353 protein-coding genes, 1 other RNA gene, 4 pseudogenes and 1 riboswitch (1 of these 359 only partly in view) are annotated in these 366,919 nt (G+C 60.5%); of the genes and pseudogenes, 167 read left to right on the plus strand and 191 right to left on the minus strand.

The genetic code is table 11. The annotated features are described in order from the left end of the window. The 8 genes from AACY36_RS02875 to AACY36_RS02910 all read left to right on the plus strand — a co-directional run. Positions 1-633 carry the 3' portion of a putative nucleotidyltransferase substrate binding domain-containing protein gene (locus AACY36_RS02875; protein WP_339415368.1) on the plus strand. It extends 1,290 nt beyond the left edge of the window, so the window shows 633 of its 1,923 coding nt (coding positions 1,291-1,923); its start codon lies off the left edge, out of view; the stop codon is at positions 631-633. Beyond that, a complete protein-coding gene (locus AACY36_RS02880; RefSeq protein ID WP_339455941.1) occupies positions 630-1,337 on the plus strand; it encodes a 3'-5' exonuclease in 708 nt (235 codons plus the stop codon). The genes AACY36_RS02875 and AACY36_RS02880 overlap by 4 nt, the downstream gene beginning before the upstream one ends. A gap of 100 nt (positions 1,338-1,437) precedes the next feature. Beyond that, on the plus strand, positions 1,438-1,956 hold the full coding sequence (locus AACY36_RS02885) for an RNA polymerase sigma factor (protein ID WP_065871830.1): 519 nt from the start codon (positions 1,438-1,440) through the stop codon (positions 1,954-1,956). Next, a complete protein-coding gene (locus tag AACY36_RS02890) occupies positions 1,953-2,915 on the plus strand; it encodes a FecR family protein (RefSeq protein WP_339415366.1) in 963 nt (320 codons plus the stop codon). Before AACY36_RS02885 ends, AACY36_RS02890 begins: the two co-directional genes overlap by 4 nt. Before the next feature lie 197 nt (positions 2,916-3,112). Then, positions 3,113-5,545, plus strand: coding sequence for a TonB-dependent siderophore receptor (locus AACY36_RS02895; protein ID WP_339415365.1), 2,433 nt, complete (start codon positions 3,113-3,115; stop codon positions 5,543-5,545). A gap of 62 nt (positions 5,546-5,607) precedes the next feature. Continuing rightward, positions 5,608-6,711, plus strand: a complete 1,104-nt coding sequence (locus AACY36_RS02900; RefSeq protein ID WP_339415364.1) for a PepSY-associated TM helix domain-containing protein — start codon at positions 5,608-5,610, stop codon at positions 6,709-6,711. Next, the gene (locus AACY36_RS02905) at positions 6,708-6,890 is read left to right on the plus strand and encodes a hypothetical protein (RefSeq protein ID WP_339415363.1); all 183 of its coding nucleotides are present in this window, start codon (positions 6,708-6,710) and stop codon (positions 6,888-6,890) included. Before AACY36_RS02900 ends, AACY36_RS02905 begins: the two co-directional genes overlap by 4 nt. Before the next feature lie 61 nt (positions 6,891-6,951). Continuing rightward, positions 6,952-7,581, plus strand: coding sequence for a glutathione S-transferase (locus AACY36_RS02910; protein WP_339415362.1), 630 nt, complete (start codon positions 6,952-6,954; stop codon positions 7,579-7,581). A gap of 240 nt (positions 7,582-7,821) precedes the next feature. Here the strand turns inward: AACY36_RS02910 and creD are convergent, their stop codons facing one another. Genes creD through rloA2 form a run of 4 tightly spaced genes read right to left on the minus strand, consistent with a single transcriptional unit; the run spans position 7,822 to position 11,864 of the window. Continuing rightward, on the minus strand, positions 7,822-9,195 hold the full coding sequence (gene creD, locus AACY36_RS02915) for a cell envelope integrity protein CreD (protein WP_339436929.1): 1,374 nt from the start codon (positions 9,193-9,195) through the stop codon (positions 7,822-7,824). A gap of 51 nt (positions 9,196-9,246) precedes the next feature. Further along, the gene (creC, locus tag AACY36_RS02920) at positions 9,247-10,686 is read right to left on the minus strand and encodes a two-component system sensor histidine kinase CreC (protein ID WP_339415360.1); all 1,440 of its coding nucleotides are present in this window, start codon (positions 10,684-10,686) and stop codon (positions 9,247-9,249) included. Further along, complete coding sequence (creB, locus tag AACY36_RS02925; RefSeq protein WP_339415359.1) at positions 10,686-11,354, minus strand: two-component system response regulator CreB; 669 nt, start codon at positions 11,352-11,354, stop codon at positions 10,686-10,688. Before creB ends, creC begins: the two co-directional genes overlap by 1 nt. A gap of 9 nt (positions 11,355-11,363) precedes the next feature. Continuing rightward, positions 11,364-11,864: a retropepsin-like aspartic peptidase RloA2 gene (rloA2, locus tag AACY36_RS02930; protein WP_339415358.1), complete on the minus strand. Its 501-nt coding sequence runs from the start codon at positions 11,862-11,864 to the stop codon at positions 11,364-11,366. Between the two features lie 173 nt (positions 11,865-12,037). Here rloA2 and AACY36_RS02935 point away from each other — a divergent pair, with 173 nt between their 5' ends. Then, positions 12,038-12,925 (plus strand): acyltransferase, encoded by an 888-nt coding sequence (locus AACY36_RS02935; protein ID WP_339415357.1) that lies wholly within the window; start codon positions 12,038-12,040, stop codon positions 12,923-12,925. Here AACY36_RS02935 and AACY36_RS02940 read toward each other — a convergent pair. Further along, on the minus strand, positions 12,922-13,494 hold the full coding sequence (locus AACY36_RS02940) for a DUF2780 domain-containing protein (protein WP_339415356.1): 573 nt from the start codon (positions 13,492-13,494) through the stop codon (positions 12,922-12,924). The two genes, AACY36_RS02935 and AACY36_RS02940, sit on opposite strands and share 4 nt — an antisense overlap. A 137-nt stretch (positions 13,495-13,631) precedes the next feature. On the opposite strand from AACY36_RS02940, the gene AACY36_RS02945 reads away from it, so the two are divergent. Continuing rightward, entirely contained in the window at positions 13,632-14,090 is a 459-nt protein-coding gene (locus AACY36_RS02945; protein ID WP_339415355.1) for an anti-sigma factor domain-containing protein, read from the plus strand. Positions 14,091-14,216: 126 nt separating this feature from the next. On the opposite strand, the gene fdhA is transcribed toward AACY36_RS02945, so the two are convergent. From fdhA to AACY36_RS02985, 8 genes are all read right to left on the minus strand, one after another. After that, the gene (gene fdhA / locus AACY36_RS02950; protein WP_339415354.1) at positions 14,217-15,416 is read right to left on the minus strand and encodes a formaldehyde dehydrogenase, glutathione-independent; all 1,200 of its coding nucleotides are present in this window, start codon (positions 15,414-15,416) and stop codon (positions 14,217-14,219) included. A gap of 134 nt (positions 15,417-15,550) precedes the next feature. After that, the gene (gene purU / locus AACY36_RS02955; protein ID WP_339415353.1) at positions 15,551-16,408 is read right to left on the minus strand and encodes a formyltetrahydrofolate deformylase; all 858 of its coding nucleotides are present in this window, start codon (positions 16,406-16,408) and stop codon (positions 15,551-15,553) included. 10 nt (positions 16,409-16,418) lie between these two features. Further along, the gene (locus AACY36_RS02960) at positions 16,419-17,051 is read right to left on the minus strand and encodes a sarcosine oxidase subunit gamma (RefSeq protein ID WP_339438181.1); all 633 of its coding nucleotides are present in this window, start codon (positions 17,049-17,051) and stop codon (positions 16,419-16,421) included. 102 nt (positions 17,052-17,153) lie between these two features. After that, positions 17,154-20,171, minus strand: a complete 3,018-nt coding sequence (locus tag AACY36_RS02965) for a sarcosine oxidase subunit alpha (RefSeq protein WP_339436930.1) — start codon at positions 20,169-20,171, stop codon at positions 17,154-17,156. Then, positions 20,168-20,470 carry a sarcosine oxidase subunit delta gene (locus AACY36_RS02970; RefSeq protein WP_065880153.1) on the minus strand — a complete coding sequence of 101 codons (303 nt, stop codon included), beginning with the start codon at positions 20,468-20,470 and terminating at the stop codon, positions 20,168-20,170. Before AACY36_RS02970 ends, AACY36_RS02965 begins: the two co-directional genes overlap by 4 nt. Positions 20,471-20,485: 15 nt before the next feature. Continuing rightward, positions 20,486-21,736, minus strand: a complete 1,251-nt coding sequence (locus tag AACY36_RS02975) for a sarcosine oxidase subunit beta (protein WP_339415350.1) — start codon at positions 21,734-21,736, stop codon at positions 20,486-20,488. 22 nt (positions 21,737-21,758) lie between these two features. Then, complete coding sequence (gene glyA / locus AACY36_RS02980; protein ID WP_339415349.1) at positions 21,759-23,012, minus strand: serine hydroxymethyltransferase; 1,254 nt, start codon at positions 23,010-23,012, stop codon at positions 21,759-21,761. Positions 23,013-23,277: 265 nt separating this feature from the next. Next, positions 23,278-24,006, minus strand: a complete 729-nt coding sequence (locus tag AACY36_RS02985) for a TraX family protein (RefSeq protein ID WP_339496741.1) — start codon at positions 24,004-24,006, stop codon at positions 23,278-23,280. Positions 24,007-24,096: 90 nt separating this feature from the next. Between AACY36_RS02985 and AACY36_RS02990 the strand changes: the two genes are divergently transcribed. After that, the gene (locus AACY36_RS02990; RefSeq protein ID WP_339427672.1) at positions 24,097-25,137 is read left to right on the plus strand and encodes a threonine aldolase family protein; all 1,041 of its coding nucleotides are present in this window, start codon (positions 24,097-24,099) and stop codon (positions 25,135-25,137) included. Positions 25,138-25,313: 176 nt separating this feature from the next. After that, positions 25,314-25,511 carry a hypothetical protein gene (locus tag AACY36_RS02995; protein ID WP_339415346.1) on the plus strand — a complete coding sequence of 66 codons (198 nt, stop codon included), beginning with the start codon at positions 25,314-25,316 and terminating at the stop codon, positions 25,509-25,511. Between the two features lie 58 nt (positions 25,512-25,569). Here AACY36_RS02995 and AACY36_RS03000 read toward each other — a convergent pair whose 3' ends face one another. Next, the gene (locus tag AACY36_RS03000) at positions 25,570-27,387 is read right to left on the minus strand and encodes a flavin monoamine oxidase family protein (RefSeq protein ID WP_339415345.1); all 1,818 of its coding nucleotides are present in this window, start codon (positions 27,385-27,387) and stop codon (positions 25,570-25,572) included. A 283-nt stretch (positions 27,388-27,670) separates the two neighbouring features. On the opposite strand from AACY36_RS03000, the gene AACY36_RS03005 reads away from it, so the two are divergent. Together AACY36_RS03005 and AACY36_RS03010 are read left to right on the plus strand one after the other, a co-directional pair. After that, positions 27,671-29,110 (plus strand): purine-cytosine permease family protein, encoded by a 1,440-nt coding sequence (locus tag AACY36_RS03005; RefSeq protein WP_339415460.1) that lies wholly within the window; start codon positions 27,671-27,673, stop codon positions 29,108-29,110. Then, positions 29,107-29,922 carry a nitrilase-related carbon-nitrogen hydrolase gene (locus AACY36_RS03010; protein WP_339415344.1) on the plus strand — a complete coding sequence of 272 codons (816 nt, stop codon included), beginning with the start codon at positions 29,107-29,109 and terminating at the stop codon, positions 29,920-29,922. The genes AACY36_RS03005 and AACY36_RS03010 overlap by 4 nt, the downstream gene beginning before the upstream one ends. Before the next feature lie 3 nt (positions 29,923-29,925). Here AACY36_RS03010 and gbcB read toward each other — a convergent pair whose 3' ends face one another. Next, positions 29,926-31,026 (minus strand): glycine-betaine demethylase subunit GbcB, encoded by a 1,101-nt coding sequence (gbcB, locus tag AACY36_RS03015; RefSeq protein ID WP_339415343.1) that lies wholly within the window; start codon positions 31,024-31,026, stop codon positions 29,926-29,928. Positions 31,027-31,308: 282 nt separating this feature from the next. On the opposite strand from gbcB, the gene gbcA reads away from it, so the two are divergent. Then, positions 31,309-32,604: a glycine-betaine demethylase subunit GbcA gene (gbcA, locus tag AACY36_RS03020; RefSeq protein WP_339415342.1), complete on the plus strand. Its 1,296-nt coding sequence runs from the start codon at positions 31,309-31,311 to the stop codon at positions 32,602-32,604. A gap of 909 nt (positions 32,605-33,513) precedes the next feature. Here gbcA and etfB read toward each other — a convergent pair. The 6 genes from etfB to AACY36_RS03050 form a co-directional block, all read right to left on the minus strand. Continuing rightward, positions 33,514-34,284, minus strand: coding sequence for an electron transfer flavoprotein subunit beta (etfB, locus tag AACY36_RS03025; protein WP_339415341.1), 771 nt, complete (start codon positions 34,282-34,284; stop codon positions 33,514-33,516). Between the two features lie 10 nt (positions 34,285-34,294). Beyond that, entirely contained in the window at positions 34,295-35,515 is a 1,221-nt protein-coding gene (gene etfA / locus AACY36_RS03030; RefSeq protein WP_339415340.1) for an electron transfer flavoprotein subunit alpha, read from the minus strand. Further along, a complete protein-coding gene (gene dgcB, locus AACY36_RS03035; protein WP_339415339.1) occupies positions 35,515-37,470 on the minus strand; it encodes a dimethylglycine demethylation protein DgcB in 1,956 nt (651 codons plus the stop codon). The genes etfA and dgcB overlap by 1 nt, the downstream gene beginning before the upstream one ends. 103 nt (positions 37,471-37,573) lie before the next feature. Next, positions 37,574-39,634 (minus strand): dimethylglycine demethylation protein DgcA, encoded by a 2,061-nt coding sequence (gene dgcA / locus AACY36_RS03040; RefSeq protein ID WP_339415338.1) that lies wholly within the window; start codon positions 39,632-39,634, stop codon positions 37,574-37,576. 15 nt (positions 39,635-39,649) lie between these two features. After that, complete coding sequence (locus AACY36_RS03045; RefSeq protein WP_128874052.1) at positions 39,650-40,180, minus strand: DUF5943 domain-containing protein; 531 nt, start codon at positions 40,178-40,180, stop codon at positions 39,650-39,652. 55 nt (positions 40,181-40,235) lie between these two features. Next, the gene (locus AACY36_RS03050; protein ID WP_015886257.1) at positions 40,236-41,213 is read right to left on the minus strand and encodes a dipeptidase; all 978 of its coding nucleotides are present in this window, start codon (positions 41,211-41,213) and stop codon (positions 40,236-40,238) included. Positions 41,214-41,432: 219 nt separating this feature from the next. On the opposite strand from AACY36_RS03050, the gene AACY36_RS03055 reads away from it, so the two are divergent. Together AACY36_RS03055 and AACY36_RS03060 are read left to right on the plus strand one after the other, a co-directional pair. Then, positions 41,433-41,834 (plus strand): lysozyme inhibitor LprI family protein, encoded by a 402-nt coding sequence (locus AACY36_RS03055; protein ID WP_339415337.1) that lies wholly within the window; start codon positions 41,433-41,435, stop codon positions 41,832-41,834. 41 nt (positions 41,835-41,875) lie between these two features. Continuing rightward, the gene (locus tag AACY36_RS03060) at positions 41,876-42,292 is read left to right on the plus strand and encodes a DUF3010 family protein (RefSeq protein ID WP_339415336.1); all 417 of its coding nucleotides are present in this window, start codon (positions 41,876-41,878) and stop codon (positions 42,290-42,292) included. Between the two features lie 62 nt (positions 42,293-42,354). On the opposite strand, the gene AACY36_RS03065 is transcribed toward AACY36_RS03060, so the two are convergent. Further along, positions 42,355-43,533 carry a hypothetical protein gene (locus AACY36_RS03065; protein WP_339415335.1) on the minus strand — a complete coding sequence of 393 codons (1,179 nt, stop codon included), beginning with the start codon at positions 43,531-43,533 and terminating at the stop codon, positions 42,355-42,357. A gap of 68 nt (positions 43,534-43,601) precedes the next feature. Continuing rightward, the gene (locus AACY36_RS03070) at positions 43,602-44,546 is read right to left on the minus strand and encodes a GlxA family transcriptional regulator (RefSeq protein ID WP_339415334.1); all 945 of its coding nucleotides are present in this window, start codon (positions 44,544-44,546) and stop codon (positions 43,602-43,604) included. 208 nt (positions 44,547-44,754) lie between these two features. On the opposite strand from AACY36_RS03070, the gene AACY36_RS03075 reads away from it, so the two are divergent. The 5 genes from AACY36_RS03075 (at position 44,755) to AACY36_RS03095 (ending at position 48,807) form a co-directional block, all read left to right on the plus strand. After that, positions 44,755-45,699 carry a choline ABC transporter substrate-binding protein gene (locus AACY36_RS03075; RefSeq protein WP_339415333.1) on the plus strand — a complete coding sequence of 315 codons (945 nt, stop codon included), beginning with the start codon at positions 44,755-44,757 and terminating at the stop codon, positions 45,697-45,699. A gap of 73 nt (positions 45,700-45,772) precedes the next feature. Then, positions 45,773-46,660: a 3-keto-5-aminohexanoate cleavage protein gene (locus AACY36_RS03080; RefSeq protein ID WP_339415332.1), complete on the plus strand. Its 888-nt coding sequence runs from the start codon at positions 45,773-45,775 to the stop codon at positions 46,658-46,660. Between the two features lie 145 nt (positions 46,661-46,805). After that, positions 46,806-47,771 (plus strand): L-carnitine dehydrogenase, encoded by a 966-nt coding sequence (locus tag AACY36_RS03085; RefSeq protein WP_339415331.1) that lies wholly within the window; start codon positions 46,806-46,808, stop codon positions 47,769-47,771. A gap of 39 nt (positions 47,772-47,810) precedes the next feature. Then, a complete protein-coding gene (locus AACY36_RS03090) occupies positions 47,811-48,287 on the plus strand; it encodes a thioesterase family protein (RefSeq protein ID WP_339415330.1) in 477 nt (158 codons plus the stop codon). Positions 48,288-48,543: 256 nt separating this feature from the next. Further along, complete coding sequence (locus AACY36_RS03095) at positions 48,544-48,807, plus strand: hypothetical protein (protein ID WP_065871872.1); 264 nt, start codon at positions 48,544-48,546, stop codon at positions 48,805-48,807. A 95-nt stretch (positions 48,808-48,902) separates the two neighbouring features. Here the strand turns inward: AACY36_RS03095 and AACY36_RS03100 are convergent, their stop codons facing one another. Both AACY36_RS03100 and AACY36_RS03105 read right to left on the minus strand, forming a co-directional pair. Further along, entirely contained in the window at positions 48,903-50,006 is a 1,104-nt protein-coding gene (locus AACY36_RS03100; protein WP_339415329.1) for a GlxA family transcriptional regulator, read from the minus strand. Positions 50,007-50,520: 514 nt separating this feature from the next. Beyond that, positions 50,521-51,897, minus strand: coding sequence for an L-serine ammonia-lyase (locus AACY36_RS03105; RefSeq protein WP_339415328.1), 1,377 nt, complete (start codon positions 51,895-51,897; stop codon positions 50,521-50,523). Between the two features lie 415 nt (positions 51,898-52,312). Here AACY36_RS03105 and AACY36_RS03110 point away from each other — a divergent pair, with 415 nt between their 5' ends. From AACY36_RS03110 to choV, 3 genes are all read left to right on the plus strand, one after another. Then, positions 52,313-53,260 (plus strand): choline ABC transporter substrate-binding protein, encoded by a 948-nt coding sequence (locus AACY36_RS03110; RefSeq protein WP_339415327.1) that lies wholly within the window; start codon positions 52,313-52,315, stop codon positions 53,258-53,260. Positions 53,261-53,330: 70 nt separating this feature from the next. Then, positions 53,331-54,176 carry a choline ABC transporter permease subunit gene (gene choW / locus AACY36_RS03115; protein ID WP_339415326.1) on the plus strand — a complete coding sequence of 282 codons (846 nt, stop codon included), beginning with the start codon at positions 53,331-53,333 and terminating at the stop codon, positions 54,174-54,176. After that, positions 54,173-55,351 (plus strand): choline ABC transporter ATP-binding protein, encoded by a 1,179-nt coding sequence (choV, locus tag AACY36_RS03120; RefSeq protein WP_339415325.1) that lies wholly within the window; start codon positions 54,173-54,175, stop codon positions 55,349-55,351. The genes choW and choV overlap by 4 nt, the downstream gene beginning before the upstream one ends. 73 nt (positions 55,352-55,424) lie before the next feature. On the opposite strand, the gene AACY36_RS03125 is transcribed toward choV, so the two are convergent. Next, the gene (locus tag AACY36_RS03125) at positions 55,425-57,359 is read right to left on the minus strand and encodes a BCCT family transporter (protein ID WP_339415459.1); all 1,935 of its coding nucleotides are present in this window, start codon (positions 57,357-57,359) and stop codon (positions 55,425-55,427) included. A gap of 389 nt (positions 57,360-57,748) precedes the next feature. Between AACY36_RS03125 and betI the strand changes: the two genes are divergently transcribed. The 10 genes from betI (at position 57,749) to yccS (ending at position 72,480) form a co-directional block, all read left to right on the plus strand. Then, positions 57,749-58,342, plus strand: a complete 594-nt coding sequence (gene betI / locus AACY36_RS03130) for a transcriptional regulator BetI (protein ID WP_339415324.1) — start codon at positions 57,749-57,751, stop codon at positions 58,340-58,342. A 110-nt stretch (positions 58,343-58,452) separates the two neighbouring features. Further along, a complete protein-coding gene (gene betB / locus AACY36_RS03135; RefSeq protein WP_339415323.1) occupies positions 58,453-59,925 on the plus strand; it encodes a betaine-aldehyde dehydrogenase in 1,473 nt (490 codons plus the stop codon). 128 nt (positions 59,926-60,053) lie between these two features. Further along, positions 60,054-61,757 (plus strand): choline dehydrogenase, encoded by a 1,704-nt coding sequence (gene betA, locus AACY36_RS03140; RefSeq protein WP_339427662.1) that lies wholly within the window; start codon positions 60,054-60,056, stop codon positions 61,755-61,757. Between the two features lie 180 nt (positions 61,758-61,937). Further along, positions 61,938-63,380 (plus strand): TldD/PmbA family protein, encoded by a 1,443-nt coding sequence (locus AACY36_RS03145; protein ID WP_339415321.1) that lies wholly within the window; start codon positions 61,938-61,940, stop codon positions 63,378-63,380. Then, positions 63,380-64,696, plus strand: coding sequence for a TldD/PmbA family protein (locus AACY36_RS03150; RefSeq protein ID WP_339415320.1), 1,317 nt, complete (start codon positions 63,380-63,382; stop codon positions 64,694-64,696). The genes AACY36_RS03145 and AACY36_RS03150 overlap by 1 nt, the downstream gene beginning before the upstream one ends. Positions 64,697-64,984: 288 nt before the next feature. Then, the gene (locus AACY36_RS03155) at positions 64,985-65,833 is read left to right on the plus strand and encodes an alpha/beta fold hydrolase (protein ID WP_339415319.1); all 849 of its coding nucleotides are present in this window, start codon (positions 64,985-64,987) and stop codon (positions 65,831-65,833) included. Between the two features lie 35 nt (positions 65,834-65,868). Continuing rightward, positions 65,869-67,296, plus strand: coding sequence for a multidrug transporter subunit MdtD (mdtD, locus tag AACY36_RS03160; protein WP_339415318.1), 1,428 nt, complete (start codon positions 65,869-65,871; stop codon positions 67,294-67,296). Between the two features lie 205 nt (positions 67,297-67,501). Continuing rightward, positions 67,502-68,839, plus strand: a complete 1,338-nt coding sequence (gene dbpA / locus AACY36_RS03165; RefSeq protein WP_231982804.1) for an ATP-dependent RNA helicase DbpA — start codon at positions 67,502-67,504, stop codon at positions 68,837-68,839. Between the two features lie 155 nt (positions 68,840-68,994). Next, positions 68,995-70,173, plus strand: coding sequence for an NAD(P)/FAD-dependent oxidoreductase (locus AACY36_RS03170; RefSeq protein WP_339415317.1), 1,179 nt, complete (start codon positions 68,995-68,997; stop codon positions 70,171-70,173). 123 nt (positions 70,174-70,296) lie between these two features. Further along, positions 70,297-72,480, plus strand: coding sequence for a YccS family putative transporter (gene yccS / locus AACY36_RS03175; RefSeq protein ID WP_339415316.1), 2,184 nt, complete (start codon positions 70,297-70,299; stop codon positions 72,478-72,480). Positions 72,481-72,502: 22 nt separating this feature from the next. On the opposite strand, the gene AACY36_RS03180 is transcribed toward yccS, so the two are convergent. Further along, positions 72,503-73,240 (minus strand): substrate-binding periplasmic protein, encoded by a 738-nt coding sequence (locus AACY36_RS03180; RefSeq protein ID WP_339415315.1) that lies wholly within the window; start codon positions 73,238-73,240, stop codon positions 72,503-72,505. 200 nt (positions 73,241-73,440) lie between these two features. Between AACY36_RS03180 and AACY36_RS03185 the strand changes: the two genes are divergently transcribed. Next, positions 73,441-73,893, plus strand: a complete 453-nt coding sequence (locus AACY36_RS03185; protein ID WP_339415314.1) for a GNAT family N-acetyltransferase — start codon at positions 73,441-73,443, stop codon at positions 73,891-73,893. Between the two features lie 113 nt (positions 73,894-74,006). Here AACY36_RS03185 and AACY36_RS03190 read toward each other — a convergent pair whose 3' ends face one another. Genes AACY36_RS03190 through AACY36_RS03200 form a run of 3 tightly spaced genes read right to left on the minus strand, consistent with a single transcriptional unit; the run spans position 74,007 to position 76,971 of the window. Beyond that, complete coding sequence (locus AACY36_RS03190; protein WP_339415313.1) at positions 74,007-74,303, minus strand: winged helix-turn-helix domain-containing protein; 297 nt, start codon at positions 74,301-74,303, stop codon at positions 74,007-74,009. A 19-nt stretch (positions 74,304-74,322) separates the two neighbouring features. Further along, complete coding sequence (locus AACY36_RS03195; protein WP_065871892.1) at positions 74,323-74,823, minus strand: M48 metallopeptidase family protein; 501 nt, start codon at positions 74,821-74,823, stop codon at positions 74,323-74,325. 42 nt (positions 74,824-74,865) lie between these two features. After that, the gene (locus AACY36_RS03200) at positions 74,866-76,971 is read right to left on the minus strand and encodes a putative bifunctional diguanylate cyclase/phosphodiesterase (protein ID WP_339415312.1); all 2,106 of its coding nucleotides are present in this window, start codon (positions 76,969-76,971) and stop codon (positions 74,866-74,868) included. A gap of 310 nt (positions 76,972-77,281) precedes the next feature. On the opposite strand from AACY36_RS03200, the gene AACY36_RS03205 reads away from it, so the two are divergent. Together AACY36_RS03205 and AACY36_RS03210 are read left to right on the plus strand one after the other, a co-directional pair. Beyond that, positions 77,282-77,947 (plus strand): polysaccharide lyase family 7 protein, encoded by a 666-nt coding sequence (locus AACY36_RS03205; RefSeq protein WP_339415311.1) that lies wholly within the window; start codon positions 77,282-77,284, stop codon positions 77,945-77,947. A 100-nt stretch (positions 77,948-78,047) separates the two neighbouring features. Beyond that, the gene (locus AACY36_RS03210) at positions 78,048-78,338 is read left to right on the plus strand and encodes a fructose-bisphosphate aldolase (protein ID WP_339415458.1); all 291 of its coding nucleotides are present in this window, start codon (positions 78,048-78,050) and stop codon (positions 78,336-78,338) included. Between the two features lie 56 nt (positions 78,339-78,394). Here the strand turns inward: AACY36_RS03210 and fba are convergent, their stop codons facing one another. The 6 genes from fba to tkt form a co-directional block, all read right to left on the minus strand. Beyond that, positions 78,395-79,459: a class II fructose-bisphosphate aldolase gene (fba, locus tag AACY36_RS03215; RefSeq protein ID WP_076953202.1), complete on the minus strand. Its 1,065-nt coding sequence runs from the start codon at positions 79,457-79,459 to the stop codon at positions 78,395-78,397. A 251-nt stretch (positions 79,460-79,710) separates the two neighbouring features. Then, complete coding sequence (locus AACY36_RS03220) at positions 79,711-80,043, minus strand: MliC family protein (RefSeq protein ID WP_339415310.1); 333 nt, start codon at positions 80,041-80,043, stop codon at positions 79,711-79,713. Between the two features lie 27 nt (positions 80,044-80,070). Beyond that, positions 80,071-80,298 carry a hypothetical protein gene (locus AACY36_RS03225; RefSeq protein ID WP_339415309.1) on the minus strand — a complete coding sequence of 76 codons (228 nt, stop codon included), beginning with the start codon at positions 80,296-80,298 and terminating at the stop codon, positions 80,071-80,073. A 29-nt stretch (positions 80,299-80,327) separates the two neighbouring features. Further along, a complete protein-coding gene (locus tag AACY36_RS03230; RefSeq protein WP_339496743.1) occupies positions 80,328-81,491 on the minus strand; it encodes a phosphoglycerate kinase in 1,164 nt (387 codons plus the stop codon). 17 nt (positions 81,492-81,508) lie between these two features. Then, on the minus strand, positions 81,509-82,564 hold the full coding sequence (gene epd, locus AACY36_RS03235; protein WP_339415307.1) for an erythrose-4-phosphate dehydrogenase: 1,056 nt from the start codon (positions 82,562-82,564) through the stop codon (positions 81,509-81,511). Between the two features lie 140 nt (positions 82,565-82,704). Further along, positions 82,705-84,702 carry a transketolase gene (tkt, locus tag AACY36_RS03240; protein WP_339415306.1) on the minus strand — a complete coding sequence of 666 codons (1,998 nt, stop codon included), beginning with the start codon at positions 84,700-84,702 and terminating at the stop codon, positions 82,705-82,707. 259 nt (positions 84,703-84,961) lie between these two features. On the opposite strand from tkt, the gene AACY36_RS03245 reads away from it, so the two are divergent. The 5 genes from AACY36_RS03245 to AACY36_RS03265 all read left to right on the plus strand — a co-directional run bounded on the left by AACY36_RS03245 (position 84,962) and on the right by AACY36_RS03265 (position 89,934). After that, positions 84,962-85,957, plus strand: coding sequence for an ArsR/SmtB family transcription factor (locus AACY36_RS03245; protein ID WP_339415305.1), 996 nt, complete (start codon positions 84,962-84,964; stop codon positions 85,955-85,957). Between the two features lie 18 nt (positions 85,958-85,975). Continuing rightward, positions 85,976-87,166, plus strand: a complete 1,191-nt coding sequence (metK, locus tag AACY36_RS03250) for a methionine adenosyltransferase (RefSeq protein WP_049711157.1) — start codon at positions 85,976-85,978, stop codon at positions 87,164-87,166. A 222-nt stretch (positions 87,167-87,388) separates the two neighbouring features. Beyond that, positions 87,389-87,739 carry a DUF1090 family protein gene (locus AACY36_RS03255; protein ID WP_049711156.1) on the plus strand — a complete coding sequence of 117 codons (351 nt, stop codon included), beginning with the start codon at positions 87,389-87,391 and terminating at the stop codon, positions 87,737-87,739. Between the two features lie 95 nt (positions 87,740-87,834). Continuing rightward, positions 87,835-89,499, plus strand: a complete 1,665-nt coding sequence (gene ligB, locus AACY36_RS03260; protein ID WP_339415304.1) for an NAD-dependent DNA ligase LigB — start codon at positions 87,835-87,837, stop codon at positions 89,497-89,499. A gap of 39 nt (positions 89,500-89,538) precedes the next feature. Then, entirely contained in the window at positions 89,539-89,934 is a 396-nt protein-coding gene (locus AACY36_RS03265) for a DUF1090 domain-containing protein (RefSeq protein ID WP_339415303.1), read from the plus strand. Positions 89,935-89,940: 6 nt separating this feature from the next. On the opposite strand, the gene AACY36_RS03270 is transcribed toward AACY36_RS03265, so the two are convergent. After that, positions 89,941-90,390: a c-type cytochrome gene (locus AACY36_RS03270; RefSeq protein ID WP_339436137.1), complete on the minus strand. Its 450-nt coding sequence runs from the start codon at positions 90,388-90,390 to the stop codon at positions 89,941-89,943. Positions 90,391-90,519: 129 nt separating this feature from the next. On the opposite strand from AACY36_RS03270, the gene mltA reads away from it, so the two are divergent. Next, the gene (mltA, locus tag AACY36_RS03275; RefSeq protein ID WP_339415301.1) at positions 90,520-91,704 is read left to right on the plus strand and encodes a murein transglycosylase A; all 1,185 of its coding nucleotides are present in this window, start codon (positions 90,520-90,522) and stop codon (positions 91,702-91,704) included. A gap of 60 nt (positions 91,705-91,764) precedes the next feature. On the opposite strand, the gene AACY36_RS03280 is transcribed toward mltA, so the two are convergent. The 4 genes from AACY36_RS03280 to AACY36_RS03295 form a co-directional block, all read right to left on the minus strand. After that, positions 91,765-92,151: an MAPEG family protein gene (locus AACY36_RS03280; RefSeq protein ID WP_339415300.1), complete on the minus strand. Its 387-nt coding sequence runs from the start codon at positions 92,149-92,151 to the stop codon at positions 91,765-91,767. A gap of 131 nt (positions 92,152-92,282) precedes the next feature. Further along, a complete protein-coding gene (locus AACY36_RS03285; protein ID WP_339415299.1) occupies positions 92,283-93,170 on the minus strand; it encodes a formate/nitrite transporter family protein in 888 nt (295 codons plus the stop codon). A gap of 71 nt (positions 93,171-93,241) precedes the next feature. Next, the gene (locus AACY36_RS03290) at positions 93,242-95,173 is read right to left on the minus strand and encodes a patatin-like phospholipase family protein (protein ID WP_339415298.1); all 1,932 of its coding nucleotides are present in this window, start codon (positions 95,171-95,173) and stop codon (positions 93,242-93,244) included. Between the two features lie 99 nt (positions 95,174-95,272). Next, entirely contained in the window at positions 95,273-95,677 is a 405-nt protein-coding gene (locus tag AACY36_RS03295) for an acyl-CoA thioesterase (protein ID WP_339415297.1), read from the minus strand. Positions 95,678-95,882: 205 nt separating this feature from the next. After that, positions 95,883-95,989: riboswitch (S-adenosyl-L-homocysteine riboswitch) on the plus strand. Between the two features lie 21 nt (positions 95,990-96,010). Between AACY36_RS03295 and ahcY the strand changes: the two genes are divergently transcribed. The 5 genes from ahcY to AACY36_RS03320 all read left to right on the plus strand — a co-directional run bounded on the left by ahcY (position 96,011) and on the right by AACY36_RS03320 (position 102,575). Next, positions 96,011-97,420: an adenosylhomocysteinase gene (ahcY, locus tag AACY36_RS03300; RefSeq protein WP_339415296.1), complete on the plus strand. Its 1,410-nt coding sequence runs from the start codon at positions 96,011-96,013 to the stop codon at positions 97,418-97,420. Positions 97,421-97,589: 169 nt separating this feature from the next. After that, positions 97,590-98,435, plus strand: coding sequence for a methylenetetrahydrofolate reductase [NAD(P)H] (gene metF, locus AACY36_RS03305; protein ID WP_339415295.1), 846 nt, complete (start codon positions 97,590-97,592; stop codon positions 98,433-98,435). Between the two features lie 82 nt (positions 98,436-98,517). After that, the gene (locus tag AACY36_RS03310) at positions 98,518-99,600 is read left to right on the plus strand and encodes a hypothetical protein (RefSeq protein WP_339415294.1); all 1,083 of its coding nucleotides are present in this window, start codon (positions 98,518-98,520) and stop codon (positions 99,598-99,600) included. Positions 99,601-99,663: 63 nt separating this feature from the next. Continuing rightward, positions 99,664-100,455, plus strand: coding sequence for a substrate-binding periplasmic protein (locus AACY36_RS03315; protein ID WP_339427659.1), 792 nt, complete (start codon positions 99,664-99,666; stop codon positions 100,453-100,455). A gap of 221 nt (positions 100,456-100,676) precedes the next feature. After that, entirely contained in the window at positions 100,677-102,575 is a 1,899-nt protein-coding gene (locus AACY36_RS03320; RefSeq protein ID WP_339493216.1) for a DEAD/DEAH box helicase, read from the plus strand. Between the two features lie 213 nt (positions 102,576-102,788). Here the strand turns inward: AACY36_RS03320 and AACY36_RS03325 are convergent, their stop codons facing one another. Continuing rightward, entirely contained in the window at positions 102,789-103,367 is a 579-nt protein-coding gene (locus AACY36_RS03325; protein WP_049711142.1) for a YceI family protein, read from the minus strand. Positions 103,368-103,399: 32 nt separating this feature from the next. Continuing rightward, complete coding sequence (locus AACY36_RS03330; RefSeq protein WP_339415291.1) at positions 103,400-103,951, minus strand: cytochrome b; 552 nt, start codon at positions 103,949-103,951, stop codon at positions 103,400-103,402. A gap of 272 nt (positions 103,952-104,223) precedes the next feature. Between AACY36_RS03330 and AACY36_RS03335 the strand changes: the two genes are divergently transcribed. Then, positions 104,224-105,630: an adenosylmethionine--8-amino-7-oxononanoate transaminase gene (locus AACY36_RS03335; RefSeq protein ID WP_339427658.1), complete on the plus strand. Its 1,407-nt coding sequence runs from the start codon at positions 104,224-104,226 to the stop codon at positions 105,628-105,630. A gap of 30 nt (positions 105,631-105,660) precedes the next feature. Then, positions 105,661-106,380, plus strand: coding sequence for a 16S rRNA (uracil(1498)-N(3))-methyltransferase (locus AACY36_RS03340; RefSeq protein WP_339415289.1), 720 nt, complete (start codon positions 105,661-105,663; stop codon positions 106,378-106,380). A 76-nt stretch (positions 106,381-106,456) separates the two neighbouring features. On the opposite strand, the gene AACY36_RS03345 is transcribed toward AACY36_RS03340, so the two are convergent. Next, positions 106,457-107,359, minus strand: coding sequence for a transporter substrate-binding domain-containing protein (locus AACY36_RS03345; protein ID WP_339415288.1), 903 nt, complete (start codon positions 107,357-107,359; stop codon positions 106,457-106,459). A 34-nt stretch (positions 107,360-107,393) separates the two neighbouring features. After that, positions 107,394-108,617, minus strand: coding sequence for a D-amino acid dehydrogenase (locus AACY36_RS03350; protein ID WP_339496744.1), 1,224 nt, complete (start codon positions 108,615-108,617; stop codon positions 107,394-107,396). A gap of 108 nt (positions 108,618-108,725) precedes the next feature. On the opposite strand from AACY36_RS03350, the gene AACY36_RS03355 reads away from it, so the two are divergent. Then, positions 108,726-109,628, plus strand: a complete 903-nt coding sequence (locus AACY36_RS03355; protein WP_339496745.1) for a LysR family transcriptional regulator — start codon at positions 108,726-108,728, stop codon at positions 109,626-109,628. 42 nt (positions 109,629-109,670) lie between these two features. On the opposite strand, the gene trhA is transcribed toward AACY36_RS03355, so the two are convergent. Then, a complete protein-coding gene (gene trhA, locus AACY36_RS03360) occupies positions 109,671-110,288 on the minus strand; it encodes a PAQR family membrane homeostasis protein TrhA (protein ID WP_339496746.1) in 618 nt (205 codons plus the stop codon). 145 nt (positions 110,289-110,433) lie between these two features. Between trhA and AACY36_RS03365 the strand changes: the two genes are divergently transcribed. Further along, entirely contained in the window at positions 110,434-111,366 is a 933-nt protein-coding gene (locus AACY36_RS03365) for a LysR family transcriptional regulator (RefSeq protein ID WP_339415284.1), read from the plus strand. Here AACY36_RS03365 and madM read toward each other — a convergent pair. The 21 genes and pseudogenes from madM to pilG form a co-directional block, all read right to left on the minus strand. Beyond that, positions 111,344-112,108 (minus strand): malonate transporter subunit MadM, encoded by a 765-nt coding sequence (madM, locus tag AACY36_RS03370; protein ID WP_339415283.1) that lies wholly within the window; start codon positions 112,106-112,108, stop codon positions 111,344-111,346. The two genes, AACY36_RS03365 and madM, sit on opposite strands and share 23 nt — an antisense overlap. 5 nt (positions 112,109-112,113) lie before the next feature. Further along, a complete protein-coding gene (madL, locus tag AACY36_RS03375; protein WP_339415282.1) occupies positions 112,114-112,506 on the minus strand; it encodes a malonate transporter subunit MadL in 393 nt (130 codons plus the stop codon). A gap of 67 nt (positions 112,507-112,573) precedes the next feature. Then, on the minus strand, positions 112,574-113,473 hold the full coding sequence (gene mdcH / locus AACY36_RS03380; RefSeq protein ID WP_339415281.1) for a malonate decarboxylase subunit epsilon: 900 nt from the start codon (positions 113,471-113,473) through the stop codon (positions 112,574-112,576). Continuing rightward, positions 113,470-114,066 carry a malonate decarboxylase holo-ACP synthase gene (locus tag AACY36_RS03385; RefSeq protein WP_339496747.1) on the minus strand — a complete coding sequence of 199 codons (597 nt, stop codon included), beginning with the start codon at positions 114,064-114,066 and terminating at the stop codon, positions 113,470-113,472. The genes mdcH and AACY36_RS03385 overlap by 4 nt, the downstream gene beginning before the upstream one ends. Further along, positions 114,060-114,830: a biotin-independent malonate decarboxylase subunit gamma gene (gene mdcE, locus AACY36_RS03390; protein WP_339415279.1), complete on the minus strand. Its 771-nt coding sequence runs from the start codon at positions 114,828-114,830 to the stop codon at positions 114,060-114,062. Before mdcE ends, AACY36_RS03385 begins: the two co-directional genes overlap by 7 nt. After that, the gene (locus AACY36_RS03395; protein WP_339415278.1) at positions 114,827-115,669 is read right to left on the minus strand and encodes a biotin-independent malonate decarboxylase subunit beta; all 843 of its coding nucleotides are present in this window, start codon (positions 115,667-115,669) and stop codon (positions 114,827-114,829) included. The genes mdcE and AACY36_RS03395 overlap by 4 nt, the downstream gene beginning before the upstream one ends. Beyond that, on the minus strand, positions 115,662-115,961 hold the full coding sequence (locus AACY36_RS03400) for a malonate decarboxylase subunit delta (protein WP_339415277.1): 300 nt from the start codon (positions 115,959-115,961) through the stop codon (positions 115,662-115,664). Before AACY36_RS03400 ends, AACY36_RS03395 begins: the two co-directional genes overlap by 8 nt. Further along, positions 115,961-116,794: a triphosphoribosyl-dephospho-CoA synthase gene (locus tag AACY36_RS03405; protein WP_339496748.1), complete on the minus strand. Its 834-nt coding sequence runs from the start codon at positions 116,792-116,794 to the stop codon at positions 115,961-115,963. The genes AACY36_RS03400 and AACY36_RS03405 overlap by 1 nt, the downstream gene beginning before the upstream one ends. After that, entirely contained in the window at positions 116,795-118,465 is a 1,671-nt protein-coding gene (gene mdcA, locus AACY36_RS03410; protein WP_339415275.1) for a malonate decarboxylase subunit alpha, read from the minus strand. Positions 118,466-118,584: 119 nt separating this feature from the next. After that, positions 118,585-119,307 (minus strand): hypothetical protein, encoded by a 723-nt coding sequence (locus AACY36_RS03415; RefSeq protein ID WP_339427655.1) that lies wholly within the window; start codon positions 119,305-119,307, stop codon positions 118,585-118,587. A gap of 203 nt (positions 119,308-119,510) precedes the next feature. After that, a pseudogene (locus AACY36_RS03420) lies at positions 119,511-119,741 on the minus strand (hypothetical protein); the annotation flags it as partial. Continuing rightward, positions 119,704-119,829 (minus strand): annotated as a pseudogene (locus AACY36_RS03425) (transcriptional regulator); the annotation flags it as partial. The pseudogenes AACY36_RS03420 and AACY36_RS03425, both read right to left, overlap by 38 nt. Before the next feature lie 44 nt (positions 119,830-119,873). After that, positions 119,874-120,113: a DUF6124 family protein gene (locus AACY36_RS03430; RefSeq protein WP_339415273.1), complete on the minus strand. Its 240-nt coding sequence runs from the start codon at positions 120,111-120,113 to the stop codon at positions 119,874-119,876. A gap of 461 nt (positions 120,114-120,574) precedes the next feature. Then, complete coding sequence (locus tag AACY36_RS03435; protein ID WP_339496749.1) at positions 120,575-120,862, minus strand: hypothetical protein; 288 nt, start codon at positions 120,860-120,862, stop codon at positions 120,575-120,577. Then, positions 120,840-121,166: a polymorphic toxin type 44 domain-containing protein gene (locus AACY36_RS03440; protein ID WP_339496751.1), complete on the minus strand. Its 327-nt coding sequence runs from the start codon at positions 121,164-121,166 to the stop codon at positions 120,840-120,842. Before AACY36_RS03440 ends, AACY36_RS03435 begins: the two co-directional genes overlap by 23 nt. Positions 121,167-121,455: 289 nt before the next feature. Continuing rightward, complete coding sequence (locus AACY36_RS03445) at positions 121,456-121,911, minus strand: chemotaxis protein CheW (protein WP_339496752.1); 456 nt, start codon at positions 121,909-121,911, stop codon at positions 121,456-121,458. Next, positions 121,904-127,723, minus strand: a complete 5,820-nt coding sequence (locus AACY36_RS03450; protein ID WP_339415269.1) for an Hpt domain-containing protein — start codon at positions 127,721-127,723, stop codon at positions 121,904-121,906. Before AACY36_RS03450 ends, AACY36_RS03445 begins: the two co-directional genes overlap by 8 nt. A 107-nt stretch (positions 127,724-127,830) precedes the next feature. Continuing rightward, positions 127,831-129,882, minus strand: coding sequence for a methyl-accepting chemotaxis protein (locus AACY36_RS03455; RefSeq protein ID WP_339415268.1), 2,052 nt, complete (start codon positions 129,880-129,882; stop codon positions 127,831-127,833). Next, positions 129,879-130,403: a chemotaxis protein CheW gene (locus AACY36_RS03460; RefSeq protein ID WP_339415267.1), complete on the minus strand. Its 525-nt coding sequence runs from the start codon at positions 130,401-130,403 to the stop codon at positions 129,879-129,881. Before AACY36_RS03460 ends, AACY36_RS03455 begins: the two co-directional genes overlap by 4 nt. A gap of 12 nt (positions 130,404-130,415) precedes the next feature. After that, positions 130,416-130,781, minus strand: coding sequence for a twitching motility response regulator PilH (gene pilH, locus AACY36_RS03465; RefSeq protein ID WP_014720320.1), 366 nt, complete (start codon positions 130,779-130,781; stop codon positions 130,416-130,418). Positions 130,782-130,827: 46 nt separating this feature from the next. Continuing rightward, a complete protein-coding gene (gene pilG / locus AACY36_RS03470) occupies positions 130,828-131,235 on the minus strand; it encodes a twitching motility response regulator PilG (protein WP_339415266.1) in 408 nt (135 codons plus the stop codon). A 239-nt stretch (positions 131,236-131,474) separates the two neighbouring features. Between pilG and gshB the strand changes: the two genes are divergently transcribed. The 7 genes from gshB (at position 131,475) to AACY36_RS03505 (ending at position 137,360) form a co-directional block, all read left to right on the plus strand. After that, a complete protein-coding gene (gene gshB / locus AACY36_RS03475) occupies positions 131,475-132,428 on the plus strand; it encodes a glutathione synthase (protein ID WP_049711118.1) in 954 nt (317 codons plus the stop codon). A 76-nt stretch (positions 132,429-132,504) separates the two neighbouring features. Beyond that, positions 132,505-133,410, plus strand: a complete 906-nt coding sequence (locus AACY36_RS03480; RefSeq protein WP_339415265.1) for an energy transducer TonB — start codon at positions 132,505-132,507, stop codon at positions 133,408-133,410. Between the two features lie 67 nt (positions 133,411-133,477). Further along, the gene (locus tag AACY36_RS03485) at positions 133,478-134,047 is read left to right on the plus strand and encodes a YqgE/AlgH family protein (RefSeq protein ID WP_339415264.1); all 570 of its coding nucleotides are present in this window, start codon (positions 133,478-133,480) and stop codon (positions 134,045-134,047) included. After that, complete coding sequence (gene ruvX / locus AACY36_RS03490; protein ID WP_003176676.1) at positions 134,047-134,484, plus strand: Holliday junction resolvase RuvX; 438 nt, start codon at positions 134,047-134,049, stop codon at positions 134,482-134,484. Before AACY36_RS03485 ends, ruvX begins: the two co-directional genes overlap by 1 nt. A gap of 72 nt (positions 134,485-134,556) precedes the next feature. Further along, positions 134,557-135,063, plus strand: a complete 507-nt coding sequence (gene pyrR / locus AACY36_RS03495; RefSeq protein WP_339415263.1) for a bifunctional pyr operon transcriptional regulator/uracil phosphoribosyltransferase PyrR — start codon at positions 134,557-134,559, stop codon at positions 135,061-135,063. 24 nt (positions 135,064-135,087) lie between these two features. Then, positions 135,088-136,092, plus strand: coding sequence for an aspartate carbamoyltransferase catalytic subunit (locus tag AACY36_RS03500; protein WP_049711114.1), 1,005 nt, complete (start codon positions 135,088-135,090; stop codon positions 136,090-136,092). Then, positions 136,089-137,360 (plus strand): dihydroorotase, encoded by a 1,272-nt coding sequence (locus tag AACY36_RS03505; RefSeq protein ID WP_339415262.1) that lies wholly within the window; start codon positions 136,089-136,091, stop codon positions 137,358-137,360. Before AACY36_RS03500 ends, AACY36_RS03505 begins: the two co-directional genes overlap by 4 nt. Positions 137,361-137,436: 76 nt before the next feature. On the opposite strand, the gene AACY36_RS03510 is transcribed toward AACY36_RS03505, so the two are convergent. Then, the gene (locus AACY36_RS03510) at positions 137,437-137,865 is read right to left on the minus strand and encodes an NINE protein (protein WP_370467849.1); all 429 of its coding nucleotides are present in this window, start codon (positions 137,863-137,865) and stop codon (positions 137,437-137,439) included. A gap of 250 nt (positions 137,866-138,115) precedes the next feature. On the opposite strand from AACY36_RS03510, the gene AACY36_RS03515 reads away from it, so the two are divergent. After that, positions 138,116-138,754, plus strand: a complete 639-nt coding sequence (locus tag AACY36_RS03515; protein ID WP_339415261.1) for a C40 family peptidase — start codon at positions 138,116-138,118, stop codon at positions 138,752-138,754. A 77-nt stretch (positions 138,755-138,831) separates the two neighbouring features. Here AACY36_RS03515 and AACY36_RS03520 read toward each other — a convergent pair whose 3' ends face one another. After that, positions 138,832-139,866, minus strand: a complete 1,035-nt coding sequence (locus AACY36_RS03520; RefSeq protein ID WP_339496753.1) for a type IV pilus twitching motility protein PilT — start codon at positions 139,864-139,866, stop codon at positions 138,832-138,834. 57 nt (positions 139,867-139,923) lie between these two features. Here AACY36_RS03520 and AACY36_RS03525 point away from each other — a divergent pair, with 57 nt between their 5' ends. The 9 genes from AACY36_RS03525 (at position 139,924) to AACY36_RS03565 (ending at position 146,628) form a co-directional block, all read left to right on the plus strand. Beyond that, on the plus strand, positions 139,924-140,610 hold the full coding sequence (locus tag AACY36_RS03525; protein WP_339496755.1) for a YggS family pyridoxal phosphate-dependent enzyme: 687 nt from the start codon (positions 139,924-139,926) through the stop codon (positions 140,608-140,610). Between the two features lie 34 nt (positions 140,611-140,644). Next, on the plus strand, positions 140,645-141,463 hold the full coding sequence (gene proC, locus AACY36_RS03530; protein WP_339415258.1) for a pyrroline-5-carboxylate reductase: 819 nt from the start codon (positions 140,645-140,647) through the stop codon (positions 141,461-141,463). Between the two features lie 9 nt (positions 141,464-141,472). Beyond that, complete coding sequence (locus AACY36_RS03535) at positions 141,473-142,063, plus strand: YggT family protein (RefSeq protein ID WP_339415257.1); 591 nt, start codon at positions 141,473-141,475, stop codon at positions 142,061-142,063. A gap of 207 nt (positions 142,064-142,270) precedes the next feature. Beyond that, positions 142,271-143,410, plus strand: a complete 1,140-nt coding sequence (gene metX / locus AACY36_RS03540) for a homoserine O-succinyltransferase MetX (protein ID WP_339496757.1) — start codon at positions 142,271-142,273, stop codon at positions 143,408-143,410. Between the two features lie 7 nt (positions 143,411-143,417). Further along, a complete protein-coding gene (gene metW, locus AACY36_RS03545) occupies positions 143,418-144,038 on the plus strand; it encodes a methionine biosynthesis protein MetW (RefSeq protein WP_339415255.1) in 621 nt (206 codons plus the stop codon). Between the two features lie 22 nt (positions 144,039-144,060). Beyond that, positions 144,061-144,495: a DUF4426 domain-containing protein gene (locus tag AACY36_RS03550; protein ID WP_339415254.1), complete on the plus strand. Its 435-nt coding sequence runs from the start codon at positions 144,061-144,063 to the stop codon at positions 144,493-144,495. After that, complete coding sequence (gene rdgB, locus AACY36_RS03555) at positions 144,492-145,088, plus strand: RdgB/HAM1 family non-canonical purine NTP pyrophosphatase (RefSeq protein ID WP_339496758.1); 597 nt, start codon at positions 144,492-144,494, stop codon at positions 145,086-145,088. Before AACY36_RS03550 ends, rdgB begins: the two co-directional genes overlap by 4 nt. Further along, complete coding sequence (gene hemW, locus AACY36_RS03560) at positions 145,085-146,287, plus strand: radical SAM family heme chaperone HemW (RefSeq protein WP_339415252.1); 1,203 nt, start codon at positions 145,085-145,087, stop codon at positions 146,285-146,287. Before rdgB ends, hemW begins: the two co-directional genes overlap by 4 nt. A gap of 17 nt (positions 146,288-146,304) precedes the next feature. Next, entirely contained in the window at positions 146,305-146,628 is a 324-nt protein-coding gene (locus tag AACY36_RS03565) for a DUF3392 domain-containing protein (RefSeq protein WP_010207241.1), read from the plus strand. A gap of 158 nt (positions 146,629-146,786) precedes the next feature. On the opposite strand, the gene trmB is transcribed toward AACY36_RS03565, so the two are convergent. The 4 genes from trmB to AACY36_RS03585 form a co-directional block, all read right to left on the minus strand. Next, the gene (trmB, locus tag AACY36_RS03570) at positions 146,787-147,512 is read right to left on the minus strand and encodes a tRNA (guanosine(46)-N7)-methyltransferase TrmB (RefSeq protein ID WP_339415251.1); all 726 of its coding nucleotides are present in this window, start codon (positions 147,510-147,512) and stop codon (positions 146,787-146,789) included. A 9-nt stretch (positions 147,513-147,521) separates the two neighbouring features. Further along, positions 147,522-148,316: a thiazole synthase gene (locus AACY36_RS03575; RefSeq protein ID WP_032884143.1), complete on the minus strand. Its 795-nt coding sequence runs from the start codon at positions 148,314-148,316 to the stop codon at positions 147,522-147,524. Positions 148,317-148,368: 52 nt separating this feature from the next. Next, positions 148,369-148,569, minus strand: a complete 201-nt coding sequence (gene thiS, locus AACY36_RS03580) for a sulfur carrier protein ThiS (protein WP_163003275.1) — start codon at positions 148,567-148,569, stop codon at positions 148,369-148,371. A gap of 80 nt (positions 148,570-148,649) precedes the next feature. Beyond that, positions 148,650-149,024 (minus strand): DUF423 domain-containing protein, encoded by a 375-nt coding sequence (locus AACY36_RS03585; protein WP_339415250.1) that lies wholly within the window; start codon positions 149,022-149,024, stop codon positions 148,650-148,652. 74 nt (positions 149,025-149,098) lie between these two features. Here AACY36_RS03585 and mtgA point away from each other — a divergent pair, with 74 nt between their 5' ends. Then, positions 149,099-149,821 carry a monofunctional biosynthetic peptidoglycan transglycosylase gene (mtgA, locus tag AACY36_RS03590; protein WP_339415249.1) on the plus strand — a complete coding sequence of 241 codons (723 nt, stop codon included), beginning with the start codon at positions 149,099-149,101 and terminating at the stop codon, positions 149,819-149,821. A gap of 98 nt (positions 149,822-149,919) precedes the next feature. Here mtgA and rpoH read toward each other — a convergent pair whose 3' ends face one another. The 4 genes from rpoH to ftsY form a co-directional block, all read right to left on the minus strand. Further along, a complete protein-coding gene (gene rpoH / locus AACY36_RS03595) occupies positions 149,920-150,774 on the minus strand; it encodes an RNA polymerase sigma factor RpoH (RefSeq protein ID WP_003176698.1) in 855 nt (284 codons plus the stop codon). 128 nt (positions 150,775-150,902) lie between these two features. Then, complete coding sequence (gene ftsX, locus AACY36_RS03600; RefSeq protein ID WP_339415248.1) at positions 150,903-151,928, minus strand: permease-like cell division protein FtsX; 1,026 nt, start codon at positions 151,926-151,928, stop codon at positions 150,903-150,905. Continuing rightward, complete coding sequence (gene ftsE, locus AACY36_RS03605; RefSeq protein ID WP_003213784.1) at positions 151,925-152,596, minus strand: cell division ATP-binding protein FtsE; 672 nt, start codon at positions 152,594-152,596, stop codon at positions 151,925-151,927. The genes ftsX and ftsE overlap by 4 nt, the downstream gene beginning before the upstream one ends. Then, positions 152,593-153,981, minus strand: a complete 1,389-nt coding sequence (gene ftsY, locus AACY36_RS03610) for a signal recognition particle-docking protein FtsY (protein ID WP_339415456.1) — start codon at positions 153,979-153,981, stop codon at positions 152,593-152,595. The genes ftsE and ftsY overlap by 4 nt, the downstream gene beginning before the upstream one ends. 285 nt (positions 153,982-154,266) lie before the next feature. On the opposite strand from ftsY, the gene AACY36_RS03615 reads away from it, so the two are divergent. From AACY36_RS03615 to AACY36_RS03630, 4 genes are read left to right on the plus strand one after another with little or no spacing between them, the layout of a single operon-like run. Further along, complete coding sequence (locus tag AACY36_RS03615; RefSeq protein WP_339415247.1) at positions 154,267-155,622, plus strand: M16 family metallopeptidase; 1,356 nt, start codon at positions 154,267-154,269, stop codon at positions 155,620-155,622. Beyond that, the gene (locus tag AACY36_RS03620; protein WP_339415246.1) at positions 155,615-157,105 is read left to right on the plus strand and encodes a M16 family metallopeptidase; all 1,491 of its coding nucleotides are present in this window, start codon (positions 155,615-155,617) and stop codon (positions 157,103-157,105) included. Before AACY36_RS03615 ends, AACY36_RS03620 begins: the two co-directional genes overlap by 8 nt. After that, positions 157,105-157,722 (plus strand): 16S rRNA (guanine(966)-N(2))-methyltransferase RsmD, encoded by a 618-nt coding sequence (gene rsmD / locus AACY36_RS03625; protein ID WP_339415245.1) that lies wholly within the window; start codon positions 157,105-157,107, stop codon positions 157,720-157,722. Before AACY36_RS03620 ends, rsmD begins: the two co-directional genes overlap by 1 nt. 22 nt (positions 157,723-157,744) lie before the next feature. After that, positions 157,745-158,740 (plus strand): hydrolase, encoded by a 996-nt coding sequence (locus AACY36_RS03630; protein ID WP_339415244.1) that lies wholly within the window; start codon positions 157,745-157,747, stop codon positions 158,738-158,740. A gap of 28 nt (positions 158,741-158,768) precedes the next feature. Here AACY36_RS03630 and AACY36_RS03635 read toward each other — a convergent pair whose 3' ends face one another. Continuing rightward, positions 158,769-159,623, minus strand: a complete 855-nt coding sequence (locus AACY36_RS03635; RefSeq protein WP_339415243.1) for a sulfurtransferase — start codon at positions 159,621-159,623, stop codon at positions 158,769-158,771. 33 nt (positions 159,624-159,656) lie between these two features. Next, the gene (locus AACY36_RS03640; protein ID WP_339436152.1) at positions 159,657-160,328 is read right to left on the minus strand and encodes a TetR/AcrR family transcriptional regulator; all 672 of its coding nucleotides are present in this window, start codon (positions 160,326-160,328) and stop codon (positions 159,657-159,659) included. Between the two features lie 146 nt (positions 160,329-160,474). On the opposite strand from AACY36_RS03640, the gene AACY36_RS03645 reads away from it, so the two are divergent. From AACY36_RS03645 to AACY36_RS03665, 5 genes are all read left to right on the plus strand, one after another. Beyond that, entirely contained in the window at positions 160,475-161,902 is a 1,428-nt protein-coding gene (locus AACY36_RS03645; RefSeq protein WP_339415242.1) for a coniferyl aldehyde dehydrogenase, read from the plus strand. Positions 161,903-161,930: 28 nt separating this feature from the next. Continuing rightward, entirely contained in the window at positions 161,931-162,476 is a 546-nt protein-coding gene (locus tag AACY36_RS03650; RefSeq protein WP_339415241.1) for a twin-arginine translocation pathway signal protein, read from the plus strand. 76 nt (positions 162,477-162,552) lie between these two features. Then, positions 162,553-164,148: a GMC family oxidoreductase gene (locus AACY36_RS03655; protein WP_339415240.1), complete on the plus strand. Its 1,596-nt coding sequence runs from the start codon at positions 162,553-162,555 to the stop codon at positions 164,146-164,148. A gap of 103 nt (positions 164,149-164,251) precedes the next feature. Then, positions 164,252-164,731, plus strand: a complete 480-nt coding sequence (gene coaD / locus AACY36_RS03660) for a pantetheine-phosphate adenylyltransferase (protein ID WP_049711086.1) — start codon at positions 164,252-164,254, stop codon at positions 164,729-164,731. A gap of 102 nt (positions 164,732-164,833) precedes the next feature. Further along, positions 164,834-165,085 carry a YfhL family 4Fe-4S dicluster ferredoxin gene (locus AACY36_RS03665; protein WP_339496759.1) on the plus strand — a complete coding sequence of 84 codons (252 nt, stop codon included), beginning with the start codon at positions 164,834-164,836 and terminating at the stop codon, positions 165,083-165,085. A gap of 71 nt (positions 165,086-165,156) precedes the next feature. Here the strand turns inward: AACY36_RS03665 and mutM are convergent, their stop codons facing one another. Next, the gene (gene mutM, locus AACY36_RS03670; RefSeq protein WP_339415239.1) at positions 165,157-165,969 is read right to left on the minus strand and encodes a bifunctional DNA-formamidopyrimidine glycosylase/DNA-(apurinic or apyrimidinic site) lyase; all 813 of its coding nucleotides are present in this window, start codon (positions 165,967-165,969) and stop codon (positions 165,157-165,159) included. Positions 165,970-165,990: 21 nt separating this feature from the next. Continuing rightward, positions 165,991-166,803, minus strand: coding sequence for an HDOD domain-containing protein (locus AACY36_RS03675; RefSeq protein ID WP_339415455.1), 813 nt, complete (start codon positions 166,801-166,803; stop codon positions 165,991-165,993). 267 nt (positions 166,804-167,070) lie between these two features. Here AACY36_RS03675 and AACY36_RS03680 point away from each other — a divergent pair, with 267 nt between their 5' ends. From AACY36_RS03680 to ilvD, 3 genes are all read left to right on the plus strand, one after another. Next, positions 167,071-168,267 (plus strand): class I SAM-dependent rRNA methyltransferase, encoded by a 1,197-nt coding sequence (locus tag AACY36_RS03680; protein ID WP_049711083.1) that lies wholly within the window; start codon positions 167,071-167,073, stop codon positions 168,265-168,267. A gap of 125 nt (positions 168,268-168,392) precedes the next feature. Beyond that, positions 168,393-169,583 (plus strand): MFS transporter, encoded by a 1,191-nt coding sequence (locus AACY36_RS03685; RefSeq protein ID WP_339496760.1) that lies wholly within the window; start codon positions 168,393-168,395, stop codon positions 169,581-169,583. 225 nt (positions 169,584-169,808) lie between these two features. Next, entirely contained in the window at positions 169,809-171,650 is a 1,842-nt protein-coding gene (gene ilvD, locus AACY36_RS03690) for a dihydroxy-acid dehydratase (RefSeq protein ID WP_339496761.1), read from the plus strand. 121 nt (positions 171,651-171,771) lie between these two features. On the opposite strand, the gene AACY36_RS03695 is transcribed toward ilvD, so the two are convergent. Next, positions 171,772-172,830, minus strand: a complete 1,059-nt coding sequence (locus AACY36_RS03695; protein ID WP_339415236.1) for a haloacid dehalogenase-like hydrolase — start codon at positions 172,828-172,830, stop codon at positions 171,772-171,774. 242 nt (positions 172,831-173,072) lie between these two features. On the opposite strand from AACY36_RS03695, the gene AACY36_RS03700 reads away from it, so the two are divergent. Next, positions 173,073-174,461 (plus strand): L-cystine transporter, encoded by a 1,389-nt coding sequence (locus AACY36_RS03700; RefSeq protein WP_339427643.1) that lies wholly within the window; start codon positions 173,073-173,075, stop codon positions 174,459-174,461. Between the two features lie 82 nt (positions 174,462-174,543). Here AACY36_RS03700 and AACY36_RS03705 read toward each other — a convergent pair whose 3' ends face one another. Next, complete coding sequence (locus tag AACY36_RS03705) at positions 174,544-174,825, minus strand: DUF6124 family protein (RefSeq protein ID WP_339427642.1); 282 nt, start codon at positions 174,823-174,825, stop codon at positions 174,544-174,546. A 442-nt stretch (positions 174,826-175,267) separates the two neighbouring features. Between AACY36_RS03705 and AACY36_RS03710 the strand changes: the two genes are divergently transcribed. The 3 genes from AACY36_RS03710 to AACY36_RS03720 are packed head-to-tail and all read left to right on the plus strand — an operon-like array spanning position 175,268 to position 177,592. Further along, on the plus strand, positions 175,268-175,648 hold the full coding sequence (locus AACY36_RS03710; RefSeq protein WP_339427641.1) for a PAAR domain-containing protein: 381 nt from the start codon (positions 175,268-175,270) through the stop codon (positions 175,646-175,648). Further along, entirely contained in the window at positions 175,645-177,108 is a 1,464-nt protein-coding gene (locus tag AACY36_RS03715; protein ID WP_339427640.1) for an S-type pyocin domain-containing protein, read from the plus strand. The genes AACY36_RS03710 and AACY36_RS03715 overlap by 4 nt, the downstream gene beginning before the upstream one ends. A 1-nt stretch (position 177,109) precedes the next feature. Continuing rightward, the gene (locus tag AACY36_RS03720; RefSeq protein ID WP_339427639.1) at positions 177,110-177,592 is read left to right on the plus strand and encodes a DUF6392 family protein; all 483 of its coding nucleotides are present in this window, start codon (positions 177,110-177,112) and stop codon (positions 177,590-177,592) included. A 316-nt stretch (positions 177,593-177,908) separates the two neighbouring features. Here the strand turns inward: AACY36_RS03720 and AACY36_RS03725 are convergent, their stop codons facing one another. Further along, positions 177,909-178,451, minus strand: coding sequence for a dihydrofolate reductase (locus AACY36_RS03725; protein ID WP_339427638.1), 543 nt, complete (start codon positions 178,449-178,451; stop codon positions 177,909-177,911). Between the two features lie 69 nt (positions 178,452-178,520). Here AACY36_RS03725 and AACY36_RS03730 point away from each other — a divergent pair, with 69 nt between their 5' ends. After that, entirely contained in the window at positions 178,521-179,900 is a 1,380-nt protein-coding gene (locus AACY36_RS03730; RefSeq protein WP_339415233.1) for a DUF2868 domain-containing protein, read from the plus strand. Then, positions 179,893-181,260, plus strand: coding sequence for a DUF3482 domain-containing protein (locus AACY36_RS03735; protein ID WP_339415232.1), 1,368 nt, complete (start codon positions 179,893-179,895; stop codon positions 181,258-181,260). Before AACY36_RS03730 ends, AACY36_RS03735 begins: the two co-directional genes overlap by 8 nt. Here AACY36_RS03735 and AACY36_RS03740 read toward each other — a convergent pair. The 7 genes from AACY36_RS03740 to AACY36_RS03770 form a co-directional block, all read right to left on the minus strand. Beyond that, a complete protein-coding gene (locus AACY36_RS03740) occupies positions 181,257-181,811 on the minus strand; it encodes a phosphohydrolase (RefSeq protein ID WP_339496763.1) in 555 nt (184 codons plus the stop codon). The genes AACY36_RS03735 and AACY36_RS03740 overlap by 4 nt on opposite strands. Further along, on the minus strand, positions 181,811-182,944 hold the full coding sequence (locus AACY36_RS03745) for a TIGR03364 family FAD-dependent oxidoreductase (protein ID WP_339427636.1): 1,134 nt from the start codon (positions 182,942-182,944) through the stop codon (positions 181,811-181,813). Before AACY36_RS03745 ends, AACY36_RS03740 begins: the two co-directional genes overlap by 1 nt. Before the next feature lie 73 nt (positions 182,945-183,017). Continuing rightward, entirely contained in the window at positions 183,018-184,040 is a 1,023-nt protein-coding gene (locus AACY36_RS03750) for a putative 2-aminoethylphosphonate ABC transporter substrate-binding protein (RefSeq protein ID WP_339496764.1), read from the minus strand. A gap of 22 nt (positions 184,041-184,062) precedes the next feature. Then, a complete protein-coding gene (locus AACY36_RS03755; RefSeq protein ID WP_339415228.1) occupies positions 184,063-185,775 on the minus strand; it encodes a putative 2-aminoethylphosphonate ABC transporter permease subunit in 1,713 nt (570 codons plus the stop codon). A gap of 1 nt (position 185,776) precedes the next feature. Next, positions 185,777-186,841 carry a putative 2-aminoethylphosphonate ABC transporter ATP-binding protein gene (locus AACY36_RS03760; RefSeq protein WP_339415227.1) on the minus strand — a complete coding sequence of 355 codons (1,065 nt, stop codon included), beginning with the start codon at positions 186,839-186,841 and terminating at the stop codon, positions 185,777-185,779. Between the two features lie 239 nt (positions 186,842-187,080). Continuing rightward, positions 187,081-187,944, minus strand: coding sequence for a LysR family transcriptional regulator (locus AACY36_RS03765; protein ID WP_339496765.1), 864 nt, complete (start codon positions 187,942-187,944; stop codon positions 187,081-187,083). Between the two features lie 16 nt (positions 187,945-187,960). Beyond that, positions 187,961-190,213 carry a heavy metal translocating P-type ATPase gene (locus AACY36_RS03770; protein WP_339496767.1) on the minus strand — a complete coding sequence of 751 codons (2,253 nt, stop codon included), beginning with the start codon at positions 190,211-190,213 and terminating at the stop codon, positions 187,961-187,963. Between the two features lie 85 nt (positions 190,214-190,298). Between AACY36_RS03770 and cadR the strand changes: the two genes are divergently transcribed. Continuing rightward, entirely contained in the window at positions 190,299-190,739 is a 441-nt protein-coding gene (gene cadR, locus AACY36_RS03775; protein ID WP_339427634.1) for a Cd(II)/Pb(II)-responsive transcriptional regulator, read from the plus strand. A 67-nt stretch (positions 190,740-190,806) separates the two neighbouring features. Here cadR and AACY36_RS03780 read toward each other — a convergent pair whose 3' ends face one another. The 3 genes from AACY36_RS03780 to AACY36_RS03790 all read right to left on the minus strand — a co-directional run bounded on the left by AACY36_RS03780 (position 190,807) and on the right by AACY36_RS03790 (position 193,352). Next, positions 190,807-191,640: a thymidylate synthase gene (locus AACY36_RS03780; protein ID WP_339427633.1), complete on the minus strand. Its 834-nt coding sequence runs from the start codon at positions 191,638-191,640 to the stop codon at positions 190,807-190,809. 51 nt (positions 191,641-191,691) lie between these two features. Beyond that, complete coding sequence (gene lgt / locus AACY36_RS03785; protein WP_339415222.1) at positions 191,692-192,504, minus strand: prolipoprotein diacylglyceryl transferase; 813 nt, start codon at positions 192,502-192,504, stop codon at positions 191,692-191,694. A gap of 65 nt (positions 192,505-192,569) precedes the next feature. Then, positions 192,570-193,352, minus strand: a complete 783-nt coding sequence (locus AACY36_RS03790; RefSeq protein ID WP_339469621.1) for a sulfite exporter TauE/SafE family protein — start codon at positions 193,350-193,352, stop codon at positions 192,570-192,572. 121 nt (positions 193,353-193,473) lie between these two features. Between AACY36_RS03790 and AACY36_RS03795 the strand changes: the two genes are divergently transcribed. Continuing rightward, positions 193,474-194,220 carry an NRDE family protein gene (locus AACY36_RS03795; RefSeq protein WP_339415220.1) on the plus strand — a complete coding sequence of 249 codons (747 nt, stop codon included), beginning with the start codon at positions 193,474-193,476 and terminating at the stop codon, positions 194,218-194,220. Between the two features lie 117 nt (positions 194,221-194,337). Here AACY36_RS03795 and ptsP read toward each other — a convergent pair whose 3' ends face one another. Both ptsP and AACY36_RS03805 read right to left on the minus strand, forming a co-directional pair. Next, positions 194,338-196,617, minus strand: a complete 2,280-nt coding sequence (ptsP, locus tag AACY36_RS03800; protein WP_339415219.1) for a phosphoenolpyruvate--protein phosphotransferase — start codon at positions 196,615-196,617, stop codon at positions 194,338-194,340. Positions 196,618-196,639: 22 nt separating this feature from the next. Next, positions 196,640-197,119: an RNA pyrophosphohydrolase gene (locus tag AACY36_RS03805; protein ID WP_049713461.1), complete on the minus strand. Its 480-nt coding sequence runs from the start codon at positions 197,117-197,119 to the stop codon at positions 196,640-196,642. A gap of 143 nt (positions 197,120-197,262) precedes the next feature. Between AACY36_RS03805 and AACY36_RS03810 the strand changes: the two genes are divergently transcribed. Continuing rightward, complete coding sequence (locus tag AACY36_RS03810; RefSeq protein ID WP_339415218.1) at positions 197,263-197,919, plus strand: HAD family hydrolase; 657 nt, start codon at positions 197,263-197,265, stop codon at positions 197,917-197,919. Between the two features lie 26 nt (positions 197,920-197,945). Here AACY36_RS03810 and AACY36_RS03815 read toward each other — a convergent pair whose 3' ends face one another. Genes AACY36_RS03815 through ilvA form a run of 3 tightly spaced genes read right to left on the minus strand, consistent with a single transcriptional unit; the run spans position 197,946 to position 200,382 of the window. Continuing rightward, positions 197,946-198,413 (minus strand): DUF2269 family protein, encoded by a 468-nt coding sequence (locus tag AACY36_RS03815; protein WP_339438207.1) that lies wholly within the window; start codon positions 198,411-198,413, stop codon positions 197,946-197,948. Continuing rightward, positions 198,414-198,827, minus strand: coding sequence for a DUF2269 family protein (locus AACY36_RS03820; RefSeq protein WP_339415216.1), 414 nt, complete (start codon positions 198,825-198,827; stop codon positions 198,414-198,416). It lies immediately after the preceding gene. A 40-nt stretch (positions 198,828-198,867) separates the two neighbouring features. Continuing rightward, entirely contained in the window at positions 198,868-200,382 is a 1,515-nt protein-coding gene (ilvA, locus tag AACY36_RS03825) for a threonine ammonia-lyase, biosynthetic (RefSeq protein ID WP_339415215.1), read from the minus strand. A gap of 136 nt (positions 200,383-200,518) precedes the next feature. On the opposite strand from ilvA, the gene rpiA reads away from it, so the two are divergent. Continuing rightward, on the plus strand, positions 200,519-201,190 hold the full coding sequence (gene rpiA / locus AACY36_RS03830; RefSeq protein WP_339415214.1) for a ribose-5-phosphate isomerase RpiA: 672 nt from the start codon (positions 200,519-200,521) through the stop codon (positions 201,188-201,190). Positions 201,191-201,215: 25 nt separating this feature from the next. On the opposite strand, the gene AACY36_RS03835 is transcribed toward rpiA, so the two are convergent. From AACY36_RS03835 to AACY36_RS03850, 4 genes are all read right to left on the minus strand, one after another. Then, a complete protein-coding gene (locus AACY36_RS03835) occupies positions 201,216-202,130 on the minus strand; it encodes an SdiA-regulated domain-containing protein (RefSeq protein WP_339415213.1) in 915 nt (304 codons plus the stop codon). A gap of 120 nt (positions 202,131-202,250) precedes the next feature. Beyond that, positions 202,251-203,177 (minus strand): SdiA-regulated domain-containing protein, encoded by a 927-nt coding sequence (locus AACY36_RS03840; protein WP_339415212.1) that lies wholly within the window; start codon positions 203,175-203,177, stop codon positions 202,251-202,253. 185 nt (positions 203,178-203,362) lie between these two features. Next, positions 203,363-204,028 (minus strand): fumarylacetoacetate hydrolase family protein, encoded by a 666-nt coding sequence (locus AACY36_RS03845; RefSeq protein ID WP_049711056.1) that lies wholly within the window; start codon positions 204,026-204,028, stop codon positions 203,363-203,365. 22 nt (positions 204,029-204,050) lie between these two features. After that, complete coding sequence (locus AACY36_RS03850) at positions 204,051-205,445, minus strand: FAD-binding oxidoreductase (RefSeq protein WP_339415211.1); 1,395 nt, start codon at positions 205,443-205,445, stop codon at positions 204,051-204,053. Between the two features lie 205 nt (positions 205,446-205,650). Here AACY36_RS03850 and serA point away from each other — a divergent pair, with 205 nt between their 5' ends. Further along, positions 205,651-206,880, plus strand: coding sequence for a phosphoglycerate dehydrogenase (serA, locus tag AACY36_RS03855; protein ID WP_339415210.1), 1,230 nt, complete (start codon positions 205,651-205,653; stop codon positions 206,878-206,880). A gap of 126 nt (positions 206,881-207,006) precedes the next feature. Here serA and AACY36_RS03860 read toward each other — a convergent pair whose 3' ends face one another. Beyond that, entirely contained in the window at positions 207,007-207,447 is a 441-nt protein-coding gene (locus AACY36_RS03860; protein ID WP_339415209.1) for a DUF4399 domain-containing protein, read from the minus strand. A 134-nt stretch (positions 207,448-207,581) separates the two neighbouring features. Between AACY36_RS03860 and AACY36_RS03865 the strand changes: the two genes are divergently transcribed. Beyond that, a complete protein-coding gene (locus AACY36_RS03865) occupies positions 207,582-208,076 on the plus strand; it encodes a transporter substrate-binding domain-containing protein (RefSeq protein WP_339415208.1) in 495 nt (164 codons plus the stop codon). Positions 208,077-208,106: 30 nt separating this feature from the next. On the opposite strand, the gene AACY36_RS03870 is transcribed toward AACY36_RS03865, so the two are convergent. Both AACY36_RS03870 and AACY36_RS03875 read right to left on the minus strand, forming a co-directional pair. Further along, positions 208,107-208,601 carry a DUF523 domain-containing protein gene (locus AACY36_RS03870; RefSeq protein ID WP_339415207.1) on the minus strand — a complete coding sequence of 165 codons (495 nt, stop codon included), beginning with the start codon at positions 208,599-208,601 and terminating at the stop codon, positions 208,107-208,109. A 2-nt stretch (positions 208,602-208,603) separates the two neighbouring features. Further along, positions 208,604-209,236, minus strand: coding sequence for a 2OG-Fe(II) oxygenase (locus AACY36_RS03875; RefSeq protein WP_339415454.1), 633 nt, complete (start codon positions 209,234-209,236; stop codon positions 208,604-208,606). Positions 209,237-209,367: 131 nt separating this feature from the next. On the opposite strand from AACY36_RS03875, the gene AACY36_RS03880 reads away from it, so the two are divergent. Continuing rightward, complete coding sequence (locus AACY36_RS03880; protein WP_339415206.1) at positions 209,368-210,120, plus strand: hypothetical protein; 753 nt, start codon at positions 209,368-209,370, stop codon at positions 210,118-210,120. A gap of 39 nt (positions 210,121-210,159) precedes the next feature. Here the strand turns inward: AACY36_RS03880 and AACY36_RS03885 are convergent, their stop codons facing one another. Beyond that, positions 210,160-211,101 carry an alpha/beta hydrolase gene (locus tag AACY36_RS03885; protein ID WP_339415205.1) on the minus strand — a complete coding sequence of 314 codons (942 nt, stop codon included), beginning with the start codon at positions 211,099-211,101 and terminating at the stop codon, positions 210,160-210,162. Between the two features lie 99 nt (positions 211,102-211,200). Here AACY36_RS03885 and AACY36_RS03890 point away from each other — a divergent pair, with 99 nt between their 5' ends. Beyond that, the gene (locus tag AACY36_RS03890) at positions 211,201-211,776 is read left to right on the plus strand and encodes a DUF6436 domain-containing protein (protein ID WP_339427629.1); all 576 of its coding nucleotides are present in this window, start codon (positions 211,201-211,203) and stop codon (positions 211,774-211,776) included. A gap of 31 nt (positions 211,777-211,807) precedes the next feature. Then, positions 211,808-214,162 carry a penicillin acylase family protein gene (locus AACY36_RS03895; protein ID WP_339415203.1) on the plus strand — a complete coding sequence of 785 codons (2,355 nt, stop codon included), beginning with the start codon at positions 211,808-211,810 and terminating at the stop codon, positions 214,160-214,162. 71 nt (positions 214,163-214,233) lie between these two features. Here AACY36_RS03895 and AACY36_RS03900 read toward each other — a convergent pair whose 3' ends face one another. The 7 genes from AACY36_RS03900 to AACY36_RS03930 form a co-directional block, all read right to left on the minus strand. Next, entirely contained in the window at positions 214,234-215,118 is an 885-nt protein-coding gene (locus AACY36_RS03900) for an ABC transporter permease subunit (RefSeq protein WP_339415202.1), read from the minus strand. Further along, positions 215,115-216,035 (minus strand): ABC transporter permease subunit, encoded by a 921-nt coding sequence (locus AACY36_RS03905; RefSeq protein WP_370467850.1) that lies wholly within the window; start codon positions 216,033-216,035, stop codon positions 215,115-215,117. The genes AACY36_RS03900 and AACY36_RS03905 overlap by 4 nt, the downstream gene beginning before the upstream one ends. After that, positions 216,032-217,174 carry an ABC transporter ATP-binding protein gene (locus AACY36_RS03910; RefSeq protein WP_339415201.1) on the minus strand — a complete coding sequence of 381 codons (1,143 nt, stop codon included), beginning with the start codon at positions 217,172-217,174 and terminating at the stop codon, positions 216,032-216,034. Before AACY36_RS03910 ends, AACY36_RS03905 begins: the two co-directional genes overlap by 4 nt. Before the next feature lie 64 nt (positions 217,175-217,238). Continuing rightward, positions 217,239-218,333 carry a polyamine ABC transporter substrate-binding protein gene (locus tag AACY36_RS03915; protein WP_339415200.1) on the minus strand — a complete coding sequence of 365 codons (1,095 nt, stop codon included), beginning with the start codon at positions 218,331-218,333 and terminating at the stop codon, positions 217,239-217,241. Between the two features lie 180 nt (positions 218,334-218,513). After that, complete coding sequence (locus tag AACY36_RS03920; protein WP_339415452.1) at positions 218,514-219,608, minus strand: polyamine ABC transporter substrate-binding protein; 1,095 nt, start codon at positions 219,606-219,608, stop codon at positions 218,514-218,516. 196 nt (positions 219,609-219,804) lie between these two features. After that, the gene (locus AACY36_RS03925) at positions 219,805-221,169 is read right to left on the minus strand and encodes an aspartate aminotransferase family protein (protein WP_339415199.1); all 1,365 of its coding nucleotides are present in this window, start codon (positions 221,167-221,169) and stop codon (positions 219,805-219,807) included. A 58-nt stretch (positions 221,170-221,227) separates the two neighbouring features. Further along, positions 221,228-222,586, minus strand: coding sequence for a glutamine synthetase family protein (locus AACY36_RS03930; protein WP_339415198.1), 1,359 nt, complete (start codon positions 222,584-222,586; stop codon positions 221,228-221,230). A gap of 608 nt (positions 222,587-223,194) precedes the next feature. Between AACY36_RS03930 and AACY36_RS03935 the strand changes: the two genes are divergently transcribed. Beyond that, entirely contained in the window at positions 223,195-224,571 is a 1,377-nt protein-coding gene (locus AACY36_RS03935; protein ID WP_065874419.1) for a glutamine synthetase family protein, read from the plus strand. Between the two features lie 247 nt (positions 224,572-224,818). Continuing rightward, positions 224,819-225,460 (plus strand): TetR/AcrR family transcriptional regulator, encoded by a 642-nt coding sequence (locus AACY36_RS03940; RefSeq protein WP_339415197.1) that lies wholly within the window; start codon positions 224,819-224,821, stop codon positions 225,458-225,460. Between the two features lie 75 nt (positions 225,461-225,535). Here AACY36_RS03940 and AACY36_RS03945 read toward each other — a convergent pair whose 3' ends face one another. The 10 genes and pseudogenes from AACY36_RS03945 to argE all read right to left on the minus strand — a co-directional run bounded on the left by AACY36_RS03945 (position 225,536) and on the right by argE (position 235,739). Further along, positions 225,536-225,751 carry a TOBE domain-containing protein gene (locus tag AACY36_RS03945; RefSeq protein WP_003213899.1) on the minus strand — a complete coding sequence of 72 codons (216 nt, stop codon included), beginning with the start codon at positions 225,749-225,751 and terminating at the stop codon, positions 225,536-225,538. Between the two features lie 111 nt (positions 225,752-225,862). Then, the gene (gene ssuB, locus AACY36_RS03950; protein ID WP_339427628.1) at positions 225,863-226,669 is read right to left on the minus strand and encodes an aliphatic sulfonates ABC transporter ATP-binding protein; all 807 of its coding nucleotides are present in this window, start codon (positions 226,667-226,669) and stop codon (positions 225,863-225,865) included. Beyond that, complete coding sequence (ssuC, locus tag AACY36_RS03955; protein WP_339415195.1) at positions 226,666-227,454, minus strand: aliphatic sulfonate ABC transporter permease SsuC; 789 nt, start codon at positions 227,452-227,454, stop codon at positions 226,666-226,668. The genes ssuB and ssuC overlap by 4 nt, the downstream gene beginning before the upstream one ends. 9 nt (positions 227,455-227,463) lie before the next feature. Continuing rightward, the gene (ssuD, locus tag AACY36_RS03960; RefSeq protein ID WP_339415194.1) at positions 227,464-228,612 is read right to left on the minus strand and encodes an FMNH2-dependent alkanesulfonate monooxygenase; all 1,149 of its coding nucleotides are present in this window, start codon (positions 228,610-228,612) and stop codon (positions 227,464-227,466) included. A gap of 24 nt (positions 228,613-228,636) precedes the next feature. Continuing rightward, positions 228,637-229,605: a sulfonate ABC transporter substrate-binding protein gene (locus tag AACY36_RS03965; protein WP_339427626.1), complete on the minus strand. Its 969-nt coding sequence runs from the start codon at positions 229,603-229,605 to the stop codon at positions 228,637-228,639. Between the two features lie 95 nt (positions 229,606-229,700). After that, positions 229,701-230,294, minus strand: coding sequence for an NADPH-dependent FMN reductase (ssuE, locus tag AACY36_RS03970; protein ID WP_339415192.1), 594 nt, complete (start codon positions 230,292-230,294; stop codon positions 229,701-229,703). A gap of 232 nt (positions 230,295-230,526) precedes the next feature. Beyond that, positions 230,527-230,923 (minus strand): annotated as a pseudogene (locus AACY36_RS03975) (redoxin domain-containing protein). Between the two features lie 284 nt (positions 230,924-231,207). After that, positions 231,208-232,533: an OprD family outer membrane porin gene (locus AACY36_RS03980; protein WP_339456532.1), complete on the minus strand. Its 1,326-nt coding sequence runs from the start codon at positions 232,531-232,533 to the stop codon at positions 231,208-231,210. A gap of 625 nt (positions 232,534-233,158) precedes the next feature. Next, positions 233,159-234,457: an amino-acid N-acetyltransferase gene (argA, locus tag AACY36_RS03985; RefSeq protein WP_065891333.1), complete on the minus strand. Its 1,299-nt coding sequence runs from the start codon at positions 234,455-234,457 to the stop codon at positions 233,159-233,161. Positions 234,458-234,590: 133 nt separating this feature from the next. Beyond that, a complete protein-coding gene (gene argE / locus AACY36_RS03990) occupies positions 234,591-235,739 on the minus strand; it encodes an acetylornithine deacetylase (protein ID WP_339415190.1) in 1,149 nt (382 codons plus the stop codon). A 158-nt stretch (positions 235,740-235,897) separates the two neighbouring features. Here argE and AACY36_RS03995 point away from each other — a divergent pair, with 158 nt between their 5' ends. Further along, positions 235,898-237,265, plus strand: coding sequence for a CYTH domain-containing protein (locus tag AACY36_RS03995; protein WP_339415189.1), 1,368 nt, complete (start codon positions 235,898-235,900; stop codon positions 237,263-237,265). Positions 237,266-237,380: 115 nt separating this feature from the next. Here AACY36_RS03995 and AACY36_RS04000 read toward each other — a convergent pair whose 3' ends face one another. After that, positions 237,381-237,851, minus strand: coding sequence for an Lrp/AsnC family transcriptional regulator (locus AACY36_RS04000; protein WP_339415188.1), 471 nt, complete (start codon positions 237,849-237,851; stop codon positions 237,381-237,383). Positions 237,852-237,978: 127 nt separating this feature from the next. Here AACY36_RS04000 and AACY36_RS04005 point away from each other — a divergent pair, with 127 nt between their 5' ends. The 6 genes from AACY36_RS04005 (at position 237,979) to AACY36_RS04030 (ending at position 243,235) form a co-directional block, all read left to right on the plus strand. Then, positions 237,979-238,317, plus strand: coding sequence for a hypothetical protein (locus tag AACY36_RS04005; RefSeq protein ID WP_339415187.1), 339 nt, complete (start codon positions 237,979-237,981; stop codon positions 238,315-238,317). 83 nt (positions 238,318-238,400) lie between these two features. Then, a complete protein-coding gene (locus AACY36_RS04010; RefSeq protein ID WP_339415186.1) occupies positions 238,401-240,080 on the plus strand; it encodes a GspE/PulE family protein in 1,680 nt (559 codons plus the stop codon). A gap of 77 nt (positions 240,081-240,157) precedes the next feature. Further along, the gene (locus tag AACY36_RS04015) at positions 240,158-241,078 is read left to right on the plus strand and encodes an SPFH domain-containing protein (RefSeq protein WP_339415185.1); all 921 of its coding nucleotides are present in this window, start codon (positions 240,158-240,160) and stop codon (positions 241,076-241,078) included. A gap of 10 nt (positions 241,079-241,088) precedes the next feature. Further along, entirely contained in the window at positions 241,089-241,535 is a 447-nt protein-coding gene (locus AACY36_RS04020; RefSeq protein WP_339415184.1) for an NfeD family protein, read from the plus strand. A gap of 67 nt (positions 241,536-241,602) precedes the next feature. Beyond that, positions 241,603-241,917 carry a DUF2388 domain-containing protein gene (locus tag AACY36_RS04025; protein WP_339415183.1) on the plus strand — a complete coding sequence of 105 codons (315 nt, stop codon included), beginning with the start codon at positions 241,603-241,605 and terminating at the stop codon, positions 241,915-241,917. Between the two features lie 175 nt (positions 241,918-242,092). After that, entirely contained in the window at positions 242,093-243,235 is a 1,143-nt protein-coding gene (locus AACY36_RS04030) for a DegT/DnrJ/EryC1/StrS family aminotransferase (protein WP_339415182.1), read from the plus strand. A gap of 82 nt (positions 243,236-243,317) precedes the next feature. Here the strand turns inward: AACY36_RS04030 and gcvH are convergent, their stop codons facing one another. The 9 genes from gcvH to AACY36_RS04075 all read right to left on the minus strand — a co-directional run bounded on the left by gcvH (position 243,318) and on the right by AACY36_RS04075 (position 252,728). Continuing rightward, positions 243,318-243,701 carry a glycine cleavage system protein GcvH gene (gene gcvH / locus AACY36_RS04035; RefSeq protein WP_339415181.1) on the minus strand — a complete coding sequence of 128 codons (384 nt, stop codon included), beginning with the start codon at positions 243,699-243,701 and terminating at the stop codon, positions 243,318-243,320. A gap of 53 nt (positions 243,702-243,754) precedes the next feature. Then, the gene (gene gcvT, locus AACY36_RS04040) at positions 243,755-244,837 is read right to left on the minus strand and encodes a glycine cleavage system aminomethyltransferase GcvT (protein WP_339415180.1); all 1,083 of its coding nucleotides are present in this window, start codon (positions 244,835-244,837) and stop codon (positions 243,755-243,757) included. 156 nt (positions 244,838-244,993) lie between these two features. After that, a complete protein-coding gene (locus tag AACY36_RS04045) occupies positions 244,994-246,610 on the minus strand; it encodes an ABC transporter permease (protein ID WP_339415179.1) in 1,617 nt (538 codons plus the stop codon). Positions 246,611-246,771: 161 nt separating this feature from the next. After that, complete coding sequence (locus AACY36_RS04050) at positions 246,772-247,776, minus strand: extracellular solute-binding protein (protein ID WP_339496769.1); 1,005 nt, start codon at positions 247,774-247,776, stop codon at positions 246,772-246,774. Between the two features lie 162 nt (positions 247,777-247,938). Then, complete coding sequence (locus tag AACY36_RS04055; RefSeq protein WP_339415451.1) at positions 247,939-249,156, minus strand: 2-octaprenyl-3-methyl-6-methoxy-1,4-benzoquinol hydroxylase; 1,218 nt, start codon at positions 249,154-249,156, stop codon at positions 247,939-247,941. A 9-nt stretch (positions 249,157-249,165) separates the two neighbouring features. Next, positions 249,166-249,651 (minus strand): DUF4442 domain-containing protein, encoded by a 486-nt coding sequence (locus AACY36_RS04060; RefSeq protein WP_339415177.1) that lies wholly within the window; start codon positions 249,649-249,651, stop codon positions 249,166-249,168. After that, positions 249,644-250,831 carry a 2-octaprenyl-6-methoxyphenyl hydroxylase gene (gene ubiH / locus AACY36_RS04065; RefSeq protein WP_339415176.1) on the minus strand — a complete coding sequence of 396 codons (1,188 nt, stop codon included), beginning with the start codon at positions 250,829-250,831 and terminating at the stop codon, positions 249,644-249,646. The genes AACY36_RS04060 and ubiH overlap by 8 nt, the downstream gene beginning before the upstream one ends. After that, positions 250,828-252,150 (minus strand): Xaa-Pro aminopeptidase, encoded by a 1,323-nt coding sequence (gene pepP / locus AACY36_RS04070; protein WP_339427624.1) that lies wholly within the window; start codon positions 252,148-252,150, stop codon positions 250,828-250,830. The genes ubiH and pepP overlap by 4 nt, the downstream gene beginning before the upstream one ends. 20 nt (positions 252,151-252,170) lie before the next feature. Then, the gene (locus AACY36_RS04075) at positions 252,171-252,728 is read right to left on the minus strand and encodes a YecA/YgfB family protein (protein ID WP_339427623.1); all 558 of its coding nucleotides are present in this window, start codon (positions 252,726-252,728) and stop codon (positions 252,171-252,173) included. Positions 252,729-252,866: 138 nt separating this feature from the next. Between AACY36_RS04075 and AACY36_RS04080 the strand changes: the two genes are divergently transcribed. The 4 genes from AACY36_RS04080 to AACY36_RS04095 all read left to right on the plus strand — a co-directional run bounded on the left by AACY36_RS04080 (position 252,867) and on the right by AACY36_RS04095 (position 254,285). Then, the gene (locus AACY36_RS04080; protein ID WP_339415172.1) at positions 252,867-253,076 is read left to right on the plus strand and encodes a TIGR02449 family protein; all 210 of its coding nucleotides are present in this window, start codon (positions 252,867-252,869) and stop codon (positions 253,074-253,076) included. After that, entirely contained in the window at positions 253,073-253,390 is a 318-nt protein-coding gene (locus AACY36_RS04085; protein ID WP_339415171.1) for a cell division protein ZapA, read from the plus strand. Before AACY36_RS04080 ends, AACY36_RS04085 begins: the two co-directional genes overlap by 4 nt. Before the next feature lie 30 nt (positions 253,391-253,420). After that, a non-coding RNA gene (ssrS, locus tag AACY36_RS04090) (6S RNA) lies at positions 253,421-253,599 on the plus strand. A gap of 56 nt (positions 253,600-253,655) precedes the next feature. Further along, the gene (locus AACY36_RS04095) at positions 253,656-254,285 is read left to right on the plus strand and encodes a 5-formyltetrahydrofolate cyclo-ligase (protein ID WP_339415170.1); all 630 of its coding nucleotides are present in this window, start codon (positions 253,656-253,658) and stop codon (positions 254,283-254,285) included. Between the two features lie 7 nt (positions 254,286-254,292). Here AACY36_RS04095 and AACY36_RS04100 read toward each other — a convergent pair whose 3' ends face one another. Continuing rightward, positions 254,293-254,442 (minus strand): hypothetical protein, encoded by a 150-nt coding sequence (locus AACY36_RS04100; protein WP_339415169.1) that lies wholly within the window; start codon positions 254,440-254,442, stop codon positions 254,293-254,295. 195 nt (positions 254,443-254,637) lie between these two features. Between AACY36_RS04100 and AACY36_RS04105 the strand changes: the two genes are divergently transcribed. The 4 genes from AACY36_RS04105 (at position 254,638) to AACY36_RS04120 (ending at position 259,954) form a co-directional block, all read left to right on the plus strand. Further along, positions 254,638-255,087 (plus strand): EVE domain-containing protein, encoded by a 450-nt coding sequence (locus AACY36_RS04105; RefSeq protein WP_339415168.1) that lies wholly within the window; start codon positions 254,638-254,640, stop codon positions 255,085-255,087. Between the two features lie 69 nt (positions 255,088-255,156). After that, positions 255,157-256,122 (plus strand): HlyD family secretion protein, encoded by a 966-nt coding sequence (locus AACY36_RS04110; protein ID WP_339415167.1) that lies wholly within the window; start codon positions 255,157-255,159, stop codon positions 256,120-256,122. After that, positions 256,119-258,836, plus strand: a complete 2,718-nt coding sequence (gene rbbA, locus AACY36_RS04115; RefSeq protein ID WP_339438909.1) for a ribosome-associated ATPase/putative transporter RbbA — start codon at positions 256,119-256,121, stop codon at positions 258,834-258,836. Before AACY36_RS04110 ends, rbbA begins: the two co-directional genes overlap by 4 nt. Next, complete coding sequence (locus AACY36_RS04120; protein WP_339415165.1) at positions 258,836-259,954, plus strand: ABC transporter permease; 1,119 nt, start codon at positions 258,836-258,838, stop codon at positions 259,952-259,954. Before rbbA ends, AACY36_RS04120 begins: the two co-directional genes overlap by 1 nt. A gap of 57 nt (positions 259,955-260,011) precedes the next feature. On the opposite strand, the gene AACY36_RS04125 is transcribed toward AACY36_RS04120, so the two are convergent. Next, positions 260,012-260,419, minus strand: coding sequence for a flagellar basal body-associated protein FliL (locus tag AACY36_RS04125; RefSeq protein WP_049711009.1), 408 nt, complete (start codon positions 260,417-260,419; stop codon positions 260,012-260,014). Between the two features lie 150 nt (positions 260,420-260,569). On the opposite strand from AACY36_RS04125, the gene AACY36_RS04130 reads away from it, so the two are divergent. Beyond that, complete coding sequence (locus tag AACY36_RS04130) at positions 260,570-261,547, plus strand: NADPH:quinone oxidoreductase family protein (protein ID WP_339415164.1); 978 nt, start codon at positions 260,570-260,572, stop codon at positions 261,545-261,547. A 227-nt stretch (positions 261,548-261,774) separates the two neighbouring features. Next, positions 261,775-263,112: a glycerol-3-phosphate transporter gene (gene glpT, locus AACY36_RS04135; protein ID WP_339415163.1), complete on the plus strand. Its 1,338-nt coding sequence runs from the start codon at positions 261,775-261,777 to the stop codon at positions 263,110-263,112. Here the strand turns inward: glpT and AACY36_RS04140 are convergent. Then, a complete protein-coding gene (locus AACY36_RS04140) occupies positions 263,109-263,762 on the minus strand; it encodes a gamma-glutamylcyclotransferase (protein ID WP_049711006.1) in 654 nt (217 codons plus the stop codon). The two genes, glpT and AACY36_RS04140, sit on opposite strands and share 4 nt — an antisense overlap. 295 nt (positions 263,763-264,057) lie before the next feature. Here AACY36_RS04140 and AACY36_RS04145 point away from each other — a divergent pair, with 295 nt between their 5' ends. Then, positions 264,058-264,540, plus strand: a complete 483-nt coding sequence (locus AACY36_RS04145; protein WP_339415162.1) for a sn-glycerol-3-phosphate transporter — start codon at positions 264,058-264,060, stop codon at positions 264,538-264,540. A gap of 65 nt (positions 264,541-264,605) precedes the next feature. On the opposite strand, the gene AACY36_RS04150 is transcribed toward AACY36_RS04145, so the two are convergent. The 5 genes from AACY36_RS04150 to AACY36_RS04170 all read right to left on the minus strand — a co-directional run bounded on the left by AACY36_RS04150 (position 264,606) and on the right by AACY36_RS04170 (position 269,837). Further along, positions 264,606-265,574 carry a CDP-6-deoxy-delta-3,4-glucoseen reductase gene (locus AACY36_RS04150; protein WP_339415161.1) on the minus strand — a complete coding sequence of 323 codons (969 nt, stop codon included), beginning with the start codon at positions 265,572-265,574 and terminating at the stop codon, positions 264,606-264,608. Continuing rightward, on the minus strand, positions 265,574-267,040 hold the full coding sequence (ubiD, locus tag AACY36_RS04155; protein ID WP_049711003.1) for a 4-hydroxy-3-polyprenylbenzoate decarboxylase: 1,467 nt from the start codon (positions 267,038-267,040) through the stop codon (positions 265,574-265,576). Before ubiD ends, AACY36_RS04150 begins: the two co-directional genes overlap by 1 nt. Before the next feature lie 156 nt (positions 267,041-267,196). Further along, entirely contained in the window at positions 267,197-268,456 is a 1,260-nt protein-coding gene (gene rho, locus AACY36_RS04160) for a transcription termination factor Rho (protein WP_048729328.1), read from the minus strand. Between the two features lie 234 nt (positions 268,457-268,690). Continuing rightward, positions 268,691-269,020 (minus strand): thioredoxin TrxA, encoded by a 330-nt coding sequence (gene trxA, locus AACY36_RS04165; protein WP_003213989.1) that lies wholly within the window; start codon positions 269,018-269,020, stop codon positions 268,691-268,693. Between the two features lie 121 nt (positions 269,021-269,141). After that, on the minus strand, positions 269,142-269,837 hold the full coding sequence (locus AACY36_RS04170) for a FadR/GntR family transcriptional regulator (RefSeq protein ID WP_339427620.1): 696 nt from the start codon (positions 269,835-269,837) through the stop codon (positions 269,142-269,144). Between the two features lie 255 nt (positions 269,838-270,092). On the opposite strand from AACY36_RS04170, the gene AACY36_RS04175 reads away from it, so the two are divergent. The 4 genes from AACY36_RS04175 to AACY36_RS04190 are packed head-to-tail and all read left to right on the plus strand — an operon-like array spanning position 270,093 to position 272,933. Next, entirely contained in the window at positions 270,093-270,878 is a 786-nt protein-coding gene (locus AACY36_RS04175) for a transporter substrate-binding domain-containing protein (protein WP_339415159.1), read from the plus strand. Positions 270,879-270,893: 15 nt separating this feature from the next. Next, on the plus strand, positions 270,894-271,562 hold the full coding sequence (locus AACY36_RS04180) for an amino acid ABC transporter permease (RefSeq protein WP_339415158.1): 669 nt from the start codon (positions 270,894-270,896) through the stop codon (positions 271,560-271,562). Beyond that, entirely contained in the window at positions 271,559-272,209 is a 651-nt protein-coding gene (locus tag AACY36_RS04185; RefSeq protein WP_339415157.1) for an amino acid ABC transporter permease, read from the plus strand. The genes AACY36_RS04180 and AACY36_RS04185 overlap by 4 nt, the downstream gene beginning before the upstream one ends. Continuing rightward, positions 272,196-272,933, plus strand: a complete 738-nt coding sequence (locus AACY36_RS04190) for an amino acid ABC transporter ATP-binding protein (protein ID WP_339415156.1) — start codon at positions 272,196-272,198, stop codon at positions 272,931-272,933. Before AACY36_RS04185 ends, AACY36_RS04190 begins: the two co-directional genes overlap by 14 nt. Here AACY36_RS04190 and AACY36_RS04195 read toward each other — a convergent pair. The 4 genes from AACY36_RS04195 to AACY36_RS04210 all read right to left on the minus strand — a co-directional run bounded on the left by AACY36_RS04195 (position 272,914) and on the right by AACY36_RS04210 (position 277,458). Continuing rightward, positions 272,914-273,462, minus strand: a complete 549-nt coding sequence (locus AACY36_RS04195) for a hypothetical protein (RefSeq protein WP_339415155.1) — start codon at positions 273,460-273,462, stop codon at positions 272,914-272,916. The two genes, AACY36_RS04190 and AACY36_RS04195, sit on opposite strands and share 20 nt — an antisense overlap. Then, positions 273,452-275,968 (minus strand): fimbria/pilus outer membrane usher protein, encoded by a 2,517-nt coding sequence (locus AACY36_RS04200; RefSeq protein ID WP_339415154.1) that lies wholly within the window; start codon positions 275,966-275,968, stop codon positions 273,452-273,454. Before AACY36_RS04200 ends, AACY36_RS04195 begins: the two co-directional genes overlap by 11 nt. 7 nt (positions 275,969-275,975) lie before the next feature. After that, positions 275,976-276,668: a fimbria/pilus chaperone family protein gene (locus tag AACY36_RS04205; protein WP_339415450.1), complete on the minus strand. Its 693-nt coding sequence runs from the start codon at positions 276,666-276,668 to the stop codon at positions 275,976-275,978. A gap of 139 nt (positions 276,669-276,807) precedes the next feature. Continuing rightward, complete coding sequence (locus tag AACY36_RS04210; protein WP_339415153.1) at positions 276,808-277,458, minus strand: DUF1120 domain-containing protein; 651 nt, start codon at positions 277,456-277,458, stop codon at positions 276,808-276,810. A 474-nt stretch (positions 277,459-277,932) separates the two neighbouring features. Here AACY36_RS04210 and ppx point away from each other — a divergent pair, with 474 nt between their 5' ends. Continuing rightward, positions 277,933-279,435: an exopolyphosphatase gene (gene ppx, locus AACY36_RS04215; protein ID WP_339415152.1), complete on the plus strand. Its 1,503-nt coding sequence runs from the start codon at positions 277,933-277,935 to the stop codon at positions 279,433-279,435. 137 nt (positions 279,436-279,572) lie between these two features. Here the strand turns inward: ppx and ppk1 are convergent, their stop codons facing one another. Both ppk1 and hemB read right to left on the minus strand, forming a co-directional pair. After that, entirely contained in the window at positions 279,573-281,795 is a 2,223-nt protein-coding gene (ppk1, locus tag AACY36_RS04220) for a polyphosphate kinase 1 (RefSeq protein ID WP_339427619.1), read from the minus strand. An 18-nt stretch (positions 281,796-281,813) separates the two neighbouring features. Further along, a complete protein-coding gene (hemB, locus tag AACY36_RS04225; protein ID WP_339427618.1) occupies positions 281,814-282,827 on the minus strand; it encodes a porphobilinogen synthase in 1,014 nt (337 codons plus the stop codon). Positions 282,828-283,034: 207 nt separating this feature from the next. On the opposite strand from hemB, the gene AACY36_RS04230 reads away from it, so the two are divergent. Beyond that, positions 283,035-283,670: a DedA family protein gene (locus tag AACY36_RS04230; RefSeq protein ID WP_339415149.1), complete on the plus strand. Its 636-nt coding sequence runs from the start codon at positions 283,035-283,037 to the stop codon at positions 283,668-283,670. On the opposite strand, the gene AACY36_RS04235 is transcribed toward AACY36_RS04230, so the two are convergent. After that, a complete protein-coding gene (locus AACY36_RS04235) occupies positions 283,651-284,886 on the minus strand; it encodes a sterol desaturase family protein (protein WP_339496770.1) in 1,236 nt (411 codons plus the stop codon). The two genes, AACY36_RS04230 and AACY36_RS04235, sit on opposite strands and share 20 nt — an antisense overlap. A gap of 115 nt (positions 284,887-285,001) precedes the next feature. On the opposite strand from AACY36_RS04235, the gene elbB reads away from it, so the two are divergent. Further along, positions 285,002-285,667 carry an isoprenoid biosynthesis glyoxalase ElbB gene (gene elbB, locus AACY36_RS04240; protein WP_339415147.1) on the plus strand — a complete coding sequence of 222 codons (666 nt, stop codon included), beginning with the start codon at positions 285,002-285,004 and terminating at the stop codon, positions 285,665-285,667. A 54-nt stretch (positions 285,668-285,721) separates the two neighbouring features. Here the strand turns inward: elbB and AACY36_RS04245 are convergent, their stop codons facing one another. Next, positions 285,722-286,177 carry a YaiI/YqxD family protein gene (locus AACY36_RS04245; protein ID WP_339415146.1) on the minus strand — a complete coding sequence of 152 codons (456 nt, stop codon included), beginning with the start codon at positions 286,175-286,177 and terminating at the stop codon, positions 285,722-285,724. Between the two features lies 1 nt (position 286,178). After that, positions 286,179-288,074 carry an FTR1 family protein gene (locus AACY36_RS04250; protein WP_339496771.1) on the minus strand — a complete coding sequence of 632 codons (1,896 nt, stop codon included), beginning with the start codon at positions 288,072-288,074 and terminating at the stop codon, positions 286,179-286,181. Positions 288,075-288,343: 269 nt separating this feature from the next. Between AACY36_RS04250 and AACY36_RS04255 the strand changes: the two genes are divergently transcribed. The 4 genes from AACY36_RS04255 to AACY36_RS04270 are packed head-to-tail and all read left to right on the plus strand — an operon-like array spanning position 288,344 to position 291,487. Further along, a complete protein-coding gene (locus tag AACY36_RS04255) occupies positions 288,344-289,738 on the plus strand; it encodes a COG3014 family protein (protein ID WP_339415144.1) in 1,395 nt (464 codons plus the stop codon). Between the two features lie 10 nt (positions 289,739-289,748). Then, a complete protein-coding gene (locus AACY36_RS04260) occupies positions 289,749-290,120 on the plus strand; it encodes a YcfL family protein (RefSeq protein ID WP_339415143.1) in 372 nt (123 codons plus the stop codon). 35 nt (positions 290,121-290,155) lie between these two features. After that, entirely contained in the window at positions 290,156-290,743 is a 588-nt protein-coding gene (lpoB, locus tag AACY36_RS04265; protein ID WP_339415142.1) for a penicillin-binding protein activator LpoB, read from the plus strand. 3 nt (positions 290,744-290,746) lie between these two features. Continuing rightward, positions 290,747-291,487 carry a penicillin-binding protein activator LpoB gene (locus AACY36_RS04270; RefSeq protein ID WP_339415141.1) on the plus strand — a complete coding sequence of 247 codons (741 nt, stop codon included), beginning with the start codon at positions 290,747-290,749 and terminating at the stop codon, positions 291,485-291,487. Between the two features lie 88 nt (positions 291,488-291,575). Here AACY36_RS04270 and AACY36_RS04275 read toward each other — a convergent pair whose 3' ends face one another. From AACY36_RS04275 to AACY36_RS04285, 3 genes are all read right to left on the minus strand, one after another. Beyond that, positions 291,576-292,208 (minus strand): LysE family transporter, encoded by a 633-nt coding sequence (locus tag AACY36_RS04275; RefSeq protein WP_339415140.1) that lies wholly within the window; start codon positions 292,206-292,208, stop codon positions 291,576-291,578. Between the two features lie 88 nt (positions 292,209-292,296). After that, a complete protein-coding gene (locus AACY36_RS04280) occupies positions 292,297-292,869 on the minus strand; it encodes a mechanosensitive ion channel family protein (RefSeq protein WP_339415139.1) in 573 nt (190 codons plus the stop codon). Further along, entirely contained in the window at positions 292,869-294,779 is a 1,911-nt protein-coding gene (locus AACY36_RS04285) for an ATP-binding cassette domain-containing protein (protein ID WP_339496772.1), read from the minus strand. Before AACY36_RS04285 ends, AACY36_RS04280 begins: the two co-directional genes overlap by 1 nt. Positions 294,780-294,829: 50 nt before the next feature. Between AACY36_RS04285 and AACY36_RS04290 the strand changes: the two genes are divergently transcribed. Next, on the plus strand, positions 294,830-295,297 hold the full coding sequence (locus AACY36_RS04290; protein ID WP_339415137.1) for a TIGR02444 family protein: 468 nt from the start codon (positions 294,830-294,832) through the stop codon (positions 295,295-295,297). On the opposite strand, the gene AACY36_RS04295 is transcribed toward AACY36_RS04290, so the two are convergent. After that, positions 295,294-296,388 (minus strand): AlgP family protein, encoded by a 1,095-nt coding sequence (locus tag AACY36_RS04295; protein WP_339496774.1) that lies wholly within the window; start codon positions 296,386-296,388, stop codon positions 295,294-295,296. The genes AACY36_RS04290 and AACY36_RS04295 overlap by 4 nt on opposite strands. 192 nt (positions 296,389-296,580) lie before the next feature. On the opposite strand from AACY36_RS04295, the gene AACY36_RS04300 reads away from it, so the two are divergent. Further along, the gene (locus tag AACY36_RS04300; protein ID WP_339415135.1) at positions 296,581-297,258 is read left to right on the plus strand and encodes an FKBP-type peptidyl-prolyl cis-trans isomerase; all 678 of its coding nucleotides are present in this window, start codon (positions 296,581-296,583) and stop codon (positions 297,256-297,258) included. 53 nt (positions 297,259-297,311) lie between these two features. Here the strand turns inward: AACY36_RS04300 and rsd are convergent, their stop codons facing one another. The 7 genes from rsd to AACY36_RS04335 form a co-directional block, all read right to left on the minus strand. Continuing rightward, positions 297,312-297,770 carry a sigma D regulator gene (gene rsd / locus AACY36_RS04305; protein ID WP_339415134.1) on the minus strand — a complete coding sequence of 153 codons (459 nt, stop codon included), beginning with the start codon at positions 297,768-297,770 and terminating at the stop codon, positions 297,312-297,314. Between the two features lie 208 nt (positions 297,771-297,978). Then, entirely contained in the window at positions 297,979-298,500 is a 522-nt protein-coding gene (locus tag AACY36_RS04310) for a disulfide bond formation protein B (protein ID WP_339415133.1), read from the minus strand. A gap of 236 nt (positions 298,501-298,736) precedes the next feature. Further along, positions 298,737-299,978, minus strand: a complete 1,242-nt coding sequence (locus AACY36_RS04315; RefSeq protein ID WP_339415132.1) for a heme biosynthesis protein HemY — start codon at positions 299,976-299,978, stop codon at positions 298,737-298,739. 5 nt (positions 299,979-299,983) lie between these two features. Next, positions 299,984-301,108 carry a uroporphyrinogen-III C-methyltransferase gene (locus tag AACY36_RS04320; protein WP_339415131.1) on the minus strand — a complete coding sequence of 375 codons (1,125 nt, stop codon included), beginning with the start codon at positions 301,106-301,108 and terminating at the stop codon, positions 299,984-299,986. A gap of 41 nt (positions 301,109-301,149) precedes the next feature. Next, entirely contained in the window at positions 301,150-301,899 is a 750-nt protein-coding gene (locus AACY36_RS04325) for a uroporphyrinogen-III synthase (RefSeq protein ID WP_339471025.1), read from the minus strand. After that, entirely contained in the window at positions 301,896-302,837 is a 942-nt protein-coding gene (gene hemC, locus AACY36_RS04330; protein ID WP_339496776.1) for a hydroxymethylbilane synthase, read from the minus strand. The genes AACY36_RS04325 and hemC overlap by 4 nt, the downstream gene beginning before the upstream one ends. Positions 302,838-302,975: 138 nt before the next feature. After that, positions 302,976-303,722 (minus strand): LytR/AlgR family response regulator transcription factor, encoded by a 747-nt coding sequence (locus tag AACY36_RS04335; protein WP_339415128.1) that lies wholly within the window; start codon positions 303,720-303,722, stop codon positions 302,976-302,978. Between the two features lie 505 nt (positions 303,723-304,227). Between AACY36_RS04335 and argH the strand changes: the two genes are divergently transcribed. Next, complete coding sequence (argH, locus tag AACY36_RS04340) at positions 304,228-305,622, plus strand: argininosuccinate lyase (RefSeq protein ID WP_339415127.1); 1,395 nt, start codon at positions 304,228-304,230, stop codon at positions 305,620-305,622. A gap of 110 nt (positions 305,623-305,732) precedes the next feature. Here argH and AACY36_RS04345 read toward each other — a convergent pair whose 3' ends face one another. After that, complete coding sequence (locus AACY36_RS04345) at positions 305,733-306,392, minus strand: glutathione S-transferase family protein (RefSeq protein WP_339415126.1); 660 nt, start codon at positions 306,390-306,392, stop codon at positions 305,733-305,735. 126 nt (positions 306,393-306,518) lie between these two features. Here AACY36_RS04345 and AACY36_RS04350 point away from each other — a divergent pair, with 126 nt between their 5' ends. The 3 genes from AACY36_RS04350 to AACY36_RS04360 all read left to right on the plus strand — a co-directional run bounded on the left by AACY36_RS04350 (position 306,519) and on the right by AACY36_RS04360 (position 310,162). Then, positions 306,519-306,803, plus strand: a complete 285-nt coding sequence (locus AACY36_RS04350; protein ID WP_065875446.1) for a hypothetical protein — start codon at positions 306,519-306,521, stop codon at positions 306,801-306,803. Between the two features lie 96 nt (positions 306,804-306,899). Next, positions 306,900-307,154 carry a TIGR02647 family protein gene (locus AACY36_RS04355; RefSeq protein WP_339415125.1) on the plus strand — a complete coding sequence of 85 codons (255 nt, stop codon included), beginning with the start codon at positions 306,900-306,902 and terminating at the stop codon, positions 307,152-307,154. 167 nt (positions 307,155-307,321) lie between these two features. Then, positions 307,322-310,162, plus strand: coding sequence for a class I adenylate cyclase (locus tag AACY36_RS04360; protein ID WP_339428307.1), 2,841 nt, complete (start codon positions 307,322-307,324; stop codon positions 310,160-310,162). 12 nt (positions 310,163-310,174) lie between these two features. On the opposite strand, the gene rnk is transcribed toward AACY36_RS04360, so the two are convergent. The 3 genes from rnk to cyaY all read right to left on the minus strand — a co-directional run bounded on the left by rnk (position 310,175) and on the right by cyaY (position 311,273). Beyond that, entirely contained in the window at positions 310,175-310,588 is a 414-nt protein-coding gene (rnk, locus tag AACY36_RS04365; protein ID WP_314564452.1) for a nucleoside diphosphate kinase regulator, read from the minus strand. Between the two features lie 131 nt (positions 310,589-310,719). Next, positions 310,720-310,938 carry a DUF1289 domain-containing protein gene (locus tag AACY36_RS04370; RefSeq protein WP_082224400.1) on the minus strand — a complete coding sequence of 73 codons (219 nt, stop codon included), beginning with the start codon at positions 310,936-310,938 and terminating at the stop codon, positions 310,720-310,722. Between the two features lie 2 nt (positions 310,939-310,940). Then, positions 310,941-311,273, minus strand: a complete 333-nt coding sequence (cyaY, locus tag AACY36_RS04375) for an iron donor protein CyaY (protein WP_339415123.1) — start codon at positions 311,271-311,273, stop codon at positions 310,941-310,943. A 238-nt stretch (positions 311,274-311,511) separates the two neighbouring features. Here cyaY and lptM point away from each other — a divergent pair, with 238 nt between their 5' ends. Genes lptM through AACY36_RS04405 form a run of 6 tightly spaced genes read left to right on the plus strand, consistent with a single transcriptional unit; the run spans position 311,512 to position 316,094 of the window. After that, complete coding sequence (lptM, locus tag AACY36_RS04380) at positions 311,512-311,679, plus strand: LPS translocon maturation chaperone LptM (RefSeq protein WP_017845169.1); 168 nt, start codon at positions 311,512-311,514, stop codon at positions 311,677-311,679. Between the two features lie 9 nt (positions 311,680-311,688). Continuing rightward, on the plus strand, positions 311,689-312,936 hold the full coding sequence (gene lysA / locus AACY36_RS04385; protein ID WP_339415122.1) for a diaminopimelate decarboxylase: 1,248 nt from the start codon (positions 311,689-311,691) through the stop codon (positions 312,934-312,936). 3 nt (positions 312,937-312,939) lie between these two features. After that, positions 312,940-313,770, plus strand: coding sequence for a diaminopimelate epimerase (gene dapF / locus AACY36_RS04390; RefSeq protein WP_339415121.1), 831 nt, complete (start codon positions 312,940-312,942; stop codon positions 313,768-313,770). Positions 313,771-313,783: 13 nt separating this feature from the next. After that, complete coding sequence (locus tag AACY36_RS04395; RefSeq protein WP_049710960.1) at positions 313,784-314,500, plus strand: DUF484 family protein; 717 nt, start codon at positions 313,784-313,786, stop codon at positions 314,498-314,500. A 2-nt stretch (positions 314,501-314,502) separates the two neighbouring features. After that, complete coding sequence (gene xerC, locus AACY36_RS04400; protein ID WP_339496777.1) at positions 314,503-315,402, plus strand: tyrosine recombinase XerC; 900 nt, start codon at positions 314,503-314,505, stop codon at positions 315,400-315,402. Next, on the plus strand, positions 315,399-316,094 hold the full coding sequence (locus AACY36_RS04405) for an HAD family hydrolase (protein ID WP_339428306.1): 696 nt from the start codon (positions 315,399-315,401) through the stop codon (positions 316,092-316,094). Before xerC ends, AACY36_RS04405 begins: the two co-directional genes overlap by 4 nt. A 126-nt stretch (positions 316,095-316,220) precedes the next feature. On the opposite strand, the gene sutA is transcribed toward AACY36_RS04405, so the two are convergent. From sutA to glnK, 4 genes are all read right to left on the minus strand, one after another. Then, complete coding sequence (gene sutA / locus AACY36_RS04410) at positions 316,221-316,550, minus strand: transcriptional regulator SutA (RefSeq protein ID WP_339415119.1); 330 nt, start codon at positions 316,548-316,550, stop codon at positions 316,221-316,223. Between the two features lie 104 nt (positions 316,551-316,654). After that, entirely contained in the window at positions 316,655-317,080 is a 426-nt protein-coding gene (locus tag AACY36_RS04415; RefSeq protein WP_339415118.1) for a secondary thiamine-phosphate synthase enzyme YjbQ, read from the minus strand. A gap of 210 nt (positions 317,081-317,290) precedes the next feature. After that, the gene (locus tag AACY36_RS04420) at positions 317,291-318,628 is read right to left on the minus strand and encodes an ammonium transporter (protein WP_049710955.1); all 1,338 of its coding nucleotides are present in this window, start codon (positions 318,626-318,628) and stop codon (positions 317,291-317,293) included. A 34-nt stretch (positions 318,629-318,662) separates the two neighbouring features. Next, complete coding sequence (gene glnK, locus AACY36_RS04425) at positions 318,663-319,001, minus strand: P-II family nitrogen regulator (protein ID WP_002555808.1); 339 nt, start codon at positions 318,999-319,001, stop codon at positions 318,663-318,665. Positions 319,002-319,423: 422 nt separating this feature from the next. Here glnK and AACY36_RS04430 point away from each other — a divergent pair, with 422 nt between their 5' ends. From AACY36_RS04430 to AACY36_RS04440, 3 genes are all read left to right on the plus strand, one after another. Next, the gene (locus tag AACY36_RS04430; protein WP_339415117.1) at positions 319,424-319,684 is read left to right on the plus strand and encodes an accessory factor UbiK family protein; all 261 of its coding nucleotides are present in this window, start codon (positions 319,424-319,426) and stop codon (positions 319,682-319,684) included. A 17-nt stretch (positions 319,685-319,701) separates the two neighbouring features. Further along, positions 319,702-320,982 carry an MFS transporter gene (locus AACY36_RS04435; RefSeq protein ID WP_339428304.1) on the plus strand — a complete coding sequence of 427 codons (1,281 nt, stop codon included), beginning with the start codon at positions 319,702-319,704 and terminating at the stop codon, positions 320,980-320,982. A 93-nt stretch (positions 320,983-321,075) separates the two neighbouring features. After that, entirely contained in the window at positions 321,076-322,572 is a 1,497-nt protein-coding gene (locus AACY36_RS04440) for a YifB family Mg chelatase-like AAA ATPase (RefSeq protein WP_339428303.1), read from the plus strand. A 110-nt stretch (positions 322,573-322,682) separates the two neighbouring features. Here AACY36_RS04440 and AACY36_RS04445 read toward each other — a convergent pair whose 3' ends face one another. Further along, on the minus strand, positions 322,683-324,659 hold the full coding sequence (locus tag AACY36_RS04445) for a methyl-accepting chemotaxis protein (protein WP_339415107.1): 1,977 nt from the start codon (positions 324,657-324,659) through the stop codon (positions 322,683-322,685). A gap of 177 nt (positions 324,660-324,836) precedes the next feature. Further along, positions 324,837-325,757 (minus strand): LysR substrate-binding domain-containing protein, encoded by a 921-nt coding sequence (locus tag AACY36_RS04450; RefSeq protein ID WP_339415106.1) that lies wholly within the window; start codon positions 325,755-325,757, stop codon positions 324,837-324,839. Positions 325,758-325,893: 136 nt separating this feature from the next. Between AACY36_RS04450 and AACY36_RS04455 the strand changes: the two genes are divergently transcribed. Further along, positions 325,894-327,297: a NorM family multidrug efflux MATE transporter gene (locus AACY36_RS04455; RefSeq protein WP_339415105.1), complete on the plus strand. Its 1,404-nt coding sequence runs from the start codon at positions 325,894-325,896 to the stop codon at positions 327,295-327,297. A 29-nt stretch (positions 327,298-327,326) separates the two neighbouring features. Here the strand turns inward: AACY36_RS04455 and AACY36_RS04460 are convergent, their stop codons facing one another. Then, a complete protein-coding gene (locus tag AACY36_RS04460; RefSeq protein ID WP_065875462.1) occupies positions 327,327-328,991 on the minus strand; it encodes a putative bifunctional diguanylate cyclase/phosphodiesterase in 1,665 nt (554 codons plus the stop codon). A 256-nt stretch (positions 328,992-329,247) separates the two neighbouring features. On the opposite strand from AACY36_RS04460, the gene rep reads away from it, so the two are divergent. Both rep and AACY36_RS04470 read left to right on the plus strand, forming a co-directional pair. After that, on the plus strand, positions 329,248-331,257 hold the full coding sequence (gene rep, locus AACY36_RS04465; RefSeq protein WP_339428300.1) for a DNA helicase Rep: 2,010 nt from the start codon (positions 329,248-329,250) through the stop codon (positions 331,255-331,257). Positions 331,258-331,315: 58 nt separating this feature from the next. Further along, entirely contained in the window at positions 331,316-331,888 is a 573-nt protein-coding gene (locus AACY36_RS04470) for a xanthine phosphoribosyltransferase (RefSeq protein WP_003195447.1), read from the plus strand. 82 nt (positions 331,889-331,970) lie between these two features. On the opposite strand, the gene AACY36_RS04475 is transcribed toward AACY36_RS04470, so the two are convergent. From AACY36_RS04475 to dadA, 6 genes are all read right to left on the minus strand, one after another. Next, the gene (locus AACY36_RS04475) at positions 331,971-333,893 is read right to left on the minus strand and encodes an acetyl-CoA hydrolase/transferase C-terminal domain-containing protein (RefSeq protein WP_339496779.1); all 1,923 of its coding nucleotides are present in this window, start codon (positions 333,891-333,893) and stop codon (positions 331,971-331,973) included. Between the two features lie 137 nt (positions 333,894-334,030). Then, entirely contained in the window at positions 334,031-334,441 is a 411-nt protein-coding gene (locus AACY36_RS04480) for a c-type cytochrome (protein WP_339415449.1), read from the minus strand. A 182-nt stretch (positions 334,442-334,623) separates the two neighbouring features. Then, complete coding sequence (locus tag AACY36_RS04485; protein WP_339415102.1) at positions 334,624-335,172, minus strand: cupin domain-containing protein; 549 nt, start codon at positions 335,170-335,172, stop codon at positions 334,624-334,626. Positions 335,173-335,288: 116 nt separating this feature from the next. Continuing rightward, on the minus strand, positions 335,289-336,362 hold the full coding sequence (gene alr / locus AACY36_RS04490; protein WP_339456507.1) for an alanine racemase: 1,074 nt from the start codon (positions 336,360-336,362) through the stop codon (positions 335,289-335,291). Positions 336,363-336,440: 78 nt separating this feature from the next. Then, positions 336,441-336,794 carry a RidA family protein gene (locus tag AACY36_RS04495; protein WP_339471050.1) on the minus strand — a complete coding sequence of 118 codons (354 nt, stop codon included), beginning with the start codon at positions 336,792-336,794 and terminating at the stop codon, positions 336,441-336,443. After that, positions 336,766-338,067: a D-amino acid dehydrogenase gene (gene dadA, locus AACY36_RS04500; RefSeq protein ID WP_339496781.1), complete on the minus strand. Its 1,302-nt coding sequence runs from the start codon at positions 338,065-338,067 to the stop codon at positions 336,766-336,768. Before dadA ends, AACY36_RS04495 begins: the two co-directional genes overlap by 29 nt. A gap of 156 nt (positions 338,068-338,223) precedes the next feature. On the opposite strand from dadA, the gene AACY36_RS04505 reads away from it, so the two are divergent. Further along, complete coding sequence (locus AACY36_RS04505; RefSeq protein ID WP_003176896.1) at positions 338,224-338,712, plus strand: Lrp/AsnC ligand binding domain-containing protein; 489 nt, start codon at positions 338,224-338,226, stop codon at positions 338,710-338,712. A gap of 43 nt (positions 338,713-338,755) precedes the next feature. Here the strand turns inward: AACY36_RS04505 and AACY36_RS04510 are convergent, their stop codons facing one another. After that, positions 338,756-339,109, minus strand: a complete 354-nt coding sequence (locus AACY36_RS04510) for a YkgJ family cysteine cluster protein (protein WP_314564404.1) — start codon at positions 339,107-339,109, stop codon at positions 338,756-338,758. Positions 339,110-339,223: 114 nt separating this feature from the next. Between AACY36_RS04510 and AACY36_RS04515 the strand changes: the two genes are divergently transcribed. Next, the gene (locus tag AACY36_RS04515) at positions 339,224-340,516 is read left to right on the plus strand and encodes an NAD(P)/FAD-dependent oxidoreductase (RefSeq protein ID WP_339438898.1); all 1,293 of its coding nucleotides are present in this window, start codon (positions 339,224-339,226) and stop codon (positions 340,514-340,516) included. A gap of 1 nt (position 340,517) precedes the next feature. On the opposite strand, the gene AACY36_RS04520 is transcribed toward AACY36_RS04515, so the two are convergent. Next, positions 340,518-340,742 carry a DUF1127 domain-containing protein gene (locus tag AACY36_RS04520; RefSeq protein ID WP_339415097.1) on the minus strand — a complete coding sequence of 75 codons (225 nt, stop codon included), beginning with the start codon at positions 340,740-340,742 and terminating at the stop codon, positions 340,518-340,520. Positions 340,743-340,909: 167 nt separating this feature from the next. Between AACY36_RS04520 and AACY36_RS04525 the strand changes: the two genes are divergently transcribed. Further along, complete coding sequence (locus AACY36_RS04525) at positions 340,910-342,334, plus strand: aminotransferase-like domain-containing protein (protein WP_339415096.1); 1,425 nt, start codon at positions 340,910-340,912, stop codon at positions 342,332-342,334. 62 nt (positions 342,335-342,396) lie between these two features. Then, a complete protein-coding gene (locus AACY36_RS04530; protein ID WP_339436654.1) occupies positions 342,397-343,965 on the plus strand; it encodes a phospholipase D family protein in 1,569 nt (522 codons plus the stop codon). A 64-nt stretch (positions 343,966-344,029) separates the two neighbouring features. On the opposite strand, the gene AACY36_RS04535 is transcribed toward AACY36_RS04530, so the two are convergent. Continuing rightward, positions 344,030-345,172: an MFS transporter gene (locus AACY36_RS04535; protein WP_339436653.1), complete on the minus strand. Its 1,143-nt coding sequence runs from the start codon at positions 345,170-345,172 to the stop codon at positions 344,030-344,032. Between the two features lie 182 nt (positions 345,173-345,354). Next, complete coding sequence (locus AACY36_RS04540; RefSeq protein WP_339415093.1) at positions 345,355-346,848, minus strand: aldehyde dehydrogenase; 1,494 nt, start codon at positions 346,846-346,848, stop codon at positions 345,355-345,357. A 230-nt stretch (positions 346,849-347,078) separates the two neighbouring features. On the opposite strand from AACY36_RS04540, the gene AACY36_RS04545 reads away from it, so the two are divergent. Continuing rightward, positions 347,079-347,441 (plus strand): cupin domain-containing protein, encoded by a 363-nt coding sequence (locus tag AACY36_RS04545; RefSeq protein ID WP_339415092.1) that lies wholly within the window; start codon positions 347,079-347,081, stop codon positions 347,439-347,441. Positions 347,442-347,512: 71 nt separating this feature from the next. On the opposite strand, the gene rpmG is transcribed toward AACY36_RS04545, so the two are convergent. Further along, positions 347,513-347,668: a 50S ribosomal protein L33 gene (gene rpmG / locus AACY36_RS04550; protein WP_003176906.1), complete on the minus strand. Its 156-nt coding sequence runs from the start codon at positions 347,666-347,668 to the stop codon at positions 347,513-347,515. Positions 347,669-347,679: 11 nt separating this feature from the next. After that, on the minus strand, positions 347,680-347,913 hold the full coding sequence (gene rpmB, locus AACY36_RS04555) for a 50S ribosomal protein L28 (protein WP_003176907.1): 234 nt from the start codon (positions 347,911-347,913) through the stop codon (positions 347,680-347,682). 458 nt (positions 347,914-348,371) lie between these two features. On the opposite strand from rpmB, the gene AACY36_RS04560 reads away from it, so the two are divergent. Next, complete coding sequence (locus AACY36_RS04560) at positions 348,372-349,964, plus strand: ABC transporter substrate-binding protein (protein ID WP_339436652.1); 1,593 nt, start codon at positions 348,372-348,374, stop codon at positions 349,962-349,964. A gap of 27 nt (positions 349,965-349,991) precedes the next feature. On the opposite strand, the gene radC is transcribed toward AACY36_RS04560, so the two are convergent. After that, positions 349,992-350,666 (minus strand): RadC family protein, encoded by a 675-nt coding sequence (radC, locus tag AACY36_RS04565; RefSeq protein ID WP_339436651.1) that lies wholly within the window; start codon positions 350,664-350,666, stop codon positions 349,992-349,994. Positions 350,667-350,826: 160 nt separating this feature from the next. On the opposite strand from radC, the gene coaBC reads away from it, so the two are divergent. After that, positions 350,827-352,035, plus strand: coding sequence for a bifunctional phosphopantothenoylcysteine decarboxylase/phosphopantothenate--cysteine ligase CoaBC (gene coaBC, locus AACY36_RS04570; protein WP_043048060.1), 1,209 nt, complete (start codon positions 350,827-350,829; stop codon positions 352,033-352,035). Between the two features lie 5 nt (positions 352,036-352,040). Next, entirely contained in the window at positions 352,041-352,496 is a 456-nt protein-coding gene (dut, locus tag AACY36_RS04575) for a dUTP diphosphatase (RefSeq protein WP_003213270.1), read from the plus strand. A gap of 80 nt (positions 352,497-352,576) precedes the next feature. Here the strand turns inward: dut and AACY36_RS04580 are convergent, their stop codons facing one another. Then, positions 352,577-352,717: a hypothetical protein gene (locus AACY36_RS04580; protein ID WP_339436650.1), complete on the minus strand. Its 141-nt coding sequence runs from the start codon at positions 352,715-352,717 to the stop codon at positions 352,577-352,579. Between the two features lie 32 nt (positions 352,718-352,749). Between AACY36_RS04580 and AACY36_RS04585 the strand changes: the two are divergent. Continuing rightward, a pseudogene (locus AACY36_RS04585) lies at positions 352,750-354,156 on the plus strand (phosphomannomutase/phosphoglucomutase); the annotation flags it as partial. 19 nt (positions 354,157-354,175) lie between these two features. After that, positions 354,176-355,081: an acetylglutamate kinase gene (argB, locus tag AACY36_RS04590; RefSeq protein WP_017735763.1), complete on the plus strand. Its 906-nt coding sequence runs from the start codon at positions 354,176-354,178 to the stop codon at positions 355,079-355,081. 179 nt (positions 355,082-355,260) lie between these two features. Here argB and pyrE read toward each other — a convergent pair whose 3' ends face one another. Then, a complete protein-coding gene (pyrE, locus tag AACY36_RS04595; RefSeq protein WP_021492595.1) occupies positions 355,261-355,905 on the minus strand; it encodes an orotate phosphoribosyltransferase in 645 nt (214 codons plus the stop codon). 82 nt (positions 355,906-355,987) lie between these two features. Here pyrE and AACY36_RS04600 point away from each other — a divergent pair, with 82 nt between their 5' ends. Further along, complete coding sequence (locus AACY36_RS04600) at positions 355,988-356,767, plus strand: exodeoxyribonuclease III (RefSeq protein ID WP_003195493.1); 780 nt, start codon at positions 355,988-355,990, stop codon at positions 356,765-356,767. A 58-nt stretch (positions 356,768-356,825) separates the two neighbouring features. Here AACY36_RS04600 and AACY36_RS04605 read toward each other — a convergent pair whose 3' ends face one another. Both AACY36_RS04605 and rph read right to left on the minus strand, forming a co-directional pair. After that, positions 356,826-357,194, minus strand: a complete 369-nt coding sequence (locus AACY36_RS04605; RefSeq protein WP_065875476.1) for a DUF4870 domain-containing protein — start codon at positions 357,192-357,194, stop codon at positions 356,826-356,828. A gap of 22 nt (positions 357,195-357,216) precedes the next feature. Next, a complete protein-coding gene (gene rph, locus AACY36_RS04610; RefSeq protein WP_003213280.1) occupies positions 357,217-357,939 on the minus strand; it encodes a ribonuclease PH in 723 nt (240 codons plus the stop codon). A 187-nt stretch (positions 357,940-358,126) separates the two neighbouring features. Here rph and AACY36_RS04615 point away from each other — a divergent pair, with 187 nt between their 5' ends. The 6 genes from AACY36_RS04615 to AACY36_RS04640 all read left to right on the plus strand — a co-directional run bounded on the left by AACY36_RS04615 (position 358,127) and on the right by AACY36_RS04640 (position 363,437). Further along, positions 358,127-358,990, plus strand: coding sequence for a YicC/YloC family endoribonuclease (locus AACY36_RS04615; protein ID WP_339415087.1), 864 nt, complete (start codon positions 358,127-358,129; stop codon positions 358,988-358,990). Between the two features lie 10 nt (positions 358,991-359,000). Continuing rightward, positions 359,001-359,621: a guanylate kinase gene (gene gmk, locus AACY36_RS04620; protein WP_065875477.1), complete on the plus strand. Its 621-nt coding sequence runs from the start codon at positions 359,001-359,003 to the stop codon at positions 359,619-359,621. A 167-nt stretch (positions 359,622-359,788) separates the two neighbouring features. Beyond that, positions 359,789-360,052: a DNA-directed RNA polymerase subunit omega gene (rpoZ, locus tag AACY36_RS04625; RefSeq protein WP_003176920.1), complete on the plus strand. Its 264-nt coding sequence runs from the start codon at positions 359,789-359,791 to the stop codon at positions 360,050-360,052. Positions 360,053-360,112: 60 nt separating this feature from the next. Beyond that, entirely contained in the window at positions 360,113-362,218 is a 2,106-nt protein-coding gene (gene spoT / locus AACY36_RS04630; RefSeq protein ID WP_339415086.1) for a bifunctional GTP diphosphokinase/guanosine-3',5'-bis pyrophosphate 3'-pyrophosphohydrolase, read from the plus strand. A gap of 39 nt (positions 362,219-362,257) precedes the next feature. Continuing rightward, positions 362,258-362,638: a RidA family protein gene (locus tag AACY36_RS04635; RefSeq protein WP_003176922.1), complete on the plus strand. Its 381-nt coding sequence runs from the start codon at positions 362,258-362,260 to the stop codon at positions 362,636-362,638. Between the two features lie 58 nt (positions 362,639-362,696). Next, positions 362,697-363,437 (plus strand): hypothetical protein, encoded by a 741-nt coding sequence (locus AACY36_RS04640; protein ID WP_339415085.1) that lies wholly within the window; start codon positions 362,697-362,699, stop codon positions 363,435-363,437. A 69-nt stretch (positions 363,438-363,506) separates the two neighbouring features. On the opposite strand, the gene AACY36_RS04645 is transcribed toward AACY36_RS04640, so the two are convergent. After that, complete coding sequence (locus AACY36_RS04645) at positions 363,507-364,358, minus strand: SDR family oxidoreductase (RefSeq protein WP_339496783.1); 852 nt, start codon at positions 364,356-364,358, stop codon at positions 363,507-363,509. A 188-nt stretch (positions 364,359-364,546) separates the two neighbouring features. Here AACY36_RS04645 and exbB point away from each other — a divergent pair, with 188 nt between their 5' ends. From exbB to AACY36_RS04660, 3 genes are read left to right on the plus strand one after another with little or no spacing between them, the layout of a single operon-like run. After that, complete coding sequence (gene exbB / locus AACY36_RS04650; protein ID WP_339415083.1) at positions 364,547-365,515, plus strand: tonB-system energizer ExbB; 969 nt, start codon at positions 364,547-364,549, stop codon at positions 365,513-365,515. 6 nt (positions 365,516-365,521) lie between these two features. Beyond that, entirely contained in the window at positions 365,522-365,947 is a 426-nt protein-coding gene (gene exbD / locus AACY36_RS04655) for a TonB system transport protein ExbD (RefSeq protein WP_339415082.1), read from the plus strand. Continuing rightward, positions 365,944-366,693 carry an energy transducer TonB gene (locus AACY36_RS04660; protein WP_339415081.1) on the plus strand — a complete coding sequence of 250 codons (750 nt, stop codon included), beginning with the start codon at positions 365,944-365,946 and terminating at the stop codon, positions 366,691-366,693. The genes exbD and AACY36_RS04660 overlap by 4 nt, the downstream gene beginning before the upstream one ends. Positions 366,694-366,919 lie beyond the last annotated feature (226 nt).

Consider the following 366,919-nt stretch of genomic DNA (forward strand, 5'->3'; position numbering starts at 1 on the left):
ATGGCCGGCAACCCAGAGCTTTGCCTGTCCCGAGCGGAATGGGCGCGGCGTTTTGCGGCGTTTATCCGCGAGGCGACGCCGGAGAATCTGCTGGGTTCCAGCATTTATTTCGACCTGCGCGTGGTGTGGGGCGATGAGCGCGGTTGCGAGCAATTGCGCCGGGGCATTCTTGACCAGGTCGCGGATAACCGCTTGTTCCAACGCATGCTGGCTGAAAACGCGTTGCGCCAACGGCCGCCTGTGGGACGTTTCCGCGAGTTTGTGCTAACGCGTAAAGGCGGCGAAAAAGCCACCCTCGACCTCAAGGTGCAAGGACTGACGCCATTTGTCGACGGCGCGCGCCTGCTGGCCCTGGCCAACGGCATCCACGCCAATAACACCCTGGAGCGCCTGCGCCAACTGGTGGTCAAGGAAGTGATCGAGCCTCTGGACGGCGCCGCCTATGAAGAGGCCTACCACTTCATCCAGCAAACCCGCATGCAGCAGCACCAGCTGCAAACCCGCGAGAATCAGCCGTATTCCAACCGCGTCGACCCGGACAGCCTCAACCACCTGGACCGGCGCATCCTGCGAGAGTCCCTGCGCCAGGCTCAACGCCTGCAAAGCAGCCTGACGTTGCGGTATCAGTTGTGAGCCTGTTCAGTTGGCTGCGTACGAAAAAGCCTGGGCTGGATACCGCGCAGCAACAACGCCTGGAGCAACTGCGCAAGCCCACCGCGCTGGGCGACGGTTCCTTGCGCAGTCAGCGCTGGGTGGTGGTGGACCTGGAAACCAGCGGCCTGAACCTCAACCGTGATCAGGTGCTGTCCATCGGTGCGGTGGTGATCGAAGACGGCGCGGTGGACTTTTCTCAATTGTTCGAGCGCACGCTGCAACGCGCCGACACCAAACTCAGCCCCAGCGTATTGATCCACGGCCTCGGCCCCAGTGCCATTGCTGCCGGCAGCGACCCGGTCGAGGCGTTGCTGGACTTTATGGCGTTTGTCGGCGACAGCCCATTGCTGGCCTTCCACGCACCGTTCGATCAGCACATGCTGTGCCGGGCGCTCAAGGACAGCCTGGGTTACCGCCTGACGCATCCGTTTCTTGATGTTGCCGACATCGCCCCGCTGCTGTGCCCCGAGGCGCATATACGCGAAGCCGGGCTGGACGATTGGATCAACCACTTCAACCTGCACGTGGGCGAGCGCCATCATGCCAGCGCCGATGCGCTGGCCACGGCGGAGCTGATGCTCATCCTGCTCAGCCGCGCACGCCAGCAACAGATCGACACCCCCCACACGCTGCAAGAGCGCTTGAGCCAGTGGAAGCGGCGTAAACACGCGCCATCGTTTTAATACCCTCTCCCGACAGACGCCAATTGCACCCACCCCACGGCTCTGACACAATCGCGAATAATTCTCGTTAGTTTAAACCTCTTGTTTATTCGGTGATGCCTTGTCGTCGGTCCAGAACCCACACAGTGAGCTTGTTGGCGCGTTGTATCGCGACCATCGTGGCTGGCTGCTGGCCTGGCTTCGACGCAATGTGGCCTGCCCAAGCCGCGCCGAAGACCTGAGCCAGGACACTTTCATGCGCCTGCTGGGCCGTGATGAGCTGCGCGAACCCCGCGAACCTCGGGCGTTCCTGGTCGCCATCGCCAAGGGCTTGCTGTTCGACTACTTCCGCCGCGCCGCACTGGAACAGGCCTACCTCACCGAACTGATGCTGATCCCGGAAAGCGAACACCCTTCGCCGGAAGAACAGCAACTGATCCTCGAAGACCTCAAGGCCATCGACCGCCTGCTCGGCAAATTGTCGAGCAAGGCGCGCGCGGCCTTCCTCTACAACCGCCTCGACGGCATGGGCCATGCGGAAATCGCCCAGCGCCTCGGCGTGTCCGTGCCGCGCGTGCGCCAGTACCTGGCCCAGGGCATTCGCCAGTGCTACATCGCCCTGTATGGCGAGCCGCTGTGAACGGTTCCAGACCGGTCTCGGCCCATGTGCTGGATGCAGCCATTGCCTGGCAACTGTCTCTTGATTCAGGAGACGGCAGCGCTATTGAGCGCGAAGAGTTCGGCAAATGGCTGGCCAGCAATGACGAACACGCCCGCGCGTGGCGCCAACTGGGCATGCTCGACCAGCGTTTCAGCGCCGCTTCGGGCCCGGCGCGGGTGGCGTTGTTGCAATCGCGGGAAGGCATTCGCCAGCGCGTGCGCAAGCTGGGCAGTGGTCTGGCGAGCATTGCACTGGTCATTGGCGTGGCATTGTTTGCCGGTGAGCGCTATGTGCCGTTCCATTACTGGCTGGCCGACCAACGCACCGCTACCGGCGAGCAGCGCACGCTGAAGCTGGCGGACGGTACGCTGATCAACCTCAATACCCACAGTGCTATCGATGTGCGTTTTGATGAGAAACGCCGGCTGATCGTGTTGCAGGAAGGCGAGATCCTCGTCGAGACCGGCCACAACGATGCGCGCCCGTTCTATGTACAAACCCGCGACGGCAGCCTGCGGGCGCTGGGCACGCGGTTTATCGTCAAGCGCGAAGACGACGCCACGCGCTTGAGCGTGTTGCAGTCCGCCGTGGCCGCACAGCCTGAGGCGCTGCACCAGGAACAGGTCTTCAAGGAAGGCCAGCAAGTGCTGATGCGCAGCGACGGCCTCGGCCCGATGCTGACTGTCACCCCCGCCACCGACGCCTGGACGCGCGGCATGCTGGTGGTCGACAACGCCCGCCTGGGGGATGTGGTCGAGGAACTCGGCCGCTACCGCACCGGTTACCTGGGTGTGGATAAAGATGTGGCCGACTTGCGTATCACCGGCAGTTTCCCGTTGCACGACACCACGCTGGCGCTGAATGCGCTGCTGCCGACGTTGCCGGTGCAGATTGAGCAGCGTGCACCGTGGTGGGTGACGGTGAAGGGCAAGCCTTAGGTTCGCGATGCCCATGCTATCGCTATCGCAGGCACGCCAGCTCCACCGTTGAAATGCATTCCAACGTGGGAGCTGGCTTGCCTGCGATGAGGCCCTCAAGAACACCCTGGGAAAATATTTTCACCCCGCCCTATCACTTTTCAATTCTCGTTCGGCACCTAGGCAACTGAGAAATATTTCCATTCAGGAGCCGCCGTATGTCCCGCACCCTAGACACCTTGTTGCGCCCCAGCCTGTTAGCCGTGGCCATCGCCCTCAGCGCCCCGCTGACCAGCCCTGTGCTGATCGCCGCCGAGCAGGCGTCCAGCGTGCGTGCGTACAACCTGCCGGCGGCGCCACTGGCCAGCACCCTGAACCAGATCGCCAGCCAGGGCGGCTTGGCGCTGACCCTCAGCCCGGCGCTCGCCGCCGGAAAGACCTCGGCACCGGTCCAGGGCCAGTTCGATGCGCCGGGTGCGCTGCGTGAAGCGTTGCGTGGGACGGGGTTGCAACTGGAGCAGAGCAGCGCGGGGACTTACACCTTGGTGGCGCTTCAAGAGGGCGTAATGGCGCTGCCGGTCACCAACATCACTGGCCAAGACAGCGGCCAGGAAAGTGCCTGGGGCCCGGTGCAAGGCTACCTGGCCACGCGCACTGCCGCCGGCACCAAAACCGACACTGCGCTGGTTGAAGCGCCGCGGTCGATCTCTGTCGCCACCCGCGAGCAGATGCAGGACCGCAACGTGCAGAACCTGGACGACGCCGTCAAATACATGCCCGGCATCGTGTCCGCCAGCTACGGCAGCGACACCCGCTACGACTGGATGCGCGTGCGCGGCTTCGAACCGACCCAGTTCCTCGACGGCCTGCCGCTACCACGCGGGGTGTACGCCAACCCGAAAGCCGAAACCTGGAACCTCGACCGCCTTGCCCTGCTGCGCGGTCCGGCCTCATCGGTGTACGGCCAGACGCCACCGGGCGGCCTGCTGGACATGGTCAGCCGGCGTCCCAGCGAAGAGTCCAGTCATGCCATCCAAGTGCAATATGGCAGTGACAACTACCGCCAGATCAACTTCGCCAGCACCGGCAAGATCGATGATGAAGGCCAGTTTCTATATGGCGTCAGCGGTGTGGTACGCGATGCGGGTACCCAAGTCGACCACATCGACAACAAGCGCTACAACATTGCGCCGAGCCTGACCTGGAACATCGACACCGACACCAAGCTGACGCTGCTGTCGCAGTTCACGCGTGACGATACGGGTACCACCAGTCAGTTCCTGCCGATCGTGGGCACCAAGATCAAATCGCCATCGGGCGACGTATCACATTACAAGAATCTGGGCGATCCAGATTACGAGTTCTACGACCGCACTTACTACGCGCTGGGCTATGCCTTCGAGCATCGCTTCAACGATACCTGGCAGTTCAAGCAGAACCTGCGATACACCAAGTCGGAGTTGTCGTTCCAGCAACTGACCGTGGGTTCCTATGCCTTCGCTCCAGTGGATGCAGCGGGCAACATGGATCGCCTCTCGACCAACGTCGATGAGAACATCGGACAGTTCGCAGTGGATAACAACTTCCAGGCCGACTTCGCCACCGGTGATGTCACCCACACCCTGTTGCTGGGTCTGGACCACCAGCGGACCGACACCTCGTACCTGTCGATCTTCGGGGGTGCCGGACGTGTCAATATCTTCAACCCGGTCAATACCACGCCGGTAGTGCGCCCGGCGCGCTCCGATGCGTTCTACGACTACAACCAGAAAACCGTGCAGACCGGCCTCTACGTGCAAGACCAGATGGCCCTCAACAACTGGCGCCTGACCCTCGGTGGTCGTGAAGATTGGGTGCACCAAGGCACCACGTACTTCAACAAACAAGACGCGACCAACACCGACCGCAACAAAAACTTCAGCGGCAACGCGGCAGTCAGCTATGTGTTCGATTCGGGCTTCGTGCCATACCTGTCCTACGCCGAATCCTTCCAGCCAGCAAGCAACGCCAGCGCCGACCCGGTCAAGTCGTATAAGCCCACCGAAGGTAAGCAATGGGAACTGGGAATCAAGTATCAGCCACCTGGCTCCAATACCTTGCTGAGTGCGGCGGTCTATAACCTCACGCAGAAAAACGTACTGGTCACCAGCACCGGAACGAGCGGTACCCCGATCACCGACCAGACCGGCGAAGTGAAAGTCAAAGGCCTGGAACTGGAAGCCGTTTCTGACGTGACCGAGAACCTCAAGGTGATCGCGGCGTACACCCTGGCCAAATCCGAAGTGCAAAAAGGCGACTTCAAGGGCAACCGCCTGCAACTGATGCCCAACCAGCAAGCTTCGCTGTGGACCGACTACACCTGGCACACCGGCGTACTCGACGGCTTCGGTATCGGCTTCGGCGCCCGCTACACCGGCAACACCTATGGCGACCAGGGCAATACCTGGCTGGGTAAGGCCAACGCCTACACCGTGTTCGACGGTGCGGTGCATTACGACTTGGGCCGCCTCGACAACAGCCTCAAAGGTGCATCGGTCAAACTCAACGCCACCAACCTATTCAACAAGGACTACATCTCCACCTGTGACGGTTCCTACTGCTACTTCGGCGACCAACGCAGCGTAGTCGCCAGCGCCACCTATCAGTGGTAATCGGCTGAGCCAACAACCAGGCCGCTCCCTTGAGCGGCTTGCGTGTGTCTGAAGGTTAGAAAATGAAAAGCAAAACCATCCGCCGCTGGTCCTTCATCCACACCTGGACCAGCCTGATCTGCACGGTATTCCTGTTACTGCTCGCCCTGACTGGCCTGCCGCTGGTGTTTCACCACGAGATTGATCACCTGCTGGGCAATGAGCCTGAACTGGCGCAGATGCCCGCCGATACGCCGCGGCTCAACCTCGAGCAGCTTGTGGCTAAAGCTCAGGCTCATCGCCCCGGCGAAGCCATGCAGTACTTGGCCTGGGACGAAGACGACCAGAACGGCGTGATCGCAATCATGGCCGCCACCGCCGGCACCGAACCCAACGCGTCGCACACTTTCATGCTGGATGCACGCACCGGTGAAGCGCTGGAAACCCCGGCGGCCAACGGTGGGTTCACCCTGTTCCTGCTGCGGTTGCACGTGGATATGTTCGCCGGTCTGCCAGGCAAGTTGTTGCTGGCGTTCATGGGCATTCTGTTTGTACTGGCGATTATCTCCGGCACGCTGCTGTACCTGCCGTTCATGCGCCGCCTGACATTCGCCACCGTGCGTCAGGACAAATCCACCCGCCTGCGTTGGCTCGACCTGCATAACCTGATCGGTGTGGTCACGTTGACCTGGGCGCTGGTGGTGGGCGTGACCGGTGTAATCAGCGCCTGCGCCGACCTGATCATCGCCGCCTGGCGCCAGGACAGCCTCAGCGCGATGATCGAGCCCTATAAAAGCACGCCCCCCCTGACCCAACGCGCCCCGGCCACCGAGTTGCTGACCATCGCCGCCAAAGCCGCGCCGGGCATGCAGCCGGACTTCATCGCCTTCCCCGGCACGCGCTTTTCCAGTGAGCACCACTACGCGGTGTTCATGAAGGGCAGCACCCACCTGACGTCGCACTTGCTCACGCCGGTGTTGATCGACGCCAGTACCCTGGCCGTCACCGCCATCGCCGAACGGCCGTGGTACATGGACGCCATGGGCATGTCCCAACCGCTGCACTTTGGCGACTACGGCGGCATGCCGATGAAAATCCTCTGGGCCGCCTTGGATGTGCTGACCATCATCGTGCTGGTGAGCGGGATTTACTTGTGGATCGTGCGGCGCAAGGCGGGCAAGGCATGAAGCCGCGCCGGTCGAATTTCTGGAAGGTGTTTGCCATTCCCCTGGGGATTGGCCTGCTCAGCGCCGCCGGGTTGTTTGCGGCGTTGCTCGGGGATGGGCTGTGGGATTCGCTCAGTTGGGTGGGTTTAGGGCTGCCAGCAGTTATAGGCGTGTACGCATTGTTCAAACGGCGCGGCTAAGGGCCTCGCCAGCCGTCATGCAACCCTCTAGGCTAGCCACTGCCTATCTTGAGGAATGCCCATGTCCGCTCCCAGCATGACCCTGTTCCACAACCCCGCTTCACCCTTCGTGCGCAAGGTCCGTGTGCTGCTGGCCGAAACCGGCCAGCAAGATCGCGTGGCCCTGCACGGGTGCATGCCGACCCCGGTCAACCCGGACGCCCAACTGGTGCAAGGCAACCCGGTGGGCAAGATCCCGGCCCTGCGCCTGGCGGACGGCACGGTGCTGCACGACAGCCGGGTGATCCTTGATTACTTCGACCACCAGCACGTCGGCAACCCGCTGATCCCTCGCGACGGCTCGGCGCGCTGGCGCCGCCTGACCCTGGCCTCGATGGCCGACGGCATCATGGATGCCGCCGTGCTGGTGCGTTACGAGACCGCCCTGCGACCGGCGGAAAAACACTGGGACCCATGGCTCGACGAGCAGCGCAACAAGATCCGTCGCAGCCTCGCTGAGTTAGAAGCGGATGCAATCGCCGAACTGACCAGCCACTTCGACATCGCCGCCATCAGCGTGGCCTGCGCCTTGGGTTACCTGGATTTCCGTCATCCGGATATGCAATGGCGCTCGGATAACCCGCAGCTTGCCGCATGGTATGCCGAGGTCAGCCAGCGGCCTTCGATGCTGGACACGCAACCGCCCGCGTGACCTCAAGACTCCCCCCACGCCGGGCCGACAGCCTTTCTGTAGTGAGCGGGCTTGCCCCGCGTGGGGCTATCAAGCAACCAAGGGTGTATCAGGCACTCCTCAGCGGCTGGTTTTGGGGCTGCTGCGCAGCCCAGCGCGGGGCAAGCCCGCTCACTACACTGGGGCCGCGTAGATCAGGAAATAGCGTATTTATCCTGGCCACCAACTGCGCCTTCATCTGCTGATCCTCGCGCAACCCGATCATTGCACCGCCTCCAAATCAAACTGCAGTGGCTCGGCCGCTTTGCGCTTGCCCACGCCATACCAGTCCAGTTTGCGCGTCAACACCATCACCGTGCCCAACAAGCCGAACAGCAGCAACGACCCCATCAGCAACGCATAATCCTCGGCACTCAACAGCCCGTACAACAAGCCATACAACGCCGCCAACCCCGCCGAGAAGCCCAACCCATGGGCCACGCTGCGCAGCACATGGCACACGTAGAAACCAATCAACAACACGCAGGCACTGGCGGAGATAAGGTAGGCCATGGCGAAGCCTATATGCTCGGACAACGACAACAGCAGCAGGTAGAAAAACGCCAGCGCCACGCCCACCAAGGCGTACTGGATCGGGTGCACCGCCAGGCTCTTGAGCACTTCGAACAGGAAGAAACCGGCAAAGGTCAGGGCGATAAACAGCAACGCGTATTTGATCGCCCGGTCGCTCTTGAGGTATTGGTCCACCGGGTCGATGAAGTTGACGCCGAAGCTGCGGTTGTTGAAGTCGTCACAGCCTTGCCCGTCCAGGCAGGTCTGCAGGGCTTGCTCAAGGTTGGTGGAGAAGAATGAAGTCTGCCAGTTGGCGCTAAAGCCTTTGTCGGTGATCTCGCGTTGCGCCGGCAGGAAGTTGCCGATAAAGCTTGGGTGCGGCCAGTTGGACGCGAGTGACACTTGGCTGGTCTTGCCCACCGGCACCACTTGCAGTTGCTCGGTGCCTTGCAGGCGTAGGTCAAAGGCGAAATCCACCACGTAGGGCTTTTTAGTGTCCTGCTCCGGCAGCGCCACGTGCACGCCCTCACCGAGCCAGTCGACCTGGGAGCCCGGTTCGAACGCCAGCGGCTGGCTGCCCAGCTCAAGCTTCAATGCGTTTTCAATGCCGCGAATATCGCTGATACCCACCGCCAGAAATGCCCGCTCAAAACGGTAATCGGCAAAATTCTCGGTGATGCCCAACTGCGCAGGCAGCTCGAAACGCCCGCTGATGCGGTTATCGGCATGGAACAGCCGCGCCTGGTAGATGCCCCGCGCACGCAGTTCGGTCTGCACTTTGCCGTCGAGCTCAAAACGATCCGGCAGGAAATACAGACGGCCACGCTCTTCGCGGGTGACTTCGTAGCGTTTGTTGAGCTTTTCATTGAGCTTCCACTCGCGCACGGTCTTGCGATACGGCACCACCATCACCGGGCCGGTGAGACGCTGGGCATAGCTGGAGCTGCGGGCGATGTCCATCAGTACGCCATCGCGCAGTTGCTGGCGGTCACTGATGATGCCGTTGATCATCAGCAACGGAATCAGCAACAGCAGGATCAGCAGCGCAATCGCGCCAAGTTTGAAAAGCAGGCTGCGGTTCATGGGTCTCTCCCTGTTTTGATGGGGAGAGTCTGAGCAGACTGTGTGGGGGATTTATGTGGGCAATGTGGAGACTGTGTGGAGATGCAGTACCACTTGCACGCCGCCTTGCACGTTACCGATCTGCAACGCACCGCCGTGCAGCTTCATCACTTCCTCAACAAAGTTGAGGCCCAGCCCGGTGCTTTTGCGCCCGCTGGCCGGGCGTGGCAATGAATAGAAACGCTCGCTCAGGCGTGGCAGAGCGTAGTCGGGAATCGGCGCGGCCTGGTTGAACAGGCTCACCTGCACCTCGTTGTAACGCGCCTGCGCGCTGAATTTCAACTGGCCACCGGGCGGTGTGAAATCCAGGGCGTTGTCCAGCAGATTGCCCAGCGCCTGACGCAGCAGGAAGGGCTCGCCATACACCTGCACATCCGCCGCAATCGTCTGTTCAACGCACAATCCGGCGCCTTCAATGCGCGCGCACTGGGCCTTGATGACCTCATCGACCATCGCGGCCAACGGGATACTCGCCTGCTCTTCCAGGCCTTGGCGTTGCTCGACCTGCGCCAGGTTCAGCAAGCGCTCGATCAACTGCTGCAGGCGCGCACTTTCGCTGTCGATGTTGCCGACAAAACGCTGCTGTTGTTCGCGGGTCATATCGCCCTGCAACAACTCCGCCGCGCCGCGTATCGCCGCCAACGGGCTTTTCAATTCGTGGGTCAGGGTATGCACGTAATGTTCGACATAGGCCTTGCCTTCCAACTGCGTACGCATGTGTTCCACGGCGGTGGATAACTGCTTGAGTTCGCCGCCCCTATAATGCGGCAACTCGGCACGCCGGCCTTCGCTGACCGCTTCGGCATAAGCCGTCAACCGGCGCAGCGCGGCGCTCAGCCACCACGACAGCAGTGCGCCCAGCAGCAGACCCAGAATCACCAGGCCCGCGCCGTACCACAGCAGGCGCCGCTCGGTGCGGTCGACATAGGGCTGCAATGAGCTGTTCGGTTTGGCCACGGTGACCACCCCGATGATCTGGCCATTGTCACGGATCGGCGCGCCCACGTGCATCACCGACGAGGTGGCGTCATCCGCTGCGCTGCGAGTGGACCGGGCGCCGTATTCACCGCGCAGGGTCAGGTACACGTCGTTCCACTTGGAATAGTCCTGGCCCACCGCTTCGCCCGTGGAGTCGAGCAACACGGTGCCCTTGGCGTCGGTCACATAAATGCGATGGTTGACCTGGTTTTTCGGCAGGCCCCAGATGGTCGCGCCCGGCTGGCGATTGCCGTAGGCCTTGAGCAATGCCGGCCAGTGGCTTTGGCCGAGGGTGCCGTTCTTGACGTCATCGCGCAGGATCTCGGCCAGCAGATTGGCGGTGTCCACCAGGGTTTCTTCGGTGGACTGGCGCACACCGGGGCGGATTTCCTTCATGACAGTGCTGAGCACGAAGTAGCCGGTGAGGCCGATAAACAGCGCATACACCAGGAAAATCCGCAGCCCCAGGCGCATCAGCTATTGCTCGGGCTGTAGCTGTAGCCGAGGCCGCGATGGGTCTGGATCGGCTCGGCATCGGCAGCCACGCTGCGTAATTTGCTACGCAGGCTTTTGATATGGCTGTCGATATTGCGCTCGTAGCCGGCATCTGCCGCCACGCCGACAGCGTCCAATAATTGCTCACGGCTGAAGACACGCTCGGGTTGTTCCAGCAGGCTTTGCAGCAGGCGAAATTCATGGCGCGTCAGGCTCAAGGGCTGGCCGCGATAAGCGATCTGCATACGTTCCAGATCAACCTGGAACACTGTGGGCGCAGCCCCTGGGCCGATTCGCTTGAGGATCGCCCTGACTCGTGCGGTCACCTCCCGCGGGCTGAAGGGCTTGACCACATAATCGTCGGCACCGATCTCCAACCCCACCACACGGTCGATCTCGCCATCCCGCGCGCTGAGGAACATCACCGGTACTTCACTGAAGCGGCGCAGTTGCTTGCAGGTTTCAAACCCCGTGATGTCGGGCAGGCCGATGTCGAGGATGATCAGGTCAGCCGGCGTCTGGCGCTGGTGGGCCAGCGCCTCCTGGCCAAGGCTCAGCCAGGTGGTGGTAAACCCCTCGCCTTGCAGGGCGAATATCAGCGTGTCGGCTATCGCCGCTTCGTCTTCGACAATCAGGATATGCGCCATGGTGTTCCGTCAGCAGTCCGGTTTGTCAGCAGTGTAACGACGGGCCGGGTTTACCGCAGCGCCGAATTCACGCAGGGCCTTGGCACCGATCAGCAACGGGTAGTTGAAGCTGCTGCGGTCGGTGAGGTTAACCTCGACGGTGCGCTTGACGTTGCCCAGGCACATTTCCAGATCGATTACCGGGCGCTTGGCCACTGTCGCTTCGTCTTTGTCATCGTCTTCGTCGGCGCGGCTCTTGATCTTGCTGATGCGCGAGACTTTGTGTTCGTAGACTTTGTTGGAGGCATCCTTGCCGCCGAGGCGGAAGCGCACCCAGTCGTCGCCATCACGGGTGAAGGTTTGGATATCACGCGCCGACAGCGAGGCGGTCAACGCGCCGGTGTCCATCTTGGCCTTGAAGGTTTCGCCGATCTCCGGCAATTGGATGTATTCGTAGCGACCGTAAAGGGTCGGTTCGCCAGCCATGACAGGCAGGGCAACCAGGGCGAGCGAGGCAAGGAGCAGTTTCACGAAGTGATTTCCTCGGAAAGAAGTAGGCGGATTCTAGACCGCAAAGGCAGCACTTAGTTAGCTCGCCCCAGCATACCCGGCACATTGTGAAACATTCGTCCGGTAATTTGCGATTTGGCCTCTAGACTCAAGCTGCTTATCATGACCCGCCCACAGGATTGCAAGAGTTGCTTATGTGCCGCCTGCTCACCGGCTGTTTTGTCTCACTGTTGTTATTGCTCAACACCCTGGTCCTGATCGGCCCGCTGATGGTGTTTGCCCTGCTCAAGGTGGCGGCCCCCGGTCGCGCTCGTGACGCCATGTCGTGGGCGGTGATGTGGATCGCCGAGACCTGGGCCGAGATCGACAAGCTGATCTTCGCGCTGTGCATCCCGACCCAATGGGACATTCGCGGTGGCGCAGACCTACGCGGTGATACCTCCTACCTAGTCATCAGCAACCACCAATCCTGGGTGGATATTCCAGCGCTGATCCAGGCCCTCAACCGTCGCACGCCGTTCTTCAAATTCTTCCTGAAGAAAGAGCTGATCTGGGTTCCTTTCCTCGGCCTGGCCTGGTGGGCGCTGGATTATCCGTTCATGAAGCGCTACACCAAGGCATTCCTCGCCAAGCACCCGGAACTGGCCGGGCAGGATTTAAAGATCACCAAAGAGGCCTGCGAGCTGTTCAAGCGCCAGCCGGTGACGGTGGTCAATTATCTGGAAGGCACGCGGTTCACCGAAGCCAAGCGCAGGCAACAGGATTCGCCGTTTACCCGGCTACTCAAACCCAAGGCGGGTGGCGTGGCGTTTGTGCTGGCGGCGCTGGGAGAACAGCTGGATGCGGTACTCGACGTGACGGTTGTCTATCCGCAGCAAAAGAGTCCGGGGTTCTGGGATTTGATCAGTGGCGCAGTGCCAAAGGTGATCATCGATATCCGTACCCGTGAGCTGGATCCGGCATTGTGGCAGGGGAATTACGAGAACGATCCGGCCTTTCGCCAGACCGTCCAGAACTGGGTGAACCAGCTCTGGAAGGAGAAGGATGCGCGCATCGAGCAACTGCGCGCGCAAAGTCGTTAGCGGCCAGTGCCCCAGGCCTGGGCCAACTTGCCCAGCAAGGCGCTGTTGGCACCCTGGCCGCCCAAATATTGCAGGATCACCGGCGCAAACTGGCTAACCATTCCACTGTCCATGCCCAGTGCGCTGAACGCGGTGTTCAGGTCATTGGTGTTCTTCACGTTGCCCAGCAGGCCGTCGAGGCCACTGGTCTTGCTGCCACCGGCCTGGCCGAGCATCCCGCTCAAGGCCCCGAGGCTGCCCAATGCGTTGTTGCCCGACAACTGGTCGAGGCCCGGCACGCTGTTGCCCAATTGCGAGTACTCGTTCCCGCTCAGCTTGTTCTTGGCCAGGCCCAGCATGGCGCCAGTGCCGCCGACCGCTTGTTCGGGGGTGATGTTGAGTTCAGAGGTCAGTGCGCTCAGCAAACCGGCCGTCTCGGAAGACGGTGCGGCAGCGGCAGCCTTGTTGTTGCCACCCTGCATACCGGAAATGGCATTGGCCGCGTCGCCAAGGCTGAAGCCTGCGGCAAACACCGGGCCGGCTGCCAGGGTCATCAGGCAGGAAAGGGCGAAACCGCGTGAAATCTTCATCGAAACAACCTCTGGGTGTAGGGGTGAAAGCAGGCGTTTGACTGGGCATCCGGCCCATTGTTCCGGGCAGTCCAAGGAACCCAATCGCAGGGTGGCAGTCCATGGAATGAATTCAAAAAAATGCCAGGAACAGCCGTATGAGCGCGACCCGCCCCCAAGTGATCGAGCAAAAACCCCCGTTCTGGAGCCGTCCTCGCGTGTTTATCGGCGTGTGCGTGGCCATCGTCGCCGGTCTCGGCGGCGCGCTCTACACTCAGGACACCGTCAAATCCGCCGCTACGCTGGTGACCACCACCCAACAGCCGGCAGCGCAGGTCATGGCGCACAAGGATTACCTCGAAGTTGAACCGATCGCCACGGCGGCACCTGAGCCCGACCGCAGCCTGGAGCTGTGGGCCATGCCCGAGGGTGGCAAACCTGTTTCGTTGGGGCTGTTGCCGGAAGATGGCAAGGGCATCATTGGATTGAACCCACGCCAGCAGGCCAGCATTCGCAAGCCAGTGGAGTTGCTGGTGAGCTCGGAGACCAAGGGGGGGTCGTTGAGCAAGCAGCCAACCGGCCCGACGGTGTATCAGGGCGCACTGGCCTACCGCTGATACGCCAAAACCCTGTGGGAGTGGGCTTGCTCGCGAAGGCATTGGGTCAGTCAAAGAGGCTCTGACTTAACCACCGCCTTCGCGCGCACGCCCGCTCCCACATTTGGATCGCTGTGTGTCTGGGATTTACGCCGCGCTGAACATCTTATGCGGGTCAATCACAAACTTCTTCGGCACACCCGCATCGAACTCGCCGTACCCACGTGGCGCGTCGTCCAGGCTGATCACCTGCACACCCACGATGTCAGCAATGTTGATGCGGTCCCACATGATCGCCTGCATCAGTTGGCGGTTGTACTTCATCACCGGGGTCTGCCCGGTGTGGAAGCTGTGGGATTTGGCCCAGCCCAGACCAAAGCGGATGCTCAGGCTGCCCATTTTCGCGGCGGCATCCACGGCGCCCGGGTCTTCAGTCACGTAGAGGCCTGGGATACCGATCTTGCCCGCCACGCGCACCACGCCCATCAGCGAGTTGAGTACGGTGGCCGGGGCTTCCGCCTTGACGCCTTCATGGCCGTGGCCGCGCGCTTCGAAGCCTACGGCGTCGACGGCGCAATCCACTTCCGGCTCACCCAGCAGCGCGGCGATTTGTTCGTGCAGCGGGGTGTCCGTGGACAGGTCGGCAATCTCGAACCCTTGCGCCTTGGCGTGGGCCAGGCGGATGGGGTTGACGTCGCCGATGATCACCACCGCAGCGCCCAACAGGCGCGCAGAAGCGGCAGCGGCCAGGCCGACCGGGCCAGCGCCGGCGATGTAGACGGTGCTACCAGGGCCAACACCGGCAGTGACGGCGCCGTGGTAGCCCGTCGGCAGGATGTCGGAGAGGCACGTCAGGTCGCGGATTTTCTCCATGGCCTTGTCGCGGTCCGGCAGTTTCAGCAGGTTGAAGTCGGCGTATGGCACCAGTACGTATTCGGCCTGGCCGCCGGTCCAGTCGCCCATGTCGACGTAGCCGTAAGCACCGCCCGGGCGCGCCGGGTTGACGCTCAGGCACACGCCGGTGTGTTGTTCTTTGCAGGAGCGGCAGAGGCCGCAGGCGACGTTGAACGGCACCGAGACCAGGTCGCCGATTTTCAGGTTTTCGACGCCGGTGCCCATTTCGATCACTTCACCGGTAATTTCATGACCCAGCACCAGGCCGGTCTGGGCAGTGGTACGGCCGCGCACCATGTGTTGGTCGGAGCCGCAGATATTGGTGGAGACCACGCGCAGAATGACGCCGTGCTCAATCTTCCTGCCACGGGGGTCCTGCATTTTGGGATAGTCGATTTTCTGTACTTCGACCTTGCCGTTGCCGAGATACACGACACCACGATTACCAGACATGCTTTCACCTCGCTGTTGTTTTTATGGAACCGCGTTGCCCGTTGGGTGGGCAGCGCGTTAAGTGCTCGGGTACAGATGCTGTTTTTGCGTTGTTAGTTGGGGCCTCTTCGCAGGCTTGCTCGCGAAGGCGTCAGTCAGAGCACCACAGTTCTATTGGCGTTGAGAAACACCCGCCGCTCAATGTGATACCCCACCGCCCGGGCCAGTGTCAGCCCTTCAATATCGCGCCCCTTGGCAATCAAGTCCTCGGGGTAGTGGCTGTGGTCCACCACCTCCACGCCCTGGGCGATGATCGGGCCTTCATCCAGGTCGTTGTTGATGTAATGCGCCGTGGCGCCAACCAATTTCACGCCCTTGTTGTACGCCTGGTGATACGGCTTGGCGCCCTTGAACCCCGGCAACAACGAGTGATGGATATTGATGGCCTTGCCATCCAGCTTGCGGCACAGCTCCGGCGACAGCACTTGCATGTAGCGCGCAAGAATCACCAATTCGGCGCCGGTGTCTTCCACCACCTGCCACACCTGGCGCTCCTGGGACGGTTTGTCGTTGGGGTCGAGGGGGAAATGGTAGTAGGGAATCTGGTGCCAGTCGGACAAAGGTTTGAGATCAGGGTGGTTGGACACCACCGCAACCACGTCCATCGACAGTTGGCCGATGCGCTGGCGGTACAGCAGATCGTTCAGGCAGTGATCGGCCTTTGAGACCATGATCACCACTTTTGGCCGGTAGTTCGGCGCTGTCAGCTCGAAGATCATGCCAAAGGCTTCACCGCGAGAGGCCAGGCCATCGCGGAAACCTTGCTCGTCGAAACCGTCGGGCTGGCGAAATTCGACGCGAATAAAAAATCGCCCGGAAAGCCGATCATCGAACGAGTGGTGCTCGGTAACGTAGCAGCCCTGCTCGAACAGGTAGCGGGTGACCGCATCCACCGTGCCGAGCACGCTGGGGCAGTCGGCGGTCAAAATCCATGTATCAGGTGCGCGGCTCATGGGTCACTCCTCAGGCTTGGACGCTCAAACCGAACTCAGCCGAGGCATCCTGCAACCACAACCACCAGTAATCCGAGAAGCTGCGACGAATCAGCAGCTCCCAGGTGTCTTCAGCGGTGTGACGGATCACCAGCTGCGACTTGGCGAACACCGTGCCCACCGCCTTGCCCACCGGGAAGTTGTTGGGGTGCACGTCATAGCTGGTGGACTTCATCAGCACGTCACGCACATTCGGGCCGCTGAGTTCGAGGATCTGTTGGCCGCCGCTGACGTTGACGATCTGAATATGCAGGTCGCCTAGGGCGGCACGCAGGTTTTGCTCGGCGGCGAATTCTTCACCGCTTGGCACGATCAAAAGCCACTCATCCGGACCGAGCCATTGCAGGCTGGTTTCGCCTTTGATGATCACCGTCAAAGCAGCTGGCAGCTCAATACCAAGGGCCTTGTGCACGCCGGCGGCAAAGGCAGGGTCATGGCCGTCGCCGCGCAGAGTCAGGTGGCCCAGGAGTTTCTTCTCACGCACGGTCACACCGGCGTTCTTGCGCCCCTTGCCGACCAGGCTGGCGAGGTCGGCATGGTGCAGCGACGACTCGGCCTTGGCCCCGGTGGTTGGGCGTTGTTGGTACACATTGGCTGCTGTCATAAAGCACCTTTCCTGAATTCTGTTGTGCGGCTACTGGCGTCTTCGCGAGCAAGCCCGCTCCCGTGGGAGCGGGCTTGCTCGCGAAGGCCGCGACTCGGTCTATCAGATGTTCTGGCGTTCGCCTTTCGGGTCAAAGAACACCGAAGACACAATCTCTGCCTCGATCACACTGCCATCCGCCTGCGGTGAGAACACCCGTTCGCCGATGCGCTTCAAGCCGCCCTTCACCACGCCCATGGCAAACGAATAACCCAGGGAGTTGTGCGCATAACTTGATGTGACGTGACCCACCATCTTCATCGGAATCGACTGCTTCGGATCGAACACCAGCTGCGCGCCTTCCGGCAGCCACACGGTTGGATCGATCGGTTTGAGCCCAACCAGCTGCTTACGCTCTTCACGCACGCAGTCTTCACGGTTCATGCCGCGCCAGCCGATCCACGAGAACGGTTTGGTACGACCTACGCACCAGCCCATGTTCAGGTCGTCCGGGGTCATCGAGCCGTCGGTGTCTTGCCCGACGATGATGAAGCCCTTCTCCGCCCGCAGTACGTGCATGGTTTCGGTGCCATACGGGGTCAGGTTGTACTGCTTGCCGGCCTCGACGATTTTTTCCAGCACGCCCATGGCGTAGTCGGCCTGCACGTTGACTTCGTACGACAGCTCACCGGTAAACGAAATCCGGAACACGCGAGCCGGTACGCCACCGACCAGGCCTTCCTTCCAGGTCATGAACGGGAAGCCGTCCTTGTCCAGGTCGATGTCGGTCACTTCGGCCAGCAGCTTGCGGCTGTTGGGCCCGGACAGGGTCATGGTCGCCCAGTGGTCGGTGACCGAAGTGAAGTACACCTTGAGGTCTGGCCACTCGGTCTGTTGGTAGATTTCCAGCCACTGCAGCACACGGGCGGCGCCGCCAGTGGTGGTGGTCATCAGGAAGTGGTTGTCGGCGAGGCAAGCAGTGACGCCGTCGTCGAAGACCATGCCGTCTTCCTTGCACATCAGGCCATAGCGCGCCTTGCCCACATCGAGCTTGGTCCAGGCGTTGGAGTAGATGCGGTTGAGGAACTCTCGGGCATCCGGGCCCTGGATATCGATCTTGCCGAGGGTCGACGCATCGAGCAGACCAACGCTGTCGCGCACGGCCAGGCATTCACGTTTTACCGCGGCGTGCAGGTCTTCACCATTGCGCGGGAAATACCAGGGGCGTTTCCACTGGCCGACGTCTTCGAACTCGGCGCCGTTTTTCACGTGCCAGGCTTGCAGCGCGGTGTAGCGCACCGGCTCGAAGATGTGCCCACAGTGACGGCCCGCCACCGCGCCGAACGTCACCGGCGTGTAGTTCGGACGGAACATGGTGGTGCCCATCTGCGGGATGGTCACGTTCAGCGAACGCGCGGCAATCGCCAGGCCGTTGACGTTACCCAGCTTGCCCTGGTCGGTGCCGAAGCCCAGGGCTGTGTAGCGTTTGACGTGCTCAACCGACTCGAAACCTTCACGGGTCGCCAGTTCGATGGCGGCGGCAGTCACGTCGTTTTGCAGGTCGACAAATTGCTTTGGCGCCCGTGCGGTGGGTTTGTCGTGCGGCACTTGGTAAACAGCTAGCGTCGGTTCTTCCAGGCGGTTCAGCGCTTTTGGCAGTGCGCCTTCCACCGGCGCAAAACCGGCTTCGCTGGCCGCGCGCACGCCGCCTTCAAAACCATCCGCCAGGGAATCGCCAAGGCCGTAGACGCCGTTGATACCACCGACGCACACGCGTTTCTGCGGTGCTTCGCCCGGTACAAAACCGAGGATATCTTCACGCCAGGTCGGCTTGCCGCCCAGGTGCGAGGCCAGGTGGACCACCGGGCTGTAACCGCCGGAGCTGGCCACCAAGTCGCAGTCAAGCCATTCGCCTGGGCTGGTGACTTTGTGTGCTTTCAGATCAATCGCCGCCACGCGGGCAGCGGTCACATGCTTGCTGCCACGGGCTTCGATCACGGCGCTGCCGGTGAGGATGCGAATGCCTTTGGCACGGGCTTCTTCAACCAGCGCGCCGCGTGGGTTGTGGCGCACATCGGCCACGGCCACCACTTGCAGGCCGGCGTCGAGCCAGTCCAGCGCAACGCGATAGGCGTGGTCGTTGTTGGTCGACAGCACCAGTTTCTTGCCCGGCGCCACGCCGTAGCGGCGCACGTAGGTGGAAACTGCGCCGGCCAGCATGTTGCCCGGCACGTCGTTGTTGCCGTACACCAATGGACGCTCGCACGCACCGGTCGCGAGGACGACACGCTTGGCACGCACACGGTGAATACGCTGACGCACCACGCCGATCGGCGCACGGTCACCGAGGTGGTCGGTGAGACGTTCGTGGATGGTCAGGAAGTTATGGTCGTGATAACCGTTGACGGTAGCGCGGGGCAGCAGCACCACGTCCGGCAGGGCTTTGAGTTCAGCGATCACGCTGGCAACCCAATCAGTAGCGGGTTTGCCATCGAGGCTTTCGCGCGAGTCGAGCAGCGAACCACCGAACTCTTCCTGCTCATCGGCGATGATCACACGTGCACCGCTGCGCGCAGCAGCCAGTGCAGCGGCCAAACCCGCAGGGCCTGCGCCGACCACCAGCACGTCGCAGTGACGGTTGAAGTTGTCGTAGGTGTCCGGGTCGTTCTCGGTCGGCGAGCGGCCAAGGCCAGCCGCCTTACGGATGTACTTCTCGTACGTCATCCAGAACGATTGCGGGTACATGAAGGTTTTGTAGTAGAAACCCGGTGGCATCAGCTTGCCGCCGACCTTGCCGAGAATGCCCATCACGTCGGTGTTCACGTTTGGCCAGCCGTTGGTGCTGGTGGCGACCAAACCTTGGTACAGCGCTTGTTGCGTGGCGCGCACGTTGGGAATCTGGGTGGCTTCGGTGGCGCCGATCTGCAGCACCGCGTTCGGCTCTTCGGCGCCCGCAGCAAAGATGCCGCGTGGGCGCGAATACTTGAAGCTGCGGCCGATGATGTCGACGCCGTTGGCGAGCAAGGCGGCGGCCAGTGTGTCGCCTTCAAAGCCTTTGTAGCTCTGGCCGTTGAAGGTAAACGTGAGGACTTTATTACGGTCGATCCGGCCACCGTTGGACAGGCGATTGGTCTGGCTCATACCTTCTCTCCAGCAGCCTTGGCGGTGAATTGCGGCTTGGTGCCGATCTTGTAGGTTTCAAGAATTTCGTAGGTCACGGTGTCGCGCGTGGCGTTGAAATACTGGCGGCAACCGGCGGCGTGAATCCACAGTTCGTGGTGCAGGCCACGCGGGTTGTCACGAAAGAACATGTAGTCGCCCCACTCTTCATCGGTGCAGGCGTTCGGGTCCAGCGGGCGCGGGATATGCGCTTGGCCGGACGCATGGAATTCCTCTTCGGAGCGCAGTTCGCCACAGTGAGGACAGAAGATATGCAACATAGGGAATTTCTCCTGTTAGTGGGCGACGGCCGCAGCGCCATGCTCATCGATCAACGCACCGTTGTGGAAACGGTCGATGGAAAAAGGGGCAGCCAACGGGTGCATTTCACCCTTGGCGAGGCTGGCGGCAAACACGTTGCCTGAGCCCGGAGTCGCTTTAAAACCACCGGTGCCCCAACCGCAGTTGAAGAACATGTTCGGAACCGGCGTCTTGGAGATGATCGGGCACGCATCCGGCGTGGTGTCGACGATGCCGCCCCACTGGCGGTTCATGCGCACCCGCGACAGCACCGGGAACATCTCGACGATGGCCTGGACGGTGTGCTCGATCACCGGGTACGAACCGCGCTGGCCGTAGCCGTTGTAGCCGTCGATACCGGCGCCGATCACCAGATCGCCCTTGTCGGACTGGCTGATATAACCGTGCACGGCGTTGGACATGATCACGCTGTCGATAATCGGCTTGATCGGCTCCGACACCAACGCTTGCAGCGGGTGGGATTCGATCGGCAGGCGGAAACCGGCCAGCGAGGCCATGTGCCCGGAGTTACCGGCCGTGACCACACCGACGCGCTTGGCGCCGATGAAGCCCTTGTTGGTTTCCACGCCGATGCACACGCCGTTTTCCTTGCGGAAGCCGATCACTTCGGTCTGCTGGATCAAGTCCACACCGAGTGCGTCAGCCGCGCGAGCGAAGCCCCAGGCCACGGCATCATGGCGGGCCACGCCGCCGCGACGTTGCACGGTGGCGCCGAGAACCGGGTAGCGGGTGTTTTTCGAGCAGTCGAGGTACGGGATCTCGTCCGCTACCTGTTTGGCGTTGAGCAGTTCGCCGTCCACGCCGTTGAGGCGGTTGGCGCTGACGCGGCGCTCGGAATCACGAATGTCTTGCAGGGTGTGGCACAGGTTATACACGCCGCGCTGCGAGAACATCACGTTGTAGTTCAGGTCCTGGGACAGGCCTTCCCACAGCTTCATCGCGTGTTCATACAAATGCGCCGACTCGTCCCACAGATAGTTGGAACGCACGATGGTGGTGTTGCGTGCGGTGTTACCGCCGCCCAGCCAGCCTTTCTCGACCACGGCCACGTTGGTGATGCCGTGCTCCTTGGCCAGGTAGTAAGCGGTCGCCAGACCATGCCCGCCGCCGCCGACGATGACCACGTCGTAGACCTTTTTAGGGGTCGGCGTGCGCCACATCTTCTGCCAGTTTTCGTGGTGGCTGAGTGAGTGCTTGAAGAGGCCGAAGCCTGAGTAGCGTTGCATAGTCATTACTCCAAAACCGCGCTCAGCGATAAACCGGGAAATCAGCGCACAGGGCAGACACGTGCTTGGCCACGTTGGCCTCGACATCGGCGTCGCCGAGGTTGTCGAGGATGTCGCAGATCCAGCCGGCCAGTTCGATGCACTGCGGCACTTTGAAACCACGCGTGGTCACCGCCGGGGTGCCGATGCGCAGGCCCGAGGTCACGAACGGCGACTGCGGGTCATTCGGCACGGCGTTCTTGTTGACGGTGATGTGGGCGCGACCGAGGGCGGCGTCCGCGTCTTTGCCGGTGAGGCCCTGACGGATCAGGCTGACCAGGAACAGGTGGTTATCGGTGCCGCCGGACACTACGTCGTAGCCGCGTTTGATGAACACCTGCGCCATGGCCTGGGCGTTATCGATCACTTGTTGCTGATAGACCTTGAAGCCAGGCTCCTGGGCTTCCTTGAAGCACACGGCCTTGCCAGCGATGACGTGCATCAGCGGGCCGCCCTGGGCACCGGGGAATACAGCGGCGTTGAGCTTCTTTTCAATGGCTTCGTTGGCCTTGGCCAGGATCAGGCCGCCACGCGGACCACGCAGGGTCTTGTGGGTGGTGGTGGTGACCACATCGGCGTACGGCAGCGGGTTAGGGTACAGGCCTGCGGCAACCAGGCCTGCGACGTGGGCCATGTCGACGAACAGCAGCGCGCCGACCTTGTCGGCAATCGCGCGAAAGCGTGGGAAATCCAAGGTCTTGGAGTAGGCGGAGAAACCGGCCACCACCATTTTCGGCTGGTGTTCCACGGCCAGACGCTCGACTTCGTCGTAGTCGATCAAACCGGTGTCGGTGTTGATGCCGTATTGCACCGCGTTGTACAGCTTGCCCGAGGACGACACTTTGGCGCCGTGGGTCAGGTGGCCGCCGTGGGCCAGGCTCATGCCGAGGATGGTGTCGCCGGCGTTCAGCAGGGCCAGGTACACCGCGCTGTTGGCGGAGGAACCGGAGTGCGGCTGCACGTTGGCGTAATCGGCACCGAACAGCTGCTTGGCGCGCTCGATGGCCAGGGTTTCGACTTTATCCACATGCTCGCAACCGCCGTAATAGCGCTTGCCCGGGTAACCTTCGGCGTATTTGTTGGTGAGGCCGCTGCCCTGGGCTTCCATGACGCGTTTGCTGGTGTAGTTCTCCGACGCGATCAGCTCGATATGATCTTCCTGACGCTGCTCCTCGGCATTCATCGCCGCCAGCAGTGCGTCGTCATATCCCTGGATCTGGTCTTGTTTGCTGAACATCGCGTCTCTCCCAGCCTTTCGTATTGTTGAGGCCCGTGCAGAGCCCTTTGATGCGATGGTAGGGCTGACGCCTCTGGATCAAATGCCTACGGACGCCACGCAAAGGTGCGTTTACGACATGGCGTGAACAACACCGAAACAAATGTGGGAATGGGCTTGTGTGGGAGCTGGCTTGCCTGCGATGCAGACACCTCGGTCTCTAAGCAGAACCGAGGTGATGCCATCGCAGCGGTTCGACGATTCGACAAGCCAGCTCCCACAAGGGTTACGCGATGATCTTGCGAACGAGCAGCAGCAGAAGGAAATGCAGGGGGTAGAGGGCGTAAGCCCAACGGCGCATGGCCGGGGGCGCGACATCTTTGGCATGTCGCAACAGGACTAATCCCGCCAATGGCGCGATCAAGCAGGCGGCCAACCCCATCAACGCGACAGGCGTGCCGCTATTAAGCAGAATCTGCCATTGATTGGCGGCCACACACACCAACCCCGGCAACACGCTGAAATACCATGCCCGACGGAACACCAGCAGCATCGCCAGTGGCAGTAATACACCGAAAAAACCGAACATCAGGTGCGTGGCAAACACGGCGGCAATCGTGACGGCAATCAACGCCAATCCTCGATCAAAAAGCGCTTTTTGCTGCCATCCTCGGGCAATCAGCAACCCCAGCGCCAACGTCGGCAACACATTCAACGTATCGGCATCGTCGATGAACATCCGATACGGCACCTCACTGATCACACTGAACAGCAACAACCATCCCAAATACCGCCACTGGCTTATGACCGGTGCGTTTCTCGCCCGATGCAGGTTCGCCGCAATCGCCAGGCAAAACCACGGGAATGCCAGGCGTCCCGGCACATACAGGCCATCCAGGCTCAAACCGACATAACGCAGGTGGTCCAGCACCATGCTCAACAGCGCCAGCCACTTGAGCAAATCCAAAGCGCCATCACGGACGCGTCCGACAGGAATCGTTTCAGTACCGTGCATAATTCCCCAGTGACTTTGCATTTACAGTACGTGCGCACCCGCGACAATCTTGGTTACAGTGCGCCCCAACATCGACCACAGGAATGGGCCATGACCGACAAGAGCCAACAATTCGCCAGTGACAACTATTCCGGCATCTGCCCGGAAGCCTGGGCCGCCATGGAACAAGCCAACCAAGGCCATCAGCGCGCCTACGGCGATGATGAATGGACCCATCGCGCCGCCGACGGTTTCCGCAACTTATTCGAAACCGACTGCGAAGTGTTCTTCGCCTTCAACGGCACAGCGGCCAACTCCCTGGCGCTGTCCTCGCTGTGCCAGAGCTACCATAGCGTGATTTGCTCGGAAACGGCCCACGTCGAGACCGACGAATGCGGCGCGCCGGAGTTTTTCTCCAACGGCTCCAAGCTGCTCACCGCACGCACCGAAAACGGCAAGCTGACCCCGGAGTCGATCCGCGAGATCGCCCTCAAGCGCCAGGACATCCACTACCCCAAGCCGCGCGTGGTCACCCTTACCCAGGCCACTGAAGTCGGCAGCGTGTACACCCCGGAAGAAATTCGCGCTATCAGTGTGACCTGCAAGGAACTGGGGCTGAACCTGCACATGGACGGCGCGCGCTTCTCCAACGCCTGCGCCTTCCTCGGCTGCTCGCCAGCGGACCTGACCTGGAAGGCTGGCGTGGATGTGCTGTGCTTTGGCGGTACCAAAAACGGCATGGCGGTAGGCGAAGCGATCCTGTTCTTCAACCACAAACTCGCGGAAGACTTCGACTATCGCTGCAAACAAGCGGGCCAGTTGGCCTCGAAAATGCGCTTCCTCTCCGCCCCTTGGGTAGGCCTGCTGGAAAACGACGCCTGGCTCAAACACGCCCGTCACGCCAACCACTGCGCACAACTGCTGAGCCGCCTGGTGGCGGATATTCCTGGCGTTGAGCTGATGTTCCCGGTGCAGGCCAATGGTGTGTTCCTGCAACTCTCGGAACCGGCGATTGCCGCATTGACCGCAAAGGGCTGGCGCTTCTACACCTTTATCGGCAAAGGCGGTGCACGCTTCATGTGTGCGTGGGATACCGAGGAAGAACGTGTAAGAGAATTGGCGGCGGATATTCGGAAAGTGATGGAGGCCTGAAACCACGGGGCTTTGAGCAGCGTTTCAGAGACTGTTTGTACGTATTTCTGACAGTATCTATCTACCCCCTGCCTTGAGTAGGATCTTGTCACCCCGAACAGACGGACGCGTTTTTCCGGGGCTGACTGCCTGCCGAACACTCGGCTGGAAATGGAAATCCTATAGAGGGCAACATCATGGAAATTCAATGCTACACCACTGACTCTCAGCTGCGCGCCGACGTCGACGCCACACTCGTCAGCCTGGACGACCTCAGGAAGCTGGCCAACGTCGGCGACACCATCATCGAGCCGTCCAAAACCTTTACCGTGACTGGAAAAGAGTTCGAAATGACAGCATCCGGCGGATACCTCATCAACCTTTTCGTCCGCTAACCACTAAGGCCCGCGCCGCAGACTCATGACCTGCGACGCGGGACTGATGTGATTTCGCTCACAAGGCCTTCGGTTGAAGCGCTTGCCAATCATCAATAGGGCCGCGGTTTGTGAGAAAGGTCCCACCGTTGAATTTCAACGCCAGCTTATTCACGGCATTCAAGGCCGTCGTCACCGCTCCTTCTGCCCAGCCTCCCGTGAACGAAACGTCGTCACCCGCCAGAATGAATCCATCGGGTTTCGGCCCCTGCACACCGTTCATGAACTGAGAAAACAGCAAGCGCTGGTACTCGTACTGGCCCGGCAGATTCATTTTGAACGCGCACAGGAAAAACGGCTGCTCCTCCCAGTTGATTTCGACAAAGGGGTTGGTCATGCCGAACTCAGCCGCCAGGTTCAACTGATGAGGGGCGTACACGCTGTCCAGCAAGCTTGTGCACACCTGCACGTGGGACGGCTGCGGCGCACTGCGATCCCCCAGGAATTTGAGGCTGTCGTCATTCCAGGTATAAGACAAAAACATACCGCTCCCCCTGTAAGATCCGAGGCCTTGACTGTAGTCCAGCAGGTAGGTGCCACGGGTGATGCGATCCGACAGGGTCACGCTCATCTTGTGTTGAAAATCTGCTTCCACATCGGTCCAGAAAGGCCGCTGGGTTTGCGCGAAGATTTTGGCGGATTGCATGTAGTGTGTGTACATCACCGCTTCCCATTCCTTTGGGGATAACAGGTCATTCATTTGGTTGAAGCGGGCGGCACCATCCATGTAGCGGAATTTGTCGAGGATCCGCTTGTGAGGGGTGTAGACCACGGCAGGAAAAGTGTATTGACGGTCGTTTCCCAGATTATGGTCATACACCCATACGTCGAACTCGCCATCCGGGCGACGCATGATCTGCCGCACTTCCTGCTTTAAAGGCTGATCAATGACTTGGGTCGTCAGGCCTTGGACAGTGGTGCCCACAGACCAATGCGCCATGGCGTCGCCAAAGGTCTCCGGGGCGCGGCTCCATAACCGCGTTGGCAGCTCGCTGGAACCGTCGAACATCAACTTATGGTTGGTATCCAGCCCGGTATACAGCACCCGCAGCACCTCTAGGAAACAATTGGGATAGTCGGTGTTCCAACCGCCGGTGCCGAAGCCGATCTGGCCGAACAGATCAATGTCTTCGCGACTCCACCCCGCCTGCTCGACCATCGCGGCAAAAAAACTGAGGTTGTCCCAACCCGCATCCAGGATTGCGTTCCACAAGGTCTTTATCTTGGCCTGATCAATGCTGTCCTCGGACATTGCCGCTTCCATTTCGGTGAACTTGATCGGGTCCTGCTCAAGGAACACCTCGAACAACAACCGCTCAATTTCGGCGTATTCCGGCGGCAGGTTATTGCCTTCGTAATAGGTCTGTTTTTGCTGGTAGTCAACTACCGTACTGGAGGTTGCCGCCGAACCAGGGTTGGGAAAGTCCGCCGAGTTGGCCGTCATGCCGACCTTCTCGAAATAGTGCATCAACGCCTTGCCTGAAACAGGAAAACGCATCGCCCCCATTTCACAGATCACACTGTTAGCGGGATCTTGCGGATCACCCGCCACGTAGGAATACAGCCGGCCACCGATACGATCACTGGCCTCTACCACCACAGGGTGTAAACCCATGCGCATGGCTTCATAGGCCGTCACCATTCCCGCAACGCCTGCGCCGACGATCAACACTTTGCTGCCATACGCTAGGCTGGAAACCTGCGCCAACGGAGTGCCGTTAATGACGGCGGTATCAAGGAACCGGCGGTAATGAAAAGGAAAGTCAGGAATCAGTGCAGTGACATCGTTGGCAAGCAAGCGCGCAGCGCCTTTACTTCGGGAGGGAATAGCAGACATGGCAATTATCCTTGGCGTGCAAACAGGACGTCCACCTACTGCTTCACTGCGAAGGGCGACTACGACGAGTGTGATCTTCAGCGTAGTGATTCGTAGGAAATGTCTCTATATCCGTTGGAAATAAAAAGTGGATCAGTAATGCAAACCTTATTCCAGAGGGTTTTGCGCACTCAGTTCAGACATTCATAAAGTGATTATTTGAAAATGCCGATTCAATTGTTTTTTTGCTTACAAGACGCTGCGCAACTCACTCAATAAAAAACAGACCGTGATACCTATGAACATGCCCTCCGACCGATCGGCCGCTCCCCCCTCCAGCACGCTGAAAATCGAAACCCGCTCCATCGACTACGTGCCGCGCAATGAACGCCACGGCAAGGTGTGGCATCAGGCGCCGTTCTGGTTCACCGGCAACTTCGTGCTGACCACCATGGTCACCGGGTTTACCGGGGCGGCCTTGGGACTGAGCCTGGTGTACGCGATCCTGGCGATCGTGATCGGCGTGTGCCTGGGCACGTTCGCCATGGCGTTCCACGCCAACCAGGGACCGCGCATGGGTTTGCCGCAGATGATCCAGTCGCGCGCCCAATTCGGCCTGCGTGGCGCCATCGTGCCGTTTATCGCGGTGGTCTTCGTGTACATCGGCTTTAACGTGTTCAATGTGATTCTGGCGACCGATGCCATCAATACCGTGCTGCCCGGCCACCGCGCGCCCTGGTATGCCTTGATGATCATCCTCGCGGTGGTGATCGCCGTCATCGGTCACGACCTCCTGCACACCGTGCAACGCTGGCTGACCTACGTGATGATCAGTGTCTTCGCGGTCCTGACCGTCGCAGCCTTGCTGCACCTGCAGGCCGATTCAGCCGTGGCCGACGCACATTTTTCCTGGTCGGCCTTCCTGATCCAATTGTCAGCCGCTGCGGGCTATCAGATCAGCTACGCCGTGTATGTCTCGGATTACTCGCGCTACCTGCCCCACAACACGCCGTCGCGCAGTGTCATCCTCTGGACCTACCTGGGGGCTGCCGGCTCGGCGCTGTGGTTGATGTCGTTGGGGGCATTCCTGGCCTCGGCGCTGCCCTCACCCGACGCCATTGGCAGTGTGCAGGCCGTGGGCAACCAACTGCTGCCTGGGTTTGGCACCTTTACCGTGCTGATTGCCGTACCGGCGCTGGTCGGCATCATGGCCGTCAACTGTTATGGCGCGATGCTCACCGGGATCAGCGCCATTGACGGTTTTGTCCCGATCAAACCCAGGATCAAGAGCCGCATCGTCGGGATCAGCCTGGTGGCCGCAATCATTTTCGTGATTGCCTTGAGCATCCCTGAGAGCTACCTGAGCAGCTTCAATACCTTCGTGCTCTTGATGCTGTATTTCCTGGTGCCCTGGACGGCCGTCAACCTCGCAGACTTCTATGTCGTACGAAAAGGGCGCTACGCCATCCGCGATATTTTCAATCCCGCTGGCATCTATGGTCGCTGGTCGAGGGCCGGGTTGGTCGCGTATTTCCTCGGCCTGGCGGCTATGATTCCGTTCATGTCGCTGGGTTTTTATCAAGGCCCGATCAGCCTGATGCTGGACGGTGCCGATATTGCGTTCGTCATCGGCCTGGCGGTCTCGGCAGTGGTTTACTGCGTGATGAGCCGCCAACTCGACCACGCCGCCGAATCGCGCGCTATGCACGCCAGCGAGCGCGCATTGGAAGGAGACTTGACGTGAAACCGCTACGCGTCGTTTGCCATCAACTGGCGCCGCATATCGGCGATGCCGACTACAACCGAGCACTGACCGAGAGCGCGATTCGCAGTGCAGCCAGCCTCGACGCCCAGGTGGTCGTTCTGCCGGAGCTGATCCAGAGCGGCTACGCGTTCTTCGACCAAGACGAAGCCTACCGTGTCTCGGAGACGCTCGACGGCCCGACCTTGAGACTGTGGAAAAACCTGGCGCACGAGCTGGGAATCGTCATCGTAGCGGGGTTCTGCGAGCGCCTGAACGCGCCACACGTCGCCAACAGTGCAGCGCTGGTCGAACCCACCGGGCGCCTGACGGTGTATCGCAAGGCACACCTGTGGGACCGCGAGAAACTGATCTTTACCCCCGGTGATGCACCACCTCCGGTGGTCGACACCGCCGTCGGGCGGATCGCCGTAATGATCTGCTACGACCTGGAGTTGCCCGAGTGGGTGCGCCTGCCTGCGCTGGCGCAAGCCGACTTGCTCTGCGTCCCGGTGAACTGGCCTGACGGCCCACGCCCCGCCGGTGAAAGGCCGGCAGAGATCGTGCGGGTCCAGGCCAATGCGGCAGTCAACCGCATGTTCATCGCCGCGTGCGACCGCTATGGCGAGGAGCGTGGGGTAAACTGGGTGGGCGGTTCGGTGATCGTCGACGCTGACGGCTACCCACTGGCCGGCGCAGCCTCCCGCCCGGAGGAACAACAGTTGGTCGCTGACCTGCCCCTGGCGCAGGCCCGGGACAAATCAATCAGCGGTCACAATCACGTTCATCAGGACCGTCGGCCAAGGCTGTATTGAGCATCAGAACTCGATGCGCACATCCCCCTTCGGCACACTGCAGCACGACAGGATGTAGCCTTCGGCTTCGTCTTCTTCGGTGATCCCGCCGTTGTGGTCCATCTCGACCTCGCCACCCAGCTTCATCACCTTGCACGTTCCGCAGATGCCCATGCCGCAGGCTTTCGGGATCAATAGCCCAAGCTTGGCCGCAGCCGCGTGCACGGTTTCGCCCGGTGCCACGCGAATGCTCTTGCCCGACGCGATGAACTCCACTTGGTGCAGATCCGCCAGATCGACTTCCGGTGCGTCGGCGGCTTGTTCGGCTTGTTCCACCGCGTCCGCACGGGCTTCCGGTGGCGTGGCACCGAAGGATTCCTCGTGGTAACGCGTCATGTCAAAACCGGCGACCTCCAGCAGACGCTTAACCGCGTTCATGTACGGCGTGGGGCCGCAGCAGAACACTTCACGCTCGAGGAAGTCCGGCACCATTAGTTCGAGCATCTTGTGGTTCAGGTAACCGCGATAACCCGCCCAAGGCTCGCCCAATCCGTGTTTCTCGCAGATCAGGTGCAGGCTGAAGTTGTCGATCCGCGATGCCATGTGTTCCAGCTCGCGGTGATAAATGATGTCTTTGGGCGAGCGGGCGCTGTGGATAAACGTCATGTCGACATTGGCGTTGGTATCGTAATACCAACGCGCCATGGACATGACCGGCGTGATGCCGACACCGCCACTGAGGTAAAGCACTTTGGTATTGCTGAAGTCGATCGCATTAAACAGCCCCACCGGCCCGTGCACGGCCAACTCCTGCCCTTCATGCAGCGTGTCGTGCAGCCAGTTGGAGACCTTGCCGCCCGGCACACGCTTGATCGTCACCGAAAAGCTGTAGGGCACCGACGGTGAGCTGGAAATGGTGTAGGAGCGCATGATCGGCTGGCCGTCGATTTCCAGCTCCAGGGTGACGAATTGCCCTGGCTTGAAAAAGAACAGGATCGGCTGGTCGGCCATGAAGCAGAAGGTGCGCACGTCCCAGGTTTCCTGGATGACTTTGACGCAACGGACGATGTGCCGACCATTGGCCCAGGTCTGGGTGGTTACCGGATTCAGGAAATTACTGGACATGTTGTTCTCCACCGCCGACGTCGGCCTTATGGTGGCGATTCTGCGTAACGCGAGAACCACCCATTTACCTATCTGCGACATTCACATACTTATCGCGACCAGCCCCCATACCATGGGTGTTGCGCGTCGGGATCAGAGTGGGCCATGTCGTTAATGGACAAGGTTCTGGCCTTTGCCGGGCCCACACTCGCTTCCAACAAAGACGCTTTCTTTAGGCCTTGCAAAGTACCAACCGTAGCCACTATTCGCCGGCCACACAGAATGGCCCTGAGGACACACACGATGGACGTCACCGCAACTTTAAGCTTGGGCGATCCGCTGGAACCCGCACGCAAGGCCACCGCGCAGATGCTGCAAGAGCGCGAGCGCACCTTTTCGCTGCCACAGCCGTTCTACTCTGATGAACGGCTGTTTGATATCGACATGCAGGAGATCTTCCAGAAAGAGTGGTTGATTGCCGGCATGACCTGCGAGATCCCCACCAAGGGCAACTACCTGACCCTGCAAGTGGGCAAGAACCCGATCATCGTGATCCGTGGCGCCAACGGCGTGGTGCATGCGTTCCACAACGTGTGTCGCCACCGTGGCTCACGCTTGTGCACCAGCGACAAGGGCAAGGTTGCCAAACTCGTCTGTCATTACCACCAGTGGACCTACGAACTGGACGGCCGCCTGCTGTTCGCCGGCACCGAGATGGGCGCCGACTTCGACATGAAGCAATACGGCCTCAAGCCGGTGAACGTAAAGACCGCCGGCGGCTACATCTTCATCAGCCTGGCCGAGAACCCGCCGGCCATCGATGACTTCCTGTCGACGCTGAGCCATTACATGGAACCCTACGACATGGAAAACACCAAGGTGGCCATTCAGACCACCTTGTTCGAAAAAGCCAACTGGAAACTGGTGCTGGAAAACAACCGCGAGTGCTACCACTGCAACGCGTCGCACCCGGAACTGCTGAAAACCCTGCTGGAATGGGACGACGTCACCGACCCGCGCGCCGACCAGACCTTCAAGGACCACGTGGCCGCCTCCGCTGCCGCCTGGGATGCCGAGAAAATCCCTTACGCCCACGCCAGCTTTGGCCTGCGCAACCGCATCGTGCGCATGCCGCTGCTCAAGGGCACCGTATCGATGACCCTGGATGGCAAACAGGGCTGCGCGAAACTCATGGGCCGCATCAAGAACCCGGACCTGGGCTCGATGCGCATCCTGCACCTGCCGCATTCGTGGAACCACTGCATGGGCGACCACATCATCGTGTTCACCGTGTGGCCGATCAGCGCCCAGGAAACCATGGTCACCACCAAGTGGATCGTGCACAAGGACGCCGTGGAAGGTGTGGACTACGACGTGGACCGCATGCGCCAGGTGTGGGACGCCACCAACGACCAGGACCGTCGCCTGGCCGAAGAGAACCAGCGCGGGATCAACTCCACCGCCTACCAGCCCGGCCCGTACTCCAAAACCTACGAGTTCGGTGTGGTGAACTTCGTTGACTGGTACAGCGAGCGCATGTTGAGCAACCTGGGCGCGGCGCCGGCGCCTTACCTCAAAGGCGTCGCCGTCCACGAGTAAGTGACACCCACAGATCAAACTGTGGGAGCGGCGGTGAGACGCTCCCACAGGTTGAACTCCTTAACTGTTCAAAATTTGAGCAAGCCTCTCTAACGCCTCTAGATACCAGCCCTCCAGCCTTTACCCAACAACTTATCCACAGAGCCACCCACAGCAAATGTGGGCAAGTACGCCTCCCTCCTAAAATTAAATGAAGAAAATCCGTGACTTATTCAAGCCAGCGGTTTTCACCCGCATCTGATCACTTATTGATCAACTCACTGAAAGCCACGAACCACGTGCCCTGTAGCGGTACGCGAACACCTTATCCACAGAAGCACCAACAGACTTTGGGGGCAACTTTGGCAGCGCTGTGGAAAACCGTCTCAAACCTTCATAAATCGCGGTTTTCAGGGATTTTAATCAAGTAAAAGCTCAAATCGATCAGATTTTGATCAATCACATAAAAGCCTTTAACCATAAGGGCTGTGGCCGAGAGCGAACACCTTATCCACAGAAGCGCCAACAGAGTATGGGGGCAAGTCTGATTTGTTAAATGGCTGAGTGCAGGGAAAAAACCAAGGAAAAACCGCCAGTTAGCTTGGTTGTTTTTCGTACAGAGGGCTGCAGGACTTGATTCACAGGGGCTGTGGACAACCGCGAACAGGTTATCCACAGACGGATCAACAGGGATTGTGGGTAAGCCCAAGGGACGTTAATACGTGGGCGCTGGCTTCCTGCTATAGCCCTTGGAATCTACACATCCTTGTAGTGAGCGGGCTTGCCCCGCGCTGGGTGGCGAAGCCGCCCCAAACCAAACGACTTGGTTTTATCTGAAACTCAGCGGCGTATTTATTGGGGCGGCTTCGCCACCCAGCGCGGGACAAGCCCGCTCACTACAGGTACAGATACGCCAGCGCCCACAGGGAATCAGCGTACGACGCCCTCCTCAACCAACAGCTTAAGAATAGCCTCGGCACCCGCTTCCGGGCTGAGGCCCTTGAGCACTTGCCCACCGCCGCCGCTGGCCTTGGCCGTGGCGGCTTTCATACGATCGGCGCCGCTCTTGGCCTTGATCACCTTGAGCCGCTTGGGTCGAGGCTTGGCCGGTTGCAGCACGGCCCCTGTGTATAACTCGTCCTGCTCGACTTCAACGTCGTGAGCCGCCAGTTCACCGCGCTGCGCCGGGCCGTAGGCGCTTTGCCGAGGCTTGGGCGCGGCGTTATCCACGGTCGCCAGAAACGGCAAACGCACCTTCAACCGGCGCCGCTGGCCGCGTGGCAAGGCTTGCAGCACATGGGCCACGCCCGCCTCGATCGATTCAACCTGCGCCAGCCCGACAATCAGCGGCCAGCCCAATTGCTCGGCGAGCAAGAACGGCAACATGCCCGAGCCTTCACCGGTTTCGGCCTGGCTGCCGGTGAGCACCACCTGGGCACCGGCATCGCGCAAGTACTCACTGAGTACCGGCAACGCATCGCTGCCAGCCGGTTGCTCCAGTACATGTAACGCTGGCAAGCCCATGCCCAGGTAACTGCGCAGGGTCGGTTCGGCGATGTTGCCGGCATGCAGCACCTGCAACTTATCCCCAGCCATCTGCAACCCCAGTTCGACAGCGCGGGCGTCCTGCTCCGCACGGCGCGGGCGCCCGGAGGTAGGGTGGGCGCCGATGGAAACCAAACTGATTACATTCGTGGTCATGGCCATATCCTTAAGCCGCATCGCGCTTGGCGCCGCTGCGGTAGGCCTCGACCGCATCGATCAAGGCTTGCAGTATCGCGTTACTTTCGCCGATGACCGAGAGGTCGGCACGCTTGATCATGTCGCAGCCAGGGTCAAGGTTGATCGCCACCACCTTGTCGCAGGCACCGATGCCCTGCAGGTGCTGGATGGCACCGGAAATACCCACGGCCACATACACCCGCGCCGTGACCCAGGTGCCGCTGGCGCCGACCTGGCGATCACGCGCCATAAAGCCGTCGTCCACGGCCACCCGCGAGGCGCCCTCGGTGGCACCCAGTGCGGCGGCGGTCTGGTGGAAGAGCGTCCAGTCCTTCACGCCATTGCCGCCGGAGAAAATGAATTCCGCCTCGGCCATGGGAATTGCCGCCGGGTCGACGGCCACCGCGCCAAGATCTTCAATGCGCGGCAAGCTGCGCGCCAGGGCTGTGGATAACTCCACGGGCAACACTTCATGCCGGGTTTCGCTGACCGGCTCAGCGCACTCCACGGCCGCCAGGATCAGGCGCGCCAAAGGCCGGGCCAAGTCTTCCTGGCCAGCCCCGGCGCGGCCGATGCACTCGTCGCCCTTGATCTGCCAGACCCGCGTGGCCGGGCGTTCCTTGAGGCTGGCGGCAAAGCGTCGGCCCAGCTCGCCGCCACCGCTGCGGCTGTCCGGCAGCAACCAGTGGCGCGGGTTGAACTGGTTATCCACAGCGCGCAAACCTTGCACCCGTTGCTCCGGTGAATAACCGTCGAATGCGTGGCCTTCCAGCACCAGCAGACGGTCGACGCCCGCCGTGGCAAACGCATGCTCCTTGTGCTCGCCAAACACCACCGCCAACACCGCGCCATCGCTGCCAGCGAGTTGCCGCGCCAGGCCCAGCAGGTCGCGGTCGTGGCTGCTCAGGCGACCGCCGACCATGTCCGGCACCACGTTGATGTAAAACGCCGGGGCCGGCACCTGGTGCAGTGGCAACTGCACTTCCACCGCTGCCGAACGCTTGGCCGCCCCCCCCTGCTGGGCGCCGCTGCGGTCGATACGCTTGACGCCGTTAGGGCCAATAAAACCAACACCATGCACGTTTTTGCGGATCACGCCGTTAGGCCCCATCCAGCTGTGTTGCACCGGCTGCATCGCCGCATGCAGCGGGTGCAGACGGTTGCGGGCGATCCATTCGGCTCGTGGGTCGCGGCGGATAATGTCGCTCATCAATGCACCTCCGCAGGCTTTTGTTGGACAGGGCGTTTGGTCGGCGAACTGGCGGGCGCGGCGTCTTCCAATAAAGCGTCGGCCACCAGTTCGGCGATGTCCTTGATCAATGGGCGCGGCTCGACCACACCTTCGAGCATTGCCGTGCACTGCGGGCAGCCCACAGCTACCAGCTCGGCGCCGGTTTCGCGGATGTCTTCCATGCGCATGTCCGGAATCCGTTGCTTGCCGGGTATGTCGGTGATCGGCGCACCACCGCCGCCGCCGCAGCAGCGTGAACGGAAGCCCGAACGTTGCATCTCTTTGACCTCGATGCCCAACGCCCGCAGCACTTGGCGCGGCGCCTCATACTCGCCGTTGTAGCGGCCCAGGTAGCATGGGTCGTGGTAGGTCACGCTGTTGCCTTTGTGTTGGCCCAGGTTCAACGCGCCCTCGCCGATCAACTCGGCCATGAAGGTACTGTGGTGTTGCACGAGGTAGTTGCCGTTAAAGGCGCCGTACTCGTTTTTCAGCACATGGAAACTGTGCGGGTCGCAGGTAACGATGCGCTTGAAGCTGTACTTGGCCAGGGTCTGGATATTGCGCGTGGCCAGCAGTTGGAAGGTCGCTTCATCACCCAGGCGCCGCGCCACGTCGCCGCTGTCGCGTTCTTCCAGGCCAAGCACGGCAAAGTCGACGTTGGCCGCTTTGAGTACTTTGACGAACGCTCGCAGGGTGCGCTGGTTGCGCATGTCGAAGGCGCCGTCGCCAACCCAGAACAGTACGTCGGCGCTGCTTTTTTCGCTGAGCAGCGGCAGGTTCAGATCCGCCGCCCAGTTCAGTCGACCGCCCGGTGCAAAGCCGCCCGGGTTGTCGGTGGCGATCAGGTTCTCGAGGACTTCGGCGCCCTTGTTCGGGGTCGCGCCTTTTTCCAGGGTGAGGTAGCGGCGCATGTCGACGATGGCATCCACGTGCTCGATCATCATCGGGCACTCTTCCACGCAGGCGCGGCAGGTGGTGCAGGACCACAGGGTTTCGGCGTCCACCAGGCCGTTGACGATTGGCTGGTGCGGGTTGCCGCTGTGCTCGCCTACCGGTTTGCCTGGATAGGGGCTGCCGGCGAACTTGGCATCAGTGCCGCCAGCCAGGCCGACCACCATGTCCTGGATCAGCTTTTTCGGGTTCAGCGGCTGGCCGGCGGCGAAGGCCGGGCACGCGGCTTCGCACTTGCCGCACTGCACGCAGGCGTCAAACCCGAGCAGTTGGTTCCAGGTGAAATCCTTGGGTTTTTCCACGCCCAGAGGCGCGGTTTTATCGCCGAGGTCCAGCGGCTTCAACCCGGTGGAACGGCCACCGCCAAAGCGCTCGGCGCGGCGGTGCCAGGCCAGGTGCAGGGCACCGGCGAAGGCGTGCTTCATCGGGCCGCCCCAAGTCATGCCGAAAAACATTTCCGACACGCCCCACAGCACGCCCACGCTGAGCAGCGCAGCCAACAGCCAGCCGCCGAAGTCGGCCGGCAGGATCCCGGCCACCGGCAGCGTCACCAGGAAAAAGCTCACCGAAAACGCCATCAGGCTTTTCGGCAGGCGCATCCACGGGCCTTTCGACAGGCGTGATGGCGGGTTACGGCGGCGCAGATAGACAAACGTGGCGCCGACAAACATCAGCACCGAGGCCAACAGCAGGGCATAGCCGAGGATGCGGTTATGCAGGCCGAAACCGTGCACCAGAATCGCCAACAGCGCTGACAGCACAAAGCCCAACGCCGTGGCGACGTGGGTGTTGGCGATGTATTTGTCGCGGGCAACCACGTGGTGCAGGTCGACCATGTAGCGCTTGGGCATGGCCAGCAGGCCACCGAGCAGGTCGACTTTGGAGGCGCGGCCACGGCGCCACATGTTCACCCGGCGCAGGGCGCCGAGGACGGCAAGGCCCAGGGCGGCAAACAAGAGAATAGGAAGCAAGGTGTTCAACATTGAGGTGACCTCAAGCGGCAAGTTTCAAGCTACAAGCGGCAAGTCAAAGCCGGTCAACCACTGCTCTTTCTTGCTGCTTGAAGCTTATGGCTTGCGACTGTTCTTAAAAATCCTTGCACAGGCGCAGGGCGTCGTAGATCGCAGCGTGAGTATTTCGCTGCGCCACACAATCACCAATGCGGAACAGCAAGTAGCCCTCGCCCGCCTCGCTCAGACACGGCTGCGGCTGGATCGCGAACAAGGCTTCAACATCGATCTGGCCTTTGTTACGCGATCCTTCCTTGAGCCCGTAGTAAAGGGCTTCATCCGGACGCACGCCGTTTTCCACCACCACCTGGTCCACCACCCGTTCCTCTTTGGCGCCGGTGTACTCGTTCTCTAGCACCGCTACCAGCTTGTCGCCTTCGCGGTAGACCTTTTCCAGCATCATGTCGCCGGTCATGATCACTTCCTTGGGGTACATGCTGCGGTAGTAGGTCGGGAATGACGTACCGCCGATGGCCACGCCGGGCTTGATGTCGTCAGTGACGATCTCGACCTGGCAGCCTTTGTCCGCCAGGAAATCGGCCACCGACATGCCGGTGAATTCGCAGATGGTGTCGTACACCAGCACGTTCTTGCCCGGTGCCACCTTGCCGTCGAGCACGTCCCAGCTGCTCACTACCAGGCCTTCGGCCGCGCCCCAGTGTTCGTTCTGTTCGATAAACGGATGCCCGCCCACCGCCAGCACCACCACGTCCGGACGCAGGTCGAGGATGGTCTCGGCATCAGCGGCCACGCCCAGGCGCAAATCGACTTTCAAACGTGCCAATTCCAGCTGGAACCAGCGGGTGATGCCAGCGATCTGGTCACGTTGCGGCGCTTTCGAGGCGGTGGTGATCTGCCCGCCGATAAATTCTTTCTTTTCCAACAGGGTCACGTCGTGGCCACGTTCAGCGGCAACGCGCGCGGCTTCCATCCCCGCCGGGCCGGCACCCACGACCACGACTTTGCGCTTGGGCCCGATGGACTTCTCGATGATGTGCGGCACGCCCATGTATTCACGGGAGGTCGCGGCGTTCTGGATGCACAGTACATCCAGGCCCTGGTACTGGCGGTCGATGCAGTAGTTGGCGCCGACGCACTGCTTGATCTGGTCGATCTGGCCCATCTTGATCTTGGCGATCAGGTGCGGGTCGGCGATGTGCGCACGGGTCATGCCGACCATGTCCACATAACCGCCTTCGAGGATGCGCGTGGCCTGGTTCGGGTCCTTGATGTTCTGCGCGTGCAGCACCGGGACCTTGACCACTTCCTTGATCCCGGCGGCCAAGTGCAGGAACGGCTCCGGCGGATAACTCATGTTGGGGATAACGTTGGCCAGGGTGTTGTGGGTGTCGCACCCCGACCCCACCACGCCGATGAAATCGAGCATGCCGGTGTCGTCGTAATACTTGGCGATCTGCTTCATGTCCTCATGGGACAAGCCGTCCGGGTGGAATTCGTCACCGCACAGGCGCATGCCCACGCAGAAGTCGTCACCGACCTCGGCACGCACGGCTTTCAGGACTTCCAGGCCGAACTTCATGCGGCCTTCAAAGGTGCCACCCCATTCGTCGGTACGTTTGTTGACCCGTGGGCTCCAGAACTGGTCGATCATGTGCTGGTGCACGGCGGACAGTTCCACGCCGTCTAGGCCACCGGCCTTGGCACGACGCGCGGCCTGGGCGTAGTTGCCGATCACGCGCCAGATTTCTTCCGGTTCGATGGTCTTGCAGGTAGCGCGGTGCACCGGCTCCCGCACGCCGGACGGCGACATCAGGGTCGGCCAGTTGAAGCCGTCCCAACGCGAGCGACGGCCCATGTGGGTAATCTGGATCATGATCTTGGCGCCATGCTTGTGCATGGCATCAGCCAGGTTCTGGAAGTGCGGGATGATGCGGTCGGTGGACAGGTTTACCGAGCTCCACCACTCCTGCGGGCTGTCGATGGCCACCACTGAGGAGCCGCCGCAGATCGCCAGGCCGATGCCGCCCTTGGCTTTCTCTTCGTAATACTTCACATAGCGGTCAGTCGTCATCCCGCCGTCGGTGGCATACACCTCGGCGTGGGCGGTACTGAGCACGCGGTTGCGGATGGTCAGTTTGCCGATCTGGATCGGCGCAAACATTGCTTCGAAAGCCATGGCACGGTCCTCGGTTTACAACGGCTTGACGGTGAACAGGCCGTCATCGTGGCCCTCTTCGGAGCCTCCGTAGACTTGTTCGGCGACGGTGCGGATTTGGCTGCCACGCGCCTGCAGAATCTGGTCCATGGCACCGGCAAACCAGCCGGTGAACATGTAGTCGACCTTGCGTCCGACCTTGCCGTACACGTAGACAAACGCCGAGTGCTCAAGCTTGACGCTGGCTGTGCCTTTGTCGAGGTCGATGTCCTGGATCTTGAACAGGCCCCAGCCGCGCTGCGACAGGCGCTTCATGTAGTGTTCGAACACTGCGACGCCTTCCAGGCCGTGGCATTCGGCTTCTTTTTCACACCAGTGCCAGGCGGACTTGTAGCCGGCTTTGTAAAGGATGTCGGCGTAGGCGTCAGCGCCGAGGACTTCTTCGATACCCATGTGGTTGTTGACGAAGAAATGGCGCGGCACGTACAGCATCGGCAGGGCGTCGGAGGTCCAGACACCGGTTTCGCTGTCGACTTCGATAGGCAATTGCGGGGCGATCTTGGCCATGGAAACTTAACTCCAGAAAATTCGTTGTGTTGATGTTCCGCGACAGTGCGGTGGCTTATTCGCCCCAGACGTCCTTGAGGACGTTGACCCAGTTCTCACCCATGATCTTGCGCACCACACGCTCAGGGTGACCGCGCTTGAGCAGGGTTTCGGTGAGGTTGGGGAACTCGCCCACGGTGCGGATGCCCAGCGGGTTGATGATCTTGCCGAAGCTGGTCAGGCGGCGGGCGTAGCCCTTGTCATGGGTCAGCATTTCGAAGAAATCCTGGCCATGGCCCTGGGTGAAGTCGGTGCCGATGCCGATAGCGTCTTCGCCGACGATGTTCATGGTGTATTCGATGGCTTCGGCGTAGTCGTCGATGGTCGAATCGATGCCCTTGGCCAGGAACGGCGCGAACATGGTCACGCCGACAAAACCGCCGTGGTCGGCGATGAACTTGAGCTCTTCATCGGACTTGTTGCGCGGGTGCTCTTTAAGGCCGGACGGCAGGCAGTGGGAGTAGCACACCGGCTTTTTCGATTCGAGGATAACTTCTTCGGAGGTTTTGGAGCCCACGTGGGACAGGTCGCACATGATGCCGACGCGGTTCATCTCACCGACGACCTCACGACCAAAGCCCGACAGGCCGCCATCACGCTCGTAGCAGCCGGTGCCGACGAGGTTCTGGGTGTTGTAGCACATCTGCACCACCCCAACGCCGAGCTGCTTGAAGATCTCGACGTAGCCAAGCTGGTCTTCGAAGGCATGGGCGTTCTGGAAGCCGAAAATGATGCCGGTCTTGCCCTGCTCCTTGGCTTTGCGGATATCGGCGGTGGTTTTCACCGGGATCACCAGGTCGCTGTTCTCACGGATCAGGGTCTGGCTGGCCACGATGTTGTTAATGGTGGCCTGGAAGCCTTCCCACACCGACACCGTGCAGTTGGCAGCGGTGAGGCCACCTTTGCGCATGTCCTCGAACAGGTCGCGGTTCCACTTGGCAATAATAAGCCCGTCGATAACGATGCTGTCGGCGTGCAATTCGGCTGGGCTCATCAGGCGTCCCCTTATTTGGCGATTCATGCGCCGAATCGTCTGCCGGCGCTTTGGGCCAGCATATGCCCAGGGGCCGACAGAGCTGGGTGCAAAAACGACAGGGGAATTGCCGAAAGCGTCAATCCGCGACAAAGGCTGTTAAGAGAGGTCTGACTGGCGGCTGTTATTTGTCTCACGCTTGAGCCAGAATTCCCGCATCACCTGATATGAGACGGCGCAATGAAATCGATTTTCCTGGCTTTGGCACTCATCGCAACCGGCGTCCACGCGGCCGAAGACACCGACAGCACGCCGTGCGACGGCATCGAAAACGACACGCAAACCCTGGAATGCGCCACGTACAATAAAACCACCGCCGTTCAGTTGCTCAAGGATAACTATCAGAGCCTGTTGGAACGCATGGCTTCGACCTACGGCAGCGACAAAACCACGCTGGCGGACATTACCGCTCGTCTGAAGGATGCCCAGCAGAAGTGGGAAAAGTTACGCGACGCCGATTGCGCCGTGGACACCTTCCCGGCGGTGAACGGTACGAAGGCGTACGCGATTGCACAGAATGACTGCCTGGCGCGGATGAGTGATGAGCGGTCGGAGTTTCTGGAGTCGATCGGGCAGGAATAAGCAACAATCCCCGTCACTTTCCTTCTGAAACAAGGCTATTCATGAAGACTTGCGGCATCGAAATCAAAGGCAGCGAAGCCATCATCGCCGTCGCCTCCCTGGACAACCAAGCGCTGACTCACGTCGCCCTGGCCACGAAAAAAATCGCCCTGGAAGACGACGATGAAGCGGCCAACGTCAAAGCCTTCGCCGCTCAGGTGAAGGCGTTTGTGCAGGCAAACGCTATCGAACGTATCGCGATCAAGAAGCGCAGCAAGAAAGGCGAATTCGCCGGTGGCCCGACCACGTTCAAGATTGAAGGGGTGCTTCAGTTGCTGGAGGGTGTTGAGGTGACGCTGTTGTCGCCGCAGACCCTCAATGCGCAGAACAAGAAGCACACCTTTGATCTGCCGGCGACACTGAACAAGTATCAGCATGAGGCGTACAAGGCGGCGTGCTCGGCACTGGTCAAGAAATAAGCCACACCCTATATCAATGTGGGAGCTGGCTTGCCTGCTCCCACATGTGATCAGCGTTTGATTCAGTTAAGAGCTCGGCGCCGGTGCTGCAGCCAATCCCCGAAGGATTTGTCTTCCAGCGCATAACCGCCCCGGCTCGACTTCCATACCAGCTCTTTATCGCGCAAGGCATCGATACAGGCCTGAATGGTCTGGGTGCCCGGCACTACGTCGCTGCCCATGCCTTCCAACGCCTTGCTGACGGCCGTGAGGGTGCTGTCGGTAAACGGCGCGAACGGTTCGTTGTTCTGTGAGCGCTCCACCATCACGTCCAGCACCGCACGCTGGGGAATGGTGAGGGCGTTCCAGGCACTTTCGAATTCGGTCCAAACGCCGGCGCGCAGCAGTTCGGCGCGACTGTGCAGCAGTTGGCCGAGATTGCTCGCCTCCCCCAGTTCCAATGCCACTTCACCAATGATGGTGCGCAACATTTCCGGGCGACGGCCCACTAGCTCAAACGCTTCATCGATGTCGGCAGCATTGAACTGGTTGGTCTTGGCCAGAAGGCCGTTGAGGTACACGGTGTAGGCCTGTGTGAATGCTTTGCCCAGCAGTGGAAATGGGGTGATGCTGGACCCGAAAAACGGCTGGCTTTTACCTAATACCAGATGGGCAAGCTTGTCGCGATTGGACCCCGTGAACACCAGGCGCAACCCGCTGCCCTCGCCTTCACGACCTTGGTTGAGCTGGTCCCGGGCGGCCTTGAGGGCAAACATCGCGTTAACACCGGCTTCGGTGGTGAGCGCGTGCTGGGCTTCGTCGATCACCAGCACGACGGTTTTCTCGGCAGCGCTGTGAAGCAACTCCAGCGCTTGCGTCAGTGTCGCGCCTGCAGGCAATTGCGGCTTGGTGAAATCCCAGGACAAGGTGCGCAGGAAGCTGAGCTTTTCGATGCCGATATTTTTGGCCAGTTTGCGGATGCCCTTTTCAAAGGGCACCAGGGCACCGGCGATGGCACTGGAGATCAGGTCGGCGGGGTCTTTTTCCTTGTCGGCCCACAGGTCGACATACACCGCCAGCCAACCACGCGCCTGGCATTCAGGAACAAGGTCCTCACGTAAAAAAGTGCTTTTGCCCGTGCGACGCGGCGCCGCGAGAAACAGGCCGGAGGTGAAATCCTGAATACCGGCCCCCACAAGGCCATCGGCAATGCTGCTTGCCAGGTCGGGGCGGCGGAACACAAAGCCGCTGTTCTTGGACATGCTTTTATACTCAATTATGGAAAGGACTATAAATTATAGTCACGAGTATAATTGACTATAATCAGCCGTCAAACCACCTCCCGTCGCCGGTCCTCCCTTGGGCATTTCGCAAACCGTGCCCGATAACTCCGCGTGAAATACGACGGTGATTCAAACCCGCAGGCGATGCTCACTTCCAGCACACTCAGATCGCTCTGGCGCAGTAATTGCCGGGCTTTTTCCAAGCGCAGGCCGAGGTAGAAGTTGCTCGGGGTGTCGTTCAAATGCAGGCGAAACAGGCGCTCCAGCTGACGCCGCGTTACGTTGATCGCGTCGGCCAGCGCCAATGTGCTCAGCGGCGGCTCGGTGTGTTGCTCCATCTCGCCGATCACTTGCACCAGTTTTTTGTTGTTGATGCCGTAGCGCGTGGCGATCTGCATGCGCTGGTGGTCTTTGCGTGGGCGGATACGGCCGAGCACGAATTGTTCGGAAACCTGGATCGCCAGCTCCGAGCCATGAGCCTGGGCGATCAGGTCGAGCATCAGGTCGATGGAAGCGGTGCCGCCCGCGCAGGTGATGCGACGGCGGTCGATTTCGAAGAGTTCCTGGGTCACTGTGAGCTGCGGGTAGGATTCCTTGAAAGCGTCGATGGCTTCCCAGTGCAGGGTCAGCCGGTGGCCATCGAGCAGGCCTGCTTCAGCCAGCACGCAGGCGCCGGTGTCGATGGCGCCGAGGGTCACGCCGTCATGGTCGAGGCGGCGCAGCCAGTGTTCCAGCGCGGGAGTGGCGAACTGCAAGGGTTCAAAGCCCGCCACCACCAACAATGTCGCGCCTTTTTTCAGCGGTTCCAACGCGGCGTCGGCGTTGACCGACATGCCATTGCTCGCCAGCACCGCGCCGCCATCGGCACTCAACACGTGCCAGCGGTACAGCTCGCCACGAAAGCGGTTGGCCACCCGCAGCGGCTCCAGCGCGGAGATAAAGCCAATGGCCGAAAAGCCCGGCATCAGCAGAAAGTAGAAATCCTGGGACATGGTGGCGCTCTCGTCGGACGGGCAGCGTGGCACTGTGATACTCCCGTTCACGGGCGGATTCAAGGTGGCAGGTCGCTGCAGTGCAAGAGCGGGTCGCCGCCGTGCGTTTTGTCGCCCCCAAAGCGACGTAACGTAAAACCCGCACCATCAGCCTCACGGCGCACAAAGACGCCGGCCCCCACAATAACGACCTGCCGAGGGATCCACCATGAACCGACTGATCAGCCGCTGCGTGCTCGCACTCAGCGCCAGCGCCATCTTGAGCACCCACGTAATGGCCGCCGATGCGGCGTCCTGCCAGAACGTGCGCATGGGTGTGGTGAACTGGACCGATGTAATCGCCACCAGCGCCATGACCCAAGTGTTGCTCGACGGCCTCGGCTACAAGACCAAACAGACCAGTGCATCGCAGCAAATCATCTTCGCCGGCATCCGCGACCAACGCCTGGATATGTTCCTGGGCTACTGGAACCCACTGATGACCCAGACCATCACCCCATTCATCGACGCCAAGCAAGTCAAGGTCCTCGACAAACCAAGCCTGGAAGACGCGCGCGCCACCCTCGCCGTGCCGACCTACCTGGCGGACAAGGGCCTGAAAACCTTCGCCGACATCGCCACATTCGAAAAAGAACTGGGCGGCAAGATCTACGGCATCGAGCCCGGCTCGGGCGCCAACACGCAGATCAAGGCGATGATCGCCAAGAACCAGTTCGGCCTGGGCAAGTTCCAACTGGTGGAATCGAGTGAAGCCGGCATGCTCGCCGCCGTGGACCGGGCGGTTCGCCGCAAGGAGGCGGTGGTGTTCTTTGGCTGGGCGCCGCACCCGATGAACGTCAACGTCGCCATGACTTACCTCACCGGCAGCGACGACGCCCTGGGCCCGAACGAAGGCATGGCGACCGTGTGGACCGTGACCGCGCCAACCTACGCCGAGCAGTGCCCCAATGTGCACAAACTGCTGACCAACCTGACCTTCACCGCCGCCGACGAGAGCCGGATGATGCAGCCGTTGCTGGATCACAAGGACGCCCTCGAGTCCGCCAAACAGTGGCTCAAGGATCACCCGCAAGACCAGGCTCGTTGGCTGGAAGGTGTGACCACCTTCGATGGCAAACCGGCTGCGGCCAACCTGCAATTGACCAGCAAGTAACCCCTTTTCAATCACCGTTTCGCAGCCACAAGCGGCTGCGAACGGCATCACTACGCCTGTAAGGAACCGCCCCATGAACCACGACGTCATCATCACCTGCGCACTCACCGGTGCTGGCGACACGACCAGCAGAAGCCCGCACGTGCCGGTCACCCCCAAGCAAATCGCCGCCGCAGCGGTGGAAGCCGCCAAGGCCGGCGCCACCGTGGTGCACTGCCACGTGCGCGACCCCGAGACCGGCAAATTCAGCCGTGACGTGGCCCTGTACCGCGAAGTGATGGAACGCATCCGTGAGGCCGACATCGACATCATCGTCAACCTCACCGCCGGCATGGGCGGCGACTTGGAGATCGGTGGCGGCGAGCACCCGATGGCGTTCGGCCCTAACACCGACCTGGTCGGCCCGCTGACCCGCCTGGCCCATGTGGAAGAGCTGCTGCCGGAAATCTGCACCCTGGACTGCGGCACCCTGAACTTCGGCGATGGCGACACCATTTACGTGTCCACCCCGGCGCAACTAAGGGCTGGTGCCAAGCGCATCCAAGCGCTGGGCGTTAAGCCCGAACTGGAAATTTTCGACACCGGTCACCTGTGGTTTGCCAAGCAGATGATCAAGGAAGGCCTGCTCGATAATCCGCTGTTCCAACTGTGCCTGGGCATTCCCTGGGGCGCGCCGGCCGACACCACCACCATGAAAGCCATGGTCGACAACCTGCCCGCCGACGCGGTATGGGCCGGTTTCGGCATCGGTCGCATGCAAATGCCAATGGCCGCGCAAGCGGTGCTGCTGGGCGGCAACGTGAGGGTAGGCCTGGAGGACAACCTGTGGCTGGACAAAGGCGTGCTCGCCACCAACGGGCAACTGGTGGAGCGCGCGAGTGAAATTCTCAGCCGGTTGGGTGCTCGGGTCATGACCCCGGCGGAAGGCCGAATCAAGATGGGCCTGACCAAACGCGGCTGACTCCCTGCCGAAACCGGATCAAAAATGTGGGAGCGGGCTTGCTCGCGAAAGCGGTGGGTCAGTACCCAATGCATCAACGGACACACCGCCTTCGCGAGCAAGCCCGCTCCCACAGGGGATCATCGAATTTTTCAGGAATTTGCCAATGCGCTTTATCACCGAAATCAAAACCTTCGCCGCCCTCGGCAGCGGTGTTATCGGCAGCGGCTGGGTGTCCCGCGCCCTGGCCCACGGCCTGGATGTAATCGCCTGGGACCCGGCGCCCGGTGCCGAAGCCGCCCTGCGCAAGCGCGTCGCCAACGCCTGGGACGCCCTTGAGAAACAAGGCCTGGCATCGGGCGCGTCCCAGGACCGCCTGCGCTTTGTCGACACTATCGAAGCGTGCGTGAAAGACGCCGACTTCATCCAGGAAAGCGCCCCGGAACGCCTGGCGCTGAAGCTGGAGTTACACAGCAAGATCAGCGCGGCAGCCAAGCCAAATGCGCTGATTGGCTCAAGCACCTCCGGCCTGTTGCCAAGCGAGTTCTACGAGCGCTCGACTCACCCTGAGCGTTGCGTGGTCGGCCACCCGTTCAACCCGGTTTACCTGTTGCCGCTGGTGGAAGTCGTCGGCGGCAAGAACACTGCGCCAGAGGCCATTCAGGCGGCAATCAAGGTGTATGAATCCCTCGGCATGCGGCCCTTGCATGTGCGCAAGGAAGTGCCTGGGTTTATCGCTGACCGTCTGCTGGAAGCGCTGTGGCGTGAGGCGCTGCACCTGGTCAATGACGGCGTGGCCACCACGGGCGAAATCGATGACGCCATCCGCTTTGGCGCGGGGCTACGATGGTCGTTCATGGGTACCTTCCTGACCTACACCCTGGCGGGTGGCGATGCCGGCATGCGGCACTTCATGGCGCAGTTCGGCCCGGCGTTGCAACTGCCGTGGACTTACCTGCCGGCGCCGGAACTGACCGACAAGCTGATTGACGATGTGGTGGACGGCACCAGCGATCAGCTGGGAAAACACAGCATATCTGCGCTGGAGCGCTATCGTGATGATTGCCTGCTGGCGGTGCTGGAAGCCGTGAAAACCACCAAGGCCAAGCACGGTATGAGCTTCACTGAATAAACCACAATTTTGACCGCGTACAAATTCGGAATTTATGTGATGCCTGCCCTGACCACCTACACCACAAACATCCTCCCCGACTGGGTGGATTACAACGGCCACCTGCGCGACGCGTTCTACCTGCTGATCTTCAGCTACGCCACCGACGCGCTGATGGACACACTGGGCCTTACCCGTGAAAGCCGCGAAGCCAGCGGTCACTCACTGTTCACCCTGGAGTTGCACCTGAACTACCTGCACGAGGTGAAACTGGGGGCCGAGGTCGAGGTGCATACCCAACTGATCGCCCATGACGCCAAGCGCCTGCATCTTTATCACAGCCTGCACTTGGTGGGTGATGCGAAGGAACTGGCGGGCAACGAGCAAATGCTGCTGCACGTGGACCTCGCCGGCCCGCATTCGGCGCCATTCACCGAGGCCACGCGGGGGAAACTTGCGGCCATCCACGCCGAGCAGACCGACCTGGCCCGCCCCGCCCTCCTCGGCCGCCTCATAGGGTTACCCACGCCAAAATGAACAGCCAAAAAAAGCCCCGATCAAGCCGTGACAAGATCGGGGCAGAGTGCTTTGTGTGGGCCTTACATCCCGAGGGTGACCAAACCTTCAAGTCGCTTGCCTGGCAGTCAATGTACCCATTACTGCTGTCGGTAAACGGCTCGAAAACGACCTGTTCATAGCCATCTGAGGCATTCGTTGATTCTGCCCTTGCCGACCGGCTGATGGCCTACCAGAATCCACGTCAGATCCCGCTCCCTACACCAGGATAAACGTCATGATGCACGCGGACTTGATTGACCAGGATGACCTGCTGGGCCAACTGCGCTCATTGGGCTTTGAAGTGTCCAGCGGTGCCACCGCCGAGCAGGCCTGCGAGTGCGCGGTGCGTGGCTTGAGCCCGGCGCGGGCCAAGGCACTCAAGGGCATGGTTGAGCAGATGTACACCGGTAGCGCGACGATCTTGCCGGCGGTGAGGCAGGCGATCGACAAGCAGTTGTTGCCGGCTTTGGTTCAGTTCAAGCAGAACTCGGGCACCTGATAGCCCGCATTTGCGAGCAAGCCCGCTCCCACATTTGACCTTGTTCACAGATCAAAATGTTGGAGCGGGCTTGCCTGCGATAGAGGCAACGCGTTCTAGAGCGTTACGCTGGCGAAAGTCGACTCGTTACGCGCCTGGCTCAACGCCGACATCGTCCCCGACAACGGTGACAGCACCAGCGCCGGCGGAATCGGCATCATCGCCACCTGCTGGGTGGTGTTGGAACCAACGCGCTCATCCCGTGGCGGAATGCCGAAGTATTCGCGATAGCACTTGGAAAAGTGCGGCGTCGACACAAACCCGCACACCGACGCCACTTCGATGATCGACATCGGCGTTTGCTTGAGCAACTGCCGTGCGCGGATCAGGCGCAGCTTGAGGTAGTAGCGCGACGGTGAGCAGTGCAGGTACTTCTGGAACAACCGCTCCAGCTGGCGACGGGACACGGCGACGTATACCGCCAGCTCATCCAGGTCGATCGGCTCTTCCAGGTTGGCTTCCATCAGCGCGACAATTTCCTGCAGCTTCGGCTGGTTGGTGCCGAGCATGTGCTTGAGTGGCACACGCTGGTGATCCTGTTCATTGCGGATGCGTTCGTACACAAACATCTCAGAGATCGCGGCCGACAGTTCACGACCGTGATCGCGGCTGATCAGGTGCAGCATCATGTCCAGCGGGGCGGTGCCGCCGGAGCTGGTGAAACGGTTGCGGTCGAGGGTGAACAGGCGTGTGCTCATGGTCACGCGTGGGAAGGCTTCCTGCATCGAGGCCAGGCATTCCCAGTGCACGCTGCAATCAAAGCCGTCGAGCAAACCGGCGCAGGCCAGGGCCCAACTGCCAGTGCACACCGCGCCCAGGCGACGGGACTGGCGCGCCTGGCTTTGCAGCCACGACACATGTTCACGGGTAACGGTGCGCTGGATACCCACGCCGCCGCACACGATCACCGTGTCCAGGGCCGGGGCTTTATGCATGGAGGCGTCGGGCGTGATTTGCAGACCGTCGCTGGCCCACACCTGGTTTCCGTCGACGCTCAGGGTCGTCCAGCGATACAGCTCGCGGCCGGAGAGCTGGTTGGCCATGCGCAGGGGTTCGACTGCGGACGCCAGGGAAATCAGCGTGAAATTGTCCAGCAGCAAAAAGCCGATGGATTGAGGCGCACGGTTCTGGGGTTGGGCCCCTGAGTTGAACGACGTCATCGCGGTATCTCCTCACACAAAGCGGGTGATGGCCTCAGGCGAGGCTCTTGTTATTGCGCTCTTCATCCCTGCCTGTAAAAAATGGAGCGAGAGGCTTTGAATAGATAGAGCAAATGCCATGCCTAAAATTGAATGGCCGTCCAATAACTCCTAAAAACGACCTCATGATGTGTCTAAATAAGCCCGCGCAGCACGTACGGATATAGTCGGAATTAGTCGTAGGAGCTAGCCTGCTCAAGGGCTGTGAGCAGTTCGGTAGCACTTGTGGGAAGGCGCTTTGCGGGTGTGGGAAAAGTCTGTCACCACAAGCACGGGTGACGGGTGGTCAGCGCGGAATCGTTTGGCGGCCACTTATCTGTTTGCGACGCGCTAAAAGGTGGCGCTTTTGGTTCGGGGTGTTCACTTTATGCGCAGTGTTGCTTGAACTACCGCTATCGCGGGCAAGCCCGGCTCCCACAGGGGAACGCATTCCAAAGGTGGGAGCTGGCTTGCCTGCGATAGCAGTGTCACTGACTCAACATTCCACAGCACTCACCGCCAACCCACCCCGCGACGTCTCTTTGTACTTGTCATGCATATCCGCCCCGGTATCGCGCATGGTGCGAATCACCCGGTCCAGCGAGATAAAGTGCTGCCCATCACCGCGCAAAGCCATCTGCGCGGCGTTGATCGCCTTCACCGCGGCAATCGCATTGCGCTCGATGCACGGCACTTGTACCAGCCCGCCCACCGGGTCGCAGGTGAGGCCAAGGTTATGTTCCAGGCCGATTTCGGCCGCGTTGCACAGTTGCTCCGGCGTGGCGCCGAGGATCTCGGCCAACCCAGCGGCGGCCATCGCGCAGGCCGAGCCTACTTCGCCCTGGCAGCCCACTTCGGCACCGGAAATCGAGGCGTTCTTCTTGCACAGGATCCCCACCGCCGCTGCGCCGAGCAGGTAGTCGACCACGTTGGCCTCGGTGACTGCCTCGCTGAACTTCATAAAGTAGTGCAGCACCGCCGGGATGATCCCCGCCGCGCCGTTGGTGGGTGCGGTGACCATGCGCCCACCAGCGGCGTTCTCCTCGTTCACCGCCAGGGCGAACAGGTTCACCCACTCCATGGCGCTCAAGGTCGAGCCGATCACGTTCGGCTTACCCAACTCTTGCAGGCTGCGATGCAACTTGGCGGCACGTCGGCGCACGTTCAGGCCGCCAGGCAGGATGCCTTCGTGCTTGAGGCCCTGCTCCACACAATCCTGCATGGCGCGCCAGAGTTTCATCAGGCCGTTGCGGATTTCTTCTTCAGAGCGCCAGACTTTTTCGTTAGCCAGCATCAACTCGGCGACGCGCAGATTGTGGGTCTTGCACAACTGCAGCAGCTCCACCGCGCTGGAAAAGTCGTAAGGCAACTCGGTACGATCCATATCGGCCACGCCGCTTTGCGCCTGGGCTTCATCCACGACAAAACCGCCACCTACTGAATAGTAGGTATCACGGTGCAGTTCGCCGTTATCGCCGTGCACCACCAGGGTCATGGCGTTGGGATGGAACGGCAGGTTTTCGTCGAGCAGGCGCATGTCCCGCGCCCACACAAACGGCACCGGCAAACGCCCGTCCAGCAACAGAGTGTCGGTCTCGCGCAGGGTGTGAATACGGCTGCCGATTTGCGACGGGTCAATTGCGTCCGGCCACTCGCCCATCAGGCCCATGATGGTCGCGGTATCGCTGCCGTGGCCGATGCCGGTGGCGGACAATGAGCCATACAACTGAACTTCGACGCGCCTGACTTGTTCCAACAGTTCACGTTCACGCAATGCTTGGACGAACAACGCCGCGGCGCGCATGGGGCCGACGGTGTGAGAACTCGAAGGCCCGATGCCGATCTTGAACAGGTCGAAAACGCTGATAGCCATTGCCGTGAAACTCCTCGGTGAGCAGGCTAGGCATGAACAAGCTGCTACGCTCAGATCGCCCAGATGGCGGCATCATCAAGCTTTTATCCGCCCTCACGGCGTCTCACACCGACGTAACCATGCTCACCAACGCCGCCCTCGTGCGATCAGGCGTTTTGGCCGTTTTTAGCGGTGCAGATCGGTAAAAACTGCGGTTTTGCCACTGGAAAAATCTGTAAGCGACGTTACCGACACTGGATGCGACCATCCCTGTACTGGATACGACGCCCCCTGTAGGCGTCAGATTTTCACTGGTACATGATCAGTCCCGACTCGTTTGCAAGGCACCGTGCCTGCGCTTCATCGCACGCCCCAACCGCAACACTTATAAAGCGCGGCGAATGCCGCCAGAAAAAAGACACAGGAGTCTACCCCGATGAAAGGTTCACCCTCGTTGTTGTTGGCCGCCATGCTGAGTCTGCCAGTCTTGGCGAACGCTGCAGAACCGGAACAGTGCCATACCGTTAACTTCTCCGATGTCGGCTGGACCGACATTACCGTCACTACCGCGACCACCAGCGAAATCCTCAAGGGCCTGGGCTACACGACGCGCACCACGATGATTTCGGTACCGGTGACTTACAAGTCGCTGGCCGACGGCAAGAACATGGACATCTTCCTCGGCAACTGGATGCCGACCATGGAAAACGACATCAAGCAGTACCGTGATGCCGGCACCGTGGAAACCGTGCGCGCCAACCTGGAGAACGCCAAATACACCCTCGCGGTCCCGGAAGCGCTGTACAACAAGGGCCTTAAAGACTTCGCCGACATCGTCAAATTCAAGGATGAACTGGGCGGCAAGATCTACGGTATCGAGCCGGGCAACGACGGTAACCGCACCATCAAGACGCTGATCGACAAAGACGCCTTCGGCCTGAAAACCGCCGGTTTCAAAGTGGTTGAATCCAGTGAAGCCGGGATGCTCTCGCAAGTGGAACGCGCCACCAGGCGGAACCAGGCCATCGTGTTCCTTGGCTGGGAACCGCACCCGATGAACACCCGCTTCAAGATGAAGTACCTGACTGGCGGTGACGATTCGTTCGGCCCCAACTATGGCCAGGCCACCATCTACACCAACGTGCGCAAGGGTTACACGCAGGAATGCAGCAACGTTGGCCAGTTGCTGAAAAACCTGTCGTTCACCCTGAACATGGAAAGCACCCTGATGGGTAATGTCCTGGACGACAAGATGAAACCCGACGCCGCCGCGAAAGCCTGGCTGAAGAAAAACCCTCAAGTACTCGACACCTGGCTCGCCGGTGTCACCACCGTTGATGGCAAACCTGGGCTCGACGCCGTGAAAGCCTACCTCGCCAAATAGCAACCGCTGACCCCGGGGCGGCGCGCTGCCCCGGGATGTTTTCCCTCTTCGCATGTGGACATTCACTACCATGCTGACTGAACATAAAATCCCACTAGGCCAGTACATCGCTGCCTTCGTCGATTGGTTGACCCAACACGGTGCCAACTACTTCGACGCAATCGCATCGACCCTGGAAACGATGATCCAAGGCGTGACGTTTGCGCTGACCTGGTTCAATCCGCTGGCATTGATCGGTCTGGTTGCGCTACTCGCTCACTTTATTCAACGCAAATGGGGCCTGACGGTATTTGTCATTGCCTCCTTCCTGCTGATCCTGAACCTCGGGTACTGGCAGGAAACCATGGAGACCCTGGCGCAAGTGCTGTTCGCCACCCTGGTCTGCGTGGTCATCGGTGTGCCGCTGGGCATTGTTGCCGCGCACAAACCGCTGTTCTACACCCTGATGCGGCCGGTGCTCGATCTGATGCAGACCGTACCGACCTTCGTCTACCTCATCCCTACCCTGACCCTCTTCGGGCTGGGTGTGGTGCCTGGGCTTATTTCCACGGTGGTGTTCGCGATTGCCGCGCCGATCCGCCTGACCTACCTGGGTATCCGAGACGTACCGCAAGAGTTGATGGACGCCGGCAAGGCCTTTGGCTGCTCGCGCCGTCAGTTGCTCTCGCGCATTGAACTGCCCCATGCCATGCCGAGCATTGCCGCCGGCATTACCCAATGCATCATGCTGTCGTTGTCGATGGTGGTGATCGCGGCCCTGGTGGGCGCCGACGGCCTCGGCAAACCGGTGGTCAACGCACTCAACACCGCGGACATTGCCCTGGGCTTTGAAGCCGGCCTGGCAATCGTATTGCTGGCGATCATGCTCGACCGTATCTGCAAACAACCCGACGCTAAAGTAGGGGGTGATGCATGAGCATTATCCGATTCGACAATGTCGACGTGATTTTCTCCAAAGACCCACGCGAAGCGCTCAAGCTGCTGGACCAGGGCATGAGCCGTAACGAGATCCTGAAAAAGACCGGGCAAATTGTTGGCGTCGAGAACGCCAGCCTGGATGTAGAGAAAGGCGAAATCTGCGTGCTGATGGGCCTGTCAGGCTCCGGCAAGTCGAGCTTGCTGCGTTGCATCAACGGCCTCAATACCGTGAGCCGTGGCCAGTTGTTCGTGGAGCATGAGGGTCACCAGATCGACATCGCATCCTGCACACCCGCCGAACTGAAGATGATGCGCACCAAACGCATCGCCATGGTGTTCCAGAAGTTTGCCCTGATGCCCTGGCTGACCGTGCGCGAGAACATCAGCTTTGGCCTTGAAATGCAGGGCCGCCCGGAAAAAGACCGGCGCAAGCTGGTGGATGAAAAACTGGAGCTGGTGGGCCTGAGCCAATGGCGCAACAAGAAGCCCGACGAGCTGTCCGGCGGCATGCAGCAGCGCGTCGGCCTGGCCCGCGCGCTGGCGATGGACGCCGACATTTTGTTGATGGACGAACCCTTCTCCGCCCTCGACCCGCTGATCCGTCAAGGCCTGCAAGATGAATTGCTGGAGCTGCAACGCAAACTGAACAAGACCATTGTGTTCGTGAGCCACGACCTCGATGAGGCGCTCAAACTGGGCAGCCGGATCGCGATCATGAAAGACGGCAAGATCGTCCAGTACAGCGTGCCGGAAGAGATCGTGCTGAACCCGGCCGATGACTACGTGCGCACCTTCGTCGCGCATACCAACCCGCTCAACGTGCTGTGCGGCCGCAGCCTGATGCGCACCCTGGACAACTGCACGCGCGTGAACGGATCGGTGTGTCTCGACCCAGGCGACGACTCGTGGCTGGACCTGGCCGAAGGTAACACCATCAAGGGCGCGCGCCAGAATGGCGTGGGGATGAACCTGCAGAACTGGGCACCTGGGCAGACATTGGAAGGTCTGGGCCGGCTGCCGACACTGGTGGACTCCAATATCGGCATGCGCGATGCGTTGCACATTCGGTATCACACCGGCAATAAATTGGTGCTGCATGACAACAACCAAGTGGTGGGAATACTCGGAGACACCGAGCTTTACCATGCCTTGCTAGGCAAGAACCTGGGCTAACCACGGCGTAACCAAATGGAGGTATTTAGGCATTAACCAAGCGGCGCCATCGAGGGCGCCGCCTGCTCAATCATCAGCTATAGACCCGGCCAAGGAGCTGCCGATGGCTTTTAAACTGATCGAGCACGTCCCGGGTAATCTGTTCTGGGGCGAAGCCCATCAGGTCGTATTCCTGAGGCCCGTTGTACAGGTAAACCTCGGCGCGGTAGTAACGGGTACGCTCTTCCTCGGGCAGGTCATTGGGTGCCGACGAGTAAGCATCCAGGCTCACCTCATAGACAAACGGGTTGTCTTCTTCCATCTCTACACGCACACCAATGCAGCGTTTGGACTTGCCAAGCAAGGTCTGCACTTGCAGCCCTTGGTTACGCAACGTAAGCGCCGCTTCTTCCAGCGCAGGCGTGACGCGCTTGTCCATAAAACGTTGCACGGTGCCCTGGCTCGGTTGCAGGTCCAGCGCGGTCAAACGCGCGCTGAAACCATGGCGGCCACGCTCGGCCAATTGCGCCTGCTCCTGTTCCATCGCCACGTCCTGGCGCATGGCTTTGTGCAGACCGAACATAAACAGGATCAGCACCACCGAGAACGGCAGCCCCGCCAGCACCACCATGGTCTGCATGGCTTCAAAGTTGCCGGCAAACAGCAGGCCGATGGTCACCAGGGTGATCACCGCCGACCAGAAGACCCGCAACCAGTGCGGCGCGTCTTCGTCCACATTGCCGCCTTTGCAGGAAAGGTTGGCCATCATCACCGCGCCAGAATCCGCCGGGGTCAGGAACAGCACAAAGCCCACAAAGATCGACACTCCGATGACGATTTTCGACGCAGGGTAATGCTCAAGCAGTTGGTAGATAGCCATCGACGGCTGTTCCAGCGCCGTCTTGCCCAGTTCTACCGCACCGTGGTTCAGCACCAGGTCCAGCGCCGAGTTGCCGAAGATCGACAGCCACGCCAGGGTGAAGCCCAGCGGGATCAGCAACACGCCGGCGACCAGTTCACGTACCGTGCGACCACGGGAAATACGCGCGATGAACATGCCCACGAATGGCGCCCAGGAAATCCACCAGGCCCAGTAGAACAGGGTCCACAGGCCCATCCAGCGCTCGGTCTTGTCGGCGTCGCCTTGGTACACGTAGAGGTCGAAGGTTTTCAGGATGATGCCGTTGAGATAATCACCGGTGTTCTGCACCAGGCCGTTGAGCAAATGCAGGGTCGGACCGAACAGCAGCACGAAGATCAGCAACCCGCTGAACAGCACGATGTTGAGGTTGGACAGGCGGCGAATGCCGTTCTCCACACCCGACACAGCAGCAATGGTTGCCACGGTGCTCATCACGACGATCACGATCAGCAAGTTGGTGTTGCTGTGCTGCATGCCGAACAGGTTTTCCAACCCGGACGACACCTGCATCGCGCCGATCCCCAGGTTGGTCACCAGGCCGAGCAGGGTCACGAACATACCGAAACCGTCCACCGCGTGGCCGGCCGCGCCTTTCACCCAACGCTCGCCCACCAGCGGGTACAGCGCCGAGCGCAAGGCCAGCGGCTGGTTGTGACGGTAGGCAAAGTACGCCACGGCCAGGCCGACCAGGGCATAGATTGCCCAGCCATGCAGGCCCCAATGCAAGAAGGTCAATTGCAACGCCTGGCGAGCGGCGCCATTGCTCGCTGCTGCGCCTTCAGGCGGGTTGAAGTAGTGGTCGAGCGGCTCCGAAGCGCCGAAATACAGCAGCGAGATGCCGATACCCGACGAGAACAACATGCCGGCCCAGGCGCCGTAGCTGAAGTCCGGAGTGTCGTCCTTGCTGCCCAGTTTCAACTTGCCAAAGGACGAAAACGCCAGGCCGACCACAAACACCAGGTAGGCGGCGATGACCACCATGTAATACCAGCCGAAGCTTTTCGACAGCCAGGCTTGGGCGATGCCAAGCATGCGCCCGGCCTCTTGCGGGGCGATGATCAGGATGGCAGTCAACAACAGAATCAGCGCGGTGGAGGTGTAGAACACCCAACCGTTGACCCTGACCTTTTCCGGCGGGGTCTTTATAAGAGAGGCAGAACTCATGGCGCAGATGCTCCGGGCAGTGCGAGAGAGAAACACAAGGCAACGGTTATCCCGGAACATCGATTTTTCGGCAGTCGACGGACGGGTGTTATAAAGACACCCCGAAAATCCTTGTGCCCCGCCGAGGCGGTGCCAGGCCCCTATATGGCCCGTTTCAGGGGTTTTCGCAGGTGTCAGATGTCGCCGCCCATTTGTAGGGAATGCCTATAGGCAGCGACCATTTGTCGCAGAGCTTATTCTTTGTTGATTGAACGTTCAATCAAAACAAAATAGACTGGCCACCAAGTCGACGAACGTTCATCGCCCGTCGCAGGCCTAAGGAGAGGTTCTACATGCCCAAGGTCGGTATGCAACCCATACGCCGCCAGCAGTTGATCGAAGCCACGCTGGCGGCGATCGATCAGGTCGGAATGGGAGATGCCAGCATTGCGCTGATCGCCCGTTTGGCCGGCGTCTCGAACGGCATCATCAGTCACTACTTCAAGGACAAGAACGGCCTTATTGCAGCGACGATGCGCTATTTGATGAACGCGCTGATCGAGAACGTCCACGAACGCAGGCTTGCGCTGAAGGACGACAGTCCACGGGCGCACCTTCGGGTGATTATCGAGGGCAACTTCGACGCCAGCCAGGTCAACGGACCGGCAATGAAAACCTGGCTGGCCTTCTGGGCCACCAGCATGCATCACCCGTCATTGCACAGGTTGCAGCGGATCAACGATCAACGTCTGTATTCCAACCTGTGCTGCCAGTTCCGCCGAGTGCTGCCGCTGCCGCACGCACGCAAAGCAGCCAGAGGCCTGGCAGCCCTGATCGACGGTTTGTGGTTGCGCGGCGCCCTGTCGGGAGACGCTTTCGACACGGAGCAGGCGCAACGGATCGCTTACGAATACATGGATTTCCAATTGGCCAAGCAGGTGAGTTAGAGCATACGTAACCGCTCAACCCCTGAACTGTTGCCGCTCAGTGTTGCCACACCCTTATGGCTCACTTTTCGGCGGTTAACGCCAACCACTTATGCACTTGCGAGGACTTTATGGCCCGTTTCGAACTGCAAAAACTCTACATTGACGGCGGCTACAGCGACGCTGGCAGCGATGCCACTTTCGAAGCCATCAACCCGGCTAACGGTGAAGTTCTCGCCCAAGTGCAACGCGCAACGAAAGAAGACGTTGAGCGTGCCGTGGTCAGCGCCGAGAAAGGCCAGAAAATCTGGGCGGCGATGACCGCCATGGAGCGTTCGCGCATCCTGCGCCGTGCCGTCGACATCCTGCGCGAGCGCAACGATGAACTGGCCGCCCTGGAAACCCTGGACACCGGCAAATCCTTCTCCGAAACCAAGTACGTCGACATCGTCACCGGCGCTGATGTACTGGAGTACTACGCAGGCCTGGTGCCGGCCATCGAAGGCGAGCAGATCCCACTGCGCGACACGTCGTTCGTCTACACCCGCCGCGAGCCGTTGGGCGTGGTCGCGGGTATCGGTGCATGGAACTACCCGATCCAGATCGCCCTGTGGAAATCCGCACCGGCCCTGGCCGCCGGTAACGCGATGATCTTCAAGCCAAGCGAAGTCACCTCGTTGACCACCCTGAAACTGGCCGAGATCTACACCGAAGCTGGCGTTCCGGCTGGCGTGTTCAACGTACTGACCGGCAGCGGCCGTGAAGTCGGCACCTGGCTGACCGAGCACCCGCGCATCGAGAAAGTCTCGTTCACCGGCGGCACCGACACCGGCAAGAAAGTCATGGCCAGCGCTTCGAGCTCGTCGCTCAAAGAAGTGACCATGGAACTGGGCGGCAAGTCGCCATTGATCGTGTTCGAAGACGCCGACCTGGATCGTGCAGCCGACATCGCGATGATGGCCAACTTCTACAGCTCCGGTCAGGTCTGCACCAACGGCACTCGCGTGTTTGTGCCCAAACACCTGCAAGCGGCGTTCGAAGCCAAGATCGTTGAACGTGTTGCGCGCATCCGCGTTGGCAACCCGGAAGACGACAACACCAACTTCGGCCCGCTGGTCAGCTTTGCCCACATGGAAAGCGTGCTGGGCTACATCGCCAAGGGTAAAGAGCAAGGCGCCCGCCTGCTGTGCGGCGGCGACCGCCTGACCGACGGCGACTTCGCCAAAGGCGCCTTCGTGGCCCCGACCGTGTTCACCGACTGCACCGACGACATGGTCATCGTGCGTGAAGAAATCTTCGGCCCGGTGATGAGCATCCTCACCTTTGATACCGAAGAAGAAGTGATCCGCCGCGCCAACGATACCGACTTCGGCTTAGCTGCCGGCCTGGTGACCAAGGACCTGAACCGCGCCCACCGCGTGATTCATCAACTGGAAGCGGGTATCTGCTGGATCAACGCCTGGGGCGAGTCCGACGCCAAGATGCCAGTGGGTGGCTACAAGCAATCCGGTGTGGGCCGTGAGAACGGGATCAGCTCGCTGAACAACTTCACCCGCATCAAATCAGTACAGGTTGAGCTGGGCGATTACGCATCAGTGTTCTGATGAGCCTCGAGCGGCAAGCTTCAAGCTGCAAGTAAAAGCAGTTTGGTTTGCCGCATCTCCCACATGCATCGCTCGCTGCTCTTTCTTGCAGCTTGAAGCTAGGAGCTTGCAGCTCCCCCGGAGTACAAATGACTCAAGAATACGACTACATCATTGTTGGCGCAGGTTCTGCGGGCAACACCTTAGCGACCCGTCTGACCGAAGACGAAGGCGTCACCGTTTTGCTGCTGGAAGCCGGCGGCCCCGACTACCGTCTTGACTTCCGTACCCAGATGCCAGCAGCCCTGGCCTTCCCGCTGCAAGGCCGCCGCTACAACTGGGCCTACGAGACCGAACCAGAGCCACACATGGACGGCCGTCGCATGGAATGTGGTCGCGGCAAGGGCCTGGGTGGTTCTTCGCTGATCAACGGCATGTGCTACATCCGTGGTAACGCCATGGACTACGACAACTGGTCGAAGCTGCCCGGTCTGGAAGACTGGACGTACCTGGACTGCCTGCCGTACTTCCGCAAAGCCGAAACCCGTGACATCGGCCCGAACGACTGGCACGGCGGCGATGGCCCGGTCAGCGTGACCACGCCTAAAGCCGGCAACAACCCGCTGTTCCACGCGATGATTGAGGCTGGCGTACAAGCCGGTTACCCGCGTACCGAAGACTTGAACGGCTACCAGCAAGAAGGCTTTGGCCCGATGGACCGAACTGTCACGCCTAACGGCCGTCGCGCCAGCACCGCGCGCGGTTACCTGGACACGGCTAAAAAGCGTTCGACCCTGACCATCGTCACCCACGCCCTCACCGACAAAGTATTGTTTGAAGGCAAGCGTGCGGTTGGCGTGCGTTACCTGATCGGCGCAGCCGAAGAGCGCGTTGAAGCCCGCGCTCGCAAGGAAGTGCTGGTGTGCAGCGGCGCAATCGCTTCGCCGCAATTGCTGCAACGCTCCGGCGTTGGCCCGGCCAAACTGCTGGAAAGCCTCGACATCCCGGTGGTCCACGACCTACCGGGCGTCGGCGAAAACCTGCAGGACCACCTTGAGCTGTACCTGCAATACGCGTGCACCCAACCGGTGTCGCTGTACCCGTCGCTGCTCTGGTACAACCAGCCGGCCATCGGTGCCGAATGGCTGTTCAACGGCACCGGTATCGGCGCCAGCAACCAGTTCGAAGCAGGCGGGTTCATCCGTTCACGCCCGGAATTCGAATGGCCGAACATCCAGTACCACTTCCTGCCGGTCGCGATTAACTACAACGGCAGCAATGGCGTAAAAGAACACGGTTTCCAGGCGCACATGGGTTCCATGCGTTCGCCAAGCCGTGGCCGCATCCAGTTGAAGTCGAAGAACCCACGGGACTACCCGAGCATCCTCTTCAACTACATGGCTACCGAGCAGGACTGGCAGGAATTCCGCGACGGCATCCGCCTGACGCGTGAAATCATGCAACAGCCGGCACTGGACCCGTTCCGTGGCCGCGAAATCAGCCCAGGTATTGAAGTGCAAACCGATGAGCAGCTGGACAAGTTCATCCGCGAGCACGCCGAAACCGCGTACCACCCGTCCTGCTCGTGCAAGATGGGCACCGACGAGATGGCTGTAGTGGATGGCGAAGGCCGCGTGCATGGCATGCAGGGTCTGCGTGTGGTCGATGCGTCGATCATGCCGATCATCGCCACCGGCAACCTGAACGCGCCGACGATCATGATCGCCGAGAAAATCGCCGACAAGATCCGTGGTCGCCAGCCGCTGCCGCGCAGCACCGCCGACTACTACGTGGCAGGCGATGCGCCGGTGCGTGGCAAGCCGATGCGTGAAGTGGGCCCGACTGCACAGTAACTGATACACCGCGGTGCTCCCTTCGCGAGCAAGCCCGCTCCCACAGTTGATCGGGTTCACACGGTCAAAATGTGGGAGCGGGCTTGCTCGCGAAGGGGCCCGACCATTCACTGCAAAACCTCTCCTTGATCAGCTACTCTGTTTGCCTGCGCGCGACGAGCCGCCCACAAGGAAGGTCCCATGTTCGACCACCACTCCACACTCAAACAGCATTTCAGTGCCCTGCGCACCTCCGCCGAATTCTTCTCCCTGCGTTACGTGCGCGAGTCCGGCCAATACCTGGCCGTGCGCAAGAACGTCGCCGAACCACCCCACATGAACCACGACGAAGGCGCCATGCTCACCGTGCGTCTCAATGGCGTGGAAGCCTACGCCGCGACGCACGACATTTCCCTGCATGGCCTGCAAGCCGCCCTTGCGCGCGCCGAACAGCAAGCCCGGTTGATCAAGCCCCACGCGCTGCTCGACCTGCGCGACCAGCACGTCTCCAGCGATGTGGCGGACTACCTGTCCCCCGACCTTAACCAACCCTTCCCGTCCTTGAGCGACTGCTACCAACTGCTGGGTGACGAATCCGCCGCCGTGCCCAAGGACGAGCGCCTGGTGAACTGGGAAGTCAGCCTCGGCCTGACCCACGTCGAGCAGATCTACCTCAACAACGCGGGCGCCGAACTGCGTCAGGCCCAGCGCTTCGTGTTCCCCGGCGTCAACGTCACGGCCTATGACGGCAACGACAGCCAGAGCCGCACCCTGGGCGGCAGCAACTTCGGCCAGCAAGGCGGCGTTGAGGTGATCAGCCGCTTCGGCCTGATCGGTGCCGCGCCACGCATCGCCGACGAAGCCCTGCAACTGCTGCTCGCACCGAACACCCCCAACGGCCCGCGCGACCTGCTGCTGATGCCCGATCAGATGATCCTGCAGATCCACGAATCCATCGGCCACCCGCTGGAGCTGGACCGCATTCTGGGGGACGAGCGCAATTACGCCGGCACCAGCTTTGTGAAGGCCGGCGACTTCGGCCATCTGCAATATGGCTCCAAGTTGCTCAACGTAACGTTCGACCCGGACATCCCCGAGCAACTCGCCAGCTACCGCCATGACGACGACGGCACCCGCGCCAGCAAGCAGTTCCTGATCCGCGAAGGGCGGTTGCTCAAACCGCTGGGCGGGGCGCTGTCGCAATACCGCTCCGGCATGCCAGGCGTGGCCAACAGCCGGGCCAGCAGTTGGAACCGTGCGCCCATCGACCGCATGGCCAACCTCAACATCGAAGCTGGCGACAAGCGCCTTGCACAACTGATCGGCGGCATAGAAAACGGCATCCTGATGTCGACCAACCGTTCATGGTCCATCGACGATGCGCGCAATAAATTCCAGTTCGGCTGTGAATGGGGCCAATTGATCGAAAACGGTGAGCTGAAAGGTGTGGTGAAGAACCCCAACTACCGGGCTATTTCCGCAAACTTCTGGCGCAATCTCAGTGCGGTTGGCGATGCCAGCACCTTCAAGGTCCTGGGCACGCCGAACTGCGGCAAAGGCGAACCCAACCAGGTGATCCGCGTCGGCCATGCGTCGCCCGCCTGCGTATTCAGTGATGTCGACGTATTTGGGGGAGACGCCTGATGAACAACTTCAAGGCATTGGTGGAGTGGCTCAAGCACGCCATCACCGACCGCGAACAATTCCACCTGGGCTATGCGGATGAAGCGTCCGAGTTCGTGCGTTTCAACCACGCCAAGGTGCGCCAGGCCGGCCAGGTGCAACAGGCCAGCCTCAACCTGAAACTGATCAACGACGGCCGCCACGCCGACCTGGGCATCACCCTGGCAGGCGAGCCGGAGTTGGACCGCCAACGCTTGGCCGATGGCCTGAAACAGCTGCGTGAAACCCTGCCGTTGCTGCCCCAGGATCCGTACCTGTTGCTGAACCACAACGCCTGGCAAAGCAACAACGCACACACCCGACCGCTGCCGGCACTGGCTCAGGTACTGGAAGAGATCAGCCGGGCCGCGCAAGGCGTCGACCTGGTCGGTTTCTATGCGTCGGGCCCCATCAGCCGAGGCTTCGCCAGTTCGTCGGGCGCCTTCGGCTGGCACCAGGCCAATAGTTTCAACTTCGATTTCAGCCTGTTCCACGCCAATGGCGAAGCGGTGAAAGCCAGCTACGCCGGACACACCTGGGACAGCGCCGAGTTTGCCGCGCGCCTCCAGCAGGCCCGCGAACAGCTTGAGTTCCTCGGCCGCCCACTGCACACGCTGGCACCTGGACAATACCGCGCTTACCTCGCCCCGGCGGCGATTGAAGAAATCATCAGCATCATCACCTGGGGTGGGTTTTCCGCCCAGGCCATCGCCAGCAAGGGCAGCTCGCTGCAAAAGCTGTATGCCGGCGAACAGTCCCTGAGCCCGCTGGTGACGGTGGCTGAACAGATCAGCGGTTCCCTGAGCCAGGCGTTTTCCACCGAAGGTTACCCACGCGGCGATGTCACGCTGATCAATGCGGGGAAAGCCGATGGCCAACTGATCAACTCACGCAGCGCTGCCGAATACGGCTTGAGTACCAATGGCGCGAGCAGTGATGAATCGCCCAGCGCCTTGCAGATGGCTGCCGGTAGCCTGGCCCAGGCCGATATTCTCAAGCAGTTGGGCACCGGGCTGTACATCAGCAACCTGTGGTACCTGAACTACTCGGACCTGCCGGCGGCACGCCTGACCGGCATGACGCGCTTCGCCACCTTCTGGGTGGAAGACGGCGAGATCAAGGCGCCGGTGAGTACCATGCGGTTTGATGACAGCATCTATAGCCTGCTTGGTTCGCAGTTGGAAGCGCTGACCGTTGACAGGGAATTGCTGCTGTCGGCGAGTACGTATAGCCAGCGCAACACCGCCTCCAACTTATTGCCAGGCGCCTTGGTAAAACGCCTGACGTTGACCCTGTAAACACAATCCCCTTGTGGGAGCGGGCTTGCCCGCGATGGCGACGTGTCAGTCAACACAACTGGTGACTGACCCACCGCCTTCGCGAGCAAGCCCACTCCCACATTGGGTTGTGTTGATTTCAGACACGTCTGGTCTGCCCCTTCCTACCGTCAAATCCCATCCCGCACGTGTTCCCGCATGCTCTGTTGTCGCCCGCAGAAAACCTCGCTATAACGGTTAGCGGCACACCGCTACCCCACAGGAAGTACTGCATGCACTTGCCCGGTATGGGCAAGCCGGAGCATTGACATGGACCATGGAAGTTTCGTCATACAAAAGCTGTTCAAGCACTACAACGTTCACGTCGAGCTGCTAGGTAACAATCCGCAGAAAAAAACCGTGCTGATGGTCAATGGCGCGCTGTCCACCACGCGCTCATTTGCGCGCACCAGCAAATGTCTGGCGGAACACTTCAATGTGTTGCTGTTCGACTTGCCATTCTCCGGCTATTCCCGCGAGCACAACACTGACCTCGACTTGGTGACCAAGGACGACGAGGTGCACATGCTGCGCGCATTGGTCGAACGCTTTCACGTCAACCACCTGGTGTCAGCCTCCTGGGGCGGTATCTCCACGCTGCTGACCCTGGCGCACAACCCACCGTCCATTGAAAGCTCGGTGGTGATGGCCCTGGCGCCCAACCTCAACCAAGCCATGCTCGACTATGTGGAGCGTGTGCGCGTACTGATCGAGGCGGATGACAAGTCTGCCGTCGGCCACTTGCTCAATGAAACCGTGGGCAAATACCTGTCACCTCGGCTCAAGCGCAACAACCATCGGCACCTGTCGAGCATGGCGACCACCGAATACCGCCAGGCGCGTTTTCATATCCACCAAGTGCTGGCTCTGGGCGATGGCAACTACTTGCCGGCACTCCGGCAGATTGAAACGCCGGTGCACTTTCTCAATGGCGCGCTGGACGAATACACCCCCGCCGCCGAGGCGCAGCTATTCAAGCACTACGTGGGGCGCAGCAGCTTTGCTGTGGCCGAACATACTGGGCATTTGCTCGACCTCGAATCCAGCGAAGCCGCCGTGGCGGTGCACCGCGAACTGCTGGATTTCCTGGTGGGAAAAGGCGCGACGGATGGCGCATAATCGCCAACACATAGCCTGCTAACAAAAGGTTTTCCATGCCGAACCGCGTCCCGCTTGATGCCAAGACCGCCCGCTGGCTGCCCTGGGTGGTAGCGATTGCCTTCTTCATGCAGTCGCTGGACGGGACGATCCTGAACACCGCACTGCCGGCCATGGCACGGGACCTCGCGGAAAACCCGCTGCGCATGCAAGGGGTGGTGATCGCCTACATGCTCACCGTCGCCTTGCTGATCCCGGCCTCGGGCTGGATCGCCGACCGCTTCGGCACCAAGAAAATCTTCTTCTGCGCAATCATGCTGTTCAGCATGGGCTCGCTGCTGTGCGCCTTGTCCAACAGCTTGAGCATGCTGGTGGGTGCGCGGGTGATCCAGGGGTTGGGCGGTGCGCTGATGCTGCCGGTTGGACGGTTGGTGGTGTTACGCGCGTACCCCCGCTCCGAACTGGTACGCATCATGGGCTTCATTACCATCCCCGGGCTGCTCGGCCCATTGCTTGGGCCGACCATGGGCGGCTGGATGGTGCAATACCTGACCTGGCACTGGATCTTCTTGATCAACTTGCCGGTGGGCATGATCGGCTGCTACGCCGTGTGGAAATTTATCCCCGACCTGCGCGGCAGTGAGCGCACGCGATTCGATGGGATCGGCTTCCTGTTGTTTGGCGCCGCGATGGTGCTGATCACCATCGCCATGGAAGGCCTGGGCGAATTGCACCTGCCGCACCTGCGCGTGATGTTGCTGCTGTTTGGCGGGCTTGCCTGCCTCGCGGCCTATTGGCTGCGCGCCGGGCATATCGATAACCCGTTGTTTTCGCCAGTGCTGTTCAAGACCCGTACCTTTGCCGTGGGCATTCTCGGTAACCTGTTTGCGCGCCTGGGCAGCGGCGCCCTGCCGTTCCTGGTGCCGCTGCTGTTGCAGGTGGCGCTGGGTTATTCGCCGTCGGAAGCCGGGATGAGCATGTTGCCTCTGGCGGCGGCGGCGATGTTTGCCAAGTCCGTTGCGCGGCCGCTGATCGAACGCCTGGGCTACCGCATCGTGCTGACCGGCAACACCCTGGCGCTGGGCATCATGCTGGCGAGCATGGGGCTGGTCACTGAAAACACGCCGTACCCGCTGCTGCTGGGGATGCTGGCGGTGCTGGGGGCGATCAACTCCCTGCAATTCACCGCAATGAACACCGTTACGTTGATCGACCTTGATGACGCACAGGCCAGCAGCGGCAACAGTTTACTGTCGGTGGTGGCGCAACTGTCGCTGAGCCTCGGGGTGGCCTGCGCCGGTGCATTGCTGGGTGGATTTACGGCCGAAACCGGCAACGATGGTGTGGAAAGCGTACTCGGCGCCTTCCAGCTGACCTTCCTTACGGTGGGCATCATGGCGATGCTGGCGGCGGCGATCTTCCTGCAATTGTCGCCAAAAGACGGCAAACGTGTGGCCAGCCCGGAGCAGCATATTGAGCATTGAAGCAGCTGCAAGCTTCAAGCTTCAAGCTGTAAGCCTCAAGCTTGCCGCTTGCAGCTCGTAACTTGCCGCTGGCCCCCTGCTCCTCGTCGAGAACATATAAAGAAACTCAAAGGGGCCTGCTACACTGCGCGACATTTTGTTTTGCAGAGCCAGTCCCGTGACTACCATCGCCACCGCTTTTAATACTTTGCCCCTGTCCGCCGCCATGCTGGCTAACCTCGACTCGCTGGGTTATGTCGAGATGACGCAGATCCAGGCGCAAAGCTTGCCGGTGATCCTCAAAGGGCTGGACCTGATTGCCCAGGCCAAGACCGGCAGCGGCAAGACCGCTGCGTTCGGCATCGGCCTGTTGAACCCGATCAACCCGCGCTACTTCGGCTGCCAGGCCCTGGTGATGTGCCCGACCCGTGAGCTGGCCGACCAGGTCGCCAAGGAAATCCGTCGCCTGGCCCGTGCCGAAGACAACATCAAGGTGCTGACCCTGTGCGGCGGCGTGTCCCTCGGCCCACAGATCGCGTCCCTGGAACACGGCGCCCACGTCATCGTCGGCACCCCAGGCCGCATCCAGCAGCACCTGCGCAAGGGTTCGCTGGTACTCGACGGCCTGAACACGCTGATTCTCGACGAAGCCGACCGCATGCTCGATATGGGCTTCTACGACGCCATCGAAGACATCATCAGCAAGACCCCGCCGCGCCGCCAGACCCTACTGTTCTCGGCCACCTACCCGGTGAGCATCAAGCAGTTGGCCTCGAAATTCATGCGGGCGCCGCAACAAGTGAAGGCCGAAGCCTTCCACTCCGACGACCAGATCGAGCAGCGTTTCTACGAGATCTCGCCGGAAGAGCGCATGGACGCCGTGACCAAGGTACTGGCGCACTTCCGCCCGGCATCGTGCGTGGCGTTCTGCTTTACCAAGCAGCAAGTGCAGGAAACCGTGGATCACCTGACGTCCAAGGGCATCAGCGCCGTTGGCCTGCATGGCGATCTGGAACAGCGTGACCGTGACCAAGTGTTGGCGATGTTCGCCAACCGCAGTACCTCGGTGCTGGTAGCGACCGACGTGGCCGCCCGTGGCCTGGACATTGACTCGCTGGACATGGTGATCAACGTCGAACTGGCCCGCGACTCGGAAATCCACATCCACCGCGTCGGCCGTACCGGTCGTGCCGGTGAGACCGGCATCGCGATCAGCCTGGTTGCACCGTCAGAAGCGCACCGCGCCCAGGCGATCGAGCAGTTGCAGAAGTCGCCGTTGAACTGGGACCAACTGGACAACCTCAAGCCACAAAGCGGTGGTCCGTTGCTGCCGGTGATGAGCACCCTGTGCATTGCTGCCGGGCGCAAAGACAAGGTTCGCCCAGGCGACATCCTCGGCGCGCTGACCGGTGATGCGGGCATTCCGGGGGCCCAGGTTGGCAAGATCGCGATCTTTGATTTCCAGGCGTTCGTGGCCGTGGAGCGCGGGATCGCCAAGCAGGCATTGCAGCGCTTGAATGATGGCAAGATCAAAGGCCGTTCGTTGCGCGTGCGGATCCTGTAAAGCTTTCCCGTCCAATGGAGATCCGATGTGTGCGGGCTTGCTCGCGAAGGCGGTATATCAGTCAAAAATATAATGACTGACACACCGCCTTCGCGAGCAAGCCCGCTCCCACATTTGACTGTATTCCAAATCAGAAAATGTACGAGGACACCGTTTTGCGCTCGACCGAAGTTGTGATCATTGGCGCCGGCGCCGCAGGCTTGATGTGCGCACTGACCGCCGCCGGGCGTGGGCGCAAGGTGATGCTGATCGACCATGCGAACAAGGCCGGCAAGAAGATCCTGATGTCCGGCGGTGGCCGCTGCAATTTCACCAATATGTACACCGAGCCGGCCAATTTTCTTTCGCACAACGCGCACTTCTGCAAGTCCGCCCTGGCGCGCTACACCCAGTGGGATTTTATCGGTCTGGTGGCCAAGCACGGCGTGCCGTACCACGAGAAAAAGCTCGGCCAGCTGTTCTGCGATAACAAGTCCAGCGACATTCTCGGGATGCTGCTGGACGAGTGCATCCAGACCGGTGTGAGCATGCACCTGGACACGTCGATCCAGGAGATTGCCAAAGTCGACAATGGTTACCAGTTGCAGACCACGCTGGGTGAGCTGCGCTGCGAGTCTTTGGTGATTGCCACGGGCGGCTTGTCGATTCCAACCCTCGGCGCGACCGGTTTCGGCTATCAAGTCGCCAAGCAATTCGGTCATGAGTTGCTACCGACCCGCGCCGGGCTTGTGCCGTTCACCATCACCGACCAGCTCAAGGACTTGTGCGCAGAGCTGTCCGGCACCTCGGTGGATTGCCTGGTCAGCTGCAACGACCAGAGCTTTCGCGAGAACATCCTGTTTACCCACCGCGGCCTGAGCGGGCCGGCGATTCTGCAGATTTCCTCTTACTGGGAGTCCGGCGACACGGTGGAGATCAACCTGCTGCCTGACCACGACGCCCACAGTTGGCTGCAACAGCAACAGACCGAGCGCCCTAACAGCGAGCTGAAAACCCTGCTGGGCGAGATCTTCACCAAGAAGATGGCCAACCTGCTGGCAGAGACCTGGTTTGTGTCCAAGCCGATGAAGCAGTACACCCACGCCGAGATTGCCGATATCGCGCAAAAGCTCGGCAGTTGGCAACTGGTGCCGGCGGGCACCGAGGGCTATCGCACGGCCGAAGTGACGTTGGGTGGGGTGGACACGCGGGAAGTGTCTTCCAAGACCATGGAGTCGCTGAAAAGCCCCGGTTTGTACTTTATTGGTGAAGTGTTGGATGTGACCGGTCACCTGGGTGGCTTTAACTTCCAGTGGGCGTGGGCCTCAGGTTACGCGGCCGCACAATATGCCTGACACAATGCGGTAAAACATGTGGTGTGCCAGTGAATAATTTGCTGTCAGATGTGATCACCACCCTTGCCGTGGCGTCATTACTGGCTCAATTTAACGGCATCGTCCCGGAAGACTCCAGCCTTCATGTCATCGACCTCGTTCAAGCAGTCCATGCGGCGCCTGTGGGCGCTGGATAAATTCAGCTACAGCATACGGGTGTTCATCGCCCTCACCGGCAGCATGGCGTTGTGCTGGTATCAGGATGAAATGACGCTGCTGATCCCGCTGTTCCTGGGGATTATCGCCAGCGCCCTGGCCGAGACCGACGACAGTTGGCAGGGCCGCCTCAACGCCCTGGCAGTGACGCTGGTGTGTTTCAGCATTGCCGCGCTGTCGGTGGAACTGCTGTTCCCTTATCCCTGGATTTTCGCGATCTCCCTGGCCCTGGCCACCTTCTGCCTGACCATGCTCGGCGCCTTGGGCGAACGTTATGGCGCGATTGCCTCGGCGACATTGATTTTGTCGGTGTACACCATGATCGGTGTGGACCAACGCGGTGGCGCCGTCTCCGATTTCTGGCACGAGCCGCTGCTGCTGGTGGCCGGCGCCGCCTGGTACGGCGTGCTGTCAGTCCTGTGGCAGGCGCTGTTTTCCAACCAGCCGGTGCAGCAGAGCCTGGCACGGCTGTTTCGCGAACTGGGGCGTTACCTCAAGCTCAAGTCGTCACTGTTTGAACCGATTCGCCAGCTGGATGTAGAGGCGCGACGCCTGGAACTGGCCCAGCAAAACGGCCGGGTGGTGGCGGCGCTCAATGCGGCGAAGGAAATCATCCTGCACCGCGTGGGCAATGGCCGCCCAGGCTCGAAAGTCAGCCGTTACCTGAAGCTGTACTTCCTCGCCCAGGACATCCACGAACGCGCCAGCTCATCCCACTACCCTTACAACGCGCTGGCCGAAGCCTTCTTCCACAGTGATGTGCTGTTCCGTTGCCAGCGCCTGCTGCGCCAACAGGGCAAGGCCTGTCAGGCCCTCGCCGAGTCGATCCAACTGCGCCAACCGTTCATCTATGACGACAGCTTCGCCGAAGCGCTGGGCGACTTGAATGCGTCGCTGGAACACCTGCGCATCCAGAGCAACCCGGCCTGGCGCGGCCTGCTGCGGTCGTTGCGCGCCCTCGCGGCCAACCTGTCCACACTCGACCGCCTGCTGGGCGACGCCAGTAACCCCGACAGGCTGGCTGATGCCACCGACAGCAACCTGCTGGACCGTGCTCCGCGCAACCTCAAGGAAATGTGGACGCGGTTGCGCACCCAACTCACGCCGACATCACTGCTGTTCCGCCATGCCTTGCGCCTGTCCCTGGCGTTGACCATTGGCTACGGCACCCTGCATGCCATCCACGCCTCCCAAGGCTACTGGATCATCCTCACCACGCTGTTCGTGTGCCAGCCCAACTACGGCGCGACACGGCGCAAGCTCGGCCAACGGATCATCGGCACCGCCATCGGCCTCACTGTGGCCTGGGCACTGTTCGACCTGTTCCCGAGCCCCCTGGTGCAGTCGATGTTCGCCATCGCCGCCGGCCTGGTGTTCTTTATCAACCGTACTACCCGCTACACGCTGGCCACGGCCGCCATCACCCTGATGGTGCTGTTCTGCTTCAACCAGGTGGGTGATGGTTACGGGCTATTCCTGCCACGCCTGTTCGATACCTTGCTCGGCAGCTTGATTGCGGGCCTGGCGGTATTCCTGTTCCTGCCGGACTGGCAGGGCCGACGCCTGAACAAGGTGCTGGCCAACACACTGACCTGCAACAGCATCTACCTGCGCCAGATCATGCAGCAATACGCCGCCGGCAAGCGCGACGACCTGGCCTACCGCCTGGCCCGTCGCAATGCGCACAACGCCGATGCGGCGCTGTCCACCACCTTGGCGAACATGCTGATGGAGCCGGGGCACTTCCGGAAGGAGGCGGACGTGGGTTTCCGCTTCCTGGTGCTCTCGCACACCTTGCTCAGTTACTTGTCAGGGCTGGGCGCGCATCGCGAAACACAGTTGCCGGCCGAGGTGCGCGAACACCTGATCGACGGCGCCGGTAATACCTTGGCGGCGAGCATCGATGAAGTCGCTACAGCGCTGGCGAACAAACAACCGATTGCGATTCAAAGCGATGCCGAGGAAGCGTTGGCGGCCGATCTGGAGCAGATGCAGGATGAGATTGATGAAGGGCAGCGGTTGGTGCAGACGCAGTTGGCGTTGATTTGTCGGCAGTTGGGGCCGCTGCGCACGTTGGCGGCGCATCTGATCAAAGACACCAGCGCGGCCTAGACCGCTTTCGCTAGCAAGAGCCCTACATCCCATGCTGCTTCATCAATCGCGCATAACTCCCATCCGCCTTCATCCTGGCAATTTCCCGATCAAAGCTGGCGACAATCTGCGCATGCTCAGGGTTTTTCAGGCTGACCAGAATATGCAGGCTGTTTTGACTCAGCGGCTTGGGTAAAAACTCCACCGCATCGCGCACCCGTGCCGACTCCCGGGAAAGGTAAAAACGCGCCACATATTCATCCTCCACGGTCATCCGAACCCGCTGCGCCGCGAGCATGCGCACGGCCATGGCGAAGTTATGCACAGGGACTTTCTGCAACTGCGCATCCCCATCGAACGCCGCCGAATAGGCATACCCGCGCACCACAGCGATGGGGTAGTCGTGCAGTTGCTCAAGGTTCTGGAAATCGATGGGGTCGTCGCGGCGCTTGATGAAACGCACGCGGTTGAGCAGGTACTCGCCGGAGAAATGCCCCAGTTGAGTGCGGGCATCGTCATACCAGGCGTTGACCAGCACGTCGTAGCGCCCATCGCCCACGCCCATCAACGCACGGGCCCAGGGCACCTGTTCAAAATCACTGGCATACCCCGCACGGGCCAACGCGGTGCTGACGATATCGGTGGCAAGCCCGCCGTTGATCAACGTGGCGTCAGTAAAAGGTGGCCACGCATCCGCTACCAGGCGCAAACGCTGTGCAAAGGCCGGCTGGGCCAGCAACAACAGTCCAATCAAAGCAACGGCACGAGAGAATCGCGGCATGCTCAAGTCCTAGGCAGGCAGGCGGTGGCCTTAGCTCAGGCAGCGCCTGAGGTTCTAACAGTAGCTCAGATTACACAAAGAAACCGGTGCCGAGCGCACTCAATGATGGCAATTTGATTTCACTCACAAAAATAACGAATTTAGACACACGCGGCGGTCGCGCTTACTATCCGGAACAGACATTTATAAGAGAACACGTCATGACAGTTGAATGGGTCTGCAAACATCACGACGACTTGGGCAAGGAGCAGCTTTACGCCATCTTGCGCTTGCGCAACGAGGTCTTTGTCGTGGAGCAAAAATGCCTTTACCAGGATCTCGACGGGCAGGACTTGTCGGGCGACACCCACCACCTGATGGCCTGGCAGGATGATCAACTCGTGGCGTACCTGCGCCTGCTGGACCCGGAGTCCCAGGGCGGCGATGTGGTGATCGGCCGAGTGATTGTGGCGCCCGTGGCGCGCGGCACCGGACTGGGGCATCGGATGATGGAAGAGACGCTAGAGCGGATTGCCGATATATGGCCGCAGACGCCGATGTTTCTGTCAGCCCAGGCGCATTTGCAGGGGTACTACGAGCGGTATGGGTTCGTGGTGGCGGGTGAGGAGTATTTGGAAGATGACATTCCACATATTGGAATGCGGCGCGCTTGAGGGCCTCTTCGCGAGCAAGCCCGCTCCCACATTTGACCGGTTACTACCTTTGGAATGCGGTCGAATGTGTGCGGGCTTGCTCGCGAAGGCGTCAGCCCAGACAGCGCCGACCTTCAGGGATACCCCAACACCTGCTTGATCACCGCCAGATTCTCCTCGATCCAAACCCGATCAATCGCCCCCCAGCTGCGAATCCGATAGTGCCCCGCATGATTGCGCGCACCGTCCTCCTGCTCGAACTCACACACGATATCCAGGTCGGCCAACGCCGCAATCGTATCCTGCGCCGTGCGCCGGGGCATGCCGGTGGTGTCGGTCAGCGCCGGGACGTTGCTCGCCTGCCCACTGTCGATCAGGTAGGCCACATACAGGCGGCGGTAAAAGCTGCTCTTGGTCTTGCTCACATCCATCGTCGGTCGCCTTGTGCGGTCAGGGTTTGCCCTGCAGGTCGCGGTACGTGAGGTAGACCCGCAGGTCGAATTCCACCTGGTGGTAGCCCGGCATCATGTACTCACAGAGTTTGTAGAACGCCTTGTTGTGGTCCGATTCCTTGAAGTGGGCCAGTTCGTGTACCACGATCATGCGCAGGAACTCTGGCGCGGCCTCCTTGAACAGCGCAGCAATGCGGATCTCTTTCTTGGATTTCAAATTGCCGCCCTGCACCCGCGAGATCGTGGTGTGCAGGCCGAGAGCGCGATGAGTCAGGTCCAGGCGGTTATCGAACAACACTTTGTCGATGGCCGGCGCATTACGCAGGTGTTCCTGCTTCAAGGCCAACGCGTAGGCGTACAGGGCCTTGTCGCTCTGCACGGCGTGGCGTTCAGGGTAACGTTGCTCCAAGTAAGCACCCAGCTGGTCCTTGGCGATCAGCTGGCGCACTTGCTCTTGGAGAGCGGTGGGATAAGCCTGGAGGTACTTCAGCGCGGTCATGGGGTCTGCAACAGGGTTCGGATGGGCGCCAGTGTAGCGAATTCAGCGCACGCGGGCGCGCGACCAGTTGGCGACTTCCTCGGCCATCAATGGCTGCGCCGCCAATGGGCCCTGGATAAACGCGCACCCATTGGCCCTGAGCCATTGAGCCTGTTCTTGGGTTTCTACGCCTTCGGCGATCACCAGCACATCGAAATGCCCGCATAGCTCGATAATGCTACGGGCCATCACCGCATCCCGTGCGGAGCCCGGCAAGCGAGCGACCAATTGCGGGTCGAGCTTGAGGGTGTCGAACGCTAAATCGCGAAGATGCGCCAGGGAACAGTTGCCTAAACCAAAATCGTCCAGCGCAGTGCGCACACCGAGCTGGCGCAGCAACTTCAGTTGCTTGGTCGACTCTTCCAGGTTACTCATCAGGCTTTCTTCGCTGATTTCCACCTCCAGCTGGCGCCCCTGCAACCCATGTCGATCGAGTACCTGCTGCAGTTGGGTCGCCAGGTTGGGCATATTGAACTGGTTACTGCTCAGGCTCACGCTCAGCACCAGCTCATCATCAAAGCTGGCTTGCCATGCCTGACGCTGGGCGGCGACCTGCTGGTAAATCCAGGCGCTCAGTTGGCTGATCAACCGCGCTTCTTCCAGCAACGGCAAGAACAACCCAGGCGGCACATCGCCAACACTCGGATGCTGCCAGCGCAACAGTGCTTCGACACCGCGCAAACGCCCGTCATCCAGGGACACCTGAGGCTGATACACCAAGATGAAATCCTTGTTGTGTATCGCCGTGCGCACGCTGTCTTCCAGCATCAGGCGCGAACGGGCGCGGCCGTTCATTTCCTGGTCGTAATAGCGATACTGCTGACGGCCCGCCCGCTTGGCCTCGTACATGGCGATGTCGGCGGCGCGCATCAGGCCATTCAAGTCCGAGCCGCAATCCGGAAAAGTAGCGATACCAATACTGACGCCGAGCATCACGTCCAGGCCGTCCACCTGATGGCAGATCGACACACGCTCGATCAGTTTTTCCGCAATCTTCGCCGCCTGTTCTGGGAATTCCAACTCCAGCAGCGCGGTGAATTCATCGCCGCCCATGCGCCCGAGAATGTCGTAGGAGCGCAGGCAACGCTGCAATTGCTCCGACACCCAACGCAGTACCCGGTCGCCTGCGTCATGCCCCAGGGAGTCGTTGACCCGTTTGAAGCCATCCAGGTCCAGGTACAGCAACACCAGGGCCTGGTCAGTTCGCTCGCTGCGCAGCAGGGTGTTCTCCACTGCCTGGTGGAAACCGCGCCGGTTCAGCAGCCCGGTCAACGGATCCGTAACGGCCTGGAACTCCAGTTGCTGATGCAGGTGGCGAACCTCGGACATGTCCAGCACCGTCACTACCATCGCCTTCTGCTCGGCGGGCAACGGCGCGCAAGACAACGCAACCGGCACCTGCTGGCCACGATTGGTACGCAGGAGCGCATCGTGCAGGCGCCAGGTGTCACTCTGGCGGTAAGCGGCATACATCAGCGAGTCCGGCCAGGTCGGCACATGAGGTTTTTGCAGGAACCCCAGGAACTCCTGGCCCTGCAGTTCGTCCATCGTGGCATTGAGCAAGCGTGATATCGCCGGGTTGGCGTACTCGATCACGCCCTCCTCACTCACCACAAGGATGCCTTCGGCGGCGTTATCCAACACCGAGGCATTAAAGGCGCGAGCGGACTCCAAATCATGACTCAGGCGCTGCAAGGCCCGGCGATTGCGCTGATGCTCCAGCAACGCCTGGACCTTGGGCTTGAGCATATGCGGGTCGAAGGGTTTGAACAGGTAATCGATGGCGCCACTGGCGTAGCCCTCCAGCACTGCGGCGGGAGATTGGGCGTTGGCACTGAGGAAGATGATCGGCGTCATCTGCGTACGCTGGCTGCCGCGCATCAGGCGGGCCACTTCAAAGCCATCCATGCCGGGCATCATCACATCCAGCAACACCAGGTCGACTTCGTGCGCCAGCAACAACTCCAAGGCCTCTAAGCCGGAGCTCGCAGTGACGACCTTCCAATCGTCACGCTGTAAAAGTGCACGCATGCTTATCAGGTTTTCCGGATAGTCATCGACCACCAAGAGAACTGAATTGCCATCGCCGTGGTGTGGAGCGCATTCCATGCTACGAATCTTCCTTAGGAGCTGCTCCGGTCACTTCTGGGAAAAAACCCGGACAAACAATGAGGCCTCACTCTATCCTCGGTTCCGAAAAATCAGAAGTAACAGCAGTGCCATCATTGCGCCAATTTTCAGGAAGCCGACTAACGGTCAGTGTCTGGAGCCCGCGGGTCATGGGAGACATGGCTTTTTGACGCTTGGTTGACGCCAATAAATCGCCAAAAATATTTAACAAGACGGTTAACACCACCTATAAAGAACTTGTCTGGCCCAAGGGCCATAGCCTACACCTCTCTGTAAAAAGGCCTACGCCATGATTGACCTTTCCACCTGGAACCTCAGCATTCCTGTCGGCTCCCCGCCTGCCACCATCGAAACCTCCAAACTGATGAGCGGATTCAAGGACCAATATTTCCAGGCCGAAGGCAGCAGCGTGCAATTCTGGACACCCGTGACCGGTACCCGCACCGAAAACGCCGTTTACCCGCGCAGCGAATTGCGCGAAACCTACGCCGACGGGCGCCTGCGCAACTGGACCTATCCGGATGCGGACAACTTTCTGCGCGCCACCCTGGCCGTCAATCAGGTACCGTCCACCGGCAAGATAGTGATCGGGCAGATCCATGCCTATGACAGCCAGAAACCGCTGATCAAGCTGGAGTACCAATTCAAGGAAAAAACCCAGACCGGCAACATCGTCGCCAAGGTGCGCATGCGCCCGGATGACGGTGAAAGTCGGGTGATTACCGTCGCGTCGAATGTGCCGCTGGAGAAGAGCTTTACCTATGTGATCAACCTCAACAAAGCCGGGCTGCTAAGTGTGTATGCGGCGGATGGAGAGTGGAATGAACGCATTGGTGCGGCGTGGGGGTCAAAGCCGTTGTACTTCAAGGCTGGGGCGTACGTGCAGGACAACAGTGGGAATACCAAGGAAGGCGCGCGGGTGACGTTTGCTAAATTGGATATTGATCACGAGTAAGCATCGACTCCTGTCTTGTAGGCCTAGTCCTAACGAGCCCACAGATCATTCGCACTCTTGAATACGCCAACGATTCGTGTGGGAGCCGGGCTTGCCCGCGATGACGGTGTATCAGCCGGCATCCTCAGAGACTGACACGCCGCCATCGCGGGCAGCCTTGCTCTTAATCGACAGCGACGCCCCGTTGCGGGACCGCCATTCCTGCTTGCGAGAATGTCTCAACGCCGTCCTCGAACACCTCAACCTGATGGCCTGCTCCAGCCTGCAGGACGTTGGCAAACGCGACCTGAACAACGTAGCCAATACGGCGCGCATTCTGGTGCAGGACGTGAGTGATGTATTCCGGGTGATCGAGCACCGAAGCTTCGATACAGCTGACGCCGCTTTATAAAGTCCATCCGAAAAAAAGCCCGCATCGCTGCGGGCTTCTTTTTAAATGCCTAAGGCTTAATTCACCTTAGCGTTCAACTCACCTTTCAAATACCGCTGATACATCGCCTCCAACGAAACCGGCTTGATCTTCGAAGCATTACCCGCCGTACCAAACGCTTCATAACGCGCGATACACACATCACGCATGGCGGTCACGGTGGCGCCGAAGAATTTACGTGGGTCGAACTCGCTCGGGTTGGTCGCCATCAAACGACGCATTGCGCCGGTGGAGGCCAGGCGCAGGTCGGTGTCGATGTTGACCTTGCGCACGCCGTACTTGATGCCTTCGACGATCTCTTCAACCGGCACGCCGTAGGTTTCTTTAATGTCGCCGCCGTACTGGTTGATGATCGCCAGCCACTCTTGCGGGACCGAGGACGAACCGTGCATCACCAGGTGGGTGTTGGGGATGCGTTTGTGGATTTCTTTGATGCGGTCGATGGCCAGTACGTCGCCGGTCGGTGGCTTGGTGAACTTGTAGGCGCCGTGGCTGGTGCCGATGGCGATGGCCAGGGCGTCAACTTGGGTCTTCTTCACGAAGTCGGCGGCTTCTTCAGGGTCGGTCAGCATTTGGCTATGATCCAGCACGCCTTCAGCGCCGATGCCGTCTTCTTCGCCGGCCATGCCGGTTTCCAGGGAACCCAGGCAACCCAGTTCGCCTTCAACCGACACGCCGCAGGCGTGGGCCATGGCCACGGTTTGTTGGGTCACGCGTACGTTGTAGTCGTAGTCGGTTGGGGTCTTGCCGTCTTCGCCGAGGGAGCCGTCCATCATCACCGAGCTGAAGCCCAGTTGGATCGAGCGCTGGCACACGTCAGGGCTGGTGCCGTGGTCCTGGTGCATGCACACCGGGATGTGCGGGAATTCTTCGATCGCGGCGAGGATCAGGTGACGCAGGAACGGTGCACCGGCGTATTTGCGCGCACCGGCGGAAGCCTGGACGATAACGGGGGAGTCGGTCTTGTCAGCGGCTTCCATGATGGCGCGCATCTGCTCAAGGTTGTTGACGTTAAAGGCTGGGACGCCGTAGCCGAACTCGGCTGCGTGGTCCAGCATTTGACGCATGCTGATAAGTGCCATTGTGTTGTCTCTCCCGGTCGAGGGTCGTTAATCGTGCAAGCCTGCCGTAGCGGCGGCTGCTATTCAAGTTATTGCCGGTCAGGTTTTGTAGGCCTGGCCTGCTGAATCGTTATTGCAGTGTCAGGTTCGCAACTTATGTCACTTTGGAACCGGATTTACTGTGGGAGCGGGCTTGCTCGCGAAAGCGGTGTGTCAGCTAACACATGCATTACAGACCCACCGGCTCCCACATTTGATTTTCATTGATCTCACTATTGGGCCTTGCAGCCGCGCCCAATCAAATCATCCGTGGCGACCCAGTAAACCAGGCCTTCCTCACCTTTTGTGTGAAACGCCAATTGGTCGTTGGCATACAGCACGCCCGAGGCGGCCACGTCCTGTTTGAGGCGGTAGATCTGGGCGGAACCGCCAAGGCGAACATCCACCTCGGATTTAGCCGGGTTGGCAAAGCGCCAGTTGACCTCGGCCTTGCTGTCGCAGGTCCAGGTGGTCCACTTATCGGCAGTTTCTGCCTTGTTAAACATGTCCATGCTACTGCAGCCGGCCAACAAGGCCAGGGCTGCCAGGGCGAAAGCGCTTTTCATTGCCAATCCTCAAGTTGATCAGACCCGTCAAGGGCAACCCTGTTCCTGACCGTTGGGCGCGGAGTCGTATTGCTCCAGCCGCTCGTTGCCAATTCGCTTGTTAATCACCGGCATGGTCTCGGCTTGCCAGTCAGCCTGGTAGCAGCTTTTTTTCGGCTGCGCTCCAGGCTTTCCAGGCTCAGGCGCCGTGCTTGGCGTGCTACCGCAGCCGACCAGCAGGCCCGCTGCGATCACCAACGCCAATGACTTGATCATGGGAATACTCCTTTTCCGGATCACGCGCCTTAACCTTTGGCTCGGGTTTCCAACACTTCAACGGCAGGCAGCACTTTGCCTTCGACGAATTCAAGGAATGCGCCGCCACCGGTAGAAATGTAGGAGATCTGATCAGCAACGCCATATTTATCGATGGCGGCCAGGGTGTCGCCGCCGCCAGCGATGGAAAATGCCGAGCTTTCGGCGATGGCCTTGGCCAGCACTTGGGTGCCGTTGCCGAACTGGTCGAATTCGAACACGCCAACCGGACCGTTCCACAGGATGGTCTGCGAAGCCTTCAGCAACTCAGCGAAATTGGCTGCAGTTTGCGGGCCGATGTCCAGGATCATATCGTCGTCGGCTACATCGGCGATGAGCTTGACGGTGGCTTCGGCGCTTTCAGCAAACTCCTTGGCAACCACCACGTCGACCGGCAATGGCACGCTGACTTTGGCGGCAATGGCGCGGGCGGTGTCGAGCAGGTCCGGCTCGTACAGGGACTTGCCCACCGGGTGACCGGCAGCGGCCAGGAAGGTGTTGGCAATACCGCCGCCGACGATCAACTGGTTGCAGATGGCGCTGAGGCTGTTGAGCACGCCCAGTTTGGTGGACACCTTGGAGCCCGCCACGATGGCGGCCATCGGTTGCGCCGGAGCCCCCAGCGCCTTGCCCAGTGCATCCAGTTCGGCAGCCAGCAACGGGCCAGCAGCGGCGACCTTGGCGAACTTGGCCACGCCGTGGGTCGAGCCTTCAGCGCGGTGGGCAGTGCCGAACGCGTCCATCACGAACACGTCGCACAGCGCAGCGTATTGCTGGGCCAGTTCGTCGCTGTTCTTTTTCTCGCCTTTGTTGAAGCGCACGTTTTCGAACAGTACGATGTCGCCGGCTTTAACGTCGATGCCACCCAGGTAGTCAGCCACCAGCGGTACGTCGCGGCCCAGGGCCTTGCTCAGGTAATCGGCGACAGGCTTGAGGCTGTTTTCGGCGGAGAACTCACCTTCGGTCGGGCGACCCAGGTGGGAGCAGACCATCACGGCCGCGCCTTTTTCCAGGGCCAGCTTGATGGTCGGCAGCGAGGCCAGGATTCGCGCATCGCTGGTGACAACACCGTCCTTGACTGGGACGTTGAGGTCTTCGCGAATCAGTACGCGCTTACCTTGCAGATCGAGGTCGGTCATCTTCAACACGGTCATGGGTCGCAGTTCCTGAATTACTGTTGAGGTTGTTTGGAAGCTATTTGCAGATAGTGCTCTGCAACGTCGAGCATTCGGTTGGCAAAACCCCATTCGTTGTCGAACCAGGCCAGGATGTTTACCAGCCTGGGGCCGGAAACGCGGGTCTGGCTGGCATCGACAATCGCCGAATGCGGGTCATGATTGAAATCACAACTGGCGTGGGGCAACTCGGTGTAGGCCAACAAACCTTTGAGCGGACCGCTGGTGGCGGCGTCGCGCAGGATTCGGTTGACCTGCGTCGCATCGGTGTCGCTGACGGTCTGCATCGTGATATCCAGACAGGACACGTTCACCGTCGGCACCCGTACGGCTTTGGCCTGGATTCGCCCGGCAAGTTCCGGTAGCAGTCGCTCGATTCCGCGCGCCAGGCCTGTAGACACCGGAATCACTGATTGAAACGCCGAACGCGTGCGGCGCAAGTCTTCGTGATGATAGGCGTCGATCACAGGCTGGTCGTTCATCGCCGAGTGAATCGTGGTGATCGACACGTAATCCAGGCCAATCGCCTGATCCAGCAGGCGCAACAGCGGCACGCTGCAGTTGGTGGTGCAGGAGGCGTTGGACACCAGCAACTCGGCGCCGGTCAGGCAATCCTGGTTGATGCCGTAGACGATGGTGGCATCCACGTCCGCCTCACTGGCCATCGGCTGGGAAAACAGTACACGCGGTGCGCCGGCGTCGATAAAACGCTGGCCGTCGGCGCGGGTGTGATAGACACCGGAGCATTCCAGCACCAGGTCGACGCCCAGCGCTTTCCAGTCGATACCTTCGGGGGTGGCACTGCGCAAGACTTGCACGCAGCTACCATTAATATGCAGACAGTCGCCCTCAACCCGCACTTCGCCGGGGAACCGGCCGTGGGTGGAGTCAAAGCGTGTCAGGTATTCGATGCTGGCCATGTCGGCCAGATCATTGATCGCGACAATTTCAAACCCGGCTGCCGCCCCTCGCTCGAACAGCGCACGCAAGACGCAACGACCAATGCGGCCGTAGCCGTTGAGTGCAACTTTGTAGGGACGCGGTTGGGGCATGGGGTTCTCGATTACCGTGGGTAATGGGGTGAATGTGCCGCCGCCTTCGCGAGCAAGCCCGCTCCCACATTAGATTGCACTCCAATGTGGGAGCGGGCTTGCTCGCGAAGAGGTCAGTACAGCCACCTCAATCTACAGCCTTAGTCTTCCAGCAGCTCTTCAGCCTGACCCAGGATGTTTTCCAGGGTAAAGCCAAACTCTTCGAACAATGCTGGCGCCGGCGCCGACTCACCGTAGGTGGTCATGCCGATCACGCGGCCTTCCAGGCCCACGTATTTGTACCAGTAGTCGGCGTGCGCCGCTTCGATAGCGATACGCGCGCTGACCTGCAACGGCAATACCGACTGCTTGTAGCCCGCGTCCTGGGCTTCGAACACGCTGGTGCACGGCATGGACACGACGCGTACGTTGCGGCCTTGCTCGGTCAGCTTGTCGTAGGCCTGAACGGTCAGGCCCACTTCGGAACCAGTGGAGATCAGGATCAGCTCCGGCTCGCCAATGCAGTCCTTGAGCACGTAGCCACCACGGCTGATGTCGGCGATCTGCGCGTCGGTACGCACTTGGTGCTGCAGGTTCTGACGCGAGAAGATCAGCGCCGAAGGGCCGTCCTTACGCTCGATCGCGTGCTTCCAGGCCACGGCGGATTCGACGGCGTCGGCTGGGCGCCAGCAATCCAGGTTCGGCGTGGTGCGCAGGCTGGTCAGTTGCTCGACCGGCTGGTGCGTCGGGCCGTCTTCGCCCAGGCCGATGGAGTCATGGGTGTACACATGGATCACACGCTTCTTCATCAGCGCTGCCATACGTACGGCGTTGCGCGCGTACTCCATGAACATCAGGAAGGTCGCGCCGTAAGGCACCAGGCCGCCGTGCAGGGACACGCCGTTCATGATGGCGCTCATGCCGAACTCGCGCACGCCGTAGTACATGTAGTTGCCGCTGGCGTCTTCAGCCGAGACACCTTTGCAGCCTTTCCACAGGGTCAGGTTGGAACCGGCCAGGTCAGCCGAACCGCCGAGGAACTCAGGCAGCAGCGGGCCAAAGGCGTTGAGGGTGTTCTGGCTGGCTTTACGGCTGGCGATGGTCTCGCCCTTGGCCGCAACTTCGGCGATGTAGGCCGAGGCTTTTCCCGAGAAGTCGGCAGGCAGGTCGCCAGCGAGGCGACGAACCAGCTCATTGGCCAGCTCTGGGAATTCGGCAGAGTAGGCAGCGAAACGCTGGTCCCATTCGGCTTCGGCGGCCAGGCCTTTTTCCTTGGCATCCCATTCGGCGTAAATGTCGGCCGGGATGTCGAACGGGCCGTGGTTCCACTTCAGCGCCTCACGGGTCAGGGCGATTTCCGCGTCACCCAGTGGGGCGCCGTGGCAGTCTTCTTTACCTTGCTTGTTCGGCGAACCGAAGCCGATGGTGGTCTTGCAGCAGATCAGGGTCGGCTGCGCGCTCTTGCGAGCGGTGTCGATGGCAGTCTTGATCTCTTCCGGATCGTGGCCGTCGACATTCCGGATCACCTGCCAGTTGTAGGCTTCGAAACGCTTAGGGGTGTCATCGGTGAACCAGCCTTCGACTTCGCCGTCGATGGAGATACCGTTGTCATCGTAGAAAGCGATCAGCTTGCCCAGGCCCAGGGTACCGGCCAGGGAAGCGACTTCGTGGGAAATGCCTTCCATCATGCAGCCATCACCCAGGAACACGTAGGTGTGGTGATCAACGATGTCGTGACCAGGGCGGTTGAATTGCGCGCCCAGGACTTTTTCAGCCAGTGCGAAACCTACGGCATTGGCCAGGCCTTGGCCCAGGGGACCGGTGGTGGTTTCGACGCCTGGGGTGTAGCCGAACTCCGGGTGGCCCGGGGTGCGGCTGTGCAACTGGCGGAAGCTTTTCAGATCGTCGATGGTGACGTCGTAGCCGGTCAGGTGCAGCAGCGAGTAGATCAGCATCGAGCCATGGCCGTTGGACAGCACGAAGCGGTCACGGTCGGCGAACGACGGGTTGCTCGGGTTGTGTTTCAGGTAATCACGCCAAAGTACCTCGGCGATATCCGCCATGCCCATCGGGGCACCGGGATGGCCGCTGTTGGCTTTTTGCACGGCATCCATGCTGAGGGCACGAATGGCGTTGGCACGCTCACGACGGCTGGGCATCGCTGATCTCCTGAGGTTTGAATATAAAGAAACGGAAAAAAGGACCGGCATTTTCCCTCAGCCACCGCTTGCGGGCAATGACAGATAGTCACTTGGGCGGTTTTTCCTGTGCTTTGGACGCCAATCCCCTGCATAAACCTTTAACCGGTTCGTCTAAAGGTTATAGCGGCTGCTTGTAACCACCACTTATCGACCAATATCAAAACTTTTTGATATTGGCCTTGCGGGGTTTTCCAGCCATCACTAGACTGCTGGCCTTATGAATCTACCGATGCCCTCACTGCGCCCCGACGACGGCGATGAACTGGCAGCCTTGTGCAAGGCCGCCGGCGATCCTCTGCGTTTGAATGTATTGCGCGCGCTGACCAACGATTCCTTTGGCGTACTGGAACTGGCGCAGATCTTCGCCATTGGCCAGTCCGGCATGAGTCACCACTTGAAGGTATTGGCCCAAGCCGACCTGGTAGCCACCCGCCGCGAAGGCAATGCGATTTTCTACCGCCGCGCCCTGCCCCACACCGAACTGCTCGGTGGCAAGCTGCACGCCGCCCTGCTTGAAGAAGTGGACAGCCTGGAGCTGCCGGGGGATGTGCAGTCCCGCATCGGCCAGGTCCACGGGCAGCGGGCTGCCGCGAGCCAGGATTTTTTCGCACGGGTTGCCGACAAGTTTCGCGCCCAGCAAGACCTGATTGCCGGCCTTGCCCAATACCGCGACAGCGTACTGGCGCTGCTCGACAAGCTGAGCTTCAGTGATGAGGCCACAGCACTAGAAGTCGGCCCAGGCGATGGCGGTTTCCTGCCGGAACTGGCGCGGCGTTTTCACCAGGTCACGGCGCTGGACAACAGCCCGGCGATGCTCGAACTGGCGCGCCAGCTCTGCGAGCGCGAGGCACTGGGCAATGTCCGCCTGCAACTGGCTGATGCATTGAATAGCACAGCGATTAAAGCCGACTGCGTGGTGTTGAACATGGTCTTGCACCATTTCGCCGCCCCCGCCGACGCGCTCAAACAAATGGCCGGGTTGCTGCACCCCGGCGGTAGCCTATTGGTTACGGATTTATGCAGCCACAACCAGAATTGGGCCAGGGAGGCCTGCGGTGATCTCTGGTTGGGTTTTGAACAGGACGATCTGGCCCGTTGGGCCACCGCTGCGGGACTCGTTCCCGGGGAAAGCCTCTATGTAGGTTTACGTAATGGTTTCCAGATCCAGGTCCGCCATTTTCAGCGGCCGGCTGGCGACACTCACCATCGGTAAAATCAGGAAAACATCGAGATGAGCGAATACTCCCTTTTCACCTCCGAGTCCGTGTCTGAAGGGCATCCGGACAAAATCGCCGACCAGATTTCTGACGCGGTGCTGGACGCCATCATTGCTGAAGACAAGTTCGCCCGTGTGGCGTGCGAGACTCTGGTGAAAACCGGTGTAGCGATCATCGCTGGCGAAGTGACCACCACTGCCTGGGTTGACCTTGAGCAGATCGTTCGTGACGTGATCACCGACATCGGCTACAACAGCTCCGACGTCGGCTTCGACGGCGCGACGTGCGGCGTGATGAACATCATCGGTAAGCAGTCCCCGGACATCAACCAGGGTGTCGACCGTGCCAAGCCGGAAGACCAGGGCGCCGGCGACCAGGGCCTGATGTTCGGTTACGCCAGCAACGAAACCGACGTGCTGATGCCAGCACCGATCACCTTCTCGCACCAACTGGTGCAGCGCCAGGCCGAAGCGCGTAAATCCGGCCTGCTGCCTTGGTTGCGTCCGGATGCCAAGTCCCAGGTGACCTGCCGTTATGAGGGCGGCAAAGTCGTCGGTATCGACGCTGTGGTTCTGTCGACCCAGCACAACCCGGACGTGTCCTATGCTGACCTGCGCGAAGGCGTGATGGAGCTGATCGTCAAGCACGTGCTGCCTGCCGAACTGCTCAGCAAAGACACCCAGTTCCACATCAACCCGACTGGCCAGTTCATCATCGGTGGCCCGGTAGGCGACTGCGGCTTGACCGGTCGCAAGATCATCGTCGACAGCTACGGCGGCATGGCCCGTCACGGCGGTGGCGCGTTCTCGGGCAAAGACCCTTCCAAGGTTGACCGTTCGGCGGCCTACGCCGGTCGTTACGTGGCCAAGAACATCGTCGCTGCCGGCCTGGCCGAGCGTTGCGAGATCCAGGTTTCCTACGCTATCGGCGTGGCCCAGCCTACGTCGATCTCGCTGAATACCTTCGGCACCGGCAAGATCGGCGATGACAAGATCGTGAAACTGGTGCGTGAGATCTTCGACCTGCGCCCTTACGCGATCACCACCATGCTCGACCTGCTGCACCCGATGTACCAGGAAACCGCAGCCTACGGCCACTTCGGTCGTACCCCTGCGCAGAAGACTGTCGGCGACGACACCTTCACCACCTTCACCTGGGAAAAAACCGACCGCGCCAACGACCTGCGGACTGCCGCCGGCCTGTAATCGCTGCCGGTACACAAAAGCCCTGCCGGGTTTGCCCGGCGGGGCTTTTTATTGCGCGGCAACTCGCGCGATGACTTTCACATTTTTTGGATCCAAATCTTGAAGGCACAATGATGGCGCTCTAGAATCCGCGCCCTCTCGGGCCCTCTACCTTATTTGGATATTGCCCTGCGCCAGCCCGGGATAGACACGTGCGCAGGCAATCGAACATTGAGGTTTTTCATGCGCATCTCCACGCTCGCCCCTGCCGCTCTTCTGCTCAGCCTGTTCGCCCTGCCAGTAAACGCCGCCGACCTGAGCGCACTGAGTGGCGCCCTGGGCTCCCAACTGGGTGGCGGCAATTCCGGCGACTGCCAGAAGCAATCTGCAGACCTGCAAACCAAGATCGATGCCGCCGAAGCCCAAAAGGACAAGATGAAAGTGAAGGCTTTCAAAGCCGCGCAGGACCAGATCAACAAAGGTTGCAACAAACTCTCTGAAGCCCAAGCCAAAGCCGACGCCAAGCAGCAAAACCAAGAGGCCAAGGCCGATAAGCCCGACGCAGTGAAAGCCCTGGGCGGGCTGTTCAAGTAAATAGAAACACCCAGTAAAAAGCCTCGCACTGCCGGGGCTTTTTTGTGCCCGCGCGGATCATTTAGGCTGGGCACCCTTTCCGAGCAAGGATGCTCATGATGCGTTCATTATTTGCCCTTTTACTCAGCGCACTACCCTTCTGGGTGTGGGCCGAAGGCTGCCCGGACGAAGCCCGCTCGCAGGTCGACACCTTGGCCGAACAGATCCGCCAGTGGGATGACAGCTACCACCGGCTTGGCCAATCCCCGGTCTTTGATGAACTTTACGACCAGGCGCGCCAGCGATTGGCTCACTGGCGTCGGTGCTTTCCCGAGCCCACTGCGACGCCCGACAACCCTCTCGCGAGTTCACGCGGCACCCTGCCTCACCCCGTTGCCCATACCGGTCTGGAGAAACTGCTGGATGAACAGGCCGTCGGTCGCTGGCTGGGTAAGCGCGAGGATGTATGGATTCAACCCAAGGTAGACGGTGTTGCAGTGACTGTGGTGTATCGCCAGGGGCGCCTGAGTCAAGTCATCAGCCGAGGCGATGGCGTCAAGGGCCACGACTGGTCTGCCTCCGCGCGCAAAATCCCCAGCATTGTCCAGCAATTGCCAGAGCCCATCGACGTGGTGCTGCAAGGCGAACTTTATTGGCACCTCGACGACCATGTGCAATCGGCAAGCGGAGGGCTTAATGCCCGCAGCAAGGTGGCCGGGCTGATGAACCGCAAACGATTAAGCGACACCGACGCCGCCGGCATTGGTCTGTTCGTCTGGGCCTGGCCTGAGGGGCCGGCAGGGTTCAGCGAGCGCCTGGCCACGCTGGCAAGCTGGGGTTTCACCGATAGCCGGCGCTACAGCCAGCCCATCCGCGACACCAACGAAGCCACGCACTGGCGCGCCTATTGGTACAACCACCCTCTGCCGTTCGCCAGCGATGGGGTGGTGTTGCACCAGGCGCAGCGCGCACCCGCCGATCGCTGGCAGGCCAGCGCGCCCTACTGGGCGGTTGCCTGGAAGTACCCGGCGGCCAAGGCCTTGGCGCTGGTGCGTAACGTGCAATTCAAGATCGGCCGCACCGGGCGCGTGACCCCCATGCTGGCGTTGGAACCGGTGCGATTGGATGACCGGCAGATCAGCCGGGTAAGCGTGGGCTCATTGAAGCGTTGGCAAGCGCTGGATATCCGCCCCGGTGACCAGGTTTCGATCAGCCTGGCGGGCCAAGTCATTCCTCGGTTGGATGAGGTCATTCTGCGCAACACCACAAGGGCGGAGCTGCCAGTGCCCAACCCAGGAAAATTCCACGCGTTGAGCTGCTGGCAACTGGACCCCGGTTGTGAAGAACAATTGCTGGCACGCCTTACCTGGCTGAGCGGCAACGAGGGCCTCGCTTTGCCACACATCGGCCGCGAGACCTGGAACGTATTAATCCAGGCCGGTCTAATCGCAGGCTTTCTCGATTGGTTGACCCTGGATGCGGCAGAGCTTGCTAACATTGATGGCTTCGGTGATCGCAGCCGTGCGCGAGTGCTCAAAAGCCTTCACAGCGCGCGGCAACGGCCCTTCGCACAATGGCTCAAAGCCTTGGGTGTACCGCCTGCGGCACGTAACAACCTGGAAGGCGACTGGCAGACGCTGGTCGCCAGAGATACCCAAGCCTGGCTGGCCATCGACGGCATCGGCCCGGGCCGCGCAGCGCAATTGAGCGCCTTTTTCCGCGACCCGCAAGTACAGGCCTTGGCAGACACATTACGCGCGGCCGGCATCGACGGGTTTTAGACCCCAGCCGGCCACCAGATTGCGACCTTGGAGTCCCACATGAAATTTCTAGCACCGCTTGCCCTGTTGACCGTCGCAAGCTTCATGACCACTCCGCTACTGGCTGCGGAGGAAGCACCGCAGCTCACCGGCTGCGCCGCCAAGCGCCAAGCCATCAGCACCCAGATCGAACAGGCCAAGGCCCACGGCAACAGTGCGCAACAAGCCGGCCTGGAAAAAGCCCTGAGCGAAGTGACCGCCAACTGCACCGACGCATCCCTGAAAAAGGAGCGGGAAAACAAGGTGCTCGACGCCAAGCATGAGGTCAGCCGCCGTCAGGCCGATCTGGACAAGGCCATGAGAAAAGGCGACGCGGACAAGATCAACAAACGTAAGGACAAGCTCGCCGAATCCCGCAAGGAACTGCAGGATGCCGTGGAGGAGCTAGACCAGTAAAACCGATCAGTGGTCCCGGAACTGTTTATGGCAGGCGCTGCAGGCATCTTCAACTTTTTGCACAGCAGGCCCCAGGTTGCTCGCCTTGTAAGGCTGCACTTGGCTGGCGGTCACCAATTCACCGGTGGCCGCCTCAAGGCCGCGGGCCAATTGCTGGAATTGCGCCTGTTTCTGCCAGACATCGTCCTTGGCGCTGGTGTGATCTTCTTCGCGCACGCTCGGGAAATGCTTCCACGGCTCATGGGACAATGCATCCAGCTTGACCGCACCTTCGGCAAACTTAGCGCCGTCGAACGGGATGCGCCCACGCAACATGCCGCCCAGGTCTTCGCCGGTCTTGAGCATCTGCTTGAAGATCGCCTTGCGCTGGCCCAGCGGCGAATTCGGATCAACGCCGCCACAGGCGGACAGTGTCAGGCAGGCCAGCAGTACAACGGTCAGTCTTTTAAAATTCATGGTGGCTTCGAGGTCGCGGGAAACGGCGGCCAGTATCCTCGCCCCGCCCGCAAAGACCAATAGCCCTATTATTAATAAGGGTTGCCCAAAAGCGCTGCGACGCGGGCAATCGCTTCAGGAATTGTTTGTATGAATGTCAGCTTGAAACCCTGGAGCCGCCGCCTGGCGTGGGCTCTACCGATGATCGCGCTGCTGGCCGGCTGCGACGCGGGCAAAGAAACAGCCAAGGATGAAACTTCCAAGCCTCACGCCGTCGCCACCTATGTCAGTGCGCCGTGGGAAGCCTTGCCGACAGTATCCGACAGCGACCTGCTGGCCGGTTTTGAATCCTGGCGCAGCGCCTGCCAACGCCTCAAGGCAGACCCGGTATGGGGCGCGACCTGTGCGGCAGCCGCCACGGTCCCGAGCAACGCAGTGGCAGTGCGCGGGTTTCTAAAAGAGCGCCTGGATGTGTTCGGCCTGCGCTCGGCCGACAACACCCCGAACGGTTTGATCACTGGCTACTACGAACCGGTCTACCCCGGCAGCCTGACCAAGACCGCCAAAGCCAACGTGCCGGTGTACGGCGTGCCGGACGACCTGATCATCGTCAACCTGGAAAGCATCTACCCCGAGCTCAAGGGCAAGCGCCTGCGCGGTCGTCTGGAAGGTCGCGTACTCAAGCCCTATGACGATGCCAGCGCCATCAACGGCCAGGGTTCAACCGCCAAACCGATTGCCTGGCTGACAGACCCGATGGACCTGCAATTCCTGCAAATCCAGGGCTCGGGCCGGATTCAACTGGCGGGCGGACGCCAACTTCGTGTCGGTTATGGCGACCAGAATGGCTACCCTTACCGCCCGATCGGTCGCTGGCTGGTGGAGCAAGGCGAGTTGAAGAAAGAAGACGTGACCATGGGTGCCATCAGCGCCTGGGCCAAGGCGCATCCGCAGCGTATTCCGGAACTGCTGGCGAGTAACCCGAGCTATGTGTTCTTCAGCGCCCGCCCCGATAGCAATGAAGGCCCGCGCGGCTCCTTGAACGTGCCGTTGACCCCTGGCTACAGCGTAGCAGTGGATCGCAAGGTGATTCCGTTGGGCACTCTGTTGTGGCTGTCGACCACCAAGCCGGATGGCTCGCCGATCACGAGACCCGTGGCCGCACAGGACACCGGCGGTGCAATCACCGGTGAAGTGCGCGCGGACCTGTTCTGGGGCACCGGCGATGCAGCCGGTGAACTGGCGGGCAATATGAAACAGCAAGGCCAGATCTGGATGCTGTGGCCCAAGGGCGCAGCGTTGCCGCAAGTGCCGGATGCACCTGTCGGAAGCTGACAGACACTGAAGATGTGGGAGCGGATTTGCTCGCTCCCACAGGAGGATTCGCGTCAAACGTTAGATCGAGATAAAGAAGAAGCTCGCAATCAACGCCATGCCCACCGCCCACACCACCGAGCGCAGCATTGCCCAGTCCGCCAGGTAGCAAATGATGTACAACAAGCGGCTGGTGATAAACAGCACGGCCAGCACGTTAATGGTCACCAATTCAGCCGTGCCGGCCAGGTGCGCGACAATGACCGCCGCCGCAAATGCCGGGGTGACTTCAAAGCTGTTGAGTTGTGCACTGTGGGCTCGCTTGGCAACCCCCTCGAGCGTCTCGAGGAATGCACGCGGGTCGTGATTGTGGCGCGGCCGAAACTTTCCGCCGCTGAACTTGGCCACGCCGGTACACAGGTAAGGCAGAAAAATTGCGATCAACACACACCAGAAAGCGACCGTCATGACTCATTCCTTTTTTAGTTTTAAACAGCGATTAGAGTTTTAGCACTAAAAACATCTGGCCGCACCCTACCGCTATGAACCGTAGCGCCTGGAAAGGTTCTACGTGACGAGCCCCAGGCTACGCCTGACGCTCACTGATCCTTGTTGATCTGCTGCGGATGCCTCGGGTCCGCAGCTTTCTTGCCCGCCAGGCTGCCTTCGCTGCGAATCTGCGCGTGACTGATCAGCGCAAAGATAAAGCTGCCACCAATGATGTTGCCGGCCAGGGTCGGCCCGGCAAACACCAACCAGAAATCCTTCCACGGCAACTCGCCTGCAAATACCAGATACGAGACCTCTGCCGAACCCACGACGATGTGAGTGAAGTCCCCCAGCGCCATGAGATAGGTGATCAGGATAATGATGAACATCTTGGCGCTTTCCATGGAGGGGATCATCCAGACCATGGTGGCGATCATCCAGCCGGAGATGATGCCCTTGGCAAACATCTGGCCGGCATCGTTTTCCATGACCTTGCGCCCAATGTCGAGGAAGGCCATGTCGGTCTTGGTGTCAAAGATCGGCAGGTGCAACATCACGTAAGCCACCAGCAAAGTGCCACACAGGTTGCCCACCAGCACCACGGTCCATAGCCTTAACAGGCGCCCCGCGTTGCCGAGGGTGGGCTTGCTCATCACGGGCAGCACAGCGGTCAGCGTGTTTTCGGTGAACAGTTGCTGGCGCGCCAAAATGACCGCCAGGAAGCCCGCGCAGTAGCCGAAGCTGGCAATAACCTTGAATCCTTCGCCGTCCGGCAGGCGCGAATTGAGTAGCCCCATCGCCATCAATGAAAGGCCCATTGTCAGGCCAGCCGCCAACGCCGACCACCACAACGCAGCCACATTGCGCTCCAGCTCCTGGTCGCCCTGAGTGCGGATGATTTCATGCAGCACCGCCGCACGGGGCGGTTGGTTTTTGTCGACGTCCTGTTGCTCTTCCTGCGACAGATTAGGGGTTTTGCCTGATTCGTCAGTGGCCATGATTATCCAGAGTCCAAGGGGTGCTTGTAGCTACGACACGCCGCCACAGTGGCTGTTCAATGGCCAAGCAACTAAACCTGCACACGCCAGGCCTTTGCCATCTCCACAGTGGTCGAGCCGGACGCCTTGTCCCAGGGTTTGTTACGCGCTTTGTAGCTGCCACTGAGGGTATCGAGCACCCGGTTGAATTCGGCGGGCGTGTTCGCCCACGCTATGTCTTGAGCTGCGCGGTGCAACAGTTCCACGTTGGACTCGGGTTGGCCCAGCCGAAACAACGAGGGATAAATGACTTCCCGTGTGAAGTTCTCAGCCTTCATCGCTATGTCACGCAGTTTCATCTCGGCGACAGCGCCGCCGATGACGTTGGACATCGGCACTGCATCGCTTGCGATCTGTCTGGCCGCCACTTGCAGCAACTGCTGGAAATTGCGCTGGCCTGTAACATTGAGGCGCCGCGCCAACCAATCGATCTGCTCAGGCCTTTTGGCGAGCGCATTCAGATTACGCAATGCCGTTGATATTTTCGGCGTGAACACCAACGCGGCCTGTGACTGATTGGCCTCGCCAATCGCGTCATCCAGGGTTTTCAACACCTGCTGCGCGCTCTTTCGAAACATGAGGACATCAGCAGCGGCCGGGTCCTTGTGCAGCGTCGGTTGCACACTGGCGAGCATTTCATCATCCATGGCCAGCACTGCCTCATCCAGCGAATGGAACGCGTGATGCTCAAGTGCCGTGGTGCGACGCTCCAAATGTGCCTCCACCGCTTGACGCGCCTTTGCCTGCAGGTGTTGCTTCTGCTCATGCAGCATAGTGAAGTTGACTGTGCCCGTGAGCAGGCCACGAAAGTCACCTTTTTCGGTCTTGAGGGGCAATGTCACAATCTGATCGGCAAACGCTTCGAGCTTTTTATCTTGAAAGGCGCCAGCGGCCGAATGCGCAACGCCTGTAATGCGGTCGGCCACACGGCTGAAAAAACGCCTACTGCGCACTGGCGCATCAGTGATGCCAGCCTCGAACTTGACGATCAACGATTCAGATTTGTTCAAGGGGCTGTCAGGAAATAACCTTTCCACCACGCCTGGCGCCGGGGTATTGAGCAGCAAGCCGCCGTCTTTGAACGCGGTGGTTTCAGCTGACGCCTGGAAACCATGACCTTGCTCCACCGGCTTTTTGAACACCATCGGCAGCGCACCCGAAATATGCGCCGCCCTGGCAATGTCCATCTGCGGGGTCAGACTGGCATTGAACACCACCAACTGCGGGCGGCCGGCAAACATGCCGGTGCTCGTGATATTGAGTTGCTTGATCGCAGGAATATGCCGGCTCAACACCTCGAGATCACCAAACGTGGGGCCGCCACCGGCACTCAGTTTGTCAGCAATGTCGATGACTTCGGCGGGTCGGGTTTCCCCAGGGGTTTGCGCGATGTGGCCAAGAATCGACTGGCGCGACTCGTTGCGGATCAAATCTTCCAGGGGCAAGGCTTCAGTCTGCAAGCGCGGCAGCAAGGTCATCAACAACTGAGAAACCGCGCCGACGGAGCCGGGCAAGCGGCCAGTGAGTTTGCCAAGTGCCGTACTGGCCTCTTGCATCCAGGCCGTCACGGCATCGCTGCTGTTCAACAGGCTTGGCAAATTGATGCTGTCCGACAACCTGTCGAACGCCGCAGCCCTCATTCCGCTGGCAATCAGCGCCGCTGAAATCGCACCAGCAGATGAGCCGGAGGTCGATTGGATACCTTGCAGCTGTCCGGCGCCCTCAAGTGCCTGCACCACCCCCGAAAAAGCGATGCCCTTGGCCCCACCACCACTGAGCACCAAGCTCGTGACGGGCGGTGCCGATAAAATCACCTCCACCCGTCCCTGGTTATCACGCAGGAGCGTCAGGTTGCGCTTGCCAACCCCCTCCACCAGAGGCGTCTTCTCAGCTTGATGGGCCGGGAAATGACCCTTCTCACTCAATGAGGGATGAATCTGCGCAATCGAATTAAACACTTTCATCCACGGGCTCTCTCTACAGGGTGTGGTCCTGAGTGATGAGCGCGCCGCGCAACGATCCATGCGGAATGATTTGGTAAAGCAAATCAAACCGCGGCGTGGTTACTCGGGAAGGCCGTCGTCCTGAAACTGATCCTTCACGTACTTGATCTCGGTGCGGCCGTGAGGTGCAGGCTGCCCATCTTCACCGAGGTTGACGAAGACCATTTTCTCGACCGTCAGAATGCTTTTGCGGGAGATCTTGTTGCGCACTTCACAGGTCAGGGTGATGGAGGTGCGGCCGAACTCGGTGGCGGTGATGCCCAGTTCGATGATGTCGCCCTGGCGCGAGGCACTCACGAAGTTGATTTCGGAGATGTACTTGGTCACTACGCGCTGATTGCCCAATTGCACAATGGCGTAGATCGCCGCTTCTTCGTCGATCCAGCGCAGCAAGCTGCCGCCGAACAGGGTGCCGTTGGGGTTGAGGTCTTCGGGTTTTACCCATTTGCGGGTATGAAAGTTCATGGGGGGGGCTCCGACGTTGAGGGGGTTGGACGATTGGGTTATGGCCCCCAGCTTCGAGTTTTAAGCTGCAAGCTGCAAGTTAAAAGCCAATTCGCTTTTACTTGCCGCTTGTAGCTTGTCGCTTGTAGCTGCCCCTTGCCACTCACCAGACAAAGAAAGCTATAATCGTCCTGATTTCGAACGGCCACCACCGTTCTCCCGCCACCTGTCCGAGGGGCGCTGCAGCAGGTTCAACCTGTCAGGCTCGGATGGGGCGTTGTCCGGCCTGGTTTATTCGGCCTGATACTAAACGCACAACGGCGCCCATTCGCACACTACGAATGGAGGCTCTTCATGAGCGCTGTCAACACGCCTGCAGATTTCACCGACTACAAAGTCGCCGACATGTCCCTCGCCGCCTGGGGCCGTCGCGAAACCTTTATCGCCGAATCCGAAATGCCTGCCCTGATGGGCCTGCGTCGCAAGTACGCTGCTGAGCAGCCACTCAAAGGCGCCAAGATCCTCGGCTGCATCCACATGACCATTCAGACTGCCGTGCTGATCGAAACCCTGGTTGCCCTGGGTGCGGAAGTGCGTTGGTCGTCCTGCAACATTTTCTCGACTCAAGACCAGGCCGCTGCCGCTATCGCTGCTGCCGGTATCGCGGTTTACGCCTGGAAAGGCGAGACCGAAGAAGAGTACGAGTGGTGCCTGGAGCAAACCATCCTGAAAGATGGCGCGCCTTGGGATGCCAACATGATCCTCGACGACGGCGGCGACCTGACCGAGCTGCTGCACAAGAAGTACCCGCAGATCCTCGACCGCGTCCACGGCGTAACCGAAGAAACCACCACCGGCGTACACCGTCTGCTGGACATGCTGGCCAAGGGCGAGCTGAAAATCCCGGCCATCAACGTCAACGACTCGGTGACCAAGAGCAAGAACGACAACAAGTACGGCTGCCGTCACAGCCTGAACGATGCCATCAAGCGCGGCACTGACCACCTGCTGTCGGGTAAGCAAGCCCTGGTGATCGGCTACGGTGACGTGGGCAAGGGCTCGTCCCAGTCCCTGCGCCAGGAAGGCATGATCGTTAAAGTCTCCGAAGTTGACCCGATCTGCGCCATGCAAGCCTGCATGGACGGCTTCGAAGTGGTTTCGCCGTTCATCGATGGCGTCAATGACGGCACCGAAGCAAGCATCGACAACGCCCTGCTGGGCAAGATCGACCTGATCGTGACCACCACCGGCAACGTGAATGTTTGCGACGCAAACATGCTCAAAGCCCTTAAGAAGCGCGCCGTTGTCTGCAACATCGGTCACTTCGACAACGAGATCGACACTGCTTTCATGCGCAAGAACTGGGCATGGGAAGAAGTGAAGCCGCAGGTGCACAAGGTTCACCGTACCGGCGCTGGTGATTTCAACCCGCAGAACGATGACTACCTGATCCTGCTGGCCGAAGGCCGTCTGGTTAACCTGGGTAACGCCACCGGCCACCCAAGCCGCATCATGGACGGCTCGTTCGCCAACCAGGTCCTGGCGCAGATCTTCCTGTTCGGCCAGAAGTACGCCGACCTGTCGCCAGCCCAGAAAGCCGAGCGCCTGACCGTGGAAGTACTGCCGAAGAAACTCGACGAAGAAGTGGCCCTGGAAATGGTCCGCGGCTTCGGCGGCGTCGTGACTCAACTGACCAAGACCCAGGCCGATTACATCGGCGTGACCGTTGAAGGTCCGTTCAAGCCGCACGCTTATAGGTACTGACAGCAGCGGCAAGCTTTCAGCTACAAGCGGCAAGTAAAAGCGTTTGTGTGAAGGCTTGCTACTTCCTTGCTCTTTAAGCAGTTGTGGGCTGTGAGCTTCATGCTACAAGAACAGGCGCGCCGCCCTCTTGCAGCTTGAAGCTTGCAACTTGCAGCTGGAGACCTCCTCCATGTCCCAAGACCGTCGCTACAGCTTCGAGTTCTTCCCGACCAAGACCGATGCTGGGCATGAAAAACTGATGGCGACTGCTACGCAGTTGGCCAGCTACAGCCCCGACTTCTTTTCCTGCACCTACGGCGCGGGTGGCTCGACCCGTGATCGCACGATCAACACCGTGTTGCAGCTGGAAAGCCAAGTCAAAGTTCCCGCCGCGCCGCACTTGTCGTGCGTGGGCGACAGCAAGAGCGACCTGCGCGGCCTGCTGACTCAATACAAGGCAGCCGGCATCAAGCGCATCGTTGCCCTGCGCGGCGACCTGCCGTCCGGCATGGGCATGGCCAGCGGTGAGCTGCGCTACGCCAATGACCTGGTGAGCTTCATTCGTGAAGAAACCGGCGATCACTTCCATGTCGAAGTGGCGGCTTACCCGGAGATGCACCCGCAGGCACGCAATTTCGAAGACGATCTGCAAAACTTCGTCCGTAAAGCGAATGCCGGTGCCAATAGCGCAATCACCCAGTACTTCTTCAACGCCGACAGCTACTTCTACTTCGTCGAGCGGGTACAGGCCATGGGTGTGAACATCCCGATTGTACCGGGCATCATGCCGATCACCAACTACAGCAAGCTGGCGCGCTTCTCCGACGCCTGCGGTGCCGAGATTCCGCGCTGGGTGCGCAAACAACTGGAAGCCTATGGCGATGACGTCAAGAGCATCCAGGCGTTCGGCGAAGAGGTCATCACCAATATGTGTGAAGAATTGTTGCAAGGTGGCGCGCCAGGCTTGCACTTCTATACCCTTAACCAGGCTGAGCCGAGCCTTGCGATCTGGAACAACCTCAAGCTGCCGCGCTGAGGTCGTTTGAGTAGCATCCAGGCCCTCGTTCATACGGGGGCCTTTTTTGTTCAAAAATCCTTGGAATGGAAGCCCGCAGTAAATGAATACAGCGTCCTCGACACCTCGCCCGCAGTTGGTTTACCTGGTATTCGGCGCCGAGACCTACCATCAGGAAGCCGTATTCAGCATCGCCAGCGCGCTGTCCCATTTGGGCGGTGCCAAGGACATGCCGCTGGACATCCAGGTGTTCAGCGACAACCCGGCGCCCTACGTGGGGTTGCCGGTGCAGGTCCACGCACTGGACGAAGCCACGCGCAAACAGTGGAGCGAGCCCCACGGCTACCATTTTCGAACCAAACACGTGCTGCTGCGCCACGTGCTTGAAACGGCGGAACAGGCGCTGTTGATCGACACCGACACGTTTTTCCACGACTCGCCCATGGCACTGTTCGAACGCGTCGCCCCCGGCACCTTGTTGTGCAATGCCTTCCAGGCCAAGTACGGCGATAACCGCGAAAGTGTGCTGTACAAGGCCCTGGCCAACTACCTGGCCGACAAAGGCGTGGCCGACGACGATATGTGGCTGCTCAACTCCGGCGTCATGGGCCTGACCCGGCAAGACGCGCCGTTGCTGGATCATTCCATTGAGCTGATGGACGAACTGTTCCCAATGGCCCACGGAGCCTACACTCTGGAAGAGTTCTGCCTGTCGGTTGCCGCCTACCGCAAGGTCAACGTACGCCAGTGCCCGGACCTGATCCACCACTACTGGAGCCGCAAACAGCTGTTCCGCGCCAAGGTCCTGGCGTGGGTCGCCAAGCACGGCGCCGCCCCCACCAGCGCCGTGGCACTGGCCGATACCCGCAAGGTATCCGCCCACCTGCCACGCCCGCCGCGCCTGCAGCGCATGGTGTACAAGCTGATCACCCTGGCCCTGCCCAAGCGCAAGCAGCAATTTATCCGCGAGATTCTCTACGGCTGCTACGAGCACGAAAACGAATTCGACCAGGCATGTGGCACGGTTTGGTGGGACAAGGCCCGGCAGAATCAGGAAGAACGCCAGAAATGCCCGGTCGACGCGCACCAACTGGAGCACTGGTTCGCCAACCCCCTGGTGCGCCTGATACTTGGCGAGCGGCGCGCAGCCATCTACGAACACCTGATGACCTCAGAGGCCAAATAGCATCGTTCGCAGATGTGTGCGCCAGAGCTTCTCTTTAATGCAGGAGCGTCGTAATCTCAGGGCATGCGCATCATTTTGAAGCTTGCGACCGCTGCCCTTTTTACTTGCCTGAGCCTGGCCGCTTATGGCGAGAAATTGCGCATTGTGACCGAGCCCTGGGCACCCTACGTGTATGAGGAACACGGCAGCATGCAGGGGCTGGACTACGAAACCACAGTCATCGTGTTCCAGCGCCTGGGGGTCGAGGTGCAATGGCAATTCCTGCCCTGGAAGCGCTGCCTGGCGATGCTCGACCAGGGACAGGCCGATGGCGCATTGGACATTTTCCACAGCCATGAGCGCGATGCCTTGCTGCTCTACCCCAGCGAACCGCTGTCGGAGGTGGAGTTCGTGCTGTTCTACGCCAATGAGCGCCCTCATCCCGCCCAAAGCCTTGAAGCGCTTCGCGGCCTTACCGTCGGCACGTCACCGGGCTACCTGTACGGCGCAGAATTCAGCGATTCGACCCTGTTCAACCGCGAAGCTGCCCCCAGTCATGAGGCCAACTTCGGCAAATTGATGCTCGGGCGCATCGATCTGCTGATCACCGATCGCCGGGTGGGTCAGCATGTGATCAAGGCACTGGACCTGGAGGGCAAGGTCAGCCAGGCGCCAGCAGTGGTCAGCCGCCAGCAGCAGTACCTCGCCGTGCGCCGTGGCGCGGGCATGGACCTGCTGGTGCAACGCTTCGCCGCAGAACTTAAACGTTTCAAGCAAGAGCCCGCCTACACCGCCTTGAGCGCAAAATATGGTGGAATCCAAGCGATTACGGGGGCTGGACGCACCGTTGAGCAGCAGGAAAGCAGCGCGCGGTGATTGCTCTGTTATACTCCGGCCTTTCCGCCAGGCTTACGCCCGGCCGCTGAGGTCTTGAAAAAGGCACCCAACCCCGCTACTGCGCAGCTTTTAGCCCGCGCGAGCCGATGGAGTGCCCGCCAGACGCAGCAGGACCGGACGGGATTGCGCTCCCCTAAGCGCCATTCACGCCCGGCAAGATTATCCCTTTGGGCCAAGCCCTAACTAAAACAGGATTACTCATGTCCTTTGCTTCCCTCGGTCTCTCCGAGGCTTTAGTCCGCGCCATCGAGGCAGCGGGCTATACCGAGCCTACTCCGGTGCAACAGCGGGCCATTCCCGCCGTGTTGCAAGGTCGCGACCTGATGGTTGCGGCTCAGACAGGTACTGGTAAAACCGGCGGTTTCGCCCTCCCGATTCTGGAGCGGTTGTTCCCCAACGGTCACCCGGACAAATCCCAGCGTCACGGCCCGCGCCAACCGCGCGTACTGGTCCTGACCCCAACCCGCGAACTCGCCGCCCAGGTGCACGACAGCTTCAAGCTGTATGCCCGCGACTTGAAGTTCGTCAGTGCCTGCATCTTCGGCGGCGTTGGCATGAACCCACAGGTTCAGGCCATGTCCCGTGGTGTAGACGTGCTGGTGGCGTGCCCAGGTCGTTTGCTCGACCTGTGCGGCCAAGGCAGCGTCGATTTGTCCCACGTGGAAATCCTCGTGCTGGACGAAGCCGACCGCATGCTCGACATGGGCTTTGTCCATGACGTGAAAAAGGTCCTTGCCCGCCTGCCGGCCAAACGTCAGAACCTGCTGTTCTCGGCAACGTTCTCCCAGGACATCACCGCCCTGGCCGGCAAGTTGCTGCACAACCCGGAGCGCATCGAAGTCACGCCGCCGAACACCACGGTCGAGCGTATCGAGCAACGCGTATTCCGCCTGGCCGCCAGCCACAAGCGTTCGCTGCTCGCCCACCTGATTACCGCCGGCGCGTGGGAACAGGTGCTGGTGTTCACCCGCACCAAGCACGGCGCCAACCGTCTGGCCGAGTACCTGGACAAGCACGGCCTCACCGCCGTCGCCATCCACGGCAACAAGAGCCAGAACGCGCGCACCAAAGCCCTGGCCGACTTCAAGGCCGGTAGCGTACGCATCCTGGTTGCCACCGATATCGCCGCTCGCGGCCTGGATATCGACCAGTTGCCACACGTGGTCAACTTCGAGCTGCCAAACGTCGACGAAGACTACGTGCACCGTATCGGCCGTACCGGCCGCGCCGGTCGTTCGGGTGAAGCCATTTCCCTGGTTGCACCGGACGAAGAAAAGCTGCTGAAAAGCATCGAACGCATGACCAAGCAGAAAATCGCCGACGGCGACCTGATGGGCTTCGATTCCAGCGCCGTGGAAGCTGAGAAGCCTGAAGCGCGCGAGCGCCCAGACGTGCGTAACCCACGCAACCCACGCGGTCCGAAGGGCGATGGCCCGAACGGCGGCGGCGGTGGCGGTGGTCGTCGCGACAAGGGCAAAGACAAAGGCGGCAAGGAAAAAGCGCCAACCAACGGCCGTGGCGAGCGCCCAGCCCGCGAGCAAAAGCCCCGTGAAGGTACCCCGGCCCGCGAACAGCGCCAGCCGAGCCAGCCGCCACGCGCCGCTGCTGATCGCGCCCCAGACGAGTTCCTTGACGACGATATCGATAACTTCGGTAACCGCGCTGACTACGTACCTCAGGCAAAACCCGCCCAAGGTCGTGGCCGTCGCCCAGGTGGGCAAGCTCCGGGTGCAGGTGCAGGCACCGGTTCGGGCGCGCCACGTGGCGGCCAGCCTCAGGGCGGTCGTCAGAACGGCCCGCGTAACAGCAGCGGCGGTACCACCGGCACGCCACCTGCCAAGCGCAGCGGCCCGCGAAATGGCGCACCGCGTGACGGTCAAGCCCGTCGCGAAGACTCGCGTAACAACAACCGCCGCCCAGCCCGTGACGACCAGCCTCGCTCGTCCGAACCGGCCGTGCAGAACCCGCGTGGTGGCCCGGCGCCGAAGATCATCCACAAGGAGTCGAAAGTGGATCGCTTCCCGACACCTGAGCAGTTGGATCAACTGCCAGGCCGCCCTCGTGGTGAAAAACCAGCGTTGCTGACTCGCAACCGCTGATTTTAGACGCCTCATAAAAATGCCCCGCATCGCTTGATGCGGGGCATTTTTTTTGACTTCGCAACATTCAATGAGCTTTTCTGTGGGAGCTGGCTTGCCTGCGATAGCGATATCCCTGCCAACATTAAAGTGACTGATCTACCGCTATTGACGACATTTCAGGCATAAAAAAACCGGACCCTGAGATCCGGTTTTTTTGTGCACGGGCAGAAATTACTTTTGCTTAACACCTTCCAGCGAAATTTCCAGGTCTGCCGTCTGGGAAGTCGGGCCTGGGCCTTTGATGCCGAAGTCGTTCAGGTTCAGCGTGGTGGTGGCGTTGAAGCCAGCACGTTCGCCGCCCCACGGGTCCTTGCCTTCGCCGTTGAACGTGGCCTTGAAGGTCACAGGTTTGGTCACGCCGTGGAAAGTCAGGTCGCCAGTCACGTCAGCGGTTTTCGCGCCGGTGGACTTAACAGCGGTGGAGACGAACTTGGCGTCGGCGAACTTGGCAACGTCCAGGAAGTCTTTGCTGGCGATGTGCTTGTCACGCTCTGCGTGGTTCGACCACAGGCTGGCGGTTTTCACGTCGACTGCGATTTTGCTGGCTTCTGGCTTAGCCGCATCCCAGCTGAACGTACCGTCCCAATCCTTGAAGGTGCCGTGAATGTAGCTGTAGCCCAGGTGGCTGATTTTCCAGTCGATGAAGGCGTGCTGGCCTTCCTTGTCGATCTTGTAGTCAGCAGCCATCACCTGACCTGCGGACAGCAGGGCAGTACCGATTGCCAGAGCGGCGAGGGTCTTTTTCAACATGCTTTCTATTCCTTGTGAGTCGAGGTTGAACATCAGGCTTTGCGCCCCAGCATTCGCGTGAGGGTCACATCACGATCGATAAAGTGGTGTTTCAACGCAGCCACGCCATGCAAACCGGCGAAGACCACCAACACCCAAGCGAGGTACAGATGCACCAAGCCTGCATTATCTGCCTGGTCCGGTAGTCCGGAAACCACGGCAGGAATCTCAAACAGGCCAAACACCGGGATACCGACACCGTCTGCGGTGGAAATCAGGTAACCGGCGATCATCACGGCAAACAACCCGAGATACAGGAATGCGTGGCCAAACGCGGCCCCCATGCGGGTCATGCGGCTGTAACTGGTCAAGGGCGGTGGTGGCGGGCTGACCAAGCGCCAGACGATACGCACCAGCATGATGGCGAACAGCGTGATGCCAATGCTCTTGTGCAGGTCCGGTGCCTCTTTGCGCCAGGCGCTGTAGTAGTCGAGGCCGACCATCCATAAGCCCAGAGCGAACAGGCCGAATACCACCAAGGCCACGCCCCAGTGCAGAACCATGCTGACCCAGCCATAGCGGGCCGGTGAATTGCGTAACTGCATGTACTTAATCCCGTAGTAGCTGCGCCCAAGACTAGCGATTTACCTATCGAATTAAAGCGGAAAATTCTGCTTTGAAATATCGAGAAATACGATCTTGAGGGTATGAAGAGTAAATTAACAATGGATTAAGGACTATCCAGAAGAAACGTGACAGACCGTCCTGCGTTTACACCCCATTCACAGGTAATGTCTTGTGACACAGCCGCCCATTGCATAGGCTTGCGCGATTGTTTTACCTGCGCACGCCGCAGGACCGCTTCGAGGAGATAACGATGGGCTTGAACAACCAGTGGATGCAACGCGACCTTGCGGTGCTGTGGCATCCCTGCACCCAGATGAAAGACCACCAGCAATTGCCGCTGATCCCGATCAAGCGCGGTGAAGGGGTGTGGCTGGAAGACTTCGAAGGCAAGCGCTACCTGGATGCCGTCAGTTCCTGGTGGGTCAATGTGTTCGGCCACGCCAACCCGCGCATCAACCAGCGCATCAAGGACCAGGTCGATCAGTTGGAGCACGTGATCCTCGCCGGTTTCAGCCACCAGCCGGTGATCGAGTTGTCCGAACGCCTGGTGCAGATGACGCCTGAAGGCCTGACACGCTGCTTCTACGCCGACAATGGTTCGTCGTGTATCGAAGTCGCGCTGAAAATGAGCTTCCACTATTGGCTCAACCGCGGCCTGCCTGACAAAAAGCGTTTCGTCACCCTGACCAACAGCTACCACGGCGAAACCATCGCCGCGATGTCGGTGGGCGACGTGCCGCTGTTTACTGAGACCTACAAGGCGCTCCTGCTCGACACCATCAAGGTGCCCAGCCCGGATTGCTACCTTCGCCCCGAGGGCATGAGCTGGGAAGAACACTCGCGCAACATGTTCCTGGCCATGGAACAGACCCTGGCGGACAACCACGACACCGTCGCCGCCGTCATCGTAGAACCGCTGATCCAGGGCGCCGGCGGAATGCGCATGTACCACCCGGTGTACCTCAAGCTGCTGCGCGAAGCGTGCGACCGCTACGGTGTGCACCTGATCCACGATGAAATCGCCGTGGGCTTCGGCCGCACTGGAACGATGTTCGCCTGTGAGCAGGCCGGTATCCGCCCGGACTTCCTGTGTTTGTCCAAGGCGCTCACGGGCGGTTACCTGCCGTTGGCCGCCGTGGTCACCACCGATGACGTCTACGACGCCTTCTACGACGACTACCCGACATTGCGCGCGTTCCTGCACTCCCACAGCTACACCGGCAATCCGCTGGCGTGCGCGGCGGCGCTGGCGACGTTGGACATTTTCGAAGAAGACAACGTCATCGAAAACAACAAGGTTCTGGCCCAGCGCATGGCGACCGCCACCGCGCACCTGGTGGACCACCCTCACGTTTCGGAAGTGCGTCAGACCGGCATGGTGCTGGCCATCGAGATGGTCCAGGACAAAGCCACCAAGACCGCTTACCCGTGGCAGGAGCGCCGTGGCTTGAAAGTGTTCGAGCACGCCCTGGAACGTGGCGCGCTGTTGCGACCATTAGGCAGCGTGGTGTATTTCCTGCCGCCGTATGTGATTACGCCGGAGCAGATCGACTTCCTGGCTGAAGTCGCCAGTGAAGGGATCGACATCGCCACCAAAAGCAACGTCAGTGTCGCTGTGCCAAAAGACTTCCACCCGGGCTTCCGCGATCCAGGTTGATTGCCTAACCAACTTTTCCAGAGAACAGAAATGAGACTGTCCCGCTTTTTCACCGACACCCCGCTGAGCCTCGGCGACCACGAATTACCCGAAGCCCAGGCGCATTACATCAGCCGCGTGCTGCGCATGGGCGAAGGCGATGCTGTGCAACTGTTCGACGGCTCCGGCCAGGAGTTCCTCGGCAACTTGCTGGAAGTCGGTAAGAAACGTGTCACCGTGCAACTCACGGAGCGCTTTGCTGGTCAGACCGAATCACCGCTGCATATCCACCTGGGCCAGGGCCTGTCCCGGGGCGAGCGCATGGATTGGGCGATTCAGAAAGCCACCGAACTGGGGGTCAACGCGATCACGCCGATTTTCAGCGACCGCTGCGAAGTACGCCTCAAGGATGAACGCGCCGACAAACGCCTGCTGCACTGGCGCCAGGTGGCCATCAGCGCCTGCGAGCAATGTGGGCGCTCGACGGTACCGGTGATTCACCCGCCACTGTTGCTGGCGGACTGGTTGAAGCAGACCGAGGCGGATTTGAAGCTGGTGCTGCACCCCGTGGCTGAACCGATGATCAGCCATGCCAAACCATCAAGCCTGGCGTTTTTGATCGGGCCTGAGGGTGGGCTGACCGACCAGGAAGTCGAAACCGCGCAAGCCGCCGGTTACCACGCCGCCCGCCTCGGCCCGCGGGTGCTACGCACCGAAACGGCGCCGGTAGTGGCTCTGGCCGTCGCCCAACAACTGTGGGGCGACTTTTAACCCTCTTCCGTTGCAAACCCAATCAAAACGGTGGGAGCTGGCTTACCAGCGCCCACCGTTGGATCGGGTTACCCCCTTACTCCACAGGGTCACTCACCGGCTTGGCAATAATCGCCCTTAATTCACTGGTCATCGGGAATTCCAGGTTCAAGCCCTTGGGCGGAATCGGTGATTCAAACCAGCGCTGGTAAATCGCGTTGATCTCTGCGCTTCGGTACAGATCAGCCAGTGTCTCGTTAACCACCGCAAGAAACTGCGGGTCGTCCTTGCGCACCATGCAGCTGTAGATTTCCCGCGACTGCTCCTTCCCCACCACCACCCAGTTATGCGGGTCCTTTGCCTTGGCGCGCTCCCCGTAAAGCAACGCGTCATCCATATAGAACGCCGCTGCACGGCCGGTCTCGAGCATCTTGAAGGCTTCGCCATGGTCCTTGGCACTGATCACAAACATATTGGCCTTGTGGTCGGCGTTGTAGCTTTTGAGGAAACGCTCGTTGGTGGTACCCGCGGTGGTCACCACGTTCTTGCCCGCAAGATCAGCAAAGCCTTGGATGCCACTGTCCTTGGCCGTCAGCAATTGCCCCTTCACGTAGATAAACCCGTAGGAAAACGCCACCTGCTTCTGCCGTTCGGCCGTCACCCCGGTAGAACCGCATTCCAGGTCGACTGTGCCATTCTGCACCAGCGGGATACGGGTCTGCGAAGTCACCAGGTTGTACTTCACATTAAGCTTCGCCACTCCGGTTTTCTGCTGAATGCGCTCGACGATCTTGTTTGCCAGCTCTACCGAATAGCCCATGGGCTTGCCACTGTTATCCCCGACGTAGGAAAACGGCACCGACGCATCGCGATAGCCCAACGTGATGGACTTGGCGTTAGCTATCTTGCCCAGCGTGCCGTCCAACGGCGCTTGGTTCGCATGGGCGTGTGCGCCCAGCAAAAGCGCCAGGGTGCAGCCGGTCAACAGGATTTTTTTCATTGTTATTCTCCGTTGGTCTTGGGGTTGTGAACATTCAAGCAGCCTGGGGCGCAAGGCCCTGCATATCAATAGATGGCGCGTGTTGCCCGATCAACTCAGCCAGCAACTGGGCGCTGCCGCACGCCAGGGTAAAGCCAAGTGCACCGTGGCCCAGGTTCAGCCACAGGTTGGGATAGACACTGGCCCCAATCAGCGGCACGCCCGTCGGGGTGGCCGGGCGCATACCAGCCCATTCCACCGCATCGGCGTAATCGCCCGCCAAAGGAAATGTCTCCAGCGCTTGGCGTTTCATCAGCGCCAGGCGCTTGGGTTCAAGGCTGGCGTCGAAGCCGACGATATCCACCATGGCCGCCACCCGCAGTTGTTCGCCGAGGCGCGCATAGACGATCTTGCGGTCGTAGTCGGTGATACTCACCTTCGGCGCCTGGTGCTGCGCGCCAATCGGCACACTAAGGCTGTAACCCTTGAGCGGGTACAGCGGCAGCGGCACACCCAACTCCGCGCTGCGATACCCGGCCGCGAGTACCAGATGCTCGACCGGCATCACCTCTGCGCCCAGTTCGATAGCCTGCACCCCACCGCCAGCGTGGCGAATGCCAGTGACCTTGCGCCCCAGCAAAAAGCGGCAGCGGCCGGACGCTTCAAGCCGCGCCGCCAAGCGCTGGCAGAACGCATGACAATCCGCCACCTCCTCATTCGGCGTGTAGATCCCACCGACAAAACCACCGCCCGCCAGCGCCGGCTCCAGGCGTGCGCAATCGGCGGCCGACAGCACCTGCTGCTGAAGGATATCGGTGACCTTGCTGCGGGCATGCGCAAAGGAGTTGGGTTTACGGAAGGTGAGCAGTTTGCCGTTGCGCCGCCAGTGGAAGCCGTCCAGATGATCATCCTCGCGCCATTGCTGCAACGTGTCCTGGCTCAGGGAGGCAAGTCGCAGCAGGTGGGCGGCATTGCGTTTGTTCACCGAGCGACGACAGGCGCCGAGGAACGCGGCCATCCAGCGCCATTGCTGAGGGTCGAGGCGTGGGCGCAGCGTTAACGGCGAGTCACCGCGCAACAGCCAACCGATGGCCTGAAGCGGCACGCCGGCATCGGCCAGCGGCGCCACGTAGCGATAGGACAACTGCCCGCCATTGGCAAAACTGGTTTCACTGCCCAGGGTCTCGCGCACGTCGATCACCGTCACCTCGTGGCCCGCGCGCACCAGCGCATACGCACTGGCCAGACCAATCACCCCACCCCCAATAATGTGCACCATTCCCGCCGCCCGCCGTTTAATCAAGAGGCCTCAAGCCTAGGGGCAGGTGACAGGCCACCGACAATGAATAAAGATGGGTCACCTATAAATAAAGGTTATGGACCTGCCATGCGCCTGCGTCATATCGAAATCTTCCAGGCCATCCGCCAGACCGGCTCCGTCAGCGCCGCCGCGCAACTGCTGCATGTGTCACAACCGGCGGTGACCAAGGTGTTGCAGCACGCGGAATTGCAACTGGGCTTCCCGCTGTTTCTGCGCGTGCGCGGCAAGTTGCAGCCCACGCCGGAAGCCCTGGCGCTGGAAAGCGAAGTGGAGAAAGTCACCGAAAGCCTGCAAGGCGTACGGCGCCTGGCCAAGAGTTTGCGCCGTGAACCGGGCCAGAGTGTGCGCATCGGCGCGATCCCGGCGCTGGCCCTGTCACTGCTGCCGCCAGCAATCCTGGAGTGGAAACGCGACTACCCGGACATGGCCTGCGAGTTGTCCAGCGACCACAGCCGCGAGCTGGTGCAGAAGCTGCTGATGCGTGAGATTGACTTGGCGCTGACGCTCAACTTCTCTGGCCATCCAGGGCTGACCACGCAAGTGCTGGCCAACGGGGTGTTGGTGGCCTTGGCGTCCAAAGGCTATTGGTCTGATGCCGAGCTGAGCAACCCGCTGCCCCTGGCTGATCTGGCGGGCACGCCGCTGATAGGTCTTTCCAGCGCCGGCCCGCTGGCGGCAAAACTCGACAGCTACCTGGAAAACGTCGACCCGCCGCCAAGAGTGACGATCTCCGTACAAACCTACTCGTTGGCCCGTGCGATGGTGGAATCCGGCGCCGGCCTCACGGTGATCGACCCCTTCACCGCGCTCGGTGCTTCGACCGCCGCCACCTGCATCCGCACGCTCACTCCGCCGCTGCCGATCACGCTGTACGCCCTGACCCGCGCCGATGAACCGCCGCCGCATATGCTGGCTAATCTGCTGGAGATTTTCGGCCACCGCGCCCGAGAGCTGCTGGAACGGCTGTGAAAAGCCGATTTTCAAAACAACGAGGATCAAATGTGTTGTCTGTTAGAGCACGTAATGCATGATCGCCACAAAGTGCAGCAGGCTGCCGCCAATCACAAACAAATGCCAGATCCCATGGGAGTGCCGCAGGCGGTCCTCCAAGGCAAAAAATATGATGCCGACGGTGTACAGCACCCCACCCGCCGCCAGCCAGGTAAACCCTGCCGTGCCCAGCGCGGCGATCAGCGGCTTGACCGCCACCAGCACGATCCAGCCCATCACCGCATAAATCACGATCGACAGGATGCGCGCCTCGGAGCGCGGCTTGATCTCTTGCAGGATGCCGATCACCGCCAGCCCCCACACGATGCCGAACAGCGTCCAGCCCCACGGCCCTCGCAAGGTCACCAGACAAAACGGCGTGTAACTGCCGGCGATCAACAGGTAGATCGAAAAGTAATCAACCTTCTGCATGATTTCTTTACGGCGGCCCTGCACGCTGTGATACACGGTGGACGCGCTGTACAACACCAGCAGCGTAAAACCATAAATTGCCACGCTGACGATCTTCCAGGGGCTGCCATCCAGGCTCGCCACCACCAACATCCACACTGCGCCTACAAACGCCGCGACTGCACCGAGCAAATGGCTCCAGGCGTTGAATCGTTCCCCGTGGTACATCTGTCACTGCCCTCCCGTAAGCGTTAACGACTGGCAGGCAAGCGTCCAGCCTTGCGCATCAGAGTGCAAGCGGCTTATGACGTTCCGGCGACGCCGGGCGGTTTTGCGGGCACAATTGTCGGCATTCGAACAAGAGCCTACGGCCATGCTGATCGACGAAGAATTCACCCTCAAAAAGCTCGAAATCTTCCTGGCGTTCATGCGCACCGGCAACCTGGCCCGCGCCGCCGCCGAGCTGCAAACCAGTAACGTCAGCGTGCACCGCGCCATCCACTCACTGGAAAATGCGCTGCGCTGCCCGCTGTTCAAACACGAAGGGCGCAACCTCACCCCGCTGGAAAGCGCCTACGTACTGGAAGAGCGTGCACAGAAACTGGTGGCCGATGTGGTCGACAGTGTGCGCCTGACCCGCGAGGCCGCTGGTTTCTCCGCCGAACGCTTCAAGCTCGGCTCGCTGTATTCGCTCACGGTGAAAACCGTGCCACAGCTGATCATGGGCCTGAAAATCCGTCGCAGCGAACTCAACATCGACCTGATCCTGGGCTCCAACTTCGACCTGCTCTACAAGCTCAAGAACATGGAGGTGGACGCGATCCTCATCTCCCTGGATGAGCACGCCAACGAGCCCGACTGCGAACAGATCGCGCTGTTTACCGACGACATCTTCCTCGCCACTCCCGCCGAATCACCATTCGACCGCGAGCAGGAAATTGACCTGGCCGACGTCCGCGACGCCACGTTCATCACCCTCACCCAGGGCTTTGCCACCCATCAGGACGGCAACCGGGTGTTCAAGCAGGCGGGGTTCGAGCCAAAGGTGGCGATGCAAGTGAATGACATCTTTACGCTGCTGAGCATGGTCAGTTCAGGGGTGGGTTATGCACTGCTGCCGGGGCGGATTGCGGCGGTGTATGAGAACCGCGTGAAGCTGATACCGCTGCAACCACGGTATCGGTTGCAGCAGCAGATTGGCGTGGTGTTCTTGAAGGCCAAGGAGCGCGACCCTAACTTGCTCGCGCTGTTGGCGGAGTGTCGGATGTATGCCAATCGGGGCGCTAACCCACCAACCCGCGCATGATCAGAAACAACAGCGAAGGCCCCAACAAACAGCCCAACGCGGTATAAAACGCCGCGGTCAGGCAACCGTAAGGCACCAGTTTCGGGTCGGTTGCCGCCAAGCCGCCAGCCACACCGCTGGAGGTGCCCATGAGCCCGCCGAAAATCACCGCGCTGCGCGGATTATTCAGGCCGATAAGCGGGGCAACGAACGGCGTCATCACCATCACCAGAATGGCCTTGATCAACCCGGCGGCAATCGACAGTGCCATCACTTCGGAACTGGCGCCAATCGCCGCACCGGTCACCGGGCCGACAATGTACGTCACGGCGCCGGCGCCGATGGTGGTCAGGCTCACGGCATCGGTGTAGCCAAACGCCATGGCCACCCCGACGCCCGCGATGAACGATGAGCCCACGCCCACGAACAACGCCAATACACCGACGTATCCTGCCCGTTTCAGCTCATCGACACTCACGCCAAACGCCGTGGCAACAATGGCAAAGTCGCGCAGCATCGCCCCGCCCAGCAGGCCGATACCCGACAAAAACGGAATATCCACCACCCCCTTGGAGCCACCGGTAAACGCACCGCCCACGTAAGACAGCACCAGCCCCAACAAAATAGCGATGGCCGAGCCGTGCAGGCGGCCTTTGGTGAAGGTGTCGCAGATCCAGTAAGAGACCCACATGGTCAGCCCGATTACCGCAAAGCCACTGATCAGGCCGTAGCCAGTGATCACTTTCATCATCGATTCGTACATGGCAATCACCCGGCTTCTTTGGTGGGAACAACCGCGCTTGGCTCACGGTTGCCGATGCGCATCAGCACTGGCACCAGGGCAAAGCCCAGCACCACCGCGAGTGCCCCAGCCAGAATCGCCATCGGGCCGCCACTGATTGCACCGTAGACGTTTTGCTGGGCAGCCATGGCCACCACGATCGGGATATAAATGGCCGCCCAGAAGCTCACGCCCTGCTCCGATTTACCGGTAAACAAGCCGCGCTTGGCGAGGTAACTGCCCAGCCCGATCAACAGCAACATGGCGATACCCACCCCGCCGACGTTGGCCGGAATGCCCATCCATTTGCCCAGCAGCTCACCGACGAACAGGCCGGCCAACGTACAGAGCGCCAAAAACGCCACACCGTAAATAATCATTGTTGTTGTCCTCAAAGTGCTCAATCGAAATTGTTGTTTTTGTGCTTCGACAGCCTTGGGTGGTGCTTTATCGGTGGCGGCGTTCCTCCTCTTGCAGCAAGGCTTGCAAGGTATCCAGGCGGGCGCCTTCATAGGCGATCACCGTGCCTTGTTCAAACACACGGCGCGACAGGCCGGTGAGCACGGCGCCCGGGGGCAGTTCGATCTGCAGGCGTACGCCGCGCTCATAGGCGCTTTGCACGGTGCCGCGCCAGTCGACGACGCGGCACATATTGAAGGCCAGGTCATCGCGTAGCTGTTCCGGGTTGTGGATAGGCCGCGCGCGGGTGCTGCTCAGGTAGGTGATGCGTGGCGCCTTGAGCGTAACGAATGCCTCGGCCAGTACCCGGGCCGGTTGCTCCAGCAACGCGCAATGCGACGGCACACTGACGGCCAGGCGTTTGGCGATGCCGTTACCTTTAATGCGGCTGGCGACCTGCTTCATGGCGTCGTCGCTCCCAGCGATCACGGTTTGGTTGTCGGCGTTGATATTGGCCAGGTACACCGGGGTTTCGGGGCTGTGGATATCGGCCAACAGAGGGTCGACTGTGGAAAACTCCGGGCCAATCAGGGCGGTCATTCCGTAGCCCTGTGGATAAGCGTTTTGCATCAGCTCACCGCGCAGGCTGACCAGTTTGATTGCGTCGCTGAAGTCCAGCGCGCCTGCGATCACCGCCGCCGGATAGGCACCGATAGACAGGCCCGCAACATAATCCGGGGTGTGTTGCAGCAGGCGCGCATAGGCCACGCCAGCGATCAACAGGCAAAGCTGAACGGCGCGGGTATTCGCCAGGGCTTGCGCCGAATCCAAGGCGCGAACGTCCTCACCCAAGGCATCGCTGGCTTGCTCCAACACAGCGGCCGGCAACGCCTGGAGCATGCCTGGGCGTTGGGCGCCCTGGCCGGGGAACACGAGAAGGCTGCTCATGCCACGGCCTGCCATGGATCAAGCACGAGGTGCGCACCGCTGACGGTTTTGAGCAGCACACGGCGCGACCCGCTCGCCCATTCGCGCAAGGCGACTGCACCGAAAGGGGTTTGCAGTTGCAGGTCCACGGCACACTCCGCAGTGTCGAGAATCGCCAGCAGATCCTCAGCATCACCTCGCGCCAATGGCTCGGGCGTGCGCAAAATCAAATCCAGGTCGCTCAGGGCATGCAGCGCTTCAATACCCGTGGCCAGTTCGAAGCCTGCGCTGCCAGTGACGCCCCAGGTTTCGTTCGCCAGTACCGTCTGCAGCGACGCAAGTGCTCGCAATGCGGGCAAGTTCCGTGTCGACACCACGCAGCACAAAGCTTCCGGAACTACGCGCCGCTGCAGCGCAGCGATGGGCATCTCGGCGGCAAGCCGCTGCTCACGCACACGCCCGCGCACACCCACTGCAACCAGGCCCGGCTGGGTAATGGCGCGACGCACCACAACCGGGTGACCGGCGCCGATCACCTCCACCGCCCAGGCCGGTGCATCAGCGGGCAGGTGCGCCGGGGTCATGCCCCAGAGCAGGTCGTGCGCGTTCACCATTGTTCCCGCAGCAGTTGCCGAACATGGCTGGACGCAGCGCGATTGGTTGCACCGAGACGCCCGCTCAAATCACTCCCCCCGATAGCCTTGATCGCACTCACCAGGCAATCGCTGACCCGCGCCACGTCGTCCGACGTGGGCTGTTCAATCTGGCTGACCGACAAGGTCTCCCACAACAAACCAAGGCTGGCATAACTGTCGATGTCATACGCCATCGGCGGTACGCTGGCGGCCAGGGCTTCCAGTTCTTCGACACTGCGCAGGGTCACCCGCGCCGCCGAGGCCTTGCCCATGGCGTGCACCATCACACCAGGGTCACGCAGCGCGATCAGGCGGTTGGCCTGATAGCCGTGCGCGAGGAATGCTCCGGACATCGCCTTGCCCACCAGCAGCGCAATCACCGGATGCCCGGCCAGTCGGGCGCGGGCGTAGCTGTCGGCGGCGGCGGCCAGGGCCTGGTGGATGCCGAGGGCTTCTTCGCGACGGCCGTAGGCTTGGCTCGGCACATCGACGATAGCGATCAGCGGGCGCTTGTCGCCCTTCTCGATGGCTTCATCCACCGCTTTAGCGAGACCCCAACCTTCCAGCAACCCGACTTCGCCACTGCGTGCGCGGGGGAAGCGATTGTGTTCGTCGGTGACCACGGCCAGAAATCGCACGGCGTGTTCGCCCACTACGCCGTCGGCCACTTTCAGAGAATCCGGCAAACCCGCAACAGGCGTCGCGCCGACGCTCAATGCATTGAACCACTGCAAGCCTCTCATGAGCGTTCTCCTTGATACAGCTCGCGCACCGTCGCCGGTTCGATTTGCGGCGTGGTATCCAATTCGGCCAGGCGCGCCAGGTAATAGTCGGCCTGACGGCTGCGTTGCCGGGCGGGCAGGCCTTGTTGCAGCAGTGCGCTGACGGTCTGCTGAATCTGCGCCACATCGTCTGCCACATAACGGTCGGCCAGGCCGCTGTTGAAGCGCTGCTCACCGCCGGTAAGGCTCCAGATGAAAGGCCGGTCGCGGGAGTCGTATTCTTCCAGGCCGGCTTCCTGCTCGATCACTTGCGGGCCATTCAGGCCCAGGCGCGCTTCACGGGTGACAACGAGGTAACTGCACAGCCCGGCCGCAATCGACATACCGCCAAAGCAACCGACACTGCCCGCCACCACGCCGATTACCGGCTGGTATTGGCGCAGATCGACAATCGCTGCATGGATATCCGCGATCGCCGCCAGGCCCAGGTTGGCCTCCTGCAAGCGCACGCCACCGGTTTCCAGCAGCAGAACTGCGCGGGTGGGAATGCCCTTGCGATTGTCTTCAGCCGCCAGCTCCAGAGCGCCGGCGATTTTTGCACCGCCGACTTCACCCAGGCTGCCGCCCTGGAAATTGCCCTCAATCGCCGCGATCACCACAGGCAAGCCAGCGATGCTGCCCTTGGCGATCACCACGCCGTCATCGGCTTGCGGCACCACGCCTTGACGGCTGAGCCACGGCGACATAACGCGCTGGAACGGATCGATCAATTCACGATAGGAACCTGCATCCAGCAGCGCCTTCGCCCGCTGCCGCGCACCCAATTCAACAAAGCTGTGTTTAGCGAGCAAGTCAGTCATGACCCACCTCCTCAAAGCCTTGTTCCAGACGCAAACGCACCACGCCAGGGGTCGCGCCGAAATCGTGGATATCAATCTTCAACGCCGGTGGCGTCTGCTCCTGGAAGATGCGTTCGAACAGATGCTGCCAGCGGTGCTCGGCGCCATTCACCGAGGTCTGCACCTGGATGGTCAGCGTGCCCGGCGTGCCTGGTTCCAGCAGCACTTCCAGGTCGCCCGAGCCGACACAACCCACCAGCGCGCGGCCTTTTGGCGGCTGCCCGGCGGGGAATTCAAAGGATAAGGTTTCCATCACAACGCTCCGTCGAGGCGATCGATAAACAGGCAGGCGGCCAACAGGTCAGCAGCACCACCGGGGGAGGCATTCAGGGCCAGCAACTGGTTGTCCAGTTCGTGCAAGCTGCGACGCCCAGCGAGGCTTGCGCTGCCACCGGCGTCCAACACCGCTTGAGCGCCTTTTTGCATGGCGTTCAGCCCCTCGATACCCGCGCGGTAGAGCACACAGGTGTCGGCCAGGTCAGTCATGATCGCGAGCAAGGCATCCAGGCGAGCGTTCTGTTCGCCGGTATTTTGCTGGCGGCTTTTGCGCAGTTGCGGCAGGCCACGTTGCATCACGGAGGGGAATCCAAGTTGCGCTTCCTCGCGGGCGCCGCGTGCGCCGTAGCGTTGGGCTACCTGGGCGCCGTGGCTCATGGGCTGGGGCGCGAAGTGGTCGTTGAGCAAGGCTAATCTGGCTGCGGTCAGCGTTATGGAGCGTGGTTGCAGGGCTGCCGCTGCGGTCAGCAAGCCAAGGGCCCAGATCGCACCACGATGGGTATTCACGCCGTCGGTGGTAGCGAGCATCGCCAACTCCCCTTCACGGCCAATGCGCCCGAGCGCTTCGCGCAGGGGCAAACCGACCTCACCGAATTCGATAGCCGCTTGCGCCATTTCCTTGAACATCGGCCACAGCGACAGCGCCGAGGCGTGCATCAGGCCCAAGTGCAAATCGCTGTGGGCACCGTTGCCACGCCGGTCGACCAACGCAGGTTTTGGCGACAAGTCAGCCTCATCGATCAGCGCATCGACGGCCATATCCGCCAGGCGTTCAGCCAGGCTCAGTTCATGCAGTTTGAGGGCGCGCATTTACCAGCTCCTGAACTTGGCGGGCGGGTTGTACAGGCCACCGGACCACTCCACCAAGTCAGCCACGCTTTTGGCGGCCAGCAACTCGCGGGTGGCGTCGGTGCGACGGATGCCTAAGTCTTCGGGCAAGGCGATCAAGCCTTCGCGGCGCATGCGTGCGGTGTCCTTGGGGTTGTGGCGCATGCCAATGGCGGTCACCCCGGCGACGGCGGCGATCATCGCCTGGCGCTCCTCAAGGGATCGTGCCTTGTACAGGTAGGCGATGCCTTCTTCGGTGAGCAGGTGAGTCACGTCGTCGCCGTAGATCATGATCGGTGCCAGCGGCATGCGGCTTTTGCGCGCCACTTCCACCGCGTCGAGGGTGTCGACGAAGGTCGGTTTACCGCCTTCCTGAAAGGTCTCGACCATTTGCACGACAAGCTTTTTGCCACGTTCGAGCAAAGCTTCGGGGGCGTCGCCGTGGCGCATATCGAGCCAGGCTGGCGTGCCATGGCGACGGCCGCGCGGGTCGTGGCCCATGTTCGGCGCACCACCAAAACCGGCGAGACGGCCACGGGTCACGGTAGAGGAATGGCCGTCACCGTCGACTTGCAGGGTGGCGCCGATAAACAGGTCCACCGCGTACTGGCCCGCCAACTGGCAGAACATCCGGTTGGAGCGCATCGAGCCGTCGCGGCCAGTGAAGAAAATGTCTGGCCGTGCGGCGATGTAGTTCTCCATGCCCAGTTCGGTGCCGAAGCAATGCACGCTTTCTACCCAGCCGCTTTCGATGGCGGGGATCAGGGTTGGGTGCGGGTTGAGGGTCCAGTTGCGGCAGATCTTGCCCTTCAGGCCGAGTGATTCGCCGTAGGTGGGCAAGATCAATTCGATGGCGGCGGTGTTGAAGCCGATGCCATGGTTGAGCGACTGCACATTGTGTTTTTCGTAGATGCCGCGGATCGCCATCATCGCCATCAGTACGTGGACCGGCTTGATATGGCGCGGGTCGCGGGTGAACAAAGGCTCGATGTAGAAGGGTTTGTCGGCCACCACCACAAAATCCACCCAGCTCGCCGGGATATCGACACGGGGCAAGTCGGTGACGTCGTCGACCAACTGGTTGACCTGCACGATGACAATGCCATCGCTAAAGGCAGCGGGTTCAATCAACGCCGGGGTGTCTTCGGTGCTGGCGCCCGTGTAGATATTGCCGGCGCGGTCGGCCATGAAACCGGCGGAGAGCACCACGTTGGGGATCAGGTCCACCACCAGCCGTGCGTAGAGTTCGATGTAAGTGTGGATCGCGCCGATTTCCAGCAAGCCGTCTTCCAGCAACTGGCTGATGCGCAGGGATTGGGTGCCGGCGAAGGAGAAATCGAGCTTGCGCGCGATACCCTTTTCAAACAGGTCCAGGTGCTCGGAACGGCCGACACTGGGCATGATCATGTGCAAATCGTGGAGTTTGGCGGGATCGGCCTTGGCCAGGGAGCGCGAGAGGAAGTCGGCTTGCTTTTGGTTGTTGCCTTCCAGCACGACGCGGTCGCCGGGGAGGATCAGCGCTTCGAGCGCCTCCACGATCTTGTCGCTGGGCAGCACGGCCCCGTCTGCGTACTTTTTGACCAGCCCGAGCCGCCGCTGCTTCTCGTCGCGCCGCCGCGTCCAGCGCGAGTCGGGGGTTTTTGTTGTTGTCATGGTCGCTCCACGGATTTGCTGTCGTGGGCTTACCTTAGGAGCGATTGAGGGGGCCATCAATCAAGCTGGACGCTGGACTGTTACGCTTGGGTTAATGATGACTCAATCAACACGTGCGTTCAGACCCTGCGCCATTCGCTGCGATGGAACCATAGGGTCCTGAAAAACGCCAACGCCGCAAAAACGTGCAACCCCGACACGGCCGCCCAACTCCAATCCCACAGCCCTGACAGCGCCTGCGCGTAAACCGGTAACAGCAGCACGAGCAACGCCACCAGCGCGCAAGCACCCACTTGCTCCCAGTTTCTCAAGCGACTGGGGCGGGACGCTATCGCGTAACCCAACAATGCGCCCAGACACACAATCAGCAGGCTCAGCAGGTCATGCTCGCCGACCGGAGGCCACCCCAGCAGGTTGAGCGGCAGGCAGACCGCGAACAGGGTGAACGAGCAGATCGCGACATACACAAAAGCGTACTCAAGCGCATCTAGCAGACGATCACGGATAAACCCACGAGCCTGTTTATCCTCTTCCGGTGTGGGTCCTTGGGAAATCGCCACCGCCAGCAGACCCGACCCGAGACCGCCCAGGGTCATGACCACGAAATTACTCACAACGCCTTTGATTGCCTTATCGGCACCGATCAGCTTGAGGCTTTCGAGGTACACCAGAATAAACACCGCGCCTGCGGTGGCAATCATAAAGCCCCACAGCTTCCCCCGGTTGGACTGCACGTTCATGGTTACCACCGCAGTGAACACCAGCACGCCAAACCACATCAGCAGCGTGCCGGTAAAACGGTTGAGGTTGTAGAGCCAGGCAAATCCATCCAAAAGCCACATTGCGTCGATACTTCTGTCGAAAAACTTCATTGGCTATCGGCAGTGGGGCGAGGATCTTTACGATGGGGCGAGCAAGTGATCCGCGACTCGCCGCAATTCCCCAGGACGCCCCCTCCAACGTTCTGACCGAGTCATTCTCACTGATAGCTGACCAACAGGTCCTCCACGTCTCCCCGCAGTGTGATCGTGCTGTCAATCAACTGGTAACGTTTGTCCGAGCGATACCCTTGCAAGCGCAAGGCCGTAAGGGCGATAGCATGAGCAGCGTTCTAAGCCCGGTCAAAACGACTGGCGAATGATCACTGTGGATTGCCGGCACCCTTCAACCGATCCCTGGCTGAACGCATCAGCCCATCACACTCTTTGCGATCCGGCGGCTCAGCCTTCAAGCCGCCGCTACGTTGCAGATTCTCCAGGTTTGCCTTGCTGTCCATCCGTGGGTTCCAATGGGTTGCCCCCAATCAGATTGATCTTGTCCTGCTGCACGACCCGCTGCACAAAACTGTTCCCTGCATTCCATTTGCTCGGTGGCGCTTGTTAACGATCAGTCCCTATTTGAGACCGCTTCAAGATTCCGGCGATGGACTGACGTGCTCCAACGCTCTATCAACCAACAACTGCCCCAACGCTGCCATTTGCTGGATTCCGAGCATGATTGCGCGCTGGGAGGTGTCCAGGTCGAAGGCCAAGTTGCAGGTGAGTGCGCTCAGGGAGGACAGGGTCTCGCTGGCGTTAACCAGCAGGGTTTCGGTGTCTTGGTGGGGGGTTACGGTGAAAAGGGGCGGATTGGGGGTAGGTTTGACCATGATTTACAGCTCCGATATGTGATGGATACTGCCCTTTTTCACTTGCACGCGAATAAGGTGGCAGCTGTACGCAGGTGTGCAAGACCGGGCATATCGGACCCCGGCAGACCCCAAGGGATCTCCCACGCACAGCCGCCATAACAAATACAGCAGGCATAAAAAACGCCCGTTGAATGGCTATGGGCGCAGGTGCGCCGACATGTAACCGGACTTGCACGTCCGTGTCACCGTTTTTTGCGATGACGGGACGAAGACTCGGCGCGCTGGCTGCACGCGACAAGTTCATGCACTGCCCAAAATCTTGCGGGAAAAATCCGAAGCCGGCCGGCCTACAACTTCATGTCGATGCTCATAGCCCCCAAACCTTCAAGCGGATAGCTGCGGTACTCATAAACCTCCCCACGGACAATGAGGTGGATGACGCCATCCACCCGAGTCACTTGGACATCAGGCTCTTTGGTTTAAAAAAAGGGATGTGCCGAAACCAGCGCTGTCAGTATTTCCCGATCACTACCTAAGTCCTTATAAACGTAGTACCTGTAGGAAAACCCCACTGTCGCGCCGCCCTGACCGTCACGTGCTCCATAAATTGAGCTGCCGTTGCCTAAGGCGTGTTTCAAAACCACTTCGTCCACATCCGGGGTACCGGATGACATGATCCAATTGCCCCCGATATAAATCAGGCAGGCCACCAGCAGGCAGTTGCGCAGGACCGGCAAGAGGCTCTTAGTAGCCCTGAGAAATTGCATACTCGATACCTCTTCTTATCCAATATTGATCTCGAGGATCATCGCCAAAAGGGTCACCGCCCCACCATGAGCCAAATTCCGGCTTGGTGGTTTTTGCGAATGTTTGAGCGACATCTGCTGCCCGTAACAGAACATGCTCGGGAATGCCCAGCACCGTGCCTGTAGCACCATAATTGAAGACTAGAGATGAGTGCCCTTGCACTTGGCTGTCGCCATATTTTCGAGAAGTGAAACACCCGGCGGCATTAACGGTACGGCCATTTGCGAATCCTTGCTGGCAGTGAGGAGTGCAGAAACTAGCCACTCCACTGCGGCCTGCAAACCCGCCTATTCCAAACTCAGAACTCGCCTACAGTAACTCCATCCTATTCCGACATATCGCCCAGCAATGGTTGTCGATGCAAAGTGCCTATGACTTAAGGCAGGCCGAGCATCGGGAGCAGCCGGTGATTGAGCGGTTTGCGCGGATTGTGATCAGCGTGGGAGCTGGCTTGCCTGCGATGGCGGTGGGTCAGTTGGCTTATGCGTGAGTGACACCCCGCTATCGCAGGCAAGCCACACACAGTTGGTCTCGTTGAATTGGAGAATAGTGCTCAGGCCAATCCGGATTCGACCAGCAAGGCTTCCAACCCCATGAGGTCCGGCACCTTCGCCACATGCTCCCCCACTTGCACCGCCGCCAGCTCCAGCGGGCACAGCGGCACATCCACGTAGCTCAATTCGCTGTCGAGCTTGTACGACCTTGGAATGCCCTGGATCACCAGCGCAATAAACTTCAACGTCGGCCGCCCACCCAACGCATTCAGCACCACGATCCGCGAGCGTGCGCCGGTCATACTCGCTTCGCCGCACACCGCTTCAAAGCTGATCAACGGGATTTGCCGATCGCGCCACGTCACTTGCCGCAGATACCACGGCGGCGCATCGCTGGCCGGTTCGCCGCGTTGGAAGTCGATCAACTCGGCGATGGCGACGTTGGGTAGCACCAGGTGACGATCGGCCAGGGGCAGCAACAGGCCGGTGAGTTGGCGGGTGCGGTGGTCAAGCATGGGACTTGCTCCAATAGGCGATGCTTTCCAGCAGCACCGACTCTTGATACGGCTTGCCGAGGTAGTCATTCACGCCGATGGCCATGGCGCGGTCGCGGTGTTTCTGGCCGGTGCGCGAGGTGATCATGATGATCGGCAGGCGCATCAGCCGCGGGTCGGCGCGCACCTGGGTGGCCACTTCGAAGCCGTCCATGCGCGGCATTTCGATGTCGAGCAGCATCAGGTCCGGGGTGTGTTCTTCAAGCACAGCGAGCGCGTCGATGCCGTCTTTGGCGGTGAGCACGTTCATGCCGTTGCGCTCCAGCAGGCGACTGGTGACTTTGCGCACGGTGACCGAATCGTCCACCACCAACACCAGCAGCGGGCGCTTTTTCAGGGGATCGTTGAGAATCAGCGGCACATCAGCCGCTTGAGCCGGCAACGCGGGCTGGCGGGCGCGGATAGGTGCCAGCAAGTCGATGATCAGTACCACACGCCCATCGCCCAGAATCGTCGCGCCGGACAAGCCCTGCACACCCGCAAACTGCGGGCCCAGGCCCTTGACCACGATTTCCCGCGTACCGGCCATGGCGTCCACATGGATGGCAACGCGCCGCTCATTGCACTGCACCAACAGCACCGGCACGGGCTGGTACTGGCCCAGCAGTTTCGGGCGGCTGACGGTCTGCAACAAGTCACCGAGATAGAACAGCTCGTGGCGCTGGCCGGCGTACTCATAACACGGCGGATCCTGCTGATAGTGCCCGGCCAACTCATGCGGCAGCACGCGCACCAGGCCTTCGATGGTGTTGAGCGGAATCGCGTATTGATCGTCCGCACACTGCACCATCAGCGCACGGTTGACCGACACGGTAAATGGCAAGCGAATGCGGAAATGCACACCCTCGCCCGGCGTCGAGTCAATGAACATTGAGCCACCTAACTGACGCACCTCCTCATGCACCACGTCCATGCCCACGCCGCGTCCGGAAATCTGGGTGATCTTCTCCGCCGTGGAGAACCCAGGTTGCAGGATGAACTGCAACACGTCGCGGTCGCTGATCTCTTGATTGGGGTCTAGCAAGCCACGCTTGATCGCCTTGCGCCGCACCGCTTCCAGCGGCACACCGGCACCGTCGTCACGCATGTCGAAGACAATGTCGCCGCCTTCATGGGTCAGGTCCAGGGTGATGCGCCCCTTTTCCGGCTTACCGGCCAGCAGCCGTACATCGCGGGATTCCAGGCCATGGTCGACGGCGTTGCGCAGCATGTGTTCCAGCGGCGCCGCCATGCGCTCCAGCACGTTGCGGTCCATCTCGCCCTCGGCATTGCCGACGTTGAACTCCACGTCTTTGCCCAACTCGCCCGCTACCTGGCGCACGATGCGCTTGAGGCGCGGCAGCATGCGTTCGAACGGCACCATGCGCGTGCGCATCAGGCCTTCTTGCAACTCGGTGTTAATGCGTGCCTGTTGCTGCAACAGGTCGTGCGCATCCTCGTTGCGGCGCTCAAGGGTGTCCTTAAGGTCCAGCAGGTCGGAGGCGGATTCGGACAGCGCACGGGACAGCTGCTGCAACTGCGAGTGGCGGTCCATTTCCAGCGGGTCGAATTCTTCGTAGCCCAGGCGTTCGGCCTCGGCCTGTTGGCGGCTGAGGATGCGGCCCTGGGTTTCGGTGTCGAGACGGCGCAGTTGGTCGCGCATGCGTTCGATGGTGGTTTCCACTTCCGTCAGGGCGATGCGTGCGTCGTTGACTTGCTGCTCGATTCGGCCACGGAAGATCGAGGTTTCACCGGCCAGATTGACCAGGTCGTCGAGCAGCTCGGCGGAGATTTTCACCATGTCGGCAGCCGGGTCGACGACTGCTTCCGTCTTGCCGACTGGCAACGCCACTGGCGTTACCGGCTCTACGCTTGGGTGCAACAGGCTTTTGATGCGCTCAATGAGTTTGTCCACCGAGCCTACAGGCAGGCCATCCGCCACAGCGTCGATCATCTGCGCCAGGCGGTCATGGCAACCTTGCAGCAACGCGAACAGCTCCGCAGAGGGCGCGATCAAGCCGGCGGACAGGCCTTCGTAGAGAAATTCCAGCTCGTGGGCCAAATCGCCAATGGGCGCAATTTCGACCATGCGCGCACCGCCCTTGAGGGTGTGCAAGTCGCGCAGCAGGGTTTCCACTTCCTGTCGATTGCCGGGCTCGGCCTGCCAGCGCAGCAATGCGCTGCCTGAGCTGTCGAGAATGTCGGCGGCTTCTTCGAGGAAAATATCCAGTAATTCAGGATCAGCGCCCGACGCTTGGGGCGCCTCGGCCGGAGCCGAAGGCGTGCTGTTCTGGCGGAATTCACGTAACGCGGCGATCAGCTCATTGGCATCGCTCAGGGGTTGGTGCTGTTGCAGTTCTTCAAGCTGCAAGGCCAGCCGCTCATGACTGGCCATCAGCAACAGGGACAGCTCGGTGGAGTAACTGTAGCGGCGGTCCACCAGCCCTTCGTACAGGCATTCCAACTCAGTGGCCAAGTCGCCCACGGGCCCGATTTCGGCCATGCGCGCACCGCCCTTGAGGGTGTGCAAATCACGCTGCAACGACGACAACGGTGCGGCGCTGTCGGGCGCCAGCAACCAGCGTTTGAGCGACTGCCCGGCGCTGTCGAGGATGTCCACGGCTTCTTCGAGGAATATTTCGACAATCTCGTCGTCTATCGCCGTTTCATGCTCCAACTGCTGTGTGGCGGCGCCCAGCTCGGAAATGCTCAGCGTGCGGCTGCCGTCGCTTTTGATCAGGCCGGTGGCGGACGGATCGAGGGCGTCGTCCAGCAGACCGCGCAGGGCGAGGACCCGTGCCGGCGCCGGGCTGACTTCCTGGCCGGCGGCCAATTGGTCGAGCATGCTGATCAGCGCTTCGTGGGCTTGCTCAGCCTCGTGGAAAAACCGCTCACTGACGGCCAGACTGCTCTCTTCCACGGCGCCATACAGGTCGAGCAGGGCTTCGCAGAGTTCGTCGATGGCGTGCAGGTCGGCAACGTGAGCGCCCTCTCCCAACGTGGTCAATTCGTCCAGCAGCGCGGTGAGCTCCTGGCGCTCGCCGGGGTGTTGTTGCCAGCGGCGCAGCAGGCTTTCGGCGTCGAGCAGGATGTCCATGCCCTGGGCCAGAAAGTTGGCGATCAATTGCGTGTCACGCTTGATGTGCAGGCCGGTACTCGGCGCGTCGAGCAGTGCTTCGAGCTGGTGATCCAGCAGGCGTTGGGTGCGGCTGATCAGGGCCTCTGCGCCTTTGATAGGCGCCAGGGGATCACTGTTCAAATCACGCAGCCCGCGTTGGAACAGGTCTTCGGCCTCCAGCAATAACTCCACTTCGTCCAGGTCCAGCGGCAGGCGGTGAGCTTTATATTCGCGGGTCAGGTGGTCGAGGGGGCGCGCCAGTTCGGCGATGGGCAACACGCCGGCCATGTAGGCGCTGCCCTTAAGGGTGTGCAAGGCGCGTTGCAGCTCATCGCTGACTTGCAGCGGCACATGCTCGGCAGCCTGTTGCAGGAAGTGGTTGAGGCTGTCCAGATGACTTTGGGCTTCGTTGCGGAAGATCTCCAGCAACATCGGGTCGTGGGACTCTGCGACCGGCGCTTGCGTACCGCTGGCCAAGGCGTGGGCACGTGCAGCCAGGGCGTCGACTTCATCGCGCTGGCGTTGGTCGTCGGTGGCGAAGTCGGCGATCAGCTCCGGCAGCAGGGCCACCGCTTCATCCAGCACCTGTTGCACCTTGGGGCCCAGGACAACACTGCGTTCCAGCACGCGGTTGAGCAAGTTTTCCACGGCCCAGGCCAGCTCGGCCAAGACCAGGGCGCGCACCATGCGGCCACTGCCTTTGAGGGTATGGAAAGCACGGCGCATTTCGCCCTGGGCGGTTTTGTTGGTGCTGTTGGGCAGAGAGCGGTGCAGCGCCTCGAGGACTTCGTCGGTTTCTTCGAGGAAGACTTCGCGCAGCTCATCGTCGATGGGTTCTTCATCGGCCGGTGGCGGCAACAGGCTGCCGGGGCGTTGCAGGGCCGGCGGGTTCAGGCGCGACGTTGGACTGGCCAGTGCATCGAACTGGGACTGACTCGGCGTGATCTCACCCGAAAGTGCCCCATCCGGTGCAGCCAAGGCTTGGCGCCAGGGCTTCTCGGCGGGCAGGTAACCCAGTGCGGCCAGGCCTTGGGTGGCCAGTTCCAGCACCCGTTCGCCGCCGGCGTCCGGGTCTTGGAGCATACGTTCGAGGTAGTACTCCAGGCTGCTGATCACGTCAGCAAAATGCGCAAGCTGCATCTCGGACGGCGGCGCATCGGTGTCCATCAATTGCTCGTCGACGTAATCGGTGCATCCGCGCATCAGGCTCGCCGCGCGGGGCAGCGGGATCATCGCAAGGGCGCCGCGCACCTGACTCAGCAGTTCCGGCAGGGACTCAAGGCGCTGGCGGTCCCAATCGGCTTCGATGCAGTCGATCACCAGTTCCTTGGCTTGCTTGAGGCACTGGCAGGATTCGCGGATCACCAGTTGGTGGATCTGGGTCAGGTCGGTGGTGGGCAGGCGGCTTTCTTCGCGGCTTTCCGGCTCGACGGTACCGACCATGCCGGCCAGCGTGGCTTCGACGTAGAGCAACGCGCCGGCAACGTCCATCAATACGGCATCGTTGGGGTCGCGTTGACCTTGAGCCAGGCTCAGCACCACCGCAAGCTGGTCGATGATGACTTTGCGCGGTTGGCCAAAGCCCAGCACGGCCAAGGTGTCGGCGATCTGCCGCAGCGGCGCGAGCAGCGCATCCAAGTCATTGGTGTGCTGGCGGTCGCTGCGTACGAACAAGTCGAGGCGCTCTTTTACCCGTACCAACTCCTCACACAACGCGCCGAGTACCGAGCCCATCGCATTGCGATCCGGACCGGCCAGGCGGGCGCGCTCGGCGTCGACCACCGCGCTGTCAGGCAAGGCCTCATCCAAACCGTAGCGTTCCTTGAGGCTTTGCATGCGCGGCGTCGGTCGGGTGACCTTGGCGACATAGAACAGCAAGCTCTTGAGTAATTCATCCGGCGCCGGCTGGTTGATCCCACCGATACCCTGGGCCAGCAGGCGTTTGAGCTGTTTGTCGCTGGCCTTGAGCAAGCTGCGCAGGGCCGGGCTGTTGGCGATCACACCGGTGAGCATCCCTTCGACCAATGCCGAGGTGACTTGCCACAGCGGCAACAGCGGCGCGCCCTGGCACAACGCTTCAAGACGCGCGAACACTCGCGCCATGTCTTCCAGGTTGCTTGGGCCGTGGTCTTCGCGCAACAAACCCGCCAAGGCGTGTTGCAGCAGTAAGTGCCACTGGCGCAGCTGCTCTTTCAGGTCAGGCGTCGCGCGTTGCGCCAGCGCTTCGTCGGGCAGCGGCGCAATCGACAGCAGTTGCGGACTGAACAGGCTGGTCTCCGACAGCAGGCTTTCGCCGCGTGCGCTGCGCAGGTCGTTGAGCAGCGGCAACACCACCAGCGGCAGATCGCGTCGGGCGCTGTGTACACGCTCCAGATACAGCGGCAATTGGTTGAGGGCCTGTTGCAGCAGGCGGATGCTTTCATCGCGCTGGCTGACGCGACCGGCTTGCAGGGCCAGGGCAAGTGCTTCGATTTCCTCGGCCAGCAGCGCGGCGCCGTAGAACTCGACCATTAGCAACGCGCCATGCACCTGGTGGATGCCAGCCAGGCACTCGCTTATTGCGTCGCCGTCAGTGGTTTCGACATACGCGTCCAGCGCCGAACGGGCCTGTTTCAGGGTTTCGGCAATGTCGCCCTTGACCCATTCGAGGGCCACGTAGTCGTGCCGATCAACCATAACTGCTCCGCTTAGAATTCGTGGGTTGCTTGTCTTGCAGATATCTCAAAACCAATGGATACCTAATCTGGGAGCGGGCAAGCCCGCTCCCAGATTTTGACGGCATTTCAATCGTCGACCTGCTTGGGGGCCGGGAGGGTGAAACCCGACACCGACCGGCGCAACTGGCTGGCCATTTTTGCCAGGTTACCGATACTTTCGGCCGTGGCCGTGGAGCCCGACGAGGTCTGCGTAGTGATCTGCTGAATCACATTCATCGTCAGGGAAATCTGCCCCGCCGACGAGGTCTGTTGCTGCGCCGCGTTGGATATGCTCTGGATCAGCGCTGCCAGGGTCTTCGACACGCCTTCGATTTCTTCCAGCGCCACCCCGGCGTCTTGCGCCAGCCGCGCGCCGCGCACCACTTCGGTGGTGGTCTGCTCCATGGAGATCACCGCTTCGTTGGTGTCGGCCTGGATCGCGCGCACCAGGGTTTCGATCTGCCGGGTCGCGGCCGACGAACGTTCGGCCAGGCGCTGAACTTCATCCGCCACCACGGCAAAGCCGCGCCCTGCATCCCCAGCCATGCTCGCCTGGATTGCGGCATTGAGGGCGAGGATGTTGGTTTGGTCGGCAATGTCGTCGATCAGGCTGACGATGTCGCCAATCTCCTGGGACGACTCGCCCAAGCGTTTGATGCGCTTGGCGGTGTCCTGGATCTGCTCGCGAATGTTGTCCATGCCGTGGATGGTGTTGTGCACCACCTCGTTGCCTTTGTTGGCAATTTCCACCGAACGCTCTGCCACTGCCGAAGATTCGGCGGCGTTGGCCGAGACCTGATCGATGGACTGGGCCATCTGGTTGATCGCGGTGGAGGCTTCGGCGATCTGCTGGGCCTGATGCTCCGACGCCTGGGCCAGGTGCATGGCGGTGGCCTGGGTATCCTGCACCGCTCCGGCGACTTGCCCGGCGGTGAGGTTGATGGTGGCGACGAGGTCGCGCAGCTGATCCACGGAATAGTTGATGGAGTCGGCGATGGTACCGGTGAAGTCTTCGGTCACCGACGCGGTCACGGTGAGATCGCCGTCGGCCAAGTCTTCGATTTCATCCAGCAGACGCATGATCGCGTTCTGGTTGCGCTCGTTCTTCTCGGCAGTTTCATGCAGTTGGCGGTTGGTCTCACGCACCATCACCAGGCCGATCAGGATAATCGAGGTCAGCGCCAGCAAGCCGAGCACGTAGCCACCGATGGTGTCCAAGCTGCGCCCATCGGCAAGATTTTCAAACCCGGTGGCCAGGTGTGAGGCTTCATCGAGCAGGGTTTGCGACAAGTTGAAGATGTTGCTCGCCGATGCGCGCACTTGGAACAGTTGCGGTGAGGTCTCAAGAATTTCATCCACGGAGCCGGAGACAAACTCAAACAGCTCGGCAATTTCCGCCAGCCGCGCGCGGGCGTCGCGGTCTTCGACCTGGGTGATGCGCAGGCCGGGGTTGCCCTGGAGCATGCCGTTGAGCACCAGCCCAAATCGGTTGGCATCGCGGCCAAAGGCGTCGGCGGCCTGCGCGGCGGTTTCGTCGCCGGCGAGCACGGTGTTCACCGCACCCAGGATACGTTCAGCCAGCAGTGACTGGCGCTGGGCCAACGCCACTTGGCTGGCCGGGGCGCCACGTTGCAGCAGGATGTCGACGACCTTTTCCGACTCGATCTGCAATTGCGGCACAGTCTCGGCCAGCGTCGCGGCAACTTGATGCAACGACAGCACGGTCTGCTCGCTGGCAAGAATCGCATCGGTATTTTTCAGCAGCGCCTCCCAGTCGGTCTGTACGGCGCGCATTTCGGCGCGTACCGCACTGGGCGCGGCGGGCAGCCCGGTTTGTGGGTCGCCTTTTTTCAGGTAGCCCCAGCGCTGGGCGAAATCGTTGCGCGCCTCGCCCAACAGCTTGAACGCAGCCGCCTTGCCGGCGGCAGCTTCGGTGGCGTTTTTGGCGATGCGCTGGGACAGCACGCGCAATTCACCGGCGTGGCCGATGTACTGTTTGTCATAGGTCGACTGGGTGTTGAGGTACGCAAAGTTGGCGAACAGCAACATGATGAACACGATCAGTGCGATAAACAGCACGATGATCTGCGAGCGGCTGCGCGAGCCGGCCTGGGGTTTGGACGTGGGGGCGGTGGTCATGCGGCAACATCCATGAAACCTGGGGCCAGGGCCAGGGCGAAGGGGCTGAAGACCTGCCACCGCTGGTCGCCGTCGAACCAGCCTTGGATATACGGTGCGTCGGGTGCGGCGTTCGCCAGCCACGCGTCTTGTGCAAAATGCTGCATCCCCACCACCTCGTCCACCAGCAGCCCGACAAACAGGTCGTTACATTCCACCACCAACACCCGCCGCTGTTTACGCGCCTTGGACAGTTCAAGGCTGAGAAAACCACCCAGGTCCATCACCGGCAACAAGCGCCCACGCAGATTAGCCACGCCCTTGACCCAGGCCTTGACCCCGGGCATTAAAGTGCAACGCGGCTCATGCAGGACTTCGGCGACTTCCCCCATGGGCGCCACATACCAGTGCTGCCCCAGGCGAAAACCAATGCCGCTCCAACGTTGCAGGCGGGTTTCCTGGGACGGCAGGTCGGCGGCCAACAGGCGGCAGCGGCGGTCGATGTCCAGCAACAGCTCAAAGGCGGTTTGCGACTCGGTCATGATCGCGTACCGTCAGCCGGCCAGCACCTTGTTCAGGGTGGCGATCAGCGTTTCTTCATCGACCGGCTTGGTCAGGTAGTCCTTGGCGCCCTGGCGTGCCCCCCAGATCTTGTCGGTTTCCTGGTCCTTGGTGGTGATGATGATGATCGGGATGCCGTTGGTTTCCGGCTCCTTGGACAGCTGGCGCGTGGCCTGGAAGCCATTGAGGCCCGGCATCACGATGTCCATCAGCACGGCGTCGGGTTTTTCCTGGCGGGCCAGGGCCACGCCGTCCGCACCGTTCTCAGCCTTGAGGACCTGGTGGCCGTGCTTTTCCAGCATGCCGGTGAGTTTGTACATTTCGGTCGGCGAATCGTCGACGATCAGAACACGTGCCATGGTTTTCCCCACTACATAGGTGGACACCGGCCCTTGTGAGGCGGCGTCAGTGTGCTTGTTCTACTGCGGCGAAGGCAGGCACGTAGGCCTTGATCACGCCCAGCAGTTCTTCCTTGCTGAAAGGCTTGGTCAAAAACTGATCGACACCCACGGTACGGCCCTTGGCCTTGTCGAACAGGCCGTCCTTGGAGGACAACATGATCACCGGGATCGACTTGAACGCCGGGTTGTTCTTCACCAGCGCGCAAGTCTGATAGCCATCCAGGCGCGGCATCATGATGTCGACAAAAATAATGTGCGGGTGATGATCAACAATCCGGGCCAGGGCATCAAAACCGTCGATGGCCGTGATGACATCGCACCCCACGTTCTTCAACAGGGTCTCGGCGGTGCGGCGGATCGTCTTCGAATCGTCGATCACCATCACTCTCAAGGCGTTGGATTGCTGTTCCATATCTGCTCTGCCATCGCCACAGCGAATCGGTTTTCGGTGTGTACTGTCTGATGTTGCACAGGATGAACGCCGCAAGCCTTGGAATTCAAGGGCTGCTGCGCTGTGGCAGTCTTTTTAGCACAGTCTCCGGGCGCAATCTATCGAGCAACCGGCCGGGTGGTTTTTCCTTGACCCACAACAGCCGCAGCGCCACTCTGACGCCACTTTTGTGTGCCCTTATTTGTTAGAGGAAATCCCCCATGAGCGTTCGCGTCGGCATTGTCATGGACCCTATCGCCAGCATTTCCTATAAAAAGGACAGCTCGCTGGCCATGCTCCTGGCCGCCCAGGCCCGCGGCTGGACGTTGTTCTATATGGAGCAGCGCGATCTTTACCAAGGCGACGGCGAAGCCCGCGCGCGCATGCGCCCGCTGCAGGTGTTTGCCAACCCGCAGAAGTGGTTCGAGTTGCAAGATGAAATCGACAGCCCGTTGAGCGATCTGGACGTGATCCTGATGCGCAAGGACCCGCCGTTCGACATGGAATTCGTGTACTCCACCTACCTGCTGGAGCAGGCCGAACGCGCTGGCGTGCTGATCGTCAACAAGCCGCAGAGCCTGCGCGACTGCAATGAAAAGCTGTTCGCCACGCTGTTCCCGCAGTGCACGCCGCCGACCGTGGTCAGCCGCCGCGCCGATGTGCTGCGTGAATTTGCCGCTAAACATGGCGATGTGATTCTCAAGCCGTTGGACGGCATGGGCGGCACCTCGATCTTCCGTCACCGCGCGGGCGACCCGAACCTGTCGGTGATCCTGGAAACCCTGACCGCCCTGGGCACCCAGCAGATCATGGGCCAGGCCTATATTCCGGCGATCAAGGACGGCGACAAGCGCATCCTGATGATCGACGGCGAGCCGGTGGATTACTGCCTGGCGCGCATCCCGGCAGCCGGCGAGACCCGTGGCAACCTGGCGGCCGGTGGGCGTGGTGAAGCACGGCCTTTGTCGGACAAGGACCGTTGGATCGCCTCCCAAGTTGGTCCAACACTGCGTGAAAAGGGCTTGCTGTTTGTCGGCCTGGACGTGATCGGTGAGAACCTGACTGAAATCAACGTCACCAGCCCGACCTGTATCCGCGAGATCGACAATGCATTTGGCACGAACATCGGCGAAATGCTGATGGCCGCCATTGAGCGCAAGCTACAAGCCAAGTGACATAGAACAGCCGGACACATACCAACATTGCGTTATCATGTGCCACCTGTGAAACGCGCGATGTTGGTTTTTTGTCATGACACTCCCGTCCGAACTGCCCCCCGAACTCTCGCCTAGCGGCGTGCGCCCGGCTGATCGGCTCGGATTTACCCTGTTCCTGGCGGCACTGATTCACCTGGCCCTGATCCTCGGCGTGGGGTTCACGATGGTCGAACCCAAGCAGATCAGCAAAACCCTGGAAATCACCCTCGCCACGTTCAAGAGCGAAAAGACGCCCGAGAAGGCCGACTTTCTCGCCCAGGACAACCAGCAAGGCAGCGGCACCCTGGACAAGAAAGCCGTGCCCAAGACCACCGAAGTGGCGCCGTTCCAGGACAACAAGGTGAATAAAGTCGGTCCGCCGCCGACGCCTAAGCCCGAGGTCAAGCAAGCCGCACCCAAGCCTGCGGTGACTACCGTCGCACCCAAACCGCAAAAAGCCCCGACCCAGCGCGAGAAGATCAAGACCGAACCGAAACCCGAGCCCGTCAAGCCGGCGCCGACGTTCGACAGCTCGACGCTGACCGATGAAATTTCCAGCCTGGAAGCGGAGCTGGCCAACGAGCAGCAGTTGTACGCCAAGCGCCCGCGTATCTACCGGTTGAACGCCGCCTCGACCAGGCGCGACAAAGGTGCCTGGTATAAGGACGAGTGGCGCAGGAAGGTTGAGCGTATCGGTAACCTCAACTACCCGGATGAGGCAAGGCGCCAGCAGATCTATGGCAATTTGCGCTTACTGGTGTCGATCAACCGTGACGGTACGTTATATGAAGTGCAGGTTCTGGAGTCCTCCGGCCAGCCATTGCTGGACCAGGCTGCCCAGCGCATCGTGCGCCTGGCTGCACCGTTTGCCCCGTTCAGCGGGGATTTGAATGACGTTGACCGCCTGGAAATCATCCGCACCTGGAAGTTCGCCAAGGGCGATCGGCTTTCCAGCAATTGATGACAATTGCCGGATCCGGCACATCGCCAGCTTGTCAGTTCGCCCCTCCAACGCCACACTAGCGGACATGAAAAACGTAAGCCCGACCTACCTCAAGCACCAATTCCTGATCGCCATGCCCCATATGGCCGACCTGAACTTTGCGCAAACCTTGACCTACATTGTCGAGCACACGGCCAATGGTGCTATGGGACTCGTGGTAAACCGCCCGCAAGAGCTGAACCTGGCGGATATCCTCGAACAACTGCGACCGGACGTCGACCCGCCGGCCCGTTGCCAGGACGTGCCGATCTACATCGGTGGGCCGGTGCAGACCGACCGCGGTTTTGTACTGCACCCCACCGGGCCGAAGTTCCAGGCCACGGTCGACCTGGAAGGCGTGTCGCTGTCGACCTCTCAGGACGTGTTGTTCGCCATCGCTGACGGCGCTGGCCCCGAGCAAAACGTGATCACCCTGGGCTATGCGGGCTGGGAAGCCGGACAACTGGAAGCTGAGTTGGCGAGCAATGCCTGGCTGACCTGCCCCTTTGACGCCGATATCCTCTTCAACACCCCCAGCGAACTGCGCCTGGAAGCTGCGGCGGCGAAGCTGCGGGTCAACCTCAGCCTGCTGACCAGCCAGGCGGGGCACGCCTGATGGCCTTGCGTCTGATCCTCGGCTTTGACTACGGCACCAAACAGATCGGCGTAGCAGTCGGCCAGGTGATTACCGGGCAGGCCCGCGAGCTGTGCACCCTCAAGGCCCAGAACGGCATCCCGGACTGGAACCAGGTCGAGGCCCTCATTAAAGAGTGGAAGCCCGACGCAGTGGTGGTCGGCTTGCCTTTGAATATGGATGGCACGCCCAGCGACATGTGCCTGCGCGCCGAAAAGTTCGCACGCCGCCTCAATGGCCGCTACAACATCCCCTTCTATACCCACGACGAGCGCCTGACCACCTTTGAAGCCAAGGGCGAGCGACGCGACCGTGGCGGGCAGAAAGGCAGCTACCGCGACAACCCCGTGGACGCCATCGCCGCCGCCCTGCTGCTGCAGGGTTGGCTGGACGAAAACACAGCTTTATTTGAATCCTGACTGACGCGGCTTGCCGCGTCTTTTTACGTTTACGCCCGGACCTTGCCCCCGCCAGGCCTTGAAGGAGCCACCATGAGCTTGCCGAACCCCGCCGAACTGATCAGCCAGATGGCCAAAAGCCTCACGGCCCATCTGCAACTCCGCGCCATCAGCGAACCGCGTTTCATCGGTATTCGCACTGGCGGTGTGTGGGTGGCCCAGGCACTGCTGGAAGAGCTCGGCAGCGATTCGCCCCTGGGCACCCTGGACGTGTCCTTCTACCGCGATGACTTCAGCCAGAACGGCCTACACCCGCAAGTGCGCCCGTCGGCCCTGCCCTTCGAGATCGAAGGCCAGCATCTGGTGCTGATCGATGACGTGCTGATGAGCGGCCGCACCATTCGCGCCGCCCTGAACGAACTGTTCGACTACGGTCGCCCGGCCAGCGTGACACTGGTGTGCCTGTTGGACCTGGAAGCCGGCGAATTGCCGATCAGCCCGGATGTGGTCGGCGCCACACTGTCGCTGGAAGCCCACCAGCGGGTAAAATTGTCCGGTCCCACGCCGCTCGAACTCGAACTGCAAGACCTTGCCCTTTAAACCGCCTTGTACAGAGTCCCCGCGATGACGCCTCTAGATGCCAAGCGCCCGCTGCAGCTCAATGCTCAGGGCCAGCTGCAACATTTCTTGTCCCTCGACGGTTTGCCCCGCGAACTGCTCACCGAAATCCTCGACACCGCTGACTCGTTCCTCGAAGTCGGCGGCCGCGCGGTGAAGAAGGTCCCGCTGCTGCGCGGCAAGACCATCTGCAATGTGTTCTTCGAAAACTCCACGCGCACCCGTACCACCTTTGAGCTGGCGGCCCAGCGACTGTCGGCCGACGTGATCACGCTGAACGTGTCGACCTCGTCGGCGAGCAAGGGCGAGACCCTGCTCGACACCCTGCGCAACCTGGAAGCCATGGCCGCTGACATGTTCGTGGTGCGCCACGGCGATTCCGGCGCCGCGCATTTCATCGCCGAGCACGTGTGCCCGCAGGTAGCGATCATCAACGGCGGCGACGGCCGTCACGCCCACCCGACCCAGGGCATGCTCGACATGCTCACCATCCGTCGGCACAAGGGCAGCTTTGAAAACCTCTCGGTGGCCATCGTCGGCGACATCCTGCACTCGCGGGTGGCGCGCTCGAACATGCTGGCCCTGAAAACCCTGGGTTGCCCGGACATCCGCGTGATCGCACCGAAAACCCTGCTGCCGATCGGTATCGAGCAGTACGGCGTGAAGGTCTACACCGACATGACCGAAGGCCTCAAGGATGTCGACGTGGTGATCATGCTGCGCCTGCAACGCGAACGCATGTCCGGCGGCCTGCTCCCAAGCGAAGGCGAGTTCTACCGCCTGTTCGGCCTGACCACTGCACGCCTGGCCGGCGCCAAGCCGGATGCCATCGTGATGCACCCCGGCCCGATCAACCGCGGCGTGGAGATTGAGTCGGCGGTGGCCGACGGCAACCAGTCGGTGATCCTCAACCAAGTGACCTACGGCATCGCCGTGCGCATGGCGGTGTTGTCCATGGCCATGAGCGGGCAAACCGCGCAACGTCAATTCGAGCAGGAGAACGCCCAGTGAAGCTAAGCATTCTCGGCGCCCGCGTTATCGATCCGGCCAGTGGCCTGGATCAAGTTACCGATCTGCACCTGGAAGCCGGCAAGATCATCGCCATTGGCGCGGCCCCTGCTGGTTTCAGCGCGGTTGAAACCATCGATGCCAAAGGCCTGGTGGCCGCGCCTGGCCTGGTGGACCTGAACGTCGCCCTGCGCGAGCCGGGTTACAGTCGCAAGGGCAACATCATCAGCGAAACCCGCGCCGCTGCGGCCGGTGGCGTGACCAGCCTGTGCTGCCCGCCGCACACCAAGCCAGTCCTGGACACTTCGGCGGTGACCGAGCTGATCCTGGACCGCGCCCGTGAGGCCGGCAATTGCAAAGTGTTCCCCATTGGCGCCCTGAGCAAAGGCCTGGAAGGCGAACAACTGGCCGAGCTGATCGCCCTGCGCGATGCCGGTTGCGTGGCCTTTGGCAACGGTTTGGAGAGCTTTCGCAGTACCCGCACCCTGTGCCGCGCCCTGGAATACGCAGCCACCTTCGACCTGACGGTGATCTTCCACTCCCAGGACCACGACTTGGCCGAAGGCGGCCTGGCCCATGAAGGCGCCGTGGCCAGCTTCCTCGGCTTACCGGGCATTCCGGAAACCGCCGAAACCGTGGCCCTGGCCCGTGACCTGCTGCTGGTGGAACAAAGCGGTGTGCGTGCGCACTTCAGCCAACTGACCAGCGCACGCGGTGTGGCCCTGATTGCGCAGGCCCAGGCCCGTGGCTTGCCGGTGACGGCGGATGTGGCGTTGTATCAGCTGATTTTGACCGATGAGGCGCTGATCGACTTCTCCAGCCTCTACCACGTGCAACCGCCGCTGCGCACCCGTGCCGACCGTGATGGTTTGCGCGCGGCGGTGAAGTCGGGTGTGATCTCGGCGATTTCCAGCCACCACCAGCCCCACGAGCGCGATGCCAAGTTGGCACCGTTCGGCGCGACAGAGCCGGGTATCAGCAGCGTTGAGCTGTTGCTGCCGTTGGCGATGACGCTGGTGGAAGAGGGTTTGCTGGACTTGCCGACGTTGCTCACGCGACTGAGCGCCGGCCCGGCCGAGGCATTGCGTTTACCGGCGGGTAAGTTGGCGGTGGGTTCAGCGGCGGACTTGGTGCTGTTTGATCCGGCCAGCTCCACGGTAGCTGGGGAGCACTGGCTGTCCAAAGGTGAGAATTGCCCGTTTATCGGGCATAGCTTGCCGGCAACGGTGCGTTACACCTTGGTGGATGGGCGGATCAGCTATCAGGCCTAAAGCCGGTCTAGAGCGGGCACAGTAACTGTGGGAGCAAGCCCGCTCCCACAGTTAGTTTGTATCGGCCTCTAGAGACTCAACGTCCGCCGTTGCGCTCGGCATTACGAATCGAAATCTGCGTATTCAGCGTCCAGAAGTCATACAGCACGCCCACCAGGAACAAGCCGCCGGTCAGCAGGTAGATCAGGCCGGAGATCCATTTGCCCTGATACATACGGTGCACGCCAAATACGCCCAGGAACGCCAACAGAATCCACGCCACGTTGTATTCGATAGGCCCGGCGGTAAAACGCAGGTCCGCTTCACGGTCCATGGCCGGAATCAGGAACAGGTCGATCAGCCAGCCAATCCCCAGCAAGCCCAAGGTGAAAAACCAGATCGTACCGGTCACCGGCTTGCCGTAATAGAAGCGATGCGCGCCGGTAAAACCGAAAATCCACAACAGGTAACCGATCACCTTGCTGTGGGTGTCTTGTTGCTGGCCAATCTGCTGATAGGTGTTCATCGCGTACCTCTTTTGCCTCGATAGAAAAAATTTTTCACTTTCTTTGTGACTTTTTTACAGGCGCCCGACGTACGGCAAATGGTATCTTCCCTGCCCTGAAAGCCTTATGCCACCTGCCTTGTGTAGGACAATTGCGGCGAATCGTCGCGTTTTTCCTGATTTTGACGTCAAGGTTCAGTCGACAAACGGCCTGAGAACGACACTAAAACCTGTTATAAAGTTGCGCGCAAACCCATAAGAGCCACGCCTAATGCGACCATTTTTCAAGACATGGCTAACCATTTGCCTATTAATGCCACTGGCCGCCCACGCCACCAATCGTGAGCAACGACTTCCTAACGTTAACGGTTTCACCCCTAAAGTCCACAGCACGCCAGGCACTACCAAGTCGGTAAAGCTGACTGTCAGCCGCCCAACTCAACTGAGCAAGGCCCACAACGGCAAAGCAGTACCGGGCCTGGTAGGCGTCAACACCAAGCAGAGCAGCAGCGTCCTCAGCCGCGCCGTCAACGTGCTCGGTACTCCTTATCGTTGGGGCGGTAGCAGCCCAAGTAAAGGGTTCGACTGCAGTGGTTTGGTGAAATATGCGTTTAATGATGTTGCAGCAGTAGACTTGCCGCGCACGTCCAATGCCATGGCCGCAGGCCACGGGCAGAAGGTTGATCGCAAGGACCTGAAACCGGGTGACCTGTTGTTCTTCAAACTGAAGAGCCGTAAGGTGAACCACGTTGCTATCTACCTGGGCAATGACCGTTTTATCCACGCGCCGCGCCGTGGCAAATCGGTCAGCATCGACACGCTGAAAAAGCCGTTCTGGAATAAGAACTACGTGGTAGCCAAGCGGGTTCTGCCTAAAGAGCAGAACAACTTGCGGATCGTCCAGCGCTGATTTCAGGCTGAAATACAGTAAAAAGGTGGGAGCGAGCTTGCTCGCTCCCACCTTTTATTTACATCGTTTTCAAGACCTCATATGTCTGCAGGCACCCTCGCCTTGCCCTGCGCCTCTTCCCGACTGATCACGCCCTCCCCGACCAACGCCTTCAAACTCATATCCAGCGTCTTCATCCCCAACGCTCCACCCGTCTGGATCGCCGAGGCCATCTGCGCCACCTTGTCCTCGCGGATCAAATTCCGAATCGCCGGCGTGCCCAGCATGATCTCGTGAGCCGCCACCCGCCCGCCGCCCATCTTCTTCACCAGCACTTGGGACACCACCGCCTGCAACGACTCTGACAGCATCGCGCGGACCATGGCTTTTTCCCCGGACGGGAACACATCCACCAGCCGGTCTACGGACTTCGCCGCCGAGCTGGTGTGCAGTGTGCCAAAGACCAGGTGCCCGGTCTCCGCCGCCGTCAGCGCCAGGCGGATGGTTTCCAGGTCGCGCAGTTCACCCACCAGGATCACGTCAGGATCTTCCCGTAGCGCCGAGCGCAGTGCGGTGGAAAAGCTATGGGTGTCGCGGTGCACCTGGCGTTGGTTGATCAACGCCGTTTTCGGTGTGTGGATAAACTCGATGGGGTCTTCGAGCGTGAGGATGTGCTGACGCCGATGCTTATTGAGAAAATCGATCATCGCCGCCAAGGTTGTGGACTTGCCCGAGCCAGTGGGGCCAGTCACCAACACCAAGCCGCGCGGTAGCTGGGCGATACGCTGAAACACATCCCCCAGGCCCAGGCTTTCCAGGCTCTGCACCTCAGAGGGGATGGTGCGAAACACGGCGCCCATGCCGCGGTCCTGCTGGAACACATTCGCACGGAACCGCGCTACGTCGGGCAGCTCGAAAGCAAAATCCGTTTCAAGAGATGTTTCGAAATCCTTTTGTTGGTGCTGATTCAGTAAGGGTCTCAATAAGTCCGCAACTTGCGTAGGTGAGAGCACCGGCCAATCCAGCGGCCACACCTCGCCATCCACCCGCAACATCGGCGCCAGGCCAGCTGACAAATGCAGGTCGGAGGCGCCACGGCGCACGCTGGCCGTGAGTAATTCAGTGATATCCATAGGGCTTTCCATTTCCAGTAGAATGCCGCGGACTCCATATCCACGGGCGCATCTTGAATGTCGACGATAGCAGACAACATCGGCATGGTTAGCCAGCGCATCCGCGCCGCAGCCGACGCCGTGCAACGTGACGCAAGCAGCATCCACCTGCTGGCCGTGAGCAAGACCAAACCCGCACTCGCAGTGCGCGAAGCCTATGCCGCCGGGATGCGCGATTTTGGCGAGAACTATCTACAGGAAGCGTTGGGCAAACAGGAGGAATTGACCGACTTGCCCTTGAGTTGGCACTTCATCGGCCCCATTCAATCGAACAAGACTCGTGCGATCGCCGAGAACTTCGCTTGGGTGCATTCCGTGGACCGCTTGAAAATTGCTCAACGTTTGTCCGAACAGCGCCCGGCCAACCTGCCGCCGCTGAATATCTGCATTCAGGTCAACGTCAGTGGCGAAGCCAGCAAGTCCGGCTGTACACCCGCCGACCTGCCGGCCCTGGCCAATGCGATCAGCGCCTTGCCGCGCCTGAAGCTGCGTGGCTTGATGGCGATCCCCGAGCCGACTGAAGATCGGGCGGCCCAAGATGCGGCGTTCGCCACCGTACGCGAGCTGCAAGCCCGTTTGAACCTGCCGTTGGACACACTTTCCATGGGCATGAGCCACGACCTCGAGTCGGCCATTGCCCAAGGCGCCACCTGGGTGCGGATCGGTACCGCCCTGTTCGGCGCCCGCGACTACGGCCAGCCTTGAAAATGGCTGACTTCTATTTAACCAAGGACCTGTCATGACAGACACGCGTATAGCTTTTATCGGCGCCGGCAACATGGCGGCCAGCCTGATCGGTGGCCTACGGGCCCAAGGCCTGGGCAGCGCGCAAATTCGCGCCAGCGACCCGGGCGCCGACACCCGTGCCCGCGTCAGCGCCGAGCACGGCATTGAAACCTTTGCCGACAACGCTGAGGCCATCCAGGGCGTCGATGTGATCGTGCTGGCAGTCAAGCCGCAAGCCATGAAGGCCGTGTGCGAAAGCCTGCGCCCGAGCCTGCAACCGCAGCAACTGGTGGTGTCCATCGCCGCCGGGATCAACTGCGCCAGCCTGAAGCAATGGCTCGGCGACCAGCCGATCGTGCGTTGTATGCCGAATACGCCATCCCTGCTGCGCCAGGGCGTGAGCGGTTTGTACGCAACGGCTGACGTCACCGCCGAACAACGTGACCAGGCCCAAGAGCTGCTGTCCGCCGTGGGCATCGCCCTGTGGCTGGAACAGGAGCAGCAACTGGACGCGGTCACCGCCGTATCCGGCAGCGGCCCGGCGTATTTCTTCCTGCTGATCGAAGCCATGACCGCCGCCGGCGTAAAACTGGGCCTGTCCAAGGACGTTGCCGAGCAGCTGGCTGAACAGACCGCCCTGGGCGCCGCACATATGGCGGTGTCCAGCGACGTGGACGCAGCCGAGTTGCGCCGTCGCGTGACCTCCCCCGGCGGCACCACACAAGCGGCTATCGAATCGTTCCAGGCCGGGGGCTTTGAAGCCCTGGTCGAAAAAGCATTGGGCGCCGCTGCGCACCGCTCGGCCGAACTCGCCGAACAACTTGGCAAATAAGGAGCCAACATGATTGGTTTGAACACCGCAGCCGTCTACGTGCTGCAAACCATCGGCAGTCTGTATTTGCTGATCGTGCTGATGCGCTTCGTGCTGCAACTGGTGCGCGCGAACTTCTACAACCCGCTCTGCCAGTTCATCGTCAAGGCCACCCAGCCACTGCTCAAGCCGTTGCGCCGGATCATCCCGAGCCTTTTCGGCCTGGACATGTCGTCGCTGGTACTGGCGATCCTGGTGCAGTTGGCCTTGATGGCGCTGACCCTGCTGCTGACCTACGGCACCACCGGCAATTTCGTCCAGTTGCTGGTCTGGGCAATCATCGGCGTGACCGCGCTGTTCCTGAAGATCTTCTTCTTTGCTTTGATCATCAGCGTGATCCTGTCCTGGGTCGCTCCGGGTAGCCATAACCCCGGCGCTGAGCTGGTGAACCAGATCTGCGAGCCGGCCCTGGCGCCGTTCCGCAGGCTGCTGCCGAACCTGGGCGGCCTGGATATCTCGCCGATCCTGGCGTTCATGGTGCTCAAGTTGCTGGATATGCTGGTGATCAACAACCTGGCGGCCATGACGTCAATGCCGGACATCCTGCGAGTGCTGATCTAACACTTGGCGCAGTAAAGTGTGGGAGCTGGCTTACCTGCGACAGCGGTGTATCAGTCAACGGATTGGCTGACTGGCACGCCGGTATCGCAGGCAAGCCAGCTCCCACATTTTGTATCTGCCTATTGAATTGAATCCGCACAGGCCTTTGCTTGCCGCTAGGTGCAGCGGTCTTTAGACTTACGCCTCATTTAAACGAGAGCAGGGTCGATGCCAACTGCCTTCCCCCCCGATTCTGTTGGACTGGTCGTGCCCCAAGTGGCGCACTTCAGCGAACCGCTGGCCCTGGCCTGCGGACGTTCGCTGCCTGCCTATGACCTGATCTACGAAACCTACGGCCAACTGAACGCCACGGCGAGCAATGCCGTGCTGATCTGCCACGCCCTGTCCGGCCATCATCACGCTGCCGGTTTCCACTCCGCCGACGAGCGCAAGCCTGGCTGGTGGGACAGTTGCATCGGCCCTGGCAAACCCATCGACACAAACACGTTCTTCGTGGTCAGCCTGAACAACCTCGGCGGCTGCAACGGATCCACTGGCCCGAGCAGTATCAACCCGGAAACCGGCAAGCCGTTCGGCGCCGACTTCCCGGTGCTCACCGTGGAAGACTGGGTGCACAGCCAGGCGCGTCTTGCCGACCTGTTGGGCGTCGATCAATGGGCAGCGGTGATCGGCGGCAGCCTGGGCGGCATGCAGGCGCTGCAATGGACCATTACCTACCCGGATCGCGTGCGCCATTGCCTGGCTATCGCCTCGGCCCCCAAGTTGTCGGCACAGAACATCGCCTTCAACGAAGTGGCGCGCCAGGCCATCCTTACCGACCCCGAGTTCCACGGCGGTTCGTTCCAGGAAGCGGGTGTGATTCCCAAGCGCGGCCTGATGCTGGCGCGCATGGTCGGGCACATCACCTACCTGTCCGATGATTCCATGGGCGAAAAATTCGGCCGTGGCCTCAAGAGCGAAAAGCTCAACTACGACTTCCACAGCGTTGAGTTCCAGGTGGAGAGCTACCTGCGTTATCAGGGCGAGGAATTCTCGGGGCGTTTCGACGCCAATACGTACTTGCTGATGACCAAGGCCCTGGACTACTTCGACCCGGCCGCCAACCACGACGACGACCTGGCGAAAACCTTCGAGGGCGCTACGGCCATGTTTTGCGTGATGTCCTTCACCACCGACTGGCGTTTCTCGCCGGCACGCTCGCGTGAGCTGGTGGATGCGCTGATGGCTGCGCGCAAAGACGTCTGCTACCTGGAGATCGATGCTCCGCAAGGCCATGACGCCTTCCTGATTCCGATCCCGCGGTACCTGCAAGCCTTCAGCAACTACATGAACCGCATAACTTTGTGAGAGCACCATGAGAGCCGACCTGGAAATCATCCAAGACTGGATCCCCGCTGGCAGCCGCGTGCTCGACTTGGGTTGCGGCGATGGGGAACTGCTGAGTTGGCTGCGGGACAACAAGCAAGTCACCGGCTACGGCCTGGAAAACGACCCGGACAACATCGCCCAGTGCGTAGCCAAGGGCATTAACGTGATCGAACAGGACCTGGACAAGGGCCTGGGCAACTTTGCCAGCAACAGTTTCGACATCGTGGTGATGACCCAGGCGCTACAGGCGGTGCACTACCCGGATCGCATCCTCGACGAAATGCTGCGCGTCGGCCGCCAGTGCATCATCACCTTTCCCAACTTCGGTCACTGGCGCTGCCGCTGGTACCTGGCCACAAAGGGCCGCATGCCGGTATCGGATTTCCTGCCCTACACCTGGTACAACACGCCGAACATCCACTTCTGCACTTTCGAAGACTTCGAAGCCTTGTGTAGCGAGCGTGAAGCCAAAGTGATCAACCGCCTTGCCGTCGATCAACAGCACCGCCACGGCTGGGCGAGTAAGCTATGGCCCAACCTGTTGGGCGAAATTGGTATTTACCGGGTCAGCAGCCCTGGCCTGATCGACCACAAGATTGCCGTCTAATCATCTTTCAAGAGGGACGTTCATGAGTCGTTTGGCTGTTTTTCTATTGACCGCTTGCCTGGGCGCCAGCGCCATGGCCGCGGACGCTATCGACGCAAATCGCAAGAAAGACTTTGGCGATATCACCGTCCACTACAACACCTTCACTTCCAGCTTCCTGCAACCGGAAACCGCCCAGAAGATCGGCGTGGTGCGCAGCAAGGAGAAGGGTTTGATCAACGTAACCGTGATCAAGGGTGTGACGCCAGTGGCGGCGCAAGTGACGGGCACCATCAAGGATTTGGGCGGTAAGAGCGAGATACTGACGTTCAAGCAAATCGAAGAAAAAGGCGGGATTAACTACCTCGCCCCTTACGCCGTGACGCAGCGGGAATACAAGACGTTTACCATCAATGTTGAAACCGGTGGCAAAGCCCATAGCTTCCAATTCAACCAGGAACTGTTTCCGGCGCAATGATAAACCTTACCCAACTCGTACTCGCCAGCCACAACGCCGGCAAGCTTAAAGAACTCCAGGCGATGCTCAGCGAATCCGTGCAATTGCGCTCGATTGGCGAGTTCAGCCAGGTGGAGCCGGAAGAGACCGGCCTGTCCTTCGTCGAGAACGCCATTCTCAAGGCACGCAATGCGGCACGTATTTCCGGCCTGCCGGCGCTGGCGGATGACTCGGGCCTGGCGGTGGACTTCCTCGGCGGCGCCCCTGGCATTTACTCGGCACGTTACGCCGACGGCAAAGGCGACGCGGCCAACAACGCCAAGTTGCTCGACGCCCTCAAGGATGTACCGGACGCGATGCGCGGCGCGCAGTTCGTGTGTGTGCTGGCCCTGGTACGACATGCCGATGATCCATTGCCGATCCTGTGCGAAGGCCTGTGGCACGGGCGCATTCTGCATGCGGCCAGCGGTGAGCATGGTTTTGGCTATGACCCGCTGTTCTGGGTACCGGAACGTAATGTCTCGAGCGCCGAGTTGAGCCCGGCCGACAAGAACCAGATCAGCCATCGCGCTCGCGCAATGGATTTGCTGCGCCAACGCCTGAGCCTGAAATGACCCAGAACACCTCCGCGCAGCCGCTGATCCACGGCGGCGCGCAAACACCCCGGGCGGCCCTGCCTGTGCTGCCGCCCCTGGCGCTGTATATCCACATCCCGTGGTGCGTACGCAAATGCCCCTATTGCGACTTCAACTCCCACACCGCCAGCAAGGTGCTGCCGGAAGAAGACTATGTGGACGCCTTGCTGGCCGATCTCGATCAGGACCTGTATGCGGTTTACGGTCGCGAACTGAGTTCGATCTTCTTCGGTGGTGGTACGCCCAGTCTGTTCAGCGCCGCAGCGCTGGGCCGCTTGCTTGAGGGCGTGGAAGCACGCATCCGGTTTGCCAGCGATATAGAGATCACCCTGGAAGCCAACCCAGGGACGTTCGAGCAAGAGAAATTCGTGGCTTATCGCAAGCTGGGGATCAATCGCCTGTCCATCGGCATCCAGAGTTTCCAGCAGGAAAAGCTCCAGGCCCTGGGACGTATCCACAATGGTGATGAAGCCGTGCGTGCAGCGGGCATGGCGCGCCTGGCCGGGTTTGATAACTTCAACCTGGATTTGATGCACGGTTTGCCCGATCAGTCCCTGGACGACGCGTTGAGCGATTTGCGCCAAGCCATCGCGCTCAAACCCTCGCACTTGTCGTGGTACCAACTGACCCTGGAGCCCAACACCGTATTCTGGAACCAGCCGCCCGCGCTGCCGGAAGACGATACGCTGTGGGATATCCAGGAAGCGGGCCAGGCGCTGCTTGCTGAACACGGTTACGCGCAATATGAAGTCTCGGCCTATGCCCAGCCAGGTCGCCCGGCGCGGCATAACCTGAACTACTGGAGCTTCGGTGACTTTATCGGCATCGGCGCCGGCGCCCACGGCAAACTCAGCCATCCGGACGGGCGCATCGTGCGCACCTGGAAGACGCGAGCGCCGAAGGACTACCTCAACCCGGCCAAAAGCTTTCAGGCTGGGGCGAAAGAGCTGACTAACGAGGAACTGCCGTTTGAGTTCCTGATGAACGCTTTGCGCCTGACCGAAGGTGTCGAAGCCAAGCTCTACGCCGAGCGCACCGGCCTCGATCTGGCAAGCCTGGATGACGCACGCACGGATGCAGAACAAAGCGGCTTAATGCAGGTCGAACCGTCACGCCTGGCGGCGACCGACCGCGGGCAACTCTTTCTCAATGACCTGCTGCAGAAGTTTTTGAGCTGACGCTCTAAGGAAATCGAATGGATTTGGTACTCGACCTGCTCGCCACCGTATCCCGCTGGAGCCGCAGCAACCTGTCGGAAATATCCCTGGCCCTTGTGGGCTGTTTGCTGGTGCTGTTTGGCGCTGATATCAAAGGCTGGGTAGAAGCCCGCCTGGGCAGCGTCGCCGGCGCATTGCGCGTCCCGTTGATGGCGCTGCTGTGCATGATCGGCAGCGGCGCGGCGTTGATCTATGCCACACCGTGGATTGTGCGAGGGTTGAGCCAGTTCAATAACTACAGCCTGGCACCGGTGCTGGTGGTGGTGCTGGTGTTGATTGGGGTTGTGGCAGACCGCCGCTGACCTAAAGCCCAACACAAAACAAATGTGGGAGCTGGCTTGTCGGATCGCCGCACCGCTGCGATAGCATCACCTGGGTATCACTGATACACCGAGGTGTCTGCATCGCAGCGGTGCCGCGATCCGACAAGCCAGCTCCCACAGTTTTGACCGTGTGCTACTCAGTCGATTTTTTCGAACTTCAAATCCCACACCCCATGCCCCAATCGCTCGCCGCGACGTTCGAACTTGGTGATCGGGCGCTCAGCCGGGCGTGGCACGCATTTGCCGTCTTCGGCCAGGTTGCGGTAGCCGGGGGCCACGTTCATGACTTCCAGCATGTATTCCGCGTACGGTTCCCAGTCGGTGGCCATGTGCAAGATGCCGCCGACCTTGAGCTTGCTGCGTACCAGCTCCGCGAAGGAAGCCTGGACGATACGGCGCTTGTGGTGACGGGATTTATGCCAAGGATCCGGGAAGAACAGCATCAGCCGATCAAGGCTGTTGTCGGCGATGCAGCGGTTGAGCACTTCGATCGCGTCGCAGTCGTAGACCCGCAGGTTGGTCAACCCTTGGGTCAATACGCCGTTGAGCAACGCGCCAACACCTGGGCGATGCACTTCAACACCGATGAAATCCTGTTCTGGCGAGGCTGCCGCCATTTCCAGCAGGGAGTGGCCCATGCCGAAGCCGATTTCCAGGGAACGCGGGGCCGAACGGCCGAACACCTGGTCGTAATCCACCGGTGCGTCGGCCAGGGGCAGCACAAACAAGGGTGCGCCTTGCTCCAGGCCCTTTTGCTGGCCTTCGGTCATGCGACCGGCGCGCATCACAAAACTCTTGATGCGGCGGTGCTTGGACTCGTCGGCGTCGTCCAGAGTGTTCGGCGTTTCGTTTGATTCAGTCATCAATGGCTCTTACTTGATCAGACCATCCAGCGGCGAGGAGGCGCTGGCGTAGAGTTTTTTCGGCATGCGACCGGCGAGGTACGCCAGGCGGCCCGCGACGATGGCGTGTTTCATGGCTTCAGCCATCATGATTGGCTGTTGGGCATGGGCGATGGCCGAGTTCATCAGCACTGCGTCGCAGCCCAGTTCCATGGCGATGGTAGCGTCGGAGGCAGTGCCCACGCCCGCGTCGACCAGCACGGGAATCTTGGCTTCTTCAAGGATGATCTGCAGGTTGTACGGATTGCAGATACCCAGACCGGAACCGATCAGACCGGCCAGCGGCATCACGGCGATACAGCCGATTTCGGCCAGTTGGCGCGCGATGATCGGGTCATCGCTGGTGTAGACCATCACGTCGAAGCCTTCCTTGACCAGCGTTTCAGCGGCCTTGAGGGTCTCGATCACGTTGGGAAACAGGGTTTTCTGGTCGGCCAGCACTTCCAGCTTCACCAGATTATGGCCGTCGAGCAGCTCACGGGCCAGGCGGCAGGTGCGCACGGCTTCAATGGCGTCGTAGCACCCGGCGGTGTTCGGCAAAAAGGTGTAGCGATCCGGCGACAGCACTTCGAGCAGGTTCGGCTCGCCTTCGATCTGGCCGAGGTTGGTGCGGCGCACGGCGAAGGTGACGATCTCGGCGCCCGAGGCTTCAATGGCCAGGCGGGTCTCTTCCATGTCGCGGTACTTGCCGGTACCCACTAACAGGCGGGACTGGTAGGTACGACCGGCCAGGACGAAGGGCTTGTCGCTACGAACGATGCTCATGGGAAATCCTCGAAATGGGGTGAGGTTCTGCAGAATTCAGCAAGCTGCGCGACTAGCCGCCGCCGATGGCGTGGACCACTTCGACCTGGTCACCGTCGGTGAGCGCGGTCTCGGCGTGCTGGCTACGCGGGACGATATCCAGGTTGAGCTCCACTGCGACGCGACGCCCGGTCAGGTCCAGACGGGTCAGTAGGGCCGCAACGGTTTCACCGTCGGGCAGTTCAAGGGACTCGCCGTTCAACTGAATGCGCATGCCAGGGGCCGCCATCGTTTTTAGGGGCCAGCATTCTAGCGCGATTGGGACCTGAAGGTCAGCTTCAAGCGTCAAGCGGTCTAAAGCTGCAAGCGCCACGCCGCCAGCCCCAGAAAGAACCAGCCGAGCAGAAAGGCCAGGCCACCAAATGGCGTGATGATGCCGAGCTTGCTGATACCGGTCATCGTCAGCACATACAGGCTGCCGGAGAACAGCAGGATGCCGACGGCAAAGGAGATACCCGCCCAGGTGACCAGCCGGCCAGGAATGTGCGCGGCCAACAGTGCCACGCCAAACAGGGCCAGGGTGTGCACCAGTTGGTAGGTCACACCGGTATGGAAGATCGCCAGGTATTCGGCACTCAGGCGGTTCTTCAGGCCGTGGGCGGCGAAGGCGCCAAGGGCGACACCGGTGAAGCCGAAAAAGGCAGCCAGCATCAGAAAGCTACGCAGCATGAGGAACTCCAGTCAGACTCATCGGGCAGGGTCTGTATAATGGCCCGCTCAACGGGTTCGGCCAAGCCATCTCTATGCTGCGTGTCCTCTTCAAACGCTTTCTCAACGTCGTCAAATGGCTCGCCATCGGCAGTGTGCTGTTGGTCCTGCTGTTTCGCTTCGTCCCGCCGCCCTTCACTGCGCTGATGGTGGAGCGCAAGGTCGAATCGTGGCTTGACGGTGAGCCCATCGACCTGCAGCGCAGCTGGGTGCCGTGGGACGAGATCTCCGATGACCTCAAAATGGCGGTGATTGCCGGTGAAGACCAGCACTTCCCGCAGCACTGGGGTTTTGATTTCGGCGCAATCCAGGCGGCGATCCAGCACAACGAGCGCGGCGGTTCGATACGCGGCGCCAGCACGTTGAGCCAGCAGGTGTCGAAAAACCTGTTCCTGTGGGCCGGCCGCAGTTATTTACGCAAAGGCCTGGAGGTTTGGTTTACCGGGCTGATCGAGGTGTTGTGGCCCAAGCAGCGGATTCTTGAGGTGTACCTCAACAGCGTTGAGTGGGATGAAGGGGTGTTTGGCGCAGAAGCGGCAGCGCGGCATCACTTTGGGGTAAGTGCCAAGGGGCTTTCTCGGCAACAGGCCAGCTATTTGGCCGCCGTACTGCCTAACCCTCGGGTCTGGAGTGCCAGCCATCCGACGGCGTATGTGGCAAGGCGCGCGGCGTGGATTCGGCAGCAGATGGGCCAGTTGGGTGGGGATGGTTATCTGGTTGAGTTGAATAACTCCCGCAAGGCGCCTTGGTCCGACTGACCCAACCTCTCTCGACAGCGGCTACGGTCAGTTAATAGATGCAAACAAAAATGCCCCGATCTCTCGATCGGGGCATTTTTTTGGCTTTTCGCAGCGTTTTAGGCGGCGATCGACAACTTCAGCTTATTCATCGCGCTTTTCTCAAGCTGACGAATCCGCTCAGCCGACACGTTGTACTTCTGTGCCAGGTCGTGCAGCGTGGCTTTTTCTTCCGCCAGCCAGCGCTGGTAGAGGATGTCACGGCTGCGGTCGTCCAGCACTTCCAACGCTTCGTGCAGGTTGTGGTTGGAGTTGTCGCTCCAGTCCGCATCCTCCAATTGACGCGCCGGGTCGTACCGGTGATCTTCCAGGTAGTTGGCCGGCGATTGGAAGGCGCTGTCGTCGTCCGCTTCGGCGGCCGGGTCGAAGGCCATGTCATGGCCGGTCAGGCGGCTTTCCATCTCGCGCACTTCACGCGGCTCCACGCCGAGGCTTTCGGCCACACGGTGGACTTCCTCGTTATTCAGCCACGCCAGGCGTTTCTTCTGGCTGCGCAGGTTGAAGAACAGCTTGCGCTGGGCCTTGGTGGTCGCGACTTTCACAATGCGCCAGTTGCGCAGGATGAACTCGTGGATTTCCGCCTTGATCCAGTGGACGGCAAACGACACCAGGCGCACACCCATTTCAGGGTTGAAGCGCTTGACCGCCTTCATCAGGCCAACGTTGCCTTCCTGGATCAGGTCAGCCTGGGCCAGGCCGTAGCCGCTATAGCTACGGGCGATATGTACGACAAAACGCAGGTGGGCGAGCACCATCTGCCGAGCCGCCCCCAAATCCTGCTCATAGTAGAGACTCTCGGCCAGTTCACGCTCCTGCTCAGGCGTCAGCAATGGAATGCTGTTCACCGTGTGCACATAGGCTTCCAGGTTCGCACCTGGCACCAAGGCATAAGCAGGTTGCAAAGAAGTGGTCATACGAAAAAACCTCCGACTCACATAACTCGTGCAGTTCAGCACTGCGAAAATTGACCGGGAACCGTAGGACAAGTTCCCTAAACCACTGATACGGTCAATACAACGTAACCACATTAATCTGGCATTAACTACTTCGGTGCCAACTCACGTAAATGCCGTGCAACCGCAATCCAGGCACCGATATACCCCAACAGTACTGCGCCAAGCAAGAGGCTCAGACCATCGGCGACCGGCACACCGGCCAAGGCGAAATCACTGCCATAAAGTCCGGCAAGCCCGACAACCGCGTCGTTCAGCCAGTCAAGGCCAAACGCCAGCACCCCCCAGGACAAAATCCCGGCACCGAAGCCATAAAGCGCGCCCATGTACAGAAAAGGACGACGCACATAGCTGTCCGTGCCGCCGACCAGTTTAATCACTTCTATCTCGATGCGACGGTTTTCAATATGAAGACGAATGGTATTACCTATCACCAAAAGTAATGCAGACACCAACAGCACCGTCAGCCCGAACACAAACCGGTCGCCCAGCTTCAGAATCGCCGCCAGCCGCTCAACCCAGACTAGATCAAGTTGCGCCTGTTGCACCTTGGGCATCTCTGCGAGTTTTTGTCGCAGGGCTTCCAGCGTCGGCTTATCGACTTCGTTCGGTGTTACCAGAACCACGCCCGGCAGCGGGTTCTGCGGCAGCTCCTTGAGCGCCTCGCCCAGGCCGGATTGTTGCTGGAACTCTTCAAGAGCCTGATCACGGCTGATGTACTCAGCCTCCGCCACGCCGGGCATATTCTTGATGTCATCGCGCAGGGACTCGCCGTCTTTGGCGCTGGCGTCGATGTTCAAGTACAGGGAAATTTGCGCCGCGCGCTGCCAGGAACCGCCCAGGCGCTCGACATTATTGAGCAGCAACGACAAACCCATCGGCAGGCTCAACGCCACAGCCATCACCAGGCAGGTGAAAAAACTGCCGATCGGCTGCTTGCCCAGGCGACGCAGGCTGTCGAGCAGGCTGGCGCGATGGCTTTCAATCCAGGCGCGCAGCAAGGTGCTGAAGTCCGGGCCGTCGTCTTCGTCGTGTTTTTTCTTCTTCTGCGGTTGCGGGTCGGCCGGTTTCGGCGCCACGCGCTCGGAGACTTTAGGGCTGCGTGTTGCACTCATACGCCGGCCTCCCCGTCACCGATCAGGCGGCCGCGTTGCAGGGTCAGCATGCGATGGCGCATGCGCGCGATCAGCGCGAGGTCGTGGCTGGCGATCAGCACGCTGGTGCCCAGGCGGTTGATGTCTTCGAATACCCCCATGATCTCGGCCGCCAGTCGCGGGTCGAGGTTACCGGTGGGTTCATCAGCCAGCAGCAAGGCCGGGCGATGCACGATGGCGCGGGCGATGCCGACACGCTGTTGCTGGCCGGTGGACAGGTCGCCGGGGTAGAGATCAGTCTTGTCAGACAGCGCCACGCGCTCAAGGGCCGAGTCCACGCGCTTGACGATCTCGGCCTTGGACAGCCCGAGGATCTGCAACGGCAGCGCGATGTTATTGAACACCGTGCGATCGAACAGTAACTGGTGGTTCTGGAACACCACGCCGATCTGGCGGCGCAGGAAGGGAATCTGCGCATTGCTGATAGTTGCCAGATCCTGACCCGCCAGCAGCAGTTTGCCGGTGGTTGGGCGCTCCATGGCCAGCAGCAGGCGCAGCAAGGTACTTTTGCCTGCACCGGAATGGCCGGTGACAAACAAGAATTCGCCGCGACGCACTCGAAAGCTCAGCTCATGCAAGCCGACATGCCCGTTGGCATAGCGTTTACCGACCTGTTCGAATCGAATCATGAACGCTCCCGCTCGGCAAAGAGCGCCTGTACAAAGGGTTCGGCTTCAAAGGTGCGCAGGTCGTCGATGCCTTCACCAACGCCGATGTAACGAATCGGCAGCCCGAACTGTTTAGCCAGGGCGAAAATCACACCGCCCTTGGCCGTGCCGTCGAGCTTAGTCAATGCCAGGCCGGTCAGTTGCACCGTCTGGTTGAATTGTTTGGCCTGGCTGATGGCGTTCTGGCCGGTACCGGCGTCGAGCACCAGCAGCACTTCGTGCGGCGCGTCTGCATCCAGCTTGCCGATCACGCGGCGCACTTTCTTCAGTTCTTCCATCAAATTGTCTTTGGTGTGCAGGCGACCGGCGGTATCGGCGATCAGCACGTCGATGTTGCGCGCCTTGGCGGCTTGCACGGCATCGAAGATAACCGAGGCGGAATCGGCGCCGGTGTGCTGGGCGATGACCGGGATCTTGTTGCGCTCGCCCCAGACCTGCAACTGCTCAACCGCTGCAGCACGGAAGGTATCGCCCGCGGCCAGCATGACTTTCTTGCCTTCCGACTGAAGTTTCTTGGCCAATTTACCAATGGTGGTGGTCTTGCCGGCGCCGTTGACGCCCACCACCAGGATCACGAACGGCTTGTTCGGGGTGATCACCAGCGGCGCTTCCACCGGTTTGAGCATGGCGGCCAGCTCTGCCTGGAGGGATTTGTAGAGCGCGTCGGCGTCGGTCAGCTGCTTGCGCGCTACCTTCTGGGTCAGGCTCTGGATGATTACGGCAGTAGCTTCGACGCCCACGTCGGCGGTGAGCAGACGGGTTTCGATGTCTTCCAGCAGTTCGTCATCAATGACTTTTTTGCCGAGGAACAGGCTGGCCATGCCTTCGCCGATGCTGGCGCTGGTTTTGCTCAGGCCTTGCTTGAGGCGGGTGAAGAAGCCAGCTTTGCTGGTTTGCGCAGTGTCAGCGACAGGCTCGGGCTCGACGGCGGCAGGCGGGGATTCGACCACCGTTGGCGCAGGCACTTCAACGACGGGCGGCGCTTCGACCACGATGTCAACCGGCGCAGCCACAGCCGGAATCGGCGGTGCCACATGCTCGGCCTGCACATCTTCAACCAACGCCACAGGCTCTTCGGCCACCGGCAACTCAGGCCACGGCTTGTGCTCTGGCCCTGGCTCACCCTCTGCCACCGGCTGCAACACCGGTTCAGCCATCGGCAACACCACCGGCGCTGGCGTTTCGGCGACCGGTTCGGCTTCTACTATAGGGTCAGGGATCGGTTCAGCTTGAACCTGCGGCTGTTCGACGACGGTTTCCTGCGGCTTTTTGCGCAGCCATCCGAACAGGCCTTTCTTCTCGCCAGCCGCAGCTGGGGTCTTCTTGTCGTCGTTGGAACCAAACATGGAGACGGCTATCTCAAGGTAGCGACGCGCCAAGGGGCGCTTCGGTAAATAAAATTTGATGCGTAACAGACTGTTTTTTAGCCAGCTCGTTCATGCGCAACATTTTGTAAGGCCTAAATAGGGCCTCAACAGGACCGCCGCAGTGGCCGTCCTTAAGTCGGATCAGTATCCTAGGGCGTGTCATTCATCATTACCAGTGCCACTGGTAATGATGAATGACACGCCCTAACCTCCTCGCCCGCCGACGCTAAGACCAAGCGGTCAGCCCAACAGGTTTAAAAACGAATGAATGCTCTAGCCCGCCGCGCCGCAGGCCTGCTGTTCGGTACAGTTTGTCTGCCTCTGTCAGCCTTGGCTGCCGACCCACAACCCACCCATGAGTTCACCCTGGATAACGGCCTCAAGGTGGTCGTGCGCGAAGATCATCGCGCGCCAGTGGTGGTTTCCCAGGTGTGGTACAAGGTCGGTTCGAGCTACGAAACCCCGGGCCAGACCGGTTTGTCCCACGCCCTGGAGCACATGATGTTCAAGGGCAGCGCCAAAGTCGGCCCCGGCGAAGCCTCGCTGATCCTGCGCGACCTCGGCGCCGAAGAAAACGCGTTCACCAGCGATGACTACACCGCCTACTACCAAGTGCTGGCGCGTGACCGCCTGGGTGTGGCCTTCGAGCTGGAGGCCGACCGCATGGCCAGCCTGCGCCTGCCGGCCGACGAGTTCAGCCGCGAGATCGAGGTGATCAAGGAAGAGCGCCGTCTGCGCACCGATGATAATCCGATGTCCAAGGCCTATGAGCGCTTCAAGGCCATGGCCTTCCCGGCCAGCGGTTATCACACGCCGACCATCGGCTGGATGGCCGACCTGGACCGCATGAAGGTCGAAGAGCTGCGCCACTGGTACCAATCCTGGTACGTGCCGAACAACGCGACCCTGGTGGTGGTCGGCGACGTCACCCCGGACGAGGTAAAAAACCTTGCCAAGCGCTACTTTGGCCCGATCCCCAAGCGTGACGTACCACCGGCCAAGATCCCGATGGAACTGGCCGAGCCGGGCGAACGCCTGCTGACCCTGCATGTGCAGACTCAACTGCCGAGCGTGATCCTGGGTTTCAACGTACCTGGGCTGGCCACCGCCGAAGACAAACGCTCGGTACAAGCCCTGCGCCTGATCTCGGCCTTGCTGGACGGCGGCTACAGCGCGCGTATCTCCGAGCAGTTGGAACGCGGTGAGGAACTGGTCTCCGCTGCCTCTACCCACTACGACGCCTACACCCGTGGCGATACCCTGTTCATGCTGACCGCCACTCCCAACCAGCAGAAAAAGAAAACCGTGGCCCAAGCCGAGGCCGGCCTGTGGCGCCTGCTGGAAGAGCTGAAAGCCAAACCACCGACCGCCGAAGAACTGGAACGCATCCGAGCCCAAGTCATTGCCGGCCTGGTCTACCAGCGTGATTCCATCACCAGCCAGGCTACGGCCATTGGCGCGCTGGAAACCGTCGGTTTGTCCTGGAAGCTGATGGACACCGAACTGGCCGACCTGCAAAGCGTGACCCCGGAAGATATCCAGAAAGCCGCGCGCACCTATTTCACCCGCGAACGTCTCAGCGTCGCCCATGTCCTGCCCCAGGAGACCGCTCATGAGTGATCGCAAAAACAGCCGCCTGATCTTTCCCGGCCTGATCGCTGTCACCTTAATCGCCGCCGGCGCCGTGTACTTCATGCGTCCGACTGAATCGGTTGCGAGCCCAGCGCTGGAAAAAGCCCAATCGGGCAATACACTGCAATCCCTGACGGAACTGGACGGCAAGGCGCCGACCAACCGCAAGCTCGACGTGCAGACCTGGAATACCGCCGAAGGCGCCAAAGTGCTGTTCGTCGAAGCCCACGAACTGCCGATGTTCGACGTGCGCATCCTGTTCGCCGCTGGCAGCAGCCAGGACGGCGACGTGCCTGGCCTGGCGCTGATGACCAACGCCATGCTCAACGAAGGCGTGCCGGGCAAGGACGTGAGCCAGATTGCCCGCGACTTTGAAGGCCTCGGCGCGGACTTTGGCAACGGCGCATTTCGCGACATGGCGCTGGTTTCCCTGCGCAGCCTGAGTGACAGCGACAAACGCGACGCCGCCTTGACCCTGTTTGATCAAGTGATCGGCAAGCCAACTTTCCCGGCCGATTCCCTGGCGCGGATCAAGAACCAGATCCTGGCCGGCTTTGAGTACCAGAAGCAAAACCCCGGCAAGCTGGCGAGCCTCGAGCTGTTCAAGCGCTTGTACGGTGACCACCCTTACGCTCACCCAAGCGAAGGCACGCCGCAAAGCGTTCCGAAGATTACCCTGGCGCAGTTGCAGGCGTTCCACGCCAAGGCTTATGCAGCGGGCAACGCGGTGATTGCCGTAGTCGGCGACATGACCCGCGCCGAAGCTGAAGCCATGACGGCCAAGATTTCCTCATCGCTGCCCAAAGGCCCGGCCCTGGCAAAAATCGCCCAGCCCACCGAGCCCAAGCCCGGCCTGACCCGTATCGAGTTCCCGTCCAAGCAGACGCACCTGCTGTTCGCGCAACTGGGGATCGACCGCGCCGACCCGGACTACGCAGCCTTGTCCTTGGGCAACCAGATCCTCGGCGGCGGTGGTTTCGGCACTCGCTTGATGAGTGAAGTGCGTGAAAAGCGCGGCCTGACCTACGGCGTGTACTCCGGTTTCTCGCCGATGCAGGTGCGCGGACCGTTCATGATCAATCTGCAGACCCGCGCCGAAATGAGCGGCGGCACCCTGCGTCTGGTTGAGGATGTGGTCGCCGACTACCTCAAGACCGGCCCGACGCAAAAAGAACTGGATGACGCCAAGCGTGAGCTGGCTGGCAGCTTCCCGCTGTCTACCGCAAGCAACGCCGATATCGTCGGGCAGCTGGGCGCGATGGGTTTCTACAACCTGCCGCTGAGCTATCTGGAAGATTTCATGAAACAATCCCAGGCCCTGACCGTAGAACAGGTCAAGGCTGCAATGAACAAACACTTGAGCGCGGACAAGATGGTCATCGTGACCGCCGGCCCGACGATTGCGCAAAAGCCACTACCGCCCCCCACTGATAAACCCGCCGAGCAGCCGCTCGGGGTTCCGGAGCATTAATGGCCAGTTCATCTCGCCCGAAAAAACCTGTCCACAACGTGCATAACGGTGTGGGCCAGCTGCGCATCATTGGCGGCGAATGGGGCAGCCGCAAGCTGAGCTTCCCCGACGTCGTAGGCCTGCGCCCGACGCCAGATCGCGTGCGCGAAACCCTGTTCAACTGGCTCGCACCTTACATCGCAGGGGCCAAGGTGCTGGACCCGTTCGCGGGCAGCGGCGCGCTGTTCCTGGAGGCGCTGTCCCGTGGTGCCGCCCAGGCGCAGGCACTGGACGCCAGCAATGTGGCCGTCTCCAGCCTCAAGGAACACTTGGGCACCCTGCGTTGCACCAACGGCCAGGTGCAAACCGCCGACGCGCTGCGCTACCTGGAAACCCAAGCCGCCAGCGAGTACGACGTGGTGTTCCTCGACCCGCCGTTCAACCAGAACCTGCTGCCGACCGTGTGTGCGCTGCTGGAAGAACGCCAATGGCTGGCGCCGGATGCGTGGGTCTACACCGAAAGTGAGACTGCGCCGTCGACACTGGGCTTGCCGGGCGCGTGGCGCCTGCACCGGGAGCAGAAGTCCGGTCGGGTGTATTACGCGTTGTGGCACCGCGTGGTCGAAACCGCCGCCTAAACCTGTGGTGAGCGGGACCCTCATGAAGCCTTTCACTGAAAAATTCACCCCCGCCTTCGGCCTCGGCAACCCCCACTTGCAAACGCTATGGGGGCCGCTGTGCCGCCCCACCACTCATATCGAGCGCCAACGCGAACGCCTGTGGCTGGACGACGGCGACTTCCTCGACCTCGACTGGCACGGGCCTCATGACACGCAAGCACCTCTGGTGCTGGTGCTGCACGGGCTGACAGGTTCGTCCAACTCACCCTACGTAGCGGGCTTGCAAAAAGCCCTCGCCGTCCAAGGCTGGGCCAGCGTGGCGCTGAATTGGCGCGGTTGCTCGGGTGAACCCAACCTGCTGGCACGCAGTTACCACTCCGGCGCCAGCGAAGACCTGGTCGCAGCGGTTGCTCATCTGCGCGCCAAGCGGCCTTTGGCGCCGTTGTACGCGGTGGGTTATTCCCTGGGCGGCAATGTGCTACTCAAGCATTTGGGCGAAACCGGAAAGGCGTCGGGGCTACAAGGCGCGGCGGCGGTGTCGGTGCCGTTTCGCCTGGATCAGTGTGCGGACCGGATCGGCCTGGGCTTTTCGCGGATTTATCAAAAACACTTCATGCGTGAAATGCTCGCGTATATCCGCGTCAAGCAAAGCCGTTTTCTACAGGATGGTCGGGCTGACGGGCTTAAAACCCTGGAGTCCCTCGGCTCACTGGAGAAGATGCGCACGTTCTGGGACTTCGATGGCCGCGTGACCGCGCCGCTGCACGGCTACCTGAGTGCGGAGGATTATTACCGCCGCGCATCGAGTCGTTATTACCTGGCCAGTATCCGCACGCCGACCCTGATTATCCAGGCGGCGGATGATCCGTTTGTGTTTGCCCATAGCCTGCCAGAGGCCAGCGAGCTGTCGGACTGCACTGAGTTTGAGCTGACGGACAAGGGTGGGCATGTTGGGTTTGTTGAGGGCTCGCTCAAACGCCCCGGTTACTACCTGGAGCGCCGGATTCCCCAGTGGTTACTGACACAACACGGTTAAACATGTGTGGGCTTGCTCGCCGGACAACTCAGTCGCCGGTAGCGACTTCCCGCTGCGGATCAGTAATCCACTCACTCCAAGACCCCGCATACAACTTACCCAAGGGATAACCCGCCAGGCTCAACGCAAACAGGTTGTGGCAGGCCGTCACGCCTGAACCGCAATACGCCACCAGCTCATCCGGCGAGCGCCCCCGGAGTTGGGCAGCAAAGCGCTGCTTAAGCTGATCTGCCGGCAGGAAGCGACCGTCGCTGCCCAGGTTTTCGTTAAACGCCGCGCATTGCGCCCCAGGGATATGCCCGGCAATCGGATCGATAGGCTCCACTTCGCCGCGAAAACGCGGTTGAGCGCGCGCATCGATCAGCGTCAATCCCGGCTGGCCCAGGCGTTTTTGCAGGTGTTCGGCATCGAGCAGCAGGCGATTGTCCGGCGTCCCCGCGAAAGTGCCAGCTTCAACGACCGGCGTATCCAGGCTCAACGCGAAACCCGCGGCATGCCATGCCTTGAGGCCGCCATTCAGAATAAACACGCCATCACGCTTGCCCAACCAAACCAACAGCCACCATGCCCGCGCGGCGTAGGCGCCAGGACCGTCGTCATACAGCACCACATCGGTGTCAGCGCTGATGCCCCAAGCCCGTAATTGCCGAGCGAACGTCTGCGCTGCCGGCAACGGATGACGCCCGGTCACACCCTTGGTCACCGGCCCGCTCATATGACGTTCCAAGTCAGCATACTGCGCGCCCTCGATATGCCCTTCGGCGTAGCTGCAGCGCCCGTAGTTCGGGTCTTCCAGGGCAAAGCGGCAATCCAGGATCACCAACCCGCCAGCCTTCTGGCGCTCGGCCAGTTGCTGGGGACTGATCAGTTGGGCAAGCGGCATGACGGCCTCCTATGAATAGATTCGAGAAAGGTCCTACTTCACTTCTTCCAATGCCTGATTCAACGGCACGTAAAACTCTTTGAATAAGGCGTCCACGGCCTCTTTCGCCTGGGGCGTGACAAACCCAGCCTCCAGCACCAACACCTGATACACCCCGCGCTTGATGGCCTCGGCGCTCAAGTGGGTGGAATTTTCGTTGGTCGTGCACAAAAAACGCACCCAGGAGGTCAGGATAATCCACGCATTGAGGGTCAGCGCCTCGGTTTGCACCGGGTCCATATTCAGAATGCCGGCATCGACAAACCCCTGGTAAATCGCGCCGCCCTGGATCAGGCAGCGCTGGGAAAAACGCCGATAGCCGGTGGCCAGTTCTGGATCGCTTTCCAATAGGTGTTCGAGGTCGCGGTGCAGGAAACGATAACGCCACATGCCGGCCAATACGGCTTGCAGGTAGAAGCGCTTGTCCGCCACGGCCATGGCACGACCTTGAGGCGGGCGCAGGAAACTGTCCACCAGGGCTTCGTATTCGCGAAACAGTACGGCGATGATCGCCTGCTTGTTGGGGAAGTGGTAGTACAGGTTGCCCGGCGAAATTTCCATATGGGCGGCGATGTGGTTGGTGCTCACACTGCGCTCGCCCTGCTGGTTAAAAAGCTCCAGGCTGGTTTGCACAATGCGCTCGCTGGTCTTTACTCGTGGTGCCATAGGGGATCAGCTTCTGTACACGTGATGGGGCATCTTACGGCCTATCCTTGCCAGGATAAATGTGCATGTTGCTGCGATGTTATTTGACAATTTAGAGTAATGACTCTAAAAACTCAGGCAGACCTATAACAATCGGGAACGCCGCCATGTCTGCCAACGTTGCCTACTTGCAAGATTCCCAGGTGCTGGATCAACTCCAGACCCTGTTCGATGCGCAACGCTGCGCCTACGCCGCCAACCCAATGCCACCGGCCGCACAGCGCCAACAATGGCTGAAGGCTCTGCGTGATTTGCTCAGCGACGAGCGCCAGGCGTTGATCAACGCGATCAGCCAGGACTTCAGCCACCGCAGCGCCGACGAAACCCTGTTCGCCGAACTGATGCCCAGCCTGCATGGCATTCACTATGCCAGCAAACACCTGAAGGGCTGGATGAAACCGTCCCGGCGAGCTGTAGGCATTGCCTTCCAACCGGCTTCGGCCAAAGTTATCTACCAGCCCTTGGGCGTTGTCGGGGTGATCGTGCCCTGGAATTACCCGCTGTACTTGGCCATCGGTCCGCTGGTCGGCGCGTTGGCGGCGGGCAACCGGGTGATGCTCAAGCTCAGCGAATCTACCCCTGCCACCGGCGAACTGCTCAAGGCGCTCCTGGCAAAGGTCTTCCCGGAGGATTTGGTGTGCGTGGTGCTGGGTGAAGCCGAAGTAGGCATGGCGTTCTCCAAGCTGCCCTTCGACCACCTGTTGTTTACCGGCGCCACCAGCATCGGCAAGCATGTAATGCGTGCGGCGGCCGAACACCTCACGCCGGTCACGCTGGAGTTGGGCGGCAAGTCGCCGGCCATCGTGTCCGCTGATGTACCGCTCAAGGATGCTGCCGAGCGCATTGCCTTCGGTAAAGCGTTGAACGCCGGCCAGACCTGCGTGGCACCCGACTACGTGCTGGTGCCGGAAGATCGTGTCGACGGTTTTGTCGAGGCCTACACCCAGGCCATTCGCGGGTTTTATCCGACCCTGGCCAACAACCCGGACTACACCGCCATCATCAACGAGCGACAACTGGCCCGGCTCAATGCCTACGTGAAAGACGCCACCGACAAGGGCGCCACCCTGATCCCGCTGTACGACCAGGGCCAGGCGCGGCGCATGGCTCACAGCCTGTTGTTGAATGTCAGCGACGACATGACCGTGATGCAGGACGAAATCTTCGGCCCGGTGCTACCGATCGTGCCGTATCGCGGCATCGACCAAGCCTTTGCCTACATCAACAAGCGCCCTCGCCCACTGGCCCTGTATTACTTCGGCTACAACAAAAGCGAGCAAAACCGCGTGCTCCACGAAACCCATTCCGGTGGCGTGTGCCTGAACGACACCTTGCTGCACGTGGCCCAGGACGATATGCCGTTCGGCGGCATCGGCCCCTCGGGCATGGGCCATTACCACGGTCACGAAGGTTTTCTTACCTTCAGCAAAGCCAAGGGTGTGTTGGTGAAACAACGCCTGAACGCGGCGAAGTTGATCTACCCACCCTACGGCAAATCCATCCAGACGTTGATCCAGAAGCTGTTCGTTCGCTGATACCGCCACCCACGGGATAACAACAACAATGAACCCTAGCCTGACTGATTCACCTGCGCTTTCACGGCGCGGCGTCTTGAAAATCGGCTTGTGCGCCAGTGCCTTCCTGGCCACCGCCGGGCTCGGCGCCAGCCTCAGCGGTTGCTCCAGCAGCACGCCGGCCAGCGGCTTTGCCATGTTGCGCAGCAGTGACTTGCCCTTCTTGCGCGCAGTCATCCCAGTGCTGCTCGAAGGCGTCGCCAGCGCCCAGGAAGTCACCCGCGGGATTGAAGACACGCTTAAGAAGCTCGACTTCAGCCTGCAGCGCCTGTCGCCGGAGATGTTCAAGCTCACCCAACAACTGTTCGACGTGCTGGGCATGGGCATTACCCGTGGGCCGTTGACCGGGATCTGGGGCAGCTGGGAAAACGCCAGCGGCGAACAGATTCGCAACTTTTTGCACCGCTGGGAAAACAGCTACCTGAACCTGCTGCGCATGGGCCAGGGCTCGCTGCTCAAGCTGGTGATCATGGCCTGGTACTTCCAGCCGGCGTCCTGGGCCCACTGCGGCTATCCGGGCCCGCCCAAGATCTGACCCTGATAACCCACTCAAAAATGTGGGACCGCAACGTCGTAGCCAGTGATATCTATAACAACAAGAGTGCACTTCTATGCCCGTACCTGATCTGTTCCGCGACGGCATGGCCCGTGGTTGGAAAACCCATAACGGCGCCGCCCTCGACAGCGACCTGACCCTGGAAGCCGATGTGGCGATCATCGGCAGCGGCGCAGGTGGCGGTACCACCGCAGAAATCCTCAGCGCTGCCGGCTACAAAGTGCTGCTGATCGAAGAAGGCCCGCTCAAGACCAGCAGCGATTTCAAGCTGCTCGAGGACGAGGCCTACACCAGCCTGTACCAGGAGGGCATCGGCCGCATGAGCAAGGATGGTGCGATCACCATCCTGCAGGGTCGGGCGGTAGGTGGCACCACACTGATCAACTGGACGTCGAGCTTTCGCACCCCGGACGCCACACTCGCCCATTGGGCCAGCGAATATGCGGTGAAGGGTCATAGCAGCGCCGAGATGGCGCCGTGGTTTGAAAAGATGGAACAACGCCTGGGCATAGCGCCCTGGGCCCTGCCGCCCAACCCGAACAATGATGTGATCCGCAAAGGTTGCGAAAAGCTCGGTTACAGCTGGCATGTGATCCCGCGCAATGTGCGTGGCTGTTTCAACCTCGGGTATTGCGGCATGGGCTGCCCGGTCAACGCCAAGCAGTCGATGCTGGTGACCACCATTCCCTCCACCCTGGAACAGGGCGGCGAGCTGCTTTACCTGGCACGCGCCGAACGCCTCGTCTACAACGGCGACACCATCAGCAGCCTGGAATGCGTGGCCCTGGACGACCTGTGCGTGGCGCCGACCGGACGTAAGATCACGGTAAAAGCCAAGCATTACGTGCTCTCGGGCGGTGGTATCAACAGCCCGGCGCTGCTGATGCGCTCGGATGCTCCGGACCCGCATTCACGGTTGGGCAAGCGCACCTTCCTGCATCTGGTGAATTTCTCCGCAGCGCTATTCGATGAGATGATCAACCCGTTCTATGGCGCACCCCAGTCGATCTATTCCGACCATTTCCAATGGCAGGACGGCACCACTGGCAAAATGTCCTACAAGCTAGAAGCGCCACCCTTACACCCTGCGCTGGCGAGCACCCTACTCGGCGGCTATGGCACCCAGAACGCTCTGGATATGAGCCAATTGCCCAACACCCACGCGATGCTGGCGTTGCTGCGCGACGGCTTCCACCCCGACAGCCCGGGCGGCAGCGTGGAATTGCGCGGCGACGGTACGCCAGTGCTTGACTATCAGGTCTCGGATTACGCCTGGGACGGCCTGCGCCGAGCGTTCCACAGCATGGCCGAAATCCAGTTCGCGGCGGGCGCCAAGTCGGTCAAGCCGCTGCACCACGACGCGCGCTACGTGAAAACCCTGGCCGAAGCGCGCAGCCTGATCGACGGGCTCAACCTGGAACTGCACCGCACCTGCCTGGGCAGCGCCCATGTGATGGGCGGTTGTGCCATGGGTGAAGACCCGAAAAACGCAGTGGCCGACAGCCTCGGTCGTCATCACCAACTGCGCAACCTGTCGATCCACGATGGCTCGCTATTCCCCACCAGTATTGGGGCCAATCCACAATTATCGGTGTACGGTTTGACCGCGCAACTGGCGACGGCTTTGGCCGAACGTCTGAAAACAGCATGAAAAAACGCGCGATAAGCGGCATGTATCTACATAAGTCGACTTGGCCGACCGGGATGGCTGCGATACCATCCGGTTCCCCAACGGACTCCGCCAGGACGACGCGATGAACCGAGTGTTGTACCCAGGTACCTTCGACCCGATTACCAAAGGCCATGGCGATCTGGTCGAACGCGCCTCACGCTTGTTCGACCATGTAATCATCGCGGTCGCGGCCAGCCCCAAGAAAAACCCGCTGTTTCCCCTGGAACAGCGCGTGGAGCTGGCGCGTGAGGTCACCAAACACCTGCCCAACGTGGAAGTGGTGGGGTTTGCCACACTGCTGGCGCACTTCGCCAAAGAGCAGAACGCCAATGTGTTCCTGCGTGGCCTGCGCGCGGTGTCGGACTTCGAATATGAATTCCAATTGGCTAACATGAACCGCCAATTGGCGCCGGACGTGGAAAGTCTGTTCCTCACGCCGTCTGAACGTTATTCGTTCATTTCCTCGACGTTGGTCCGTGAAATTGCCGCTTTGGGCGGCGATATCACCAAGTTCGTGCACCCGGCCGTGGCCGATGCGCTGACACTGCGCTTCAAGAAGTAAGACCGCTTAATCGGCGCCTGCTCGCACTGCGGGCGCCAATGCGGCACAATTGCGCGCATTAGTTTTCAGATGCCTTGGCTGACAGCCCTGGCAGGAGTTTCCATGTCCCTGATCATCACCGACGATTGCATCAACTGCGACGTCTGCGACCCCGAGTGCCCGAACGCCGCGATTTCCCAAGGCGAGGAGATCTACGTGATCGACCCTAACCTGTGCACCCAGTGTGTCGGCCACTATGACGAGCCTCAGTGCCAGCAAGTGTGCCCGGTAGATTGCATTCCGCTGGATGAAGCCCATCCGGAGACGGAAGAGCAGTTGATGGAGAAGTACCGGAAGATTACCGGTAAGGCCTGAGGCTCTTTAGTGACTGCAAGGGCCTCTTCGCGAGCAAGCCCGCGAAGGCTGCATCAGCCTTCGCACATCAATCAGCGCTGACACTTAGGGCAAAACACACTCGCCCGCTGCCCCAGCACCACATTGCGCAACTCAGTCCCGCACACCTTGCATGCCTCGCCGCTGCGGCCATAAACGAACAATTCCTGCTGGAAATACCCCGGCTGCCCGTCACCGCCGATAAAGTCCCGCAGCGTCGTACCACCGCGCTCGATAGCGGCGGCCAGGATGCGCTTGATCTCAATCGCCAACTTCAGATAACGCGCCCGCGAAATACCTCCGGCCTCGCGACGCGGATCAATGCCCGCCGCAAACAGCGCTTCCGTCGCGTAAATATTGCCCACACCCACCACCACCGCGTTGTCCATGATGAACGGTTTCACCGCCATCGACCGTCCACGGGACAGTTGAAATAAGCGATCACCATCAAACAGGTCCGTCAGCGGCTCTGGCCCCAGGCGAATCAACAGCTCATGATTGTGCGGGTCCTGGCTCCAAAGCATCGCGCCGAAACGCCGCGGGTCGGTGTATCGCAGGGCCAGGCCGGATTCGAGCTCGATATCCACATGCTCATGCTTGGCGGCCGGCATGCCGACTTCCACCAGGCGCAGGTTGCCCGACATGCCCAGGTGGCTAATCAACGTGCCCACTTCGGCATTGATCAACAGGTACTTGGCCCGCCGCTCCACCAGCACGATGCGCTGCCCGGACAGGCGCACATCAAGGTCTTCCGGGATCGGCCAGCGCAAGCGCCGTTCACGCACCACCACGCGGCTGACGCGCTGGCCTTCCAGGTGCGGTGCAATGCCGCGCCGGGTGGTTTCGACTTCTGGTAACTCGGGCATGTGTACCTCGTGAAGGAAGGGTCAGTGCGCGCCCAGCTCGCGGATCGACAACTTCATGCTCTCGAAGTCGTAGTCCGACAGCCCCACGTAGTCCAGCACCAGGTGGCCGATAGTATTCCACTCATGGTCGATGGTCTGATTGCCCAGCACGCGGCAGGACGAGCAGACGTGCTCGGCCATTTTCAGGATCGCCAGCAAGTTTTTAAGCTGCGGATTACGCGACGACTCATCACTGAAGATCGCCAAGGCGTTGTGGTGATTGGCGATGGCGTCGGTCACATGCTCCGGCAGGCGCCAGGACTTGGCGGTGTAGTAACCCACCACCGCATGGTTGGTGTTGAACGCGTTGTTCTCGGTGTCGACCACACGGCAATCGGGCCCCGCATTGGCGTAGGCCTGCTCCAGCACGGCCATGTAATTGGGGAAGCGCTTGAGCATCAGCGGCACGCCGCAATCGTGGAACAGCCCTAATGCATAGGCTTCGTCGACCGCCTGGGCGCCGGTGCGCTTGGCCAGGGTGAGGCAGGTCATGGCCACATCCTGGGCGGTGTCCCAGAAGCGGTTGAGGGTGACGATGGTGTCGTCGCTCATCTCGCCTTTGATCGACAGGGCGTTGATCAGGTTGATGATCGAACGGCTGCCCAGCAGGTTCACCGCGCGCTGAATCGAGGCGATCTTGTTACTCAGCCCGTAATAGGACGAATTGACAATCTTCAGCAGCGCGCCGGAAAGGCCCGGGTCCTGGGAGATCAACCGCGCGATCACCTCCAGGTCCGGGTCGGGCATGTACTGCTCCATCTGCAAATCCACCATGATCTGCGGTTGAGGCGGCACGCTGATGCCTTGCAGGGTCTGCTGGATCTGTTCGGCGGAAAGCTCTTGGGACATAAGTACATACTCCGGGCTAGAGGGCGATTCTAACCTTTATAGGAAGCTGACCGACACATCAAAACCCGGATTAAAAATGGATCAAAAGTGGGAGCGGGCTGGCTCGCGAAAGCGGTATACCAGTCGGCGGATCCAGTGCCTGACCCACCGCTTTCGCGAGCAAGCCCGCTCCCACACAAGGTATACTCCCGCTCTTTTTTCCGGAGCGACGTCATGTCCCTGCCAAGCCTGCGCCTCAAACCCAATGCCGATCGCCGTTTGCGCAACGGCCACCTGTGGGTCTACAGCAACGAAATCGACGTGGCGGCCACCCCACTTCACGGCTTCCAGGCAGGCGACCAGGCTATCCTGGAAGCAGCCGGCGGCAAGACCCTGGGCATCGTGGCCATGAGCCCGAACAACCTGATCTGCGCCCGCCTGCTGTCGCGCGACATCAAGTTGCCTTTGGACAAGTCGCTGCTGGTGCACCGGATCAACGTGGCGCTGTCACTGCGTGATCGCCTGTTCGACAAGCCGTTCTACCGCCTGGTGTACGGCGATTCCGACCTGCTGCCGGGCCTGGTAGTCGACCGTTTCGGCGACATCCTGGTGGTGCAGATCGCTTCGGCGACCATGGAAGCGCATAAGGAAGACGTGATCGCTGCGCTGACCCAAGTGCTCAAGCCGAGCGGCATTCTGTTCAAGAACGACTCCGCCGCACGCGACGCCGAAGGCCTCAACCGCTACGTCGAGACCGTATTCGGTCTGGTGCCTGAATGGGTCGCCCTGGAAGAAAACGGCGTGAAATTCGAAGCCCCGGTGATCCAGGGCCAGAAAACCGGATGGTTCTACGACCACCGCATGAACCGCGCCCGCCTGGCCCCGTACGCCAAAGGCAAGCGCGTGCTCGACCTCTACAGCTACATCGGCGGCTGGGGCGTGCAAGCTGCGGCTTTCGGCGCCAGTGAAGTGTTCTGCGTCGACGCCTCCGCCTTCGCCCTCGACGGCGTGGAGCGCAACGCCGCGCTGAACGGTGTTGCCGAGAAGATGACTTGCATTGAAGGCGACGTGTTCGAAGCCCTCAAAGAGCTGAAAGCCAGCGAAGAACGCTTCGACGTGATCGTCGCCGACCCACCGGCCTTCATCAAACGCAAAAAAGACATGAAAAACGGCGAAGGCGCCTACCGCCGCCTCAACGAGCAAGCCATGCGCCTGCTCAGCAAGGACGGCATCCTGGTCAGCGCCTCGTGCTCCATGCACCTGCCGGAAGACGACCTGCAAAACATCCTGCTGACCAGCGCCCGTCACCTGGATCGCAATATCCAGATGCTGGAACGCGGCGGCCAGGGCCCGGATCATCCGGTGCACCCGGCGATTGTTGAGACCCGGTATATCAAGAGCATTACGTGCCGGTTGTTGCCCAATAGCTGATGCTATTGACCTGTAGGGACTTCCGGGTTCCTACAGGTTTTAAGGAAGTTTCGTCCCGCACCAGACTTTGACTTTCCTCCCCACAGGCTCGATTCTCCCCTTCCTCACGGAATCGAGGCTCGCTCATGTCGGCTGCTATCACGCTCGCTGAAAAACCATTCATTGTTTTCTGGCTGATGACCATGACCCTGCTGGGCGTCTTCCCTCTTGACGCCGTGCTGCCTTCCTTTCCCGCTTTGGCGGAACACTTCCACACATCGACAACCCATATCGCCCGATCAGTCAGCCTGTTCGCCATTGGCTTTTCATGCTCAATGCTGTTGATCGGCCCGTTGTCCGACAAGATCGGCCGCAAGAAGCTGCTACTGGCCAGCATGGTCGTGGCGATCATCGGTGCCGCCGGGTGCTTGACCGCCAGCAACACCCCCCAATTCCTGTTCTTTCGCGTCATCCAAGCCATGGGCTGCGGCGGTTTCATATTGTCCCAGGCGTTGGTGCAGGACCTTTTTTTCGGCAGAGAACAAGAGCGTTTGCGCATAGCAATGGTCACGGCCGGAGGAATCTTCATTTCGATTTCGCCGCTGCTGGGCGCGTGGCTGCAACTGCATTGGGGCTGGCAAGCCAGCTTCTACGTGTTCATAGCCCTCTGTACAGCATCCTTGATCATGGCTAACCGGTTACTCCATGGCGGCATGCCTCAAACAGCCGCGAGCCGATACAGTATTTTCAAGGCCTATACCAAGGTCTTCGCCAACAGCCATTTCGTCAGCTATGCCACGATCTCCGCGATTACCTTCGCCTGCCACTTCTCGTTCATCGTTGTTTCACCGCTCATATTCATGGACCAACTGAAACTGTCACCCCATGAGTACTCACTGACCTTACTCCTCTATGGCGCCGCTTACGTATTGGGCGGCGTCTGTGCAGGCTTCCTGCACAAACGCCTGCCTGCTGCGACTCAGATGGCCATAGGGCTGGTGCTGATCGCGATTTCTGGGCTGGTCATGCTACTTCTGGCCTATCAGTTCGGCTTATCAACGCTGACCGTACTGGTGCCCATGCTGCTCTGCACGGCGGGCACGACCATCACCCGGCCCATTTCCAACTCCAGGGCCATGAGCTTGTTTCCAGACAGTGCGGGGACGGCGGCATCAGCCGTAGCAGCAGTGTTGTTCATTGCCGGCGGTCTTATCAGTGCATTCATCAGCACCTTTACTCACCAGCTAAGCACTGCGCTTGGCCTGTGCTTTCTAATTCTGAGCATCGTCGCACTGGCGTTGAACGCATGGGTGCGGCGCCACCCGCACGTCCCGTAGCCGCCATCTTCACGGTTGCAGCCATTCCCTCCAGCCGCCAGCGGTGTAGAATCGGCCTATTCATCGCCAGTCATCCCCCGGCGGGTTTATGAGCTCAAGGCCCAAGCAAGCGGCGATCCCGCGACGCGAGTGGCAACTTTTGGACACACGGCCATTTTCTGAGTGTTCCAGACGTCAATAGAAGCTCACTCCCCTTTGATACCGATTAGCCGCCCGGAGTGCTCCATGCCAGATTACCGCTCGAAAACATCCACCCATGGCCGTAACATGGCCGGCGCGCGCGCACTGTGGCGTGCCACGGGGATGAAAGATGACGACTTCAAGAAGCCGATCATCGCGATTGCCAACTCATTCACTCAGTTCGTACCCGGCCACGTCCACCTCAAGGACCTGGGCCAACTGGTCGCCCGCGAGATCGAGCGCGCTGGCGGCGTAGCCAAGGAATTCAACACCATCGCCGTGGACGACGGCATCGCCATGGGCCACGACGGCATGCTGTATTCCCTGCCGAGCCGCGAGATCATCGCCGACTCCGTGGAATACATGGTCAACGCTCACTGCGCCGACGCCATCGTGTGCATCTCCAACTGTGACAAGATCACCCCCGGCATGCTGATGGCCTCCCTGCGCCTGAACATCCCGGTGATCTTCGTTTCCGGCGGCCCGATGGAAGCCGGCAAGACCAAGCTCGCCTCCCACGGCCTCGACCTGGTCGACGCCATGGTGATCGCCGCCGATTCCAGCGCTTCTGACGAGAAGGTTGCGGAATACGAGCGCAGCGCTTGCCCAACGTGCGGTTCGTGCTCCGGCATGTTCACCGCCAATTCGATGAACTGCCTGGTGGAAGCCTTGGGCCTGGCCTTGCCGGGCAACGGTTCGACACTGGCCACCCACAGCGACCGCGAGCAACTGTTCCTGCAGGCCGGCCGCACCATCGTCGAGCTGTGCAAGCGTTACTACCATGACAACGATGAATCGGTGTTGCCGCGCAATATCGCTAACTTCAATGCGTTCGAAAACGCCATGACCCTGGACATCGCCATGGGCGGTTCCACCAATACCATCCTGCACTTGCTGGCTGCGGCCCAGGAAGCCGAGATCGATTTCGACCTGCGCGACATCGACCGTCTGTCCCGTCACGTGCCACAGCTGTGCAAAGTCGCGCCGAACATCCAGAAGTACCACATGGAAGACGTGCACCGCGCCGGCGGGATCTTCTCGATCCTCGGCTCCCTGGCCCGTGGCGGCCTGCTGCACACCGACCTGCCAACCGTGCACAGCAAGACGCTCGCCGAAGGCATCGCCAAATGGGACATCACCCAGACTGACGATGAAGCCGTGCTTCACTTCTTCAAGGCAGGCCCAGCGGGCATCCCGACGCAAACCGCGTTCAGCCAGTCGACCCGTTGGGACACCCTGGATGACGACCGTGAAAACGGCTGCATCCGCAGTGTCGAGCACGCCTACTCCCAGGAAGGCGGCCTGGCCGTGCTGTACGGCAACATCGCCCTCGACGGTTGCGTGGTGAAAACCGCCGGTGTGGATGAATCCATCCACGTCTTCGAAGGTCGCGCCAAGATCTACGAGAGCCAGGACAGCTCGGTTCGCGGCATCCTCGCCGACGAAGTGAAGGAAGGCGACATCGTGATCATCCGCTACGAAGGCCCGAAAGGCGGCCCGGGTATGCAGGAGATGCTGTACCCGACGTCCTACCTGAAATCCAAAGGCCTGGGCAAAGCCTGCGCCCTGCTGACCGACGGTCGGTTCTCTGGCGGTACTTCGGGCCTGTCCATCGGCCACGCTTCGCCAGAAGCGGCTGCCGGTGGCGCGATTGGCTTGGTGCAGGATGGCGACAAGGTGCTGATCGACATCCCGAACCGTTCGATCAACCTGTTGATCAGCGATGAAGAACTGGCGGCACGCCGGGTCGAGCAGGACAAGAAAGGCTGGAAGCCGGTGGAGAAGCGTCCGCGCAAAGTCACCACCGCGTTGAAGGCGTATGCGTTGTTGGCGACCAGCGCCGACAAGGGCGCTGTGCGTAACAAAGCGATGCTCGACGGTCTGTAAGCTTCGCGCATAAAAATGCCCCGCCCAAATGCGGGGCATTTTTTTGCCCAGAACAACTCTCGAAAACAATAGGGATCAAAATGTGAGAGCGGGCCTGCTCGCGAAGGCAGGCAACTCGGTCTTACTGAATCTCTTCAGGCTTCACAATCACCCAGTTCTTGTCCGCCGTCACCGGCAACCCTTCCTTGGCCTGCGCCGCCGCATGCTTGGCCATCATGCCGTTCAGCTGGGTCATGTACTTGTCCTTGCGGTTGATCCACAAGTGAATCCCCCCCTTGGCCACGTCCACATCGTGGAACAGCATGTAGCCATCGCTGGTCGGGGTGTCGCCGCCCACCAGCACTGGTTTTTTCCACTCGTCGATGTAGGTAAGAATGGCCGCATGCTTACCGGCCATCCAGGTGGCCGGGGTCCACAGGTAGGGGGTCAGTTCCAGGTCGAGGTTGGCCTTCTCGTCATATTTACCGGCGCTGATCTGTTTGCGCGCAGTGGTCAGCTCGCCGGTCTTGCGGTCCTTGAGCAGGGTGGTCACGCCGATGACGTTCTCGGGTTTGACGTTGTAGCCGTACTTCGGATCGGCGGCAACCATGCGCACCAGCTCTTCCGAAGCGGCGGTCATCACATACACCGCGATGCCGTTCTCCATCAGCTTGTTGTACAGCTCGGCCTGGCCGGTGAAGATTTTCGGCGGTTGCACTTCGGACTTTTTCACCACGTCGCCTTCAAAATAGCTGACGGGTACGGGCTTGCCGGAGGCCATCAGCTCATCGACCTGCACCTTGAGCTCCTTGAGGGTAAAACCCGAGAACACCTGGGCGACCCACGGGTAGCAGACCATGTCGTCCACTTCGCAAAGGCGATAGTAGTAACTGAACAGGCTTTCCTTATGGTCGGCGGTGTCTTTGAACGGCATCAGTTTGAGCGATGGATCAAGGCTGTCACGGGTGATCAGACCCTTGTTTTCCATGTAGGGCAGCAGGGACTCTTCGAGGTCGTAGCGATAACTGGTGTTGTCCATGTCGAACACCGCGAAATTACCCTTGTTGGCGTTGGCGGCGATCATTTCATTCAGTTGCTTGGCCGCCGGAGCTGGCCAGTGCTTCAGCTCGGTGGCGGCGAACGCCTGGCTGACGAGTCCGAGGCAAAATGCGGCGGCGAGTAATTTCGGCACGAACTTCATAGGCGTTGTCTCCCTGAGTGAAAGACATCGACACTAACAAATCCCTGTGACAGTTCCCACTTCGAGCACGACCGTGCGCGTCCTGATTCCGTCACACTTTTGCGCCTGAGTGGCAAATGCTTATTCCAAAAACGACACCGGCCATTCCATATCGGTATTAAATCAATATATTTCAAGCTGTTAGGCTTCCCGGTTCGCAATCGCAGGCTCACGCGATTGGCTGCCTTCTCAACGGAGCTCTAATGAATCTGCCCCTGATTCTCAACTTACTGGTGTTCGTGGCCCTGTTGCTGGGCCTGGCACAAACCCGTCGTACACACTGGAGCCTCGCCAAGAAGGTGTTGCTTGCCCTGGTGTTAGGCGTGGCGTTCGGTGTCGCGCTGCACAGCATTTATGGCGCCGGCAACCCGGTGCTCAGAACCTCCATCGGCTGGTTCGACCTGGTCGGCAACGGCTACGTGCAACTGCTGCAAATGATCGTGATCCCGCTGGTGTTCGCCTCGATCCTCAGCGCCGTGGCGCGCCTGCACAATGCCTCGTCCCTGGGAAAGATCAGCTTCCTGACCATTGGCACGCTGCTGTTCACCACCGCAATTGCCGCGCTGATTGGTATTGGCCTCACCAACCTGTTCGGCCTTAGCGCCGAAGGCCTGGTGGCCGGCACCCAGGAAATGGCGCGCCTGCAAGTGATCCAGAGCGATTACGCCGGCAAGGTCGCCGACCTGAATATCCCGCAACTGTTGTTGTCATTCGTGCCGGCCAACCCGTTCGCTGACCTAGCGCGCGCCAAGCCAACGTCGATTATCAGCGTGGTGATTTTCGCTGCCTTCCTGGGGGTTGCCGCGCTGCAGTTGCTCAAGGATGACGTGGAAAAAGGCCAGAAAGTACTCAACGCCATCGACACCCTGCAAGCCTGGGTGATGCGCCTGGTGCGCCTGGTCATGAAGCTGACGCCCTACGGCGTATTGGCGCTGATGACCAAAGTGGTCGCCGGCTCCAACCTTCAAGACATCATCAAGCTCGGTAGTTTTGTGGTGGTGTCGTACCTGGCCCTGGGCCTGATGTTCGTGGTGCACGGCGTGCTGCTGTCCCTGGCAGGGATCAATCCGCTGCGTTTCTTCCGCAAAGTCTGGCCGGTGCTGACGTTTGCCTTCACCAGCCGCTCCAGCGCGGCGTCGATCCCGTTGAGCATTGAAGCGCAGACCCGTCGCCTGGGCATTCCGCAATCCATCGCCGGATTCGCGGCCTCGTTTGGCGCGACTATTGGCCAGAACGGTTGCGCGGGGCTTTACCCTGCCATGTTGGCCGTGATGGTCGCCCCAACCGTGGGCATCAACCCGCTGGACCCGCTGTGGATAGCGACGCTGGTGGCGATTGTGACCTTAAGTTCGGCAGGTGTTGCAGGCGTGGGCGGCGGGGCGACCTTTGCCGCGCTGATCGTACTGCCGGCCATGGGTTTGCCGGTATCACTGGTGGCGCTGCTGATTTCCGTGGAGCCGCTGATCGACATGGGCCGCACGGCGTTGAACGTGAACGGTTCGATGACGGCGGGGGCGATTACCAGCCAGATCATGGGGCAGACGGATCAAGCGCTGCTGGATGCCGATGAGCATGGGCAACTGGTCAGTTGAGCTGCAAGTTATAAGCCTCAAGCTGCAAGAAAGAGCGCCGCGCTTCTACTTGCAGCTTGTAGCTTAAAGCTAGTAGCTGCTCCTAGCCCTGCTCTGTCTCGGGCGACGGCACGATGCCCTCCAGCACCCGCTCAGCCAGCAACTGCGCCACTTCAATCAACTGCGCAACACCCAGCGCACCTTCGCGCCGCGAACTGTTCAGCTCAAAGGCAACGTTGCAGGTCAGCGCGTGGGCTGACGCCAGCGTTTCGGTGAGGTTGACCAGTAAATCTTCGGTGGGGATACCGTCTTTTACGCGCAACAGGACGACAGGGGCGTCATTGGATGGGGAATCGAGTGGGGGATTTGGGGTTGGTTTGATCATTGTGAAGTCCCTTAATCATAAGTGGAGCTGCCACTGATCGCCGCGACGCGATGGAAGGTGGTAGCTGTACGCAGGTTCGCGGACCGGCGATTAAGGAACCGGCATACCCTAGGGTATCCCGCGCACAGCCACCATAGCGCTGCACAGTAGACGATAAAAAAGCGTCAACTGAAAGGAGGCAATGCTTAATCGATCCGGGCCGCGACGCCCGACCGCTACGTTTGCAGCGGTGTACGGAGACTAGGGAGCCGGCTTCCTAGGGGCAACCTCAAAGACTTGTCGGACGTTTCCGTTTTTACCAATACCTAGTCGAACGGTCAGTTGTCTGGTTCTCCATCAGCCAGCAACATCTTCCTGCGTGCCACAGCGGCGCGATCCCTATGCACAACTCAACACCACGACAGTGTTTGAGCCCGCGCGCGCCCTAAAAAAAGGAAGTGATATGAAGGACACCGATACTGAAATTCAACAATCCACTCGCCCAATCAAAGCCACTTATGACTACGCGACACTTGGCTCCAAAACGCGCATGGGAGGCGAAATCGTTACAGCAAGCACCAGCCTCGAGATTCATGACCTGTGCATCGCATGCGTCGGCGACCGAGTGCGCTACCCCGATGGCAAAGAGAGCGAAATTGTTTCGGGAGCAGGTTTCGCAGCAACCTACAAAGGCCTGCCAATCGCAATTGTCGGCAGTGCTACCGACAACGGCGACATTGTGACGAGCAGCTTGCAAGACCTGGCTCAGATAGTGGAGTACGCGGACGACGATGGCATCCCAGGCCTTCTACAGCCTGGATATCGTGTGGAAAGCCAGATGTGAAGCGCTACAACATCACCACTGGCGCGAAGACCACGGCAGGCGGCGAAGTGATCAGCGGTTTGGCGCGCACCAGCTTCAACGGACAAATGATCGCCAGAGAAGGTGACCGCGTCGCTTGTCCGGCATGCGGCACTGAAGGCTTCATAGCGCTCGTCGGCCCTCATCTGCACGAAGAGTGGGGCGGCAAGCAAGCTGCGCTTGAGGGGGACCTGTGTATATGTAAATGCGATCCCCCCCCTGAGCTGATCGCCTGCCAGCGCTTCAAGTCTCAGGTGTTCGAAACACAGCCCCAGCGTGACACCTTCACTTGGACAGGGCCAAACACACCTAACCCGCCTGTTGCCAACTTCTCCGTCCCCGGCGCGGTGAATCGTGCCGCTGACGCGTGCGTGTTCGCCAAATCATGCGTCTCGGTGCCGGCCGGTTCTACGGCTGCGGGAACCGGCCCGGAAAACGCCAGGAACTTCGGCACCACGGCCGTTATGGCCTCAACCGGTACGACGGGCGCTGTCGGCAGGGCAGCAGGCACACTCGGCAGCGACCTCGGTGCATGGGCTGTACGAGGGTTGGCCGGAGCCAGTTCCGCCCTCAACCTCGTGCTGCTGGCATTCTGGCCTCGGGATATCGGTGATTCAACGCTGTACACCCCGGAGCAGTTGGAGGGGATGCGTTCGGCCAGTACACGGGTGCGTTTCCAGTTTCGCCAGGATGAATCCGGTGAACTGCGGGTTTACGGCATCCATACCAGGCCTGGAAGTGGCGCAGATCGTGTGCCTGTCACACAAGCCAGATGGAATGCTGACAAAAGCGCGATGGTGGCGGTGCTCGATGGCATCAGCATCACTTGGACGCCGAATCATGGGCCGGTGGTGAGTGTGCCGAGCCCGTATCCCGGCACACCGGAACGCCTGGATAATTTGTTCGTTCATCCGGTTGCAGTGGGGCAAGATTCGGCAATCAGCCACTATCCGGGCCGGGAAGCTGAGGATGTTACCTGGCAGGATACGATCATTTCGTTTCCCGTTGATTCGGGTGTACCGCCGCTGTATTTGGTGTTTGCCAAGCCTGCGGTCAAGCCCTTGGAGGTTGATATTTATGGTGCGTTCAATGGACGACTGCGCAACGGGCTACATGTGGATCACATGCCCTCACAGGCGGCGATAAGACGTCATCTCGAACGCTATGCAATAAGCTTCACAGAGAGGCAGCTTAAGGATGCATTAAACAACGCTGCAAGCATTGCGATTCCGTCTTATATCCATCAGAAGTTTAGTGAGACCTACGGCTGGAGAAATTCGGAGGAAAAACAGGCGTTAGATGCTGACGATCTCCGTCACGCGGTAGACAGCAATTTCAATGCTATCAAGCCATATCTTCTAGATCACGGCTTCGCCGAGTCTGATCTTGAGACGGCGCGTACCCAAATGCATAAGATCAACGAGAATCAAGGGTGGTACTAGGATGGATGTCGAGAAAATTAATCGTTTGGTAAGAGGTTTGGGTCGCACTTACGACGAGTTTCTTGTCGAGGGCTTACTTCGTGCCGGATCGATAAAACCGCTATTTTCAAATAGCCAGAACACCCATTTCATCGATAAGCCAGAGCCAGGCATTGAGCTTTGGTTTTGGGCTGAAACCATGCGATTAGAGCGAATCGTTTTTTGCCTGATAGCACTGGCGGAGGGAGAGCCAAAGTACGTGGGTAAGCTACCTGCACCCTTCGCCCTCTCGATGAATCAAGAGAGTATTCAAAACACACTTGGAAAGCCAAACGAGTCCAAAGGGCCAGTGAAGTTACCGTTGCCGATTGGGGCTACAGGAGGATGGGATTCCTTTCGTCTCAGTTTGGAGTTTCACTCGAACGCGAGGGTCGCTGTCCAGTATTTACCAGATAAATCAGTATGTGGTTTAGCGTTCACGTTGGTTGAGATGGGCCGCGATTAACCACGCCTGACTCCACGCCAAGCGCGTTTTTTATCGTTCCCCCGCTCCACGTGCAGATGATCTTAACCGCGCTCCCATACTTCGAAGTTGTACGTGGGCTTACCCCTTGCGCCGCACTCTCGGCATTCGACACCGACATCCACTGGTTCATATCAAACGCCGGAAACCACGGACTTCTATGGAGCCGCTGATCGACATGGGCCGCACGAAGTTGAATCTGAATGGTTCGATGATGGCTGGGGCGATTCAGCCAGATCATGGGGCAGACGGATAAAACCTTGCTGGATGCTGATGAGCATGCGGAGTGAGTGCAGGCCTAATTTACTTCGTCTGTTTCCCATGCTTGGCAGGCCTTTTCCCAAACCTCAAAGCTGTACGCCGGCTTGTCCCCTTCAGCCGGGTTCACAACATTCGACACCAGCTTCCACTTACCCGCATCAAACGCCGGAAACCAAGCATCCCCTTCCGGGCTCAACGCCACCCGCGTCAGATAAAGACGATCCGCCTGCTCCAGCCCCTGCGCATACAACTGCGCACCGCCGATCAGCATCAGTTCATCCACGCCCTGCGCCAGCGCCCACGCCTCAGCGCGCTCCACCGCAGCCTCCAGTGACGGAAAAACTTCCGCACCTTCAAGCACCAGATCGGTCTGACGGCTAACCACCAGGTTCAAGCGCCCCGGCAACGGTCGGCCCAGGGAGTCCCAGGTCTTGCGCCCCATGATGATCGGCTTGCCCAAGGTGGTGGCCTTGAAATATTTGAAATCCCCCGGCAAATGCCAGGGCATGCTGTTGTCGACGCCGATCACGCGGTTTTCACCGAGGGCTGCGATCAGGCTTAAAGGGAGAGTTTTTTTCATGGCGATGAGAATACCAGAGGCGCAGGCCAGCGGTTATGCTCCACGTTCACTTGCTCAACAGGAAGGCGCGTGACTGCACTGACTCCCCTGCACACACTCTGGCTGACAGAAACCGTGCGCCTGCGCGAAGAACACGCAGGCAACCTGGAAGACCTGGAAGCCAACCGCTTGGCCCGCACGGCAGGTGGCGACTTGCCGACGCGCATCCAACAGCGCGCCCTGCACCTGGCCGAGCGTGATGGCCTGACCGCCGCTCTCACGCGCTGGCTGCAAGGTGCGCGTCTGGCGTTGGTGCTGCTCGCGATCGTCGCCGTGATCAGTGGCGCCGGCCTGGCCTTGGCGGCCATGGGCAACGGCCTGACCCCGGTGAATGTGTTCTGGGCCTTGGGCAGCCTGCTTGGTTTGAACCTCATCCTGTTGCTCAGTTGGGCCCTGGGCCTGCTGTTTGCTGGCGAACACAGCGCCAGCCTTGGGCGCCTGTGGTTGTGGCTCAGCGAAAAGCTCGCGCGTGATGCCAAGGCGGCACAGCTGGCGCCAGCGCTGTTGCTGCTGCTGCAGCGCCAGAAACTCAATCGCTGGGCCGTCGGTGTGCTGGTCAACAGCCTGTGGTTGTTGGCGTTGCTCAGCGCCATGGTGATTCTTCTTACGCTACTTGCCACCCGCCGTTACGGCTTCGTGTGGGAAACCACCATTCTTGGCGCCGACACCTTCGTCGCCGTCACCCAGGCCCTCGGCACCTTGCCGGCTATGCTGGGCTTCAACGTACCGACCGTCGACATGATCCGCGCCAGCGGCGATGCTGCGCTGAATATCGAAAGCGCCCGCCAAGCCTGGGCCGCCTGGCTGGTGGGCGTGCTGCTGGTGTATGGCCTGCTGCCGCGCTTGGTCCTCGCCCTGCTGTGCCTGTGGCGCTGGAAACGCGGGCGTGCCACCCTGCGCCTGGACCTCAACCTGCCCGGCTACAGCCAACTGCGCGAACGCCTGATGCCGAGCAGCGAGCGCCTGGGGGTCAACGATGCCGCGCCGGAACAACTGCACCACGTCACGGGCGGCGTCAGCGAACTGGAAAGCGACGGCGCCCTGCTGGTGGCCATCGAACTGGACGATCAACAGCCGTGGCCACCCAAACTGCCGGTCAGCGTGAAAAACGCCGGCATTCTGGACAGCCGCGAATCGCGTAACAAGCTGCTGGAGCAGCTCACGCGCTTCCCTCCTGCACGCCTGGCCATCGCTTGCGACCCTCGCCGCTCGCCGGACCGTGGCAGCCTCGCGCTGATCGCCGAACTCGCGCGCAGCGCCACCGCCACCCGCGTCTGGCTGCTGCAAGCACCGCCCGGCCAGGCGCTGGACGCCGAGCGCCTGGGCGACTGGCACGCCGCACTGCAACAACTTGAACTGCCCTTCGCCGACTGCGCGCCGCTGAACTGGCTGGAGACCGGTCATGACTAAACCGCTGAAACTCGCTGTGGTCGGCCACACCAACGTCGGCAAGACCTCGCTGCTGCGCACCCTGACCCGTGATGTCGGCTTCGGCGAAGTCTCCCATCGCCCCAGCACCACGCGGCATGTCGAAGGGGCGCGCTTGTCGGTGAATGGCGAAGCCTTGCTGGAGCTGTACGACACGCCCGGCCTGGAAGATGCCATCGCACTGCTCGACTACCTGGAGCGGCTGGATCGCCCCGGTGAACGCCTCGACGGCCCGGCGCGTCTGGCACGGTTTCTCGAAGGCAGCGAAGCCCGCCAGCGTTTCGAACAGGAAGCCAAGGTGCTGCGCCAATTGTTGGCGTCTGACGCGGGCCTGTATGTGATCGACGCCCGCGAGCCGGTCCTGGCCAAGTACCGCGACGAACTGCAAGTGCTAGCCCGTTGCGGAAAACCATTGCTACCGGTACTCAACTTCGTCAGCAGCAGCGACCACCGCGAGCCGGACTGGCGTGACGCCCTGGCGCGCCTCGGCCTGCATGCGCTGGTGCGTTTCGACAGCGTCGCGCCACCGGAAGACGGCGAACGGCGGCTGTATGAAAGCCTCGCGCTGCTAATGGAAAGTGCGCGGCCGCAACTGGAGCGGTTGATTCTTGATCAACAGGCGCAACGCCAGGCACGCCAGCAAAGCGCCGCGCGATTGATCGCCGAGCTGCTGATCGACTGTGCGGCGTGCCGACGCAGCGTGGTGACTGAAGATGAGCCGCAAGCCATCGGTGATCTGCGCAAAGCCGTGCGTCAACGTGAGCAAAAATGCGTGGAAGCGTTGCTCAGGCTGTTCGGCTTCCGCCCCCAGGACGCCGCCGCCAGCGACTTGCCGCTGCTGGATGGGCGCTGGGGCGATGACCTGTTCAACCCGGAAACCCTCAAGCAGCTCGGCGTGCGCGTCGGCGGCGGGATCGCCGCAGGCGCGGCGGCGGGTGCAGGCGTGGATTTACTGGTCGGTGGGTTAACACTAGGCGCCGCCGCACTGGCCGGTGCAATTGCTGGTGGTGCACTGCAAACCGCACGCAGCTATGGCAGCCGCCTGCTGGGCAAGATCAAGGGCCAGCGTGAGCTGACCGTCGACGACGCCGTGCTGCGCCTGCTCGCCCTGCGCCAACGCCAATTGCTCAAGGCCCTGAACCTGCGTGGCCATGCGGCGATGCACAGCATCAAGGTCGACACGCCCCAGGACAAAACCTGGCGCGAGGGAAAACTGCCGGACGCGTTGCATAAGGCCCGCGCGCACCCGCAATGGTCGTCCCTCAACCCTCATGCCAGGTTGAGCCAGGCCGAGCGCCAGGAACAGGTCGAAGCCCTGGCCCAGCGCCTCGACGAGACCTAAGCCGCCAGCACCTTGCGCGCCTTGGCCCTGAGCACGTCAAGGTCGAGTATCGGCACGTGCATTTCCTTTGCCTGTTCGTCCCAATAGCGCATGCGCAGACTCACCGCACAGAGCGGGTCTTGCTCGAAAACGCAGGCTTGTTCCGCATTCATGACACCGCCCTGATAGTCCAGCGTTCGGCGGCTGGCTTCGCTCAAACTGGCGTAATAGTCCGGCTGGCTGAAGGTCAGGTAACGCTTGGCCTGCACGTGATACTCCACCAACTTGGCCATACGCTCGCTGAACCCTGCACGGCGCAGATAATCCGCCCCCAAACGCTCATGGCTGACCACGCCATAACCGCCCATGTTTTCACCGCCCAGGCCACAGATATGCCCGATATCGCGGAAAAATGCCGCCAGTACCACTTCGTCATCAAAGCCTTCGGACATGGCCAGTTGCGCGGACTGGGACATATGTTCGATCTGCGACACCGGCTCGCCGATGTAATCCGCCATGCCGCGTGTCTCGTACAGGCCGAACACTTCGGCAATCGCCTGCTCCGGGCTCATCACGCTGCGCCCCACACTGCAGTGATATTTCGCTCAGCCATCGCTGGCCCCACGCTCATGCCGACGCCGGTATGCATCAACGCCGCGCTGACGCCCCGCGCCGCGCGCAGGAACGAGAACGGCGCCGGGCCTCGCGAGCCGTACACACCCTGCCACCGTTCTACCACCTGGATCTTGCAACCCAGGGTCTGTTCGGCCAGTTCGATCATCCAGTCATCGACCTGCTCGGCATTGAACGGCGATGCATCGCTGCCGTAGTCATGGGAGTCGCCGATGATCAGCTCGCCATGGGGCGTCGGGCTGATCAGCAGGTGAATACCGTGTTCATGCAGGTGCGGTGCCTCACGCAGGATCTGCGCCTGCACCGGCGCGGCTTCCGGCAGATCGGCGAATGCGCCGTAGTGCACGCAACTCAGGCCGCTGAGCAACGCGTGTTGCAGGTTCAGATTCACGGCTGGCCGCGCGCGCAGCATTTGCAAGCGGCAGGTACTCGGGTTGAGTTGGGCCATCGCTTCGGCCAGCAAGGTTTGGTAGTCGTGGCCGGAGCACACGATGATCTGCTCACCGCGAAAGCTCCCCGCCGTGCTGTTCAACTGGCCCGGTTCGACGTCGCGAACCAGGGTGGAGAAGTAAAACTCCACGTTCAGTTCCTGCGCCAGGTAATTGATCAGCGCCGGGATCGCTTCACGGGAATACAGTTGCTGATCGTCCTTGCCATGCAGCGCGGCGCGGTGATGGCGGAACTGGCCGCCGTATAAATCGTTGATTGCCGCGCCTTGCAGCAGTTCGACGTTGTAGCCGTATTCTTGGGCGCGTCCGGCGCAGAAGGCTTCCAGCAGATGCTCTTCGGCTTGGGTGCGGGCGAACAGGTATGAACCGTTGCGCTTGAGCTGCAGCCCGGCGACTTGGGCCCAATGGGCCCAGATGTCGCGGCTCTCCCGCGCCAGGTCGAGCATCGGTCCAGGTGGTTGACCGGTGACCAGGGCCTGGCCGAAGTTGCGGACCGAGGCGCCGAGCGGCGTGGCGCTGCGTTCGAAGACCTTGACCTTGAGGCCGCGCCTGGCGGCCGCATAAGCGTGGGACAGACCGAGGATGCCGGCGCCGATGATCAGCAGGTCGCGGTGGTGTGTCATTGAATGATGTCCTGAATTCGAGACCGCTATCGCAGGCAAGCCTGCGATGAGGCCATCAGCCCAAACCGAGCATTTACTGACCCGCCACCTTCTCCGACTTGCCGTCATAGCGCTTACGCCATTCGGCCAGGATGCCGTCGCGATTTTTCGAGGCCCAGGCAAAGTCGTTCTTGATCAGGCGCTGCTCGTAATCGGCCGGCAACTCAGTCTGCGGCTTGGCAATACCCGGCTGGGCAAGGACCGCAAAGTTGTTCTTGTACAAGTCCATGGCAGCGGGGCTGGCCGAGAAGTCGGCGAGCTTTTTCGCCGCGTCGGCGTGAGCAGAGCCCTTGAGCACGGCAGTGGCTTCAATGTCCCAGCCCAGGCCCTCCTTGGGGAGGATGATGTCCAGCGGCGCACCCTGGCGCTTCAGTTGTACGGCCGGGTATTCGAAAGAAATCCCGATCGGGAACTCACCCGACGCCGCCAGCTTGCACGGCTTGGAACCGGAGTGAACGTACTGGCCGATGTTCTGGTGCAGGTCGTCCATGTACTGCCAACCCTGTTTCTCGCCGAAGGTCTGCAACCAGGCGCTCACGTCCAGAAAACCAGTGCCGGACGAGGCCGGGTTGGGCATGACGATCTTGCCCTTGTATTCAGGCTTGGTCAGGTCCTGCCAACTGACCGGCTTGGTCAGGCCCTGTTTCTCGGCCTCGACGGTGTTGAAGCAGAGGGTCGCGGCCCACACATCCATGCCGACCCAGGCCGGAGGGTTGGCGGCATCGCGGTAGTTTTTGCCGATCTTGTCCAGGTCCTTGGGCGCGTAGTTATCCAGCATGCCTTGCTGATCGAGGATCGCCAGGCTCGACGCAGCCAGGCCCCAGACCACATCGGCTTGCGGGCGGTCTTTCTCGGCCAACAGCTTGGCGGTGATGATCCCGGTGGAATCACGCACCCACTTGATTTCAATGTCCGGGTTGGCCTGCTCGAAGGCTTTTTTGTAGGTCTTCAACTGCTCGGCTTCGAGGGCCGTGTACACCGTCAGCTCGGTCTTGGCGAAGGCATTCAGACTGAATGCGCTCAGTACGGCAGCGACCAGCGCCAGGGGCTTGAACATGGAGCACCTCCTTCAGGGATGTTTATTGGCCGGGCGCGGTCTGGCGCCAGGCTTGGGAGCGGCGCAACGCGCCACGTGAGGCCCACGCCAGCAGCAGCGAGACGCCGGCCGAGGTGAACAGGATCAGGGTCGACATGGCCGCCGCACCGCCCACATTGCCGGCGTCGTCCATGTTCAAAACGGCAACGGCGGCAAGGATGGTGTCGGGGCTGTAGAGAAAGATCGCGGCGGACACGGTGGTCATCGCCGACACAAACAGATAGCGCACGATGTCCAGCAGCGCCGGCAGGCAGATCGGCACCGTGACTTTCAAGTAATGGCGGTACAGCGGCGCCTTGAGCGACAACGCGGCGGCTTCGAACTCGGCGTCGAGCTGGCGCAACGCCGTGGTCGCGGTCATTTGCGCGGTGGTCAAATAGTGAGCAATGGTGCACACCACCAGCAGGGTCATGGTCCCGTAGAACACATGCAGCGGGTTGCCGTTAAGGTTGAAAAAGAACACGTAGCCCAAGCCCAACACCAGCCCAGGCACCGCCATCGGCACAAAGCTGAGCATGCGCAGCGCCAGGTTCAGGCTCTTCTGGCCCTTGGTCTTTTCCATCAAATACGCGCCAGTGAAGATCAGCACGCTGCCGATCAACGCGGTGCACAGCGCCATGGTCAGGCTGTTGCGATAGGCCAGCCAGCCGCCGCCGGCGGTGTCTTCGAACTGGTAGTGATTGAGCGAAAGCGACAGGTTGTACGGCCAGAATTTCACCAGCGAGGAATACACCGCCATGCCGAATACCAGCAGCAAAACGGCGCAGATCAGCAGCACGATGGCCAGGTAGCAGCCCTCTCTTACGCGCGATGGCACCGGTTGGAGGACGTGGGCACGACCGCTCATGGAGTCGCCATGACGACGGCGCAGCCAGGCATCCACACCAAAGCTGAACAGTGCCGGCAGCAGCAACACCATACCGATCAGCGCACCGCGGCCGAACTGTTGCTGGCCGACCACGGCCTTGTAGGCCTCCAATGCCAGCACCTGATAATCGCCGCCGACCACCACCGGCACGCCGAAATCGGTGATGGTCAAGGTGAACACCAAACAGAACGCGGCGAACACCGCCTGACGGGTCGCTGGCCAAGTAATGCTGCGGAACGCCCGGGCCGGGCTCGCGCCCATGCTCGAGGCCGCATCAAACAGCCGTGCATCCGCCAGGGACAGCGCCGATAGCAGAATCATCAAGGCATGTGGGAAGGTGTAGATGACCTCGCCCAGCACAATGCCCCAGAAACCGTAGATATTCTCCGAAAGCAGCCCACGCAACATGCCTTGGTTGCCGAACAGATACACCAGCGCAATACCCGGCAACATCGACGGCGCCATCAGCGGCAGCAGTGACATGCCGCGCCAGATCGCCTTGCCGGGAATCAACGTACGCTGCAATGCGTAGGCAAACAGGTAGGCCAGCGGTACGACGATGGCCGCAACGCTGAGGGAGACTTTCAGGCTATTGCCCAGCAGCCAGTGGAAGTTGTCACTGGTGAGCAGTTCCCGCGCCGCCACCAGCCCACCGCCCTGCCCGGCTTCGCCGCTGAAACCGCGCCAGAAGATCGCCAGCAATGGCAGCAGTACGGCAACACCCAGCAGGCACAGCCAAAGCAACTTGCCGCCGACCACAAAAACACGATCACCCAGCTCGGCGCGGGAGACCTGACGCGGCTCAGGCAATGTCATGACAGCAGCCATCTCAGGCAAACACCTGCAGGCTGCGCGGCGGCAAGGCGACCCAGATATCCTGAGCACCCAGACGTGGCATGGCTTCCGGAGCCACTTCGGCCAGCAGTGGATGACCGGGCAATTGCTCCAGCTCGAAGCTCATGCGGCAGCGGTTGCCGAGAAAGGTGATCTCGCGGACCTTGGCCGGGAACAGGTTTTCTTCGTGCACCGGCGGGTTCACGCTGATCGCTTCCGGGCGGCAAAACAGACGGCCTGACTTGGCGATGCCAGCATCGTCGGCCAAGCGTAGGTTCATCCCGCCGACCTGCGCGTGGCTGGCACTGTTGCGACTGAACGGCAGCCAGTTGCCCTGGCCGACAAACTCCGCCACGAACGGGGTGGCCGGGCGGTCATAGATCTCCTGGGGCGTGGCGTATTGCTCGACCTTGCCGTTGTTCATCACAGCGATGCGGTCGGCCATCAGCATGGCTTCGTCCTGGTTGTGGGTGACCATCAGCGTGGTGATGCCCAGGCGGCGTTGCAGCTGGCGCAGCTCGGTGCACAGATGTTCGCGCACGCGGGCGTCGAGGGCCGACATCGGTTCATCCAGCAGCAGCAATGAGGGCGACGGCGCCAATGCCCGGGCGAGCGCAACGCGTTGCTGCTGGCCGCCGGAGAGTTGGCCCGGGTATTTCTTTTCGCTGCCGACCAGGCCGACCAGTTCGAGCATCTGCCCGACGCGCTTGCGCACTTCATCGCGGCCGCTGCCGGCGAGGCCGTAGCCGATATTCGCGTCGACAGTCAGGTTGGGAAAAAGCGCGTAGGACTGGAACAGAATGCCGTAGTCCCGCGCCTGGGGTGGCAGCAGGGAAACATCGCGGCTGCCCAGGTAAAGTTCGCCGCTGTCCTGGCGCTCCAGGCCAGCGATGCAACGCAACAAGGTGGTCTTGCCGCAGCCGGACGGGCCCAGCAGGCACACCAGCTCGCCAGCGGCGACGTCCAGCGAAACGTTATCCAGCGCGGTAAAAGCGCCAAAGCGTTTCTGGACACCGCGCACCTTCATTGGCGCGCCGGGTTGGGTCAGGGCTGTGTTCATGGAGGCACCTCATCAAACTGATGAAGCCCATGCTAGGCAGGCAATGCGTCGCTGGTGTGGCAGGAAGGCAAAAGGCAGTGATAGTGGTATTCGTGGATTTGGGTAGGTCTGATGGAGATGGGCTGCCTGGGCTGACCTCATCGCGGGCAAGCCCGGCTCCCACAGTTTTGATCTGTGAACACATTCGACTGTGGGAGCTGGCTTGCCTGCGATGGCGATTCAAAGGCCACCAAACTACCTTAAATCGGAGACATTTCCTGCGCCAACCCCAGAAACGCCGCTGGCAACCGCGCGCTTTTTCGCTCCTTGAGGCAGTACAAATACTCCGGAATCTGCGGCGCATTCTCGATGGTCAACACCCGTAACTGCGGATCATGCGGCACTTCCTGGCGGGCAATGATGCTGATGCCAATATTGCGCAGCACCGCCTCGCGAATCGACTCCCGGCTGCCGATTTCCAACAGCGGGCCGTAACTCACGCTTGCGCCCTGTAGCATTTCTTCGGTCAGGCGCCGCGTGGTGGAGCCGACTTCACGCATCAACAAGGTATGCCCGGCCAACGCAGTGAGCGGTACATGATCGAGCTTGGCCAGTGGATGATTGCGATGCACCGCCAGCACCAAAGGGTCGGTGCCCAGCACGCGGCGAATCAAGCGCGGGTCTTCCAGCAACTGCGACGACGCAGCGACATCAACGCGGTAATCGTCCAGCGCTTCGAGCACCTGCTGGGAGTTGCCGATTTCTACCGACACTTCCACCTGCGGCAGGCGTTCGCGAAAGGCCTTGACCAAGTCGAGGATGTAATACGGCGCCGTCGCGGCGATCCTCAGCGCACCCTGGACCTGGCCACTGTTGCGCAGGAAAAACTCGATGTCCGCTTCCTGCTGCAACAGCACCTTGACCATCGGCAGCAGGCGCGCGCCTTCGTCGCTGACGGTGAGGCGGCGACCACCTCGGTAGAACAGCTCAACGCCGTATTGGCTTTCCAGGTTGCGGATCTGGGTGGTGACGGTGGGTTGGCTCAGGCCGAGTTTTTTCGCCGACTGGGTAATACTGCCCAGGCGCGCGACCATGAAAAAAGCCTTCAACTCGGCACTCAGCACACCACCCTCACCTCAATTATTTGCGCAACAGGCGCAGGCCATTGAATACCACCAGCAGGCTCACGCCCATGTCGGCAAACACCGCCATCCACATGGTGGCCATGCCCAGGAAGGTGACCGCGAGAAAGATCGCCTTGATCACCAGCGCCAGGGCGATGTTCTGCTTGAGGATACTCGACGTTTGCCGCGACAGACGAACGAATGCCGGAATCTTGCGCAAATCATCGTCCATCAGCGCCACATCGGCGGTCTCGATGGCCGTGTCGGTGCCGGCTGCAGCCATGGCAAAACCGATCTCGGCACGGGCCAGGGCTGGCGCATCGTTGATACCGTCGCCGACCATGCCCACGCGGAAACCTTGGCCATACAGGGCTTCAATGGCTTGCAGCTTATCCGTAGGCAACAGGTCGCCCTGGGCCTGGTCGATGCCGACCTGGGCAGCGATCGCCTGGGCGGTGTGGGTGTTGTCGCCGGTGAGCATCAGGGTTTTAATGCCCAGGTCATGCAACTGCTGGATCGCTTCACGGCTGCTGTCCTTGACCGTGTCGGCCACGGCGAACAGCGCCAACGGGCCGGACTTGTCGAGCAGCAGCACCACGGACTTGCCCTGTTTTTCCAGGGCGAAGAGCTTGTCTTCCAACGCTGGTGAGCACAGGCCCAGGTCTTCCACCAGGCGATGGTTGCCCAAGTGGTAGGTTTCGCCGTTGATATCGCCACGCACGCCGCGCCCGGCCAGGGCTTCGAAGTTATCCACAACGTGCATCGGCAGATCTTTATCCACAGCCGCGTTGGCAATCGCCAGCGACACCGGGTGATCGGAACGCCCGGCCAAACTGGCGGCCAGGGCCGGTGCGCTGTCTTCGATGTTGGGGAAGAGCGCCAGGTAATCGGTTTGCACCGGCTTGCCGTGGGTGATGGTGCCGGTCTTGTCGAGGGCCAGGTAGTCGAGCTTGTAACCCCCCTCCAGGTACACGCCGCCCTTGATCAGGATGCCTTTGCGCGCCGCCGCCGCCAAGCCACTGACGATGGTCACCGGAGTGGAAATCACCAAGGCACATGGGCACGCAACCACCAGCAGGACCAGGGCGCGGTAGATCCAGTCGAACCACACGCCGGCCATGAACAGCGGCGGAATCACCGCTACGCCCAGCGCGAACAGGAACACGGCCGGGGTGTAGATCTTCGAGAAACGGTCGACAAAACGCTGGGTCGGCGCCCGTGCGCCTTGCGCCTGTTCCACCGCGTGGATGATGCGCGCCAGGGTAGAGTTGTTAGCCGCTGCGGTGACTTTGTACGTCAGGGAACCGGCCTGGTTGATGGTGCCGGCGAAGACTTTGTCGCCCACGGTCTTTTCAATCGGCAGGCTTTCACCCGTGATCGGTGCCTGATCGATGGTGGATTGGCCAGCGGTGACCTCACCGTCCAGTCCGATGCGCTCGCCGGGCTTTACCCGCACGATTGCACCCAGATCAATGCTTTTGACCTCTTGTTCAGCCCATGCCCCATCAGCTTGCTGCACCGTCGCCTGCTCGGGCGTCATCTGCATCAAGCCACTGATGGCATTGCGCGCACGATCCAGGGATTTGGCTTCGATCAACTCGGCCACGGTGAACAGGAACATCACCATCGCCGCTTCCGGCCATTGGCCGATCAGGATCGCGCCGGTCACGGCGATGCTCATCAGGGCATTGATGTTCAGGTTGAGGTTTTTCAGGGCAATCCAGCCTTTCTTATAGGTGGTGAAGCCGCCGCTGAGAATCGAGATCAGCGCCACCACCGCGATCACCCACGTGGGTGCGGCATCGGTGAAGTGCAGCACTTCGGCGCCCAACGCGCCCACACCGGACAACGCCAGCGGCCACCAGGGTTTCTTGGCGGGCGGCGCGGCGGCCGGAGTGCCTTCCTCGATGGGATCAGCCTGCATGCCGATGGATTTGATCGCGTCGATGATCGGCGCAGTGCTTGGTAGGTCGTGGGTGACGCCAAGGATGCGATTGATGAGGTTGAATTCCAGCTGCTGCACACCGGCAAGCTTGCCCAGCTTGTTCTGGATCAGCGTCTGCTCGGTGGGGCAGTCCATGGCTTCGATGCGAAAAGTGCTCAGGCGCGAGCCGGCGGTGGGTGCTTCGCTCAGTTGCACCCGCGCAGGTGCGGGTGTGCCGGAGCAGCACGAGCTGCCGTGGCCATGGTCATGCACTGGCGTGAGTTTTTTCGGGCCATGGTCGTGGTCGTGGTCATGTTTATGCGGGGTGTGGATGGAATCGCTCATTCTGTCGCGTCCGTAAAGGTGCCTGTTGCCAAGTAAAGACCCTGTAGCCACTATAGGGTCAAGCACCCATTTGGAGATTGCCGCAATGAAGATCGGCGAACTGGCCAAACTGACCGACTGCCCGGTGGAAACCATCCGTTATTACGAGAAGGAACGCCTGTTGCCGCCCCCGGCACGCACCGAGGCCAACTACCGTGTGTACACACAGGCACACACCGAGCGGCTGATCTTTATCCGCAATTGCCGCAGCCTCGACATGACCCTGGAAGAAATCCGCAGCCTGCTTGGGCTACGCGACAGCCCCCAGGACCAGTGCGAAAACGTGAACGCGTTGATCGATGAGCATATCCACCACGTGAAAGCGCGGATTGATGGGTTGTTGGCGTTGCAGGAACAGTTGCTGGACCTGCGCCAACGCTGTGGCGGCGGGGATCAGTGCGGGATTTTGCAGCGGCTGGAGGTCAGCGGGAGTGTACTGGCCAGCGAGGCGGAGCCTTCGCATGTGGGCAGAAGCCACGGCCACTGACTGATAATGGGGTGAAACCCAATCCAAATGTGGGAGCGGGCTCCCACAGTGACACCGGGGGTAGTCTTCAGATCGCGACGTCAGCCTTGATGCTCGGGTCGGCGTCGTACCCCACGATCTCGAAGTCTTCGAACTTATAGTCGTAGATCGACGCAGGCTTACGCTTGATCACCAGTTCCGGCAGTTTCTTCGGCGTGCGCGCCAGCTGGGTCTTGATCTGCTCCATATGGTTGCTGTACGCGTGAGTGTCGCCGGTGGTGACGATGATCTCGTGGGGGATCAGGTCGCATTGCTGGGCCAGCATATGGGTCAGCAATGCCAGCGCGGCGGTGTTGTACGGCAGGCCGAGGAATACGTCGGAACTGCGGATATACAACTGCATCGACAGGTGACCGTGGTGCACGAATGCCTGGTACAGCAGGTGGCACGGCGGCAGGGCTTGTTTGCCGTTTCGCGCGTTTTCCTGCGGACTCTTGGTCTCGTCCGGCAGGTACTCAACGTTCCAGCCGTGGAACAGGATGCGGCGGCTGTTCGGGTTGGTCTTGAGCGTGTGGACCATGTAGTCGATCTGGTTGATCGTGCCGCCGTCCTTGGTCGGCCAGGCGGTCCACTGCTCGCCGTACACCGGCCCCAGGTCACCTTCTTCGGTGGCCCATTCGTCCCAGATCTTTACGCCGTTTTCGTTGAGCCACTTGATGTTAGTGTTGCCACTCAACATCCAGATCAGCTCGTTGGCGATGCTTTTGAAGTGAAGCTTCTTGGTGGTCAGCAGCGGGAAGCCGTCGGCCAAGTTATGCCGATACTGACGGGCGAACACGGCTTTGGTGCCGGTGCCGGTGCGATCGCCCTTGGTCAATCCATTGCTCACGACGTCGTTCAGTAGTTCGAGATATTGCTTCATTCTGGTACCCGTATCGTTGAAGCCGAGGCTTGGAAACCTCGGCATTCGAATTTAAAGCGCGGTGTTCTTCAAAGGCTGCGGGCGATTGTACGCCCACCACAGCAAGCCCAGGCCGCCGAGAATCATCGGCAGGCTGAGGATTTGACCCATGGTCACCCAACCGAATGCCAGGTAGCCCAATTGCGCATCCGGCACGCGCACGAACTCGACGACGAATCGGAAGATCCCGTAGAACAACGCGAACATGCCGGACACGGCCATGGTCGGGCGCGGCTTGCGCGAGAAAAGGTAAAGGATAAGGAACAGTGCCACGCCTTCCAACGCGAACTGGTAGAGCTGCGACGGGTGGCGCGGCAATTGCGCCGGGTCACTGAACGGCGGGAACACCATCGCCCATGGGAGGTCGGTCGGTTTGCCCCAGAGTTCGGCATTGATGAAGTTACCGATACGCCCAGCGCCCAGGCCGATCGGCACCATCGGTGCGATGAAGTCCATCAGTTGGAAGAACGACTTGCCATTGCGACGGCCGAACCACCAGGCAGCAATCATCACGCCGATAAACCCACCATGGAACGCCATGCCGCCCTTCCACACTTCGAAAATCAGCGTCGGGTTGGCGATGTACGCGGGGAGGTCGTAGAACAGCACATACCCAAGGCGCCCGCCAACGATAACGCCCATCGACAACCAGAAGATCAGGTCGGAGAGCTTCTCCTTGGTCCAGGTCGGATCGAAACGGTTCAGGCGTCGGGAAGCCAGAAACCAGGCACCGCCGATGCCGATCAGGTACATCAACCCGTACCAGTGGATTTTCAGCGGACCGATAGCCAAGGCCACCGGGTCGATCTGCGGGTAAGGCAGCATTGCGACTCCTCGTTAAATCATTCGTTATAGCGCCCGGACCATGCCCGGACGCGATTAAGCCTGCATTACAACAAAAAGTTTAAGCCGACACAGAACAGCAGCCCGGCGAACAACCGCTTGAGCAAACGCGGCGATAATCGGTGCGCCAGGCGTGCGCCGAAACGGGCGAACACCATACTGGTCAGGGCAATGCCCAACAGTGCCGGCAAATACACGAACCCTAGACTATGAGCGGGCAACAGCGGGTCATGCCAGCCAAGAATCATGAAACTTGATGCACTGGCCAGCGCAATCGGCAGGCCACAAGCCGATGAAGTGGCCACGGCCTGCTGCATCGGCACGCTGCGCCAGGTCAGGAACGGTACGGTCAGCGAGCCGCCGCCAATCCCGAAAATCGCCGAAGCCCAGCCGATAAATGTGCCGGCGATGGTCAGGCCAACCTTGCCCGGCACCGTCCGGCTGGCATTGGGCTTGACCTCCAGGGCCAGTTGCACGGCCACCAACAAGGCAAACACGCCGATGATCTTTTGCAGGTGGGGGCCGGAAATCGCCTCGGCGGTCAGTGCACCAAAGCCTGCGCCGATCAGGATACCCACGGTCATCCACACAAAGATCGGCCAACGCACCGCGCCACGCCGATGGTGCTCACGCACGGCATTCACCGAGGTAAAGATGATCGTTGCCAGGGAAGTGCCCACGGCCAAGTGGGTCAGCACCTGCGGGTCAAAGCCCTGCAAGGTGAAGCTGAACACCAGCACCGGCACGATGATAATCCCGCCACCCACGCCAAACAGCCCGGCGAGCACGCCCGCACAGGCGCCGAGCAGCAAATACAGCAGAAATTCCATGGGAGCCCCCAGACCAAGTCCGGCATGTTAACGGATGGAAGGCATGCAACCCAACTGGATACGATGGTACGCCTGCGTTGCTGCCGGTAGAGTGGCAAAAAACACAAAAGGGAATCGCCTGATGTGCCTGATTGTTTTCGCCTGGCGGCCGGGCCACGCCCAACCGCTGATCGTCGCGGCCAACCGTGATGAGTTCTACGCTCGCCCCAGCCTGCCGCTGGCCCAATGGTCGGACGTGCCCGAAGTCTTCGCCGGCCGCGATCAGGAAGCGGGCGGTACCTGGCTGGGGGTGAATGCCGACGGCCGCTTTGCCGCCTTGACCAATATCCGCGACCCGCACCAGCCGCCGGCACGTAAGTCACGCGGGGAGTTGGTTGCGCTATTTCTCAGTGGTTCGCTGCCGATTGAAGAGTATCTGGCCGATGTTAACGGCCGATCGATTGAATATGCCGGGTTTAACCTGCTGGTGGGTACGCGAGATGAGTTGTGGCATTACAACGCCAATCATACCGAGCCGACACGTTTGGAGGCCGGGGTGTATGGGTTGTCCAATGCCGGGCTGGACACGCCGTGGCCCAAGCTGATCAAGGCCAGGGCGGCGTTGAGCGAGATGCTGGAGGACCCGCAGCCTGAGGCGTTGTTGGAGATGTTGAGTGATCCGCAGACGGCGCCGTTTGCGGATTTGCCGGATACCGGGGTGGGCTTGGCGACTGAGAGTTTGTTGTCGAGCCTGTTTATTGCCAGCCCGAGTTATGGGACGCGGGCGAGTACGGCGTTGATCGTGAATGCGGATGGGACGCGGCGGATGGTGGAGCGTAGCTTTGGGCCGCATGGTGGGCGACTTGGCGAGGTCGACCTGAGTTTCTAGACGCCACAAAACCAGTGTGTGCGGGCTTGCTCGCGAAAGCGGTGTATCAGTCACATATTCGACGACTGACACGCTGCATTCGCGAGCAAGCCCGCTCCCACATTTGATCGGTGTTGCTTAGAGGGTCTTCGCGGAGCCCGGGTTGATCATCCGCGTCAGCCCCAAGTTCTTCAGCGCCAGTTGCAGCGAGCTGTGGATAACTTGCGGGTTGTCGATGGTCATCAGCTCCGCCAGCAAATCCTTGGCCATGCTCAATTCAACCTGGCGTAGCATCCACTTGACCTTCGGCAAGTTGGTGGCGTTCATCGACAGGCTGTCAAAGCCCATCGCCATCAACAACACCGCCGCTGCGGGGTCGCCGGCCATTTCACCGCAGATGCTCACCGGCTTGCCTTCGGCATGGGCGTCGCGCACTACGTGTTGCAGGGCTTGCAGCACCGCCGGGTGCAGGTAGTCGTAGAGGTCGGCCACCCGTGGGTTGTTGCGGTCCACGGCCAGCAGGTATTGGGTCAGGTCATTGGAGCCCACCGAGAGGAAATCTACCTGCCGCGCCAGCTCTTTAGCCTGGTACACCGCTGCCGGGATTTCGATCATCACGCCAATCGGCGGCATCGGCACGTCGGCGCCTTCATCGCGCACTTCGCCCCACGCACGGTGAATCAGGTGCAGCGCCTCTTCCAGCTCATGGGTGCCGGAGATCATCGGCAGCAGGATGCGCAGGTTGTTCAGGCCTTCGCTGGCCTTGAGCATGGCGCGGGTCTGTACGAGGAAAATTTCAGGGTGGTCGAGGGTGACGCGAATACCGCGCCAGCCCAGGAAGGGGTTGTCTTCCTTGATCGGGAAATACGACAGTGACTTGTCGCCGCCGATGTCCAGGCTGCGCATGGTCACCGGCAACGGGTGGAAGGCCTGCAGTTGCTCGCGATAAATCGCCAGCTGCTCCTTCTCACTCGGAAAACGCTGATTGATCATGAACGGCACTTCGGTGCGGTACAGCCCCACGCCTTCGGCGCCGCGCTGTTGCGCACGGGCTACATCCGCCAGCAAGCCAGTGTTGACCAGCAGCGGCACACGATGGCCATCGGTGGTCACGCACGGCAGTTCGCGCAATGAGTCGAGGCCCAGCGCCAGTTGTTTCTCTTCTTCAACCACTTCGGCGTATTGCTTGCGCAGCACTTCGCTGGGGTTGGTAAACACTTCACCGCGATGCCCATCGACGATCATGTCGATGCCATCCACTTTGGAATACGGCAGGTCCACCAGGCCCATCACCGTCGGGATGCCCATGGCGCGGGCCAGGATCGCGACGTGGGAGTTACCCGAACCGAGTACCGAGACCAGCCCCACCAGCTTGCCTTCCGGCACTTCGCCGAGCATGGTGGCGGTCAGTTCTTCACTGATCAGAATCGTGTTGTCGGGGTAGACCAGGTTGGTGGTGCGGTCTTCCTGCAGGTAGGCCAGCAGACGGCGACCGAGGTCACGCACATCAGAGGCGCGCTCGCGCAGGTAGGCGTCGTCCATCAATTCGAAACGGTTGACGTGATCGGTGACCACTTGGCGCAGTGCACCCTGGGCCCACTGGCCGGTCTTGATCACCGTCTTGACTTCGTTACCCAGGGACGCGTCGTCGAGCATCATCTGGTACACGTCAAACAGCGCGCGTTCTTCGGGGCGCAACTGAGTCGCCAGCTTGGTCGACAGGTTGCGCATGTCGGCGCGCACGCCTTCCAGGGCGGTCTTGAACAGTTTGATTTCGGCGTCGATGTCTTTGACGGTCTTGTCCGGCACCACATCCAGGTCCGCCGGCGGCAACATCACCACCGCCGTACCGACCGCCGCGCCCGGCGAGCCCGGCACGCCGACGAACTTGGCTTCCTGAATGCCCTTGCCTTCGCGACCCAGGCCGCGAATCGAGCCCGTCGCTTCGGCGTGGGCGATAACCCCGGCCAGTTGCGCGCTCATCGTCACCAGGAAGGCTTCTTCACCTTCGTCGAACTGACGGCGCTCTTTTTGCTGGATGACCAACACGCCGACAACGCGGCGGTGGTGAATGATCGGTGCGCCGAGGAACGAGGCGTAACGCTCTTCACCGGTTTCGGCAAAGTAGCGATAACGCGGGTGATTGGCTGCATGTTCGAGGTTCAGGGGTTCTTCACGCGTCCCCACCAGGCCCACCAGACCTTCATTGGGCGCCATGCTGACCTTGCCGATGGAGCGCTTGTTCAGGCCCTCGGTGGCCATCAGCACAAAACGGTTGGTCTCGGGGTCCAGCAGGTAAACCGAGCAGACCTGGCTGCCCATGGCTTCCTTGACGCGCAACACAATAATCCCCAACGCCGCCTTGAGATCCTTGGCGGAGTTAACTTCCTGGACGATCTTGCGCAGCGTATTGAGCATGGCTCGGGGTCGAACTCCGTCGTCAGTCGCGCGCTAATAGGCGCGGGGCAAGCTCTTTGAGAGCGCGACGATAAACTTCGCGCTTGAATGTCACCACCTGGCCCAACGGGTACCAATAGCTGACCCAGCGCCAGCCATCGAACTCCGGTTTACCGGTCAAATCCATCCGCACCCGCTGCTCGTCGGAGATCAGGCGCAGGAGAAACCATTTCTGCTTCTGGCCGATGCACAGCGGTTGGCTGTGGGTACGCACCAGGCGTTGCGGCAAACGATAGCGCAACCAGCCGCGGGTACACGCCAGAATCTGTACATCTTCACGCTCAAGGCCGACTTCTTCATTCAACTCACGGTACAAGGCGTCTTCAGGGGTTTCGTCGGGGTTGATTCCGCCTTGAGGAAACTGCCAGGCATCTTGGTTGATTCGGCGAGCCCATAGCACCTGTCCGGCATCATTCGTAAGAATAATCCCGACATTAGGACGGAAACCATCGGGGTCGATCACGGCAACAACCTCGCAAACGCATGTCGCCGCATTGTTCCACAAAGGTTGTTCCAGCGGCAACGAGGCTTCTTACCTTATGTGCACTCTTGTGAAAAGACCGTATTCTGGACGCCTTTTTACAGACTTTTCAGCGAGTAACTGCAATGCGCCTGGCTTTATTCGACTTGGACAACACCCTTCTTGGCGGTGACAGCGATCACGCCTGGGGCGATTACCTCTGTGAACGCGGGATTCTCGACCCCATCGCCTACAAGGCGCGCAACGACGAGTTCTACCAGGATTACCTGGCCGGCAAGCTGGACAATGCCGCCTACCTGAACTTCAGCCTGGAAATTCTCGGCCGTACCGAGATGGCCCAACTGGACGAGTGGCACAATGACTTCATGCGCGACTGCATCGAGCCGCTGATGCTGCCGCTGGCCGCTGAACTGCTGGCCAAGCACCGCGCCGCCGGTGACACGCTGGTGATCATCACCGCCACCAACCGTTTCGTCACCGCGCCAATTGCCGCACGCCTGGGCGTGGAAACCCTGATCGCCACAGAGTGCGAGATGGAAAACGGCCGCTACACCGGGCGCAGCACCGACGTGCCGTGCTTTCGCGAGGGTAAGGTGACACGTTTGAATCGCTGGCTGGCAGAGACCGGGTTCAGCCTGGAAGACAGTTACTTCTATAGCGACTCGATGAATGATTTGCCGCTGCTGGAGCAAGTGACTCATCCGGTGGCAGTGGATCCGGACCCGAATTTGCGGGCTGAGGCTGAACAGCGTGGCTGGCCGGTGATTACCCTGCGCAGCTGATCTGTATGAGCGGGCTTGCCCGCTCACTACATCGGCTTGGCGACCATCAGATAGAAAATCACCATGAAGGCCAGGAACGCCGGCCACCCCAGGCCCAACCACCCGCGCATATAGGTCGCGGCCTTGATCGGCATTGCCGTGCCCTCCCGCAACGCCTGCTCTGCCATCTTGTGTACGCGAATCTGCAACCACACCACCGGCAACCAGCAGATCCCCGCCAGCACATACAAACCGAACGTCCACTGCAACCAACTCTGCTGCAGCGACCAGCCCGCCAGATGCATCAAGCCAATCCCGCTCAACGGTTGGAACAGCGCCGCGGTCGCGGTAAACGCCCAATCGGCGAACACCAGGTGCTTGAAGGTCACGGCAATCACTTCAACGTTGCCGGTACGCCAGGCACGCAATGCGTAGTAAGCCGAGCCCGCGCCCAGCCCGAACAGAACGGTCGACGAGAGGATATGCAGGGTTTTCAGCAGCAGGTAGGCACTCATTCAGACAGGCTTGGCACCCATCAAACCGGCAATTGCTACGAACCCCACCAGGCTGATTACCGCCAGCACCAACGTGAAGTTCAAGCTGCCGCCCTCGCCCTTACGCAGGCGATTAAGCCGCGCCACCAGCCAGAACCACGCCAGCGCCGCCACGGTGTAGAGGATGCTGGAACCGAGAATCCAGGTCTGACCTAGCGGCCAGCCGGTCAGGTGCACCAGCCACCAACCGGTAAACGGCATGCTGACGACGCAGATGCCCATCAATAACCAGACCACCACCCAAGGGCGTTGCAGGGTCACCGCCGGGCCGGCGCTGCGTTTGCGCCAGGCCAGCAGCGCCAAGCCCAGGCCGCTGAGCAGCAGCAATACGGTGGCCGCGATGTGGATAACTTTCAGGGTGGTCAGGGTTTCCATGTGTCGTCTTCCTTAAGGCCGCCCCAATCAGCGTAGTCGCTCATCCGAGGAACAGTGTGTAGGCCGGGTTATCGCTTTCATCCCAGTACGGGTAGCCGATGGCTTCCAGGGCTGCCGGTACCAGGTGGCGCTCGTCCGCCGGCACTTGCAGGCCGGCGACCACACGGCCATCTGCTGCGCCGTGGTTGCGATAGTGGAACATCGAGATGTTCCAACGCCCGCCCAATTTGTTAAGAAAGTTGAACAAGGCGCCCGGACGCTCCGGGAATTCGAAGCGAAACACCACTTCATTGCTGACGTGGGCCGCATGGCCGCCGACCATGTGCCGGATGTGCAACTTGGCCAGCTCGTTCTCGGTCAGGTCCAGCACCGGAAAACCCTGGCTGATGAGGCTGGCGATCAGCGCGCTGCGCGGGTCGGTTTCCGGGTGGGTCTGCACGCCGACAAAAATGTGTGCCTCACTGCCGGAGTGGAAGCGATAGTTGAATTCGGTGATCTGGCGCTTGCCCACAGCCTCGCAGAACGCCTTGAAGCTGCCGGGCTTTTCGGGGATGGTCACGGCGATGATCGCCTCGCGACCTTCACCCAGCTCGGCACGCTCGGCCACATGGCGCAGGCGGTCGAAGTTGACGTTGGCGCCGGAATCGATGGCCACCAGGGTCTGCCCGGTAACGCCACGGGTCTCGACGTACTTCTTGATGCCTGCCACGCCCAAGGCGCCCGCGGGTTCGGTGATGGAGCGGGTGTCGTCGTAGATATCCTTGATCGCCGCACAGATTTCATCGGTGCTCACGGTGATCACTTCATCGACGTAGTCCTTGCAGATGTCGAAGGTGTGCTGGCCGATCTGCGCCACCGCCACGCCATCGGCAAAGAGGCCCACGGTCGGCAGTACCACGCGTTCGCCAGCCGCCATCGCGGCTTGCAGGCAATTGGAGTCGTCCGGCTCGACGCCGATGATCTTGATCTCCGGGCGCAGGTATTTCACATAGGCCGCAATACCCGCGATCAGCCCGCCGCCGCCCACCGGTACAAAAATCGCGTCCAGCGGCCCTGGGTGCTGGCGCAGGATTTCCATCGCCACGGTGCCCTGCCCGGCAATGGTGTGCGGATCATCGTAGGGGTGAATGTAGACGTAGCCTTTTTCGTCGACCAGTTTCAGCGAGTAGGCCAGAGCTTCCGGGAAGGAATCGCCATGCAGCACCACTTTGCCGCCACGCGAGCGCACGCCTTCGACCTTGATCTCCGGAGTGGTCTTGGGCATGACAATAGTGGCTTTCACCCCCAGCACCTTGGCCGCCAGGGCCAGGCCCTGGGCATGGTTACCCGCCGACGCCGTGACCACACCGCGCGCACGTTCCTCGCTGGTCAGTTGGGTCAGCTTGTTGTAGGCGCCGCGAATCTTGAACGAGAACACCGGCTGCAAGTCTTCACGCTTGAGCCAGACCTTGTTGCCCAGCCGCTCGGAAAGCTGGCGGGCGGTCTGTAACGGAGTTTCTACGGCGATGTCGTAAACGCGCGAGGTGAGGATCTTTTTGACGTACTGTTCAAGCATCGGCGGAAATCACTGGGCGGGATGGGCAGGGCCAAGGAGTCTAACCCAGCGTTTGGCCGGGCGACCACACGAATCAAGAGGTTTTGTTGGGTTATACTCGCGCCCCTCTTTACTCCCCGCCCGTTCCGGAGCCCGCATGACCCAGGATCAACTCAAACAGGCAGTGGCCCAGGCCGCCGTCGATTTAATCCTTCCTAAACTCGACGACAAGAGCATCGTCGGTGTCGGCACCGGCTCCACCGCCAACTGCTTTATCGATGCACTGGCTCAGCACAAGGGCGCATTCGACGGCGCCGTGGCAAGCTCCGAAGCCACCGCCGCGCGCCTCAAGGGCCATGGGATTGCGGTGTATGAGCTCAACACCGTGAGCGACCTGGAGTTCTACGTTGACGGCGCCGATGAAAGCGACGAACACCTGAACCTGATCAAGGGCGGCGGCGCAGCCCTGACCCGCGAGAAGATCGTCGCGGCCGTGGCCAAGACCTTTATCTGCATCGCGGACGCCAGCAAGCTGGTGCCGGTACTCGGCGCGTTCCCGTTGCCGGTGGAAGTCATCCCGATGGCGCGCAGCCACGTGGCCCGCGAGTTGGTGAAACTGGGCGGCGACCCGGTGTACCGCGAAGGCGTGTTGACTGACAACGGGAATATTATCCTCGACGTGTTCAACATGCAGATCACCAATCCGGTGGCGCTTGAGACGCAGATCAATGCGATCGTTGGTGTGGTCACCAATGGTTTGTTCGCGGCGCGTCCGGCGGATGTGTTGCTGCTGGGCACCTCGGAAGGTGTGAAAACCCTGAAGGCCTGACGCGTTTAAATGTGGGAGCAGTGCTTCAGAGACTTGGTTTCTTGAACACATAGAACAGGTTCGGCTCGCTGGTCAGGTACAAGTTACCGTCATCGTCCATCGCGATCCCTTCCGCCTGAGGCACGCGCTTCTTCAGGCCATGGCGCCCGTTCAGCAGAGAAAGACTGCTCAACGGGCGACCGTCGATATCCAGTTCCAGCACCAAAAACGACTCATCCGACAGCGCCAAGAGATGGCCGCTGCGCTCGTCGTATTGCAGGCTCGACAGGTCGCGCACAAACAGCCCGGCGTCACGCTTGGGGTTGTTGATCACGTGTACCGAGTAGGTTTTTTCCGCTTTGAAATGAGGAAACCCGTGGACCTCGTAGATCAGCATCGGGTCGCGTTCCTTGGCGACGAACAGGCGTTTGCCCACCGAGTCGTACGCCAGGCCTTCAAACCCTTTATTGCCGCCAACGTGCAGGCCCAGCGTCATTTGCTCCGCATCGGCGGCATCGAGGAATTGGGTATCGTCATCCACATGTACCTTGATCAAGCGCTGCTGGCGCTCATCGCTGATGACATAAGTGTTGTCGCTGATAAATTCCACCGCCTCGGCATCGCCAAATCCCACCAAGGGAATACGCCGCAGGATCTTGCCCTCCAGGGAAAGCTCGATCAGTTCGGCGTTTTTATTGGTGACGGTAAACAGGCTTTTGCGCACTGGGTCGTAGGTGAGGGCCGAGACGTCGTCGTTGAGCCCCTCGATCACCTGGGCCTCCAGGGCTACCCGGTAGTCCGCCAGGCCGATGGAGCGCTCATTCGCCGGCTGGCGCCACACTTGCCAGTTGAACCAGGCGCGCTCGAACAGGCGAAAATGCTGCGCAACGACCCCGGCGCTGACCAGGGCGATCAGCGCAAGAATAAAGAACATAGGTTTGGGGCGGGCTAGTCGTCGCATCGGAGGGGCTCAAGCTCAAAAGTGGCGAATGAATATCAGGCCTGCCTGAATTTAAACTTAAACGCCCCCCAGTGTCTGGCGAATGCCGCTGATAGAGAAATATCCGACGTAATCGGTACGCTATTTCTGCTTTTCGAAGCGATAGAACAGGTTTGGCTCACTGACCATGTAGAGCGTGCCGTCGTCGTCCATGGTCACGCCCTCTGCACGGGGAATGGTGTTTTTAAGGCCGTTGAAACCGCCGAGCAAGGTCATGAAGCTGACTTGCTCGCCCTTCTCGCCCAGCTCCAGCAGCAGGTGGGAATCAGCCGACAGCACCAGTAAATGGCCGGTCCGCGGGTCGACGGCAAGGCCCGAGAGGTTACGCATATCCAGCTCGGTGCTGGCGAGCTTTTGCTTGCTGCCGACCAGGGCTTGGCTGCCGTCGCTTTTCCAGGTAAACAGTGCCGGCGGGCGTTCCTCACCGAACACCAGTTGCTGGTTAAGGTTGTCCCAAGCCACGCCTTCAAACGCTTTGTTTTGATCCTTGGAGGGGCCCAGGTCGTAACTCGGGAAGTCAGCCTTGTTCAATTGCTGAGTGGTGGCGACGACCTTGACGAGAGTCACCGTGTGCTGGCGCTCATCGACCACCGCCATCAAGCCGTTTTCCATCACGGTGATACCTTCCGGGTTATCCCAGCCATTGAGCGGCATCTTGCGCAGCACATCGCCTTGCAGGCTCAACTCGACGAGGAACGGGTTTTTGCCCATCACAGAAAACAGGGTTTTGGTCTGTGGGTTGTAGGAGACGTCCGAAGCTTCATCCTTCTCCATCCCCGGCAAACGCTTGCCATCGATGACGGCATGATAGTCCGGCAGCCACACGCTCTCTTGGCGCTCGGCGGGGGTTTCGAAGCGTTCGAGTATCCACAGTACGCCGCGATCATCCCAGTGCAGGGCCCAGGCAACGCCATACACAATCACGCCCGTCAGCAATAGCCAAGAATACCAGCGCAGGGCAAAGCGGGAACGCAGCTTGGGGGTGACGGTAGGCAGGGGCACGGCCATTGGGTGCTTTTTCCGGAAAGTCAGCGTTAGGTGGTAGCACAGGATCGAGGTGCCCGTGTGCAAGTGGCTGAGGATTATCCGGATGGCGTGTGAAAAAAATGCAAAGACCTGAAAACTCCAGGCACACACAAAACGCTGTGGGAGCCGGGCTTACCCGGCTCCCACATGTGGACTGTATTCAGTTTTTAGCGAACGCTGCTTTCGAAGCGATTCACACCCGACAGTTCCAGCACCAGCTCATCACCCACATTCAGCGGGCCCACGCCGGCCGGGGTGCCGGTGAGGATCACATCACCCGCTTGCAGCGAGAAGCAGCCGGCCATGTGCTGGATCATCGGAATGATCGGGTTGAGCATTTGCGCGCTGTTGCCATCCTGGCGCACTTCGCCATTGATGGTCAGGCGGATGCCGATATCGGTCACGTCCGGGAACGTACTGCCCACCACGAACGGTGCGATGACTGCCGCGCCGTCGAAAGACTTGGCGATTTCCCACGGCAAGCCCTTGGCTTTCAGCTCGGCCTGCTTATCGCGCAGGGTCAGGTCCAGGGCCGGAGCGAAGCCGGAGATGGCGTCCAGCACTTCTTCTCGGCTGGGCTTGTTCGACAAAGGCTTGCCGATCAATACCGCGATTTCCGCTTCGTAATGCACCGAACCGCGCTCGGTTGGAATGCTGAAACCACCTTCCAACGGCACCACGCAACTGCCCGGCTTGATGAACAGCAACGGCTCGGTAGGGACCGGGTTGTCCAGTTCCTTGGCATGTTCGGCGTAGTTACGCCCGATACACACCACTTTACCGACCGGAAAGTGGATGTTGGTGCCGTCGACATACTTGTGCTGGTAGCTCATGAAACGACTCCTTCAGGGGCGGTTAAACAGCGAATATCTTGCCGGGGTTCATGATCCCGCTCGGGTCGAACACCGCTTTCACTGCTTTCATGTATTCGATTTCAACCGGCGAGCGGCTGTAGGTCAGGTAATCGCGCTTGGTCATGCCCACACCGTGTTCAGCGGAGATTGAGCCGTTGTACTTCTCGACGGTTTCAAACACCCACTTGTTCACGGTGGCGCACTTGGCGAAGAACTCATCCTTGCTCAGGTTTTCCGGCTTGAGGATGTTCAGGTGCAGGTTGCCGTCGCCGATGTGGCCGAACCAGACAATTTCGAAATCCGGGTAGTGTTCGCCGACGATCGCGTCGATTTCCTTCAAGAAGGCGGGTACTTTGGAGACGGTGACCGAGATGTCGTTCTTGTAAGGCGTCCAGTGGGAAATGGTCTCGGAGATGTACTCGCGCAGTTTCCACAGGTTGTGCAACTGGGTTTCGCTCTGGCTCATCACGCCGTCCAGCACCCAACCCTGCTCGACGCAGTGCTCGAAGGTCTCCAGCGCGTGGTTGGCGACTTCTTCGGTGGTGGCTTCGAATTCCAGCAGCGCGTAGAACGGGCATTCGGTTTCGAACGGTGCCGGCACGTCGCCACGGCCCATGACCTTGGCCAAGGCTTTGTCGGAGAAAAATTCGAAGGCGGTCAGGTCCAGCTTGCTCTGGAACGCGTGCAATACCGGCATGATCGAGTCGAAATCGGTGGTACCCAGCACCATGGCCGTCAGGTTTTTCGGCGCACGGTCCAGGCGCATGGTGGCTTCAACCACAAACCCCAGGGTGCCTTCAGCGCCGATAAACAGCTGGCGCATGTCGTAGCCGGTGGCGTTCTTGATCAGGTCTTTGTTCAGTTCCAGCACATCGCCCTTGCCAGTGACGACCTTCATGCCGGCCACCCAGTTGCGGGTCATGCCATAGCGAATCACCTTGATCCCGCCGGCATTGGTGCCGATATTGCCGCCAATCTGGCTGGAACCGGACGAAGCGAAGTCCACCGGGTAGTACAGGCCGTTTTCTTCGGCGACGTTCTGCAATTGCTTGGTAACCACGCCCGGCTGGCACACGGCAGTGCGGTCAGTGAGGTTCACGTCGAGGATCTGGTTCATATAGTCGAACGACACAACCACTTCGCCGTTGGCCGCCACAGCGGCTGCCGACAAGCCAGTACGCCCACCGGACGGCACCAGCGCCACCTTGTGCGCATTGGCCCAACGCACGATGGCCTGGACCTGCTCAATGGTCTTGGGAAAGACGATGGCGGTCGGCGCGGGTGCAAAATGCTTGGTCCAATCCTTGCCGTAAGCCTCCAGGGAGTCTGCATCGGTCAGCACTTTGCCGGGCTCAACCAGGGTCTTCAGCTCATCAATCAGGGCAGGATGGGTCATCGACAGAACTCTCGAACAATTCATGGTCATCCTGAGAACGCTTCACGTCGCAGGAATAGGTGTTTAGCGGGGCGCGTATGCTAGCATACCGCCCCCGCAGGACAGAGCCCAAGGGCGTTTCTGCGGTGACGGCTTTCCTGCCGTCCGGGTCAGCTTACTCGATCCGATTCCCTGCCATTTTTCTCCGGGATACAGGTTTACGCAGATGAGCAAGACTTCTCTCGATAAGAGCAAGATCAAGTTCCTTCTTCTGGAAGGCGTCCACCCATCGGCTGTCGACGTTCTGAAAGCTGCCGGGTACACCAGCATTGAGTACATCACCAGCTCTCTGCCGCAAGCCCAGTTAAAGGAAAAGATCGCCGACGCGCACTTTATCGGCATTCGCTCCCGCACTCAGCTGACCGAAGAGATCTTCGAACACGCCAAAAAGCTCGTGGCTGTCGGTTGTTTCTGCATCGGCACCAACCAGGTCGACCTCAACGCAGCGCGCGAGCGCGGCATCGCGGTGTTCAACGCGCCGTACTCCAACACCCGTTCCGTCGCGGAGCTGGTGCTGGCCGAGGCCATCCTGCTGCTGCGCGGCATTCCTGAGAAGAACGCTTCCTGCCACCGTGGCGGCTGGATCAAGAGCGCAGCCAACTCCTTCGAAATCCGCGGCAAGAAGCTGGGTATCGTCGGTTACGGCTCGATCGGCACTCAGCTGTCGGTACTGGCGGAAGGCTTGGGCATGCAGGTGTTCTTTTACGACACCCTGACCAAGCTGCCATTGGGCAACGCCACGCAAGTGTCGAGCCTGACCGAACTGCTGGGCATGTCCGACATCGTGACCCTGCACGTTCCGGAAACCACTGAAACCCAGTGGATGATCGGCGAGAAGGAAATCCGTGCCATCAAGAAAGGCGGCATCCTGATCAACGCGGCGCGTGGCACCGTGGTCGAGCTGGACGCCCTGGCCGACGCGATCAAGGACAAGCACCTGATCGGCGCCGCCATCGACGTGTTCCCGGTGGAGCCGCGCTCCAACGACGACATCTTCGAAAGCCCGCTGCGTGGCCTGGACAACGTGATCCTGACCCCGCACATCGGTGGTTCCACCGCTGAAGCCCAAGCCAACATCGGCCTGGAAGTGTCTGAAAAGCTGGTCAAGTACAGCGACAACGGTACGTCCGTTTCCTCGGTCAACTTCCCGGAAGTGGCGCTGCCGGCTCACCCTGGCAAGCACCGTCTGCTGCACATCCACCAGAACATCCCTGGCGTGATGATGGAGATCAACAAGGTCTTTGCGGAAAACGGCATCAACATCTCCGGTCAGTTCCTGCAGACCAACGAGAAGGTCGGCTACGTGGTCATCGACGTCGACGCCGAGTACTCGGACCTGGCGCAAGAGAAGCTGCAGCACATCAACGGGACCATTCGTAGCCGCGTGCTTTTCTAGAGCGGTGGTTAGGGTCCGCTGCAAGCAACAAGTTTCAAGCGGCAAGCCAAGAGCTTTTACTTGCAGCTTTTAACTTGCCGCTTGCAGCAATAAAAAAACGGGAGCCCCGCAAGAGGCTCCCTTTTTTTATTTCACATTAACCGTGATGACTTTCGAGGCTACAGTCGGGTTGAACTGCATGTGCAGCTTATCGCCGGCCACCAGTTGCAAGGTGTGCTTGCCTGGGGTGAGGGTCAGTTCGGTTTCGGTCTGGGCCTTGCCGTAGTGGATCACGGTGTCGGTGGCCGGGATGGGCATGCTGGCGTCAGGCAGTTCTTTTTGGTCGACTAGCAGGTGGTGGTGGCCAGTGCCTGGCGTCTGGTCGGTGGCAGGCGCGAGTTTCAAACCTTCCATGCCGAATTTGACGGTGAAGGTTTTATCGACAGTAGCGCCGTCTTTTGGCGAAACGATGAATACTTTGGCGCCTTCAGGCGGCGCACTGCGCGGAATACCGTCTGCGGCGGTAGCCAACATAGACGCACCCAGCATCAAGGAGGCCAGGGTGGCACGGGACAAAAGGGCTTTCATTCGCTTCTCCAGTTTTTCTATGAAATCTGTAGGTTTATGACAACTTCGCGACAAATTGCTGTCCAAGACACTCAACACCTTAGCAAAGCGATGCTGAACGGCGCCTCGCACATCTGAAATTTCTAGGAGTGACCATGCGCTTTTCGCTTGGCCTGTTACTGCTGCTTCCCCTTCTGAGCCCCTTGGCTCACGCCGAACTGGTCGATGATGTGTTCGACCGTGGAGAATTGCGCATCGCCCTTGAAGCCAACAACCCGCCGTTCAACTTCAAGGAAGACGACAAACTCACCGGCTTCGAAGTGGAACTGGGTGAGCAACTGGCCAAAGAGATGGACGTGCGCTCGTCATTTATCACCACCAATGATGCTGACCTGTTGCCCGGTGTGGAAAGCGGCAAGTACGACGTGGCAATCAACCATATCGCTATGACTGCCGAGCTGCAGGATCGGTTCGATTTCAGTGAGCCTTACAACGAGAAGCCTGAGCTGGTCATCCCGTTTCAGAAAGGTAACCCGGCGTTCAAGGCGAGTCTGGATAAGGCGTTGGGGCGGGTGAAGGCCGATGGCAGATTGAAGGCGTTGGCCCAGAAGTGGCTTGAAAGCGAGACCCCGGTAGCCAAGGCACAGTGATTTTCGGATTTGACTCAGTCAATGTGGGAGTTACACAGGTTTCGATAACCGCGCCAGCGCTACTAGCGCCTCAGGCAACTCCAACTCACTGAACACCTGCACGCCATGCTGTTTGAGCAGCGCCGCCGTCACGCCTTCGCCGCTCACCTTCACGCCGCTGAAGGTGCCGTCGTATGTCAGCAAGTTTCCACAAGACGGGCTGTTCGCCTTGAGCACGGCGATGCGGATGTTGTGGCGCTGCACCAGCGCCAAGGCCTGGCTGGCACCATCGAGAAAGGCAGCGCTGAAGTCTTCGCCCTCGGCAGTCAGCACCTGGGCGCGGCCTTCCCACACCTCTACACCCTGCCCGCCCGAGATTTCGGCGGGTGGACGCGGCGTTGGCAATCCACCGGACACTTCCGGGCAGATCGCAACCACTCGCCCTTCGGCTTGCCACGCGGCCAGTTGGTCGAACGGCCCGCTGGCCGCGCCGTCGTAGCGCACCTTGTGCCCAAGCAGACAACGGCTGATCAGAATCTTTTCCATGCTCAAAACGGCTCGTTGCCACGCCGGCGAAACCAGCCGGTGAGGGACAGGCGTTCGCGCGTAGCGGGCATGACTTCGTGGGGCACCTCGCCCGACAGGAACACCACCAGGCTACCACCGGTGGGCACCACATCGTATTCGACGCCGTCCTTGAGGTACATGCGCAACTGGCCACCATGCTCGGGCAGCCAGGCGTCGTTCAAGTAGATCACGGCCGAGACCATGCGCCTATCGTCGTCACGGAACCGGTCCAGGTGCTTGAGGTAAAACGCGCCCGGCGGGTACATCGCGAAGTGGCTTTCGAAGTCTTCGAGACCGAGAAACAGGCCACGGTTCATTGCCAGGCGCAGGCTGTCCATCAATTCCATATAGGTGTCGCAGACTGCTGCATCGCCCTCTTCCAGCCACTGGATATGGTCACCGCGAATACCTTCGCGAATCTCCTGGGCCGGTCCGCGCCCGACCGCCGCCGGGGCCAATTCACCTTCGGCCGCACGTTTACGGCACTCAGCCGCCAGTTCCAGGGTCAGAGCCTGGAGCAGGAAGCCGTCTTGTCGGGACCAGCCTTTTTCGGCCAGGTCGTCGACAATGCGTTGCAACAGCGGGTGATCGAGGGGTATTTGCATGGCGCGCATAGTATCCATACGCCTGTGAATCCGACAGAGCCGCCGAGCGCCTGAATACACTTTAGTCAGGTGACCGATAGGACTTCTCGACAAATCCTACGCCCGACACGGACAATAGTGGCCGACCGACAGGAGTCCATATGCGTCGTTTGTTTTTTTCCTTGCTGATGTTCTGCGTTTTGCCCGCCTGGGCAGACGGCCATGACCAGTTGTACAAGGTCGCCGGCTGGGCCGAACAACGTGCGCATTTCAATGACGCCCTCAGTGCGGCCCAGCAACGCTACCGCAACAGCCTGCCGCCAGCGGTGTACCAGGCGCTGGTGGACAACAGCAATAAACGCTTTGCCGCCCAGGCCATGGACCAGCGTGCCGAGGTGCAATTGCGCAAGAACCTGGCGGACCCGAAGCCTGCCCTGGCGTTTTTTAAATCGTCCTTGGGCCGCAAGATTGTCGCCGCCGAGTTGCTGGCGACGCGCCGCGACCAACTGGCGAAAAACGCTCAGGGCCTGCCAAAAATCCAAGCCGACGCCACCCGCAGCCTGATCATTGGCCACCTGGCCCAGGCCTTGCCAGCCCGTGAGGCCGGTGCGGAAGTCAGCCTGGCGATTGCCGGCGTGGCGGCCGACAGCCTGAGCCAGATGATCCCCGGGCTGTTGGGCGGCGGCCAGGCGCTGGGCATGTTGAATGGCCAGCGTGAGCGGTTGATGCAGCAGATCGACAAGGATCTGAACAACACGCTGCTGTACGTTTATCGGGATTTGTCTGACCCGGAGTTGGAAGAATTCGCTACGTTTGCGGAGTCGTCGGAGGGTAAGGCGTATTACCAGGCGGCATTGGCTGCGATTCGCGCAGGGCTGGCAGTCGGCCAAAGCACCTCAAGTCTGACCCAGTAATATGGGAGCTGGCTTGCCAGCTCCCATATTTGCATCGTGTTACTTCAGGTTATCCGTCAGGTATTTGAAGTACGCCTCACGAATCTCCGGAATCTCATTCGCCAGATGATGCCTGCCCCGCGCCAGCATCAACACCTCAGGCCTGTCGAACTTGCCGCGCAGCACCTGCAAGTTGTGCTGCCAGTCCACGGTCATATCTTCCTCGCCCTGCACAATCACCGGGCGCCGCGAACTGCGCGGTGCGGCCTCGATGCGTTTAATCCAGCGCGCCAATGCACCTACCCAGGCGGTAGGCAGTTGCCGCGGCTGTAGCGGGTCAGCCTCGAGGAACGGCTTGAACTCGGGATCGTGGGTGTTCTCGCTGAAGCGCCGCGCAATGCCTTTGACGAAAGGCCTCAGCAGGTAATAGCTGACCTGCGACCACCCCCAGGCACGCGGCCGCACCAGCGGCGACAGCAGGAAGGTCTTGCCCTGGGCCGGGCTATCGGCGCCATGGTTGAGCAGGTGATCCACCACCACCGCCCCGCCGGTGCTTTGCCCGAACAGGTGCCAGGGCTGCGGCAGTTGTAGCGCCTGGGCCTCGGCGAACAGTGCCTGCACCACCTGCTGGTACACCGCAAAATCATCGATACTGGCGCGCTCGCCACTGGATAACCCATGGCCCGGCAAATCACAGGCGATCACCACAAACCCCTGGTCCAGCGCCCAGTCCACCACGTGGCGATACAACCCCATATGGTCGTAAAAGCCGTGGAACATGAACATCGTCGCCACAGGCTTAGGCGGCCACCACACCTGCGCGACCACCTGAAACCCCTCTACCTCGAAACGCCCCAGGCGGCTGACCGCCGGCACTTTGCGCGCGGCCAGATCCAGCCCGTAGAAACGCTGGTAGACCCGCGCCTCGGCTGAAAGCGGTTGCGCATCCCCCAGGGGCCGCAAGCTTTCGCGCAGATGATCGGGGTCAAAGGTGACAGGCATAAAGGGTTCCAGACTTACGGCAGAGATGAATATCGAGCTGCGATATTCATCTGTCAGGACAAGCATGGCAAGCTACGCGACCTCTGAGGATACATCTGAATGCGACAGCCCTACCGCACCGCCCTGTTCGCCAGCCTTATCCTGGTTATCTGCACCGGCGTGCTGTGGGCCGCATATGACTGGTTCCAGGGCCGCTACCTGCGCGCCTTCAGCGAATACACGGCGGTGTTTTCCGGCGACCCATTGAAGCTGCCGGCCGAGCTCGCCGGCCCAGGCCCGATTCGCCTGGTGCACTTCTGGGACCCGGCCTGCCCGTGCAATGTCGGCAACCAACAACACCTGGGCGAACTGATCGAGCACTACGCACCCCAAGGGGTCGAGTTCTATGCGCTGCAAAAACCTGGGAGCCACGGCCAACTGCCCGACAACCTGCGCACAATGAAAACCCTCACCGCCCTGCCCGGCGCCGACCAAGTGCCAGCCAGCCCGGCGGTGGGCATTTGGGATCGCAGCGGCAAGCTCGCGTATTTCGGGCCCTACAGCGAAGGCCTGACGTGCAATTCCGGCAACAGTTTTATTGAGCCGATCTTGAAGGCCCTTGGAGCGGGGCGCGAGGTGAATGCCACGCACACCCTGGCGGTGGGCTGCTATTGTTCCTGGCTAAAAGGCTCGTAACTCGCCACCCCTCTCTTGGTAAGGAATGTTCATGAAGCGCGTCTTGCGGACTCTCGCGGTTCTTGTAGTGCTGGTGGCGCTCGGCGCCGGCTGGTACGTGTACAGCAAGCAGCCGACCCGCCAGGGCACGGTTGAGCTGGCCAACCTGCAAGGCTCGGTCACCGTGCGCTACGACGACCGCGGCGTGCCACATATTCGTGCCGAGAACGAAACCGACCTGTATCGCGCCCTGGGCTACGTCCACGCCCAGGACCGCTTGTTCCAGATGGAGATCATGCGGCGCCTGGCCCGTGGCGAGCTGGCCGAGGTGCTTGGGCCCAAGCTGCTGGAAACCGATAAGCTGTTCCGCAGCCTGCGCATTCGTGACCGCGCCGCCACTTATGTGGCGCAGTTGGATCATGAGTCGGCGCACTGGAAGGCCCTGCAAGCCTACCTGGACGGGATCAACCAATATCAGGACAGCCACGCCCGCCCGATGGAGTTCGACGTGCTGGGCATTCCCAAGCGGCCGTTCACCGCCGAGGACAGCATCAGCGTCGCCGGGTATATGGCCTACAGCTTTGCTGCCGCATTTCGTACCGAGCCTCTGCTGACTTACGTACGCGACCAACTGGGCAGCGACTACCTGAAAGTCTTCGACCTCGACTGGCAACCTCAGGGCGCCCTGAACCTCGCCGCCAGCGATTGGCAAACCCTCGGCGCCATCGCCGCCCTGAGCGAACAGGCCTTGGCCGACAATGGCTTGCCGCAGTTCGAAGGCAGCAACGCCTGGGCTATCAGCGGCAACCGCACCCAGAGCGGCAAACCGTTGCTGGCGGGTGACCCACATATTCGCTTCTCGGTGCCATCGGTGTGGTACGAGGCGCAGCTGTCGGCGCCGGGTTTTGAGTTGTATGGCTATCACAACGCACTGGTGCCGGTGGCGTTCCTGGGGCACAACCTGGATTTCGGTTGGAGCCTGACCATGTTCCAGAACGATGACCTCGACCTCATCGCCGAGAAGGTCAACCCGGAAAATGCCAATCAGGTCTGGTACCACGACCAGTGGGTCGACATGACCAGCACCGAGCAACAGATCGCGGTGAAAGGCCAAGCGCCCGTCACGCTGACCCTGCGCCAATCACCCCACGGCCCGATCATCAATGACGTGCTCGGCGAGAGTGCCGGCAAGACGCCGATTGCCATGTGGTGGGCGTTCCTCGACACCCAGAACCCGATCCTCGAAGGTTTCTACCAGCTCAACCGCGCCGACACCCTGGCCAAGGCGCGCGCGGCGGCGTCGAAGGTGTCTGCGCCGGGGCTGAATATTGTGTGGGCGAATGCCAAGGGTGATATCGGCTGGTGGGCGGCGGCGCAATTGCCAATTCGTCCAGCCGGTACCAATGCCGGCTTTATCCTTGACGGCGGCAGCGCCCAGGCCGACAAGCTGGGCTTCTACCCCTTCAGCGCCAACCCCCAGGAAGAAAACCCGGCGCGTGGCTACGTGGTGTCGGCCAACGCGCAACCTGTCTCGCCCACCGGCATGGAGATTCCCGGTTATTACAACCTGGCCGACCGTGGGCAGCAGTTGAACGCGCAGTTGAGCGATAAGAGCGTGAAGTGGGATGTCGACAACAGCCAGGCCTTGCAACTGGGCACCACCACCGCTTTCGGCCCACGCCTGCTGGCGCCGCTGTTGCCGGTGCTGAGTGAGGTGGTCAAAGACCCGGCGCAGTTGAAACTGGTGGAGCAACTGGCCACCTGGAAAGGTGATTACCCGCTGGACTCAACCAGCGCCACGCTGTTCAACCAGTTCCTGTTCAACCTGGCCGACGCCGCTTTCCACCCGAAACTCGGCGATGGCATGTTCAAGACCCTGCTCAGCACCCGCGTGATCGACGCCGCACTGCCACGCCTGGCCGCCGCGCCGGATTCGCCGTGGTGGGACGGCAAGCGCGCCGACACCGTCAAGCTCGCCTGGGACAACAGCCTCGCGCACCTCAAGGCCACTTTCGGCGATGACCCAAGCCAATGGCAGTGGGGCAAGGCCCATACCCTGACCCACGGCCACCCGCTGGGCTCGCAGAAGCCATTGGACCTGATCGTGAATGTCGGCCCGTTCCCGGCGCCGGGTACCCACGAAGTGCCCAACAACCAGTCGGCCCCTATCGGCCCGGCACCGTGGCCAGTGACCTACGGGCCTTCCACCCGCCGCCTGATCGATTTCGCCGATGCGGCTCACGCACTGACCATCAACCCGGTCGGGCAAAGCGGGGTGCCGCTCGACAAGCACTATGGCGACCAGGCAGAAGCCTACATCGAAGGCGGCTATGAGCAGGCGCATTTCAGCGATGAGGAAGTGACGGCGAATACGCGCGGCATTCTTAAATTACTGCCTGCGAGATAGCGGCCTGTAAACGCGATCAATGTGGGAGCTGGCCGCAGGCCAGCTCACACATTTTTACCGCGCTCCGTCAGTTAGACCGGTGCAGGCGCCCGGCGCTTGTCCGGCTGTTTCCAGCCATCCGCCGCCGCTTCTTCAATCGCTTGCTGGATAGCCTTCTTGCGGTGTTCTTCGGCACGGCGGCTGAAGAACCACACCAGGAAGGTCACCAACGACACCGCCAACAGAATCAAGCTCGCCACGGCGTTAATCTCGGGCTTAACCCCAAGGCGCACCGCCGAGAACACTTCCATCGGCAAGGTGGTCGAACCCGGCCCCGACACAAAGCTGGCCAGTACCAAGTCATCCAGCGACAGCGCGAACGACATCATGCCGCCCGCTGCCAGCGACGGTGCAATCATCGGGATGGTGATCAGGAAGAACACCTTCCACGGCCGCGCCCCCAAATCCATCGCCGCTTCTTCGATCGACAGGTCCAACTCACGCAAGCGCGCTGACACCACCACCGCCACATAGGCTGCGCAGAACGTGGTGTGTGCGATCCAGATGGTGACAACGCCACGCTCTTGCGGCCAACCGATCATCTGCGCCATCGCCACGAACAGCAGCAACAGCGACAGACCGGTGATCACTTCCGGCATCACCAACGGCGCGGTCACCAGGCCGCCGAACAGCGTGCGGCCCTTGAATTGGCTGATGCGCGTCAGCACAAACGCTGCCAACGTGCCCAGCGCCACCGCAGCCAGCGCCGTGTAGCAGGCGATTTCCAGGGAACGCGCCACCGACCCCATCAACTGCGTGTTGTCGAGCAGGCCCACGTACCACTTGATCGACCAACCGCCCCACACCGTCACCAGCTTGGATTCGTTGAACGAGTAGATCACCAAGATCAGCATCGGCAGGTAGATAAACAACAACCCCACTACCAGCATGAAACTCGAGAAACTGAAGCGCTTCATATCTTGCCCTCCAACTCTTTGGCTTGGCTGCGGTTGAACAGGATGATCGGCACAATCAGGATCGCCAGCATCACCACCGCCAGGGCAGACGCCACCGGCCAGTCACGGTTGTTGAAGAACTCTTGCCACAACACTTTACCGATCATCAGGGTTTCCGGGCCGCCTAGCAGTTCCGGGATCACGAACTCGCCCACCACCGGGATGAATACGAGCATGCAGCCGGCGATGATGCCATTCTTGGACAGCGGCACGGTGATTTTCCAGAAGCTATTGAAGGTGCTCGAACCCAAGTCCGATGCGGCTTCCAGCAGGCTCTGGTCATGTTTCACCAGGTTGGCATACAGCGGCAGGATCATGAACGGCAGGTACGAATAGACCACGCCGATGTACACCGCGATGTTGGTGTTAAGGATCTGCAGCGGTTCGTTTATAACCCCCATCGACATCAGGAAGCCATTGAGCAAACCGTTGTTGCTGAGAATGCCCATCCACGCATACACGCGAATCAGGATCGCAGTCCAGGTCGGCATCATGATCAGCAGCACCAGCACGGTCTGCATCTCTTTGCGCGCGGAAGCAATGGCATAAGCCATCGGATAGCCGATCAGCAGGCACAACAGCGTGCTGAAAAACGCCATCTTGAGCGAGCCCAGGTACGCGGCGATATACAGCTCATCGCCCGCCAGCAAACTGTAGTTCGCCAGGTTCAGCACCAGTTCCAGCTTCTGCTCAACGTAGGTGTAGATCTCGGTGTACGGCGGGATCGCAACCTCGGCTTCGGCAAAGCTGATTTTCAATACGATGAAAAACGGCAGTGCGAAAAACAGGAACAGCCAGAGGAAAGGAATCCCGATGACCACCTGCTTGCCACTGGGGATTATGCGATCCAAGCGCCGCTTGAACTTCTTCATATTCATGAGCGAAGTACCACGCCGCTGTCGTCTTCCCACCAGACGTAGACCTGGTCACCCCAGGTCGGACGCTGCCCACGGCGCTCGGCGTTGGCGACGAAGGACTGCACCAGCTTGCCGCTCGGCAGCTCCACGTAGAACACCGAGTGGCCGCCCAGGTAAGCAATGTCGTGCACCTTGCCGCTGGACCAGTTGTGCTCGCAGGTCGGCATTTCGGTGGTGACCAGCAGTTTTTCCGGGCGGATGGCGTAGGTCACCGACTTGTCTTCAACAGCGGTGGCGATGCCGTAGCCCACGTAGATGTCGCGGTCCAGGTCCGGGCACTTGAGCACCGCGTGGCCTTCGGCGTCATCCACCACTTGGGTGTCGAAGATGTTGACGTTGCCGATGAACTCGCACACCAGGCGGCTGGTGGGCGTTTCGTAGATGTCGATCGGGCTGCCAATCTGGGCAATCCAGCCCAGGTGCATGATCGCGATGCGCTCAGCCATGGTCATGGCCTCTTCCTGGTCGTGAGTCACCATCACGCAGGTCACGCCCACGCGCTCGATGATCTCCACCAACTCCAGCTGCATCTGCGAACGCAGCTTTTTGTCGAGGGCGCCCATCGGCTCATCGAGCAGCAGCAGTTTCGGGCGCTTGGCCAGGGACCGCGCCAGGGCCACACGCTGACGCTGGCCACCAGACAACTGGTGCGGCTTGCGCTTGGCGTACTGGCTCATCTGCACCAGCTTGAGCATCTCGGCCACGCGGGCGTCGACTTCAGCCTTGGGAATCTTGTCCTGTTGCAGGCCGAACGCAATGTTCTGCGCCACCGTCATGTGTGGGAACAAGGCGTAGGACTGGAACATCATATTGATCGGCCGCTCGTAGGGCGGCATGTCGGTGATGTCCACATCGTCGAGGTAGATGCGCCCTTCAGTCGGGCGCTCGAAACCTGCGAGCATGCGCAGCAAGGTGGACTTGCCCGAACCCGAACCGCCGAGCAAGGCGAAGATTTCGCCTTTCTTGATTTCCAGGGACACATCGTCCACGGCAATCGTCTCGTCGAACTTCTTCGTGACCCGGTCGATTTTGACCAGCACCTTTTTCGGTGTCTGGTCGCCCTCGAGGGCTTTCTTATAGGCGCCGGAGGCAACTGCCATTTACGAAACTCCCAACAAAATTTGCAGCTCACCCGATGTGGGTGAACCTTGGATAGTCTGAGCCTTACTTGCCCGTCTTGACCCTGGTCCAGCTACGGGTCATCAAACGTTGCACTTTCGGGGGTAGCTCGAAATTGACAAATGTCCGATCGAGAACCGCCTGCGGTGGGTAAACCGCTTCGTCGGTGCGTATCGATTGCTCCATCAGCTTGTCCGCCCCAGGGTTAGGGTTGGCGTAACCGACGTGATCACTGACCTGAGCGATCACCTCAGGCTGCAGCAAATAGTTGATGAAGGCGTGGGCTTCCTTGACGTTGGCGGCATCCTTGGGGATCGCCATTACGTCAAACCACAGGTTGCCGCCTTCTTTCGGAATCGTGTAGGCGATGTTCACACCCTTGCCCGCCTCGGCCGCGCGGGCCTTGGCCTGGAACACATCACCGGAAAAACCTGCGGCCACGCAGATGTTGCCGTTGGCCAGGTCGGAGATGTATTTAGACGAATGGAAGTAGGTCACGTAAGGACGCACTTTCAGCAGTTTTTCCTCGGCTTTCTTGTAGTCGGCCGGGTTTGTGCTGTTGGGGTCCAGGCCCATGTAGTTGAGCACCGCGGGCAGCATTTCATCCGCCGAGTCCATGAACGACACACCGCACGTGGCCAGCTTCTTCATGTTCTCCGGCTCGAACAGCACGGCCCAGGAATCGATCTTGTCGACACCCAGCACTTCCTTCACTTTATCGACGTTGTAACCGATGCCGTTGGTGCCCCACAGGTACGGCACGGCGTACTGATTGCCCGGGTCGTTTTTTTCCAGACGTTTGAGCAGCACTGGGTCAAGGTTGGCGTAGTTCGTCAGCAATGACTTGTCGAGCTTCTGGAACGCCCCGGCCTTGATCTGCTTGCCGAGGAAGTGGTTGGACGGCACCACCACGTCGTAGCCGGTACGCCCGGCCAGCAGCTTGCCTTCCAGGGTTTCATTGGAATCGAACACGTCGTACACGGGCTTGATGCCGCTGGCCTTTTCAAAGTTGGCCAGGGTGTCGTCGCCGATGTAGTCCGACCAGTTATAAATATTCACAGTCGGGGCGGCCTGCACGCTGACAGCCAGCGTGATACCTGCACCCACCAGCAAGGCTTTGCGAAATAAAGAAATTGGCAAGTGGAGGTCCTCTTGAATAGTTGGGCCTTAAAGTTGTTGCCCGGCAACAAAACCGGCGCGCAACTTACCTTCGATAAACCGATCCGGCAAAACTTTCTGTCATTTAATTTGCAGGAGGCGGTTTGGGTGGAAGCGGACTTGCTCGCCCCCACACAAACTCGCGCCTACAGGTTTACCGCCTTATCTACCGGACTTGATCTTGGTCCAGCTGCGTGTCATTTCACGCTGGGTTGCCGCCGGCAAGTCCGCAATGGCATAGAGCTTGGCCTGCACCTCTGCTGACGGGTAAATGCCTGGATCGCTTGTGATGTCCTTGTCGACCAGTGCGGTCGCCTTCTCGTTACCGTTCGGGAAACGTACGCTGTTGGTGATCGAAGCCATCACTTGCGGCTTCAGCAGGTAGTTCATGAACGTGTAGGCCGAGTCGACGTTTTCGGCATCTTTAGGGATGGCGATCATGTCGAAGAAGCTGCCGGCACCTTCTTTAGGAATGTCGTAGGCCACTTTCACCTTGCCACCGGCTTCAGCCGCGCGGGACTTGGCCTGCTGGATGTCACCCGAGTAACCCACGGCGACGCAGATGTTGCCGTTGGCCAGGTCCGAGATGTACTTGGACGAGTGGAAATAGCCGATCGAAGGACGGATCTTCAGGAATAGCGCCTCGGCTTGCTTGAGGTCGTCTTTCTTCTGGCTGTCAGTCGGCAGGCCCAAGTAGTGCAGCGCGATCGGCAACATTTCGGTTGGCGAATCAAGGAAGCTCACGCCGCAGCTTTTCAGCTTGGCGATGTTCTCAGGCTTGAACAGCACGTCCCACGACTCGATCTTGTCCACGCCCAGCGCGGCCTTGACCTTCTCCGGGTTGTAGCCGATGCCGATCGAGCCCCACATGTACGGGAAGGCGTGCTTGTTGCCCGGGTCGCTGACCGACACGGCCTTGAGCAGGGATTTGTTCAGGTTGTCGTAGTTGGACAGCTTGGACTTGTCCAGCTCCTGATACACACCGGCCTTGATCTGCTTGGCGAGGAAGTTGTTCGACGGTACGACGATGTCGTAGCCGGACTTGCCTGCCAGCAACTTGGCTTCCAGGGTTTCGTTGCTGTCAAAAACGTCGTACACCACTTTGATGCCCGACTCTTTTTCAAAGTTGGCGATGGTGTCCGGTGCAATGTAGTCGGACCAGTTGTAGACGTGCAGCACTTTATCGTCTGCCTGGGCAGCGCCCGCAATTGCGCCCATCAGGGACAAGGCGAGGAGGGTCTTGCCAGCGTTCTTCAAACCTAATGCCTTCATTTGGTGATGCTCCAATTTTTCTTTTTTAGGCCACGTTCTTACAAGGTCCTGCGGCCCGTCTAACAGGGCAACAAAACAGGGCGACAGTCTGGCAAGTTCTGAGGCCGGCTTTCAACCAAAGCCTCATTTATAACGGCTCGATGCGCAACGCTCGAAAGCCGCCGCGCACTGAGCCTAGCACTTAGCCCTGCAATGCCGCCAAAGTCAGGTCCAGGCAGTGGCGAGCCTTGGTCACCAGCTCGTCAATTTCGGCCTTACTGATCACCAGCGGTGGCGAAATGATCATGGTGTCGCCCACGGCGCGCATGATCAGGCCATTCTCGAAGCAGAACGTGCGGCAGATCATGCCTGCGCCCTTGCCTTCGTAACGTTTGCGCGTGACCTTGTCCTGCACCAGCTCAATCGCACCGAGCATGCCCACGCCGCGCACTTCACCCACCAGTGGATGATCAGCCAGCTCCCTCAGACGTTTCTGCAAATACGGTGCCGTTTCGTCATGAACGCGACTGACGATTTTCTCATCGCGCATGATGCGGATGTTTTCCAGCGCCACCGCAGCGGCGACCGGGTGACCGGAGTAAGTGAAGCCGTGGTTGAAATCACCGCCTTCGTTGAGTACTTCCACCACGTCATCGCGCACGATCAGGCCACCCATGGGGATGTAACCCGAGGTCAGGCCCTTGGCGATGGTCATCATGTGCGGCTTGAGGTCGTAGAAATCGCTGCCGAACCACTCGCCGGTACGGCCGAAACCGCAGATCACTTCGTCGGCCACAAACAGAATGTCGTACTTGGCGAGGATTTCCTTGATGCGCGGCCAGTAGCTGGCGGGCGGTACGATCACGCCACCGGCACCCTGGATCGGCTCGGCAATAAAGGCACCGACGTTGTCCACGCCCAGTTCAAGGATCTTCTCTTCCAACTGATTGGCCGCCCACACACCGAATTCTTCCGGGCTCATGTCGCCGCCTTCGCCAAACCAGTACGGCTGGGCGATGTGGGTGATGCCCGGGATCGGCAAGTCGCCCTGTTCATGCATATACGTCATGCCGCCCAGGCTGGCGCCGGCTACGGTAGAGCCGTGGTAGCCATTCTTGCGGCTGATGATGGTTTTCTTGTTTGGCTGGCCTTTGATCGCCCAGTAATGGCGGACCATGCGCAACATGGTGTCGTTGCCTTCGGAACCGGAACCGGTAAAGAACACATGGTTCATGCCGGCAGGCGCGATGTCGGAAATGGCCTTGGCCAGCTCCAACACCGGTGGGTGAGCGGTCTGGAAGAACAGGTTGTAGTACGGCAGTTCTTTCATCTGCTTGGCGGCGGCGTCAGCCAGTTCATCGCGACCGTAACCGATCGCCACGCACCACAGGCCGGCCATGCCGTCGAGGATCTTGTTGCCTTCGCTGTCCCACAGGTAAACACCGTGGGCTTTGGTGATGATCCGTGGGCCTTTCTCTTTCAATTGCTTGAAGTCGCTGAACGGCGCCAGGTGGTGATCGCTGCTCAAAGCTTGCCATTCACGGGTTTGCGGGTTGTTGCTGGACATACCAATCTCCTAGACTTTTCAGGTGAGGGCGCGCCTTTTCCAGGGCGCGCCCGGCGCATCAGACGGCAAAGAGCAGGAATTCCCGCTCCCACGAACTGATCACGCGCTTGAAGTTTTCATGCTCGGCCCGCTTGACCGCGACGTAGCCTGTGATGAATTTCTGACCCAGGTATTTCTCGATGGTCTTGCTGTTTTCCATGCGCTCAAGGGCGTCCTCGATGGTCAACGGCAGGCGCAGGTTGCGTCGTTCGTAACCACGCCCCACCACAGGCGCGCTCGGCTCATGGCCTTCGACCATGCCGATGTAGCCACACAGCAGGCTGGCGGCAATCGCCAGGTAAGGGTTGGCGTCGGCGCCCGGCAGGCGGTTTTCCACACGACGGCTCTGCGGGCCGGCATCCGGTACGCGCAGGCCGACCGTGCGGTTTTCTTCGCCCCACTCCACGTTCACCGGCGCCGACGTATCGGGCAGGAAGCGACGGAACGAGTTCACGTTGGGGGCAAACAGCGGCAGCAATTCAGGAATGAATTTCTGCAGACCGCCAATGTGGTTGAGGAACAGCTGGCTCATGCTCCCGTCTTCATTGGAGAAGACGTTCTTGCCGGTGGCGATGTCGATGATGCTCTGGTGCAAGTGCATCGCACTGCCAGGCTCGCCGGTCATCGGCTTGGCCATAAAGGTGGCGGCCACGTTGTGCTTGAGTGCGGCCTCACGCATGGTGCGCTTGAACACCAGGATCTGGTCGGCCAGAGACAGGGCATCGCCGTGACGGAAGTTGATTTCCATCTGCGCCGTGCCGTCTTCATGAATCAGCGTGTCGAGGTCCAGTTCCTGCAGCTCGCACCAGTCGTAGACGTCTTCGAACAAAGGGTCGAATTCGTTGGCGGCTTCTATAGAGAAGGATTGCCGACCGGTCTCCGGGCGACCGGAACGGCCAATCGGCGGCTGCAGCGGGAAGTCCGGGTCCTCGCAACGTTTGGTCAGGTAAAACTCCATCTCCGGTGCCACGATGGGCTGCCAACCTTTGTCGGAGTAAAGCTTGAGGACTTTCTTGAGCACGTTGCGCGGCGACAGCTCGATCGGGTTGCCTTGCTTGTCGTAGGTGTCGTGGATCACCTGGGCGGTGGGCTCGATGGCCCAGGGCACCAGAAATACCGCGTTCTGATCGGGGCGGCAGATCATGTCGATGTCGGCCGGGTCGAGCAATTCGTAATAGATGTCGTCTTCGACATAGTCGCCAGTCACGGTCTGCAACAGAACGCTCTCGGGCAGGCGCATGCCTTTTTCAGCGATGAACTTGTTGGTTGGCGAGATCTTGCCACGGGTGATACCCGTAAGGTCGCCAATCATGCATTCGACTTCTGTGATCTTGTGGTCTTTCAACCAATCGGTGAGCTGGTCGAGGTTGTTACTCATAAATGCCTCTGGGCTGGGTTTCCTGGCATCCGTTAAAGGCCAGGCGTTGTTTGACGCAGCATCCGCGTCGTTTTTTCATTCAGGGTAGGAGCTTACCTGCCATTTGCTGCAGCGTTGCATTCCTCAGGCCAAACTCGTGCAGAATCATGAGCAGCACCCTGCACGGGAGCCGCTCAGAAGCAGGCAAGAGGAAAGCGAGTGGGCAAAGACGAGGTCAGCCGAGGCGTCAAGAATATTGACCGGGCTACGGGTGTTTACACAGGAAGAATTGAATGATGACAAAGCCTGTCTGAAGCAGGCAGAGACGCCAAGTGGAGGCAGGCGAAACATGAAGCACCCCGGTATTATTGCTGTTATGGGTTTGAATCGAGCTTAGCCTTGTTCATTTTTTTACACAACTCCCCCGTAAAAAATACAACACGGCCCGCTCAAGCCTGCGAGTCCCAAGCCTTTCAAACCCAAAAAGCCGCCCCAAAAAGCCTCAAAAAAGCCCTCAGGGCGCTTTTTTAGGGCAAAAAATGCCTCGCTTGACTTCGGCATGCCGTTCGGGTTGACTGAAACCAGAAAAGATCAATGATTGATATTTTTAACAACAAAGGTGTTGCATCATGTCGGTACCCCCGCGTGCCGTTCAGCTTAATGAAGCGAACGCGTTCCTTAAGGATCATCCTGAGGTTCTGTACGTAGACCTTCTAATTGCGGATATGAATGGTGTGGTGCGCGGCAAGCGCATCGAACGCACCAGCCTCCACAAGGTTTACGAGAAGGGCATTAACCTGCCTGCCTCTTTATTTGCTCTGGATATCAATGGCTCTACGGTGGAAAGCACCGGCCTGGGCCTGGACATCGGTGATGCTGACCGAATCTGTTATCCAATCCCCGACACCCTGTGCAATGAGCCGTGGCAAAAGCGCCCTACCGCGCAACTGCTGATGACCATGCACGAACTGGAAGGTGAGCCGTTCTTCGCCGATCCGCGCGAAGTGCTCCGGCAAGTTGTCAGCAAATTTGACGACCTCGGTCTGACCATCTGCGCTGCCTTCGAGCTTGAGTTCTACCTGATCGACCAGGAAAACGTGAACGGCCGCCCACAACCGCCCCGCTCGCCGATCTCCGGTAAACGCCCGCATTCGACACAGGTCTACCTGATCGACGACCTCGATGAATACGTCGACTGCCTCCAGGACATCCTGGAAGGTGCCAAAGAGCAAGGCATCCCGGCCGACGCCATCGTCAAGGAAAGTGCCCCGGCGCAGTTCGAAGTGAACCTGCACCACGTCGCCGACCCGATCAAAGCGTGTGACTACGCCGTATTGCTCAAGCGCCTGATCAAGAACATCGCCTACGACCATGAGATGGACACCACCTTCATGGCCAAGCCTTACCCAGGCCAGGCAGGCAACGGTTTGCACGTACATATTTCGATCCTGGATAAAGACGGCAAGAACATCTTTGCCAGCGAGGATCCCGAGCAGAACGCCGCATTGCGTCACGCGATCGGCGGTGTGCTGGAGACCCTACCCGCTCAAATGGCGTTCCTATGCCCTAACGTCAACTCCTACCGACGTTTCGGCGCACAGTTCTACGTGCCGAACTCGCCGTGCTGGGGCCTGGATAACCGCACCGTGGCGATCCGCGTACCGACCGGCGCAGCCGATTCCGTGCGGATCGAACACCGCGTGGCTGGCGCCGATGCCAACCCTTACCTGCTGATGGCTTCGGTTTTGGCAGGCGTGCACCACGGCCTGACCAACAAGATCGAGCCGAATGCACCAGTGGAAGGCAACAGCTACGAGCAGAACGAGCAAAGCCTGCCAAACAACCTGCGTGATGCTCTGCGCGAGTTGGATGACAGCGAGGTGATGGCCAAGTACATCGATCCTAAATACATCGATATCTTCGTCGCCTGTAAGGAAAGTGAGCTGGAGGAGTTCGAACACTCCATCTCCGACCTTGAGTACAACTGGTACCTGCATACCGTTTAAACGGTTACTGCAATAAAAAACGCCGCAGGCCTTAGGGGTTTGCGGCGTTTTTTTATGGGTTTATTCCGGGAGACCGAGTTGGCCTCTTCGCGAGCAAGTCGAATCGTCGCACCGCCGCTCCCACATTTGACCGAGTTCCAGGTTTGGAATGCAATCAACTGTGTGTGCGGGCTTGCTCGCGAAGGCGGCCAGGCAGACAACACCGGTTCCTGCTCATACAATGCCTGCTGCTTTGTAGGAGACTTCCATGACCACCCGCCCCGCCGCCCCTCGCAAACCCCGCGCCCGTAGCCAGGCCCGGATAGATGCGATCCTCGACGCCGCCCGCACCTTGCTGGCCGCTGAAGGCGTGGCCGGTTTGTCGATCTACAGCGTGGCAGAACGCGCGCAGATTCCCCCTTCGTCGGTCTATCACTTCTTCGCCAGCGTGCCGGCATTGCTGGAAGCGTTGACCGCTGACGTGCACGCCGCTTTTCGGGCAGCCATCCAGGCGCCCATTGAGCACGATTCACTCAAGCACTGGCGCGACCTGTCCTGCATCGTCGAACAGCGCATGCTCACCATCTATGATCATGACGCCGCCGCGCGACAGTTGATCCTGGCGCAGCACGGGCTCACCGAAGTGACCCAGGCCGACCGTCAGCATGATCTGGAATTGGGCGACCTGATGCTTGCCGTGTTCAACCGTCACTTTGAAGTACCGACGTTGCCCAGCGATGTTGATGTGTTTGCGTTGGCGTTGGAACTGAGCGACCGCGTGTATGCGCGCTCGGTGCATCAGCATGGGCTGATCACGCCGCGCATGGCGGAGGAAGGGATGCGGGTGTTTGATGCGTATGTGGGGCTTTATTTGCCGGCGTATTTGCCTAAGCGGCTGGCTGCGCACTGAGTCTTGTGTTGACTGGACCGGCCTCTTCGCGAGCAAGCCCGCGAAGGCGATCTCAGAAGCAACAAAGGTCTTCAATCACAATTTGGCAATCGACACCTCGGTGGACTTAACAAAGGCAATCACTTCGCTGCCAATCACCAGCTCCAGCTCTTTGACCGAGCGAGTAGTAATCACCGAAGTGACGATGCCGGACGCCGTCTGCACATCGATTTCCGACAGCACGTCGCCTTCGACGATTTCCTTGATCGTGCCTTTGAACTGGTTACGCACGTTGATGGCTTTAATAGTCATACGATTTCTCCTGGGGTGGAATTTAGCTGCAAGTTGCCAGCCACAAGCTGCAAGCAAAAGCACCGTGCTTTCCCTTGCAGCTTCAAGCTTGCAGCTTGCCGCTGCTTCTTTCTATTGAGCCCAACGCAATTGCGTAGGCAGCGGTGAAACAGGTTCAGGTTCCGGCGGCGTGCCGGGTAACGACAACACACGGTTGAGCACTTCGGCTTCCAGCGCCGCCAGGCGATGCGAGCCGCGGGCCCGTGGGCGTGGCAGGTCGACGATCAGATCGAGGCCGATTTCGCCGTCTTCGATCAGAATCACCCGCTCGGCAATGGCCACGGCTTCGTTGACGTCGTGGGTTACCAGCAACACGGTAAAGCCGTGCTTGTGCCAGAGGTTTTCGATCAGTTGCTGCATCTCGATACGAGTCAGTGCATCCAACGCGCCCAAGGGCTCGTCAAGCAACAGCAGGCGCGGTTGATGGATCAAGGCGCGCGCCAGGGCCACGCGCTGCTTCTGCCCACCGGACAGCGCCGCCGGCCACTCATTGGCACGTTCGGCCAGGCCGACTGCTTCCAGGGCGTCTAACGCTTTGTGGCGCCAGTTGCCTTTAAGACCCAAGCCGACGTTGTCGATGATCTTTTTCCATGGCAGCAGGCGTGCTTCCTGGAACATTAACCGCGTGTCTTCAATCGCTTCGCTCAGCGGCGCAGAGCCGGCCAGCAGTTCGCCGCCGCTGGCTTTGTCCAGGCCAGCCAGCAAGCGCAATAGAGTACTTTTGCCGCAACCGCTGCGACCGACTACCGCTACGAACTGGCCGGCAGGAATGTGCAGGTCGATTTCCTTGAGCACTTCGCGCGCACCAAAAGCCTTTCGCAGTTTGCGCACCGCCAGGGGAATCCCCTTCAGCAGGCGCGGGGGTTGTTGAGCGGTCATGCCGCACCTCCTTTATTCACTTGATACGCCGGGTGCCAGCGCAGCCACACACGCTCCAGGCCACGCGCGGCCAGGTCGGCGAGCTTGCCGAGGATCGCGTACATCACAATCGCGAGTACCACCACGTCGGTTTGCAGGAATTCACGGGCGTTCATCGCCAGGTAACCGATACCGGAACTGGCCGAGATGGTTTCCGCCACGATCAGCGTCAGCCACATGAAGCCCAGGGCAAACCGCACCCCCACCAGGATCGACGGCAGCGCGCCAGGCAGGATCACCTGACGGAACAGGCTGAACCCGGACAAGCCGTAGCTGCGCGACATTTCCACCAGCGCCGGGTCGACATTGCGGATGCCGTGATACGTGTTGAGGTAGATCGGGAACAGCGTGCCAAGGGCAACCAGGAAAATCTTCGCCGTTTCGTCGATGCCGAACCAGAGGATTACCAACGGGATCAGCGCCAGGTGCGGCACGTTGCGGATCATCTGCACCGAGCTGTCCAGCAGGCGTTCGCCCCACTTCGACAGGCCGGTGATAAAGCCCAGGGCCAGACCGATGCTGGCGCCGATCACAAAACCCAGGCCCGCACGCCAGCCGCTGATGGCCAGGTGTGTCCAGATTTCGCCGCTGGCCACCAGGTGGACGCCGGCTGCAATCACTGCGCTGGGGGCCGGCAGGATGCGCGTCGACAACCCGCCCGCCGACACCGACCACTGCCACACCGCCAGCAAGAGAATCGGCAGTACCCAGGGCGCCAGACGATGGCTTAGTTTTTCACAGTTCATGGCGCTGTCTCAGCTCTGTGACGCAGCGTTGGGAAGGATGTCGTTGGCGACCATCTCGCCGAACGGGCTGACGTACCCAGCGCTTTTCGGCAGCTCGGGACGCTCGATATCCAGGTGTGGGAACAGCAGCTCGGCGACGCGATACGACTCTTCCAGGTGTGGGTAACCAGAGAAGATAAACGTGTCGATGCCGAGTGCTGCGTATTCCTTCACACGTTCCGCAACCGTTGGGCCATCGCCCACCAGTGCCGTACCCGCGCCGCCGCGGACCAGGCCGACGCCGGCCCACAGATTGGGGCTGACTTCGAGGTGGTCGCGGTTGCCGCCATGCAAGGCAGCCATGCGTTGCTGGCCGACGGAATCGAAACGCGCCAAGGAGGCCTGGGCACGAGCAATGGTGTCGTCGTCCAGATGAGCGATCAGTTTGTCGGCGGCTTTCCACGCCTCATCGTTGGTTTCACGCACGATCACATGCAAGCGAATACCAAAGCGCACAGTGCGCCCGAGCTTCGCGGCCTTGGCCCGTACCTGTTCGATCTTTTCAGCGACGGCAGCCGGTGGCTCGCCCCAAGTCAGCACCATTTCCACTTGTTCGGCAGCCAGGTCCTGGGCGGCTTCGGAGGAACCGCCGAAGTACAGCGGCGGGCGTGGTTGCTGGATCGGCGGGTAAAGCAGCCTGGCGCCTTTGACGCTGATGTGCTCGCCGTCGTAATCCACGGTTTCGCCTTCCAGCACGCGGCGCCAGATGCGGGTGAATTCCACCGAGGCCTGGTAGCGCTCTTCATGGCTGAGGAACAGACCGTCGCCGGCCAATTCCTCCGGGTCACCACCGGTGACAAGATTGAACAACGCACGGCCGCCAGACAGGCGGTCCAGGGTCGCGGCCTGACGCGCGGCCACCGTCGGGGAAATGATCCCGGGGCGCAACGCGACAAGGAATTTCAGACGCTGGGTCACCGGGATCAGCGAGGCAGCCACCAGCCACGAGTCTTCGCAGGAGCGACCGGTAGGGATCAGCACCCCACCGAACCCTAGGCGGTCAGCAGCCTGGGCCACTTGCTGCAGGTAACCGTGGTCGACGGCGCGAGCGCCTTCGGCGGTGCCAAGGTAATGGCCGTCACCGTGGGTAGGCAGGAACCAGAAAATAGTGAGGCTCATGGAGTTGTCTCCTGAAAAATCGGATTACGGCGCTTTGGCAACGGCGGCGGGTGGCGTCCAGATCACGTCCTTGATGCTCAAGGGCGTGGGAATCAATTTGAGTTGGTAGAAGGTGTCGGCGATTTTCTGCTGGGCAGCGACCACTTGCGGGGTCAGGAACAGCGCACCGTAGCCTTGGCGTTTCATCGAGGTCAGGGTGATGTCAGCCGGCAGGCCGAGCAGCGGAGCGACTTGTTCAGTCACTTCCTGCGGGTTGGCCTTGGACCATTCGCCCACGGCGCGCACTTCTTCGATCAAAGCCTTGATCACTTCCGGATTTTTTTCAGCGTACGGCTTGGTCGCCAGATAGAACTGATGGTTGTCGGCGATGCCGGTACCGTCACGCAGGGTGCGCGCTTGCAGTTGTTTCTCGGCGGCGGCCTGGTACGGGTCCCAGATCACCCACGCATCCAGGCTGCCACGCTCAAAGGCGGCACGTGCATCGGCGGGCGGCAGGAACACGGTCTGCACGTCGGTGTATTTCAGGCCGGCGTCTTCCAGCGCACGTACCAGCAGGTAGTGCACGTTGGAGCCTTTGTTGAGCACGATTTTCTTGCCCTTGAGCTCGGCCACGGATTTGATCGGCGAGTCTTTCGGCACCAGGATCGCTTCGCTGGTCGGCGCGGGTGGCTCGTAGGCCACGTATAGCAAGTCGGCACCGGCCGCCTGGGCGAACACCGGTGGGGTTTCGCCGGTCACGCCGAAGTCGATGGAGCCGACGTTCAGGCCCTCGAGCAATTGCGGCCCACCGGGAAACTCGGTCCATTGCACGTTCACGCCTTGGGCGGCCAGGCGTTTTTCCAGGGTGCCCTTGGCTTTGAGCAGCACCAACGTGCCGTACTTCTGGTAACCGATACGCAAGGTCTCGGCGGCTTGAGCTTGAACAATGGCGCCGAAGGACACAGCCGCAGCAAACAGTGCGACCAGACCACGACGCAAGATGACAGTGCGCATGGCGCTCTCTCCAAATGTGCGAATAGGGTTTTGGCTGCACCTGCTTGGCCGTTGGCGGCTGAGTAAGGTGAGTGTGACTTGATGTCGGGTACCGCTTAAATGCTCCAGCGAGCACTCAGCAAACGTTCATTCAATACATGCGGGTCCAGCGGTTTCGGGCGACGGGCCATGGCGCTGTAAAGCTGCTCCAGGGCTTCGTGTAAACGGTGTTCTACCACCGGCACCAACTGCGCCTGGACGCTGCCTTCGGCATAAGCGATCTGGCTGTCCTCGGCAAAAATGCCGTGGAGCAATTCCTGGGCTTTCAGCGCCGACAACACCGGCTTCAAGGCGTAGTCCACCGCCAGCATGTGGGCGATGCTGCCGCCAGTCGCCATCGGCAATACGATCTTGTGGGCCAGGGCGCGTTCGGGCAGCAGGTCGAGCACGGTTTTCAGCGCGCCGGAAAACGAAGCCTTGTAGACCGGCGTGGCAATCACCAGGCCATCCGCATTCGCCACCTGTTGCAGCAGGTCGATGACCTTGGGGCTGTCGAAGCGAGCGTGCAGCAAGTCTTCAGCCGGGAAGTCCCGTATCTGGTAACTCACCACTTCCACGCCTTTGTCTTGCAACCACTGACGGGTTTTATCCAGCAACACCCCGGAGCGGGAACGCTGGCTGGGACTGCCTCCAAGTGTTACGACCAACATGCAGGATTTCCTTGAGCAGGTGTCAGCGGTTCGCTGTGTGGCGATGGCGCCAAGATGGAACAGACCTTATCAGCAGATTTATATATCTTTAAATCTTTTTTTTTCATTTGTTTATTCTTTAAATGCATATGAAGATTGTAAATCTCCGGGCGAAAAAAAAGCCGTGAAAACGGCCTGGAAACCCCTGCTATGTGAGACTTGAAATGCAGCCCGCTCCCACATTGGGCCTGCGTTAACGATTCGGCTGAGGGGCAAGCCGCAGATACGGCTTCACCGCGCGATACCCCTTCGCAAAGCGCTTCTTGATCTCTTCCTCGTCCTTTAGCGACGGCACGATCACCACCTCATCACCGTCCTGCCAGTTGGCCGGGGCGGCGACCTTGTGGTTGTCGGTCAGCTGCAGCGAGTCCACCGGGTCGACCGACAGGGCAATCGCCTTGAGCCGCGCTGGGCAAATTCGTCCTTGAGCTTGGCGGTGAAGCCCAGCTCGGTGGTGCACACCGGGGTGAAGTCCGCGGGGTGGGAAAACAACACGCCCCAGCTGTCGCCCAGCCATTCGTGGAAACGAATCGTGCCGGCGCTGGAGTCCTGTTCGAAGTCGGGGGCGAGTCGCCCAGTCTTAGGCTCATGGTGTGGCTCCTAGCGAGTGCTATGGAGCCCACTGTGCATGGGTTACGGATTACTTTAAAAGAATAAATACCGATCTATATAGATCATAAAAGAATATTAAAAATCTGTTCATTGGACGTCGTGACGAGCGAGGAGCAACATCGATTTCAAGGTTCGAGAAGGCCTTGAGACGTTGTACTAAAGAGGGAATTCAGGAAGGGCTTACGGGGGTGAGCCCGACTTGAGAAAAAGCAAAAAACCTCGCGCGAGCGCGAGGTTTTTTTTTCAACTACTTCACTTAGTCTTACAGGAAGCTATAAGTGTAGTTGAAGATCAGACGGGTCTGATCCTGGTCCTGGATGCCTGTACCGCTACCACGATAAGCACCGTGGCGCAGCGTGGTACCGAAGCCCTTAAGCGCGCCTTGCTGAACGGTGTAGTCGATACGCATGTCGCGTTCCCACTCGGATTGATCACCGCTGCCGTTGCTGGCTTTGATGTTGTCACCGTGCAGATAGGCAATCGAGGTTTTCAGACCTGGAACACCCAGCGCAGCGAAGTCATACGAGTATTGACCGAAGGTAGTGTTTTCACCCGCGCGAACGAAGGAGTTGATCATGCTGTCGGTGAACAGATAGAAGCTTGAACCACCAGCACCCTCGCTACCGCCGCTACCGTTAACAACGCTACCTTGGTTCAGCCAAACAAAACCGCCGTCATCGTTGACGCGCTGATGGCCGACCATGAAAGCACTGCCACCCAAGGCGTAGGTGAACATGGCACTCCAGGTTTTGTTATCAACCTCGCCAGTGTTCTTAGCGTAGCCACCGTTGTTGTTGAAGCGGTACCCAGCTTGACCATTCTTGCCATCGGAGCTGCTGTCGAAGTAGCGCAAATCGGTCTTGAACGATTGACCTTCGCTGATTGGGTAAACGTGCACCAGACCGAGGAACTGCTGCTTGTAGTAGTCTTCCAGATTCGAGTAGTAGTACTGCAGGGTCAGGTCTTTGGTGACCTTCCAGTCAGCGCCACCAAAACGGAACTGGTTGCTTTCCTTCGAACCGCCGTTGACAGCCAAACCGGTGCTGTTGCTCGAAGCACGGCCAGTGGCGTGCTCAAGTTGACCGGCGTTGAAGGTCACATTGTCGATTTCTTTGGAGGTGATGGTGCCGCCTTCAAAGGTTTGAGGAAGCAGACGGCCGTCGCTTGCAATCAGGATCGGCAGGTTTGGAGCCAGTGCGCCACCCAAATGCGCTTCAGTCTTGGAGAAGCGGGCCTTGACGTTGGCGCTCGCGCTGCTCCAGCTGCTTACGGCAGAGCCGTCGGTATCGCTTGGAACGAAGGAGTTGCTGTTTGGGTGATGGCCACGACCGCCGTCCAGGTGGAAACCCACCAGCGCCTGTGCATCAATCCCAAACCCAACCACGCCTTGAGTGAAACCAGACTGGTAGTTGAACTTCAAGCCTGTGGCTGTTTCGCGCTGATCCGCGCCGCCATCACGCGCATCGCCATCAAAATACAACGTTCGGGAACTGACGCTTGCCTTGCTGTCTTCGATAAAACCGGCAGCGCCTGCGTGCTGGGCGATGGCGCCCAAAGCTACAGCCAAAGCCAAGGTGGACTTCTTCATGTACCGCTCCTCTCGTTTCTAATTTTTGTAGTTCTTTGGTCTCGGGTCTGACGCCCTCGATCCACAGATGCGCGATTAGCACCGCATAGTGACTGACAAGTCAATCGTAACCTTGTGTGTCTACTACCTTCGTCTAATCGCAGTTGATTTGGTCCCTGCAGGGTAATGAGTTTTCCATACACCCAAAAAGAATTGCTTCATTCTTTTTTATACGATTAAGGAATAAAAGTTTTCGTGATACGAGCCAGCCTACGTTGGCTGAACGTTACAAAAGCTATTCCTAAAGGGTATTTACCAGCGCACTTTTAGACCGTTTAGTCTGACTGTACGTTTTCATACGTCACTCACGATCAAAAAAGCGACGCCATGATGGCGAAACGCACATCCTCCCGTCAATTTGTTACAGTTTTTGTATCTCTAATACTTTCTTTTGATGTCAAAGCCGCTGATTTAACGGTGTGCCTGCCATCGTATCGGCTCTGATCAATACTTCTGAAGTGATAGAAATGAGAAGGGGCTTGCTCCCGATAGCGGTGAGCCAGTCAAGTACTATCGACTGACACTCCGCCATCGGGAGCAAGCCCCCCCTCTCACACTTTGACCTGCTTGACCGCCGAAATCGGGCCTACAAGGCCTTCTCAAAAATCTTCGAATTACGCTGATAGTTGTACAGCGAAGCCCGCGCCGAGGGCAGACGGTCCACGCTGCTGGGCACAAAACCGCGCTCACGGAACCAGTGGGCGGTGCGGGTGGTGAGGACAAATAATGTCTTCAACCCTTGCGCCCGCGCTCGGGTTTCGATGCGCTCCAACAACACATCACCCCGCGCGCCGTGGCGATATTCCGGGTTCACTGCCAGGCACGCCAGCTCACCTGCATCCGAATCTGCGATCTGATACAGCGCTGCACAAGCGATGATCATGCCCTCGCGTTCCACCACGCTGAACTGCTCGATCTCACGCTCCAGCACTTCCCGCGAACGGCGCACCAGGATGCCCTGCTCTTCCAACGGGCTGATCAGGTCGAGCAAGCCGCCCACGTCTTCAATCGCCGCTTCGCGCACCAGTTCAAATTGCTCCTGGGCCACCAGCGTACCGCCGCCGTCACGGGTAAACAGCTCGGTGAGCAAAGCGCCGTCTTCGGCGTAGCTGACGATATGGCTGCGCCCTACTCCACCCCGGCAGGCTTCTGCGGCGGCGTCGAGTAATTCGGCCTGGTAGTTGCTGCCCAGGCGCTGCAGGTGGGCCGGCACTTGTTGCGGGCGCAGTTCGCGCACCAGGCGACCATTTTCATCGATCAGGCCCAAGTCGGCGCCGAACAGCAGCAGCTTGTCGGCACCCAAGTCGATGGCGGCGCGAGTAGCGACGTCTTCGCAGGCCAGGTTGAAGATCTCACCAGTGGGCGAATACCCCAGCGGCGACAACAGCACGATGGAGCGCTCGTCCAGCAGGCGATTAATACCCTTGCGGTCGACCCGGCGCACTTCGCCGGTGTGGTGATAGTCCACGCCATCCAATACGCCGATAGGGCGCGCGGTCACGAAGTTGCCGCTGGTCACGCGCAGGCGCGAGCCCTGCATCGGCGACGAGGCCATGTCCATCGACAGGCGCGCTTCAATGGCGATACGCAGGTGGCCGACCGCGTCGATCACACACTCCAGCGTCGCCGCATCGGTGATGCGCATGCCTTCGTGGTAAGTAGGGGTCAGGCCACGCGCTTCGAGGCGCACTTCGATCTGCGGGCGCGAACCGTGCACCAGCACCAGTCGCACCCCCAGGCTGTGAAGCAGCACCAGGTCGTGGACGATATTACCGAAGTTCGGATGCTCCACACCATCGCCGGGCAGCATGACTACAAAAGTGCAGTCGCGGTGGGCGTTGATGTAAGGGGACGCGTGACGAAGCCAATTAACGTAGTCGGGCATAGAACCTGGGCCTGTAATAAAAAGCAGCCGAAAAAGGATGAATCGTGAAAGCGCACAGCGGGCTGATGGTTATCGTCGGAACAGGCTTGGCGACACGCTCACTCTCCTTATGTACGAATGGGCAGAGGTTAATTTATGCAGGTTTCAGGCAGTAATGTTCGATCAGTTCCCGCAATAGACGCACTGTAGGCGTCAAGCGTGACATTTCGAGGTACTCGCCCGGCTGATGGGCGCAAGCGATGTCGCCAGGGCCAAGTACCAGGGTTTCACAACCAAGGCGCTGAAGATAAGGCGCTTCGGTGCCGAACGCCACTGCTTCAGCACGATGACCGGTCAATCGTTGCGCAACCCGCACCAGCTCGGCGTCTTCGGCTTGCTCAAACGGCGGCACTTCGGGGAACAACGGCGCGTAGTCGATCTTGACCTTGTGCCGCTCGGCCAAGGGTTCAAGCTTGTGCCGGATAGCCGCGCGCAACACCTGCGGGTCCATGCCCGGCAAGGGCCGCAGGTCGAACTCCAGGGAGCACTGGCCGCAGATGCGGTTAGGGTTGTCCCCGCCATGGATGCAGCCAAAATTCAGGGTCGGCTGTGGCACGCTGAATTGCGGATTGCGGTACTCACGTTGCCAGGCCAGGCGCAGCCCGCGCAGTTCGCCCATGGCGTCATGCATGGCTTCGAGGGCGCTGTGGCCCAGGCTTGGGTCCGACGAATGGCCACTCTGGCCGAGGATGTCGATGCGCTCCATCATCACGCCTTTGTGCAGGCGGATCGGCTTGAGCCCGGTCGGTTCACCGATCACCGCCGCGCGGCCCAACGGGCGCCCTGCCTCGGCCAGCGCGCGGGCGCCGGACATGGAACTTTCTTCATCGCAGGTGGCGAGAATCAGCAGCGGTTGCTTGAACGGTTGATCCAGTAGCGGCAGCACCGCCTCAATCGCCAGAGCAAAAAAGCCCTTCATGTCACAACTGCCCAGTCCTACCCAGCGGCCGTCGACTTCCGTCAGTTTGAGCGGATCAGTCTTCCACAGCGCGGCGTCATAAGGAACGGTATCACTATGGCCGGCCAACACCAGGCCACCGGGGCCGCTGCCGAAACTGGCGAGCAGGTTGAATTTGCCAGGGCTGACCTGCTGGATGTCAATGGCGAAACCCAAATCGCCCAGCCAGGTGGCAAGCAGGTCGATCACCGGGCGGTTGGTCTGGTCGAGAGACGCTTGGGTGCAACTGACCGACGGCGCGGCAACCAATGCGGCGAATTGCTCTTTCATGGACGGTAATGGCATTCGCGGTCTCCCAACTTCCCGGATGAGTCCCACTATAAAGGCATCTGCACGACACAATAAACCGTTGCGGCACGTTGCCGGGCTCAGTCCTGTACACTGCACGACCTTGGCAGCCACTCTTTTTCCCGGCTGCGCTCCCGATCCTGGATTTTCCGGCCATGCAGAAAGAAACCGAAATCAAGCTCCGCGTCAGCCGCGAAACACTCGCCGCGCTGCGTGAGCACCCGCTACTGAAAAAACGCAACAAAAGTGGCTGGGAACGCCGTGAGTTGATGAACCAGTATTTCGACACCCCCGAACGCGACCTGGCCCAGGCCAAAGTCGCCCTGCGCCTGCGCAAGGACGGTGACGATATCATCCAGACCCTCAAGACCCGCGGTCAGAGCGTCGCCGGCTTGTCGGAACGTAACGAATACAACTGGGACCTGCCCAAAGCCAAGCTCGACGTGAAGAAACTCGACGGCGAATGCTGGCCCGAGCAACTGGCCGAGCTGGACAAAAAGACCCTCAAGCCGATCTTCACCACCGACTTTGTGCGTGAACGCGCCGAAATCGCCTGGGGCCGTGGCAAAGCCAAGGTGGTGATCGAAGCCGCTTTGGACCTGGGACACGTGGTGGTTGGGAAGCAGAAAGAAGAAATCTGCGAGCTGGAACTGGAACTGCGCGAAGGCGAACCGGCTGCCCTGCTGGAACTCGCCGCCGAGCTGGCCGCGACCCTGGCGCTGATGCCTTGCGACATCAGCAAGGCCGAGCGTGGCTACCGCTTGTATGACGCCAGCAGCTACTCGTTGAGCCTGCCAGCGCCGCAGATCCACGCCGAAATGCCGTTGGACGATGCCTTCGCTGCGATCATGTGGCACCTGCTCGGCAGCAGCCAACGCCTGGCCGAGCAATACCGTTTCAATGGCCACTGGCGCCTGTTGCAAGACTGGGTCGACACCCTCGGCGAACTGCGCGCCCTGATCGGCAGCCTCGGCCAGGCCGCACCGCGTCAATCCACCAGCGAACTGCGCAGCGCACTCGATGCCCTGCTGGAAGACTGGCGCCCACTGGTACAAGCCGGTGACGACGATGAAGACATCCGCAAAGCTGCGCCTGAGCAGTTCGCCGAAGAGTTGGAAGACCTGCGCTGGGGCCAGTTCTCACTGAACGCCTCGCGCTGGCTGCTGGCTCGCACCTGGACCGCCGACCGCAATGTGCGTGGCAACCGCCAGGGCGCTGCGCAAATCACCAACTGGCTGCCACGCCTGCTGGCCGACGATGCAGTCGCCCTGCAATTGCCGCGCTACCAGCAGCAACCGGAAGACCTGGCTGAGCAACTGCCGCGTATCGAACGCATCCAGGCCTGGCTGCACCATGCGCGTAACGTGGTCGACCTTCTGGAGCTGGACCGCCTGTATGGCGAGCTGAACAAGTTGGCGCAACTGGCCAATCAGCCGATCACCGATGAGTCGCTGGATGCGCGGATGCATCAGGCGATTGCGGTGTATCAGAACCGTGCCTGGAAGACTTTGCTGCGTCTGTAATTCAAAGGACGCCTCGGTCAAAGTGTGGGAGCGGGCTGGCTCGCGAAAGCAGTGGATCAGAAACACATTCGGTGACTGACACGCTGCTTTCGCGAGCAACCCCGTTCCCACAAGGTCAGCGCAATACTGGCAGGCTGGTCGTGGACTTGATCTCGGATAGCGCCACAATCGAATTGACCTCCTGAATCCCCGGCACCATCGACAGCTTCTCGAAGAAAAACCGCTCATACGCTTCAATGTCCGAAGTGACAATTCGCAACAGAAAATCCACCGCCCCCATCAGCACATAACATTCCAGCACTTGCGGAAAGCCGCGAATCGCGTCGGTGAACTCAGTGAAGTTGGAACGGCCGTGGGCGTTGAGTTTGACCTCGGCGAATATCTGCGTGTTGAGACCGATCTTCTTGCGATCGAGCAAGGTGACCTGGCCGCGGATCACCCCCTCTTCCTTGAGCCGCTGGATGCGCCGCCAGCACGGCGACTGGGACAGGCCCACCTGCTCGGCAATTTGCGCACTGGAGAGCGACGCGTCTTCTTGCAGCAGGGCCAGGATACGGCGGTCGTAGGCGTCCAGCTCGCTGTGCATATAAATACCTTCCAAGGTGCTTATCTTGAATTGATTGATTCGATTATTCGCAAAACAGGCTCATCTTAGATAAAAAATCTCCCACGGCGAATGTAAAAATTTCTCCAGTCAAATCTGGAGCTTTCCCATGCACGGCGTCGAAACCACTCACCCTGTCACTCGCGCCGATGCGTGGGCCACCAACAACGCCCATTGCCAGGCGCATTACCAGATCGTCGCCGAGGCGGAGCCGGATGCGCTGTGCCGAGTGCTCAACTATTTCGCGCTGCAGTTTTTGACACCGCGACACGTCACAGTGAACAGGGAGGATGACGTGCTGAACATCGGTATCGTGATGGACGGCCTGAGCTGGCACCGCGCCCAGGTGATCGGTGAAAAGATTCGAAACCTGATCAACGTGTGCGAGTTGGATGTGTGGTCGGCGGACTCTACGGGGCTTCAAACGATGGTGGCGGGCGCTCGGTAAAAAGCTGCAATACACCCTGGGAGGCAAATATTCAGGGGCTGGCTAGCCTGGGATTTACGCCCACTGCCCCCAGGAAAACCTTCATGCTCGTTGACCAACGTTTGGAATTGCATCAACTGTTGCCGGCTTTGGTCGACGGAAAACTGATCACACCCGAGGTTGCGCAACGCTTGTCGGCGCTACCGGCCAGTAACACCCAGCATCCCTTGGAAAGCATCGCAGCCCTTGGCCCCAACCTGGAAACCCTCACCGAATGGCTTGCCCAGCATGCAGGGCAACCTTATTTGCGTATCGACCCGTTGAAGATCGACGTGGGGACGGTCGTGCCGCTGATGTCCCACGCCTTCGCTCAACGCCACGCCATACTGGCGGTGGCGGTGGACGCACAGACCGTCACCGTCGCCAGCGCCCAGCCCCACGTCACCAGTTGGGAAGCTGGGCTCGCCCAGGTGCTCAAGCGCTCGATCAAGCGAGTGGTCGCCAACCCCCAGGACATCGCCCGCTGTATCGGCGAGTTTTACCGGCTGGCGAAGTCCGTCAGCGGCGCCGATCAAAAGGTCGCGGCGCCTGGCCATGTGGACCTGCTCAACCTTGGCGCCAGCGACCAGGAGCCTGATGCCAACGACGCGCATATCGTCAATATCGTCGACTGGCTGCTGCAGTACGCCTTTGCCCAGCGCGCCAGTGATATCCATATTGAACCGTGCCGTGAACAGGGCCGTGTGCGCTTTCGCATCGATGGGCTGCTGCATGACGTCTATCAGTTTCCGCCCCAGGTCACGATGGCCGTGGTCAGCCGCCTGAAGAGCCTGGGCCGCATGAACGTGGCGGAAAAACGCAGGCCACAGGATGGCCGGGTCAAAACCAAAAGCCCGGCGGGGGCGGAAGTCGAGCTGCGTCTTTCCACCCTGCCGACAGCATTTGGCGAGAAACTGGTGATGCGGATTTTCGACCCTCAGGTGCTGCTCAAGGGCTTTGACCAGTTAGGCCTGTCCAGTGAGGACCAACAACGCTGGCTCGCCATGACTGGCCAGGCCAACGGCATCATCCTGGTCACCGGCCCTACGGGTTCGGGCAAGACCAGCACCCTGTACACCACGCTCAGGCAACTGGCGACCCGGGAGGTCAACCTGTGCACCGTGGAAGACCCGATCGAGATGGTCGAACCCGCGTTCAACCAGATGCAGGTGCAACACAACATCGACCTGACCTTTGCCAGCGCCATCCGCGCCCTGCTGCGCCAGGACCCGGACATCATCATGATCGGTGAAATCCGCGACCAGGAAACCGCTGAAATGGCGATCCAGGCCGCGCTGACCGGGCACTTGGTGCTATCCACACTGCATACCAACGATGCACCCAGCGCTATCAGCCGCTTGCAGGAGCTAGGCATTGCTCACTATTTGATCAAGGCCACCTTGCTCGGCGTAATGGCGCAGCGGTTGGTGCGGGTTTTGTGCCCTCACTGCAAACGTGCGCTGGGTGAGGTTCATGAGGCCGTCGGGTGCGTTGAATGCCGAAACAGTGGTTTTCGGGGGCGAGCCGGCGTTTACGAAATCATGGTATTGAACGAAGAACTCAAGGCGCTGATCACGCCCGGCGCCGACGTGCAGGCCCTGCGCCAGGCAGCGGTTGCACAAGGCATGTGCAGCCTGCGCAGCGCGGGTATGCAAAAAATCGAAGCGGGGCTGACCACCATGGCGGAAGTATTGCGGGTGACCCCTGGGGATTCGGTAACAAATCCTTTGTTTGTTACGCGGTGAAACCGTTCTTATCGGTGACAACACCGTTACAATCGGCCGAACGTCGTTTCACTGACACCATCAGATAGGGAATCGCTATGCAGATCGGAACCGTACTGCTTCTTTTTGTGGGCCTGGCCATCGCCATCCTGCTCATGGGCTTCAAGGTCGTACCCCAAGGGTACCAGTGGACGGTCGAGCGTTTTGGCCGCTACACCAACACCCTCAAACCTGGCCTGAACATCATCATCCCGGTCATGGACCGCATTGGTCGCAAGATCAACGTGATGGAAAGCGTGCTGGACATCCCGCCCCAGGAAGTGATCACAGCCGACAACGCCGCCGTGCAGATCGACGCCGTGTGCTTCTTCCAGGTGGTCAACACCGCCCAGGCGGCTTATGAGGTCAATAACCTCGAACACGCCATCCGCAACCTGCTGCAAACCAATATCCGTACTGTGCTCGGCTCCATGGAGCTGGACGCCATGCTCAGCCAGCGTGACGGTATCAACGAAAAACTGTTGCGCACCGTTGATGAAGCTACCGCGCCATGGGGCATCAAGATCACCCGTATCGAGATCAAGGACATCAGCCCACCCGCCGACCTGATGGCAGCAATGTCGGGCCAGATGAAAGCCGAGCGGATCAAGCGTGCGCAGATCCTGGAGGCCGAAGGCCTGCGGGCGTCGGCGATCCTGACAGCCGAAGGCAAGAAGCAGGCACAAATTCTTGAGGCCGAAGGTGGGCGCCAAGCTGCGTTCCTGGAGTCTGAAGCCCGTGAGCGTCAGGCTGAAGCTGAGGCTCGTGCGACTCAAGTCGTTTCCGAGGCGATCGCCACCGGTAACGTTCAAGCCGTCAACTACTTCGTCGCGCAAAAATACATCGACGCCCTGGGCAAGCTGGCGTCGGCCAACAACAGCAAGGTCATCCTGATGCCGCTGGAAGCCAGCCAGGTGATCGGTGCGGTCGGCGGTATCGGCGAGATCGTCAAGGCAACGTTCGACAACAAGAAAGGCTGAGGCCAGCACCATGTGGGATTTCCTGCAGCATTTGTCGTTCTGGGATTGGCTGGCACTGGGGACGGTGCTGTTGATCCTTGAAGTATTTGGCGCCGGTGGGTATCTGTTGTGGATGGGTATCGCAGCGGCTGCCGTGGGCGTGATCAAATTCCTGGTGCCGCCCCTGGGGCTGGAGTGGCAGTTGCTACTGTTTGCCGTGTTGTCGATCCTGACCGCAGTGTATTGGTGGAAGCGTCAGCGCAGCAGCGCCAAGGCGAGTGACCAGCCCGGGCTGAACGAACGTGGCTCGGCGTTTATCGGCCGCACGTTTATCGTGCATCAGGCGATCGTGGACGGCCGGGGCAAAGTGAAGGTCGGCGATGGCGTGTGGATGGTGACCGGCCCGGACAGCCCTATAGGCGCCCAAGTCCGGGTGGTCAGCCAGGAGGGCGTGGTGTTAAAGGTTGAAACTGTTTAGTCAGTGATGGAACTCGGCTGGGCTATCTACAATCATAATTCACAGATACCCACCGGAGTCACCCATCATGCGTCTCAAATATGCTGTCGCAACCCTTGCTGTGCTTTCCCTCCCTGTCGGTTCAGCCATGGCCGACAGTTTCTGGCGCAATATCATCTCGTCGGGCGCCACTACCGGCTCGACGTACCTGACGTTCAAGGACCACAAGCTGGTGGTTGCCGCACAAGACGACGCCGGCAGCTTTGTTGCCAGCGACGGCGGCATCCGTGGCCCATACCTGGAAGCCGCAATGCAGAAAGTCCGCGCCGATAACCCTGGCCTGCAGGCCACGGATATGGAGCTGGCCAACGCCATCCTCGCGAAAAACGCCGTTACCGAGTGATTTCATCGCTCTGAAAAATGCCGCTGCTGAAGCGGCATTTTATTGCCCCCGTTTTAACCCGCAGTATGACAATTCATTCACGGACGACAGGCTATATTCAGTCAGCCCGTGCAACCATGCCGGTACTGATACCTCGCCTACTCATCGCCAATCTGAAACGGATGCCTTCGTCGTCATGAGCCAACAGCCCTTCCTGCCGTTTTCCAAACCAACCATTGACGAAGCCACCATCTCGGCGGTTGGCGATGTATTGCGCTCGGGCTGGATCACCAGCGGGCCGAAAGTGCAGGCATTTGAGGCTCAGTTATCTGAATACTTTGGCGGCCGCCCGGTGCGCACCTTCAACTCGGGCACCTGCACCATGGAGATTGCCTTGCGCATTGCTGGTATCGGGCCGGGCGATGAAGTCATCACCACGCCGATCTCCTGGGTTGCCACGGCCAACGTGATCCTGGAAGTCGGCGCTACGCCAGTGTTTGCCGATATTGACCCGATTACCCGCAATATCGACCTGGCCCAGGTGGAGGCTGCGATTACCCCGCGCACCAAAGCTATCATCCCGGTGTACCTCGCTGGCCTACCCCTGGACATGCCGATGCTGTATGCACTGGCCAACAAGTACAACCTGCGTATCGTCGAGGATGCTGCCCAAGCGCTGGGTTCAAGCTGGGATGGCGAGCGTATCGGCGCCACCGGGGATTTTGTGTCGTTCAGCTTCCAGGCCAACAAGAACATCACCTCTTCCGAAGGCGGCTGCCTTGTGTTGAACAATGCCGAAGAAGCGCGGCTGGCAGAAAAGTACCGCCTGCAAGGCGTTACCCGCACAGGCTTCGACGGCCTGGATGTGGATGTGCTGGGTGGCAAGTTCAACATGACCGACATCGCCGCAGCCATCGGCTTGGGGCAGTTTGCCCATATCGAAAAGATCACCGCTCACCGCCAGAACCTGGCGCGGCACTATTTCAAATGCTTTGGCGATGACTTTGAAGCGCAATACGGCGCGCAACTGCCGCCGGCTGATTTCGAAAACAGCAACTGGCACCTGTTCCAACTGGTGCTGCCGGAGCGTCAGGACGGTCTGCCGGCACGCGCCACATTCATGGAGCAGATGCAGGCCCGCGGCGTCGGCATTGGCTATCACTACCCGCCGATCCATCTGCTAAGCCTTTATCGGGCGCAGGGGTTCAAGGAAGGCATGTTTCCGGTGGCGGAAAAGGTAGGGCGTTTGATCGTGTCATTGCCGATGTTTACGGCGATGACAGAGGCGGATGTGGAGCGGTCGGTGGCAGCCGTGAAGGCCGTCTTGAAAGCGAGCTGAAAAATCTGGCTCACCACAACCAAATGTGGGAGCTGCGGTGCGCAGCTCCCACATTGGTTTGTGCTGTTTCAGCTATTGGCGTTTACTCGCCGATGGCGGCTTTGTAACCGGCCGCATCCAGCAGTTTTTCCAGATCACTCGGGTTGCTTGGCTTGAGCTTGAAGATCCACGCGCCGTACGGGTCGGAGTTCAGCAGTTCAGGGCTACCGCTCAGCTCCTCATTGACTGCAATCACTTCGCCTGCAACCGGGGCGTAGATATCCGAAGCAGCCTTCACCGACTCAACCACCCCCGCCTGGCCTTCGGCTTCAAACGTAGCGCCAACTTCAGCCAGTTCAACAAACACCACATCACCCAACGCTTCCTGGGCATGGTCGGAGATCCCGACGGTCACGGTGCCGTCAGCTTCCAGGCGTGCCCATTCGTGGCTTTCGGCAAAACGCAGGTCGGCAGGGATATCGCTCATAGTCTGTGTCCTCAAGAAGTAATGTCAGCGGCCTTCGGCCTGCCGGGAATAGGTTAGATCAAGGTCTTGCCATGGCGCACGAAGGTCGGTTTGACCACTCGAACCGGGTACCACTTGCCGCGGATTTCCACTTCGGCCCGATCGGCGGTGGCCGTCGGTACACGCGCCAGGGCAATGGATTTGCTCAGCGTAGGAGAGAAACTACCACTGGTGATCTCCCCTTCGCCAATATTGGCGATACGAACCACCTGGTGAGCACGCAGAACCCCGCGTTCCTCCAGTACCAGCCCGACCAGTTTGAACTGCACACCCGCCGCTTTTTCCGCTTCCAGCGCGGTGCGACCAATGAAATTTCGCTCGGCAGGTTCCCAGGCAATACTCCAGGCCATGTTCGATGCCAGGGGCGAAACGTCCTGGTGGATGTCCTGACCATACAGGTTCATGCCAGCCTCCAGGCGAAGGGTATCCCGGGCGCCGAGACCGATGGGTGAAATCCCCGCGCCCACCAGGTCGTTGAAAAAGCCTGGCGCCTGATCAGCAGGCAGGACAATCTCCAGGCCATCTTCGCCGGTGTAGCCCGTGCGCGCGATAAACCAATCGCCATCGGCGTGGCCTTCGAAGGGCTTGAGCTGGTTAATCAGCATGCTGCGAGACTGGGTGACCAGCTCGGCAATCTTCTGCCGTGCATGGGGGCCTTGGATGGCGAGCATGGCCAACTCAGGGCGCTCATGCAGCTGCACCTGGTAATTGCCCAGTTGCGCGTGCATCCACGCCATGTCCTGATCGCGGGTGGCTGCGTTGACCACCAGCCGATAAGCGTCCTCGGTGCGGTAGACAATCATATCGTCCACCACGCCGCCCTTTTCGTTGAGCATGGCGCTGTACAACGCACGGCCGCAGCCATGCAGACGTTCGACATCATTGGCCAGCAAATACTGCAGCCATTCCTTGGCCTGGGGGCCGCTGACATCGATCACGGTCATATGAGATACATCGAACACCCCGCAGTCGCGTCGCACCTGGTGGTGTTCTTCAACTTGCGAGCCGTAGTGCAGAGGCATATCCCAACCGCCAAAATCGACCATTTTCGCGCCGAGGGCGAGATGTAGGTCGTACAGAGGCGTACGCTGTCCCATGGGTTTCTCCTTCCGGGCGTGGCGAAGGTGCGCAGCGTTGCCGTTCGTGCCAAACACCTTGAATTACAAGGCCCGCAGCCACGCCCAGCGACTCGACCCGAAAGACGGGCCGCACCGAATGCCGCGCATTGTAGCTGCAAGCTGTAGGACTGGCACCTAACCGATTTGCCGGGCAGAGCGTCGGATCAGCCCGATTACCGGTAACAGGCCCACCAGCACCAGGGTCAACGCCGGCAAAGAGGCCCGTGCCCACTCGCCTTCGCTGGTCATTTCGAAAATCCGAACCGCCAGGGTGTCCCAGCCGAACGGGCGCATCAGCAAGGTGGCGGGCATTTCCTTGAGCACGTCGACAAACACCAGCAGCGCTGCACTCAAGGTACCCGGCAGCAACAACGGCAGATACACTTTGCAAAACAGTCGCGGGCCACTGACGCCCAGACTGCGTGCTGCTTCCGGCAAGGACGGGCGGATGCGCGCCAGGCTGTTTTCCAGCGGCCCATAGGCCACCGCCAGGAAACGCACCAAGTAAGCCAGCACCAATGCCGACAGGCTGCCCAGCAGCAACGGCTTGCCCGCACCACCGAGCCAACCAGACAGCGGCACCACCAGCTCACGATCCAGATAACTGAACGCCAACATGAGCGATACCGCCAGTACCGAGCCCGGCAAAGCATAGCCAACATTGGCCAGGCTGATGCCGGAGCGGATCGCCCGGGTCGGCGCCAGGCGGTTGGCAAATGCCAGCACCAACGCCACGCTTACGGTGATCAACGCTGCCATGCCGCCCAAGTAGAGCGTGTGGACGATCAGGCCCGAATAGCGCTCATCCAAGTCGAAGCGGCCGCGCTGCCAGAACCAGACGACCAGTTGCAGCATCGGGATGACAAACGCACAGGCGAACACCAGCCCGCACCAGCCACTGGCCGCTGCTGCCTTGAGCCCACGCAAGTGATACAGCGCCTTGCCCCGCGGCCGCTCATTACTCGGCCGGCTGGCACCGCGTGCGCGACGTTCACCGTACAGCACCAACATCACCACCAGCAGCAACAGGCTGGCCAACTGTGCCGCGCTGGAAAGGCTGAAGAAGCCATACCAGGTCTTGTAGATGGCGGTGGTGAATGTATCGAAGTTGAACACCGAGACCGCACCGAAATCCGCAAGCGTCTCCATCAATGCCAACGCCACCCCGGCACCAATCGCCGGCCGCGCCATGGGCAGGGCCACGTGCCAGAACGCTCGCCATGGCGATTGCCCCAGCACCCGCGCCGCTTCCATGAGGCCTTTGCCCTGGGCCAGGAACGCCGTGCGCGCCAGCAAATACACATACGGGTAAAAGACCAGCACCAGCACGATGATCACACCACTGGTCGAGCGCACGCGCGGCAGGCGCAGGCCGCTGCCGAACCATTCGCGCAGCAGGGTTTGCACCGGGCCGGCAAAATCCAGCAGGCCCACAAACACGAAAGCCAGCACGTACGCGGGAATGGCGAAGGGCAACATCAGCGCCCAATCGAGCCAGCGCCGTCCGGGGAATTCGCAGAGGCTGGTCAACCAGGCCAGACTGACGCCCAACAAGGTCACACCGACACCGACGCCCAACACCAGGGTGAGGGTGTTGCCCAGCAGGCGCGGCATCTGGGTTTCCCAGAGGTGGGACCAGATCTGCGCATCGATGCTCTGCCAGGACAGCAACATCACGCTCAGCGGCAGCAGCACCAGGGCAGCGACGGTGAAGACTGGCAGGTACCAACGGCGTTGGGCGGGGTGGGCCAATGAGAAACTCTCAGAATATTAAAGACTTTCAAGGCGCCGCTAACCAATGCGGGAGCGGGCTTGCTCGCGAATGCAGTGTATCAGTCACACATGCATCGACTGACACGACGCTTTCGCGAGCAAGCCCGCTCCCACATTTCGATCTACGGCGTTTTACAAATTTAGTTCCAGCCAGCCCTATCCATCAACCGAATCGCCTCAGCCTGACGCTTGCCCGCCACTTCCACCGGCAAGGTGTCCGCCACGAATTTACCCCAGGATGCCACTTCGGCCGACGGCGCTACCGCCGGGTTCGCCGGGAACTCCTGGTTCACGTCGGCAAAGATCTTCTGCGCCTCAGGCGTGGTCATCCACTCCACCAGCGCCTTGGCGGCTTCCGGGTGCGGCGCGTGCTTGGTCAGGCCAATACCCGACAGGTTCACATGCACGCCACGGTCGCCCTGGTTCGGCCAGAACAGCTTTACCGCAAGGTCCGGCTTCTGCTTGTGCAGGCGGCCGTAGTAGTAGGTGTTGACGATCCCTACGTCGCACTGCCCGGCGTTGATGGCTTCGAGCACCGCGATGTCATCGGAGAATACGTCGGTGGACAGGTTGTTGACCCACCCCTTGACGATTTCTTCGGTCTTGGCCGCGCCATGGGTTTCGATAAGGGTGGCAGTCAGCGACTGGTTGTAGACCTTTTTCGCCGTACGCAGGCACAGACGGCCTTCCCACTGTTTGTCGGCCAGGGCTTCGTAAGTGGTGAGGTCACCCGGTTTTACCCGGTCGGTGGAATAGGCGACAGTCCGCGCGCGCAAGCTCAAGCCAGTCCAGGCGTGGGCCGACGAGCGATACTGCAGCGGAATATTCTTATCGATCACCGTTGAGGTGAACGGTTGCAGGATGCCCATCTGCTCGGCCTGCCAGAGGTTGCCGGCATCCACGGTGAGCAGCAGGTCGGCGGTGGCATTCTCGCCCTCGGCCTTGATGCGCTGCATCAGCGGGGCTTCCTTGTCGGTGATGAACTTCACCTGCACGCCGGTCTTCTGGGTGTAGGCGTCGAACACTAGCTTGATCAGTTCGTCGATGCGCGAGGAGTAGACCACCACTTCGTCGGCGGCCTGCACGGTGGTGCTGCCGATCAGGGTGAGTGCCAGGGCAGTCAGGAGGCGCTTGGGTGCCAGCATGGGGGCGGTCTCTCATTTGCGAAAAGAGGGCAAATGATAAGGACTCACATTTGGTGGTGCTTGCCGCAGGCGTTACCAGATGTTGCATAGCCAACTTTTTGCGGTGGAGCTGATGGCCTCTTCGCGGGCAAGTCCGATCCCACAGGGGACCGGGCTTCGATGTCAGGGTTTTGCCAGGTCAGGAAGATCGCCGGTCAGGCCCAGCGCCTGGCGTACAAACACGGCCTTGGCTTCGGGCATCTGGTCGACCAGCTTCAATCCGGCATTACGCAACCAGCGCAGCGGTAGTTGGTCAGCCTGGAACAGCCGCTCGAAGCCTTCCATCGCCGCCATCAACGCTAGGTTATGCGGCATGCGTCGGCGTTCGTAGCGGCTCAGCACCTTCACATCCGCCAGGCGCTCACCGCGCTCGGTCGCCGACAGCAGCACTTCGGCCAGTGTCGCTGCGTCAAGAAAGCCCAGGTTCACGCCCTGCCCCGCCAATGGATGGATGACGTGGGCCGCGTCGCCGATCAACGCCAACCCTTCGGCCACATAGCGTTTGGCATGACGTTGGCGCAACGGCACACAAACGCGCGGGTCGGCGCTCAGCACCGCACCCAACCGGCCTTCAAAAGCCCGCTCCAGTTCACGGCAGAAGCTTTGATCATCCAGCGCCATCAGGCGTTCAGACTCAGCGGGCGTGGTCGACCAGACAATCGAGCACCAATCCTCCTGCCCATCCCGCACAAGCGGCAGGAACGCCAGCGGGCCGGTATCGGTAAAGCGTTGCCACGCCGTGCGCTGGTGCGGCTCGTTGCTACGCACGCTGGTGACGATGGCGTTATGCAGGTAATCCCATTCACGGGTCGCCGTGCCGGTCAGGCGGCGCACGGCGGAGTTGGCGCCATCGGCGGCAACCACCAACGGCGCACGCAACTTGCGCCCATCGGCCAGGGTCAGCAACCAGTCATCGCCGGAGCGGCGCATCTGCTCCAGACGCGCGTTGGCCAACAGGCCCAGGTCGCAGTCGTGCAGACGGTCGAGCAAGGCATCCTGAACCACGCGGTTCTCGACAATATGCCCCAGCAACTCGGCATGCACGCTGGCCGCCGAGAAGTGGATCTGCCCGGTGCCGCTGCCGTCCCACACCTGCATCTCGCCATAAGGGCTGACACGGCGCGACACGATGCCGTCCCACACCCCCAGGCGCTCGAGGATGCGCTGGCTGGCGGCCGACAAGGCGCTCACGCGGGGTTCGAATGCGGCCTCGCGGTCGAAAGGCTTGACGCTCAGCGGGCTGCCGTCGAGCAGCAGCACCTGCAGGCCACTGCCTTGCAACGCCAGCGCCAGGGCGCTTCCGACCATTCCGGCCCCGACAATCAGCACATCTGCGCGCATGTCCATGCTTTAAGCCTGTCTCGCTGGCGGCTTACGCCGCACGTAAAGGGTTTTGTCGACCCGCGCCACCAGGGTGCCGGAGCCGTCATGTATCTCGACCTTGAGGTGGGGCAAGTACTTCTCGCCACCTTCGGTGTGTCGACGCACCTCAGCGAGCAAGGCGTCGTCGACGCAAAACTCGGCGTACACCGGGCCTTTGCCCGGCGAGATGAAATCGATGCTCGCGGCCTTGTCCCACACTATGTAGTCGCGGCCCAGGTTCTCCATCAGCATCAGCATGTAGAACGGATCCACCATCGAATACAGGCTGCCACCGAATTGCGTGCCGACATAGTTGCGGTTGTACCAGCCCAGGCCCATACGCACTTTGACCTGACGGAAATCGGCGCTCATATACCGGACGCGGACCCCCGCCCCCAAGTAAGGCGGATACAGGGTCATGATCCAACGCAACAACCGCGCCTTGCCCAGGCGCTCGATCAACCACTTACGCATCGGGACGCGTGCCCAGGCCCATGGCCTGACGGGCGAACCAGCGCTTGGCCGGCGGTAACAGGTCAAGGCCCAGCAGGCCCATGTTGCGGCCCAGCGCGACCAGCGGTTGGGCGCTGCCAAACAGGCGCGTGACCTGGTCGGAGAAGCCCACGGTAAGTTTCTGGTCGAGGCGCTGACGCTCGCGATAGCACTGCAAGGTTGCCAGGTCGCCCGGTACTTGCGGGCCGGCCAGCAAGGCCTCAGCCAAGGCATTCGCATCGCGCAGGGACAAGTTGAAGCCCTGCCCGGCAATCGGGTGCAGGCTGTGGGCGGCATTGCCAAGGATTGCCAAGTGCGAACGCACTTGCTCCTCGGCCTCAACCAACGTCAGCGGGTACAGATGACGTGCGCCGACTTGCTTCAGGGTGCCCAGGCGGTAGCCGAACACGTCCTGCAATTCACTCAAGAAGCTACGTTCATCAAGGTTGGCCAGGCGCTGGGCATCCAAACCGATGCGCGTCCACACCAGCGCGCAACGGTTGTCGGGCAGCGGCAGCAAGGCCATGGGGCCTTCATCGGTGAAGCGCTCGAATGCTTCGCCGTTGTGGGCTTCGCTAGGCGTGATGTTGGCGATCAGCGCGCTCTGGTTATACGGGCGGGTTTTAACGCCGATGCCCAGTTGCTCGCGCAAGCCGGAACGGCCGCCGTCGGCCAGCACCGCGAGGTCGCATTCCAGCACGGTTTCATCGTTGAGGGTAAGGCGGTAGCCATCGGACAGCGGCTCCATGCGCGTGACTTCCGCCGGGCAGCGCCAACTGACCACGTCTTTATCCAGGCCCTGCCACAGGCACTGGCCCAGCCAGGCGTTTTCCACCACATAACCAAGGGCGGGCACGCCCTCCTCCATGGCCGACAGACGCGCCGTGGAGAAGCGCCCACGGTCGGACACATGGATCTGCTTGATCGGCTCGGCGCGACGGGAAATGCCCTGCCACAGGCCCAAACGCTGATAGATCTGCCGGGCGCCGAAGGACAGCGCCGAAGAGCGCGCGTCGTAGCTCGGCTGGTAGCTGTCGCCCGGCGCGAACGGTTCGATCAGCACGATCTTCCAGCCGCGCGCCTTGGCCCCCGCCTGCAACGCCAACGCCAGGCTGGCACCGACCAGGCCACCGCCGATGATCGCCAGGTTGACCCGGCTCATCGCGCAGCCGCCATCAGCGCTTCGATATCGGCGACGGTCTTGGGCACGCCGCCGGTCAGGATTTCACAGCCTTGCTTGGTTACCACCACGTCGTCCTCAATGCGTACGCCAATGCCACGCCATTTCTTTGCCACGTTCTGATTGTCCGGTGAGATGTAGATCCCCGGCTCAACGGTCAACGCCATACCGACTTCCAGCACACGCCACTCACCGCCCACTTTGTACTCGCCCACATCATGCACATCCATACCCAGCCAGTGGCCGGCGCGGTGCATGTAGAACGCTTTATAGGCTTCGCTGGCGATCAGCTCGTCGACGTCACCCTGCAACAACCCAAGCTTCACCAGCCCGGCGGTTATGACGTGCACTGTGGCCTCGTGGGCCTGGTTCCAATGCTTGTTGGGGGCGATCTGGGCAAAGGCAGCTTCCTGGGAGGCCAGCACAATTTCGTAGACCGCCTTCTGTTCGGGCGAAAACTTGCCGTTGACCGGCCAGGTACGGGTGATGTCGCTGGCGTAGCAGTCGATCTCGCAACCGGCGTCGATCAGCACCAGGTCGCCGTCCTTGAGCAGCGCGTCATTCTGCTGGTAATGCAGGATGCAGCTGTTGCGGCCAGCGGCGACGATGGAACCATAAGCCGGCATTTTCGCGCCGCCCTTGCGGAATTCGTAGTCCAGCTCGGCTTCCAGGCTGAACTCGTGCAAACCAGCCCTGCTGGCCTGCATCGCCCGCACATGGGCGGCGCAGGAGATGCGTGCGGCCTCGCGCATCACCTTCACTTCTGCCGCCGATTTATACAGACGCATGTCGTGAAGCAGATGATCCAGGGCAACGAATTCGTTCGGTGGCTGGGCGCCGAGGTGCGCTTTAGAGCGGATCACGTTGATCCACTCCATCAGGTGCCGGTCGAATTCGGCGTTGCTGCCCATGGCCGAATACACCCGGTCGCGGCCTTCGATCAGGCCGGGCAGGATGTCGTCGATATCGGTGAAGGGGAAGGCATCGTCGGCGCCAAAGTCGCGAATTGCGCCTTCGGTGCCGGCGCGCAGGCCGTCCCAGAGCTCGCGTTCGGCATTGCGTTCGCGGCAGAACAGCACGTACTCGCCGTGCTGGCGGCCGGGCATCAGCACGATCACCGCTTGCGGCTCGGGGAAACCGCTCAGGTACTGAAAATCGCTGTCCTGGCGGTACACGTGTTCGACATCACGGTTGCGGATCGCCACGGCGGCGGCCGGCAGGATCGCGATGCTGTTGGGTTCCATCTGCGCCATGAGCGCCTTGCGGCGCCGCGTGTATTCCGCTCGGGGGATATGAATCATGGACAGATGGGCTTCCTTTCTTAATGCAGCGACGGCTTGGGTGCAGCGGGCTCAGCAGACTTCTTGGTCTCTGTGAATAGCAGCAGCGGCGCGACGCGCAGGTATTCCATCACCTCCATGTAGTCGCCTTCACCGTCCTCGGATTCTTCCAGGGCGTCTTGCACCTGGGAGATGGCTGCCAGGTCCTGCAACACTTCCTTGGCGTCGGTGCTCAATTCCAGGCCGCCGGCGTTTACGCCAAAGCCGTGGAGGAAACCTTGGCACCATTGGCCCAAGGCTGCAGCGCGTTCGGTGAGCGGCGCGTCGTCAGTCGGCAGCAGCAGGACCACGGTGACGTCATCACCGGTCAGCTCGCCCTTGACCATCTGTTGCAAGCCGATCAGCGCGTTACGCACGTTGTCGGTCGGCTCGGTTTCGAGCAGCTCGGCCACATCGGCCAGCCAGTTATCAGCGTCAAAGCCAACGCCGGTGCAACTACGGCCCAGGAGCACGCCGTGCAGTTCGGCAGGCGAGCAGGGGTGGCCGCTGGCGCTCAGCAGTTTGGAAAAAGCATCGTACGGGGAGTTCTGAATAGGCATGGTGAGCTAGGCGCCAGACGGCGCAATGTCTAGAATGGAGCGTCGTATCCTAGCACCGGCAGGCGTACCAAGACTATCAAGGGCGTCAGATCGTTTATCCTGCAGTTGCCATTCATCAGACAAATCCAGTGGAACCCAATGGAAGACACCGACCTGCAAGCGCTGATGGCCAGACTCGAATTGCTAATTACCCGGGTCGAGCAACTAAAGACTCAAAACGGACTCCTATTAGCTCAGGAAAAGACCTGGCGCGAGGAACGCGCTCACCTCATTGAAAAAAACGAAATCGCCCGGCGTAAGGTCGAATCGATGATTTCGCGCCTGAAGGCCCTGGAGCAAGACTCATGAGTTCAAGCAATAGCGTCACCGTGCAGATCCTCGACAAAGACTATTCGATCATCTGCCCCCAAGAAGAGCGCAGCAACCTGGTGAGCGCCGCCCGCTACCTGGACGGCAAGATGCGTGAAATCCGCAGCAGCGGCAAAGTGATCGGCGCCGACCGCATTGCCGTGATGGCCGCGCTGAATATTACTCACGATTTACTGCATAAGCAGGAACGCCCTGACGTGCAGGCCAGCGGCTCTACCCGTGAGCAGGTGCGTGACCTGCTGGAGCGTGTTGATCTGGCGCTTTCCAGCGACACAGACGCACCCAAGGGCTGATTGCCGCGACTGTTTAAGGTATACTCGCCCCACTCCCTGGCGTGTTTGCCAGTCGGCGATGTCCCTGAGCCGATTCGCACTACCCTGGAAGTTGCACGTTGGGCTGGTGTGCATGTCCGCTAGACGGAAAGCCTTAAAGCCTACTGCATCTTCCACCTTGAACTTTCGGGTTCAAGGGCTAAGTCGACAGCGGCTCTGTCGGGGAGCCTGAATTCCCAAACTCAATGCCAGTCCTCGGACTGGCATTGTTTTATGAGCCGAAACCATGACCGAACCTGCGCCGCTTTCCCGTCCGCACCTTCGACGCATGTTGCGCCAGGCCCGCCGCGCCCTCACGCCAAGCGAGCAGCGCAAGGCCGCCCACGGCCTGTATCGGCAACTGGCACAGCACCCGCTGTTTCGCCGGGCCAAACATATCTCTTTGTATCTACCGACGGACGGTGAAATCGATCCGCGCTTGCTGCTGCGCGCAGCCCAGCGCCGAGGCAAGGCCACGTACCTGCCGGTACTCAGCGCCTGGCCGCGAACCAAGATGGTGTTCCAGCGCGTAAGGCTTGGGGAAAAGCTGATGCCCAATCGGTTTCGCATTCTGGAGCCACGGGTGAATATCAGCCGTCAGCGCAAGGTCTGGGCGCTGGACCTGGTGCTGCTGCCGTTGGTAGGGTTCGATGATGCGGGTGGGCGACTGGGCATGGGCGGCGGGTTTTACGATCGCAGCCTGGCTTATCTGGCGCGCCGCAAGAGCTGGCGCAAGCCGACGTTGCTGGGCCTGGCCCATGAATGTCAGAAGGTCGATCGGTTGGCGCAAGCGAGCTGGGACGTGCCGTTGGCGGGCACCGTAACAGATAAGAATTGGTACATCGCACAGACGCCACTGGAATCAGCGGCGCCTTGAAGAAGTGTTAACGCTTGAACGGTTGCGACTGCTGCTGAGCCAGTTCAACGGGAGCATCGGTGTTGTTCGACCACAAGCTTTGTGCATACCCGGTGGTCACGACGCCCAGACCAAACAAAATCACCAAAATCCATAGTAAATCCGGTTTACGTTGCATCGATTGCCCCCCTGCAGGCACCTCGTACACGATGACAACAACGTTCCAAAGGAGTCCGTTGCAGCTGCGCCAAGCTTTAAAAGCCGGCATTCTGCGGTAACGTGAACCAACACGCAAACCTTGGCGCCAACCGACTGTCGGTTTGTCATCAAATTACCTGACAACTTGCCCACTGTCTTTTTCAGGAGCCCAAAGATGGCCTATTGGTTGATGAAATCCGAGCCCGATGAACTCTCTATCAAAGGCTTGGAAAAGCTCGGTGAAGCGCGCTGGGACGGGGTGCGCAACTACCAGGCGCGCAACTTTTTGCGCGCGATGGCGGTAGGTGACGAGTTTTTCTTTTACCACTCCAGCTGCCCCGAGCCTGGCATTGCCGGCATCGGCAAAATCGTCGAAGCGGCCTATCCGGACCCCACAGCGCTAGAACCAGAAAGCCACTATTTCGACGGCAAGGCCACCCGGGAAAAAAATCCGTGGAGCGCGATCAACGTTGCGCACGTCCGGACCTTTCCCAACGTGCTGGGCCTGGGCTATCTGAAACAACAAGTCGCCCTCGCCGAATTGCCCTTGGTGCAAAAAGGCAGCCGGCTTTCGGTGATGGCCGTCACGCCCGAGCAATGGGCCGCCGTGATCAATTTGCTTTAACTGACCGGCATCAAGGCCCTCTCAGGGCAAACCGGTCACACTGGAACGCTAAAGCCGCTGGAAGCAGCCATGTCGACGAACCACCACACCTCCCGCCTTTTCGCCGTCGCACTCATCGCGCTGCTGCTGGGTGCCGGCGGCTTCGGTTACTGGCGCTCCACCCAGGACCGCCTGCCCGAAGGGCTGGGCATGGGTAACGGCCGCCTGGAATCCACCGAAGTGCAGATCGCCACCAAGATCCCCGGGCGTCTGGCCGACGTGCGGGTGGACGAAGGCGACAAGGTACTCAAGGGCCAACTGCTCGCACGCATGGACACCCGCACCCTCGAAGCCCAACGCGCCCAGGCCGAGGCTGAAGTGCTGCGCGCCAAGGAAAACTTCGCCGCTGCCGAAGCCAATGTGCAACTGCGCCAGAGCGAACAACTGCTGGCAAACCAGGAACTCAGGCGTACCCAACAGCTGTACAAACGCGGCTTCGCCAGTAGCCAGTTGATCGACCAGCAGCAAGCGCGGCAGAACACCGGCAATGCAGCAGTCGTTGCCGCACAAGCCCAAGTCGCCTCGGTGAAAGCCGCCATCGTCGCCGCCCAAGCCCAAGTCGCACAGCTCACCAGCGAAATCGACGACAGCAGCCTGCGCGCACCTATCGACGGGATCATCCAACTGCGCCTGGCAGAACCCGGCGAAGTGCTGGGTGCGGGCGGGCGTGTGTTGCTGCTGATTGATCCCAATGATCAATACATGAATCTCTACCTGCCTGCCTCCGTCGCCGGGCGCCTCACCGTCGGCAGTGACGCACGCATCCTGCTCGATGCCCTGCCCGACCAACCGCTGCCGGCCACGATCAGTTTTGTCGCCGCCAAATCCCAGTTCACACCCAAGGAAGTGGAAACCCGCGACGAACGCCAGAAACTGGTCTTCCGCGTCAAACTGCGCCTGACTCAACCCAGCGCTGTGCCCCAAGCCAAACCGGGCATGCCCGGCGCGGGTTATGTACGCACAGCTGACATCGACTGGCCGGCCAACCTGCAATGACCGCGCTGGCGCTGCAGGCCAGCGGGATCAACCACCGCTACGGAAAGCAGCAGGCACTGGTCGACATCGCCTTCAGCCTGCCGGCCGGTACGCGCTGCGGGTTGATTGGCCCGGACGGCGCGGGCAAGTCAAGCCTGCTGGGCTTGATCGCCGGGGTTAAGAAACTCCAGGAGGGTCAGCTGGAAGTGCTCGGTGGCGCCATCGAAGACCGCCGCCACCGCAACAGCCTGTACCCACGCATCGCGTTTATGCCCCAGGGTTTGGGCGGCAATTTGTATCCCGAATTGTCCATCAGTGAAAACATCCGTTTCTTTGCCACGCTGTTTGGCCTGTCCAGAGCCGACTGCGACCAGCGCATGCACAACCTGCTGCTGGCCACCGACCTTGCGCGCTTCGCCGAGCGTCCGGCCGGCAAGCTGTCTGGCGGCATGAAGCAGAAACTCGGCCTGTGCTGCGCGCTGATCCACGACCCGGACCTGTTGATCCTTGACGAGCCCACTACTGGCGTCGACCCACTGTCACGCCGGCGCTTCTGGGAACTGGTCGAAAGCGTACGCAGCGAGCGCCCACAACTGACGCTGCTGGTAGCCACGGCCTACATGGAAGAAGCCGAGCAGTTCGAACATTGCTTGATGCTTGATCGCGGCAAACTGATCGCGGTCGGCTTGAGCAGTGAACTGGCCGCCGCAACATCCAGCGGCAAATTGGACGAGGCTTTCACCCACTTCCAGGGCGACAGCGCCCACGACAATAAGCCGCTGGTGATTCCGCCGAGGGAAAGCGACAACACCGATATCGCCATCGAAGCCCACGATCTGACACTGCGTTTTGGTGATTTCACGGCGGTGAACACCGTCAGCTTCGCCATCGGCCGAGGCGAAATATTCGGCTTTCTCGGCTCCAACGGCTGCGGCAAGACCACCACCATGAAAGTCCTCACCGGGCTGATGCCCGCCACTGAGGGCAGCGCGACACTGCTGGGCAATCCTGTCAACGCCAAGGACCTGGCCACTCGCAAACGCGTGGGGTTCATGTCACAAAGCTTCTCGCTGTACGGCGAACTCAGCGTGCGCCAGAACCTGATGCTGCATGCGCAATTGTTCGACTTGCCAAAGGCGGACAGTGGCCCGCGTATTGATGAGTTGATCCAGCGCTTCGACCTCGGCGATGTGGCCGAGCAACCATCCGGCGAACTGCCCCTCGGCTTGCGCCAGCGGTTGTCATTGGCCGTGGCCGTGCTGCATCGGCCTGAAGTGCTGATCCTTGATGAGCCCACTTCGGGTGTCGACCCGGCCGCGCGCGACGACTTCTGGCGGTTGCTGATCGAGCTGTCCCGCGAACAAGGCGTGACCATCTTCCTGTCCACCCACTTTATGAACGAAGCCCAGCGTTGCGACCGCATCTCCTTGATGCACGCGGGTAAGGTACTGGCCTGCGATACGCCGGATGCGCTGCAACAACAATTCCACGGCGAGACGCTGGAAGCGGCGTTCGTCACCTGCCTGGAACAAGCCCAAGGCGAGCCGGAACCCACTGCGCCCGCCGCAACCGTCAGCGAAACCAGTGCGCCACCCGTGAGCAAGCGCGGCTTCAGTCTGTCTCGCCTGCTTGCCGTAGCCAGCCGCGAAGGCAAGGAACTGTTGCGCGACAAAGTGCGCATGGCGTTCGCGCTGCTGGGGGCAATGTTCATGATGGTGATCTTCGGCTACGGCATCTCCCTGGATGTGGAAAACCTCGCCTTCGCGGTCTACGACCAGGACCAGACGCCACAAAGCCGCGCCTACCTGGAGGCTTTTCGCAGCTCGCGCTACTTCGCCGAGCAACCGCTGATCAGCGACTCGAATGAATTGCACCGACGCCTGCAACGCTCGGAAATAAAACTGGCGCTGGAGATACCGCCCGGTTTTGGCCGTGATCTCTACGCCGGTCGCCAGCCCACCGTGGCTGCCTGGCTTGATGGCGGCATGCCGTTTCGCGCGGAAACCAGCCGCAACTACGTTGAAGCCGTGCACCAGGAGAACCTCCGGCAACTGGCCGAGCTGAGCAGCCTGCCTCGTAACAACTCAGCCGCCGTCAAGCTGGAAACCCGCTTCCGCTATAACCAGGACGTGGTCAGTGTGAATGCCATCGGCCCCGGGGTGATGGCGCTGATCCTGGCGTTTATCCCGGCGATGCTGACGGCACTCGGCATCGTGCGCGAGAAGGAGCTGGGCTCGATCACCAACTTCTACGCCACGCCGCTGACCCGCCTGGAATTCCTGCTCGGCAAACAGGCGCCCTACCTGGCGGTGAGCCTGGTCAACCTGGCGATATTGGTGGCGATGAACCGCTGGCTGTTCGGCGTGCCGTTCAAAGGCAGCGCCCTCACACTGGCGTTCGGCGGCCTGCTGTATGTGCTGGCCACCACCAGCATGGGCCTGCTGATTTCGGCGTTCACCCGCACGCAGATCGCCGCCATCCTCGGCACCATGATCATCACCAGCCTGCCGACCATCCAGTTCTCCGGGCTGATCGTGCCACGCTCGTCCCTGGAAGGCGCGGCTGCGTTGATGGGCACGCTGTTTCCGGCGGGGCACTTTCTGGATATCGCCGTGGGCACTTTCACCAAGGCCCTGGGCTTGCGCCAGTTGTGGCCGCAGTGCCTGGCACTGTTCGGGTTCTTTATAGGGTTTACCGGGCTGAGCCTGATCATGCTCAAGAAGCAGGAGGCCTGATGCATAAGTTTGCGCACATCCTGCGCCTGGGTATCAAGGAACTGACCAGCCTGCGCCACGACAGCGTGTTGCTGCTGTTCCTGTTCTACGCCTTCACCGTCGCTATCTATATGCCCGCCGCTGGATCGGTGATCGGCGTGCACAACGCCAGCGTGGCGTTTGTCGATGAAGACCACAGTCCGCTTTCGCGTCAGATGGCCGAGGCGCTGCAACCGCCCGAGTTCCAGGCCCCCATGCCATTGCCCTATGACCAACTGGACAAGGTCATGGACAGCGGCGAGTACACCTTCGTGATCAATGTGCCGGCGAATTTCCAGGCCGACCTGTTGGCCGGTCGCCAGCCCGGCGTACAGGTGAACGTCGATGCCACGGCGATGAGCCAGGCATTCATGGGCGCGGGCTATATCGGGCGGATTTTCCAGAGGGAACTGCTCAATTACAGCGGCCAGACCGATGCCGCCCGCCACGCGCCCGCCCTGCTGACCACCCGCGCATTGTTCAATACCAACCTGGAAGGTGGCTGGTTCCTGGCGGTGATCCAGATCGTCAACAACATCACCATCCTCGCGATTATCCTGACCGGTACCGCGCTGCTGCGCGAGCGTGAGCACGGCACCCTCGACCATCTATTGGTGCTGCCGCTGACCGCGCTGGAGATCATGCTGGCAAAAATCTGGAGCAACATGCTGGTGGTGGTGTTGTGCACTTGGCTGTCGCTGGAAGTGGTGGTCAAAGGGCTGCTCGGCGTGCCGCTGGCCGGGTCGCTCGGGCTGTTTCTGTTTGTGACGGCGCTGTACCTGTTTGCCAGTACGGCCCTAGGGATTTTCCTGGCGACGCTTGCGCGTTCGACGCCGCAGTTCGGCTTGCTGGCGATTCCAGTGATTATCCCCATGCTGTTGCTCTCAGGCGGCAGCACGCCGTTGGACAGCATGCCCGAGTGGTTGCAGTGGGTGATGCAAGGGTCGCCGTCGACACATTTTGTGAGTTTGAGTGCGGCGATTCTGTTCCGGGATGCGGGGGTGGGCTTGGTGTGGCCGGACTTGCTGGCGTTGGCCGGGATTGGGTTGGTGTTTTTTGCGGTGGCGCTGGCGCGGTTCAGGAAGAGCCTGGCCTCGTGACGAAGCCTACGTAGCCGCTGCCTCGCCAGGGCTCGACAGCGGCTACGGGGGAGGGTGTTACTGGATGATCAGGTTGTTGAACAACAAGTCTTCCACTACCGGCTTGCCGGTCTCGTCGTTCATCACTTGCTGGGTTTGCTTCAGAGCTTCCTGGCGCAGTTTTTCCTTGCCTTCAACGGTGCTCATGCTCTCGTTGGTCTGCTGAGTGAACAGTGCCACCAGTTGGTTACGGATCAACGCGTCATTGGCTTTGACCGCAGCGGCAGCTTCGGTGCCGGTCACGCGCAGGGCGATGTCGGCCTTGAACACCTTGAGTTTCGCCGTGCCATCCAGGCCGTAGTTGCCCACGAACGGCGGGCTCAGGCTGATATAGCTGACCTTCGGCGCCTCGCCTTCTTTGGCCTCTTCGGCCTGGGCTGCCATCGGCAAGGTCAGGGCCAGCATCAACAGGATCCACGCTTTCACAGTTCATTCCTCACATTCGGTTGCCAAGTAGCATAACGCTAGCAAGGCTGAGCACAAGCTTATGGCGACTTATCAGGCCCGGGCATGCTCGTTGACCCACGGGCGTACCCTCCTACACTTATCGGCCACGATGCCAAAAGGAATAGTCCGATGAAAGCTGTGCTGTGCAAAGCCTTCGGCCCCGCCGAAACCCTGGTGCTGGAAGAAATCGCCAGCCCGGCGATCAAGAAGAACGAAATCCTGCTGGACGTGCATGCCGCCGGGGTCAACTTCCCGGATACCTTGATCATTGAGGGCAAGTACCAGTTCAAGCCGCCCTTCCCGTTTTCGCCGGGTGGCGAAGCGTCGGGCGTGGTCAGTGAAGTGGGCGAAAAGGTCGGCCACCTGAAAGTCGGTGATCGGGTCATGGCGCTGACCGGCTGGGGCAGCTTTGCCGAACAGGTCGCGGTGCCGGGCTATAACGTACTGCCGATCCCGCCGAGCATGGACTTCAACACCGCCGCGGCTTTCAGCATGACCTACGGCACCTCGATGCACGCGCTGAAACAGCGGGCCAACCTGCAACCTGGCGAAACGCTGTTGGTCCTCGGCGCCTCCGGTGGCGTGGGTCTGGCCGCCGTGGAGATCGGCAAAGCCATGGGCGCACGCGTTATCGCCGCCGCCAGCAGTGCCGACAAACTCGCAGTGGCCAAGGCGGCTGGCGCTGATGAGCTGATCAACTACAGCGAAGCCAGCCTGAAAGACGAGATCAAGCGCCTCACCGACGGCAACGGTGCCGATGTGATCTACGACCCGGTGGGTGGCGATCTGTTTGACCAGGCCATCCGCGCCATCGCCTGGAACGGCCGCCTGCTGGTGGTGGGGTTTGCCAGTGGGCGTATTCCGGAACTGCCGGTGAACCTGGCGCTTCTCAAGGGCGCCGCAGTGGTCGGGGTGTTCTGGGGTTCATTTGCGCAGCGTCAGCCGCAGGATAATGCGGCGAATTTCCAGCAGTTGTTCACATGGTATTCCGAGGATAAGTTGAAGCCGCTGGTGTCGCAGGTGTACCCGCTGGAACAGGCCGCCCAGGCGATCAATGATTTGGGGCAGCGCAAGGCGGTGGGCAAGGTCGTCGTCCAAACTCGCTAAACGATGTGAAATTCGGTCAATGTGGGAGCAAGCCCGCTCCCACATTGGGATCTCCAACGCCTCACGAACTCAATCCCGACCAGCACTTATCTATTCGCGACATGTTCATAAGAGAACATGCAATTGCTCTGATTTCCTGTGTTTGCAGATAAGAGGCGATGCTATTTTCGGTAACGAAACTGTAACATTCGCATCCGCAGTCAAAACAAGAAATTTGGAGCTCTTGAATGTTTGCTTTCTTTCGTCCTGCCGCACATCAGGCGCCCCTGCCTGAAGAAAAAATAGACAGTACCTACCGACGCCTGCGCTGGCAGATCTTCGCGGGTATTTTCTTCGGTTACGCCGGGTACTACCTGCTGCGTAAAAACTTCTCGCTGGCCATGCCCTACTTGATCGACGAGGGTTACACCCGTGGTGAACTGGGCCTGGCGATGTCGGCTATCGCGATTGCCTACGGCCTGTCCAAGTTCCTCATGGGCCTGGTGTCCGACCGCTCCAACCCGCGCTATTTCCTGCCCTTCGGCCTGCTGGTTTCAGCTGGGGTCATGTTCATTTTCGGTTTCGCACCTTGGGCGACGTCCAGCGTGACCATGATGTTCATTTTGCTGTTCATCAACGGCTGGGCTCAAGGCATGGGCTGGCCGCCCAGTGGACGGACCATGGTGCATTGGTGGTCGCAGAAAGAACGCGGCGGCGTGGTGTCGGTATGGAACGTGGCGCACAACGTCGGCGGCGGCCTGATCGGCCCGCTGTTCCTGCTGGGCATGGGCTGGTTCAACGACTGGCACGCAGCGTTTTATGTACCGGCGACCGTGGCATTGGCAGTGGCGGCGTTTGCCTTCATCACCATGCGCGACACCCCGCAATCAGTCGGCCTGCCGTCGATCGAGAAGTACAAGAACGACTACCCGGAAGGCTATGACGCCAGCCACGAAGACGAATTCAGCGCCAAGGAAATCTTCGTCAAGTACGTGCTGCGCAACAAAATGCTCTGGTACATCGCCTTCGCCAACGTGTTCGTCTACCTGCTGCGCTACGGCGTACTGGACTGGGCGCCGACCTACTTGAAAGAAGCCAAGCACTTCACGGTCGACAAATCGTCCTGGGCGTACTTCTTCTATGAGTGGGCAGGTATCCCGGGCACGCTGCTGTGCGGCTGGATGTCGGACAAGATCTTCCGTGGCAACCGTGGCCTCACCGGCATCGTGTTCATGGCCCTGGTGACCGTGGCGACCCTGGTGTACTGGCTCAACCCGCCGGGTAACCCGATGGTCGACATGCTCGCGCTGGTGTCCATCGGTTTCCTGATCTACGGCCCGGTAATGCTGATCGGCCTGCAGGCGCTGGAGCTGGCGCCGAAGAAAGCCGCCGGCACAGCGGCGGGCTTCACCGGTTTGTTCGGTTACCTGGGGGGCTCGGTGGCAGCGAGTGCGGCCATGGGCTACACCGTGGACCACTTCGGCTGGGACGGCGGTTTCGTGCTGCTGATCGGCGCGTGCGTGTTGGCAATCGCCTTCCTGATCCCAACGTTGTGGCACACCAACAGCGTCAGCTCGGCGCGTTAACCGCCTGAGCAATCCTTCGCACAACGCTTGAGCCGCGCCTCCAGGTTTTTATCTGGCATGGCGTGGCTACGCAGGGCGTTGACGGTCTGCTCGACATAATCACGCGTAGTGCCGTAACGCCCGCAAGCGCTTTGCAACACGTGGTTCAGCACGATATCCGGCAAGTTGCCGGCGTAGCTGGGCAGGTGCCGCTCCAAGACAAATCCCAATGCCTGCACCGTACTGCCATCTTCCAGACGGCAGCTGAGCCAGTGCGGCCGGTAAGAGGGGTAAGGCATCTCGCGCTGCCACAAGGCGTAGAGCGAGGCCTCCAGTTGATCTTCCGGCAAGCGGTAAGCAAACCCGCTGCAAGAGCCGCCGCGATCCAGACCAAAGACCAAACCTGGTAATTCCGGCGTACCCCGGTGCTCGTGGGACCACAAGTAAAGACCCCGATGATAACCATGGACCCGTGCCCGCATGCGCTCGGTCGACGAGCATTCAGGGCGCCAGATCAGCGAACCATACGCAAATAGCCAGACCGGCCCACCCTTATGCCGGGCCATGGTGGCCTGCATCGAGCTCATCAATTGTTCGTGAGTGAGTTGCGGCCCAAGATCGAGACGCGGAGGGTAAGCCAACTGCAAAAGATCAGTTTCAATGGCGGTCATGGCGAAAAGCGGTACGCCTCCTATGTATTACCAGTTGTAAGCAACTTTACCGTAATAAAACCCGCAGCAATAAGCCGCCCGTCTCAGATATAGCTTAAGGACATTTGCCTGAGACACTAAATACCCTAAGCGAATAAGTACGGATATAAGCGCCACAGCCATTTGTCAGCATTACGCGTGCCAATGCCGTCGCTTTCAGCCCCGGTTCAGCCTGGGAACCCGCCAACCCATCAAAATAGCGCACACATCACGACCCACTTAGCCGCCCACCAAATCGACTCTTGAGGTCGCACCCATGAAGAGATTCCGAATGCCTGGCCTGTTGTTCCTGGCCCAGGCCACCACCGCACTGGCTGGCGAAACACTCGCGAGCGAGGACGACAAAGGCTTCTGGTACGCGCAGACCAGCGTCTACACTCGGCATTTCGCGCCCGATCCGGAGCACAACAACAACCAGGACCTGATCGGCCTGGAGCGCAACGAAGCGTCAGGTTTCGTGTATGGCGGGGCAACGTTTCGCAATTCGTTCAGGCAGCGCTCGTATTACGCGTACGCGGGCAAGCGCTACGACATGGCGAACTATCCGGTGTATTTGAAGCTGACCGGCGGAGCGATCCAGGGTTATCGCGGCAAGTACCGCGACAAGATCCCACTGAATCGTTACGGCGTGGCACCGGTGATCATTCCGTCGGTGGGCGCGCATTACGGGCCGGTGGCGGCAGAGATGGTATTGCTGGGGTTCAATGCGGCGATGGTGACCACAGGCGTGCGCTTCTGACACAGACACGACGCAGTCCGCTCCCACAGTTTGATCGGCGTACACCCGTGATGTATGTGATCGCGTCAGGCCCGGGGGGCGTAGGCGAACACATCGGCACGCATCTGGTGCGCATCCATGCCGGCATCTACCAGCGCATCCAGGGTACCGTAGATCATCGCCGGTGAACCGCTGGCGTAGACGTGCACCGACTTGAGGTCGGTGATGTCTTCACACACCGCTTCATGCAACAACCCACAGCGCCCTTCCCAACCACACAAGTCGCTGACAACTTTGTGCAGGAACAGGTTGGGCAGTTGCCGCCACTGGTCCCAGTGCTCAATGTCGTAGAAATCTTCCGGGCGACGTACGCCCCAGTACAGGTGCACCGGGTGCTTGAAGCCGGAGGCGCGGCAATGCTCGATCAGGCTGTGCATCTGCGCCATGCCGGTACCGGCAGCGATCAACACCAGCGGCCCGTCCGGCAGCTCGGCCAAGTGGGTGTCACCAAAGGGCATTTCGATCCGGGCCATCTGGTTACGCTGCAGTTGCTCCAATAGGGTGCGCGCACTGTCCTCGCGGACCAGCACATGCAACTCCAGCTCGCGTCCAGCATGGGGTGCCGACGCCAGGGAGAATGCCGATTTCTCGCCATTGTCGCGCTCGATCATCAAGTATTGCCCGGCGTGGTAACGCACCGCCTTGCCGGCCGGCGCGCGCAGGCGCACGCGCCATACATCGCCACCGACTTCTACGCATTCACTCAATTGGCATGACAACTTGCGCAATGGCAACTCTCCCGGCGCCAGCACGCCATCCCATAACACAATGCAATCTTCCAGCGGCTCAGCGATACACGTGTAGAACTCACCATGGTCGCGCACTTCACCGGCTTGCCGCACTCGGCCTTCCACGAGCAGCGCGGCGCACACATGGCATACGCCGTTGCGACAGGCCTCGGGGCATTCGTAGCCCAAGCGGCGCGCGCCTTCGAGGATTCGCTCGCCAGGGACCAGCTCCAGCACGGCGCCGGAAGGTTGCAGGGTTACACGCATCAATCTATTCCCAATTCTTTCCAGATCGCATCGACACGGGCAGTGACGGCTTCATCCTTAACGATCACCCGACCCCATTCGCGGGTGGTTTCACCCGGCCATTTGTGGGTGGCGTCCAGGCCCATCTTCGAACCCAAGCCCGACACTGGCGAGGCGAAGTCGAGGTAGTCGATCGGCGTGTTGTCGATCATCACCGTATCGCGCTTGGGGTCCATGCGCGTGGTGATGGCCCAGATCACGTCGTTCCAATCTCGGGCATTGATGTCGTCGTCGGTGACAATAACGAACTTGGTGTACATGAACTGTCGCAAAAACGACCACACACCGAGCATTACCCGCTTGGCATGGCCCGGGTACGACTTCTTCATGGTCACGATGGCCATGCGGTACGAGCAGCCTTCCGGCGGCAGGTAGAAGTCGGTGATCTCCGGGAATTGCTTTTGGAGGATCGGCACGAACACTTCGTTCAGCGCCACGCCCAAAATAGCCGGCTCATCCGGCGGCCGGCCGGTGTAGGTGCTGTGGTAGATCGGCTTGATCCGATGGGTGATGCGCTCGACGGTGAATACCGGGAAGCTGTCGACTTCATTGTAATAGCCGGTGTGGTCACCGTACGGCCCTTCATCGGCCATCTCGCCCGGATGAATCACGCCCTCGAGGATGATTTCGGCCGTGGCCGGCACTTGCAGGTCATTGCCACGGCACTTCACCAGTTCGGTGCGGTTGCCGCGCAGCAGGCCGGCAAACGCGTATTCGGACAGGCTGTCCGGCACCGGGGTCACGGCGCCGAGGATGGTAGCCGGGTCGGCACCCAGGGCCACGGAAACCGGGAACGGCTTGCCAGGGTGCTTTTCACACCACTCACGGAAGTCCAGGGCGCCGCCACGGTGGCTCAACCAACGCATGATCACCTTGTTGCGGCCGATCACTTGCTGGCGGTAGATACCGAGGTTTTGGCGGTCCTTGTTCGGGCCTTTGGTGACGGTCAGGCCCCAGGTGATCAGCGGGCCGACGTCGCCTGGCCAACAGGTCTGCACGGGCAGCATGCCGAGGTCGACGTCATCGCCTTCGATGACCACTTCCTGGCACACCGCGTCCTTGACCACTTTGGGGGCCATGGCAATGATCTTGCGGAAGATTGGCAGCTTCGACCAGGCATCCTTCAGCCCCTTGGGCGGCTCGGGCTCCTTGAGGAAGGCCAGCAGCTTGCCGATCTCGCGCAGTTCGCTGACCGCCTCGGCACCCATGCCAAAAGCCACGCGCTCGGGGGTGCCGAACAGGTTGCCGAGCACCGGGATATCAAAGCCGGTCGGGTTCTCGAACAGCAGTGCCGGGCCCTTGTTGCGAAGGGTACGGTCGCAAATCTCAGTCATTTCCAGCACCGGGGAAATCGGCATTTGGATACGTTTCAACTCTCCGCGCTGCTCAAGTTGCTGCACGAAATCCCGAAGATCCTTGAATTTCATTAACCATGCCACCCGTAAAATAGGCCTACATCCTACCTGCTATGACGGCGACTGGCAGCTTATCGCGGTGCATTTGGGTACAGGGAATGCTTAAAAAACCGACGAAAAGAAATGGCGCCCCTGAGGGCGCCATTTTTTCGGACCTGAAACGTCGTATTACTTACGCTTCATCGACAAAAAGAACTCGTCGTTGGTCTTGGTGGCTTTCAGCTTGTCGATCAGGAACTCGATGGCGGCGACTTCGTCCATCGGGTGCAGCAGCTTGCGCAGGATCCACATGCGCTGCAGTTCGTCGTCGGCAGTCAGCAACTCTTCGCGGCGGGTGCCGGAACGGTTGATGTTGATCGCCGGGAACACGCGTTTTTCCGCGATACGACGGTCCAGGGGCAGTTCCATGTTGCCGGTACCCTTGAACTCTTCGTAGATCACTTCGTCCATCTTCGAACCGGTTTCAACCAGCGCGGTGGCGATAATGGTCAGCGAGCCGCCTTCTTCGATATTGCGCGCAGCGCCGAAGAAACGCTTCGGTTTCTCCAGGGCGTGGGCATCGACACCACCGGTCAATACCTTGCCGGAGCTCGGGATCACGGTGTTGTAGGCACGGGCCAGACGGGTGATGGAGTCGAGCAGGATCACCACGTCCTTCTTGTGTTCGACCAGGCGCTTGGCCTTCTCGATCACCATTTCGGCAACCTGCACGTGGCGGGTTGGCGGCTCATCGAACGTGGAGGCAACCACTTCGCCGCGCACGGTGCGCTGCATTTCGGTCACTTCTTCCGGACGCTCATCGATCAACAGTACGATCAGGTGAACTTCAGGATTGTTACGCGCGATGTTCGCTGCGATGTTCTGCAGCATGATGGTCTTACCGGCTTTCGGCGGCGCGACGATCAGGCCACGCTGGCCTTTGCCGATCGGGGCGCACAGGTCGATCACACGACCGGTCAAGTCTTCGGTGGAACCGTTACCGGCTTCCATCTTCATGCGCACGGTCGGGAACAGCGGGGTCAGGTTCTCGAAGAGAATCTTGTTTTTCGCGTTCTCTGGACGATCGAAGTTGATCGTGTCGACCTTGAGCAGGGCGAAATAGCGCTCGCCTTCCTTAGGAGGGCGGATCTTGCCAACGATGGTGTCACCGGTGCGCAAGTTGAAACGACGGATCTGGCTCGGCGAGACGTAGATATCGTCTGGGCCGGCAAGATAGGAGGCGTCTGCAGAGCGGAGGAAGCCGAAGCCGTCCTGGAGAATCTCCAGCACGCCATCACCGGAGATTTCCTCGCCGCTTTTCGCGTGCTTCTTGAGCAGGGAGAAAATCACGTCCTGCTTGCGCGAACGGGCCATATTTTCTATGCCCATTTCTTCGGCCAGTTGGAGCAGGTCGGTAATCGGCTTTTGCTTGAGTTCAGTCAGATTCATATAGGAATGACGTAATCATTTATGGAGGGGGGAAATTAAGCTTTTGGCTTAATGAGGCCGCGCCGCAGAGAAGGCGACAGGATCGCGTACTAATCGAAAAGGAATGCGTCGGCGACGGCTTGCAGGGGGCAGTGGAGAAACCAGTGCGGGGCCGAATGTACCATCTGAATTTCGGAGCGTCTAGCCCTGTCTCACGAAAAAGCCCCGCGATTTGCGGGGCTTTTTTGAAGACGCTTAGATGTTCGCGTCGAGGAAAGCTTGCAGCTGAGACTTCGACAGCGCGCCTACTTTAGTGGCTTCGACGTTGCCGTTCTTGAACAGCATCAGGGTCGGAATACCACGCACGCCGTGCTTGGCCGGGGTTTCCTGGTTGTCGTCAATGTTCAGCTTGGCAATGGTCAGCTTGCCTTCGTAAGTGGTTGCAATGTCGTCCAGGACTGGAGCGATCATTTTGCAAGGGCCGCACCACTCAGCCCAGTAGTCAACCAGCACCGGGCCTTGAGCCTTGAGTACTTCGGCCTCAAAGGTCGCGTCGGTGACGTGCTTGATAAGATCGTTGCTCATGGATGTCTCCGGATTGTAAGCAAAAAAAACGTGGCCCATCATAGCCGCCCTTCCCCCGTTCAGGAAGCCGCCTCTGATTGAGTCTTGCTATGGTGCCGCATGAGTGTGGGTATCGCCCCACTCAGGGTGTTACGGGAGTCACGAAAGCGATGCCCGTGCGCAACGCCGCATTGCGCACGTGTTCCTGCATGGTTTTCTGCGCCGCTGCACTGCCGCGACGGGCCAGGGCGCGCACTATCCGGCGGTGCTCCTGCCAGGTTTCCATGGCCCGCTCCGGCCGGATGAACGGTAGTTTCTGGCTCTCGAGGAACACTTCGGCACTGGCGCTGAGAATACTCACCATCGCTTGATTACCACTGGCCAGCAGGATGCGCTGATGGAATTCGAAGTCCAGTCGGGCAGCCGCTTCGAAGTCGCCGGCCTTGAGCACCTTGCGCATGGCCTCGACGTTGTCTTCCAGGCTATCCAGCTCATCGATGGTCAGCGTCACCGCCGCCAACCCCGCCGCAAAGCCTTCAAGGGCGTAGCGCAACTGGAAGATATCCAGCGGCGTAGCCTGCGCCGCAAACGGCCAGGCAAACCCCGGCGACTCGTCGGCAGCCTGTACGAACACGCCCTTGCCCGGCTGCACACTCACCACGCCCAAGGCGCTCAGGGACGACAACGCCTCGCGCAACGACGCCCGGCTTACGCCCAACTGCAGCGCAAGATCGCGCTGGGACGGCAAAGCATCGCCCGGCCCGAAGCCTTGCTCCTTGATCAGTTTGCGGATGGCCTGCAGGGCCGCTTCCGGTACGGCTTGGGCGATGGAATTCATAAAAAACTCAAGGTTCCAGTCAACTGAGCGGCTAGTTGTAAAGCTATTCGGGTCGGGCGGCAAGCCACGCCCCAAAGGGGCTCGCCGGGTTTTACCGGCGCTCGAAAAGGGTGCGAAACGTCCGCTCACTGTTCAGACCAGTAAGACCACGGAAGCTCAACAAATCCCGGCCTCGCAGACAGTTCCAGCGGTAATGGCATGGGCTGTGCACTGAACAAATCCAGAAAATTCCTTCGCCCTTCTCGGAGAGTTGCCATGACCAAGCGCTACAGCGCCCTGCTTACTGCACTGTTTGCCAGCCTGATGCTGAGCCAGGCACCTGCCCATGCCAACGGTCTGGACGACATCGTTGCCCGTGGCACCCTCAAGGTCGCCGTGCCCCAGGACTTCCCGCCGTTCGGCTCGGTCGGCCCCGACATGAAGCCACGCGGCCTGGACATCGACACTGCCAAGCTGCTGGCCGACCAACTCAAGGTCAAGCTGGAACTGACCCCGGTCAACAGCACCAACCGTATCCCGTTCCTCACCACCGGCAAGGTCGACCTGGTGATTTCCAGCCTGGGCAAAAACGCCGAGCGCGAAAAGGTCATCGACTTCTCCAAAGCCTACGCACCGTTCTACCTGGCGGTGTTCGGCCCGCCTGATGCCGCCATCAGTACCCTGGACGATCTCAAGGGCAAGACCATCAGCGTGACCCGTGGCGCTATCGAAGACATCGAGCTGACTGCCGTCGCGCCCAAAGAGGCGACCATCAAGCGCTTCGAAGACAACAACTCGACCATCGCCGCCTACCTGGCCGGCCAGGTCGACCTGATCGCCAGCGGCAACGTGGTGATGGTGGCGATCAGCGAACGCAACCCGAAACGCGTGCCTGCACTGAAAGTGAAGCTCAAGGACTCGCCAGTGTACGTGGGCGTGAACAAGAACGAGCCGGCGCTGCTGGAGAAGGTCAATCAGATCCTGGTCGCTGCCAAAGCCGATGGCAGCCTGGAAAAGAACGCGATGCAGTGGCTCAAAGAACCATTGCCTGCCGATCTCTAAAAGCGGAGCTGATTCATGGCCTATCAATTCGACTTTGTGCCGGTGCTGGCCAATACCGACCTGCTGTTGCGCGGCGCGCTGTTCACCCTTGAACTGACAGCCATTGGCGCGATTCTCGGCGTAGCGTTAGGCACCGTCGGCGCGGTGGTGCGGGCCTGGAAGATCCAGCCGTTTGCGTGGTTCTTCGGTGTGTACGTCGAGTTGATCCGCAACACACCATTCCTGGTGCAGTTGTTCTTCATCTTCTTCGGCCTGCCGTCCCTGGGACTGAAGATCACCGAGTGGCAAGCCGCCGTGCTGGCGATGGTGATCAACCTGGGCGCCTACTCCACGGAAATCATCCGCGCTGGCATCCAGGCGATTCCACGCGGGCAGCTGGAAGCTGCCGCAGCGCTGGCGATGACGCGCTTCGAAGCGTTCCGCCACGTGGTGCTGCTGCCGGCGCTGGGCAAGGTGTGGCCGGCCCTGAGCAGCCAGATCATCATCGTGATGCTCGGTTCGGCAGTCTGCTCGCAGATCGCCACTGAAGAGCTGAGCTTCGCCGCCAACTTTATCCAGTCGCGCAATTTCCGCGCTTTTGAAACCTATGCCCTGACCACCTTGGTGTACCTGTGCATGGCGTTGATGATTCGCCAGTTGCTCAACTGGATCGGCCGCAGGTGGGTGATGAGGAACAGCCGATGAGTGATTTCTCTTTCTGGGACATCGTGCGCAACCTGCTCACGGGCCTGCAATGGACGCTGTTGCTGTCGCTGGTGGCGTTTGTGGGTGGCGGCGTGATCGGTTTGCTGGTGATGACGATGCGCATCAGCAGTAAGGCGCTCCCGCGCAACGTTGCGCGTACCTATATCGAACTGTTCCAGGGCACGCCGCTGCTGATGCAGCTGTTCCTGGTGTTTTTCGGCGTTGCCCTGCTGGGTGTGGATATCTCGCCCTGGCTCGCGGCGGCAATCGCCCTGACCTTGTTTACCAGCGCCTACCTGGCTGAAATCTGGCGCGGCTGCGTCGATTCCATCGCCCACGGGCAGTGGGAAGCGTCGGCCAGCCTGGCGCTCAACCCGCTTGAGCAGCTGCGCTACGTAATCCTGCCCCAGGCCCTGCGCATTGCCGTGGCGCCCACCGTGGGCTTCTCAGTGCAGGTGGTCAAAGGCACCGCCGTGACCTCGATCATCGGCTTTACCGAACTGACCAAGACCGGCGGCATGCTCGCCAATGCCACGTTCGAGCCCTTCATGGTCTACGGCCTGGTGGCGCTTGGTTACTTTCTGCTCTGCTACCCCCTATCCCTCAGTGCGCGCTACCTGGAAAGGAGACTGCATGCCTCTGCTTAGAATTTCCGCCCTGCATAAGTTTTACGGCGATCACCACGTACTCAAGGGCATCGACCTGACCGTTGAAGAAGGCCAGGTGGTGGCGATCATCGGTCGCAGCGGCTCGGGTAAATCCACACTATTGCGCACCCTCAACGGCCTGGAATCGATCAACGACGGCGTGATCGAAGTCGACGGCGAATACCTCGACGCCGCCCGCGCCGACCTACGCAGCCTGCGGCAGAAAGTCGGCATGGTGTTTCAGCAGTTCAACCTGTTCCCGCACCTGACCGTCGGCGAAAACGTGATGCTCGCGCCGCAAGTCGTCCAAAAAGTACCCAAGGCCAAGGCTGCGCTGCTGGCCAAGCAAATGCTGGAGCGCGTCGGGCTGGGGGAGAAATTCGACGCCTTCCCCGATCGCTTGTCCGGCGGCCAGCAGCAACGCGTGGCGATTGCCCGCGCACTGGCGATGTCGCCCAAGGTGCTGCTGTGCGATGAAATCACCTCGGCCCTCGACCCGGAACTGGTCAATGAAGTGCTCAGCGTGGTGCGCCAACTGGCCAAGGACGGCATGACCCTGATCATGGTGACTCACGAGATGCGCTTTGCCCGCGAAGTCGGCGACAAGCTGGTGTTCATGCACCAGGGCAAGGTGCATGAAGTCGGCGACCCCAAACACTTGTTCGCGCACCCGAAAACCGCCGAACTGGCCAACTTCATCGGCTCTACGGAGCAGCCGGACTGACCAGCTCGAATTGGCCGTGGCCCTCCAGTTGCATCTCCCGGCGTACCGCGAGGGCATCAGCCGGCAGTTGAACCTCAATCTCCACCTGGGCCGTCAACCGGCGGCCCGTCACCGCCACACCGGCAGCATTGGCAAACAACGTGCGACCGGGTAGCAGCCGCCCGCTGGCGGTTTCATCGGGTTGCCACGACACCGGGCTGCCGTCGACCTGCGCCTGCCTCAGGCTCAAAGTGAAACGCCCTTGCCGGCCAAACTGATAGCTTTGGGCATCAGCGGGTGCACCGCTGAAGCGCAGGCTCATCCCCGTGGGAGTCGCGCAGAGCACGCTCAGGTGCAGCGTACGTTGCGTATCCAGCATCAATGTCGCCCTGCCAGACGACGCTTGCGAAGGACGCATCACCCCGTAGTCGATCCGAGGCTCGCTCAAGGTCATCCGGCAGTCGTCAGCACGCGCAGGGCTGCCCATCAGGGCGACCAACAACAGGCACAGGCGGGCAACAGGCGGGCCACTCATCGGCTTAGCGAGCATGGCATACCTCCGATGCGGTTTCGAAAAGTTGGTCATCGCCAGACTCTTGCTCAGGGTTGACTTGCAGCACACAGGACGCCGAGTCCGGCAATGAAACCCTCAGCGTTTGCGGCCCATCGATGTTATTGAGAAAAATCATGCCGTCACCCACCACACTGGTCATAAAGTTGTTGTCCTCGCCGAACACCGCGGCCCCTTGAGGCAAGGGCAGGCCCTGTTCATCCAGGGCTTCAAGCAACAGACGACGGACTTTCACCACATCAAAGTTGAGGATATTGACTGAGCCACGACCAGCAGCGAGCACCTTGGTCCCGTTCTTCAAGTCGACGCGCTTGGGCAGCGACTGGGTCTGTACTTGCACATGGTTATTGCCGTAGGCCTGCAGCCCGGGGATCACCGCCTGGCCGCTGAAATCCGTCCATACCGGCCCTTGGGCCGTGGAGACCTTGGCCGTAGCAATATCGCCCACCGAGACGATGCCAAACGTGTCCTGCACTGCATACGGCGAGAACGTCACGCCGTGTTCATGGGCGACAATGCCGCCTTGCAGTTGCCCGGAATAACTGGTGCTCGACGGATCACGGCTGGCACCCAAGCTCACGCGGGTATAAAGCGGCAGTACGTCCACACGGCCGCGCACGCTCTGCTCACGCTCGCTCACGTCTCGATCAACACCGACCTCGTAGTTCACATAGTCGTTGACCCGCTCGCTGAGAGCAGTGCCAGCATCCAGTCGGTCGCCTCGACGACTGACGTAAGAACTGACTCGGCGATCACCGCCCAGGGGCACGGTCACCTGCAGCCGGAGGGAGGTGTCTTCGTCCAGCCGTCCGTCGCGTCGGCCACCCGCCACCGAGTCACGCCGTTGAGGCCTGGCCCCACCGACCTGAGCGTCGGCGATCAGCGCCACACCCACACCGTTAAACGTATTGTTCCATGAGGCAAAGAGGTGATCGGCGGACTGCCCGTCAAACTGCGTGCTACGCGTGAAACTGATGGAAAAACCACCCACAAACGGGTCCGCCCAGCTCAACCCTGCCGTGTACTGGCGCTTGAAACGCGCATCGAAGTCGTACCCACGCGACGCCTGGCCTGCGTCCAGCACCTCCCGGTAGCCTCGGCTTTGCGTAGAGGCGCTCAGGTTCATGTCGAGGTTGGCGAACAACGGGCTGCCCACAGAGAGTGTGCTGCGTGCGCCCCCTACGCCATCTTGGCCATCACGGGACAGGTTGTGGCGCATGCCCACCGTCATTTGATGGAAAAACACACTGCTCAGTGAGCCGCCTGCCGACTGATACTCGTCGGTACTCAGCAAACCGAAACCCAGTGACGAGTTCTGGCCCAGGCCCCAGGTGCCGCTGCCCATGGCAACAACGGGCGCTTCCCGGCTGTCGAAGGACGTGTCACGCACCTTGCCGACGGAAAAGTAATACCCCGGCGCAACCGGAGCCCCACCTCGAAAGGACGCGGCGGGTACGACAAAACTGCGCTTTGCGCCCCGCACGTCAATCACGCTCACATCGAGGTCGCTGGTGCTGTTGAGCAACGGTAATCCAGTGAGCCTGAACGGCCCCTCCGGCACCAGCGTGGTATGGATCAATGCACCCGACTGACGCACCTCGACCCGTGACTGGCTTTGGGCCAGCCCTTCAACCACTACCTCGCTGCTGCCCCCACCCGCGCGTTGTTGACCATCCGGAAAAAACTGCAAGCCAGCCAGTTGCACCCCGCCAAATATCGGGTTGTTGCTGGAAATCTGTCCGGCCTGGAAAGTCGACTGCAACGCCGCGATATCACGCTGGGCGTAGGCGTCCACCTGCTCGGTTCGCGTCTGGCCATTGTCAGAGATAAAAAACTGGCGGCTGCGAACAATCCAGTTACCCAGGTTGAACCCTGCCTCGGTATAGGCCGACACAAAGCGACTTGGCCCACTTCGCGAACGGGTATCGAAACCCAACACGTCATAGTTGAAGATGGCTGCCGCGCCGCCCTGAGAAAAATTCCCGGCTTCCCACTCTGGCGCGCGCAGGGACTGGGTCGGCACTACCAGGGTGACCTCATCGCTGCTCGGGCGCAGCCGTACCATGGTCGCCGGGTATTCCCCAACGAAATCATGGCAGGCCTGGTCAGGGCTGATGCCTTCGCGTAGCACACGGGAGGGTTTGACCAGACCCGCCTTCGCCAGTAACGCCTCGGTGAAGCACAACTGGCCCTGGTAATCGAACCGCGCGTCTACCAACCCCAGCGGGGCGCCATTGACCCGCAGCCCGACCACATGCACACCTTCGCGAAAGCGCGCCGCGCTGCGAAAGTATTCGGACACCTGCGGGTCGATCCCAAGGGTTGTCAACGCGGCCAGGTCAAAACCTTCTCCGAGCGCCACGGCTGCGCTGGAGCCTGGCAACCCCCACAGCGTCGCGAGCCCCAGCAAGACCCTGGAACGCGCCTGTAATAACTTGCCAGACGCGCTTTTGGCAGAGCGACCTGAGTGCCTGATCTTTTTCATAGGCTCGTCAGTCCACATCTGCCGTAACGGGTGCGCGGTAGCTGTCCACCGTAAACCCGTAGACCGTGGCCGGTTGAATCTCCACCGCGACCACTCCCGCCACTGAGTTGTCTGTCGCTAGCGTGAGCACTTCACCCGGCAGAATGTAGGTACGCGGTAACTTTCCCAGACGCGCCAGCGGATGCAGTTGGACTTCCAGTGCCATCCGCACAACGTAAGCGCTGTTGTTATAAGCCTTTATCTGGTCACCTTCGCGCTTCCAGGTGAGCAACTGCCATGGCGCATCGTGCTTGGGCAAGCCTTTGGGATGCAGGATCAACGGCAGGTTCTGGCGCAGGGTGATACCAATGGTCGCACCGCCGGGCGCGCGAGCCTGGGGGATACCTTCAAAGGAGACTCGCTTCAGGCGTTGGGTCTTGAGCGGTGCCTTCGTGGTCATGATGAAGCGTACAAGTTGAGTGTCGCCCGCCTCGACCCGAGTAATGGGCGGCGTAACAATCAATAAGGATTCCAAATCTTCAGGTATGTTTTGTATGACCGAATGCAGCAACGCCGCACCAGGGTCAGTGTTTGTTATATTAAGTGTCGCCTCACCGTCCTCTTCATTCAAAATCACAACTGTTGTCTCGGGTTGCATCCCGTCAGCTACGGCCATACCACACAAGCAAAGGCACACGCTTATATACCGTAGAAACGCCATCACTATTATTGAAAGAGCCTTCACTGAGTTCCCTCACCGCCATAAAGCCAATAATTAACGAACACCCACGCAAAAACAGCCGACACTTAACAGAGACGCATCACTGCCTGTGCGTTAATGTCGGCCGCTAATAACGTATTTAGATGTAACTCAATTCCAGAGTGGCGCGGCCGTCCAGCGTCGTATCACGGGTCAGGTCCAGATCTTGCGTGCGGTTGATAACGGCTTTCACAGCCAGAGTGCCCGTAAGTTGGGTGATGGATGCGGGTTGCAGGCTGGAGCCGTTGCCCCACGAATATTGACTCGGCCTTTGCGCGACTTTGCCGTCACTGCGCTGCCAGGAACCTGTGGTGCCAACACGCACGAGAGGGTTCAGGGGCCCGGTGGACGAGCTCAGATTCGTCAGCCTCACGGAGTAGCCACCCGTACGCTTGCCGTTGGCAAGGCCAAGCCCGAAGTTCTGCGCCTCGGTGAACCCGGAACCGAGAATCCCGGTCACCTTGCTGCCCGATTGCAGGTCAGTCAGCGTCAGGCCGAATTGGGCTGGCGCCTTGCCGCAACTGACGGACAACCTGACAGGTTTTTCTGTTAGCGGATTGAAGTTAGTGGCGGACAGACTGCCGGAGGGAATTATTCCGTAATCCACGATGCCTCCACCGGCGAGGCTGAGGTTGCAAGCCAACGGCTTGATCGTCCCTCGTACAATCAGTTCAGCAGCCGTTGTTGCATGAGCGCCGATACTCGCGACCAGACACAGAGTACCTACTGTCAAACCAAGCATTTTTTTCATGTTTAACCTGTCATCTATAGTGGGCAGGTGCGTTTACGATGGCCGGGTATCCTTTACCCATCTTTTCTTCATCCTGAACATAGGACCATACATAAATAACACCACGGCAAAATTGCCGAGTGACAGTCTGTCGCTTTGCCACCCGAATAAAGAATGAGAGAACACGCCACTCTTCGTGGGAGGCGTAAATAGAGAAAGTGGGCCAGAATTCATCGTCGAGTAGGCTTAAGTACAAAACCAATTAGTGATTACCCGACTTAGTGTAGGCAAAATCGTAAACAGCCTGAAAACAACAAGCGCTTAATTACGCCTACAAAGATGAAACATCATTCGCTACGGGCTTAGAAAACCGTCCTACATTCCCCACAAGAATTCCTTACACACAGCCGAAGAAAAATTACCGAAGCAGTACGCGTTGGCACCAAAGGTCGATCGTGGCACGATGGCTGGGTTATCGACCGAGACCCCCTAACCATGCCGCAATCCAAAGCCAAGAATCTGTCCCTGATCGCCGCCATCGACCTGGGCTCCAACAGCTTTCACATGGTCGTGGCCAAGGCCCAGAACGGCGAAATCCGCATCCTTGAGCGGCTCGGCGAAAAAGTGCAACTGGCTGCCGGAATCGACGATGAGCGCCAACTCAACGAAGAATCCATGCAGCGCGGGCTCGATTGCCTCAAGCGATTTGCCCAGTTGATCAACGGCATGCCCCTGGGCGCCGTGCGAATCGTCGGCACCAACGCCCTGCGCGAAGCCCGCAACCGTGGCGAATTCATCCGCCGCGCCGAGGAGATCCTTGGGCATCCCGTTGAAGTCATCTCTGGCCGTGAAGAAGCGCGCCTGATCTACCTCGGCGTGTCCCACACCCTGGCTGATACGCCCGGCAAACGCCTGGTCGCCGACATCGGCGGGGGCAGTACCGAATTCATCATTGGCCAGCGCTTCGAACCGCTACTGCGCGAAAGCCTGCAGATGGGCTGCGTCAGCTTTACCCAACGCTATTTCAAGGATGGCAAGATCACCCCGGCGCGCTACGCCCAGGCCTACACGGCGGCGCGACTGGAGATCATGAGCATCGAGCACGCCCTGCACCGCCTGACGTGGGATGAAGCCATCGGCTCGTCCGGCACTATCCGCGCCATCGGCCTGGCCCTGAAAGCCGGCGGCCATGGCACCGGTGAAGTGAATGCCGAAGGCCTGGCGTGGCTAAAACGCAAACTGTTCAAGCTGGGGGACGCCGAGAAAATCGACTTCGACGGCATCAAGCCGGATCGTCGTACCATCTTCCCGGCCGGCCTGGCGATTCTTGAAGCGATCTTCGACGCCCTCGAGTTGCAACGCATGGACCACTGCGACGGCGCCCTGCGCGAAGGTGTGCTCTACGACCTGCTGGGCCGCCACCACCACGAGGACGTGCGGGAGCGCACGCTCAGTTCGTTGATGGAGCGTTACCACGTCGACTTGGAACAAGCAGCCCGGGTGGAGCGTAAAGCCCTGCACGCCTTCGACCAGGTCGCCGAGGATTGGGACCTGGAAGACGGCGTATGGCGCGAGTTGTTGGGCTGGGCGGCCAAGGTGCATGAGGTGGGCCTGGATATCGCCCACTACCATTACCACAAGCACGGTGCCTATCTGATTGAGCACTCGGACCTTGCCGGCTTCTCCCGGGAAGACCAGCAAATGCTGGCGCTGTTGGTGCGTGGCCACCGCCGTAACATCCCTAAAGACAAATTCGCAGAGTTCGGCGACGAAGGCATCAAGCTGATTCGCCTGTGCGTGCTGCTGCGCTTTGCAATCCTGTTCCACCATATCCGTGGCACCCAGGAAATGCCCCAGGTGACCCTGCGCGCCGACGGCGACAGCCTGGACGTAGTGTTCCCGAAAGGTTGGCTGGATGAGAATCAGCTGACCCAGGCGGATTTCGCCCAGGAAGCGGAGTGGCTGACGCGGGTGGGGTTCAGCCTGAACATGCGCTGAGCCGGTCCAAAGAACACTGCAAAAACAAATGTGGGAGCAGACTTGCTCGCGAATGCGGAGTGTCAGTCACTAGATGTACTGACTGATCTACCGCATTCGCGAACAAGCCCGCTCCCACATTAGGTTTGTGTCGGCTGTTAGTTAACCGTCAGGATCGGGCTACCCAAGCGCTCCAGCAACGTCGCCTGCGCACTGCGCGGGTTCTGGTTGCCGGTCGGCGTGTTGCGAATATAGCGGCCGTCCGACTGCAGGCTCCAGCTGTGGGTGTTGTCGGTGAGGTAGCTTTCCAGCTCCTTCTTGACCCGCATGATCAACTTCTTGCCTTCCACCGGGAAGCATGTTTCCACACGCTTATCAAGGTTGCGCTCCATCCAGTCGGCACTGGAGAGGAACATCTGCTCTTCGCCACCGTTGAGGAAGTAGAAAACCCGCGTGTGCTCCAGGAAGCGGCCGATGATCGAGCGCACATGGATGTTGTGCGAAACCCCGACAATGCCCGGACGCAGGCAGCACATGCCGCGCACCACCAGATCGATGCGCACGCCGGACTGGCTGGCCTTGTACAGCGCGCGAATGATCTTCGGATCGGTCAACGAGTTGAACTTGGCAATGATGTGCGCCGGTTTGCCGTCGAGGGCGAACTGGGTTTCGCGGGCAATCATGTCGAGCATGCCCTTCTTCAGGGTGAACGGCGCGTGCAGCAGCTTCTTCATGCGCAAGGTCTTGCCCATGCCGATCAACTGGCTGAACAACTTGCCGACGTCTTCACACAAGGCATCGTCGGACGTCAGCAGGCTGTAGTCGGTGTAGAGCTTGGCGTTACCGGCGTGGTAGTTACCAGTGCCCAAGTGCGCGTAGCGCACGATCTCACCGGCTTCGCGGCGCAGGATCAGCATCATCTTGGCGTGGGTCTTGAAGCCGACCACACCGTAGATCACCACCGCGCCGGCCGCTTGCAGGCGGCTGGCCAACTGCAGGTTGGACTCTTCGTCGAACCGCGCACGCAACTCGATCACCGCCGTGACTTCCTTGCCGTTACGCGCGGCGTCGACCAGGGCGTCGACGATTTCCGAGTTGGCGCCGGAACGGTACAGGGTCTGGCGCACGGCCAACACGTGTGGGTCCTTGGCGGCTTGTCGCAGCAAGTCGACCACTGGCGTGAAGGACTCGAACGGATGCAGCAGCAGGATGTCCTGCTTGCTCACCACACTGAAGATATTCTCGCTGTTTTGCAGCAATTTCGGGATCTGCGGGGTGAACGGGGTGTATTGCAGTTCCGGATGGCTGTCCAGGCCGGTAATGCTGAACAGGCGCGTCAAGTTCACCGGGCCGTTGACCTGGTACAACTCGGATTCGGCCAGGTTGAACTGTTTCAGCAGGTAGTCCGACAGGTGTTTAGGGCAGGTGTCGGCCACTTCCAGGCGCACCGCATCGCCGTAGCGCCGCGAGAACAGCTCGCCGCGCAGAGCACGGGCCAAGTCTTCGACGTCTTCGGAGTCCAGCGCCAGGTCGGCGTTACGGGTCAGGCGGAATTGGTAGCAGCCCTTCACCTTCATGCCCTGGAACAGGTCATCGGCGTGCGCATGGATCATCGACGACAGGAATACATAGTTATCGCCAGCGCCCCCCACCTCTTCCGGTACCTTAATGATCCGTGGCAACAGACGCGGTGCCGGGATGATCGCAAGGCCTGAGTCACGGCCGAAGGCGTCGATACCTTCCAGCTCGACAATAAAATTGAGGCTCTTGTTCACCAGCAACGGGAACGGGTGCGTCGGGTCGAGGCCAATTGGGGTGATGATCGGCGAAATCTCGTCACGGAAGTAACGGCGCACCCAGGTCTTGATCTTGGTGGTCCAGTGACGACGACGGATGAAGCGGACCTGATGTTTTTCCAGTTCCGGCAACAGGATGTCGTTGAGGATCGCGTATTGGCGGTCCACATGGCCGTGTACCAGTTCGCTGATGCGCGCCAGCGCCTGATGCGGCTGCAGGCCGTCGGCGCCGGCTTGTTCGCGGGCAAAGGTGATTTGTTTCTTGAGGCCGGCGACGCGGATCTCGAAGAACTCGTCCAGGTTGCTGGAGAAGATCAGCAGGAACTTCAGCCGCTCCAGCAGCGGATAGGACTCATCCAGCGCCTGTTCCAGTACGCGGATGTTGAATTGCAGTTGTGACAGCTCGCGGTGGATGTACAGGCTGCTGTCATCCAGGTTGGTCACAGCGACCACTGGGGCCGGCGCAGGTGGCTCGGCCACCACGACAGGCACGGCGGGCTGGTGCTCCGGCGGCGTTGCGGTGACTTGTTCAACCGCCGGGTGAGTGTCTTTTACGGCAACTTCTGTGAGTCCTTCGGTATTCATCGAGTGTTCCTGTGAGGGCTATTGTTGCTCTCTAAGCAATTGGGCGGCGCGGGCGGCGAAGTAGGTCAGAATGCCATCAGCCCCGGCGCGTTTAAAGGCTGTGAGGGATTCAAGGATCACCCCTTCACTCAGCCATCCATTCTGTATTGCTGCCATGTGCATGGCGTATTCGCCACTGACCTGATACACAAAGGTCGGCACCTTGAATTCTTCTTTGACCCGATAAAGGATGTCCAAGTAGGGCATCCCCGGCTTGACCATCACCATGTCAGCGCCTTCGGCCAAGTCGGCCGCCACTTCGTGCAGGGCTTCATGGCTGTTGGCCGGGTCCATCTGGTACGAAGCCTTGTTGGCCTTGCCCAGGTTAAGCGCCGAGCCCACCGCATCGCGGAACGGGCCGTAATAGGCGCTGGCGTACTTGGCCGAATAGGCCATGATCCGCACGTTGACGTGACCGGCCAGCTCCAGGGATTCACGGATCGCCTGGATCCGGCCGTCCATCATGTCCGACGGTGCAACCACCTGGGCACCGGCTGCTGCATGGGACAGGGCTTGCTTGACCAGGGCATCCACGGTGATGTCGTTTTCAACATAGCCGTCCCGGTCAAGAATGCCATCCTGACCGTGGGTGGTGAACGGGTCCAACGCCACGTCAGTGATCACCCCCAGCTCCGGGAAACGCTCGCGCAGGGCGCGCGTGGCGCGCTGGGCGATTCCTTGCGGGTTCCAGGCTTCGGCAGCGTCCAGCGACTTGAGTTCAGACGGCGTGACCGGGAACAGCGCCAGCGCTGGAATCCCCAACTCGACCCAGCCCGCGGCTTCTTCAAGCAGCAGATCAATGCTCAGGCGTTCGACACCGGGCATCGAAGCCACCGCTTCCCGACGATTTTCACCGTCCAGCACAAACACCGGCAGGATCAGATCGTCGGTCGTCAGTACGTTTTCACGCACCAGACGACGAGAAAAATCATCACGACGATTGCGACGCAGACGGGTGGCTGGAAACAGGCGATTGGCAGGGTTAAAGCTCACGACAGACTCCTGAGCCCGGGTTCACGGGCGAGCGTTGCAGTTATAAGCGGCCATTATGACGAAGGCATGACAGTTGTGCTTAAGGATGCGACCTGTAGTCGCATTCGCCATTTACATAGGAAATGTTCACTTCGCGACACATCTCGATACTTTCATGAATCTTCGTGAAGGCGTAGGCTGCGCGTTCATTTCGCCAGCACCCAGACCATGCTTCAACAATTTCTGCATGACTTCGGCTACTTTGCCCTCTTCCTAGGCACCTTCTTTGAAGGCGAGACCATTCTTGTTCTCGCAGGCTTCCTGGCGTTCCGTGGGTACATGGATATCAACCTGGTGGTGGTGGTTGCCTTTTTCGGTAGCTACGCCGGCGATCAGCTTTGGTATTACATGGGCCGCAAGCACGGCCGCAAGCTGTTGGCGCGCAAGCCGCGCTGGCAACTGATGGGCGACAAAGCCCTGGAGCATATCCGCAAGCACCCGGATATCTGGGTATTGAGCTTTCGCTTCGTCTACGGGCTACGCACGGTCATGCCAGTGGCGATCGGTCTTTCCGGCTACCCGCCGCTGCGTTACCTGATCCTTAACGGTATTGGTGCCGCGATCTGGGCGGCCGCGTTGGGCGCAGCGGCCTATCACTTCGGCGCGGTGCTGGAAGGCATGCTCGGTAGCGTGAAGAAATATGAGTTATGGGTATTGGGCGCGTTGCTGCTGCTAGGCGTTGGCCTCTGGCTGCGCCGCCGCTTCAAGAACGCCCGTATCGCTCGTCAGGCCTGTGCCGATGAAAAGGCCCGGCTTGCCGCCGAGCAAGCACGGGTTGAAGCGCCTAAGACACCCGTCGAGTAAACCGGCTTCTGCAGCAGTAGAGGCCAATCACGCTGAGCAGGCTGTAACTGAGCAGGCCCAGCCAGCCCAGGTTGCTGGCCGGCCACAGACCGACCAACGGTGCCAGCCATACCAGCGGCACATTCAGCACCAGCCGTGAAAGCTCGGCGTTGAACGCCCACGGGCGGTTCTCCAAAGCCACACCCAATGTAAACAGCCCCAACGCCATGGCACTCCAGCCCAGGATCAGCGCCGCCGTGGGCAAGCCTTCGCCGACATTCATCAAATAGCTACCAAAGCCGACATACGCCGCGAACTGCAGGGCGATGTAGACCTGTTGGCGCACATCCAGCGCTACCTCGAATTTGCGGAACTGGCTCAAATCATGTTTCGCCAGCGGGTACTTGGCCTTCACGTCCGCCGGGCGCCAGCCGGTGCGCATGAACCAGATGCGCAGCTTGTCCCACCGGTTTTCTGTGCGCCGCGCATCACTCCACAGCTGTGCATAAAACTGCAGGTTGGCCCACAGCGGGTTCCAGCTGGCCAACGGCGTGGTCACGCCGAAAATGACCGGCTCGTTGTCGTCTTCTTCCTGGAAAGAGCCGAACAGGCGGTCCCAAATAATGAACACCCCGCCGTAGTTGCGATCCATGTAGAGAGCGTTCTGTGCATGGTGGGCCCGATGATTGGATGGCGTGACGAAAAACCATTCGAACCAGCCGAGTTTGGGCACATGCCGGGTGTGCACCCAGAATTGATACAGCAAGTTGACGGACGCCACGCTGATAAACACCACCAACGGCACACCGAGTGCGGCCAGCGGCAGGTAGAAGATCCAGCTCAGCAGGAAACCGGTGCTGGTCTGGCGCAGGGCAGTGCTGAGGTTGTAGTCCTCGCTCTGGTGATGCACCGAGTGCGCGGCCCACAAGATGTTGCGTTCGTGCCCCATGCGATGCAGCCAGTAGTAGCAGAAGTCGTAGAACACAAAGGCGAACACCCAGGTCCAGACGCTTTGGGCCGACAACTCGACCACCGCGAGGTGCTTGAGGGCGAACGCATAGGTCAACAGCCCCACGCCCTTGCTCAGCAGCCCCGTGGTGGTAGACAGCACACCGGTGCTAAGGCTGTTGATGGCGTCCGCCACCCGGTAGTTACGCTGGCCACGCCAATGATCGGCGAGCAGCTCCACCACAATCAGGGCGATGAAAAACGGTACCGCGTAAGGCACGAAGTCCATGGTCTGGTCCGGTTTATTTTTGTTACATCAGATTAGGTGCAGCGGCGCGAGACCCCATTGGCAACAGATGACAAATTAGTAGACATTTAACGCCAAGAACCCAGGAGAAATGCCCATGAGCAAAAAGATAGCAGTGATCCTTTCCGGCTGTGGCGTGTACGACGGCGCAGAGATCCAAGAAAGCGTGATCACGCTGCTGCGCCTGGACCAGCGCGGCGCTCTGGTCCAATGCTTCGCCCCAGACATCGCGCAACTGCACGTGATCAACCACCTCACCGGCGAAGCGATGCCCGAGTCACGCAATGTGCTGGTGGAGTCGGCGCGGATCGCCCGGGGTGACGTGAAAGACATCCGCGAAGCCAATGCCGAAGACTTCGATGCGCTGATCGTGCCCGGCGGGTTTGGTGCGGCGAAGAACCTGTCGAACTTTGCCGTGGAAGGCGCCGGCTGCAGCGTCAACCCGCAGGTTCTGGAGCTGGCCGAGGCTTTTGCCGAAGCGGGCAAGCCCGTCGGGTTGATCTGCATTTCACCGGCCCTGGCGGCGAAAATCTACGGTCCTGGCGTGACCTGCACCATTGGCAACTGTGCCGACACCGCCGCCGCACTGGACAAGATGGGCGCCACCCACCAGGAGTGCGCGGTGGAAGATATCGTCGAAGACCAGGCGCGCAAACTGGTGAGTACCCCGGCCTATATGCTCGGCAAGAACATCAGCGAGGTCGCTTCGGGGATCAACAAGCTGGTGGATCGGTTGCTGGAGCTCACACACGAAAACGACTGATCAGCTTGCCAAACACTGGGTGTAGTGAGCGGGCTTGCCCGCTCCCTACACAGATCAGGCTTGGCGCATCAACCGGGTGAGGATTCGGTCAAGGGCATTGGCAAACGCCTGCTTGTCCTTCTCGCCATGGGGCGGTGGACCGCCGCCCATCTGGCCCTGCTCGCGCAGATCGGTGAACAGGTTGCGCACTGCCAGGCGCTCACTCATGTTGGCCGGGCTGAACTCCTTGCCCCGTGGATCGAGGGCCGTGACACCCTTTTTCACCAAACGGTCAGCCAGCGGCACATCGCTGCAGATCACCAGTTCACCACGCTCTGCGTGCTCTACCAGGTAGTCATCCGCCGCATCCGGGCCACTGGGCACCACAATCAGCTTCACGCAGGCAAAGCTCGGCTTGATCTGGCTCTGACCGGCCACCAGCACCACTTCGAACTGGCGCTTGAGGGCGAACTTCACCACTTGGTCCTTGGCCGCCCGAGGACAGGCGTCGGCATCAATCCACACGCGCATCTTATGCCGCCACCCGGCGCTTCTCCGCCATCCGACTGCGGCCATACAGCACCACAATCGCCAGGATCGCTACTGCCTGCGCACTCAGCGAGTAGGCATCGGCGTGAATCCCCAGCCAATCAAAGTCAAAGAATGCCACCGGCCGCGTGCCGAAGATCCCGGCTTCCTGCAACGCCTTCACGCCGTGCCCCGCAAACACCACCGACAGTGCACACAGCAGCGCGGCGTTGATTCCGAAGAACAACGCCAACGGCAGCTTCGCCGAACCCCGCAGGATTACCCACGCCAGGCCCACCAACAGCACCAACGCCGTGGCGCCACCCGCCAGCACAGCGTTGTGCCCGGCCGGACCGGCTTGCAGCCACAGGGTTTCGTAGAACAGGATCACCTCGAACAGCTCGCGGTACACCGAGAAGAACGCCAGCATCGCAAAGCCAAAACGCCCGCCACCGCCCACCAGGCTGCTCTTGATGTAATCCTGCCAGGCCGCAGCGTGGCGACGGTCATGCATCCACACGCCGAGCCACAGCACCATCACGCTGGCGAACAGCGCCGTGCAGCCCTCAAGCAGCTCGCGCTGGGCGCCGCTCACGTCAATCACATACGCGGCCAACGCCCAGGTCGCCAAACCCGCCAACAGCGCCAGGCCCCAGCCGACGTTGACGCTGCGCACCGCCGACTGCTGGCCAGTGTTGCGCAAGAACGCGAGGATCGCGGCCAGCACCAGGATCGCTTCCAGGCCTTCACGCAGCAGGATCAACAAACCGGAGATGTAGCTCAACGACCAGCTCAGGCCGTCGCTGCCCAGCAAGCCGGCGGACTCGGCGAGTTTGCCTTTGGCCACGTCCAGACGCTGTTGAACCTGCTCGACCGGCAAACCGTCCTGCAACGACTGCCGGTAGGCCATCAGCGCCTTCTCGGTGTCTTTGCGCACGTTGGCGTCGACGTTGTCCAGGGAGCTTTCCACCAGCTCGAAGCCTTCCAGGTACGCGGCCACCGACAGGTCGTAGGCCTGTTCGTGATCACCGCTGCGGAACGCGGCCAGGCTCTTGTCCAGGGTCGTAGCGGTGTATTCGAGCAGCTGCGCAGGGCCACGCTTGACCTGCGGCGGTTGCGCACGCTGGGCGCGGAACGTCGCGGCGGCAGCCGGGCCGTTAGCGGCCAGCACTTCATTGGGCGTCTGGCGAGCCAGGTCGGCGAGGTTAAACGGTTGCTCACTTTTGGCGGCGGCCGGGTCGGCGGTGAAGCCGGCGATGTAAGTGGCCAGGTCCCAGCGTTGGCGATCGTCCAGTTGGTCGGCAAAGGACGGCATATCGGTACCTTCGACACCCAGGCCCAGCGTGTTGTAGATCGCGTAGAGACTCAGGCGATCCAGACGCACAGCGTCCCGCAGATTAGCGGGCGGCGGCGTCATACCCACACTGGCCGGCCCATCACCGGAGCCCGCTGTGCCGTGGCACACCGAGCAATGTTGGGCGTAGAGCGGCGCGCCACGGGTTGGATCAGGCGTGATCGCCGGGGCCTGACTGACTTCATAGGCCACGGCCAGTTGAGCCCCCAATTGCCGGGCTTGGCGTGCGACTGTCGCGCCGTCCTGATGAGCGGTTATAGCCGCTAACAGTTCATCAACACCGTTGACCAACGCCGCGCGTTCCTGGCGCTGTGGCAACTCTGCCACCAGCCCCTGCAACACCCCGAGAAACTCCAGCTGTTCGCGGTATTCGGACTCATCGATAACCTTGCCCGCCTCCACCGTCGGAGGATAGTCAGCACCAATGTAGTCCAGCAAATGCAGAGCTTGTGGGGCGCCCTCGGCAGTCGCGGCCAACAGGTTGAAGCTGCACGACATCAACGCCGGCAATATCAGCCAGGCGAGAAAACGGAAGGGGGCAGTCATGAACGAATCTCAAATGGAAATACGAAGTAACACATTGTTAAGGCTTTACGGGTTTGACTCAAGCCGTAAGTGATTTGTCGTTTGTGGGGGCGGAGCGTTTTAAATGCGGGAGGGTGGCACTCCAGTCGATTTCATCTGAGCAAATAGCCATTGTTTTGCCAGTAATGGTGCCTATAATGCCGCGCCCTGTTAGTGCGAAAGGGAATTTCGTTCCTCGTTTTTATGAGGAATTACCACATCGGTTGATACTTTTCAGGGAAGAAGTTTGCATGGCATTTCGCGCCTTACCTTCGCTCGCGCTTGCGGCGGTTACCTTGCTGTCCGGCTGTTCGATGTTCCGCAATTACGACACCGAACTGCAAGCCACCAACCAGCAATTGGCCACCGGCAATGTCGACGCCGCGCTGACGCTGCTGGAAAAGAACAACACCGGCGACGACAAGGACCTGCTCTATTTCTTCGAGAAGGGCGAGTTGCTGCGGGCTAAAGGCGACATGACTGGCAGCCAGACAGCCTGGCGCAGTGCCGACCTGCAAGTCGCCAAGTGGGAGGACTCGGTCAAGTTCGACAGCGCCAGGTACCTCGCCCAGTTCGGCAGTTTCGTTGCCAACGACAAAGTGCGGCGCTACGAAGGCTATGACTACGAAAAGGTCATGCTGACCACGCAGATGGCCCTGAACCTCCTGGCCCTGAACGACTTCGACGGCGCGCGCACTCAAATCAAGAAGACCCATGAACGCGAAGCGGTGATTGCCGACCTGAGGGACAAGGAATACCTCAAGCGCGAGAACGAAGCCGAGCGTGAAGGCGTGACCACCCGGATGAAAGACCTGCGCGGCTACCCGGTGGAAGCACTGGATGCGCCGGAAGTGGTCGGCCTGAAAAACAGCTACCAGAGTGCGTTCAGCCATTACCTGGCCGGTTTCGTCTACGAAGCCTTGGGCGAAAAAGACCTGGCGGCCCCCGGCTACCGCAAGGCCGCCGAGTTGCGCCCCAATACCCCGTTGCTGGAACAGGCCCTGCTGAACCTGGATAAATCCAAGGTCGGCGCCAATGAAACCGACGTGCTGATCGTGGTGCAGAGCGGCCTGGCACCGGCCCGCGATTCGATTCGCCTGCCGCTGCCGATTCCCATCAATGGCAACCTGGTGATCACACCGCTGTCATTCCCGGTGATCAAGGCGGATACGTCCACCGCGACCTTCGCCCAGATCGGCGTCGACGGCCAGCAGCAGAACCTCACTGCACTCAACAGCACCACGGCCATGTCCCGCCGCGCACTGCGCGATGACATGCCAGGGATCATCCTGCGCACCACCGTGCGCGCGGTCACCCGTGGCGTGGCGCAGAACAACCTGAACAAGACCAACCCTATGGCGGGCCTGGTGCTGGGTATCGCCTCGGCCGTCACCGAAGGCGCCGACACCCGCACCTGGCGCACACTGCCGGACCTGACCCAGGTGACCCGCCTGCGCCTCAAGCACGGCGAACACCAGATCAGCCTGCCCAATGCCCTGGGCGGCACGCTGGTGACGGTAAAGGCTGATCAGCGCTATCAGGTGATCACCCTGCGCGTGGTTGGTAACCAAGTGTTCGCGGGCGGCCTGGCCGCCCATGTGGTGCCGAACACGGCCACTCAAGCCATCGCCCTCAAACAACCTTAAGGAGCACGCTATGCGTCATTTCATCCCTGGCGCCCTGGCGCTGGTCCTGCTTGCAGGCTGTGCCACCCCACCGCCGCCGGAGCCCGGCAGCGCCGCGAGCAAAATCGTAGTAATGGGCAAATTCAAGGGCGTCGCGGTCGGTGCCATTCGTGTTGCCCGCGAGAACGGCTTTCTCACCGCCAAGGTGCAGTTGAGCAACATCACCAGCAGCAATCAGATGATGTATTACCGCTTTGCCTGGCTGGGCGCCGATGGCTTCCCGGTGGGCGATGAAGAAACCTGGAAGGTGCTGAACCTGTACGCCAACCAGGCGACCTTCCTGCCAGCGATTGCCAACTTGCCCCAGGCGGCAGACTTCCGTCTTGAAGTGAAAACGCCTTGAGCCGTTCACCCTTTTTGCTACTGAGAGATTTCCCCATGTTTGCACGCTTCTCGATCCTCGCCTTAGTTGCCGTATTGGCCAGCGGCTGCTCTAACACTTCGCCGGTACTGGGCGGTAAAAACATCAGCTACGGCGATACCAAGGCCGTAGAACTGGTGACCAACGAGTTCGGCTCCACCGACCTGCAGATGATCGCCGAAAGCATGACCCGCTCCCTGGCCCAGTCCGGCATCCTGCAAGGCCGCCCGGTGGTGCAGGTGTATGACGTGAAAAACAAGACCAGCGAATACATCGATACCCGCGAGATCACCACGTCGATCAAGACCCAGTTGATGAAGACCGGCACCGCGCGTTTTGCCAGCGACAACACCGATATGCAAAGCCAGGTTGACCAGCTCAAGCTGCAGAACCAGAGCGGCCTGTACAAGAAGTCCACCGTCAGCAAGACCGGCAACATGGTCGCCGCCAAGTACCGCCTGGAAGGCTCCATCAGCTCCATCGTCAAGCGCAGCTCGGACTACAAGGACGTGTTCTACAAGTTCAGCCTGCAACTGATCGACGTCGAGAGCGGCCTGGCCGAATGGATGGACGAAAAAGAAATCCGCAAGACCACGGAGCGCTAAGCAATGCGTGCATGGATCGGCATGATCGGCCTGCTGTGCGCCTTCGGCGCCTCGGCCGCCCCGAAGATCGCGGTGACTGACCTGGCCTACGAGGCGCGGGTCGAGGAATACATTCACCAAGTGTCGGCGAGCAATAACTTCCAGGCCAGCGCTTACCACGCCAGCGGCGCATCGAATTACAGCGAGTACGAAAGCCGTACCAGCTACATCGAACAGAGCGAGCTGCGTAAATTCAGCGGTGACATCAAGGGCGAGATCCTCAAGTCCCGCCAGTTCCAACTGGTGCAGGGCACGCCCTACACCGCCGATGCCAAGGGTGACGTCTACGACGTGATCAAGCGCATCAAGGCCGGCCACTTCAAGGGGGCTGACTATGTGCTGTTCGGTACGCTCTCAGACATCGACTTCACCCAGGACATCAACGCCCTGGACCACACCAACAGCTACTCGGCGGTATTGGGCCTGACGCTGGTGGCGGACTTCAGCCTGATCAACACCCGCACCTACGAGATCACCTCGGCGTTCACCGCCATGGGTGAAGGCCAGGACACCAAGCTGGTGAGCAGCCGCGATGTGCGTGTGAGCCTGAATCGGCCGCGGGTGGTGAAAGAAGTCTCGAAAGCGCTGGGTGAGGATGTAGCGCGGCAGTTGGCGGAGCAATTGGGTGGCGGGTATCAAGACCCGAGCCAACCGCCGTTGCGCAACAACCTGCCAAGGGATGAAGCGCCGAAGATCCTGCGCTGAGCCTAAAACTCACTGTCAACACAAAACCAATGTGGGAGCAGGCCCGCTCCCACATTTTTTGATTCGGTTTCTTCAGTTGGCGTGCGGTTTATGCCGTTGCGCGATGCAGGCTGGCGAGAAAGCCCGCCGCCCCCACAAACAACCCAGCAAACGTACGGTTCATACGCTTCTGCTGCTTAGGCGTGCGCAACAAACGCAACACTTTCGACGCCAGCCCCGTATACCCCGCCATCACCACCATATCGACGCAAATCATCGTCGCACCCAGGATCAGGTACTGGATCAGCAACGGCGCTTGCGGGTTCACAAACTGCGGCAGCACCGCCAGCATGAACACCAGGGCCTTAGGGTTGCTGGCATTGACCAGAAAGCCTCGGAACATCATCGCCATCGGCTTGCCGATCGGGCGCACGGCCGCGTCGTCGGTCATGTCCATAGGCAACGCGCGCCATTGCTTGATGGCCAGGTACACCAGGTACGCCACACCAAACCATTTGATCGCATAAAACGCCGTGGACGACGTCGCCAGGATGGCTCCCAGGCCGCAGGCGACGACCGCAATCTGCATCGCCAGGCCTAGCTGCAGGCCAATGGCATTCCAATAACCGCGCAGGAAACCGTATCGCAGGCCGCTGGACATCGAGGCAATGGCGCCGGCGCCAGGGGAAAGGGAGATGATCCAACTGGCCAGGAGAAAGGCCAGCCACGTATCGAGTGCCATTACACACCTCAGGGGGGAGTTAGCGGTTTTCCCTTAAGCTAACTCCGCCGACCAACGGATAGCTATAGATTTTTACAAGATGTGAATGCTAGCGATCGCCCGGAAACACGTGGGTACCTGGCCAACGTCGCACCGCGCGTTGGAAGAACAGGCTGTTGGGCACCTGCACCATTGCGCTGTCGGTGCCGGCTTCCGCCACTTCAACCAGTGTGGTGTAGAGCAGATTGATCGCCACGACCCGGCCCTTCACGCCCGGTTTATCGACGGTATCCACCAGCTCGACGATATCACCCAGGCGAAACGGCCCGACGGTGAAGATCAGAATGGCGCACAGCAGGTTGGACAGCACCGACCACATGGCAAAGAACGCCACGGCGGCGACCGCGACGAACCCGGAAAGCGCCGTCCACAACACGGTCGCGGAGACACCCAGGCGGCCCAGCACAAAGATCAGCGCACTGCCCATGATCAACCAGCGCAAGCCACCGCGCAGCGGCATCAGCAGTTGCGGGGGGAATGGGTAGCGCTCACCCAGGCGAGTCAGGCCTTTGGCTACAAAACGCTGGGCCAGGTAGCCGGCCAGCAGAATCAGCAGGATTTGCACGCCGATCCACACGGGCTCGACCCATTGCGCCGGTAACGGCAGATGCAACGCTTCCATCAGGACAGCGCCTCCAGCTCCGCTTGCAGGGTTTCCAGCAGCTCGAGAGCTTCCATCCAGGTTTCCTCCAACTGCGCTTCGCGCACCTTGAGTTTGGCCTGTTCAGCCAGCAGGTCACGCAGCTCGTCCTTGCGGGCTGCCTCGTAAACGGCGCTGTCGCCCAGGCTGGTTTCGATCTTGGCCAGGCGCTCGTGCACCTTGCCCAGCTCGGCTTCCAGCTTGTCGGCTTCACGTTTGTGCGGCGCCAACTGCTGACGCAGTGCAGCGGCGGCCTGACGCTGGGCTTTCTTGTCGGTCTTGTCCGGGTTGACTGGCGTATTGCTGACCGGCGCGTTGCGCAGGCGGTAATCCGTCAGCCAGCGCGCGTAATCATCCAGGTCGCCGTCAAACTCTTCGACTTTGCCATCGGCCACCAGCAGGAAGTTGTCAGTGGTGCTCTTGAGCAAGTGGCGATCGTGAGACACCACCAGTACCGCACCGCTGAACTCTTGCAAGGCCATGGTCAGCGCCAGGCGCATTTCCAGGTCCAAGTGGTTGGTCGGTTCGTCGAGCAGCAGCAGGTTCGGACGATCCCAGGCGATCAACGCCAGGGCCAGTCGGGCTTTTTCGCCACCGGAAAAATTCAGCACCGGCTCGTCGATGCGCGCCCCCCGGAAGTCGAAACCACCCAGGAAGTCGCGCAGGGTCTGTTCCCGCTCGATCGGCGCCAGGCGCTGCAAGTGCAGCAACGGGCTGGCTTTGGAGTCGAGGGAATCCAGCTGATGCTGGGCGAAGTAGCCCACCACCGTGTTCTCGCCACGGGTCAAACGACCGGCCAAGGGCTCAAGCTCACCCGACAGGTTTTTGATCAGCGTCGACTTGCCCGCGCCGTTAGGACCGAGCAAGCCGATGCGTGCACCTGGCGTAAGCTGCAGCTTCACTTTTTCCAGGATGGTTTTGTCGCCATAACCCAGGCAAGCATCCGAAAGGTCCAGCAACGGGCTGGATATCTTCACCGACTCGCGAAACACAAAGTCGAACGGCGAATCGACATGGGCCGCCGATAGCTCTTCCATGCGCTCCAGGGCCTTGATCCGGCTCTGGGCCTGGCGGGCCTTGGTGGCCTGGGCCTTGAACCGGGCGATGTAGCTTTCCATGTGCGCACGCTGCGCCTGCTGCTTCTCGAACGCCTGTTGTTGCTGGGCCAGGCGTTCGGCGCGCGCGCGCTCGAATGCGGTATAGCCGCCACGGTACAGGGTGATTTTCTTCTGTTCGACGTGGGCGATGTTGTCGACCACGGCGTCGAGGAAATCGCGGTCGTGAGAAATCAGCAGCAATGTGCCCTGGTAATTCTTGAGGAAGTCTTCCAGCCACAGGATCGCATCGAGGTCCAAGTGGTTGGTCGGTTCATCGAGCAGCAACAGGTCCGAGGGGCACATCAGCGCTTGGGCCAGGTTCAGGCGCATGCGCCAGCCACCGGAGAAGTCGGCGACCGGGCGGTCCATCTGCTCGTTGGTGAAGCCAAGGCCGGCGAGCATTTTGCGGGCGCGGGCGTCGGCGGTGTAGCCGTCGGCACTGTCGAGTTCCGAGTGCAGGCGCGCCTGGGCGGCGCCGTCCTGGGCTTTCTCGGCCTCGGCGAGGTCGTGTTGCACCTGGCGCAAGCGCAGGTCGCCATCGAGCACGTAGTCGATTGCGATGCGGTCCAGGGTGTCGATCTCCTGGCGCATGTGGGCGATACGCCAGTCGGCCGGCAACAAGCAGTCCCCGGAATCCGGGGTCAGCTCGCCCAGCAACAGGGCGAACAACGTGGATTTGCCGGCGCCATTGGCACCGATCAAGCCGGCTTTGTGACCGGCGTGCAGGGTCAGCTCGGCGTCTTCGAGAAGACGTTGCGGGCCACGCTGTAATGTTAGGCTTTGAAGTCGGATCATAATGGCGGCGGAGTCTACCAGCTTCGTTGCCCGCTGGCTTGGGTGTGAATATGTGCGCTGACCTATGGAACTTTGCCCTCACGACTTACGCCCGCCCGGGCGTCGAAGCCGGTTGCCTGCGTTTACAGGCGCAAGGTGCGGATGTGTGCCTATTGCTCTGTGGCGCGTGGCTGGAACAGCGCGCTGTGGCCGTGACGGCCGAGCGCATTCAGGCGCTGAAACAGATCGCCGAGCCTTGGCAGGCGCACGTGGTTAAGCCGTTACGACGGGTGCGCATGCAATGGCGTGCGATGGCGCAGCAGGACGAGGATTTGGCGGGGTTACGCGAACGGGTCAAAGCCCTGGAGCTTGAGGCCGAACGACAATTGCTCGCGCGCTTGGAAACACGGGCGCGAATGTGGCCGACGGGTGAGGCGATGGGTCATCAACAGTGGCTGGAAGGACTGGCGGCTGAGGATGCCGCCAACCTTGACCACGACGCGCTGCAGCAGCTGCGCGTCGTGGTCACCAGCACTTAGGAGGCGCTGGTTGGGGTGGTGCTTGGCGCTACCGGGGCAGGCGTGTTGCTGGCCGGTGCAGCTGGAGCGCTCGACGCTGCCGGGGCAGCAGCAGGTGTTGCTGGCTTGGCCGGTGCTGGTTTTGCGGCAGCTGGTTTGGCAACGGCTGGCTTGGCAGCAGGTTTGGCAGTTGGCTTAGCGGCTGGTTTTGCAGCTGCAGGTTTGGCGGCTGGCTTCGCGGCTGGTTTTGCGGCAGCGGTTTTAGCAGCTGGCTTGGCGGCCGGTTTTGCAGCAACAGTTTTAGCAGCTGGCTTGGCGGCTGGTTTTGCAGCAGCAGGTTTGGCGGCTGGCTTGGCGGCCGGTTTTGCAGCAGCAGGTTTGGCAACTGGCTTGACGGCCGGTTTTGCAGCAGCAGGTTTGGCAACCGGCTTGGCGGCCGGTTTTGCAGCAGCAGTTTTGGCAACTGGCTTGGCGGTCGGTTTTGCAGCAGCGGTTTTAGCAGCTGGCTTCGCGGCGGGCTTTGCAGCAGCGGTTTTAGCAGCTGGCTTCGCGGCTGGCTTTGCAGCAGCAGTTTTAGCCGCTGGCTTGGCGGCCGGTTTAGCAGCGGCGGTTTTGGTAGCTGGCTTCGCGGCTGCTTTAGCAGGCGCCTTGGCGGCAGCAGCTTTGCTTGCAGGCTTCTTCGCCGCGCTTACTGCAACAGCTTTTGCAGGCGTACGAGCGCCCAGCGCCTTAGCTACAGCGTCCTTCACACGACCAATGCCCTGGGCCAGCTTCAGGCTTTCCTGGGCATCTTTTTTGAGTTGGGAAATGTAGGTGCGGGTTTCAGCTTGGCGATCCTTGAGGGCGTCGAGCAGGTCCTCAAGTTCTTTGACAGCGTCTTTGGCTTTGGCTTGAGCCTTGGCCTTGCCGGCAGTGGCAGCATCTTGCAGTTTGGTGCGGGATTTGTGCAGCTTTTCTTGCGCTTTACCGCGTTGTTTTTCCAGCTTGGCGAGCAGTTTTTCTGCATCGGCCAAGGCTTGGGAACAAGCGCTTTCCAGATGTTCGAGCAAACTGCCCGAGAGTTGTTGGAGTAAATGCAACGGGGTATTAACAGGCTTCTGTTTGGCCGACATGGTTTACCTCCTGGCTGACTTGGGTGCGGCTCATACTAGCCCTCTGCTCTTACCGCCGCTAGGGCATGTTGACAGTATCGTTTGACTTGCGTTGCACCGTGTAAAAATTCTTGTCGATATAACGTAAATACGCGCCACTTCTCACCTCATCACACTGGCATAATCCGTCGCACTTTCGGCGGGAGAATGCCCATGTCGCGTTACCTTTTTCTTGTGCTTGGCTTGGCCATTTCGGTGGCCAATGCGAGCGATCAATCGCCGCCAAAAAACGCTGATCAGAACCAGCACGACCTCGCCTACAGCTTGGGCGCCAGTCTCGGTGAGCGCCTGCGGCAGGAGGTCCCCGACCTGCAGATCCAGGCTTTGATCGACGGCCTCAAGCAAGCCTATCAGGGCAAACCGCTGGCGCTGGACAACGCACGTATCGAACAGATTCTTGCCCAGCACGAAGCACAAAACGCAGCCGAAGCGCAGGGACCTCAAAGTGAAAAAGCACTTGTGGCCGAACAACAATTTTTGAGCAAAGAAAAAGCCGTAAAAGGCGTACGCGAATTGGCTGATGGAATCCTGCTCACCGAACTCACCCCCGGCACGGGTGGAAAGCCCAAGGCCAACGACCAGGTTGAAGTGAAATACGTGGGGCGATTACCCGATGGGACAGTGTTCGACCAGAGCAGGCAACCTCAATGGTTTCGTCTGGACAGTGTGATCAGCGGCTGGAGCAGCGCGTTGCAACAAATGCCCGTGGGCGCGAAATGGCGACTAGTGATTCCATCGGCCCAGGCCTATGGCGCCGACGGTGCCGGCGAGTTGATCCCACCTTATACACCGCTGGTATTCGAGATTGAGTTGCTCGGTACCCGTCCTTGACCCAATAAAAAACGGCGCGCAATGCGCACCGTCTTTCGTACCGCTGTCGAGGGTCAGGCCTGGGTAGCAGCCTCTTCTTTGTGAGCATTGTGCAGCACTTCGATCAGGCAATCTTCCAGCTCGAATCGCTCGTGCAGCAGCGCGCCCAACTCTTTGAATTTTTCAGCAACACAGTTTCCGGCATCACACAGGTCGGTAAACGCTAGCAGCTTCTCGGTAATGACATCGATGCGCGGGTAAATGGTCTCAGCCAAATCCAGGCCACGCTGATCGTCAAAGGCCTCCGCCTCCTTGGTGAGTTGATCGTAGACACCAAAATGGCCGGCCGACACGTAGTCCACCAATACAACGCAGAAGTCCTGCAACGGTTCGCGGTTCTCAGCCAGCGCCTCAGGCTTGGCACCGAGAGCATCAAAGGCACGAACCAGTTCGTGGCGTGCCTTCAGCCAATTGTCGATCAGCTTGTGCACCCCACCCCAGCGTTCCTGAGCATTCTGACAACTTTCCAGCATGGTGATCTCTCTTCCCTATAGGGGCGCTGCCGCCTGGTGCCTGCGCAACACTTCAAGGATAAAGCAGCGCTGGGCAAGGCAACATCTGACAAACGGTTTCAATAACACGTGCGGGCCAGATTATGCCCGCATGACTATGGCTTCAAGGTACGCAGGAGAGAAAGTTCATACAAGTGTTTAATCCCGCTCTCCAAACTGCGACTCGCTTTCAGCGCCTCGCCGGGCGCGAACACTGGCTTAAAAACAGCCGTGAAAACTGCATCAGGCCAAGGATCAACATCCCGATGAAGAACAGCAGGCTCCACTCGGGAAGGCTCAAATCAAACAGCGTCCAGTTGGTTTCCACGCAGTCGACAGTGCCTTTGAACGTCAACTGCAGGGCCTGCCAAAACGATAGGTTTTCGATCATGTAGTGCAGGCTGGGCCAGCAATCGGCTGCCTCATCCGGCGCGGCATTTTGTAGCAGCACCTGGCGCACGGCGGTTAGGGCGCCCAGCAAGGCGCAGACCATGCTTGCCAGCCCATAAAGACAGATCACGGGTCGCTTGGGATTGTGGAGTGCGGCGACCAGGTTGATCAATGTGAAAGCGGCCAGGAATCCCCGTTGCACTTGGCATAGGAAACACGGACGCAACGAGACGCCAAACTCGAGGTAAAAGGACGCGCCCAATGTCAGCGTACCCGCCAGGAACGCGAGGAAAAACAAGGAACGTGAAGGGGCCAAAGACATGCTTTATCCGCATCGCGAAAGATAGGTCGCTACGGTAGAGGAAAGGCCTGACCGCTTTCAATACATGCCAGAGCAGACGATTCCGTGAGAAGGTAAGGACTTCCCGTCAGAAGATGGAAGACCTTGGGCAATCGAGCGTCGGACTTTGCCGCCGAACGCTCCCCCCTCACTCTTTTCGAGCTAATGAAAGGTTGGCCGCCAGATACATCTGAGCCAACCCTTGCCCCTTTCCTACCTCAAACCCGAGCAGTGACAGGTAGCGGAGACGCAAGCAAACGGTTATCCAGCAGTCCAAGACCCTCTTGAAACAGCTGATTACTTCGCTCGGTGTCACCCAGTTGGGCCAACAAGCGCGCCAGCTCGGCACAAGCCTCAGGATTACGCTGCACTCGTAGGCTGCTCTCCAGATAATCCCGCGCCTTGCCCCACAGGCTGTTTTGCAGGCACAGGCGGCCCAACGTCAACAGCAGACTGGCATCGCCCGGGTGATCCTTGAGCCAGCCCTCGGCAAACTTCAACTGTCGGGCTGGATCACTGCCACGCAGCAGGCCGTATAGCCGGATCAGGTGGCTGTCGTAGCCGCGTTTGATGGCGCCACGCAGCGCTTCCTCGGCCTTGGCATCGGCGCCCAATTGGCGCAGCTGCTCGGCGTAAGCCAGAACCAGTTGCGGCTCTTGGCGCTGGGCGGAAGTGAGTTGCTGCCAGGCGCGCTCAAGGGACTGCAAACCGGCTTCGCCCTGCTCTTCTCGCTGAGCAGCCAGGCTAAGGTTCTCACCCCAGGCACGGCGTTCAAGCTCAGCCAGTTCGCTGGCAGGCAGGACTTTATCTTTGCGCAACTCCGGCAACAGACGGATCACCGACGACCAATCACCCCGCTGCTGATGCAGGCGCTGCAATTGACGCAAGACCTGGCCGTTATGCGGATGACGCTCGTGCATCGCCTGCAAGGTGGTCAGTGCACCATCGGTATCGCCGCGGTCCAGTTGCAGTTGCGCATGGCTCAAGGCAACTGCCAGCTCGGCCTGGGGCTGACGCTCCAGTGCTCTTTCCAGCAAGCCGTCGGACTCTTCGTAACGACCCTGCTCATTCGCAGCACGCGCGGCGCCGAGGTAGTACAGAAGTGGCTGGCGCTCGGCTTCGGCGGCGCGATGCAGGTGGCGCTCGGCACTGGCCCAGCGGCCCTCGGCGAGGTCCATCTGGCCCTGCTCGATGGCGATCTGCACGCGGCGGCTGCGGTTACGCCGCGACCACGGGTTGACCACACCACCGGAGGTGGTGACCAGGCTCAACAGCACACGGATCAGGTAGATCACCAAACCAATGGCAAACACCGCCACCACCGTCGCCCACAAGCTCGACTCGTAGTGCAGCACATGAGGGTAAGTAATCAGCACATAGCCGGTGTGTTTCGAAATGCCCACAGCCAGCGCCAACGCGATTGCAATCGCCAGCACCAGGATCACATAGAAGCGTTTCATCGGCTCTACTCCTGCTTCGCCGACGTAGCCGCCGGTGTGGCCGCCGCCTTGGCTTCGTCAGCAGACAGATGACGACGTTCGAGATACGCCTGCACGGCAGCCAGGCTCGAGGCCAGGTCCGGCGTCACCACCGACACCGCCTTGGGCTCAAGTTCGGCAATACGCGCGAGCATCGCCTTGCTCTGCGGATTGCCTTGGTTAAAGTTATCCTGCAACACGCTACGCGCCTCGCCGAGGGAGCGGCTGTATACAGCCGACTCCCCGTTGAGCGCCGCCCATTGCGCCTGCTCCAGCGCCAGGCTCAACGCCAGGCGCACCTGGTTCAGGCCTTGGCCGGCCAGCAGTGGGCGAATGTTGTCATCCGGATTGAAGTCGATGCGGAAGTAACGGGAAATCTGCTCCCACCATAGGCGCCAACGGCTGTCCGTATCCGTGGTCGGACGCCCCTCGGAAGCCGGCTCGGTCAGTTGATATTCCGGGGCAATGGCCGCCAGTTGCACGACCTGGTCACGCAAAGCCGCCAATTGCAGGTACAGCCCAGTGCGATCCGGCTGCTCGGTGCTGCGCAGCGCTGCAAGGCTCTTGGCCAACTGCTCACGGGCGGCATAGGAACCTGGATCGCTTTGCTCGCGAAGAATCTCGTCGGCGCCCTGCACCAGCGCTTGGGCGCTATTGATATCTTGCAAGGCAGACAGACGCAGGCTCGCCAGGCGAATCAAGTGTTCAGCCTCGGCTAAACGCCAGTCCTTGCGGCTGGACCCCAACACGGTCTCAAGGCGCTGGCTCAGGCGCTGCTGATCGCCCTGCAACTGGGCGACCAGGCGACGGCGCTCCTCCAGCTCATCAGCACCCGGCAACTGCGCCAGCCGCGCGGCCAGTTGTTGCTGGCTCTGCTTGAGGGACTGGGATTGGTCATCGAGGGTCTGCACCTGGCCCAGCTGTTGCTGGCTGCTGGCTTGCAGGGCGCGGACCTGCCAGATCCCCCAACCGCCGGCGGCAACACCGGCGGCGCCGAGCAGCAAGGCGACGACCGCCAGGCCATTGCCACGGCGCGGCGCGGTGACCGGTGACTCAACCGGCGCACCGAGTGCGGGTTGGGCTTCATCTTTAGGCAAGGCTGTTTCGCTCACGTATCCGTCCTTTGCGTTTCAGAGAGTGACTACGGCATGCCTCATAGGGCAAAGCTGCGTAACGCCACTAACAAAGCCGCGGCACTCGCACCGCGGCAATCCACAACTTTTTCTGCGCCAGCGCACCGCGCCATCTCGAAGACTCGCGGGCTCGGCACGAACAACGGCAACTGTGCCACCTGTGGCCAATCGGCTCCAGCCAAGGCGTGCAGGTGCAAAAAACCCTGCCCACTGCTGACCGTCAGGCCGTTCAAGCGTTCCAACTGGATGCGTTGCATCAGTACCCCGGCGTCGTAGGCCGGAAGGAAACGGCGATACAATTCCAGATAGTCGACACTAGCACCACTCGCGCGCAAACGCTCTGCCAGCAGCTCGCGACCGCCCTCGCCGCGCAGGATTAACACGCGTGCATCCGGGCGTGCGATAGCCTCGCGCAACGCAGGCAATTGAAGCAAGGCCTCGCTGTCATCGCCAGTAGGGGGATAGTGAACGTTGAGGCCGTGTTCGGCCAGTACCTGCGCGGTGGCTGCGCCGACGCTGAACCACGGCAGTTGCGGCCATGCTCGATGCAACTGTCGCACGGCCAGGCGCGCGGCGGGTTTGCTGACGACAATCACCGCACAATAGCGGCCAAGGTCACGCAAGACTTGCAGCTGTTCAGGTGTAACGGGAAGCGGCTCGATGTCCAGCAACGGCAGGCTGCTGCTGAAAATGCCGGCTTCGGCCAACGTCGCCGCCAGGGCCAACGACTCCTCGGCAGGCCGCGTCAGCAGCACACGCCATTCGGTCACTGCGGGCCGGCCTCGCCGTAGATTTTTTGCAGGATGGAACCGGCGCCCTTGTCCAACAGCTCTTCGGCTACCTGGATGCCCAGTGCCGTCGCGTCACGCTGCGGGCCGCGCACCTCGGCAGTCAGCAAGGTGCCACCTTGCGGGTCCCCTACCAGTCCGCGCAACCACAGGTTTTCACCTTCGAGCACGGCGTAGCAGGCGATTGGCACCTGGCAGCCGCCGTTTAGGTGCTTGTTCAGCGCACGCTCGGCCGTGACGCGCACTTCGGTGTCGTGGTGATCCAGGGGTTTGAGCAGGGCGTGGATTTCACTGTCAGCGGTGCGACACTCGATGCCAACGGCGCCTTGCCCACCTGCGGGCATGCTGTCCTCGACGCTGATGGCCGAGGTGATACGGTCTTCGAAACCCAGGCGGATGAGGCCCGCCGCTGCGAGGATGATCGCGTCATATTCGCCGGCGTCCAGCTTCGCCAAGCGGGTGTTGACGTTGCCACGCAGAAAGCGGATCTGCAGGTCCGGGCGGCGAGTCAGCAGCTGTGCCTGGCGGCGCAGGCTCGACGTGCCGACGATGCTGCCCAGGGGCAATTCTTCCAGGGACGCGTAGGTGTTGGAAACGAAAGCATCGCGCGGGTCTTCGCGTTCGCAGATGCAAAACAAACCCAGGCCTTCAGGGAAGTCCATGGGCACGTCTTTCATCGAATGCACGGCGATGTCGGCTTCGTTCGCCAGCAGCGCTGTTTCCAGTTCTTTGACGAACAAACCCTTGCCGCCGATCTTCGACAGAGGCGAGTCGAGCAGCTTATCGCCACGACTGACCATAGGTACCAGGGACACCTTGAGGCCGGGATGGGCCAGCTCCAGGCGTGCTTTGACGTATTCGGCCTGCCACAAGGCGAGGGCGCTTTTACGGGTGGCGATGCGGATTTCGCGAGAGGACATGGATCAATCCGTACTGAAAATATATGACGGATAATAACAGCTCAGGGAAATACGCTTTGATTTGAATCAGCAAGTGCGGGGCCTCCCTGGCCACGACGCACCGGGATAAGGAATTCAGGCCTCGCCACAGACGCGGGGCTAAAGCTGCTGCATCATCTTGCGCACGCCGGCAACATGCCGTCGGCTGACGATCAACGCATCGCCGTTAAGGCCTTTCAGGAATAGCTGAAAATGACCCAGGGGCGTGCGTTGCAGGCGTTCGATTCGCTCGCGGGCCACCAGCGCGTTGCGGTGGATACGCACGAAGCGGTCGCCGAACTCATCCTCAAGCGCCTTGAGCGGCTCATCAAGCAACACTTCGCCGCCTTGGTGGCGCAAGGTCACATACTTGTGATCGGCAATAAAATAGACCACCTCGCCCAGAGGGATCAGCTCAATGCCTTTGCGTGTACGAGCACTGATATGGCTGCGTGGCCCATTACCACTTTGGGCGGCTGGCTGAGTGAGTGCGGCGAGCTGCATGCGGGTTGGGCGTTCGGCCTTTTTCAGGGCCTTGAGCAATGCTTCGCCTACCACCGGCTTGATGAGAAAGCTGACTCCGCTGTCTTCCAACGTCTGCGCAGAAAACTCTTCGCCCGTTGCACAGAACACTACGGCCGGTGGGGACTCTCGCTCGCTCAGTCGGGCGGCAACTTGCAGGCCGTCAAGGCCCGACATACGGATATCGAGCAACACGACATCAGGCTTGAGGCTGTCGATCAGCGTCAACGCCTCTTCGCCCGTGGTGGCGCTCGGCTCTAATACTGCATAACCCTCGAGTTCACTGACCAGACGGCTCAGTCTTTCGCGGGCTTGGGGTTCGTCATCAACGATCAGGACATTCATATTGCGCTGGATTCCTGCGTGAGTCTCGCACAAGGATAGCGTAGACAGGTGCGGTGACGTGCGTCACAGCGATCCACGCTAAGACTAGCGCGAGCGGCAAAAAGTGCCCTGAGAGTGGCACCCAAATTTACCCGGACCTGTTCAATAGCGCCCAAGACCTGCTGCCTTCGGGCGTCGTAGTAGGGTTTGCTGATACACAATCGAATACCCCCCCTTTTCTAATGGATAGTCTGGGCTATGACCGCATCACCCGACTTTGGTGCATTCACACACTATCAGTCCAACTGTAGACGCTCGCTGAGACGACATTGCTGAATCGGCAAATATCGTTTCAATAAGCCCCTGTACCCAGTCTCGTCCTGGACGCGGTCGGCGGCAAGGCACTTAGCCATCCTTGGAGTAAATAAAAATGCCGACGACCCGCAGCCCCGCCTCCACGGGCAACCCTGTTATCATCGCCGGCACAACTTCATGCCTCTTTATTAAGCAGATCACGAGCGAATCCATGAGCACCGACAAGACCAACCAGTCCTGGGGCGGCCGCTTCAGTGAACCCGTCGACGCCTTCGTCGCCCGCTTCACCGCCTCCGTCACCTTCGACCAGCGCCTGTACCGCCACGACATCATGGGCTCCATCGCCCACGCGACGATGCTGGCCAAGGTCGGCGTACTGACCGACGCCGAGCGCGACAGCATCATCGACGGCCTGACCACCATTCGTGGTGAGATCGAAGCTGGCACGTTCGACTGGCGCGTCGACTTGGAAGACGTGCACATGAATATCGAGGCGCGCCTCACCGACCGCATCGGTGTGACCGGTAAGAAGCTGCACACCGGCCGCAGCCGTAACGACCAGGTGGCCACCGACATCCGCCTGTGGCTGCGTGATGAAATCGACCTGATCCTGTCCGAAATCACCCGCCTGCAGAAAGGTTTGCTTGAACAGGCCGAGCGTGAATCAGACACCATCATGCCGGGCTTCACTCACCTGCAGACCGCCCAGCCCGTGACCTTTGGCCACCACCTGCTGGCCTGGTTCGAAATGCTCAGCCGCGACTACGAGCGCCTGGTGGATTGCCGCAAGCGCGCCAACCGCATGCCCTTGGGCAGCGCCGCGCTGGCTGGCACCACCTACCCGATCGACCGCGAGTACACCGCGCAGCTGCTGGGCTTCGATGCCGTCGGTGGCAACTCGTTGGATGGTGTGTCGGACCGTGACTTCGCCATTGAATTCTGCGCGGCGGCCAGCATCGCGATGATGCACCTGTCGCGCTTCTCGGAAGAGCTGGTGCTGTGGACCAGCGCGCAGTTCCAGTTCATCGACCTGCCGGACCGCTTCTGCACCGGCAGCTCGATCATGCCGCAAAAGAAAAACCCCGACGTACCAGAACTGGTACGAGGCAAAAGCGGCCGTGTATTCGGCGCGCTGATGGGCCTGCTGACCCTGATGAAAGGCCAACCCCTGGCCTACAACAAGGACAACCAGGAAGACAAAGAGCCGTTGTTCGACGCCGCCGACACCCTGCGCGACTCGCTGCGCGCGTTTGCCGACATGATCCCGGCGATCAAGCCCAAGCACGCGATCATGCGTGAAGCGGCACTGCGTGGGTTCTCCACCGCGACCGACCTGGCGGACTACCTGGTGCGCCGTGGCCTGCCGTTCCGCGACTGCCACGAAATCGTCGGCCACGCGGTGAAATATGGCGTAGACACCGGCAAGGACCTGGCGGAAATGAGCCTGGAAGAACTGCGCAAGTTCAGCGACCAGATCGAACAGGATGTGTTTGCCGTGCTGACCCTGGAAGGCTCGGTGAATGCCCGTAATCACATCGGCGGTACTGCGCCGGCGCAGGTGAAGGCAGCTGTCGTGCGCGGCCAGGCCTTGCTCGCCAGCCGTTAAAAGCTTCGCGAGCAAGCCCGCTCCCACACTTGACTGCATTCCAAAAGTGGAACGCGATCAAGTATGGGAGCGGGCTTGCTCGCGAAGGCTTCACCACAGGCACCTACCCTCTATTTCTTGGCAGCAATCATCGCCATAAACGCGGGCATTGCAGCCTCCCGGTCCGCCGCTACTTTCTGAGCGTTGGGCATAGCATGCAGTCTTTCCAGCAACGCTTTGGCCGCCGGCATCTCTGCCAGCAAATCCATTCCAAACAGCTTCTCGCCCACCGCACAGGCGAGGTTCACGCTGTACATGAAATACAAATCCGCAATCGTGAAATTATCCCCCGCCACAAACGGCGCGAACTTGCCGTGCCTGCCCAGCGCACTCAAGCCCAATAGCAATTCGGCCTTGGACTTCTCCTTGATCGCCTCCGGCACCGGCATACCAAAAAACGCTTCGGCAAAACACGCCCGCGCGGGCAGCTCGATATACAACTCGATTTCCCGGCATAGTGCCAGCACCTGTGCACGCTGGAACGGCTCGGCCGGCAGCAGTGCAGGCCCTTCCTGGGTGTGCTCGATGTATTCGAGGATGACACTGGTCTCATTGATAAAACCCTGTTTAACGCCCAACACCGGCACTTTGCCACGCGGGCTGGCTGCCAGGGCTTCGGGCGTTTGCCCGGCATAAAAAGGCACCTCTTCGAACGGCAGCCCTTTCTCCAGCAGCGCCAGTTTGACCATGTTGTAGTAGTTGCTGACCGAGAATCCGTAGAGCTTGAGCATTGCGGTTGCCTCCGTGCCGGGAATGGGGTTGGCTGCAAGCGTTATAGCTCCCCGTGCCGGGCCTTGCCAGCAGCATCACCGGCTTGAATGGGGGTAGACTGGCGCCCTTTCCTAGAGGAGCCTGCCATGAGCGAGCCGACCGATATCGACAACGACGAAGAAGAATTCACTGAAACCACCCTGATCGAAGCGATCGAAAACCAGATCGAGAGCGAAAACCCACCCGCCGCCAAGGCAACGTTCAACAAGCTGACCCTGGTGGGTTATGAGCGTGAAGAGATCCTGCAACTGATGGCCCACGTGCTCGCTGTCGAGATTGATGCCCTACTGGAAGAGGACCGTGCTTTCAATACCGAGTGGTATGAAACTGCACTGCGTGCACTGCCCGAATTGCCACCCGAAAAGCAATAAATCCAACACGCAGCAACACACTGGACAGTTCGGCAAAGTGCGTTCACCTTATGGCCTGCTAGCCTCTAATAAATTCTTAGAAAGTCTGGAGTCCTTATGTCGTTTACCCCTGAGTTGGTTGCCGAACTGGAAATCCTTGTACTCTTCAGCCTGGATAGCACCCAGGAAGGTCTGAAAGTCCATCAGACCGCTGCCCCTACTGCCATCGCCGCTGCCAAGCGCCTGTTCGAGAAAGGACTGATCGATCAGAAAGACGGGGGCTACCTGACCCCACTTGGTCGGGATGCCGCAGAACAAGCTAAAACCCTGCTGACCATCCTGACCACCGTCAACGCCAAAGAAGCCGCCTGATACCCGATACGCCCATGGAGTCCGCCACTTGCGGATTCCATGGGCGTTGCTGCGCAAGTGCGAAAATTCTGACGTCAAAAACCATTTCTCGCTAAACCTCCTACGCTACTGGCTGTAAACTCCTACATGGCCGCCCACGTCGGGCTCTGCGAGCCACCGACTTCGACATGACCCGCACCCATGAAATCCGCCCCGACCTGGAAGAAGGCATCGACCGCAAGGTACTGGCCCAATTGCGTGCGCGGTTCATGGCCCTCAACGAAGGCCGCATGGCGCGGGCCATCGAGGGGCTGACGCCACGCCAGCAAAGCGTGTTGACCCTGTTGCCGCTGTTTTTCCACGTCAACCATCCGCTGCTGCCGGGCTATGTGTCGGGCAGTACCCCGGCTGGATTATCCAACTTTGAGCCCGACGCCCAGGCCCTGACAGAAGCCCAGCGCCTCACCCGTTCGTTCTCCTACAAACCGCGCCACGGCAACCCGCCACGTCCGATTCACGGACTGTTTCTGATGGGCAGCCTCGGCACCCTGGCCCAAGCCGACCAGAGCGATATGGACGTGTGGGTCTGCCACGCGGCGGACCTCAGCGAAAATGAACTGGCTGAACTGCGCAAGAAATGCCAACTGTTGGAAGCCTGGGCGCTGACCATGGGCGCCGAGGCCCACTTTTTCCTGATCGAGCCGACACGCTTTGTGCTCGGCGAGCGCGACACCCAGCTCAGCTCGGAAGACTGCGGCACCACCCAGCATTACCTGCTGCTGGACGAGTTCTACCGCACCGCCATCTGGCTGGCCGGGCGTACGCCTATCTGGTGGCTGGTGCCGGTGTATGAAGAACCCCGCTACGCCGAATTCACCCACACGCTGATTTCCAAGCGCTTTATCCGCGCCGATGAAACCCTCGATCTTGGCCATCTGGCACGGATTCCCCCAGGCGAATTCATCGGTGCCGGGCTGTGGCAATTGTTCAAAGGCATCGAGTCCCCCTACAAATCGGTGCTCAAACTGCTGCTGATCGAGGTCTACGCCAGCGAACACCCTAACGTGCAGTGCCTGAGTCTGCGCTTCAAGCGGGCGGTGTTCGCCAACCAGATGGGCCTGGATGAGTTGGACCCCTACATCGTGGTGTACCGCCGCATCGAGGAATACCTCAAGGCCCGAAACGAGCCCGAGCGTCTGGAGCTGGTGCGGCGTGCGCTGTACCTGAAGGTCAACTGCAAGCTCACCGCTGGCCAGCGCAACACCAGTTGGCAGCGCTTGTTGCTCGAACGCCTGGCACATGAGTGGGACTGGGACCAGCGCCAACTGGCACTGCTGGACAGCCGCAGCCAGTGGAAAGTGCGCCAGGTCGCCTCCGAGCGTCGCGCCTTGGTCAACGAGCTGAATTACAGCTACCGCTTCCTGACCCAGTTCGCCCGCACCGAGCAGACCGTCAGCCTGATCAACAAGCGTGACCTCAATGTGCTGGGCAGGCGCCTGTACGCCGCCTTTGAACGCAAGGCCGGCAAAGTCGAGTTCATAAACCCCGGCATCGCCCCGGACTTGGCCGAAGACACCTTGACCCTGGTGCAATCGCCCAACCGCAAGGAGCCCGGCCAGCACCACTGGGGTTTGTACAACGGCAACCTCACTGCACTGGAATGGGAACACTTCGCGCCGATCAAGCGCAGCCGTGACCTGTTGGAGATGCTCACCTGGTGCCACCGCAACGGCGTGATCGACAGCAGCACCCGCCTGGCCTTGCACCCCGGCACCAGCGACATGACTGAGTTCGAGTTGTTCAACCTGCTGGGCCGCTTGCAACAGACCGTCGCCCTGCCCTTGACCAGCGTTGTTGAAGAGCGCCTGCTGCGTTCGGCGGTGCCCGAGGAAGTGTTACTGCTGATCAACGTCGGCGTTGACCCGCTCAAGCACCACCGCGACCTGAATATCCTGATGACCACCGAGCGCACCGATTCCCTGAGTTATGCCGGCGTGCGCGACAACCTAGTGCTGACGCTGGACCAGGTCACGCTCAATAGCTGGAACGAAGTGATGGTCAGCCGCTACGACGGCCCCCACGCCCTGCTCGACTGCCTGCGCGACTACCTTAACCAGTTACCGCCGGACCACCTGCCACGGCTGCGAGTGCGCTGCTTCTGTCACAACCGTGCGCAGTTCATTGCCCAGCGCGTGGAAGAAATCTTCGACACGGCGCAGCACCTGCTGCTGGGTCAGTCCAATCATCGCTACCTGCTGCAAGTGCAGCAGCACTATCACGTGATGGAGTTGATGCCAGGCCAAGCCACCCACGTTTCCCTAGAGACCCAGGATGCGCTGATCACCTACCTCAGCGAAGAACTGGCCAGCTACAGCCCGCTGCATCTGGATGCCATGGCCTTGGAAGAGCACGACCTGGCGCTGCTGCTGCCAATGGGTATGCCCGATTGCGTGCAGGTGTTCTATCGGGTCAGCGAAGGCTCTGCCGAATTGTATGTGCTGGATGAGTTCAACGCACTCTGGCAACAACGTCTGCCGTTTCATGATGAGCAGAGCTTGCTGGCGCCGTTGCAGCGCTTTTTGCAGTCGATCATTTATCGACGGAATGCGTTGTCGCCATTGGACCAGCAAGATCCGCTGGGGGCCGTGCAAATCATGTATTACCAGCTATTGCCCTCCGGCAGCGGGCGCGCACGGAGCATCGAGCCTCGACCAGCACCGGTGAATCTGGCAAATAAACCGTTTTATGACGTGCAAGCCATTATCGGCAAGGCCGCGCCGGGCCAGGTGGGCATTACCCTGTATTGCAATCAGCGGGAATTTTCCGAACTGGAGTTTGGCGACCAGCTGTTTGCAGTGGTCGCCCAGCAAATCGTCGGGCAACGCCAGGAAACCGAGCGTTACCGCTGTTACATCACCGATCTGGACCTGTCCGGCCTGCTAGGTGATGTAAAAAGCCCGAGCAACCTTTACTTGCGTTACAAGGCCGAACTGGAGCTGTCGCTCAATGAGGCGCTGAGCCAGATTTAGAGCGACTCTGTTTTAAAGAGAGAAAGGGCCGCCGTCTTTGGGCTGGCCTTCCACGCTGAGCAATTCCAGCTTGAGGGTCTTGCCGCCGGGTGCCGGCCAGTCGATATGCTGGCCCACTTGCAGGCCAAGCAACGCACTGCCCACCGGCGCCAGGATCGAAATCTTGCCTTCGTCGGCGTTGGCGTCCTTGGGATAAACCAAGGTCAGGTGATAGTCCTTGCCGCTGCCTTGCTCGCGGCAATGCACGCTGGCGTTCATGGTCACGACACTTGCAGGCACTTCATCGTGGCCAACCACGTCTTCGGCGCGGTCGAGTTCGTGTTGCAACGCTTCGACACCGGGAAACTCGTCGCCCAAGCGGTCGATCAGTTGCTCAAGACGCTGCACGTCAAGACGGGTGAGGATGATGGACGGTGCGGTGGTCATGATTCAGGCAGACTCCTTTTTTCTGCACAAAAAAGCAAAACCCCGCCAGGAAAAGGCGGGGTTCTCACGGGCCTCGATGAGTTGAGGCGTACCCGGACACTACCACAGCGTCACAAATAAACAAGACGGCCTCAGGCGTGGGCCCGGCGCTGCTCAGCCTCGGCACAGATCACTCGGCGCCGCGCGTCGTCGGCAGAGCGCCATTCGCGGATGTCTTCCACATGTCGGAAGCAACCGAGGCAGACTTTCTGCTCGTCCAGGCGACACAAACTGATACAAGGTGACGGCACCGCCGGGCTGACATTGCTGAACAGCGGTTTCGGCGGGCGTACTGGGGCTGGCTGGCTCACTATCAGATCTCTTCGAAATCCAGATCGGCACCGGCTTGTTCCAAGACCAGGCGCGCGAGCATTTCGCTGAGCAGCTCATCGCTGCTATCGCACTGCCAGTTATTGTCTTCTTCGTTGAAATCGAAGTGAAAACCACCGGAACGCGCAGCCAGCCACAGCTGGCGCAGCGGTTCCTGGCGACTGAAGATCAACTGGGTGCCATTCTCGAACTTGACGGTCAGCACGCCGGCCGAGTTTTCAAGGTCCACGTCCAGGCCGCTGTCGTCGAAAATATCTTCCAACTTCTCCTGGGTCGAATCCACCAGGTCGTGAAAACGGGCTTCGGTCAAACTCATTGTGGCAACCTCAAAAGTGTCTGGTTTTGCTCAAGCGCCGCACGATACGGGCGAGCCCCGCCGATTGCAAAGGATACCGATTTCAACACGATTGACGGCGTGAAATATCCTCAAACAGCGTAGTGCGCTTCTCGACTATCTCGGCAAACCCCCGCCAGACGGGTATTCCGGCGCATAGGCAAGCTGGCAGGTGGTCGGTATACTCGGGCGCAATTAATGCATATTCAAGGATTTCGCCATGAAGCGCCTGATCTCTTCCCTTGCTGCGCTCGTCGCGGTCGCTTGCCTCGTTAGTGCCTGTGGTCAAAAAGGCCCGCTGTACCTGCCCGATGACAGCAAAGACCCGAATGAACAGGCGCAATCGTCGCAAAAACCAGCCAAAGCGCATAAGCACGATACCTATTAAGGGAACCTCATGGACGCTTTTAACTACCGGGACGGCGAGCTGTTCGCGGAAGGCGTGGCGTTGTCCGCGATTGCCCAGCGCTTTGGTACCCCGACCTATGTGTACTCCCGTGCTCATATCGAAGCCCAGTACCGCTCTTTCACCGACGCACTGAACGGCGTGCCGCACTTGGTGTGCTACGCGGTCAAGGCCAACTCCAACCTGGGCATACTGAATGTCCTGGCGCGCCTGGGCGCTGGTTTCGACATCGTGTCCCGTGGCGAGCTGGAACGCGTACTGGCTGCCGGTGGCAAGGCTGACAAGATCGTCTTCTCCGGCGTCGGCAAAAGCCGCGAAGACATGCGCCGCGCCCTCGAAGTCGGCGTGCATTGCTTCAACGTCGAGTCCACCGACGAGCTGGAGCGCCTGCAAGTCGTGGCCGCCGAGCTGGGCGTTCGCGCGCCGATCTCCCTGCGCGTCAACCCGGACGTTGACGCCGGTACCCACCCGTACATTTCCACCGGTCTCAAAGAGAACAAGTTCGGCATCGCCATTGCCGACGCCGAAGACGTATACATCCGCGCCGCGCAGTTGCCGAACCTGGAAGTATTGGGCGTCGACTGCCATATCGGCTCGCAACTGACCAGCCTGCCTCCATTCCTCGATGCGCTCGACCGCCTGCTGGCGCTGACCGACCGCCTCGGCGAGTGCGGCATCTACCTGCAACACATCGACCTGGGTGGTGGTGTGGGCGTGCAGTATCGCGACGAGGAGCCGCCGCTGATCGGCGATTACATCCAGGCTGTGCGCGAGCGCACTGAAGGTCGCGGCCTGACCCTGATGTTTGAGCCGGGCCGTTATATCGTCGCCAACGCAGGCGTGCTGCTGACCCAGGTCGAGTACCTCAAGCACACCGAGTACAAGGACTTCGCCATCGTCGATGCGGCGATGAACGACTTGATCCGCCCGGCGCTGTACCAGGCCTGGATGAATGTCACCGCCGTGACGCCTCGCGCAAGCGAAGCCCGCGCCTATGACATTGTCGGTCCGATCTGCGAAACCGGCGACTTCCTGGCCAAGGATCGTCAGCTTGCGCTGGAGGAAGGCGATCTGCTGGCCGTGCATTCGGCCGGTGCCTACGGGTTTGTCATGAGTTCCAACTACAACACCCGCGGGCGTTCCGCCGAGGTGCTGGTGGACGGTGAACAAGCGATTGAAGTGCGTCGCCGCGAGACGGTAGCCGAGTTGTATGCTGGCGAAAGCCTGCTGCCGGAGTAAGCCATGCTGCTGCGTTTTACCAAGATGCACGGGCTGGGCAATGATTTCATGGTCCTCGACCTGGTCAGCCAGCACGCGCACATCCTGCCCAAACACGCTAAACAGTGGGGCGACCGTCATACTGGCATTGGTTTCGACCAATTGCTGCTGGTGGAAGCACCGACCAACCCGGAGGTGGATTTCCGTTACCGGATCTTCAACTCCGACGGTTCCGAAGTGGAACAGTGCGGCAATGGTGCGCGCTGCTTCGCGCGCTTTGTGCTGGACAAGCGCCTGACCGCCAAGCGGCAGATCCGCGTTGAGACAAAAAGCGGCGTGATCGAGCTGGACATCCGCAGCGACGGCCAGATCAGCGTCGACATGGGCGCGCCACGCCTGGTGCCAGCGGACATTCCGTTCCAAGCCACCGAGCAAGCCTCCAGCTATGCCGTTGAGGTCGACGGTAAGATCGTCGACCTGGCCGCCGTGTCCATGGGCAACCCCCATGCCGTCCTGCGGGTCAACGACATCAACACTGCGCCCGTGCATGAATTGGGGCCGAAGATCGAACACCACCCGCGCTTTCCGGCACGGGTCAATGTGGGCTTCCTACAGGTGATCGACCGTTCCCGCGCGCAGCTGCGTGTGTGGGAACGCGGCGCCGGCGAAACCCAAGCCTGCGGCACTGGCGCCTGCGCCGCTGCCGTAGCCGCGATCAGCCAGGGGTGGATGGATTCGCCGCTGTTGATCGACCTGCCCGGTGGACGTTTGTCCATCGAGTGGGCAGGCCCTGGCCACCCGGTGATGATGACCGGGCCGGCTTCGCGCGTATACGAAGGACAGGTCCGTCTATGAGTGAGCCAAGCCAATGACCGATAAGCCTCAAGTACCCGCACACGCTACCCCGAGCGACAGCCTGGAGGCCGCTGCCGTCGCGGCGTACCTTGAGGCTAATCCGGACTTCTTCGTCGAACACGAAGAACTGCTGCCGGCCCTGCGCATCCCCCACCAGCGCGGCGACACCGTGTCGCTGGTGGAGCGGCAGATGAAGATCCTGCGTGAGCGCAATATCGAAATGCGCCACAAGCTTTCGCACCTGATGGACGTCGCCCGCGACAACGACCGCCTGTTCGACAAGACTCGCCGCCTTATTCTTACGCTGATGGACGCCACCAGCCTGGAAGAAACGGTGATCGCCGTGGAAGACAGCCTGCGCCAGGACTTCCAGGTGCCCTTTGTCAGCCTGATCCTGTTCAGCGACAACCCGATGCCGGTAGGTCGTTGGGTCAGCGGCAGCGAAGCACAAACGGCGATTGGCGGCCTGCTCTCCGAAGGCAAGACCATCAGCGGCACCTTGCGCGAGCATGAGCTGGACTTCCTGTTTGGCGCCGAACAGCGCCAGCAGATCGGCTCCACCGCTGTGGTCGCCCTCAGCCATCAAGGCTTGCACGGCGTGCTGGCGATCGCCAGTCGCGACCCTCAGCACTACAAGAGCTCAGTAGGCACGCTGTTTTTGACCTACATCGCCGAAGTATTGGGCCGCGTCTTGCCGCGCTTCACCACCGCCCTGCGCGCGGTGCGCTAGCCATGGAACGGCAACTGGACGCTTACTGCGCTCACCTGCGCAACGAGCGCCAGGTGTCGCCTCACACCCTGGAAGCTTACCGGCGGGACTTGAACAAGGTCCTGGCGTACTGCGAAAAACAACAGATCAGCAGCTGGAAGGCCCTGGATATCCAGAGCCTGCGCAGCCTGGTCGCGCGCCTGCACCAGGCGGGCCAATCTTCGCGCAGCCTGTCGCGCCTGCTCTCGGCCGTCCGCGGGTTTTATCATTATCTGAACCGTGAAGGCCTGTGCGACCACGACCCGGCCAATGGCCTGTCGCCCCCCAAGGGCGAACGGCGCCTGCCCAAGACCCTGGACACCGACCGCGCCCTGCAACTGCTCGATGGTGCCGTCGAGGATGACTTCCTGGCCCATCGCGACCAGGCGATCCTGGAGCTGTTCTATTCCTCAGGCTTGCGCCTCTCGGAGCTGACCGGCCTGAACCTGGATCAACTCGACCTCGCCGACGGCCTGGTGCAAGTGCTCGGCAAGGGCAGCAAGACCCGAGTGCTGCCCGTAGGCCGCAAAGCGCGGGAAGCCTTGCAGTTGTGGCTACCGCTGCGCCTGTTGACCAACCCGGCGGACGACGCGGTGTTTGTCAGCCAGCAAGGCCGCCGCCTGGGGCCACGGGCGATTCAAGTGCGGGTCAAGGCGGCGGGTGAGCGCGAATTGGGGCAAAACCTGCACCCACACATGCTGCGACACTCCTTTGCCAGCCATATGCTGGAATCGTCTCAAGACTTGCGCGCAGTTCAAGAGCTGCTCGGCCACTCTGACATCAAGACCACGCAGATCTACACCCATCTGGATTTCCAACACTTGGCAACGGTGTACGACAGCGCCCATCCACGGGCCAAACGCATCAAGGGCGGCGACTCATGAGTATCAAGCTGATCACCTTCGACCTGGACGACACGCTCTGGGACAACGTACCGGTCATCATCAGCGCCGAAGCGTCGATGCGCGAATGGCTGGCCACCCACGCGTCCAAGGTCGGCGACCTGCCTCTGGAGCATTTCGCCACTCTGCGCCAACAGGTGCTGGAGCGTTATCCTGAGCTGAAACACCGTATCAGCCTCCTGCGCCACCGGGTGTTGATGCATGCATTTGAAGAGGCCGGTTATCCACAGCCTGAGGCCACGGAGATGGCGGACGTGTGTTTCGAAGCCTTCATCCATGCGCGGCACCAGATCACCCCATTCCCCGAAGCCGAGCCGATGCTGCAAGTGCTGCGCCAGCACTTTCTGCTGGGGGTGATCACCAACGGCAATGCCGATGTGCAGCGGGTGGGCTTGGCGGATTATTTCCACTTTGCGCTGCGTGCCGAAGACATAGGTATCGCCAAGCCGGATGCGCGATTGTTTCAGGAAGCGTTGCAGCGCGGTGGCGTGGACGCCAGCGCAGCGGTGCATATTGGCGATCATCCAGGGGATGACATTGCCGGCGCACAGCAGGCGGGGCTTCGGGCGGTGTGGTTCAATCCGACAGGCAAGGTGTGGGAGGGGGAAAAACGCCCGGATGCGCAGATTCGTAGCCTGACGGAGTTGCCAGCATTGCTGGATAGCTGGAACTAGCACAGAGCCGAATGTGGGAGCTGGCTTGCCTGCTCTCACAGAGTATTACGGCAGGCCGCGAATTTATTCCACCCATGAAAAAACCCGCAGCGACGGCGGGCTTTTCACGCAAGCATGCAATTGACCCTAGATAGGCCGGCTGCCGTACTTGTTATCAGGCTTCTTCGGCGGGTCTGCCACCACGTTAGCCTCGACTTCGACCACTTTGCCGCCTTTAGCGAGGAATTCTTCCATCGCACGGGCCAGGGCATCGCGCTCTTTGTTCTTGGCTTCAACGCTTGGCAATTCATCTACCGACACAGCTGCCTTGGCTTTGCCCTTGGCTGCTTTGACAGGTGCGTCATCGCCACCGTCATCACCTTCGTCAGCAACGTCTTCGACTGCCGCTTCAAGACCTTCCTCGGTCTCGTCGTCACCTACTTCGAGTTCGTCGTTTTCCAGATCATCGTCGCTCATGTTCTACCTCATGACTTGCGAAAAGCAGATTAGTTATAGCCCAGCTTCACCCTCTGTCGACGGCTGCCGGAAAAAAAATCAACATCCACCGGATAACCAGTGGCTTACGCCCCATCACCGTGCAAGGTGGCGAGGACTTTACGAGCACCGCCATGATCACGGTGCTCGCCCAGATAAACACCTTGCCAGGTCCCTATCGCCAAGCGGCCGGCCTGCACCGGCAAACTCAGCTGGCAGCCCAGCAGACTGGCCTTGAAATGCGCCGGCAGATCATCCGGACCTTCGTCGTTGTGTTCGAACCCTGCACGCCCTTGCGGCACCAGCGAGTTGAAAAAACGTTCGAAGTCACGGCGAACCGCCGGGTCGGCATTCTCGTTGATGGTCAACGAGGCCGAGGTGTGCTGCAGCCACAAATGCAACAAGCCCACGCGACAGGCCTTCAATCCAGGCAAGCCGGCCAGCAACTCATCGGTCACCAGGTGAAAGCCCCGGGGCTTGGGCCGCAGAGTAATCAAGGTCTGTTGCCACATACAGTTCTCCGCCTATCGGCGCGCATTCTAGCGTGCTCTGGGAAAAAACAAAGTGCCGAATACGCCTACATGCCTGTAAGACATTGGCACGCTGAAAAGCGCCTTGTGTATCCCATCACAAACGCTGCGTAAAAACCGGTACAGCTTGGTATGACTGACAAACTCCAGGCAAAAAAATGCCCGGCAAGCCGGGCATCTTTTTTCGCGTAATTACAAGTTGTAACCGCGCTCGTTGTGTTGCGCCAGGTCGAGGCCGACAGCCTCTTCCTCTTCGGTCACCCGCAAGCCCATGACCATGTCCAGCACCTTGAGGATGATGTAGGTCACGATAGCTGTGTAGATCACGGTGAAACCTACACCTTTGCACTGGATCCAGACCTGTGCAGCCACGTCAGTCACGGTGCCGAAGCCGCCCAGTGCCGGGGCTGCAAACACACCGGTGAGGATCGCACCGACGATACCGCCGATACCGTGCACGCCGAACGCGTCCAAGGAGTCGTCGTAGCCCAGCTTGCGCTTGAGGCTGGTGGCGCAGAAGAAGCAGATCACACCGGCGACTAGACCGATCACCAGGGCACCCATCGGGCCGACAGTGCCGGCAGCTGGGGTGACTGCAACCAAGCCAGCCACTACACCCGAGGCGATACCCAGTGCGCTTGGCTTGCCGTGGGTGATCCACTCAGCGAACATCCAGCCCAGCGCCGCAGCAGCGGTAGCGATCTGGGTAACCAGCATCGCCATGCCGGCGGTGCCGTTGGCGGCAGCAGCGGAACCGGCGTTGAAGCCGAACCAGCCCACCCACAGCATGGCCGCGCCGATCAGGGTGTAACCCAGGTTGTGCGGTGCCATTGGGGTGGTCGGGAAGCCTTTGCGCTTGCCGAGCACGATGCACGCCACCAGACCCGCCACACCGGCGTTGATGTGCACCACGGTGCCGCCAGCGAAGTCCAGCACGCCCCAGTCCCACAACAGCCCACCGTTACCGCTCCAGACCATGTGCGCGATTGGCGCATAGACCAGGGTGAACCAGATAGCCATGAAGATCAGCATCGCGGAGAACTTCATGCGCTCGGCGAAGGCACCGACGATCAGCGCCGGGGTGATGATGGCGAACGTCATCTGGAAGGTGATGAACACGGCTTCCGGAAACAGTGCCGCAGGCCCGGTGATGCTGGCCGGGGTAACGCCCGCCAGGAACGCCTTGCCCATGCCGCCGAAGAAGGAGTTGAAGTTGACGACGCCCTGCTCCATCCCGGTCGTATCAAACGCGATGCTGTAGCCGTAGACGACCCACAGGATGCTGATCAGGCCGGTGATGGCAAAGCACTGCATCATCACGGAAAGAATGTTTTTGGAGCGCACCATACCGCCGTAGAACAGCGCCAGGCCTGGAATGGTCATGAACAGCACCAGCGCGGTGGACGTAAGCATCCACGCGGTGTCACCGGAATTGAGGACTGGAGCCGCCACTTCGTCTGCCGCCATGGCCAGGCTTGGCATTACGATGGACAACAGGGCTCCGAGCCCTGCGAATTTACGCAGAGTCATATTGTTTTCTCCTGGGGCGTTGGGGTTTGGCGGCTTAGATTGCGTCGGTATCGGTTTCGCCGGTACGGATGCGAATAGCCTGTTCCAGATTGACCACGAAGATCTTGCCGTCACCGATCTTGCCGGTGTTGGCAGCCTTGGTTATCGCCTCGATAACCCGGTCAAGATCCTTGTCGTCAATGGCGACATCAATCTTCACCTTTGGCAGGAAATCGACCACGTATTCCGCGCCGCGATACAGCTCGGTGTGACCCTTCTGCCGACCGAAGCCTTTGACCTCAGTAACGGTAATGCCCTGCACGCCGATCTCGGACAACGACTCGCGCACATCGTCCAACTTGAACGGCTTGATGATGGCAGTGACTAGCTTCATGAAAACTCTCTCCCGAATTGGTGGACTTGCCCCAGGAAAACAAACCCGTCTCAAGTCTAAGCGCAGTGCCTGGCTTTGTAACGCGTCGTCGCCTCGGCATTTGCCTTTGCGACGCCAGCGAACCACTGGTGACGAAACCTGTACCCCTGATCCGTCGGCGCACTGCATTCGTCACAGCGACTGCATCAGTGCATGGGTCATGATCGTCTAAGCAGAAACCTTGCCAGCTCCGTAAAAATGACTGAAATCAGTCCTTTGCCCACTTATGTCCACCTGCTGGGCCTAATGGCGGCGGCAATGCGCACAAAAACAGTGCGCCAGCGCCCAGCCCCCTGCGCGAAAAGCGTGCGTGCGCCGCCATGAAAAAGACTATAGACGCTGCGTGATACACTGGCGGCCAACAGTTTTCCGGAATATTTCCCATGCTCGCGCCCAAAGACCTCCTCGACGCCCTGAGCGGCCACGCCTCCCGCTTGTTCAACGGCGATACCCCGCTGCCTCGCAATGAGATCGAAAGCCAATTCAAGGCATTGCTGCAAAGCGGCTTCAGCAAACTTGATCTGGTCAGCCGGGAAGAGTTCGATAGCCAGATGGTGGTGCTTGCCCGCACGCGTGCGCGATTGGAGAGCCTGGAGGCTAAAGTCGCGGAGTTGGAAGCACGGTTGACGCCAGCGGGCGAATAACCGGCATCAAACCCTCCATGTGGGGCTTACCCGCCCTTGACCGGCGCCTGCTGAAAATACAATTCAGCTTTTTGCTGGTCGTGCTCGGTGGACGCTGCAACCAGCTTGCTGTGGCGTGGTGGGCCTTGCAGGAAATCGGCTCCGCCCTCGCCTTCGCCAACATGATCGCCTGTTCAATCGCGGCGGAAGTGCTCGCCCGGCCACTGCTGGGATGGCTGGGTGACAAGTACAACAAGATTCTGATCCTCAAGCTGGCCTCCCTGACAAGCGTGCTGACCGCGCTGCTGATGGTTGTGCTGTCCGCTACGCAGTTGTTCAACCCGTGGAGCGTCGGCGCCCTGATGCTGATCGGCAGTGCCGTCGCCGGCGTGAGGGACCCGCTGCAATCGTCGATTATTCCGTTGTTCGCGGGCGCCGATCAGGTCTCGCTCGCCGTTCGCACCAAAAGCATGCTGTCGTCCATTGCCAACTTGCTTGGCCCCGTCATCGCCAGCGCGCTGATTTTCGGTTTTGGAACCCTGCTGACTTTTACCGTCGACTGTTTTGCGATGCTGGGAGCGGCACTGTTGGTTGCAACGGTCCCAAGCCAGCTCGGCGCCAGTGCTCCGGATGAACAAGCGCCAACCTCCAACGGCTTCAGAATGATTTATTCGGGATTTAAGGCGGTCTATGGTGTGAAGGTCGAGTTCTACCTTGCGCTCGTGGCGATGCTCGTCAATTTTGCCCTGTTTCCGTTCTTTACCATCCTGCTACCGTTGTATGTGAAGACGGTTATCCAGTACCCGGTGACCTACCTCGGCCTGCTGGATGCGTGCTTTGGCCTGGGCATTTTGGCGGGCAGTTACAAGATCGTCGGCTGGTTGACCGAGCGGGTGCCGCGTGACTTGTGTGTCGCTGCGGGGTTTGCACTGTTGGGAGGCAATCTGTGGGTGGCAGGCACGCTCTCGTCGATATTCGAGGTACCGCTGGCGTTTTTCTGCGGCGGGGTAGGCCTGATGCTGATCAACATTCCTACCTCTGCCGTCAGGTTGCTGGCGACACCCAAGCAGCATCGCAATCGGATCTTTGCCACCGTGTCCTTCCTCTCCGCAGCCGCCAGCCCGCTGGGCAGTTTTGCCATGAACGGCCTGATCGCTCACCTCGGTGTCGCACTGACCATCACGTCACTGGGTGCGATGGTGCTGTGGTTGTCGCTACTTGTGTTCCTGATTCCCGACTTCCGCACATTCATGCGCTCCCCCGACACACAACTCAGCGATGCTTACCTGGATAAATATCCCGACGCCTTTGCGCGTTGATACGTCCTGTAAAAGTCTGATCCCTTACCCCCTGCCATCCCTCGTCTACCCTTGAAAAACCGCAGGAAGCGGCCTCCCATTCAAGGAACGAGCATGTCCCTCGCGATCGTCCACAGCCGCGCCCAGATTGGCGTCGAAGCCCCCGCCGTCACCGTTGAAGTGCATATGGCCAATGGTTTGCCGTCCCTGACGCTGGTGGGCCTGCCGGAAACGGCGGTCAAGGAAAGCAAGGACCGCGTGCGCAGCGCTATCCTCAACTCCGCCCTGCAATACCCGGCCCGGCGCATCACCCTCAACCTCGCGCCCGCCGACCTGCCCAAGGACGGCGGGCGTTTTGATCTGGCGATTGCCCTGGGCATCCTGGCAGCCAGTGTGCAGGTGCCGGCGTTGATGCTCGATGACGTGGAATGCCTGGGGGAGTTGGCGCTGTCCGGGGAAGTACGCGCCGTGAAAGGCGTGTTACCGGCGGCGCTGGCGGCGCGCAAGGCCGGGCGTACCGTGATAGTGCCCAGGGCGAATGCCGAAGAGGCGTGCCTGGCGTCGGGGTTGAAAGTGATCGCAGTGGACCACTTGCTTCAGGTGGTCGCGCACCTGAATGGGCATCAGCCGATTGAGCCGTACAAATCCGATGGCTTGCTGTACTTGAATAAACCCTATCCCGACCTGAGTGAAGTACAAGGCCAATTGGCGGCCAAGCGGGCGTTACTGATAGCGGCGGCGGGGGCGCATAACTTGTTGTTCAGCGGCCCGCCTGGTACCGGTAAAACGTTGCTCGCCAGTCGTCTGCCTGGATTGTTGCCACCCTTGAGTGAGCAGGAAGCCTTGGAGGTTGCAGCGATTCAGTCCGTGGTCAGCCTGGCCCCGCTGAGTCATTGGCCGCATCGGCCGTTTCGCCAGCCACATCACTCGGCCTCAGGCCCGGCGCTGGTGGGCGGCGGATCAAAACCGCAACCTGGGGAGATCACCCTGGCCCATCATGGTGTGTTGTTCCTAGATGAGTTGCCGGAGTTTGACCGTAAGGTGTTGGAGGTGCTGCGAGAGCCGTTGGAATCGGGACATATCGTCATCTCCCGCGCGCGCGACCGCGTGAGTTTTCCAGCTCGTTTTCAGTTGGTGGCGGCAATGAACCCGTGCCCTTGCGGTTATATGGGGGAGCCCAGCGGGCGTTGTCGCTGCACGCCGGAGCAGATCCAGCGTTACCGCAACAAACTCTCCGGGCCATTGCTGGACCGGATCGACTTGCACCTGACGGTGGCACGGGAAACGACTGCGCTGAACCCAATCCGCCAAGCTGGCGACACAACTGCTCATGCATCGGCGCTGGTCGCCCAGGCCCGAGAGCATCAGCAAAAACGCCAGGGGTGTGCCAACGCGTTTCTTGATCTGCCGGGGCTACGCAAGCATTGCAAGCTGACCAAGGTCGATGAGGGCTGGCTGGAGAACGCTTGCGAGCGTCTGACGCTGTCGCTGCGTGCAGCTCATCGATTGTTGAAGGTGGCCCGCACCTTGGCAGATCTGGAGCAAGCGGTCGCCATTTCGCGCGATCACCTTAAAGAGGCCCTGCAATACCGGCCGGCAGCGATCACCTGAGCCGTGCACATAATCAAACAGGGGAGCTGCCTGCCTTCGACACCCATAGATATTCAAGGTTGAACGTGCCTAGCAGGCAAGCCCAGGTCCCACAATTGATCTGCGGAGTTTCAGCGGAACCGATCCACCTCATGCCGCAAACCCGCCGCCAGCGTCTCCAGTTCCTTGGCGGTAACTGCCAGGTTCGACACCACTTCACGCTGCTCACTGTTGGCCAGCGCAATGCTCTGCAGGTTGCTGCTAAGCAAGGTCGCGGTGCTGCTCTGTTCCTGGGTGGCGGTGGTGATCGCAGCGAACTGCTCACCGGCCGAACGGCTTTGTTCGTCGATACGCGCCAGGGCTGAAGCCACGTCGGCGTTACGCGACAGACCTTCCTGCATCAGTACGTTACCGTCTTCCATGGTGCTGATGGCATTGCCGGTTTCTTGCTGGATACTCTGGATCATCCCAGAGATCTCGTCCGTAGCCTCTCGGGTGCGCGACGCCAAGTTGCGTACTTCATCGGCGACAACGGCAAAACCACGGCCTTGCTCACCGGCCCGTGCGGCCTCGATAGCCGCGTTGAGTGCCAGCAGGTTGGTCTGATCGGCGATCGACGTAATCACCCCGACGATCCCCCCAATTTCCTGGGAGCGCTGGCCCAGGGTGTTGATCACCGTGGCCGTGCTGTTGAGGGCCGTGGCGATGTGTTCCAGGGACGACGACGCCTCTTGCATCGAGTTACGGCCGATGCGGGTCTGCTGAGCGTTTTCCTGGGCCAGGCGCTCTGTGGCGCCCATGTTGTCGGCGATGTTCAGCGAGGTGGCGCTGAACTCTTCTACCGCGCCGGCCATGCTGGTGATCTCGCCGGACTGCTGCTCCATGCCTTCATAGGCACCGCCGGACAAACCGGACAACGCCTGGGCACGGCTGTTGACCTCTCCGGCGGCGTTGCGGATATGCGAGACCATGGTCGACAGCGCTTCACCCATCTGGTTGAAACTGCGCGCTAGCTGGCCGATTTCATCATGGCTGGACACATTCAGGCGTGCGCTCAAATCACCCGCGCCCAAGGCTTCGGCCTGGCGCACCAGGTCGCCCAGTGGCGCCAGTTTGCTGCGAAGCAGCCAGACGGTTGCGCCCACTGCCAGCAGCATCGCCAGCACGCTGCCAATCACTAGGCGGATGCCGACTTCCCACGTCACCGAGCGAATCTCGGCTTTGGGCATGCTCGCAACCACGGCCCACGGCCCGCCTTCGAAGGGCACCGATACGCTGTAGAAGTCTTCGTTTTTGTCAGCCCAAAAGCGGCCGACACTTGGCGTCTTAGCCAGGTCCAACATGACGGGCACTGCTTGATCCAGCGCCTGCACGCCAGCCGGCGGCACCAGCCAGCGCTTCTGCTCATCCAGCAAGGCCAGGGAACCGGTCTCACCGATACGGAAGCGTTTGAGGTTCTCGAACTGCACGTTCTGGGCGTCGGTATAGTCAAAGCCGATGAACAGCACCGCGATGACTTTGCCGCTGGCGTCGCGCACCGGGCTGTATTGAGTCATGTAGGAGCGATCGAACAACACCGCTCGGCCGATGTAGGTTTGCCCACTGAACACACGCGAATAGGCCGGCGCATTGCGGTCAAGCACAGTGCCAATGGCGCGATTGCCATCCTGCTTGGCCAGCGAGGTGCTGACACGGATGAAGTCGTCGCCGCTGCGCACAAATACCGTGGCCACACCACCGGACATCTGCTTGAACTTGTCCACTTCGTCGAAGTTGTTGTTCAGTAGATCGCTGCCCAAGTACAAGCTTGGCGTCTGTACACCAGCGACCGCGACGGGTTGATCGGGCCGTACGCTCAAGCCGGCACTGAAACGCTTCTCGAACAGCCCGGTCAGGCGCTCGGTGCTCTCACGCAGCGTGCTGTGGAACGTGTTGAGTTGGTCGGCGAGCAACCGCGCTTCACTGGCCAAGTGTTCCTCGCGGGTATGGAGGTTGGCTGAGTCGAGGGAACGCAGGGCAAAGACAGTGCTGCCACCAATGGCGACAGCCAGAATCAAGGCTAAAGCGATACCTAACTGTGAGGCTATGCGGGCGCGAGGTTGAGACATGAAGGCTCCTGGCCGAGGCCAGGATCATCCTGATCTCATAGCGCTGCTTGGCAAATTATCTGGTGGGGAACGCTGTGCACGAACGTTCAAACACACCTTACTTCGGCAGGTCGAGACAATACTTGAGCGATCTACAGGGGTATCGCGCAAACGATTGCACGAACGGTTTGCCATCCCTCAATCGAGGCATTCGACCCGGGGCAATTCCATCGCCTTGACTTCCGCCTGCAGAAACTCCGCCAAGCGCCGCAAACGCTCGCCACCGGGACGGGTTTTCGGCCACACCAGGTAGTAATTTTCGCCACTGGCCACGGCGGTTGGCCAGGGCAAGCTCAGCCGCCCTTGGGCCACATCTTCGGCCACCATCAGCAAGTCGCCCATCGACACACCATAACCCCGTGCGGCGGCGATCATGCCCAGCTCGAGGGTATCGAATACCTGGCCGCCCTTGAGCGACACTTCGGATGACAACCTCATGCGCTCCAACCAGTAACGCCAGTCACGACGATCTGGCGTCGGATGCAGCAGCTCGGCGGTTGCCAGCCGTGCCACATCCCAAGGGCCGTCGTTCAGCAGGTTGGGGGCGCCGACCGGTATCAGCATTTCGGGAAACAGGTAACACGCCTCCCAATCTGCCGGGAAGTGGCCGTTACTCAGCAGTACCGCGCAATCGAACGGCTCCTGATTGAAATCCACTTCGTCGATGTTCATCCAAGCACTGGTCAATTGCACTTCGTTGCCCGGCTGCAATGCGCGGAAGCGACTGAGCCGCGCCAACAGCCAACGCATGGTCAGGGTCGACGGTGCCTTCATGCGCAGGATGTCATCTTCGGCGTTCAGGGTATGGCAGGCCCGTTCCAGCGCGGCGAAACCTTCACGGACACCGGGCAATAGCAGGCGCGCGGCTTCGGTGAGTTGCAAGGTGCGCCCACTGCGCTGGAACAGGCGGCAGGCGAAATGCTCTTCCAGCGTGCGGATATGTCTGCTCACTGCACTTTGCGTAATCGAAAGCTCCTCTGCCGCGCGGGTAAAGGAGTTGTGCCGTGACGCGGCTTCAAATGCGCGCAAGGCATAAAGCGGAGGAAGACGACGCGACATAGGGAAGCTCCTACAAGGCAATGCCGCACCCTACCATGAGTATTAGTCATGCTAACGATCGCATTTATCCCTTTGTGCAACGGCCGGAGAGCGCCGAGAATCAACCCTTCCCCACCCCTCTGACTTTTCGAGCGTGATGATCATGCAGCATCCGGCGCGTAGCGAACTCTGGGCCATTCTGCGGCTATCGGGGCCGTTGATTGCCTCACAGTTGGCGCACATGCTGATGGTGCTGACCGACACCCTGATGATGGCCCGTCTCAGCCCCGAAGCGCTGGCCGGTGGCGGCCTGGGTGCGGCGAGCTATTCGTTCGTGTCGATTTTCTGCATCGGCGTGATCGCCGCCGTGGGTACGCTGGTGGCTATTCGCCACGGCGCGGGCGATATCGAAGGCGCCACTCGGCTGACCCAGGCCGGGCTATGGCTGGCTTGGCTGATGGCTTTGGCGGCCGGCCTGTTACTGTGGAACCTCAAACCGCTGCTGCTGTTGTTTGGCCAGACCGAAACCAATGTGCACTCGGCCGGGCAATTCCTGACGATTTTGCCGTTCGCCCTACCCGGCTTCCTGAGTTTCATGGCCCTGCGCGGCTTCACCAGCGCGATAGGCAAGGCGACGCCGGTAATGGTGATCAGCCTCGGCGGCGCGGTGGCCAACTACCTGCTCAACCATGCACTGATCGAAGGCATGTTCGGCCTGCCGAAGCTCGGCCTCGTGGGCATCGGGCTGGTCACGGCCATCGTCGCCAACGGGATGGCACTGGCGTTGATGTGGTACATCCACCAAAACCGCACCTATGCCGCCTATCCGCTGAGCAACGGCCTGCTGCGCCTCAACACTCAATATCTGCGCGAGCTGTGGCGTCTGGGCCTGCCGATTGGGGGCACCTACGCGGTGGAAGTCGGTTTGTTTGCCTTTGCGGCACTGTGCATGGGCACCATGGGCAGCACACAGTTGGCGGCGCATCAGATCGCGCTGCAGATCGTCTCGGTGGCGTTCATGGTGCCGGCGGGGATGTCCTACGCGGTCACCATGCGCATCGGCCAGCATTACGGCGCCGGTCAGTTGTTGCAGGCGCGTATGGCCGGTCGCGTCGGGATCAGCTTTGGTGCTGCCGTGATGCTGGGATTTGCGCTGGTGTTCTGGCTATTCTCCGACCCGCTGATCGGGCTGTTCCTCGACCATAACGACCCGGCGTTTCACGACGTGATCGTGCTGGCAGTCAGCCTGTTGGCCGTCGCGGCCTGGTTCGAGTTGTTCGATGGCGTACAAACCATCGCCATGGGCTGTATTCGCGGGTTGAAAGATGCCAAGACCACCTTCCTGGTCGGCCTCGGCTGCTACTGGCTGATCGGTGCGCCTTCGGCCTGGCTGATGGCCTTCACCCTGGGCTGGGGGCCGACCGGCGTGTGGTGGGGTTTGGCGCTGGGCCTGGCGTGTGCGGCGGTCAGCCTGACATGGGCGTTTGAAGTGAAGATGAAGCGGATGATTCGGCGGGAGCCGGAGGTTCGCGCTGAATTTCAGGCGATGCAGCCGGACTAGAAATCCCACATTTGGATTGGGTTTACAGCTCAACCCAGCAAAGCCTGCTGTCCTTTGCCAAACGTCAGGTAATCCACTAACTCCGGTAATGGCAGTGGCTTGCTGATCAGGTAACCCTGCGCCTGGTCACACCCAAACAGCCGCAACAACGCTAGCTGCTCAGGCGTTTCCACCCCCTCGGCAACCACTTCCAGGTTGAGGTTGTGGGCCAGGTTGATCATGGCGTGCACCAATTTGCGGTTTTCTTCACGCTCTTCCATCCCACCGACAAAGCTCTTGTCGATCTTCAACAAGGCAATCGGCAGGCTGTTGAGGTGCACGAACGACGAGAAACCGGTGCCGAAATCGTCCAGGGAAAACCGCACGCCAAGGCGACCCAGCGCATCCATGGTCTGCTTGACCAGGTCACTGCGACGCATCACGGCCGTTTCGGTCAGTTCGAACTCCAACCATTGCGCTTCCACACCACGCTCGGAAATCAGCCGGCTGAGGGTCGAAAGCAACTGGCTGTCCTGAAACTGGCGAAACGACAGATTGACCGCCATGTGCAGCGGCGGCAGGCCGCGTTCACGCAGGTCCTGCATGTCGCGCAGGGCTCGGGAAATCACCCAGTAGCCCAGCGGCACGATCAAGCCGCTTTGCTCGGCCAACGGCACGAATTCACTCGGCGGCAACAGGCCCCGCTCGCCATGACGCCAGCGCACCAGGGCTTCCAGGCCGACGATGTGCCCGTCGTCCAGGTCCAGGCGCGGCTGGTAATGCAGCTCCAGTTCATCACGACGCAAGGCGCGGCGCAGCTCGCTTTCCAGGTCGGCCAGGCTGCGCGCGTTGCGGTTGATGCGTTCGTTGAAGATATGAAAGGTGCAGCCCTGGGTGCTCTTGGCTTGCTGCATGGCGATATGGGCGTGCCACATCAGCGGGTCGGCACCGGCGCGAGCCCGAGCATGCGCCACACCCAGGCTGCAACCGATCAGTAAGCTTTCGCCATCCACCCAGTAGGGTTCGGCCATGACTTCAGTAATGCGCTCGGCCATCCACTCGGCACGCTGGGGTGCACGGCGGGTGTCGATCAGCAGGGCGAATTCGTCGCTGCCCAGACGCGCCAATTGGTCTCCGACCTCAAGCTGGCTCTTGAGCCGTGAGACCACTTGCAGGATCAGCCGGTCGCCAGCCTGGTGCCCGAGGGCATCGTTGGCGTGCCGGAAGTTGTCGAGGTCCAGGTGACCGAGGGCCAGGCCGCGCCCCTCATTCTCGGCCAGCCGCGCCGCCAGCAGGGTCTGGAAGCCCTGGCGGTTGGCAATGCCGGTGAGCGGGTCCTGTTCGGCCAGGCGCTGCAAGGTATTTTCCAGCAGCCCGCGCTCGCGAACGTGGCGCAGGCAGCGGCGCAGTGTATCGGCGTCCAATACATCACTGACCAGCCAATCGCTGACGCCAAGGGGCGATACCAGGGGCTCTTGCTCCAGCAGCAACACGCACGGCAGGCTGCAACGGCCAGGGCCGGGTTGCAGGCTGGGCGTGGTCAATAGCACGGCGCTGTGGTCGTCATCGAACAAACGACTCACGGACTCCCAGTTTGGCGCGCTGATCAGCACAGCCCCATCGCCCATCGGCGCCAGGCACTCGCGCAATAACGCTGCCCACGCGGGCTCATCGGCCAGCAGCAGCAAACGCAAGGGTTCGACAGGCGTAGACAAGCTAGCTCCCTAGACTCTGCAATATTTCGTTGGCGGCGGGCATTATGACGTGCGCCCTTAGAATCACCAATGATAGGGGGTATCAAACACTCAAAATGTAAACAATAGTCTCAAACAACCCCCACATCCTGCGGCAAAGTATCAAAACCGGCAAATTTAGATCGAGTGGTACGTCACACTGTCGTTCTGACAGGGCAGAATCCTGCCAGCCTGTTAAAATGCCCGCCCTTTTGAACAACGACTCCCTGAATTCCGTATGTCCCGACTCAATCCCCGGCAGCAAGAAGCCGTGAACTACGTCGGCGGCCCTCTATTGGTGCTCGCCGGCGCAGGCTCCGGCAAGACGAGCGTGATCACCCGCAAGATCGCGCACCTGATCCAGCAGTGCGGCATCCGCGCCCAGTACATCGTCGCCATGACGTTTACCAACAAGGCCGCGCGGGAAATGAAAGAACGTGTCGGCACCCTGCTCAAGGGTGGCGAAGGCCGCGGGCTCACCGTGTGTACGTTCCACAACCTGGGGCTGAACATTATCCGCAAGGAGCATGCACGTCTGGGCTACAAGCCAGGTTTCTCGATTTTCGACGAGACCGACGTGAAGTCGCTGATGACCGACATCATGCAAAAGGAATACGCAGGCGACGACGGCGTGGATGAGATCAAGAACATGATCGGCGCCTGGAAAAACGACCTGATCCTGCCCGCCCAGGCCCTGGAAAACGCACGCAACCCCAAGGAACAGACTGCCGCGATCGTCTACACCCACTACCAGCGCACGCTCAAAGCGTTCAACGCGGTGGACTTCGATGATCTGATCCTGCAGCCGGTCAAGCTGTTCGAGGAACACGCCGACGTCCTCGAAAAATGGCAGAACAAGGTGCGCTACCTGCTGGTGGACGAATACCAGGACACCAACGCCAGCCAGTATCTGCTGGTGAAGATGCTGATCGGCAAGCGCAACCAGTTCACCGTGGTCGGCGACGATGACCAGTCGATCTACGCCTGGCGTGGCGCCCGCCCGGAAAACCTGATGCTGCTCAAGGACGACTACCCGTCCCTGAAAGTGGTGATGCTGGAGCAGAATTACCGCTCCACCAGCCGCATCCTGCGCTGTGCCAACGTGCTGATCTCGAACAACCCCCACGAGTTTGAAAAACAACTGTGGAGCGAGATGGGCCACGGCGACGAAATCCGCGTGATCCGCTGCCGCAACGAAGACGCCGAAGCCGAGCGCGTGGCCGTCGAGTTACTGACCTTGCACCTGCGCACCGACCGCCCCTACAGCGACTTCGCGATCCTGTATCGCGGCAACTACCAGGCCAAGCTGATCGAGCTGAAGCTGCAGCACCACCAGATTCCGTACCGACTGTCGGGCGGCAATAGCTTTTTCGGACGTCAGGAAGTGAAAGACCTGATGGCCTACTTCCGCCTGATCGTGAACCCGGACGACGACAACGCGTTCCTGCGCGTGATCAACGTGCCGCGCCGGGAGATCGGCTCCACGACCCTGGAAAAACTCGGCAACTACGCCACGGAACGCAAGATCTCGATGTACGCTGCTACCGACGAAATCGGCTTGGGCGAACACCTGGACACGCGCTTCACCGACCGCCTATCGCGCTTCAAGCGCTTCATGGACAAGGTGCGCGAGCAATGCGCCGGCGAAGATCCGATCAGCGCCCTGCGCAGCATGGTCATGGACATTGACTATGAAAACTGGCTGCGCACCAACAGTTCCAGCGACAAGGCCGCGGATTACCGCATGGGCAACGTCTGGTTCCTGATTGAAGCGTTGAAGAACACCCTGGAAAAAGACGAAGACGGCGAGATGACCGTCGAGGATGCCATCGGCAAGCTGGTGCTGCGCGACATGCTCGAGCGCCAGCAAGAAGAGGAAGACGGCGCCGAAGGTGTGCAGATGATGACCTTGCACGCGTCCAAGGGCCTCGAATTCCCCTACGTGTTCATCATGGGCATGGAAGAGGAAATCCTCCCGCACCGTTCCAGCATCGAAGCCGACACCATCGAAGAAGAGCGCCGCTTGGCCTACGTGGGCATTACCCGCGCGCGTCAGACGCTGGCCTTCACCTTTGCAGCCAAGCGCAAGCAGTACGGCGAAATCATCGATTGCGCGCCCAGCCGGTTCCTGGATGAACTGCCGCCGGACGACTTGGCCTGGGAAGGCAATGACGACACCCCGACCGAGGTGAAGGCCGTTCGCGGCAACACCGCCCTGGCGGATATACGCGCGATGTTAAAGCGCTAGAATCGACTACTTTTTAATCTACTTTCGGCGCGCACCGCGCCATTAGAGGAAGCTTTCCGTGGAAGCACTGCACAAGAAAATTCGCGAAGAAGGCATCGTGCTTTCCGATCAGGTACTCAAGGTCGACGCCTTTTTGAACCACCAGATCGACCCGGCACTGATGAAACTGATCGGCGATGAATTCGCCGCGCTGTTCAAGGATTCGGGCATCACCAAGATTGTCACCATCGAAGCCTCTGGCATCGCCCCGGCGATCATGACCGGTCTGAACCTGGGTGTACCGGTGATCTTCGCGCGCAAGCAGCAATCGTTGACCCTGACGGAAAACCTGCTGTCGGCGACGGTGTACTCGTTCACCAAGAAAACCGAAAGCACCGTAGCCATCTCGCCACGTCACCTGACCAGCAGCGACCGCGTGCTGGTGATCGATGACTTTTTGGCCAATGGGAAAGCGTCCCAGGCGCTGATTTCGATCATCAAGCAGGCGGGCGCGACCGTTGCCGGCTTGGGGATTGTGATCGAGAAGTCGTTCCAGGGTGGCCGCGCGGAGCTGGATGCGCAGGGTTATCGGGTGGAGTCGCTGGCGCGTGTGAAATCGCTGGCCGGTGGCGTGGTCACCTTCATCGAATAATTTGCGACACCGCAAATCCCAGGTGAATACAGATCAAAATGTGCGGGGTTGCTCGCTCCCACATTTTGATCTGTGTTGGCTGTTAGTGCGCGGTGGCCTGCAGGCCGGCGAGTAGCAGGCGCTGGTATAAGTCCTCTTTCAGTCCCTCCGGCTTATCCAACCGCATCCGCTTCAAATGCTCCGGATACGCCTCCGGTTCAGGCGCATCCAACGCCGCCTTGCCTAACTCCAGCATCTCCGTCAGCTTGAATTTGCTCTTGAGCCAGTTCAGCGCCCGCAACAAATCCCGTTCCTCATCGGTGAAATCACTGCCCAGTGGATATTCCGGAAACAACCGACGATGGCGCGCTTGAATCGCCTGTAGCCGCTCGGGCGTGTTATCGGCAAAGCGCGGATCCAGCTGGAAATCCTTGGGCAACTTGCCGGCTTTTTGCGCCTGTTCGATCAAATCGTCCTGGAAGCGTGAGTCAGTAATGTTAAGCAATGCCTCGATAACCTGGGCATCCGTCTGCCCACGCAAATCGGCAATCCCATACTCGGTGATGACAATATCCCGCAGGTGCCGGGGAATCGTGCAATGCCCATAGCCCCAAACGATATTGGAGCTGACCTCCCCCGCCGACTCGCGCCAGCTGCGCAGGATCAGGATCGAACGCGCGCCTTCCAGTGCATGGCCCTGGGCCACGAAATTGTACTGCCCGCCCACACCGCTGAGCACGCGACCGTCTTCCAACTGGTCGGCTACACCCGCGCCAAGCAACGTGACGATAATCGCACTGTTGATAAACCGCGCATCCCGGCGTTGCAGGCGCTTGAGCTCTTCCTGGCCGTACAGCCCGTTGATGTAGCTGATGCGGGTCATGTTGAATTCAAGGCGCTTGGCGTGGGTCATTTCCTGCAGGCGCTGATAGAAACTGCGCGGGCCAAGGAAGAAACCACCGTGGATCGAGATGCCATCAGGCTGCGCCGCATCGTCGAGCGTGCCGGCGTTGGCCTGCGCCTGGGTCGCCACATCCGGGTAAACCTTACGGCGGATAATCCCCGCGTCCGCCAGTACCAGCAGGCCGTTGACGAACATCTCGCTGCAACCATACAGGCCACGGGCGAACGGATCGACACCCCCTTCCCGGCTGATCAAAGGCGCCCATTGATACACATCGATGTCGGTCAGCAGCAGCCGGTAGGCCTCGTTGTCGGCTTGGCGCGCCAGCAACGCGGCGGTCAGCGCATCGCCCATCGAGCCGATACCGATCTGCAAGGTGCCGCCATCGCGCACCAGGGTGCTGGCATGCAGACCGATAAAGTGATCCTGGAAACCCACCGGCATATTCGGCGTGGAGAACAGCGTGGTGCTGTCTTTTTTATCAATCAGGTAGTCGAAGGCGTCCATGCCCAACTCGGAATCGCCGGGCATGTAGGGCAAATCGCTATGGACTTGGCCAACGATCAGCACGGTTTCCCCCGCATCACGTCGCTTGGCGATCATCGGCAGCAGGTCGAGGGTGATGTCGGGGTTGCAGCTCAGGCTCAGGCGATCAGGATGTTCGGCGCTGCTCGCAACCAATTGCGCCACCAGGTTCAGGCCGGCGGCATTAATGTCGCGGGCAGCGTGACTGTAGTTGCTGCTGACGTAGTCCTGCTGCGCCGATTCGCTGTGGAGCAAGCTGCCGGGCTGCATGAAGAACTGCTGCACGTGGATATTTTTTGGAAGGCTGTCTTTATGCAGGTCAGCGAGGAAATCCAGCTCGGGGTAATCGCCAAACACTCGCTCGATAAAGGGTTCGAGAAAGCGCTTCTGCAAGCCATCGCCCATCGTCGGACGGCCAAGACTTAGGGCGGTATAGATCGTCAGCGCCCGATCCGGCAATTTAGCGATGCGCCGGTACAGCGCGTTAGCAAACAGGTTGGGCTTGCCCAGGCCAAGCGGCATGCCCATGTGGATATGCGCCGGCAAGCGCGCCAGTACGTCATCAACTGCTTGCTCGATTGAACACAACTGCACCATCCGACCCTCCTGAACATTCCGTGATTAGGGGTTGGACAGAGAGTGGCGGGTCTTTGCTGCAAAGAACAGTGGTGAAACACTAATTGCGGGCACAAAAAAGCCGCCCGTAAGCGGCTTTTTTGGCGAAGATCGGCTGATTAGAGGCCGGACATCTTCTTGATGGCGCCTTTAAGGTCATCATCCGAGCAATCAGCGCAAGTACCCTTAGGTGGCATGGCATTGATACCGGTGATCGCCTTGGCCAGAATGCCGTCGAGGCCGCCCTGTTGGTCGGCTCGCTCTTTCCAGGCGGCGGTATCACCGATTTTTGGCGCACCCAGCAGGCCGGTGCTGTGACAGGCGTTGCAGTGTTTGGCGATGATTTCGTCGGGGGTTTTCGCCCCACCGCCACCCGCTGCCACGGCGACCTCCATCCCCTTGCATTCCTGACCCTGAACACACACCTGGCCGACAGGCTCCAGGCGCTTGGCAATGTCATCATTGGTCGCAGCTTGAGCGCTGACAGCCCATAGGGCCAGTACGGTTGCTGGTGCGGCCAGCATTTTCATAATTAGGTTCACGCGTTCACCCTCAATGGTGGCTATTCACGCCTGCGGCCACGGTTTCGCAGGCGGCGAAAGTATAACGGTTAGCCCGCCTGGCCGAAACAACCCTATTAAACAAAGGGAGATTCGGCTTCACGGAATACTGCTACGGGAACCTCTGCAATGCTGGCAGGGCGCCTCTATTCTTAAAAGTTCGCGGGTGTGGCTGCGCTGATTAGTCGCGCCGGCACGTCGAACGGGTTGCGAAAACGATGGGGCTTGGTGCTTTCAAAGTAGTAGCTATCGCCAGCTTCGAGCACAAAAGTTTCAAAACCGACCACCAACTCCAAGCGACCCTCCACCAGGATCCCAGTTTCTTCACCTTCGTGGGTGAGCATTTCTTCGCCCGTGTCGGCGCCCGGCGGGTAGATTTCGTTCAGAAACGCAATCGCCCGTGTCGGGTGCGCCCGACCTACCAGTTTCATGGTGACGGCGCCGTCAGAGATGTCGATCAGCTCATTGGCTTTATAGACGATCTGCGTCGGTACTTCCTGGAGGATCTCCTCGGAAAAGAACTCGACCATGGACATGGGGATGCCGCCCAGCACCTTGCGCAAGGAGCTGATCGAGGGGCTGACGCTGTTTTTTTCGATCATCGAAATGGTGCTGTTGGTGACACCCGCGCGCTTGGCGAGCTCACGCTGGGAAAGACCCTTCAGTTTACGGATGGATTGCAGTCGTTCGCCGACGTCCAATGCAGGTGCCTCCTAGGGTTCAGGCTTTGTTGTAATTGAGCGTTATCATGGCGACAGCGTTCAGTATTTACAACACTTGGGCCTAAATCCCAGGCGGTTGCACGCGTATCTGGCGATCAAGCGCCGGAATAGAGCCTTGGCACGCGGCGCAGGTTGCAGAACAGCTGATAGGGAATGGTCTCGGCGGCGACCGCAATGTCACTGGCGAGGATATTTTTGCCCCACAGCTCTACCGTTGACCCAAGCCCGGCCTGCGGCACGTCAGTCAGGTCGATGCACAGCATGTCCATGGAAACACGCCCTAACAACTGGCTGCGTTGCCCGGCCACCATTACCGGCGTACCGGTCGGCGCGTGACGCGGGTAGCCATCCGCATAACCCATGGCAACCACACCAATGCGCATCGGCTTGGGCGTGATGAACTTCGCGCCGTAGCCCACCGGCTCACCGGCTGGCAATTCCCGTACACAGATCACCTTGGATTCCAGCGTCATCACCGGCTGCAAACGCGCCGCCACAGCCTGGTCTTCACCAAACGGCGTGGCGCCGTAAAGCATGATGCCGGGGCGAACCCAGTCGCTGGACACAGTTGGCCAGCCCATGACCGACGGCGAGTTACGTAGGCTGACCTCGGCCGACAAGCCCTGGCGCGCCGCTTCAAACACTGCAACTTGTTCATCACTGCGCACGCAGTCAAGTTCATCGGCGCGGGCAAAGTGGCTCATCAGTACGATTTTGGCCACCTTACCGCTGGCCAGCAGGCGCTGGTAAGCCTCTTGATAATCCTTGGGATGCAGGCCAACGCGGTGCATGCCGGAGTCGAGCTTGAGCCAGATGGTCAACGGCTTGCTCAGTCTGGCCTGTTCGATGGCATCCAGTTGCCACAGCGAATGCACCACGCACCAGAAATCATGCTCGATGATCAGCGGCAGTTCGTCGGCTTCGAAAAAGCCTTCCAGCAGTAGCACTGGCGCACGAATCCCGGCGGCGCGCAGTTCCAATGCTTCCTCGATGCACGCCACGGCAAATCCATCAGCCTCGGCTCCCAACGCCTGTGCCACGCGCACGGCACCATGACCGTAGGCATCGGCCTTGATCACGGCAAGGGCCTTGGCCCCCGTGACTTCACGGGCCAGTTGGTAATTGTGAAGCAGGGCTTGGAGGTCGATCAGGGCACGGGCTGGACGCATGGCGGCAGGCTTCTAGGCGGCAGAGTAAAGAAAAACCGGCACCGACAGACAGCATCGGCACCGGGAGAGGGATCTTGCTTAAGGCAGCGCCACCACTACGGACAGCTCCACTAGGATTTGCGGTTCACACAGCTTGGCTTCAACCGTGGCACGGGCCGGGGCAACGCCATTGGGCAGCCACTTGTCCCACACCGCGTTCATGCCGGCGAAATCGGCGTCGATGTCTTTCAGGTAGATCGTCACCGACAGCAATTTGGTCTTGTCGGTGCCGGCCAGGTCCAGCAGACGCTCGATATTGGCCAGGGTTTCACGGGTCTGCTGTTCAATCCCGGCGCTCATGTCGTCGCCGACTTGCCCGGCCAGGTACACGGTAGCGTTGTGAACAACGATCTGGCTCATGCGCTCATTGGTGAGCTGGCGCTGGATTGACATGTCGTGCGGACTCCTGGTGGTTGCCATAACGGGAAATATCGAGGCCTTCGGCGCTGATTTGCGGGGTTTTCTTGGCCATCAGGTCAGCCAGCAAGCGGCCGGAGCCACACGCCATGGTCCAACCGAGCGTGCCGTGGCCGGTATTCAGGAACAGGTTCTTGAACGGGGTGGCACCGACAATCGGCGTGCCGTCGGGCGTGGTCGGGCGCAGGCCGGTCCAAAACGAAGCGTGGGTCAAATCGCCGCCCTGAGGATAAAGGTCGTTGACGATCATCTCCAGGGTTTCACGCCGACGCGGGTTAAGCGACAGGTCAAAACCGGCGATTTCAGCCATGCCGCCGACGCGGATGCGGTTGTCGAAACGGGTAATCGCGACCTTGTAGGTCTCGTCGAGAATGGTCGAAGTCGGCGCCATCGCCGGGTTGGTGATCGGCACGGTCAGCGAGTAACCCTTGAGCGGGTAGACCGGCGCCTTGATCCCCAGCGGCTTGAGCAATGTCGGCGAGTAGCTGCCGAGGGCCAGTACGTAGCGGTCGGCGGTTTCCAGCTTGCCGTCGATCCATACACCATTGATGCGGTCGCCGGCGTAGTCGAGACGCTGGATATTCTGTTCAAAGCGGAATTCCACACCCAACTGCGTGCACATATCGGCCAGGCGCGTGGCGAACATTTGGCAGTCGCCGGTTTGGTCATTCGGCAGGCGCAAGGCTCCGGCGAGGATATCCGTGACGTTGGCCAAGGCCGGCTCAACACGGGCGATGCCGGCGCGGTCGAGCAGTTCGAACGGCACGCCGGACTCTTTCAACACGGCGATGTCTTTAGCGGCACCGTCAAGTTGTGCCTGGGTGCGGAACAGTTGGGTAGTACCGAGGCTGCGGCCTTCGTAGGCAATGCCGGTTTCAACGCGCAGTTCGTCGAGGCAGTCGCGGCTGTATTCGGACAGGCGGACCATGCGCTCCTTGTTCACCGCATAACGGCTGGCGGTGCAGTTGCGCAGCATCTGTGCCATCCACAGGTATTGGTCGATATCGGCGGTGGCCTTGATCGCCAGCGGCGCGTGGCGTTGCAGCAGCCACTTGATGGCCTTGAGCGGCACGCCCGGCGCGGCCCATGGCGATGCATAGCCTGGGGACACCTGGCCGGCGTTGGCGAAACTGGTCTCCATGGCGGCGGCAGGTTGGCGGTCAACCACCACGACGTCAAAGCCGGCCCGCGCCAAATAGTAGGCACTGGTCACACCAATCACGCCGCTACCCAAGACCAGAACGCGCATTTTTATATCCTCATCGCGGGCATGGCCGCTGACGTGTGTTATTCGAGCAATGATGAGCGCAGTGTAAAAAACAATTGCCAGTGCATTTCACTATATAACTGCCTATATTTGGCGACAATTCTCGGCAAAAACCCTTTTCACAGAGGCGTATCCCCTATGCGTACCAACACCCAGACCAAGCGGGAGCTGGACAAGATCGACCGCAACATCCTGCGCATCCTGCAAACCGACGGGCGCATTTCGTTCACGGAATTGGGGGAAAAGGTCGGGCTGTCGACCACGCCATGTACCGAGCGAGTGCGCCGGCTGGAGCGTGAAGGGATCATCATGGGCTACAACGCGCGGCTCAATCCCCAGCACTTGAAGGGCAGTCTGCTGGTATTTGTCGAGATCAGCCTCGATTACAAATCTGGCGACACCTTCGAGGAGTTCCGCCGCGCCGTGCTGAAACTGCCGCATGTGCTGGAGTGCCATTTGGTGTCTGGAGACTTCGACTATCTGGTGAAGGCGCGGATCTCCGAGATGGCGTCGTACCGCAAACTGCTCGGCGATATCCTCCTCAAACTGCCCCATGTGCGGGAGTCCAAGAGCTATATCGTGATGGAAGAAGTGAAGGAGAGCCTGAATCTGCCTATCCCGGACTGACTCACTGACACGAATCAGCCCACATTTGGACCGAGCCCAGCCGTTAAACCAGCACCTGCCGGGTACTCGCCATGTATTCGTGGATCTGCTTTTCCACCCGCGGGTGAATCAGCTCCACCGGCCGCCGCCCGTTAGGGCACGGCAACGTCTTGGTGGTGCCGAACAGCCGACAGATCAACGGCCGCTCGTCGTACACCGTGCAACCATCGGGCCCCAGGTGTACGCAGTTCAGCTCATCCATGGCCGCGTCCTGCTCTGCAGCAGTCTTGCGCGGCAGGCGCGACATTTCCTCGGGCGAAGTGGTCACCGGCCCACAGCAATCGTGGCAACCGGGGACGCACTCGAACGAAGGTATCTGCCGACGCAGCGCGCTGATTTTCTGACTGTTGCAACTCATCGAAACATTTACCGAACGGCGAATAAGTGTGGATTCTGCCGTAAAACGCTCTGCGCAGACAGCTTCGTCCGACCGCTGTATCCTGCGTCAAATTTTCCAAACAGGGATGCTCCCATGACCGCCAGCGCCCGGCACACCGCCTCTTACTACGCCGCCAGCAGCGTGCCGCAAACGGATTACCCCATGTTGGCAGGCGAAGTCACTGCCGATGTGTGCGTGGTCGGCGGCGGTTTTTCCGGGCTGAACACGGCTCTGGAGCTGGCCGAGCGCGGGTTCAGCGTAGTGCTGTTGGAGGCGCGCAAGATCGCCTGGGGCGCCAGCGGACGTAACGGTGGCCAGTTGATTCGTGGCGTCGGCCATGGCCTGGACCAGTTCGCCAATGTGATCGGCACCGATGGTGTGCGCCAAATGAAGCTGATGGGCCTGGAAGCCGTGGAGATCGTGCGTGAGCGCGTCGAACGTTTTCAGATCCCCTGCGACCTCACCTGGGGTTACTGCGACCTCGCCAACAAACCCCGAGACCTCAAAGGCCTGGCCGAAGACGCCGAAGAACTGCGCAGCCTCGGCTATCGCCATGAGGTGCGCCTGCTGCAAGCAGACCAGATGAACAGCGTAATCGGCTCCGAGCGCTACGTGGGCGGCATGATCGACATGGGCTCGGGCCACTTGCATCCGCTCAACCTGGCCCTCGGCGAAGCCGCCGCCGCGCAGCAATTGGGCGTGAAGCTGTTCGAGCACTCCCAGGTCACGCGCATCGACTACGGCCCCGACCTCAACGTGCACACCGCCCAGGGCAACGTGCGCGCCAAGACCTTGGTGCTGGCGTGCAACGCCTACCTCAATGGCCTCAACCCGCACCTGAGCGGCAAGGTGTTGCCCGCCGGCAGCTACATCATCGCCAGCGAGCCGTTAAGCGAAGCGCAGGCCAGCAAATTGCTGCCTCGGAATATGGCGGTGTGTGACCAAAGGGTAACGGTGGATTACTTCCGACTGTCCGCCGACCGTCGCCTGTTGTTCGGCGGTGCCTGCCATTATTCCGGCCGTGATCCCCAGGACATCGGTGCCTATATGCGCCCGAAAATGTTGCAGGTATTCCCGCAGTTGGCCGATGTGAAAATCGACTACCAATGGGGCGGCATGATCGGCATCGGCGCCAACCGCCTGCCGCAGATCGGCCGTCTCGCGGAGCAGCCCAACGTGTATTACGCCCAGGCCTACGCCGGCCATGGGCTCAACGCCACACACCTGGCGGGCAAGCTGCTCGCTGAAGCCATCAGCGGCCAGCAACAGGGCCGCTTCGATCTGTTTGCCCAGGTGCCGCACATGACTTTCCCTGGCGGCAAGCGCCTGCGCTCGCCGCTGCTGGCGCTTGGGATGCTCTGGCACCGCTTCAAAGAGCTGGTGTGAATCAGCTGCGCCAGAAAGGTTTCAACCCTTCCTGGCGCGCCTGTTCGGCAGTCAGCCCGACGTCGCGCAGTTGCTCACGGGTCAAGTGCAGCAACGCCTTGCGCGTTTGACGGCGTTGCCAGAACAGGCTCCAGCCGCTGACGTTGCGCGGCGCCGTTGCCCGCTCCTGCCCGGCCTCCAGTTCCTGACTGTGTAACGCCAGCCGCACATCGCTCATACCGTTCATTTTGCTGCCCCTCATTCGCGTTGTTGCCTTGAGCGACAAGCATGAGTGCGTAGCACAAACCAATACAGATTCAACCATCCTTTATTAAATCAATACAGATACTGCCCATTAGCGGCTGAATCCTGTATTTTCGCCTCATCTGTACTGGTTCCGTAGGAGCGACCGCCATGACCCTTTATGTGAACCTCGCCGAATTATTGGGCACGCGCATCGAACAAGGCTTCTATCGCCCCGGTGATCGCTTGCCTTCTGTACGGGCCTTGAGTGTGGAACACGGGGTCAGCCTGAGCACCGTGCAGCAGGCGTATCGGTTACTGGAAGACAACGGCCTCGCTATGCCCAAGCCGAAATCAGGCTATTTTGTACCCGTCGGCCGCGAGCTGCCGGCCTTGCCGGAGATTGGTCGACCGGCCCAACGACCGGTAGAGATATCCCAGTGGGACCAGGTACTGGAGCTGATTCGCGCGGTGCCGCGCAAAGATGTCATACAGATGGGGCGCGGCATGCCAGATGTGCTCTCCCCGACCTTGAAACCTTTGCTGCGCAGCCTCGCCCGCGTGAGCCGCCGCCAGGACCTGCCCGGCCTGTATTACGACAACATCCTCGGCTGTATGGAGCTGCGCGAGCAAATTGCGCGACTGTCATTGGATTCTGGCTGCCAGCTGACCGCCGAGGACATCGTGATCACCACCGGTTGCCATGAGGCGCTGTCCGCCAGCATCCACGCCATTTGCGAGCCTGGCGATATCGTCGCAGTGGATTCGCCGAGCTTTCACGGCGCCATGCAGACCCTCAAGGGCCTGGGCATGAAAGCCTTGGAAATCCCTACTGACCCGATCACCGGCATCAGCCTCGAAGCACTGGAGTTGGCGCTGGAACAGTGGCCGATCAAGGTCATCCAGCTGACCCCCAACTGCAACAACCCCCTGGGTTACATCATGCCGGAGGCGCGCAAGCGTGCACTACTCACCCTGGCCCAGCGCTTTGACGTGGCAATCATTGAAGACGATGTGTACGGCGAATTGGCCTATAGCTACCCGCGCCCGCGCACCATCAAGTCCTTCGACGAAGACGGCCGTGTACTGCTGTGCAGCTCGTTCTCGAAAACCCTGGCGCCTGGTTTGCGCATTGGTTGGGTGGCTCCCGGTCGATACTTGGAGCGCGTGCTGCACATGAAATACATCAGCACGGGTTCCACGGCGACACAACCGCAGATCGCCATTGCCGAATTCCTGAAAAGCGGGCACTTCGAGCCGCATTTGCGGCGGATGCGCACCCAATACCAGCGTAATCGCGATTTGATACTCGACTGGGTCAGCCGCTATTTTCCGACAGGCACGCGCGCCAGCCGGCCCCAGGGCAGCTTCATGCTATGGGTCGAGCTACCGGAGGGTTTTGATACCTTGAAGCTCAACCGCGTGCTGATGGAGCAAGGCGTCCAGATTGCCGTAGGCAGCATTTTTTCTGCATCGGGCAAGTACCGGAACTGCCTGCGCATGAACTACGCTGCCAAACCTACGCCGCAGATTGAAGAAGCGGTGCGCAAGGTGGGGGCTGCCGCGAGCAAAATGCTGGCCGAGGCGGCCGACTGACCTTTCTCAGGAAATTGCCGTCATATGCCGACAACCGCCCTGATCTGGAAGCAACTCCCTTGATGATTCAACGGCTATTCCCGTTTTTCCTGTTGGGAGCCCTGGCCCTGGGCGGCTGCGCCACGGTGCCTGCACCGCGCATCCCCAGCGACGCCCTGCCCGCCGCGCAATCGTCGTTCGGCCGCTCGATCCAGGCCCAGGCCGCACCGTATCAAGGGCGCTCGGGTTTTCGCCTGCTGCCCAACAGCAGCGAGGCCTTCATGGCCCGTGCCGAACTGATCCGCAACGCCCAGACCAGCCTCGACCTGCAGTACTACATCGTGCACGACGGCATCAGCACGCGCATGCTGGTGGACGAACTGCTCAAGGCTGCCGACCGTGGCGTGCGCGTGCGCATCCTGCTGGACGACACCACCAGCGACGGCCTCGACCAGATCATCGCCACGCTCGCCGCCCACCCCAAGATCGAAATCCGTCTGTTCAACCCCCTGCACCTGGGGCGCAGCACCGGCGTGACGCGCGCCATGGGCCGCTTGTTCAACCTGTCGCTGCAGCATCGGCGCATGCACAACAAGCTATGGCTGGCGGACAACAGCGTGGCCATCGTCGGCGGGCGCAACCTGGGGGATGAGTATTTCGATGCCGAGCCCAACCTGAACTTCACCGATATCGACATGCTCAGCGTGGGCCCGGTAGCCGAACAGCTTGGCCACAGTTTCGACCAATACTGGAATAGCGCCCTGAGCAAGCCTATCGACAACTTCGTTTCCAATGCACCGTCCAAAGGCGACCTGGCCGACGCGCGCGTGTACCTGGAAGCGTCGCTGGCCGAATCGCGCCAGCAGAACCATGCGCTGTACAACCGCTTGCGCACCTACCAGACCCAACCGCGCATGGACATCTGGCGCCGCGAACTGATCTGGGCCTGGAACCAGGCCCTGTGGGACGCACCGAGCAAGGTGCTGTCCAAGGCCGACCCAGACCCTCGGTTGCTGCTCACCACTCAACTGGCGCCGGAACTGGAAGGGGTCAGCCACGAGCTGATGATGATCTCGGCGTATTTCGTGCCGGGGCAACCGGGGCTGGTGTATCTGACCGGGCGCGCCGATGCGGGGGTGTCGGTCAGCCTGCTGACCAACGCCCTGGAAGCCACTGACGTGCCGGCCGTGCACGGTGGTTATGCGCCCTATCGCAAGGCGCTGCTGGAGCACGGCGTGAAGCTCTACGAACTGCGCCGTCAGCCCGGTGACCCCAGCGCGGGCAGCGGGCCGCATCTGTTCCGGCGCAGCACCTTCCGCGGCTCGGACTCCAGCCTGCACAGCAAGGCGATGATCTTTGACCGGCAGAAATCGTTTATCGGCTCGTTCAACTTCGACCCACGTTCGGTGCTGTGGAATACCGAAGTCGGCGTGTTGGTCGACAGCCCCGAACTGGCGGAGCACGTGCGTAACCTGGCGCTGCAAGGCATGGCGCCGGACTTGAGCTATGAGGCGAAATTGCAGGATGGCCAAATAGTGTGGGCGACCGAAGATAACGGCCAACTGCACACCCTCACCCGCGAGCCGGGCAGTTGGTGGCGGCGGTTCAATGCGTGGTTCGCTACCTCAGTTGGCTTGGAACGCATGCTCTAAAGCCAGAGGAGATCAACTGTGGGAGCTGGCAAGCCAGCTCCCACCTATTGACCGCATTTCAGGGTCAGGCCGGTTGCGCCACGCCGAACGCGCCTTGGCGCAGCAACAGCACCACCAACCCCAACGCACCGGCTGCCATCAGCAGCGGCAACGCATGCCCGCTGATCCATTGGCTGCCCGCCCCTGCCACCAAAGGGCCGATCAGGCAACCGATACCCCACAGCTGCGCCACGTGGGCATTGGCGCGCACCAATGCATCGTCGCGATAACGCTCGCCGATCAGGATCAGCGACAGGGTAAACAAGCCTCCAGCACTCGCGCCGAACAACACCCAGATCGGCCAGATCAGCGGCGTATGCATCAACAACGGAATCGCCAGGCTCGACGCCAGCAACAGCACCGCACAACTCATGAACAGCGTGCGCCGAGGCAGGTAGTCGGCCAGTGCGCCAATGGGCAATTGCAGCAGCGCATCGCCGACCACCACCGTACTGACCATGACCAAGGCGATTTCGGCGGTAAAGCCTTGTTGCAGGCAGTAAATCGGCAACAACGTCAGAATCATCGCCTCGAACGCAGCGAATAACGCCACCGCCCACGCAATCGCCGGCAGGCTCAGGCAGAAACGCCACAGGTCAGCGAAGGTCACACTGAAGGACTCGGCGCTCGGTGCGCCGGAACGCCCCAACAACAGCAACGGCGCCACCACTAACAGACCGACGCCGACCCAGAAACCGTAGTCATGGTCGGTGCCGATCAAGCCCAGCAACAGTGGGCCAGACAGTTGGCTCAGGGCATAAGTGCAGCCATACAGTGCCACCAGACGGCCACGCCACTGCTCCACCACCAACTGGTTGATCCAGCTTTCGCCCAGGATAAATACGATGGTCAGGATCACCCCGATCATCAGCCGTAGCACCAGCCACACCGGGTAGCTGGGCAGGATCGCCAACAAGCCGATGGAAATTGCGCCTGCCCACAAACACAGGCGCATAAGGTTGGCGGTGCCGAGCCATGAGGCCATGCGACTGGACACCTTCGCACCGAGCAGCACACCGAAGGCCGGCATCGCCGCCATCACGCCGATGGCAAAACTGCCATAACCCCAGCTTTCCAGGCGCAGGGACACCAGCGGCATGCTGACGCCCAGGGCCAGGCCGACGCTGAGCACCGAGGCCAGGACGGCGAAATAGGTCGCCCAACGCATGTCCACGCTCCTGTGGATAATTATTTCAAGGGCTGCAAACGAACTGTAGGAGCGAGCTTGTGTGGGAGTCGGGCTTGCCCGCGATGCAGATGCCTCGGTGTGTCAGTCACACCTTGGTGATGCTATCGCAGGCCAGCCGGCTCCCACACAAGCCCACTCCCACATTTGGACTGCGGTGTGGCTTAGAGCTTGATCCAGGTCGACTTCAGCTCGGTGTACTTGTCGAACGCATGCAGCGACTTGTCGCGACCGTTGCCCGACTGCTTGAAGCCACCAAACGGCGCAGTCATGTCGCCGCCATCGTACTGGTTGACCCACACGCTACCGGCACGCAAGGCTTTAGCGGTCAGGTGCGCCTTGGAGATATCTGACGTCCACACCGCGGCAGCCAGGCCGTAGACAGTGTCGTTGGCGATCTTGATCGCTTCTTCTGCACTGTCGAAGGTGATCACCGACAGCACTGGGCCAAAGATCTCTTCCTGGGCGATCTTCATCGCGTTGGTCACGCCGTCAAAAATCGTCGGTTCGACGTAAGTGCCGCCCGTCTCTTCCAGGGTGCGCTTGCCGCCAGCTACCAGCTTGGCGCCATCGGCATGGCCGGCTTCAATGTACGAGAGCACGGTGTTCATTTGTTGGGTATCCACCAGCGCACCCACGTTAGTGGCTGGGTCCAGTGGGTTGCCGGGCTTCCAGCCCTTGAGGGCCTCGATCACCAACGGCAGGAAAGTGTCCTTGATCGAACGCTCCACCAGCAGGCGCGAGCCCGCGGTGCACACTTCGCCCTGGTTGAAGGCGATGGCGCCGGCGGCAGATTCGGCGGCCGCTTGCAGGTCCGGAGCATCGGCAAACACGATGTTCGGGCTCTTGCCGCCAGCTTCCAGCCACACGCGCTTCATGTTCGACTCGCCGGAGCGAATCAACAGTTGCTTGGCGATTTTGGTCGAACCGGTGAACACCAGGGTGTCGACGTCCATGTGCAGCGCCAGCGCATTGCCCACGGTGTGGCCGTAGCCCGGCAGCACGTTGAACACGCCTTTTGGAATACCGGCTTCAACGGCCAGGGCTGCGATACGGATGGCGGTCAGCGGGGACTTTTCGGACGGCTTGAGGATTACCGAGTTACCGGTGGACAGCGCAGGGCCGAGCTTCCAGCAGGCCATCATCAGCGGGAAGTTCCACGGCACGATAGCGCCCACCACGCCGACTGGCTCGCGGGTGACCAGACCCAGCTGGTCGTGCGGAGTGGCGGCAACTTCGTCGTAGATCTTGTCGATGGCCTCGCCGCTCCAGCTAAGGGCATTCGCCGCGCCGGGTACGTCGATGTTCAGGGAGTCGCTGATCGGCTTGCCCATGTCCAGGGTTTCGAGCAGCGCCAGCTCCTCGGCATTAGCCTTGAGCAACGCGGCGAAACGGATCATGGTGGCTTTGCGTTTGGCCGGTGCCAGGCGCGACCACACACCGGAATTGAACGTGGCGCGGGCGTTTTCCACAGCGCGCTGGGCATCGGTGGCGTCACAGCTGGCAACAGCGGCCAGCAGGCGGCCATCGACCGGGCTGATGCATTCGAAGGTTTCACCGGAAACGGCGGCGGTGTACTCGCCATTGATGTAGGCGCGGCCTTCGATCTTCAGATCCTTGGCGCGTTGTTCCCAGTCGGCACGGGTCAGGGTGGTCATGCGAGTGTCCTCCTCTTATTGAATACGAGGGCCAGGCGATGTCCCCCGGCAGCCTCAAAGAATGCTTGCCCGGCCAGCCATCTGTTCGGCTCAAGGCAGCTGCCACCCTAAACCAGCGGCTGGGGATGTTTCAATATATTTGACATATCGCCAGTAAACGCCCTTGCGATGTTCATTTTAATAAACATAGACTTTGGGCTCTCCAACCGCAGGCCAGACGGGAAACGCACATGAGCATCCAGGACATCGTCGACTTCAGCCAAGCCAAGACCGCCGCCGAGCGCTACCGCCCTGCTGCCGAAAAAATCCTCAAGGGCGATCCCGAGCAAACGATCTACAACCACTACAACAGCCCGTGCGGCCAAATGAGCGCCGGGGTCTGGGAGGGTGAGGTGGGGCATTGGAAGGTCAACTACAGCGAGCATGAGTACTGCGAGATTGTGCAGGGTGTGTCTGTCCTGCGTGATGCGGACGGCAACGCCAAGACCTTGCGCGCGGGTGACCGCTTCGTGATCCCGGCCGGTTTCAGCGGCACATGGGAAGTGCTGGAGCCGTGCCGCAAGATCTACGTGGTGTTCGAACAAAAGGCCTGATCAGTAAATCGCAGGCAAAAAAAAGCCCGAATCGTGAGAGACGGGCTTTTTTTCACATTGAAGAAAACCAATTACTTGATTTTGCCTTCTTTGTAGATCACGTGCTTGCGAACGCGCGGGTCGAACATTTTCTTTTCGAGCTTGTCCGGGGTAGTACGCTTGTTCTTGTCGGTAGTGTAGAAGTGACCAGTACCGGCGCTAGAGATCATTCGAATCAATTCACGCATGATATAGCTCCTTAAATCTTGCCAGCGGCACGAATTTCGGCCAGCACGACAGTGATGCCACGCTTGTCGATGATACGCATGCCTTTAGCAGATACGCGCAGACGGACAAAACGTTTCTCTTCTTCAACCCAGAAGCGGTGATGCTGCAGGTTTGGCAGGAAACGACGACGGGTTTTGTTATTTGCGTGGGAAATGTTATTCCCAGTCACCGGACCCTTACCGGTAACTTGACATACTCTCGACATGCCTCAGCCCTCTAAAACCACATGCCCAACCCGGCATGGGTTGGCCGCTTAATCTCTCAGTCATTTGGCGCCAGGCGCCGCGTTTCTTTAGGGTCTTACCGGCTACACCTACAAGCGAAGGAACCGGGCCCCTAGAAAAGAGCGCTGCTTTATACCAGAAAGACCCTAGTGCAACAACAGCCCGTGTGTTTTTACCGGCGTAAATCTCGGCGGCAAACGCCTGAACCGTTGCTAATAGGGGCCGCAGTAACAATCGACCACTCGTCGCACAGAATGATTTACAGCGCCCGCGCGCGCAGTGAAGTGCAGGGCGGAACGCGCTGAGGCGCCATCAAAACAGCATTTCAGGCAAAAGCACAGGCAAAAATGGGCTAGTCATTTATCTATCAGACCTCTACGGTAGGACTTTTCCAGACTGCACTCGCAGATGGGCCTTCGATCTGCAAAGGAAACCGAACATGCGCCTCGCTGCCCTACCGCTCTTGCTTGCTCCTCTATTTATCGCTCCAGCGGCTGTTGCTGCCACCAATCTGAGCGTTTGCACCGAGGCCAGCCCCGAAGGGTTCGATGTGGTGCAATACAACTCACTGACCACCACCAATGCTTCAGCCGACGTGCTGATGAACCGCCTGGTGGACTACGACGCGGCCAGCGGCAAATTGGTGCCAAGCCTGGCAGACAGCTGGAACGTTTCGGCGGATGGCCTGACCTATACCTTCAAGCTGCACCCGGATGTGAAATTTCATCGCACCGAATACTTCACCCCTAGCCGTACACTGACCGCGGAAGACGTGCGCTTCAGCTTCGAACGCATGCTCGACCCGGCCAACCCTTGGCACAAGATCGCCCAGAGCGGTTTCCCCCATGCGCAATCGCTGCAGTTGCCCGCACTGGTCAAGAAGATCGACGCCCTCGACCCGCTGACCGTGCGCTTCACCCTGGATCACGCCGACTCCACCTTCCTCGCCGCCCTGAGCATGGGCTTTGCCTCGATCTACCCGGCCGAATACGCCGACAAACTGCTCAAGGCCGGCACGCAGCAGAAGCTCAACAGCCAGCCCATCGGCACCGGGCCGTTCATCTTCAGCCGCTTCCAGAAAGACGCCGTGGTGCGCTACAAGGCCAACCCGGACTACTTCGCCGGCAAACCGGCTGTGGATAACTTGATCTTCGCGATCACGCCTGACGCCAACGTGCGCCTGCAGAAATTGCACCGCAATGAATGCCAGATTGCCCTTTCGCCCAAGCCGCTAGACGTGGGCGAGGCCGAAAAAGACCCGGCGCTCAAGGTGGAGAAAACCGCCGCCTTCATGACCGCCTTCGTGGCCATCAACACCCAGCACCCGCCCCTGGACAAGCCCGAAGTACGCCAAGCGATCAACCTGGCCTTCGACAAGGGCAGCTACCTCAAGGCCGTGTTTGAAGGCACTGCCGAAGCCGCGAACGGGCCTTTCCCGCCCAACACCTGGAGCTACGCCAAAGAGCTGCCCGGTTATCCACAGGACCTCGCCAAGGCCAAGGCGCTGCTCAACCGTGCCGGGCTCAAGGATGGTTTCAAGACCACTATCTGGACCCGCCCCACCGGCAGCCTGCTGAACCCCAACCCCAACCTCGGCGCACAACTGCTGCAGGCTGACCTGGCCAAGGTCGGCATCCAGGCCGAGATCCGCGTGATCGAATGGGGCGAGTTGATTCGCCGCGCCAAAGCCGGCGAGCACGACTTGCTGTTCATGGGTTGGGCCGGCGACAACGGCGACCCGGATAACTTCCTTACCCCACAGTTCTCCTGTGCGGCAGTCAAGTCCGGCACCAATTTCGCCCGCTACTGCGACCCAGCCCTGGACAAGCTGATCAGCGCCGGCAAGACCACCAGCGAGCAGGGGGTACGCAGCAAGCTGTATCAGCAGGCCCAGGCGCAGATCCAGCAGCAAGCGTTGTGGCTGCCATTGGCGCACCCTACGGCATTTGCCCTGACCCGCAAGAATGTCGAGGGCTATCAGGTGAGCCCGTTCGGGCGCCAGGATTTCTCCAAGGTCAGCATCAAGCCCTGACAACCAAGCCCGCCCCAATGGGCGGGCTTACATCCACCCATATTCAGCCATCGACAACGGATCGCCATCCCCCACGATGATGTGATCCAGTACCCGCACGTCCACTACTTCCAAGGCCTTTTGCAGCAACTTGGTCAAGTTTCGATCAGCCGCACTGGGCTCTGCGCTGCCGGAAGGATGGTTGTGGCACAGAATCAATGCCGCCGCGTTATATGCCAAGGCGCGCTTGACCACTTGCCGGGGGTAAACCATCGCCGCGTCAATGGTGCCCTGGGATAACGCTTCGAAACCCAGCACCCTGTGTTTTGAGTCGAGAAACAGGCAACCGAAGATCTCGTGAGGCTCATGGCGCAGCAAAGCCTTCAGGTAATCACGCACGGCTACCGGGCTTTCCAGTACCGAATCCTTACGCAGGCGCTCGGCCATATGTCGCCGGGACATTTCCAGCACTGCCTGCAACTGCGCAAATTTCGCCGGCCCAAGGCCCAATTGCTGGTTGAACAGCGCCTGGCTGGCCTCCAACAATGGGCGCAAGCCACCGAATTGCGCCAACAGATGGCGCGCCAGGTCCACCGCGCTCCTGCCAGCGACCCCGGTACGCAGGAAGATCGCCAGCAACTCGGCATCCGACAGGCTCGCCGCGCCCCATTCCAAAAGTTTCTCTCGCGGCCGCTCTGCTGCTGGCCAATCGCGAATACTCATCCCGCCTCCCTTTCCATATGCGTCCTGTGCGCCACGTGCACCGCTGTTGCCTCGCGGACGCTGTGTTATCGTAGGCCCTCTTTTTTGCCGCGATTTCCCCTGGGGAGGGGGCATCGCAGGCGCCACTGAACTGGCATCACTGAACTGGAAAGGCAAACCAATGCAGCGTCTGTATCGGAAACGCATCGTTCTCGGCGTTGGCGGCGGCATTGCCGCCTACAAGAGCGCAGAGCTGGTCCGCAGGCTTCTGGACCAAGGCGCCGAAGTGCGCGTGGTCATGACTCGCGGCGGCAGTGAGTTCATCACGCCGTTGACCATGCAGGCCTTGTCCGGGCACCCGGTTCACCTGGATCTGCTGGACCCGGCGGCCGAGGCCGCCATGGGCCATATCGAGCTGGCCAAATGGGCCGACCTGGTGCTGATCGCCCCGGCCACCGCCGACCTGATCGCCCGCCTGGCCCAAGGCATCGCCGATGACCTGCTGACCACCCTGGTACTGGCCACCGACGCCACCGTCGCCATCGCCCCGGCCATGAACCAGGCCATGTGGCGCGACCCGGCCACCCAGGCCAACACCCAACTCTTGCAAAGCCGTGGCCTCAAGGTATTCGGCCCGGCGTCAGGCAGCCAGGCCTGTGGCGATGTCGGCATGGGTCGCATGCTTGAAGCCACCGACCTGGCCCAGTGCGCCGCCGAGTGCTTCCAGCACTTGGCGCTCACCGGCAAGCATGTGCTGATCACGGCTGGCCCGACCCAGGAAAACATCGACCCGGTGCGCTACATCACCAACCATAGCTCAGGAAAAATGGGCTTTGCGCTGGCCGAAGCGGCGGTCGAGGCAGGCGCACGCGTTACTTTGATCACCGGCCCGGTGCATTTGCCGACCCCGGATCGGGTCACGCGAATCGACGTAGTCAGCGCCCGCGACATGCTCGCGGCCTGTGAGGCGGCCATTCCGTGCGACCTGTTTATCGCCTCGGCAGCGGTTGCGGACTACCGCCCGGAAGTCGTCGCCCCGCAAAAGCTCAAGAAAGACCCTACGAGCGGTGACGGCCTGCTCCTGCAAATGGTGCGTAACCCGGACATCCTGGCCACCATCGCCACGCGCCCGGACCGTCCGTTCAGTGTCGGCTTCGCGGCCGAGACCGAGCATTTGCTGGACTACGCAGCACGCAAATTGAAAGATAAAAACCTCGACCTGATCGTTGCCAATGATGTCGCCAACCCGAGCATCGGCTTCAACAGTGAGGAAAACGCGTGCAGCGTGATCGACCGCGAGCTACACGCCACCCTTTTCGCCCAGACCAGCAAGGGCAAGATTGCCCGCCAACTGATCTCTTTTATCGCCCAACGGCTGAACCAGGTTTAATGTCCATGCACGCTTTGCAAGCCAAGATTCTCGACCCACGCATCGGCAACGAATTCCCGCTGCCGGCCTACGCCACCCCGGGCTCCGCCGGCCTCGACCTGCGCGCCATGCTCAAGCAAGACACGGTGCTTGAGCCGGGCCAGACCATTCTGATTCCAACGGGCCTGTCGATCTATGTCGGCGACCCTGGCTTGGCTGCGCTGATCCTGCCGCGCTCCGGCCTGGGCCATAAACATGGCATCGTGCTGGGCAACCTGGTGGGCCTGATCGACTCGGACTACCAAGGCGAGCTGATGGTGTCGTGCTGGAACCGTGGCCAGACCGCGTTCAACATCGCCGTCGGCGAGCGCATTGCCCAGTTGGTACTGGTGCCGGTCGTACAGGCGCATTTCGAACTGGTAGAGGAGTTCGACGAAACCCAGCGCGGTGCGGGCGGGTTCGGGCATTCCGGCAGCCACTGACTAAGCTGAATCTGGCCGGGCGCCGTTGCCCGGCCCGACGCCACCGCAGGGCTTTCAGGACGAAGAATGCGCGGATCTTATCAGCGATTTTTCTCCATAAAAATCAACGCATTACGCAGAAAACAAGTCGAAGCCAGCACGCCGATGGCATTTTTGCACCACGAACTCTCTGCCGAAAACACCGTCATACCCTTCAGTTTGAGCCTGCCGGTCAGCCACATTAAGGCCAGCCTTGCCCCTTTCAGATGGAGTTTCCCCCGCGATGAGTACCGCAGCCCGCGTAGCCCCGACATTCCCCGATAGCATCTTTCGCGCCTATGACATTCGTGGCGTGGTGCCCAAGACGCTGACCGCCGAAACCGCCTACTGGATTGGCCGTGCCATCGGCTCCCAGAGCCAGGCCCAGGGCGAGCCCAACGTCTCGGTCGGCCGTGACGGTCGCCTGTCCGGCCCGGAATTGGTGGAACAGTTGATCCAGGGCCTGGCCGACAGCGGTTGCCATGTCAGCGACGTGGGCCTGGTGCCGACGCCTGCGCTGTACTACGCAGCCAACGTACTGGCCGGCAAGTCCGGAGTGATGCTCACCGGCAGCCATAACCCGTCGGATTACAACGGCTTCAAGATCGTCATCGCTGGCGACACCCTGGCCAACGAACAGATCCAGGCCCTGCACAACCGCCTGAAGACCAACGACCTGGCCAGCGGCCAGGGCACCGTCACCAAAGTCGACATCCTGCAGCGCTACTCTGATGAAATCACCGGCGACGTCAAACTCGCACGCCGCCTGAAAGTGGTGGTGGACTGCGGCAACGGCGCGGCCGGCGTGATCGCTCCGCAGTTGCTCGAAGCCCTGAACTGCGAAGTGATCCCCTTGTTCTGCGACGTCGACGGCAACTTCCCGAACCATCACCCAGACCCGGGCAAGCCTGAAAACCTGGTGGACCTGATCGCCAAGGTCAAGGAAACCGGGGCTGACGTGGGCCTGGCCTTCGACGGTGACGGCGACCGCGTGGGTGTGGTGACCGAGACCGGCGAAATCGTGTTCCCGGATCGCCTGCTGATGCTGTTCGCCCGCGATGTGGTGGCGCGCAACCCCAACGCCGAGATCATCTTCGACGTGAAGTGCACCCGCCGCCTCACGCCACTGATCAAGGAATATGGCGGTCGCCCGCTAATGTGGAAGACCGGTCACTCGTTGATCAAAAAGAAAATGAAGGAAACCGGCGCGCTGTTGGCCGGCGAAATGAGCGGCCATGTGTTCTTCAAGGAGCGCTGGTTCGGGTTTGACGACGGCATTTACAGCGCCGCCCGTCTGCTGGAGATCCTCAGCAAGGAAAAATCCACGGCCGAAGAACTGTTTCAGACCTTCCCGAATGATATTTCTACGCCAGAGATCAATATCCATGTGACCGAGGAGAGCAAATTCAGCATCATTGACGCACTGCACGATGCGCAATGGGGCGAAGGCGCTAACCTGACCACCATTGATGGTGTGCGAGTCGATTACGCCAAAGGCTGGGGCCTGGTTCGCGCGTCCAACACCACACCGGTGCTGGTCCTGCGTTTCGAGGCGGATACCGAGGCTGAGTTGCAGCGCATCAAGGACGTGTTCCACGCCCAGTTGAAACGTGTTGCCCCTGATCTCCAATTACCGTTCTGATTTTTAACCGGAGCCCTGAATGACCCTCGAACGCGAAGCCGCTGCCAACACTGCCAAGGTCCTTTCCGAAGCGTTGCCTTACATCCGACGCTACGTCGGCAAGACGCTGGTGATCAAGTACGGCGGCAATGCCATGGAAAGCGAAGAGCTGAAAACCGGCTTTGCCCGCGACATCGTGTTGATGAAAGCCGTGGGGATCAACCCGGTGGTAGTCCACGGTGGTGGGCCGCAAATCGGCGATCTGCTCAAGCGCTTGTCGATCGAGAGTCACTTCATCGATGGCATGCGCGTCACTGACGCGCAAACCATGGACGTGGTGGAGATGGTCCTCGGCGGCCAGGTCAACAAGGACATCGTCAACCTGATCAACCGCCACGGCGGCAGCGCCATCGGCCTGACCGGCAAGGACGCGGAGCTGATCCGCGCAAAAAAACTGACGGTGACCCGCCAGACGCCGGAGATGACCCAACCGGAAATCATCGACATCGGCCAGGTGGGTGAAGTCATCGGCATCAACACAGACCTGCTGAACCTGCTGGTGAAAGGTGACTTCATCCCGGTGATCGCGCCAATCGGCGTGGGTGCAAACGGCGAGTCCTACAACATCAACGCCGACCTGGTGGCCGGTAAGGTGGCCGAAGCGCTGAAGGCTGAAAAGCTGATGCTGCTGACCAACATCGCCGGCCTGATGGACAAGGAAGGCAAGGTGTTGACCGGCCTGACCACTCAACAAGTGGACGAGTTGATCGCCGACGGCACCATCTACGGCGGCATGCTGCCGAAAATCCGTTGCGCGCTGGAAGCGGTGCAAGGCGGCGTGGGCAGCTCATTGATCCTGGATGGCCGGGTACCGAACGCGATCCTGCTGGAAATCTTCACCGACACGGGTGTGGGCACACTGATCAGTAACCGCAAGCGTCCTTAAACGCTGCAAACAAAAAGGCCCCGCTCAATTTGATTGAGCGGGGCCTTTTTTTGGACACTGATTTTGCAGCAATGGGGAGATCCCCTGTGAGAGCGGGCGTGCTCGCGAAAGCGGTGGATCAGTCAGCACCCGTATCACTGAAAGCCCGCACACACGCCCACTTCACAGGATTTACTGTGTCAGACGCCGAACTGCTCGCGGTACGCACGCACAGCCGGCAGGTGTTGCTTGAGCTGCGGATCATCCTCCAGGAACTGCAGTACCTGGTTCAGCGAGACGATGCTGACCACCGGAATGCCGAAATCGCGCTCCACTTCCTGGATGGCCGACAACTCACCGTTGCCGCGCTCCTGGCGGTTCAGGGCGATCAGCACGCCGGCGGCCTTGGCGCCGTCCTGGGACGCGATGATCTGCATCACTTCGCGGATGGCAGTACCGGCAGTGATCACGTCATCGATGATCAACACATCGCCGGTGAGCGGCGCGCCCACCAGGCTGCCGCCTTCGCCATGGGCCTTGGCTTCCTTGCGGTTGAAGCACCACGGCAGGTCCCGCCCGTGATGCTCGGCCAGGGCCACGGCAGTCGCGGCGGCAAGGGGAATGCCCTTGTAGGCCGGGCCGAACAAAACGTCGAAGGAAATACCGCTTTCAACGATGGCGGCCGCGTAGAAACGACCCAACTGAGCCAGGGCCGAACCCGAGTTGAACAAGCCAGCATTGAAAAAGTACGGGCTGGTGCGCCCGGACTTCAGAGTGAACTCACCGAAGCGCAAAACGCCGCGATCGATGGCAAAACGAATGAAATCGCGTTGATACGCCTGCATGAAAAAAGCCTCAGATACCACGGATTTAGCTAATTAGGTAGACGGCGTGTATCATACACGCACGCGATTTTTGGGGCCATTTATGCGGATCATCAGTGTGAACGTTAATGGTATTCAGGCTGCAGTCGAGCGTGGTTTGCTCAGTTGGCTGCAAGCCCAGAATGCCGACGTCATCTGCCTGCAGGATACCCGCGCCTCCGCCTTTGAACTGGACGACCCAGCCTTCCAACTGGATGGCTACTTCCTTTATGCCTGCGATGCCGAAGTGCCCACCCAAGGTGGCGTGGCTTTGTATTCGCGGTTGCAACCCAAGGCGGTCATCAGCGGCCTCGGCTTCGAGACAGCCGACCGCTACGGGCGCTACCTGCAAGCCGATTTCGATAAGGTCAGCATCGCGACCTTGCTGCTCCCTTCGGGGCAGAACGGCGATGAAGACTTGAACCAGAAGTTCAAGCTAATGGACGATTTCGCCCGTTATCTGGATAAACAGCGGCGCAAACGTCGCGAGTACATTTATTGTGGCTCGCTGTACGTGGCGCAACAAAAGCTGGATATCAAGAACTGGCGCGACAGCCAGCAATCCCCGGGCTTCCTGGCGCCGGAGCGCGCTTGGATGGACGAGATTGTCGGCAACATGGGCTATGTGGATGCCCTGCGCGAAGTCAGCCGCGAAGGCGACCAGTACAGCTGGTGGCCGGACAATGAACAGGCTGAGATGCTCAACCTGGGCTGGCGTTTCGACTACCAGTTGCTGACCCCAGGTCTGCGCCGGTTCGTTCGCAGCGCACGCCTGCCGCGCCAGCCGCGCTTCTCGCAGCACGCGCCGCTTATCGTGGACTACGACTGGACACTGACCATCTAAGGTCTTTTTCCAGGCACAAAAAAACCGACATCGCTGTCGGTTTTTTTGTGCCTGTTCATTATTTGATCACGCGCCAGGTCAAGGGATAGCGATAGGCGATCCCCTTGTTGGCCTTGATGCTACCAATGATGGTCAGCACCACCGTGGCGATCGCCAGGGCGAACATCAGGAAAAACCCAACCACCGCGAAGGCCAGCACGATGCAAACCATCCAGGCGATGGCCACGGTGATCTGGAAGTTCAGGGCTTCCTTGCCCTGATCATCAATGAACGGGTCCACTTCCTTCTTCATCTGCCACAGGATCAGCGGCCCTACGACACTGCCGAAGGGGAACACAAACCCCAGAAACGCCGCGAGATGGCACAACATTGCCCCCTGACGCACTTCGTAGGAAGGCGTAGGCACCGGCATCTGGCTGTCATTCATGGCGTTTCTCCTTGAGGCCGACTCAGTCAGCCAGGGCGGCGTTCTGCAGTTCGAAAATCTCGGTCATGCCTTTCTGGGCCAAGGCCAGCATCGCGTTCAGATCAGCCGGCTGGAACGGCGCGCCTTCGGCAGTGCCCTGCACTTCGATGAAGCCACCCGTGCTGGTCATCACCACGTTCAGGTCGGTCTCGGCGGCCGAGTCTTCCAGGTAATCCAGGTCCAGCACAGGCTCGCCCTGGTACATGCCTACCGATACGGCAGCGATCATTTGCTTGAGCGGGTCACCGCCTTTCAGGCCGCCACGCTTCTTGATCACTTTGAGTGCATCAACCAGGGCGACCATGGCGCCGGTGATGGACGCGGTGCGGGTGCCGCCGTCGGCCTGGATCACGTCGCAGTCGACGTACAGGGTCACGTCGCCCAGCTTGGACATATCCAGGGCTGCGCGCAGGGAACGACCGATCAAGCGCTGGATTTCCAGGGTGCGGCCGCCTTGCTTGCCACGGCTGGCTTCACGCTGGTTACGCTCACCGGTGGCGCGCGGCAGCATGCCGTACTCGGCGGTCAACCAGCCCTGGCCCTGACCTTTAAGGAAACGCGGTACGCCGTTTTCGACGCTGACGGTGCAGATCACCTTGGTATCGCCAAACTCGACCAGTACAGACCCCTCGGCGTGTTTGGTGTAGTTGCGGGTGATGCGGATCGAGCGGAGCTGATCGGCAGCGCGACCACTTGGACGTTTCATAGGGAGACACCTGTACTGAGGACGAAAAACTGCCGAGCATTATAGAGCCGCGAGCCGATTCGGGGCACTGCTAAAAAATCCTGTTACGAATGCTCGCGTTTGGGCGTGCTCGCCCCACTGCGCTACAATCGCGCGCCTTCTTAACCATCAGCCCGTGATTGACGGGACTGCAACGCGAGGTACCTCCATGGTGCACAGCATGACCGCCTTCGCCCGCGTCGAACAAGCCGGCGTACAAGGCACCCTGAGCTGGGAATTGCGCTCGGTCAACAGCCGCTACCTGGAGCCGCATCTGCGCCTGCCCGAGTCGTTCCGCGACCTCGAAGGCGCCGTGCGTGAAGCGCTGCGCCAGGGCATCTCCCGGGGCAAACTGGAGTGCACCCTGCGCTTTACCGAGGAAACCACCGGCAAGCCGCTGCAGGTTGATCGCGACCGTGCGGCGCAATTGGTAGCCGCCGCCGAGACCATCGCCGGCCTGATCAAGCAACCTGCCGCGCTCAACCCACTGGAAGTGCTGGCTTGGCCTGGCGTATTGGTGGCCGACGCCACCGACCCGCAAGCCCTCAACGCCGAAGCCCTCGCCTTGTTCAACCAGGGCTTGAAGGAACTCAAGGCCGGCCGCGAGCGCGAAGGCGCCGAACTGGCGCGCCTGATCAGCGAGCGCCTGACCTCCATTGAAGAAGACGTGGTCACCCTGCGCGAGCTGGTGCCACAGATGCTCGCCACCCAGCGCCAGAAGGTGCTCGACCGCTTCACCGACATGAAAGCCGACCTCGACCCCACGCGCCTGGAGCAGGAAATGGTGTTGCTGGCACAGAAGAGCGACGTCGCCGAAGAACTCGACCGCCTGAGCACGCACATCCTTGAAGTACGCCGCGTGCTCAAGTCGGGCGGTGCCGCCGGTCGGCGCCTGGACTTCCTGATGCAGGAACTCAACCGCGAAGCCAATACACTGGGCTCCAAGGCGTTCGATCCGCGTAGCACTACGGCTGCGGTCAACCTCAAAGTGTTGATCGAGCAGATGCGCGAACAAGTACAGAATATTGAGTAAGGCAACCTCCATGACCCACAGCACCGGCACCCTTTACATCATTTCCGCCCCCTCGGGCGCGGGCAAAAGCAGCCTGGTCAAGGCCCTGACCGACGCTGACGAGCAGATCCGCATCTCGGTTTCCCACACCACCCGCGCCATGCGCCCGGGTGAGGTGAACGGCGTGCACTATCACTTCGTCGAACGCACCGAGTTCGTCAAGATGATCGAGCACGGCGACTTCCTTGAGCGCGCCGAAGTCTTCGGCAACCTCTACGGCACGTCGCAAAGCCACTTGCAGCAGACCCTGGACGAAGGCCACGACCTGATTCTGGAAATCGACTGGCAGGGCGCCGAGCAAGTGCGCCAGCTGATGCCCAAGGCGCGTTCGATCTTTATCCTGCCGCCGTCGCTTGAAGCCTTGCACCAGCGCTTGAAAAATCGCGGCCAGGACAGCGACGAGATCATCGAAGGCCGCATGCGTGAGGCCGTCAGCGAAATGAGCCACTACGTCGACTATGACTACCTGATCATCAACGACGATTTTGCCCACGCTTTGGACGATTTGAAGGCGATTTTCCGCACCAACCAGCTCCAGCAAAAGCGCCAACAACAGCGTTTCGGCAAATTACTGGCCGAACTGCTCGGCTGATTGGCTCTTCCCAAAACCGCTGCAAGGGCTTTACATTGGCGCTTGTAGCGGTTTTGCGAGGGCCTGAGAAAAATCAGCGCTTCCCTAAACGCTGGTGATTTTTTAAACTGTTTAGTCCGCTTGCCCAACCGGGCAGCGCGCATCTTGCATTCGCTCCGAGGAATACCATGGCCCGCGTAACCGTTGAAGACTGCCTAGAACACGTGGATAACCGCTTTGAGCTGGTCATGCTCTCTACCAAGCGTGCCCGTCAACTGGCCACTGGCGGCAAAGAGCCATTGGTCCAGTGGGAAAACGACAAGCCTACCGTTGTGGCCCTGCGTGAAATCGCTGAAGGCCTGATGAGCTACGAGTTCATCGCCAACGCCGAAATCGTTGAAGACGAACCGCTGTTTGCAGCGTTCGAGGACGAGTCCAACGAGGCCGTCTAAGCCTATGCCTGGTCGACGTAGAACGGCGCGGGGTCACAGCCAACGGCAGGAGTTAACACTTTGCCGAGCATAGACGCCCTCGCCGATCGCTTATCGGCCTACCTCGGCCCAGACCAGGTCAACCTGGTCCGCCGAGCGTATTTCTACGCCGAACAAGCCCACGACGGGCAACGCCGCCGTAGTGGCGAGGCGTATGTCACGCATCCCCTTGCGGTGGCAAATATTCTTGCCGACATGCACATGGACCATCAAAGCCTGATGGCCGCAATGCTGCATGACGTGATCGAAGACACCGGTATCGCCAAAGAGGCGCTGCAAGCGCAGTTCGGTGAAACCGTGGCCGAACTGGTCGACGGGGTCAGCAAACTGACCCAGATGAACTTCGAGACCAAGGCCGAAGCCCAGGCGGAAAACTTCCAGAAGATGGCCATGGCCATGGCCCGCGACATTCGGGTGATTCTGGTCAAGCTGGCAGACCGGCTGCACAACATGCGCACGCTGGAAGTGCTGTCCGGCGAAAAGCGCCGGCGCATCGCCAAGGAAACCCTGGAAATCTACGCACCCATCGCCAACCGGTTGGGCATGCATGCCATTCGTATCGAGTTCGAAGACCTCGGCTTCAAGGCCATGCACCCGATGCGTTCGGCGCGCATCTACCAGGCGGTCAAACGCGCCCGGGGCAACCGCAAGGAAATCGTCAACAAAATCGAAGAGTCGCTGAGCCATTGCCTGGCGATCGACGAGATCGAAGGCGAAGTCAGCGGGCGGCAGAAGCACCTCTACGGCATCTACAAGAAGATGCGCGGCAAGCGTCGGGCCTTCAACGAAATCATGGACGTGTACGCGTTCCGGATCATCGTCGACAAGGTCGACACCTGCTACCGCGTGCTCGGCGCTGTACATAATTTGTACAAGCCCCTGCCCGGCCGCTTCAAAGACTACATCGCGATTCCCAAGGCCAACGGCTACCAGTCGCTGCATACCACGCTGTTCGGTATGCACGGGGTGCCGATCGAAATCCAGATCCGCACCCGCGAAATGGAAGAGATGGCCAACAACGGCATCGCCGCCCATTGGCTGTACAAATCCAGCGGCGACGAGCAGCCCAAAGGCACACATGCCCGCGCCCGCCAGTGGGTCAAGGGCGTGCTGGAAATGCAGCAACGTGCCGGCAACTCCCTCGAATTTATCGAAAGCGTGAAGATCGACCTGTTCCCGGACGAGGTCTACGTGTTCACGCCCAAAGGCCGGATCATGGAACTGCCCAAAGGCTCCACGGCGGTCGACTTTGCCTACGCAGTGCACACCGACGTGGGCAACAGCTGCATTGCCTGTCGGATCAATCGCCGCCTCGCGCCGCTGTCCGAACCGCTGCAAAGCGGCTCCACGGTCGAGATCGTCAGCGCACCGGGCGCACGCCCGAACCCAGCCTGGCTCAACTTTGTGGTCACCGGCAAAGCGCGCACACATATCCGTCACGCCCTGAAGCTGCAGCGCCGCTCCGAATCCATCAGCCTCGGCGAACGCCTGCTGAACAAGGTACTTAATGGTTTCGACAGTGCCCTGGACAAAGTTCCTACAGAGCGCGTGCAAGCGATGCTTCACGAGTATCGCCAGGAAACCATCGAAGACCTGCTGGAAGATATCGGCCTGGGCAACCGCATGGCCTACGTCGTCGCCCGCCGCTTGCTCGGCGAAGGTGAACAGCTACCAAGCCCGGAAGGCCCACTGGCGATTCGCGGCACCGAAGGCTTGGTGCTCAGCTACGCCAAGTGTTGCACGCCGATCCCGGGCGACCCGATTGTCGGCCACTTGTCGGCGGGCAAAGGCATGGTGGTGCACCTGGACAACTGCCGGAACATTACCGAAGTCCGTCACAACCCGGAAAAATGCATCCAGCTCTCGTGGGCCAAGGATGTCACCGGCGAATTCAACGTCGAGTTGCGCGTGGAGCTGGAACACCAACGCGGCCTGATCGCCCTGCTGGCCAGCAGCGTCAACGCGGCCGACGGCAATATCGAGAAAATCAGCATGGACGAGCGCGATGGTCGCATCAGCGTGGTCCAGCTGGTGGTCAGCGTGCACGACCGTGTGCACCTCGCCCGCGTGATCAAGAAACTGCGCGCCCTGATCGGTGTGATCCGCATCACCCGTATGCGGGCATAGGCCTTCAAATACGTCATCACCTCTTACAAGGAGTCATAAATGACCAAGACCGTTATCACCAGCGATAAAGCCCCGGCCGCGATCGGCACTTACTCCCAGGCGATCAAGGCGGGCAACACCGTCTACATGTCCGGCCAGATCCCACTGGACCCAAAGACCATGGAACTGGTGGAAGGCTTTGAAGCACAGACTGTGCAGGTCTTCGAAAACCTCAAATCGGTTGCTGAAGCTGCCGGCGGTTCGTTCAAGGACATCGTCAAGCTGAACATTTTCCTCACCGACCTGAGCCACTTCGCCAAGGTCAACGAGATCATGGGCAAGTACTTCGAACAGCCGTACCCAGCCCGCGCCGCCATCGGCGTTGCTGCCCTGCCAAAGGGTGCGCAGGTTGAGATGGACGCGATTCTGGTCATCGAGTAAAACACCCGGCGCGGCCCTCCCATAGGCTGCGCCGACTTCGTTTTAAAAGGATTTCATGATGCGCAAAGCGCTTGTAGCCTCATCATTGCTCGCCCTGCTGCTCGGCGGCTGCGCCAGCAACCCTGCCGACCTGGACGTGAGCGGCACCTGGATCAACCAGATCGCCATCGATGCGGCAGCCAAGGGCGGCCCTTTGCGTGAAGCCCTGCAAAGCTATGGCCCTAACCTCGAATGGGAGGTTAATACCAAGGCCGCGCAGGCGCGCTACTACAACGGTTTTGAAGTAGCCGAAGGCAAGTTGCTGGGTGAGAAATCCGGCGCCTGGAGCGTAGACTTCTACGGCAGCTCAGCCACCGAGCTCAAGCGTAAAGGTGAACAACTGCTGCAATCGGCCAACGACAACGAGCCAGCACAGCTGCTTGCCCGCCCCAAGGACCCCGCGCCGGACGGTGCTCCCATCGGCGCGAACTTTGAGCGTGCGCTTTACGCGGCCTACATGGGCGGCGACTGGAAGATCACCGACGGCTTCGGTAGCGGCGCCATCGTGCAGTTCCAGGCTGACGGCAAGGTTGTCGGCTTGCCTAATGTTGATCGGTACTCGCTGTGCCTGGCCGGTGATTGCGCCTCGATGAGCGGCGGCTATGACAGCATCTGGCTGCAACTCAACGGCCAGGGCAACCCGTGGATTTTTGTGCGCAAGGGCAAGCAGCTGGAAATCTTCCAGGCGATCAATACTGCGGGAGCGGATGAAGTACCTTCGTTTACGCCCGGACCGCGGCAGTGGTTGCTGGAAAAGTAATTAAGCAGCCAAACACAGATTCAAATGTGGGCGCGGCGCACCGCCGCTCCCATATTTTTTAACTGTGTTTCAGCCTTTAAGGATCGCCGCGTAGCCTTCGCGGTAAGTTGGATAGGTCGGCGTCCAACCCAGCGCCTTCGCCCGCGGATTACTGCATCGCTTGCTGCTCGCACGACGCACACTCGCATCCTCGGACCACTCCGTCACACCCAGATACTCGCGCAACCACGCCACCACTTCCGCCAGCGGAGCGGGCGCATCGTCGACGCCGATGTAGATCTCATCCAGCGAGCCACCCTGCTCCACATGCCGCAACAAAAACGCCAACAAGCCCGCCGCATCATCCGCATGAATCCGGTTGCCATATAAAGGCGGATCAATTGCGACACGGTAGCCCTGGCGAACCTGGGTCAGCAGCCATTCGCGGCCTGGTCCATAAATACCGGTCAATCGGACGATGCTGGCCGGAATGCCACTATTGAGCGCCACTTGCTCAGCCTCCAGCATCACTTGCCCGGAATAACCCTTGGCTTGAGTCTCCGACGTTTCGTCGACCCACTCTCCATTCTGCTGCCCATAGACGCTGCTGCTGGAAACAAACAACAAATGTTTCGGCTCCTGACCGTAGTCGCCCAACCACTCCAGTACGTGTTTCAGCCCTTCTACATAAGCGGCGCGATAGCCGGCTTCGTCGTGGTCAGTCGCGGCGGCGCAGTACACCAGGTAATCCACCCCGCCGATCGGCCAGGTGTCAGGGCAATCCTTGTTGAACAGGTCGCCAGCAATGCCTATCACCCCGTCAGGGAGCCGCGAAATATCCCGCCGCAAGCCATGCACCTCCCATCCCGAGGCGAGCAATTGGCTTGCCAGCCGACTACCTACATCGCCACAGCCGGCAATCACAACAGAAGGCGCTGACATCATAAAACTCCGTATTGAAAGGTCTAGGTTAGCCGCCTCGGTGGACCGCCGGCCAGAAAAAGCACAAATAAAGTTACTGTATTACTTTTGTTAACAAGAATTACTTGCAATAATGACCGCCCATTTGTCCTCGGCCCCTTGGGTCTGGAAGGACGATCACTCATTTTTTTTACTCAGGTCCGGCCAGCATGACACGTAATACAACCCCCGCTTCGCCAACCAAGCTTCACAGCCCGTCCCGCGCCTGGCGCGCGATTGCTGCGCTGCTGTTCAGCGTTCTGCTGGCACCGACCGCCGCCTTGGCTGATGCCACCGCGCCAGCTACCCCGCCTGCTGCTGCCGCACCGGCAGCTCCGGCCGCCGCGCCAGCCGCTACCGACCCGGCCCAGGCTGCTGACCCAGCCTCCGCCGACGACACCGGGGTAGCTCTGGAAGAAGACAACACCTTGGGCATGGCCCACGACCTGTCGCCGTGGGGCATGTATCAGAACGCCGACGTCGTGGTGAAAGCCGTCATGATCGGACTGGCCATTGCCTCGATCATCACCTGGACCATCTGGATCGCCAAAGGCCTCGAACTGCTGGGTGCCAAGCGTCGCCTGCGCAGCGAAATCGTCCACCTGAAAAAGGCCACCACCCTTAAGGAAGCGAGCGAAAGCGCGACCAAGAAAGGCACTCTGGCCAACACCCTGGTGCACGACGCGCTGGAAGAAATGCGCCTGTCGGCCAACGCCCGCGAAAAAGAAGGCATCAAGGAACGCGTGGCCTTCCGCCTGGAGCGCCTAGTGGCGGCCTGCGGTCGAAACATGAGCAGCGGCACCGGCGTGCTGGCAACCATCGGCTCGACCGCACCCTTCGTCGGCCTGTTCGGTACCGTGTGGGGCATCATGAACAGCTTCATCGGCATCGCCAAAACCCAAACCACCAACCTTGCCGTCGTTGCCCCCGGCATCGCCGAAGCCCTTCTGGCCACTGCACTGGGCCTGGTTGCCGCGATTCCTGCGGTAGTGATCTACAACGTCTTCGCCCGTTCGATTGCCGGCTACAAGGCCCAGGTATCGGACGCGTCGGCAGAAGTCCTGCTGCTGGTCAGCCGCGACCTCGATCACCTGCCTACCGAGCGCAGCTCGCAACCGCACATGGTGAAAGTGGGGTAATCGGCCATGGGCCTGCATTTGAATCAAGGCGACGACGAACTCGTCGAGAACCACGAAATCAACGTCACGCCGTTTATCGACGTGATGCTGGTGCTGCTGATCATCTTCATGGTGGCCGCACCGTTGGCGACCGTGGATATCAAGGTTGACCTGCCCGCGTCCAGCGCCAAGCCGGCGCCGCGACCGGAAAAACCCATCTTCCTCAGCGTCAAGGCGGACCAACGCTTGTTCCTGGGTGAAGAAGAAGTCAAGACTGAAGCCCTGGGGCCGGTGCTCGACGCCAAAACCCAAGGCAAGAAAGACACGACGATCTTCTTCCAGGCTGACAAAGGCGTGGACTACGGCGACCTGATGAGCGTGATGGATGCCCTGCGGGCAGCCGGCTACCTCAAGGTAGGCCTGGTTGGACTTGAGACGGCAGCCAAGAAATGATCACAACGCGCCACAAACTGACGCGTTATGGCACCAGCCTCGCCGTCGTACTGGGCGTGCATGCCGTCGCGATCGCTATCGCGCTGCATTGGTCAGCGCCGCGTACGGTGCAGTTGCCACCGGCCGCCATGGTCATCGACCTGGCACCGATGCCAGCCCCACCGCCGCCGGCACCGCCCAAGGTGGTCACGCCGCCGCAACCGCCTGCACCGGTCGAAGAGCTGCCCCTGCCGAAAATGGCCGAGGCACCCAAGCCGACGATCCAGGCGCCCAAGCCGGTCAAGCCCAAGCCAAAACCGCAGCCGCCCAAGCCTGTGGAGAAAAAGATCGAGCCACCCAAGGAGAAACCCTCCGAGGAACCGCCGAGCGACGCTCCACCGACTAACACGCCAGCGGAAAAATCGGCCCAGCCCGTGCCTGGCCCTTCGCCGCAACAGGTCGCCGCCAAAGCGTCTTGGGAAGGCGCACTGTTGGCGCACTTGCAGAAGTACAAGAAGTACCCACCAGGTGCCCAGGCTCGTGGCAAAGAAGGCCTGAACCGCCTGAAGTTTGTGGTGGATGCCGAAGGCAACGTGCTGTCCTATGAGTTGGTGGGCCGCTCCGGCAATGCCGACCTGGACCGCGCGACCCTGGACATGATCCGTCGTGCCCAGCCGCTGCCCAAGCCACCAGCCTATATGTTGAAAGGCGGCAGCATCGAGATCGTTGCACCGTTCGTGTACAACATTGAGAAGCGTCGCCGCTGAAGGTTGCAGGAGTCAGCTTGTGTGGGAACGGGCTTGCATGCGATAGCATCACCTCGGTGCAACTGATAGACCGAGGTGCTTGCATCGCTGGCAAGCCCGCTCTTATCAAACAAAAAATAACTCATTGTTTTTGCTCTTAAAATTTAAGCCGCTTTAACCAGCTGCAATCCAAGTTTGCGTGCCTTGCGTTCCAAGGCGCGCATCTGCCGATCACGGCTTCTTTCTT

Origin of the sequence: Pseudomonas sp. EA_15y_Pfl1_P101 (genome assembly GCF_963970835.1) — a bacterium.
Taxonomy (GTDB): domain Bacteria; phylum Pseudomonadota; class Gammaproteobacteria; order Pseudomonadales; family Pseudomonadaceae; genus Aquipseudomonas; species Aquipseudomonas tritici.

Excerpts from the sequence above, each read along its gene's own strand:
- AACY36_RS03265 (WP_339415303.1), top strand. The coding sequence starts at position 89,539 with ATGAAATTTCTAGCACCGCTTGCCCTGTTGACCGTCGCAAGCTTCATG.
- ptsP (WP_339415219.1), bottom strand. The coding sequence starts at position 196,617 with ATGCTCAATACGCTGCGCAAGATCGTCCAGGAAGTTAACTCCGCCAAG.
- AACY36_RS03550 (WP_339415254.1), top strand. The coding sequence starts at position 144,061 with ATGAGTCGTTTGGCTGTTTTTCTATTGACCGCTTGCCTGGGCGCCAGC.
- AACY36_RS03685 (WP_339496760.1), top strand. The coding sequence starts at position 168,393 with ATGTCGGCTGCTATCACGCTCGCTGAAAAACCATTCATTGTTTTCTGG.
- AACY36_RS03150 (WP_339415320.1), top strand. The coding sequence starts at position 63,380 with ATGAACAACTTCAAGGCATTGGTGGAGTGGCTCAAGCACGCCATCACC.
- AACY36_RS03330 (WP_339415291.1), bottom strand. The coding sequence starts at position 103,951 with ATGCAGTTACGCAATTCACCGGCCCGCTATGGCTGGGTCAGCATGGTT.
- mdcE (WP_339415279.1), bottom strand. The coding sequence starts at position 114,830 with ATGAGAGGCTTGCAGTGGTTCAATGCATTGAGCGTCGGCGCGACGCCT.
- AACY36_RS03810 (WP_339415218.1), top strand. The coding sequence starts at position 197,263 with ATGCGCCTGGCTTTATTCGACTTGGACAACACCCTTCTTGGCGGTGAC.
- AACY36_RS04270 (WP_339415141.1), top strand. The coding sequence starts at position 290,747 with ATGCGTGCATGGATCGGCATGATCGGCCTGCTGTGCGCCTTCGGCGCC.
- AACY36_RS04295 (WP_339496774.1), bottom strand. The coding sequence starts at position 296,388 with ATGTCGGCCAAACAGAAGCCTGTTAATACCCCGTTGCATTTACTCCAA.
- ftsX (WP_339415248.1), bottom strand. The coding sequence starts at position 151,928 with ATGAGTGCAACACGCAGCCCTAAAGTCTCCGAGCGCGTGGCGCCGAAA.
- AACY36_RS03875 (WP_339415454.1), bottom strand. The coding sequence starts at position 209,236 with ATGCGCGCCATGCAAATACCCCTCGATCACCCGCTGTTGCAACGCATT.
- AACY36_RS04645 (WP_339496783.1), bottom strand. The coding sequence starts at position 364,358 with ATGTCAGCGCCTTCTGTTGTGATTGCCGGCTGTGGCGATGTAGGTAGT.
- AACY36_RS03860 (WP_339415209.1), bottom strand. The coding sequence starts at position 207,447 with ATGAAAGCCCTTTTGTCCCGTGCCACCCTGGCCTCCTTGATGCTGGGT.
- AACY36_RS04185 (WP_339415157.1), top strand. The coding sequence starts at position 271,559 with ATGAGTGATTTCTCTTTCTGGGACATCGTGCGCAACCTGCTCACGGGC.
- AACY36_RS03905 (WP_370467850.1), bottom strand. The coding sequence starts at position 216,035 with ATGAATATGAAGAAGTTCAAGCGGCGCTTGGATCGCATAATCCCCAGT.
- ssuB (WP_339427628.1), bottom strand. The coding sequence starts at position 226,669 with ATGACCGCTCAACAACCCCCGCGCCTGCTGAAGGGGATTCCCCTGGCG.
- AACY36_RS03615 (WP_339415247.1), top strand. The coding sequence starts at position 154,267 with ATGAATGCTCTAGCCCGCCGCGCCGCAGGCCTGCTGTTCGGTACAGTT.
- gmk (WP_065875477.1), top strand. The coding sequence starts at position 359,001 with ATGACCCACAGCACCGGCACCCTTTACATCATTTCCGCCCCCTCGGGC.
- AACY36_RS03405 (WP_339496748.1), bottom strand. The coding sequence starts at position 116,794 with ATGCGCGCCCTCAAACTGCATGAACTGAGCCTGGCTGAACGCCTGGCG.
- AACY36_RS04050 (WP_339496769.1), bottom strand. The coding sequence starts at position 247,776 with ATGCTGGCACCCAAGCGCCTCCTGACTGCCCTGGCACTCACCCTGATC.
- AACY36_RS03325 (WP_049711142.1), bottom strand. The coding sequence starts at position 103,367 with ATGTTGAAAAAGACCCTCGCCGCTCTGGCAATCGGTACTGCCCTGCTG.
- hemW (WP_339415252.1), top strand. The coding sequence starts at position 145,085 with ATGACCCAGAACACCTCCGCGCAGCCGCTGATCCACGGCGGCGCGCAA.
- AACY36_RS03225 (WP_339415309.1), bottom strand. The coding sequence starts at position 80,298 with ATGATCAAGTCATTGGCGTTGGTGATCGCAGCGGGCCTGCTGGTCGGC.
- AACY36_RS03195 (WP_065871892.1), bottom strand. The coding sequence starts at position 74,823 with ATGACCGCGCTGAAGTACCTCCAGGCTTATCCCACCGCTCTCCAAGAG.
- trhA (WP_339496746.1), bottom strand. The coding sequence starts at position 110,288 with ATGTACCACGGGGAACGATTCAACGCCTGGAGCCATTTGCTCGGTGCA.
- ftsY (WP_339415456.1), bottom strand. The coding sequence starts at position 153,981 with ATGTTTGGTTCCAACGACGACAAGAAGACCCCAGCTGCGGCTGGCGAG.
- rsd (WP_339415134.1), bottom strand. The coding sequence starts at position 297,770 with ATGCTGGAAAGTTGTCAGAATGCTCAGGAACGCTGGGGTGGGGTGCAC.
- AACY36_RS04055 (WP_339415451.1), bottom strand. The coding sequence starts at position 249,156 with ATGCGCGCAGATGTGCTGATTGTCGGGGCCGGAATGGTCGGAAGCGCC.
- AACY36_RS03890 (WP_339427629.1), top strand. The coding sequence starts at position 211,201 with ATGCGACAGCCCTACCGCACCGCCCTGTTCGCCAGCCTTATCCTGGTT.
- AACY36_RS03635 (WP_339415243.1), bottom strand. The coding sequence starts at position 159,623 with ATGCCGCTTGCCCAACTGATCAGTCCCCAGCAACTGGCCGAGCGCCAG.
- mdtD (WP_339415318.1), top strand. The coding sequence starts at position 65,869 with ATGCCGAACCGCGTCCCGCTTGATGCCAAGACCGCCCGCTGGCTGCCC.
- rph (WP_003213280.1), bottom strand. The coding sequence starts at position 357,939 with ATGAAACGTCCAAGTGGTCGCGCTGCCGATCAGCTCCGCTCGATCCGC.
- AACY36_RS03435 (WP_339496749.1), bottom strand. The coding sequence starts at position 120,862 with ATGCAATTTCTCAGGGCTACTAAGAGCCTCTTGCCGGTCCTGCGCAAC.
- AACY36_RS03450 (WP_339415269.1), bottom strand. The coding sequence starts at position 127,723 with ATGGTTGATCGGCACGACTACGTGGCCCTCGAATGGGTCAAGGGCGAC.
- AACY36_RS03200 (WP_339415312.1), bottom strand. The coding sequence starts at position 76,971 with ATGGAATGCGCTCCACACCACGGCGATGGCAATTCAGTTCTCTTGGTG.
- AACY36_RS04310 (WP_339415133.1), bottom strand. The coding sequence starts at position 298,500 with ATGTCTTTGGCCCCTTCACGTTCCTTGTTTTTCCTCGCGTTCCTGGCG.
- AACY36_RS03255 (WP_049711156.1), top strand. The coding sequence starts at position 87,389 with ATGCGCATCTCCACGCTCGCCCCTGCCGCTCTTCTGCTCAGCCTGTTC.
- AACY36_RS03445 (WP_339496752.1), bottom strand. The coding sequence starts at position 121,911 with ATGCTTGACCACCGCACCCGCCAACTCACCGGCCTGTTGCTGCCCCTG.
- AACY36_RS04350 (WP_065875446.1), top strand. The coding sequence starts at position 306,519 with ATGAGCGAGCCGACCGATATCGACAACGACGAAGAAGAATTCACTGAA.
- AACY36_RS04290 (WP_339415137.1), top strand. The coding sequence starts at position 294,830 with ATGTGCGCTGACCTATGGAACTTTGCCCTCACGACTTACGCCCGCCCG.
- AACY36_RS03460 (WP_339415267.1), bottom strand. The coding sequence starts at position 130,403 with ATGACCGAGTCGCAAACCGCCTTTGAGCTGTTGCTGGACATCGACCGC.
- AACY36_RS03900 (WP_339415202.1), bottom strand. The coding sequence starts at position 215,118 with ATGAAGCGCTTCAGTTTCTCGAGTTTCATGCTGGTAGTGGGGTTGTTG.
- AACY36_RS03280 (WP_339415300.1), bottom strand. The coding sequence starts at position 92,151 with ATGACGGTCGCTTTCTGGTGTGTGTTGATCGCAATTTTTCTGCCTTAC.
- AACY36_RS03395 (WP_339415278.1), bottom strand. The coding sequence starts at position 115,669 with ATGACTGACTTGCTCGCTAAACACAGCTTTGTTGAATTGGGTGCGCGG.
- sutA (WP_339415119.1), bottom strand. The coding sequence starts at position 316,550 with ATGAGCGACGATGATCTGGAAAACGACGAACTCGAAGTAGGTGACGAC.
- creC (WP_339415360.1), bottom strand. The coding sequence starts at position 10,686 with ATGCGCCTGGGGCTGCGGATTTTCCTGGTGTATGCGCTGTTTATCGGC.
- AACY36_RS03500 (WP_049711114.1), top strand. The coding sequence starts at position 135,088 with ATGACGCCTCTAGATGCCAAGCGCCCGCTGCAGCTCAATGCTCAGGGC.
- AACY36_RS03065 (WP_339415335.1), bottom strand. The coding sequence starts at position 43,533 with ATGTCCAAGAACAGCGGCTTTGTGTTCCGCCGCCCCGACCTGGCAAGC.
- rpmB (WP_003176907.1), bottom strand. The coding sequence starts at position 347,913 with ATGTCGAGAGTATGTCAAGTTACCGGTAAGGGTCCGGTGACTGGGAAT.
- AACY36_RS04120 (WP_339415165.1), top strand. The coding sequence starts at position 258,836 with ATGCATAAGTTTGCGCACATCCTGCGCCTGGGTATCAAGGAACTGACC.
- AACY36_RS03630 (WP_339415244.1), top strand. The coding sequence starts at position 157,745 with ATGAAGCCTTTCACTGAAAAATTCACCCCCGCCTTCGGCCTCGGCAAC.
- AACY36_RS03455 (WP_339415268.1), bottom strand. The coding sequence starts at position 129,882 with ATGACCACCGCCCCCACGTCCAAACCCCAGGCCGGCTCGCGCAGCCGC.
- pilG (WP_339415266.1), bottom strand. The coding sequence starts at position 131,235 with ATGGAACAGCAATCCAACGCCTTGAGAGTGATGGTGATCGACGATTCG.
- dgcA (WP_339415338.1), bottom strand. The coding sequence starts at position 39,634 with ATGGCTTTCGAAGCAATGTTTGCGCCGATCCAGATCGGCAAACTGACC.
- rsmD (WP_339415245.1), top strand. The coding sequence starts at position 157,105 with ATGGCCAGTTCATCTCGCCCGAAAAAACCTGTCCACAACGTGCATAAC.
- mutM (WP_339415239.1), bottom strand. The coding sequence starts at position 165,969 with ATGCCCGAGTTACCAGAAGTCGAAACCACCCGGCGCGGCATTGCACCG.
- ahcY (WP_339415296.1), top strand. The coding sequence starts at position 96,011 with ATGAGCGCTGTCAACACGCCTGCAGATTTCACCGACTACAAAGTCGCC.
- AACY36_RS04435 (WP_339428304.1), top strand. The coding sequence starts at position 319,702 with ATGTGGGGCTTACCCGCCCTTGACCGGCGCCTGCTGAAAATACAATTC.
- AACY36_RS03310 (WP_339415294.1), top strand. The coding sequence starts at position 98,518 with ATGAATACAGCGTCCTCGACACCTCGCCCGCAGTTGGTTTACCTGGTA.
- AACY36_RS03145 (WP_339415321.1), top strand. The coding sequence starts at position 61,938 with ATGTTCGACCACCACTCCACACTCAAACAGCATTTCAGTGCCCTGCGC.
- AACY36_RS04360 (WP_339428307.1), top strand. The coding sequence starts at position 307,322 with ATGACCCGCACCCATGAAATCCGCCCCGACCTGGAAGAAGGCATCGAC.
- tkt (WP_339415306.1), bottom strand. The coding sequence starts at position 84,702 with ATGCCCAGCCGTCGTGAGCGTGCCAACGCCATTCGTGCCCTCAGCATG.
- AACY36_RS04205 (WP_339415450.1), bottom strand. The coding sequence starts at position 276,668 with ATGGCGTTTCTACGGTATATAAGCGTGTGCCTTTGCTTGTGTGGTATG.
- AACY36_RS04345 (WP_339415126.1), bottom strand. The coding sequence starts at position 306,392 with ATGCTCAAGCTCTACGGATTCTCGGTCAGCAACTACTACAACATGGTC.
- lgt (WP_339415222.1), bottom strand. The coding sequence starts at position 192,504 with ATGCTGCCTTACCCGCAGATCGACCCGGTGGCCTTGGCTATCGGTCCG.
- creB (WP_339415359.1), bottom strand. The coding sequence starts at position 11,354 with ATGGCGCATATCCTGATTGTCGAAGACGAAGCGGCGATAGCCGACACG.
- AACY36_RS04635 (WP_003176922.1), top strand. The coding sequence starts at position 362,258 with ATGACCAAGACCGTTATCACCAGCGATAAAGCCCCGGCCGCGATCGGC.
- AACY36_RS03245 (WP_339415305.1), top strand. The coding sequence starts at position 84,962 with ATGAATCTACCGATGCCCTCACTGCGCCCCGACGACGGCGATGAACTG.
- AACY36_RS04060 (WP_339415177.1), bottom strand. The coding sequence starts at position 249,651 with ATGCGTAAGTGGTTGATCGAGCGCCTGGGCAAGGCGCGGTTGTTGCGT.
- AACY36_RS04515 (WP_339438898.1), top strand. The coding sequence starts at position 339,224 with ATGACCGCCAGCGCCCGGCACACCGCCTCTTACTACGCCGCCAGCAGC.
- AACY36_RS03100 (WP_339415329.1), bottom strand. The coding sequence starts at position 50,006 with ATGACGTCGTTCAACTCAGGGGCCCAACCCCAGAACCGTGCGCCTCAA.
- glnK (WP_002555808.1), bottom strand. The coding sequence starts at position 319,001 with ATGAAGCTAGTCACTGCCATCATCAAGCCGTTCAAGTTGGACGATGTG.
- AACY36_RS03755 (WP_339415228.1), bottom strand. The coding sequence starts at position 185,775 with ATGGCTGCTGTCATGACATTGCCTGAGCCGCGTCAGGTCTCCCGCGCC.
- epd (WP_339415307.1), bottom strand. The coding sequence starts at position 82,564 with ATGCCCCAACCGCGTCCCTACAAAGTTGCACTCAACGGCTACGGCCGC.
- AACY36_RS04150 (WP_339415161.1), bottom strand. The coding sequence starts at position 265,574 with ATGCGTGTAACCCTGCAACCTTCCGGCGCCGTGCTGGAGCTGGTCCCT.
- AACY36_RS04230 (WP_339415149.1), top strand. The coding sequence starts at position 283,035 with ATGCTTCAACAATTTCTGCATGACTTCGGCTACTTTGCCCTCTTCCTA.
- AACY36_RS04505 (WP_003176896.1), top strand. The coding sequence starts at position 338,224 with ATGCGTACCAACACCCAGACCAAGCGGGAGCTGGACAAGATCGACCGC.
- argA (WP_065891333.1), bottom strand. The coding sequence starts at position 234,457 with ATGCCCGACTACGTTAATTGGCTTCGTCACGCGTCCCCTTACATCAAC.
- AACY36_RS04170 (WP_339427620.1), bottom strand. The coding sequence starts at position 269,837 with ATGAATTCCATCGCCCAAGCCGTACCGGAAGCGGCCCTGCAGGCCATC.
- AACY36_RS03005 (WP_339415460.1), top strand. The coding sequence starts at position 27,671 with ATGCCCTCCGACCGATCGGCCGCTCCCCCCTCCAGCACGCTGAAAATC.
- AACY36_RS03515 (WP_339415261.1), top strand. The coding sequence starts at position 138,116 with ATGCGACCATTTTTCAAGACATGGCTAACCATTTGCCTATTAATGCCA.
- AACY36_RS03045 (WP_128874052.1), bottom strand. The coding sequence starts at position 40,180 with ATGGCCAAGATCGCCCCGCAATTGCCTATCGAAGTCGACAGCGAAACC.
- AACY36_RS04190 (WP_339415156.1), top strand. The coding sequence starts at position 272,196 with ATGCCTCTGCTTAGAATTTCCGCCCTGCATAAGTTTTACGGCGATCAC.
- AACY36_RS03340 (WP_339415289.1), top strand. The coding sequence starts at position 105,661 with ATGAGACTGTCCCGCTTTTTCACCGACACCCCGCTGAGCCTCGGCGAC.
- AACY36_RS03760 (WP_339415227.1), bottom strand. The coding sequence starts at position 186,841 with ATGAACACAGCCCTGACCCAACCCGGCGCGCCAATGAAGGTGCGCGGT.
- glyA (WP_339415349.1), bottom strand. The coding sequence starts at position 23,012 with ATGTTCAGCAAACAAGACCAGATCCAGGGATATGACGACGCACTGCTG.
- AACY36_RS03980 (WP_339456532.1), bottom strand. The coding sequence starts at position 232,533 with ATGAAGAAGTCCACCTTGGCTTTGGCTGTAGCTTTGGGCGCCATCGCC.
- AACY36_RS02940 (WP_339415356.1), bottom strand. The coding sequence starts at position 13,494 with ATGAAGATTTCACGCGGTTTCGCCCTTTCCTGCCTGATGACCCTGGCA.
- choW (WP_339415326.1), top strand. The coding sequence starts at position 53,331 with ATGCTGACTGAACATAAAATCCCACTAGGCCAGTACATCGCTGCCTTC.
- AACY36_RS03650 (WP_339415241.1), top strand. The coding sequence starts at position 161,931 with ATGAACCCTAGCCTGACTGATTCACCTGCGCTTTCACGGCGCGGCGTC.
- exbD (WP_339415082.1), top strand. The coding sequence starts at position 365,522 with ATGGGCCTGCATTTGAATCAAGGCGACGACGAACTCGTCGAGAACCAC.
- AACY36_RS02975 (WP_339415350.1), bottom strand. The coding sequence starts at position 21,736 with ATGCAACGCTACTCAGGCTTCGGCCTCTTCAAGCACTCACTCAGCCAC.
- AACY36_RS03840 (WP_339415212.1), bottom strand. The coding sequence starts at position 203,177 with ATGGCCGTGCCCCTGCCTACCGTCACCCCCAAGCTGCGTTCCCGCTTT.
- AACY36_RS02945 (WP_339415355.1), top strand. The coding sequence starts at position 13,632 with ATGAGCGCGACCCGCCCCCAAGTGATCGAGCAAAAACCCCCGTTCTGG.
- AACY36_RS03070 (WP_339415334.1), bottom strand. The coding sequence starts at position 44,546 with ATGTCCCAGGATTTCTACTTTCTGCTGATGCCGGGCTTTTCGGCCATT.
- AACY36_RS03995 (WP_339415189.1), top strand. The coding sequence starts at position 235,898 with ATGCAGAAAGAAACCGAAATCAAGCTCCGCGTCAGCCGCGAAACACTC.
- AACY36_RS02910 (WP_339415362.1), top strand. The coding sequence starts at position 6,952 with ATGTCCGCTCCCAGCATGACCCTGTTCCACAACCCCGCTTCACCCTTC.
- AACY36_RS03295 (WP_339415297.1), bottom strand. The coding sequence starts at position 95,677 with ATGAACTTTCATACCCGCAAATGGGTAAAACCCGAAGACCTCAACCCC.
- AACY36_RS02905 (WP_339415363.1), top strand. The coding sequence starts at position 6,708 with ATGAAGCCGCGCCGGTCGAATTTCTGGAAGGTGTTTGCCATTCCCCTG.
- ssuD (WP_339415194.1), bottom strand. The coding sequence starts at position 228,612 with ATGAGCCTCACTATTTTCTGGTTCCTGCCTACCCACGGTGACGGCCAT.
- AACY36_RS04175 (WP_339415159.1), top strand. The coding sequence starts at position 270,093 with ATGACCAAGCGCTACAGCGCCCTGCTTACTGCACTGTTTGCCAGCCTG.
- AACY36_RS03965 (WP_339427626.1), bottom strand. The coding sequence starts at position 229,605 with ATGCGCACTGTCATCTTGCGTCGTGGTCTGGTCGCACTGTTTGCTGCG.
- AACY36_RS03895 (WP_339415203.1), top strand. The coding sequence starts at position 211,808 with ATGAAGCGCGTCTTGCGGACTCTCGCGGTTCTTGTAGTGCTGGTGGCG.
- AACY36_RS04315 (WP_339415132.1), bottom strand. The coding sequence starts at position 299,978 with ATGAAACGCTTCTATGTGATCCTGGTGCTGGCGATTGCAATCGCGTTG.
- AACY36_RS04395 (WP_049710960.1), top strand. The coding sequence starts at position 313,784 with ATGACCGATAAGCCTCAAGTACCCGCACACGCTACCCCGAGCGACAGC.
- AACY36_RS03270 (WP_339436137.1), bottom strand. The coding sequence starts at position 90,390 with ATGAATTTTAAAAGACTGACCGTTGTACTGCTGGCCTGCCTGACACTG.
- AACY36_RS03655 (WP_339415240.1), top strand. The coding sequence starts at position 162,553 with ATGCCCGTACCTGATCTGTTCCGCGACGGCATGGCCCGTGGTTGGAAA.
- AACY36_RS04615 (WP_339415087.1), top strand. The coding sequence starts at position 358,127 with ATGGTGCACAGCATGACCGCCTTCGCCCGCGTCGAACAAGCCGGCGTA.
- AACY36_RS04095 (WP_339415170.1), top strand. The coding sequence starts at position 253,656 with ATGACCGAACCTGCGCCGCTTTCCCGTCCGCACCTTCGACGCATGTTG.
- dgcB (WP_339415339.1), bottom strand. The coding sequence starts at position 37,470 with ATGTTGAACACCTTGCTTCCTATTCTCTTGTTTGCCGCCCTGGGCCTT.
- alr (WP_339456507.1), bottom strand. The coding sequence starts at position 336,362 with ATGCGTCCAGCCCGTGCCCTGATCGACCTCCAAGCCCTGCTTCACAAT.
- AACY36_RS02935 (WP_339415357.1), top strand. The coding sequence starts at position 12,038 with ATGTGCCGCCTGCTCACCGGCTGTTTTGTCTCACTGTTGTTATTGCTC.
- AACY36_RS04335 (WP_339415128.1), bottom strand. The coding sequence starts at position 303,722 with ATGAATGTCCTGATCGTTGATGACGAACCCCAAGCCCGCGAAAGACTG.
- AACY36_RS03055 (WP_339415337.1), top strand. The coding sequence starts at position 41,433 with ATGAAATCGATTTTCCTGGCTTTGGCACTCATCGCAACCGGCGTCCAC.
- AACY36_RS04535 (WP_339436653.1), bottom strand. The coding sequence starts at position 345,172 with ATGCGTTGGGCGACCTATTTCGCCGTCCTGGCCTCGGTGCTCAGCGTC.
- AACY36_RS03640 (WP_339436152.1), bottom strand. The coding sequence starts at position 160,328 with ATGGCACCACGAGTAAAGACCAGCGAGCGCATTGTGCAAACCAGCCTG.
- AACY36_RS04145 (WP_339415162.1), top strand. The coding sequence starts at position 264,058 with ATGAAGAGATTCCGAATGCCTGGCCTGTTGTTCCTGGCCCAGGCCACC.
- AACY36_RS04250 (WP_339496771.1), bottom strand. The coding sequence starts at position 288,074 with ATGACTGCCCCCTTCCGTTTTCTCGCCTGGCTGATATTGCCGGCGTTG.
- metW (WP_339415255.1), top strand. The coding sequence starts at position 143,418 with ATGAGAGCCGACCTGGAAATCATCCAAGACTGGATCCCCGCTGGCAGC.
- AACY36_RS03565 (WP_010207241.1), top strand. The coding sequence starts at position 146,305 with ATGGATTTGGTACTCGACCTGCTCGCCACCGTATCCCGCTGGAGCCGC.
- thiS (WP_163003275.1), bottom strand. The coding sequence starts at position 148,569 with ATGCGCATTCAGTTGAACGGCGAGTCCCTTGAACTGCCCGACGGTGAA.
- AACY36_RS03345 (WP_339415288.1), bottom strand. The coding sequence starts at position 107,359 with ATGAAAAAAATCCTGTTGACCGGCTGCACCCTGGCGCTTTTGCTGGGC.
- AACY36_RS03880 (WP_339415206.1), top strand. The coding sequence starts at position 209,368 with ATGCGTCGTTTGTTTTTTTCCTTGCTGATGTTCTGCGTTTTGCCCGCC.
- AACY36_RS03085 (WP_339415331.1), top strand. The coding sequence starts at position 46,806 with ATGCGCTTTATCACCGAAATCAAAACCTTCGCCGCCCTCGGCAGCGGT.
- AACY36_RS03485 (WP_339415264.1), top strand. The coding sequence starts at position 133,478 with ATGAAAAACGTAAGCCCGACCTACCTCAAGCACCAATTCCTGATCGCC.
- AACY36_RS03060 (WP_339415336.1), top strand. The coding sequence starts at position 41,876 with ATGAAGACTTGCGGCATCGAAATCAAAGGCAGCGAAGCCATCATCGCC.
- gbcA (WP_339415342.1), top strand. The coding sequence starts at position 31,309 with ATGGACGTCACCGCAACTTTAAGCTTGGGCGATCCGCTGGAACCCGCA.
- AACY36_RS04420 (WP_049710955.1), bottom strand. The coding sequence starts at position 318,628 with ATGACTCTGCGTAAATTCGCAGGGCTCGGAGCCCTGTTGTCCATCGTA.
- AACY36_RS03075 (WP_339415333.1), top strand. The coding sequence starts at position 44,755 with ATGAACCGACTGATCAGCCGCTGCGTGCTCGCACTCAGCGCCAGCGCC.
- rpoZ (WP_003176920.1), top strand. The coding sequence starts at position 359,789 with ATGGCCCGCGTAACCGTTGAAGACTGCCTAGAACACGTGGATAACCGC.
- rpiA (WP_339415214.1), top strand. The coding sequence starts at position 200,519 with ATGACCCAGGATCAACTCAAACAGGCAGTGGCCCAGGCCGCCGTCGAT.
- AACY36_RS04455 (WP_339415105.1), top strand. The coding sequence starts at position 325,894 with ATGATCATGCAGCATCCGGCGCGTAGCGAACTCTGGGCCATTCTGCGG.
- AACY36_RS04405 (WP_339428306.1), top strand. The coding sequence starts at position 315,399 with ATGAGTATCAAGCTGATCACCTTCGACCTGGACGACACGCTCTGGGAC.
- mdcH (WP_339415281.1), bottom strand. The coding sequence starts at position 113,473 with ATGAGCAGCCTTCTCGTGTTCCCCGGCCAGGGCGCCCAACGCCCAGGC.
- AACY36_RS03315 (WP_339427659.1), top strand. The coding sequence starts at position 99,664 with ATGCGCATCATTTTGAAGCTTGCGACCGCTGCCCTTTTTACTTGCCTG.
- choV (WP_339415325.1), top strand. The coding sequence starts at position 54,173 with ATGAGCATTATCCGATTCGACAATGTCGACGTGATTTTCTCCAAAGAC.
- AACY36_RS04660 (WP_339415081.1), top strand. The coding sequence starts at position 365,944 with ATGATCACAACGCGCCACAAACTGACGCGTTATGGCACCAGCCTCGCC.
- AACY36_RS03105 (WP_339415328.1), bottom strand. The coding sequence starts at position 51,897 with ATGGCTATCAGCGTTTTCGACCTGTTCAAGATCGGCATCGGGCCTTCG.
- mltA (WP_339415301.1), top strand. The coding sequence starts at position 90,520 with ATGAATGTCAGCTTGAAACCCTGGAGCCGCCGCCTGGCGTGGGCTCTA.
- fdhA (WP_339415354.1), bottom strand. The coding sequence starts at position 15,416 with ATGTCTGGTAATCGTGGTGTCGTGTATCTCGGCAACGGCAAGGTCGAA.
- rnk (WP_314564452.1), bottom strand. The coding sequence starts at position 310,588 with ATGACCACCGCACCGTCCATCATCCTCACCCGTCTTGACGTGCAGCGT.
- pilH (WP_014720320.1), bottom strand. The coding sequence starts at position 130,781 with ATGGCACGTGTTCTGATCGTCGACGATTCGCCGACCGAAATGTACAAA.
- AACY36_RS03155 (WP_339415319.1), top strand. The coding sequence starts at position 64,985 with ATGGACCATGGAAGTTTCGTCATACAAAAGCTGTTCAAGCACTACAAC.
- lysA (WP_339415122.1), top strand. The coding sequence starts at position 311,689 with ATGGACGCTTTTAACTACCGGGACGGCGAGCTGTTCGCGGAAGGCGTG.
- madL (WP_339415282.1), bottom strand. The coding sequence starts at position 112,506 with ATGATTATTTACGGTGTGGCGTTTTTGGCGCTCTGTACGTTGGCCGGC.
- AACY36_RS03050 (WP_015886257.1), bottom strand. The coding sequence starts at position 41,213 with ATGAGCCCAGCCGAATTGCACGCCGACAGCATCGTTATCGACGGGCTT.
- AACY36_RS02985 (WP_339496741.1), bottom strand. The coding sequence starts at position 24,006 with ATGCACGGTACTGAAACGATTCCTGTCGGACGCGTCCGTGATGGCGCT.
- AACY36_RS04075 (WP_339427623.1), bottom strand. The coding sequence starts at position 252,728 with ATGCCTATTCAGAACTCCCCGTACGATGCTTTTTCCAAACTGCTGAGC.
- AACY36_RS03585 (WP_339415250.1), bottom strand. The coding sequence starts at position 149,024 with ATGCTGCGTAGCTTTCTGATGCTGGCTGCCTTTTTCGGCTTCACCGGT.
- AACY36_RS03000 (WP_339415345.1), bottom strand. The coding sequence starts at position 27,387 with ATGTCTGCTATTCCCTCCCGAAGTAAAGGCGCTGCGCGCTTGCTTGCC.
- AACY36_RS04300 (WP_339415135.1), top strand. The coding sequence starts at position 296,581 with ATGTCGCGTTACCTTTTTCTTGTGCTTGGCTTGGCCATTTCGGTGGCC.
- ssuC (WP_339415195.1), bottom strand. The coding sequence starts at position 227,454 with ATGAACTGTGAAAAACTAAGCCATCGTCTGGCGCCCTGGGTACTGCCG.
- AACY36_RS03780 (WP_339427633.1), bottom strand. The coding sequence starts at position 191,640 with ATGAAGCAATATCTCGAACTACTGAACGACGTCGTGAGCAATGGATTG.
- fba (WP_076953202.1), bottom strand. The coding sequence starts at position 79,459 with ATGGCACTTATCAGCATGCGTCAAATGCTGGACCACGCAGCCGAGTTC.
- serA (WP_339415210.1), top strand. The coding sequence starts at position 205,651 with ATGAGCAAGACTTCTCTCGATAAGAGCAAGATCAAGTTCCTTCTTCTG.
- AACY36_RS03575 (WP_032884143.1), bottom strand. The coding sequence starts at position 148,316 with ATGAGCATCGTTCGTAGCGACAAGCCCTTCGTCCTGGCCGGTCGTACC.
- AACY36_RS02970 (WP_065880153.1), bottom strand. The coding sequence starts at position 20,470 with ATGTTGCATATCTTCTGTCCTCACTGTGGCGAACTGCGCTCCGAAGAG.
- AACY36_RS04180 (WP_339415158.1), top strand. The coding sequence starts at position 270,894 with ATGGCCTATCAATTCGACTTTGTGCCGGTGCTGGCCAATACCGACCTG.
- ssuE (WP_339415192.1), bottom strand. The coding sequence starts at position 230,294 with ATGTTGGTCGTAACACTTGGAGGCAGTCCCAGCCAGCGTTCCCGCTCC.
- AACY36_RS03335 (WP_339427658.1), top strand. The coding sequence starts at position 104,224 with ATGGGCTTGAACAACCAGTGGATGCAACGCGACCTTGCGGTGCTGTGG.
- AACY36_RS02900 (WP_339415364.1), top strand. The coding sequence starts at position 5,608 with ATGAAAAGCAAAACCATCCGCCGCTGGTCCTTCATCCACACCTGGACC.
- AACY36_RS03510 (WP_370467849.1), bottom strand. The coding sequence starts at position 137,865 with ATGAACACCTATCAGCAGATTGGCCAGCAACAAGACACCCACAGCAAG.
- AACY36_RS04495 (WP_339471050.1), bottom strand. The coding sequence starts at position 336,794 with ATGTCAATCCAGCGCCAGCTCACCAATGAGCGCATGAGCCAGATCGTT.
- AACY36_RS03835 (WP_339415213.1), bottom strand. The coding sequence starts at position 202,130 with ATGCGACGACTAGCCCGCCCCAAACCTATGTTCTTTATTCTTGCGCTG.
- AACY36_RS03700 (WP_339427643.1), top strand. The coding sequence starts at position 173,073 with ATGAATCTGCCCCTGATTCTCAACTTACTGGTGTTCGTGGCCCTGTTG.
- metX (WP_339496757.1), top strand. The coding sequence starts at position 142,271 with ATGCCAACTGCCTTCCCCCCCGATTCTGTTGGACTGGTCGTGCCCCAA.
- glpT (WP_339415163.1), top strand. The coding sequence starts at position 261,775 with ATGTTTGCTTTCTTTCGTCCTGCCGCACATCAGGCGCCCCTGCCTGAA.
- AACY36_RS04030 (WP_339415182.1), top strand. The coding sequence starts at position 242,093 with ATGAGCCAACAGCCCTTCCTGCCGTTTTCCAAACCAACCATTGACGAA.
- AACY36_RS03745 (WP_339427636.1), bottom strand. The coding sequence starts at position 182,944 with ATGACACACCACCGCGACCTGCTGATCATCGGCGCCGGCATCCTCGGT.
- AACY36_RS03870 (WP_339415207.1), bottom strand. The coding sequence starts at position 208,601 with ATGGAAAAGATTCTGATCAGCCGTTGTCTGCTTGGGCACAAGGTGCGC.
- AACY36_RS03705 (WP_339427642.1), bottom strand. The coding sequence starts at position 174,825 with ATGATCAAACCAACCCCAAATCCCCCACTCGATTCCCCATCCAATGAC.
- AACY36_RS04540 (WP_339415093.1), bottom strand. The coding sequence starts at position 346,848 with ATGACCACCCTGACCCGTGCCGACTGGGAACAACGCGCCAAGGATCTG.
- radC (WP_339436651.1), bottom strand. The coding sequence starts at position 350,666 with ATGAGTATTCGCGATTGGCCAGCAGCAGAGCGGCCGCGAGAGAAACTT.
- AACY36_RS04130 (WP_339415164.1), top strand. The coding sequence starts at position 260,570 with ATGAAAGCTGTGCTGTGCAAAGCCTTCGGCCCCGCCGAAACCCTGGTG.
- madM (WP_339415283.1), bottom strand. The coding sequence starts at position 112,108 with ATGTACGAATCGATGATGAAAGTGATCACTGGCTACGGCCTGATCAGT.
- AACY36_RS04000 (WP_339415188.1), bottom strand. The coding sequence starts at position 237,851 with ATGCACAGCGAGCTGGACGCCTACGACCGCCGTATCCTGGCCCTGCTG.
- lpoB (WP_339415142.1), top strand. The coding sequence starts at position 290,156 with ATGTTTGCACGCTTCTCGATCCTCGCCTTAGTTGCCGTATTGGCCAGC.
- AACY36_RS03740 (WP_339496763.1), bottom strand. The coding sequence starts at position 181,811 with ATGAGCCCGGAGCAGGCGATTGCCGAAGTGTTCGGCCTGTACGAGACA.
- metF (WP_339415295.1), top strand. The coding sequence starts at position 97,590 with ATGTCCCAAGACCGTCGCTACAGCTTCGAGTTCTTCCCGACCAAGACC.
- AACY36_RS03735 (WP_339415232.1), top strand. The coding sequence starts at position 179,893 with ATGACTAAACCGCTGAAACTCGCTGTGGTCGGCCACACCAACGTCGGC.
- AACY36_RS04605 (WP_065875476.1), bottom strand. The coding sequence starts at position 357,194 with ATGAATGACAGCCAGATGCCGGTGCCTACGCCTTCCTACGAAGTGCGT.
- AACY36_RS03725 (WP_339427638.1), bottom strand. The coding sequence starts at position 178,451 with ATGAAAAAAACTCTCCCTTTAAGCCTGATCGCAGCCCTCGGTGAAAAC.
- AACY36_RS03935 (WP_065874419.1), top strand. The coding sequence starts at position 223,195 with ATGTCGGTACCCCCGCGTGCCGTTCAGCTTAATGAAGCGAACGCGTTC.
- argH (WP_339415127.1), top strand. The coding sequence starts at position 304,228 with ATGAGCACCGACAAGACCAACCAGTCCTGGGGCGGCCGCTTCAGTGAA.
- ubiD (WP_049711003.1), bottom strand. The coding sequence starts at position 267,040 with ATGAAATTCAAGGATCTTCGGGATTTCGTGCAGCAACTTGAGCAGCGC.
- ppx (WP_339415152.1), top strand. The coding sequence starts at position 277,933 with ATGCCGCAATCCAAAGCCAAGAATCTGTCCCTGATCGCCGCCATCGAC.
- AACY36_RS04440 (WP_339428303.1), top strand. The coding sequence starts at position 321,076 with ATGTCCCTCGCGATCGTCCACAGCCGCGCCCAGATTGGCGTCGAAGCC.
- AACY36_RS03185 (WP_339415314.1), top strand. The coding sequence starts at position 73,441 with ATGACAGTTGAATGGGTCTGCAAACATCACGACGACTTGGGCAAGGAG.
- AACY36_RS02965 (WP_339436930.1), bottom strand. The coding sequence starts at position 20,171 with ATGAGCCAGACCAATCGCCTGTCCAACGGTGGCCGGATCGACCGTAAT.
- AACY36_RS03210 (WP_339415458.1), top strand. The coding sequence starts at position 78,048 with ATGACGGTGTATCAGCCGGCATCCTCAGAGACTGACACGCCGCCATCG.
- AACY36_RS03790 (WP_339469621.1), bottom strand. The coding sequence starts at position 193,352 with ATGGAATTTCTGCTGTATTTGCTGCTCGGCGCCTGTGCGGGCGTGCTC.
- AACY36_RS04105 (WP_339415168.1), top strand. The coding sequence starts at position 254,638 with ATGGCCTATTGGTTGATGAAATCCGAGCCCGATGAACTCTCTATCAAA.
- mtgA (WP_339415249.1), top strand. The coding sequence starts at position 149,099 with ATGCTGCGTGTCCTCTTCAAACGCTTTCTCAACGTCGTCAAATGGCTC.
- AACY36_RS04195 (WP_339415155.1), bottom strand. The coding sequence starts at position 273,462 with ATGCTCGCTAAGCCGATGAGTGGCCCGCCTGTTGCCCGCCTGTGCCTG.
- AACY36_RS04210 (WP_339415153.1), bottom strand. The coding sequence starts at position 277,458 with ATGAAAAAAATGCTTGGTTTGACAGTAGGTACTCTGTGTCTGGTCGCG.
- cyaY (WP_339415123.1), bottom strand. The coding sequence starts at position 311,273 with ATGAGTTTGACCGAAGCCCGTTTTCACGACCTGGTGGATTCGACCCAG.
- AACY36_RS04445 (WP_339415107.1), bottom strand. The coding sequence starts at position 324,659 with ATGTCTCAACCTCGCGCCCGCATAGCCTCACAGTTAGGTATCGCTTTA.
- AACY36_RS02960 (WP_339438181.1), bottom strand. The coding sequence starts at position 17,051 with ATGACAGCAGCCAATGTGTACCAACAACGCCCAACCACCGGGGCCAAG.
- AACY36_RS04010 (WP_339415186.1), top strand. The coding sequence starts at position 238,401 with ATGCTCGTTGACCAACGTTTGGAATTGCATCAACTGTTGCCGGCTTTG.
- dadA (WP_339496781.1), bottom strand. The coding sequence starts at position 338,067 with ATGCGCGTTCTGGTCTTGGGTAGCGGCGTGATTGGTGTGACCAGTGCC.
- AACY36_RS04025 (WP_339415183.1), top strand. The coding sequence starts at position 241,603 with ATGCGTCTCAAATATGCTGTCGCAACCCTTGCTGTGCTTTCCCTCCCT.
- AACY36_RS03205 (WP_339415311.1), top strand. The coding sequence starts at position 77,282 with ATGATTGACCTTTCCACCTGGAACCTCAGCATTCCTGTCGGCTCCCCG.
- AACY36_RS03355 (WP_339496745.1), top strand. The coding sequence starts at position 108,726 with ATGCGCCTGCGTCATATCGAAATCTTCCAGGCCATCCGCCAGACCGGC.
- rpoH (WP_003176698.1), bottom strand. The coding sequence starts at position 150,774 with ATGACCACTTCTTTGCAACCTGCTTATGCCTTGGTGCCAGGTGCGAAC.
- AACY36_RS03850 (WP_339415211.1), bottom strand. The coding sequence starts at position 205,445 with ATGACCCATCCTGCCCTGATTGATGAGCTGAAGACCCTGGTTGAGCCC.
- rdgB (WP_339496758.1), top strand. The coding sequence starts at position 144,492 with ATGATAAACCTTACCCAACTCGTACTCGCCAGCCACAACGCCGGCAAG.
- AACY36_RS03710 (WP_339427641.1), top strand. The coding sequence starts at position 175,268 with ATGAAGGACACCGATACTGAAATTCAACAATCCACTCGCCCAATCAAA.
- AACY36_RS03095 (WP_065871872.1), top strand. The coding sequence starts at position 48,544 with ATGATGCACGCGGACTTGATTGACCAGGATGACCTGCTGGGCCAACTG.
- AACY36_RS04200 (WP_339415154.1), bottom strand. The coding sequence starts at position 275,968 with ATGAAAAAGATCAGGCACTCAGGTCGCTCTGCCAAAAGCGCGTCTGGC.
- AACY36_RS04285 (WP_339496772.1), bottom strand. The coding sequence starts at position 294,779 with ATGATCCGACTTCAAAGCCTAACATTACAGCGTGGCCCGCAACGTCTT.
- ftsE (WP_003213784.1), bottom strand. The coding sequence starts at position 152,596 with ATGATTCGATTCGAACAGGTCGGTAAACGCTATGCCAACGGGCATGTC.
- AACY36_RS03480 (WP_339415265.1), top strand. The coding sequence starts at position 132,505 with ATGACACTCCCGTCCGAACTGCCCCCCGAACTCTCGCCTAGCGGCGTG.
- AACY36_RS04100 (WP_339415169.1), bottom strand. The coding sequence starts at position 254,442 with ATGCAACGTAAACCGGATTTACTATGGATTTTGGTGATTTTGTTTGGT.
- ligB (WP_339415304.1), top strand. The coding sequence starts at position 87,835 with ATGATGCGTTCATTATTTGCCCTTTTACTCAGCGCACTACCCTTCTGG.
- AACY36_RS04255 (WP_339415144.1), top strand. The coding sequence starts at position 288,344 with ATGGCATTTCGCGCCTTACCTTCGCTCGCGCTTGCGGCGGTTACCTTG.
- gbcB (WP_339415343.1), bottom strand. The coding sequence starts at position 31,026 with ATGTCCAGTAATTTCCTGAATCCGGTAACCACCCAGACCTGGGCCAAT.
- AACY36_RS03620 (WP_339415246.1), top strand. The coding sequence starts at position 155,615 with ATGAGTGATCGCAAAAACAGCCGCCTGATCTTTCCCGGCCTGATCGCT.
- rep (WP_339428300.1), top strand. The coding sequence starts at position 329,248 with ATGTCCCGACTCAATCCCCGGCAGCAAGAAGCCGTGAACTACGTCGGC.
- AACY36_RS03415 (WP_339427655.1), bottom strand. The coding sequence starts at position 119,307 with ATGTGGCTTTTGGATGGATTTGCCTGGCTCTACAACCTCAACCGTTTT.
- AACY36_RS04275 (WP_339415140.1), bottom strand. The coding sequence starts at position 292,208 with ATGGCACTCGATACGTGGCTGGCCTTTCTCCTGGCCAGTTGGATCATC.
- AACY36_RS03385 (WP_339496747.1), bottom strand. The coding sequence starts at position 114,066 with ATGGTGAACGCGCACGACCTGCTCTGGGGCATGACCCCGGCGCACCTG.
- AACY36_RS04415 (WP_339415118.1), bottom strand. The coding sequence starts at position 317,080 with ATGTGGCAACAGACCTTGATTACTCTGCGGCCCAAGCCCCGGGGCTTT.
- AACY36_RS03285 (WP_339415299.1), bottom strand. The coding sequence starts at position 93,170 with ATGGCCACTGACGAATCAGGCAAAACCCCTAATCTGTCGCAGGAAGAG.
- AACY36_RS04525 (WP_339415096.1), top strand. The coding sequence starts at position 340,910 with ATGACCCTTTATGTGAACCTCGCCGAATTATTGGGCACGCGCATCGAA.
- AACY36_RS03770 (WP_339496767.1), bottom strand. The coding sequence starts at position 190,213 with ATGAGCGATTCCATCCACACCCCGCATAAACATGACCACGACCACGAC.
- elbB (WP_339415147.1), top strand. The coding sequence starts at position 285,002 with ATGAGCAAAAAGATAGCAGTGATCCTTTCCGGCTGTGGCGTGTACGAC.
- AACY36_RS03940 (WP_339415197.1), top strand. The coding sequence starts at position 224,819 with ATGACCACCCGCCCCGCCGCCCCTCGCAAACCCCGCGCCCGTAGCCAG.
- AACY36_RS02895 (WP_339415365.1), top strand. The coding sequence starts at position 3,113 with ATGTCCCGCACCCTAGACACCTTGTTGCGCCCCAGCCTGTTAGCCGTG.
- AACY36_RS03365 (WP_339415284.1), top strand. The coding sequence starts at position 110,434 with ATGCTGATCGACGAAGAATTCACCCTCAAAAAGCTCGAAATCTTCCTG.
- betI (WP_339415324.1), top strand. The coding sequence starts at position 57,749 with ATGCCCAAGGTCGGTATGCAACCCATACGCCGCCAGCAGTTGATCGAA.
- argB (WP_017735763.1), top strand. The coding sequence starts at position 354,176 with ATGACCCTCGAACGCGAAGCCGCTGCCAACACTGCCAAGGTCCTTTCC.
- gshB (WP_049711118.1), top strand. The coding sequence starts at position 131,475 with ATGAGCGTTCGCGTCGGCATTGTCATGGACCCTATCGCCAGCATTTCC.
- dbpA (WP_231982804.1), top strand. The coding sequence starts at position 67,502 with ATGCTGGCTAACCTCGACTCGCTGGGTTATGTCGAGATGACGCAGATC.
- AACY36_RS03220 (WP_339415310.1), bottom strand. The coding sequence starts at position 80,043 with ATGAAAAGCGCTTTCGCCCTGGCAGCCCTGGCCTTGTTGGCCGGCTGC.
- AACY36_RS03695 (WP_339415236.1), bottom strand. The coding sequence starts at position 172,830 with ATGAAGTTCGTGCCGAAATTACTCGCCGCCGCATTTTGCCTCGGACTC.
- AACY36_RS03090 (WP_339415330.1), top strand. The coding sequence starts at position 47,811 with ATGCCTGCCCTGACCACCTACACCACAAACATCCTCCCCGACTGGGTG.
- purU (WP_339415353.1), bottom strand. The coding sequence starts at position 16,408 with ATGAGCCGCGCACCTGATACATGGATTTTGACCGCCGACTGCCCCAGC.
- ubiH (WP_339415176.1), bottom strand. The coding sequence starts at position 250,831 with ATGAGCCGGGTCAACCTGGCGATCATCGGCGGTGGCCTGGTCGGTGCC.
- gcvH (WP_339415181.1), bottom strand. The coding sequence starts at position 243,701 with ATGAGCGATATCCCTGCCGACCTGCGTTTTGCCGAAAGCCACGAATGG.
- AACY36_RS04020 (WP_339415184.1), top strand. The coding sequence starts at position 241,089 with ATGTGGGATTTCCTGCAGCATTTGTCGTTCTGGGATTGGCTGGCACTG.
- AACY36_RS03680 (WP_049711083.1), top strand. The coding sequence starts at position 167,071 with ATGTCCCTGCCAAGCCTGCGCCTCAAACCCAATGCCGATCGCCGTTTG.
- AACY36_RS03720 (WP_339427639.1), top strand. The coding sequence starts at position 177,110 with ATGGATGTCGAGAAAATTAATCGTTTGGTAAGAGGTTTGGGTCGCACT.
- betA (WP_339427662.1), top strand. The coding sequence starts at position 60,054 with ATGACTCAAGAATACGACTACATCATTGTTGGCGCAGGTTCTGCGGGC.
- pyrE (WP_021492595.1), bottom strand. The coding sequence starts at position 355,905 with ATGCAGGCGTATCAACGCGATTTCATTCGTTTTGCCATCGATCGCGGC.
- pepP (WP_339427624.1), bottom strand. The coding sequence starts at position 252,150 with ATGATTCATATCCCCCGAGCGGAATACACGCGGCGCCGCAAGGCGCTC.
- dut (WP_003213270.1), top strand. The coding sequence starts at position 352,041 with ATGCACGCTTTGCAAGCCAAGATTCTCGACCCACGCATCGGCAACGAA.
- pyrR (WP_339415263.1), top strand. The coding sequence starts at position 134,557 with ATGAGCTTGCCGAACCCCGCCGAACTGATCAGCCAGATGGCCAAAAGC.
- AACY36_RS04140 (WP_049711006.1), bottom strand. The coding sequence starts at position 263,762 with ATGACCGCCATTGAAACTGATCTTTTGCAGTTGGCTTACCCTCCGCGT.
- creD (WP_339436929.1), bottom strand. The coding sequence starts at position 9,195 with ATGAACCGCAGCCTGCTTTTCAAACTTGGCGCGATTGCGCTGCTGATC.
- AACY36_RS04640 (WP_339415085.1), top strand. The coding sequence starts at position 362,697 with ATGCGCAAAGCGCTTGTAGCCTCATCATTGCTCGCCCTGCTGCTCGGC.
- rho (WP_048729328.1), bottom strand. The coding sequence starts at position 268,456 with ATGAATCTGACTGAACTCAAGCAAAAGCCGATTACCGACCTGCTCCAA.
- AACY36_RS04510 (WP_314564404.1), bottom strand. The coding sequence starts at position 339,109 with ATGAGTTGCAACAGTCAGAAAATCAGCGCGCTGCGTCGGCAGATACCT.
- proC (WP_339415258.1), top strand. The coding sequence starts at position 140,645 with ATGACAGACACGCGTATAGCTTTTATCGGCGCCGGCAACATGGCGGCC.
- AACY36_RS03080 (WP_339415332.1), top strand. The coding sequence starts at position 45,773 with ATGAACCACGACGTCATCATCACCTGCGCACTCACCGGTGCTGGCGAC.
- AACY36_RS03925 (WP_339415199.1), bottom strand. The coding sequence starts at position 221,169 with ATGTCCAGCAACAACCCGCAAACCCGTGAATGGCAAGCTTTGAGCAGC.
- AACY36_RS04085 (WP_339415171.1), top strand. The coding sequence starts at position 253,073 with ATGAGTTCAAGCAATAGCGTCACCGTGCAGATCCTCGACAAAGACTAT.
- AACY36_RS04475 (WP_339496779.1), bottom strand. The coding sequence starts at position 333,893 with ATGGTGCAGTTGTGTTCAATCGAGCAAGCAGTTGATGACGTACTGGCG.
- AACY36_RS03945 (WP_003213899.1), bottom strand. The coding sequence starts at position 225,751 with ATGACTATTAAAGCCATCAACGTGCGTAACCAGTTCAAAGGCACGATC.
- AACY36_RS03525 (WP_339496755.1), top strand. The coding sequence starts at position 139,924 with ATGTCGACGATAGCAGACAACATCGGCATGGTTAGCCAGCGCATCCGC.
- AACY36_RS03820 (WP_339415216.1), bottom strand. The coding sequence starts at position 198,827 with ATGGAAACCCTGACCACCCTGAAAGTTATCCACATCGCGGCCACCGTA.
- exbB (WP_339415083.1), top strand. The coding sequence starts at position 364,547 with ATGACACGTAATACAACCCCCGCTTCGCCAACCAAGCTTCACAGCCCG.
- AACY36_RS03180 (WP_339415315.1), bottom strand. The coding sequence starts at position 73,240 with ATGCCGCGATTCTCTCGTGCCGTTGCTTTGATTGGACTGTTGTTGCTG.
- AACY36_RS04545 (WP_339415092.1), top strand. The coding sequence starts at position 347,079 with ATGAGCATCCAGGACATCGTCGACTTCAGCCAAGCCAAGACCGCCGCC.
- ilvD (WP_339496761.1), top strand. The coding sequence starts at position 169,809 with ATGCCAGATTACCGCTCGAAAACATCCACCCATGGCCGTAACATGGCC.
- metK (WP_049711157.1), top strand. The coding sequence starts at position 85,976 with ATGAGCGAATACTCCCTTTTCACCTCCGAGTCCGTGTCTGAAGGGCAT.
- AACY36_RS04260 (WP_339415143.1), top strand. The coding sequence starts at position 289,749 with ATGCGTCATTTCATCCCTGGCGCCCTGGCGCTGGTCCTGCTTGCAGGC.
- AACY36_RS04110 (WP_339415167.1), top strand. The coding sequence starts at position 255,157 with ATGTCGACGAACCACCACACCTCCCGCCTTTTCGCCGTCGCACTCATC.
- cadR (WP_339427634.1), top strand. The coding sequence starts at position 190,299 with ATGAAGATCGGCGAACTGGCCAAACTGACCGACTGCCCGGTGGAAACC.
- AACY36_RS03520 (WP_339496753.1), bottom strand. The coding sequence starts at position 139,866 with ATGGATATCACTGAATTACTCACGGCCAGCGTGCGCCGTGGCGCCTCC.
- yccS (WP_339415316.1), top strand. The coding sequence starts at position 70,297 with ATGTCATCGACCTCGTTCAAGCAGTCCATGCGGCGCCTGTGGGCGCTG.
- AACY36_RS03750 (WP_339496764.1), bottom strand. The coding sequence starts at position 184,040 with ATGTTCAAGCCCCTGGCGCTGGTCGCTGCCGTACTGAGCGCATTCAGT.
- argE (WP_339415190.1), bottom strand. The coding sequence starts at position 235,739 with ATGCCATTACCGTCCATGAAAGAGCAATTCGCCGCATTGGTTGCCGCG.
- AACY36_RS03535 (WP_339415257.1), top strand. The coding sequence starts at position 141,473 with ATGATTGGTTTGAACACCGCAGCCGTCTACGTGCTGCAAACCATCGGC.
- gcvT (WP_339415180.1), bottom strand. The coding sequence starts at position 244,837 with ATGGGACAGCGTACGCCTCTGTACGACCTACATCTCGCCCTCGGCGCG.
- coaD (WP_049711086.1), top strand. The coding sequence starts at position 164,252 with ATGAACCGAGTGTTGTACCCAGGTACCTTCGACCCGATTACCAAAGGC.
- AACY36_RS03845 (WP_049711056.1), bottom strand. The coding sequence starts at position 204,028 with ATGAGCTACCAGCACAAGTATGTCGACGGCACCAACATCCACTTTCCG.
- AACY36_RS03190 (WP_339415313.1), bottom strand. The coding sequence starts at position 74,303 with ATGGATGTGAGCAAGACCAAGAGCAGCTTTTACCGCCGCCTGTATGTG.
- AACY36_RS03815 (WP_339438207.1), bottom strand. The coding sequence starts at position 198,413 with ATGAGTGCCTACCTGCTGCTGAAAACCCTGCATATCCTCTCGTCGACC.
- AACY36_RS04560 (WP_339436652.1), top strand. The coding sequence starts at position 348,372 with ATGCGCCTCGCTGCCCTACCGCTCTTGCTTGCTCCTCTATTTATCGCT.
- AACY36_RS03350 (WP_339496744.1), bottom strand. The coding sequence starts at position 108,617 with ATGGTGCACATTATTGGGGGTGGGGTGATTGGTCTGGCCAGTGCGTAT.
- rbbA (WP_339438909.1), top strand. The coding sequence starts at position 256,119 with ATGACCGCGCTGGCGCTGCAGGCCAGCGGGATCAACCACCGCTACGGA.
- AACY36_RS03665 (WP_339496759.1), top strand. The coding sequence starts at position 164,834 with ATGTCCCTGATCATCACCGACGATTGCATCAACTGCGACGTCTGCGAC.
- coaBC (WP_043048060.1), top strand. The coding sequence starts at position 350,827 with ATGCAGCGTCTGTATCGGAAACGCATCGTTCTCGGCGTTGGCGGCGGC.
- lptM (WP_017845169.1), top strand. The coding sequence starts at position 311,512 with ATGAAGCGCCTGATCTCTTCCCTTGCTGCGCTCGTCGCGGTCGCTTGC.
- AACY36_RS03430 (WP_339415273.1), bottom strand. The coding sequence starts at position 120,113 with ATGGTCAAACCTACCCCCAATCCGCCCCTTTTCACCGTAACCCCCCAC.
- rpmG (WP_003176906.1), bottom strand. The coding sequence starts at position 347,668 with ATGCGTGAATTGATTCGAATGATCTCTAGCGCCGGTACTGGTCACTTC.
- ilvA (WP_339415215.1), bottom strand. The coding sequence starts at position 200,382 with ATGCTTGAACAGTACGTCAAAAAGATCCTCACCTCGCGCGTTTACGAC.
- AACY36_RS03910 (WP_339415201.1), bottom strand. The coding sequence starts at position 217,174 with ATGGCAGTTGCCTCCGGCGCCTATAAGAAAGCCCTCGAGGGCGACCAG.
- AACY36_RS04530 (WP_339436654.1), top strand. The coding sequence starts at position 342,397 with ATGATTCAACGGCTATTCCCGTTTTTCCTGTTGGGAGCCCTGGCCCTG.
- AACY36_RS02995 (WP_339415346.1), top strand. The coding sequence starts at position 25,314 with ATGGAAATTCAATGCTACACCACTGACTCTCAGCTGCGCGCCGACGTC.
- AACY36_RS03320 (WP_339493216.1), top strand. The coding sequence starts at position 100,677 with ATGTCCTTTGCTTCCCTCGGTCTCTCCGAGGCTTTAGTCCGCGCCATC.
- etfB (WP_339415341.1), bottom strand. The coding sequence starts at position 34,284 with ATGACCACGAATGTAATCAGTTTGGTTTCCATCGGCGCCCACCCTACC.
- AACY36_RS04235 (WP_339496770.1), bottom strand. The coding sequence starts at position 284,886 with ATGGACTTCGTGCCTTACGCGGTACCGTTTTTCATCGCCCTGATTGTG.
- AACY36_RS04355 (WP_339415125.1), top strand. The coding sequence starts at position 306,900 with ATGTCGTTTACCCCTGAGTTGGTTGCCGAACTGGAAATCCTTGTACTC.
- AACY36_RS03885 (WP_339415205.1), bottom strand. The coding sequence starts at position 211,101 with ATGCCTGTCACCTTTGACCCCGATCATCTGCGCGAAAGCTTGCGGCCC.
- AACY36_RS03645 (WP_339415242.1), top strand. The coding sequence starts at position 160,475 with ATGTCTGCCAACGTTGCCTACTTGCAAGATTCCCAGGTGCTGGATCAA.
- AACY36_RS04580 (WP_339436650.1), bottom strand. The coding sequence starts at position 352,717 with ATGTGGCTGACCGGCAGGCTCAAACTGAAGGGTATGACGGTGTTTTCG.
- AACY36_RS03865 (WP_339415208.1), top strand. The coding sequence starts at position 207,582 with ATGCGCTTTTCGCTTGGCCTGTTACTGCTGCTTCCCCTTCTGAGCCCC.
- AACY36_RS04600 (WP_003195493.1), top strand. The coding sequence starts at position 355,988 with ATGCGGATCATCAGTGTGAACGTTAATGGTATTCAGGCTGCAGTCGAG.
- AACY36_RS04080 (WP_339415172.1), top strand. The coding sequence starts at position 252,867 with ATGGAAGACACCGACCTGCAAGCGCTGATGGCCAGACTCGAATTGCTA.
- AACY36_RS04005 (WP_339415187.1), top strand. The coding sequence starts at position 237,979 with ATGCACGGCGTCGAAACCACTCACCCTGTCACTCGCGCCGATGCGTGG.
- etfA (WP_339415340.1), bottom strand. The coding sequence starts at position 35,515 with ATGAGCGACATTATCCGCCGCGACCCACGAGCCGAATGGATCGCCCGC.
- AACY36_RS03930 (WP_339415198.1), bottom strand. The coding sequence starts at position 222,586 with ATGAGTAACAACCTCGACCAGCTCACCGATTGGTTGAAAGACCACAAG.
- ruvX (WP_003176676.1), top strand. The coding sequence starts at position 134,047 with ATGGCCTTGCGTCTGATCCTCGGCTTTGACTACGGCACCAAACAGATC.
- dapF (WP_339415121.1), top strand. The coding sequence starts at position 312,940 with ATGCTGCTGCGTTTTACCAAGATGCACGGGCTGGGCAATGATTTCATG.
- AACY36_RS03290 (WP_339415298.1), bottom strand. The coding sequence starts at position 95,173 with ATGAAAGTGTTTAATTCGATTGCGCAGATTCATCCCTCATTGAGTGAG.
- AACY36_RS02990 (WP_339427672.1), top strand. The coding sequence starts at position 24,097 with ATGACCGACAAGAGCCAACAATTCGCCAGTGACAACTATTCCGGCATC.
- hemC (WP_339496776.1), bottom strand. The coding sequence starts at position 302,837 with ATGTCCTCTCGCGAAATCCGCATCGCCACCCGTAAAAGCGCCCTCGCC.
- AACY36_RS04520 (WP_339415097.1), bottom strand. The coding sequence starts at position 340,742 with ATGAACGGTATGAGCGATGTGCGGCTGGCGTTACACAGTCAGGAACTG.
- trmB (WP_339415251.1), bottom strand. The coding sequence starts at position 147,512 with ATGACTGAATCAAACGAAACGCCGAACACTCTGGACGACGCCGACGAG.
- AACY36_RS04015 (WP_339415185.1), top strand. The coding sequence starts at position 240,158 with ATGCAGATCGGAACCGTACTGCTTCTTTTTGTGGGCCTGGCCATCGCC.
- AACY36_RS03110 (WP_339415327.1), top strand. The coding sequence starts at position 52,313 with ATGAAAGGTTCACCCTCGTTGTTGTTGGCCGCCATGCTGAGTCTGCCA.
- mdcA (WP_339415275.1), bottom strand. The coding sequence starts at position 118,465 with ATGACAACAACAAAAACCCCCGACTCGCGCTGGACGCGGCGGCGCGAC.
- AACY36_RS03400 (WP_339415277.1), bottom strand. The coding sequence starts at position 115,961 with ATGGAAACCTTATCCTTTGAATTCCCCGCCGGGCAGCCGCCAAAAGGC.
- AACY36_RS04245 (WP_339415146.1), bottom strand. The coding sequence starts at position 286,177 with ATGCGCGTGTGGATTGATGCCGACGCCTGTCCTCGGGCGGCCAAGGAC.
- AACY36_RS04480 (WP_339415449.1), bottom strand. The coding sequence starts at position 334,441 with ATGAAAATGCTGGCCGCACCAGCAACCGTACTGGCCCTATGGGCTGTC.
- ppk1 (WP_339427619.1), bottom strand. The coding sequence starts at position 281,795 with ATGAATACCGAAGGACTCACAGAAGTTGCCGTAAAAGACACTCACCCG.
- betB (WP_339415323.1), top strand. The coding sequence starts at position 58,453 with ATGGCCCGTTTCGAACTGCAAAAACTCTACATTGACGGCGGCTACAGC.
- xerC (WP_339496777.1), top strand. The coding sequence starts at position 314,503 with ATGGAACGGCAACTGGACGCTTACTGCGCTCACCTGCGCAACGAGCGC.
- AACY36_RS04430 (WP_339415117.1), top strand. The coding sequence starts at position 319,424 with ATGCTCGCGCCCAAAGACCTCCTCGACGCCCTGAGCGGCCACGCCTCC.
- AACY36_RS03230 (WP_339496743.1), bottom strand. The coding sequence starts at position 81,491 with ATGACCGTGTTGAAGATGACCGACCTCGATCTGCAAGGTAAGCGCGTA.
- AACY36_RS04450 (WP_339415106.1), bottom strand. The coding sequence starts at position 325,757 with ATGTCGCGTCGTCTTCCTCCGCTTTATGCCTTGCGCGCATTTGAAGCC.
- AACY36_RS03795 (WP_339415220.1), top strand. The coding sequence starts at position 193,474 with ATGTGCCTGATTGTTTTCGCCTGGCGGCCGGGCCACGCCCAACCGCTG.
- trxA (WP_003213989.1), bottom strand. The coding sequence starts at position 269,020 with ATGAGCAACGATCTTATCAAGCACGTCACCGACGCGACCTTTGAGGCC.
- AACY36_RS04280 (WP_339415139.1), bottom strand. The coding sequence starts at position 292,869 with ATGGAAGCGTTGCATCTGCCGTTACCGGCGCAATGGGTCGAGCCCGTG.